373 protein-coding genes, 17 tRNA genes, 3 rRNA genes, 1 other RNA gene, 2 pseudogenes, 4 riboswitches and 3 other annotated features (1 of these 403 only partly in view) are annotated in these 353,202 nt (G+C 39.6%); of the genes and pseudogenes, 303 read left to right on the top strand and 93 right to left on the bottom strand.

What is annotated here, in order from left to right:
- Window positions 1–397: 397 nt before the first annotated feature.
- Together BK583_RS15070 and BK583_RS15065 are read right to left on the bottom strand one after the other, a co-directional pair.
- Complete coding sequence (locus BK583_RS15070) at window positions 398–1,894, bottom strand: glycosyltransferase family 2 protein (protein WP_055735179.1); 1,497 nt, start codon at window positions 1,892–1,894, stop codon at window positions 398–400.
- 317 nt (window positions 1,895–2,211) lie between these two features.
- Window positions 2,212–3,510 (bottom strand): helix-turn-helix domain-containing protein, encoded by a 1,299-nt coding sequence (locus BK583_RS15065; protein WP_055735178.1) that lies wholly within the window; start codon window positions 3,508–3,510, stop codon window positions 2,212–2,214.
- A 154-nt stretch (window positions 3,511–3,664) separates the two neighbouring features.
- Here BK583_RS15065 and BK583_RS15060 point away from each other — a divergent pair, with 154 nt between their 5' ends.
- Window positions 3,665–4,951 (top strand): MFS transporter, encoded by a 1,287-nt coding sequence (locus tag BK583_RS15060; RefSeq protein WP_055735177.1) that lies wholly within the window; start codon window positions 3,665–3,667, stop codon window positions 4,949–4,951.
- 141 nt (window positions 4,952–5,092) lie between these two features.
- Here BK583_RS15060 and BK583_RS15055 read toward each other — a convergent pair whose 3' ends face one another.
- Window positions 5,093–6,274, bottom strand: coding sequence for an MFS transporter (locus BK583_RS15055; RefSeq protein WP_055735176.1), 1,182 nt, complete (start codon window positions 6,272–6,274; stop codon window positions 5,093–5,095).
- A 128-nt stretch (window positions 6,275–6,402) separates the two neighbouring features.
- Here BK583_RS15055 and BK583_RS15050 point away from each other — a divergent pair, with 128 nt between their 5' ends.
- From BK583_RS15050 to BK583_RS15040, 3 genes are all read left to right on the top strand, one after another.
- Window positions 6,403–7,161: a TrmB family transcriptional regulator gene (locus BK583_RS15050; protein ID WP_055735175.1), complete on the top strand. Its 759-nt coding sequence runs from the start codon at window positions 6,403–6,405 to the stop codon at window positions 7,159–7,161.
- A gap of 176 nt (window positions 7,162–7,337) precedes the next feature.
- Window positions 7,338–7,796, top strand: coding sequence for an NUDIX hydrolase (locus BK583_RS15045; protein WP_055735174.1), 459 nt, complete (start codon window positions 7,338–7,340; stop codon window positions 7,794–7,796).
- An 84-nt stretch (window positions 7,797–7,880) separates the two neighbouring features.
- Window positions 7,881–8,282: a hypothetical protein gene (locus BK583_RS15040; protein WP_038478133.1), complete on the top strand. Its 402-nt coding sequence runs from the start codon at window positions 7,881–7,883 to the stop codon at window positions 8,280–8,282.
- Window positions 8,283–8,420: 138 nt separating this feature from the next.
- Here BK583_RS15040 and BK583_RS15035 read toward each other — a convergent pair whose 3' ends face one another.
- On the bottom strand, window positions 8,421–8,606 hold the full coding sequence (locus tag BK583_RS15035; RefSeq protein ID WP_038478136.1) for a hypothetical protein: 186 nt from the start codon (window positions 8,604–8,606) through the stop codon (window positions 8,421–8,423).
- Between the two features lie 122 nt (window positions 8,607–8,728).
- Here BK583_RS15035 and BK583_RS15030 point away from each other — a divergent pair, with 122 nt between their 5' ends.
- Both BK583_RS15030 and BK583_RS15025 read left to right on the top strand, forming a co-directional pair.
- Complete coding sequence (locus tag BK583_RS15030; RefSeq protein ID WP_038478139.1) at window positions 8,729–9,097, top strand: CidA/LrgA family protein; 369 nt, start codon at window positions 8,729–8,731, stop codon at window positions 9,095–9,097.
- Window positions 9,094–9,780 carry an LrgB family protein gene (locus BK583_RS15025; RefSeq protein ID WP_055735173.1) on the top strand — a complete coding sequence of 229 codons (687 nt, stop codon included), beginning with the start codon at window positions 9,094–9,096 and terminating at the stop codon, window positions 9,778–9,780. Before BK583_RS15030 ends, BK583_RS15025 begins: the two co-directional genes overlap by 4 nt.
- A gap of 73 nt (window positions 9,781–9,853) precedes the next feature.
- On the opposite strand, the gene BK583_RS15020 is transcribed toward BK583_RS15025, so the two are convergent.
- On the bottom strand, window positions 9,854–10,087 hold the full coding sequence (locus tag BK583_RS15020; RefSeq protein WP_055735172.1) for a hypothetical protein: 234 nt from the start codon (window positions 10,085–10,087) through the stop codon (window positions 9,854–9,856).
- Between the two features lie 67 nt (window positions 10,088–10,154).
- On the bottom strand, window positions 10,155–10,628 hold the full coding sequence (locus BK583_RS15015; RefSeq protein ID WP_038478147.1) for a GNAT family N-acetyltransferase: 474 nt from the start codon (window positions 10,626–10,628) through the stop codon (window positions 10,155–10,157).
- Window positions 10,629–10,770: 142 nt separating this feature from the next.
- Between BK583_RS15015 and BK583_RS15010 the strand changes: the two genes are divergently transcribed.
- Window positions 10,771–11,754 (top strand): HD domain-containing protein, encoded by a 984-nt coding sequence (locus BK583_RS15010; RefSeq protein ID WP_055735171.1) that lies wholly within the window; start codon window positions 10,771–10,773, stop codon window positions 11,752–11,754.
- Window positions 11,751–13,049, top strand: a complete 1,299-nt coding sequence (gene dsdA, locus BK583_RS15005; protein WP_055735170.1) for a D-serine ammonia-lyase — start codon at window positions 11,751–11,753, stop codon at window positions 13,047–13,049. The genes BK583_RS15010 and dsdA overlap by 4 nt, the downstream gene beginning before the upstream one ends.
- A gap of 46 nt (window positions 13,050–13,095) precedes the next feature.
- On the opposite strand, the gene BK583_RS15000 is transcribed toward dsdA, so the two are convergent.
- On the bottom strand, window positions 13,096–14,016 hold the full coding sequence (locus tag BK583_RS15000) for a patatin-like phospholipase family protein (RefSeq protein ID WP_038478155.1): 921 nt from the start codon (window positions 14,014–14,016) through the stop codon (window positions 13,096–13,098).
- 215 nt (window positions 14,017–14,231) lie between these two features.
- On the opposite strand from BK583_RS15000, the gene BK583_RS14995 reads away from it, so the two are divergent.
- Window positions 14,232–14,741 carry a YhcN/YlaJ family sporulation lipoprotein gene (locus BK583_RS14995; protein WP_055735169.1) on the top strand — a complete coding sequence of 170 codons (510 nt, stop codon included), beginning with the start codon at window positions 14,232–14,234 and terminating at the stop codon, window positions 14,739–14,741.
- A gap of 51 nt (window positions 14,742–14,792) precedes the next feature.
- On the opposite strand, the gene BK583_RS14990 is transcribed toward BK583_RS14995, so the two are convergent.
- The gene (locus BK583_RS14990; protein ID WP_055735168.1) at window positions 14,793–15,644 is read right to left on the bottom strand and encodes a LysR family transcriptional regulator; all 852 of its coding nucleotides are present in this window, start codon (window positions 15,642–15,644) and stop codon (window positions 14,793–14,795) included.
- Window positions 15,645–15,942: 298 nt separating this feature from the next.
- On the opposite strand from BK583_RS14990, the gene serS reads away from it, so the two are divergent.
- Together serS and BK583_RS14980 are read left to right on the top strand one after the other, a co-directional pair.
- Window positions 15,943–17,223: a serine--tRNA ligase gene (gene serS, locus BK583_RS14985; protein WP_055735167.1), complete on the top strand. Its 1,281-nt coding sequence runs from the start codon at window positions 15,943–15,945 to the stop codon at window positions 17,221–17,223.
- A 73-nt stretch (window positions 17,224–17,296) separates the two neighbouring features.
- On the top strand, window positions 17,297–17,833 hold the full coding sequence (locus tag BK583_RS14980) for a GNAT family N-acetyltransferase (protein ID WP_055735166.1): 537 nt from the start codon (window positions 17,297–17,299) through the stop codon (window positions 17,831–17,833).
- A 75-nt stretch (window positions 17,834–17,908) separates the two neighbouring features.
- On the opposite strand, the gene BK583_RS14975 is transcribed toward BK583_RS14980, so the two are convergent.
- The gene (locus tag BK583_RS14975) at window positions 17,909–18,919 is read right to left on the bottom strand and encodes an LLM class flavin-dependent oxidoreductase (protein ID WP_038478166.1); all 1,011 of its coding nucleotides are present in this window, start codon (window positions 18,917–18,919) and stop codon (window positions 17,909–17,911) included.
- A 164-nt stretch (window positions 18,920–19,083) separates the two neighbouring features.
- Between BK583_RS14975 and BK583_RS14970 the strand changes: the two genes are divergently transcribed.
- From BK583_RS14970 to BK583_RS14945, 6 genes are read left to right on the top strand one after another with little or no spacing between them, the layout of a single operon-like run.
- Complete coding sequence (locus tag BK583_RS14970; RefSeq protein ID WP_055735165.1) at window positions 19,084–19,620, top strand: sigma-70 family RNA polymerase sigma factor; 537 nt, start codon at window positions 19,084–19,086, stop codon at window positions 19,618–19,620.
- The gene (locus BK583_RS14965) at window positions 19,601–19,891 is read left to right on the top strand and encodes a YxlC family protein (RefSeq protein ID WP_055735164.1); all 291 of its coding nucleotides are present in this window, start codon (window positions 19,601–19,603) and stop codon (window positions 19,889–19,891) included. The genes BK583_RS14970 and BK583_RS14965 overlap by 20 nt, the downstream gene beginning before the upstream one ends.
- Window positions 19,884–20,123, top strand: coding sequence for a hypothetical protein (locus tag BK583_RS14960; RefSeq protein WP_055735163.1), 240 nt, complete (start codon window positions 19,884–19,886; stop codon window positions 20,121–20,123). Before BK583_RS14965 ends, BK583_RS14960 begins: the two co-directional genes overlap by 8 nt.
- Window positions 20,116–20,322 carry a PLDc N-terminal domain-containing protein gene (locus BK583_RS14955; protein ID WP_236702323.1) on the top strand — a complete coding sequence of 69 codons (207 nt, stop codon included), beginning with the start codon at window positions 20,116–20,118 and terminating at the stop codon, window positions 20,320–20,322. Before BK583_RS14960 ends, BK583_RS14955 begins: the two co-directional genes overlap by 8 nt.
- Window positions 20,312–21,193 carry an ABC transporter ATP-binding protein gene (locus BK583_RS14950; RefSeq protein WP_055735162.1) on the top strand — a complete coding sequence of 294 codons (882 nt, stop codon included), beginning with the start codon at window positions 20,312–20,314 and terminating at the stop codon, window positions 21,191–21,193. Before BK583_RS14955 ends, BK583_RS14950 begins: the two co-directional genes overlap by 11 nt.
- A complete protein-coding gene (locus tag BK583_RS14945) occupies window positions 21,190–21,960 on the top strand; it encodes an ABC transporter permease (RefSeq protein WP_055735161.1) in 771 nt (256 codons plus the stop codon). The genes BK583_RS14950 and BK583_RS14945 overlap by 4 nt, the downstream gene beginning before the upstream one ends.
- 262 nt (window positions 21,961–22,222) lie before the next feature.
- Here BK583_RS14945 and BK583_RS14940 read toward each other — a convergent pair whose 3' ends face one another.
- The gene (locus tag BK583_RS14940; protein ID WP_055735160.1) at window positions 22,223–23,860 is read right to left on the bottom strand and encodes a PAS domain-containing sensor histidine kinase; all 1,638 of its coding nucleotides are present in this window, start codon (window positions 23,858–23,860) and stop codon (window positions 22,223–22,225) included.
- Between the two features lie 138 nt (window positions 23,861–23,998).
- Between BK583_RS14940 and BK583_RS14935 the strand changes: the two genes are divergently transcribed.
- A complete protein-coding gene (locus BK583_RS14935; protein WP_038478184.1) occupies window positions 23,999–24,730 on the top strand; it encodes a class I SAM-dependent methyltransferase in 732 nt (243 codons plus the stop codon).
- A 28-nt stretch (window positions 24,731–24,758) separates the two neighbouring features.
- On the opposite strand, the gene BK583_RS14930 is transcribed toward BK583_RS14935, so the two are convergent.
- The 3 genes from BK583_RS14930 to BK583_RS20820 all read right to left on the bottom strand — a co-directional run bounded on the left by BK583_RS14930 (window position 24,759) and on the right by BK583_RS20820 (window position 27,592).
- On the bottom strand, window positions 24,759–25,982 hold the full coding sequence (locus BK583_RS14930; protein WP_038478187.1) for a YeeE/YedE family protein: 1,224 nt from the start codon (window positions 25,980–25,982) through the stop codon (window positions 24,759–24,761).
- Between the two features lie 406 nt (window positions 25,983–26,388).
- A complete protein-coding gene (locus tag BK583_RS14925) occupies window positions 26,389–27,264 on the bottom strand; it encodes a glycine betaine ABC transporter substrate-binding protein (protein ID WP_038478190.1) in 876 nt (291 codons plus the stop codon).
- 154 nt (window positions 27,265–27,418) lie between these two features.
- On the bottom strand, window positions 27,419–27,592 hold the full coding sequence (locus BK583_RS20820) for a hypothetical protein (RefSeq protein ID WP_158318500.1): 174 nt from the start codon (window positions 27,590–27,592) through the stop codon (window positions 27,419–27,421).
- A gap of 189 nt (window positions 27,593–27,781) precedes the next feature.
- Here BK583_RS20820 and BK583_RS20815 point away from each other — a divergent pair, with 189 nt between their 5' ends.
- Window positions 27,782–27,928, top strand: a complete 147-nt coding sequence (locus tag BK583_RS20815; RefSeq protein WP_158318501.1) for a hypothetical protein — start codon at window positions 27,782–27,784, stop codon at window positions 27,926–27,928.
- 105 nt (window positions 27,929–28,033) lie between these two features.
- Here BK583_RS20815 and BK583_RS14920 read toward each other — a convergent pair whose 3' ends face one another.
- The gene (locus BK583_RS14920; RefSeq protein ID WP_055735159.1) at window positions 28,034–28,924 is read right to left on the bottom strand and encodes a diacylglycerol/lipid kinase family protein; all 891 of its coding nucleotides are present in this window, start codon (window positions 28,922–28,924) and stop codon (window positions 28,034–28,036) included.
- 122 nt (window positions 28,925–29,046) lie between these two features.
- On the opposite strand from BK583_RS14920, the gene BK583_RS14915 reads away from it, so the two are divergent.
- The 8 genes from BK583_RS14915 to BK583_RS14880 all read left to right on the top strand — a co-directional run bounded on the left by BK583_RS14915 (window position 29,047) and on the right by BK583_RS14880 (window position 38,880).
- Window positions 29,047–30,855: a hypothetical protein gene (locus BK583_RS14915; protein ID WP_055735158.1), complete on the top strand. Its 1,809-nt coding sequence runs from the start codon at window positions 29,047–29,049 to the stop codon at window positions 30,853–30,855.
- 299 nt (window positions 30,856–31,154) lie between these two features.
- On the top strand, window positions 31,155–32,144 hold the full coding sequence (locus BK583_RS14910; protein WP_055735157.1) for an ABC transporter ATP-binding protein: 990 nt from the start codon (window positions 31,155–31,157) through the stop codon (window positions 32,142–32,144).
- The gene (locus BK583_RS14905) at window positions 32,134–33,129 is read left to right on the top strand and encodes an ABC transporter ATP-binding protein (protein ID WP_038478201.1); all 996 of its coding nucleotides are present in this window, start codon (window positions 32,134–32,136) and stop codon (window positions 33,127–33,129) included. Before BK583_RS14910 ends, BK583_RS14905 begins: the two co-directional genes overlap by 11 nt.
- The gene (locus BK583_RS14900; protein WP_038478203.1) at window positions 33,129–34,778 is read left to right on the top strand and encodes an ABC transporter substrate-binding protein; all 1,650 of its coding nucleotides are present in this window, start codon (window positions 33,129–33,131) and stop codon (window positions 34,776–34,778) included. Before BK583_RS14905 ends, BK583_RS14900 begins: the two co-directional genes overlap by 1 nt.
- Window positions 34,779–34,854: 76 nt before the next feature.
- On the top strand, window positions 34,855–35,844 hold the full coding sequence (locus BK583_RS14895) for an ABC transporter permease (protein ID WP_206698858.1): 990 nt from the start codon (window positions 34,855–34,857) through the stop codon (window positions 35,842–35,844).
- Window positions 35,845–35,857: 13 nt separating this feature from the next.
- Complete coding sequence (locus tag BK583_RS14890; RefSeq protein ID WP_038478209.1) at window positions 35,858–36,766, top strand: ABC transporter permease; 909 nt, start codon at window positions 35,858–35,860, stop codon at window positions 36,764–36,766.
- A gap of 91 nt (window positions 36,767–36,857) precedes the next feature.
- Window positions 36,858–37,379 (top strand): histidine phosphatase family protein, encoded by a 522-nt coding sequence (locus BK583_RS14885; protein ID WP_038478211.1) that lies wholly within the window; start codon window positions 36,858–36,860, stop codon window positions 37,377–37,379.
- A 163-nt stretch (window positions 37,380–37,542) separates the two neighbouring features.
- Complete coding sequence (locus tag BK583_RS14880; protein WP_038485404.1) at window positions 37,543–38,880, top strand: MATE family efflux transporter; 1,338 nt, start codon at window positions 37,543–37,545, stop codon at window positions 38,878–38,880.
- A gap of 45 nt (window positions 38,881–38,925) precedes the next feature.
- Here BK583_RS14880 and proC read toward each other — a convergent pair whose 3' ends face one another.
- Window positions 38,926–39,726: a pyrroline-5-carboxylate reductase gene (proC, locus tag BK583_RS14875; RefSeq protein ID WP_078440202.1), complete on the bottom strand. Its 801-nt coding sequence runs from the start codon at window positions 39,724–39,726 to the stop codon at window positions 38,926–38,928.
- 209 nt (window positions 39,727–39,935) lie between these two features.
- On the opposite strand from proC, the gene BK583_RS14870 reads away from it, so the two are divergent.
- From BK583_RS14870 to BK583_RS14850, 5 genes are all read left to right on the top strand, one after another.
- Window positions 39,936–41,960, top strand: a complete 2,025-nt coding sequence (locus tag BK583_RS14870; RefSeq protein ID WP_055735156.1) for a HelD family protein — start codon at window positions 39,936–39,938, stop codon at window positions 41,958–41,960.
- 75 nt (window positions 41,961–42,035) lie between these two features.
- Entirely contained in the window at window positions 42,036–42,671 is a 636-nt protein-coding gene (locus BK583_RS14865; RefSeq protein ID WP_055735155.1) for a GDSL-type esterase/lipase family protein, read from the top strand.
- 644 nt (window positions 42,672–43,315) lie between these two features.
- Window positions 43,316–45,034: an ABC transporter ATP-binding protein gene (locus tag BK583_RS14860; RefSeq protein WP_055735154.1), complete on the top strand. Its 1,719-nt coding sequence runs from the start codon at window positions 43,316–43,318 to the stop codon at window positions 45,032–45,034.
- A gap of 1 nt (window position 45,035) precedes the next feature.
- Window positions 45,036–46,916 carry an ABC transporter ATP-binding protein gene (locus tag BK583_RS14855; protein ID WP_078440201.1) on the top strand — a complete coding sequence of 627 codons (1,881 nt, stop codon included), beginning with the start codon at window positions 45,036–45,038 and terminating at the stop codon, window positions 46,914–46,916.
- 68 nt (window positions 46,917–46,984) lie between these two features.
- Entirely contained in the window at window positions 46,985–48,232 is a 1,248-nt protein-coding gene (locus BK583_RS14850; protein WP_055735153.1) for an ATP-binding protein, read from the top strand.
- Between the two features lie 101 nt (window positions 48,233–48,333).
- Here the strand turns inward: BK583_RS14850 and BK583_RS14845 are convergent, their stop codons facing one another.
- A complete protein-coding gene (locus BK583_RS14845) occupies window positions 48,334–49,083 on the bottom strand; it encodes an SDR family NAD(P)-dependent oxidoreductase (RefSeq protein WP_055735152.1) in 750 nt (249 codons plus the stop codon).
- Window positions 49,084–49,214: 131 nt separating this feature from the next.
- On the opposite strand from BK583_RS14845, the gene BK583_RS14840 reads away from it, so the two are divergent.
- From BK583_RS14840 to BK583_RS14830, 3 genes are all read left to right on the top strand, one after another.
- Window positions 49,215–50,876, top strand: a complete 1,662-nt coding sequence (locus BK583_RS14840) for a glycerol-3-phosphate dehydrogenase/oxidase (RefSeq protein ID WP_055735151.1) — start codon at window positions 49,215–49,217, stop codon at window positions 50,874–50,876.
- A 115-nt stretch (window positions 50,877–50,991) separates the two neighbouring features.
- Complete coding sequence (locus BK583_RS14835) at window positions 50,992–52,380, top strand: alanine/glycine:cation symporter family protein (protein ID WP_055735150.1); 1,389 nt, start codon at window positions 50,992–50,994, stop codon at window positions 52,378–52,380.
- Between the two features lie 87 nt (window positions 52,381–52,467).
- Window positions 52,468–53,802, top strand: coding sequence for a polysaccharide biosynthesis protein (locus BK583_RS14830; RefSeq protein ID WP_038478230.1), 1,335 nt, complete (start codon window positions 52,468–52,470; stop codon window positions 53,800–53,802).
- A gap of 76 nt (window positions 53,803–53,878) precedes the next feature.
- Here BK583_RS14830 and BK583_RS14825 read toward each other — a convergent pair whose 3' ends face one another.
- Window positions 53,879–55,489 (bottom strand): gamma-glutamyltransferase family protein, encoded by a 1,611-nt coding sequence (locus BK583_RS14825; protein WP_055735149.1) that lies wholly within the window; start codon window positions 55,487–55,489, stop codon window positions 53,879–53,881.
- A gap of 196 nt (window positions 55,490–55,685) precedes the next feature.
- On the opposite strand from BK583_RS14825, the gene treP reads away from it, so the two are divergent.
- From treP to BK583_RS14765, 12 genes are all read left to right on the top strand, one after another.
- A complete protein-coding gene (treP, locus tag BK583_RS14820) occupies window positions 55,686–57,116 on the top strand; it encodes a PTS system trehalose-specific EIIBC component (protein WP_055735148.1) in 1,431 nt (476 codons plus the stop codon).
- A gap of 141 nt (window positions 57,117–57,257) precedes the next feature.
- Complete coding sequence (treC, locus tag BK583_RS14815; RefSeq protein ID WP_055735147.1) at window positions 57,258–58,928, top strand: alpha,alpha-phosphotrehalase; 1,671 nt, start codon at window positions 57,258–57,260, stop codon at window positions 58,926–58,928.
- Window positions 58,929–58,937: 9 nt separating this feature from the next.
- On the top strand, window positions 58,938–59,654 hold the full coding sequence (gene treR / locus BK583_RS14810) for a trehalose operon repressor (protein ID WP_055735146.1): 717 nt from the start codon (window positions 58,938–58,940) through the stop codon (window positions 59,652–59,654).
- A gap of 70 nt (window positions 59,655–59,724) precedes the next feature.
- The gene (locus BK583_RS14805; protein WP_038478241.1) at window positions 59,725–60,210 is read left to right on the top strand and encodes a glutathione peroxidase; all 486 of its coding nucleotides are present in this window, start codon (window positions 59,725–59,727) and stop codon (window positions 60,208–60,210) included.
- 57 nt (window positions 60,211–60,267) lie between these two features.
- A complete protein-coding gene (locus BK583_RS14800; RefSeq protein WP_055735145.1) occupies window positions 60,268–61,335 on the top strand; it encodes a nitric oxide synthase oxygenase in 1,068 nt (355 codons plus the stop codon).
- Window positions 61,336–61,389: 54 nt separating this feature from the next.
- Window positions 61,390–63,261, top strand: coding sequence for an ABC-F family ATP-binding cassette domain-containing protein (locus BK583_RS14795; RefSeq protein ID WP_055735144.1), 1,872 nt, complete (start codon window positions 61,390–61,392; stop codon window positions 63,259–63,261).
- A 208-nt stretch (window positions 63,262–63,469) separates the two neighbouring features.
- Entirely contained in the window at window positions 63,470–64,234 is a 765-nt protein-coding gene (locus tag BK583_RS14790; protein ID WP_055735143.1) for a DeoR/GlpR family DNA-binding transcription regulator, read from the top strand.
- Complete coding sequence (gene pfkB, locus BK583_RS14785; RefSeq protein ID WP_055735142.1) at window positions 64,231–65,142, top strand: 1-phosphofructokinase; 912 nt, start codon at window positions 64,231–64,233, stop codon at window positions 65,140–65,142. Before BK583_RS14790 ends, pfkB begins: the two co-directional genes overlap by 4 nt.
- A gap of 15 nt (window positions 65,143–65,157) precedes the next feature.
- Window positions 65,158–67,044 carry a PTS fructose transporter subunit IIABC gene (locus BK583_RS14780; RefSeq protein WP_055735141.1) on the top strand — a complete coding sequence of 629 codons (1,887 nt, stop codon included), beginning with the start codon at window positions 65,158–65,160 and terminating at the stop codon, window positions 67,042–67,044.
- A 125-nt stretch (window positions 67,045–67,169) separates the two neighbouring features.
- On the top strand, window positions 67,170–68,468 hold the full coding sequence (locus tag BK583_RS14775; protein ID WP_236702325.1) for an amidohydrolase family protein: 1,299 nt from the start codon (window positions 67,170–67,172) through the stop codon (window positions 68,466–68,468).
- Between the two features lie 14 nt (window positions 68,469–68,482).
- Window positions 68,483–69,184: a hypothetical protein gene (locus BK583_RS14770; protein ID WP_055735139.1), complete on the top strand. Its 702-nt coding sequence runs from the start codon at window positions 68,483–68,485 to the stop codon at window positions 69,182–69,184.
- Between the two features lie 18 nt (window positions 69,185–69,202).
- The gene (locus tag BK583_RS14765; RefSeq protein WP_038478267.1) at window positions 69,203–69,439 is read left to right on the top strand and encodes a protein YuzH; all 237 of its coding nucleotides are present in this window, start codon (window positions 69,203–69,205) and stop codon (window positions 69,437–69,439) included.
- Between the two features lie 132 nt (window positions 69,440–69,571).
- On the opposite strand, the gene mreBH is transcribed toward BK583_RS14765, so the two are convergent.
- The gene (gene mreBH / locus BK583_RS14760) at window positions 69,572–70,579 is read right to left on the bottom strand and encodes a rod-share determining protein MreBH (RefSeq protein WP_055735184.1); all 1,008 of its coding nucleotides are present in this window, start codon (window positions 70,577–70,579) and stop codon (window positions 69,572–69,574) included.
- A gap of 335 nt (window positions 70,580–70,914) precedes the next feature.
- Here mreBH and BK583_RS14755 point away from each other — a divergent pair, with 335 nt between their 5' ends.
- Together BK583_RS14755 and BK583_RS14750 are read left to right on the top strand one after the other, a co-directional pair.
- Window positions 70,915–71,307, top strand: coding sequence for a thiol-disulfide oxidoreductase DCC family protein (locus BK583_RS14755; protein ID WP_201785146.1), 393 nt, complete (start codon window positions 70,915–70,917; stop codon window positions 71,305–71,307).
- 85 nt (window positions 71,308–71,392) lie between these two features.
- Complete coding sequence (locus BK583_RS14750) at window positions 71,393–71,713, top strand: hypothetical protein (RefSeq protein ID WP_038478276.1); 321 nt, start codon at window positions 71,393–71,395, stop codon at window positions 71,711–71,713.
- 181 nt (window positions 71,714–71,894) lie between these two features.
- On the opposite strand, the gene BK583_RS14745 is transcribed toward BK583_RS14750, so the two are convergent.
- Entirely contained in the window at window positions 71,895–72,146 is a 252-nt protein-coding gene (locus BK583_RS14745) for a hypothetical protein (RefSeq protein ID WP_038478279.1), read from the bottom strand.
- Window positions 72,147–72,318: 172 nt separating this feature from the next.
- Here BK583_RS14745 and rnhA point away from each other — a divergent pair, with 172 nt between their 5' ends.
- The 8 genes from rnhA (at window position 72,319) to BK583_RS14705 (ending at window position 84,525) form a co-directional block, all read left to right on the top strand.
- Complete coding sequence (gene rnhA, locus BK583_RS14740) at window positions 72,319–72,951, top strand: ribonuclease H (protein ID WP_038478282.1); 633 nt, start codon at window positions 72,319–72,321, stop codon at window positions 72,949–72,951.
- 33 nt (window positions 72,952–72,984) lie between these two features.
- Entirely contained in the window at window positions 72,985–74,382 is a 1,398-nt protein-coding gene (locus BK583_RS14735; protein WP_236702321.1) for an aldehyde dehydrogenase, read from the top strand.
- Window positions 74,383–74,392: 10 nt separating this feature from the next.
- Window positions 74,393–75,694, top strand: coding sequence for a lysine N(6)-hydroxylase/L-ornithine N(5)-oxygenase family protein (locus tag BK583_RS14730; RefSeq protein ID WP_055735138.1), 1,302 nt, complete (start codon window positions 74,393–74,395; stop codon window positions 75,692–75,694).
- Between the two features lie 120 nt (window positions 75,695–75,814).
- Window positions 75,815–77,272: a catalase gene (locus BK583_RS14725; RefSeq protein WP_038478288.1), complete on the top strand. Its 1,458-nt coding sequence runs from the start codon at window positions 75,815–75,817 to the stop codon at window positions 77,270–77,272.
- A gap of 98 nt (window positions 77,273–77,370) precedes the next feature.
- Complete coding sequence (locus BK583_RS14720; protein WP_055735137.1) at window positions 77,371–80,409, top strand: GNAT family N-acetyltransferase; 3,039 nt, start codon at window positions 77,371–77,373, stop codon at window positions 80,407–80,409.
- Window positions 80,410–80,415: 6 nt separating this feature from the next.
- Window positions 80,416–81,270 (top strand): amidohydrolase family protein, encoded by an 855-nt coding sequence (locus BK583_RS14715; RefSeq protein WP_055735136.1) that lies wholly within the window; start codon window positions 80,416–80,418, stop codon window positions 81,268–81,270.
- Between the two features lie 234 nt (window positions 81,271–81,504).
- Entirely contained in the window at window positions 81,505–83,265 is a 1,761-nt protein-coding gene (locus BK583_RS14710; RefSeq protein WP_038478296.1) for a M3 family oligoendopeptidase, read from the top strand.
- Window positions 83,266–83,625: 360 nt separating this feature from the next.
- The gene (locus BK583_RS14705; RefSeq protein ID WP_055735135.1) at window positions 83,626–84,525 is read left to right on the top strand and encodes a hypothetical protein; all 900 of its coding nucleotides are present in this window, start codon (window positions 83,626–83,628) and stop codon (window positions 84,523–84,525) included.
- Window positions 84,526–84,569: 44 nt separating this feature from the next.
- Here the strand turns inward: BK583_RS14705 and BK583_RS14700 are convergent, their stop codons facing one another.
- The 3 genes from BK583_RS14700 to BK583_RS14690 all read right to left on the bottom strand — a co-directional run bounded on the left by BK583_RS14700 (window position 84,570) and on the right by BK583_RS14690 (window position 87,285).
- Window positions 84,570–85,607 carry a cytochrome d ubiquinol oxidase subunit II gene (locus BK583_RS14700; protein ID WP_055735134.1) on the bottom strand — a complete coding sequence of 346 codons (1,038 nt, stop codon included), beginning with the start codon at window positions 85,605–85,607 and terminating at the stop codon, window positions 84,570–84,572.
- 12 nt (window positions 85,608–85,619) lie between these two features.
- Complete coding sequence (locus tag BK583_RS14695) at window positions 85,620–86,960, bottom strand: cytochrome ubiquinol oxidase subunit I (RefSeq protein ID WP_055735133.1); 1,341 nt, start codon at window positions 86,958–86,960, stop codon at window positions 85,620–85,622.
- Window positions 86,961–87,081: 121 nt separating this feature from the next.
- Entirely contained in the window at window positions 87,082–87,285 is a 204-nt protein-coding gene (locus BK583_RS14690) for an FbpB family small basic protein (RefSeq protein ID WP_038478302.1), read from the bottom strand.
- A 200-nt stretch (window positions 87,286–87,485) separates the two neighbouring features.
- On the opposite strand from BK583_RS14690, the gene BK583_RS20810 reads away from it, so the two are divergent.
- From BK583_RS20810 to BK583_RS14680, 3 genes are all read left to right on the top strand, one after another.
- Window positions 87,486–87,632: a hypothetical protein gene (locus BK583_RS20810; protein ID WP_158318503.1), complete on the top strand. Its 147-nt coding sequence runs from the start codon at window positions 87,486–87,488 to the stop codon at window positions 87,630–87,632.
- 109 nt (window positions 87,633–87,741) lie between these two features.
- The gene (locus BK583_RS14685; RefSeq protein ID WP_055735132.1) at window positions 87,742–88,083 is read left to right on the top strand and encodes a hypothetical protein; all 342 of its coding nucleotides are present in this window, start codon (window positions 87,742–87,744) and stop codon (window positions 88,081–88,083) included.
- Between the two features lie 350 nt (window positions 88,084–88,433).
- Complete coding sequence (locus BK583_RS14680) at window positions 88,434–89,234, top strand: YfkD famly protein (protein ID WP_038478307.1); 801 nt, start codon at window positions 88,434–88,436, stop codon at window positions 89,232–89,234.
- A 42-nt stretch (window positions 89,235–89,276) separates the two neighbouring features.
- On the opposite strand, the gene yfkAB is transcribed toward BK583_RS14680, so the two are convergent.
- On the bottom strand, window positions 89,277–90,392 hold the full coding sequence (gene yfkAB / locus BK583_RS14675) for a radical SAM/CxCxxxxC motif protein YfkAB (protein WP_055735131.1): 1,116 nt from the start codon (window positions 90,390–90,392) through the stop codon (window positions 89,277–89,279).
- A gap of 128 nt (window positions 90,393–90,520) precedes the next feature.
- Here yfkAB and BK583_RS14670 point away from each other — a divergent pair, with 128 nt between their 5' ends.
- Together BK583_RS14670 and BK583_RS14665 are read left to right on the top strand one after the other, a co-directional pair.
- Window positions 90,521–90,712 carry an SE1561 family protein gene (locus BK583_RS14670; protein ID WP_038478313.1) on the top strand — a complete coding sequence of 64 codons (192 nt, stop codon included), beginning with the start codon at window positions 90,521–90,523 and terminating at the stop codon, window positions 90,710–90,712.
- Between the two features lie 16 nt (window positions 90,713–90,728).
- Window positions 90,729–91,376 (top strand): histidine phosphatase family protein, encoded by a 648-nt coding sequence (locus tag BK583_RS14665; RefSeq protein WP_055735130.1) that lies wholly within the window; start codon window positions 90,729–90,731, stop codon window positions 91,374–91,376.
- A gap of 45 nt (window positions 91,377–91,421) precedes the next feature.
- Here the strand turns inward: BK583_RS14665 and BK583_RS14660 are convergent, their stop codons facing one another.
- A complete protein-coding gene (locus BK583_RS14660) occupies window positions 91,422–92,768 on the bottom strand; it encodes a hemolysin family protein (RefSeq protein WP_055735129.1) in 1,347 nt (448 codons plus the stop codon).
- A gap of 385 nt (window positions 92,769–93,153) precedes the next feature.
- Entirely contained in the window at window positions 93,154–93,978 is an 825-nt protein-coding gene (locus BK583_RS14655; RefSeq protein WP_055735128.1) for a DUF368 domain-containing protein, read from the bottom strand.
- A 155-nt stretch (window positions 93,979–94,133) separates the two neighbouring features.
- Here BK583_RS14655 and pdaA point away from each other — a divergent pair, with 155 nt between their 5' ends.
- Window positions 94,134–94,916 (top strand): delta-lactam-biosynthetic de-N-acetylase, encoded by a 783-nt coding sequence (pdaA, locus tag BK583_RS14650; protein ID WP_180316898.1) that lies wholly within the window; start codon window positions 94,134–94,136, stop codon window positions 94,914–94,916.
- A 28-nt stretch (window positions 94,917–94,944) separates the two neighbouring features.
- Here the strand turns inward: pdaA and BK583_RS14645 are convergent, their stop codons facing one another.
- The gene (locus tag BK583_RS14645) at window positions 94,945–95,307 is read right to left on the bottom strand and encodes a hypothetical protein (protein WP_055735180.1); all 363 of its coding nucleotides are present in this window, start codon (window positions 95,305–95,307) and stop codon (window positions 94,945–94,947) included.
- Between the two features lie 158 nt (window positions 95,308–95,465).
- On the opposite strand from BK583_RS14645, the gene rlmD reads away from it, so the two are divergent.
- On the top strand, window positions 95,466–96,848 hold the full coding sequence (gene rlmD / locus BK583_RS14640) for a 23S rRNA (uracil(1939)-C(5))-methyltransferase RlmD (RefSeq protein WP_055735127.1): 1,383 nt from the start codon (window positions 95,466–95,468) through the stop codon (window positions 96,846–96,848).
- A 586-nt stretch (window positions 96,849–97,434) separates the two neighbouring features.
- Here rlmD and BK583_RS14630 read toward each other — a convergent pair.
- On the bottom strand, window positions 97,435–97,620 hold the full coding sequence (locus BK583_RS14630) for a hypothetical protein (protein WP_038478330.1): 186 nt from the start codon (window positions 97,618–97,620) through the stop codon (window positions 97,435–97,437).
- A 423-nt stretch (window positions 97,621–98,043) separates the two neighbouring features.
- On the opposite strand from BK583_RS14630, the gene BK583_RS14625 reads away from it, so the two are divergent.
- The 5 genes from BK583_RS14625 to BK583_RS14610 all read left to right on the top strand — a co-directional run bounded on the left by BK583_RS14625 (window position 98,044) and on the right by BK583_RS14610 (window position 102,518).
- A complete protein-coding gene (locus BK583_RS14625) occupies window positions 98,044–99,333 on the top strand; it encodes a phosphodiester glycosidase family protein (protein ID WP_055735125.1) in 1,290 nt (429 codons plus the stop codon).
- 138 nt (window positions 99,334–99,471) lie between these two features.
- Window positions 99,472–100,242: a DUF4428 domain-containing protein gene (locus BK583_RS14620; protein ID WP_055735124.1), complete on the top strand. Its 771-nt coding sequence runs from the start codon at window positions 99,472–99,474 to the stop codon at window positions 100,240–100,242.
- A 297-nt stretch (window positions 100,243–100,539) separates the two neighbouring features.
- Window positions 100,540–101,640, top strand: a complete 1,101-nt coding sequence (locus BK583_RS14615) for an AimR family lysis-lysogeny pheromone receptor (RefSeq protein ID WP_055735123.1) — start codon at window positions 100,540–100,542, stop codon at window positions 101,638–101,640.
- A gap of 26 nt (window positions 101,641–101,666) precedes the next feature.
- On the top strand, window positions 101,667–101,789 hold the full coding sequence (locus BK583_RS21310) for a hypothetical protein (RefSeq protein WP_269083154.1): 123 nt from the start codon (window positions 101,667–101,669) through the stop codon (window positions 101,787–101,789).
- Between the two features lie 432 nt (window positions 101,790–102,221).
- The gene (locus tag BK583_RS14610; RefSeq protein ID WP_035395575.1) at window positions 102,222–102,518 is read left to right on the top strand and encodes a hypothetical protein; all 297 of its coding nucleotides are present in this window, start codon (window positions 102,222–102,224) and stop codon (window positions 102,516–102,518) included.
- Between the two features lie 45 nt (window positions 102,519–102,563).
- Here the strand turns inward: BK583_RS14610 and BK583_RS14605 are convergent, their stop codons facing one another.
- A complete protein-coding gene (locus tag BK583_RS14605) occupies window positions 102,564–103,466 on the bottom strand; it encodes a TIGR01777 family oxidoreductase (protein ID WP_055735122.1) in 903 nt (300 codons plus the stop codon).
- 96 nt (window positions 103,467–103,562) lie between these two features.
- Here BK583_RS14605 and recX point away from each other — a divergent pair, with 96 nt between their 5' ends.
- A complete protein-coding gene (gene recX, locus BK583_RS14600) occupies window positions 103,563–104,393 on the top strand; it encodes a recombination regulator RecX (RefSeq protein WP_038478344.1) in 831 nt (276 codons plus the stop codon).
- Window positions 104,394–104,711 (top strand): YfhH family protein, encoded by a 318-nt coding sequence (locus tag BK583_RS14595; RefSeq protein ID WP_038478347.1) that lies wholly within the window; start codon window positions 104,394–104,396, stop codon window positions 104,709–104,711.
- A 43-nt stretch (window positions 104,712–104,754) separates the two neighbouring features.
- On the opposite strand, the gene BK583_RS14590 is transcribed toward BK583_RS14595, so the two are convergent.
- From BK583_RS14590 to BK583_RS14580, 3 genes are all read right to left on the bottom strand, one after another.
- On the bottom strand, window positions 104,755–104,916 hold the full coding sequence (locus tag BK583_RS14590; RefSeq protein WP_078440197.1) for a YpzG family protein: 162 nt from the start codon (window positions 104,914–104,916) through the stop codon (window positions 104,755–104,757).
- 18 nt (window positions 104,917–104,934) lie between these two features.
- Complete coding sequence (gene sspK, locus BK583_RS14585; protein WP_038478350.1) at window positions 104,935–105,090, bottom strand: small acid-soluble spore protein K; 156 nt, start codon at window positions 105,088–105,090, stop codon at window positions 104,935–104,937.
- An 82-nt stretch (window positions 105,091–105,172) separates the two neighbouring features.
- A complete protein-coding gene (locus BK583_RS14580; RefSeq protein WP_038478353.1) occupies window positions 105,173–106,153 on the bottom strand; it encodes a metal-dependent hydrolase in 981 nt (326 codons plus the stop codon).
- A gap of 167 nt (window positions 106,154–106,320) precedes the next feature.
- Here BK583_RS14580 and mutY point away from each other — a divergent pair, with 167 nt between their 5' ends.
- Together mutY and BK583_RS14570 are read left to right on the top strand one after the other, a co-directional pair.
- Window positions 106,321–107,394 (top strand): A/G-specific adenine glycosylase, encoded by a 1,074-nt coding sequence (mutY, locus tag BK583_RS14575; RefSeq protein ID WP_055735121.1) that lies wholly within the window; start codon window positions 106,321–106,323, stop codon window positions 107,392–107,394.
- Window positions 107,391–108,134 (top strand): SDR family NAD(P)-dependent oxidoreductase, encoded by a 744-nt coding sequence (locus tag BK583_RS14570; protein WP_055735120.1) that lies wholly within the window; start codon window positions 107,391–107,393, stop codon window positions 108,132–108,134. The genes mutY and BK583_RS14570 overlap by 4 nt, the downstream gene beginning before the upstream one ends.
- A 134-nt stretch (window positions 108,135–108,268) precedes the next feature.
- Here the strand turns inward: BK583_RS14570 and BK583_RS14565 are convergent, their stop codons facing one another.
- Both BK583_RS14565 and yfhS read right to left on the bottom strand, forming a co-directional pair.
- On the bottom strand, window positions 108,269–108,625 hold the full coding sequence (locus BK583_RS14565) for a hypothetical protein (protein WP_038478363.1): 357 nt from the start codon (window positions 108,623–108,625) through the stop codon (window positions 108,269–108,271).
- 11 nt (window positions 108,626–108,636) lie between these two features.
- Window positions 108,637–108,858, bottom strand: coding sequence for a mother cell protein YfhS (gene yfhS / locus BK583_RS14560; RefSeq protein ID WP_055735119.1), 222 nt, complete (start codon window positions 108,856–108,858; stop codon window positions 108,637–108,639).
- A 98-nt stretch (window positions 108,859–108,956) separates the two neighbouring features.
- Here yfhS and fabL point away from each other — a divergent pair, with 98 nt between their 5' ends.
- The 4 genes from fabL to BK583_RS14540 all read left to right on the top strand — a co-directional run bounded on the left by fabL (window position 108,957) and on the right by BK583_RS14540 (window position 112,433).
- Window positions 108,957–109,706, top strand: a complete 750-nt coding sequence (fabL, locus tag BK583_RS14555; protein WP_055735118.1) for an enoyl-[acyl-carrier-protein] reductase FabL — start codon at window positions 108,957–108,959, stop codon at window positions 109,704–109,706.
- Between the two features lie 66 nt (window positions 109,707–109,772).
- Window positions 109,773–109,928, top strand: coding sequence for a gamma-type small acid-soluble spore protein (locus BK583_RS14550; protein ID WP_035395587.1), 156 nt, complete (start codon window positions 109,773–109,775; stop codon window positions 109,926–109,928).
- 182 nt (window positions 109,929–110,110) lie between these two features.
- Window positions 110,111–110,638: a nucleoside tri-diphosphate phosphatase gene (gene ntdP / locus BK583_RS14545; protein WP_038478372.1), complete on the top strand. Its 528-nt coding sequence runs from the start codon at window positions 110,111–110,113 to the stop codon at window positions 110,636–110,638.
- Window positions 110,639–110,690: 52 nt separating this feature from the next.
- Entirely contained in the window at window positions 110,691–112,433 is a 1,743-nt protein-coding gene (locus BK583_RS14540; protein ID WP_038478376.1) for an ABC transporter ATP-binding protein, read from the top strand.
- 26 nt (window positions 112,434–112,459) lie between these two features.
- On the opposite strand, the gene BK583_RS14535 is transcribed toward BK583_RS14540, so the two are convergent.
- Both BK583_RS14535 and BK583_RS14530 read right to left on the bottom strand, forming a co-directional pair.
- Window positions 112,460–113,521 carry an aromatic acid exporter family protein gene (locus BK583_RS14535; protein WP_038478379.1) on the bottom strand — a complete coding sequence of 354 codons (1,062 nt, stop codon included), beginning with the start codon at window positions 113,519–113,521 and terminating at the stop codon, window positions 112,460–112,462.
- A gap of 79 nt (window positions 113,522–113,600) precedes the next feature.
- Entirely contained in the window at window positions 113,601–114,905 is a 1,305-nt protein-coding gene (locus BK583_RS14530) for a glutamate-1-semialdehyde 2,1-aminomutase (protein WP_055735117.1), read from the bottom strand.
- Window positions 114,906–115,058: 153 nt separating this feature from the next.
- On the opposite strand from BK583_RS14530, the gene bcp reads away from it, so the two are divergent.
- From bcp to perR, 4 genes are all read left to right on the top strand, one after another.
- Complete coding sequence (gene bcp / locus BK583_RS14525) at window positions 115,059–115,526, top strand: thioredoxin-dependent thiol peroxidase (protein ID WP_055735116.1); 468 nt, start codon at window positions 115,059–115,061, stop codon at window positions 115,524–115,526.
- Window positions 115,523–116,476, top strand: a complete 954-nt coding sequence (locus tag BK583_RS14520) for a D-2-hydroxyacid dehydrogenase (RefSeq protein WP_038478387.1) — start codon at window positions 115,523–115,525, stop codon at window positions 116,474–116,476. Before bcp ends, BK583_RS14520 begins: the two co-directional genes overlap by 4 nt.
- 14 nt (window positions 116,477–116,490) lie before the next feature.
- On the top strand, window positions 116,491–116,793 hold the full coding sequence (locus BK583_RS14515; protein WP_035395595.1) for a cyclic-di-AMP receptor: 303 nt from the start codon (window positions 116,491–116,493) through the stop codon (window positions 116,791–116,793).
- 127 nt (window positions 116,794–116,920) lie between these two features.
- Window positions 116,921–117,352: a peroxide-responsive transcriptional repressor PerR gene (gene perR, locus BK583_RS14510; RefSeq protein ID WP_038478389.1), complete on the top strand. Its 432-nt coding sequence runs from the start codon at window positions 116,921–116,923 to the stop codon at window positions 117,350–117,352.
- 37 nt (window positions 117,353–117,389) lie between these two features.
- Here perR and BK583_RS14505 read toward each other — a convergent pair whose 3' ends face one another.
- Window positions 117,390–117,755: a YgzB family protein gene (locus tag BK583_RS14505; RefSeq protein ID WP_055735115.1), complete on the bottom strand. Its 366-nt coding sequence runs from the start codon at window positions 117,753–117,755 to the stop codon at window positions 117,390–117,392.
- A 518-nt stretch (window positions 117,756–118,273) separates the two neighbouring features.
- On the opposite strand from BK583_RS14505, the gene BK583_RS14500 reads away from it, so the two are divergent.
- The 20 genes from BK583_RS14500 to BK583_RS14405 all read left to right on the top strand — a co-directional run bounded on the left by BK583_RS14500 (window position 118,274) and on the right by BK583_RS14405 (window position 127,465).
- A 16S ribosomal RNA gene (locus BK583_RS14500) occupies window positions 118,274–119,822 on the top strand.
- A 407-nt stretch (window positions 119,823–120,229) separates the two neighbouring features.
- Window positions 120,230–123,166: ribosomal RNA gene (locus BK583_RS14495) — 23S ribosomal RNA — on the top strand.
- A gap of 156 nt (window positions 123,167–123,322) precedes the next feature.
- A 5S ribosomal RNA gene (gene rrf, locus BK583_RS14490) occupies window positions 123,323–123,438 on the top strand.
- The 16S, 23S and 5S rRNA genes sit together here with 16 tRNA genes alongside, the layout of an rRNA operon.
- A 16-nt stretch (window positions 123,439–123,454) precedes the next feature.
- Window positions 123,455–123,529 (top strand) — tRNA-Asn (locus tag BK583_RS14485).
- 5 nt (window positions 123,530–123,534) lie between these two features.
- Window positions 123,535–123,628 (top strand) — tRNA-Ser (locus BK583_RS14480).
- A 39-nt stretch (window positions 123,629–123,667) separates the two neighbouring features.
- A tRNA-Glu gene (locus BK583_RS14475) sits at window positions 123,668–123,742 on the top strand.
- A 25-nt stretch (window positions 123,743–123,767) separates the two neighbouring features.
- A tRNA-Val gene (locus BK583_RS14470) sits at window positions 123,768–123,843 on the top strand.
- Window positions 123,844–123,888: 45 nt separating this feature from the next.
- Window positions 123,889–123,965: transfer RNA gene (locus BK583_RS14465), tRNA-Met, on the top strand.
- A gap of 7 nt (window positions 123,966–123,972) precedes the next feature.
- A tRNA-Asp gene (locus BK583_RS14460) sits at window positions 123,973–124,049 on the top strand.
- A gap of 7 nt (window positions 124,050–124,056) precedes the next feature.
- Window positions 124,057–124,132: transfer RNA gene (locus BK583_RS14455), tRNA-Phe, on the top strand.
- A 9-nt stretch (window positions 124,133–124,141) separates the two neighbouring features.
- Window positions 124,142–124,217: transfer RNA gene (locus BK583_RS14450), tRNA-Thr, on the top strand.
- Window positions 124,218–124,279: 62 nt separating this feature from the next.
- Window positions 124,280–124,364: transfer RNA gene (locus BK583_RS14445), tRNA-Tyr, on the top strand.
- 4 nt (window positions 124,365–124,368) lie between these two features.
- A tRNA-Trp gene (locus BK583_RS14440) sits at window positions 124,369–124,442 on the top strand.
- Between the two features lie 22 nt (window positions 124,443–124,464).
- A tRNA-His gene (locus BK583_RS14435) sits at window positions 124,465–124,540 on the top strand.
- 4 nt (window positions 124,541–124,544) lie between these two features.
- A tRNA-Gln gene (locus BK583_RS14430) sits at window positions 124,545–124,619 on the top strand.
- Between the two features lie 5 nt (window positions 124,620–124,624).
- Window positions 124,625–124,696: transfer RNA gene (locus tag BK583_RS14425), tRNA-Gly, on the top strand.
- A gap of 15 nt (window positions 124,697–124,711) precedes the next feature.
- Window positions 124,712–124,785: transfer RNA gene (locus tag BK583_RS14420), tRNA-Cys, on the top strand.
- A gap of 36 nt (window positions 124,786–124,821) precedes the next feature.
- Window positions 124,822–124,910, top strand: a tRNA-Leu gene (locus BK583_RS14415).
- A 13-nt stretch (window positions 124,911–124,923) separates the two neighbouring features.
- Window positions 124,924–124,997: transfer RNA gene (locus BK583_RS14410), tRNA-Arg, on the top strand.
- Window positions 124,998–125,107: 110 nt separating this feature from the next.
- Complete coding sequence (locus BK583_RS14405) at window positions 125,108–127,465, top strand: peptidase G2 autoproteolytic cleavage domain-containing protein (RefSeq protein ID WP_055737282.1); 2,358 nt, start codon at window positions 125,108–125,110, stop codon at window positions 127,463–127,465.
- 48 nt (window positions 127,466–127,513) lie between these two features.
- Here the strand turns inward: BK583_RS14405 and BK583_RS14400 are convergent, their stop codons facing one another.
- Entirely contained in the window at window positions 127,514–127,996 is a 483-nt protein-coding gene (locus BK583_RS14400; protein WP_055737283.1) for a hypothetical protein, read from the bottom strand.
- A gap of 177 nt (window positions 127,997–128,173) precedes the next feature.
- Between BK583_RS14400 and BK583_RS14395 the strand changes: the two genes are divergently transcribed.
- From BK583_RS14395 to BK583_RS14325, 16 genes are all read left to right on the top strand, one after another.
- Window positions 128,174–128,254, top strand: a tRNA-Leu gene (locus tag BK583_RS14395).
- 340 nt (window positions 128,255–128,594) lie between these two features.
- Window positions 128,595–129,143 (top strand): DUF6241 domain-containing protein, encoded by a 549-nt coding sequence (locus tag BK583_RS14390; protein ID WP_055737284.1) that lies wholly within the window; start codon window positions 128,595–128,597, stop codon window positions 129,141–129,143.
- Between the two features lie 119 nt (window positions 129,144–129,262).
- Window positions 129,263–129,412 carry a hypothetical protein gene (locus BK583_RS20805; RefSeq protein WP_158318505.1) on the top strand — a complete coding sequence of 50 codons (150 nt, stop codon included), beginning with the start codon at window positions 129,263–129,265 and terminating at the stop codon, window positions 129,410–129,412.
- Between the two features lie 18 nt (window positions 129,413–129,430).
- Window positions 129,431–129,805, top strand: coding sequence for a sigma factor-like helix-turn-helix DNA-binding protein (locus tag BK583_RS14385; protein WP_038478395.1), 375 nt, complete (start codon window positions 129,431–129,433; stop codon window positions 129,803–129,805).
- Between the two features lies 1 nt (window position 129,806).
- Complete coding sequence (locus tag BK583_RS14380) at window positions 129,807–130,196, top strand: hypothetical protein (RefSeq protein ID WP_055737285.1); 390 nt, start codon at window positions 129,807–129,809, stop codon at window positions 130,194–130,196.
- Window positions 130,197–130,305: 109 nt separating this feature from the next.
- Window positions 130,306–130,827 (top strand): phage major tail protein, TP901-1 family, encoded by a 522-nt coding sequence (locus tag BK583_RS14375; protein ID WP_236702461.1) that lies wholly within the window; start codon window positions 130,306–130,308, stop codon window positions 130,825–130,827.
- A gap of 76 nt (window positions 130,828–130,903) precedes the next feature.
- Window positions 130,904–131,269, top strand: a complete 366-nt coding sequence (locus tag BK583_RS14370) for a tail assembly chaperone (protein WP_038478398.1) — start codon at window positions 130,904–130,906, stop codon at window positions 131,267–131,269.
- On the top strand, window positions 131,248–131,616 hold the full coding sequence (locus BK583_RS14365; RefSeq protein WP_078440196.1) for a phage tail assembly chaperone: 369 nt from the start codon (window positions 131,248–131,250) through the stop codon (window positions 131,614–131,616). The genes BK583_RS14370 and BK583_RS14365 overlap by 22 nt, the downstream gene beginning before the upstream one ends.
- Window positions 131,609–134,569 (top strand): phage tail protein, encoded by a 2,961-nt coding sequence (locus BK583_RS14360; RefSeq protein ID WP_055737286.1) that lies wholly within the window; start codon window positions 131,609–131,611, stop codon window positions 134,567–134,569. Before BK583_RS14365 ends, BK583_RS14360 begins: the two co-directional genes overlap by 8 nt.
- A gap of 20 nt (window positions 134,570–134,589) precedes the next feature.
- Window positions 134,590–135,294 (top strand): distal tail protein Dit, encoded by a 705-nt coding sequence (locus BK583_RS14355; protein ID WP_055737287.1) that lies wholly within the window; start codon window positions 134,590–134,592, stop codon window positions 135,292–135,294.
- A 19-nt stretch (window positions 135,295–135,313) separates the two neighbouring features.
- A complete protein-coding gene (locus BK583_RS14350; protein WP_055737288.1) occupies window positions 135,314–141,148 on the top strand; it encodes a phage tail protein in 5,835 nt (1,944 codons plus the stop codon).
- Window positions 141,145–141,591: a hypothetical protein gene (locus BK583_RS14345; protein WP_055737289.1), complete on the top strand. Its 447-nt coding sequence runs from the start codon at window positions 141,145–141,147 to the stop codon at window positions 141,589–141,591. The genes BK583_RS14350 and BK583_RS14345 overlap by 4 nt, the downstream gene beginning before the upstream one ends.
- A complete protein-coding gene (locus BK583_RS14340; protein ID WP_055737290.1) occupies window positions 141,591–141,842 on the top strand; it encodes a hypothetical protein in 252 nt (83 codons plus the stop codon). The genes BK583_RS14345 and BK583_RS14340 overlap by 1 nt, the downstream gene beginning before the upstream one ends.
- A 17-nt stretch (window positions 141,843–141,859) precedes the next feature.
- Window positions 141,860–142,222, top strand: coding sequence for a hypothetical protein (locus BK583_RS14335; protein WP_134259284.1), 363 nt, complete (start codon window positions 141,860–141,862; stop codon window positions 142,220–142,222).
- 101 nt (window positions 142,223–142,323) lie between these two features.
- Window positions 142,324–142,812: an LURP-one-related/scramblase family protein gene (locus BK583_RS14330; RefSeq protein WP_055737292.1), complete on the top strand. Its 489-nt coding sequence runs from the start codon at window positions 142,324–142,326 to the stop codon at window positions 142,810–142,812.
- Between the two features lie 91 nt (window positions 142,813–142,903).
- Window positions 142,904–143,851 (top strand): quinone oxidoreductase family protein, encoded by a 948-nt coding sequence (locus BK583_RS14325; protein WP_055737293.1) that lies wholly within the window; start codon window positions 142,904–142,906, stop codon window positions 143,849–143,851.
- Window positions 143,852–143,885: 34 nt separating this feature from the next.
- Here BK583_RS14325 and BK583_RS14320 read toward each other — a convergent pair whose 3' ends face one another.
- On the bottom strand, window positions 143,886–145,109 hold the full coding sequence (locus BK583_RS14320) for a metal ABC transporter solute-binding protein, Zn/Mn family (RefSeq protein WP_055737294.1): 1,224 nt from the start codon (window positions 145,107–145,109) through the stop codon (window positions 143,886–143,888).
- Between the two features lie 109 nt (window positions 145,110–145,218).
- Here BK583_RS14320 and BK583_RS14315 point away from each other — a divergent pair, with 109 nt between their 5' ends.
- Complete coding sequence (locus BK583_RS14315) at window positions 145,219–145,926, top strand: glycerophosphodiester phosphodiesterase (protein ID WP_055737295.1); 708 nt, start codon at window positions 145,219–145,221, stop codon at window positions 145,924–145,926.
- Between the two features lie 50 nt (window positions 145,927–145,976).
- Window positions 145,977–146,891, top strand: a complete 915-nt coding sequence (locus BK583_RS14310; protein ID WP_307188690.1) for a DUF6612 family protein — start codon at window positions 145,977–145,979, stop codon at window positions 146,889–146,891.
- A 44-nt stretch (window positions 146,892–146,935) separates the two neighbouring features.
- Here BK583_RS14310 and BK583_RS14305 read toward each other — a convergent pair whose 3' ends face one another.
- Both BK583_RS14305 and BK583_RS14300 read right to left on the bottom strand, forming a co-directional pair.
- Complete coding sequence (locus tag BK583_RS14305; protein WP_055737297.1) at window positions 146,936–147,670, bottom strand: DUF6081 family protein; 735 nt, start codon at window positions 147,668–147,670, stop codon at window positions 146,936–146,938.
- Between the two features lie 17 nt (window positions 147,671–147,687).
- A complete protein-coding gene (locus tag BK583_RS14300; RefSeq protein WP_055737298.1) occupies window positions 147,688–148,551 on the bottom strand; it encodes a prenyltransferase in 864 nt (287 codons plus the stop codon).
- 229 nt (window positions 148,552–148,780) lie between these two features.
- On the opposite strand from BK583_RS14300, the gene BK583_RS14295 reads away from it, so the two are divergent.
- From BK583_RS14295 to BK583_RS14285, 3 genes are all read left to right on the top strand, one after another.
- Window positions 148,781–149,092 carry a hypothetical protein gene (locus BK583_RS14295; RefSeq protein ID WP_078440195.1) on the top strand — a complete coding sequence of 104 codons (312 nt, stop codon included), beginning with the start codon at window positions 148,781–148,783 and terminating at the stop codon, window positions 149,090–149,092.
- Window positions 149,093–149,202: 110 nt separating this feature from the next.
- Window positions 149,203–149,305, top strand: a riboswitch (purine riboswitch).
- A gap of 86 nt (window positions 149,306–149,391) precedes the next feature.
- Window positions 149,392–149,988, top strand: coding sequence for a xanthine phosphoribosyltransferase (locus BK583_RS14290; protein ID WP_055737300.1), 597 nt, complete (start codon window positions 149,392–149,394; stop codon window positions 149,986–149,988).
- Between the two features lie 18 nt (window positions 149,989–150,006).
- Window positions 150,007–151,524 (top strand): NCS2 family permease, encoded by a 1,518-nt coding sequence (locus tag BK583_RS14285; RefSeq protein ID WP_236702462.1) that lies wholly within the window; start codon window positions 150,007–150,009, stop codon window positions 151,522–151,524.
- Window positions 151,525–151,549: 25 nt separating this feature from the next.
- Here the strand turns inward: BK583_RS14285 and BK583_RS14280 are convergent, their stop codons facing one another.
- The gene (locus tag BK583_RS14280; RefSeq protein WP_038478447.1) at window positions 151,550–151,978 is read right to left on the bottom strand and encodes a YrvL family regulatory protein; all 429 of its coding nucleotides are present in this window, start codon (window positions 151,976–151,978) and stop codon (window positions 151,550–151,552) included.
- Between the two features lie 18 nt (window positions 151,979–151,996).
- Window positions 151,997–153,013 (bottom strand): SEC-C domain-containing protein, encoded by a 1,017-nt coding sequence (locus BK583_RS14275; RefSeq protein WP_055737302.1) that lies wholly within the window; start codon window positions 153,011–153,013, stop codon window positions 151,997–151,999.
- 234 nt (window positions 153,014–153,247) lie between these two features.
- Window positions 153,248–153,350, top strand: a riboswitch (SAM riboswitch).
- A gap of 54 nt (window positions 153,351–153,404) precedes the next feature.
- A riboswitch (cobalamin riboswitch) is annotated at window positions 153,405–153,534 on the top strand.
- Between the two features lie 143 nt (window positions 153,535–153,677).
- Here BK583_RS14275 and metE point away from each other — a divergent pair.
- A complete protein-coding gene (metE, locus tag BK583_RS14270) occupies window positions 153,678–155,957 on the top strand; it encodes a 5-methyltetrahydropteroyltriglutamate--homocysteine S-methyltransferase (protein ID WP_055737303.1) in 2,280 nt (759 codons plus the stop codon).
- 311 nt (window positions 155,958–156,268) lie between these two features.
- Here metE and BK583_RS14265 read toward each other — a convergent pair whose 3' ends face one another.
- Window positions 156,269–157,894: a carbon starvation CstA family protein gene (locus BK583_RS14265; protein WP_055737304.1), complete on the bottom strand. Its 1,626-nt coding sequence runs from the start codon at window positions 157,892–157,894 to the stop codon at window positions 156,269–156,271.
- Between the two features lie 16 nt (window positions 157,895–157,910).
- A complete protein-coding gene (locus BK583_RS14260; protein WP_055737305.1) occupies window positions 157,911–158,429 on the bottom strand; it encodes a DUF8052 family protein in 519 nt (172 codons plus the stop codon).
- Window positions 158,430–158,588: 159 nt separating this feature from the next.
- Here BK583_RS14260 and BK583_RS14255 point away from each other — a divergent pair, with 159 nt between their 5' ends.
- The 7 genes from BK583_RS14255 to BK583_RS14225 all read left to right on the top strand — a co-directional run bounded on the left by BK583_RS14255 (window position 158,589) and on the right by BK583_RS14225 (window position 164,775).
- Complete coding sequence (locus BK583_RS14255; protein ID WP_055737306.1) at window positions 158,589–159,998, top strand: NAD-dependent succinate-semialdehyde dehydrogenase; 1,410 nt, start codon at window positions 158,589–158,591, stop codon at window positions 159,996–159,998.
- A gap of 111 nt (window positions 159,999–160,109) precedes the next feature.
- Window positions 160,110–161,033, top strand: coding sequence for an ABC transporter ATP-binding protein (locus tag BK583_RS14250; protein WP_055737307.1), 924 nt, complete (start codon window positions 160,110–160,112; stop codon window positions 161,031–161,033).
- A complete protein-coding gene (locus BK583_RS14245; protein WP_055737308.1) occupies window positions 161,033–161,797 on the top strand; it encodes an ABC transporter permease in 765 nt (254 codons plus the stop codon). Before BK583_RS14250 ends, BK583_RS14245 begins: the two co-directional genes overlap by 1 nt.
- Before the next feature lie 59 nt (window positions 161,798–161,856).
- Window positions 161,857–162,222 carry a GntR family transcriptional regulator gene (locus BK583_RS14240; protein ID WP_236702463.1) on the top strand — a complete coding sequence of 122 codons (366 nt, stop codon included), beginning with the start codon at window positions 161,857–161,859 and terminating at the stop codon, window positions 162,220–162,222.
- Window positions 162,223–162,924, top strand: coding sequence for an ATP-binding cassette domain-containing protein (locus BK583_RS14235; protein WP_055737309.1), 702 nt, complete (start codon window positions 162,223–162,225; stop codon window positions 162,922–162,924).
- Window positions 162,921–163,658: a hypothetical protein gene (locus BK583_RS14230; protein ID WP_055737310.1), complete on the top strand. Its 738-nt coding sequence runs from the start codon at window positions 162,921–162,923 to the stop codon at window positions 163,656–163,658. The genes BK583_RS14235 and BK583_RS14230 overlap by 4 nt, the downstream gene beginning before the upstream one ends.
- 70 nt (window positions 163,659–163,728) lie before the next feature.
- A complete protein-coding gene (locus BK583_RS14225; protein ID WP_055737311.1) occupies window positions 163,729–164,775 on the top strand; it encodes a M42 family metallopeptidase in 1,047 nt (348 codons plus the stop codon).
- Window positions 164,776–164,802: 27 nt separating this feature from the next.
- Here BK583_RS14225 and BK583_RS14220 read toward each other — a convergent pair whose 3' ends face one another.
- Together BK583_RS14220 and BK583_RS14215 are read right to left on the bottom strand one after the other, a co-directional pair.
- Entirely contained in the window at window positions 164,803–165,264 is a 462-nt protein-coding gene (locus tag BK583_RS14220) for a Dps family protein (protein WP_038478475.1), read from the bottom strand.
- A gap of 68 nt (window positions 165,265–165,332) precedes the next feature.
- Window positions 165,333–165,839, bottom strand: a complete 507-nt coding sequence (locus tag BK583_RS14215; protein ID WP_055737312.1) for a hypothetical protein — start codon at window positions 165,837–165,839, stop codon at window positions 165,333–165,335.
- 91 nt (window positions 165,840–165,930) lie between these two features.
- Here BK583_RS14215 and queG point away from each other — a divergent pair, with 91 nt between their 5' ends.
- On the top strand, window positions 165,931–167,073 hold the full coding sequence (gene queG, locus BK583_RS14210) for a tRNA epoxyqueuosine(34) reductase QueG (protein WP_055737313.1): 1,143 nt from the start codon (window positions 165,931–165,933) through the stop codon (window positions 167,071–167,073).
- 19 nt (window positions 167,074–167,092) lie between these two features.
- On the top strand, window positions 167,093–167,614 hold the full coding sequence (locus BK583_RS14205; RefSeq protein ID WP_055737314.1) for a methylated-DNA--[protein]-cysteine S-methyltransferase: 522 nt from the start codon (window positions 167,093–167,095) through the stop codon (window positions 167,612–167,614).
- Window positions 167,615–167,628: 14 nt separating this feature from the next.
- On the opposite strand, the gene BK583_RS14200 is transcribed toward BK583_RS14205, so the two are convergent.
- A complete protein-coding gene (locus BK583_RS14200) occupies window positions 167,629–168,093 on the bottom strand; it encodes a GNAT family N-acetyltransferase (RefSeq protein ID WP_055737315.1) in 465 nt (154 codons plus the stop codon).
- Between the two features lie 90 nt (window positions 168,094–168,183).
- Here BK583_RS14200 and BK583_RS14195 point away from each other — a divergent pair, with 90 nt between their 5' ends.
- From BK583_RS14195 to trmL, 3 genes are all read left to right on the top strand, one after another.
- The gene (locus BK583_RS14195) at window positions 168,184–169,074 is read left to right on the top strand and encodes an amidase domain-containing protein (RefSeq protein WP_055737316.1); all 891 of its coding nucleotides are present in this window, start codon (window positions 168,184–168,186) and stop codon (window positions 169,072–169,074) included.
- A gap of 98 nt (window positions 169,075–169,172) precedes the next feature.
- Window positions 169,173–169,328: a hypothetical protein gene (locus BK583_RS20800; RefSeq protein WP_158318508.1), complete on the top strand. Its 156-nt coding sequence runs from the start codon at window positions 169,173–169,175 to the stop codon at window positions 169,326–169,328.
- Between the two features lie 12 nt (window positions 169,329–169,340).
- Complete coding sequence (gene trmL, locus BK583_RS14190; protein WP_038478484.1) at window positions 169,341–169,814, top strand: tRNA (uridine(34)/cytosine(34)/5-carboxymethylaminomethyluridine(34)-2'-O)-methyltransferase TrmL; 474 nt, start codon at window positions 169,341–169,343, stop codon at window positions 169,812–169,814.
- A gap of 9 nt (window positions 169,815–169,823) precedes the next feature.
- Here the strand turns inward: trmL and BK583_RS14185 are convergent, their stop codons facing one another.
- From BK583_RS14185 to BK583_RS14175, 3 genes are all read right to left on the bottom strand, one after another.
- The gene (locus tag BK583_RS14185; protein ID WP_206698963.1) at window positions 169,824–170,378 is read right to left on the bottom strand and encodes a DUF5366 family protein; all 555 of its coding nucleotides are present in this window, start codon (window positions 170,376–170,378) and stop codon (window positions 169,824–169,826) included.
- Window positions 170,379–170,452: 74 nt separating this feature from the next.
- Entirely contained in the window at window positions 170,453–170,770 is a 318-nt protein-coding gene (locus BK583_RS14180; RefSeq protein ID WP_038478490.1) for an antibiotic biosynthesis monooxygenase family protein, read from the bottom strand.
- Between the two features lie 247 nt (window positions 170,771–171,017).
- A complete protein-coding gene (locus tag BK583_RS14175; protein ID WP_055737317.1) occupies window positions 171,018–172,856 on the bottom strand; it encodes a transglycosylase domain-containing protein in 1,839 nt (612 codons plus the stop codon).
- 150 nt (window positions 172,857–173,006) lie between these two features.
- Here BK583_RS14175 and BK583_RS14170 point away from each other — a divergent pair, with 150 nt between their 5' ends.
- From BK583_RS14170 to BK583_RS14150, 5 genes are all read left to right on the top strand, one after another.
- Window positions 173,007–174,902 (top strand): PrkA family serine protein kinase, encoded by a 1,896-nt coding sequence (locus BK583_RS14170; RefSeq protein ID WP_055737318.1) that lies wholly within the window; start codon window positions 173,007–173,009, stop codon window positions 174,900–174,902.
- A 58-nt stretch (window positions 174,903–174,960) separates the two neighbouring features.
- On the top strand, window positions 174,961–175,539 hold the full coding sequence (gene lepB, locus BK583_RS14165) for a signal peptidase I (RefSeq protein ID WP_051667440.1): 579 nt from the start codon (window positions 174,961–174,963) through the stop codon (window positions 175,537–175,539).
- Between the two features lie 230 nt (window positions 175,540–175,769).
- A complete protein-coding gene (gene yhbH, locus BK583_RS14160; RefSeq protein WP_038478499.1) occupies window positions 175,770–176,942 on the top strand; it encodes a sporulation protein YhbH in 1,173 nt (390 codons plus the stop codon).
- Window positions 176,943–177,101: 159 nt separating this feature from the next.
- Window positions 177,102–177,310 (top strand) — a binding site (T-box leader).
- A gap of 43 nt (window positions 177,311–177,353) precedes the next feature.
- Window positions 177,354–178,454, top strand: coding sequence for a glutamate 5-kinase (gene proB / locus BK583_RS14155; protein ID WP_371836661.1), 1,101 nt, complete (start codon window positions 177,354–177,356; stop codon window positions 178,452–178,454).
- 12 nt (window positions 178,455–178,466) lie between these two features.
- Window positions 178,467–179,711 (top strand): glutamate-5-semialdehyde dehydrogenase, encoded by a 1,245-nt coding sequence (locus BK583_RS14150; RefSeq protein WP_055737319.1) that lies wholly within the window; start codon window positions 178,467–178,469, stop codon window positions 179,709–179,711.
- A gap of 154 nt (window positions 179,712–179,865) precedes the next feature.
- Here the strand turns inward: BK583_RS14150 and BK583_RS14145 are convergent, their stop codons facing one another.
- Window positions 179,866–180,756 carry a YitT family protein gene (locus tag BK583_RS14145; RefSeq protein ID WP_236702465.1) on the bottom strand — a complete coding sequence of 297 codons (891 nt, stop codon included), beginning with the start codon at window positions 180,754–180,756 and terminating at the stop codon, window positions 179,866–179,868.
- 52 nt (window positions 180,757–180,808) lie between these two features.
- The gene (locus tag BK583_RS14140) at window positions 180,809–182,587 is read right to left on the bottom strand and encodes a right-handed parallel beta-helix repeat-containing protein (protein WP_055737320.1); all 1,779 of its coding nucleotides are present in this window, start codon (window positions 182,585–182,587) and stop codon (window positions 180,809–180,811) included.
- Window positions 182,588–182,748: 161 nt separating this feature from the next.
- Between BK583_RS14140 and BK583_RS14135 the strand changes: the two genes are divergently transcribed.
- Window positions 182,749–183,618, top strand: coding sequence for an SDR family oxidoreductase (locus BK583_RS14135; RefSeq protein ID WP_038478507.1), 870 nt, complete (start codon window positions 182,749–182,751; stop codon window positions 183,616–183,618).
- Window positions 183,619–183,678: 60 nt separating this feature from the next.
- On the opposite strand, the gene BK583_RS14130 is transcribed toward BK583_RS14135, so the two are convergent.
- Window positions 183,679–184,401, bottom strand: a complete 723-nt coding sequence (locus BK583_RS14130; protein WP_055737321.1) for a GntR family transcriptional regulator — start codon at window positions 184,399–184,401, stop codon at window positions 183,679–183,681.
- Between the two features lie 123 nt (window positions 184,402–184,524).
- Between BK583_RS14130 and nagA the strand changes: the two genes are divergently transcribed.
- Together nagA and nagB are read left to right on the top strand one after the other, a co-directional pair.
- Entirely contained in the window at window positions 184,525–185,688 is a 1,164-nt protein-coding gene (gene nagA / locus BK583_RS14125) for an N-acetylglucosamine-6-phosphate deacetylase (RefSeq protein WP_055737322.1), read from the top strand.
- A gap of 16 nt (window positions 185,689–185,704) precedes the next feature.
- Window positions 185,705–186,445: a glucosamine-6-phosphate deaminase gene (gene nagB, locus BK583_RS14120; RefSeq protein WP_038478513.1), complete on the top strand. Its 741-nt coding sequence runs from the start codon at window positions 185,705–185,707 to the stop codon at window positions 186,443–186,445.
- A gap of 16 nt (window positions 186,446–186,461) precedes the next feature.
- Here the strand turns inward: nagB and BK583_RS14115 are convergent, their stop codons facing one another.
- Window positions 186,462–187,667 (bottom strand): DUF418 domain-containing protein, encoded by a 1,206-nt coding sequence (locus tag BK583_RS14115; RefSeq protein ID WP_055737323.1) that lies wholly within the window; start codon window positions 187,665–187,667, stop codon window positions 186,462–186,464.
- Window positions 187,668–187,821: 154 nt separating this feature from the next.
- Between BK583_RS14115 and nfsA the strand changes: the two genes are divergently transcribed.
- The 10 genes from nfsA to BK583_RS14060 all read left to right on the top strand — a co-directional run bounded on the left by nfsA (window position 187,822) and on the right by BK583_RS14060 (window position 202,255).
- Window positions 187,822–189,204 (top strand): oxygen-insensitive NADPH nitroreductase, encoded by a 1,383-nt coding sequence (gene nfsA, locus BK583_RS21415; protein ID WP_307188689.1) that lies wholly within the window; start codon window positions 187,822–187,824, stop codon window positions 189,202–189,204.
- 58 nt (window positions 189,205–189,262) lie between these two features.
- Window positions 189,263–190,801, top strand: a complete 1,539-nt coding sequence (locus BK583_RS14100; protein WP_038478516.1) for a bifunctional GNAT family N-acetyltransferase/carbon-nitrogen hydrolase family protein — start codon at window positions 189,263–189,265, stop codon at window positions 190,799–190,801.
- A 95-nt stretch (window positions 190,802–190,896) separates the two neighbouring features.
- Window positions 190,897–191,286: a hypothetical protein gene (locus BK583_RS14095; protein WP_055737324.1), complete on the top strand. Its 390-nt coding sequence runs from the start codon at window positions 190,897–190,899 to the stop codon at window positions 191,284–191,286.
- Between the two features lie 25 nt (window positions 191,287–191,311).
- On the top strand, window positions 191,312–192,016 hold the full coding sequence (gene sfsA / locus BK583_RS14090; protein WP_055737325.1) for a DNA/RNA nuclease SfsA: 705 nt from the start codon (window positions 191,312–191,314) through the stop codon (window positions 192,014–192,016).
- 60 nt (window positions 192,017–192,076) lie between these two features.
- A complete protein-coding gene (locus BK583_RS14085) occupies window positions 192,077–193,687 on the top strand; it encodes an FAD-dependent oxidoreductase (RefSeq protein ID WP_055737326.1) in 1,611 nt (536 codons plus the stop codon).
- A 32-nt stretch (window positions 193,688–193,719) separates the two neighbouring features.
- Window positions 193,720–195,459, top strand: a complete 1,740-nt coding sequence (locus tag BK583_RS14080) for a phospho-sugar mutase (protein ID WP_055737327.1) — start codon at window positions 193,720–193,722, stop codon at window positions 195,457–195,459.
- Window positions 195,460–195,561: 102 nt separating this feature from the next.
- Window positions 195,562–196,953: a SpoVR family protein gene (locus BK583_RS14075; RefSeq protein WP_371836662.1), complete on the top strand. Its 1,392-nt coding sequence runs from the start codon at window positions 195,562–195,564 to the stop codon at window positions 196,951–196,953.
- Window positions 196,954–197,304: 351 nt separating this feature from the next.
- Window positions 197,305–199,053, top strand: a complete 1,749-nt coding sequence (locus tag BK583_RS14070) for an ABC transporter ATP-binding protein (protein ID WP_055737328.1) — start codon at window positions 197,305–197,307, stop codon at window positions 199,051–199,053.
- Between the two features lie 11 nt (window positions 199,054–199,064).
- Entirely contained in the window at window positions 199,065–200,882 is a 1,818-nt protein-coding gene (locus BK583_RS14065; protein ID WP_134259302.1) for an ABC transporter ATP-binding protein, read from the top strand.
- Window positions 200,883–201,046: 164 nt separating this feature from the next.
- Window positions 201,047–202,255 carry an aminotransferase-like domain-containing protein gene (locus BK583_RS14060; RefSeq protein ID WP_055737329.1) on the top strand — a complete coding sequence of 403 codons (1,209 nt, stop codon included), beginning with the start codon at window positions 201,047–201,049 and terminating at the stop codon, window positions 202,253–202,255.
- Window positions 202,256–202,270: 15 nt separating this feature from the next.
- Here BK583_RS14060 and htpX read toward each other — a convergent pair whose 3' ends face one another.
- Together htpX and BK583_RS14050 are read right to left on the bottom strand one after the other, a co-directional pair.
- Entirely contained in the window at window positions 202,271–203,146 is an 876-nt protein-coding gene (htpX, locus tag BK583_RS14055) for a zinc metalloprotease HtpX (RefSeq protein WP_055737330.1), read from the bottom strand.
- Window positions 203,147–203,160: 14 nt separating this feature from the next.
- Window positions 203,161–203,712, bottom strand: coding sequence for a LemA family protein (locus tag BK583_RS14050; RefSeq protein WP_055737331.1), 552 nt, complete (start codon window positions 203,710–203,712; stop codon window positions 203,161–203,163).
- A 264-nt stretch (window positions 203,713–203,976) separates the two neighbouring features.
- Here BK583_RS14050 and BK583_RS14045 point away from each other — a divergent pair, with 264 nt between their 5' ends.
- The 6 genes from BK583_RS14045 (at window position 203,977) to BK583_RS14020 (ending at window position 209,415) form a co-directional block, all read left to right on the top strand.
- Window positions 203,977–205,119: an acyl-CoA dehydrogenase family protein gene (locus BK583_RS14045; RefSeq protein ID WP_055737332.1), complete on the top strand. Its 1,143-nt coding sequence runs from the start codon at window positions 203,977–203,979 to the stop codon at window positions 205,117–205,119.
- 17 nt (window positions 205,120–205,136) lie between these two features.
- Window positions 205,137–206,504, top strand: coding sequence for an ATP-binding protein (locus tag BK583_RS14040; protein ID WP_055737333.1), 1,368 nt, complete (start codon window positions 205,137–205,139; stop codon window positions 206,502–206,504).
- Window positions 206,501–206,713 carry an acetyl-CoA carboxylase biotin carboxyl carrier protein subunit gene (locus tag BK583_RS14035; RefSeq protein WP_038478543.1) on the top strand — a complete coding sequence of 71 codons (213 nt, stop codon included), beginning with the start codon at window positions 206,501–206,503 and terminating at the stop codon, window positions 206,711–206,713. Before BK583_RS14040 ends, BK583_RS14035 begins: the two co-directional genes overlap by 4 nt.
- Window positions 206,706–207,485, top strand: a complete 780-nt coding sequence (locus tag BK583_RS14030) for an enoyl-CoA hydratase (protein WP_055737424.1) — start codon at window positions 206,706–206,708, stop codon at window positions 207,483–207,485. The genes BK583_RS14035 and BK583_RS14030 overlap by 8 nt, the downstream gene beginning before the upstream one ends.
- A gap of 11 nt (window positions 207,486–207,496) precedes the next feature.
- Window positions 207,497–209,026: an acyl-CoA carboxylase subunit beta gene (locus BK583_RS14025; protein WP_055737334.1), complete on the top strand. Its 1,530-nt coding sequence runs from the start codon at window positions 207,497–207,499 to the stop codon at window positions 209,024–209,026.
- A gap of 182 nt (window positions 209,027–209,208) precedes the next feature.
- Complete coding sequence (locus BK583_RS14020; protein WP_038478549.1) at window positions 209,209–209,415, top strand: alpha/beta-type small acid-soluble spore protein; 207 nt, start codon at window positions 209,209–209,211, stop codon at window positions 209,413–209,415.
- Window positions 209,416–209,465: 50 nt separating this feature from the next.
- On the opposite strand, the gene BK583_RS14015 is transcribed toward BK583_RS14020, so the two are convergent.
- The 4 genes from BK583_RS14015 to BK583_RS14005 form a co-directional block, all read right to left on the bottom strand.
- Window positions 209,466–210,563, bottom strand: coding sequence for an ABC transporter ATP-binding protein (locus tag BK583_RS14015; RefSeq protein WP_055737335.1), 1,098 nt, complete (start codon window positions 210,561–210,563; stop codon window positions 209,466–209,468).
- 113 nt (window positions 210,564–210,676) lie between these two features.
- Window positions 210,677–211,540 carry a PucR family transcriptional regulator gene (locus tag BK583_RS14010; protein WP_038478555.1) on the bottom strand — a complete coding sequence of 288 codons (864 nt, stop codon included), beginning with the start codon at window positions 211,538–211,540 and terminating at the stop codon, window positions 210,677–210,679.
- Window positions 211,541–211,609: 69 nt separating this feature from the next.
- Window positions 211,610–211,762, bottom strand: coding sequence for a hypothetical protein (locus tag BK583_RS20795; protein WP_166740298.1), 153 nt, complete (start codon window positions 211,760–211,762; stop codon window positions 211,610–211,612).
- Window positions 211,763–211,798: 36 nt separating this feature from the next.
- Entirely contained in the window at window positions 211,799–212,038 is a 240-nt protein-coding gene (locus tag BK583_RS14005) for a YheE family protein (protein WP_038478558.1), read from the bottom strand.
- Window positions 212,039–212,196: 158 nt separating this feature from the next.
- Here BK583_RS14005 and BK583_RS14000 point away from each other — a divergent pair, with 158 nt between their 5' ends.
- From BK583_RS14000 to BK583_RS13990, 3 genes are all read left to right on the top strand, one after another.
- Window positions 212,197–213,336, top strand: coding sequence for a DUF445 domain-containing protein (locus BK583_RS14000; RefSeq protein WP_055737336.1), 1,140 nt, complete (start codon window positions 212,197–212,199; stop codon window positions 213,334–213,336).
- Between the two features lie 66 nt (window positions 213,337–213,402).
- The gene (locus tag BK583_RS13995) at window positions 213,403–213,759 is read left to right on the top strand and encodes a YlbF/YmcA family competence regulator (protein ID WP_038478567.1); all 357 of its coding nucleotides are present in this window, start codon (window positions 213,403–213,405) and stop codon (window positions 213,757–213,759) included.
- Between the two features lie 138 nt (window positions 213,760–213,897).
- Window positions 213,898–214,752 (top strand): HAD-IIB family hydrolase, encoded by an 855-nt coding sequence (locus tag BK583_RS13990; protein ID WP_055737337.1) that lies wholly within the window; start codon window positions 213,898–213,900, stop codon window positions 214,750–214,752.
- A gap of 37 nt (window positions 214,753–214,789) precedes the next feature.
- Here the strand turns inward: BK583_RS13990 and BK583_RS13985 are convergent, their stop codons facing one another.
- Window positions 214,790–214,969 (bottom strand): YhzD family protein, encoded by a 180-nt coding sequence (locus tag BK583_RS13985; protein ID WP_038478572.1) that lies wholly within the window; start codon window positions 214,967–214,969, stop codon window positions 214,790–214,792.
- A 103-nt stretch (window positions 214,970–215,072) separates the two neighbouring features.
- Between BK583_RS13985 and BK583_RS13980 the strand changes: the two genes are divergently transcribed.
- The 6 genes from BK583_RS13980 (at window position 215,073) to BK583_RS13955 (ending at window position 219,865) form a co-directional block, all read left to right on the top strand.
- Window positions 215,073–215,393 (top strand): hypothetical protein, encoded by a 321-nt coding sequence (locus BK583_RS13980; protein WP_038478574.1) that lies wholly within the window; start codon window positions 215,073–215,075, stop codon window positions 215,391–215,393.
- 151 nt (window positions 215,394–215,544) lie between these two features.
- Window positions 215,545–216,225: a response regulator transcription factor gene (locus BK583_RS13975; protein WP_055737338.1), complete on the top strand. Its 681-nt coding sequence runs from the start codon at window positions 215,545–215,547 to the stop codon at window positions 216,223–216,225.
- Window positions 216,222–217,637, top strand: coding sequence for a sensor histidine kinase (locus tag BK583_RS13970; RefSeq protein WP_055737339.1), 1,416 nt, complete (start codon window positions 216,222–216,224; stop codon window positions 217,635–217,637). Before BK583_RS13975 ends, BK583_RS13970 begins: the two co-directional genes overlap by 4 nt.
- Before the next feature lie 132 nt (window positions 217,638–217,769).
- Entirely contained in the window at window positions 217,770–218,729 is a 960-nt protein-coding gene (yhaM, locus tag BK583_RS13965; RefSeq protein ID WP_038478577.1) for a 3'-5' exoribonuclease YhaM, read from the top strand.
- Between the two features lie 80 nt (window positions 218,730–218,809).
- A complete protein-coding gene (locus BK583_RS13960) occupies window positions 218,810–219,088 on the top strand; it encodes a sporulation YhaL family protein (protein ID WP_078440192.1) in 279 nt (92 codons plus the stop codon).
- A 372-nt stretch (window positions 219,089–219,460) separates the two neighbouring features.
- Window positions 219,461–219,865 carry an NUDIX hydrolase gene (locus BK583_RS13955; protein ID WP_055737340.1) on the top strand — a complete coding sequence of 135 codons (405 nt, stop codon included), beginning with the start codon at window positions 219,461–219,463 and terminating at the stop codon, window positions 219,863–219,865.
- A gap of 73 nt (window positions 219,866–219,938) precedes the next feature.
- On the opposite strand, the gene BK583_RS13950 is transcribed toward BK583_RS13955, so the two are convergent.
- Entirely contained in the window at window positions 219,939–220,973 is a 1,035-nt protein-coding gene (locus tag BK583_RS13950) for a peptidylprolyl isomerase (protein ID WP_055737341.1), read from the bottom strand.
- 331 nt (window positions 220,974–221,304) lie between these two features.
- On the opposite strand from BK583_RS13950, the gene BK583_RS13945 reads away from it, so the two are divergent.
- Window positions 221,305–221,400 (top strand): YjcZ family sporulation protein, encoded by a 96-nt coding sequence (locus BK583_RS13945; protein WP_078390824.1) that lies wholly within the window; start codon window positions 221,305–221,307, stop codon window positions 221,398–221,400.
- Between the two features lie 145 nt (window positions 221,401–221,545).
- Window positions 221,546–222,130, top strand: coding sequence for a DUF2140 family protein (locus BK583_RS13940; protein ID WP_055737342.1), 585 nt, complete (start codon window positions 221,546–221,548; stop codon window positions 222,128–222,130).
- Window positions 222,131–222,620: 490 nt separating this feature from the next.
- On the opposite strand, the gene BK583_RS13930 is transcribed toward BK583_RS13940, so the two are convergent.
- From BK583_RS13930 to BK583_RS13920, 3 genes are all read right to left on the bottom strand, one after another.
- Complete coding sequence (locus tag BK583_RS13930) at window positions 222,621–223,154, bottom strand: HTH-type transcriptional regulator Hpr (RefSeq protein WP_055737344.1); 534 nt, start codon at window positions 223,152–223,154, stop codon at window positions 222,621–222,623.
- Window positions 223,155–223,202: 48 nt separating this feature from the next.
- Entirely contained in the window at window positions 223,203–224,279 is a 1,077-nt protein-coding gene (gene serC, locus BK583_RS13925) for a 3-phosphoserine/phosphohydroxythreonine transaminase (protein ID WP_038478597.1), read from the bottom strand.
- Window positions 224,280–224,417: 138 nt separating this feature from the next.
- Complete coding sequence (locus BK583_RS13920; RefSeq protein WP_038478600.1) at window positions 224,418–224,849, bottom strand: HIT family protein; 432 nt, start codon at window positions 224,847–224,849, stop codon at window positions 224,418–224,420.
- A 172-nt stretch (window positions 224,850–225,021) separates the two neighbouring features.
- Between BK583_RS13920 and BK583_RS13915 the strand changes: the two genes are divergently transcribed.
- Genes BK583_RS13915 through BK583_RS13905 form a run of 3 tightly spaced genes read left to right on the top strand, consistent with a single transcriptional unit; the run spans window position 225,022 to window position 227,750 of the window.
- Window positions 225,022–225,765, top strand: coding sequence for an ABC transporter ATP-binding protein (locus BK583_RS13915; RefSeq protein ID WP_055737345.1), 744 nt, complete (start codon window positions 225,022–225,024; stop codon window positions 225,763–225,765).
- Window positions 225,762–226,988, top strand: coding sequence for an ABC transporter permease (locus BK583_RS13910; RefSeq protein WP_055737346.1), 1,227 nt, complete (start codon window positions 225,762–225,764; stop codon window positions 226,986–226,988). The genes BK583_RS13915 and BK583_RS13910 overlap by 4 nt, the downstream gene beginning before the upstream one ends.
- Before the next feature lie 27 nt (window positions 226,989–227,015).
- Window positions 227,016–227,750: an EcsC family protein gene (locus BK583_RS13905; protein ID WP_038478608.1), complete on the top strand. Its 735-nt coding sequence runs from the start codon at window positions 227,016–227,018 to the stop codon at window positions 227,748–227,750.
- Between the two features lie 228 nt (window positions 227,751–227,978).
- Here BK583_RS13905 and BK583_RS13900 read toward each other — a convergent pair whose 3' ends face one another.
- Entirely contained in the window at window positions 227,979–228,695 is a 717-nt protein-coding gene (locus tag BK583_RS13900; RefSeq protein ID WP_038478611.1) for a cytochrome c biogenesis CcdA family protein, read from the bottom strand.
- Between the two features lie 283 nt (window positions 228,696–228,978).
- Between BK583_RS13900 and BK583_RS13895 the strand changes: the two genes are divergently transcribed.
- The 4 genes from BK583_RS13895 (at window position 228,979) to hemG (ending at window position 234,864) form a co-directional block, all read left to right on the top strand.
- Complete coding sequence (locus BK583_RS13895; RefSeq protein WP_245804420.1) at window positions 228,979–231,132, top strand: transglycosylase domain-containing protein; 2,154 nt, start codon at window positions 228,979–228,981, stop codon at window positions 231,130–231,132.
- Between the two features lie 367 nt (window positions 231,133–231,499).
- Window positions 231,500–232,540 carry a uroporphyrinogen decarboxylase gene (gene hemE, locus BK583_RS13890; protein ID WP_371836663.1) on the top strand — a complete coding sequence of 347 codons (1,041 nt, stop codon included), beginning with the start codon at window positions 231,500–231,502 and terminating at the stop codon, window positions 232,538–232,540.
- A gap of 4 nt (window positions 232,541–232,544) precedes the next feature.
- Complete coding sequence (hemH, locus tag BK583_RS13885) at window positions 232,545–233,483, top strand: ferrochelatase (RefSeq protein ID WP_055737348.1); 939 nt, start codon at window positions 232,545–232,547, stop codon at window positions 233,481–233,483.
- Window positions 233,476–234,864 (top strand): protoporphyrinogen oxidase, encoded by a 1,389-nt coding sequence (hemG, locus tag BK583_RS13880; protein ID WP_055737349.1) that lies wholly within the window; start codon window positions 233,476–233,478, stop codon window positions 234,862–234,864. Before hemH ends, hemG begins: the two co-directional genes overlap by 8 nt.
- A gap of 22 nt (window positions 234,865–234,886) precedes the next feature.
- Here the strand turns inward: hemG and BK583_RS13875 are convergent, their stop codons facing one another.
- Window positions 234,887–235,024 (bottom strand): YrzI family small protein, encoded by a 138-nt coding sequence (locus tag BK583_RS13875; protein ID WP_078440191.1) that lies wholly within the window; start codon window positions 235,022–235,024, stop codon window positions 234,887–234,889.
- 1,025 nt (window positions 235,025–236,049) lie between these two features.
- On the opposite strand from BK583_RS13875, the gene obgE reads away from it, so the two are divergent.
- From obgE to pheA, 3 genes are read left to right on the top strand one after another with little or no spacing between them, the layout of a single operon-like run.
- Window positions 236,050–237,336 carry a GTPase ObgE gene (obgE, locus tag BK583_RS13870; protein ID WP_055737350.1) on the top strand — a complete coding sequence of 429 codons (1,287 nt, stop codon included), beginning with the start codon at window positions 236,050–236,052 and terminating at the stop codon, window positions 237,334–237,336.
- 36 nt (window positions 237,337–237,372) lie between these two features.
- A complete protein-coding gene (locus BK583_RS13865) occupies window positions 237,373–237,816 on the top strand; it encodes an ACT domain-containing protein (protein ID WP_038478624.1) in 444 nt (147 codons plus the stop codon).
- 22 nt (window positions 237,817–237,838) lie between these two features.
- Entirely contained in the window at window positions 237,839–238,714 is an 876-nt protein-coding gene (pheA, locus tag BK583_RS13860; RefSeq protein ID WP_038478627.1) for a prephenate dehydratase, read from the top strand.
- An 81-nt stretch (window positions 238,715–238,795) separates the two neighbouring features.
- On the opposite strand, the gene BK583_RS13855 is transcribed toward pheA, so the two are convergent.
- Together BK583_RS13855 and BK583_RS13850 are read right to left on the bottom strand one after the other, a co-directional pair.
- On the bottom strand, window positions 238,796–239,335 hold the full coding sequence (locus BK583_RS13855) for a transcription repressor NadR (RefSeq protein WP_055737351.1): 540 nt from the start codon (window positions 239,333–239,335) through the stop codon (window positions 238,796–238,798).
- A gap of 5 nt (window positions 239,336–239,340) precedes the next feature.
- The gene (locus BK583_RS13850; protein ID WP_055737352.1) at window positions 239,341–240,453 is read right to left on the bottom strand and encodes a cysteine desulfurase family protein; all 1,113 of its coding nucleotides are present in this window, start codon (window positions 240,451–240,453) and stop codon (window positions 239,341–239,343) included.
- A 94-nt stretch (window positions 240,454–240,547) separates the two neighbouring features.
- Here BK583_RS13850 and nadB point away from each other — a divergent pair, with 94 nt between their 5' ends.
- The 5 genes from nadB to BK583_RS13825 all read left to right on the top strand — a co-directional run bounded on the left by nadB (window position 240,548) and on the right by BK583_RS13825 (window position 246,364).
- The gene (gene nadB, locus BK583_RS13845) at window positions 240,548–242,068 is read left to right on the top strand and encodes an L-aspartate oxidase (RefSeq protein ID WP_055737353.1); all 1,521 of its coding nucleotides are present in this window, start codon (window positions 240,548–240,550) and stop codon (window positions 242,066–242,068) included.
- A complete protein-coding gene (gene nadC / locus BK583_RS13840) occupies window positions 242,055–242,894 on the top strand; it encodes a carboxylating nicotinate-nucleotide diphosphorylase (RefSeq protein ID WP_055737354.1) in 840 nt (279 codons plus the stop codon). Before nadB ends, nadC begins: the two co-directional genes overlap by 14 nt.
- Before the next feature lie 51 nt (window positions 242,895–242,945).
- Window positions 242,946–243,998, top strand: coding sequence for a quinolinate synthase NadA (gene nadA / locus BK583_RS13835; RefSeq protein ID WP_055737427.1), 1,053 nt, complete (start codon window positions 242,946–242,948; stop codon window positions 243,996–243,998).
- A gap of 116 nt (window positions 243,999–244,114) precedes the next feature.
- A complete protein-coding gene (locus tag BK583_RS13830) occupies window positions 244,115–245,524 on the top strand; it encodes a LysM peptidoglycan-binding domain-containing protein (protein WP_169836828.1) in 1,410 nt (469 codons plus the stop codon).
- A gap of 72 nt (window positions 245,525–245,596) precedes the next feature.
- On the top strand, window positions 245,597–246,364 hold the full coding sequence (locus BK583_RS13825) for a YhcN/YlaJ family sporulation lipoprotein (RefSeq protein ID WP_055737356.1): 768 nt from the start codon (window positions 245,597–245,599) through the stop codon (window positions 246,362–246,364).
- A gap of 26 nt (window positions 246,365–246,390) precedes the next feature.
- Here the strand turns inward: BK583_RS13825 and BK583_RS13820 are convergent, their stop codons facing one another.
- Entirely contained in the window at window positions 246,391–246,762 is a 372-nt protein-coding gene (locus tag BK583_RS13820) for a cupredoxin domain-containing protein (RefSeq protein ID WP_055737357.1), read from the bottom strand.
- 151 nt (window positions 246,763–246,913) lie between these two features.
- Between BK583_RS13820 and BK583_RS13815 the strand changes: the two genes are divergently transcribed.
- The 7 genes from BK583_RS13815 to yajC all read left to right on the top strand — a co-directional run bounded on the left by BK583_RS13815 (window position 246,914) and on the right by yajC (window position 252,022).
- Window positions 246,914–247,444, top strand: a complete 531-nt coding sequence (locus tag BK583_RS13815; RefSeq protein WP_055737358.1) for a BofC C-terminal domain-containing protein — start codon at window positions 246,914–246,916, stop codon at window positions 247,442–247,444.
- 163 nt (window positions 247,445–247,607) lie between these two features.
- A complete protein-coding gene (gene ruvA, locus BK583_RS13810; RefSeq protein WP_038478657.1) occupies window positions 247,608–248,213 on the top strand; it encodes a Holliday junction branch migration protein RuvA in 606 nt (201 codons plus the stop codon).
- A gap of 16 nt (window positions 248,214–248,229) precedes the next feature.
- Complete coding sequence (ruvB, locus tag BK583_RS13805) at window positions 248,230–249,234, top strand: Holliday junction branch migration DNA helicase RuvB (protein WP_038478660.1); 1,005 nt, start codon at window positions 248,230–248,232, stop codon at window positions 249,232–249,234.
- A complete protein-coding gene (locus tag BK583_RS13800) occupies window positions 249,125–249,430 on the top strand; it encodes a DUF2905 domain-containing protein (RefSeq protein WP_367576386.1) in 306 nt (101 codons plus the stop codon). The genes ruvB and BK583_RS13800 overlap by 110 nt, the downstream gene beginning before the upstream one ends.
- 76 nt (window positions 249,431–249,506) lie before the next feature.
- Window positions 249,507–250,559: a tRNA preQ1(34) S-adenosylmethionine ribosyltransferase-isomerase QueA gene (gene queA / locus BK583_RS13795; RefSeq protein ID WP_055737359.1), complete on the top strand. Its 1,053-nt coding sequence runs from the start codon at window positions 249,507–249,509 to the stop codon at window positions 250,557–250,559.
- Complete coding sequence (gene tgt / locus BK583_RS13790; RefSeq protein ID WP_055737360.1) at window positions 250,556–251,707, top strand: tRNA guanosine(34) transglycosylase Tgt; 1,152 nt, start codon at window positions 250,556–250,558, stop codon at window positions 251,705–251,707. The genes queA and tgt overlap by 4 nt, the downstream gene beginning before the upstream one ends.
- Before the next feature lie 39 nt (window positions 251,708–251,746).
- Complete coding sequence (yajC, locus tag BK583_RS13785; protein WP_035398832.1) at window positions 251,747–252,022, top strand: preprotein translocase subunit YajC; 276 nt, start codon at window positions 251,747–251,749, stop codon at window positions 252,020–252,022.
- Between the two features lie 42 nt (window positions 252,023–252,064).
- Here the strand turns inward: yajC and BK583_RS13780 are convergent, their stop codons facing one another.
- Window positions 252,065–252,442: a TIGR04086 family membrane protein gene (locus BK583_RS13780; protein ID WP_055737361.1), complete on the bottom strand. Its 378-nt coding sequence runs from the start codon at window positions 252,440–252,442 to the stop codon at window positions 252,065–252,067.
- A gap of 126 nt (window positions 252,443–252,568) precedes the next feature.
- Between BK583_RS13780 and BK583_RS13775 the strand changes: the two genes are divergently transcribed.
- Both BK583_RS13775 and BK583_RS13770 read left to right on the top strand, forming a co-directional pair.
- Window positions 252,569–252,931 (top strand): YetF domain-containing protein, encoded by a 363-nt coding sequence (locus BK583_RS13775; protein WP_078440187.1) that lies wholly within the window; start codon window positions 252,569–252,571, stop codon window positions 252,929–252,931.
- A gap of 109 nt (window positions 252,932–253,040) precedes the next feature.
- Window positions 253,041–253,265, top strand: coding sequence for a hypothetical protein (locus BK583_RS13770; protein ID WP_371836664.1), 225 nt, complete (start codon window positions 253,041–253,043; stop codon window positions 253,263–253,265).
- Between the two features lie 61 nt (window positions 253,266–253,326).
- Here the strand turns inward: BK583_RS13770 and spoVB are convergent, their stop codons facing one another.
- Window positions 253,327–254,868 (bottom strand): stage V sporulation protein B, encoded by a 1,542-nt coding sequence (gene spoVB / locus BK583_RS13765; protein ID WP_055737363.1) that lies wholly within the window; start codon window positions 254,866–254,868, stop codon window positions 253,327–253,329.
- 172 nt (window positions 254,869–255,040) lie between these two features.
- Between spoVB and BK583_RS13760 the strand changes: the two genes are divergently transcribed.
- The 15 genes from BK583_RS13760 to BK583_RS13695 all read left to right on the top strand — a co-directional run bounded on the left by BK583_RS13760 (window position 255,041) and on the right by BK583_RS13695 (window position 271,625).
- Complete coding sequence (locus tag BK583_RS13760) at window positions 255,041–255,343, top strand: post-transcriptional regulator (RefSeq protein WP_038478682.1); 303 nt, start codon at window positions 255,041–255,043, stop codon at window positions 255,341–255,343.
- A gap of 17 nt (window positions 255,344–255,360) precedes the next feature.
- A complete protein-coding gene (gene secD / locus BK583_RS21025) occupies window positions 255,361–256,665 on the top strand; it encodes a protein translocase subunit SecD (RefSeq protein ID WP_078440186.1) in 1,305 nt (434 codons plus the stop codon).
- Window positions 256,655–257,596, top strand: a complete 942-nt coding sequence (secF, locus tag BK583_RS21020) for a protein translocase subunit SecF (protein WP_078440185.1) — start codon at window positions 256,655–256,657, stop codon at window positions 257,594–257,596. Before secD ends, secF begins: the two co-directional genes overlap by 11 nt.
- Window positions 257,597–257,617: 21 nt before the next feature.
- Window positions 257,618–257,926 (top strand): LapA family protein, encoded by a 309-nt coding sequence (locus BK583_RS13745; protein ID WP_038478685.1) that lies wholly within the window; start codon window positions 257,618–257,620, stop codon window positions 257,924–257,926.
- 64 nt (window positions 257,927–257,990) lie between these two features.
- A complete protein-coding gene (gene recJ / locus BK583_RS13740) occupies window positions 257,991–260,345 on the top strand; it encodes a single-stranded-DNA-specific exonuclease RecJ (protein ID WP_055737364.1) in 2,355 nt (784 codons plus the stop codon).
- Window positions 260,335–260,850 (top strand): adenine phosphoribosyltransferase, encoded by a 516-nt coding sequence (locus BK583_RS13735; protein ID WP_038478690.1) that lies wholly within the window; start codon window positions 260,335–260,337, stop codon window positions 260,848–260,850. The genes recJ and BK583_RS13735 overlap by 11 nt, the downstream gene beginning before the upstream one ends.
- Before the next feature lie 126 nt (window positions 260,851–260,976).
- Window positions 260,977–263,169 carry a RelA/SpoT family protein gene (locus BK583_RS13730; protein WP_055737365.1) on the top strand — a complete coding sequence of 731 codons (2,193 nt, stop codon included), beginning with the start codon at window positions 260,977–260,979 and terminating at the stop codon, window positions 263,167–263,169.
- Between the two features lie 22 nt (window positions 263,170–263,191).
- Window positions 263,192–263,641 carry a D-aminoacyl-tRNA deacylase gene (dtd, locus tag BK583_RS13725; RefSeq protein WP_038478696.1) on the top strand — a complete coding sequence of 150 codons (450 nt, stop codon included), beginning with the start codon at window positions 263,192–263,194 and terminating at the stop codon, window positions 263,639–263,641.
- A gap of 149 nt (window positions 263,642–263,790) precedes the next feature.
- A complete protein-coding gene (locus tag BK583_RS13720) occupies window positions 263,791–264,804 on the top strand; it encodes a LacI family DNA-binding transcriptional regulator (protein WP_055737366.1) in 1,014 nt (337 codons plus the stop codon).
- Between the two features lie 18 nt (window positions 264,805–264,822).
- Window positions 264,823–265,548 carry a ThuA domain-containing protein gene (locus tag BK583_RS13715; RefSeq protein WP_055737367.1) on the top strand — a complete coding sequence of 242 codons (726 nt, stop codon included), beginning with the start codon at window positions 264,823–264,825 and terminating at the stop codon, window positions 265,546–265,548.
- 4 nt (window positions 265,549–265,552) lie between these two features.
- The gene (locus BK583_RS13710) at window positions 265,553–266,560 is read left to right on the top strand and encodes a Gfo/Idh/MocA family protein (protein WP_038478704.1); all 1,008 of its coding nucleotides are present in this window, start codon (window positions 265,553–265,555) and stop codon (window positions 266,558–266,560) included.
- Between the two features lie 80 nt (window positions 266,561–266,640).
- The gene (locus BK583_RS20785) at window positions 266,641–266,796 is read left to right on the top strand and encodes a hypothetical protein (RefSeq protein ID WP_160319316.1); all 156 of its coding nucleotides are present in this window, start codon (window positions 266,641–266,643) and stop codon (window positions 266,794–266,796) included.
- Between the two features lie 58 nt (window positions 266,797–266,854).
- Window positions 266,855–267,070, top strand: a binding site (T-box leader).
- A 55-nt stretch (window positions 267,071–267,125) separates the two neighbouring features.
- Window positions 267,126–268,412 carry a histidine--tRNA ligase gene (hisS, locus tag BK583_RS13705; RefSeq protein WP_038478708.1) on the top strand — a complete coding sequence of 429 codons (1,287 nt, stop codon included), beginning with the start codon at window positions 267,126–267,128 and terminating at the stop codon, window positions 268,410–268,412.
- Window positions 268,409–270,181 (top strand): aspartate--tRNA ligase, encoded by a 1,773-nt coding sequence (gene aspS / locus BK583_RS13700; protein WP_055737368.1) that lies wholly within the window; start codon window positions 268,409–268,411, stop codon window positions 270,179–270,181. The genes hisS and aspS overlap by 4 nt, the downstream gene beginning before the upstream one ends.
- Window positions 270,182–270,237: 56 nt before the next feature.
- Window positions 270,238–270,343, top strand: a riboswitch (SAM riboswitch).
- A 67-nt stretch (window positions 270,344–270,410) separates the two neighbouring features.
- Complete coding sequence (locus tag BK583_RS13695) at window positions 270,411–271,625, top strand: homoserine dehydrogenase (RefSeq protein WP_055737369.1); 1,215 nt, start codon at window positions 270,411–270,413, stop codon at window positions 271,623–271,625.
- Here BK583_RS13695 and BK583_RS13690 read toward each other — a convergent pair.
- Window positions 271,620–271,928, bottom strand: a complete 309-nt coding sequence (locus BK583_RS13690) for a hypothetical protein (protein ID WP_055737370.1) — start codon at window positions 271,926–271,928, stop codon at window positions 271,620–271,622. The two genes, BK583_RS13695 and BK583_RS13690, sit on opposite strands and share 6 nt — an antisense overlap.
- Window positions 271,929–272,113: 185 nt before the next feature.
- On the opposite strand from BK583_RS13690, the gene ssrS reads away from it, so the two are divergent.
- Together ssrS and BK583_RS13680 are read left to right on the top strand one after the other, a co-directional pair.
- Window positions 272,114–272,292, top strand: a non-coding RNA gene (gene ssrS / locus BK583_RS13685) — 6S RNA.
- A 105-nt stretch (window positions 272,293–272,397) separates the two neighbouring features.
- Entirely contained in the window at window positions 272,398–273,165 is a 768-nt protein-coding gene (locus BK583_RS13680) for a tRNA threonylcarbamoyladenosine dehydratase (protein ID WP_055737371.1), read from the top strand.
- 34 nt (window positions 273,166–273,199) lie between these two features.
- Here the strand turns inward: BK583_RS13680 and BK583_RS13675 are convergent, their stop codons facing one another.
- Window positions 273,200–273,817 (bottom strand): RsfA family transcriptional regulator, encoded by a 618-nt coding sequence (locus tag BK583_RS13675; protein WP_038478720.1) that lies wholly within the window; start codon window positions 273,815–273,817, stop codon window positions 273,200–273,202.
- A gap of 115 nt (window positions 273,818–273,932) precedes the next feature.
- Entirely contained in the window at window positions 273,933–275,195 is a 1,263-nt protein-coding gene (locus BK583_RS13670; RefSeq protein WP_038478723.1) for a replication-associated recombination protein A, read from the bottom strand.
- A gap of 184 nt (window positions 275,196–275,379) precedes the next feature.
- Between BK583_RS13670 and cymR the strand changes: the two genes are divergently transcribed.
- The 20 genes from cymR to BK583_RS13570 all read left to right on the top strand — a co-directional run bounded on the left by cymR (window position 275,380) and on the right by BK583_RS13570 (window position 292,301).
- Window positions 275,380–275,799, top strand: coding sequence for a cysteine metabolism transcriptional regulator CymR (gene cymR / locus BK583_RS13665; RefSeq protein WP_035396059.1), 420 nt, complete (start codon window positions 275,380–275,382; stop codon window positions 275,797–275,799).
- A 12-nt stretch (window positions 275,800–275,811) separates the two neighbouring features.
- On the top strand, window positions 275,812–276,969 hold the full coding sequence (locus BK583_RS13660) for a cysteine desulfurase family protein (RefSeq protein ID WP_055737372.1): 1,158 nt from the start codon (window positions 275,812–275,814) through the stop codon (window positions 276,967–276,969).
- Between the two features lie 23 nt (window positions 276,970–276,992).
- Window positions 276,993–278,084, top strand: a complete 1,092-nt coding sequence (gene mnmA, locus BK583_RS13655) for a tRNA 2-thiouridine(34) synthase MnmA (protein ID WP_055737373.1) — start codon at window positions 276,993–276,995, stop codon at window positions 278,082–278,084.
- 34 nt (window positions 278,085–278,118) lie between these two features.
- Window positions 278,119–278,778 (top strand): tetratricopeptide repeat protein, encoded by a 660-nt coding sequence (locus BK583_RS13650; protein ID WP_055737374.1) that lies wholly within the window; start codon window positions 278,119–278,121, stop codon window positions 278,776–278,778.
- A 10-nt stretch (window positions 278,779–278,788) separates the two neighbouring features.
- On the top strand, window positions 278,789–281,047 hold the full coding sequence (recD2, locus tag BK583_RS13645; RefSeq protein WP_055737375.1) for an SF1B family DNA helicase RecD2: 2,259 nt from the start codon (window positions 278,789–278,791) through the stop codon (window positions 281,045–281,047).
- A gap of 82 nt (window positions 281,048–281,129) precedes the next feature.
- Window positions 281,130–281,594, top strand: a complete 465-nt coding sequence (locus BK583_RS13640) for a PRC-barrel domain-containing protein (protein ID WP_371836665.1) — start codon at window positions 281,130–281,132, stop codon at window positions 281,592–281,594.
- A gap of 14 nt (window positions 281,595–281,608) precedes the next feature.
- A complete protein-coding gene (locus BK583_RS13635) occupies window positions 281,609–281,797 on the top strand; it encodes a YrzR-like zinc ribbon domain (RefSeq protein ID WP_176463610.1) in 189 nt (62 codons plus the stop codon).
- A 20-nt stretch (window positions 281,798–281,817) separates the two neighbouring features.
- The gene (locus tag BK583_RS13630) at window positions 281,818–282,006 is read left to right on the top strand and encodes a DUF3918 family protein (RefSeq protein ID WP_055737377.1); all 189 of its coding nucleotides are present in this window, start codon (window positions 281,818–281,820) and stop codon (window positions 282,004–282,006) included.
- A 96-nt stretch (window positions 282,007–282,102) separates the two neighbouring features.
- The gene (locus BK583_RS13625; protein ID WP_051667455.1) at window positions 282,103–283,179 is read left to right on the top strand and encodes an AI-2E family transporter; all 1,077 of its coding nucleotides are present in this window, start codon (window positions 282,103–282,105) and stop codon (window positions 283,177–283,179) included.
- A gap of 59 nt (window positions 283,180–283,238) precedes the next feature.
- Window positions 283,239–283,446, top strand: a binding site (T-box leader).
- Between the two features lie 53 nt (window positions 283,447–283,499).
- Window positions 283,500–286,142, top strand: coding sequence for an alanine--tRNA ligase (gene alaS, locus BK583_RS13620; RefSeq protein ID WP_055737378.1), 2,643 nt, complete (start codon window positions 283,500–283,502; stop codon window positions 286,140–286,142).
- Window positions 286,143–286,218: 76 nt separating this feature from the next.
- Window positions 286,219–286,491: an IreB family regulatory phosphoprotein gene (locus BK583_RS13615; protein ID WP_055737379.1), complete on the top strand. Its 273-nt coding sequence runs from the start codon at window positions 286,219–286,221 to the stop codon at window positions 286,489–286,491.
- Window positions 286,488–286,913 carry a Holliday junction resolvase RuvX gene (ruvX, locus tag BK583_RS13610; protein ID WP_055737380.1) on the top strand — a complete coding sequence of 142 codons (426 nt, stop codon included), beginning with the start codon at window positions 286,488–286,490 and terminating at the stop codon, window positions 286,911–286,913. The genes BK583_RS13615 and ruvX overlap by 4 nt, the downstream gene beginning before the upstream one ends.
- A 20-nt stretch (window positions 286,914–286,933) precedes the next feature.
- Window positions 286,934–287,224 (top strand): DUF1292 domain-containing protein, encoded by a 291-nt coding sequence (locus BK583_RS13605; RefSeq protein WP_038478752.1) that lies wholly within the window; start codon window positions 286,934–286,936, stop codon window positions 287,222–287,224.
- Window positions 287,225–287,348: 124 nt separating this feature from the next.
- Entirely contained in the window at window positions 287,349–288,494 is a 1,146-nt protein-coding gene (gene mltG / locus BK583_RS13600) for an endolytic transglycosylase MltG (RefSeq protein ID WP_055737381.1), read from the top strand.
- A gap of 60 nt (window positions 288,495–288,554) precedes the next feature.
- Window positions 288,555–289,229: an O-methyltransferase gene (locus BK583_RS13595; RefSeq protein ID WP_055737382.1), complete on the top strand. Its 675-nt coding sequence runs from the start codon at window positions 288,555–288,557 to the stop codon at window positions 289,227–289,229.
- Window positions 289,210–289,860, top strand: coding sequence for a uridine kinase (gene udk, locus BK583_RS13590; RefSeq protein ID WP_055737383.1), 651 nt, complete (start codon window positions 289,210–289,212; stop codon window positions 289,858–289,860). Before BK583_RS13595 ends, udk begins: the two co-directional genes overlap by 20 nt.
- Before the next feature lie 41 nt (window positions 289,861–289,901).
- Window positions 289,902–290,378: a transcription elongation factor GreA gene (gene greA / locus BK583_RS13585; RefSeq protein WP_035396039.1), complete on the top strand. Its 477-nt coding sequence runs from the start codon at window positions 289,902–289,904 to the stop codon at window positions 290,376–290,378.
- Between the two features lie 124 nt (window positions 290,379–290,502).
- On the top strand, window positions 290,503–291,108 hold the full coding sequence (locus BK583_RS13580) for a YrrS family protein (RefSeq protein WP_051667458.1): 606 nt from the start codon (window positions 290,503–290,505) through the stop codon (window positions 291,106–291,108).
- Window positions 291,109–291,291: 183 nt separating this feature from the next.
- A complete protein-coding gene (mtnN, locus tag BK583_RS13575; RefSeq protein WP_055737384.1) occupies window positions 291,292–291,984 on the top strand; it encodes a 5'-methylthioadenosine/S-adenosylhomocysteine nucleosidase in 693 nt (230 codons plus the stop codon).
- Between the two features lie 80 nt (window positions 291,985–292,064).
- Window positions 292,065–292,301, top strand: coding sequence for a YrhC family protein (locus BK583_RS13570; RefSeq protein WP_055737385.1), 237 nt, complete (start codon window positions 292,065–292,067; stop codon window positions 292,299–292,301).
- A 70-nt stretch (window positions 292,302–292,371) separates the two neighbouring features.
- Here the strand turns inward: BK583_RS13570 and BK583_RS13565 are convergent, their stop codons facing one another.
- The 3 genes from BK583_RS13565 to BK583_RS13555 all read right to left on the bottom strand — a co-directional run bounded on the left by BK583_RS13565 (window position 292,372) and on the right by BK583_RS13555 (window position 294,890).
- Entirely contained in the window at window positions 292,372–292,977 is a 606-nt protein-coding gene (locus tag BK583_RS13565; RefSeq protein ID WP_160319317.1) for an NUDIX hydrolase, read from the bottom strand.
- Window positions 292,978–293,152: 175 nt separating this feature from the next.
- The gene (lplA, locus tag BK583_RS13560) at window positions 293,153–294,142 is read right to left on the bottom strand and encodes a lipoate--protein ligase (RefSeq protein ID WP_055737386.1); all 990 of its coding nucleotides are present in this window, start codon (window positions 294,140–294,142) and stop codon (window positions 293,153–293,155) included.
- Window positions 294,143–294,392: 250 nt separating this feature from the next.
- Window positions 294,393–294,890 (bottom strand): kinase, encoded by a 498-nt coding sequence (locus BK583_RS13555; protein ID WP_055737387.1) that lies wholly within the window; start codon window positions 294,888–294,890, stop codon window positions 294,393–294,395.
- A gap of 200 nt (window positions 294,891–295,090) precedes the next feature.
- Here BK583_RS13555 and BK583_RS13550 point away from each other — a divergent pair, with 200 nt between their 5' ends.
- On the top strand, window positions 295,091–295,579 hold the full coding sequence (locus BK583_RS13550; protein ID WP_051667460.1) for a hypothetical protein: 489 nt from the start codon (window positions 295,091–295,093) through the stop codon (window positions 295,577–295,579).
- Window positions 295,580–295,894: 315 nt separating this feature from the next.
- Here BK583_RS13550 and BK583_RS13545 read toward each other — a convergent pair.
- Together BK583_RS13545 and BK583_RS13540 are read right to left on the bottom strand one after the other, a co-directional pair.
- A pseudogene (locus BK583_RS13545) lies at window positions 295,895–296,278 on the bottom strand (sigma-70 family RNA polymerase sigma factor); the annotation flags it as partial.
- A gap of 51 nt (window positions 296,279–296,329) precedes the next feature.
- Window positions 296,330–296,692, bottom strand: coding sequence for a helix-turn-helix domain-containing protein (locus BK583_RS13540; RefSeq protein ID WP_055737388.1), 363 nt, complete (start codon window positions 296,690–296,692; stop codon window positions 296,330–296,332).
- Between the two features lie 158 nt (window positions 296,693–296,850).
- On the opposite strand from BK583_RS13540, the gene BK583_RS13535 reads away from it, so the two are divergent.
- The 5 genes from BK583_RS13535 to BK583_RS13515 all read left to right on the top strand — a co-directional run bounded on the left by BK583_RS13535 (window position 296,851) and on the right by BK583_RS13515 (window position 299,134).
- On the top strand, window positions 296,851–297,105 hold the full coding sequence (locus tag BK583_RS13535) for a hypothetical protein (RefSeq protein ID WP_055737389.1): 255 nt from the start codon (window positions 296,851–296,853) through the stop codon (window positions 297,103–297,105).
- Window positions 297,106–297,240: 135 nt separating this feature from the next.
- Window positions 297,241–297,441 (top strand): hypothetical protein, encoded by a 201-nt coding sequence (locus tag BK583_RS13530; protein ID WP_055737390.1) that lies wholly within the window; start codon window positions 297,241–297,243, stop codon window positions 297,439–297,441.
- Between the two features lie 15 nt (window positions 297,442–297,456).
- Window positions 297,457–298,059, top strand: coding sequence for a Sak single strand annealing protein (locus BK583_RS13525; RefSeq protein ID WP_055737391.1), 603 nt, complete (start codon window positions 297,457–297,459; stop codon window positions 298,057–298,059).
- 81 nt (window positions 298,060–298,140) lie between these two features.
- Entirely contained in the window at window positions 298,141–298,695 is a 555-nt protein-coding gene (locus tag BK583_RS13520; RefSeq protein ID WP_055737392.1) for a host-nuclease inhibitor Gam family protein, read from the top strand.
- Window positions 298,696–298,792: 97 nt separating this feature from the next.
- Window positions 298,793–299,134, top strand: a complete 342-nt coding sequence (locus BK583_RS13515) for a hypothetical protein (RefSeq protein WP_055737393.1) — start codon at window positions 298,793–298,795, stop codon at window positions 299,132–299,134.
- Window positions 299,135–299,910: 776 nt separating this feature from the next.
- On the opposite strand, the gene BK583_RS13510 is transcribed toward BK583_RS13515, so the two are convergent.
- Window positions 299,911–300,219, bottom strand: coding sequence for a hypothetical protein (locus tag BK583_RS13510; RefSeq protein ID WP_055737394.1), 309 nt, complete (start codon window positions 300,217–300,219; stop codon window positions 299,911–299,913).
- Between the two features lie 132 nt (window positions 300,220–300,351).
- Here BK583_RS13510 and BK583_RS13505 point away from each other — a divergent pair, with 132 nt between their 5' ends.
- Window positions 300,352–300,717 (top strand): YopX family protein, encoded by a 366-nt coding sequence (locus tag BK583_RS13505; RefSeq protein WP_055737395.1) that lies wholly within the window; start codon window positions 300,352–300,354, stop codon window positions 300,715–300,717.
- Between the two features lies 1 nt (window position 300,718).
- Here the strand turns inward: BK583_RS13505 and BK583_RS20780 are convergent, their stop codons facing one another.
- On the bottom strand, window positions 300,719–300,889 hold the full coding sequence (locus BK583_RS20780) for a hypothetical protein (protein ID WP_160319318.1): 171 nt from the start codon (window positions 300,887–300,889) through the stop codon (window positions 300,719–300,721).
- An 84-nt stretch (window positions 300,890–300,973) separates the two neighbouring features.
- Here BK583_RS20780 and BK583_RS13500 point away from each other — a divergent pair, with 84 nt between their 5' ends.
- From BK583_RS13500 to BK583_RS13490, 4 genes are read left to right on the top strand one after another with little or no spacing between them, the layout of a single operon-like run.
- On the top strand, window positions 300,974–301,222 hold the full coding sequence (locus BK583_RS13500; protein WP_055737396.1) for a hypothetical protein: 249 nt from the start codon (window positions 300,974–300,976) through the stop codon (window positions 301,220–301,222).
- A 26-nt stretch (window positions 301,223–301,248) separates the two neighbouring features.
- Window positions 301,249–301,395: a hypothetical protein gene (locus BK583_RS20775; RefSeq protein WP_160319319.1), complete on the top strand. Its 147-nt coding sequence runs from the start codon at window positions 301,249–301,251 to the stop codon at window positions 301,393–301,395.
- A gap of 25 nt (window positions 301,396–301,420) precedes the next feature.
- On the top strand, window positions 301,421–301,696 hold the full coding sequence (locus tag BK583_RS13495) for a DUF7352 domain-containing protein (RefSeq protein ID WP_055737397.1): 276 nt from the start codon (window positions 301,421–301,423) through the stop codon (window positions 301,694–301,696).
- Window positions 301,697–301,709: 13 nt separating this feature from the next.
- Complete coding sequence (locus BK583_RS13490) at window positions 301,710–301,940, top strand: hypothetical protein (RefSeq protein WP_201785154.1); 231 nt, start codon at window positions 301,710–301,712, stop codon at window positions 301,938–301,940.
- Between the two features lie 174 nt (window positions 301,941–302,114).
- On the opposite strand, the gene BK583_RS13485 is transcribed toward BK583_RS13490, so the two are convergent.
- From BK583_RS13485 to BK583_RS21410, 3 genes are all read right to left on the bottom strand, one after another.
- Complete coding sequence (locus tag BK583_RS13485) at window positions 302,115–302,306, bottom strand: hypothetical protein (RefSeq protein WP_055737398.1); 192 nt, start codon at window positions 302,304–302,306, stop codon at window positions 302,115–302,117.
- A gap of 165 nt (window positions 302,307–302,471) precedes the next feature.
- Complete coding sequence (locus BK583_RS13480) at window positions 302,472–302,651, bottom strand: hypothetical protein (protein ID WP_055737399.1); 180 nt, start codon at window positions 302,649–302,651, stop codon at window positions 302,472–302,474.
- Between the two features lie 233 nt (window positions 302,652–302,884).
- Window positions 302,885–303,106, bottom strand: coding sequence for a helix-turn-helix domain-containing protein (locus BK583_RS21410; RefSeq protein WP_055737400.1), 222 nt, complete (start codon window positions 303,104–303,106; stop codon window positions 302,885–302,887).
- A gap of 171 nt (window positions 303,107–303,277) precedes the next feature.
- On the opposite strand from BK583_RS21410, the gene BK583_RS21405 reads away from it, so the two are divergent.
- The 47 genes from BK583_RS21405 to BK583_RS13250 all read left to right on the top strand — a co-directional run bounded on the left by BK583_RS21405 (window position 303,278) and on the right by BK583_RS13250 (window position 338,582).
- Window positions 303,278–303,478: a helix-turn-helix domain-containing protein gene (locus tag BK583_RS21405; RefSeq protein WP_055737401.1), complete on the top strand. Its 201-nt coding sequence runs from the start codon at window positions 303,278–303,280 to the stop codon at window positions 303,476–303,478.
- Window positions 303,479–303,682: 204 nt separating this feature from the next.
- Complete coding sequence (locus BK583_RS13465; RefSeq protein ID WP_055737402.1) at window positions 303,683–304,411, top strand: phage antirepressor KilAC domain-containing protein; 729 nt, start codon at window positions 303,683–303,685, stop codon at window positions 304,409–304,411.
- Between the two features lie 117 nt (window positions 304,412–304,528).
- Entirely contained in the window at window positions 304,529–305,299 is a 771-nt protein-coding gene (locus BK583_RS13460; RefSeq protein ID WP_055737403.1) for a hypothetical protein, read from the top strand.
- Window positions 305,232–306,068, top strand: coding sequence for an ATP-binding protein (locus BK583_RS13455; RefSeq protein WP_236702468.1), 837 nt, complete (start codon window positions 305,232–305,234; stop codon window positions 306,066–306,068). Before BK583_RS13460 ends, BK583_RS13455 begins: the two co-directional genes overlap by 68 nt.
- A gap of 3 nt (window positions 306,069–306,071) precedes the next feature.
- Window positions 306,072–306,344: a hypothetical protein gene (locus BK583_RS13450; RefSeq protein ID WP_078440182.1), complete on the top strand. Its 273-nt coding sequence runs from the start codon at window positions 306,072–306,074 to the stop codon at window positions 306,342–306,344.
- Between the two features lie 154 nt (window positions 306,345–306,498).
- Window positions 306,499–306,768 carry a hypothetical protein gene (locus BK583_RS13445; RefSeq protein ID WP_055737404.1) on the top strand — a complete coding sequence of 90 codons (270 nt, stop codon included), beginning with the start codon at window positions 306,499–306,501 and terminating at the stop codon, window positions 306,766–306,768.
- Between the two features lie 372 nt (window positions 306,769–307,140).
- On the top strand, window positions 307,141–307,500 hold the full coding sequence (locus BK583_RS21400) for an HNH endonuclease (protein ID WP_055737405.1): 360 nt from the start codon (window positions 307,141–307,143) through the stop codon (window positions 307,498–307,500).
- Between the two features lie 14 nt (window positions 307,501–307,514).
- Window positions 307,515–308,561 (top strand): hypothetical protein, encoded by a 1,047-nt coding sequence (locus tag BK583_RS13435; protein WP_236702469.1) that lies wholly within the window; start codon window positions 307,515–307,517, stop codon window positions 308,559–308,561.
- Between the two features lie 11 nt (window positions 308,562–308,572).
- Window positions 308,573–308,725: a hypothetical protein gene (locus BK583_RS20770; RefSeq protein WP_160319320.1), complete on the top strand. Its 153-nt coding sequence runs from the start codon at window positions 308,573–308,575 to the stop codon at window positions 308,723–308,725.
- A complete protein-coding gene (locus BK583_RS20765; protein ID WP_160319321.1) occupies window positions 308,718–308,879 on the top strand; it encodes a DUF6011 domain-containing protein in 162 nt (53 codons plus the stop codon). Before BK583_RS20770 ends, BK583_RS20765 begins: the two co-directional genes overlap by 8 nt.
- Entirely contained in the window at window positions 308,876–309,361 is a 486-nt protein-coding gene (locus BK583_RS13430; protein ID WP_055737406.1) for a sigma-70 family RNA polymerase sigma factor, read from the top strand. The genes BK583_RS20765 and BK583_RS13430 overlap by 4 nt, the downstream gene beginning before the upstream one ends.
- Before the next feature lie 201 nt (window positions 309,362–309,562).
- On the top strand, window positions 309,563–309,976 hold the full coding sequence (locus BK583_RS13420; protein ID WP_055737408.1) for a single-stranded DNA-binding protein: 414 nt from the start codon (window positions 309,563–309,565) through the stop codon (window positions 309,974–309,976).
- Between the two features lie 20 nt (window positions 309,977–309,996).
- A complete protein-coding gene (locus tag BK583_RS13415) occupies window positions 309,997–310,248 on the top strand; it encodes a hypothetical protein (protein ID WP_055737409.1) in 252 nt (83 codons plus the stop codon).
- Window positions 310,245–310,814, top strand: a complete 570-nt coding sequence (locus tag BK583_RS13410; RefSeq protein ID WP_055737410.1) for a dUTP diphosphatase — start codon at window positions 310,245–310,247, stop codon at window positions 310,812–310,814. Before BK583_RS13415 ends, BK583_RS13410 begins: the two co-directional genes overlap by 4 nt.
- Window positions 310,815–310,989: 175 nt before the next feature.
- On the top strand, window positions 310,990–311,139 hold the full coding sequence (locus BK583_RS20760) for a hypothetical protein (RefSeq protein ID WP_160319322.1): 150 nt from the start codon (window positions 310,990–310,992) through the stop codon (window positions 311,137–311,139).
- Window positions 311,096–311,530 carry a DUF1064 domain-containing protein gene (locus BK583_RS13405; protein ID WP_055737411.1) on the top strand — a complete coding sequence of 145 codons (435 nt, stop codon included), beginning with the start codon at window positions 311,096–311,098 and terminating at the stop codon, window positions 311,528–311,530. Before BK583_RS20760 ends, BK583_RS13405 begins: the two co-directional genes overlap by 44 nt.
- Window positions 311,527–311,730: a hypothetical protein gene (locus BK583_RS13400; protein ID WP_055737412.1), complete on the top strand. Its 204-nt coding sequence runs from the start codon at window positions 311,527–311,529 to the stop codon at window positions 311,728–311,730. Before BK583_RS13405 ends, BK583_RS13400 begins: the two co-directional genes overlap by 4 nt.
- Complete coding sequence (locus BK583_RS13395; RefSeq protein WP_055737413.1) at window positions 311,723–311,959, top strand: hypothetical protein; 237 nt, start codon at window positions 311,723–311,725, stop codon at window positions 311,957–311,959. The genes BK583_RS13400 and BK583_RS13395 overlap by 8 nt, the downstream gene beginning before the upstream one ends.
- 195 nt (window positions 311,960–312,154) lie before the next feature.
- Entirely contained in the window at window positions 312,155–312,637 is a 483-nt protein-coding gene (locus BK583_RS13390) for a sigma factor-like helix-turn-helix DNA-binding protein (protein ID WP_055737414.1), read from the top strand.
- Between the two features lie 258 nt (window positions 312,638–312,895).
- Entirely contained in the window at window positions 312,896–313,324 is a 429-nt protein-coding gene (yqgA, locus tag BK583_RS13385) for a cell wall-binding protein YqgA (RefSeq protein ID WP_055737415.1), read from the top strand.
- Window positions 313,325–313,397: 73 nt separating this feature from the next.
- A complete protein-coding gene (locus BK583_RS13380; protein WP_055737416.1) occupies window positions 313,398–313,682 on the top strand; it encodes a hypothetical protein in 285 nt (94 codons plus the stop codon).
- Between the two features lie 227 nt (window positions 313,683–313,909).
- Entirely contained in the window at window positions 313,910–314,623 is a 714-nt protein-coding gene (locus BK583_RS13375) for a DUF5677 domain-containing protein (protein WP_078440181.1), read from the top strand.
- A 147-nt stretch (window positions 314,624–314,770) separates the two neighbouring features.
- Complete coding sequence (locus tag BK583_RS13370; RefSeq protein ID WP_055736386.1) at window positions 314,771–315,157, top strand: hypothetical protein; 387 nt, start codon at window positions 314,771–314,773, stop codon at window positions 315,155–315,157.
- Window positions 315,158–315,228: 71 nt separating this feature from the next.
- Window positions 315,229–316,029 (top strand): phage terminase small subunit, encoded by an 801-nt coding sequence (terS, locus tag BK583_RS13365; RefSeq protein WP_055736387.1) that lies wholly within the window; start codon window positions 315,229–315,231, stop codon window positions 316,027–316,029.
- Window positions 316,016–317,293, top strand: coding sequence for a PBSX family phage terminase large subunit (locus BK583_RS13360; RefSeq protein ID WP_055736388.1), 1,278 nt, complete (start codon window positions 316,016–316,018; stop codon window positions 317,291–317,293). Before terS ends, BK583_RS13360 begins: the two co-directional genes overlap by 14 nt.
- Window positions 317,294–317,303: 10 nt before the next feature.
- Window positions 317,304–318,902 carry a hypothetical protein gene (locus tag BK583_RS13355; RefSeq protein WP_055736389.1) on the top strand — a complete coding sequence of 533 codons (1,599 nt, stop codon included), beginning with the start codon at window positions 317,304–317,306 and terminating at the stop codon, window positions 318,900–318,902.
- The gene (locus BK583_RS13350; RefSeq protein WP_055736390.1) at window positions 318,899–319,999 is read left to right on the top strand and encodes a phage minor capsid protein; all 1,101 of its coding nucleotides are present in this window, start codon (window positions 318,899–318,901) and stop codon (window positions 319,997–319,999) included. Before BK583_RS13355 ends, BK583_RS13350 begins: the two co-directional genes overlap by 4 nt.
- A 107-nt stretch (window positions 320,000–320,106) precedes the next feature.
- Window positions 320,107–320,781, top strand: coding sequence for a hypothetical protein (locus BK583_RS13345; RefSeq protein ID WP_055736391.1), 675 nt, complete (start codon window positions 320,107–320,109; stop codon window positions 320,779–320,781).
- A 3-nt stretch (window positions 320,782–320,784) separates the two neighbouring features.
- Window positions 320,785–321,174 carry a hypothetical protein gene (locus BK583_RS13340; protein WP_055736392.1) on the top strand — a complete coding sequence of 130 codons (390 nt, stop codon included), beginning with the start codon at window positions 320,785–320,787 and terminating at the stop codon, window positions 321,172–321,174.
- A 49-nt stretch (window positions 321,175–321,223) separates the two neighbouring features.
- On the top strand, window positions 321,224–322,240 hold the full coding sequence (locus BK583_RS13335) for a major capsid protein (protein ID WP_055736393.1): 1,017 nt from the start codon (window positions 321,224–321,226) through the stop codon (window positions 322,238–322,240).
- An 11-nt stretch (window positions 322,241–322,251) separates the two neighbouring features.
- Window positions 322,252–322,509, top strand: coding sequence for a hypothetical protein (locus BK583_RS13330; RefSeq protein ID WP_055736394.1), 258 nt, complete (start codon window positions 322,252–322,254; stop codon window positions 322,507–322,509).
- 9 nt (window positions 322,510–322,518) lie between these two features.
- Window positions 322,519–322,851, top strand: a complete 333-nt coding sequence (locus tag BK583_RS13325) for a hypothetical protein (RefSeq protein ID WP_055736395.1) — start codon at window positions 322,519–322,521, stop codon at window positions 322,849–322,851.
- 29 nt (window positions 322,852–322,880) lie between these two features.
- The gene (locus BK583_RS13320) at window positions 322,881–323,189 is read left to right on the top strand and encodes a hypothetical protein (RefSeq protein WP_139366192.1); all 309 of its coding nucleotides are present in this window, start codon (window positions 322,881–322,883) and stop codon (window positions 323,187–323,189) included.
- Window positions 323,182–323,661: an FtsB/FtsL family cell division protein gene (locus BK583_RS13315; protein WP_055736397.1), complete on the top strand. Its 480-nt coding sequence runs from the start codon at window positions 323,182–323,184 to the stop codon at window positions 323,659–323,661. Before BK583_RS13320 ends, BK583_RS13315 begins: the two co-directional genes overlap by 8 nt.
- Window positions 323,658–324,080, top strand: a complete 423-nt coding sequence (locus tag BK583_RS13310; protein ID WP_055736398.1) for a hypothetical protein — start codon at window positions 323,658–323,660, stop codon at window positions 324,078–324,080. Before BK583_RS13315 ends, BK583_RS13310 begins: the two co-directional genes overlap by 4 nt.
- Window positions 324,080–324,631, top strand: coding sequence for a hypothetical protein (locus BK583_RS13305; protein ID WP_055736399.1), 552 nt, complete (start codon window positions 324,080–324,082; stop codon window positions 324,629–324,631). Before BK583_RS13310 ends, BK583_RS13305 begins: the two co-directional genes overlap by 1 nt.
- Window positions 324,632–324,740: 109 nt before the next feature.
- Window positions 324,741–325,232 carry a hypothetical protein gene (locus BK583_RS13300; protein WP_055736400.1) on the top strand — a complete coding sequence of 164 codons (492 nt, stop codon included), beginning with the start codon at window positions 324,741–324,743 and terminating at the stop codon, window positions 325,230–325,232.
- Window positions 325,233–325,309: 77 nt separating this feature from the next.
- The gene (locus tag BK583_RS13295; protein ID WP_055736401.1) at window positions 325,310–325,540 is read left to right on the top strand and encodes a hypothetical protein; all 231 of its coding nucleotides are present in this window, start codon (window positions 325,310–325,312) and stop codon (window positions 325,538–325,540) included.
- Window positions 325,541–325,620: 80 nt separating this feature from the next.
- Entirely contained in the window at window positions 325,621–326,238 is a 618-nt protein-coding gene (locus BK583_RS13290) for a hypothetical protein (protein WP_139366191.1), read from the top strand.
- Between the two features lie 61 nt (window positions 326,239–326,299).
- Complete coding sequence (locus tag BK583_RS13285) at window positions 326,300–332,092, top strand: peptidoglycan DD-metalloendopeptidase family protein (RefSeq protein ID WP_055736403.1); 5,793 nt, start codon at window positions 326,300–326,302, stop codon at window positions 332,090–332,092.
- Window positions 332,089–332,910: a phage tail family protein gene (locus BK583_RS13280; RefSeq protein WP_055736404.1), complete on the top strand. Its 822-nt coding sequence runs from the start codon at window positions 332,089–332,091 to the stop codon at window positions 332,908–332,910. The genes BK583_RS13285 and BK583_RS13280 overlap by 4 nt, the downstream gene beginning before the upstream one ends.
- A gap of 10 nt (window positions 332,911–332,920) precedes the next feature.
- The gene (locus BK583_RS13275; protein WP_055736405.1) at window positions 332,921–334,075 is read left to right on the top strand and encodes a glycerophosphodiester phosphodiesterase; all 1,155 of its coding nucleotides are present in this window, start codon (window positions 332,921–332,923) and stop codon (window positions 334,073–334,075) included.
- Window positions 334,068–334,919, top strand: a complete 852-nt coding sequence (locus BK583_RS13270; RefSeq protein ID WP_055736406.1) for a hypothetical protein — start codon at window positions 334,068–334,070, stop codon at window positions 334,917–334,919. Before BK583_RS13275 ends, BK583_RS13270 begins: the two co-directional genes overlap by 8 nt.
- Before the next feature lie 11 nt (window positions 334,920–334,930).
- The gene (locus BK583_RS13265) at window positions 334,931–335,212 is read left to right on the top strand and encodes a hypothetical protein (RefSeq protein WP_055736407.1); all 282 of its coding nucleotides are present in this window, start codon (window positions 334,931–334,933) and stop codon (window positions 335,210–335,212) included.
- Between the two features lie 80 nt (window positions 335,213–335,292).
- Entirely contained in the window at window positions 335,293–336,120 is an 828-nt protein-coding gene (locus tag BK583_RS13260; RefSeq protein WP_055736408.1) for a hypothetical protein, read from the top strand.
- Between the two features lie 87 nt (window positions 336,121–336,207).
- A complete protein-coding gene (locus tag BK583_RS13255; RefSeq protein ID WP_055736409.1) occupies window positions 336,208–337,116 on the top strand; it encodes a hypothetical protein in 909 nt (302 codons plus the stop codon).
- A 65-nt stretch (window positions 337,117–337,181) separates the two neighbouring features.
- On the top strand, window positions 337,182–338,582 hold the full coding sequence (locus BK583_RS13250; protein ID WP_055736410.1) for a phage tail protein: 1,401 nt from the start codon (window positions 337,182–337,184) through the stop codon (window positions 338,580–338,582).
- A gap of 69 nt (window positions 338,583–338,651) precedes the next feature.
- On the opposite strand, the gene BK583_RS13245 is transcribed toward BK583_RS13250, so the two are convergent.
- On the bottom strand, window positions 338,652–339,110 hold the full coding sequence (locus BK583_RS13245) for a hypothetical protein (protein ID WP_055736411.1): 459 nt from the start codon (window positions 339,108–339,110) through the stop codon (window positions 338,652–338,654).
- Window positions 339,111–339,220: 110 nt separating this feature from the next.
- Between BK583_RS13245 and BK583_RS13240 the strand changes: the two genes are divergently transcribed.
- The 4 genes from BK583_RS13240 to BK583_RS13225 are packed head-to-tail and all read left to right on the top strand — an operon-like array spanning window position 339,221 to window position 341,201.
- Window positions 339,221–339,661 carry a hypothetical protein gene (locus BK583_RS13240; RefSeq protein WP_055736412.1) on the top strand — a complete coding sequence of 147 codons (441 nt, stop codon included), beginning with the start codon at window positions 339,221–339,223 and terminating at the stop codon, window positions 339,659–339,661.
- Complete coding sequence (locus BK583_RS13235; protein ID WP_055736413.1) at window positions 339,598–340,005, top strand: hypothetical protein; 408 nt, start codon at window positions 339,598–339,600, stop codon at window positions 340,003–340,005. Before BK583_RS13240 ends, BK583_RS13235 begins: the two co-directional genes overlap by 64 nt.
- 49 nt (window positions 340,006–340,054) lie before the next feature.
- Entirely contained in the window at window positions 340,055–340,297 is a 243-nt protein-coding gene (locus BK583_RS13230) for a phage holin (protein WP_055736414.1), read from the top strand.
- 1 nt (window position 340,298) lies between these two features.
- On the top strand, window positions 340,299–341,201 hold the full coding sequence (locus BK583_RS13225; protein WP_055736415.1) for an N-acetylmuramoyl-L-alanine amidase: 903 nt from the start codon (window positions 340,299–340,301) through the stop codon (window positions 341,199–341,201).
- 269 nt (window positions 341,202–341,470) lie between these two features.
- Here the strand turns inward: BK583_RS13225 and BK583_RS13220 are convergent, their stop codons facing one another.
- On the bottom strand, window positions 341,471–341,785 hold the full coding sequence (locus tag BK583_RS13220; RefSeq protein WP_055736416.1) for a hypothetical protein: 315 nt from the start codon (window positions 341,783–341,785) through the stop codon (window positions 341,471–341,473).
- Complete coding sequence (locus BK583_RS13215) at window positions 341,782–343,668, bottom strand: DEAD/DEAH box helicase (protein WP_245804419.1); 1,887 nt, start codon at window positions 343,666–343,668, stop codon at window positions 341,782–341,784. Before BK583_RS13215 ends, BK583_RS13220 begins: the two co-directional genes overlap by 4 nt.
- Window positions 343,669–344,342: 674 nt before the next feature.
- Here BK583_RS13215 and BK583_RS13210 point away from each other — a divergent pair.
- Window positions 344,343–345,248, top strand: coding sequence for a hypothetical protein (locus BK583_RS13210; RefSeq protein WP_055737755.1), 906 nt, complete (start codon window positions 344,343–344,345; stop codon window positions 345,246–345,248).
- 107 nt (window positions 345,249–345,355) lie between these two features.
- Here BK583_RS13210 and BK583_RS20755 read toward each other — a convergent pair whose 3' ends face one another.
- Window positions 345,356–345,523 (bottom strand): hypothetical protein, encoded by a 168-nt coding sequence (locus BK583_RS20755; RefSeq protein WP_169789542.1) that lies wholly within the window; start codon window positions 345,521–345,523, stop codon window positions 345,356–345,358.
- A gap of 244 nt (window positions 345,524–345,767) precedes the next feature.
- Window positions 345,768–345,911: a hypothetical protein gene (locus BK583_RS20750; RefSeq protein ID WP_169789541.1), complete on the bottom strand. Its 144-nt coding sequence runs from the start codon at window positions 345,909–345,911 to the stop codon at window positions 345,768–345,770.
- Window positions 345,912–346,164: 253 nt separating this feature from the next.
- Here BK583_RS20750 and BK583_RS13200 point away from each other — a divergent pair, with 253 nt between their 5' ends.
- Together BK583_RS13200 and BK583_RS13195 are read left to right on the top strand one after the other, a co-directional pair.
- Window positions 346,165–346,479 carry an ArsR/SmtB family transcription factor gene (locus BK583_RS13200; protein ID WP_055737753.1) on the top strand — a complete coding sequence of 105 codons (315 nt, stop codon included), beginning with the start codon at window positions 346,165–346,167 and terminating at the stop codon, window positions 346,477–346,479.
- 55 nt (window positions 346,480–346,534) lie between these two features.
- On the top strand, window positions 346,535–346,936 hold the full coding sequence (locus tag BK583_RS13195; protein WP_055737752.1) for an ArsI/CadI family heavy metal resistance metalloenzyme: 402 nt from the start codon (window positions 346,535–346,537) through the stop codon (window positions 346,934–346,936).
- 70 nt (window positions 346,937–347,006) lie between these two features.
- On the opposite strand, the gene BK583_RS13190 is transcribed toward BK583_RS13195, so the two are convergent.
- The gene (locus tag BK583_RS13190) at window positions 347,007–347,225 is read right to left on the bottom strand and encodes a hypothetical protein (protein WP_055737751.1); all 219 of its coding nucleotides are present in this window, start codon (window positions 347,223–347,225) and stop codon (window positions 347,007–347,009) included.
- Window positions 347,226–347,409: 184 nt separating this feature from the next.
- On the opposite strand from BK583_RS13190, the pseudogene BK583_RS21215 reads away from it, so the two are divergent.
- The 4 genes and pseudogenes from BK583_RS21215 to BK583_RS13175 all read left to right on the top strand — a co-directional run.
- Window positions 347,410–347,484, top strand: a pseudogene (locus tag BK583_RS21215) (recombinase family protein); the annotation flags it as partial.
- A gap of 164 nt (window positions 347,485–347,648) precedes the next feature.
- Window positions 347,649–347,861 (top strand): helix-turn-helix transcriptional regulator, encoded by a 213-nt coding sequence (locus BK583_RS13185; protein ID WP_055737750.1) that lies wholly within the window; start codon window positions 347,649–347,651, stop codon window positions 347,859–347,861.
- A gap of 1 nt (window position 347,862) precedes the next feature.
- A complete protein-coding gene (locus tag BK583_RS13180; protein WP_055737749.1) occupies window positions 347,863–348,261 on the top strand; it encodes a hypothetical protein in 399 nt (132 codons plus the stop codon).
- Window positions 348,262–348,263: 2 nt separating this feature from the next.
- Window positions 348,264–348,908 carry a stage II sporulation protein M gene (locus BK583_RS13175; RefSeq protein WP_055737748.1) on the top strand — a complete coding sequence of 215 codons (645 nt, stop codon included), beginning with the start codon at window positions 348,264–348,266 and terminating at the stop codon, window positions 348,906–348,908.
- A gap of 377 nt (window positions 348,909–349,285) precedes the next feature.
- Here the strand turns inward: BK583_RS13175 and BK583_RS21305 are convergent, their stop codons facing one another.
- Window positions 349,286–349,417, bottom strand: a complete 132-nt coding sequence (locus tag BK583_RS21305; RefSeq protein ID WP_269083187.1) for a hypothetical protein — start codon at window positions 349,415–349,417, stop codon at window positions 349,286–349,288.
- On the bottom strand, window positions 349,410–349,778 hold the full coding sequence (locus tag BK583_RS13170) for a YhjD family protein (protein ID WP_055737747.1): 369 nt from the start codon (window positions 349,776–349,778) through the stop codon (window positions 349,410–349,412). Before BK583_RS13170 ends, BK583_RS21305 begins: the two co-directional genes overlap by 8 nt.
- 541 nt (window positions 349,779–350,319) lie before the next feature.
- On the opposite strand from BK583_RS13170, the gene BK583_RS13165 reads away from it, so the two are divergent.
- The 3 genes from BK583_RS13165 to BK583_RS13155 all read left to right on the top strand — a co-directional run.
- The gene (locus BK583_RS13165; protein WP_055736065.1) at window positions 350,320–351,267 is read left to right on the top strand and encodes a terpene synthase family protein; all 948 of its coding nucleotides are present in this window, start codon (window positions 350,320–350,322) and stop codon (window positions 351,265–351,267) included.
- A gap of 399 nt (window positions 351,268–351,666) precedes the next feature.
- A complete protein-coding gene (locus BK583_RS13160; protein ID WP_055736064.1) occupies window positions 351,667–351,867 on the top strand; it encodes a hypothetical protein in 201 nt (66 codons plus the stop codon).
- Window positions 351,868–352,011: 144 nt separating this feature from the next.
- Window positions 352,012–353,202: the 5' portion of a recombinase family protein gene (locus BK583_RS13155; RefSeq protein WP_055736063.1), read on the top strand. The gene runs 309 nt beyond the window's last position; the window shows 1,191 of its 1,500 coding nt (coding positions 1–1,191); the start codon lies at window positions 352,012–352,014; the stop codon falls past the right edge of the window.

The raw sequence follows: 353,202 nt of genomic DNA, 5'->3' as shown, positions 1-353,202 counted from the left end.
ATCTTTGGTCTTGATAAATGACCGAGTAACTTTTCCCCATTGATACATCTAAAGCGACTACAAACTCCATCATTGTTCCTCTTTTCATTTAGCATTGAAAGGTCTTCACTTAATCATTCCGATTCTAATTTCCTCTACACGAGCTCAATGGCCCCAACATACTTAAACCTGATTCAGTAATGAAAGTGAAGAAGCTCGGTTTTTAATACGGATTCTAGATCCTTGAGGCTTAGGTCGAGCTTTCTTTCACCTCTCACTATACGCCTAAACGAAAAATAGTGGGTAAGATTCATCCGTCGATGATCTTACCCACTAATCTTAGTATGTTTTTATAAAAAGTTTACTGTTGTAAGGAGGGTACTGTTACTAAATGGTCTATTGTAAGAGTAAAGATCGATTAGGCACGGTTTGATTTTCTTAATGTCCACAGTTGATGAATCATAATAACTGTTACAAGAACCGTAAGGTAGGTTAAAATTTGCCAACCGAGCTCAAGGTAGGGAGTAACGACATCTTGAATTGCTCGGTTTGTAAAAAATGACCGATAATAGATAGAGACGAATATAAGAAGAGCTAGTAAAAGGTTAACGAGGAAAAGACCCTCCACTAATTTACTTTTTGTTTGGCCTTTTTCGGCACTATATTGGTTGTGCCAGCCATCTTTTTTGTTTTTCGAAAGACGATCTTTCCACACCTGAATAAAGGTCATAAGGTTGGCCCAAAGATAGATTTCACTTGAGATAAGCGTTATCGCTAGCAAAACATCAATTGGGCGCCGCATAGGCGTTTTTAATGCTAAAATTAAATTTAATAATGAAGCCACGACAACAGGAATAATCCACAACCAACTCCATTGAAATTGATCCGTCATTAAAGCTAAAGGAATTAAAATGATTAACAGGACTCTGATGAGTAAATCAAGCAATCGACGAAGCTGAGAGCCCCACATCCTGAATATATGAGAGCTTGACACATTTAACTCTCGATTGGTTAATAGCTCAACTGTGCCTGACGACCATTTAATGCGTTGTTGACGGAACGTGTGATAAGACCTCATAGAATCAACAAAACATCGTGCCGACGGGCTTATTAACGTTTTCCACTTTGCTCGCTGAAGTTGCCATGTTAACAACATATCTTCAACGTCACTATCGTCTTGCCACGGCCCATCTAAATTATTGCGATTAACAACGTCTTGCAGGGCTTCGGGTCGGAACAATGTGCCTTGCCCCCCTAATACGTATGTGCTCCCACCTTGATATTGCAAGGAGAGCAACCAGCTTGTCATATCTTGTTTTTGCTGGTGCGTCCACCATCTTGCTATCGGTCCTCCATATAATCCGCTTTCTAACTTTTGCTCATAATAAGGATCATCTAAAGACAAAAGACTTTTTTTTCTAGGCATACGCATTGTGTATTTTGCCATAACGCCGCCAATATTACGGGCACTCATAAGATCGTCCCAAAGTTGCTTTAGTGCTCCTGGAGCAAGACGACTATCGGCATCCATACCTAAAATCGCTTTTATAGATTGATTATATTTTTCTTGATAGCTAGACACATGGTATTCATATAAGCTAAGGGGATCACCATATAAACTTTTCCATGCCGCGTTTAGTGCACCAACTTTCCGCTGACTATTATTCTCGGTCTTTAGAATAATGACAGTTAACTTTAAGTCCTCACCTGCTTGAATCGCTCTCTCGATTGTTTGATCTGTGCAATTATCTGCAATGACAATAATATCAAGCAATACATGTTGAGGCAGTACTTGATCAGCCAATCCTTCTAAGCAATCTCGAATTGATTTTTCTTCATTATGTGCAGGGATGAAAGCAACAATTCTTGGCCTCATAAATGCGCCATTCATTATTGGTACATACTTTTTAACCATAGCGCACCCCGTCTAATATCCTGTTTCAATATCTTAATCAAGATATTAAAAGGTTCTTTGTGCCTAAATTGTAGCTGATTTTGAATGAATTAAGCAATAAAAATTTTTATTTTGTGTATAAATAGGTAAAAAGTATTGTTTTTAATTGGTTAACAAAAAAGGAACTTAATAAAGAACATTATCAGGCTGCTAAGATGAAGCCTTCCGTACGATGTTTCATTTAGTTACTTGAATGCCTTTTTCAACCGAGAGTAGACAATGTAAGAATATCAAGTGTTCCATTGGCAAATAAAAAAAGAAGCTGGAAGACCAACTTCTTACATTCCCTGATAGATATCATCGTACGCTTGCAGTATAAACAATTTATGATAGTTAATTGCATAGTTTTGTTTCAGGATGCTTTCCTTTGCTTTTGTTGCATGAACGCGAGCTTTATCATCCTCGCCTAATTTTGCGTAACATAATGCTTTATAGGCATCTGCTGTTGTGAGCATTGATAAATCCAGTGAATGAATACGGAATGGATAGTCTTCAACAGAGGGTAAATACAAAAGGGACTCTTTATAGCATTCAAGCTCGTAGAGCGCTTGACCACGAATATACTGAAAGAGTGTCATTAAAGGGTTATTAGTTGCTACGTAATGTTCACCTTTATCAATTACTTCTAATGCTTTAATAGGATTGTTTTCAATCCAGATAGCCACTTCTGCTCTATTAATGGCGTGAACACTTTTTAAATAATCATCCTCCAATAACTCTGTTAATAGATGATGCTTATGCAAATAGTAATTGACCTCTTTTTCGTCTTTGGCTAGCATTGCAAAATGGATAGCAAAGCGATAATATTCATCTACCTTGTAAAATTGCCGTTCTTTAATAGCAAACGTGAGTGCTTCCTTTAACCGTTTTCTGCCTAGATCTGTTTTTCCCATGATCATAAGCAACGCTACCTCTTGAAAATTCCACTTTGATAAGGTGAAAGCATCAAAGCCCTTAATTTGATCAGCGTATGCTACTTGCTTCTTAGTAAACAACTCTATTGCTTTTTCATATTCTAATTCAAAAGTAAGGTGTTGAATATAATCAAGTGCCGTATTTGCCGCGTCGTCTAGGAAAGAAAGTTCGTTAAAGCGTTGTTCGGCATTTTCAAAATAAACCCGCCAATTATTTTCATCAACTGTAGAGTTCACCGTTTTCTTTTCTAATAAAAAAAGACCGATATCTGTTTGATGGATAGATTGGCTTGTATAAAAATACGCCTTTCCTAAATCCCTAACGAAATGTGCAGCTTCATACGTATGAGGCAACGTCATTCCTGCAAAAGGGGTAAGGATGGATGAAACTTCATCGTAGCGATGATTGGTTAATAAAGCTTTTAATTGGATAATTAATGATCTTAAATCTGCTTCAGTAATGACATTCACATCTGCTAATAACGATTGAGGATCTGTCTCAAGGGCTTCAGCAATGTGAGTAAGGCTTTCCATAGAAGGTTGGGCCTTATTATTTTCTATTAAACTTAACATGCCTTTTGTTAAACGCCCTTCAGCCACTTCTGCAAGGGTTTTTCCACGTTGCTTGCGTAATTGCCGGATTCGTTCTCCTAATGTACTCATATCGGATCGCCTTTCTTTCCGTGTTTCATATCATTATAAAAGATTGAGAATAAAAATAAAAGTTTAATATTATTAAACTTTTGCGTTGCTCTTTTTCATTTTCTCTGTATATAATAAGTTTAATTAAATTAAACTTATTAGAGGAGTGCTTGGAATGGATGTAAAATTAAAGCGTGCAACGTATCATTTATGGACTTTTGCGTTTAGTAAGTTTATCTCGTCGTTTGGAAATAGTATTTATGTTTTTGCAATGAGTTTATTTATTTTAACAATGACAGGTTCTGCAATGAATTTTGCTATTAATATGATTTGTACAATTTTGCCGAGGACCATTCTTGCACCAATTGCTGGTTATGTAGCGGATCATTTTCCCAAAAAAGTGATCGTTCTTTCCTCTCAAGTGGTTTCGCTTTTAATTGTTTCTGGATTACTCGTTTATATAGTGACGAATGGTTTATCGGTTGTAGCTATTTATGCAACAACGGTTTTGCTGACCATTTCGCAAATGTTTACCGGAGTAGCGTTTACTTCTTCTATTACGAGGCTAATTGATGAGGGGCGAATTCAAAAAGCAACAGCGATTAATCAGATGGTCGTCTCATTTTCAACGATCGGGGGACCGATTATTGGAGGAATGCTTTTTGCCTTTTCGCCTATTCAAGTGTTTTTAGTGATTTTCATTATTGCGTTTTTCCTTGCTGTTTGCGTGGAAGCGACAATGGATTTTACACTTTATGGGTCTGAGCGAACAAAGGAAGAGAAGAAGGAGAACATGTGGCAAGGAATGAAAGCGGGTTTTCTCTTTATTCATCAGCAACCGATTATTCGTTCAATTGTTGGAATCGCGCTTGTTGTTAATTTTTTTACTGGGGCATTATTAATTGGTGTACCATTTATCCTTGTTGAAATTTTGCAAGTAGACGCCCGTCACTTCGGTATCATCGAAGGTATTTTAGCAGGAGGAGCATTACTGGGAGGCGTTTATTTTTCAATAAAAAAAGATGTGGCATTTCCGTTACTGAATGTAAAGCATGGTCTACTTGCTTTTTCGTGTTTAATGACGCTATTCGTATTACCGTTAATAGTCTTAATTCCTTATAATGGGATAGTGATTTTTTATAGTATGGTTATGCTACTTATTGGCTTTTCGATGACATATGTGAATACACCAATCGGTGTTTTACTGCAAAAACGGGTAAGTGACCAGTATAAGGGCAGAGTATTTGGCATTCTAGAAACAGGCGCTACTTCACTCATGCCACTTAGCTTTATACTATATGGATTTATTTATGATCTCTTAGGTCCGATAGGAACTCTTCTTCCTACAGGGATTTTCCTTTTATGTGTAACCCTTTATATGTTGCGAAAAAAAATAATCTTATCGGCTCATCCTGAGTTAAATTCTCCAAAAGCAAAAACGATAGAAAACTCGTATACATAACGATAAGTGCTTTTTTACGTGAAAAGAAACAACGCAACTAGTTATGAAAAAGCTGTCATACGTGGATTTGTCACGGATCAGGTTTGAGAAGAGTGATTCAGTAGAAGTAAAGCGTGATACAGTAAAAAGCCAATTGACTAGTCAATTGGCTTTTTTTAACGATAAGTCCGTTTCTATAGGTTTTGGTTGAAGAGATTTTTTCATAGACAATCCCACTACAATCAAAGCGAGAAAAGCGAAGATACTACCAACAAAAGCATTCATTTCAACGGTGCTCCTCTCAATGACAATTCCGCCACTCATGGAACCAAAAGCAATACCAAAATGAAGCGCAGAGTTATTTAAACTTTGCTGAATATCAGATGTTTGCGGTGCAGAATGGATGAGATAACTCTGCATCGCCGGAGTAATTGCCCAGCTTAATAAACTCCAAACCATCATGACAATAATAAAAAGGGGCATAAATGCTGTAGTAAACGGTATGGAAAAGAGGGATGCCGCGAAAAGAGCGATGATACCAATAATGGTTTTCTGGGGGCCAAATCGATCGGAAAGCAAGCCACCAATACCTCCGCCAATGATAGCGGCAATACCAAACAGAAGATACATAATGCTAATCCAATTTCCATCAATACCAATTGATTGTAAAAAAGGTGTTAAGTAAGCATAAAGTGTTAAGTGACCTGCCAGGAATAAAAAGGACGTTAGTTGAATGAGTATAACTTTCATGTTTTTTAATGATCTTAATTGCTGAATGAGGGGAACACTTGGCTTTGGTTTAATCTTTTCCATAAATAGCGAAACAAATAAAATGGATAAACTTGTTAAAAGAACTATCAGGACAAAAGGCGCTCGCCATCCAAAAGCATTTCCAAGTAGCAAACCAACAGGAACACCTAAGACCAGAGAAGCACTAACGCCCATAAAAACAATTCCTATCGCGCGTGCACGATATGGTTCACTAACAAGGTTAGATGCAATGGTTACGCAAAGTGAAATGAGAAGCGCTGCACTCATTGCGGAAATTAATCGAGCAATGAGTAAAAGCCAATAGCCAGAACTCATTACAGCAAGGACGTTTGCAAATAAAAATACCACTAAGGTAATGAGCGTTAGCTTCTTTCGTTCCACTTTTGCTGTAGCGGATAAAAGAATGGGACCAGAGATCGCAAACACAAATGAAAAAATGGAGATCAGCATACCGACTTGTCCTAATGTAACGTTTAAATCGGATGCAACTAAATGTAGAATGCCGCCTAAAATAAGTTCAACAAGACCAACGACAAAAGAAACGATGGTTAGTAAGTATACACGTTTATTCATAAAACACCTCTTATAATTATGTTACCACCAAAAGAGTAACATATAAGTAAATCTCTCTACAAGTGGAAATGTTTATAGAGTTTGGTCTATCCTAAAGAAAGAGATAACAAGAAGGAAAGGTTGATTAGGTGCTACAACAATTTGGATTCACCCAATATGAAAGTCAAGTGTATACATCATTAATCACAGTCAGCCAGCCTTTAGATGCTACGGCAATTGTGAAGCGCTCAGGTGTACCGCGTTCGAAAGTATATGAGGTTATTACAAAACTGATTGAAAAAGGACTTGTTCTTGAAGCCTTTGTGGAGAAAAAGCGGCAGTACACTGGATTACCAATGGAGGCTTTAATAGAAAAACTAACGACAAATTTTGAAGCCAATATTGAAGAATTAAAGAACATTGAAGTGGAAGAAATGGAAGTTGATGATCGAGTGTGGACATTACGAGAGGATCAATCCATCTTGTCTATAATGAAAGACCTAATGGAAGGTGCCAAACAATCGATTCATTTATCTCTTTGGGCAGACGAAATGAAAGCTCTTCTTCCTTTATTAGAGGAAGTGTACAACAGCGGACGAGAAGTGCACTTACATGCAGTTGGATCAATCCAAACGGTCATTCCCAATACATCTGTCTTAATCCCAACCCAAGGACATGATTCTTTAGAAAGAAGTCGAATCCTCATTGTAGATGAAAAGGAAATGATTTTTGCAGGAATTGAAGAGCATGGGTGGCAGGCAATTCGAACCCAATCAAAACCACTTGTGACATTTTTTACAGAATTCTTTTATCATGATGTAGTGCTTACAAAAATTACGCAACGGTATCATGAGCTCATTATGAAAGATGAAGAAGTAAGGCACATGCTGTTAAAGTTAAAATATTAATGAATTTCACACCCTGTTGTTCAAGCGGTAATGTTTTGTTCAATAAGACATTCAAGAAGATAGTAACGGGATAACAACGAATACAATTGCAGTACGTCATCATTTTCCGGAAAAGCGCAATGACCATAGATGGTTGTCTTTAGCCTTTTGTTTTAACCTAGAAAGGATGGTATCCGATGGATTATATCAAGATGATTCGTAACAAAGTAGGATCAGATCCAATCATTCTTAATTTTGCTGGAATTTGTGTAGTGAACGAGAAAGGACAAATTCTTCTTCAAAAAAGAGGGGATTGCAACCAGTGGGGATTTCCTGGTGGCGCCATGGAAATAGGTGAATCTCTTGCAGAGTGTGCTAAAAGAGAAGTATTAGAAGAGACAGGGCTACATGTTGAAATTGACTACCTTATTGGAGTCTATTCCAATTATTTTACGACCTATTCTAACGGTGATCAGGCTCAGACCGTCTTGCATTTCTTTAAAGGTTACCCCGTTAAAGGGAGCCTAAATGTAGATGGAGTTGAAACAGTTGAACTTGCTTTTGTTGACCCTGAGCATGCGCCGCCTCTTTTTAATCAACAGCATCAGGATTGTTTAGCTGATTATCGAAGCAACGAGAAAGGATGTTTTCGGTAAAAGATTAAATGGACTTCCCAAGCAATATTTTAGAGTGGCGAACATAAGATAATGATACAACACTCTTATTGGGAGGGGTGTGTCATGGCAAAAAATAAGGGGACTGGTAAAAACAATTACACTGATCCCCATGAACAATATTTAGAAAGCTTATTAGAGTTATCTGAAGATATGATTTATCTCGGTACGATATTAAGTACGATTTCTTCTGCGTTAGGGTTTATCGGCGTTACCATTGCACGTGATATTTCAAGACAAAGAGATGCCTCATCAAGCGTTGAACAAGAGGCGGAAGAAGCGGCGACATTCTTTGCAGCTGAGGCAACGCAAACTGGTGGACTTCGGGGGCCTGTTGGTGATCAGCAGGAATATGCCATGTATTTGTATACACAAATGAGGCAAATGCAAGGGGAGTTAAACCGGGTGCATAAAGAGATGAAGAAGATGCAAGAGCAATTTAATCGTTGGCACCGGCCATCAAACTAATGGCATTTATAGATAAGGTGACACAAAAACTTTACATGTATGTTTTGATAACGTTAAAGATCCAATGGTCAGCTATATCAACCAGTAAAAGGTGAGCGAGAGTGTCGTCATTGACATTCTCGCTTTTCATTTCTATTCTTATAAAAGAAATGCGAGTAAAACGACAAATGCTAATGCAATGGGAACAAGTAAAAAATAAAGCCAAGAAAATGTTTTAATACTTCGCTCACTGCTGTAGCTTGTATCTGTCCGGTTCATCGATACGAGGGTAAGCACAAGGCCAGCGATGCAAATACAAGCGGCGATTAGAAAGACAGGTAACATGGTAGAAGAGCCCCTTTTTAGTCGAAAACATGCTATGATGCTAGCAGGTTCTTTTTATCAAAGCTTATCACATTGTCTTACTTAAATGAAGGAGGGAACCTGTTACAATTCAACAGGGAATTATGAAAATTATACAGCTTTTGCTACAGGTTCTATTTTTATATGGACTCTCCGTAATTGGAGATTTCTTATCCCGTTGGTTGAATCTCACTATTCCAGGTTCAATCATTGGGTTTCTTTTATTGCTTTTATTATTAAGTACCAAAATCATTCCAGAAAGCTGGGTGGAAACAGGAGCAACCGCATTATTGTTTGTGCTACCCCTTTTGTTTATCCCGTTTAATTTAGGGGTTATGCAATATCCTGAACTTCTATCAACGACTGGTTTTCTTCTATTCTTATCTGTAATAGTCAGTACGCTTCTTTCCATGATAGGCATTGGGCATTTCTGCCAATGGTATGAACGAAATCGAGGTGAGTGGGACGGATGATGTACCCAATAGTAGCTGTAGCCATTGTTATTGCTACGGTTGTTATTTATTTCTTGTTTCGGAAGCTGTACTTACGCTATCCTTACCCCATTCTGTTGCCTGTCGTCACATCTACTGTGTTCATTTTACTCATCTTGCTATTCTTTAATATATCGTATGAGGACTATTTAATTGGAGGAGAATGGCTAAGTCGGTTAATGGGACCGGCTATTGTGGCACTTGCGTTTCCATTGTATAAGCAACGGATCCTTGTTTTACGTTATAGTGTCATGATCGGTGGGGCAGTACTCATTGGTGTATTCTTAGGTTTCAGTACCGTTTATGGACTGGCGCTCCTATTTCAATTCAATGATATCCTTGTTGCGACAGTGCTTCCAAAATCGATTACAGCTCCTGTAGCAGTGGAAATCTCTGCGGCCTTACACGGATTGCCCCCATTAACGGCAACATTTGTCCTTGTAGCTGGCTTTAGTGGCATTCTCATCGGACCATGGGTCATGCAAAAAGCAGGTATAAGGAGTCTGTATGGTAAAAGCATTGCACTCGGGGGGGCATCTCACGCCATGGGGATTTCTAAAGCAGCAGAGTATGGAAACATTCCTCTGTCAATGAGTTCCATTGCTATGACGTTAAGTGCAATTGTTGCATCGCTTTTCATTCCTATTTTCATTTGGATCTTTTAAAGAGGGTGTGTGAAAACACACTCTTCTTTCAATTAAAAAGTTCCATTAGCTCTAGCCAATGGAACAGAAATTCCTATACTTTTTCTAACACATACGCTTTCTTAGATCGATATTCCTTCTCGCCATTATCTGAAGAATGCTCAAAGAACCCATTAAAGCTTTGAATGACTTTAAATTCCCGTTCGGGATCAGAAAAAAGGTGGTTTTCGTTTGAAGAAAGAAGAACAACATCTTTTTTATTTACAAATTGATCTAGGTCTGTGGCTTTATAATGCACGCCAACGTCTAATGAATGGTATGTTGCCATGTCATCTCCTCCTTAAGCGGTTTTTGTTCCTATATCCAAACGTAGGAGATTATAAACATGACGGATGCTACTGTAGTGCTTTCATGTACCAAGTGTCGCAAGAGAAGTGCTCTGTTTGAAGTAAAGGTTCGTCTAGTTTTTGGAAACCGTGTTTTTGATAAAAACGATTGGCAGCATGCATTGTATGAATAGTTTCAAGATAACATGCTTCGTAATACTGTTTGGCAAAGGCTAAACTTACCTCTAATAATTCCTCTGCAATACCTGTCCCTCTAGCTTCTTGTAATGCGTACATCTTTTGTAGTTCACAAATGTTAGGAAAACCCGGAATATCACCTATTCCTACACCAGCAATGATGCGGCCAGCGTGAACAGCCACCCAGTAGTGTGTTCGATCTTTTTGGTAAAGGTCATAAAAACGGCTTAAATCAGGATCTGACCATGCCGTTCCTGGTTTATTTGCGCCGAATTCAATTAAACAAGTTCGAATTAGCTGTTCTACTTCATGATTGTCTTGTTCTTGAATTTCTCGAATGATCATGGCTTTGCTCCTATCCATACTGATTAAAGCTTCTGAGAAGATTATGACAACTATTGTACAGCTTGAGAACAAAAGAATGCAAGATAGAGGAAGTGAACAAATTTCTACCTGTGTCATAATAGAAAAAGAGGAGGTGTACTTTGTGGTTATTACAGATTCACTTTATGGTACGTTTAAGCTTGAACCAGTTCTAGAAACATTAATAGCTAGTCCTCCTGTTCAACGTTTAAAAAAGATCCATCAGGCAGGTGGTTGTTTTCTTGCAAAGCCGGAATGGAACGTGACTAGATATGAGCACTCCATAGGAGCCATGTTGCTTGTACGCAAATTAGGTGGTGGAATGGAAGAGCAAATCGCCGCTTTATTACATGATCTTTCCCATACAGCTTTTTCCCATGTTATTGATTATGTGTTAAGCAATAAAGATGAAGACTATCATGAGAGCCTTTATGAAAGACTTGTAAAAGAAACGAACATCCCTGAACTAATCGACAAAGCTGGTTATAACGCCAAGTCTATTTTATTCTCTACTAAAGAGTGGTCACTACTAGATAGGGATTTGCCCCATTTATGTGTAGATCGGATTGATTATACGTTGCGTGATCTTTATTCATATGGTTGGCTTTCCTTAGGTCATGCCCATGGTTTTTTAAATCAATTGGTTGTGGTAGATGGGTACCTTGTGTGCGAAGAATTAAGGTGGGCAGAATGGTTTGCATCTATGTATTTTAAAGAAACAATTGAATTTTTCTTACATCCAACAAATGTTTTTGCTAATCAGCAGCTTGCGCATATCTTATCAGTAAGTTTAGAAGCAGGGGTGTTAAGTCTTGATGATTTCGTTAAAACTGATTTCGATGTATTGAAAAAGCTACAGATGAGCCAGAATAAAACCATCCAAACGCTTTTAACAGCGTTTGAAAAGCCGCTTTCACCGTCTGACTTTCAGTTAAGGGAGAAGCAAATCCAATTAAAAATTAGAGTGATTGATCCTGACGTGCGCTTAGGGGCTAGATGTTTACCTGCCTCAACTCAATCTACTGTGATGAAAGAGTTATTTATACAAACAAAAAAAGCAGCGACAACAGGTGCAATTGTTACGATTGCTGAAAGGGGAGTAAAATGACTCAAGAGAGAAAAGAGCAGCTGCTAAAAGCATTCCCTCATTTAACGAAGCTGACAGCGTTAGAAGAATATCTATGGATCAATCCTTTTAAAGGAAAGGAGACAGTAGTGAAAACTGAAACACTGTCCATGGAGGCAATTGTAGAAGCAGAGGCTCGACTTGCTCGATTTGCGCCTTATTTATCTCAGGCGTTTCCAGAAACAAAACCAATGAATGGGCTGGTAGAATCGCCACTGCTGGAAATTGACTCTTTCCGAGTGCAACTTGAAGATTATTATAAGGTGACCATTAACGGTAGGTTGTTTCTGAAAGGTGACCACTTGCTACCGATTTCGGGTTCTATTAAAGCAAGAGGGGGCATTTATGAGGTTTTGACGATTGCAGAAAAGGTACTTATTGAAGAAAGAATGCTCTCAAAAGAAGAGTCTTATGTGAAGTTACTAGAGCCTGTGTATCAGGACGTATTGTCTCGCTATACGATTATCGTAGGTTCGACGGGTAATTTAGGACTTAGTATTGGTGTTATGGGGGCAAAGTTAGGATTTAACGTCATTGTACATATGTCAAGTGATGCTAAAGCATGGAAAAAAGCATTACTTCGGCAAAAAGGAGCGCACGTTGTCGAACATGATCAAGACTATAGTCTGGCGGTAGAGGAAGGGAGAAAACAAGCCGAAGCGAACGTAAACAGCTTCTTTATTGATGACGAGCATTCAACGACACTCTTTATAGGGTATGCTGTTGCAGCGTTACGGTTAAAAAAACAACTGGATGATAAAGGTATGACTATTCATAACGATCGTCCTTTAATTGTTTATTTACCTTGCGGCGTTGGTGGAGGGCCAGGCGGAATCGCATATGGGTTGCACCAAGTATTTGGAGAGAACGTAACATGCTATTTCGCAGAACCAACCCACTCTCCTTGTATGCTTGTCGGGATGATGACCGGATTACATGAGAATATCCACGTGAATGAAATAGGAATTGATAATCAGACTATTGCAGATGGACTTGCGGTAGGACGACCATCAGGCTTTGTTGGGAAGGTGATGGAACCTATTCTTGGAGGTATCTATACGATAAGTGATGAGACAATGTATAAGCTTTTAGCCATGCTCATTGATCGAGAAGAAATGGCTCTGGAACCATCAGCAGTTACAGCTTTATTTGGACCTGTACAGATTGCCAATTCAGCAAAGAATGCTGTACATCTAGCTTGGGGTACAGGTGGTAGTATGGTGCCAGCTAATCAAATGAAGGTTGATTATGAAATAGGCAAAGCGCTATTACTGTAATCCAGTTTTCTTAAAAAGAAGGGATACTTGTCCATAGGACGTATCCCTATTTTTGTGGTTTCTTTTTAGAACGGAGCTGTTTGTGTGCTTCAAAATCCCATGTAGACAAGAAAAGTTCAGCGGCTTGGTATCCTGATTCAAACAAGTAATCGCTTTGCTCATCCGTTAGGAGGAAATCGGTAGCTGTGATGGAATCGGTATAAATTTGGATGGTCCGGTCTCTCGTTTCGTCACTCAGATGTCTCATATCATGTGCTTGCATCATCGTTTTGACAATATTCTGTGCCAAATGTATAGGCGTTGGAATAATCGCATCTCCTTCAATTCGATCTTTTAAAAAGCGAAAGCCGAATGTTGGGTAACGGGGAGTTTCAACATCAAACAGCCAAATTGGAAAATTACTTAGCAAGCCACCATCAACAATATACGATTTACTTTTGTTAGCCAGTTTCCACCTAGCCGGTCGATAGAAGAAAGGAATGGATGTACTCATTCGCACTGCTTGAGCAATCGTCACATCACTTGGTTTCATACCATAACGGTTTAAATCGTCAGGAAAAATAATCATTTGTCCGCTACTAATATCAGAAGCAATAATTTTAAGTTTTTCAGGCGGGAGATCTGCAAAAGTTCGAATGTTTTTCTTTCGTAATCGTTCTTCGAGCCACACATCAATATAATCGTTTTTATACATACCTAAATAAAACACGAGATTAACGAAGTTTCCAACAAAAGGAATATGATTGATCCAATTCTTCCCTCGTAAATCTTTGAAATTTAATTCTTTTAACTGTTCATTAATTTCCTTGCTTGTATATCCTGCTGCAAGAAGAGCGGCAATAATAGCCCCTACAGAAGTTCCGGCTAATTTCTGCCATTGCACTCCATGGGCTTCCATTGATTCAATTGCTCCAGCAAAAGCAATACCACGAATGCCTCCACCTTCAAAAACTGCATCGACTTTCATTAGTATGCCTCCTTTCAGTTCAACAAGTTAACAAAGGAACTTGTCTACTCTATTCTATGAACAACCCTAAAGAAAAGTGTTCAATTTCCATTAAAGAGGAGAACATTCAGCAAAAATCAAAAAAAATTTAGAAAAATCTTCTTGATATACATATTTTTTTAGTAGAAAACCAAACTAAGAGTGAAACAAAATACAAATACTGGAGTTGAATGAAAATGAAGAAATATCTATTGCATTCTCTAGCCCTTACTTTTGTTGCAGCTGCGTTAGTCGCGTGTGGAGGCAACAATAACAATGATATGAATTCACCAGATAATGACACGGAGATGAATGAGCCTGCTGAAGATGGTGTTGAAAACCAAGGCTACGGCATGGATAATCATGACGACCAACATATAACGGTTTCTGGTGAAGTCGCTGATAGCGTTCGTGAATTAGATGGTGTTCACCACGCGGCAGCAATCGTGATGGGAAGCCAAGCTTACATTGCTGTGACAATGGATGATGAATCACACGATGTTTCTGATGAAATGAAGCAAAAAATCGCGGACAAAGCAATGGAAGTTGACCATAATCTTAGCGAAGTCCATGTTTCTTCAAATCCTGATTTCGTAGAACGCATGAAAGGGTATGGTGACAGAATTGAGAATGGCGAACCTGTAAGTGGTTTTGCTGATGAATTTATGGAAATGGTTCACCGTATGTTTCCAACAACAAAACGATAGTAGTGAAGAATAAAACCTACAGGTTTTCAACTGTAGGTTTTTATTCTTCTTTTACCTTTGAAGCGTATGGACTAAACTCTGTTGCAAAGGTTTTAAATACGATTTTTTAGCAGTGAAAAGGTACAAGTCTCTAGTAAACGGACAATTGGAGAGACGTTTGAATAAAAAATGTTGATTCCAAGGTGGTTCAACCATTAATTTTGGAATAATAGCTATCGCGTGATTTTGCTTCAAAGAATGGAATAAGGATCGATGAGGAAGGCTTTGAATATCCTTTCTTCTCCATCCGTTTTTTTCGCGTAATGCTTGCCACATTTGATAAAACCGACTTGTTTTTGGTGGGACTATTTGCGGATATGAAAAACATTGCTCAAGCGAGAGTTCTTTAAAATTAGCAAGTGGATGGTCCTCAGCTAGGGCAACTTGGTATTCATCATGTTTCACAAGTGTTGAGTAAAAGCCATCATGATGAGGATAGTCTTCAAAAATTGCTGCATCAATGTCTCCTTTTTTTAGCATCGGTATAAATTCAAGGCAATTCTCTTGAGTACGGGTGCACATGATATCCATGTTCGAGTCTTCATATGTAAGTGTTTGAGGTAAATATGTGGATGAAATAAAAGGCGCAACACCTAAACGAACGGCTTTTTTGGGTGTAAAGCTGTCTAGCTTACTTTGTAGCTCGTGCCAAGTTGGTTGCATGTCATTATAAAAAAGTTGTCCTGTTTCTGTTAACGTCATCCCCTCGTGGGAACGAATAAATAATGCTGTGTTTAAAGATTTTTCTAATTCCTTTACATGTCGACTAACAGCAGGTTGGGTTAACCCCAGTCGAGTAGAGGCTTTTGAAATACTGCCTTCTTCAGAAATCGTTAAAAACGCTTCTAAATATCGAATGTTCATTTATCTCTCCTTTTTAGTAACAAGTATTATGTTGCTGCCATTCTATTCGTGTTTAAGATATATACAAGACATCACAAAAAAGTTAGCTCATCTATATACCCTTATTTCTGAAATACGAAACCTCTTTTTTCTATAAAAGAGTGAGTTTTTTTATGAATGTACGATAAGAGGCTGATTGTGTAATGGAAAACCATTTTTTTGCGTGTGAAAGCTATAGTGGTGTGCTAAAATGTACATAATGATTACTAGTCGTTTACAATGTATACGAGTGAGAAATTAGAATGAGAGAGGTTTACACATGTTAGATATTCAATTTATAAGGGATCATGCCGACAAGATTAAACAAACGGCAGTTCATAAGAAGTTAAACGTCCCGGTAGATGAACTCATTGAAGTTGACCAAAAGCGACGCGAACTTATTCAAAAGATTGAAGGCTACCGAACAGAGCGTAATCAACAAACGAAAGCGATCGGTGAATTAGCAAGAGAAAAGAAAAAAGAGGAAATGGACGCAAAGAAAGAAGAAGTTCGTCTATTGAATCAATCGATTAAAGAGTTAGAGGCGGAATATCAAGAAGTTGAAGCATCTTACTTACACATAATGAATTTAATTCCAAACGTCGTCTCTGAAGATACACCTGTTGGTGACTCTGACGAAGATAATGTTGAATTAGAAAAAGTTGGCAAGATCCCAGAATTTACATTTACACCTAAAGACCACATGGAGCTAGGACAGGCTCATGAAATGTTTGATGTGGAGCGAGGAGTAAAAATCGCGGGTACACGTAATTATGTGCTAAAGAACCAAGGGCTGTTTTTACATAGAGCGGTTCAGCAGTTGGCTGTCGATTTACTACATGAACGTGGATTCTCCATTATGGACGTACCGTTGATGGCAAATGAAGAAGTATTATACAGTACAGGCTTTTTTCCAGATGGTAAAGAGCAGACTTATCATTTAGAGAAAGACAACAAGTATCTAGTAGGTACGGCGGAAGTGCCTCTTGTTGGCTTTTATGGAAACGAGATAGTCGATGTTGAGGAGCCTATTCGCTTAGGTGCAGTATCCAACTGTTTCCGAAGAGAAGCTGGATCTGCTGGAAGAGATGTGCGGGGGTTATACCGTGTTCACCAGTTTGCGAAAGTAGAACAAGTTATTCTATGTAAGAACGATCCAGAACTAGCCGATCGCCTCTTATCAGAAATTACGGGGATCGCAAAAGAAATTTTAAACTTATTAGAACTTCCATACCGAGTTGTCGCTGTTTGTACAGGCGATATGTCTCAAAAAAACCATAAACAATATGATATTGAAACGTGGATGCCGAGTCGTGAGAGTTATAGTGAAACCCACTCATCTTCTAACGTAACGGACTTTCAGGCGAGACGGTCAAACATTCGTTACCGGGACGAAAATGGGAAACTACAATACTGCTATACATTAAATAATACGGCAGTGGCAACACCAAGAATTTTGATTCCATTATTAGAAAATCATCAACAAGAAAATGGTTCAATTGCAATCCCTAAAGCATTGCAGAAATATATGTATGGGAAAACAACGATTCAGCTTTCCTAGTCTTAACGTACGTCGCCTCTTCATAGGGCGACGTCCTTTTTTATCTTTTTTAGATTAAAGTGAGGGCGATTTTATGCATGTTAAAAACCAAATCATTCGACCATTAAATAAAGAGGATCAAGCCCTTTTGTTAAAGTGGTTGACAACAGAAGAGGTGCTTAAATATTACGAGGGAAGAGATCGTCAATTTACAGCAACCTTGATTGAAGAAAAGTTTTATAATGATGCTGAAAAAGATTGTTGGATTGGCGAAACTGATGGTGTACCAATAGCGTACTTACAATCTTATCAATTAACCGTTGAAGATAAGCGAACATTCGGTTATTCAGCATGTCAGTCGGTATATGGAATGGATTTGTTTATCGGCGAAGTGACATATTGGAACAAAGGCTTTGGCAGTGCCTTCATAACATTACTGATTCAACTCATACAAGAAAAAGATGAGACAGCCATTGTGACGGTTGATCCGCGCGTCGAAAACATTCGTGCTATTGCCTGTTACAAAAAATGTGACTTTTCAATTGTGAAAAAAGTAGAGAAACGTGAATGGCATGAAGGCAGTTATCATGACGTGTATATAATGGCAACGAATAAGCTTATTGATTACTAACTGTCTTGGAGTCTCCAACGTGCTCGTTCTCCTTACGATAGTTTATTTCTTGGGAAATAGAAAACCAGCAGCCAATTAATTGGTTGCTGGTTTATTTAGCAATTCTTTTGCCATTAAACGGTAAACGTTTAGTCGAGATTCAAAAGAGTATTGATTGCTATTAATCATAACTTCATCAAATCCAAATGCCTCTTTTTCCCTCAACAATTGATTACTTACCTGTTTAGGCGTTCCGACAAGATGTAGTGAGCGATTTTTAGCAAGGATGGCTCGATCCATTTCAGTTAAAGGGTAGTTTTGAGCGTCTTCAGGACTAAGGGTTTGTGGTAATCTTCCTCGCATAAGAAATAACCTTGCCAAATCAATTGGTAGAGCAAGAAACTCTGCTTCATCTGTTGTTTCTGCTACCGTTATAGCATACGATACGCTAATGATTGGATGCGGCATGAAATACGATGGCTCGAAATAATGGCGATACGTATCAAAGATCTCTTTAGACATTTCTCCGTTAAAAAACTGTGCAAATGAATAACCAACACCTTGCTTTCCTGCCTGTCGAGCGCTATTTCCGCTAGATCCTAATAACCAAGCTTCAGGTAATGCAACTTCATGTGGAGCGGCGATAACTTGGTTATAAAGAGGGTCATTGGTTTTTTGATCATTGATGAGCTGTAATGTTGTTGCTAATTTATCATACTGGTCATCTGGTTGGTATGCTTTACCTTGAGCGAGGGCATGAATGGAGTGATGGTCACCACCAGGAGCACGACCAACACCAAAATCGATACGGTTTGGAGCTAGAGCACTTAATGTTTTAAAGACTTCTGCCATTTTTAAGGGGGAATAATGCATCATCATCACGCCACCTGTCCCTAGACGAATCTGCTTCGTTTGAGCTGCTAAGTGTGCGATGGTGATTTCTGGGGCAGAGCTCGAAAAAGACGTTCCATTATGATGTTCAGCCATCCAAAGACGATGGTAGCCCAATTCGTCCCCTAAGGTTGCAAGCTTTTTCGTAAACTGTAATGCATCAGTAGAGGTCGAACCTTGAGGTATAGGAGCTTGATCAAGAATGCTTAGTTTCATTTTAACGGTCTTCCTTTCGGGTTTACTGTTAAGCACTATAACATAGAACAAATTAAAACCCTATTTTACTGCTCAAAAAATATAAAACGAAAATGAACGATTTCGGCTTTGAAACGTATAACAGTTGTGCAAATTAGAAAGAGGAAAAGCATAGGGGTGGTGTCATGGAAGAACCGCTTGAAGTGTTGATTCAAAAAGCGCAGAAAGGCGAGGAAGAAGCGCTGGCAGTATTATTAACAGATCACTATGACCGTGTTTACCGTTTTTTATTGAAAATCACTTTTGACCCTGACTATGCTGCAGAATTAACTCAGGAAACGATGACGAAGGCGATTATAGCAATTAAAAGTTACAAAATGAAGAAAGCAGCATTTTCAACGTGGCTATTTCAGATTGCGACTAATGTCTTTATCGATAAAAAACGAAAGAAAAAGCATGAAGATGAGTATGTGCGAATGCAACGATTACAATGGTCAATGAAAGAAGAGCCCCAAACAGAGTGGCTCGATATTCAAGATGTGTTAATGAAGCTAGATCGCAAAAAACGAATCCCACTTTTGTTAAAGCATTATTATGGATACAGTTACGAAGAGGTTGGACGAATCTGTCAAATTCGGATTGGAACAGCAAAGTCAAGAGTTAATAGTGCAGTGGATTTTATTCGAAAGGAGTTAAAACACGATGAGGGAAATCGACGATAAAGTAAAAGATGGGTTATCTCAATTGGACAGGGTTGATGTACAGTCACCAACGAAAGAAGATATAATTGCACTTATTCAGAAAACGAAACGAAAGCAGCGGCGTGAAGCGATTCTTTTCTTTATCGTAACACTTATTCTTGTCAACATCGTTGTTTTTTCGATTGCTCGATTGCCGGCTATATACGTGACAATGAACATAATTCTAATAGGGTTACTTCCTGTTCTTTTGGTTTGGGGATTGGTAAAACGTTGGAGGGATCGTTATGAATAATGATTTACGAACGTTAACCAATATTCCTCTTTGGGCTTGGATAACACTGGGAATTTTGCTCTTATCTCAAAGTGTATATTTGTATTTTAAGAGTCAACAGAATGGACAGATGAAATGGTTTTGGGGAATTTGGGGTGTGACTCACTTTCCAATGCCACTAGTTGTTTATTTTCTTTGGACTTATTTGGTTAAACCAATCGTAAAAGAAAAGGGAGATGGATCAGATGAATGAAGTAATGGACGTCATAAGACTGTTTTTGCCACTGATTGTTGTTCAATTATTATTAATGAGTGTTGCTTTATTTGATTTGTATCGCCGTGTTTCTGTCCGAGGTCAGAAATGGGTATGGGTTATCATCATTATCGTCATTAACTTACTAGGTCCTATTGCATACTTTATCTTCGGAAGAGAGAAAAGTAGTGAATATTAAGGTGATTGAACTTAGTAAAGGATCGCGCATTCATCATGTGAATGCTTACATTGAGACGAATCAGATTACGGCACTAATCGGTGAGAATGGAGCAGGGAAGACAACCTTGTTGCAAGTAATGGCTTCTTTATTAAAACCGACATCTGGCAGAATTGAATTTGAAGGTGCGATGAAAAAGGACATCCGCTCTTATATTGGGTTTTTGCCGCAATTCCCATCTTTTCACGAGTGGATGACTGGGTTAGAGTATCTTACACATGTGGGTCAATTAGTAGGTTTGAAAAAACAAAATGCGGTGCGTAAAGCTACTGATCTTTTAACCCTTGTTCGCTTAGAGGAGAGTAGGGGAAAACGTATAGAATCTTATTCTGGAGGGATGAAGCAACGACTCGGTATTGCTCAGAGCTTAGTGAACAACCCTAAAGTGCTGTTACTAGATGAACCAGTCTCCGCATTAGATCCAAAGGCAAGAACAGAAGTGATGGAGCTTCTACTAACACTAAAGAAAGATCGAACGATTATCTATTCAACTCATGTTCTTCACGATGCAGAGCAGGTAAGTGATGCTTATATGCTTATGCACAAAGGTCAATTAATCGAAACCGGTTCTCTGCATTCAAAAGAAGAAGACTATGTGCTTGAGATTGAGACTGCTGAGTGTGAAAGGCTAGAGGCTGAACTAAAAACCGTTTATCCAAAGTGGTGTATCACTAGAGGGTTAAATCATGTTGAAATAAACATTACACCAACTAAAGTGCGAGAAGATTTAATGCTGTTATCAATTCTTGAAAAAGGTGGTTATTCATTTGATGGAATTAGAAAACGGAAAAAAAACCTTGAGGATATTTTTCAGAAAGCGGTGACAGGATGAATCAGCTTAGTGCGTTCATAAAAAAAGAAGCACTTGAAAGCTGGCGCAACTATAAATGTTTATGGCTACCGGCTTTGTTTGTTGTATTGGGTATCATGCAGCCATTGACGCTTTATTACATGGAAGACATGTTAGCATTTTTGGGGGGGTTGCCAGAAGGGGCGGGTTTTGTGATGCCAACAATGACCGCTGAGGAAGTCGTTGTGCATACGTTAGACCAATTCTCACAAATTGGTATGTTTGCAATCGTTTTGTCTTTTATGTCGACATTCACGAATGAACGAAAAACTGGTGAAGCCATGCTCATACTTGTAAAACCAGTAACACATTGGGCTTATTGGCTTTCAAAATGGTTTGTAGCTCTTGCTTTAGTAATAGGAAGTTTCATTGCGGGTTTAGTAGCATCCCTTTACTATATTTCATTATTATATGACTCTCTATCGCTTTCATCAATTTTGATTACGGGAATTGTCTATGGGGTTTGGTTAACGTTTATCGTGACTGTAACACTTTTCATAGGAACAATCGTAAAAAGTTCAGCAGTAGTAAGCCTTTTTAGTATTCTAACGATTATGCTTGTTCTAATGTTTCCTGTTTTATTTGGAGAGGGTGCCTTATGGACGCCTGCTGGACTTCTTGTAATGATAAAAGCCTTTCTTCTAAATGATCCTATAAGCCTGAAACCTATATGGACCACGTTAAGCCTTATCTTTTTACTGTTGCTAGGAGGGACAAATTACGTAACAAAGAAAGAGTGGAGTATCTAAAGAACAGAGGCTGGGACATAACGAAAAGTAGTAGTTGAAAAGACGAATAGTCTAAACTATGCTGAGTAGCACCGCTATAGGAGAATCCTTCGCTTTCCGGGGACACGGCCTCAGCCTCCTCCGTGGAAAACCACCAATCCAGAGTCTTCAGACACGTGCTGATCCCCCAGGAGACTTCGGATTCTCCTTCCGCTAATGTTCATATAAAACAAACGACGAACGTTCCTATTTTCAGGAATGTTCGTCATTTTGGTCTGTCTATCTACTTTTGTCCCAGTCTCTCTTTTACTAGTGGAAATGTAATATGGACGATTGTTCCTTCTCCTACTGCACTTTCGTAAAGAATGTTTCCTTTATGTTGTTCGACAATTTTGTAACTCACTGTTAGTCCTAAGCCTGTACCTTTATCTTTTTGTGAAAAGAACGGTTCACCTAAACGTGCCATTCGCTCCTCGCTAATACCATGGCCATCATCCTCAACCTTCACCTTAAGCCTTCCATCTTGGGCTAGCGTTGATACAGTAATCGTGCTGGCACTTGCTTCGATCGCATTTTTAATGACGTTAATAAACAATTGTTTAAGCTGGTTTTTATCGCCGTATAGATAAAAGGGGCATGGTTTTTTAAATGATAAGCTAACACCATTTACTTTTGCTTCACCAGTAAGTAGATGGATGACGTCTGATAGCACATTTGTTACATTTGTTTTAGAAAAAAAGATATCATGAGGGCGTGATAGAATGAGTAATTCACTCGCGATCATATTAATGCGTTCTAGCTCCTCTAACATAATGCGATGAATAGGGTTCTCTTCCTTGCTCTCGGCTTGAAATAGTTGAACAAACCCTCTAAGTGATGTGAGGGGGTTTCGAATTTCATGAGCAATTCCAGCAGCTAACTCGCCAACTACGGCTAATTTTTCGGTTGTACGTAGTTTTTCCTCAGCTTCCATCATAGGTGTTATGTTATGTGCATAGCCTGTAATGCCTACAAGTTCGCCATTTATAATAACCGGCAACGACGCACAATTGACGATGACCTTTTTTCCAGTTTGATGTTTCATACGAATTTCGTTACATTGAACCACTTCTCGGCTTGTTATCACTTGATAGAATGTTAGTTTCAAGCGAACATGGTCTCGTTCATCAACAAATGAAATGAAGGGTTCGCCAATACTTGCTACTCTGTCATAGCCGGTGACGTGCATAAAATGTGGATTAAGATCGGTAATATTCCCTCGGAGATCAACCATGTAAACGAGCTCAGGGCTGTGATCAAATAATGCTTTATATCGCAACTCACTCTCTTCTAATCTTTGTTTTGCTTTCATTCGCTCAGTTATATCTCGACCTACAACAATTAAGGCTTTACGTTCACCGCTTTCTGTAAAAAGTGGCGTTTTCGTTGTGTCAAATATTTTCTGTTCACCATTTTCCAGCGTTACAATAGCCTCATGTCTAGTTGTCTTACGAAGTGTCCACGTTTGTTCATCTGTTTCGTTTGCCAGTAAAAAAGTCTTTTTGAAAAAAGGCTTTTCTTCAGCCAGTTGGGAATTTGTTTTTCCTATGTAATCAATGGGATCTATTTGGAACAGCTCTAAAGCAAATGTGTTAGATTGAATCCAGCGACCATCGCCATCTTTGAAGCTGATAAAATCAGGAATGGAATTAATAAGTGTTTCGACCTTTTCTTTTTCTTCTGTCAACGTGTGAATCTTTTCAGATTTAGTTAATAAAACATAAATAAACACGCTGGTGGCGATGATAAAGAAAATCCCTTTAATTTTTTGGTAAAAGGAATATAGTTCAGGCTCCCAACTTAGTAATAAGTAATCGGTTCCTATCACCCAAATAAGACTAACCCCAATAAATAAAGCAATCATTTTTCGTTTTCCGCTCATTTTCACGTCCACCTTTAAGATGCTATCGTCATAAGACTACCTGCTCTATTAGGGAAAAACAACCGAATTAGAATAAGTCTGTCAATTGATGGCTAACTTATGCTAAAAAGTCTTCAGAATATAGAGGAGGAGTTTCTCATGGTGAATCAACTTCCGCCAGATCATCTGCAACAATTTGTAGGTGGAAATTTTGAGCAAGTGGGGAAGGAATTTTTAACGTTGTTCCAACAATTTGGTGGTTTGAAACAAAATGATTCTGTACTAGATGTCGGAAGTGGTGTGGGGCGTATGGCTGTTCCATTAACAACCTTTTTGTCGACGGAAGGGCTATACAGAGGGTTTGATATATCTAAAGAAGGTATTGATTGGTCGATCGCAAATATTAGTTCGGAGTATCCGCATTTTCAATTTGAACACATTAACATTTATAACCACTTGTATAATCCTAATGGCTCGTTGACATCAACAGGCTTTCACTTTCCATATGAAGCGGATACCTTCAATTTTGTGTTTTTAACATCTATTTTTACTCACTTAATGGAAGATGAAATGACCCATTATTTACATGAAATAAATCGGGTTATGAAGAAAGACGGTACTTGTTTATTGACAATGTTTATTGTAAATGATGAAGCCACAGATTTAATAAAAGCAGGAAAAAGCTCACTTCAATTCCCTCATAAAGTAGGGGAAGCCTCAATTGAAAATCTTGCCTTACCTAATGCTGCAGTGGGTTATTCACTAGATACTGTTGAAGCGATGATGAACAAAACAAATTTTGTGCGGTCTGAGTTGAAGTTTGGAAGTTGGTGTGGTCGTACACAGTTTACAACGTATCAAGATTTACTGGTTTTAAAGAAAAAAAGGTAGTAGGGTTCATCCTACTACCTTTTACTTACTAGCAAAAACGATCTTGTGGTTTAGGGACCGACAATCCGAACAACGGCCGTAGTTTAAGAGCTAAAAAGGTTCCACCAATAGCCATTACGCCCCAAATGTACCCATGAGCACTAAAAGATGCAATACCTCCAAAATAAGCACCTACATTACAACCAAATGCGAGGCGTGCGCCATAACCCATTAGTAAACCACCTATAACAGAGGCAGCTGCATTTTTTGCAGTGATAGTTGAAAGAGTAAATAAGCCACCTGCTGCAGAAGCAAGAAAGGCGCCTAATATAACACCGAAGTTTAACACCGTAGTTGTATCAGCAAAGATCGATGCATGTAAGGCTTCTGTGCTTCCTTGCCAGTAGCCCCAGCTTTCAACATTAAATCCCATTGCATCAGCAGCCTTTGAACCCCATAAAGTAAATGCTGATGTTACACCCCATGGTGTACCGCGTGTTAATAGAGTTAAGGCATTTAACACCGCAAGTACAATAGCCGCTGTAAACAAAGGCCATGAACCTCTAAAGATACGTTTCCAACCAACGGCAGAAGGGACGGCTGCCATTTTTGGAGGGTTTTTTTTCTTTTCTATACGAATCGTTATCCATGCAATGGTAGCAAAGATAAGTAAAGATACTAAGAGTGCCCCACCATAGCCTAGTCCAGTTGAGGTTGCTAAAGAAAAGGGTTCGGCTGACGGCATTTCGTCCATCCAAAAGGTAAAGTGGGCTGCTCCAATAGTAGAGCCAATAATAAAGAAAAGAAGCGTGATAAACATAACAGAACGACCGCCACCAACAGCGTATAGGGTACCTGATGCACACCCTCCACCAAGCTGCATGCCAATGCCGAAGATAAAGGCACCGACTAATAAACTCACGCCCACAGGGGAGACGTAGCCATTAGCATCTGTTCCAAAGAACGTAGTACCGATTGCTAAGATTGGTGCAAATAATAAACAGGCAACTGCGAGCATGAGCATATGCGCTCGTAAAGACTGGCCATTCCCTACAGATGCAAGTCTTCGAAAAGCAGACGTAAATCCAAATCGAGCGTGAAATAATGTAAACCCAAGCCCAATACCGATAAGTGCTAATAATGGTTGGACAACATGTTGGGTAAGGGCTAAAAAGACAGTCAATAAAATGGCTACAACTATACCAACTATGACTAAAAGACGTTGTGGTGGGTTTAAAGGTTTTCTTTCTTCTTGTTGCGCTATCGTAGACACGTCATCACCTTATCCTATTAAATTTATCCGAAAAGGATTGTATTATCTTAGTTAAAATTGTGTACGCTGTCAAGGTAAAACCATTTGTGCTTAGTTAGTGTGGTTGTTAAGTGATTTGTACCATAAAAATGAGGCTGTGACAAAAGTAGATAGACAGACCAAAATGACGAACATTCCTGAAAATAGGAACGTTCGTCGTTTGTTTTATATGAAAATGAGCGGAAGGAGAATCAGAAGACTCCTGGGGGATCAGCACGTGTCTGAAGACTCTGAAGTGGCGGTTTTCCACAGAGGAGGCTGAGGCCGTGTCCCCGGAAAGCGAAGGGTTCTCCTGTAGCGGTGCTACTCAGCATAGTTTAGACTATTCGTCTTTTCAAATACTACTTTCCGTTATGTCCCAGCCTCTTTATTTCTCTAACCAACTGTCAACAAGTTCTCGATTTTGTTCAATCCATTGTTTAGCCGCTTCCTCGTCATCATCTAATTCTGCTTGTAACTGAAGAAGCTCACCAAGTGTTTCATCTGTAAATTGTGCATTATTTAGCCATGTAATAACGTCTGAATGGTCTTCTTCTAATCCTTTTCGAGCTAGGTAGTAAATATCGTCTGGTTCACCATAAATACGGTCTGGATCATCAAGAAATTTCAAGTCATACTCACCTAAAGTCCAATGGGGGCTCCATAAAGTAACAACAATAGGATCTTCATTTTGATAAGCATTTTGAAGCTCTGCAACCATTGCTTGTTCAGATGAAGCTGAAAGGGAAAAGTCTTCAAGTCCGTAATGGGGAATGACCTCATCTTCTGTTATACCCATTAAAGCTGAGCCAGGATCAATACCATAAATTGTTCCGTTAAGATCATCATATGCATCTGGTAGATCAGCTATTGACTGAACATCTTCCATATATGTAGGTACGGCAAGCCCTAACGTGGCGCCTTCGTATAGAACACCATCTTCTTGAACATCAATTGTATCACTATTTTCATCAATATATGCACGATCTGTTAATGGTAACCAAGTGTTGAAGCCGATGTCATAATCTCCTTGCTCTACACCTGAAAATAAAAATGCTTTCTCAACAGAAGCCAATTCAACATCATAGCCCTGTTCTTCTAAAAGTTGCTCCCATACGTGAGAAAATGCGATAGCCTCTGCATATAAATTATAGCCTATTTGAATGGTGCCAGTTGAATCCTCTTGGTTGGTGTTATCGCTTCCACATCCGCTTAAAACAGCCGTGGCAGCGAATGCAGTGACAACAAGGTAATGCTTTTTCATAGTGATGTGTAGCCTCCTTATTGAATTCCATAAAGTAAACCTTACCATATTGTGGCGAAACGTACACCTTTTATACATAAGAAGAGAAGGTTTGTCAGGAAAAAGAAAAGGGAACAAAGAAAAAAACACCCCCTCCATAAAAGGGGTGCTCGTATTATGGTCGAAATACTTTATTTACTTTCCAGTGCATTTCAGGGAATGTATTTGAATTTAGTTTTGAAGCTAAATGATCTGCATGTTCATAAGAGGAAAATAATTTATCATATGGTGTAGAGGAGTTTTTTAGCGACTGAGTATAGCCATCGACGATACGGGTTACAGCGTACATGCAACGAACTCCTTCCTACTTGTTCTTATCTGTATTATGGCACACTTATAGAGGAACTTCATTAATAATTTTCTGAAAAAAGAGCAAGGTTTTGTAGGATTTTGTAGAATGCACATTAAATGGATCGAGCTTAATGTAAATGTACGCACTTTTGTCGATTAAGACTACGGTCACAAGGAGAGAACGAAAATGGAAACAATGATTTGGATTATAGTTGCCGTTATTTTATTTGTCATCTTAGCAGGTGTGACGAAAGCCATTTTACGTATCGTTTTTTCAATTGCAGCGATAGCAGCCGTTATTTTTTTAATTACGCAATTAATAAATAGTGTATAAGATTTAGATGGAGAAAAAGGCGTGTTGGCACCAAGTTTCAACGAAGAAAAGTCCACTAACGCGGTAAACGACGCTTTTCAAAAAAGCGCTCGTCGTAGCGCTAACTTATTTAGTTAATGGGATGAGGACATCGATATAGCTAGGGATCAGTTCAATAGTAACAGGTAGTGACATTCCCGACTCTCCATCAACATTCGTCGTTAAGTCATTATTTGTTGATACGCGAACCCGTTTTGCTTTAAAGACATGTACATATTTACTATGCTCTAAATTACCGGCTAGTAAGGAAGTCCCTACAGCAGCTGTGGTGAATAAGTTCGTATCTTTTATAATGAAGCAGTGTAAGTAACCATCGTCAATTTCTGCTGCAGGAGCCAGCTGTTCAAAACCACCTACTGAATTCGTTAAGGCTGCAATAAAGAGTAATGCTCGTCCTTCCCATTTTTGCTCATCGTATTCTACGCTCATTGTGCATGAGGCATCACCAGCGAATGTTTTAATACCTTCTTTTACATAAGCAAAAAAACCTAGTTTTGATTTATCTTCTGATGGAACTTCTGATAACGAAGTAGCTAATTGACCCGCTGCTACAACATTAATAAACAATTGGTCATTGATTTTGCCAATATCAGCTTTGCGTGTAGTGGTGGAACGCAACATGTTAATTGCCTTTTCTGGCTGTAAAGGAATATGAAGTGCTCGTGCAAAGTCATTTACTGTACCGAGTGGAACAACAGCCAGCTTCGGTCGATGTGGCTGGTTCATCATGCCATTTATCGTTTCGTGCAGTGTTCCATCTCCACCAAGTGAAACGACTAAGTCAATTTTCTCTTTGCACGCTTCTGTACTGAAAGCGGTTGCGTCAAACTCTTTTTGCGTCTCTTTTACGGCAACTGTATATCCTGTTTCTTCTAGCAAGCGAGATGTTTGTTTAGCATAAGTGTGCGCTTTCTCTTTACCGGAGCTTGGATTTAAAATAATGAGTGCCTGTTTCATACATTTTCACCTCTAGCAAATTTATCCTAGTTTAGTTTTCTCACATTCTCAGTAAATTTGCACGTAATTGAAACCCAATTGCCTTTCACTCGTAGTATACTGGTGAAGGAAGGGGAGAGTCGATGTTTTTTTGGATTATGATTATGGGGTTAACATGTTTAAATTTAAATCCACGTGAATGGATGCGTGGTTTGAAGAAAATGCCAAAACAATGGTTATTAAGCCAAGTACTACGCTATGGAATTGGCGTAGTGATCAGTTTTGTTCTTATTTATATTCTATTGGTGGATCATTCACTTACAGGATTTGTAAATAGTTTCGGATTTATCGTTGCCATTAATCTGCTCGTTTCAGGTTTTTTTCAAGCAGCCCAAGGGTTATCTACCGCGACTAAAAAGAAAAAAGTACAGAAACTTAAAAAAGGAAATGTTCGCTTAACTCAAGCAGGAATTGGTGCTGTTTTATTTATTGGGTTGCTTGTTATGAACATGGTGTATCCACTAACGATTACACAACAATTAAGTGAACTAGGTGAGATTGAGATTTCAACCGATTCAATTGATTCAGTAACGGAAGAAAGTGTTCGATCTGTTCCACATTCGTATGCTCGATACAAATCGGAAATTGTATTCGGGAATATAGATAATTATTCTTTTTATGAACTAGGCGAGTCGGCCATTCAGCGAATCGACGGCGAGTTGTATTGGGTATCACCAATTGAATACTCTAGTGTTTGGCGCTGGCTGAGAGCCGACAGCGCACCTGGATACGTTATGGTTAGTGCAGAGAATCCAAATGCAGAAGCGGTACTAGTTGATGACTATGAAATGACTTATGTACCAAGCGCTTTTTTAGGAGAAAACTTAGAACGGCATATTCGGAGTCTTTATGGTGATGTAATATTAATTGATTATTCATTCGAGCCCGATGATGATGGGAATCCTTATTACGCGTATTCTTATGCATACTATGACCACTACCGTAGTGCCCCGAAAGCAGACGGCGTTATACTAGTTAACCCGGTTACAGGGGAAGCGGAGAAGTATGCGTTAGGAGAACAGCCTGACTTTATCGATAATGCTATACATTATTCTTTAGCGCTTGATTACGCGTACTGGTTTGGAACGTATAGCAATGGATTAATTAATTCTTTATTTGCAAAAGAAGGGGTACACCAACCAACAAGTGATGAAGAAATGATTGGTGTACTTGGACCAGACGGAAATATGTATTGGATGATTGACCATATGAGACCAAATCAGGAATCCAATGCAATGGTCGGTTTTACAATGGTTAATGCACAAACAGGAGAAGCAACTTATTATGCAGGTACATCCGGTATGACGAATGCTAGAGGTGCACGGGATGCCGTTAATCGGTCATTCCAACGTGAGCAATGGGAAGGCACACAGCCTGTATTATATTCGATCTATGATAACTACACGTGGGTAGTACCAGTTGTGGATCAGAGCGGGTTAATGAGAGAGATTGCTATGGTTCATGCTGATACGTCAAGTGTTGCTACTGGAACATCGCGAGAAGAAGCGTTTCACCATTACCGTCAAATGTTAGCAAACGATTTAGGAACAGACGATTATATTCCGACGAATCTATTAGATGAGTTAGAGGTTGAAGGAACAGTGTATCGAGTGAGTCAAGTGTCTAATTCTCGATTCATTCAAGTGCTCCTAGAGGGAGAGAGTCGTGTGCTAGAATTTGATATGACGGGAAATGCAGCTGCAGTATTTATTCAGCCTGGAGACGAAATTGAAGTCATTGTGAATGATACTGGAGAAAGTGTATTGCCAGTTATTGAATTCATTAACCTTACAACAGATGAAGAATTTGGAGAGATAGAAGACTTTGAATTAGAGGACGAAAATGAACAAGAGGTCAATGAAGAGGAAGAAGCAGACTCTTCGGACGAATAAAAAAACATTTCCGCTGCAAACGATGATTCGGTACAGAATCATTTGTTTGCGGCGTTTTTATATGGATATAATACTTTATTTTTATTCGACAAAAATTGCAAATAATTAAAATGTGTGATAAATTATATGAAATCGTTGAAGAAATAAAGGGAATTGTCGTTAAATAGAGAATATAAAGGAGGAGTCTAGGAAAAATTTTTACTAGATAAAACTATTTAAAAACTTAAAAAACATTGTTCTATGAATCAATCTTATGTATTGTTATACGTATCGTTAGTAATGCCGTAAGGGGGGGTCTAATGGATAACATTGTGCTTCAATTGAAAGATTTACAAACGACTTTTCAATCTGGTAGAAAGTCTGTTCCAGCTGTTGATGGCGTTAGTATTCAACTACATAAAGGTGAAGTTGTCGGAATTGTAGGTGAATCAGGGTGTGGGAAAAGCGTAACGTCTTTATCCATTATGCGGCTTATTCCAAGCCCACCTGGGAAAATTAGTAGAGGTGAAATTCTCTTTAATGGGGAGAACCTCGTTACCGTTTCAAACAAGAGAATGAAGAAAATAAGAGGAAAAGAAATCTCCATGATTTTTCAGGAGCCGATGACTTCCTTAAATCCTTTATTCACCATTGGGAATCAGCTTGTTGAAGCCATTCGCAATCACAACAACCTAACAAAGAAAGAGGCGCTAGAAAAGGCGATCCAATTAGTGGAGATGGTTGGTATTCCTCGTGCAAGAGAAATTGTTGAAAGTTATCCACATCAATTATCTGGTGGAATGCGTCAACGGATTATGATTGCGATGGCAATGTCGTGCGACCCAGAAGTTTTAATTGCAGATGAACCAACAACGGCTCTAGATGTAACCATTCAAGCCCAAATTCTAGATTTGATGAGGGAATTGAATCGAGAAAAAGGAACAGCTATATTATTTATTACACATGATTTAGGCGTAGTAGCTGACATATGTAATCGTGTTGTTGTTATGTATGCAGGACAAGTTGTTGAAGAAGGATCGACCCGGATGATTTTAAAAGATCCAAAGCATCCATATACTCAGGGATTAATTCGATCGTTGCCAAATATGGCTGAAAAGCAACAGACGCTTTATTCGATCCCAGGCACCGTGCCACAGCCAGGGTCAATCGAAAACGGCTGTCGTTTTGCAGATCGTTGCGAATTTGCTTTTGATGCATGTTTCTTCGAAGATCCAGCTTTGCTCAATTTAGAAGAAGGTCGTGCTTGTCGCTGTTTGCTATACAAGGAGGAACAAGAAAGTGTCGGCTAAGCCCTTATTAGAAATTAAAAATTTGAAGACGTACTTTGATATTAAAGGTGGCGCTTTATCTAAGAAAGTAGGAGAAGTGAAAGCAGTTGATGGCGTCTCGTTCTCCGTAGAAGAAGGGGAAATTGTCGGGATCGTTGGAGAATCAGGTTGTGGTAAATCAACGACTGGGAAATCGATCTTGCGGTTAATTGAGCCAACATCGGGAGAAGTCTATTTTAATGGGGAAAATATATTGGCGCTTACTGATGAAAAAGTTAGAAAAGTCAGAAGAGATATGCAAATTATTTTTCAAGATCCATATGCATCATTAAACCCACGTCATAAAGTTGGGAAAATAATTGGTGAGCCAATGCTCATCCATGGAATCGGCGATAAACAAGAACGGAAAAAGCGTGTAGAAGAACTGCTTGAAAAAGTAGGGTTGCGAAAAGAGCATGCGAATCGGTATCCTCATCAATTCAGCGGTGGTCAAAGACAGCGAATCGGTATTGCTCGAGCATTAGCCGTTCACCCGAAGCTGATTATTTGTGATGAGCCAGTTTCTGCATTAGATGTTTCTGTTCAATCGCAAATTCTTAATTTAATGGAATCATTAAAGGATGAATTCAAATTGACTTATGTGTTTATCGCTCATGATCTAAGTGTTGTGAAACATATAAGTGATCGTGTTGGAGTCATGTATTTAGGTAAAATGGTAGAACTAGCTTCAAGTGACGCTCTATATGAAGAACCGAAGCATCCATATACAAAAGCACTCTTGTCTTCAGTCCCAATACCTGATCCTGATTTGAAATCGGAGCGAACGATTTTAAAAGGAGATGTACCGAGTCCTTCAAATCCGCCAACTGGCTGTACGTTCCATACAAGGTGTCCCAATGCAATGGATATTTGTAAAACAACTGTACCAGCCTGGCAGGAAGTAGAACCAAACCATCGCGTTGCGTGCCATTTATTTAATCAAAATGATGAAAAGGGGATTATTTAATGAAAAAAGTAAAAATGAATTTAATTTCAGTATCATGCTTGTCTCTCTTACTATTGGCAGCTTGTGGAGGCGATGAAGATACGGCAAGTGATGGAAACACAGATACAAATGACAATGGAAATGGTACAGAGCAAACGGATGGCGGGGTATTAATCTTCGCTAGAGGAGGAGACTCGCAAGGGTTGGATCCTGGTGCTGTCACAGATGGAGAATCTTCACGTGTAACAAAACAAATCTATGAAACGTTGATTGAGTTCGAACAAGATTCTTTTGAGTTAAAAGAAGGATTGGCTACAAACTGGGAGCCTAGTGAAGATGGATTAAGCTATGTCTTTACGTTAAGAGAGGGTGTAACGTTCCATGATGGTACACCGTTTAATGCAGAGGCTGTTAAGGTCAATTTCGAACGTTGGGCGAATCCGGATCACGAATTTGCATTTCGAGATGAAGGTTATACGTACAGTGTATATGGAACATTATTTGGTGTAGGCGAAGAAGATGTCATTGAAGAGATTAACGTAATCAATGATTACGAAGTTGAATTTATTTTAAATGAGCCGTTAGGGGCGTTTTTACAAAACGTTGCGGCAAGTTACTTCGGTATTATCTCTCCAGCGGCTTTAGAGGAATATGGGACAGATATTGACGAAAACCCAGTTGGGACAGGTCCTTTTAAGTTCGAGAGCTGGCAACGAGATTCAAGCATCGTTTTAAAGAAAAATGAAGATTATTGGGAAGAAGGACTTCCGTACTTAGAGGGTGTAACGTTCTCTGTTATCGGTGACAATTCAGCGCGACTCTCTTCTCTAATGTCAGGTGATATTGACTTAATGGATGGGTTGTCACCAGATGATATTGCGCAAGTTGAAGGTGCAGATGGGTTCGAAATTTTTGAGCGTGTACCAAATAATATCGGTTACCTTGGCTTTAATACAGAAGTAGAACCATTTGATGACCCACTCGTTCGAAAAGCATTTAACCATGCAATTGATAAAGAAGGTGTCATTGCAGCTGTATACGGTGGACAAGCTACACCAGCTAAAAATGCAATCCCAGAAGATTATTTAGGACATAATGACGACATCGAAGATTACGAATATGACCTAGATTTAGCGAAAGAGCTCTTAGCAGAAGCAGGACTTGAAGATGGATTTGAATTTGATCTATGGACAATGCCTGTTGCTCGACCTTACATGCCAAACCCAATGCGCGCTGCTGAATTAATTCAAGCGGAGTTAAGTGAATTGAATATTACCGCTAATATTGTAGAAAAAGAATGGGCTGTTTATTTAGAGGAAATTGAACTGGGCTATCATGATGTGTTTATGCTTGGATGGTCCGGGGTCAATGGTGATGCTGATTATTTCTTAGGAACCATTCTTCACACTGATGGTATTCCAGGAAGTAACCAAACGTTCTATAGCAACGAGGAAGTCGATGCATTATTGGACCAAGCAAAACGAACGGTCGATCCAGACGAGCGAGCGAGCTACTATGAAGAAGCACAAGTGCTCATTCATGAAGATGCGCCTATGGTTCCACTTGTTCACTCGATACCGGTGTTAGCAGGTTCCGATATTATTTCAGGTTATGTTCCTCACCCATCAACGAGTGAAAGCTTGAAGCACGTTTCGCTTACAAATCAATAACATCGATGAAAGGCGGTAGCATGAATGCTGCTGCCTTCTTTATCCAAAGAATAGAGGTGAAACTGTGTTTTCTTATATGTTAAGAAGAATCGCTTTATTAATTCCTGTTTTAATTGGGATGACGGTTGTCACGTTTTCGATTATTTGGCTCATTCCAGGAAACCCAGCCCAAACAATCTTAGGTGAACAAGCTTCTCCTCAAGCAATTGCAGAATTAGAAGAGCAGCTAGGCTTAAACAATCCATTTTGGGTTCAATATGGTAGTTACATAGGAGATTTAATAACAGGCGATCTTGGTGTTTCAATGCGAACAAATAATGAAATTATTACCGAAATTTGGCCGTATTTAGCTGCAACAATGGAGCTAACGTTTTTTGCCATGTTATTTGCCATTATTATTGGTGTAAACGCTGGTATTGTTAGTGCGTGGAAACAAAATTCATTCTTTGATTATGCATGTATGCTTATCGCTCTTGTAGGAGTATCAATGCCAGTTTTCTGGTTAGCATTAATGGAGCAATGGATCTTTGCACAGGAGTTAGGTTGGCTTCCGACCGTTGGAAGAAGCGATCCACGTGCACCAATTGAGCCAATTACTCATTTTTATATTATTGACACGTTATTAAGGGGAAATTTTGATCAAACTATAACGGCTATACGTCATCTTGTTTTACCTGTCATTGCGCTTGGGACGATTCCAATGGCGATTATTGCTAGGATGACACGTTCTAGTATGCTTGAAGTGTTACGATCTGACTATATTCGTACGGTTCAAGCAAAAGGCTCTAGCCAAGGCGTAGTTGTTTATAAACATGCATTAAAAAATGCTTTTATTCCAGTGTTAACGGTTGTAGGCTTACAAGCTGGAGCATTACTCGGTGGAGCAATCCTAACGGAAACGATCTTCAGTTGGCCTGGGGTGGGTCGCTATATTTATGAGGGTATTTCGTATCGAGATTATCCAGTTATCCAGTCTGGTATTTTAATTGTTGCTACTATTTTTGTGTTTATTAATCTCATTGTCGATCTTCTTTATGCATCTATCGACCCGAGAATTAAATATTAAGGGGGATTAAGAGATGGAATCAAGACCACTAGCCACTCAACCTCATCAACGTCCTCCTTCAAAAGAAGAAAAAACAAGGTCGATATGGGGCGATACATTCTACCATTTATTCAAGAATAAATTAGCACTTGTCGGGGCTATTATATTAACGTTTTTCATTTTACTAGCTATTTTCGCCCCGTTATTAACGTCGTACACGATTGATAAAACGAATCCTTCTATTCGTTTAATGCCTCCTTCATCAGAACATTGGATGGGGACAGATGATTTAGGACGAGATGTTTTTACTCGTGTTGCACATGGTGCAAGAATTTCTCTTTTAATCGGCCTCTTTTCAATTAGTGGTGCGCTTGTCATTGGAACCACACTTGGATTAGTAGCAGGGTTCTACGGACGCTGGGTCGATATGCTTATTTCTAGAATTTTTGATATTATGCTTGCATTCCCAAGTATTTTACTAGCCATTGCCATTGTAGCGATTTTAGGGCCATCTCTACAAAATGCAATGCTAGCTATTGCTATTATTAATGTGCCGATATTTGGTCGAATTGTTCGTTCAAAAGTGATCAGCTTACGAGCAGAAGAGTTTGTCTTAGCCGCAAAAGCGCAGGGTATGAAAAATGGGCGAATAATGTTTCACCACATTTTGCCTAATAGTTTAGCACCCATTATCGTACAGGCGACTCTAGGATTTGGTATTGCGATTATTGAAGCAGCTGCACTTGGATTTCTTGGAATGGGAGCAAGCCCTCCTACACCAGAATGGGGTAGAATGTTAGCAGATTCTAGAGGTTACATTCAAAATGCTTACTGGACCGTACTTTTTCCGGGTTTGTCTATTATGCTAGTAGTATTAGGGTTTAATATGTTAGGAGATGGATTAAGGGATGCCCTTGATCCAAAAATGAAAGACCAAGGCTAATAAAGGTATAATGAAAAGCGAGCATGAACCTTTTTCATGTTCGCTTTTTCTTGGTTTGTCTATTTAAACTAAAGGGGGTTGGTTGTTCTATATGAGGAACATTCTTTACTTAGTAAGGCATGCTGAAGCAACGGGGCAAGAACCGTCTGCTCGTTTAACGAGTAAAGGGAAGCAAGATGCGAAAGATTTAGCACTGTTCTTTCAAGAGAAAGGCATTAAAATGATTCTGTCGAGCCCTTACAAAAGGGCGATTTCAACGATTGAGCCGACAGCAGAAGCGCTAGGGTTACCACTTAACCAAGACGAAAGGTTAGTTGAGCGCTGTTTAAGCCCGGTGCCCCTTACGAATTGGCGTATGCATGTACAGAAAAGTTTTGATGATGAATTCTATTCACTCAAAGGCGGTGAATCCTCCCTTGACGCTCAAGCGCGTATTCTGTCTGTCGTAAACAGCTTAACCAAACCTACCATTATTGTAAGTCATGGAAATCTTCTAGCATTACTGATTCGATCTTACCAGCCTACATTTGGCTTCAAAGATTGGGAAGAGATGGGGAATCCAGCTGTTTATGCACTCTCTTTAACAGAAAAGAAGGTTTATTTAGTAAGGTGAGAGCGTAGAATAAATGATCGGCGAGGTATTAGTGCGTACACGATCGAGAAAAGAATGAAGCAAATAGAAAAAGATTGACGTGGCGCTGTGAAAGTTTGCTATAATACATAAGATTTGATTTCGGTTGTGTTAAAAAGAAGGTGGAAATTTGGGAAGAGAAGATATGGCAAATCCGTTAGAAACGGAAAAAATTAGTAAGCTGTTTATGCGGTATTTAATTCCATCATTAGTCGGCATGCTATTAATGGCTATTAATCTAGCGGTAGACGGTATTATGGTTGGAAATCGACTTGGTCCTGTTGCCTTAGCAGGTGTAAATATTGCTGGTCCAGTCTATACCATTTTTGTTGGCTTATCGCTATGGCTAGGGATTGGTGGAGCGACTCTATATTCCCAAGCAATGGGTAGGAAAGAAGAGGGACGTGCGCGAGTGATTTTCACCCATTCCATTTTACTAATTGGATTGGGAACTATTGTTATAGGCGCTCTGGCTTTACTCTTTCACGAGCCACTTGTCTATGCATTAGGTGCAAATGAGGAAACAGCTCCATTTGCTGCTGCGTATATGAACGTTTTCTTAGTATTCGGTTTTATTTTTACCTTGGAAAATGCATCAAGTATTTTTGTACGCAATGATGGCAACCCGACGCTTGCTATGGCAGCGCTGGTCACAACGGCTTTTTCAAATGTTGGTATTAACTATATTATTTTGTATGTACTCGATTTAGGGGTACGTGAGATTGCATTCGGAACGATCATTGCTGCTTTTTTAGGCTTACTTGTTCTATCTTCTCACTTCTTTACGAAAAGAAGTAATTTAAAGTTTGTAAGGGTGAGATTCGATTCATTATTATCAAAGCAAGCTCTACGATTCGGCTTTCCGAGTTTTCTAGCAGAAGTAGGTATATCTGTTTTTACAGTCTCTCATAATATTATGTTTGCACGTCTTGCCGGTACAGTAGGTGTTGCAGCTTTTTCTGTTGTGAATTATGTGCATGCAGTTATGTTGCTCATGTTCTTAGGTATGGGGGCTGCGGTTCAGCCTATTGTTAGTTATTTTCATGGAGCGGCAGAACATGAGAAAAAAAGACAGCTCATGAAACTAGCTATTCGAACAGGTTTTGTTGCCGGATTCATTTGCTTCTTAGTTGGTCAATTCGCGGCTGTTCCAATTGTAAATATCTTTGGTGATTTCCCTCAAGAAGTAAAAGAATTAGCGGTAAGAGGCATTCGCTTATTCTTTATAGCGTATTTGGTTATGGGAGTGAACTTTGTACTAATGACCTATTTCCAATCAATTGGAGAGGTAGCCATAGCGACGTGGATTACTGCTGGGAGACAAATCATTCTAATGTTGCTGTTCTTATTGACTGTACCGTTTCTTTTAGGTGTTCATGCTATATGGTTGGCCATTCCTTTTGCTGAAATAACCGTATTGGTTCTTATCTACGTATACTTGAAAAGAAGTAACATTCACTTTGGTGAGAAACGTGTATTTTAAAGAATAACCAGGCTATAGACATTGTCTATAGCCTGTTCTTATATGCTAGTTGCTTTTTGCTTTGGCATGATCCGTTACTGCTTGAACACCACGAGCAATGGAACCACTAAAATCATCCGCGTGTAACGATTTTAAACCAGCTTCTGTCGCACCACCTGGTGTGGTTACTTGATCACGTAATTCTGTTGGTGTAAAGCCTGCTTTAAGCATATCTGCACTTCCAGCCAGCATCTGAACAACGAGGTTGCGAGCTTGAGATTGATCAATACCAAAAGATTGTGCAATCGATTCGAGCTGAATGACAAATTCATAAACGAAAGCAGGGGCGCTTCCTGTAACAGCAGTTAATTCGTGAATAAGGGATTCACTTAGTTGGGCACCTGTTCCAATAGAAGCTACTAATGATTCTACATAACTTTTTTGTGTATCCGTTACATGTGAACCATATGTATAAAGACTTATTGAAGCTCCTGCTTGCGCTGCTGTATTTGGCATGATCCAAGCAGTTGCTACCCCGGCTGGTAATTGTGCTTCAAGGTCAGAAGGGCCGATACCTGCAGCCACCGTTAACACAAGTTGGTTCGTAACAAGAGGGCTTAACGTTTCCAAGATAGAAGGGTGTGCAGAAGGTGGAGCGGCAATCAGAATAACATCCGCTTCAGTAGCCTTTTCAGACCAATTTGAAATCGCTTCAATGGGATAAACGTCTGTTAGTTTATCTAAATGGGCTTTGTTCGTATGATTACTTACGTAAACGGGTGAGAATGCTGGATTTGGTTTAGCTAGAACGCCTTTAAATACAGCTTCAGCCATTCTTCCAGCACCGATGAATAATAATGATGGCAACGTGACTTCACTCCTTTAATATAGTAAAAGACTTACGCAAAAAAAAAGAAAAAAGCGTAAGTCTTTTATAAAAAAATACCATATATTGGTATAAATATTTTAGGTAATTGAACTATATAAAGCTTACCAAACTGAAAAGAAAAAGTCTATATTTTTTTAAAAAAATTAGGCAAAATAAAAAAAGAGACTTGATGAGAGGGTGAATAACTATGAACCAACAAGATTACGAAGTAGCTGTACTAAAAATGTCATTAGAAAAGATTGATCGAATGTTAGCGTATGTCCAGAATATACCCATTTACCGTGGAGATGACTTTACTCAACAAGTATTAGAAGAAAGACGTGAAGCAATGCGGCAATCTCTACGAATCGCAAAGCAAGAACCCTATTTTGCTCGTTTGGATTTTCTTGAATTCGATAGGGATGAAAAGAAGTCTTTATACATTGGTAAAGTTGGTGTACATGATGACGAAGAGGAGCAACCACTAGTCATTGATTGGAGAGCTCCTGTTGCCTCTTTATTTTATAGTTTTAACGGGAGTGAGGAAGATGTTTATTACGAGTCGCCAGACGGTATCGTTGAAGGGGAAATCCAATTAAAACGAAATGTTGTTATCCGAGCACGTGAATTAAGGCGAGTTGTGGATAGTTACGTTGAAGGTCAAGAAAGCAGCGGTGGAGATGAATTCCTACTATATAAATTAGGTGAACAAAAAGACAACAAATTAAAAGACATTGTATCGACCATTCAAGCAGAACAGAATTCTATTATTCGTTCAGATGTAAGAAAGCCATTACTTATTCAAGGAGCAGCAGGTAGTGGAAAAACAACAGTTGCTCTTCATAGGCTGGCTTTTCTTCTTTACGAGTATAGGGAACGTTTAAAAGCAGAACGAATGATGATCTTTGCTCCAAATGCGATGTTCCTTGATTATATTGCCCAAGTGCTACCAGAATTAGGAGTAGGCCATATTCAACAATCTACTTATGTTGACTGGGTCTTGCAAAAATTAGGTGATGCTTATGAAGTGGAGTCAACTGAAGACAGAATCTTTACTCGTTTTGAGCTACAAGTTGAGCCAAAATATCAAGCTGTTATGAAAGAAAAAGGGTCTCTTACTTTTCGTAATCAATTGAAGAAATACGTTGAGGAAGAATTAGCCAATCGCATGCCGGTTAAAGATTTCATACCTTGGGATCATGGCATTGTAAAGAAAGAAACGATACAGAACTGGTTAACTCAGGATTTCGTTCATTCTCCCCCTTTAAAGCAAAGAGAGCGACTGCAAGCGAGGTTAAAGCGTTGGGTTGAAATAGAAGTGAGAATGTTTGAGGATGAAAAGGAACGCAAAGAATATAAGACTGAAGGATTGAAAGCCGTAAGGAGGTACATGAATAGCTGGAAAAAACCAGATGAATTAAAACTGTATCTTCATTTTTTACAGCAACAAGATTATCCTGTTTCTTCTTTATTGCGCAGTGGGAAACTAATGTTTGAAGATTTGGCTCCAATGGTTTTCATACGCCAACAGTTAATCGGTATAGACAAAGAAGATCGTTTTGATCACTTAGTCATTGACGAGGCGCAAGATTTATCCCCCTTTATCATTTCCTTATTAAATGACTATACGAGAAAAGGTGGCTTAACGATTCTCGGAGATCTCGCTCAAGGCATACATGGTGAAGAAGGTATCGTTGCGTGGGACTCATTTGTTAAGGTTCTTGATAAAAACTGTACTTATGTGCAAATGGAAAAGAGTTATCGCTCAACGATGGAGATTATTGAATATAGTAATGGTATTCTTAAACAAATTGAAAACCATCCGCCATTAGCGAAGCCTGTTTTTCGAAGTGGTGAACCTGTGAAAGTTACCGCCTATTCATTATTATCCATGCTTCAGTGGCTAAAGGATGTAAAAGCGTATGAGACAATTGCTTTTCTAACTCGGACAAAGAAAGAAGCTGAAATGCTAGCTTTGGAATTAAAAGAAGCCAAGGTTTCAGCAACGTTAGTTCGTGCTGGAGATACAACGTATCAAGGGGGTATCTCCATACTACCAATTTATCTGTCAAAAGGATTTGAATTTGACGCTGTTATGTTAACAAATGTATCAAGCCATCATTATCCAAATGATTCTATTCATAAAAAGTTGCTTTATGTAGGGTGTACAAGAGCACTTCATTCTTTATCACTTTCATATGAAGGAACGTTATCTCCAATTATTCCATTATAAATAGGAGAAAGAGGAGCGTATGCCGTTCCTCTTTTTTTGGCAAATGAATAGTGTGGATAGAAGGGAGGGCTAGCTATGGAACATAGAGGAGCGAACTACTTAGCAATTGGCGATTCACTAACTACAGGAGTAGGTGCTTCAAAGCCCGGTGGGTTTGTTTCAATCTATCGTCAGTATGCGAGTGGCGCTTTACAAGCTCCTGTGAGGACACTACTAGTAGCTCGAAGTGGTTTAACAGCGGCACAAATCTATCGTCTCGTCTACCAGCAACCTATAGCATCTATTTCAAAAGCCAATTTCATAACAATTACTGGTGGAGGAAATGATCTCATTCAATCCGTACAATATGGACGACAACCTTACTCTATTGAAAAGTTAGAAGGTGCCATTAAAAACGCCATTTATTGGATGACTCAATTGGTTTTGTATATAACGGAAATAAAACAAAAGGAAGCCATTCCGTACAAAATTATTGTGTTCAATAGCTATAATCCACTAGAGTCTGTTCCGTTTATAGACCAGTATATCAAGTCGTTTAACCGAGGAATACAATCGTTAACACGGTTTCCACATGTACAAGTTGTAGACGTCTATCAGGCTTTTAAAGGACGAAACGACTACGTCCTTTCTCAAGATGCGTTTCATCCAAACAACAAAGGCTATCGCATAATGGCGGATGGGGCAGCAAAAAAAGGCTATCAGCTAAACTAAAAAACAAGGAAATAGGTTAACATTTTCATTGATTCCGTTCTATCTCAATAACCGCTACATTGGGAAACAAAGAGAGATGAACAATATATTGTTTTTACCTTTAGGAGTGGCGGCTAGCTCATAGTTGGTGTGAGTCGCCGTTCTCTCCTACATTTCGATTAACTACAATAGAGAGTGGCTGGTTTTGATTGAAAGCGACTTATTTAAAAAGAAAGGATCCATACAGGGTATATGTAACTAATTTTTGACTTTTTTCTGTATGTTTTACATAGTACAACAGATCAAATCATTGTATACTAAGGGAAGTACTAATGAAGAGGGGGATCGGGACGTGAACGCGCGGTTTGTTAAATTAATCTCTGCTGCTTTTTTTGTATGTATAGCTGGTATACTTGTTTTTGCGATTACTGGATAATGAACGTGCTAATATAGATGAAAACGTTTAATAGTACCGTTAAAGTCAACCTTAGAATTCGTAATAATGTTCGTAACTAGACATGTAAAACGTAGATGTTCGAGAAGCTAATTTGAATACAATAATGATAGTATTACGTTATGAAAAAATTCTAAGTGCATTCTTAGGATTTTTTTTGTTTAGATCGCTTATAATAGTCTGAAAGAGAAAGGTAGAGGGGTAGATAGATTTGAGGACAGTTTTTTCTTATTTGCTGTCGTACAAGTGGGCTGCAATCATTGCGTTTATCTTTATGCTGTTAGAACTGACAGTAGAATTAATCCAGCCTTTATTATTAGCTCGAATTATTGATGATGGCATACTTCAAGAAGATCTAACAATCGTTGTTGTTTGGGGAAGTGTGATGATAGGCTTATCCCTTATTGCCTTTGTAGCAGGTATATTGAACTCATTTTATGCAGGGCATGCGGGACAGAGTACAGGCTTTGATTTGCGAAACGCGATGTTTAAAAATATTCAACGATCTAGTTTAGACAAATTGCAACCATTTGCTACATCTTCATTAATGACAAGGTTAACAAACGATATAACGCAAATTCAAAATACTATTTTTATGGGCTTACGAATTATGGCTCGAGCGCCCTTACTCGTAGTAGGCGGTGCCATTATGGCCTTTTTAATAAATGCTAGACTGGCATTATTTCTCATTCTCACCATTCCAATCCTTGTATTCTTTTTACTGTGGATATTGAAAAAAGGTGTACATATTTTTGGACAAGTTCAAAATCAGGTGGACAAGGTAAACCATGTCGTTCGAGAAAATTTAACAGGAATTCGACTTGTTCGAGTTTTTGTGCGAAGGACTCATGAAGTTCATCGTTTTTTTATAGAAAACGATACGTTAAGAAAGCGCATGGTTCAGGCATTTCGCCTGATGGAACTAACGATGCCAATTCTTTTACTTCTAATGAATAGCTCGATTTTACTTGTGCTTTGGTTTGGTAGCTTTCAGATTGATAATGATACCGCTCAAGTAGGCGACGTTGTAGCCATTGTTAACTATGCAACAAGAATAACATCTGCTTTAGGCGTATTCGCAATGATTATTATGGTATTTTCCAGAGCGAAAGCTTCGGCCTTGCGAATTGAGGAAGTATTGTTAGAGCCTGATGATGAACTAAAAGGTCAAAAAGAGCTTCCGCAACCTCCAACGATTAATGGGGAGGTTCAGTTTCAATCTGTATGGTTTTCTTATGATGGTCAAAAAGAGCCTGTTTTAGAAGATATCTCATTTCATGTTCAGGCAGGGGAAACCGTAGCCGTTTTAGGGGAAACAGGTGCTGGAAAAACGTCTCTGTTTCAACTCATTCCGAAGCTTTATGAAACCGATTCTGGTGATGTTAGGATAGATGGAACGTCTATAAAACAGTGGAATATTCAAGAGCTACGAAAACAACTTGGATACGTACCCCAGTCTATTCGCCTGTTTTCCGGAACAATACGAGAGAATATTGCGTGGGGGGTACCCGATGCTTCACTTGAACAGATTGTGTTAGCAGCTAAGGCAGCGCAAATACATGAGACGATTGAGAAGCTTGAACAAGGTTACGATACAGTGGTCGGACAACAAGGAGTCAATTTGTCAGGAGGGCAAAAGCAACGTATTTCCATTGCGCGTGCACTGCTTCGTGAACCAAAAATTTTACTTTTAGATGATAGTACAAGTGCGCTAGATACGAAAACAGAAGAACAGTTTCTACATGCGCTAGAGTGTTACTCGTGTACCACGCTCATAATTACGCAAAAGCTTTCAACAGCGAGGAAAGCAGATAAAATTTTATTGCTTGAATTCGGTAAAATTGAAGGCTTTGGGAGTCATGAGCAGTTAATGGAACAATCATCGTTTTATCGTAAAATCTATCAGTCACAATACGGAAAGGAGGAGTAGTATGTCGTTTAAAACGATCTTAAAAGAGCCGTTTGAATATAAAAAAATTGATTGGCGCCATTATCGATATAAGCAAAAAGACAATCAGCCTTCAAAGCCAGCTCACCCACACGCGGCTAGAGTAGGTAAAAGCCAAAAAGCCCGTGATTGGAAAGAAGCAACTCGAAGAATTCTTGTCTATTTACGGAAGCGTCAGAGTGCCATCTTTGTTGTAATGGCACTAGTTATTATCAGTTCATTACTGATGTTAGTAGGTCCCTTTCTCATTGGCGTTATTATCGATAATTACATCATTCCGATGACGTTTGATGGATTAGGCACCATCTTGCTTCTTTTATTTGCTTCTTTTGTTGGTTTGTCAATTGCCACGTTTTTTCAAAATTTTATTATGGTTCGTATTGCGCAAGCTACAATTTATGAGATTAGGAGAGATTTGTTTAACCATCTCCAACAACTGCCTATTCGTTTTTTTGATAAACGGCAGCATGGCGATATCATGAGTCGAGTAACAAACGATATTGAAAATATATCGGCAACCTTGAATTCATCCATTGTGCAAATCTTATCGAGTGTCGTTACATTTATCGGTATATTAGCAGTCATGTTATGGCTATCTCCTATCTTAACGATTGTAACAATGACGGTTATTCCTCTTATGTTCTATGGTTTAAAATGGATTACGAAGCGAACACAAGTGTTTTTTAAAGAGCAACAACGTACTTTAGGGATAGTAAATGGCTATTCAGAGGAAACGATTGCTGGTCAGCAAATGGTCAAGACGTTTTCTCGTGAAGACACGGTCATTGATGGGTTTACGCAGCGAAATGAAGCCTTAAAAGTAGCTGGTTTTTGGGCACAAACCTATTCAGGATTTATTCCAAAAGTTATGAACGTCTTAAATAATTTAAGCTTTGCTGTCATTGCCTTTGTTGGTGGAGTAATGGCGGTAAATCAAGTTGCTGGTGTAACGGTTGGGATGATTGTTATCTTTGTGGAATACGCTCGTCAGTTTACAAGGCCACTAAATGATTTAGCAAACCAGTTTAATGCTTTGCTTTCTGCATTGGCAGGGGCTGAACGAGTGTTTGAAATTATGGATCAAAAGCCAGAAGAGGAAACAGAAGAAGGTTCTGTTCAAAGTGATTTACAAGGCCATGTGGCGTTTGAACGGGTAAGCTTTTCCTATGCACAATCTCCAATATTAAAGGATGTCTCATTTAGTGTGGTGCCAGGTGAAACGGTTGCCTTTGTTGGTCCCACTGGAGCTGGAAAAACAACGATTATTAATTTGTTGACAAGGTTTTATGACGTGAATCAAGGTGCTATTACGATTGACGGGGTGGACATTCGAAAGCGCAACCGTGCTGACTTGCGAAGTCAGATGGGGGTTGTACTACAAGACTCTTTTTTATTTCAAGGCACTATTCTTGATAATATCCGCTATGGACGACTTACAGCAACAGACGAAGAGGTTTATGAAGCTGCGAAATTGGCAAATGCCCATAGCTTTATTAAACGATTGCCTAAAGGGTATAAAACGGCTTTAAAGCAAGATGGCGGTGGCATTAGTCAAGGTCAAAGACAATTAGTATCGATAGCCCGTGCGTTATTAGCAGATCCTAAACTGTTAATTCTTGATGAAGCAACTTCTAGTATTGATACGGTAACCGAAATGAAAATTCAAGAAGCATTAAAACGTTTGATGCATGGTCGAACGAGTTTTGTGATCGCGCATCGGTTAAATACCATTGAAGCAGCAGATAAAATTCTCGTTTTACAAGCAGGAGAATTAACGGAAATGGGCTCACATCGGGAGTTAATGGAGAAAAAAGGCTTCTACTATGAGTTGCAACGCACTAAAAATATGGATGCAATTCTGTAAATTAGAAAGGAATGATGAAAACAGTGTCGAAATGATAAGCATAGTGAATAAGGGGGATGCTGGGTGACATGGTTATTGAAAAACTCATGATTAATGTATTCGCCATCTTAATCCCCGTGCTTATCTACGGCCTTCGCGCTGAAGGCAGCTGGAAAATACAACGTTCATTAACGATGTTTTTATTTATGAGCGGAGCGGTATTACTGTGCTTGGTTTTTTCCATTAATATAGGAAGCATTCAATGGGATTTACGCTATATTCCGATACTCCTTGCATTTTTATATGGAGGTAAACGAGCTGGTTGGGGCGTTGCAGCTATTGCGGTAGTGGGTAGAATAGGTCAAGGTGGGGATCTATTTTTACTAGGAGTAGTACTGATCGTGTTAACGGCTCTTTTTTATGCCTTGTGTGTTAACCGCTTTTATATGTTACCACCTAAATGGTCAAGAATTCGCTATGCATCTTTAATCTTACTCTTTCCTTCGGCAATTCAAACCTTTGGAACGTTAATTTTAATAAACAATGGAGGTCAACTATCCCAATCGTGGTTAGCAGGATGGTTCTATATTCTCTTCCTTGTCATGACTGTTTTCCTGGTGACGTATTTATTTGAGACATTATTAGAGAAAGAACGGATTGTGGCTGAACTTGTTGCAACTGAAAAAGATTTTACAAAGGGAGAACTGGCGGCATCCATTGCACATGAAGTACGGAATCCTTTAACAGTGGTAAAAGGATTTGTGCAACTATTATCAGAAGATAAACAACATGCTGAATATCATAAATTAATCTTGAGTGAATTGGATCGAGCAGAATCCATTATTTATGAATTTTTAAATTCAACAAAGCCGCAACCAAATGCCATCTTTCCGTTAAACAAAACGGTTCATGAGGTAGTGACTTTATTAACTCCTTATGCACATGAGCGGTCTATTCAATTGACAATTGGCATATGTGAACAAGCCTTTATAGACGGTAATGAGAACAAAGTAAAGCAAGCGCTAATGAATTTTATGAAGAACGGCATTGAAGCATCTATTGAAGGAGATACTGTAACCATCCAATTAGATCAATTAAAAGATCGAGCACAAATTGAAATTAATGATAACGGTGTAGGGATGAGTAGACAGCAATTAAAGCAGCTAGGTACGGCTTATTTCACAACAAAGGAGTCTGGCAATGGAATTGGAACGATGGTATCCATTCGTATAGTGGAAATGATGAATGGGATGGTAACCTATAAAAGCAAACCTGGAATAGGAACAAAAGTAATTATTTCATTACCAGTAGTAAAGGAAAATGTATCGGAAGGATAAAGAAATCTTTTCCTTATAAAAAGTTGGAAGGTAGCGAATGACTCTTGCTATCTTTTTTGTTTTTATACATTAAAGCATGCTGAAGTATTAGCATGCTTTTGCTAAAGGTTGTCATTAACATGAACGATTTGTCCATTTGGAAATGTAGGATTCTGTAGACAGTGAATAAGCGAACAGGCGACAGTAGTTGCAGGGCGCAGTTTTCCACTTTTGTGAAAATGCTTAAACCGTGCTACAGATGGGAACTGGTCTTCTGTGTAGTGTCGAATGGACTCTTGCATAGTCGTATCCATGATACCAGGGTTAAACCCAGCTACTAAAACAGGTAACGATTCATCCATCTGTTCTTGTGCGATTGATTGTACAAGCATATTTAGTCCTGCTTTTGAGCTAGAGTAACCTGACCAACCACTAATAGGCTTTAACGCTACGCCTGATGTAACAAAGAGCATTCGTTTTGAAAGCGTTAACGGTTGAACGAATTGAATAAACAAATTGCTCAATTCAAGAGGTGCGACTACATTCACTTCAAATAAGTGACTAAACGTTACATTTCCTTTTTCCAGAGTGCCGAGCTTTCCTACAGGATCAATAAGAGCGGCATTATAAATAAAGAGCATTTCTGTGACGATGGAAACAGTAATTGAGGCTAATGCATTTGAAAAAAGAATCTGTCGGTTAGCTACGTGACTAGCGTCGAAAGAAACATGAGTAAAAGAGGGGTGTTTCTGTATCTCTTCTTGTGCTTCTGTTCTTGAGAATCCAATGACTTCGTACTCTTCTTCAAGCAATTTTTTCACAACGGCTGCTCCTAATCCTTTTGAACTGCCGATGACGAATGCAATACGCATCTGACCCTCTCCTTTTGTTAAGTATAACGATTCGCTTTTATCCAGGCAATCCATGTGTTTGAAAGATCGCTTACGTGGAATAATAGATAGGGAAACGTTTGATTGGGCTACTAAGATGGGGGAATGATGAAATGACCTTTTCGTCAAAAACACGAAAACATTCACTAGAAACTATGCAACAAAATGAATTGGATTTATTGATTATTGGTGGAGGTATTACAGGTGTAGGAACAGCACTTGATGCAGCTACAAGAGGACTAAAAGTAGGGCTAGTCGAAATGCAAGACTTTGCAGCAGGAACCTCCAGTCGATCAACTAAATTAATTCACGGTGGTCTTCGTTATTTAAAACAATTTGAAATTAAGCTAGTGGCTGAAGTAGGGAAAGAGCGAGAAATTGTTTATGAAAATGCACCTCATGTAACAACGCCTCTTAGAATGATGCTCCCATTTTATAAAGGTGGAACCTTTAACGCTTTTACAACATCAATCGGTCTTCGTGTGTATGATAAATTGGCAGGCGTCAAAAAATCAGAACGACGGACAATGATGCGAGCAAACAAAGCGTTGAAAAAAGAACCAATATTAGCTCCAGACCAGCTCAAAGGGGCAGGAATGTATGTGGAATATCGGACAGATGATGCTCGGTTAACTATGGAAGTAGCAAAAACAGCTTCAATGTATGGAGCTCACTTAGCGAATTATGTGAAGGTGGAGTCGTTTACGTATGAAGACAATCACGTTAATGGTGTCGTTGCAAGAGACTTACAATCAGGTGATGCGATTGTGATTCATGCAAAGCATGTTGTGAACGCAACAGGCCCTTGGGTTGATACATTACGTGAGCAAGACCGTTCAAAAGAAGGAAAGACCATTCACTTAACGAAGGGCGTTCACCTTGTATTCTCAAAACGAAAGCTACCTTTAAATCAAGCACTTTATTTTGATACGCCGTATGGTGATGGGCGTATGATGTTTGCAATTCCTAGAGATGAAAAAGTGTATGTTGGAACAACCGATACAAACTACAAAGGGTCCATACATGAACCAGGTGTAACAAGAGAAGATGTAGAGTACATTATTGGAGCTGTTATGGCTCGTTTTCCTAATCATCAGGTGTCAAAAGAGGATATTGAATCGAGTTGGTCCGGATTGAGACCACTCATTCATGAGGAAGGAAAAGACCCTTCCGATATTTCTCGTAAAGACGAAATCTTTGTTTCAGACAGTGGATTAATGACGATTGCAGGAGGTAAGTTAACAGGCTACCGAAAAATGGCATCTCACATTATTGATCGCGTATGTAAATCATTAGAGGGAAGTGGAACAGACTCAGACTCCTATCCGCAATCCAAGACAAAGCACCTTGTATTAAGTGGTGGAAAAGTTGGTGGTTCGGATCAGCTTGAGCATTTCAATAATGTCCATATAGAAGCTGGTGTTCAATTAGGGTTGGATAAAGTGGTAGCAAAAAAACTGGTTGAACGATATGGTTCAAATGTGCCTCAAGTATTCGCTTATTTAGATGATTCAAGAGCGGAAATCTATCACGTGCCAAAAGATTTATGGGCTTCTTTACTGTACGCTATTCACTACGAAATGGCTCTAACACCGGTAGACTTTTTCTTGCGAAGAACCTCGGATCTTCTATTTGATATTCAAACTGTATCAACGTATAAGGGGCAAATTGTCCAAGCAATGGCGGATTTATTCAAATGGACACAAGAGGAAAAGAATGAGCACATAAATGAGTTAAATAAGCAGATTCGTCTCCTAACCCTCACGGATATCTAGTCTTAAAGGAGACTTACTGGAAAGGCATTTCTAGTAAGTCTTTTCTTAAATTGCAAAAAAATATGTAGTTTGGTATAATTCAAAGATTGTTTTAGTTGACTATTGGAGGATACAAATGGAAGCATTTCATGATTTTATAAAAAGCATTAATGGTGTTACATCATACATACTTGTTGCTGCTTTAATTAGCGTAGGTCTATATTTTACTTTTCGGTCTAATTTTGTTCAATTTCGCTTATTTTCAGAGATGTTTCGGGCTATTACTGAAAAGAAAACAAAAAAAGGGGAAGTTTCTGCTTTTCAGGCGTTCTGTATTAGTGCCGCGTCACGTGTAGGTGCTGCCAATATTTCTGGTGTGGCCTTAGCTATCGTTATGGGTGGTCCTGGAGCTATTTTTTGGATGTGGGTCATTGCTATTATTGGTATGGCGACGGGTTTTATTGAAAGTATGTTAGGACAAGTGTATAAAGTCCGGGTTGATGATCAATTCAGAGGAGGACCAGCTTATTATATTGAGCGTGCGTTAGGGAAACGTTGGTTAGGTGTCGTTTTCGCAGTTTTGATTGCTGTTACGTTTGGCTTTATATTTAATTCACTTCAGGCAAATACCATCGTTGCTGCGTTTGAAAATGCGTTTCAATTTAACCCACTTGTAGTAGGAATTATTATTTCCCTTGCAGTTGGTGTCATAATCTTTGGCGGCATTCGTTCTATTTCAGTATTTTCAGGCATTGTTGTACCGATAATGGCTGTACTGTATCTTGGGGTCGTTGGATTTGTTGTTGTGACAAATGCAGAAGCGATTCCAGCAGTGTTTTCATTAATAGTAGGAAATGCATTTGGGTTTCAGGAAGCAAGTGTAGGAATCTTTGCTGGGTTACTAGTTGGTGCTCAAAGAGGCTTATTCTCAAACGAGGCTGGAATGGGGAGTGTACCAAACGCCGCTGCAGCAGCAGATGTGTCGCACCCTGTAAAACAAGGACTTGTTCAGTCGTTGGGTGTTTTTTTCGATACGATTATTATTTGTTCGGCAACCGCTTTTGTGATTTTGTTAACGGATGTCTATTCGTTTGCCTCAGAAGGAGTGAACGGTGTGGCGTTAACACAAGAGTCGTTAAGTCTACTAGTCGGTGATTGGGCAGTTCCGTTTATTGCAATTGCAATCTTCTTCTTTTCATTTACTTCTCTCGTAGGAAATTATTACTACGGAGAAACGAATCTTGCATTCATTAAAGAAGGAACTGGTTGGCTTCAAGTCTACCGTTTAGCGGTTATGGGGATGATCATTTTTGGTTCTCTTGCTAGTATTGGACTTGTGTGGGATATGGCAGATGTCTTTATGGCGTTTACAACAGTTGTAAACTTAATTTCCATTGTGCTTATAAGTAAAATTGCGCTTGCTGTTATTAACGATTATGTAGCGCAACGAAAAGCAGGGAAAAACCCTGTATTTAAAAGCAAGAATATACCTGGTTTAAAGAATGCAGATACCTGGGATGATTAAAACAAGCGATTACGCTTGTTTTTTTTTCTGTCTTAAAATATGAACTTGTCTCATACCTTATTAAAGAGAGAAAAGGAGAGATGAGTTTTGGGTACGTTTTTCCGTGGTGTCCTTGTTTTAAGTGGAGCTGCCTTTATAGGAGAGTGTTTGGAGTTTGTTATTAATATGGTATTGGCTAGAGAATTAGGTGATGAAGCCTTTGGACTATACATGGCGATATTGCCCACAATGTTATTTGTTGTTGTGTTAGCAAGTGTAGAGTTACCTGTTGCGATATCAAAGTTAATTGCGGAAAAGGAGCCAAACTATCATTGGGGTATACTGGTACAATCATTGAAACTAGCAACCATTTGTGCGTTAACTGTGATGGTAGCAGCGCTCCTCATTTTACCACAATTAAGTGTGCTACAGCAGTATCATGTCGGTGTACAGTGGATGCTTTTTTTACTTATACCAGTCATTACGTTCTCATCCGTTGCAAAGGGCTATCTAATTGGTGCACACCAAACGTCTAAAATTGCAATCGCAAATATTTTAAAACGAACTGCTCAGCTTAGTGGATTGCTTATTGTGTTTTATATGTTTTCCTTTACGAGCGATCTTGCAATCTTTATGGCACTATTAGCATTGAAACTTAGTGAACTACTTGTTCTATTTTATTTAGTAGTTGTATTTATTCGCAAGATACATCAAACGAAAAAGGGTCACCCACAAAAGAAAGTTAGTCAAAAGGAAGTACAGAAAAAATTATTGGCTGTATCCATTCCGACAACAGGCTTACGCATCTTTCATTCCATTACGTTTGCAGTAAAGCCATTTTTAATTACAACTGCCCTTACGAATGCAGGAGTTCTTGAAAGTGTTGCCCTTGTACAGTATGGAAAACTAGCAGGAATTGCATTTACCATCGGATTCTTTCCTGCGTTTGTCGCGCACTCGCTTCTTGTAGTGCTTATACCAATCGTTGCTGATAGCTATGCAAAACGTCGCTATGATACGCTTCATTATTATCTGAGGCTGTCATTACTTGTTACTTTTGGTTATGGATTACCAGTTGTACTCGTGTTTTATTTTTTTGCTGAACCAATAACAACCCTGTTTTTTGGACCATCTCCAGCAGCAGACTACTTGAAAATTTTAATTCCTTATTTTTTATTTCAGTATTGTGCAACACCCTTACAGGCGTATTTAATTGGAATTGGACTCGTAAAAGATGCGTTTCTTCATTCATTCTATGCAACGGTCGTATCTTTCTGTTTAATGATTTCGTTAGGTTCAATGCCAAGTTTACAGATGAACGGTATTATTATTGGCATGAATATGAGTGCAGTCTTGTTGACCATTTTGCACTATATTACGATTTGCAAAAAGCTCAAGCTAAATATGTTAATGCGACCTGGTGAAAGCAAATTATTTCGATAATGAGGAAGTGCAATAGATATAAAGAAGGATAGATAATAGGTTCCCTCCAATGTCGACATTGGAGGGGTTTTTTATATTAAAGCGAGGAAATGGCACTGTCAGTTCGTGTTTCCATGCCACCGACATAAGAACCCTTTGCTTCATCTTTCCAAATGATTTGACCTCTTCCGAAAGAAATGACATCATTTGCAATGCTGATTTCGTGACCTTTTCGAGCTAAGCCTTCTGCAATATGGCGCGGGAATGTTGGTTCGAGTAACACTTTATTTCCTTCAGTCCACTGCCAGCGAGGGGAGTCTAGAGCAGCTTGAGGGTGTAGAAGAAAGTCAATTGTATTCATGACTACCTGCACATGTCCTTGTGGCTGCATAAACCCTCCCATAACGCCAAATGGCCCAATACCTTTTTCATCTTTAGAAAGGAAGCCAGGGATAATAGTGTGGTACGGACGTTTCTTCGGTGCCAGCGCATTATCGTGGTTAACATCTAAAGAAAAAGCATGCCCGCGATTTTGTAAGGAGATACCGGTGTCAGGTACAACAAGTCCTGAACCGAAGCCCATGTAATTCGATTGAATAAACGAGACCATATTGCCTTCCTCATCAGCTGTACAAAGGTACACGGTTCCACTACCGACTGGTTTACCAACGGTAGGCAATGTAGCCTGATCCTTAATTTCTGCTGCCCGTTTGGCTGCATACGTTTTATTAAGCAGTGACGCCGTAGGTACGCTCATGTGACCTTCATCGGTTATATACGCTTTTCCATCAGCGAAAGCAAGCTTAATCGCTTCAATTTGTTTGTGATACGTTTCTACGCTTTCTTTTTCGCCAATCTCTAATGCTTCGAGAATATTTAACGCAATTAGAGCAATTAAGCCTTGCCCATTAGGAGGTATCTCCCAGACATCATACCCTTTATAATTCGTGCGAATCGGTTGAACCCACTCAGGTTCGTATGCTGCTAAATCTTCTTTACGTAAATAGCCGTTATGTTTTTTAAAGAAGGCATCGATCTGATCAGCTAATTCCCCTTCGTAAAAAGCTCTTCCGTTTGTTTCACCAATTAAACGCAACGTTTTGGCATGATTGGGAGATCGCCATATTTCGCCGGGTTCAGGGGCGCGGTTATGTAACGAAAATGTATCGAACCATGCGGTAAATTCTTCAGCTGTATGTTGCTTCTTAAAGCGATTGTAGCTCATTTTCCATTGTCTTGAAATCGTGGGGGTTACCGCAAACCCTTCTTCTGCTATGTCGATGGCTGGTTGAAGTACATCTAATAATGATAGTTTACCAAATCGTTCGGAAAGACTTGCCCATGAAGCAGGTGCACCAGGAACCGTTACGGGTATGAGTCCGGTTGTCGGCATTGAATCAAACCCTCGCTGTTTCACTTCCTCAATGGTTAATGCCTCAGGTGATGGACCGCTACCGTTTAATCCATAAATAGCACCATCTAGCCAGACTATTGCAAAGGCATCGCCACCGATTCCGTTTGAGCATGGTTCCACAACGGTTAAACAAGCGGCTGTTGCAATGGCAGCATCAACTGCATTTCCCCCTTGCTTTAAAATGTCTCTGCCAACTTGAGCGGCGATTGGTTGTGATGTTGCGACCATACCTTTTTTTGCATAAATCGGCATTGTTGTGGAAGGATATGGATGGGAATGGGGATCGAATTGCATTTTATGAAACCTCCTTTTTTAGTAGTGTAACACGATCAAAAAAGGGGAAGAAGAAATTAAGATTAAAATGGCTATCATTGTTATTGACTAATTTGTATATACAAGGTATGATCAAGGCGAATAATATATTTGTATATACAAATTAGAGAAGAATAAAAGCGACGTTTTTGAAAACGTTAGCAAAGGAGGAAACAAGATGGCTGTTAACTATAAAAAGTCTGCCGAGCAGATTTTAGAGGCCATTGGTGGAGAAGCGAACATTTCTTCTGCCACTCATTGTGTAACAAGATTACGCCTTGTATTGCAAGATGAAAGTCAAGTTGATACAAAGGCGTTAGAAGAGCTTGACGTTGTGAAGGGGACATTCTCAGCAAACGGACAGTTTCAAATTATTTTAGGAAACGGCGTTGTTGATAAAGTGTATAAAGAATTAATGGCGCTTACGGGACGTGAAGAGCAGTCAAAAGACGATGTGAAAGAAGCCGCTGCTAAAAAAGGTAACCCCTTACAAAGAGCCATTAAAGTATTGGCAGATGTCTTTATCCCCATCTTGCCAGCAATTGTAACGGCTGGTTTATTAATGGGGTTAAACAACGTTTTGACTGGAACGGACATCTTTTATGACAATGCATCCATTATTGATGTTCATCCTCAATGGACTGATTTTGCGGATATCATTAACGTAATTGCCAGCACCGCCTTTACGTTCTTACCAGCGCTAATAGGGTGGTCAGCCGTAAAACGATTCGGTGGAAGCCCTTTACTCGGTATTGTGTTAGGGTTAATTCTTGTTAACCCAGCATTATTAAGCGCGTGGGATTACGGAAATGCGCGTGAAGCAGGGGAGATTCCTGTTTGGAACCTGTTTGGATTAGAAATTCAAAAGCTTGGCTACCAAGGACAAGTTTTACCAGTATTTGTCGCATCCATTATTCTTGCAAAGATTGAAGTATTCTTAAGGAAACGTATACCAGATTCATTCCATTTACTAACGGTTGCACCAATTGCTTTACTTGTTACGAGCTTTATCACTTTTATTGCTGTTGGCCCCATTACATTTGCTATTGGAAATGGCATTGCCGACGGATTTATCTGGTTATTCGATACAATCCCTGCTATTGCTGGATTCTTATATGGAATTATTTATGGACCACTCGTTATTACCGGGATGCACCATACCTTCTTAGCTGTAGACTTACAGTTAACGAGTGGAGATGCAGGTGGTACCTTCTTATGGCCAATCTTAGCGCTTTCTAATATTGCCCAAGGATCTGCTGCATTTGCTATGTATTTTGTACTGAGAAATAAGAACCTAAAAGGGTTAGCGAGTACATCCGGCCTATCAGCATGGTTAGGAATTACAGAACCAGCATTATTCGGAGTGAACCTTCGCTTCCGCTTCCCGTTTTTAGCAGCTATTATTAGCTCTGGTTTTGCGGGAATGTTTATTTCCATGCAAAATGTATTAGCCCACACAGTTGGAGTAGGTGGAGTGCCTGGAATTTTCGTTATTCAGCCTGGTAGCTGGGGAGCATTTGCGATTGGTATGGGAATCGTCATCTTATTGCCATTTATTGCAACCCTCTTATACGGGAAAATTCGAAACCCGAAAAGCCTACATGAATAGGAAAGTATTGCAAGAGTTAGAACTATAGGCATTCATAGCGTATTTTAAAAGGAAGACCTGCCTTAAGCAGGTCTTTTTTTACTTGTATATACAAGTGTGGTAAACTAAGTACGTATGATACCAATGAAAGGGTGAACTGTAATGGAATGGTGGAGAAAAAGTACGGTTTATCAAATCTATCCAAAAAGCTTTAATGACACAACAGGTAATGGTGTCGGTGATTTACAAGGGATCATTGAGAAGCTTGATTATATAAAAGAATTAGGAATTGACGTTATTTGGTTAACACCGATTTATACGTCTCCACAACAGGATAACGGCTACGATATCGCGGATTATTACACAATTCATGACGAGTATGGAACTATGGAAGATTTTGATCAGTTGTTAGAAGAAGCCCATTCACGTGGCATTAAGGTCATAATGGACTTAGTTGTAAACCATACTTCTACTGAGCACCAATGGTTTCAATCGGCGATGCAAGGTAAAGATGCAAAGTTTCGCGATTTCTATATATGGAAAGAAGCAATAGAAGGAAAAGAGCCGACAAATTGGCAATCAAAATTTGGAGGCTCTGCGTGGAAATGGAATGAAGCGACCCAAGACTATTATTTGCACTTATTTGATGTAACTCAGGCTGATTTAAATTGGGAGAATGAAACAATGCGTCAGCATGTCTATGATATGATGCACTTCTGGTTTGAAAAAGGAATTGACGGTTTCCGCTTAGATGTTATCAACTTGATTTCAAAAGACCAACGTTTTCCAAATGATGATGGTAGTGTAGCTCCTGGTGATGGACGTAAATTTTACACAGATGGACCACGTGTTCATGAGTTTATCCATGAAATGAATCAACAAGTATTGTCTAAATACGACAGCATGACAGTCGGAGAAATGTCCTCGACAACGATTGAAGACTGTATTAACTATTCAAACCCGGAGCGTCAAGAGTTATCCATGACGTTTAATTTTCACCATCTAAAAGTCGATTATCCAAACGGTGAGAAGTGGACTGTTGCTGAATTTGATTTCGAACAATTAAAATCAATTCTATCTGAATGGCAAGTACGAATGCATGAAGGTGGTGGCTGGAACGCGCTTTTCTGGTGTAATCATGATCAGCCACGGATTGTGAGTCGCTACGGTGATGATAAAAGGTTTCACCAACACTCTGCCAAAATGCTTGCTGCGACGATTCATCTTATGCAAGGTACGCCTTACATCTATCAAGGTGAAGAGTTTGGCATGACCAATCCATATTTCACCTCTATCGATGATTACAGAGACGTAGAGTCGTTGAATATGTATAAAGAATTGCTTCAAGATGGGAAAAATGAGAAGGACGTTCTAGAAATCTTACAACATAAATCCCGTGACAACTCTCGTACGCCTGTCCAGTGGAACGATGACCGTCACGCTGGATTTACGACAGGAACACCTTGGATTCATGTTGCGAACAATTACAAGCATATTAATGCTGAAAAGGCGTTAGCAGATAAAGATTCGATTTTTTATTTCTACAAAAAGCTTATTTCACTCAGGAAAGAGTACGATGTCATTACAGATGGGAATTACACTCACTTAACACGTAATCATCCAACTGTGTTTGCTTATGTAAGGGAAAATGAACAGGAGAAGCTACTCGTTATCTCAAACTTTTATCGTAGTAAATCCGTGTTCACGTGCCCTGCTTCTATGGTATCGTTAGAAGGAGAACAAGTCATACGAAATTATGATGGTGAAAAGAAGCTAACAGCATCATTAGAGTTAGAACCTTACGAAACCATTGCATTTCTGTTAAAAAAGTAGGGCGATACGTTGAAAAGTAAATTTCATTCCATTTACCAACATTTAATACGTGATATTCATGAAGGACGCTATATGCCAGGTGATACATTACCGTCGGAACATGAGCTAACGACTCAATTTGAAGCTTCGCGAGAAACCATTCGTAAAGCATTAAAACAGCTTTCTGAACATGGGTACATTCAGAAGATTCAAGGGAAGGGCTCTGTTGTATTAGATGTACAGCGACTTGATTTTCCTGTTTCAGGCGTAACAAGTTTTCAAGAGTTAAATCAAAAATTAGGTATGAATGCATCAACAGCTGTTGTCGCGTTTAATGAACTAAAAGCAACAGCAGAACAAGCTCACGCATTTCAACTGCCTGAGGAAGAGAACCTTCTAGAAATTGCGAGGGTACGAATGATTGATGGTGAGCGGATCATTCTTGATAAAGATTGGTTCCCAAAAGCACTTGTGCCAGGACTAACAGCAGATATTTGTGCTGGGAGTATTTACGCGTACATTGAGAATACGTTGGAACTGACAATTAGCTTCGCCAAAAAAGAGATTGTCGTCGACGTTGCTACCGAAGAAGATGTTGAACTTCTCGATGTTGAACCAGAAAGTCACATCGTTGTTGTGCACAGTTTAACGTATTTGGAAGATGCCACTTTACTGCAAATAACAGAATCAAGACACCGTCCAGATCGCTTCCGCTTTGTAGAGTTTGCTAGAAGGCATAAGGCGTGAGCAAATTAGTTTTCTTGTGGGTGCAGAACCTTTATACTTGTTGAAAAGAAGCAATGGAGGAGAGGTAAACATGTCTGTATTTGATTACACGGTAAAAACGAGTAATGGTGAAGATTTTCCTTTATCAAATTATGAAGGTGACGTTCTTCTTGTTGTGAATACAGCAACAAAATGCGGGTTTGCATCACAATTTGATGGCTTAGAATCTCTTCACCAAACGTATCAAAATGACGGATTACGTGTATTAGGCTTCCCAAGTAATCAATTTATGAATCAAGAGCCAACATCAGATGATGAAATGGAAAGTGTTTGTAAATTGAACTTCGGTGTGACCTTCCCTCTTTTTGCGAAAACCAATGTAAAAGGGAAAGACGCTAATCCACTTTTTAAGCACTTAAAAAGTGAAAAAAAGGGTACAATAGGCGAAGAGATTAAATGGAACTTTACGAAGTTCTTAGTTGATCGAAATGGTCAAGTTGTGAAGCGTTACGCGCCACAAACGAAGCCAAGTCAAATAGAAAACGATATTAAAGCGGAAATCGATAAAAAGCAATAGCCAAAAAACTGTGTAGCAATCGGCTACACAGTTTTTTTAGGAGGATTATTGACATTTATGGAAATCGAACGGGAGCAACAAGCGATAGCATTTCTGAAGCAATTTTATAAAGAGACGAGCCGAGTGGGAGTATCAGAACGCATTGAAGAGGTCCTTCAAGAGATAAATGTTAAGGGATCATACACGTTAACATTTGATGAGCTTACGTATGGAGCCAAATTGGCGTGGAGAAACAGCAATCGCTGTATTGGAAGACTGTTTTGGGAACGAATGCATGTATTTGATGCGAGGGATGCACGAACGAAAGGTGACGTGATTGAGGCATTAAAGCGACACATTATGTATGCTACAAATGAAGGAAAAATTATTCCTACGATTACTATTTTTCCGGAGGGCGATGTAGTACGCATCTGGAATCATCAGCTTATCCGTTATGCAGGGTATGAAAAGAAAGGGAGCGTTATTGGGGACCCCGCTTCCCTTGAATTTACACGTCTTTGTGAATCGTTGGGCTGGAAGGGGAATGGGACTGATTTTGACGTGCTTCCCCTTGTATTTTCCATTAAAGGGCAGCCACCTGTTTATTATCCAATACCAGAAGAACTTGTGAAGGAAGTGCGTTTGCATCACCCAACTTACAAATCGTTTAACGATTTAGGATTAAAGTGGTATGCGGTGCCAATTATTGCTGATATGAGGTTAGAGATCGGTGGCTTATCCTTCTTTGCTGCGCCTTTTAATGGTTGGTATATGGGGACCGAGATTGGCGCCCGTAACTTAGCTGATGATTTTCGTTACAATCGCTTAGAACAAGTAGCCGATCAATTGAACATAGAGCGAAAAAAAGAATCTTCCCTATGGCGAGATGAGGCTTTAGTTGAGTTAAATCGTGCCGTTTTACATTCGTTTCAACGAGATGGTGTCAGCATTGTTGATCATCATACTGCTGCAAAACAATTTCAACAGTTTATGAAAAACGAAGCAAAGCAGCAACGAGAAGTAACAGGAGACTGGACTTGGTTAATCCCGCCTATGTCACCGGCACAAACATCTATTTTTCATCAGACATTTCATAATGAAATCAAGTCACCGAACTTCTTTTATGAAGACGCGCCTTATCAATAGTACAGTGTGCTATACTGCATAGATAACGAATCATATGGAAAAAGGAAGATGTTCATGAGTTTAATAAGAGTTGAAGGGCTAAGTAAAACGTTCGGGGAAAAAGCGCTTTTTCACTCTATCGATTTTACAATTGAAGCTGGAGATCGAATAGGTCTATTAGGAGTAAATGGGACTGGGAAATCTACACTTCTTAAAGTTTTAGCAGGTGTGGAAGGAAAAGAAGCAGGAACTTTATTCCACGCAAATGACTTTACCATTGAATACCTATCGCAGCAACCGGAACTTCCAGATAACGAGACGGTCCTTCACTACATCTTTAAAAGTGAGTCAGAATTACTGCGAACGGTCGCTCGTTACGAAGAAGGATTAGCAAAGCTTGAACAAGATCCAACGGATGAACGATTGCAATCAAATCTAATTACGTTACAAGCCCATATGGATAAAGTGGATGGATGGGAAGCGAGTACACAGGCAAAAACAATCCTTAGTAAATTGGGTGTTTTTGATCTAACAGCACCCCTTTCTACATTATCTGGAGGACAAAAGAAACGAGTAGCAATTGCCCGCTCACTTATTCAGCCAGTTGATTTACTATTGCTTGATGAACCTACAAACCACCTTGACCATGAAACTGTTGAATGGCTTGAAGGGCACTTACATCAGTATCGAGGTGCCCTAGTTGTTATTACTCATGATCGCTATTTCTTAAATCGAGTGGCTACAATGATCTATGAATTAACAAACGGAAACCTGTATCAATATGAAGGGAACTTTGAGACATATTTAGAAAAGCGCGCCCTCCGGGAAGAACAACTTGAACAAGCAGAAGTCAAAAGACAAAATTTACTCCGACGAGAAATGGCTTGGCTTCAAAGAGGGGCAAAAGCACGAACGACGAAGCAAAAGGCGCGAATCCAGCGAGTGGAAGCCTTAAAAAATCAACAGGGTTTAAAAAGTAAAGAGCAATTAGATGTTGCAATTGGTTCACAACGTTTAGGGAAGCAAGTCATTGAATTGAAAGCAGTTAGCAAAACCCTCAATGGTAAGGCTTTGTTTTCAGACCTATCTTATCTACTTACTAACCAAGAGCGATTAGGCATCATTGGGGCTAACGGGAGTGGGAAGACAACGCTTCTCAATATTATGGCAACTCGTTTGGAACCTGATAGTGGTGCATGTATTGTTGGAGAAACAGTAAAAATTGGCTATTACACTCAGGAAGATGCTGAGCTTGATGGGAATCTGACTGTTATTGACTATATTAAACAAGTAGCTGAAGTGGTATACACCGCCAAGGGGGATCAAATTACGGCTGAGCAAATGCTTGAGCGTTTTTTATTCCCGAGAGCACAACAATGGACCTTTATTCGACGACTTTCAGGTGGTGAAAAGCGCCGTCTTTACTTGCTGCGAATATTAATGGGCGAACCGAATGTACTATTTTTAGATGAGCCAACCAACGATTTAGATGTGGAAACACTGGCGGTCTTAGAGGACTATATTGAAACCTTTCCTGGTACAGTTGTAACCGTTTCTCATGATCGCTATTTTCTTGACCGTGTCGTCGAGCAAATGCTTATTTTTGAAAATGGAACTGTTCAACGTTATCAAGGGGATTATACAGATTATCTTGAAGAGAAACGAACGGAAGTTGTTCCAAAGAAAGAAAAAGAGCCATCCGTTGAGCGGAAAAAAGTTGGTAAGAAGCTTTCCTATAAGGAACAAAGAGAATGGGACGGAATAGATGAAAAGATCGCTTCACTCGAAGAGAAGCAAGCGTCATTAGAGGAAATCATTCAAGAAGCAGGTAGTGACTACGGTAAAATCGCTGATACGATGAAGGAAAAAGAAGTTGTTGATGAGGAACTTGACCAGACACTTGAACGTTGGGCAGAGCTAGCTGAAAAAGTGGAACAGTTAAAGTAGACAACGAAATGAGATTCATATGGAACGCTAGTAACGGACAAGTTAAGGGAGAAGCTAAAAACAGCTACCTCTTTTCTACGATACGATTACTAGCGTTTTTGTGACGTTTAAAGGATAAACTTGTCACATATAAAATGACCGAAAATGATTGATTGTGATTGTTTTTGAATGTATAATGAAAAAGTCTTGTAAGCAAAGAGGTGTATGTATGTTAACTGTAGAGAGACAAGAAATGATTCTTAAGCTTGTTCAAGAACGGGAAGTAGTGAAAATTTATGAGCTTATTGAAGCTACTCGTTCTTCAGAATCAACAATACGAAGAGATTTAACTGAACTTGAACAAGGAAAGAAATTAAAGCGCATACATGGTGGTGCGACGGTACTTCAAACGATGAGAGATGAACCAACGATGGCTCAAAAATCATTCAAAAACAGTCATGAGAAAAAGCAAATTGCTAAACGAGCAGCTGAATGGGTGGAAGATGGCGATTGTATTTTTTTAGATGCTGGCAGTACGACGTATGAAATGATTCCTTATTTAAAAGGAAAGAACATAGAAGTAGTCACAAATGGTGTTATGAATATTCCAGCGTTGCTAGAGGCAGATATTCATACACATGGTCTTGGGGGGCATGTGAAAAAAGGCACGTATGCGTTTGTGGGAAGAGGTGCCATTGAAGCCATTTCAAGTTTTCGATTTAACAAAGCTTTTATTGGAACGAATGGTCTTACACTTAATGATGGATTTACCACACCAGATCCAGAAGAAGCCTATATTAAAGCAAAAGCCATTGCACATGCTCAGCAAGCGTTTGTGCTAGCCGATCACACGAAGTTTGGTGACATTACATTTTCAACATTTGCTTCTATTCAAGACGTACACATTGTAACAAGCTCATACGTTGAAGAAGAACGAAAGAAGCTCTATCAAGAATTACAGAAAAGCACGGCAGTAGAGGTGGTAAAGCTATGATTTATACGGTGACCTTAAACCCCGCAATGGATTATTATGTGTCCCTTCCAACATTACATGTTGGTCATGTGAATCGTTCAACAAACGATCGAAAAGTAGCTGGAGGGAAAGGTATCAATGTATCAAAGGTATTAAAGAGGTACGGGACTCATTCCACAGCACTCGGCTTTATTGGTGGTTTTACAGGTGACTTTATTCATGAAGCCGTTATGCAAGATGGCATCGATTCAAACTTTATCCGTATTAAAGGTGATACACGCATTAATGTAAAGATAAAGGCAGAAGAAGAATCCGAAATAAATGGTTTCTCTCCTGAAATTACGATAAGTGATAAAGCCACTCTAGAAGAGCAGTTTAAACAACTAAATAAAGGCGACATCGTTGTGTTAGCAGGTAGTATCCCCCCATCGCTACAAGCGAATTTATATGCTGAGTGGACAGAACAATTAAATGGACAAGGTGTACATGTTTTTGTTGATACAAGTGGTGAAGCGCTAAAACAGGTTATCAAAGCAAAACCAGCCTTCATTAAACCGAATCAACATGAGTTAGCGGAATTAACACAATCAGTCATTACCACCAAAGAAGATGCGATTCCTCATGCCAAAGCTCTTGTTGAACAAGGTGTTGACTATGTTCTTGTTAGTTTTGCAGGAGATGGGGCGTTACTGGCAACAAGAGATGGTATTTACAGTGCAAATGCACCAAAAGGAGAATTGATAAACTCTGTCGGTGCTGGTGATGCGACAGTTGCTGGATTTATTCATGCTCATCATGAAGGAGCAAGTGTAGAGGATGCCTTTCGATTCGGAATGGCTTCAGGAAGTGCAACCGCATTTTCCCTTGGCTTTGGTGAACTAGCGGAAGTAAAACGTTTAGAAAAAGAAATTGAAGTGAGCACCATATAAGGAGGAAGATACGAGATGAGGATCTCTGACTTACTAAAGAAAGATACCATTATACTTGACTTACAAGCGGTTTCAAAAGCAGATGTCATTGATGAATTAGTGATGAAGCTTGATGAAGCAGGGCGATTGAATAATAAAGAGGATTATAAGAAAGCTATCTTAGCAAGAGAAGATCAAAGTACGACAGGGTTAGGTGAGGGAATTGCCATTCCACATGCAAAAACAGCGGCTGTTCGAACACCTGCCATTGCCTTTGGGCGTTCAATTGCGGGGATTAATTATGATGCACTAGACGGACAACCAAGTCAGCTGTTTTTTATGATTGCTGCTTCCGAAGGTGCAAATAACGAACACTTAGCAACCCTCTCGAAGTTATCGACATTTCTGATGGATACGACTTTTCGTGATCAACTGCTGGACGCTCAATCAATTGATGACGTTATGGCGATTATTGATAGAAAAGAAGCGGAAGAAAGTGACGAGGAAGAAGAGGAAGTTCAGTCTACATCTGCTGATGATACATTTATCATCGGTGTTACTGGATGTCCTACAGGTATCGCCCATACGTATATGGCTGCTGATGCGCTAAAAAAAGAAGCACAAGAACGAGGCTTTTCTATAAAGGTAGAAACAAATGGCTCAGGTGGCGTGAAAAACCGTCTTACAAAAGAAGACATTGACCGAGCTGATGGCATCATTGTGGCGGCAGACACGAAAGTTGAGATGGATCGCTTCGATGGAAAACGCATAGTCATTGCACCAGTAGCAGATGGTGTTCGAAAGCCTGCCCAACTAATTGATCGCTCATTAGCAGGGAAAGAAGCTGTTTACTCTGCTCAAGGTGGTCAGAAAGAAGAGAGTGGAGAAAGTCATTCAAGCGGTGGTTTTGGGAAAAGTGTTTACAAGCATTTAATGAATGGTGTTTCCAATATGCTACCGTTCGTTATCGGTGGTGGAATCCTTCTTGCCATCAGCTTCTTATTTGAAGTGGATGCCCTATTAGGGGAAGATAACGTCGTCACGAATATTCTAGGCTTTATTGGTGGCGATAACGCATTTGCGCTGTTTATTCCAGTCTTAGCAGCCTTTATTGCGATGAGCATTGCAGACCGTCCCGGATTTGCGCCTGGCTTAATCGCAGGATACATGGCGTATAATGGAGACGCTGGTTTTCTAGGAGGCTTATTAGCAGGTTTTCTTGCAGGATATATGGCTTTAGGTGTAAAAAAACTACTTTCCAATATCCCGCAGTCTTTAGACGGGTTAAAAACCATTCTCTTTACGCCAGTCTTAAATATACTCTTTACCGGCTTAATTATGTATGTCCTTATTACCCCACTTGCATCTGTAAATACGGGTTTACAAAACTGGCTTGGTAATTTAGGAACAGGGAATATGGTCATTTTAGGGATTGTTCTTGGCATTATGATGGCCATTGATATGGGGGGACCCATTAATAAAGCCGCTTATACATTCGGTATTGCCATGCTTGATGCAGGGAACCTTGGTCCCCAAGCGGCTGTTATGGCAGCAGGAATGGTGCCACCGCTAGGAATAGCTATTGCGACAACGTTCTGGAAGCATAAATTTACAAAACAGCAACGTGAGTCTGGACGAACCAATTATGTACTTGGTGCATCCTTTATTACAGAAGGTGCCATTCCGTTCGCGGCAGCAGACCCGGTCCGTGTTATTTCAGCAAGTGTTATTGGTGCAGCAATTGCAGGAGGGCTGACAGGGTTGTTCCAAATTACGTTGCCAGCTCCTCACGGTGGCGTGTTCACCATGTTGCTCGTAAATGATTCAACGTTCTCCTATATGGGACTTTATGCACTCGCAATAATTATTGGTGCCATTGTGACAGGCGTTCTATATGGCATTATGAAACGACCAATTGATTAATAGGTAATCGAGCCTGCTCTATAGGAGCGGGCTTTTTTGATTTTGAACCATGTGGGTATAGAAAGAATATGGTAAGCTTTTTACAAATAAAAAATAGCTGTTAAGGTGGTGGCTGTGTGAAGCAAATGGAGACACTTAATGTATTAAACTTGGAAACAGGACAGTTTGAAGGCAAAACCATTACAATTAACGATGGAAAAGTTACAGAAATGATGGAGGCACCAATTTCTCATTTGCGAACGTATGCATTACCTGGACTGGTTGATAATCATTGTCATATACAGCCTGCATATGCACCACTTTTTACAGCTGCTGGTGTTACAAGTGTTCGGAATACAGCAGGAAATTCGCTTCATTTAAAGCCATTAAAGGATCACCAGTACGCCTCCTTTAGCCCAACCGTTTTTACTGCTGATCGAGTAATTGATGGTGTACCCGGCTTATGGGGGAAGACGAGTAGTGGCTCGTTCTCTACGCAGTCTAAACATGACGCTATAGAAGAAGTAAAGCGACAAGTTGACGTAGGCGCATCTTTTATTAAAGTCTATGGTCGATTAAAAAGAGACGTTATGGAGGCAGTGGTAAACGAAGCTGCCAAATGCAAACTTGATGTTAGCGCTGACCTATTAGCCTCTACCGATGTTGACGCACGAACAGCTGCTAAAATGGGTATTCGTTTTTTAGAACATAATTCTGGAATCATTCAGTCTCTTATTCCAAGTTGGCATAGCTTGCTTTCAGAGAAAGAAGATAGAGCGTTACTTGAGAAAGGTTTAGACGAAGATAAGCTTTCTACCTTGTGTGAAGAATTGATAACAGCAGGGGTCGTAATCGTACCAACCTTAAGTTTATTTGCACAAGGAACAAAAGAGTCTCATTGGAGCATTTCAACATCTGTTAAAACGAGCGCGTTGACAAGCTTGGAGGAGCATTGGAACTATGTACGACCATACATTCAGTCAAGTAAACAAACACGACTATTGGAAGCGAGCAAACAAATCACGACCGCCTACCATGAAAAAGGAGGCACGATATTAGCAGGAACGGATTCACCTGCAGGAGTCGATACGTACCCGGGTCAGCTTTTACATCGAGAATTGCAATTACTCGTCCAATGCGGCCTCTCTCCTTTTGAAGCGATCCAATCAGCAACATTGATTCCTAGTAAACTTTTCGGTTTGAACAGTGTCTGTAAAGTAGGGGGACAAGCTGACCTTGTTATCTTGAAAAGCAACCCGTTGAAAGATATTTCAGCAACACGACTGATCGAATGGGTTGTGAAAAACGGTATGTGGCATCGACCAGAGGCGCTTATTGCTAAAGCCGAACAAAACCAACAGAAATACAATCAAGCTTCGTATGATAAGCAAGAACAAGTTTATTATGACTATATGAATAAACAGTATCCTCATTTAATGAAATAAAGAAGGTGTTCTAAATGGAAAAACAATTGTTCTTTTCAATGAATGTGAAAACACCCTTTGAAAATGAAGAACAACTTATGTATGAGCCATTTTGGCAACTAGGCATTTTAAAAAATGAAGAAACACGTATGCAGCGTATTGAAGCGTTATTAGGTGTGAATCAACTTCAAGAGGAAAGAACGAAAGTACGAAAGCAACAGCAGCTGCAACGAGATGCCATTCAAACAGCACTAGAAGTAGGGTTTGTTACCGCATGGATTGGGCCATCTGCTGGAGAAGAGCTTGCATTTATGGAGTTAGCAGAGCGTTTAAATCATTCAGAAAGGTTAACGCTTCGACTAGTTCCTGGACCCTTACACATTCATGAACGCGCCCCAGCGCTTTTTACCGAGTTGGCGCAACAACCTCCACTTACAAAAAAAGAGTGGAGTGTGATGGTCCCATCCTTTTCTAACGTAGAACATAAACAATTAGTTGAACGAATTGATCGGTTTACACACGAAGTACGTAAGGATGGCTACTTCGATCCGGAGATTCTTGAGGCATTAAGGCAGTTTAAGGAGCCTGTCCCAATCGAAAAAGTAGTTGCAACCGTGTACGCACAGCGCCCTGAATATCCAGTAGCGTTTTATTTTCAACGAGTGAGTGAAAACATTCGAAAAGGGTATATCAAAAAAGAGCAGCAGGCCATTTATTTGCATGACGAGTTGATGTGAGGAGGAGGTGTATGGATTGTGGAATTGGTCTCCTATTCATATTGGAAACGAAACCAAATAAAAGCTATCTTTAACCGCTTTCCATCCTCAGTTGTTACCTTTCGTATGGTAAGAAACTATTATTTCGTATATTCGGTTCAGTGGTCTGAGATGGATACAATGGTTATACGAGAAGACTTAAAAGAAATGGAATGGCTTTTGAATGAGGAATTAGGTTTAGTGCATTTTTATGAAAATCGAAAACGTGCATATTGAAGAAATGAGGAGATTAGGCAAAAAAAGAAGCGCATAGCGTACAGCCTTGCACTATCATTACAGAAAAAAAACTGTAAATTTCGCAGAAAGCCGTTATCGCAGCGCTTCTTTCATGTCATATTCTAAACGTGGTTATATAGTAGCTTTTTGAAGTTTGTCGATAAACGATAAGGAACGGCCTGTTCCGATGGCCACTGATCCTAAAGGATTCGGTGCAACATGTACCGGAACAAAGATTTCATCTGAAATCCACTCTTTTAGTCCGTTTAAAAGGGCACCGCCTCCAGTAAGAAGAACTCCTTGATCAACGATATCTCCACTCAATTCAGGAGGACAATCTTCAAGTGTTGCTCGAAGTGCTTCTAATAATTGGTGCAAGAGCTCGCCCATGGCTTCTTGAATTTCGAATGAATGGAGTTCAATCGTTTTTGGTAGCCCATTTACGAGATCCCGTCCACGAATTTCCATTGTCAGCTTCTCGTGCTCAATTGGTGCATAACCGATGTCTATTTTTATTTGTTCTGCTGTTCGCTCACCAATTAAAATATTGTATGTTTTTCGTACGTATTGAATAATGGCTTCGTCAAGTTTATCTCCGCCAACGCGAACGGAATTAGAAGAGACAACCCCACCATAAGAAATAATCGCCACTTCAGTTGTGCCACCACCAATATCGACAACGACATTTGCCGTTGGCTCTTCAACAGGTAAGTCAGCGCCAATAGCGGCTGCAACAGGTTCTTCAATAATATGAACGTTCTTCGCACCACAGCTACGTACAGCATCTAAAATGGCACGTCTTTCAACGGATGTTGATCCGGTTGGTGCGCAAACAACTACATTTGGTTTGCGCATGGCAAGTCCCATATTTTTGCTTGCTTTTTTCATAATTTCTTTTAATAAGCTAGCTGTAACATCGAAATCAGCAATAACACCATCGCGTAATGGACGAACGGCAACGATATGTGAAGGGGTCTTCCCTACCATTTTCTTTGCTTCGATTCCAATCGCTAATACATCTCTTGTATCTATATTAAGTGCTACGACAGATGGTTCGTTTAAAATAATACCTTTTTCTTTACTGTAAACTAAAATGTTTGCTGTTCCTAAATCAATGCCTATTTGTGCAGTTGAAAACATAACCAATCACCACATTTCCTTCTATTTCTTTGACTACATGATAGTGTACCAACTGTGTGGAGAGAGATAAAGTGAAAAAGGATGGAAAAAACGTTTCAATTCGATTTGGAGATATAAGTCGTAATGCCTGCTTTGTTACATAAATGTAAAGAATCACCTAAATATAGGGGCTTCAAAAGGTGGGGGAGGGATTCATGTAATGGAAACAAAATAAGAAAAATGCCCTCACTGAATTGTTTTGTAACCAATGGAAACAGGATGAAGAAAATGATTCGAATACAAGGAAATTTAATGCTTGTTATGATAGGCTAATTATAAAGGAAGGATGTGATCATGTGGGTGGAATTCTATTGTTCGATGGTGTATGCAGTCTGTGTAATCATCTCGTAGACTTCGTCATGAAACGAGACAAAGAAAAATACTATCAATTTGCATCTCTCCAATCTGAAAAAGGCCAATCACTTTTAAAAGAATATCAACTTGAAGTCGATTTAAACACAATGGTGGTAATTGAGAATGATAAAGCCTACGTAAAAAGTGATGCAGTATTAAAGGTAGTACCTAAATTGACTGGGGGTTGGTTTATACTAGGGGCTGGAAAGTGGGTTCCACGTTTAATTCGACATAAGCTTTACGATGTAGTAGCTGCAAATCGTTATCGCTTATTCGGCAAGAAAACCACATGTCGTTTACCAACTGAAGAAGAGAGAAGTCGGTTTTTAACATAATTTTTGATGAAATTCGTGATTTTTCTGTTCTGTACAGATGGAAGAATTGTGCTATAATTACAAAAAGCACGAGGGGGGCATCATAGTGAAACAGACTGAATTGCAACCATATTTGAAAGAGCGATTAGAGAAAGCGAAGCTTCAATTTGAGCGTACAATCGACTGTAAGCATACAGAATTTGACGATCTCTATCCGTATATCTCAGAACAGCCTACGTTTTTTTGGTACAAACGATACGTGGCTTGGCAAGAGCTGTTAACACTTGTTGAGATGGCTTCAGATTTTGAAGTGAACTGGGAAGAGCTTTTTCTTAAAAAGCAAACGATTTATATTAAAAAACGCATTTTAGATGCTAAAGTATTGGATAATTGGTATGAACAATCGACTGCCGATTCTGCACAATAAATAAATAGATTTAAACACTACTCCTGAAATCACGCAACTTGATTTGAGGAGTTTTTTGGATCCATTTGTAGCTCAATTAAAACCTTAAAAGCTCTTTCCTTACTTCTTGGAGAGTCACGGTCAAACAAATGATTTTCTTCTTTGAACGAGTTGCTTTCTGAAAAAAAGAAAAAGTATTCTATTACACAAGTGTGATAGATGCGTAGTTTTGACTATAAATTTCTTTTATTTTCTCCCCTATATCTTCTTCTAACTCTTCACGAGTAGGCATGCTATCGTAATTTTGGATGATATGAAACGTTTGTAACGATAAGAGTAAATAGGGGTATTTGTCCCCTTTATCTAACACAAGAACGAATAGTTTTTCTTTTTCCGTACAGACAAAATTTCCAATTTCCTCCACAGAGCGTTTTCGATCCACATTAATTTCCATGATTCGCCTCCTCTTTCCTTCAGTTTAGACAGAAAATGAACGTTTTAATCAAGGAAGTACAGGCGTAGTGATGAAGATTTATAGTGTGATACACTACATGAGTAGAAGAATAATAGAACTGGTTTAGGAATGTCCTAGTAGACGTAGTTGACCAAAGTGAGGCGAAGAAAAAGTGGCAAAGCAAAAATATTATGTTGTATGGGCAGGCAAAAAGCCCGGTATATATGAAACGTGGTCAGAATGTGAAAGGCAAGTGAAAGGCTTTAAAGGAGCACGATACAAGTCATTTCCAACAAAGAACGAGGCGGAACAAGCTTTTTTAGGGAAACCAGGTCAAGGTGTAAAAAAAACAGCCAAAAAATCGTTGCAGCGAGCTGAGCAAGGTAGTGGGAACGATGTTATTTGGGATAGTATTAGCGTAGACGTTGGAAGCCACGGGAATCCAGGAAGAGTAGAATATAAAGGTGTGGATACAAAAACAGGCGAGGTCTTATTTGAGAAAGAGCCAATTCAGCTTGGAACGAATAATATGGGTGAATTTTTAGCAATTGTACATGGGCTTGCTTATTTAAAACAGAAACAACTGTCAAAACCGATTTATTCTGATTCTAAAACCGCCATTAGTTGGGTGAAGAAGAAAAAAGCAAATTCAACATTACCACGAGATGAAAAAACTGAAGAGATTTGGTCCCTCATTGATCGAGCTGAGAAATGGCTAAAGGAAAATCCAAACCATCATCAAGTATTAAAATGGGATACAGAGCGAAATGGTGAAATTAAAGCTGATTATGGTCGGAAAAGCTAAAAGTAAACGTTTTTCATTTTGGGTAAAGGGAATATGTTAAAAGAACACATAAAAGGGGATGTGACGTTTATGTATGCAACATTAAAAGGTGTTCAGCAAGAATTTGTTTTTTCAGGTGCCATGAAATCTTTTCACGCTAGAAAGCAGCAGCTAGAAAAATTAAAACAAATGCTACATCAACATGAACAAGAATTTCTTAGGGCAGTTAATAAAGATTTAAACAAGCAAGAAGCTGAAGCATTTATGATGGAGCTTGGTACGGTGCACGCTGAAATTACGCATGCGCTGGAATCATTAGAAGAATGGATGGAGCCAGTAAATGTAAAAACACCTGTTACGCATACTGGTTCTAAAAGCTATTTGGTAAATGAACCTTATGGAAGTGTATTAATTATAGCGCCTTGGAATTATCCAATTCAATTAACATTTTCTCCTTTAGTAGGAGCGCTAGCAGCTGGAAACAGTGCAGTTATTAAACCTTCCGAATTGACACCTCATACGTCAAGTGCCATTGCTGCCGCTGTGCGTGCAACTTTCGCACAAGAGATTGTTGCTGTCGTGGAGGGCGATGCGAAGACATCGGAAGCCCTTTTAAAACAGGGATTTGACTATATCTTTTTTACAGGTAGTGTGGCCGTAGGAAAAATTGTTATGAAACATGCTGCCGAACATTTAACACCTCATACCCTTGAATTAGGTGGGAAAAGCCCGGTGATTGTTGCAGAAGATGCGAAGCTTGACTTGGCGGCAAAGCGTATTGCATGGGGAAAATTTACGAATGCAGGACAAACATGTATTGCGCCTGATTATGTAATGGTTCACGAATCAGTCTACGAAGACTTTCTAAAAAAGCTTAAAAAGCATACGTACAATTTGTTTTCTCAACGAACAAAAGAAGGGACGTTCACGCAAATTGTTAATGATAAACATTTTGATCGTTTAGCAGCCTTTTTAAATGATGGGGAAATTGTATTAGGGGGACAGAGTTCAAAGGAAGACCGTTTAATAGCACCAACTCTATTAACAGATGTTGATTGGGACGCCCCTATAATGCAAGATGAGATATTTGGACCCATCTTACCTGTCTTTCCATTTAAATCAGCAACAGAAGTATTGGTAAGAGTGCGATCATTACCAAATCCTCTTGCTCTATATGTGTTTTCGGAAGAGGAGCAAACGCAAAAACTGTACACCGAACAACTCTCGTTTGGGGGCGGCTGTATCAATGATACGATTATGCATGTAGCGAATCCTTACTTACCTTTTGGTGGGAAGGGTCCAAGTGGCATTGGGGCATACCACGGATATGAGAGTTTCCGTACTTTTTCTCACCAAAAGGGCATGCTAAAACAAACAACCGCTTTTGATATGCCGTTACGCTATAAAAGCGGTAAAGTTATGAACAAAATTATTCGAAATGTTTTCAAATAGGAGCGTGTATATGAAAGAGAAAATTGATGTCATTGGAATAGGAATTGGTCCATTTAATTTAGGGCTTGCTGCTTTACTCGAGGAAAAGACAAACGTAAAAAGCGCATTTTTTGATGAAACAAATGTGTTTCAATGGCATCCTGGAATGTTATTAGATGGGACCGATTTACAGGTTCCATTTTTAGCCGATTTAGTTTCATTTGCAAACCCTACAAGTAAGTATACGTTTTTAAATTATGCTCATGTTCATGACCGCTTAATGTCATTTTTCTTTTTTAACCGGTTCGACGTACCAAGAAAAGAATACAATGCTTACTGCCGCTGGGTTTCAGAGCAATTAACGAACTGTCATTTTGGGAAGAAGGTAGTAGATGTTCGCTATGTAAAAGAGGATGAATGCTACGAAGTGACGGTAAAAGCGAATCATCAAACAGAGCACTACTATAGCAAACATCTTGTTGTTGGTACTGGTAGTGAGCCAATGGTGCCAGTAGAATTGGAAGAAGGGTTGAATGATGACCTCATCCATTCTAGTTCTTATGGGTTTCATGAAGAAAAGATAAAACAAGCGAAATCCATTACAGTGATTGGCTCTGGACAAAGTGCGGCTGAAATTTTTTATAAGCTGCTTGATGACCAAATTGATTATGACTATGAATTAACGTGGTTTACTCGCTCACCAGGATTCTTTCAGCTTGAAGACTCAAAAATTGGTCAGGAACTCTTTTCGCCTAGCTATGTGGATTACTTTCATAGCCTATCGTATGATACAAGAAAAAAAGCCCTTCCGATGCTTGGGAACTTGCGAAATGGTGTCCAACAAAAAACCCTTCACAAAATTTATGACAAGTTGTATCACCGTAGTATTGAAACAAATCATGCGCCAGCACTTGTTCAAGCAACAACGGAAGTAAGTCGTGTAGAAAAGAGTGGTACGAAAGGATACACACTTTTTGCTAAACAATGGCAAGAAGATCATTCGTTTAAACATGACACAGAAAAGGTTGTATTCGCCACCGGCTACAAACCTAGACTGCCTCAATGGTTTCAAAAGATGCTGAAAGAGGTGGAAATGGAATCAGAGAAGGAATTTGCTGTGACTCGAAACGCAGCTTTACGGTTTCTTGATGGAAGGAAGAACAACGTCTTCTCGCTAACAAATCTAGAGCATGCGTTAGGGACAAGTGCAACCAATTTAGGGTTATCAGTAGAGAGAAATGTACGAATCGTAAATGAACTGGCTGGCGAAGCCATATATAAAGAAAGTCCAGGGTCCGTGTTTCAACGCTTTTCAAGCGAAGAGAATACGTAATAATGATTATTAAAAAAGAATTCTTTTTGCATCAGGTTTAAATGCTTCTTGGAAGGGGAACAGTTTATCATTGCAACAAGGGAATAGAATGATACCTGTTTTCTGAAGGAGGCACTACATATGACACGTTTAACAGACAATCAAGGTCATCCGATCTACGACAATCAAAATTCAAGAACAGCCGGACAACATGGGCCGACTATGTTAGAAGACTATCATTTAGTAGAAAAGCTAGCTCACTTTGACAGAGAGCGTATACCTGAGCGAGTTGTCCATGCGAGAGGCGTTGGCGCTTACGGCGTTTTTAAGGTGAAGACGAATATGAAACGTTATACAAAAGCCGCTTTCCTTGCAGAGGATGGAAAAGAAACGCCATTGTTTGTACGTTTTTCTACAGTTATTCACGGCGGCACTTCTCCAGAAACATTGCGAGATCCTCGTGGCTTTTCAGTGAAGTTTTATACAGAAGAAGGCAATTATGATTTTGTGGGTAACAATTTACCTGTATTTTTCATTCGAGACGCAATCAAATTTCCAGATGTCATTCATTCATTAAAGCCCGACCCACGTACAAATATTCAAGATCCAGATCGTTACTGGGACTTCATGTCTTTATCACCTGAAACAACAAATATGCTCATGCATTTGTTTACAGATGAAGGCATACCAGCTTCCTACCGAGAAATGCGAGGATCAAGTGTCCATGCGTTTAAGTGGGTGAATGCACATGGGAATATGGTCTATGTAAAGCTGCGTTGGGTTCCGAAAAAAGGTATTCGCAACTTATCAGGAGAAGAAGCAGCTGAAATTCAAGGGAAAGATTTTAACCATGCAACAAGAGATTTGTATGAAGCAATTGAAAAAGGTGATTTTCCAGAGTGGGATCTTTATGTTCAAATTCTTGACCCTGCAGACCTTGATCACTTTGATTTCCATCCACTGGATTCAACGAAAGACTGGTTAGAAGAAGATATTCCTTATCAACACGTTGGTACAATGACATTAAATCGTAATCCGGATAATGTGTTTGCAGAAACGGAACAAGTCGGCTTCAATCCGGGAAACCTTGTACCTGGAATCGAACCTTCAGAAGATAAGATGCTTCAAGGGAGAATCTTTTCTTATTCTGATACACAACGCTACCGTGTAGGTGCAAACTATTTAAATTTACCAGTCAATTGCCCATTTGCTCAAAAAGCAAACTTTCAGCGTGATGGTGCAATGCCAATTGGACAGCAGACAAATCGGATAAATTATGAGCCGAACCGTCACCAAGAAACACCTGCTGAGGCGGAAGGATACGAAGACTATAGAGCACCGATTAGCGGCACAATAGGTAGAATAGCGATTGAGAAGAAAAACCATTTTGGTCAAGCAGGAAAGATCTACCGTAATTACGAAAAGAGTGTTCAAGAAGCCCTCATTAAAAATATTGTTGGGGATCTAGAACAAGTAAAAGAAGAAACAGCTTTACGTGCAGTTTGTAATTTCTATCGAGCGGATGAAACCCTGGGTCAAGCATTGGCAGATCAATTGAATCTTGATATTTCTAGCTATGTGCAACATGCTGATCACTAAAGAAATCTTTAATTCAAAAAAGAACCAGCCATAAATGGCGGTTCTTTTTTGCGTCAAAGGATAATTTATTTTATGATAAACGAAAAAGGGGGAAGGTTATGAAAATTGTAGATTATGAGAAAAAATATGCAAAGGCGACGGCAAAAATGTGGAATGAGAGTCGTGAAAATTTTGGTGGAGACGACAAAGTTGAATCGGCAGAAGATCGTGATAAAGACGAGCGAAACTCAGGGAATTTGTCAACCATGTTAGCCCTTCAAGAAGACAAGGTTGTAGGCTATTGCGGGTTAGCTGAATTTAAAACGGATAAAGATGCACTATACATTCCATTATTAAATGCTCACCCGCAGCATATCGGTAAAGGGATTGGAAAACAGCTTGTGCTTGAGGCAATTAAACGAACGTATAAAGCAGGGTGGCCCCGCCTTGATTTACATACTTGGCCAGGCAACACAAAAGCGGTTCCATTGTACAAACGATGTGGTTTTTTCTGGGAAGAGCGTGAAGAGACAACACATTTAATGAACTTTATACCTCTTGTTTTGCAACATCCATTTATTAAGAGATCGGTTACTGAAACAAACTGGTATCAAGCATTAAAACGGGATTTAATGGTAAAACCGGATGTGGAAAAAGAAAATGAATTTTCCGTTTTTACGTATCGCTTTGAGTTCGAGCATGATGAGGTCTCAGTTGGAATTGAGCATTCAAGTCGAAAGGTCTATAAGATTGAAACCGCAGAGGCAATAGTAGAGTATTTGCTTCCTCATAAACAATTGTTCCCGAATCATCCATATGAAGCCACTCTTAAAATTCATAATAAAAAGAATTGCCCTCTATCTATTCACGTAACTGAAACGGTTGATAACCGTTTACACATGAAGATGGCAGTTGATGATGTACTGGAAAAGAATGAACAGAAAACCTATCGTTTTCCGTTTATTATTTCTGAGGTTAGGAAGGAAGATGAAGCAATTTCAGATGGCGTTACATACCCAATGGCACGTATGCCCCTATTTATGGATGGGATAGCTTGTCCATTAGCGTGTGGATATTCAATAAAAAAACCGTTTGCACTTCAAGCAAAACCACAGTTAGAACAAGGTAAGGTGTTTTTTCAACTAAAGAATCATCTATCGACAAGTCAACAAGTGAATGTGCGTGTGAAGGATCATCCGCTTATTCAATGGAATAATCAAAGGGAAATGAACGTTTCTTTGGCTGCTACTGGTGTAGAATCATTTACACTCACATGTAAGCAAAAACGTGCTGGTGTCGTACCATTGATTATAGAGCTAGCGAGTGAAAGCAAGGACGGACACGGATCTTTACGCTATACTGAGCAGGTTCCTTTTCTTGTAGAATCAGACGATACCATTGGGTTTTTCGAAAAGGAGCGAAGTCTTGTTGTTGTGAATGGAAGACGTCAACTCGTCTTTGATTATGAAACGTACTTTGTCACGATGAAACAGTTCGGTCAGGACGAACCTTGGACTATGCTTTATCCTAGCTTCAATGAACCAGTATCGAATGAACTTGCTCAAACAGGCTGGACTTCACTCAAGCCGGAAGTGACAGATAATGGTGTACTCATAACAATTAACTATCCTATTCATAATGGAGATGCGCAATTAACCATTGTGTACGAGTGGGAGAAAAATGGAATCATTGAAGCAAGCTATGTTCTTAAAAATAAGAGTAGAAACGTGTTAGATTTAAAACAACTGATTATTCCTTTTTACTTTCAACCTGATTCGATCTATTTGCCTATTAAGGGGGAAGTGGTGCATGTGTCCCAAATAAATCAAGTGTGGATTCAAGATCTACCTTTAGACAAGCTTAGTGATCCATGGGTGTTTATGAACTGGGCTAGTAGTTCTCTAGGAGTTGAGGGAAAAGACGGTGCAGAATGCTTAGAGATCGATGACGACTTATGCGTTCGTTGGACATTAGATCCGCTTCAAGTTGGGGAAGAATCCACTTCTAAGAAACTACTTCTCTATTCAAATGTAGATAACAGCATTGATCAATTTATGGCTAGAAAGCATACGAAGCCAGTTGTAAAACCATTAAAACAAGTGGCGTTTGCTGCGCATGGTTTCTACCATCGAGGTGGTGAGGTAAACGTGGCACTTCAAACGAATCCCAATCAACCAGATCATGGGATTATTACAATCGTTGATGACAAATCTGTTACTTATCCGTATGAGCCGATGAAGGGCACAGAAACCATTCAGCATAAGTTAAACCAACCAGACCAACCAGTAACGACACTTGCCGTTACTGTTCAAGGTAAATCCATCCGATCTACTCATTATTTGCAAGCGCTATATGTTGGGGAGAAGACTGTCACGACACAAATAGTGCAGGAGAATGGTGTAGATGTTCATCTTGTTGATAATGGTGTTTTCACATTTAAAGCTGCCAATTCGTTTTATCCGTCGTTGTATTCGATTAAGACGAAAAGAGAGTGGCTTCATCACTCTTTCCCTACAGCAGGTGCAAAAAGTTGGTGGAATCCATGGGGTGGCGGCTTAATGACTATACCTGCTAATCTACAATTGAGAACGGTATATGAACAAAAACGTCAGACAAACTTTGTGACGAGAGTGGATAATTGGAATCAAAAGTGGACGGGGATTAGAATATCAATAACCTTTTCAGATCATCCAATTTGGAAAAATGCCACGATTAGCCAATATTTTCTTACGTTGCCAGGCTGTATGTTGCTGACACATTATACAGAACTGGAAGATAGACAGGATCGAATCGATGAGCAAGAATGGTTAATGGGATGTTTTTTTAATCGTGATCAATTATTCCTTTACCCTACCGACTCGAATCAGCTTTCGTTTCAATTAGGAGAAAGGACACAAACTTTTGCTGGAAATCAATTAGAAAAAGTAGCGCGCCTCTATTGTGAAGAGACGGATGAGACGCTTCTTTTAGCTAGACCGAAGCACCAGCGCAAACCAGAATTTTATGAGAATAAAGATGTATTTTCGTACATGAGTAGAGAAACCATTGACTGGCATGGACCCGCTGTTTCGCAGCCACATAGTTTTGTATGGGCAAAAGGTTTAGCGCGAGCAGAAGGATGGGAATGGTTAAGTTCATTGCAATTTAAGGAGGAATAACGACCGTTGAAAATCATTGATGCACATGTTCATTTTTCAAGAATTCACACCTTCCAACGAACAGCAGTCGATGCAAGCATGCTGGCTTATGACCATAAAGGGATTGAGCGAGAATGTGAAGATGCGAATGTTATTGCAACAGTAGGTATGGGTGTGGAAGAAAGTGTTACAGGTGCTTTCCCCGATCATTCAGCTCCCGATTTAATGGGGTTAAACTTGCCTGATCGACCTAAAACAATGGGCATATGTATCGGGATAAACCCCTTTCGTTTTTCAAAGGAATCAGTTGAAAAGCTAGATGCTCTACTAGAAGAAAGAGAATTTGTTGGGGTGAAAATTTATTTAGGCTATTACCCATATTACGCATTTGATGAGGTGTATCAGCCTGTATATGAACTTGCAAAGAAGCATCGTGTTCCAGTTGTATTTCACACTGGTGATACGTATGCAGAAGGAGCGATATTAAAATATGCACATCCTTTAACGATTGATGAGGTAGCTGTAAAACATCGAGATGTTACATTTGTTATGGCTCATTTAGGAGATCCGTGGTGTTTAACGGCGGCAGAAGTAATGTATAAGAACCGCAATGTGTATGCGGACTTATCTGGTCTAATCGTGGGGACAGCTGATAAAGTAGCGCAGCATATGAGAAAAGATAATTCGTACTTTGATCATTTTAAACATGCGCTTATTTATGGGGATGCTTATGATCGTTACATGTTTGGTACCGATTGGCCGCTTGTCCCCATTAAGCCATACGCAGAATGGTTAGGTGGGATTATTCCAGAAAAGCACCATGAGGCATTCTTTCACGATACTGCGCTTCACGTATTTCCGAAATTACATGCATTGATATAAGCATAAGCCTGCCTCTGCTCTCATACGATTAAGTGAGAACAGAGGGGGCTTTTATTATGTTGAATTGGTGGACAAGGTATTGTAAGCAGGAGAAAGTGTTACTAATCGTAAGTGCTTTAACTGTTTTGTTTATGATTTCAAGTTTGTTCTTTTAACTATAACGTGCAAATCTAAACTATTAATGGTACGATATTACGGAATACGAAATAAAACCGTTTTTTTGAGGAGGATATGATGAAAGAAACTGTTCACTTTCCAATTACGTGGGATCTACATTCAATTTTTGAAGGCGGAAGCGATTCAAATGAATTCACAGAATTCTTCAACGAAACAAACAAGCAATTAGATCAATGGGTAGATCAATCGTCTGTTGAGGTGGAAGCACTAGTCCAAGCTATAGAATCAATTAGCCCAAGACTTTGGCAAACGGCTGCATTTGTTTCATGCTTAGCTGCTCAAGATGTAAATGATAAACAGGCATTGCTTCTAGCAGAAAACGTTCAAGAACAAAAAGTGAAAGCGCAAAAGCTTTATTTATTTTTAGAGGAAGAATTGCGAAGTATGTCAGATGACGCATTCAATCAACTGCTTACAAATGAGCAAGTGAAGCCGTCTGCTTATCTTTTAAAGAAAACACGTTCACACGCTTTAGATAAAATGAATACAGAAAAAGAAGAATTAGCCACAAAACTGGCTAAAGATGGCTACCATGCATGGGGTTCCGTTTACAATGAAGCTGTCGGACGAATGGTTATCCCGTTTGAAGAAGATGGGGAAACAAAGATGTTGTCAGCAGGTCAACTACATAATCGCTTAGGAAGTACAGACCGACAAGTTCGAGAACGAGCATCAGAGGCTGCTTTACATGCTTGGGAAGAGCAGGCACCATTGTTTACGCAGACGTTAAACCGTTTAGCGGGCTTTCGCTTAAAGCTTTATGAAGAGCGTGGGTGGGAAAATGTTTTAAAAGAACCACTAGAGCTTAACGGTATGACGGAAGACACTTTAAATACAATGTGGGCGACCATTACAAAAAATAAACCTGAATTCTATGCGTACATGGATAAAAAAGCAACATTACTCGGTGTGGATCAGTTATCGATTCATGATGTAGGTGCGCCACTTCCACTCGAAGATGCGTCAAAAAATACCATTCCATATGAAGAAGCGTGTCACTTAATTATTAAACATTTCAACCGGTTTAGTCCAAAAATGGCTGAGTTCGCAGAAATGGCACTGCGTGAAGGTTGGGTAGAAGCAGAAAATCGTTCTGGAAAGCGTCCAGGAGGCTTTTGTACGAACTTCCCAATGAATAAAGAAACACGTATTTTCATGACGTATGACGGATCGATGTCGAATGTTGCTACCCTTGCCCATGAATTAGGACATGCTTATCACAGCTGGTGTTTAAAAGACAATGACGTACAATCACAAAAGCAATATCCGATGAGTATTGCCGAGACAGCTTCAACGTTTGCAGAAATGATTGTAGCAGACGCTCTTGTTGACGAAGCCGAGAGCTCAGATGTAAAAAAGATGTTGCTAGAAAATAAACTGTCCCGTTCTCTTGCTTTCTTTATGAATATTCATTCGCGGTTCTTATTTGAGACACGGTTCTATGAAGAGCGTAAAAACGGTATGGTACCAACAGAGCGTTTGAATGAGCTAATGGTAGATGCTCAAAAAGAGGCATATGGTGATAAATTATCTTCTTACGATCCTTATTTTTGGGCATCAAAACTACACTTCCACATTACTGGGCAGCCATTTTATAACTTCCCATATACATTCGGATATTTGTTTAGTATGGGAATCTATGCGCGCGCTTTAAAGTCTGAAACATCCTTTGAAAGTGCGTATATCTCCTTGCTCCAAGATAGCGGCAGTATGAGTGTTGAAGCATTAGCAGAGAAACATTTGAATGTAGACTTAACAAAACCTGACTTCTGGCAAGAGGCTATTGATGTAGTGTTAGAGGATATTCGCAAATTTTAATAATCGCCAACGTACAGCCATGCGAGCTGTACGTTTTTTTTATAGATGATTGAAAAAAGGTAGTATGATGTTTAGCTCTATTCAAATAGGGAAGTTTGACTGTAATGTAGAATTCTCTAAATGATCAACCCGATCGTTATTGATGGGATAGATTTAGTAAAAGAATAAAAAAGTGAAATAACCACTGACAAAGGTAGAGGTTTCAGTGTATCTTAGTTATAAAATAAGGGAAGTGTCTTATTTTCCCTTTGCCGTGCTAATTTGTATGCGCTTAATGAATATCGTATGTGTGATGTATGACCGCATACATTATAAATAATGAGAAGTTCTGTTGTTTTTAGAATGAAAGGGGCAATAAAGGTGAAAAAAGCGTCGTTTTTCCTTTTATGCAGTGCAATGATGCTCACGGCTTGTGCTGAAGATCGAGAACCTACAGAGACAGAGCAGGTTGATGAGGGTGCCAATGAACAAGTAGAGAACGGTCAACATCAAGAGGATCAAGTTGAAACTGAAGTGGGAGAAGAAGAGACCGAAACGGATCATGAGCTTGATGACTCTTCAGATGATGAGAAAGAAAAGGATGAAGAGGACCAGCCTTCGGAGGAAGAGGAAAAAGACGAAGCCATTGATGAAGAAGACGTTTTAAATCCAGTAGACATCATTAATCGAGCGATTGAGGCTGAAACCCAATTTTCATCTTATTCACTTGAGTGGCAGCATCATGATGTAGCAGAGGATGGATCGGTGATGGAAGCGAAGGGGTTTACGCTCATTAAATATATGGAAAACGAAAACGGACCAGACTATTTTTATCGAGAGGATTCCGGTGTAGAATTAGAGGAGAATGACGCATCTACGGTATATGAGGCCCAAACGCCAGAAGCTAGGACTCTCTATATTGAAGGTGAAGATCAAGTGACTTTGCAAACAGCTTCTGATGAATTCGTTCCAACAATCTCCATCCGAGACCTTCATGAATTTACCAATCAAACTGCGCCCTATCAGCTGAGTTACAGAGGGATTTTTGAAACAGAGGGCTATGAGGCGTACCATATCTTTGCTGAAACAGAAAAGGGAGACACAGAAATTAACCTGTGGTTCGATACAGAAACCGGCATTCAAATCCGACAAAATGAATTTTTCGCAGGCTATAATGGAACGGTTTCTCGACTGACCATGTTCGATTCAGATGTAGAACTAACTGAAGCAGATTTTCAAATAAGCTATAGTAGTCAATATCCAGTAATTGATGAACGATAGTATAAAAAGAAGCCTCCTCTAAAGAGTGCTTCTTTTCTTATTGTCTAATAGTCGTGACCATCGCTTTGTAAATACGCCTTATCTTTAAAAAACAAGCGCCAGAACCATATAAAAACAGGTATTAAAATGGCGAGGCCGATAATGAAGCCAATTAATAAATAGTGGAACATGGTTTCGTTCGTGAAAGAATTGTAGATCGTTACGTCTGGATATAACAGATAAGGCAAGTGCGCCATCCCATAAGCTAAACTGGCAAGACCAAACTGAATGACGGTGAACAAAAGTGCCATCCGCGGCTGCCCCAATTCTTTGTTTTTTGATGGCCACCATAAAGCACTATAACCAATGGCGAAAGCAAATAAAGAGGCTGTATACCATCCCCATAGGTCCATAAAATTATCAAACATCCACGGCGCTTCTGGAATAAGCGTGAAAATCGCTGCGATAGCAATAACCAGTGTGAGTGGTCCGAGGATTAAGGCGTTTCTTCGATACGTTTGAGCAGTATCAAAATCCCCTGCCTCTTTAGCGTAATCTGCCATAAAGAGAGAAGAAATAAAAAGCTCAGTCATTAAGCCAAAGCCAATATGGGTATAGAATGCAGGGCTCAGCAGAAGGCCATCTAGTAGAATGTATTGTTGGTCCCCTGCAACTGTTACGAAGCCACCAATCGCGGCTGGTAAAATGCTTATTAAGATAGCGGGAATAATGAGTCCGCAAACGCCGGAAACAAGTGTAAGCACCCTTGAATACTTTTCGGTACTGAAAGCGTAAACCATAAACGCACTTCGAATGGTTAAGAGTAGCAACACTAGACAGAGTGGCACAATCATTAATGTGCCTAGTGTAGGAGCAGCACCAGGAAATAAAGCAACGAAGGCGACAACGAGTAAAACAAGAAACACGTTCGTCACTTTCCACGCTGGTGACAAAAAGTTATTGGCAATACGCGAAGCTTGAACATTATTTTTTCGTTCATAATACATTGCCCAAAAACCGGTTCCAAAATCAATTGAACCTGCCACTGCGTAAATAAATAATAGGATCCAGATTAATAAAATACCAACATATACGGATTCCATTCGCTAACCTCCTTATGATCCAATCGCATTCATGTCTTGTGCAAGCGGATTACGTTTAAAATAGAAATAAAGAACAAGACTTGTGATGACTAAGAGAACCGCGTAGAGTACAGCGAAAAAGAAGAAAATGATTCCTAAGTTTCCTGAAGTGGTAGCGGCTTCAGATGTTCGTTGAATGTTGAAAATGGTCCATGGTTGCCTACCAGTGCAGCTGAAAATCCAGCCAGTCTCAATCCCAATCATTGCAAGTGGTCCAGAGGCTACAAACGCAGCTAAAATCCACTTCGGAAACGCAAAGTTCTCCGTTTTCCGTTTTATAAACCAATACAATAATCCACCAGCCGATATGGCGATTAACCCTCCACCAATAAAGACCATGACATTAAATAAAGTGTGGACGATAAGGGGTGGCCAGTCATCTTGTGGAAAATCATTTAAACCTTGTATGACGCCGTCTGTTGAGTAAGTAGCCAACCAGCTTAATAGTCCTGGTATTTCAATTCCACCGATTACCTCATTTTCCTCAGGACTTGGGACCCCGAATAAGGTTAAGGGAGCATTTGACTGCGTTTCAAATAATCCTTCAGCAGCAGCGAGTTTAATCGGAATTTCCTCATAGAGCATTACTGTAGTGTCATGACCTGTTAAACCAGTCCATAATGACATTCCTAATCCGAAGACGAGCGCTAGAAGCATTCCTTTATGATGGTAGCGACGCTCAGCTTGGGTAATAGAGGGTTTCATTAATTTATAAGCCGCAACAGCGACGAGCACAAATGCACCTGTCATATAAGCGGTGCTAACAACATGTAAAGACGTCGCCCAAAAACTGGTGGATAATGCCGCAGAAAGCGGACTAACATTCGTTATCGCTCCGTCTACGATGTCGAAACCTTCAGGTGTGTTCATCCATGCATGAGCGCTTGTAATAAGAACAGCTGAAGCAACCGCGCCAAAGGCTATAAAAAACGAGCTAACTATGCGCATAGGTGTTGTGAGCCGGTCAGCGGCATAGACATATATCGCTAAAAATAAGGATTCAAGGAAAAACGCAAAAATTTCAATTTGGAATGGTAGTGCAATGACCTGACCAACGATTTCCATAAACCCAGGCCAGAGGAGCGAGAGCATGACCGCAACAATCGTACCTGTTGGGATAGCCACTCCCAGTAAAATCGCTAAGCCTTTTGTCAAGCGTTTTGCTAAAACAGCATAGTCGTTATCTTTACGAATAACCCGCATTAGTTCACCAAAAAAAATCATGAGTGATATACCAACGGTTAGGGTGGCGAAAATGATGTGAAATGCCATTGACGTACCGAATAGCATTCTTGAAAGTAAGACATTATCCATGTGAATCCTCTTTTCACTTTGTTTAAGAGGTAATTTGTGCAGGTGAAAAGAAAATATACAAAAAAAACTCTCTCAAGTTCATTCACTACTAAGAGTGAGTAGAACGAGAAAGAGTTCGTATTTAGTAACGACGTGACTTGTTAGAAGTATTGTCTACTGAAGCTCGATTCTTTTTAAGAGCACGTTCGTATAACTTGTCGTCTATTTTTGAAAGTGCGTCTGCATCTTTCAATAATTCATCCCGATTTCTAGCCATTAAGTCTTCATAACGAACAGAATGTCTTCTGCGCAAATCCATCACCTTTTTCTGAATATTTCCTAACATCAGTATATCACCTCTATTTGTATATGCAAGGGGAATTTGTTACAAATTTTCGATAAAGAAGATTTATGTCGAAAAAAGTCACTAAAAAAAGTTTGTGTATTTTTAAGAGATACACTTTACACGTAGGGTGTACATTTGGTAAACTATTCTGCATATATAAAAGAAAATATGGGTACGTTAAAAAATGGAGGGGAAGCTTAATGACAGAAAAAGATCGTCAACGTATGGAAAGTTTAGAGGCCAAGATACATGCGCTTTCAAAGGAAATGAATGAACTTAAGCAAAAATCCTATCCAAATTTTGAACAATTAGAAACGGATAAATCACTGGTGCAGACATACAATTAACCCTGTCAGCGAAATTTCGCTGACAGTTTTTTCATTCTTCTTTGCAAAAGCGTCGAAAATTGTTTTAAAATGATAGTAGAACAAGTTAGTGCTTAGGAGGATGAAGATAATGGAAAAGCGTAAATGGGGTTTCATTCTTGTAACAGCAGTTGTTGTTGCAGTAGCGTCTAAAAAAGAATGGCGGGAGCGAGTATGCATAGAATCAAAGCTTGCTTGTAAGCAAGCGCAAGAGGCGTATACATTCTTACGTGATAATCGGGAAGAAATGGTTTCTCAAGCAAAAGAGACGATTGAAGGCGTAAATCTTCTTTGGAAAGATGTTGCTAATGATGTTCGAGCAATTACAGAAAAAGCTGTCCATATTAGAGAAACCTCTGAAGAAGCAATTCATGCAGCAAAGGAAGCAGCAGACGAAATTAAAGCATTAAAAAAGCAACGGGAACTTGAATAGAATAAAAACAACGGGTTATTCTATACGTAAGGACGGTAGCTATGCTACAGTTCTTCATTAAAATCAGTTGTGCTAGTTACATGTTGATTGTCACACGTTTTCTATAACTAGAAGAGGTGGTTGCGTTGAGCAATGTAAATGTCTTTTTTATCATGTAAGACCATACATGATGAAGGAAGGTGTTTCCAAAAGACAAAAATCGACTCTACCCTAGAGCAGATGATTTTATTGCAACAACAGCAGCCAAGCGCTGCTGTTGTTTTTTTTGGTAAACATTCTCTTTTTCGATGTGGATAAAACTGTGGTAATTGTTTCACACTAAGCACATCAATAAAAAAGGAGAAAATTTGATGAAAAAGATAATGATCGCATCCTTGCTATTCCTGCTCATTCAATCAAATCTTACTTTTGCTGCAGAAGAGTCACCAAAAGAAGAAAATACGTTCATGATTCCCCAGTCTGTCTTATCGATATCAAAAGAAAATACTTATAAAAATCCGACTCAAGATCTTCCTTATTTACAACCAAGTGAATTGGCTCAGCAACTGTTGGATTCAACAAATGAAGAAATTGAGAACCCAGACCTTATTCGTATAATGAATGAATCATCCATCCAATTTGCCAAATTAGGATTTGCTATGAAAGCATCGATTTATTTAGGTGAATGGCCACTTGCTTATGAATCAAAAGGAACAGAAGTGAATTGGGAATATCAAAAAGTGAATACAAACTATATTGATAATCGAGGCGGGAATGCGCCAAAAACAATGTCGTATTATCAGGAACAACAAAAGAAAATAACCGGTGGTTTAACAGCAAAGATACCGAATTCTGAAGCGGTAGAAAAAATGATGATGATTTCTGCAGCGGAGAAAACAAACCTTCCTTTAGCGTTTGATACAGTTATTGGTCAAAGCACGGTAAAGAATAATCAATATAACGTACCAGCAAACCAAGTAGGGTACTTGTATGGCTATGTACCGGCTGTACATGAAAAAGGAGATGTCACATACGGAGAAGTCTATTTAACCTTACGAGGCGGTAAGCCAAAATTAGATGTGAAAAACGTAACAGAGCAAGGAATTGGTGCGTGGATTCCAGTTCAAGATAATTTATCTTTTACTTTTATGGCATCAACAAAACCTAGATAAAACAAAAAAGAAGTTCACTCAATGTGGACTTCTTTTTTTAAGCTATAGATTTGAGCTTTTTTTTGTAAAGTCAATGTCACTGTAATAAGCGTCACGGACAAGTAAGTTTGGTCCAAGACATTTTACAGCTGGACAATGACAAGATATCCCCTCATTTAACGAAGAGGTCTGCCAAATTCTATAAGCGTCTGGTAATGAGGTATGCTGTATGTTACCCAAATCAGGCGCATCCCCAAAATCAGTAACAATAATATCTCCAGAGAATAAGTTAATATTTAGTCGAGATCGCCCATCAGGGTCATTTCGAACCGTCACGTTCTCTTCTCCATACAATCGTCTTTGTAAATCAAGATCATCTTGGTTATCGGAACAAGGATAAAATGGCAATGTTCCAAACAACATCCATACATTCGGATCTCGATGGTCTAAAAGGCGATGAATGCCTTTGCGAATCTCACTTAGGGAAGCAGTCTCTAATGCAGATGCAAAGTCGCTTGGATACATTGGGTGAACTTCATGGCGCTGACAACCCATTTCAACAATTTGTTTATGAATGGATTCCAAATGAGGCAATGTTCGTTTGTTAATCATTGTTTCTGCTGATACCAATACCCCTCTAGACGTTAATGACTTCGCATTATCAATCATTCGGTTAAACATAGCTTCACGTTGCTTTTTTCCGGGCTTCCGCTCAGCATGAGCAAATCCAATAAGATGAAAGTCATTAACACTCCCATAGTTGTGTGAAATATGTAGAACATCTAAATAAGGGATAATAAGATCATAACGCTCTAATGGCATGGTTAAATTGGAGTTAATTTGCGTTCTTGCTCCACGTTCATGAGCGTATTTTAAAAGCGGAACAACGTATTCTCGAACGGACTTCATAGACATCATCGGTTCGCCACCAGTAATGCTAAAGGCGCGAAGCGTAGGAATTTCGTCGAGTCGTTGGATAATTAATTCTAATGGAAGTGCTTCAGGATCTTTTGGAGATAGTGTATAGCCAACAGCACAATGTTCACATCTCATATTACATAAAGTAGTCGTGGTTATTTCAATATTTGTTAATGAAAGTTGTCCTGTTTCAGCTACATCGATGTACGCTTCCCAAGGGTCATTTTTTGGTGTGATGCTTGTAGAATAGTTTGTAATCATTAAAATCATACTCCTTTACTCCAACGTCTATCTTATCGTATCTTGTCAAGAAACAAAAGACTGTTTGAGAGTATATGCATACTTTGTTAAACTTAAGCCATTGCATGTAAGTAAAAAGGAGAGATAAAATGGGCCGTGCCGTATCAACAAAGAATGAACAACTTGATTATTTACAAAAGCGCTTCGAATTAGTAGCATCTGTTATTGAAGGAATGGATGCTGATTCTGCTAGCGTTGAAGAGCTCGATTCGATTTTGAAAATGATTGACGATATCGAGGTAAAATGTCAACAATTTCGTAGAGACTGGCCAAACGCTTAAGAAGGAGGCGGTAACTATGAAGCTATATTTTATTCGTCATGGAGAGTCTGAAGGAAATAAACAGGGGAAAATTCAAGGAACGATGAATTTTCCATTAAGTAAGCTCGGAGAAAGACAAGCAGAGGCAGTGGCTGAATTCACGCGATCAATACCAGTTGATCAAATTTATACAAGTGATTTGACCCGTGCTCTTCATACTGCACAAGCGATTACGCAAAAGCTTACTCAACCGTTAAAGGAAACGACTCTATTACGAGAAGTACATCTAGGTTCCATACAAGGTAAAACACGAGAAGACATTTATACAGAATATCCTCATTTAAAAGGAAAACCGCTTGTTGGTGCTGATATAGAGGGTGCTGAAACAACAGACGACCTCAGTGAACGCTGTGAACAATTATTTTCTCTACTAAAAGAGAAGCATAAAAACGACGAATCGGTTGTACTCGTTTCTCACGGTGGTTTTATTAGCATGGTACTCACGTATTTAATTGTTGGTAAACAGTGGGGAGGGGCAAATCGCCCATTTGTGATTGGCAATACAAGCGTCAGCCTTGTTGAATGGGATCTTGAATCCAATCGTTTTTATATCGACTACACAAACCGAACGGCTCATTTAGAAGCAGTTAAAGCTGACCATCAAGCACGAAAAGGAATTTTATAAAATAAAAGACGCATACAATAGCGGTATGCGTCTTTCCTTCGTTTCTTAAGAAGTACCATAAGCTTGAAAGTGATCCTCAATGTCTTGTTCATCGGATCGCTTCAATACTTCTACTAATTTAATTTGGTGACCATCAAAGGCTTTTACTGTAAACGCATAGTCGTTAAAGATCATGGTTTCACCGACTTCAATATCGTACTTTTCTGTAAGTACCCAACCACCAATTGTATCGACTTCATCTTCGTTTAGTTCAACATGAAGCAATTTATTAACATCAGAGATTAGTGTCTTACCATCTAAAAGATAATGATCGTCATTAATGGTACGAATAAGAGGGTCTTCTTCCACATCGAATTCGTCTCTAATTTCGCCAACAATTTCTTCAATAATATCTTCAGCCGTTATCAATCCAGCAGTGCCACCGTACTCATCAAAAAGAATCGCCATATGCGTCTGTTTCTTTTGCATTTCTACAAGAAGGTCGTTGACTGGAATCGATTCAATTACGTTAATGACGGGGCGAATATAATTTTCCAATTTTATTTCTTCAGTAATGGCTGGGGAGACAATATCTGTTAGCACTTCACGAACGTTAACAATGCCCAAAATGTTGTCTTTATCACCGTTTACTACTGGATAGCGTGTAAATTTCTCTTCACGCATAATGGCTAAATTGTCGTCTAAACTATCTTCTATTGAGACGGCAGAAATTTCAGTTCGTGGAACCATAATTTCTTTGGCCAACCTGTTATCAAAGTCAAAGATTTTGCTAACATACTTAAACTCAGACTGATTAATTTCCCCACCTTTGTAACTATCAGAAATAATTAGGCGCAGCTCTTCTTCGGAATGGGTTACTTCATGCTCTGACATTGGTTTAAAGCCTAAAAGGCGTATTAAGATCCGAGCAGATCCGTTTAAAACCCAGATAAAAGGATAGAGTAAGCGATAGAACCAGACGAGTGGACGGGCAATTAAAAGAGTGACTTGTTCTGCTCGTTGGATTGCAATCGTCTTAGGTGCAAGTTCACCGATAACAACGTGTAGGAACGTTGCAAAGCTAAATGAAACAACGACAGCAAGTGTTGTTACCATTGCAGGCGGTACGACCCCTTCAAAGAATGGATGGAGCATTTGCTCGAACGTTGGTTCAGCTAAACGTCCAATTCCTAGGGCGGTAATCGTAATCCCGAGTTGGCAAGCGGATAAATATTCATCTAAATGCGTCGTTACCCTTTTGGCGTACTTCGCTGATCTCTTTCCAGCTTCTAAATGCGGTTCAAGCTGCGTACTTCTTATTTTTACGATTGCAAATTCTGATGCCACAAAAAATGCGGTTAATCCAATTAATATCGCCACAGCGATAAGGCTAAGTCCCTGTTGTATGTCCAAATATTCCCCTCGTAAAGAGGGAGTCACCTCCTGTAATGTTCAAAAAATAGGCTTGTTAAGCTTCCTAGTTTGGAACAACAGGCTAACGCATATTCTTTACCAAATGTGTAAACGTAGTGCGTACAATGACAATGTGTTTTATGTGAAGTAGATGGTTTCGCAAGAATAGCGGAAGCCCGACTCGATTGGGAAGCAAACGAGAAGTTCCAAACGATAATTGCACGCATGTATCGTTTTTCTATCTACTTTGTACTCTCCACCATCGAATCACCCCGCTCTCATTATTAAGTACTTATATTTTATGGGAAGTTTAGAAGAACGTCAAACACTTTATTTAAAAAAAATTAACAATTCAAAAAAGTGCTAAACGTTTAGTTGTTTAGCACTAGGAACGTTCAGCTCGTCCGAAAGTCAACGCAGTGACTAATCCGGCTAAGAACGTAAAAAATGTAACAAGGCCATATAAAAAGGTATCCGGTAACGAGGATGGTGCAATAACAAGTATAGATCCTGCTACAAGGCCTAACATAATAGAATAAGTAGCTTGCGTGTACGTTTTTAAGAAATAACGTATAATTCTACTTGTAAATAAAACACCAAATGCGACACCTAAACCAATCGCTGCAATCACAGGGATATGAAACGAATCAAGAGCGGAAATAGCCGTATAATAAGCGCCAAGCACCATTAGTACTAATGCACCACTAATACCAGGAAGAACAAGGGCCATGCTTGCTAGTACACCGGAAAAAAACAAATAAATGTACGTTCCAGCATTAAAGTCAGTAATGACCGTTTCTACAGGTTCACCGATAAGGCTAGTGAGAGCCATTAGCGTGAATGAAACCCCAATTAATACAAAATGATAAGGCTTAAATCGTTTATTCGTTTCCGCATGAGCTGAGCGCCATAAAAAAGGAAGGATACCAACTACAAGACCAACAAATAAGAACATTGTTGGAATAGGATGTTCTGCAAGTAAGTATTTAATAAATTTTGCAGTAATAAGTAAAGCGAAGACCATTCCAATTCCTAAAGGTATTAAAAAGCCTAGCGCTCGCTTTATGTTTCCTTTTGTAATGTCGCTTAATGAGCCAAGTAGTTTTTCATAAATACCCATTAACATTGCGATTGTACTTGCGCTTACGCCAGGAACGGTTTCAGTAACCCCCATTGCAAAGCCGCGAAAGAAATTTGTCCATTTAAACATGCACGTGCCTCCAATATTCATTCATACCAATTCCAATCAAACCATAGCGTATGTGAACATGCAAGTCGAAAAAAAACGAAAGATGTGTAAATCGAATAGTTTTTTCCGGTGAACCTCATACTAACATCAAAGTACAGTTTAACGGGAGGAACGAAATGAAAAGATGGATGGTTTTTATTCTTATATTCTTTGCACTTATCGCAGTAGCAGTAAAGCCAGCTCACGCTTTTGATAATACCAAGTATAACTGGAGCTATAAGCCTGCGCCTACTCATACACCAGCAGACACCGAGGAAACGTATAAAGCATTATTAAAGCAGTCAGACAGTTATTATATTGGAAATACAGAGGAAAAAACACTTTATTTAACGTTTGATAACGGCTATGAGAATGGCTATACAGAAACAGTTTTAGATGTGTTAAAAGAAAAAAAAGTTCCCGGTGCTTTTTTTGTAACAGGGCACTATTTAAAAACAGCGGAACCTTTAGTGAAACGTATGGTGGACGAAGGTCATATTGTTGGAAACCACTCCTTCCACCATCCGAGCTTGCCAACGGTAAACGATAGCAAACTTAAAGATGAGTTGGATGCTGTTAAAGAAATGTTCACAACCATAACTGGAGAAGCGCACATGCAGTATTTGAGAGCGCCTAGAGGGGAGTTTAGTGAACGCACACTCATGTTGTCAAAAGAATTAGGCTATACCAATGTGTTCTGGTCGCTCGCTTATAAGGACTGGGAAGTCGATAAACAAAGAGGCAAAGAGTATGCATTTGAACAAGTGATGAAACGAATTCATCCAGGAGCTGTCATGCTAATTCATTCCGTTTCACCAGATAATGCAGCTGCCTTAGGTGATATTATTGATGCTTGTGAAGAACAAGGTTATACATTTAAAAGCCTAGATGACTTAGCATTAAACCAACCATTACCATAAAAAAAGGAGCCGCAAATGCAGCTCCTTTTTAATTCATTTGACTATCGTAAGCAATGGCGCTTGCGATGGTTTCCAACGTTGACAAATCGGTTACGTCAAATGCAATCGATTCTTTTGTCCGTACAATCATCATACCAATTTCGGTGCTAGCAGCATTCTTTACTGGAAATTTTAATTCACCATTACATTCCCAACGTAAATCATTACTGAAACAAGAAGCGGCCACAAGTGTATGGTTTAAATCGTCATACATATAGATGCCAACCCAGTCAATATAAGGTACTGTCTCAACTAAGCTTTCAACTGTTTTTTCAAATACATAATTTGTGTCTTGTTTTTTGTAAACGTGAGCCATAATTTTTAGAGAAGCTATATCCGTAGGAATAGACAACTTATCACCACCTCCGAACACAATTACTTCTCCATTTTATCAGAAGTTTTCATAAGATGAATTAGAAAGTTTAGGAAGGGTAGAAAAATTTGTTATACTATGTAAAAGAAAAGCGCAATACATTAGGGTTTTAATTAGGAGGAAAAAATTTTATTTTTATGAATGACAAGGTACAAAGCAGTATTCAACTAACAAAAGGTCAACGATTCCCACTGACAATTAAACGTTTAGGTATTAATGGTGAAGGTGTAGGATATTTTAAGAAGAAAGTCGTATTCGTTAAAGGCGCATTACCAGGAGAAGAAGTCGTTGTTGAAGTAACGAAAGCAAGCCAACGGTTTACTGAAGCAAAGGTTCGGAAGTTACGAAAGGTTTCACAAGAACGTCAAGATCCTCCGTGTCCAATTTATAATGAATGCGGTGGATGTCAGCTTCAGCATATGGATTACACCGCAACGTTGCGTGGAAAAAAAGACATTGTGGCACAAGCATTCTATCGCTATACGAAGTTAAGCGAAGAAAAACTCCCGTTAAACGATACGATTGGAATGGACAATCCATGGTTTTACCGTAACAAAAGCCAATTACAAACGAGAAAGACCAATGGAAAAGTTGCGGCAGGTTTGTATAAAGAAGGGACACACGAACTCATTGACTTATCGGAATGTCTTGTTCAGCATAAAGAGCTTAATGCCGTAACACAAGTAGTAAAATCTATTTTACAAGACTTATCAATTCCGATTTATAATGAGAAAAAACATAATGGACAAGTACGAACCATCGTTACGCGAGTTGGATTCGAAACAGGGCAAGTGCAACTAGTACTTGTAACACGAACAAAAGAGCTGTCAAAAAAAGAATTACTCATTGAGCAAGTTCGAATGAAGCTACCTCAAGTCACATCTTTTATGCAGAACATAAATCACGAGCGAACTTCACTTATCTTTGGTGAAGACACTCTTCATTTAGATGGAGAAGAAACGATTAACGAACGATTAGGTGAGTTTGCTTTTGATTTATCTGCACGAGCATTTTTTCAGCTTAATCCTACCCAAACGGTGAAGCTCTATAATGAAGCAAAAAAAGCAGCGAAACTCACAGGAAAAGAAAATCTAATTGATGCATACTGTGGTGTTGGCACCATTGGACAGTGGGTAGGTAAGAATGCAAAAGAGTTACGAGGAATGGACACGACGAAAGAAGCAATTGCTGACGCACGAAAGAATGCTAAGCAACACGGAATCCATGCGACTTATGAAGTAGGAACAGCCGAAAAATGGATGCCACTCTGGCTAAAAGAAGGCTATAAACCCGATGTTGTGATTGTTGATCCCCCTCGAAGCGGATGTGATGGGAAGCTTCTTCAATCCATTGTAAAAGCAAGACCCAAACGAGTGGTTTACGTCTCGTGCAACCCATCCACTCTTGCAAAAGACATTGAACAACTGATGAAAAAAGGCTATAAAATCAAAAACATTCAACCTGTCGACATGTTCCCATGGACCGCACAAGTTGAAAGTGTAACCGAGCTAACCCTGTAAATACAGGGTTTTTTCTCTATTCTAATAACGATTGACCACATTTTAACCACAATGAGTTTTCCCGTGAAGATCTTTATAAGGTAGGATTTTGCTAAACAAGAATTTCTAGTCATTGTCCCCATCTTAGAGCTACTCTTATTTTTTGGTATTGGTTTTACTTCTTGTTTCGCGAAGGCGAGGAAAGACTAATGCCCATGTAAGAAATAGAGAGGTGGCAATTATTAAAGCATTTAGCCATTTAACCTGATCATCGTGAATTATGCTCAATGTTAAGTAAACACTACCGCACACGAGAGCTAATAGAAAAGAGTCAATCCATTTGTTAAATCGATACATGGCGTACCTCCTATGTTTTTCTTTTTTTAAACAGTAAAGGAAAAGCACATAGATCAACGGTTAATCCAGCTGCAATAACTAAATGAATGAACCAGTTCTCTACGATTGAATAGTCACCGAAATGAATGAGAAAGCAGTATGTAGAGGTAAAAGATAACCTCAAATAAATGATTATTCATTCGTACACTTAAGGACGTTAAAATATTAGAATAAGCAGTTAAGGGGAGTAGGTTAAACCCCTCCCTTAACGCTACTCTTTATTAAAAACAGTACGGTTTTTTTCACGTGATGTAACATAACAAATGAAATAAACGACTGTTGAAATGACTATAATTCCGAGGACTGATTGTGTATTAAGTCTTGAGACAATCATTAAAAAAATGGCTACTGCAAAACCTACTGCTAGGGCATTCCTAAAACACTTATTAGCGAACATTTTTAATCCTCCTAAAAATAAGTTATATCCATCCATACCTCGTATAAGGAGTGCTAAAACTAAGAATTTTTTCACACAAGAATTGATGCGGGTTTGAAAGAACGTTAACAACTGCGAGGACGTATAGTTTAAATAGTACTAAAATAACAGTGTGCTAATTGGATTTTGTCCCAACAACAAAAAGAAAGCAGACTTCTTTTTCAAAGGGATTCTCCAATACTAAAGCAATAAAGAGGACTTCCTTTTAGGTGGTTCTCTTTTTATGTATGTAACCTAATTGAACAACTATACAAAATTAGATGGAAGCTACCAAGATAAATAGGTAAAACCTTATAAACTAAGAAAAATGATGAACGACCTTTGATTATTGTTGCTTTATTTCTCTATGTATAGTGAAACAATGTAAAAAGGAGATGGAAACCTATGCAGGATAGTAACAGTAAAAACAAGCTTGAAAATTCAGCTTTTTATAGTGGTGTTACAACTAGAGAAGGAAGAAAGAACGGTACTACTTATTATATAACTACAATCGAAGTTTCAGAAGGGGTCACTCTCAAGCATGGGTTAGCTAATAACGCACAAACAGGTGAAACTGCAAGGTCATTTGCACAACGTAACTCAAATACAGTTACATTAAATGCAGGTATTTTTCACCCTACTCAAATGACTTTATCGGGAGTCAATATTGTTAATCGAAGGATTCTATCCGATAGAAGAACAGATAAAGCTAGATACATCCTTGCGTTTAATGATAACAATCTATTTAAAGTATTTCGACCTCATACTACAGCAACCACAATTTTGAACGAGGGCTATACGAATGCAGTTACTGGGTTTATCCCTTTAATAGAAAATGGTGCTAAACTTCCCCAGACTGTTTATGATGACTATGAGCATAATCAAAATCCTCAGCCCGCACAAATTTTTGGTCAAAAGACTACTGGAGATATTGTCATTTTGACTGTAGATGGTCGTACGAATTTTGATAGGGGCTTCACTTCCCATGAGTCAGCAGAAATTATGTTGCAGGAGAAGGTTGCTTTTGCTTTTACACTGGATGGCGGTGGAAGCGCTCAAACCATAGTGAGAGGTGCCATGGTTAATCGGTCAATCGATAATAATGGCATGACGGAAAGAAAAGTACCTGATTTCTTTTACATTCAAAAACCAATGAACGGTGTTTCGGCTCAAGATCTTCACTCGTTGGGATCTGACGTTGGCAGGATCTCTAAACGCCTTCAAGAAGTAGAGTCTATGGTACAGCGAATTGATGAGTACAACAGGGGCTTCATACAACTTCGAGGAGTGGAGGGTTATAAAACCCAAGGAATTGAAGTGTGGGAGGGGAACAACCGCAAAGTGAAACTGAATTTACGAGAAGAATTTCTGTCTTTGTACGATTATCAAAATGATCGAACAGTTTTTAGAGTCCAACCAGATGGTACGATTTCATCTTTAAAAGGGACACTAGGCACATTCCACAGTCAATCCAAAGCTTTAACAGATGCAAATGCAATAAGCGAGAACGGTCGCTACTGGATCAGACAAACTGGCGCTAAGAATGTTCCTGCCGGACAAACAGCCTGGATGATTGATCACTATCAGTTAAATAATGATGCTTTGCAAATAGCTACACCATTTGTACAATCTTCCATTGGATTAAGAAAACGTAGAAAGACTGGTGGAACATGGACATCTTGGATTAACGCCTAGCATATTGACTCCTTAGTGCACTAAGGAGTCAATATGCTTATTCATTCTTATACTAGATAAATTTACCTATTTCTATTGTATTGTCTAATTCATCTTATATATAATATCAGTGTAGTGTAAACGGAAGGGTGATATGGGATGGGTTTTTTTGATCTAAAAGCAATATGTGCGGTCTGCGATGGTGAAGCAGGGTTACATCGTTATAGAATTGCTAACAAAGAATGGGTTTGTCCTACTTGTTATAAAAAGGCTGGTTCTAGTTTAAAGAAATTTATTGCAAAAGCGACTGCCGATGAAATCAGAGAAGCTATAGCGAAAACTAGCAATAATTCAACAGAACTGGATCATTTTAAGGCGACAAAGAAAATTGGAACACTAGTAGAATTTGATGATCATCAAAAAAAATGGTTGGTATTGTCAGAAATACTTGGAAGAAGAAATCGTTCAATCGTTTATCGATACGAGGACATACTCGACTTTGAATTACTGGATGATGGCGAATCGATTGCAAGCGGTGGCCAAGGGAGAGCACCTATTAATGGAGGGTATTTTAGTCATACCGGAACAATGGCTGGAGGTTTAACTGGCAAGCGTAGAACCCGGGGTGTGTGTAATAGTTTACAAATTAAAGTAACGATGAATGATATAAATGATCCAGTCGTTTACATACATTTTTTGAAAAATGCTAAGTCAAAAAGAGATGAAATGGTGTATAGGTCTTTATTTGAACAAGCTCAAGAATGTGTATCGACGTTTCAGGTTATTTGTGATCGGGAGAATAATCAAAAGCCCCTTACTGAAACAGCTTTTTCAGTAGCAGATGAAATTAAAAAATTTAAAGAATTACTTGACGATGGAATCATTACAGAGGAAGAATTTCATAAAAAGAAACTTGAGCTTTTACGTTAAAAAGAACCCTTATTGGTATTGCCCCTAAAAAGTTAGAGTGCCAAGCTAGCATTTGGGGTGTAGCACCATTAAGGGTTTATTTGTATGACCGTAAGTTAGAGAGGCTTTTATTCATTATCGCTAATTAGAGAAGGATAGGTCATCATAAGGAAACTGGTTCCTTTTAAGAAGAGGCTAGAGAAAAACGCTAAAAAAGTAGAAATTCTTTTATTTTTCGACAGCAATATTTTTATTGTTGCTATATAATAAACATTAATCACATCCTACGTCACCGTAGTGAAGAGAGGGGCGTCTGTCTTGTCTAATTATCTATATCAACTTGTTAGCGATTATCTAAGTATAGAAGGGAATAAGCAAGTAGACATCTCAAAAGCAACAGGAATTTCGAAGCCGCTCATTTCTATGTTTGTGGATAAAAAAGGTCAGAAAGATCTGCAGTTTTCTAATTCCTTTGCTATTATTCGCTATATTGAAGAAGAAGATTACTTAGATGTAATGGATGATTACTGTCGGACGTTAACGAAGCCAATTGGTATTTTAAGTTCCCTCGAATATGCTTCGAATTTTAACAGGAGAGATTTGCTTGATGATTTGTTATCTGTTCATCAAGACCATAAAGGCGAAGTAAAGGAATGGATAGACATATACCGGTTTGAGCGGGATAAAGGTTTACTGACTCCAGAAATGGCATGGGAGAGATGCCGAAGCTTATTTGGAAAAGTGACCATACCAGAAGCGCTGTTAAAGCTGGAGTTAATTGAATCTACTTTAACATTCAAACATAATTTTTACGATATGAACAATTTTCTTGCGAGAACAGATCGAAAAGTACATGTATTGCGAGAAGGGTTTTTAAAAGATTCGTTGTTACTTAAATATGATTTACAACGAGCTTATGATAGTTTATATAACCGCATGGATATTCAAGATGCAATACAAAATGCGAATAAAATTCTTAAGAGCCCGCTAGCCTCGGATTTCATTGTAGCTAGTGCGAATCACTTACTTGGACATGCCTATCAAGGTCATTCTGTTGATTTGGCTATTCGTTATTTGGAGATGGCTCAAGCTTGTTATAAAAAAGCAAATTCAAAGAAACATGAACAGATGGAACAAGATATAGCATTTGTGTTGAGTATTAACAATGTCATTCATGATCGCTGTTTAAGCTGTGGAGATGAAGAAGAAGTTGCTCATCAACATTACGTTCGAGGGGAGGTGAATAAGGCACTACGGTTGCTTAAAAGTCAAAGTCAACTAAGTCCTTTTGGTAAGCTCTATTTAGGTTTATGTACAAAAAATGTACATCATGTGTTTGAAGGTTACGGCGAAATGAAGCAAAGTGGCAATAATTACTTTGCAACGTTCTTCACAACAAAGCTAGATAGTATAATTTAAAGAGGTGTTGGCGTATAAAAAAGGTAATGATAAGTATCATCGTTGTGATGTTATTTTTACTAAGTTCGCCGTTTGCTCAACTGACAACGGGTACTACACCTGATTTAGTTGAAGTAAAAGGCGGACCGACGCAACCCGGCGGAACTTAATAGGACTGTGAAACCATTCTAACTATATAGATAAAGAAACTACATTTCGATATATAATATAAAGACTCCTCAGAGAGTCTTTTTTCGTTTTGCTAGAGTTTTGTGGAGGGACGCTCTTATTTCTCGATAAAAAATGATGGTGTTCATAAACAGAATTCCCCCGATTACTCTGACGGTACGTGCAAGCCACTCTAGCTCAATTGTTACAGAAAGCATAGTGAGGGTTGGTCCAAGTGCAAGCAGTAAAAGCATGATCGTACGTATGACTACAGTGTAGCAAGAAGAATGAAAAGTAGGAATCATTTTAATTGTAAAGGGGTAAAGTGGAGTAGTGCGAGGACAACAATATTTATTTGAACTAGGCATTTGTTTTAACCGTGGTACAATCGTTACATAAGATAAAAGAAAAACGTCCACGGAGTGTGAGGAGTCATGCAGTTATACAAGACACACATTATTCATCCCCATACCCACGTACCTCTTATTGTATATTATAATCAAACAGAGGGATTTGTTAGCTTTGAGCGAGATGAAAAGGTTTTAAAAGCAATTTATAATGTAAAGCGTGACTTGGCATTAAACAAGCAGTTTCAAGAGAGTCTTCGAAGAGCTACACAACTTTGTCAAACTCAATATCCACTTGATACGTTAAGGCAAGCAGAGCAGTTCTTAAAGAAGCTTGGTATTGAGGAACAAAGTATAAAGTTCGAGAAAGTGCTGCTTCATTAAACTAGCGCATGGTGTCAGGATTGACTGAAACCATGCGTTTTGTCATTAGTTTAACAGTTGTTTGAGTGCGACTTCCAGTTCGTTGTACTGAAATGTGAAACCGTGTTGAATGGCTTTACGAGGAAAGATGTAGGCTCCATCAAGGATAAGCGTACTCATTTCGCCAAGAGTGGTCTTTAAAGCAAAAGACGGTGCAGGCAGCCAATGGGGACGATTCATTACTTGAGCAATGGTTCGATTTAGTTGATTCATGCGAACCGGGTGAGGGGCTGTTGCATTTAAAGGACCAGAGATCGCTTCTTTTTCAATAGCAAATAAGAATAAACGAATTAAATCGTTACTATGAATCCAAGACATCCATTGCTTTCCTGATCCTACTTTCCCGCCGACAAAAAGTTTGTAGGGGAGAAGCATTTTCGGAAGTGCGCCTCCTTCTTCATCGAACACAATGCCAATTCGCATATATACTGTTCGAATACCAAATTCTGAGGCTAAGGATGCGGCATTTTCCCACTTTTGGGTTACCTCACCAAGAAAAGGTGTGTTCGCCGGCTCATCCTCTTCTGTAAATTGTTTTGTATCAGAATAGCCATAGTAGCCCATAGCTGAACCATTAACTAAAACAGTGGGCTTTTTCTTCAGTTGTTTCATTATGGAAATGAGTTCGGTGGTTGCTTCTAGTCGGCTTGAGAGGATACGTTCTTTTTTTAATGCTGTCCACCTGCCCATGATTGATTCTCCTGCCAAATTAATAAATGCGTCTGTTCCTTCTAAATGCTCAGCAGGAGTGGCCTCTGGCTGAAGCCATTCTACATAGGAAACGTGTTCTTTGTTTTGCTTATTTGCTGCATTTCGCGTTAAAATAGTGACGGAATGTCCTTGTTCGACTAAATAGTGTGTTAATTTTTGACCAACTAATCCCGTACCTCCAGTAATAGCAATGTTCATGTTTTAAGCTCCTTTATAATTGTTTGTTTTTGTTATACCCTTTACCGTAACGAATAACACGTTAAGGCATGACTAATAAAGAAAGGAGCGAGATTGTTGCCGACTATATCAAAGATTACGGTGCAAAAAAAGGCAAAGCAGCGATACAATATTTATGTACTTGATCGTCAAATAGAGCGTTATTCATTTAGTGTTGATGAAGACATCCTTATTAACTATAACCTGCGCAAAGGGATGGAGCTTGATGAAGCGGCTATGAAAGAAATTGCCGAAGCAGACGAGGCAAAGAAGACGTTTCACTTGGCCGTTCATTATTTATCTTTCCGAATGCGTTCTGAAAAAGAAATGAAAGAGTATTTAGTAAAGAAAGAGCGGGAAGAGAGTCATATCTCGCAAGCCATTCAGCGGTTAAATTCGGAAGGATTGATCGATGATTTGGCGTTTTCACATGCTTTCGTTCGATCAAAAGTAAATCAGGGTTTCATTGGACCGACTAAATTAAAGCAGCAACTTTATGAAAAGGGTGTTGCTGAAAAACATATAGAAAGTGCTTTGAGTGAGTATGATGTTGAATGGGAAATCAATCGTCTTCAACGGTGGAAGGACAAGCAAGATCGAAAATCGGGTATCGTTAAAGATTCAAAACAGCAACAACTAAAAAAATGGCAAACCCAGCTTATGACGAAAGGCTTTAGTTATGAGGCTATAAGCCAACTAATGCGCACATTTACAGATGAAAAGAACAACGAAGAAGAGCGGGAAGCATTAGCGTATCAAGGAGAAAAATTGTTTCGGACTTATAAAAAAAGATATACTGAACCTTTTGAGTTAAAACAGAAAATGATTCAAGCATTATACCGAAAAGGTTTTTCGTTTGACGATTGTAAAGCGTACGTAGATGAACAAATGAGAGGAATGTCTGAGTAAATGGAAAAGCGATTTAGTGACATGGATGAATATGAGCTAAAGCTAGAAATTTCAATGTTAAACGAAAAAGCTAAAAAAGCTGAGCAGTTAGGTAATAGTAATGAATTTGCCGTTTATGAAAGAAGAAAGACGATTGCACAGTCTTATTTAGTAGACCCAGAATCCATTGAACCTGGACAAGCGTATCGAATGACTGATGGGGTTACAATATTCGAAGTATCGTATATGAATGGCCGTTTTGCTTGGGGGTATCGAACAGGTGAAAGGGAGTTGGCAGGAGTTCCGATCTCATTATTAGCTGATAAACTAACGGATTAGTAATAAAAAGAGGCTTTCGTAATGAAAGCCTCTTTTTATAGCGCTAGGTACGTTTTCGCATCTGCGCTTCAAGCACGATATTGTGTTGACTTTGTTGGGTTTCACCATTCACTTGGTGGAAGGCGTGCTTTGAATTGGCACGCGGTGACATGAACGGATCTTGGTACAAACTGCTAAAACGCGATTGACTTTTTTCCTTACCCATGAATCATTCCTCCCAGTATTAAAACGTTTTAAAGTGGTTGGACGAACTCATTCGTTCTTTTGGACGATCATTAATCGATCCATCCGGGCGCTTAGATGCGTTTGCATCAGCGTTATCGGCTTCTTTGCCATCAAACGAAATCGGATTTGGAAAGTTTTTCGCTTTATTTCGCACTCGTGAAACCCCCTCCGCCTTATCGGCTTACCATTAATATGACCGAATGAGCAGCTAATTATTGAAGGGAATTATAACCAGGTCATGTAATAATTTTTAACTTCTTTCTTAACGTTTCTTCACTGTAGACCCACCCTGTATAAGAGGTTATAACGTTTAGCTGTTCATCCATCTTAACGATTGCAACAAATGGATAATATCCGTTGCTGCGATAGCGTAGGTCAACAAAACGCACTTCATAGCCGTTGTCATCTGTTGCCTCCATCTCCCAACGATAGGTTGGTGAAAAAGAGAGGAATGCGGCTAAATTTTTGTCTGAACGTGCTGCTTGCATAACACGATCGTTTGGAATCGGATCAAACGTATAGCTTTCAAAGAAATGAATAACCCGATCTTTTGATTGTGCAACGTACAGCATTTCGGGTGTTCGGATGACTAAATGCCATCTGTGCCAACGAATCGTTGGAGATACAAAAATGTGTGAAGCGTTTGGGTGTATTTGTCGTGCTTGGCGAACAACTTTTTGTTTTTGTTTATAACGCCAAACATAGTAACAAATGAGAAACAAATAAATCCCAATAAATGCTGGGCCTGGTGGTAGACCAATAATCCAAAGCATAATGCCGAAAACATGAGAGCCGAAAATAACAGGGTCAAAAATATTAATAACACCAAGTGCAATCCACCTGTTGCTTATCGGACGCAATGCTTGGGTCCCATATGCGTTGAAAATATCAACAAACACATGTAAGAAAACGGAGATAGCGGCCCATAAAAGCAATGTCGGCCAATGAGCGTCTTGAAAAAAGAGCATCAGACCACCTGAGATAATAAACGGCCAAAGAGACAATGCTGGTAATGAATGGGTAATACCTCGGTGGTGACGAATATAAACGGCATTATTTCGTAATTTAAGAATTGTATCGAAATCGGGAGCATTTGAGGCTACTAAGGTTGTAGCTAAAACGGCTGTCGCCATATAAGGAGATGCTGAGACATTTGGATCTAACGTCGCAAGTCCAGCCAGCCCCACACCCATAACAATATGTGTGGATGTATCCATTCTCTTAAACATCCTCCTTTAATTGTGAAACATTTGAACGTTATTAAGCGCTACAATTGTTACGCATTTTTTTAACTTATGCTATAGTTATACCCGTCGTGAAGTAAACTAAGCATCCTTTCATGATGAATGTATTGATCCGACAAGTCAAGATAGTAGGTGATTGTTTGAAAAACCTTAATCAACATAAAATAGAGTCGTTTCAAACCAATTTAGTTCATTGGTATGAGCAACATAAACGAGATCTCCCTTGGAGAAAAAATCAAGATCCTTACCAAATTTGGGTTTCTGAAGTCATGCTTCAACAAACAAGAGTCGATACTGTTATTCCTTATTATGAACGTTTTATGCGATTGTTTCCAGAAATGGACGATTTGGCCTATGCAGAGGAAGACGCGATTTTAAAAGTGTGGGAAGGTTTAGGCTACTATTCCAGAGTGCGTAATTTGCAAAAAGGTGTTCGTGAAGTGGTAGAGCATTATGGAGGGCAAGTACCAAAAAGTAGAAAAGAGATGGAATCATTAAAAGGTGTAGGTCCATATACAGCAGGGGCTATTTTAAGTATTGCCTATGATTTGCCAGAACCGGCAGTAGACGGGAATGTCATGCGTGTGTTATCACGTGTATTTCATGTAACAGATGATATCGCTAAGCCGAGTACGAGAAAAATTCATGAAGCCATTCTATACGAAGCGATCGATAAAAACAATCCGTCTAGTTTTAATCAAGGGTTAATGGAGCTAGGCGCACTTGTCTGTACACCTACATCACCTGGTTGTTTACTCTGTCCAGTAAGGGAACAATGTGAAGCATTTTCTTTAGGACTGCAAGAAGCGTTGCCGATAAAAAGTAAGAAAAAGAAAGCAAAAACAATTCATTTAGACGCGTTCCTTCTCATTGATCAAGACAAGAAAGTCTATATTGAAAAACGCCCGTCTGAAGGATTATTAGCTGGGTTATGGCAATTGCCAATGCTGCCACAAGCGTCTTCAGACGATGAAAGACAAGAAAGTCTTCAACAGGCGTATGAAATAACAGAAAAAGTTCATAAGCAACCTTTTCATGTAAAACATGTTTTTAGCCATATTATTTGGGAAATTGATCTTTATATAGGTGATGTTTCTTTATTAACAGTTCCAGAGCAATGGAAAGCTGTATCGAAAGAAGAAATAGAAGGATATGCGTTTCCAGTATCCCAACAAAAAGTTTTAAGCTATTGTCTAGAGGAGGGTTTAATTTGAATCTGCAGTTAAAAGGAAAGACTGTATTTGTCACAGGTGGAACGAAAGGGATAGGCAGAGCGATTGCGCTTGCATTTGCTGATGAAGGATGTAAAGTGGCTGTATGTGCAAGAGGAGAAGGGGAAACGTTTCCGACTGACATTCCCGTAATTTTAGGGGACGTGACCAAATTTGAAGAACGAGAGCGGATTTTTCAAGAAGTGACAGCACGAATTGGTCCAATAGATATTTTAATTAATAACGCAGGCGGAAGTAATGGTGCGGAAATTGAGAAGACCACAATGGATGAATTTCAACAAGCGTTTGAATTAAATTATTTTTCTGCGGTCCATTTTTCGAAACTTGTTTTACCAGGAATGAAAGCAAACAAAGAAGGCGCCATTATTCAAGTTAGCTCCATTTTTGGTCGCGAGTCAGGTGGAAAAGCAACGTATAACAATGCAAAAGCAGCGTTAATTAGTTTCACTAAAGCATTAGCTGATGAAGTCATGCATGAAGGCATTCGCGTTAATAGCGTTGCACCAGGAAGCGTTTTACATCCTACTGGTAATTGGCAGAAACGCCTTGATGAAAATCCAGAAAAAATAAACCAGTTTGTACAAACGAACATTCCAGCAGGGCGTTTCGGTAAGCCTGAAGAAATTGCGGATGTCGTCGTATTTTTGGCTTCTTCAAAAGCTAGCTGGGTAACTGGGTCGAGTTTACAAGTTGATGGTGGACAATCAAAAATGAACATGTAGATAGGGATGAAATCGAATGAATGAACGGACAACCACCCTTAGATCGGTGTGGAGGTCAGGTACTCGATAGATAGACAGGGCTAATTCGCTAAAGGTTTACGAATGAACTTAAATGGAAAAGCCCTGTTTGACTATTATAAACCTGGTGTTGTATCGTCTTCGTTTTGCAAATGGATTTCAGAAATTTTCTGTTTGGTTTCTTCTGTTCCTAATGCATAAAGTCGATCGTATATATCATTCATACCAGTTTGATATTCGTCTTTATCAGCATCAGCTGTTACATCATCAAAGTGCTTAAAGCTAAAGAGGTTTCCCAGCTCCACATCGTGCTTATGAACTTCACGAAGGAGCCGTTCAAATTCTTCCTTTTCTGCTTCAGTAGCAGAAATTTCGTATTCAATTAATTGTCCATCATCTACTTTTGTTAAGCTAATCGTGTCCATACTAATTGGATTTAGATTAACGTAGTAAAGTTGTTTGCTATTATCCATCGTTTTGCTCCTTAATCATAATGAACTTCTGTCCCGCTGGTCCATGTAGCTTGTTGATGAAGTCCACCACGCTTTTCGATTTCTTCAATAATGGCTTTATGCTTTGAATTTCCTTGTACGTTTAGATAAGCAGTCATTTGTTGCATTCCGTGGTGAAAGAAGGCTAGTTCTTTATCAGTCCAATCTTCTGGCTTTACCATTTCTAATTCAGATAAATCTCTTCCTACATACATGGCGTATCCCTCCTATTGTTATTAGATTGTCTGTTATAAACGGTGCCTATACGTTATAATGAGTCGAATAGACACAGTAAATAATTGGAGGATTACATATGGAAAGAAAAGTTGCATTAATTACTGGAAGCAGTCGTGGAATTGGTAAAAAGATTGCCATTAAACTTGCTCAACAAGGCTATAATATTGTCATTAATTTCGCGAGAAGCCGTTCTCAAGCAGAAAAAACAGCTGAAGAAATTCGTGCATTAGGTGTAGACGTGTTAACGATAAAAGCGAATGTTGGCAAGCAAGACAAAATTAAAGAGATGTTTACGGAAATTGATGAGCGTTTCGGACGATTGGACGTTTTTGTTAATAATGCAGCTTCTGGCGTTTTGCGTCCTTTAATGGAGCTTGAAGAAAGCCATTGGAACTGGACAATGGACATTAATGCAAAAGCACTTCTTTTTTGCGCTCAAGAAGCAGCAAAACGAATGGAAGTAACAGGCGGAGGGAAGATCGTTAGTTTAAGCTCACTTGGCTCCATTCGTTATTTAGAAAATTATACAACAGTAGGTGTATCAAAAGCCGCTGTTGAATCATTAACACGTTATTTAGCTGTTGAACTCGCTCCTAAAGGCATTGTTGTGAATGCCGTTTCTGGTGGTGCTGTTGATACAGATGCATTAACCCATTTTCCAAATAGAGAGGAATTGCTAAAAGATGCTGCTGAGCGAACACCGGCAGGAAGAATGGTTGAAGCAGATGATTTAGCAAAAGCAGTTATGTTCTTACTATCAGACGATTCCAGTATGATTTGTGGTCAAACGATTATTGTAGATGGTGGCATTTCGCTTCTGGCATAGCTTCAAAAAATGTTTGTATAGAAATCACCTCCTCGGGAAAAGTTAAATAGCGTGGAGGTGATAACCATGAACAACAAAGCATCTAAAACAAACAAAAACCAAGTGAAGAAGCAAAACCAAGCTTCTGAACAAGGGTACAACGCTGAATTCGCAAGTGAAACAGATGTACAAGAAGTGAAAGAGCAAAACGCTCAGTCAGCTTCTAAGAAAAACCAACAGTAATTGTTGGGAAAGAACACCTTTTTCCATTCGGAAGAAAGGTGTTTTTTTCTGTCACATTCCTTCTATATTTGCGTTATAGAGTGTTTACGTTTTAAATAAAGTATGAACATTGTATAATATAAATGTAGAGTAGCGTTGGATAGTAAACAATTTGGTAAAAATAACACCGAAAGGAGAAACGTATGAGCTTTCCTAAGGAAGGCAGCACCATCCAAATACAAAGTTATAAACATAATGGTACGCTTCATCGAATATGGGAAGATACAACGATTTTAAAAGGGTCTTCCAAAGTAGTGATTGCGGGTAATGACCGAATCATTGTACGAGAATCTGATGGTCGGCATTGGCGCACAAGGGAACCAGCGATTTGTTATTTTGATGCGGACCAATGGTTTAATACAATTGGTATGATTCGCGCAGATGGGATTTATTACTACTGCAATATTGGAACACCATTTACATGGGATGAAGAAGCACTTAAATATATTGATTATGACTTGGATATTAAAGTATATCCTGATATGACGATGAAGCTGCTTGATGAAGATGAGTATGAACTGCATAGCAAATTAATGCATTATCCTCCTGAACTTGACGCGATCTTGAGACGGAGTGTAGATGAATTAATTTCTTGGATTCATCAACGTAAGGGTCCATTTGCACCTCAATTTGTTGAAAATTGGTATGAACGGTATTTGCAATATCGGTAAAGGTGAGCTTGTGAAAGCAAGCTTACTTTTTTCCTGAGAAAAGAGGTTTAACTTGAATACGATTAAACGTTATATGTTTTTTGTGAAACCATACAAAAAGCAAATTGGTATTACCATTATCATTGGCATCTTAAAATTTGGGATTCCGCTTTTATTCCCTCTAGCCATGATGTACATCATTGATGATATTTTACTAAACGAGACGATGACAACGGATGATCAGTACAATCAACTATACTGGATACTTGGTGGAATGGCTGTACTTTTCATCGTATTACGTCCACCAATTGAATATTACCGCCAATATTTTGCTCAGTGGATTGGAAACCATATTCTATTTGATATACGCGATCATCTATTCACCCATATACAAAAGCTAAGCTTACGATTTTACTCTAATCGTAAAGTGGGAGAAATTATTTCTCGTGTTATTCACGACGTAGAGCAAACAAAGAATTTTGTTATAACAGGTCTAATGAACGTATGGCTTGATTTAGCAACCATTGTGATTGCCATTATTATTATGTTAAATTTAAATGTTTGGTTAACGCTCGTCGCCATTTCAATGTTCCCGTTTTATGGTTTTTCAATTAAATATTTTTATCAGCATTTGCGAAAATTGACTCGGGTACGATCACAAGCATTAGCTGATGTTCAAGGTCATTTACATGAACGTGTTCAAGGGATGAATGTTATTCGAAGCTTTGCAAATGAGGATTATGAGCAAAACCAATTTTCCCACCGGAACAAAAACTTCTTAACAAAAGCTCTTGACCATACAAAATGGAATGCTAAAACCTTCGCAGTTGTAAACACAGTCACGGATATAGCTCCACTACTCGTGTTATTTGTTTCTTCTCTATTTGTCTTGCAGAATGGTTTAGAAATTGGTGTTATGAGTGCATTCGTGCTTTATATGGAACGGTTATATGGACCATTACGTCGGTTAGTGAATTCGTCCACAACATTAACACAATCCATTGCGTCTATGGATCGAGTGTTTGAATTTATTGATGAGAAATATGATATAACAGACAAGCCAAGTGCAACAGCCCTGACGCATGTTGATGGAAAAATGACGTTTGATCGTGTCTCCTTTTCATATAGCGAGAATGACCACCCCATCCTGAAAGATATTCGATTAGACATTCCAGCAGGACAAACTGTTGCTCTTGTCGGAATGAGTGGTGGCGGAAAAAGCACATTGGTCAGCTTAATTCCACGTTTTTATGATGTGACAGCTGGACGTATACTAATTGATGGTAAAGACATTCGTGATTTAGAAGTACGGACTTTACGTGATCACATTGGTATGGTGTTACAGGACAATATTTTATTTAGTGATAGTGTCAAAATGAATATTAAAATTGGAAAGCCAGATGCAACAGATGAAGAAGTGATAACGGCTGCAAAAGCAGCAAACGCCCATGATTTTATTTTAGGCTTGGAAGATGGTTACGATACAGAAGTAGGGGAAAGAGGCGTTAAGCTCTCTGGCGGGCAAAAGCAACGAATTGCAATTGCACGTGTTTTCTTGAAAAATCCGCCTATTCTTGTATTTGATGAAGCAACGTCTGCTCTGGATCTAGAGAGTGAGCATTTTATACAAGAGGCACTCGAAAAGTTAGCGAAAGACCGGACAACGTTTATAGTGGCTCATCGATTGTCTACTATTACAAATGCAGATCAAATCGTTGTAATTGAAGACGGAACGGTAAAGGAACAAGGTACACACCAAGAATTAATGCAGGCACAAGGTGCTTATTATAAGCTTTACAGTGTACAAGAAGTATAAAACCCAGGAGGGGAACCTCCTGGGTTTTATTGATTTTCATCTTCTGGGGCATGAGTGTGATGATTTTCTACTAATGTATCTAAATGCTCCAGCTCTTGCTGGTATTCAATTAATGCTGAAATGGCAGGTAGAAAGCTGTGCCATTGCGACAAGTCGAATTGTTCTTCTTCATAGAGGGTCACAAAAAGATTGGTCATTGTTGATTGACCTTTTTCAATTTCGTCAACATATTCATCAGTTGCATGGGTATTCACTTTTCCGTTATAACGTAAAATAATCCGTTGATGATAATCAGTTAGTGACAAAATTTGTTCTTCAATACGACTTTGCACATTTTCCGGCAGCTGCAAGTAATCTTCAGATCGCTTTTCAATTGCTTCAAGAGCTTGATACGCTTTCTCAGTTGTTTGGATCATTTGTCTAAAAACCACAACTCTTCTTCGTTGTGAGAACGTTTTGGCGCGAAAGTAATTTCGCTCTTCTCGGTATAAAGAGAAAAGATTATTCGCTTTATCAAGTTCTGTACGTTGATGTTTAATATCTTCTCTAAGTGCGATTGTATCCGCATCATGGCGTGCAAGAAGATTTAACCACTCCTGTATCGCATCGGTTACAGTTGTCACCTTATCAAACACTTTATTTTCATACCTCGGTGGGATAAAGGCTAAATTTACAAGAAAAGCAGCTACAATACCGATTAGTACAAGGATAAAGCGTTCAGAGGCAAACTGGAGAAAATTATCAGATGGGCTTTCCATTATAATAATAATCGTCACGATTGCTGTTGGAATGATGGCCGCTTCAAGTTTTAGCTTAATAAAGATGGCGATAGAGAGGGTAACAACAACCCCAACAACAAATGGTTCGTGCCCAAACGTCATGACAAATAAAACACCAATGGTTGCGCCAATAAGGTTGGCTTGAACTTGATGGCTAAAGGTTCGTAACGTCCTAAATAAAGACGGCTGAATTGCGAAAGCAGCAGCAATGGCTGCAAATGTTGGTGGGCTAATGCCAAGCCATCGTGCTAAATAAAGAGCTAAAACAACTGCTAATCCCGTTTTTAATATCCGTGCTCCAAGTCTCATGTACGGATGTTTCCTTTCTTTTAGTCATCATTGTTTATATCTCTTACTCTTATACAAAATGATAACCTTATACGCACAATTATTGATAAAAATGATTTGCAACGATGTTAAATGCTTTTTCTGCGGCTGTAATCGTTTCTTCAATGTCTTTCTGTGTATGCGCTGTAGTAAGAAACCATGCCTCATATTTGGACGGGGCTAAATGAATGCCTTGATCAAGCATGGCTTTAAAAAATAAGCTAAACTGCTCTCCATTTGTATTAGAGGCGCCGTCGTAATCGGTTATCTGCTCTTCAGTGAAAAACACCGTCAATGCACCTTTCAAGCGATTAATGGTAATCGGAACATTTGTTTTCGCTGCAGCGAGGTAAAGTCCTTCCTCGAGTGTCATGCCGAGTTCATCTAGCTTTTCGTAAGTTCCTTCTTCTTTCAATACATTTAAACAGGCGATACCGGATGTCATTGATGCTGGATTACCTGCCATTGTTCCTGCTTGATAAGCAGGTCCAAGAGGAGCAACTGTCTCCATAATATCTACTCTACCACCGTAAGCGCCAATAGGAAGGCCGCCGCCAATGATTTTGCCTAAGGCAGTCATATCCGGTTTTACTTGAAGAAGATCTTGGGCTCCTCCATACATAAATCGAAATGCTGTAATGACCTCATCGTAAATAACGAGAGCGCCAGCTGCATGGGTCAATTCATTTATTTTTTGAAGAAATCCAGGTTCTGGTTCAACAATGCCAAAATTTCCGACTATCGGTTCTACAAGAACAGCAGCTGTTTCAGAACCCCACTTATCTAATGCTTCTTTAAGAGCATCGCTGTTGTTAAATGGAACTGTAATGACTTCTTTGGCAGTCCCTTCTGTAACCCCAGCTGAATCGGGGGTTCCTAAAGTAGATGGTCCTGATCCTGCAGCTACAAGGACAAGATCAGAATGACCATGGTAGCAGCCAGCAAATTTAATGATTTTTTCTCTTCCAGTATAAGCACGTGCTACGCGAATGGTCGTCATAACAGCTTCTGTGCCTGAATTAACGAAGCGCACTTTTTCTAAAGAAGGAATAGCCTCTTTTAGTATGTGAGCAAACTCATTTTCGAGTCGTGTTGGTGTACCGTACAAAACGCCTTTTGCAGCTTGGTCTTGAATGGCTTGAGTAATGTCTGGATGAGCATGGCCAGTAATAATGGGGCCATACGCAGCTAAATAGTCAATGTATTTGTTTCCATCAACATCATAAAGATGAGCGCCTTCACCTCGTTCCATAAATACAGGTGTTCCGCCACCTACACCTTTGTAAGCTCGGGATGGGCTATTCACGCCACCTACAATTAAGTCTTGTGCCTCTTTATAGTGTTTTTCGGATGTATTGCGATTCATATAACCCTCCAATGTGGTTTGCACATTTTTTGTACCCAACTATGATAGCATATGTTACCGTTTAAGTGAGAATAAAAGTAAACAGGCGTTCTTTATTGAAGAAACATTTAAAATCGGATACGCTAGAATAAAAGTATAGATGGGGGATTATGAATGAACTTAATTGGAAAAGAAGCACCAGACCTAACACTTCCGGCAACAGGGAATAAAGAGATTACCTTATCTGATTATAAAGGCTCGACAATTGTACTTTATTTTTACCCTAAAGACATGACGCCGGGTTGCACGACTCAAGCATGTGATTTTAGAGATCAAACAGCGTTGTTTAAGGAGCAGGGTGCAGTAGTTATAGGAATTAGTCCAGATCCAGTTGACCGCCACGAAAAGTTTATGGAGAAGCATGGGCTGTCTTTCCCGTTGTTAGCGGATGAAGAATTAAAAGCTGCAAATGCATATGATGTATGGCGCTTAAAAAAGAACTTCGGTAAAGAGTACATGGGTATTGTACGTTCTACGTTTGTGATTGATAGGAATTTCACTGTTGTGAAGGAATGGCGTGGTGTTCGAGTAAAAGACCACGTTAATGAAGTTTTAGAATTTGTAAAAGGACTTTCATCATGAGCGAACAGGTGCTATTCGTTGTTAATCAAACAGAGGAACGCCAACGTGAGTTGAAAAAGACTTACGAGCAGGTTCATTTTAAATTCTTTTCATCTATAAAAGAAGTGACCTCTTTTACTGACGCAACTGTACTTGTAACATTTGGTGAAGATGTCACTCCTGAAATACTTAATCAGGCAAAAGAGTTGAAATGGATTCACGTCTTGTCGGCAGGCGTTGAGCATCTTCCATTTGAACAGATTCTTAATCGAAATATTCTTGTTACAAATAGCCGTGGCATCCATGCGACGCCAATGTCAGAACACGCAATGTGGATGATGCTGGATTATGTTAAACGAGCGCGAGACTATCGTCAAGCACAAGCAGAAAAGGCTTGGATTCGAAATCAAAAACCATTAGAACTTACAGACTTAACCGTTGTTTTACTTGGTACAGGGGCGATTGCGAGTAAGATTGCAGAGCGAGCAGCCATTTTCGGTATGAAAACAATCGGAGTTAATACGGACGGAAGAGCCGTACGTCATTTCCATGAAGTAGTCTCTATGCGTGAGTGGGAGACAGCGTTAAAACAAGCTGATTTTCTTATTAATGTGCTCCCTGCTACAGAGAATACGAAAAAGATTTTAAATGAAGATGCATTTAGCCTTGTTAAACAAGGAGCAGTTTTTATAAACTTAGGTAGAGGGAATGCTGTAGTAGAAGCTGATTTAATACGTATGTTGGATAAAAAAATGATTGACCATGCGTATCTTGATGTCTTTAATGAAGAACCGTTATCAGATGAATCCCCACTTTGGGAACATCATTCAGTAACGATCACTCCTCATATTTCTGCATCCACTTCTTTTTATATGGAGAGAGCACTGAAAATTTTTGTTGAAAATCTTTCACTCTTTATAGAAGGAAAAGAGAACTTTGTTAATGAAGTTCATAGTAAGAAAGGATATTAAAAGGAGGGGTACCAATGAAATTGCTCGTGTGTATAATAGAAGACTTTTATGCGGACTATGTAGAAAAAGACCTTAGAGAGAAAGGTTACCGAATGACAGAACTCTCTAGCTCAGGCGGCTTTTTGAAAAAAGGAAGCACGACGTTCCTTTTTGGTGTACATGAAACCGATGTAGACCAACTACAGCAATCATTAAAAAATGCGTGTTTAGAAGTGGAAAAACGAAAGCAGCGTAAAGAGAGCAAAACCCATCGCTATACATCGTTTCTTGTACCAGCGGCTAATGCCACTCCTTTACTATTACAAGATCAAACGTAACGGTTTGGAAGCTACTCTAGAAAAGGGTGGCTTTTTTTTGATTAATCGTTACTTGCTAAATGAGCGTTTACAACTTATAATAAATCTAAAGTAAGAATAGTTTTTATTGAAAGTGAGGGTGCAGACCATGGCCAATCATAGCTTGTTAGAAGCAATTGATGCGCTAAAAAGCACTCGTGTGCGTATGACTCCACAGCGTCATGCAATACTTGAATTCTTATATGAGACGAAAGCACATCCAACCGCAGATGAAATTTATAAAGCTTTAGAAGGTCGCTTTCCTAACATGAGTGTTGCGACTGTTTACAATAATTTACGCGTTTTTAAAGAAGTCGGCATTGTAAAAGAGTTATCCTATGGTGATTCCTCAAGCCGTTTTGATTGCGTCACGACAAATCATTATCATGTGATTTGTAAAAACTGTGGAAAGATCGTTGATTTTCATTATCCGGGTTTGGATGAAGTTGAAACGCTAGCTGAGCATGTAACTGGATTTGAGATTGAGAACCACAGAATGGAGATATACGGCACGTGTGTTACGTGCAAAACGGCACATTAAAAAAGTCACTCTAACGTTAGAGTGACTTTTTTATGCCTTATGGTTGATTGGTAGTTTGTTTTTTTGCATTATAGGTTTCATCAAATTCACGACCTTCTAGAGAACGGTCCATCGTTAATGGTTGATCACAATGCATACAAGCATCGACTCTACCTAATACTTTTGTTGGTTTTTCGCAAGAAGGGCAGATAACAGGAACGGCTCTTGTAGATAACATGCCAATAAAGAAGTAAACAACTGTACTTCCAATCACTGCGAGCAAACCAAGAATCATTGCTATAACCATCACAACAGGATAGTCTCGAAAGAATATACCTATGTACATAATCAAGATGCCAATAAAAACGAGACTTAAAGCGAAGGTGCGAATCTTATTTATTTTGTTTGAATATTTCAGGCCCATAATCTTTTTCCTCCAAATTAGTATAGAAGGTTTATTCTATTCATTGATACAGGTATAGTATAACATAGAACCTTTAAGAATTATGACCGATCTTTCTTTCGTTTCTAACTACGATAGTGGCTAGTTTATAGTTTATGAATTGACTGGCTAACGGTTAAGATAAAATTAGACATGTTCTTAGTAGAGTAAATAAGGTTTTTAAAAAAAGTTTATAAAATGTATTGACGACTTTTTATCACCATGATATATTATTACATGTCGCCAGGGCAACACACTAACGACGACGTAAACAAAAAAGATATTGACCAAATGATTACCGATATGGTAAGATCATGAAGTCGCAAAAACGAGTTCTTTGAAAACTGAACAAAAGCCAAGCGTAAAAAGAGATACAAGGTATCTCGTCAATGAAGTTAGACACAGCTTTAAATTGTGCAATAGCTTAGGATCTTCGACTAAGATCGCAACGTCCATGTTGCAACGTCGAAGTCAACACATCCGTGTGTAAGTCAACACTTTTAACGGAGAGTTTGATCCTGGCTCAGGACGAACGCTGGCGGCGTGCCTAATACATGCAAGTCGAGCGGACAGAAGGGAGCTTGCTCCCGGACGTTAGCGGCGGACGGGTGAGTAACACGTAGGTAACCTGCCCCTTAGACTGGGATAACTCCGGGAAACCGGAGCTAATACGGGATAATAAAGAGAATCACCTGATTTTCTTTTGAAAGACGGCGTCTAGCTGTCACTAAGGGATGGGCCTGCGGCGCATTAGCTAGTTGGTAAGGTAACGGCTTACCAAGGCGACGATGCGTAGCCGACCTGAGAGGGTGATCGGCCACACTGGGACTGAGACACGGCCCAGACTCCTACGGGAGGCAGCAGTAGGGAATCTTCCGCAATGGACGAAAGTCTGACGGAGCAACGCCGCGTGAGTGAGGAAGGCCTTCGGGTCGTAAAGCTCTGTTGTGAGGGAAGAACAAGTACCGGGGTAACTACCGGTACCTTGACGGTACCTCACCAGAAAGCCACGGCTAACTACGTGCCAGCAGCCGCGGTAATACGTAGGTGGCAAGCGTTGTCCGGAATTATTGGGCGTAAAGCGCGCGCAGGCGGCTTCTTAAGTCTGATGTGAAATCTCGGGGCTCAACCCCGAGCGGCCATTGGAAACTGGGAAGCTTGAGTGCAGAAGAGGAGAGTGGAATTCCACGTGTAGCGGTGAAATGCGTAGATATGTGGAGGAACACCAGTGGCGAAGGCGACTCTCTGGTCTGTAACTGACGCTGAGGCGCGAAAGCGTGGGGAGCAAACAGGATTAGATACCCTGGTAGTCCACGCCGTAAACGATGAGTGCTAGGTGTTAGGGGTTTCGATGCCCGTAGTGCCGAAGTAAACACATTAAGCACTCCGCCTGGGGAGTACGGCCGCAAGGCTGAAACTCAAAGGAATTGACGGGGACCCGCACAAGCAGTGGAGCATGTGGTTTAATTCGAAGCAACGCGAAGAACCTTACCAGGTCTTGACATCCTTTGACCACTCTGGAGACAGAGCTTCCCCTTCGGGGGCAAAGTGACAGGTGGTGCATGGTTGTCGTCAGCTCGTGTCGTGAGATGTTGGGTTAAGTCCCGCAACGAGCGCAACCCTTGATCTTAGTTGCCAGCATTTAGTTGGGCACTCTAAGGTGACTGCCGGTGACAAACCGGAGGAAGGTGGGGACGACGTCAAATCATCATGCCCCTTATGACCTGGGCTACACACGTGCTACAATGGATGGTACAAAGGGCAGCGAAACCGCGAGGTGGAGCCAATCCCATAAAGCCATTCTCAGTTCGGATTGTAGGCTGCAACTCGCCTACATGAAGCCGGAATTGCTAGTAATCGCGGATCAGCATGCCGCGGTGAATACGTTCCCGGGTCTTGTACACACCGCCCGTCACACCACGAGAGTTTGTAACACCCGAAGTCGGTGAGGTAACCTTTTGGAGCCAGCCGCCTAAGGTGGGACAAATGATTGGGGTGAAGTCGTAACAAGGTAGCCGTATCGGAAGGTGCGGCTGGATCACCTCCTTTCTATGGAGTATTTACTCTAGTCGATGTATGACCTCGGGTCATATAGCGCTTTGGATCTTTTGTTCAGTTTTGGAAGAATTCCTCTTCCAATTGAAAATGCGAAGGTAATGGATACCACGCTAAGAACGCCACGTCCTGTGGCAACGCCTGGTACCTACATCCTGTAGGCATGGTTCTTTGAAAACTAAATCATAATCAATCAACTCAAATTAGTTTTGTTCATCGGTGTTACAACTGTTTGAACGAGACGTCAAGAATTCATAAACCTTTTAGGTTAACCAATTGACAAAGAGACCCGAGTAGATCAAGGATGGGGAATGCTTGATGGAAGGAGCGTAGTTCGCTACGTAACTGACAGAAAGACAGGAACCAGACGAAGAGATACGATGGGAATCTGACGTCAAAATGGATAAGTTAGAAAGGGCGCACGGTGAATGCCTTGGCACTAGGAGCCGATGAAGGACGCGACGAACAGCGATATGCTTCGGGGAGCTGTAAGTAAGCTTTGATCCGGAGATTTCCGAATGGGGGAACCCACCATCCGTAATGGGATGGTACTCCTGCCTGAACACATAGGGCAGGGTGAGGCAGACCCGGGGAACTGAAACATCTAAGTACCCGGAGGAAGAGAAAGCAAATGCGATTTCCTGAGTAGCGGCGAGCGAAACGGAATCAGCCCAAACCAAGAGGCTTGCCTCTTGGGGTTGTAGGACACTCTATACGGAGTTACAAAGAAACGGAGTAGGTGAATTGTCTGGAAAGACAAGCCGAAGAAGGTAACAGCCCTGTAGCTGAAACTTCGTTTCCTCCAGAGTGGATCCTGAGTACGGCGGGACACGTGAAACCCCGTCGGAATCCGGGAGGACCATCTCCCAAGGCTAAATACTCCCTAGTGACCGATAGTGAACCAGTACCGTGAGGGAAAGGTGAAAAGCACCCCGGAAGGGGAGTGAAAGAGATCCTGAAACCGTGTGCCTACAACTAGTCAGAGCCCGTTAACGGGTGATGGCGTGCCTTTTGTAGAATGAACCGGCGAGTTACGATAACGTGCAAGGTTAAGCTGATGAGGCGGAGCCGTAGCGAAAGCGAGTCTGAATAGGGCGAGTAAGTACGTTGTCGTAGACCCGAAACCGGGTGATCTACCCATGTCCAGGGTGAAGGTCGGGTAACACCGACTGGAGGCCCGAACCCACGCATGTTGAAAAATGCGGGGATGAGGTGTGGGTAGGGGTGAAATGCCAATCGAACTCGGAAATAGCTGGTTCTCCCCGAAATAGCTTTAGGGCTAGCCTCGAGTGATGAGTTTTGGAGGTAGAGCACTGATTGGACGAGGGGTCCCCACAGGATTACCGAATTCAGTCAAACTCCGAATGCCAAAAACTTTAACTCGGGAGTCAGACTGCGAGTGCTAAGATCCGTAGTCAAGAGGGAAACAGCCCAGACCATCAGCTAAGGTCCCCAAGTATACGTTAAGTGGAAAAGGATGTGGAGTTGCTTAGACAACCAGGATGTTGGCTTAGAAGCAGCCATCATTGAAAGAGTGCGTAATAGCTCACTGGTCGAGTGACTCTGCGCCGAAAATGTACCGGGGCTAAACGTATCACCGAAGCTATGGCAATCCCAGTAGGGATTGGGTAGGGGAGCGTTCCAAGGACTGTGAAGCTAGATCGTGAGGACTAGTGGAGTGCTTGGAAGTGAGAATGCCGGTATGAGTAGCGAAAAGAGGGGTGAGAATCCCCTCCGTCGAAAGCCCAAGGTTTCCTGAGGAAGGCTCGTCCGCTCAGGGTTAGTCGGGACCTAAGCCGAGGCCGAAAGGCGTAGGCGATGGACAACAGGTTGATATTCCTGTACCACCTCGTATTTGTTTGAACGATGGGGGGACGCAGAAAGGTAGGGTGAGCGCGCCGCTGGCTGTGCGCGTCGAAGCATGCAAGGCTGGAACATAGGCAAATCCGTGTTCCGTGAAGGCTGAGCTGTGACCGTGAAGGACCCAAGGGTCCGAAATCCCTGATCCTCCGCTGCCGAGAAAAGCCTCTAGTTAGAATACAGGTGCCCGTACCGCAAACCGACACAGGTAGGCGAGAAGAGAATTCTAAGACGCTCGGGAGAACTCTCGTTAAGGAACTCGGCAAAATGACCCCGTAACTTCGGGAGAAGGGGTGCTCTATTAGGGTGTTAAAGCCCGAGAGAGCCGCAGTGAATAGATCCAAGCGACTGTTTAGCAAAAACACAGGTCTCTGCGAAGCCGTAAGGCGAAGTATAGGGGCTGACACCTGCCCGGTGCTGGAAGGTTAAGAGGAGGGGTTATCCCGTAAGGGAGAAGCTCTGAATTGAAGCCCCAGTAAACGGCGGCCGTAACTATAACGGTCCTAAGGTAGCGAAATTCCTTGTCGGGTAAGTTCCGACCCGCACGAATGGTGCAACGACTTGGATACTGTCTCAACGAGAGACCCGGTGAAATTATAGTACCTGTGAAGATGCAGGTTACCCGCGACAGGACGGAAAGACCCCATGGAGCTTTACTGTAGCTTGATAGTGAGTGTTGGTACCATTTGTACAGGATAGGTAGGAGCCTTGGAAGCCGGAGCGCTAGCTTCGGTGGAGGCGTCGGTGGGATACTACCCTGATGGTGCTGACATTCTAACCTCGACCCGTGATCCGGGTCAGGGACATTGTCAGGTGGGCAGTTTGACTGGGGCGGTCGCCTCCTAAACAGTAACGGAGGCGCCCAAAGGTTCCCTCAGAATGGTTGGAAATCATTCGTAGAGTGCAAAGGCATAAGGGAGCTTGACTGCGAGACCTACAAGTCGAGCAGGGACGAAAGTCGGGCTTAGTGATCCGGCGGTGCCGTATGGAAGGGCCGTCGCTCAACGGATAAAAGCTACCCTGGGGATAACAGGCTTATCTCCCCCAAGAGTCCACATCGACGGGGAGGTTTGGCACCTCGATGTCGGCTCGTCGCATCCTGGGGCTGAAGTAGGTCCCAAGGGTTGGGCTGTTCGCCCATTAAAGCGGCACGCGAGCTGGGTTCAGAACGTCGTGAGACAGTTCGGTCCCTATCCGTCGCGGGCGTAGGAAATTTGAGAGGAGCTGTCCTTAGTACGAGAGGACCGGGATGGACATACCGCTGGTGTACCAGTTGTTCCGCCAGGAGCATCGCTGGGTAGCTACGTATGGACGGGATAAGTGCTGAAAGCATCTAAGCATGAAGCCCCCCTCAAGATGAGATTTCCCATGGCGTAAGCCAGTAAGACCCCTTAGAGATGATGAGGTTGATAGGTCAGAAGTGGAAGTGTGGCGACACATGGAGCGGACTGATACTAATCGGTCGAGGGCTTATCCTAAATTTCTTGAGTTTGAGTATGATGATTTGATTTAGTTTTGAAAGAATCACCGATTCTTTTTAACAAGAAGGGGACTATTCCCTTTTAGAATGAGTTTTACAAAGAGAAGCAAGGGACTGACAAAAAAGCCCGACGCTTATCTGAAGTAAACCAAAGTCTGGTGGCAATAGCAAAGAGGTCACACCCGTTCCCATGCCGAACACGGTCGTTAAGCTCTTTTGCGCCGATGGTAGTTGGGGGCTTCCCCCTGTGAGAGTAGGACGTTGCCAGGCTTACATAAATACATTTTCCACAGTAGCTCAGTGGTAGAGCTATCGGCTGTTAACCGATCGGTCGCAGGTTCGAATCCTGCCTGTGGAGCCATAGCTGGAGAGCTGTCCGAGCTGGCCGAAGGAGCACGATTGGAAATCGTGTAGGCGGTGTAAAACCGTCTCGAGGGTTCGAATCCCTCGCTCTCCGCCAGATTATATTCATACATAAAAAATCGTAAATTAGTGTAATGGCCCGTTGGTCAAGCGGTTAAGACACCGCCCTTTCACGGCGGTAACACGGGTTCGAATCCCGTACGGGTCACCATTTTTAAACAGATGCATACTATATTGGAGGATTAGCTCAGCTGGGAGAGCACCTGCCTTACAAGCAGGGGGTCGGCGGTTCGATCCCGTCATCCTCCACCATTTATTTTCATTGCTATATGATGTTGTCAACATTATTTTTAACGACGCGGGGTGGAGCAGTCTGGTAGCTCGTCGGGCTCATAACCCGAAGGTCGGTGGTTCAAATCCGCCCCCCGCAACCAAAAATATGGTCCGGTAGTTCAGTTGGTTAGAATGCCTGCCTGTCACGCAGGAGGTCGCGGGTTCGAGTCCCGTCCGGACCGCCATACATAAGGCTCGGTAGCTCAGTTGGTAGAGCAACGGACTGAAAATCCGTGTGTCGGCGGTTCGATTCCGTCCCGAGCCACCACTTACTTTTGCCGGTCTAGCTCAATTGGTAGAGCAACTGACTTGTAATCAGTAGGTTGGGGGTTCAAGTCCTCTGGCCGGCACCACTGAAAAAAGTTGTTGACAGAACTAGCGGTATTAGGTAAGATAAGTATTGTCTTTTCAAAGTGGAGGGGTAGCGAAGTGGCTAAACGCGGCGGACTGTAAATCCGCTCCCTCCGGGTTCGGCGGTTCGAATCCGTCCCCCTCCACCATCCTAGGGGTATAGTTTAATGGTAAAACGAAGGTCTCCAAAACCTTTGATGTGGGTTCGATTCCTACTACCCCTGCCATTATTTAATTAAATTGATTATGGCGATCGTGGCGAAGTGGTTAACGCACCGGATTGTGGTTCCGGCATTCGTGGGTTCGATTCCCATCGGTCGCCCCATTATTGGGCTATAGCCAAGCGGTAAGGCAACGGATTTTGATTCCGTCATTCCCTGGTTCGATCCCAGGTAGCCCAGCCATTTTTGCGGAAGTAGTTCAGTGGTAGAACACCACCTTGCCAAGGTGGGGGTCGCGAGTTCGAATCTCGTCTTCCGCTCTTTGTTTATCCTAAGGCGGTATAGCCAAGTGGTAAGGCAGGGGTCTGCAAAACCCTTATCATCGGTTCAAATCCGGTTACCGCCTCCAACAACTTAATAACTATGAGATGGTCCTTACATACATGCCGGGGTGGTGGAATTGGCAGACACACAGGACTTAAAATCCTGCGGTTGGTGACAACCGTGCCGGTTCAAGTCCGGCCCTCGGCACCATTTCTCATAGTAAGCGCCCGTAGCTCAATTGGATAGAGCGTCTGACTACGGATCAGAAGGTTAGGGGTTCGACTCCTCTCGGGCGCGCTTTTTTAAAACCAGTTTAATTTAAGCTGGTTTTTTTGTTTTTTTCAATACTGCTTCTCTCTCTATAAGGAGCTACCGTTTAGTAGCTACATAAAAAAGAGGTGAAAGCAATGGAAAAGCAAATGGAGCAATCTTTTGATCAATTAAGCAATACTATCGCGCAAATTGAAGATGCACGGGTCGTTTACATTGATGATTTCATACCAGAGAGTGCAAGTGAGGAAGATCAAACGCCCTATTTTGAAGAGGCGCTAGGGGACGGAAACGTTAAATTGATTCTTGGTCCTAAACGCTATTTTGCAACGGTTCGGCTCCCAAATCGAACCGTTTTAGAAGGACAAGGTATGGAGCTCACCACTATACAGACACCCGATACGGCATCGAACGAAGAATGGACCGTATCCGTAAAAGACAAAGATAATGGTGGAGAGTATATTGTTGTAAAAAATCTGAGCTTAGATGGAAATAGACGAAGAGGTGCAGAACCTGCTGGAGGGAGTCGTTCTAGTTGTTTAACGCTTCACGGAGTCAAATACGCTTGGATTACGAATGTTTTCGCGTATAATAGCACCCTACATGGATTTGATGTTACTTCGACAGGATTAGACTACCATTATGGTGGAGATGGGACGGTTGATAGTGGGCCATCACAATACGTATGGATTGATTCATGCAAAGCGACTGACTGGGTTGATGACGGCTTTACAACACACCATAGTGAATTTATTACTCTATCAAATTGTTATGCGTACGACCCTTCTACAAGAGGAAATCAAAATGGAATAGAGATTGACGATGGGAGCCGCCATATACTGCTGACCAATAATTACACTTCTGGTTGCTATGGTGGAATTGAAATAAAAGCACATGATAATTCTAGCGCTGCTAGCAATGTGCATATCAATGGCCATATTTCAAAAGAAGATGCTCGAAGCTATAATTTTCGACACATTGGTCATCATACGGGTGAAGATCCAGATTCAACGACGGCTTTTCATTTAACGGCTACAAACCTTGTTGCGTTGCATCCTAATAATAAAAAAGGCTTTCAAAACAATATTGACCCTCGTGCACTCGTTATAAGTGCATATACGAACGTAAGCATTACAAATTTTACTGCAATTGGTGATGAATCATATGATTTTCGAAATGGTCCTGTCGTTGCGATTCAGTATAAAGCTAGGAATGTCGCTTTGAATGGTGTAAATATTAGCAGATTTCATCGTGCAAGTGATGGTGTCATTGTTTATGGGGGAAGCAATCGAGGAAACCATATTTCATTAAACAATATCAACCTTTACGACGCTGGTGATAACAATGGGATTTTCGTAGGAAGCGGACATAGTCATGTAACGATTAATGGTGTTAATGCCATCCACTCAAGAAATGGTGGAAAGAATGCTGTTGAATCAACAACAAATTCAATTAATATTAGTCATGTAAATGCAAGCGGGTATGAAACTGCTGTAATCAGCGGTGGCGTTCGTTACACTAATCCAATTACAGTTATTTCAGGTGGCGCTAGGTTGGCATCTAGCACCGGAGAGCCAAGACATGATCAATCGATTATACTTGCAAGTACAGCTTCACCTACAGCCATTCAATCAAAAACGATGGTAGCCGCTTCATCTAATTCACATGCAGAAGGCGAAGGCTCTGTTGTAGTAGGAAGTGCAGGTAATTCTAGAGCACGTGGCCCTAGAAGTAGCATAATAAGTTCGAGTGGGGCGATTGCAGGACAGCCAAATGGAGGATTTGGTTCAATGGTGCTTGCGAGTAACCTAACAAGTAATCCCACTAGTTATTCAGTAGTAGGGGGATATGGTGCTTCAGGGAATTCAAGCAGTTCAAATCGCAAATGGGAGCTTAATAGTAGGAACGGAACGATTAGAGCTTCTGGACAAATTACAGGTTCAAGTACATTCACAGATTTTGCTGAGTACTTTGAAAGTGTAGATGGAGAACCAATTGAAACAGGCATGTTAGTGACATTAAAAGGGGACAAAGTACAACTAGCAAATAAGGATGACATTATTATTGGTGTTATTACGGAAACGGCGGGTGTTGTATTAGGTGAAGCATCATTCCACTGGAAGAACCGTTATTTAACAAACGAATTTGGTGGTTTAATACTTGAACCACAGCGTGTTCGCACATACGATGTAGACGAAGAAGGGAACACATTGCCAAGCTATCGGGAAGAGAGTGTTCTATTACCATTAGAGAACCCTCTGTTTGATTACAATGAACCTTATGTGGACCGCAAAGAACGAGACGAATGGAATATTGTAGGCATGATGGGCCAAGTATATGTACGCGTAAATGAAGATGTACAAATAGGTGATTATTTAATGGCCTTTAATGGAATAGGACAACCTAGTGAAAAAGGGAATGTAAAAGTCATGAAGCTAACAAAGGCTTATAACGCTGACTGTGGTTATGGTATTGCGCTTTGTTTCATAAAATAATGGATGAAGAAAGAAGAAGCTCAATAGTTTCTTCTTTCTTATACTTGATTACTTAACAACGACATCATGTTCTTCCGCTAATAGTGCTAATTCTTCTCTATAATGGTGCATAAGGGAGCTCGCTTCCCTTAACGTGTCATTTGCTATTGTCATAGTAACAGAGCCGAGGCTTTCAATAAACTCTTCTGAAAGATGATAGCCTTCCAATCGAATTGATGCTGCTGCGATATAAAGGTCGTGCAAGTCACTTACTTCAGATGTAGCTGGACGAATCGTTTCTAAATCAGAAACAAATTCACTATACGGATAAATGACATGTTCAGCTAAAAAGTCAGCGGCGTCATCCGGTTCGATTTCACCAATCGTAAGCTTTTCAAATTCAGACATAATTTCTAACTCTTTTTGAGAAAGCTGCTGCAACTCATCAGAATTAACATAAGAGTCCAGATCATCTTGAACATTATTACTGCAAGCTGCTAAACATATAAAAGGTAGTAAAATAAAAAATGACATAGTGAATTTATTTATCATCTTATCCTCCTATGTGAAATGTTGAATGAATTGGTATTTATTAGTACCCTTGTGAAGTGTACTTAAACATTTACATCTTTTTAGGGAATTGAATGCAATATCACTATTAAAAATAGAAAAAAACGTTGACGAATCATTTTGACGATGGTATATTATTACTTGTCGATAAGTTGTTATGCCGGTGTGGCGGAATTGGCAGACGCGCACGACTCAAAATCGTGTTCCTTTGGAGTGTCGGTTCGACCCCGACCACCGGTATCGTGAAACGTAGGTTGAAACACCTGTAAATCAGCATTTCTAGCATAGTCTAGGTGCTGATTTTTTTGTGTCATACACACGACTACCCTTGAAAAATCGTACGCGACGAATCGTGCGTTTAGAAAAATACATCCGAACGAATGTCACTTTTATGACGTGCTTTTCAAGAGATAGAGTATACCTAATTTACGTTCTTCCTATGACAAGCAGCATAAATTTTAAGATTACAAAAAATTATTAACAATCTGCTTACAATGAGACAAAACTATGATAGACTGCATGTGATAGGGATAATTACGTAGTCAGAAAGAATGGTGACTTGTTTAAGGGGTTGTTTTGGGTGAAGAAATTTATCATTTTCCTTTCTATAGTAGGTGTAATAGGACTTATTGGTTTTGGAGGATTTTATTTTGGTCAAAATGCTCTTGAGCGTATGGCCTCATCAGAGGAGCAACAGGGCAGCGATACTGGGAACGACTTGAATAACCATTCAGGTGAAAGTGGCGTTCAAACAGAAGAACTCGTGCTTACTGCTTCTATTGATGAAGATTTACATGATTTATTTCCTAAAGATTTATCAGAGCGAGCGATGCAAGAGGCGATTCATTACATGTCCCACGGACTTGTAGAAGCAGAGCAAAAGTGGGGAAAAATCCAGCTGACAGAAGAGCGAATTGAATGGTTGCTTGACATTGCTACTGTAAGAGCAGATGAGTTTACCCATGGTAGCCGCTATGAGCAAATTTTATTAAGGTGGCACGAAGGGGATTTTAGTCAAGCTGTTGAAGACCATAATTTTGTCTGGGAACTATGGGGAGGAACGATTGGAAAAGCAACACGTTTGCTTACGCCAGCAGAGGTAGACACATATAATGATAAACATTTCTAATTTAATGAGCCACTGCACATACAAATGTGCGGTGGTTTTTGATTTTTTTTAATTGGCTTCTCTTTATAGTGTTGTTCAAAGGTTTTTTGTAAGAACAATGATGTAATGGAGGGATCAATATGTTTTTTTTACTCGCTTTAATTTGTCAAATTACGTTATTCTTTTTTATCACATTAGGTGCATTGGTAAATAAAATTGAAAACAAAATAGCATTCTATATTTTATGGATCGTTACAGCTATACCGACATTTTATCTAGTTTTTCAATAGGTAAAGGGAGAGACAAACATGAAAAAGATAAGTCGAGAAGCGGTTACGATTCGATTAGAAGAACAATATGGAATGCTGTCATCTGCAAAACAAGTACAACATTTATTAAGAGATATCCATTCTCTTCAATCAAGGGTACTACACGATGATTTTGCAGCTTGTGACATCTTTATTGATCTACAAGATGCTATAGAACAAGCCGATTTAACAAAGCGTCAGCGTGACGCGCTATACTATGTTTATATGTGTGATTACACCCAAGTCGAGACGGCAGAGAAAATGGGGATCGCTCAACAAAACGTCAGAGAGTTACTAAAACGTTCAACAGAAAGAATTGCAGATATTTTTTACTACTGGACTCATCATGATTTAGGGTATAGAGGAGGCATTTAAAATGACAGAACAACACCTTCTAGATCGTATGAAAGATTTAAAGATCCACGCAAAGACAGGGGTGATGTCTAGACCGGGACGGTTTAAAGAGATTGAGAAGTTGATTGAAGCTTATTACGTCCAACATGAGAAAGTGCCTCCTAGTTATATGCTAGAGAAACTGGCTTCTCTTTGTTTACATGAAGAGCTGAGTAATCGTAATAGTCATAAAATGGCTCAAGAGTGTTTTCCGATCTTAACGGATCATCAACACGCCCGTAGAAATAAGCGGGAGAAAGTATATCATCAGATTGAATTTAGGCGTTCGCCTATTACAGGCAGCCGATCGGTCTCCTATGTATGTGAAGACAATAGCCATACAAAAGGAAAACAAGTGTTTTATGTAAGCTAAAAATTTTTTCGTTAAAATAAGAACGTATGATCGTGTTTTTTACTTAGGTTCATGCCTTATAAGTGAGGAAGAGGAAAATTCCTTAAAGAATAAGAGAGGAGGCATACAAGTGAATCGAAATAACGTACAAACACAAACATTACAAAAAGGGGAGATAACAATGACAGAACAACGTTTACCATTTAACTTACAATTTTTCGCGAAGGAATACAAAGGGGAAGAATTTATTTTTGCAGTGAAGGATAGTCAAGGATTATTACGTCCTTTTAACCAAACAGGCGGCTCTTTTAATCGTTCGTTTGATGAAATTGAACTAGATACAAAAGATAAAACAGGCAGTGATTATGGGAAAGAATCAGTAGAAGTGTCGCTTGAAGGTGTTGTAACAGAAGGCGACCCGTTTATTGACTATATGGACGAAAAGCTTGATAACAAGGAATTTATCGAAATTTATCGTGTGAATAGCCGAAAGAAAACAGCAAAATCGGGTCTATATATGATTACATCTTGGGAGCAAAGTTACAGCAATGGAGAGCACGCAACATATACATTAAGCGCTAAGCTGAACGGGAAGTTAAAAAACGAAGATATGGTGGAAACAGAAGCACCAGCTGAAGAAGATCAAGAATAGTATTTAGGTACTAACGAGCGGCTGAAGGTATCTTTTATAGATACCTTCATTAATTCAAAAAAGGGGCGATGGCATCATGTCAACAATTGTACTTCAAGGAAAAGAATATGAATTAAAGTTAACGATGGAAAGTGTGAAATATTTAAACCGTGTGATTCAGGGCGGACCAATGGGAATCATTGGAAAAGCGATGATGGGTGATTTAGAGGCATTTCCACAAATTGTACACGCTGGCTTATTTCATCATGGCAAGGATTTCTCATTAAAAGATATTGAAGCTGAAATTGAACAAGCGATGATGAATGAGCAGCTTGATTCTGATGACATTTATAAAATTAGTAATAAGGTTGTGACGGAAAGTTTTTTCTTTCGCAATCAAGCGAAGAAACTAGTAGCGGACAATCCGGAAGCGGCGAAAGCATTGGAGATGTTAAGAGCTTAACACAATTAAATGGACTGACTTATGTAGAACGCCAACTCGTTACTTGTTGGCGTTATTTACGGTTAGAGCCCTCTATCTTTTACGCTTTGACTCCGAGAGAGTTCGTCTTGTTAATGGATGCTGAATTAGAATCGATACATGATGCAATGGAGCGAGAAGCACAAATTGCGTTAATGCATGAACAAGCTAGTCGTAGCAAGCGTCCTAAAGTAGCTGATTTATATAAACGCCCAAGTTCAGCTAAGAAAGAGGAGCATTCTATTCAGGAATCAGTCAAAAAAGCAGAGAAAGCTAAACATTGGCTACAACAATTTACATTTAGAGAAAGGAGGGAAAGAGTTGAATGAGTTAAATAAAGTGATACAGTCTATGAATTCGGAAATTGTTGATTTTACTAATAAGATTACATCCATTGATGGGTCCATTACGTCTTTTACTGAATCCATTTCAGACATTGGAAAAGGATTCCAGCAAACGTCTGCAACGCTCCAAAAGAGTGGTGGAGAAGTGACAAGTAGTGTAGGAGAACTTTTTACAGCTGCTAATCAATTAGGTGGTGGCATCTGGGGTGATTCAAGTCCACTTGATGATATTGAACAGAAGGTATCAAGCGTTGCGTACGCCCTAGACCAGGCTAGCAAGTTATCCATTCCATTTTCGGACAAACTATCTGCTTCTTTTTCAGAAGTGACGGCAGAAGCTTCTCGAATGGTGACAAGTGTACTGCAGTCGACTACAACAACAATTACTTTAATCAATCAATTGGTTGTCAGTTTCACTGCACTAAAAGCAGCAGCAATAAATGTAACAGCCACTCTAATGAAAATAAAACCATTAGCTGCAGTATTTGGGTTCCTTATATCACCAATCGGTATTGTTGTTGGGTTAATAGCAGCATTAGCAGTTGGTTTTTTGTATTTACAAAATGCAAATGGGTCATTAGGTTCAAGTTTACAAGCAGTATGGGAAAAAATTTCGTCCATCGGAAGCGAGGTTTTTTCAGTAGCCTCATCTATTTTTGATGGATTTATGACTGGAATCGTTGCAAGGTTGCCAGAACTAGTGCAGTCTGGAGCAGCGCTTTTGCAAAGACTCGTTGAAGGTTTAACAACGATGTTGCCTGCTTTGGCCGAAACAGCTATACAGGTAGTTAGCAATATCGTTGAAGGCATTACATCCGCCTTACCAATGTTGATGGAGGCAGGCGTACAAATCATTTCATTATTGATTAGTAATGCTTCAAGGAATCTACCACTTATGTTGGAATTAGGAATTGGAATCTTAACAAGTTTACTAGACGGAATGGTTTCAATGATTGGTACACTAGTTGAAGTGGTGATACAAGTTGTAACTCAATTAGTAGAAGCCATTACAACACAACTGCCATTATTAATTGAATTAGGTATACAGGTATTGATGAAATTAATTGAAGGAATTGTTTCTTTTGTTCCCGCTTTATTAGAAACGGCAGTCAATCTCATTACTATGCTAGTTTCAACTCTAATGGAACAGCTCCCGATTCTTTTAGGTATGGGAATGCAGCTGTTGAGTACGTTAGTTGAAGGGATTATGCTACTTTTGCCAATGATTGCGAACACAGTGATTGAGATTGTTACTTCATTTGTAAGTCTTCTTGTTGAACAACTTCCTTTACTATTGCAAGCGGGAATTGAAATTTTAACAAGCTTAATAACAGGAATTATTACCGTCGTTCCTATGTTAATAGAAACAGTTCTGCTTTTGGTGCAAACACTTATTACGGTTATCGTTGAACAGTTACCAATGATTATTGAACTGGGCATTCAATTATTAATGAGTTTAATTGAGGGTATTATGAGCTTTTTACCAATGCTTCTTGAAACAGTCATTGGAATTGTGACGCTGTTTGTCACAACAATCGTTGAACAGCTTCCTCTTATATTGGAATTAGGTATTCAATTACTAACCAACTTAATAGACGGTATTGTATCTTTGTTACCAATGATCATAGAAGTAGCTTTAGGCGTGATCGCTCTTCTTATAGAGACAATTACACAGCAACTTCCACTGCTGATTGAAATGGGCATAAACCTATTGATGAGTTTAGTGGATGGTATTATGACAATGATTCCAACGATCATTGATACCGCCTTGAATCTTGTTCAGACTCTTATTACAACATTAGCTGAACAACTCCCATTACTTTTAACGATGGGGATTGAGATGTTAATGAGTCTCATTGATGGCGTGATCTCCATTTTGCCAATGCTAGTAGCAACTGCTGTAGAAATCATTACAATGGTTTTGACAACTCTTACCCAGCAGCTACCTCTTATTATTCAGATGGGTATTCAGTTACTTGAGAGCTTAATCAAAGGGATTGTCACTATTTTGCCAATGATCATTGAAACGGCATTAGATGTTATTGCTTTAATTATTGAGAGCTTAACTCACCAGCTTCCACTGATAATTAATGCTGGAATCACGTTACTGGAAAGTCTTATCAAAGGGATTATGGATCATGTACCGGCTCTCTTACAATCTGTCGTTCAAATTATTACATCTATTATTAGTACACTCGCATCGAACTTCCCTTTAATTTTACAAAGCGGAATTTCTCTTATCGGATCTTTAATTGGCGGATTAACAACAGCCATGCCGATGGTTCTTAGTGCAATTGGAACCATTCTTTCAAGTGTGTTTCAAGCAATCGTAAATGGGTTCCCTCGTATTATGCAGCTTGGAACTCAACTCGTATCGCGACTTGCTGGTAGTATTTCAACAGCAGTTAGACGTGTTGTAACGGTGGGATCTGATTTAATTCGTGGACTTTGGAGAGGGATGAATAACGTAAAAGATTGGATTATTGGAAAGATTAGTGGGTTTATGGACAGTGTGGTTGGAAGTTTAAAATCATTTTTTGGAATTAATTCTCCATCAAAATTGTTCAGAGACGAGATTGGTCGTTTTCTTCCCCAAGGTTTGGCGGTTGGAATTGAAGGTGATCTAGGGTCAGTGAATCGTGCGATGAATGCAATGACGTCTCTTGTACCTTCTGAAATTGATCCTCCACACATGGCACCGCTAGAACCCGTTCATCCAAACATGAGTCATTCTTATTCAAATCAGGTGCGTTTCTTTGAGAAAAAGAACAACGGTCGTTCGGTCGAGAACTTGTTAACAGAAGTAGTTGATACGTTACGAGAACAGAAGCAGCTGACGGTTCAAATGGATTCTACTGTTGTTGGTTCCCTCGTTGAACCACATATTACAAATGCTCAAGAGAGAAAATCAATGCGGAAAAATAGGTTTTACACATAAGATGGAGGTGAATCGTTACTATGCAATTTACGTTTAATGGGATCAGAAAAAAGTATATTACGGTATTAAGTCATCTGCAGCGACCTGTTCTACCGTCTATTTCTTATACAACGACAGAGCGAGTAGAAGCAGGTGAGCGGGTAACTGGTATGAAAATGGACTCCATTATTCTAGACGTGCCTGTTGTCATCTATCATCGTGATAAAACCATGCAAGAGCTAAAGCTTGAATTGTCTTCATGGTTATATAGTGAGGATGAACAAAAACTCGTGTTCTCCGATACACCTAGCCAATTTTATTTGGCTAGGTTTTTATCTGTAGAGCTTGAAGAGTATGAGCACTTCTCGAAAGGAATCATCCAATTTTTATGTCCAACGCCATACCAATATGCAGGAGAGATTGTTGTTCCAATAACGGAAGAGCAAAGAGATATTCAAGTTGTAGGGCAAGTACCGGTGTTTTGGACATTACATGCTCGTATTGAAACAAGAACATCTCAGTTTGAAATTCGTAACCAACATGGTGAAAAATTAATTTTACAGCATCAATTTTTAGAAAATGATGTCATTGAAATTGATGCAGGTAAACGTGCCATTTATTTAAATCGTGACGCACGTATGTCGTTACTTTCATTTGAAAGTAGATGGTTTCCGTTAAGGCCAGGTGTAAATATCCTTTCTGTTTCGGCCCCGTCTACCATTAGGTATCAAAATATCTATTTTTAATAAAAAGGAGGTGTGAAACATGAAGGAAATGTATGTATTAGACCAAAACGATTCTTTGCTTACTACCATTGGCGAGGATAATGGCTTAATTTCCGCTCTTTTTCGAGAGGAATTAAATCAACTGCCTGATCAGCCATTACGTTTAACTGTGGATTCGGCGAGCAGTTCGGCACAGTTTGTTAAGGAAGAAAACCAAGTGGTTTTTCGAGATAAAGAGGGAGAACTTAGGCTATATGTGATTAAAGAAGTAGATGATCATTTTAGTGGGACTGAGCGCCAAACCTATGCCTTATGTGAACCTGCATTTATGGAGTTAAAGGAGCACTTAGTGAAAGAGCGCTCTTTTAAAAATGCTAATGCGTCAGTTGTGCTTGATTACGTGCTGAGTGGTACACGGTGGAGAGGTCAAGTCGACATTGATTTAGGGGTTCAATCTATCCCACTTTCTTTTGAGTCATCGGTTGATGCCATCTGGTCTATTTTAAGGTTGTGGGGTGGAGAGTTTAAAGATACGATCACTTTTTCTGGTAATCAAATTACATCGAGAACAATCAAAATCCTTTCTCGTCGTGGGCAGTATATAGGAAAGCGTTTTGAAGTTGACCACGATATTCAAGAAATTCAGCGAACGGTTCTTTCTTATCCTGTAACGGCTCTTTATGGACAGGGTGCATCATCAGATGATCAGACAACTGACTTTTCCGAAGTAACATGGCAAATAAAAGATGGAGATCCGGCAAATAAGCCAAAAGGACAAGAGTGGATTGGTGATGAACACGCCTTAACTAGATACGGTCGTCCTTACGATGGAAAGCTGTTACATCGTGAAGGTGTTTATACAAATAGCGATATTGAAGATCCTGAAACACTTTTGCATGCGACATGGGAACATTTACAACGTGTAAAGCAGCCGGAAGTTCATTATCAGCTCACCGTTCAATTACTTGAACAACTGAGTGGCTATGAACATGAAAAAGTAAGTCTTGGCGACACGGCGCTAGCTTTTGATCGGATGTTTACTCGACCAATTGAAATTCAGGCACGTGTGATTGCAATTGAGTATGATTTAATGGATGTTAATCGATCTGCAACAGTTGAAATGGGTCAATTTTTGTCTGCTCATAGCTATGACGATCGGTTAGACCAAGTCATTCGCGAGATTAATGATAACCGAGGAAAGTGGAATCAAGGAAACAAACCGATCTCACCCGATCGTTTTCCCGATATACTACCAGATGTCCCTGCAAACGTAGAGGCAACAGGTGGATTTCAGACAGTGCAGATATTCTGGGCTTTTAACATCGAGGCTTTTTATGTGCAAGCCTATGAATTATTTGCTAGTGAAGTAAAAGGTTTTCTTCCTTCGCCAGAGACGCTTGTTTATCGAGGTTCGTTAAATGGGTTTAATTTTATCGGAGAAACAAATAAAACGTATTACTTTCGAGTCCGTGCAGTCAATTACCATGGGCGCGCTTCAAATTATTCAGCAGAAGTAGAAGCTTCAACGGCTCGAGTTGTAACGGATGATATTCTTTTTGGTCCTGAATTGGCTATGAAATTACGGGAGTTAAATAAAGAAGCTGACATCATTGGAACGGATGGAATACAGTTTGAGCAGATTGCGAATGATGCATTAGAACTTATTCAGCAAAGGGCAAAGGACTACAGCGATCAGGAAATTGCAGACGTTTATTCCATTCTTACTGAAGAGCTTGAGAAACGAATGGACCGTGCTCAATTTGATCAAGAAGTTCGTCGCATTCATCAAGCGATTAAAGATGGTGAAGATGCCCTAGAGGAAAAGGAAACGCAGCTGAAAGAAGAAATCGGTCAATTGGGTGAAGAACTAACCTCAATTGAGAAGCATGTTACAACGGAGTTTGAGAAAGTGGATGGACGCCTATCTGCCACTCTGTCAAAAGGTGAGGTCGACGAATTACTGACAGATAAAGTTGACTACACAACGTACAATCAAAAAATGACAACGATAAATGCGTCTCTTGAGGGAATCGATTTCCTTGTAGGTGAAACGAGCGGACAAGTGGACCAATTGACTGGTGAAGTAACAGATTTACGAGATATTAGCTCAGAGTTAAGCTTAAATGCTGAAGGGTTCACTACATCGATTCGCCAGTTGCAAAGTGAAAAACGTCCCACCACAAACCTTGCTATTGGCACATATAAGCCGTTCGTACAATCTAATTGGACAAATGTCAACAACCAAATTGTAAGAGTTTATAATGTATCCGATCGTGTTCTCAGAAAAGAAGTGACGATCTCTTGCAAAATAAAACTTAAAGATATAAAGAGCAGTAGTGAGGGTTCGTCAAGGCTCACATTACAGTGGTTTGAAAACAATCCAAACGCTTGGCATACAATCCAGTCTATTACAAACTTAAATGAAAATAGAGAGATTGAGGTTACTCAGACAAGACAAGTAAACCCGAATACAACAACGATACGCCTTCAACTAAGAGCAGATTTTATTGCATCAGGTACTGTTGAAATAACAGAATTGATGGTAACAGAAGGCAAGCGAACAGCTGCGTGGTCACCAGCTTTTGAAGATCTAATTGATGCGGAATCATACGCTGAGAGACAAACCTCCCTTGACTCTACACTAGAAGGAATCACAGGAAAAGTAGAAGAAACAACAAATGATCTAGGAACACTCACACATACAGTGGGACAGTTCAAACAAGACTTAGAAGGATTTTCTACATCTATCGGGCAAGTTAGCAAAGGTTTAGATAGTAAAGTAGACACATCTATCTACGACCAACGCCAAACATCCCTTAATGTTAAGCTGGACGAAATTACCGGAAAAGTGGAATCAACGAGTAATGGTCTTGGAACATTGACAAATACAGTGAGTGAATTTAGACAGGATTTAAACGGGTTTTCGACGTCTGTAGAAGAAATTAGAAAAGACCTAGATAATAAAGTAGACACTTCTACTTATAATCAACGTCAAACCTCCTTAGATGCAACATTAAAGGGCATCACTGGTCGAGTTACATCAACTGAAAGTGGCTTAGGTTCCGTTACTTCCAGAGTGGGTGCGTTAGAAATAACAGATGGTCAATTCGCAACACAGATCACCGAAATAACGAACAATTTAACAGGTAAAGTGGGTCAGGAAGGTGTACCCACCACAAATAGTTCCGACTCGTATTCAGGGAGTTGGACTAGAATTGCTAGACTTTCTATCAACTCTCGCTATCACCAGACATATGGCATTGTCACATTTACTGGGGGTAACCATGGGGGGCAGACTGGTGATCACGCAAGAATCTATTTGCGCTTAAAGCAACAAAACGCAATGGGTGATAAACCATTCTTTGACATATCTATACTCGATTTAAAAGGGGCAAGGTTGAGAGAAGACGACTTTAGAGGTGTATTAGTAACAAATGCCTCTAATTTAACTGTGGTAGATGTCTATTTAAGAATTCGACAAACACACAATCAATACTCTATGACAGCAACTGATATTTTCAAGCAGAATAGATCGAATGAGTTTAGTCTTCTTAGCCGTGAGGGTTGGGTAAGCGCACCACCGACAGGTCTGGAGCAATATATAGGGTCTTCCGGTGATACTTCACTAGGGAGAATATCTAAAGCTGAAACGGCGATAGAACAAACATCACGGGCTATTGCTCTATTGGCAAAGCAAGAAGAAGTTGATAGTCTAACTGGTCGCATGTCCACATCAGAGGGTCGTATAACTGTAATGTCTGATCAAATTGATCTACGGGTTAAAAGAGACGGCATCATTTCCGCCATTAATTTATCACCTGAGAGGGTTAAGATTGACACACGTTTGCTACAAGTTGGTGATTTTACTAACTTAGTAGATAATGGTGACTTTGAAGATGATGTCATTGGTTCAACACCAGCAGGTTGGATCGGCGGTGGTGCAACAGTCTATGACATGAGAAGTTGGAGTATTGATAATGGCTCAACGCAAACGATGGGCGCTAGGACTGGCAGCACTGGAAACATTGATATCCAACAAGAGCGCCTTATCAAAGTGGTGGCAGGAGATAGTCTTTACGTTGAGTTCGAATCACGCTTTCACAGTAGTTCAGCTGGAAGAAGACATGCTGGAATTGGGTTTCGCAGGTATGATGCAGGAAAAAATCATTTAGGCTGGACTCAAGTCGCTCAGGCTACTGGCGGTACAACACAATGGAGAAAACTTTCAGGAACATACACGGTTCCAGCAGGAACTGCTTATATACGAATTTGGGTCACAAATAACCGAAATGAATCAACCGATAATATTATGTATGCTGACAACATTGTTGTCCGAAGAATGACCAATACTCAGTTACTTGTAAATGGTTCTATTACTGCCAACCATATGTCAGCAAATAGTATTACTGCCGCTAATGGTGCACTTGCTAATGCGTCTATTACAAGGGCGAATTTGCAAAATGCAATTATCCAAAACGCACACATTCAAGATGGAACAATTACTAGTGCTAAGATCGCTAGTTTGTCAGCGGATAAGATTAGCGCAGGTACGGTTACTTCAATAAGTATTCGTAGTGCCAATATTCAAGGAAGCACTATTATTTCTGATCAAGGAAACAGAAGAACTTCTATAGAAGGTGGAGAACTTCAGGCCCGTGGTCGTTACACGAGAACATGGTTTGGAAATACAAATTCATCTTGGGTAAACCTTCAATTAAAAGATGGTTATTTTATGGCTCATAATGAAACTAGGCAGAGGAGATTGTATTATTCCGATTTTGGCATCTCAACTTATCTTGAAGGGTTTAACGATGAAGATTCGAATACGGAATACCATGGATCTGGTGTAATAGAATTCTTTTCTCATATGTATAACGGAGGAGAGTGGGGAGCTGATAATGTCCGCGGTCTTACCGCATTTAGTAATCGAGGAAATATTGCATTAAAAACGAATACAAGAGATGTCATACTTGACGCAGATCGTGATGTGAAAGTTATAGCAAATCGAGGTACGATTGTTCTGCGACCGAGAGATGGCAACCGTTCAGGAAATAATCATTTTGTTTTTAATGTGAAAAATAACTCTAGCGCTAGCGATACAGATGGTTGGATTGCATATGGCTCCCCACAGACGAATACGCCATATGCATCCGGACTACGCTTTAAGAAAACTCAATCAGGTAGACCGACAATATGGGCAACGAATGGTAACGGTGATTATAATTCAGGCGTCTTTGAAGCGGATTCTTTTATTGGTGATTTTGAAGCAAGGGAGTCCAGCTCTAATGCCTATATGAAAGTTGATGGCTCTCTTCGAGTAACTGATCGAAGAGGTTATAACGGCGGAAATGTAAATTATCGCCCCATTCAAGTACAAGATGTAATTGCCAACTCTATTCGTGTGAATTTAGGTACAGGTGGGAATCGTGACCTGTATTTGGGTTGTTCAACAAATGAAGTTCGTGTTACAAATAATTCAATGTACAACAATAACAATATCGGGTATCGCCCAATTCGTGCCTCTAACTTTCACCAAGGTTCTTCTAGAACGTATAAAGATGATATTCAGAAGTTCAATGAAAGTGGACTTGATCATGTTAAACAACTAGATATAATGACCTTCTTGTTAAAGTCAGATCTAGAAGCAGAGGCTTTTCCTAAAAGAAGAGTTGGTATTATTGCGGAAGACAGTCCTAATGTTGTCACTAAGGATGGCATGGGTGTTGAGAATGATCGGATTGTTTACTACTCAGTACATGCCATCCAAGAACTCGATAAAAAAGTAGAAGACACCGTAGATCGAGTGTCTTTTTTAGAGATTGAAAATCAATTGTTAAAACGAGAATTACATGAATTAAAGGAGCGGTTGCTGTGATTAAGTTTATGAAGAAAGAATTGGATAAAGTAGCGAAGTTTCTACTAGATATAGAGCTTACGGGTGTTGAGAATATCCATAGGATGCGTGTTGTGAATCAGTTTAAAAAACAACATGAAGAAATGGTGTCTGAAGAAATTGAGTTGTTAAAAGCACATGCAGAAGTAGATACAAATGGGGAGTTAGTTCGAACGGAAGCTGGTGGTTTTCAATTAAAAGACCAGAACGCGGCAATTGAATTTCGAACGCAGCAAGAAAAGCTTTTAAATGAACAGTTTGTTATGGCTGATTCCAATTTGAACCAAGCATTGGAAACGTTGGAACATGTTGTTATGAATCTTGATAAAAAGCTATCTAATGAAGAGGCGGAAACACACTTTATGATTGCTGAGGCTTTTGAGGAAGCAAAACTGAACCAAAACAAACAAGGAGATGATGAATAATGGGACAGGTAGAAAAATTAGATGTGCGTGTATCAGGTGTTGATTTCACCTATAACTTTGAGGAAGAGGTTGACGAAGTACGTCTTCGCTTTAATGTAACAGATCCTACAGGGGATATTAACGCAAATGGCCGGGTAGTCGTCACAATGGATGAATATGTTCAAGACCCCCGTTTGCTTGCTTTAGCTGATTTGGCACGAGAGAAACTGATTAAGCGTTTAGAACCGAAAGAAGAGTCACAGACAGATTAAGTCAGGGGCTTTTTATTTTGCCAAAAAAGGAGGGATTGGCGAAGGTGACTGAGCCATCTGCATATGATCTCCTCCGTAAATTAACCGAAGTTGAGATAGCACTTGCAAAAGTAACGCAACAGTTGGAAAGTCAAACAAGTGTGTTAGAAGAAGTGCGTAAGGAACTTTCAATGACGAGAGAAAAAGCTGATGCTGCTGAAGAAAAAGCAGAAATTGCATACAGAAAAGCGAAGCAGGCACTAGGGGAGATCAAACAGACTCGAGAAGAGACCTTACGAACGCAAAACGAACGTAAAGTAGATAGACGTTGGTTTATAGGAACGGTGTTGACGGTAGTAAGCTTAATTATGCCAATGATCATCACGTTCTATTTTCAATAAAAAAGCAATTTTAGGCAGACAGGGCTTAGAGCCTTGTCTGTTTCTTTTTTTTGAATCTTTTTTTGCCTAATCCCGTATATAAAGTGAGTGGAGGCGATTCGATGGATTTTTTCATTAAACAGCGGGTTTTTTCATTCCGGGATCAGTTTACAGTGTTCGATAGGGAAAAAAAGCCCGTTTATAAAGTAGATGGTAAGTTTTTCTCTATTGGGGATCAGCTGGCGATTACGACTAGTGAAGGTGTGCCGGTACTTCAAATTAAGCAGCATGTTTTTTCGCTTATGCCGCGTTATTCGATTGCGAATGATGAAAAAGAATTATGTGTTGTCTCTAAAAAGATGAGTTTCTTTCGTGCGCGCTATGAAATTGAACCGCTTGGATGGACGATCGAGGGAAGTCTATTTGATCATCATTATGCGGTTAAAGATGGGACTACAACCATCATGACGGTTGAGAAAGAGTGGTTAAGCTGGGGTGATACGTATCATTTGCATGTGGGTGATCCAAGGCATGAAACGATAAGTGTTGCGTTGATGATTGTGCTAGACATGGTTCATCATCAAAAAAGTAAAAACCATTCTGCCCCTTAACTGATAAAAAAACTGGATTACTAACGATTTGAATTATGAATGACCTCTAGCCGCGTTCTTCTTCTATAATAAAGAGGAAGGAGTGAGGAGCATGCTTACTGTAAGGATGAATGAGCAGGGTATAGTCGTGGAAGAAATTAATAAACCAGAACCTAAAGGCTTTGAGGTGAGCATCAATGTAGTCATGTCGAGTTTGAATTTTGCTGATCTAAAAGTCGTGTCTTCAGGTAAGCCAGGTCAATTGGGTATTGATCTTGTTGGAGTTGTTGATCAAGTTGGGGAACGTGTAACGAAGGTACGTGTCGGGGATCGCGTTCTAGCGTTTCCAAAAACGAGCGGTCATGCGGAGTATGCCATTGCCAATGAAAATTTGGTCTACCACATTCCAGCTACACTATCGTGGGAGCAAGCTGCGGCATCACCGATTGTTATGTTTTTAAGCTACTTTCTAACCCAGAAGATTGCACCACTATCGACTGATGATTCCATTATTGTGCATGCGGCATCTGGAGGTGTGGGTACAACGCTTATTCAACTAGCAAAGCGTGCAGGAGTTAAGACGATTATTGGTACGGTTGGGTCTTTAGCTAAAGCAGAAGTGGCTTATCGTGCAGGGGCCAATCATGTGTGTACCTATCAATCATTTAAGGATGAAACACGGGCCATCACAGAAGGTAAGGGTGTATCGGTTATCTTTGATAGTATTGCAGGGGCTGTAACAGAGGATAGTTTACAGGTGCTCGCTCAATTTGGGACGTTACTTCAGTTTGGAAATGCAAGCGGCAAGAAAAGTTATGTGTCAAACGAAGATTTACATAAAAGCTGTCGTTCAATAAAAGGTTTTAGTTTTGGAACCATGAGAGCGTTTAAACCTGATATAGTAGAGAAAGCTGCGAGTAACGTAGTAGATCTTCTTGCAGATGGCACAGTAAAAATAGAGATCGATCAAGTGTTTCCTCTTACTGAAGCGAAGAAGGCATATCTTCATTTTCAAATGCGAAAACATCAAGGGAAAATCCTTCTTAACATGAACCAATAAAAAGAAGGCACCAAAGAATGATGCCTTCCTCTCCCTAGTTGAGCGCTTTTTCTAGCGCGTTAACATTTTGGTACATTAAAGAAAAATAGTCTTCATTATTCTCTTTGTCCTCTTCTGTTAATGCTTCTAAGGGATGAATAAGTAGAGCTTCTGCTTCTAAATGATCTTGAACGATCTCTGCGACTCGTGGTGTAATGTTCGGTTCAAAGAAAACGTAACGGAGCCCAAGTTCTTGAGCGGTTTCAACGGTTTGGATTAATTCTGTTTGTGATGGTTCACTTGTTGGTGAAATACCGGCAATGCCAATTTGTTTCAAACCATAGCGTTGCTGCCAATATCCATAACCAGCGTGGGATACAATAAAACGATCTCCTTGTGAAGTCTCTACTAAATCTACAAATGCTTCATCCAGTTCGTGAAACTGAGCTTCTAGCGTTTGAAAATTTTCATTAAAATAGTCTTCTTGCTCTGGTAAAAGCTCAGTTAACGTATCGCGAATGCTTTGAGCAATTTCAATGGATCGAATAGGGTCTAGCCATACGTGAGGGTCCTGATCGCCATGATGATGGTCATCATGATCATCAATTAGAATGAGAACGGTGTCGCTTGTTGAAATAACCGTATCTTCTTCATCATATTGGATCGCTTTTACTTGCAAATTGTCTTGATCTGCTGGTAGGGTGAACGAAGTGGAAGGCTCTTCTGATGCTTGTTCCCAGCCTTCGTTATCTGTACGGGTGTACCAAACCCATTCGCTGTCGTCTTCCACTGATAAAGTGACTGAATCACCGCTGTGATAATGATCTTGAAGGCCCTTTATTTCTGTGTCTCCTTCTTCAACAATAGGAGATACGTGTGTATGCTCATCGTGGTCATGTTCATGGTCATGATCGCTTTCAATTAAGTGGGTTTGGGCGCTTCCTTCTAAAACGTGTACAGATTGATTTTCAATCGCAGATAAGATGCTATCTGCAAAAGGTTCCAACTCTGCGCCATTGTAAATAAAGAGGTCTGCTTCTGCTACTTCAATCATTTCTTGTGGCGTTGGTTCATAGGTGTGTGCATCCGCTCCAGTCGGAACGATGTTTTCCACGTTTACAAAATCGCCGCCAATGGCTTTTGTCCAATCTTCATAGGGGAAAATCGAAGTCTTTATGAGCAATAGCTCGTTATCTTCATCCGCTCCTTGATTATTACCACAAGCCGTTACCATTACTAGTGCTACTAATCCAAGAGAGCGTAAACATGTTTTTTTCATTATGAGCTCCTAACCGTAATTATTACGTTTTGTGTAACTTTAAGAATTATATCGCAATCATAATTATTTGTGAAGAGATAAGGCTATATTCTGCTAGGGAGGACAGTAAATGAATCGAATTATTGCCCACCGAGGGTTTTCTAGTCATTATCCTGAAAACACGATGCTCGCGTTTCAAGAGGCCTTTAAACGTGGTTGTCGGATGATTGAATTGGATGTCCAATTAAGTTTGGACAATGTTCCAGTTGTTATACATGATGAGAAAGTAAACCGAGTTACAAACGGCAACGGTTTTGTACATACATTTACGCTTGCGGAATTACGAGAATTGAAAGTGATGGGGACAGAAACCATACCAACCCTAAAAGAAGTGCTCAACCATTTTAAAGGGAAAGCTCAATTAATCATTGAACTGAAAAAAACAAAGCAGATGGAAAAGAAGATTGAAGAAAGCGTATTAGCAGATCTTGTGGAAGTTGGAAGTTTAACAGATGTACAGGTGATTTCATTTGATCACGATTGTATTGACCGACTGAAAAAAATAGCGCCATCTATGCTAGCGGTTGGCTACATCCAGCGCAAGCCTACGAAAAGACTATTTAGAAGAATGGAAGATCAACGTATTTCATCTGTAACGATGAACTATCTCTTTTTCTCAAAGCGAGTGGTGAGAAAATGTAAGAGGAACGGCTATCGACTTGTTTTCTACAATGTAACAAACGTAAAACAGATTCAAAGATGTTTGCGTTATCCTCACGTTTATGTAACTGTGAAGGAACTTAACAATTTGCCTTATTCGTTTAACATAACGGATTAAAGGGTAACTAGACAAAGATTATTATTGTGGAGGGTATTAACTTGAAAAAAATGACATGGTTGATCGTTGCACCTGCTAGTACACTGATGCTTGTAGCTTGCGGTAGTGACGAAACAGGTGGAGAAGAAAACAGTTCAACAGGAACAAATTCAAATGAAGCGGTTCAGCAAGGGGAATCCTTATCCGTTGAAGAGGTGTTAACAAATACCGAAGAAGCGATGAACAACGTAGATAGTTTTAGAACGGAAATGAGTATGACATACGATATTCGTATGTCAGCGGAAGAAGCAGATGAAACGATGGAATTTGCTGTTGATTCAATAATGGACGCTATTTCTGAACCACTAAGTTTTAAAATGAACACTATGATGACTGCTTCAGAGCTTGGGATGGATGTTAGCACGGATCAATACTTTGAAGACGGCATCTTTTATATGCAAAACCCATTAGGTGAAGGCTGGTTAATGATGGATATTAGTGATGAGATGGAGTTAGAAGATGAGCTTCAAGTCGATTCACAAGAGCAAATTAACATGTTGAAAGACATGATGACGCATATTGAGATGTCAGAGGAAGAGGACTCTTATGTTATTTCTATGGAAGGAGATAATGAAGACTTCCAACAGTTTATCCATTGGTTTATGGAAATGGGTGGTCAAAATGAAGCGGCTATCCCTCAAGAAGAGTTAGACACGATGTTCGAAAATATGGAAGTTGAGAATATGACTTATAGCCTTGTTGTAGACAAAGATACATTCTATCAACAGTCAGTTGCTATGAGTGTTGATATGTTAATGGAGGAAGAAGGGGAAACGGCTAATTTTACGATGGACGTTGCCGGAACCTATTCCATGTACAATGAAATTGAGTCAATTGATATACCGGATGAAGTCATTGAAAACAGTGTCGATATTGAAGAAATGTTCGGTGGGTTAGAGTTTGATGAAACAGAGGACGATATGTAAGGTCGTTATGAGAGTCTAGCGAGCTAAAGCTCACTAGACTTTTTTTATTCTGCATCAGTCGAGCACGTGATAGTGACCGGAGAATACTCACCAATGACCGTTTGCCCATGAACAGATACGCTACCTTCGTTCGTAAGATCTTTTTCTGTCATAATACCGAGTGCGATAGTGAATTGGTTTAATTTTACTGGAATAGTGGTCTCCCGTCTCACTTCCTGCCCATTTACGTAAAAGAGAGCTTCGTCTTTTTTTCGATCGTATCGAATTCTAAATGTATTAAACTCATGTGGTTTAAAATGATCAGTTGCTTCCTTAAACAAGCAGAAGTATTTAGTTTTTCCTGTGTCAGGCACCGTCACACCAGGAAATGGTAAAACACCATAAACGGATGCGTATTGATCGTCCGTTGCAAAGAAATCGAGAGCAGCGCCTGTAGTGAAATCAAGCAAATTAAATGAAACGTAGCCATCATATAGATCTCCAGGCTTTGTATCTTTCGTCCGCGCTTTAATCTCTACTTCAATGTCGATATAGCCATTTTCAGGAATTTCAACAGGTTCAGCTGAATAATACATATGCTTCGCGTTATCTAAAATCTGAATAGAGTCATGATGGTTGGATAGAGGCGCACGTACATAAAGTGTCCCGTTACGAACAATGACCACAGCTTCAGGTTCTTGATATTTCCAGAAAGAACCATCAGGTAGTGGAAACCCACCTATTTTCCACATGTCTTCACTAGATAAAATCGAATCAAAATTGCCTAAAACCTTTTTCATAAGTTATCACTCCTTCTTTAAATAATCCCGTAAATCAATAGAGATACTACGATAACGATACCGGTTCGAGTAGTTGCTTTTAAGGACGCACCCATTAATTGCCCATAAACCGGGCTTTTGTTGGTTGGTCCGAGTTTCCTATATGCACTAGCAAGCGGAATGGCAGCAACTAAAGCAACAATAGCGTACCAAGGTAAAACATGAATAACGCTTAAACATAAAATGGAGAGAAAGGCAAGTGCAGCCAAACTTTTTGAGAAAATCAGACCACCTTTTTCCCCCCATAAAACAACCAATGTTTTCTTGCCAGCCTCTTGATCAGCACGCCAATGAAGAAAATGATGGTTAAACAAAATAAGTGTTGTGAAAAGCCCTATTGGTATGGAAAGCAGGAAAGCTTCCATAGGCAATGACCGGGTCATCACAAAATAACTACCAGTTATCGGCAACACACCAAAAGCAAGAAAGATGGCAATCTCACTATAGCCTTTCCCTCTATAACCAAACTTTAAAGGCGGTGCTACATAGAAGTAAGCGATGAGTCCACCAGCAATGGCAAACAGCAGTAATTCCCAACCGCGTAAAATGGCTAAAAGTAGTCCTGACACAAATGCAATTACGAACAAAGCCCAAGTGACAAATGCAAATGGACCTTCGCCCACTTTTCCATTCGCTAATAATCGTGAATTAGTCGAAATGGATTCTTCAGATTTTTCTGCTTGCGTATCAACACCATTGCGGAAGTCCCATAAATCATTAATCATATTTGAAAACAAATGAGCTGCTAAAGCTCCAATTAAAGTTAGGAGAAAAAAGAACAGGTGAAAGGTTCCGTCCCATGCATAAGCAGCAACAGATCCCATTGTAATTGGTAAGATCATAACAGGAAGTACTTGAGCTCGAGCGGCTTTAAGCCAAAATGTAAGTGTTTGTATGTTGATTCACCTCCTGAAATCCACGGACAACTTAGCTGTCCAATGATGACTATACACGTTGCTATTTAAATGCACAATAAAAGAAGCTTACAGATTGATGTTTGGAAAAACTTACTGATGTGCTATGCTAGTAAGAGAAGAAATCGCTTTAATTTCTTTGAAAGAAGGGAACGACTTGGAACATACTGATCTTGTTATTGAACGAAAAAAACTACCAATCTTGTTACGTTTAGGAAAAGTGTTAATGGCGTTAATTGGTTTAACAGGTGTTGTAGCAGGAATTATGATGGCTGCAACACAAGAGGGAAGCATGATACAAGCTTTTTTAATTTTAATGGTATCCATTCTTAGCCTGGGTATTTCATTACTTCGTATTCAAACGGTAACATGTCCTCATTGTCAAGCAACGTCAACGATTCATACGTTAACGGTCGATTTTGAATGTCGTCGCTGTTTAAAGCCGACTGCTATTAAATGGAAGAAGTAACGAAACCGGTGTTTGTAACCGGTTTTTCTTTTTTTAGCAACATTTTCTGCGAAAAAACCCTTTCTATTTATGCGTTTCTTCTTTATAATGTATCCATTAGCAACTTGTAAATACGAATATTATAGCTTACTCGTATAATAGCGGTAATAAGGTCCGCGAGTCTCTACCAGACTGCCATTTAACGGTCTGACTACGAGTGATCCATTTTTGCGCGCTTTTTACATCATGTAGAAGCCGAAAGATCACTCGGAGAAGTCCGTTTATCTTTCGGCTTTTTTCTATTTTTAGGAGGATGAAAAATGAAACAATTAAAGGAAGCAATTTTGGAAAGAGGAACGGTTTTATCGACTGGTGTTTTAAAGGTGGATCAATTTCTTAATCATCAAGTTGATACTACATTAATGTCAGAAATTGGAGTGGAATTTGCACGATTATTTGAGAATGATCAGGTAACAAAAGTGATTACAATTGAATCATCAGGTATTGCACCAAGTTTTATGTGTGCGCATCAGTTACAGGTACCACTCATTTTTGCTCGTAAGAAAAAATCGTTAACGATGAATCAAGCAAATGTTTACTCTAGCCGTGTTTATTCCTTTACCAAGCAAGAATATTCCGAAGTGACGGTTTCAAAAGAGTTGATTGAAAAAGGAGACCGAGTCCTGTTGATTGATGATTTCTTAGCGAATGGGGAAGCGGCATCTGGTTTAGTGAGTATCGTTGAACAAGCCGGTGCAACTGTTGCAGGCGTAGGGATTGTTATTGAGAAATCATTTCAAGATGGTCGTAAAAAGCTTGAAGAAAGAGGTTTGCGAATTGAATCACTTGCAAGAATTGCTTCTCTAGTTGGTTCAACAGTAACATTCATTGATGAAACTGCTTTAGTAAACAACTAACGAAAGATGGGATGTTTTGTGAACCAGGTACATTACCCGTTATTTAAGAGGCAAGATGTAGATGCGTTTTTTGCACTCTTTCAAAATAATTTAGCTAATTTTGTTGTGATCACTGTCTCTTTACTAGCAATGGGCTTTTCAACGGACCTTGTGTTTGGAAGGATTATTCCAGGTGTAGCGGTTGCTGTTATTGTTGGTAATCTATATTATGCGCATATGGCAAAGCGTTTAGCAGAAAAAGAGAATCGGAGTGACGTTACAGCTCTCTCATACGGTGTATCCACGCCAGTGATGTTTGTCTTTTTATTTGGGGTAACGGCACCGGCACTCGCGTTAACGAATGATCACGAACTGGCTTGGAAAATTGCAGTTGCCGCTGCTTTCTTATCAGGACTTGTAGAAGCACTTGTTGCGTTCTTTGGGAACTGGGTACGTAAGCATACCCCCCGACCAGCGCTTTTAGGCGCTTTGGCCGGGGTAGCGTTTACGTTTGTTGCCGGTGAGATGTTGTTCTCTGTTTTTGAGATTCCAATTATTGGACTTGTTGCCATGGCAGTGATTCTAGTTGGTTTTGTTGCAAAAGTAGGTCTTCCATTTAATATTCCTGCTTCTTTATTAGCAATCATTGTTGGGGTTGTACTCGCTTTTGTACTTGGTTATCAAACGAGTAGTGACTTAACTACAGCGTTAAGCAATGTTGGTTTTTATCCTTTTTTACCTACACTTGCGGCTTTTGAAGGGATGACCTATCTATTTGGTGCACTTATCGGTCTTCTAGGAATTTTAATTCCTATTACGATTTATAATGCAATCGAAACAATGAATAACGTGGACGCCATGTCAGCTGCTGGAGATTCTTATGATGTGAGAGAATGCCAAGCAGTAGATGGCATTGGTGCGATGTTAGGTGCTTGTTTTGGTGGGATGTTCCCAACTACCGTTTATATTGCAACAGTTGGAGCGAAACAGCTTGGAGCTGGACGTGGTTATAGCATTCTAAATGCAAGTATCTTTGCCTTAGCCTCAATTACAGGGTTAATTGGCGCGTTTTCCGCACTAATTCCAATGGCAGCTGTTGCCCCAATTCTCGTATTTGTTGGTATGTCGATGATTGGGAGTACATTTGCTAATAACGCTCGTCGCTACTATCCTGCGATTGCATTAGCGATGCTTCCATATATCGCTAATTATATGATGACACGCTTTAATAACGGTGCACCAGAGGTTGTGGCTGGTATATCAGAAGGAATTGTCCCTCTCGGACAAGGAGCGATGTTTACGGCCATTATTCTTGGAGCCATCACGGTCTTTTTGATTGATAAAGATTTTTATAAGGCAAGTATATTCTCTCTTATTGGAGGACTACTCTCATTCTTTGGCTTTATGCACGCCCCTTCTCTCGCGCTAAACGCGGCATTTGACTATACGGTAGGGTATGTGATCATCGCATTATTCTTTCTGTACACAGGTTATCGTGAAGCAAAGAATACGGCTGTTTCTCACGAAAGTGAAAAAGTAGAAAAAGTAGCTTCATAAACAAAAAACAAACCCGCTGACAACGTCAACTGGGTTTGTTTTTTTTAGTAAAATCTTTATTAGTAAGTAATGTTTCGATGGTAACGATGAGAAAAGCTAATGCAGCTTGAGTGATAATAGGAATGGTAATGGTTGTGAAATTTTTTTCTAAAACATGTATGAGCGGGAACACGAAAAGAAATTGTATCGTAATTTCTGCTGTTTTCTGAAGTGGGTAGCCGTTTATTTTAGGAACAATCGTGTTGATCATTCCTTTTGTTATCATCTCAATAATAAAGCTACCAATAACAAAAAAGAGTACAAACCAAGCTAAAGCCCAAAGTGAATCATATTCTATTCCAAGTAAGTAAAACAGGCTGATTATGCCAAAGTAGTAAACGGCAAAGAAAAACCCAAAAACAAGGGATAAAAGTAAGCTAATACCTATAATGATGCTAAGGGACGGTTTTCGCATGGTTTAAACCTTCTTCATTTACACAGATTCAGTTGCCCGTAATTCGTTCGTAATTTCAATGGAACGGGTAGAAATAGTTGATGCACTAACATTGTATTTCTCTGCCAGAGCCTTCTGCGTTACCGAAAGTGGAGCGAATTCTTGTAGTGCGTATTCCATTGCAGCTGCGAAAGCTTCTGGCTTACGAATGGTCACTTTTTTCGCTGTTGTAAAAGCATACCATTTCTCTAATGCCAACTGCTCAATTTCTGGAGAGTGTTGGTCTTTTTTTAATCCTTCTAATAAAATTGTAGCCGTTTCTTTGACTTGTTCAGAAGACCATTGAAAGTCATCTGCACTTTTCACAACTGCTTCATTCTCTGCTAATAGAGAAGAAAGTAGCTGCGGCCATTTCGCTGTAAACGGATCGTCACTTCCATTGGATTGGAAAGCGTCAATTTTTTGCTTAATCTCGGCTGTTTTCACTGGACGATTGCTTATAACTGGACCGATGAACGTCATACTGATTTCACCTTTAGCAGGGAATCCAATAATGGTGGAGCCTGGTTCTACTGTTTCATTATGCTCAGAAGGGATGAGGTGTGTTACAGTCTCACCAGTAAATAAGTTGCGGCTTTCGCATTCTGTTTCATTGGTTAACGCTAAAACTTCAAGTACAGCTGGTTTCGTTTCTTTCCACGTCTCAATAATGTTTGCCGTTTGTGGGCGCTTGATTTTTCTAATTTTCGTTTCCAGAAAAGTATCATAAATGGTCTGCCCGTTCTCTTGTATCGGTCTATGGAATATGAGCCAAACGAGTAACATACTAGATAACGTTTCCGTTACGTTCTCTTCTACGTCTGGGTACACATGGTGGTAGCTTTGCACCCAATTTGTCAGCTCTTTTTGATATCTTGTAAAAGCTGTATAAAGCATTTCTGTTTCTAATTGATGAAGCTCTTGTGTGACGATTGCTTTCGATTCATTTTTTTGCATACAACATTTTTTATATTTCTTGCCACTGCCACATAGACAAGGATCGTTTCTTTTTAACATACATGTTCCTCCTTACGTCAACTTAACTAGTTTAACAGATTTTATTGATAAAAACAGGGGTTTACCACTGACATTTTTTGATTGCTCACCTTGATAATGGATAAGAAGCTATTTCGTCAAGGGAGTGAAAGGACACAGTTGATCGTACTAAACGGACAAGGTCTGAAAAATTACCTTTTGACAGATTTGCTTTTGTGTGCTAAATTAATTGAATACTCATACATAAGAAAACACTCTTTATATTGAGAAGTGGAGGGACTGGCCCGACGAAGCTTCAGCAACCTTTCTTTTAGGAAAAGGTGCTAATTCCAGCAAAGGAAACTTTGGAAGATAAGGGGGATGCGGTGATGTCGCATAAACCCTTTTCATTCGAAAAGGGTTTTTTTCAATTTCATAATCAAAACGAATCGGTGTAGCGTTTCGCTGCTTAAAAGGGGAACTTGGTGTAAATCCAAGACGGTCCCGCCACTGTGACGTACATTGTACGAAGTCAGATTGCCTGCCGAATCGTTCTGCTTAGCTCTACGCGGATCTAGAGAGGAGTGGAAATGTTGCCTTTAAAACTAGCTGTCTTGTCACTAGTGACTTTTTGGTAGATTTCCTATCCCTTTCTCTTGAAAGGGATTTTTTTATGATGAGTACAACTTTTTGAGGAGGCAAAAGAATGAGTAGTGTGAGAAGTTCAAGTTTGGGTTTTCCAAGAATTGGGGAACAACGTGAGTGGAAAAAAAATCTTGAAGCTTATTGGAACCAAAAAATATCAAAAGAGGATTATATAACGAAGCAAAAAGCGTTGCGCCTTGAAAATTTACAAAAGCAAAAAGATGCTGGACTTGATTTGATTCCTGTTGGCGATTTTACTCACTACGATCATGTGTTAGATACAGCGGTAGCGTTTGGATTAGTACCTGATCGTTTTTCATACGATGGTGGAGAAGTTGATTTAGATACGTATTTTGCGATTGCGCGAGGAAATGATAACGCCGTTGCTGCTGAAATGACAAAATGGTTTGATACAAATTATCATTATATTGTTCCAGAGCTAAATGGTAGTGAACCAGAATTAGTTCATAATCGTTGGTTAACGCTCATTGAGGAAGCAAAGAAAGAGCTTCATATTGTTGGAAAGCCTGTTATTTTAGGCCCTGTTACGTTTGTGAAACTGTCAAAACAGTATGGCAATCGTTCGTTTGTTGATCATGTCAGAAGTCTATTGCCACTTTATACTACAGTATTAAACGAACTTGCTAACGCGGGTGTTGAATGGATTCAAGTAGATGAGCCGATTTTAGTTGGCGATGTATCAGACGAGGAATGGTCCATTATTGAAGAAGCTTATGATTGGTTCGCAAAGTCTGCTCCCGATGCAAAGATACTACTCCAAACTTATTTTGAAGGAATTGGTGCGTTAGATCGTGCTACAAAGCTAGCTGTTGCTGGTCTCGGATTAGATTTCGTTTACAGTAATAGTTTGGAGCAATTAAAAGGAACTGACTTTCCGAAAGACAAGACATTAGCTGCAGGTTTAATTGATGGCCGAAACATTTGGCGTACCGATCTAACAGAGACTCATTCTATTGTGAAAGAAATTTTAACAGTGGTTTCTGAGGAACAATTAATTATTCAGCCATCATGTAGTCTTTTACATGTGCCAGTTACGTTAAAGCATGAACAAAAGCTTGAGAGTGATTTAAAAGCAGCACTTTCTTTTGCAGAAGAGAAATTAACAGAATTAGATCAAGTGAAAAGCGTCGTAAATAAGGAAAATGAACCTGAACGTTTACAAGCTGGTAAAGAGGCAATTGAAGCGTTAAATCAATCGGCAAGTCGTACAAATAAAGAAGTTCGCGAAGCGTTAGAACGAAGTAAGAAAGAAGATTCAAAGCGCGAGGTTCCGGCAAATAAACGGATGGAGCTTCAGCAAGAAGTGTTCCAATTTCCTAACTTGCCAACAACGACAATTGGTAGCTTTCCTCAATCCCCTGAAGTGCGTAAAACAAGACTACAATGGAGAAGAGGAGAGATTTCAAACGAAGCATATGAAGCGTTTATTAACGCAGAAATTAAGCGGTGGATTGACATTCAAGAGGATATTGATTTAGACGTACTCGTTCATGGAGAATTTGAACGAACTGATATGGTTGAGTTTTTCGGTGAAAAGCTTGGTGGATTTGAATTTACATCAAACGGATGGGTGCAGTCATACGGTTCACGTTGTGTGAAACCACCGATCATTTACGGAGATGTCTACTTCCAAGAGGAGATGACAGTAAAAGAAACCCTTTACGCTCAATCCTTGACAGAGAAACCGGTAAAAGGGATGCTAACGGGTCCTGTAACGATTTACAATTGGTCATTCCCACGTACGGACTTACAACCAGGCGATGTGGTGAACCAAATAGCATTGGCACTTGAAAAAGAAGTGCTTGCCTTAGAAAGTGCTGGCATTACAGTGATTCAAGTAGATGAACCAGCATTAAGAGAGGGATTGCCATTAAAAAGAAGCAAGTGGACAGATTACTTAAACCAATCAGTAGTGGCGTTTCAGCTATCTGTAAAGTCTGTTCAACCTGAGACACAAATTCATACCCATATGTGTTATTCGGATTTCCAAGATATTATTCAAGCGATTGATGGATTAGATGCAGATGTCATCTCTATTGAAATGTCTCGAAGTCACGGAGAATTAATTACTGCGTTTGAAGATTACACGTATAGCAAAGGCATTGGTTTAGGCGTATACGATATCCATAGTCCAAGAGTTCCGACAGAGGAGGAAATGGAAACAAGTATTAACCGAGCCCTTCAAGTGCTGGATCAGCGAATCTTTTGGGTGAATCCAGACTGTGGTTTGAAAACGAGAAAAGAACCAGAAACGGTAGAGGCGCTTAAAGCGATGGTAAAAGCAGCGAAGAACAAACGTAAGGAGCTTCTCGTTAAATAATAGCCTATTGAAAGAGGCTGGGACAAAAGTAGATAGACAGACCAAAATGACGAACATTCCTGAAAATAGGAACGTTCGTCGTTTGTTTTATATGGAAATTAACGGAAGGAGAATCCGAAGACTCCTGGGGGATCAACACGTGTCTGAAGACTCTGGAGTGGCGGTTTTCCACGGAGGAGGCTGAGGCCGTGTCCCCGGAAAGCGAAGGATTCTCCTGTAGCGGTGCTACTCAGCATATTTTAGACTATTCGTCTTTTCAAATCCTACTTTTCGTTATGTCCCAGCCTCTTTAGTTAGAACCCTGCACGGATCTACGCATTTAAATTAGTTGAATCAGTTGGTTTATCTCTATTGCTAGCGCTTCTCGCTCCTTCAATTCCAAGGAAGACACACATGACGAAAAGGATAAAGCAAATGACCGATAGCAAGTAGTTTTGCGCCATAAAGTTCGAGTAAAGCATGACAAGAAGAGCACTTGTTGTAACAATAAACATGAATACCATTGGAATGATCACGAACAATGCTTTTGATTTTGTTTTGACCAGCCACATCGTGACTGCTAAGAGTGCTAACGCACCAAGCATTTGATTGGCTGCTCCGAATAATGGCCAAACGGTTTGCCATGTTCCTGTTAAAGCGAGGGCCGTTGCACCAGTTAGACCAGCCACCGTAGCAAAATGTTTGTTCGACAACAGTTTCACATTGATGCTCTCACCAAGCTCCGATACAGTGTACCTCATTAAGCGTGTGGCTGAGTCAAGAGTGGTCATAAGAAAAGCAGAGGCAGCTAATGCTGTAAACGTTATACCTGCTTGAACAGGCAGTCCCCACGTATTCATGAACTCACCAATTCCTAATGAAAAAACGCTAATTGGATCGTTATACTGCGCCATTAGTGCTGAGAATTCGCCCATCGTTAAGTAAGCTACAGAACCGATTGCAATAATGGCAACGAATGCTTCAAGTAGCATCGACCCGTATGTGATAAAGCGTCCATTTTTTTCGTTATCCAATTGCTTAGAAGTCGTTCCAGATGATACTAATGAATGAAATCCAGAAATCGCACCACAAGCTATGGTAATAAATAAAATAGGAAAAAGAAAGCCTAGTTCACTATTGTAAAAACCAGTGAAGGCTGGCATTTGGATAGTCGGTCTCGCAATCAAAAGTCCTAAAAATGCCCCACCAATTAAGAAATACAACATAAATGAGTTCAAGTAATCTCTTGGTTGAAGCAACAACCATACAGGTAATACCGATGCTAGATACGCATAAATAATTAAAATAAATGACCAAGCCGTCGCGCTTAGCTCAAGCGGGAAATTCAATCCAAACCAAATGGAACCGATCATCGCGATGGACCCTAGGATAGTGGCGAGTACAAGATTCATTCGTACCTGGTTAACTAGTACACCAAACACCATCGCGACTGCAATAAATGAAAGGGATGCTGTTGCTGCACCTGGAAAGGATACAAAGGTATTGGCAACTAATATAACAAATACGCCTACAATTAAAATTAACGTAGCAATCGCAAAGGATAGGAACATTAGCTGTCCTCGTCGACCCATATACTCCTTAATGACTTCACCAATTGATTTCGCTTTGTGACGAACAGACGCTTGTAATGATGCATAATCATGAGTACCACCAACAAAAATGCTTCCAATGATGATCCAAATAACGGCAGGTAACCAGCCAAATACAATCGCTGCTATTGGACCAGTAATAGGACCGCCACCAGCAATAGTTGTGAAGTGATGACCAATAAGTACTGGTGTCTTCGTTGGAATGTATTCCTTCCCATCATAAAGTGTATGTGCAGGCGTTTGCCTACTACTATCTATTTTGAGTCGCCTCTCTAAGTATTTCCCGTATGTGAAGTAGGCAACAATTAGCACACCACCACAAAGTAGCATCAATGTAACAAAATTCATTCTAAAACCCCACCTTCTAATTCTCCGTTATTGACTCAATAAATGATTTAATAAACGGGTAGCCTTTCTTATTCATCGTGACTCTCTGATCAGGGAGGGAAAGAACCGCTAGATAGCGTTCGTACCAACCTGATTTTCCCCATTGAATAAATGAAACTTTTCTAGTCTTTTTCGCTTTTCTCTCTACTATAGGATCAGGTGAGTTGACCGTTAAGAATAGGCCAATATAAATGGATGACATATGGCTTGTGCGCTTGCTTTTATGTTGACGAATATACTGATCTAACTCTTGTTTGAATTGTTCGAATTCTTCAATCGTGGATGTTTTTGCCTCATATAAGAAGATGTGCTGATTATTTTCAACACTCCAGACGGTTACATTTTTTGTGAACATATACCGGTCATCACGACGGTAATAATGTGCACTGAACCGAAGTGGAAGGCTTTCCAGCTTGTCATTTCCGTATACGTCAAATTGATGCTTAAGCGCGTTCTCTAGTTGATTGATAAACCGTTCTGCCTTCGTAATTGACACCTCCTCTTAAAACTTGATTATAAGTGAATGCTTCTAATTATAAGGACGTTCACTTAAAAGTTCAATACTTTCTGTTAATTTAATTTCCTCATACGAAACGTTTTAAAAAACGATAGGAGGGAACAAACACCAAAAAGAGTGTTAGAAGGGAGTTAAAGAATGAAGCTGTATGTGAACGGTAACTGGATCGGGGAAGAATTGAAGCAGCTTGACATTACAAACCCAGCGAACGGTGATGTGGTGGATCAGGTACCAAAAGGAGGAGAAAAAGAAGCTGCACTTGCTGTAGATGCCGCTGCATATGCGTTTAAATCATGGTCAACACTGTCAACGTACGAGCGTTGTGAGAAATTGGAGTTATGGCACGATCATATTCATGAACAAACAGAAGAACTGGCAAAGTTGATGACACTAGAACAAGGAAAAGCCATTAAAGAAGCGCGCGGTGAAATTGGCTACGCAAATTCGTTCATTAAATGGTATGCAGAAGAAGGAAAAAGAAATTACGGCGAGACCATTCCTGCAACAACAAGTGATAAACGACTATTTGTAATTAAACAACCAGTTGGCGTTGTTGCAGCAATTACACCGTGGAATTTTCCAGCGGCGATGATTACACGAAAAATTGCTCCGGCATTAGCAGTAGGCTGTACAGCCGTTATTAAGCCAGCATCACAGACTCCGTTAACTGCTTTGAAACTAGCAGAACTAGCAGAAAAAGCTGGCATCCCAGCCGGTGTTATCAATGTCGTTGTAGGTTCTTCTAGTGACATCTCTAAGGTGTGGCAGGAAGATAAACGTGTCCGTAAATTAACGTTTACTGGTTCAACAGAAGTGGGTAAAAAGCTAATGAAAGACGCAGCAGAGACGATGAAAAAAGTGTCATTAGAATTAGGTGGTCATGCACCTGTTATCGTCTTCAAAGATGCAGACTTAGATCGTGCTGTTGAAGATACAGTCGCATCTAAATTTAGAAATGGTGGACAGACGTGCGTCTGTGCGAATCGAATATATGTAGAAGAGTCTATTGCAGAGACATTTACAGCTAAAATAAAAGATGCAGTTCAGAAGCTAACAGTAGGCGATGGATTAAATGAAGAAACAGATATAGGTCCGTTAATTGATCAAGATGCGGTTGATAAAGTATTGTCTCATATTGCAGATGCGGAAGAAAAAGGAGCAACGGTCGTTACAGGTGGTAAGAACACGGAGGGTCTTTTCATGGAACCAACTGTACTAACGAATGTAACGGACGATATGGCCTGTATGGTAGAAGAGACATTTGGACCAGTAGCACCAATCGCTACTTTTAAAGAAGAAGAGGAAGTAATTGAGCGAGCAAATGAGTCTATTTATGGCTTAGCTGCCTATGTGTTTACAAAAGATATTAATCAAGCCTTTCGTGTCTCAGAAGCATTGGAATATGGCATTGTTGGATTAAACGATGGTGGTCCTTCCGCTGCTCAAGCGCCCTTTGGCGGATTTAAACAGAGTGGTATCGGTCGCGAAGGTGGGAAGCAAGGAATGGAAGAGTATCTTGAAACGAAGTATGTGTCATTCAAGTTGTAAGAGAGATAGCCTTGGTTATAACCAAGGTTTTTTTCATTTTCTATTGAATTATAATTTATCTTAGTGTACTATTTAAGTAGAACACCGATACAGAGAGTGGAGGGGACAAATATGGCTGACTATCCTTTGCAAGTAAAAGGATTAAACAAATCATTTGGGAAAGCTCATATCATTAAAGACATGAGCTTTCAGTTACAGCGGGGACAAATCTATGGTTTCTTAGGACCTAATGGATCTGGTAAGACAACAACGATTCGAATGATCGTATCGTTAATTAAGCCGAATTCAGGAGATGTTCTCATTGAAGGGAAAAGTATTCAAACGGATCGAAAAGCGGCTTTAGCAAAAATTGGCGCGATTGTAGAAGATCCAGATCTATATGGTTACTTAACAGGGCAACAAAATCTTGAGCATTTTGCTAGGTTAAGCAATGAAACCATCTCTAAAGAGCGTATTCAAGAAGTGGTTGCTCTTGTTGAACTACAAGATGCCATGAAGAAAAAAGTGAAAAATTATTCTCTTGGTATGAAACAGCGATTAGGAATTGCGGTGTCTCTTTTACATAAGCCATCGGTTCTTATTTTAGATGAACCAACAAATGGTTTAGATCCTAAAGGCATACGTGATTTGCGCTTCTATCTACAAAGGTTAGCAAAGGAAGATGGTGTAACTTTACTCGTATCAAGCCATCAGCTGAATGAAATTGAAATGTTATGTGATCGAGCCATTGTCATTAAAAAAGGCGAAGTCGTTGATGAAATTTCTATGAACGAGAGTCAAACAATAGAAAAAACATTAACCGTGAAAATAGAAGCGAAGCCTGTACAAAGAGCTCTTGACCAATTAGCACCATTTGGGGCTGTTAAACAGAACGGAGATACACTGGAGCTTGAGAAACAATCCTATGAGGATATCCCAACAATCATTAACGCATTAGTAAAAGAAAACATTAAAGTGTTTGGTGTGACCTATCAAAATCGTCTAGAGGATGCATACTTTACGCTAACAGAAGAACAGGAAGAAGGTGTATCTTAATGGGCATTATCTATAATGAATGGTTAAAGTCTTGGTATGGTCGCAAAGTATGGTTATTTGCTCTTATTATGCTTCTGTTTATTGGTGGTGCCGTTGCACTCTTTCTATTTACTCAATCGAATTTAGGAAGCCCAATGGTAGCAGACGATTTTGCTGAAGTGAGTGTGTCTGTCTTTCCAACTTTCGTGATGTTATTTGGTGTAGTGCTGATTGCTGGAGCGATTGCAGGTGAATTTTCAAGTGGAACGGTTAAGCAATTACTTATTCGGCCAACATCTCGCCATGCGATTTTGTTTGGTAAATGGTTTGGGAATCTTCTACTCGCAATATTCATGTTAGTTGCTATTGTGCTATTGTCTACTGTCATTGGATTGATCGTGTTTAGCACAGAGGGCATGTCAACAGGTGAAACATTTAAAACGATTTTCGAGATGGCTATCTATCAGCTTCCGACACTTGTCTTCTACATGGCTCTAGCTACATTAATTGCCGTCTTAACAAAAAGTACAGCGTTAACGATTATTATTACGTTTGCACCGTTGTTCTTTAGCGGTATTTTGCAACTGTTTATTAGCCAGTATGAGTGGTCAAAATGGCTTATTGTCTCCCATATTGAATTTTTTAGTAACTATTATGATAGTGAAATAATGTTTGTAGAGCCACCATTTGAAAGTATGTGGGGTTCGTTAGCGTTTTTAGGCGCTCATATTGTTGTAATTCTTATTGCGGCTCATCTTGTATTTAAAAAAAGAGATGTGCTTTAATAAAAGAGTCAGGCGATTACTCCGCCTGGCTTATTGCTTTAGAAAGGGGGCTGTGGCATTTGTCTATTCAATTTGATCCGAACAAAGCCATTTACGCCCAAATTGTGGATTCCTTTTATCAACAAATTTGTAGCTCAGAGTTAATGCCTGGAGAAAAATTACCTTCTGTTCGTGAGACTGCACAAACGTTAAAAGTGAACCCGAATACAGTATCACGAGCGTATCAAGAAATGGATCGAGATAAAGTGACTTTTTCAAAGCGAGGGCAGGGAACGTTTGTAACCGAAGATCATACGATTATCCGAGCGTTAAAAGAAGCGTTAGCGAAAAAACAATTAACAGAACTAGTCCACTATATGAGGAAATTAGGTTATACCGATGAAACAATGATTGAGGCACTTACGAAAACAATAAGGGAGGTGTAAATGATGTATTCGTTTGAAGTAAAAGGTGTACACAAAAACTATGGGCGTAAACAAGTATTTACAGATATATCCTTCCGGTTTGATCAAAATCGTTTTATTGTGTTGCTAGGATCGAATGGATCGGGTAAATCCACCATGCTGAAACTTTGTGCTGGTTTAGCGCCATTTTCTAAAGGAGAAATTCGTCTTGGAGACGCGAGTAGTCGCATCGAACGTGCGCAGAATGCAAGCTATGTAGCAGAAGGAGTTGGTTATCCAGCTTATCAAACTGCAGCAACGATCCTTACTCAACAAAAAAAATTGTATCCTGAATTCAATCAAGAGCAAGCGCTACATTATTGTCATGAAGTGAGCGTGCCGACACAAGTAAAGTGGGGTTCATTATCCACAGGTCAACGCCACTTACTCGCACTTATTGTGGCAATCTCTACACAAAAACCATTTTTATTTATCGATGAATTGTTAGCGAATCTGGATACAACAAAAAAAGAGGCCATGCAGGGGATTTTAACTGATTTTCTTTTGGACGGTAATCGAACGATTGTAATGGCTACTCATGCGTATGAGGATGTTGAAATGCTTGCCGACGGTGCAATGTTTATTAAGGATGATGACGTGACAACAATAACCGATTTAGAAGGTTGGCGACAAGAACATGGCGCCTCGCTCCGTGATTTATTCGCAAGGGTGGGAAGAGCATGAAGGAATTTGTTTTTTTTCTAAAGAGAGATGCGCGCTTGTTAGTACCTATTAATGTCATTATTGCGATACTATTTACCATTATGCTCGTCGTTGCGAGTATTATTCGTATGCGTGTCGCTGAACCGTTTGAAGTAACGGGCATAACGGCAGTAACCGTATTGTTATTTCTTTACCTTGTATTTGCGACATTTTTCATTATTATTGAATCAGTTTGGCGAGAGTGGCGCTTAGGTATCCAACATCACTGGTATCTTGCTCCAGGGTCAATGTTACTAAAGCTGCTTGCTAAAATAACGGCAAACCTCATATGGTTATTTATGCAAAGTATTTTTGTAACGCTTTTTATGCTGTTGTTTATCTATTTCGCTGCAGAAAGTCACATTTTACAAACCGTTTTTGAGGAAAGTCGTCTTTTACTAAATTACCCACTCCAATTAGTTTGGATCACTCTTATCGCACCAGTATTGGGCATTCTTATGATTCTTTTACCTGTTTATCTATTTTTAGGAATAAAAACGTGGATGAAGTATGTTCTATTATTGGTTTATGGAATTTTATTTGTCGTTGTCTATCCGTATATAATGTTTAAAATCGAAAGCCATACTGAACCAGAGAGTGGAATTTTCTTTTTTGTAGAGCTAACGAGTAATGAACAGATGCTAATGGACGCTGGGTTGCTTTTTGTTCTTCTTTTTATCACGACTTATTTTCTAAAGAAGAAAATTGAGCTTTGAGCATTTGAATGTTTAGGCTCATACCGGTAGAATAGAAAGATCTGATAGAGAAAGTGAAGTGTAGCAAGAAATGAAGTTTAAAAAGGAAAAAGCGATTGAATTGCTTGAACAGCTTGTGCATATTCCAAGCCCTTCTGGTTATACGGAGCAAGCAATGGCGTTTGTACAACAGTTTTTGGAGATGAACAAGATTACTTATACGAAGCTACGTAAAGGCGCCATTGTCGCAACGATAGCAGGAGAAAACGATCAAAAGCAACGGATGCTAACCGCACATTTAGATACATTAGGAGCAATCGTAAAAGAATTAAAATCCAATGGTCGCTTAAAAATCGATTTGATTGGTGGATTTGCTTATCAATCCATTGAAGGAGAGTACGTCACCATTCATAAAAGCGATGGGGAGACTGTGACAGGTACGGTCGTCGTGCATCAGTCGTCTGTCCATGTCTATAAAGAAGCCCGAACAATAGAACGAAATCAGCAAACAATGGAAGTTCGATTGGATGAACAGGTACATACAGCGGACGACCTTCGTCAACTTGGATTGGATGTTGGTGATATGATTAGCTTTTCGCCACGATTTGAAAGGACGTCTGCTGGGTTTATTAAGTCAAGACACTTAGACGACAAAGCAAGTGTAAGTTTATTATTAACGCTACTAAAAGAAGTGAAAGAGGGGCAGGTAACACTTCCTTATACTACTCATTTTCTCTTTTCAAATAATGAAGAAATTGGATATGGTGGAAATGCAGGCATTCCTGATAATGTTGTCGAATATGTGGCTGTTGACATGGGGGCAATTGGAGACGGTCAGCAGTCAGACGAATATACAGCATCCATTTGCGTAAAGGATTCTAGTGGTCCCTATCATTACGGACTGCGTAATCACTTTGTTCAGTTATGTCAACTCAACCAGATTCCATATAAGCTAGACATCTACCCTTACTATGGATCTGATGCATCTGCAGCAATACGCTCAGGGCATGATATTGTTCATGGACTCATTGGACCAGGGATCGAAGGTTCACATTCAATGGAGCGTACTCATGAACGCTCTCTCGAAGCGACGTATCATTTGTTGCATGCATACGTTACATCAGATATGCATAAGTAAAAAGCTGCCTTCTACAGGCAGCTTTTTTTATGAACGTACATCTGACGTTTGTTTTGTATAGGCACGTAGCATCCATGCGTGCTTCTCAATGGATTCCTTTAACCCAATTAGCATATCTTCCGTTGCATCGTCTTCAAGTGAGCCACATACGTCGATACCCGCTTTTAGTTCGTCCGCAATTTTCTCATAATCCCTTACTAGGTCAGCAACCATTTCGTCTGCGCTGATTTGCTTTGATGCCTCGTCAATAGACGTTAGTTTTAAATATTCTTCCATTGTTGCAACAGGTTGTCCTTTTATCGCTAATAAACGCTCAGCTAGTTCGTCAACGGTTTCACCTGCTTCATTATAAAGCTCTTCGAATTTCTCATGTAGGGTGAAAAAGTGAGGTCCTTTTACGTACCAATGATAATTGTGGAGTTTTACATAAAGAACACTCCAGTTCGCTACTTGCTTATTTAAGACTGCTTGAATTTTTTCATGTGCCATGATTTCTTCCTCCTTGCAAACGTTGTGTACAAATACTATACCCGTTCACCCCATTTTTAAACAGAGATCTACAGTAACTCAATCTTAAACGTTCCGCCATGTACATGTGTAAACATTGTACCTGCTGCTTCTAACAACTCGCTGTAGGTATGAGTAGTTGACGCATGAGAAAAGAAGAAGCACTGAATAGCATGAACTGTCGCTTCGCTTGTACTTGTCGTTTGATCCATACAGAAGGGTGAAGCAATTTCTTTTGTTTGATCATAGAGAGCGTTCCCTTTTTTTTGAAGAGGTAGGTAAAGAGAGCCTGTATCATGTAACGTAATGGGCAATTGATATTCCAGCATGAAAAAATGCGTTAAATCAATTCCCGAATGAATTGGTAGCAAATAGTCTTCTTTTTGGATGGATTGTAAAATCCGACCGTGATGCGTCCTTATTTCATCTTCCGTTAAGGTATCACTGTCAAGTAAGTCGAAATGCAATAGCTCTTGATGAAACTGTAGTCTTCCCTTTAACATAGTGGATGAATCACTAATATGAATATTAGTGTAGTGAATAACTCCTATTTGCATAATTGTTCCTCCGCCTTAAGCATTTTACATTCTTATTATGTTTCTGTATGCTAGAAGAAATCAACTGTTTCGTTTAAAAAGGAAGAGTACAATGGATTATGAACGACTAAAGCAAAAATTAGTAATGTACAGTCAATCAATAGGTGTAGATAAGCTAAGGATCACAACCGCCGATCCTTTTTTGTCTTTAAAAGACCGATTAATACAACAGCAAGAACAAGGCTATGCGTCAGGATTTGAACACCCAAATATTGACGAAAGGGTCGACCCATCTTTAACTTTAAAAGAAGTTCGCACCATTATATCCATTGCGGTTGCCTATCCGTCAAAACTCCCTAATGCCCCTAAAAGTGAGAAAGGGAGCAGACGAGGCTTTTTTTCGCGTTCATCTTGGGGAATTGATTACCACGATGTGTTAAATGATCGATTGAAAAAGATTGAAGAATTTCTTTTTGAGGAATGTGGCACTGTGGAAACTGTTCGAATGGTTGACACGGGTGCACTATCAGACCGAGCAGTAGCAGAACGAGCGGGTATTGGCTGGAGTGCAAAAAATACGTTTATTATTACCCCTGAGCTTGGTAGCTACGTGTATTTAGGAAATATTTTAACGACACTTCCGTTTCCTCCTGATGAGCCAATTGAAGATTTATGTGGGTCTTGTCAAAAATGCATTGATGCATGTCCAACGGGTGCGCTTGTTGAGCCTGGCGTGTTAAACGCACAAGCCTGTCTTTCTTATCAAACCCAAACAAAAGGATTTATGCCGGAGGAGTACCGATCGAAAATTGGAAATCATTTATATGGATGGGACACCTGTCAGCTTGTTTGCCCATATAATAAACATAAGGATCATCATCAGCATGAAGAGATGAAACCAGACCCAGAGAAAGTAAAGCCGTTACTTTTACCGTTGTTAACAATGAGCAACAAGACATTTAAAGCAGAATTCGGCCATATGGCGGGCTCCTGGCGTGGAAAAAAACCGATTCAGCGGAATGCCATTATTGCCCTTGCGCATTATAAGGAAGAATCGGCTCTTCCTACATTGTGTGAGTTGTTGCGAAACGATCCAAGGCCAGTGATTCGTGGCACATCTGCGTGGGCAATCGGAAAAATTAGCAACAGTGAAAAAGAGGAAAAAGCATTGGAAGATGCGAAAAAGAATGAGCAAGATGAGAACGTGCTAAGTGAAATTGAAAAAGGTCTCTCATTTATAAGAGAAAAGAAATAACTAGAAAGGCAGGAGTGACATGCGCGTTTTAACAAAATTTTATGTGAAAGAGTTAACTACACCTATCGGGCTAATGACTGTTGTCATGAGTGAAAAAGGGTTAGCCCATGTAGCATTCGGAGCAATGAATAAAGTCAATTTAACAGCTCGGTTGACGAGATTTGGGATAAAGCCGGAGTGGTATGAGTTGGAAGAGGATGAATCACTCGTTTGTGAGCAGTTAACGGAGTATTTAAATGGTGAGCGTCATGATTTTCATGTGCCAATTGATTTAATAGGGACACCTTTTCAAAAAAAAGTGTGGTCGGCTTTGCGCACAATTAGATATGGTGAAACAAAAAGTTATAAAGAAATTGCGGAGATGATTGGAGCACCAAAAGCTGTACGCGCTGTCGGTGGGGCGAATAATAAAAACCCTCTTCCTATTGTTATTCCTTGTCATCGTGTTATCGGCTCTAATGGGGCAATGGTAGGATACGGCGGAGGATTGCCGACGAAAGAACGTTTACTTGCACTAGAAACAAATATGAAGATCTCATAGAAAAAACATGGCAGTTATGCACACTGCCATGTTTTTTTTGACATGTTCAATGCTTTTTTAAATACATATAAGGAAGAGTGGTTGTTAAAGGATACTTCTTCATAGCCTTGTTTACAGTAAAAAGGAATATTCACTTCTCTCGTTTCACACGTCACTTCAAGACATTGGCGATGCAATGCTTCTTTCTCTACGCATTGAAGTAAAAGCTTACTAATGCCTTGCCCTTGATAGGAAGGATCAACGCTCAATCGAAAAAAGGAGCACGTTTTTTCGTTGTGTCGAAAAAAAACACAGCCGACGATGCGATTCTCTTTCATGCAAACGAACGCTTCTTCTTCTTGTGATAGCCGTAAAGCAATGGAAAGTCTTGTTTCATGAAGGGCAGATGCGGTGACCGGATCATGCTTATATATTTGAAAAGACGATCGAATTAATTGGTGAATGGCTTGGCAGTCAGTCATTACAGCTTTGCGTATCAATGTCGCTCGCTCCGTTTCACTCTAAGATAATCATAATTATACATTCTTATAAATTTTTATTCAATCACTTTTTGAAAGGAATTAACTGTTATGAAAAAAAAATTAGTGAAGATCTTGCACGACAATGTCAAACAATTAAACGAGGCCTTTTTAAATGGGCATCGTGCGGTTTGTTTAGATGAAAAAGAAAAAGCTGCATTTGAAAAAGATGCGCTGGAAATGATTGAACGAGGTGCAGAAGTCGTGAGCGCCAAAATAAGTGGAGATATACTGAATGTAATGGCATATGAACAGCAAACGCAGGTTGACTATATTGCGGTTATAGATCGGCTCTTGAAACAAGGAAACAGTCTGTTTATGGAAGAGCGAACGATGCGAAGACGGGCACAATTTGAAGGGTCGAAGCTAGTTGCAGATGAAATGGTAACGATGCATCCTTTGTCACTACAGGAGCGTGGAGAGAAGTGTATGGGCCACATTTATCGTGAAGATAGTGCAACGTATAATCGGCGAAACGTTGTCCGTTATGCAGAGCAATGGTGGAATGATTATAATCCGGCTTTTGTTCGATTTGAAGATAATTGTACAAATTTTGTGTCTCAATGTCTTTATGCTGGTGGTGCCCAAATGACGAGTAAAGCAAATAAACAAAGAGGCTGGTGGTATGAGAATGAGCATAAGATGAGTCTAAGCTGGTCGGTTGCCCATTCATTTAGATGGTATTTAAGTGGAGCAACGAGTCATTTACGAGGGGAGGAAAAGAAGTCGGCACGTGAACTGATACCAGGTGATGTGATTTGCTATGATTTTAACGGAAATGGAACTTGGAATCATTGTGCAATTGTTGTTGCAAAAGACATGAATAATGAACCTTTAGTCAATGCACAAACAGTTAATAGTCGTTATCGGTATTGGACATATCAAAATTCTCCAGCCTACACAGATCGAATCCAATATAAATTTTTTCATATCTCCATTTAAGCAGAAATCATTTTTTCTGCTTTTTTCTAAGTTTGTCATAGTAGGAATTCATGTGTAATATAGAAGGGACGCAGATATTCATGTAAGGGTGAGAACGAATGAATGACAAAAAGTATGCACAAGCTTTGTGGGGCGTCGCCTTAGTTCTGGCATTTGCAGCAGTCTTCGTTAACGAAAATGGCGTATTATTGCTAGGGATTGTGGTATGTGTCGTCTGTTCTACATTTTTTTATGTGAAAAGCAAAAATAAATAGAGGTGCACGAAAATGGGATTGCATATCGTACTATATCAACCAGAAATACCAGCCAATACAGGGAATATTGCTCGCACATGTGCAGGCACAAACACGACGTTACATTTAATTCGTCCTCTTGGATTCTCAACAGACGATAAGATGTTGAAGCGGGCAGGTTGCGACTACTGGCCGAACGTAACGATTTACTATTATGACTCAATTGATGAATTGTTTCAAAAGTACGACCAAGGAGAGTTTTTCTTTATTGAAACAATAGGAACACGAAATTATAGTGATTTTGATTATAGGAATAAAGAAGAAGAGTATTTTTTTGTATTCGGTAAAGAAACAACAGGGTTGCCACAAGAGCTTGTGGAGAAGCGACAAGAACGATGCTTTCGCATTCCACAAACCGATGTGATCCGGTCTCTTAATTTGTCTAATACAGCAGCCATTGTTATTTATGAAGCACTTAGGCAGCAAGGGTTTCCAGCATTAAAATAGATGTGTCTATTAAAGCGGTAAGCTAGCAATAAACGTATTGTATAAACGCAATAGAACAAAAATAATGGTAAATAAAAAGGTTGACCAAAAGAATAGCTGGAAAAAAATAAAGCCGATTAGCCCTGGGATGGTTAAAGATTCTGCGATACGGTAGACAATGAATAAGATATAAGCGAAAGATGACGCGACAAAAAGCAGTAGTAAAACGATCACAAAGGGATTTAGGACAAGTGCAGCGATACTTCCTGCAAAGTAGATCCATTGACCACCTTGCGTCTTTTTCCAAAGGTCGTCGTCTTCCTGTTTTGAAAAAAAGAGTAGTGCAAGAGATGTAACCGTATCGGCTATTAACTTTAAAGCAGCAAAAATCATGAAAAACACTAGTAATAAAACGATTATAAGTCCAATACGAACTTCATTAATGGAAAGAATGTCTGCCATTCCAGTTAGAATGCCATTTCGTTCTAACCAACTTAATGCAAAGCGTTGACCATAGAGTGCAAACGACAAGCTAAAGAAAAAGATACTAATTAATGGTAAATGTCCGGTTAAATATCGATTCATGATAATCTCCTATAGTTGGAAGTCATAGCTAATAGAAGCGCTTGTCTCATGAACGTAAAGACAAGCGCTTTGTCTTATTCACCTTGGAAATGGTGAATAAGTTCATACGTATGAAGTTCATTGGCATTGGCAGTCGGCTTTTGCTCTTCTGATGAAGCACTATTTCTATGAGCCTTTGCAAACGATTCACTTGAAAGCCAGTTTTGATAGTCTTCTTTTGAAGCCCACTTCGTAAAGACAATTTCTTTCTTGTCATCTTGTTCGTTTGATAAGAACATAAATTCTAAACAACCTTTTACGTTAGCCATGTTCGTAGAAGCTTTACCAAATCGTTGGTGAAGCATTTTCTTTTTTTCTGGACTTACGTGTAGTTCGTTCATGACGATATACATAATTGTTCGACTCCTTTTTTAGCATGATTTCGTGTTTTTTGTAAGAGAATGGCTTTTCATTCTGAATGAACTTGGCTATAATAAAAGAGAGCGTTTACGCCCCTTGCAAGGAGGATCATTTTATGAGAACGTTTTTAATGATGAGCGTCTGCGTCGTTTTTCTAATCGCCATTTTTTCTGGAGGTTATGAGGAAAACCCTCATAAACGATAAGACGAAGGAAACCGGGTAACCGGTTTTTTTTTGTTTTACCGGACAGCCGCTTCCCATATATTCATTGCTGGTCGTTTCGGTGATAAGTCCTCAACGTATCCAGTGTCTCTCCCTACCCAAACGGTTGCTGTATAGTCATCCGTCATACCTGAAAACGTGAGGTCCCGATAGTCATTCGTTGTTCCAGTTTTTCCTCCAATATAACCGTTTGTAGAAAGACGAATATCTCGTCCTGTACCTGATTGAACAACTTCGCTCATCAATGTACGGATTTTATCATTTGTTTCTTTACTCCATACTTGCTTTTCTTCTTGATCCGGCCATTGATACAAAGGGTCTAAGTGTTCATCATACACTCCTGTAATAGCTCTTGCTGGAGTAAAAAAACCATCGTGAGCAAAGGTCTGATAAGCTTGTACCATTTCATAAACAGACACATCAAGAGTACCTAAAGCTAAAGAAATGTCTCGTTGCTCATCATGCATTTTCTTGAATTGAAATGGTTCTAGATACGCAATGGCTTCTTCAATGCCAACCGTATTAAGAAGTTGTTGAGCAGGTATGTTATAAGAGTGCTTAAATGCTTCTCGCAGTGTGACGCTACCTGGAAGGACATCATTATAATTGGCGACACAACCAAGTATGCGTTTATCTCGTTCTTGTTGCGTGCAACTGTCGCTAGGATTAGCGTTGACGACTTGATCAATCGATGTGCCTGTTTTTTCAAAGTAAGGAGCAAAATCAATCAGCGGCTTAAAAGCAGACCCATGAGGTCGATACGAATCAACTGCGAGCATAAAATGACCACTTTCAAATTCCCGTCCATGACTAATCGCTACAATTCTCCGATCGTCGTTTCGAACAACAATACTAGCGCCTTCTACATCAGCAGGTAGTTCCTGATAGAAGCTTTCTTTGAGTGCGTGTTGTCGATTTGGCTCTAATGCCGTTTCGATTCGAATGCCTTTTTTAAAAAGTTCATTTAATCGTTCCTGAGCGGCTTCTTCATCATAGCCCTCTGTAGCCTGTATTAATTCTAAAAATTCCTTTTTAACGAAATCAGTATAATCTGGATATAAGTTTCGTAAAGACGAACGATGAAGTTCAATGGTTTCAGAGATGGCATCATCAAACTCAGCTTCGTTAATGTAGCCCTCTTCTTTCATCTTCAGTAATACCCATTCTTTTCGCTTATTCGTATTCTCCATTGAAGTAAAAGGATTGTATACTGTCGGATTGTTAGGAATGCTTGTTAGAAAAGCGACTTGCGCTAACGAAAGTTGATCACTATGTTCACTGAAATAAAGCTGACTTGCCGCTTCTATTCCGTATGCGTGGTTACCGAAGTAAATTGAGTTTAAATACAATTCTAATATTTCTTCTTTAGAGAAACGCTGCTCGAGTTCATGTGCGTACAATAATTCACTCATTTTGCGTTGATAGGTTTGAGAGTGATCGAGAAAGATGTTTCTTACCATTTGTTGCGTAATCGTACTAGCGCCTTGATCAATCTCACCACTGCTTACATTTGTAATAAGGGCACGTGCCATTCCAGACGCATCAAAGCCAAGATGTTGAAAAAAACGGCGATCTTCCGTAGCAACGAATGCGTGAACGACTGTTTCAGGTAGCTGCTCAAACGGTAAATAACTTCGATTAATACCACCTTCAGAGGGAATTTCTGCAACAATCTGTCCATTGTCAGCATAAATCGTACTGTTTGAAGATAAGTATAGAATTTCCTCATCAATATGAGAACCGACAACTTGACCAATCGTTTGAACTGCGCTTACTTCTGAAGAAGCAGATCGAAATAAGAATGCACTGCCAATTGCAAAAAAACTAATAAAAAACCAGCCAAAAAAAGTTTTCATTGCCATACTCACTTTCTATCTAGCGTATACGTTAGTATACCATTCTTTTTCTGGTGCGGACAGTCTACCTTGCAAGAAAAGAAGCATGTTCATGTGCGGTAACGCATATGGTTAATTAATCTCGCTTACACGAGAATGGAGGTATACGACTTGAATATTTTAAACAAAATTGAACAGTATCGTGATCATGAAGAACGTTTACGCTGGGAAGGCACTTTTGCTGAATATTTGGATCTAATCAAAGAAAAACCATGGGTTGCACAGACTGCTCACTCTCGTGTGTACAATATGATAAAAGACGCTGGTGTGGAAGAGAAAGATGGAAAAAAGGAATACTCCTTTTTTAAAGATTCTATTTATGGATTAGAAGACTCGTTGGAGAAGTTAGTAGAAGAGTACTTTCATTCGGCGGCTAAACGTTTAGACGTTCGCAAACGTATTCTACTATTAATGGGACCAGTAAGTGGCGGAAAATCAACACTGGTCACAATGTTAAAAAGAGGCCTAGAAGATTATTCTCGGACAGAAAACGGGGCAGTTTATGCTATTAAGGGCTGCCCAATGAATGAAGACCCTCTTCATTTAATCCCGCTCCATTTGCGGGAAGAATTCCAAGATGAATTTGGCATTAAGGTAGAAGGAAATTTGTCACCATTAAATATGATGCGCTTAGAGCAAGAGTATAGTGGACGAATTGAAGATGTTATCGTAGAACGAATATTCTTTTCAGAGGATAAGCGAACAGGCATTGGAACCTTTTCACCGTCTGATCCAAAATCACAAGACATTGCTGATTTAACAGGGAGTATTGATTTTTCAACAATTGCTGAATACGGTTCGGAATCAGATCCTCGCGCATATCGCTTTGATGGTGAACTTAATAAAGCCAATCGCGGTATGATGGAATTCCAAGAGATGTTGAAGTGTGATGAAAAATTTCTTTGGCATCTATTGTCGTTAACACAAGAAGGTAATTTTAAAGCAGGGAGATTTGCGTTAATATCTGCTGACGAACTGATACTGGCTCATACGAATGAGTCAGAATACAAGTCTTTCATATCGAATAAAAAGAATGAAGCTTTGCATTCTCGTATTATTGTGATGAAAATTCCGTACAATTTAAAAGTCTCAGAAGAAGAACGGATCTATAAGAAAATGATTGCAGATAGTGATCTTTCTCATGTTCATATTGCGCCACATGCTTTAAAAGTGGCATCGATTTTTACGATCTTAACACGCTTAAAAACAACTCATAAAGCAGGCGTTGATTTAGTTAAAAAGATGAAGCTTTATGATGGGGAAGCGGTTGAAGGGTTTAATCAACAAGACGTCAAAGAGCTACAGTCTGAATTTAATGATGAGGGCATGAGCGGTATTGATCCAAGGTATGTCATTAATCGTATCTCGTCAGCTATTATTCGTAAGCAGCTAACCTCCATTTCAGCTTTGGATGTATTACGCTCGATTAAAGAAGGTTTGGATCAGCACGCTTCAATCTCAAAAGAAGATAAAGAGCGCTATACAGACTATATTACAATTGCTCGAAAAGAATATGATTTAATTGCAAAGGAAGAAGTGCAAAAAGCATTTGTTTATTCGTATGAAGAATCAGCGAAAACATTGATGGACAATTACTTAGATAATGTAGAGGCATTTTGTAACAAGAATAAGCTTAGAGATCCTCTTACAGGCGATGAAATGTCACCTGACGAAAAGCTTATGCGTTCCATCGAGGAGCAAATTGGCATCTCAGAAAATGCAAAAAAAGCATTCCGAGAAGAAATATTAATCCGTATTTCGGCATATGCAAGAAAAGGGAAACGATTTGAATACAATTCCCACGAACGTCTGCGTGAAGCCATTCAAAAGAAGCTATTCGCAGATTTGAAAGATATTGTAAAAATAACAACTTCCGTCAAAACCCCAGATGAGTCTCAGTTGAAAAAGATGAACGATGTTATTGCTCGTTTAATTGATGAACATGGCTACAACTCAGTATCAGCAAACGAATTATTAAGGTATGTTGGGTCTCTTTTAAACCGATAATGAAGCAAGAGGGTCTTAAGTGGGCCTTCTTGTTCTTTTTTTCATTTAGTGGTAATTTATGAATAGATGTTGTGAATGTAGAAAGCGGGGAACATCATTGGCTGAGAATAAAGTGAAATCAGAGGCTTGGGGTTGGATCAAAGCGATTGTCATTGCGCTTCTTATCGCATTTGTTGTGCGAACGTTTATTGTCACAAGCTTTGAAGTTCGAGGGGAATCAATGGTACCTACCGCCCACGATGGAGAACGGTTTATCGTTAACCGTCTTGCTTATCAGTTTAGTGAACCAGATCGTTTCGATTTAATCGTCTTTCATGCAACTGAGCAGGATAGCTATATCAAACGAGTGGTTGGCTTGCCGGGAGATACGATTCGTTTTGAAAACGACCAATTGTTCATTAACGATGAACCAATTGATGAGCCATTCTTAGATGAAGTACAGGGATCGTTTGCAAATCAATATACAAACGATTACGAGTATGAAGACGTTATACCAGACAATCATGTTTTTGTTGTAGGGGATAATCGACCAAACAGCTCTGACAGTCGTTCGTTTGGACCTGTACATGAAGATGAGATTATTGGCAAGGTTGGCTTACGATTCTGGCCTCTATCTGAATTTGGGTTTATGGAATAATGACTTGAGAAAAAAGTACTCTAAGTAGAGTGCTTTTTTTATTAAAATAAACCAGATATTCGCCCTAGAATAAATAAAAATAAGCGCAGCTTTAGCTTGTCCTCTCACAATTTATTAGCAACTCTTGTGCAAGTGAAACATAGGATAAGTTAAGGCACGTTATCAACCCAATCTATGATATGTAAGTAGAGGTTCTTTTGTGCAAAAAAGTGAATGGCAGGAGGGCAAGAATGGAAAACAACAACAAGCACCAGTACATTGTCTCTGAGGAAAACTGGTCCCTCCATCGTAAAGGATATCAGGACCAACGTCGTCACCAAGAGAAGGTTCAGGACGCGATCAAAAAGAATTTGCCTGATTTAGTCAGCGAGGAGAATATTGTTTTATCTAATGGAAAAGATGTCATTCGAATTCCAATACGTTCCCTTGATGAATATAAAATTCGTTACAATTACGATAAGAATAAACATGTCGGGCAAGGAAAAGGTGACAGTAAGGTAGGTGATGTCGTTGCCCGTGATCCAAACGGTGACAAACAAGCGGGAGCAGGGAAAGGGCAAGGTGCAGGCGATCAAGCTGGTGAAGATTACAATGAAGCAGAAGTATCGATTGCAGAATTAGAAGAAATGATGTTCGCTGAGATGGAATTGCCTCATTTGAAAAAGAAAGAAGAGCAAGAAATTGTCATAGAGAATATTGAGTTTAATGATATTCGCAAAAAAGGACTAATGGGAAACGTAGATAAGCGGCGTACCATACTTGCCGCAATTAAGCGAAATGCCCTAACAGGTAAAGCAGGCATTATGCCAATTTACAATGAAGATTTACGGTTTAAAACGTGGAATGAGACAATTCGACCGGAATCCAAAGCAGTAGTGATTGCGATGATGGATACTAGTGGATCAATGGGACGATTTGAGAAATACGTTGCCAGAAGTTTCTTTTTTTGGATGACTCGCTTTTTACGGACTAAATATGAGAAAGTTGAAATTGAATTTATCGCCCATCATACAGAAGCAAAAGTTGTAAATGAAGAAGATTTTTTCTCTAAAGGTGAAAGTGGAGGAACCATCTGCTCGTCAGCCTATCGAAAAGCACTTGAGCTAATTGATGAAAAATACAATCCATCTGCATACAATATTTATCCGTTTCATTTTTCAGATGGAGATAATTTAACTTCAGATAACGCTCGCTGCCTTAAACTGGTAAAGCAATTAATGGATCGTTCGAATTTGTTTGGATATGGTGAAATCAATCAATATTCCCGTAATTCCACTTTGATGGGTGCCTACAAAAATGTGGATGACCCACGTTTTATGCACTATATATTAAAAGAAAAAGGCGATGTTTACCACGCTTTAAAGCATTTCTTTCAGAAAGAAGAGGAAGGTATTCAAGCATAGTAACTAGCTTTTAGTCAGAATACATTGACAAGTGGACATGAAGATGACTACAAAGAAGAAAGAAGCGTTTTATTTGTTCTTCTTCGAACCATCTTGTCTAAAAAAACAATTGACTTCTGTAAACGGACTCCTGTATAATCACCTCTAACTTCATTTGTTCGTAATGCGTAGATTGGAACAAGTAAACAAAAGAACATGTTCAGAGAGTTGGTTTCAGCGGCTGAAAGAACCGACCATCCCTACTTTTGTTGAACCCTATTCCAGGAGCAGTTGGCAAAACCAATCGTCTCATTGACGTTATCAATGTAAAGTGGGCATGCTAGTGTATGCTAACTAAGGTGGTACCGCGGAGCTCGTCCGTCCTTATTTCTAAGGATGGATGGGCTCTTTTTTTTGGAGGAGGAGAGAGGTATGCAAGGAACCATTGTTATTAAAATTGGAAGCAGTAGTCTAACTGCTGAAAACGGTAGACTAGACGCTATTCAATTAGAAAATCATGTGGAAGCCATGGTGTATTTGTTAAAGCAGGATTACCGTATTGTCCTCGTTACATCGGGAGCTGTAGCTGCTGGCTTTTCAAGTTTAGGTTTTAAGCGAAAGCCTAAAGGGATTGCACAGAAACAAGCAGCAGCTTCAGTAGGTCAAAGTTTACTTATGCAGGCGTATATGGATGCGTTTAAACAGCACGATTACATTGCGGCACAGTTGTTACTTACACGGGCAGACTTTGCTGATCAGCACCGCTTTTCTAATATCTCACAGACCCTCGGCGAATTAATGAAACGCGGAGCAATTCCAATCATTAATGAGAACGATTCAACCTCGGTTGAAGAGTTGACTTTTGGGGATAATGACCGCTTATCAGCCCTTGTTAGCGGAATCATTCACGCTGATATGCTGTGTTTGTTTACCGATGTGAATGGCGTGTATGATGAAAATCCTTTTTCGAATCGTAATGCTAAAAAGTATTCTTTTCTATCTGAAGTACCAGATGCGTTATTAAAGACGATGGATCAAACGACTTCGGATGTAGGTACTGGGGGAATGTATTCAAAACTTGCAGCAGCAAAGACAGCAATTGAGTTAGGCACGAATGTTTTTATAGGAACTGGTACAGGGCAGGAAAAGTTTGCTGATGTTTTAGTAGGCAAAGGAGATGGAACGTATATTGGTTCTTTTGCGAAAACGTCTATGTCAATGACGAAGCAATACATTTTGTACCACAGTAAGCCAAGAGGAAGCATATACGTTGATAACGGGGCAGCCGAGGCTCTGTTGAAACAGCATAAAAGCCTACTATCTGCTGGCGTTGTTAAAGTGATCGGTTCGTTTACGGTAGGTGAGGTTGTAGACGTGAGAAGGGAAAACAATGAAATCATTGGAAAAGGTAAAGTGAACTTTACTTGCGAAGAACTTACCCTATTAAAAGGAAAAAATAGCGCAGAAATTGCTAGAGTAACAACGCGATCAAAAAAAACAGTCATTCATCGAAATTTTTGGGTGGCTATGTAAAGGGGAATGAAGATGGAAAATGTAGAATCGATTGCTAAAAAGGCAAAAAAAGCGGCACCAACCATTGCTCGAACTACTTTAGAGAAGCGAAACGATGCATTGCTTTTATTGGCGGAAGCGCTACAAGCAAAGAAAGAATATTTGTTAGACGAAAATCTTCAGGATGTTACAGCTGCGAAACGCAAAGGAACAGCTCAACCTCTCATCGATCGTCTATTATTAACGGAGGAACGAATTGACGATATGGCAGAGGGAATGCGACAACTTGTTGCGTTAGCAGACCCAATTAACCAAGTACTAGAAACGATAGAGCGTCCTAACGGATTGCTTATTGAAAAACGAGCTGTACCGTTCGGTGTATTCGGAATGATTTACGAAGCTCGACCTAATGTCACTGTTGATGCGTGTGCACTTGCCATTAAAACAGGGAACGGGGTCGTGTTGCGTGGAAGTGGAAGTGCCATGCATTCAAATAAAGCCATTGTCTCGGTTTTAAAAGAGGCATTGAGTCAAACGTCTATTCATACGGATATCATTCAACTGATCGAAAATCCTTCTCGGGAGGAAGCGAATCGATTGATGAAATTAAAAGGAGACATTGATGTATTAATTCCTCGTGGTGGCGCCTCCCTGATACAAACAGTCGTCAATGAAGCAACGATTCCAGTAATTGAGACAGGAGTTGGAAACTGCCATGTTTATTTGTCTAATGCAGCTAATGTTGATTTAGCAACAGCTATTCTTGTAAATGCCAAAACCCAGCGCCCTTCTGTTTGCAATGCTTGCGAAACATTAATTGTTGAAAGATCTTTTGCAGAACAACACTTGCACACATTAGTAGAAACGTTAAGGCAAAAAGGAGTTCAACTTGTGGGAGACGAAACCGCACAAGCACTTCATACTCAAATTGGTGTAGCGACAGAAGAAGACTGGCAGAAAGAGTATCTTGATTTATTCCTTGCTGTTCGATGTGTAGATGGCATAGAAGAAGCGGTAGCTCATATTGAAAAATACGGCACCAATCATTCAGAAGCAATTGTGACGGAGGATGAGAAAGAGAGAGATTTCTTTTTCCAAGCCGTAGATGCTGCTGTACTTTACCATAATGCTTCGACTCGTTTCACAGACGGCTTCGAATTTGGCTTTGGAGCCGAGATAGGTATTAGCACTCAGAAATTACATGCCAGAGGACCAATGGGACTACACGCTCTGACAACTTACAAATACACTGTTAAAGGCACGGGACAGATCAAATAAACAATGATAACGATTAAAGGCAGGCAATTAAAATTAAGCCTGCTTTTTTGTGTCAGTAGCGGCGGCAAGTGTAAAGGCTCTGACAACTATAGGGAAATCATTTAGGCTGTTCCGTATAGTTGTCAGAGGTACTCTCATTCCTTTAACTACCTTTCTATTTACCAAACTCAGGACGCTCCTCTTTGAAATCTGGCATCGTCGTGGAATCAAGAGGGTGGTCATGCTGTGTAGCAAAAAACGTCCCGCCTGATACATCTTTTACATTATGAACAACAATAAAAGCGTTTGGATCAATCTCATGAACAAGCTTCTTTAAATAGAACAAGCGATAAGAGCGAACGACAATGTAAATGACTTCACGTTCCTTTTTCGAATACCCGCCATAACCATTAAAAATCGTGGCACTCGATGACATTTGTTTCGTCACTTTTTCAGAAATCAGTTGTGCTTCAGGTGAAATGATGTTAACTGCTTTTTTTGCGTCAAAGCCTTCAAGAACATAATCGGTGACTTTCTTACCAACATAAAGAGCGACAATCGTATACATCGTATAAATGGGTCCAATAACGAATACACCACAAACAACAATAACAGCATCAAGAACGAAGTTAGTCCCTGTTAATTCCCACCCAAAACGGTGATTTAACATTCGGGCAATAATGGAGGTCCCGCCTGTTGAAGAGCCAGCTCGAAAAATAAAGCCAAAACCGATACCCGTAATAACCCCAGCAAAAATTGCCGCAAGCAATGGGTCCTCAATTGGTTGGCCAAGTCGTTCTGTTAAAAAAATGAAAAAGGATAATAGCGGTACATTAATAATAGACTTATACACCATGTGTCGTGGTAATAATTTAAACCCTATGAGTAAAAGAACCGCGTTCAAAATAAACGTGACAAGTGCAGGGGAAAGATTATAAGCAAAATATAAAAGCAAAGATAAACCGACAATGCCGCCTTCAGCAAGGTTATTGGGCATTGCATATAATGTTATAGATATGCTGAAAAGAAATGTGCCGATAATAATGTATACATAATCTTTAACCAACGTAACAGTCTCCTTTCTACAAATGAAAAGAAGCAGTGCAAGCGAATGCCAACTACTTCTTTCCAAGTCTTTCTTCTAATTGTTCTACTAAACCTACAATTTCTGCTGTTCTTGCATCTCTGTCCGCTGTTTCCTGTGCTTTCTTTAGCGCGTTATGGAGTTCTTCTCCCTTTAAACCTGCATCCATATCAATGGTCTGACTTAACGCTTCTTCGTATTGGCGCAATGCATCTGCTTCCTGTCCGATAATGTCAGTCTCACAGCTACCACCGATGGCAATATTGTGCTCATGCCCAGTAAAGAAACAGTTTTCTATGAAACCACCTGCATGAAGGAGGCGAATGGCACATGTTCCACCATCTTGAATAAACGTTTCTCGTATAGTTGGGGAACTATTTCGTATATCAATCTGAGCTTCGTAATGCCCGTTAATTTGACAATGTTCAATAAGGCCATAAGATTGCTTTTCAAACCGAATGCCGCTTTCATAACTGTCAATTACTTTCGATTCATTCATGTTTAACTGTGAGCCATTAGACACAAAAAGTTGTGGATAGGCATCGTGATGATGATAGAAGCTACTATTTGTTAAGTGAACGAGGCTACCATCAATAATGTAAAGACCGCTTTGTCGCCCGTTAAATACATCCACATCATCAAGCGTCGCTTCACTAAAATCTGCTACAACGAGCTGGTTCAACTCGTTATCAAAGAAACGACAGTGAGCAATTGTCGCACTAGATCGTTCTGTTAACCATAACCCATAGTGAGCACCTTCAAATACAGAGCTATGCTTCATGCTTAAGCGAGCTTTTTCGCTAAGAGCAAGTTGCGGCATGGCATGGTTAAATAGATCTGTTGCTTCTATATATACATAACTATTTGCCGTTTGGCTAATAGCCGAGCGCTCACCATTATGCACTTTACAATGAAAGAGATAGGCAGATGCATCTTGAACCATAAGCTGATCATGCGTGTGGTCTTTTATCGTACATTGTTCGATTTCGCCCTTACTACCGTTCTCAAGCTTTATCCCAATTTGTCCATTTTCAATAGTTGAATTCTTTAAAAACAATTCCCCGCCATGTGCTTCAATTTGTACAGGGACATTGTCACTGAATCTTGATGAACGAAACGTTAGTTTGGCGTGATCTTGCAAATACACTGCTCCAGACTGACTTTCGTATATTTGACAGCTTTCTAGCACAGCCTCACTGTTTCCTTGAGCTTTAATTTGTCGTTGGGAAGAGTGATGCCCGTATAGTTGGCAATGCTCCACATAAGAACGGCTTTCCTGATCAAAGTAAAACGCTGTTGTTTCGCCGTTATATAGGTGAGAATGCTTCATAATAAGACGGCCATTTGATCCAGTGTACACCTGACTTCCGTGTTGTTCGTAAAGTGCACAATATTCAATTCGTGCGCGTCCTCTATTGTGTATTCCAATACCGTTATGACGAATCGTAGCATCTGTTAATGATAAGTGACCTTGCTCTTTTATTTGAATGGCATATTTCTTAAGTTCATGAAACTGACAATGAATAACATAAGCGTGACCTTGTTCAATTAACAATCCTTTATCAGATTGAGAGAATGAAAGGTTTTTAATGTGAACAGAAGCATTTTTGGTTACTTTAAACCTACCTGCAATACGAACGTCTTCAGGTTGATTAGAGAGTCCAATAATGGTCACTGATTTAGATAATTGTAGAGACTCGTTATAAAGACCAGGTTCAATCTCAATCGTGTCTCCATCATTTGCATCTAGAAGAGCCTGTCTAATTGTTTTGTATTTCGACAGCAATTTGCGTGAAACTTGAATTTTCTTCACTACTATTGTCACCTCGAATCTGCCTTTTAGTATACCTGCTTTTCCAAATACTGTCCAAGAGCTTTTCGTTGTAACGAGAAAAAACTTCGGTTTCTTAAATCTATGTTTATCAATTACGGATTAAGGAAAAAAAGATAGAAAGAACACAAGGAGGGTACTACATGAATCATTACGACGATCTTTCAAACGGTATACCGAAGCAAAAACAAAACAAGCAACCTGGTATCGAATCAGAAATGAATCCTTTACCTATTTATGAAAGTGAGAATTATAAAGGAACAGGTAAATTGAAGGGCAAAGTCGCGCTTATTACTGGAGGAGATTCTGGTATTGGTAGAGCTGTAGCGATAGGTTATGCGAAAGAAGGGGCACACGTTGCCATTGTTTACTTAGACGAACATGAAGATGCTGAATTTACAAAAGAAAAAGTGGAAAGCCATGGTGTTAGCTGTATTACCATTTCGGGTGACATTACCGATGAAGCTTTTTGTGTTTCCTCTGTTGAACGCTGTGTAGCGGAGTTGGGAGGGCTTGATATTTTGGTAAACAATGCTGCTGAGCAACACCCTGTTAACGATTTACGTGAATTAAGTGATGAGCAACTGAAGCGTACCTTTGCGACGAATTTTTATTCCTATGTTTATTTTACAAAAGCGGCATTAGACTATTTACAAGAAGGGAGCGCAATCATTAATACATCGTCAATAAACGCTTATCGAGGGAATATCTCCCTTATTGATTATACGAGCACAAAAGGAGCAATTACAGCATTTACACGTTCGATGGCGCAATCACTAGCAAGTAAAAACATCCGTGTGAATAGCATAGCGCCTGGACCAATTTGGACACCCCTTATTCCAGCATCATTTGATGAAGAAAAAGTAGCTGAATTTGGTCAAAACACATTAATGGGAAGGCCTGGTCAACCAAGTGAATTAGTTGGAGCTTATGTGCTTCTTGCCTCAGAAGATTCGTCCTATATGACTGGACAAGCAATCCACATTAATGGAGGAGACTATATCAGCTCTTAATTGAATCGATTAAGGATCTACCGTCGTGTATGTGTTATACGCAACGGTAGATCTTGTTATTTAACGGGACATACGGGTAACAAAGTAATAACGGTCACCTCGATAACGTGTATACACCAATTCTAATACACGATTTGACGAGGTAACAGCTTGTCTGCGAATAGCAAGCAGAGGATCTCCTTCAGCGATTTCAAGGAGATGAGCATCTTCTTTATTTGCTAATACCGAACGGATCGTTTGTTCAGAGTGATCAATCTCATAGCCAAGTTTATGCTCGAAGTAAGCATAAAGAGACGAATGTAGAATGGTTTCGCTTAAATGAGGGGCGATATCAATGGGAATAAAGGCTTGTTCTGTTGCTATCGGAATTTGGTTCGCCAATCGAACGCGAAACACTGAATAAACCTCAGTCCCACTAGCAATTTGCAAAAGAGTAGCTACGTCTGAATCTGCTTTTATTCGAGTAAAGGATAGAAGCTTTGATTCAGGAACCATATTTCGGTTAACCATGTCTTCACTAAAGCTCGTTGTTTTCGTTAATGGTTGTTCAATGTTTTGATGGGCAACGAATGTTCCTCGGCCTTTTTCTCGCACAAGTTGTTTTTTTTGAACGAGATTATTAATTCCTTGACGAACGGTCATCCGGCTGATTTGATAACGATCAGCAAATTCACGCTCAGAAGGTAGGACATCACCTGGATTTAATTGGCCATTTTCAATTTGTTTGTGTATAAGTTCTTCTATTTGGTAATAAATCGGAATAGGAGATTGTTTATCAATCATTGTCGGTCCTCCGCAAAAGCATAATTTTCATAATGAAAGTATAGCATAAATTGACTAAAGATAATTGGTATAGACAACTAATTATCTAGATAATATAATGAAGGTATAAAGGATGTGAAAAAAGTGGCTGAACTACTTATCAAAGGCAAGCAAATGGTGTCTGGTATTCCAAATGAGACTAATTGTGAAGGGTTTTTCGTGGCAATTGAAGCTGGAAAAATTATCGATGTTGGAATAGGTGATGCTTCACACCTTACAAAGACAAATACGACGGTGGTATCGTTGTCGGATAATCAATGGCTTGTGCCTGGCTTCGTTGATTTGCATATTCACGGCGGTTATGGTGTTGATGTTATGGATCATTCAGATGAAGGGTTACAACATTTAAAACAATCTTTAACGAGGGAAGGAACAACGTCGTTTTTAGCAACAACCATCACCCAATCGATTTCTTCTATTGAAGAGGTCATTCACCAAGTGACCGTTCATCCAAACCAAGGTGGAGCGGAGATTGTAGGGTTGCATATAGAGGGACCTTTTATAAACGAAGTAAGAAAAGGAGCTCAGCCAGCCCAATATATTGTCGATCCAGCAGTGGAATTAATGAAGAAATGGACGGATCTTGCACCAGGGAAAATCAAACAAGTTACGTATGCTCCGGAAAAACCTGATGGCTTAGAATTAACAACGTACCTTCGTAAGCAAGCTATTAATCCTTCTATCGGACATTCAGATGCACACTATGACGAGATTGCACTAGCAATTGACAATGGTTTAAATCAAGCAACACATTTATTTAACGGGATGCGTCCATTGCACCACCGAGAACCAGGGGTAGTCGGCACAGCGTTGCTCCGAGATGAACTTGATGTAGAACTGATCGCTGACGGCATCCATATTCATCCACATATGATTCAATTAGCTTGGAAAGTGAAGGGTACAAATCGTTGTCTTCTTATTACGGATTCGATGCGGGCAAAGGGGCTATCTGATGGAATGTATGAACTAGGAGGCCAAGACGTCCAAGTAAAAGATGGGCAAGCTACCTTGGAAGATGGGAGTTTAGCTGGCTCAATTTTATCGATGAATGAAGCAATAACGAATATGATAAATTTCTCAGGGTGTACGTTTGAAGAAGCCATCCAAATGGCAACCTATAACCCAGCGAGGAAAATTAATGTGTTAGATCGAAAAGGCACGATTGAAGTTGGGAAAGATGCTGATCTCGTTATTTGGGAAGACGGCAAGGTTGTCTCTACATTTTGCAAAGGCAGTCACTATTCATAAGAAAGGAAGGTACGTTATGAAGATTGTGTACGTGAAAGATTATGATGCGCTAAGTGAGGCGGGGGCTTCATTTTTACTAGAACAAATAAAAAAGAAGCCATCCTTAACGATGGGTCTAGCAACAGGTGGAACGCCAAAGGGGACTTATGAAAAACTCATTAACAAGTCGAAGAAGGAAAAAGTTTCATTTGAACAAGTTCGAACGTTTAATTTAGATGAATATGTTGGACTTTCAAAAGAAGATCCGAATAGCTATCATCAGTATATGAATGACATGCTGTTTAATCATATTGACATTAAATCAACACACACCTTTATTCCAAATGGAGAAGCTTCATCAATAGAGGCAGAGTGTCAAGATTATGAACAACGTATAAAAGCAGCAGGAGGGATTGATATTCAACTGCTCGGTATTGGAAATAACGGTCATATTGGCTTCAATGAGCCAGGGACAAATTTCTCAGAAACGACTCATATGATCGAGTTAGCTGATGCAACAAGAGAAGCAAATGCGCGTTATTTCAATACTAAAGAGGATGTACCTAAGCAAGCCATTACAATGGGAATTGCAAGCATTATGGCAGCAAAAGAAATACTATTATTAATTTCAGGAAAAGACAAGCAACATGCTTTTTCTATGCTATTAGAAGATGGGATAGACGAAGCGTTTCCTGCTTCAATTCTTAAAGAGCATCCACATGTGACTGTTATTGTCGATCAAGAGGCGGCTGGTCAGTATTTTAACGAATCAGCATAAAAAAGATACGGGCGAATTACTTCTTCGCTGCCGTATCTTTTTTTGTGATTGACTGCCATTTCATATAAGTTCCACTTCGCCACACCCACTCTAAAGGGCCAATTCGGAAAAAACGTAGCCAGATTGAACTTAATAATACCTGTAGGGCATAAACCCCAATAGAAAGTAGTACACCATAAAAAACGCCTAGTTGACCATGAAGTCCGAGTCCATATCCATAGAATATCAATGTAAAAAGAATAGACTGCAGAATATAATTTGAAAAGGCCATTCTGCCAACGTTAGCAAAAGGTAAAAACCATTTTGAACCATACGATACAAGAATCGCTATACACGTTCCATAAAATAAAGCAAGAAAAGGTGCACCAATGTAAATCGATAAGGTTTGATACTGGGTATTCAATCCTTCCGCAAATGCGTTTGGAAGCTTTGCCCCTATCCCTATTAACCCTATTACAGGTAATAGGAACAATGCTTTTTTTCGGTATAAGTGAAAGGCTTCAAGCCATTTACTTCGAGCCACAAATGCACCGAATAAAAACATTGGCATAACGGTTAATACAGCAGAAAGTTGATAAAACAATTCCCCAAAGACGAAAACCACCGTGCTATCTCCTGTGCTAATGCCTATAAGATCGTGGGTTGCCCGAAATTGGATATGATCACGATACGAACCATCTGAAAGAACAGCCTGTTCAGCAGAGTAAAAATAAGGAGCAGGTGTTTCACCTACATCAGGAATAAGAGCCGTGAGTCCCAAAACTCCAAACCAAATAAGAGCACTAATGAGTAATCCGCGTTTTTTTAACGGCATAAATGCGAATAGAAGCATGGCCGTAAGCGAATAAGTAAGAAGGATATCTCCCCGCCATATAAAAAGAATATGTAATAAGCCAAATAGTAACAGTAGTACGGTTCGACGCCAAAAAACAGGGCTATAGGACTGTTGTTTTTCTTTAAAGCGGTCACGCTGCAACGTCATTCCATAACCAAATAGAAATGAGAACAGGGTAATAAAACTTCCATCAACGAATAAGCGAATAAAAAAATGAGTGCCTTCGTCTAATTCACCATTAGCGTACATTCCACTAACGGGAGTCATACTACCTAGCATACCAAATTGAAACACAATGCTATTAGCGATTAAAATGCCCAGTAATGCAATTCCTCGAATGACATCAAGAGACATAATTCGGTCCTGTTGCTGTAAAGGTGTACGCATGCTAAACGATCAATCCTCCAATATAAATAAATGACATAACCCATTAATTATCCCACGTTCTCAAAAGATTGAAAAGTGAATTCATTCTATTTGTATTTTTACTAATTTAAAGTAGACTAAAAGAGAGACTAAAGAAAAAAAGGAGTGGACAGGTATGAATGAAATAATAAAAGGAATGAGTGCACATCGTTCAATTCGTGCTTATCAATCGGAAAACGTTACGAAAGAACAAATACAAATGATTACAAATGCAGCTCGATGGGCATCTACGTCAAATCATGTGCAAGCCTATTCCATTCTTTCTATACAATCAAAGCAAACAAAACAAACCTTGGCTGAGCTAACTGGTGGTCAAAAATGGGTGGAAGAATGCCCTGTTTTCTTTGTTCTTTGTGCAGATTACACTAGACAGCGATATGCCAGTGAAAAGCACGGAGTTTCGTTTGATGTTGGTGGCGCTGAACAATTACTTGTTGCTGCTGTAGATGTTGCCCTTGTGGCGCAAAACATGTTATTAGCGGCAGAGTCCATCAATTTAGGCGGGGTTATGATTGGTGGAATTCGTAACCAACCAAAGGAAGTCAGTGAGCTGCTTGGCTTACCAGACTACGTTTTTCCAGTCATGGGGCTTGCAATAGGTGCACCTGGTCAAGACATACCACAGAAGCCTCGTTTACCAGAACAAGCGGTTGTACACGAAGAAGTGTATAACACGAGTCAACAGGAACTCATTGATACATATGATGCGGAAATCGAAGGCTATTACCTTGAGCGTACAAATGGAAACCGATCGAGCACGTGGACTGAACTTATGGCTCAATACACAAGTGTTCGAAAACGTGCACATATGGATCATTATCTTAAAGAAAAAGGTTTTTTACAAAGTGAAAAAGGGGAGAATGAAATGAATCGCTTTACAGGTATTGGGGACATTTATTGTGTAGGTCGTAATTACGCAGAGCATGCAAAAGAATTAGGCAACGATGTTCCAAAGCAACCCCTTTTATTTACAAAACCTAGAAGCTCGTTAGCTCTAGCAGACGGTCAACAACTAGCATTTCCTCATAATAAAGGAAGCATCCATTACGAAATTGAGCTCGTATTAAAAATTGACCGAGATGTTAACCAAGAAGATAAATTAGTTGATGTGGTCAGTGAAGTTGCGTTAGGATTGGATTTAACATTGCGTGAGGTACAAGATACGTTAAAGAAAAAAGGGCACCCATGGTTACGCGCAAAAGGATTTCCAAATGCAGCTGTGTTAACTCCGTTTTTTGCTTTTACAGGTGAAGAAGCTTGCCAAACGATTCCTTTTCAACTCGAGAAGAACGGAGAGTTGGTGCAAGAGGGCTATACAAGTCAGATGATTTTTAGTTTAAGTGCTCTTTTTGAAGAAGTGAAAAGAGAATTTGGACTAAGAAAAGGCGATTTACTCTTTACAGGTACACCAAAAGGGGTTGGAGAATTGAAGCAAGGAGATCACTTTTCCTTGTATTTCAACCATGAGGAAAAAGGTTCTTTCACAGTAAGTGAGTAAATGTGTGGAAGAGAAGTGGTACGAATGGAAGTGAAGAGCGTGAAGGGACGAAGACAACATGAAAGAAATTGATGTGTCAAAGTTTGAAAAAAAGATGATCATTCGCAATATAGAAGAAAAAGATTTTGATGCGATTATTAAGCTGTCAAAACAATGTTTTCAGAATATGGAGCCGTGGCGATACGACGAATTAAAAAGTCATATTTCTGTATTCCCTGAAGGTCAATTCTGTGTTGAGTATGATGGAGAAATTATTGGCTCGTGCTCTAGCTTAATTATTAATTTTGATGAGTACGATGATCAGCATACTTGGGACGAAATTACCGATGAAGGCTATATTACAAACCATGATTCTGATGGATTTAATTTGTATGGAATAGAGGTAATGGTTCATCCTGATTTCCGGCGGATGAAAATTGGGAGACGGTTGTACGAAGCGAGAAAAGAATTATGCCGTGAATTGAATCTTAAGAGTATTATTATTGGTGGCCGAATTCCGAATTACTACAAGTATGCAGACCGTTTTACGCCAAGGCAATATGTGGATGAAGTAATGATGCATAATATCTATGATCCTGTGTTAACCTTTCAGGTCATAAATGGGTTCTCATTGAAGCGAGTGAATGCCAATTATTTAGACGACGACCGGGCGAGTATGCGCTATGCAACGCTTATGGAATGGAATAACATTGACTATCAGCCGTCCACACCTAAAAGAAGATTCAAAACATCGTTTCCTGTTCGTATTACAACCATTCAATATGAAATGAAGAAAATTTCTTCATTTGAAGAGTTTGCTGTTCAATGTGAGTATTACACAGACGTAGCAGCAAGCTACAAGTCAGATTTCGCTGTATTCCCGGAAATTTTCACATTGCAATTGCTGTCATTCTTGCCGGAGAAAAGTCCAAGTCGAGCAATTAGGCGCTTAACGGAATTTACAGAAGACTATATTGAGCTATTTACAAATCTGGCAGTTAAATACAATGTGAACATTATTGGTGGTTCACATTATGTGGAAGAAGAAGGCAAGATCTTTAATATTAGCTATCTTTTCCGCCGTGATGGAACAATTGAAAAACAATATAAACTTCATGTAACACCGAACGAACGGTTATTCTGGGGGATTTCTGGTGGAGATGAAGTGAAAGTATTCGATACAGATTGTGGGAAAATTGCAATACAGATTTGTTATGACGTTGAATTTCCTGAACTTGGGAGAATTGCAACTGATAAAGGAGCCAATATTATTTTCTCTCCTTTTTGTACAGATGACCGCCAAGGATATTTGCGCGTTCGATACTGCTCTCAAGCTAGAGCGATAGAAAACCAAGTCTATACGGTCATCTCTGGTACAGTTGGAAACCTTTCTGATGTGGCAAACATGGATATCCAATATGCACAGTCTGGAATTTTCACTCCTTCTGATTTTGAATTTCCACGTGATGGAATCGTTGGGGAGTGTAGCCCGAACGTAGAAACCGTCGTTGTGGGAGATGTCGATCTAGAGATTCTCAGACGAAACCGTCGATCTGGAAGTGTTAATCAACTGCGTGATCGTCGAGATGATATTTATCACGTCGTATACAAACAATAAATAAAATGCGAGAAGACGCCCAAAAAAGATATGGGCGTCTTCGTTTATGTTTTTGTGCAGTGGCAAGACTAGGTGTTAAAAAGGAGTTGAGATTCGTGAATTCACCTTTTACACCTGTGATTCTGAAACAAATTAGTTTACTAATTTTAATTGCCGCCGCAGTATTCTTCATTTATTCAATTCGGTCGTATGATGGTGTTCAGACGTTAGTTATTAAAGATGTTCCACAAGCTGTTCAAAAGAATGAAACGGCTGATCTTCAAGTTTTTGTAGAAGATCATTTTGGCGAACCTATTACAACAGCGAATGTTGTAGGGCATTATGTGTTAAATGAGCATGAAGTGGACGTACAGTTCCATCATAAAGAAAACGGCTTATATGAAGGAGAAATCTTCTTGTTTGTTTCTGGTCAATGGAGAGGAGAAGTAAGAGCAAATACGTTCTCATCTGAAGAAAAACTTGCTATGATAGTAGATGTAAACTAATTGTAAGGAAAAAGGAGAGAGTACGTTGGTTGTTTTTCCAACACTAGTAAAAACGACATTTATCAAACGACCAAATCGTTTTATTCTACATGTAAAAAGAGAAGACACAGGCGAACAGATTGAGGCCCACCTTCCAGACCCAGGGAGATTAAAAGAACTACTTATTGAACAGGCAACGATTTGGGTAGAGTACGTAGATAAAAGCAGCCGTAAAACAAGCTGGACTGCCGTCTTATGCGAAACAGAAGAAGGCCATTTCGTATCTTTGCAGACAACGATCGCGAATAAGCTAGCAGAAGCGGCAATAAAAAAGAAACGCATTCCTTCTTTACGTGAATGGTCAATAAAAAAAAGAGAATGCAAGGTTGGTTCTTCTCGTTTTGATTTTCTTTTACAAAACGATCAAGATGAAGAACTGTTGCTAGAGGTGAAAAGTGTTACGCTAGCAAGGACAGGAGAAGGTTTTTTTCCTGATGCACCAACAGCAAGAGGTGCTCGTCATGTACAAGAGTTAACAAAGCTTACAGAGCAAGGACGTTATCAAACAGCTATTTTATTTGTTGCACAAAGAAGTGATATTCGGTCTGTGGCTGTTGAGACAATCATTGATCCTGCGTTCGCCCAATCGATTAATGAAGCGAATCAAGCAAACGTTCAAATTGTAGCGGTAAGCACGACCCTGTCTAAAGAAAAGATGGATATACGACAGGAAATTCCTTTTATAATCTGATTAAATGGTAAATGAATGGTATAGTGTTAAAGAGGAATAGGCTATGAATGGGGAGAGCAAATGATTCGTACTTTTTCTAACGAAGATAGAGATGAAACCATTGATAAAATGGAAGAAGCAACGTATGATTTACTTGTTATTGGTGGCGGCGTTACAGGAGCGGGAATAGCATTAGACGCCTGCATACGTGGCTTAAAGACGCTTTTAGTTGATCAGCAAGATTTTGCTTCAGGTGCTTCAAAAAATTGGTCTAATCTATTTCATTCTGAAATCCAGCATATGAACCATTTAGAAATGAAAATGTATAATGATTTATTTAAACAGCGGCTTATTTTAAAAGAGAACGCTCCACATCTTATTAAACAAACAGAGTTAATTTTACCAACATATAAAACAGGCCTTTTCACAAAATCATTTCGCTCAAAGCTACTCGATCGGCTAACTGAAATGGCATTTAAAGAAAAGCGTAAGCACATCACGAAGAAAGAACTAGCAAAGCTGGAACCTGCATTATTACTAAAGCATGCAAAACACGCTTCTTTGTACAAAGAGTTTCTTATAGATGAGTCAAGATTAGCGATTGATTTGTTAAAAGAATCAGTAAAAAGAGGTTTAATAGCGCTGAATTATATGAAGGTAGAGAGTTTTCTCTATGAAGATGATAAAATAAGTGGTGCCCTTGTTGTCGATCAGAACAAAAATGAAGTACATAAAGTAGCTGCAAAACACGTTGTTAACGCAAGTGGTACCTTGATCGATTCCCTTCGCGTTCAAGATCGTTCTCTCTCAAACATTGTCATCGATTCTGTTGAGGATTATTTTTTTACGGTGCCGAGAAGCCGTCTGCCAGTTCATCATGCAATGTACATAGAAACAGAGCAGCATCAGCTTGTTAGTTTGGTGCCTTACCGTCAGTCTATTATTGTCGGACATTCTGTTAAAAAACAGAGTGAGCGGACAAGTAATCAAGAGCTGCTTGATTTGTTAAACCGAACCTTTTGTGAGCATCCTTTAGGAGAGGATGATATTGAAGCGAGCTGGATTGTAAAGCGTCCATATCCAATTGACAAGAAAAAAAAGCATCACGAGTATAAGAGACAGGAGTGGATTGAATCGCCTTCAGGTCTTTTATCTGTTGTTTGTGGTCAGCATACGTATTACCGCTCTGTTGCAGAACAAGTAGTCGATCAGATTTGCAAACAACTACATCAAAAAAGAAACTGTCAAACTGATACGGTAACCATTTCAGGTGGATATGTAGGTGGCTTGGATGACTTTCTTTTCTATAAAAAGAAACGAACAGAAGAGGGTTTACAATATGGCTTAACAGAGTACGAAGCCAACCAGCTTATTGACCGATATGGTTCTAATATAGGACAACTTTACGTAAGACTTCGGACATTTGGGAAGCAAGCTAAAATGTTCGGTTTGAGTCCGGCAATTTTTGCTGAGCTACTGTATTGTATTGAAGAAGAATCCATTCTTAGTCCTGTTGATTTCCTTTTACAACGCACAGGTTATTTGTATATGGATAAGGCGTTAACATTGGCAGTCAAGGAACCGATTTTTCGTTATATGCGCGATCGTTTAAATTGGACAGAGGAGCAAGAGATAAGATTTAGAGAGAAGCTAGAGAGTGAAATCACACAAGCCTATGGTAATGTTATGTAGTGTGAAAGGATGCATTTTTTTGGAGGAATACAATGAATTATAAAGAATTAGCTAAGAAGTGGAACGACCATTCAGCGTTAGAACCAGATGTACGAGAGGAATTAACGGAATTAGTACAAGATGAAAAGGCGTTAGAAGACGCTTTTTATACAACACTTGCATTTGGCACAGGTGGAATGAGAGGGATTATTGGACCAGGTCCAAATCGAATGAATACGTATACGGTAAGAAAAGCGGCAAGAGGCTTAGCATCGTTTATTGCCAAACGTGGAGAGGGTGCTAAAGCGAGAGGGGTCGTTATTGCATTTGATTCCCGCCATAAATCTGCTAAATTTGCTCACGAAGCCGCATTAACATTGGGAGCTCAAGGAATTAAAGCTTACGTCTTTCATGACTTACGACCAACACCTGAATTATCCTTTGCAGTTCGTCACTTACAAGCTGAAGCAGGTATTGTCATCACGGCGTCACATAACCCGCCTGAGTACAATGGTTTTAAAGTGTATGGCTCAGATGGTGGGCAATTCCCTCCAGCTTTAGCAGATGAGCTCGTGGATTGCGTAAATGAAATAGAAGATGAACTAGGTATTGCAGTAGGCGATGAAAATCAATTAAAGGCTACTCAACTATATGAAATCATCTCTGCAGACGTTGATGATGCTTATAACGAGGAATTAAAAAGCATCTTGCTTCAAAAAGAGTTAATTAAAGAAGCAGGAGATCAACTGAAATTGGTTTTTACACCATTACACGGTACAGCAAATATTCCTGTTAGACGAGTTTTAGAAGATGTTGGCTTTAGCCAAGTTACTGTTGTAAAGGAACAAGAGCTACCAGATCCTAACTTTTCAACCGTTTCGTCTCCTAATCCAGAAGAACATGCGGCGTTCAAAGAAGCGATTCGTTATGGCGAAGCAGAAGGTGCTGATATATTGCTTGCTACAGACCCTGATGCCGATCGAGTCGGACTTGCTGTGAAAAATGATACAGGCGATTATATTGTGCTTACCGGTAACCAAACTGGCGCATTGATGCTTGATTACCTACTTTCTATAAAAGAAGCAGAAGGAACGCTTCCGAATAATGGGATTGTTTTAAAGACGATTGTAACATCTGAAATTGGACGGGCGATTGCTGAGCGCTATCAACTAACGTCTTTAGATACATTAACAGGTTTTAAATTTATTGGCGAAAAAATCGGAGAATATGAACGGACAGGTGACTACCAGTTTCTCTTTGGATATGAAGAAAGCTATGGCTATTTAATCGGGGATTTTGTACGTGATAAAGATGCTGTCCAGGCGTGTCTTTTTGCTGCAGAGCTAGCGCTTCATTACAAACAAAAAGGTTTAACTGTATATGAAGCACTTCAACAAGTGTTTGAGAAGTACGGTTTCTATAAAGAAGGACTTGAATCGTTAACGCTAAAAGGCAAAGAAGGTGTCGAAAAAATTGCAGGCATTATGACAAGCTTGCGTGAGAATCCTCCTGAAAGTATGGCAGGCTTGTCTATTAACAAGATAGAAGATTACGAGACGGGACTCAGTCTTTCTCCTGAAAATCAAAAAACAACACCCATTGATCTTCCGTCGTCAAATGTCTTGAAATACTTCCTTGAGCAAGATGCTTGGTTCTGCGTACGACCTTCAGGTACTGAGCCAAAAGTCAAATTTTATTTTGGCGTAAAAGGTGAGTCATTAGAGGAGAGCGAGCAAAAACTCCAACAGCTAAAAGATGCTGTTATGGCTTATATCCACCAATATACCGCTTAAAGGACAGAAAGCGTATCAAGCACTTTGCAACTGCAAAGTGCTTTTTTGTTTCATTTTCTAAGTTCGTACCTCATAGAATGATTGGAAAGAGGGGGGACGATTGTGTCAACTAATTGGAGTGATTTAGAGCGATCAATTGCTGAAATAACGGAAATTGCCACGGGTTTTGGGTTAGATTTTTATGAAATGAGATATGAAATCTGTCCAGCAGATATTATTTATACATTCGGTGCTTATGGAATGCCAACTCGCTATAGTCACTGGTCCTATGGCAAACAGTATCACCGAATGAAGTTACAATACGATCTTGGCTTGAGCAAGATTTATGAACTCGTAATTAATTCGGACCCTTGTTATGCTTTCTTACTCGATAGCAACACATTAATTCAAAACAAGTTGATTGTCGCCCATGTACTGGCACACTGCGATTTTTTTAAAAACAATATCCGTTTTTCTAACACTAGAAAAGATATGGTTGAAAGTATGAGTGCGACAGCCGAACGAATTGCGAAATATGAGCACGAGCATGGAAAAGGAGCTGTGGAAGATTTTCTTGATGCAGTACTTGCGATTCAAGAACATGTGGACCCAACACTTGTAAAGCCACAGAAGAAAGAGAGCGAACTAGCTAACTCAAAAAAAGCCACTGATTATGATGATTTGTGGGCGTTAGATGAAAAAGAAGAAAAGCAAATAAAACCGCTTAAAAAAACATTTCCACAGCATCCAGAAAAAGATATCCTGCTATTTATTGAAGAAAATAGTCGCCATTTAGAGTCGTGGCAGCGAGATATTTTAACGATGATGAGGGAGGAAATGCTTTATTTTTGGCCACAGCTTGAAACGAAGATTATGAACGAAGGCTGGGCTTCTTATTGGCACGCAAAAATATTAAGAGAAATGGATCTGACAAGTGATGAAGTTATTGAGTTTGCTAAGTTAAATGCAGGTGTCGTACAGCCATCACAAACATCGATTAATCCATACTATCTAGGCATTAAACTTTTTGAAGATATTGAGCGTCGCTACGACCATCCAAGCGAAGAAATGGTTCGACTACAAGGTATTAAAAAAGGTAGTGGCAGAGAGAAGATTTTTGAAGTAAGAGAAATTGAATCAGACACGTCTTTCTTAAGAAACTATTTGACAAAGGAATTTGTTGAGGAAGAAGATTTATACTTATTTCAAAAGCAAGGTAGCGATTATAAAATTACTGAAAAAGCATGGGAGGGTGTTCGTGATCAGTTAACACAGTCAAGGGTGAACGGTGGCTTCCCTTACCTTGTAGTCACCGATGGGGATTATTTAAAAAACGGTGAGCTTTACATTAAGCATGCTTTTGAAGATACTGAATTAGATGTTAGCTATTTAGAGAAAGTGGTTCCTTATCTTTATCAATTATGGGGAAGAACAGTTCATTTAGAAACGAATGTAAATGGGAAGTTGGTTACCTTTATTTATGATGGAAACAAAATCCATCGAAAATATATGTAGTGAATGTGTAAAAGCGTATTCGACGACGATTCAATAATGAATACGTCTGTCAAAAGCGCTTTTTTCTTTTCTATTCTCTTTTTTTAAAAACCTATTGTAGTAAAAAATGCCACCCTACTAGTAGCGTTTCAACGTGTAAATGACCTCTTCATTAAGAGAACGATAAGTGTGATATTTTTCCATATATGGTTAAAAAGAAAGCGTAATAGATAAGCCTGAATACTGGTAAAAAATTTTCAAAAAAAAGTGTTAAATTGATTGACGCCTTAATGTTTTCAGAGTAAGATAAATTTTGTGACTAAAAATGTATTTCGTTAGTCTAAGGATTAAGGTGTAAAGAGGTGATTTGTTATGGAAACGTTTAGACGTTTAGCGAAGTATTATTTACCTGATAAGCGGTATTTTATTTGGTCCTTAATTGCATTGGTATTTGTTACGGCCATTACCGTTATTTATCCAGTATTTTTACAAATTGCCATTGATGTAGGGATTACAGGTGGAGAGTATGGAATCATTCCTTACCTGGCCATTGGCTTAATAGGAATTATGGCTATTAAAGGTGTAGCGACATATGTCAATCAGTATTTTGGCGATCTTTTCGGCGTTCGATCAGTTTATAGACTACGAAAAGATTTATACAAAAAATTGCAATATCTTCCTTTTCGCTACTATGATAATGCTAAAACAGGTGACTTAATGTCACGGCTAACAGCAGATGTAGAAGCATTCCGCTTTTTCCTTTCATTTGGTTTTGCCCAATTAGTTAACTTCGTCTTACTTGTTGGATTTGCTATGGTTGTTATGTTTTACTATTCCGTTCCCCTTACCTTAGTAACAATGGTTACACTTCCATTTTTAGCAGTTGCTGTTTACAAATTTGATCAACGAGTTCACCCGGGCTTTCGTAAAGTCCGCCGTTCCCTTGCACGGTTAAACACAAAAGTACAAGAGAATGTTAGCGGCATGCATACTGTTAAAGCGCTATCACAAGAGACGTCAGAAAAAGACCGGTTTAGTGATACAAATGAAGATTATCGAACGAAAAACATTGCCATTTCAAATGTGTGGAGTACATATTTTCCGCTTATGGAGTTTATCGGCAACGTCTCTGCTGTTCTCCTTTTAGGTTTTGGAGGGTATTTAGCAGTTCAACAACAGCTGACAGCAGGTGAGTTAACGGCATTTTTTAGTCTCGTCTGGTTTATTATTGGACCAATTATGAACCTAGGATTTGTTATTAACCAATTTTCTCAGTCAAAAGCTTCTGGAGAGCGATTGCTAGAAATTTTAGATGAAAAAGAGCGTTTCAACGGACCAGAAAAAACAAAGCCTTATGCGAAATTAAAAGGAGAAGTTCGCTTTGAAAAGGTTAGTCTGCGCTATCATAATAAAGCAAAAAATGCCCTTACGGATTTAACGTTTAATGTGCCCCAAGGTTCAACCATTGGTTTGGTTGGTTCAACCGGTTCAGGAAAATCGAGTATTATTCAACTACTAATGCGGTTTTATGAAAAAACGTCTGGAGAGTTACTTATTGACGGAAAGCCCATTGAAGAATATGACGTGAAGGAATTACGTCAAAACGTAGGAATTGTCTTGCAACAAACTTTTCTTTTCTCTTCTTCCATTCGGGATAATCTCGCTTACGGAAATCCTGATGCTTCAATGGAAGACATTATCACGGCTGCAAAACGAGCTGATGCCCATGAATTTATTGAACAACTACCTGAAGGGTATGATACTGTCTTAGGAGAAAGAGGTCTAGGGTTATCAGGCGGTCAAAAGCAACGAATTGCCATTGCCCGAGCAATGATTATGAATCCAAGTATTTTAATTTTAGATGATTCTACAAGTGCAGTAGATATGCAGACTGAAGGAAAGATTCAAAAAGCAATGAGAGAGATTATGACTGGACGAACAACGTTCATCATTGCGCATCGAATCTCTTCCGTGAAACATTGTGATCAGATTTTTGTGCTTGATGAAGGAGAAATTACGGAACGCGGTACACATGAGGAGCTACTTCAAGAACACGGAATTTACCGTAGAATTTACGATATTCAAAACCAAGATCAACATTATGTACTTCAACAGGCTTAAGGAAGTGATGAATGATGGAAGAAGTGAGGAAAAAAACGCGTTTTCATTATCCTGTTGAACAAATTATTGAAAAACCGTTTAACTGGAAACAAATGGTGCGGTTGTTTAATTTCTTAAAGCCGTATGCGAAAACGCTGTTACCGAAAACGATACTAATGATGCTGTTTGCTACTGCTGTTCGCTTAGCAATACCTATTTTCATTGGGGTCTTTGCAGTAGGACAGCTAGAGCAAGGTGTAGCGACAACACAGGATATGCTCGTATACGCAGCGATTGTGCTTGGTCTTTATGCTGTTTCATATGTTGCCAATTACTTTAGGATACGTTGGATGAACCAGCTAGGGCAATTTGTCATCTTTGATATTCGAAAAAAACTGTTTGATCATATTCAGCATTTATCCCATCGCTTTTTTGATAAGCGATCAGCTGGATCCATTCTCGTTCGAGTCATTAATGATGTCAACTCGCTGCAAGATTTATTTACAAACGGTGTCATTAACTTGTTAATGGACATCGTTATGCTCCTTGGAATTGTAGCAATTTTGTTTTACTTGAGTCCAGAACTTGCTGTTGTAATTTTAATTATCTTGCCGATTATGTTCTTTATCTCAACAAAGTTAAGAAGAAAAATTCGTCGGGCTTGGCAAACGGTTCGTTTACGCCAGTCCCGATTAAATTCTCACTTGAATGAAAGCATTCAAGGGATTCGGGTTACGCAAGCCTATGCCCAAGAACATGAGAACATGGACTTCTTTGATGATGTAAACACTCAGAATTATGAAAGCTGGCGTGAGGCAACGAAGCAAAATGCGATGTTTCGCCCATTTGTAGAGATGGCTAGTGCCATCGGTGGCGCCATTCTTATATGGTACGGAGCGTTTCTTATTCAAAGTGACGGTAGCGGATTGACGTTAGGCGTTTTTGTATCTTTTGCTTTTTATATTGGCATGTTTTGGGAACCAATCTCAAGACTCGGTCAAGTGTATAATCAGCTACTTGTTGGAATGGCTTCAAGTGAAAGAATCTTTGAGTTTTTAGATGAAGAACCAAATGTTAAAAGCAAGAAAGACGCAAAACCGTTAACCGATGTAAAAGGAAAAATGGTCTTCAAAGACGTTGAGTTTTCATATGATGACAAGCGAATGGCGTTAAAAGGAATCAATTTAACCTTTGAAGCCGGGACAACTGTAGCGTTAGTAGGTCACACAGGCTCAGGTAAATCAACGATAGTTAACTTAATGAGCCGTTTTTATGACCCGTCCAAAGGTGAAGTGCTGTTAGATGATGTGAACCTTAAAGATATTAAAGTAGGTGATCTTCGTAGCCATGTTAGCTATGTGTTACAAGATACGTTTATTTTTGCAGGCACAATTATGGAAAATATTCGCTTTGGTAATCCTCATGCAAGTGATGATGAGGTCATGCATGCAGCTAAAGCAATCGGTGCAGATACGTTTATTAGTAAATTAGAAAATGGCTATGCTACAGAAGTAGAAGAGCAAGGAAGCGTCCTGTCAGTAGGTGAGAGGCAGTTACTTTCTTTTGCTCGGGCACTGCTTGCAGATCCTAAAATCCTCATTCTTGACGAGGCAACTGCTAGTATTGATACAGAAACGGAATTGAAAATTCAAGATGGGTTAAAGACGCTTCTTGCTGGGCGAACCGCCATAATGATTGCCCACCGTTTATCGACGATACGGGATTCTGATAATATTATTGTGCTTGAGCAAGGTCATGTGATGGAACAGGGCACACATAGCAAATTAATGACAGAAAAAGGCCTTTACTATCAATTAGTGAAATCACAGTACACCGCTATTAAAGAGTAAATAGGAGGGTCCTAGGAATGCTAAAAGTTGTTCCTATGACCTTTTTTTATGTAAACTACATTGAAGAAAGGTTTTTCCGTTTAAATTAATTGACTTTTTAGTTAAATGAGGTAGAATAAAAGCACTCTTTTATATAAAAAAAGAATGGAATTGAGGGAGTAGAGATGAAATACGCATTCGCAAAACGAGTTCGACATTTGCAATCGTCAGTAGTAAGGGATATTTTGAAAATTGTTAATCAAGGAGATGTCATTTCATTTGCTGGAGGACTTCCAGACGATGGTCTGTTTCCCACACAAGCTATAAAGGACGCATTTTCCAGTGCTTTTGAAAAAGGGAATAAAGCGTTTCAATATGGAGAGACAGAAGGCTATCGCCCATTGCGGGAAGTGATCTTACAACGAATGGCTGTTAAAGGGATAAAAGGCTATTCAGCAGATGATGTACTCGTTACAACGGGTTCACAACAAGCTATCGACTTGCTCGCACGGGTTATGATCAGTCCAGGAGACGTTATTTTAACAGAAGAGCCTACTTATCTAGCTGCCCTTCAAGTGTTCCAATCGTATGAAGCACAAATTGTGTCAGTCCAGTGTGATGAAGATGGTATGGTCATGAGCGACTTGAAAGAGAAAATAAAACAATATAATCCGAAGATGGTTTATGTTGTCCCGACTTTTTCCAATCCATCAGGTCGTGTTTGGACATTAGCAAGAAGGAAAGAGTTAGTTCGCCTTATAAAAAAGCAACATGTACTTGTTTTTGAAGACGATCCATACGGTGATATTCAGTTTACAAATGATTCATATACGCCTATCGCTGCTCTTGATAATGGCTCTCACGTTCTTTATACTAGTACCTTCTCCAAGACGGCGGTTCCTGCTTTACGTACTGGGTGGATTGTGGGACCTTATCAAATTATTCGAATGATGGCACAAGCTAAGCAAGCTAATGACCTACACTCAAATTCCTTAGCACACCAAGCTCTTTATGAATTGTGCCAAAATTTCGATCTTGATGGTCACATTCAGAAGATAAGCGAAGTGTACCGTACTCGTAAAGATGCGATGGTCTACCATTTGCAGCAAGCAAGGAGTGACGGATTACTACATTTTGTTGAGCCTAAAGGTGGAATGTTTTTATGGCTTGAACTTCAAGAACAAGTGAATGCAGAAGCGCTTCTTCCAAGAGCTGTTGAAAGAGGAATGGCTTATGTTCCAGGAGCACCCTTCTATGCAGAGAATCCAAAAGCGAACACGTTAAGACTTAATTTCACCCACGCCACAGAAGATCAAATTGAAACGGGTATGAAGATTTTAGTTGAAATGCTTCAACAAGTAGATATGGAACGAGCCCAATTAAAAAGTCGCTAATTTAGCGACTTTTTTTTACATTTGTCTAAGTCTACGTACGCGTTCGTCAGCTGGTGGGTGTGTAGAAAATAAGGAAGCTGCTTTTTTCTTTAGTGGATCTGCAAAGTAAAGTGAAGCTGTTGAACTTGATGCTTCTTCAACGGGTGTGTGTGTATCGGTAATTCGTTCTAATGCTGTGGCAAGTGCTTCTGGATTTCTCGTTAGTTCCACTGCACTAGCATCTGCTAAATATTCTCTGTTCCGTGAAATCGCGAGCTGCATAACAACTGCTATGATAGGTGCTAGTAAAACGAGAAGGAGAGCAATAATCATAATGAGCGGATGTTTATTGTTATTGTTTCGACCACCAGAAAAAATAAAGAACCGCATACCAATATCGCTAAGAATAGCTATAGCAGAAACAAGGGCGACGGCTATAGTAGAAAGACGAATGTCATAATTTCGTATATGTGCGACTTCGTGAGCTAGAACACCTTCAATTTCTTCTCGATTTAAACGGTTCATCAAACCTGTTGTTACTGCTACAGCACCTGATTTAGGCGATATTCCTGTTGCAAATGCATTAGGACTTGGATCGTCGATGATATAAATACGAGGCATAGGGATTCTTGCTGCAATGGATAGGCCTTCTACAGTGTGCCATAAAAAAGCTTGGTCTGTTGATGAAGTGATTTCTCTAGCATGGTTCATGCGCATCACCACATTTGTACTTGTTGTAATCATGAAGATCGTATAAACGGTAGCAATTACACCAGCAAAAATGGCCCCACTAATATAATCACCGGCTCTCACATACGTGACAGCTGACCCAATCCCAAGAACAATGATGATGAACAAACAAACAAGAAAGACGGTATTTCGTTTATTACGAGCAATTTGCGTATAGAACAAGCGCCTAAACCTCCTTAAAACGTAATTCGAACAGGTTCTTTCTCTTCGTCAGGGATGTCAAGCATATCATTCCTCGTAAAGGAATGAGCAGAAGCAATGATGTTTTGTGGAAATGATTCAATCTTTGTATTGTAGCGCATCACCATTGAGTTATAAGCTTGTCTTGCATAAGCAATTTTATTTTCTGTTCCACTTAACTCTTCTTGTAGATGTAAAAATTGTTGATTTGCTTTTAGATCAGGATAGGATTCACTTAAGGCAAATAACTGACGCAAAAGACCGTTTAGTTGTGCATCTTCTTTCACTCGCTCATTCCGACTTGCATTTGGTTCGGCAATGGTATTACGTTTTTCTATGACTAAAGCTAATGTTTCTTTTTCATGTTTAGCGTAGCCTTTTACGGTTTCAACTAAATTTGGAATTAAATCATAGCGTCGTTTTAGCTGTACATCAATTTGAGCCCAAGATTCCTCCACCCAGTTTCGATGTTTAACGAGGGAATTATAACTTCCAGCCCACAAAAGTCCAATGATAACAACTATACCAATAAGAATAATTAAGATCATACTGTTCCTCCTTCTTCCTTCTTCTTCATATTTACGGTTGTGTATACATATAGGTTTCGATTTTTATTAAAACATACGACCACAAAATAATGGAAATTTAAAAAGGTGGCATGAATAGACTGAATAGCCATAAAGTAGAGAGAAATGATTTGACTTCCATATAAGAGTACGTTACGATTTTGATAGCGCTTACATTTTGAAGTTATCTTTTTTGGTCTGATTCTGAACGACCGCTCATATTAAGGGAAAAGAGGAGAACACATAATGACTTTGACAAAAGATCAACTTATGATTCGGGATATGGTACGCCAGTTTGCACGAAAGGAAATTGCTCCATTAGCTGTTCAGCTTGATCAAGAGTCAAGATTTGCACAGGACATCTTTAAAAAATTAGGAGAATTAGGTGTTTTAGGTATTCCATTTCCTGAAGAATATGGTGGCTCTGGAGGCGACACGGTCTCTTATGCATTAGCCGTTGAAGAAATTGGCTACGCGTGTGGTGGAACAGGGTTAAGTTATGCAGCGGCAGTGTCACTTGGTGCAAGTCCAATCTACTATTACGGCACGGAAGAACAAAAACGCGAGCACCTTACACCTCTTGCAAAAGGACAATCGCTTGGTGCTTTTGGGCTAACTGAGCCAAATGCAGGATCCGATGCAGGTGGAACACAAACAAAAGCCCGTTTAGAAGGAAATGAATACGTTATTAATGGTGAAAAGTGTTGGATTACCAATGCTGAATATGCTCGAACCGTCATTGTTACGGCTGTTGTTGGTCAAAAAGAAAACGGCAAAAAGATCATTTCAGCATTTATAGTTCCTACGGATACACCAGGCTTTAAAATTTCATCTAACTACGACAAGATGGGTGTTCGGGCTTCGAATACGTGTGAACTTGTTTTAGAAGATGTTCGTGTACCAAAAGAAAATTTATTAGGTGATCCAGACAAAGGATTTAGTCAATTTTTATATACGTTGGATGGAGGACGAATTTCCATAGCGGCTCTTGCAGTAGGTATTGCACAAGCAGCTTTTGATCGTGCATTAGCGTACTCAAAAGAAAGAAAGCAGTTTGGTAAAGCAATTAGCTCCTTTCAAGCAATTCAGTTTAAACTTGCGGATATGGCAATGGAAATTGAACTGGCAAGAAACATGGTGCATAAAGCTGCACAGTTAAAAGATAGCGGGAAAGCATTTGGAAAAGAAGCCGCATATGCGAAGCTATTTGCTTCTGAAATGGCTACCCGTACATGTAATCAAGCACTGCAAATTCATGGTGGCTACGGCTATATGCGTGAATATGAGGTAGAGCGAATGCTAAGAGACGCGAAGTTACTAGAAATTGGTGAAGGGACATCAGAAATTCAGCGGCTTGTTATTGCTAGACATCTAGGTTTAGGAAGATAAGGAAAGGGGTCGATTTTATGATTCAGTCCATTCTCATTGCAAATCGTGGTGAAATTGCTTCTCGTATCATTCGGACATGTAAAAAAATGAAGATTCGCACCGTAGCCATTTATTCGGAAGCAGATCGAGATGCTGAGCATACGGTATTAGCTGATGAAGCGTACATGGTTGGAGAATCCAACGTGAAAGAAAGTTATTTAAATCAAGATCGTATCTTACTTATTGCGAAAGAAGCAAATGTAGACGCTATCCATCCTGGCTATGGACTTTTATCAGAACAAGCCGCTTTCGCTGAGAAATGCCAATTACACGGGTTTCGTTTCATTGGACCGGATGCATCGATCATTTCCCTCATGGGGGATAAGCTTCAAGCTCGAAAAACGATGATGGAAGCAGGGGTGCCCGTTATCCCTGGAACAGATGCAGTGGAGACAATTGAAGATACATTGTTTGAAGCAAATAACATTGGTTATCCGGTTATGTTAAAGGCAGCATCAGGTGGAGGCGGAATTGGAATTACAATTTGCCGTAGTGACGATGATTGCCAAAAAGCGTTTGAAAAAAATAAGAAACAAGCTGCACTATTTTTTGGAGATGGAGCCCTCTATATCGAAAAGTATATAGAAAACCCAAGACATATCGAGTTACAAGTATTAGCAGATGGAAAAGGGCGTACACTTGTTTTTGGTGAGCGAGAATGTTCTGTTCAAAGAAGACATCAGAAGATAATTGAGGAAGCACCGTCGCCTTTTTTAAAAGATGTAGGTCGACAAGAAATGATTAATATGGCATTAAAAGCAGCACAAGCCATTCACTATCAAAATGCAGGGACCATAGAGTGTTTAGTAGATGAAGACGGAATGTTCTATTTTTTAGAAATGAACACGAGACTTCAAGTAGAGCACCCAGTAACAGAAGAGATTTATAAGCTTGATTTAGTAGAATGGCAAATTCGAATTGCATCTGGTGATACGTTGCCGTGGAAGCAAGAAGAATTAACGCCAACAGGTCATGCCATTGAAGCTAGAATTTATGCAGAAGACCCGATTCGCTTTTTTCCGTCGCCTGGTACTGTGGAAAAAATTGAATTGCCCGAAGCGCCGCACATTCGTCACGAGTGTCCAATAAAAGCAGGGAGCGTCATTAGTCATTTTTATGATCCGATGATTGCAAAGCTTATTGTTCATGGAACGAATCGTGATGATGCGATAGCAAAGCTTGAAAACGCACTAAATCATTACACAGTGACTGGTATTAAAACAAATATTCCGGCATTAAAGGCTATTGTCCATCACCCTGTTTTCCAACAAGGGGGAGCAACAACTGCTTTTATGGATACGTATAGAGACGAACTAATAAAACGAATTCAGGAGGTTAACCAATGAGTTATATACAAGCATCTATGGCTGGTAATGTGTGGAAAGTAGTTGTGTCAGTTGGTGATCAAGTCGAACAAGGACAAGAAGTAGCGATTCTAGAATCAATGAAAATGGAGATTCCCATTGAATCAGAGGTGGCAGGGACGGTAAAAGCTATTCTTAAACCAGAAGGAGAGTTTGTTAACGAAGGAGATCATTTAATTGAACTTGACTAACCAATTTTTGAAAAAAGAAGGAAAAGAGGTTGTTACGTTAACTCTCGATCGACCAAACGCTGCAAATGCCTTATCAACGCAGCTGTTAAAAGAGCTACATGTTCACGTAGAGGCATTACGAGAAGATTCTCAAGCAAGGGTCATCATTATTCGTTCGGCTGGAGAAAAAGCGTTTTGCGCCGGAGCAGATTTAAAAGAACGTATGGCTATGACGGAAGAAGATGTTCGTGAAGCCGTTAAGTTAATTGGGAACACCATTCAAGGAATATCCACACTTCCTCAGCCCGTTATTGTTGCCGCAAATGGTCTAGCTTTAGGAGGTGGCTTGGAATTGGCTCTTGCGGCAGATTTGAGAGTATTTTCAGAGAAAGCGCAGTACGGTTTAACGGAAACCTCACTAGCGATCATTCCAGGTGCAGGAGGAACACAGCGTTTACCACGTATTGTTGGTGTCGGTAAAGCAAAAGAGTTAATTTATACAGCTAAACGTATCAGTGGTAAAGAGGCTGAATATATCGGGCTATGTGAATATGCTGTTCCTTCTTCTCAAGTGTATGAAAAAGCAGTCGAACTGGCGACCGTTATCGCACAAAATGGACCTGTTGCGATTCGCGCTGCAAAACAAGCGATAGACAGAGGTCTAGACTGCGCAATGGAGGATGGATTAAAGGTCGAAAACAATGCGTATCAGCAAACGATTAATACAGAAGATCGAATGGAAGGATTAAATGCGTTTAAAGAAAAAAGAAAACCCCGCTATCAAGGGTGTTAGAGGTGAGAGCGATGAGTATTGAAGAGCGATACAAGGAAAAAGTAGAGACGATTCACCAAGGCGGACAAGAAAAATACCATCAGCAAAATGAAGCGAAAGGAAAGCGTTTTGTTCGACAGCGACTAGCGCTTTTATTGGATGATGGCCTAGAAACCGAAGACGGTATGTTTGCGAATTCAGAAGCAGAAGGATTACCTGCTGATGGAGTTGTTTGCGGAACCGGTAAAATTAACGGTAAAACCGTTTGTGTTATGGCAAATGACTCGACGGTAAAAGCAGGCTCATGGGGTGCACGAACAGTTGAAAAAATTATCCGCATTCAAGAGATGGCTGAGAAATTAGCAGTACCAATGCTTTATTTAGTTGATTCAGCTGGAGCGCGTATTACCGATCAAGTTGACATGTTTCCAGGTCGAAGAGGAGCAGGCAGAATCTTTCATAATCAGGTAAAACTATCTGGGAAAATTCCACAAGTGTGTATTCTTTTTGGACCATCTGCCGCTGGTGGCGCCTATATTCCAGCCTTTTGTGATGTTGTCATTATGGTTGATGGGAATGCTTCCATGTATCTTGGCTCGCCTCGAATGGCTCAGATGGTTATTGGTGAAGATGTTTCTCTTGAGGAAATGGGTGGTGCGTCTATGCATTGCCGTGTGTCTGGCTGTGGCGATATGCTTGCAAAAGATGAGTTAGAAGCGATCGATTTAGCAAGAGAATACATTGGTTATGTCCCGCAAAGTTATAAAGATCGAGTAGCTGTATCAGAAGCCATTCCGCCTAAAGATTTACCTAAGTCAATTGAAGAAATCATTCCAGAAAATCAAAATGCGCCTTTTAATATGTACGATCTATTAGATCGGCTAGTAGACGATAACAGTTTCTTTGAAATTAAAAAGCTATTTGCACCTGAACTAATTACGGGATTTGCTCGTTTAAACGGGAGAACAATTGGCATTATAGCGAATCAGCCTAAAGCAAAAGGTGGCGTATTATTTCACGATTCTGCAGATAAGGCAGCAAGATTTATTACTTTATGCGATGCGTACCATATCCCATTGCTGTTTCTAGCTGATATTCCTGGTTTTATGATTGGGACAAAAGTAGAACGTGCAGGTATTATTCGTCACGGTGCAAAAATGATTTCAGCAATGGCCGAGGCAACCGTTCCGAAGATCTCTGTAGTTGTTCGTAAAGCTTATGGTGCTGGTCTTTATGCGATGGCAGGACCTGCATTTGATCCAGACTGTTGTTTAGCTCTACCGCAAGCACAAATTGCTGTTATGGGACCAGAAGCAGCAGTAAATGCAGTATATGCAAATAAAATTGCGGCATTAGCTCCGGAAGATAGAGCCGCATTTATTGCAGAAAAAAGAGAAGAATACAAAGAAAATATTGATGTGTATCGACTTGCTTCAGAATTAGTCATTGATGGAGTCGTTAATGGAAACGATTTGCGAGAAGAGTTAACACGAAGGTTCGCTTTATATGAAACCAAAGAAGTAGTTTTTACAGACCGCAAACACCCTGTTTACCCTGTATAGAGCACGAACGAATAAAAAGACTTAAGAAATTAAGTCTTTTTATTTGTCATTATGACCCTGTGTAACTGTCTTTTTTAATCAAAATTTATTTCCTTTTATTTCCTTAAAAAATTTTTTAACTAAGCATACATAGAAAACGAGACACCGTGACATTCTATAGTTACACAGGGAGGTGAAACATAATGGCAGATAACAGAAGTTCAAACAACCTAGTTGTACCTGGTGTACAACAAGCAATTGACCAAATGAAGTACGAAATCGCTTCAGAATTTGGTGTTAACCTTGGTCCTGATACAACTGCACGTGCTAACGGTTCAGTTGGTGGGGAAATCACTAAACGTTTAGTTAAAATGGCTGAACAACAAATGAGTGGCGGTTACCAAAAATAATTAAATACAATGGAACAAGAAAAGAGACGATTACCTCGTCTCTTTTTTTATTAGCGAATACGTTGTTCGTTATCTGGATTAAAGAAATGGGCTTTATTCATGTTTAATGCAAGTTCAATTGTATCTCCACTTTGTGCAGTCGTTCTAGAATCAACACGTGCTACAAATTCCTGGCCTTCAATTGAAGAATAAAGGACGGTTTCAGCACCAGTTAATTCAGCCACATCAATTAACGCATCAATTTTAGTTCCTTCTGATGAAGAGATGAAAATAGGTTCATCGTGAATATCTTCAGGGCGAATACCAAGAATAAGTTCTTTATCTGTAAACCCTTGTTCACGTAAAACAGAAAGTTTTCCTTCGGGAACTTCAATACGCTGGTTATTAATCACAAAATCTTTTCCATCTAATTTTCCGCTTAAGAAGTTCATAGAAGGGGACCCAATAAAGCCACCAACAAATACGTTCTCTGGATTATCATACACATCTTTAGGTGTTCCAATTTGTTGAATAAGACCGTCTTTCATAATAACGATCCGAGTCGCCATTGTCATCGCTTCTGTTTGGTCGTGAGTTACATAAATCGTTGTTGTCTGTAAACGTTTATGAAGTTTTGTAATTTCTGCACGCATTTGTACACGGAGTTTTGCATCTAAGTTTGAAAGTGGTTCATCCATCAAGAATACTTGTGGGTCACGTACAATGGCACGACCTAGTGCAACACGTTGACGCTGACCACCTGACATTGCTTTTGGCTTACGATCTAGCATTTCTTCTAATCCTAAAATTTTTGCTGCGTTATCTACCCGTTTTTTGATTTCTTCTTTTTTAAACTTTCTTAATTTCAAACCGAATGCCATGTTGTCGTAAACATTCATGTGTGGATACAATGCATAGTTTTGGAATACCATGGCAATATCGCGATCTTTTGGCGCTACGTCATTCATGCGCTTATCACCAATAATCAAATCGCCTTTTGATATTTCTTCAAGTCCAGCGATCATTCGAAGTGTAGTTGATTTACCACAACCTGATGGACCGACGAATACGATAAACTCTTTGTCTTCGATGTCAAGATTAAAATCAGAAACAGCCGTTACATCACCATCGTATACTTTGTAGACGTTATTTAATTGAATTGAAGCCATTTTTCTTCCCCCTCGTTTTTAACTATCTTTATTGTAAACCCTTTCATAAGATGAAAGCTATGTACAGCTTGCACAAAGAATGACAATATGACTTTGTGCAAACTGTACATGGACTAAATTGGCTGGTGCATAAACAAATACGTTAGCGCTGCATGAGAAAATACCCGCAAATCAAGGCCCGTTTGAGCATTGAATTTATCAAGACGGTATTGAAGACTATTTCGATGTAAATGAAGTGCTTTAGCTGTTTGTGATGTATTTAAATTATTTTGGAAGAAGACATGTATTGTATGTAACAGTTCTTCATCACGAAGTAGCTCATCTGAAAGGAAGTGACTTCGCAATTGTTTAAATTCGTCGTTATGTAATTGTTGCTTCAATTCAGCTAAACTGGATTCAGCGGCACTGAAAATATGAGTTGAACGTTTCGTATCCATTTGTTTTAAAAACAGCTTTTTCTCAAATAACAGCCTTGATTTAGATGGGGTCAATTGAATAGGAGTGCCTAAAAACGTATAAAGTACTGTATAGAAATCGGATTCAATTAATTCCGTTAAAGCATCTAAATCATATTCACGATAATTGGCTGGAAATAAGAGCAAGCCGTTTGTATGGCTTTCCCAAATCATGAGTGTAGAAATTGGAAAAAATGATAAAAGCGCTTCTCGAAACGAGTCAGGATCATCGATAGGTCGTTCAATAAAAAAGTGTAAAGCGATGAACGTTTCAGCATGTTGTGGTTCTTTACCAACAGCGTATAAATAATTTGACCATTCTTGTTCCTCCATTGTAGCTGGACGCGGTGTGTCATCTAATTCCGTTAGTAGTAAGGATAAGAGCGTTCGTTCACGTTCTGTAATCTTTAACCGGTGAAAATAAAAAACATGTTGTTTATTTTGAAAAGCAATACGGTCTATTACGTGATCAGTAGGCTGCCAAAATGCATGTGAAAATGTTTGGTTTATAATGTCATTCATTCGAGTACATACCTTTCTGTTGGTCGCTTGTGTGTAGTATAACAAAAAAAAAGCTCAAGATTGAGCTTTTTAATCCTGTTTTTCCTTTGTAATCGGCATGTCTTCTTCAATCTTTCCGCCAGAATGTGGATCAACACGCCCGCCATGTAAACCTTCGTTAACGTAGCGGTCAATATCTAGTTCGTACTCTTTACGACTATCCAAATCTTTTCGTTCCTTCATTTGACCATCCCTCCTCTTAATAGAATGGCAAATGGATTAAATTTTATGCTTCGGTTGATGTTCTTCTTCATAGACGTGATAAAGCATTAAATCATGGACAGCTTGTTTTAATTGCTCGTTCCTTACTTGCTCGTCAACTTGCGAATCCGTCCATGTAATGGAGCCGTCAAAATGATAAGTACCAGACACGAACTGCCCTTTAAAGTAAAAAGAAAAAGCCCAACTTTGCTTTTGAGCGCGTTGATATAAAGGTTTAAATTGAAAATGAACAAGCATGAAAATCCCTCCTTTATCAAGTTGTAAAGGGTTACATTTTTAGTCTATCATAGTGTTCGTTTTCTGTGGGAACAAAAATAAGCTATACTAAGAACAACGTATTTAAATTCTTTTTCTGAAGGAGGCAGTTTGCTGCTAAAAAGCAGTAAGCGTTTAATGTGCAATGGATTTTGTTAGTTTTTCTTCTCGCTGTAGTAGGTGCAATTGTCGGTGCTGCGACGAACGCACTAGCGATTAGAATGTTGTTTCGACCACATCGAGCGTACTATATAGGGAAGTGGCAACTGCCGTTAACACCGGGACTATTACCGAGAAGACAGCGAGAGCTTGCAACGCAGATGGGAAATTTAGTAGCTAATCATTTGTTAACAGCCGAAGGGTTAAGCAAGAAGTTATCGAGTGAGTTATTTTCAAAAGAACTTACGGATTGGGTAAGTGGACGAGTCAAACAGTGGTTAACAAGTGACAATACAATTGAGTCAATGCTTAAACCGATTCTATCTATTGACAATGGTAAAGAGCAGCTTGTTATTAAATCACAAACATGGTTAAAAGAACGGCTGATGCGATATGTGCACGAGAACAAAGGTACAGCTGCTAAACAATTGGTTCCACAGGAAATTCAGGCTTCCATCGTTAGCTATTTGCCAGGTCTTTCAGAAACGATGGTGTCAAAAGCGAGAGCATACGTAGAGAGTGCAGAAGGGCAAGAGAAAATGGCTGCTATGGCAGCTAACTTTTTGTCTTCTAAAGGCAAGTTTGGTGGAATGGTTTCTATGTTTCTTTCCAGTGAAAAAGTTGTGGAGATGGTCTATCCCGAAATTGTTAAATTTTTAGATGATGAAAAAACAACAGAAATGCTTCACGGTTTACTTGCTCGTGAATGGGAGCAATTACTTGATAAACCAGTATCCTCTTTTGAAGCAGAGAAGTACATTGACATTGTCATTGATAAAGCAACGGTCGGCTTAGAAAAGACTATCCCGCTATTAAATTGGTACGATGCACCGCTTCAAACATGGACAACCCCCTATATTGATCATATTGTCGATAAATGGGCTCCGCAACTTGTCCGTGTAACAACAGGCTATATTGAGGTGCATTTAACATCTATTATGAAGAGCCTGCGCTTAAATGAAGTGATCGAACAGCAAGTAGCATCGTTTTCTATGGCGAATTTAGAAGAGCTTATTATGAAGATTACAAAAAAGGAACTGCGGCTCATTACCCTATTAGGAGGCGTAATTGGAGGTACCGTTGGTCTTATTCAAGCTTTAATTGTTCATTTTTTTTATTAGGAATGGTCGTATGACGTGAATTCTGTCGACTGACGTGTTATAGTCGGTGGGTAGGGAGTGATAAACATGAGTATGACATATGATAAGGCACATGAATTAAAAGACGCACTTGAACAAAGTGAGGAGTTTAAGGCGCTTCATGAGCTACATGCACAAATCGAAGCAGATGAAATTGCAAAAAAAATGCTGGAAAACTTTCGTAAGCTTCAGTTAGACCTTCAACAAAAGCAAATGCAAGGGATCCAAATTTCTGAAGAAGAAGCGCAACAAGCGCAGCAGCAATTTGAACTTGTTCAGCAGCATGAGTTGATTTCAAAGCTAATGGAAGCAGAACAACAACTTAGTGTGATTATTACAGAATTAAACAAGATCATTACTGAGCCATTGGAGAAGATCTACGGCGATCCTTCTCAAGAACAGTAATAAACAAAAGCTTGCCACTTGTTAAAAGTGGCAAGCTTTTTTTAATGGATCCTTGTTCTACTTCATCTAAAAATGCATAAAACTTAAACAAGGATAGGTCCAGCTTTACAACATGAACTTCATGAAGGAGGAACACGTTTGAAAACCTATAATTTGTTAGTCATGAACATTGATAAACTGTTTTTAGAAGGGGATGCGAAGGCAACGAAAAAGACAAAAATGGCGATGGCATACTTAGAAAAAAAGCAGGTTTCCGTTGTCCTGGTAACGAATCACTCCTTTTCGTATGCAAAAAAAATTGCCCGAAATTTAAAATGCGACGCAACCATTATTGCTCACGGAGGGTCCTTTATATCTGATACAGATCAAAATGAATGGTATAATCGACCGTTGAGTCTTGAAACGACACTAGACTTATGTCACGTGATGGAACGATTTGATTGTGAGGTAAAGCTCCAATATGGAGATTATTGCGCGTCTATTCGTCCACAACATAAACAAACGCTTTTAGCAAGAATGTCATTCAATGCTCCTGGCGAGCAAATTTTATACCCGTTAACCTATGTGGACTCCTTGTATGAACATGTTTTGAAAGAAGGAAAAGGACCGTTAAACGTGAGCTTAAAATGTGATGAACAAAAAGACTTAGACTATATTTGTGAGATTGTTAAACAAGAGATTCCTGAATTAAACCTTGTGAAAACGAATAGAGGCGAATGCTTTTTGGTTGGAGCTGGTGCTGAAAAGGAGCGAGCGCTACAATGGCTTGTGAAGCGAAATCAGCTCTCTTTAGATCAGGTTATTGTTGTAGGAGTTGGTGAGGAAGACATAGAGATGATTTCAATGGCAGGTCTAGGTGTAGCGATGGGCGACGCAACAGACTCGGTAAAAGAAAAAGCGAATTGGGTGACACGCACGATGAATCAAGGTGGGCTAGCATACATGGTACATGAAGTGTTCCGTAAGCAGTTAAATATGCAATTAAAAGAGTAAACCTAAAGCCCTAGCGTCTCATTCGCTAGGGCTTCTATTAACGTGAAAACAAGATCATCTTGCCGTTGTGAGTCAAACGATGGGTTAAGGTTTGTGCGTTTGCTTCTTGTAGCTTTGCTTTTGCTTCTTGAATTGCGGATTCTTCAGATTCTGCTTCAATACGCTCATTTAAAACTACAGTACTGTCTTTGTTGTAGGCCGTTAAAAAATACGTCATAGCAACCTCCTGATAGCGTTTTCATTAAGTGTATCATGAATAAAGTGTGTATTCACCTATTTTCAGCTTAATGAATAGAGTAAAGAAAAAGGGGGAATACAACATGAGGAACGAAGAAATGATGTCGCTATGTCAACGCTATACAAACTACCCTGTTAAAGTTTCTTTAGCGAATGGTGAGGAGTTCGAATCGGTTATCGAATATGTGGATCAAGAAAATGTCTATGTACTTTATCCAGTTGATCAGAATGAATATCCAATGCAAATCACTCAACTTGAAGGCTTTCATTCTGCCAACGAGCCTCATCGCTATGGGTACGGCTATGGCTATCCACCTCCGTATGCCTATGGAGGATTTCGTCCATACGGGTGGAGAAGATGGGTACTGCCTTTAACAGCGCTAGCAGCGATTTCTTTACTATAGGGCAACTCACACGAGTTGTCCTTTTATTACATAATCGCGGAGTAATAGTCAAATAAATACGTGAGATTACGTAATTTACATACTTAAATGGCGTTTACCGTTAAAATTATGTAAAATGAATTACAAGTGAAACATAGAGAGGATGCTGAAAATGGAGAAGTATGATATTTACTTAGTTGAAGATGAAGAGAACTTATCAGAAGTTTTAAAAGCATATATGCAAAAAGAAGGTTGGAACGTTACGGTTTTTGATAATGGCGATGCTGCAGTTGATGCAGTGTCGAACAAGCCTCACTTGTGGGTGTTAGATATTATGCTTCCTGGCACAGATGGGTATCAAGTGTTAAAAGCAATAAAAAATGAAGAAGATACGCCAGTTATCTTTATTTCTGCAAGAGATCAAGACTTAGATCGTGTGTTAGGTCTTGAGATGGGGAGTGATGATTATTTGTCAAAACCATTCTTGCCACAAGAGCTCATTATTCGTGTAAAGAAAATTTTAAATCGGGTCTATGGGTCAAGTACATCAGATGTACAAAAAGTCGAACTAAACGCATATACCATTGATCCTATAGGACGTACGATCATTGACACCGAAGAGAATAACGAAGCGGTTGATTTAACAACAAAAGAAATGGATCTAATGTTATTGTTATCAGCTGAAATTGGTAAAGCCTTCTCAAGAGAAAAAATTATCGAGCATGTTTGGGGCGATAATTACTTTGGATCAGAGAGAGCTGTTGACGATGTTGTCCGTCGAGTTCGTAAGAAAATGCCGCGTATTCATTTAGAAACGCTTTATGGATACGGATACCGGATCTTATCCTCATGATAAAAATTAACTTAACGAGACGAATATGGCTTGCATTCGTTTCGTTAATTGTGCTTGTTGCACTCTCCATCATTATTGTTTACCCCATTTCAATCCGTGGGGCGCTGACAGAAGAAACCTACCAAATTATTGATAATAGTGTAAGGGACCAATTAATGCAGGAAGATGCAAACTGGGAGACGTTCCTGAGCCAGCAGCCAGGGTTTTACCAATCTAGGCAGGAGCAACGAGCGACGGTTTCGTTTTTAATTGAAATTACCGGATCGACGTATGCCATCTATAATACACCAATTGATGTTGTGCCTGACCCACCGGTTCATGAAGAGATGCGCCAAAATGCAGTTGAGCAAAATACCCAAACAGGTCGATATGAAACGACGTTTGGTGGACAAACTCTTTTCTATACGGTGAACGATTTAGTTAGTCCAATTGAAGGGTCTGATTTATATCTTATCACCTATATGTGGGACACATATCGTGATGAAATGGTTCAGAACCTTTGGGAGCGACTGCTTTATTTATTATTGCTCACAAGTGCACTAAGCTTACTTCCTGCTATTTGGTTAAAGCATTATTTGCGACAACCGTTAGCCATTTTAGAAAATCATCTTGAACAAATTGCCAATCGAAACTGGCAAGAGCCGTTAAAGTGGCAAGGGGACGAAGATTTTGAGCGTCTTTCGTATCAATTTGAACGAATGCGGCAAAATTTAAATAGCTATGATCGTGCGCAAAAAACGTTTATTCAGCATGCTTCACATGAATTGAAAACACCGATTATGGTCATTAAAAGCTATGCCCAATCAGTAAAAGATGGCATTCTACCAAAGGAAGATCTTGGAAAGACAATGGATGTCATTACAGAAGAAGCGAACCGGATGGAGCGTCGTGTCATTGACATGCTTTATTATACAAAGCTTGACCAAATGCAAAAAGATCAACTTAAAGTAGAAGAATTTCCGTTTGGAAAACTGGCGTATCAGATTGAAGAGCGATTCCGTTATCAAAGAGATGATGTAACCATTGATGTACAAGGTGCAGATAAAATACTAAAGGCGGATATTGAACAATGTGAAGTGCTCCTAGAAAATCTAGTCGAGAATGGATTGCGCTATGCTAAACGTCAATTAACGATTCGTGCGGAAGAAGATGAGCGCTATTCTTACGTAATTGTTGAAAATGAGGGAGACCCTATTGATGCAGATCTAAGCAAATTGTTTAGTCCTTTTTACAAAGGAAATAAAGGGAAATTCGGTTTGGGTTTAGCTATTGTTAAACAAATTGCCGAATTGCATCACGGATTTGCGAAGGTAGACAATATGGAGGAAGGCGTTCGATTTACGATTGGATTGCCAAAACCTTATCAAGCACAAGATGTGAAACAGAAGAAAAAAGAAAAGAAACGTTCGTAAAGGGTTGATCTTGTCATCGTCACTGTGTGGCAGGATCAAGCTTTTTTTTATTCTTTAAGTAGAAGCGTTCCTACGAAGAGAGTGGTGTATGCTATACTAATGGAAGATTATAATGTAAAAGAGGTGACCGTTATGGAAAAAGGAATAAAACACCATCAAGTAGGGGAAGCGGTTAATCGGTACTTGTTAATAAAAACGGCAACGAAACAAATAGCGAGTAATTCTAAGCCGTTCTTAACCTTAATTTTAGGGGATCATACAGGTGAAATTGAAGCGAAATTATGGGGTGTCTCGCCAGAAGATGAAGGCACATTTGTAAATAGAACAATTGTACATATACAAGGAGATGTCATTGATTATAGAGGACGGACTCAATTGAAAATTGCTAGCATTCGTCCTACTAGTCCAATGGACGGTGTTGAGATTAACGATTTTGTGCGATCAGCTCCATTGTCAGCTGAAGACATGCTTGATGAAGTTAACCAATTTATTTTTGATATCCAAAACCCAAATATCCAGCGTATAACTCGTTATATTGTGAAGAAGCATCAAACCGCGTTTGTAGAATCCCCAGCAGCGACAAAAAATCATCATGAATTTATGGGTGGTTTAGCTTTTCACGTTGTTTCTATGCTCCGTCTTGCCAAAAATATCGCCGCACAGTATGAAAATTTAGATACAGATCTACTTTATGCAGGCGTCATTCTCCATGATATTGGTAAAGTGAAAGAACTCTCTGGTGCCATTGATACAACCTACACCCTTGAAGGAAAGCTGCTTGGACATATTTCCATTGGTGCAATGGAAATTCACGAAGCGGCACAAGAATTGAAAATTGAGGGTGAAGAGCTATTGATACTTCAGCATCTTATGCTCAGTCATCATGGAAAAGGGGAATGGGGAAGCCCTAAACCACCATATATTCGTGAGGCAGAGGTGTTACATATGATTGATAACGTTGATGCAAAAATTAATATGATGGATCGTGCGCTAGAGCGAGTAGAACCAGGAGAATTTTCTGAACGAATTATGGCATTAGAAAATCGAAGCTTTTATAAACCGAGCTTTCATAAAAAACCACTCGATTTATAAAAGAAGTTCTACTTAGGCTTGTTCAACCATATCATTAGATAGGAACGCTTACTAGAAAGTAGAAAGGGTGAATAATTCTAATGAAATCAAAAGAGACAAGCCAATTTCTTGCACTTGGAGCTGTAGTGGTATTAGTTGTAGCCTTTCTGTTAACACAAACATCTGTTGGTCAATTCGTTCTTGCCAGTCCTTGGTGGACGTATTTACTAATCCTCGGTATTCTCTTTAGTGGCTATCAGTGGATTCGAGCACTGAAAGAAGAAAAAGAAATCGATGAGGATTTTATTGAGCAAGAAGGAAATGTCTATATGGAACGTATTCAAGAAGCGAAGAAATTAAAAGAACAGCAAGAGCTTTAACTCTTATATTTTGATTATAAAAGAATGGCCTTCAGGATAGAACGATCTCATCCTGAAGGCATTTTGTTTGTACTGAAAACGTAAGAAAGAAGAGAGCAACCACTGCTTTAACGATCAGCCATCGTTTAAAGGAAAAAAGGAAGGGGATACTGTACCTCGATTACCGTTTGCGTAATGGTTTGCCAGATTGATGTTGAATGCCAAGCCAAAAACAAAGGGACAACTGGCAGTTATTGTAGCGCAATAATCTATTCATGAAGGGTAGGTAAAGGGGCTAGCCAAAGGGAGATGATATCACGGATCCAATAAAGCGTTTCAGAAGGATAGGACTTACTATACTGTTTTTTGCAACCATTTTTAAAGGAGTGTTGTATGAGAAGTAGAGGGTCGGCTGTACTTATTAAAAATCAAAGTGTCGCGTTAGTTAAAAGAGTTTATAGCAACCATACCTACTATGTCTTTCCTGGTGGAGGAGTAGAAAAGGGTGAAACGTTAGAGGAAGCAACCATTCGAGAAGCACTAGAGGAACTCAATGTCGACATTCGTATAGAACGATTGCTCATAACTATTTTTTATCATGGTACACAGTATTTTTTTCTTGCTTCTATTCTCGAAGGTGATATTGCTATAGGGAAGGGGAACGAGTATAGAGGTAAAGAGAGAAAACGAGGCACGTACGAACCAATGTGGATACCTTTAAATCAATTACCCTCGATAGATGTAAGACCTAAAGAGGTAGGGCATTATATTAAACAAATCTGGAGGTCTTTTATTTAGTTATGCGTTACACTAAAAAAGTCTGCTAATCGTATCCGACTGGGATACGTTCAACAGACTCCACTTGTTTTATTTATTCGTTCTCTTCATCAGTTGTGTCTTCATCGGTTGTGTCTTCATCAGTTGTATCTTCATCAGAATCTGTTGCATCATCTTCAGCTGGCTGTTCTTCCTCTGTCTCAGGTTGGTTTGTGCTCGCTTGGACTTGATCAATAACACCTTGGAAGAACTCGTCTTCTACAGTTACGTCATATTGCTCAAGCAAGTCCACAACTACCGCAAAGAAGTCACGGCCGTTTTCTTCAATATAAGCGCGTTTAACAGCCATTTGAGCTGAGTCAGGCATTGTGTCATATTCGAGTGCCTCGTCTGTCTTTTCAATTACATGGAATCCGAATGCAGATTCAACAGGTTCACTCGTTACCTCTCCAACTTCTAAATCAAAGGCAGCTTCTGCAAACGCTTCGTCCATCTCAGCGCGTGTAAAGAATCCGAGATCGCCGCCGTTAGTTGCTGTGCCATCTGTGCCGTATTCTTCAGCAAGATCAGCGAAATCACTGCCATCATTTAATTGTTCGATAATGTCATTGGCAACGTCTTCTTCCTCAACGAGAATATGACGAGCTTCCACTTGCTCATATTGCTCACGATTGTCTTCAAAATAAGCAGCAATGTCTTCATCCGTGTAGTCTAAGTCTTGGGCTTGAAGTTCAATTAAAGTTAGTTCTGGAATGATTAAATTATCAATCATATCGTCACGGTCTTCTAATCCAAGTCTTTCAACTACGATGTCAACGAGCTCTTCTTCTGAGTTAACACCAAATTCATCTTGAAGTGTTGCAACCATTGCGTTAATTTGCTCTTCAGAAAAATCCATATCTTCACCAGCAAGCGCCAATAGCTGTTCAGTTAAGTCTGTAAAAAAGGCGTTTTGCAAAGCGCCTGCTGCTTGTTGATTGTTTTTTAAATCTTCAAATAGCGCTTCTTGTGTAATGGTTTCTCCACCCTCGATTGTAGCAATGGTAGATCCGTTTCCTTCATCATTATTACATGCTGCTAAAGTTGTAAGCGCAACAGCACCGAACCCAGCGAGTAAGTACTTTTTCATTTGTAACACTCCTTGAAGAGATCTATTATCATCAGCATAACTCGTACACAAGGTCAACCAGATAAATTACCCAGTTTTTTCTTGCACAAAACCTACTATATCATAAATAAAAACCTACAACAATTGCTGTATTATTGGGAAATTAGGTCATTCGCCTAGTACCCATATTTACTTTTTGCATAGGATAAGGTAACAAAGCACAAAGAAAGCTCTAAAACCTTCGGGTGGCAAGGGTTAAGCGTGTTTTGAAGCGCTTTTCATGCTTCACATCAACATGCTTAATGTGCTTTCTATCAAAAAAAATGTGAAATTTTCAAAGGAGGAAATGTACATGAGTTACGCAGGCGGAGGATACAACAGTGGGTTTGCATTAATCGTAGTTTTATTCATTTTATTAGTGATTATCGGGGCTTCTTGGATTTGCTAGTAACGTCTAGCGCTCATGGATAGATTCATGAGCGCTTTCTCTAGTTAGAACAAAAATTATCAAAAAATAGGTGGAACTATTGTTGAAAGAGTGTAGAAAAGGGTATAAAGGCAGTAGAAAACATTTATACATAGGAGTGGCGAGAATGAATAGGAGACAACAAACCAACCGTTTTTATAAAACAGGCTTTTTTATTGTTCTTACAATTTTAATGATCATTCTTTCTATATTGCTAATTGCAGCAATACGGCTCTTCGGGAACGTTGATTCTGATCCAAGGGAGCGTCCAACTACAAATAGTGAGAACGAAGAATTATTGAGCTTTCAAATGACGCTAGATCAGTCAAATCTTTTATTGGACAATTTATTAGAAGAAGATATACCATTCTACTTCTACTTGGCTGAGGATGGTGTTTATTTAGAAGGTGAAGTAGATGCTGTTCTGTCTTCAATTGATGTAGCCATGCGTTTCGAGCCGACCGTACAAGAAGATGGCAGCTTATTACTAGAAGCAGACAATCTGTCAGCAGGATTTTTATCGATCTCACCAGAAACAGCGCTTCGCATGTTTAATCAAATAGCTGAATTGCCAGAATGGATTTATCTCTATCCAAGTGAAGAACATGTAGTAATTGATTTACGAATGATTGAAGAGTTAGAGCCTTTTGGCTTACGCTTTAATGACGTCAATTTAAGTGAAGATGTCTTAGACATATCTCTTATACAATAATGTTTTTAAAGAGGCTGGGACAAAAGTAGATAGACAGACCAAAATGACGAACATTCCTGAAAATAGGAACGTTCGTCGTTTGTTTTATATGAAAATGAGCGGAAGGGGAATCCGAAGACTCCTGGGGGTTCAGCACGTGTCTGAAGACTCTGGAGTGGCGGTTTTCCACGGAGGAGGCTGAGGCCGTGTCCTCGGAAAGCGAAGGATTCTCCTGTAGCGGTGCTACTCAGCATAGTTTAAACTATTCGTCTTTTCAAATACTATTTTTAGTTATGTCCCAGCCTCTTTCGTTTGTTTATAACAGAACTTATTTTCCAAATTGGCGTGTAAATGTTGTCAAACATCCTATTTTTGAAACACCACTCATTACCACCATGAAAAAGGCGAGTGATTATGTGAACGGAATAGGTGGATAGAACGGTAAAATAAAAAAAGGCACAAACGAATGTGCGCCCTTTTTACATGCCCTTACCTTTAGTAAGTAACGATATTATAAATAACTTCTTTGCTTTGATGATGGCTTAGAAGAGATAAAGGAATCATCATGAAACTGTCGAATAAAATCATCATCATATAAGTGGCGTACAATCGACACTAATTCTGAGAATTCCGGGAACCTTCCGTAAATCTCTTTAATTGGCAAAGAGCCTTGGTAGACATTGAAGGTTTGTTCGTTAAAGACACGTAACGTCTCGTGTAACAGGATCTTTCCTTCTTCTGTTAGGCAAACGTACGTATTTCTCTTATCTTCTTGTTTTTTCGAGAATGTTAATAACCCTCGCTTTTCTAGCTTTTTGGAAAAGTTAAAGGCAGTTGACACATGCATGGCACCGTATGAGGCAATGTCAGAAATGGAAGCGCCATTGAACTGATCAGCAATCCACAAAATATGATGCTCATTCAAGTTTAAGTTAAACGGCTTAATCCAGTTTTGCCAATCTTTCTCGACGGATTTCCACATCGCTTTACTTAATACAGCTAGCTTGTAACTATATAACATTGAGTGCTTTGCCATTGGCTCCATAACCATTCCTCCATCTATATTCTATTTGTATAGGATGACTTTTGTATGTTACGTATGTTTTCTTTTAAAGGAATCCATGAAAGCAGCAAGTACTTCGCAAGATTCTAGTGGAACTGCGTTGTAAATACTTGCCCGGATACCACCAACTAAACGATGTCCAGGTAATCCGATAAGTCCAGCTTCTTCAGCTTCTTGTAAAAACAGTTTCTCCAAATCGTCATGTTGTAAATTAAAGGTCACGTTCATTGTAGAGCGAGCTTCTTTTTCGGCGTGACCTCGATAAAAGCCTTCACTGCGATCAATGGCATCGTAGAGTAGAGAAGCTTTCTTTTCATTTCGAGCTTCAATTGATGAAACACCACCTTCGCTTTCAATCCATTCTAATACTAAGTTCAACATGTAGATCGAAAAGACAGGTGGTGTGTTATACATGGACTGACTTTTAGAAAAGGTTTGATAGGAAAGCATTGGTGCTACGTCGGAATGAGCGTTTTTAAGAAATGAATCTTTAACTGCAACGATGGTCACACCAGCAGGACCAAGATTCTTTTGAGCACCTGCGTAAATAAGATCAAATGCATTATAATCAATGTCTCTTGATAAAATATCACTGGACATGTCACAAACTAACGGTAGTTTTGAATAAGGGAATTTTTTCCATTGAGTTCCATAAATTGTGTTGTTTGATGTTATATGTAAATAGGAATTTCGGTCATCATAAGAAAGGTCATCCGGCGATGGGATGGTTGAATACCCATTTTCTTTCGCATGTGTTTGTACGTCAATAGTCCCAAATCGTTTCGCTTCATTGGCAGCTTTTTCTGACCAAACACCTGTCAACACATAACTGGATTGATTATTTAGAAAATTCATTGGAACCATCGAAAATTGAAGATTTGCTCCACCTTGAAAAAAAAGAATATGAGTATCTTCATCTAATTTCATTAACGATTTTAGTCGAGAAATTGCTTGAAAGTGAACGTTTTCATAGGTTTTAGATCGGTGACTCATCTCCATGATAGAGACTTGCGATTCTTCATAATTAAGTAAACTTGATTGTGCTTTTTCGAGTGCTTGGCGAGGTAAAGCAGCAGGACCAGCGCTAAAGTTATGAACATTTTTCATTTTTTTGACTCCCTTTATCCCTTTAACGTGTGTTTTTAGAAATGATATCATAATTTTGACTTTTTGGGCGATAAAATCGCAAATTATTTTTATTTGAGAATAATAATGCAAAAAAAGTCACTGCAAAGTGACTTTTTCTTAAATAGAACTGTTTAGTGTGGCTTTGAAACGTTCTGTATAAGGTTCTAACCCGTTTAAATGATCGGGGCTAGCTTCTTTATTCCAAATATTGCTGTAAATCCCTTCTTCTCCATATCGAGGCACAAGGTGAAGGTGGTAGTGAAACACAGTTTGACCTGCAATTCGTCCGTTATTATTAACGATATTCAACCCTTTACACGAATAACTCTCTTTTAAAGCTGTAGCGAGTTTCGGAACAACTGAAAATAGGTGTGAAGCTGTTTCCGGGGGAAGGTCGAAAATTGCTTCATGATGCTGTTTCGGAATGACCAGTGTGTGCCCTTTTGTTATTTGTTGGATGTTATAAAATGCTAAAACATGCTCATCCTCGTACAATTTTGTGGCTGGTAGCTGTCCATCTCTTATAGCACAGAAAATGCAGTCTGACATAGAGAATCCTCCTTTGAATCAATCTTAGCTAAAATTGTACGCATATTTATGAAAAGAAGCAATCAAGATGGTGAAAGGATTTTAAAAGCATGATGGTGAATAGAGTGAAAGAGTTCTGAAAGTGCTTTTCTACTTTTTTTTTGCTAAACTACAAGGGGGAGTGATGACATAAATGGCTAATATGTTAGAGATTAATGAATTATCAGGTGGATATACACCAAAAAAGCCTGTTTTACATAACGTTTCATTTGGTGTTCAGAAGCAAGAAATCGTCGGTTTAATTGGGTTAAATGGTGCTGGGAAGAGTACTACCATTAAGCATGTATTAGGGTTAATGGACCCACAATCTGGTGAAGTGAAAATTAACGGATTGCGTTTTGCTGATAATGCAGATCAGTATCGAAGATCATTCGCCTATATTCCAGAAACACCACTTTTGTATGATGAATTGACATTATGGGAGCATTTAGAGTTAACAAGTGTTGCCTATGGAATTGATAAATCAGACTTTGAACAGCGTGCAGAAACACTCTTAAAAGAATTTAATATGACAAAGATGAAAAAGTGGTACCCTAATCATTTTTCAAAAGGAATGCGTCAAAAAGTAATGATTATGAGTGCTTTTCTGGCGGAACCAGAGCTATACGTAGTAGACGAACCCATTGTTGGACTAGACCCAGTAGGAATACAGTCTTTTTTAAACTGGATTTCGGAAATGAAGAAAAAAGGTGCAGGCATATTAATGTCCACCCATATTTTGGCAACGGCTGAGCGTTACTGTGATCGCTTTGTTATTTTACATCAGGGAAAAGTGGTGCTAACAGGGACCCTTGATGAGATGAGGCTAGCCATCGGGAAAAGCGATGCGACTCTAGACGATATTTATATAGAAATGACGAAGGACGTTCAGGAATGAGACAGGCACAAGAGCTTTGGGAATCTAGACGTCATCAATACTGGTCTGAGGCGAGAGGATATCTGAAATTAATCTTAAACAGTGGTTTTGTTATTTCGGTTTATTTCTTGTTTATCTTTCTTACCGTATATTATCAGCAATTCGTAGAGCAAATGCCTGTGGACTTCCCGCTAGTACCGTTATTAACTGTTCTGTTTACGTGGCGCTTAACTGCGGGTTCTATTCGGACTTTTGTTAAACCAGCCGATGTTGTTTTCTTATTACCTTACGAAACAAAAATGTCGGTTTATTTCAATCAAGCATTAAGATACTCAAGTATGTGGCAAGCCAGCTACATCGTCTTATTATTTATGGCGGTTGGTCCAATGTTCACAGAGCGTATTGGTACGGGGGCTACGTTTTGGCTAGCGCTACTGTTTCTTTTGTTAATAAAAATATGGAATCTCTTATGTGTTTGGCAGGAGCAACGTCTCGTGGCAAAAGGAGAGCGATATTCAAATATGGCTCTTCGCATGCTGATTAATGCTGTGGCTGCCTATTTACTATTTGCACAAGCACCTGTGTGGTTAATCGTAGCAATTGTTGTGCTTATGGCGATCCTGTACAAAGGGTATTGGCAACCGCTTGAAAAAAAGCATAGCTTAAAATGGGAACGATTAATTGAAGTGGAAAATCAGATGGTTATGTTCTTTTACCGAATTGCAAATGCTTTTACGGATGTACCACAGCTACGTAATAAAGTGCGTGAGCGTACTTACTTACAATGGGCTGTTCAATTGTTAGGTGGAAAAAAAGATGCGGTGTACCACTACTTATATGCGCGGACTTTTGTTCGAGCGAATGACTATCTAGGTACGTATCTTCGACTAACTATTGTGGGGGGACTCTTCATTTATGTGCTTCCATTAGGCTGGATGAAATTAGCAATGGCATTGTTGTTTACTCATATTACAATGATGCAGTTATCAACTCTCTCATTCCACCACTCTGCTAGTATTTGGATTGACCTATATCCAATAAAGCCTGAAGAAAAGAAGCAAGCATTAACGTATATAACTGCCCGGTTGCTCTTCTTGCTTGCCATTGTATACGGAGTCGTTGCAGTAGTGACGAGTGATCTTTTATATGGCGTGCTTGTTTTAGTTGCCAGTGCGTTACTCGGTTTATATGGAAGTCAAACACTCGTTCATCGAAAAAAAGGAAAGTATCGCAGAGTCCGCTAATAAGATGTAGCGAAGGGGGCTCTCGTAATGAATGTGAAGGGTATAGAGGAAGAGCTTGCAATTTGGAAACGGCAGCAACAACGACCAGAGTCACATTTGAAGAAAAAGGTTGGATATTTGCAAGAAACGATTCAAGATAAGATGCCTAAACTCTATCATACTGTTGCTACACAATGTGTGAAGAGAACAGCGGAAACAATTATGTACGGCATTGACAAGTCTAATCAATTGATTGTGAAAGAAATACGTTCTTTTTCCCTTGAAGAAGCTGATCAAAAAGCGGTGGATCTGTTTCGACGGTATCGTCGTATGGCGTTAGCGGAAGGGATTGGAACGGGAGCAGGGGGATTTGTTGCAGGAGCAATGGATTTCCCTCTTTTTTTATCCCTAAAGTTAAAGGCTTTGTTTGAGGTTGCTCATCTTTATGGGTTTTCAACCGAAACACTGCAAGATCGTTTTTTTATTTTGCTATTGTTTCAGTTTAGCTATGGGAATCGAACACATCGATTAGATGTATTAAAAGAGGTTGAGGCCTATATTGAGCATGGGACAATTAATGAAACAAATTGGGAACAATTGCAACTTCAATATCGAGATACTATTGATATTCCGAAGACCTTGCAACTCCTTCCAGTTGTGGGCGCGGTATTTGGAGGAACAGCAAACTACTATTTATTCACAAAACTTGAAGAGAACACCATTCAGCTCTGTCGAATGCGTTGGCTTGCAGAATTTAAACGGGTAACGCTGGAAAATGAGTAGAAGAATGAGTGCAAAGGGTCGTTCCGCAGATGGTTACGATCCTTTTTTCGTTTAAATAACCTGTTTGAATTCCGGTCGTAATAGTCTGTTTAGAGAGGATGAAGTTGTTTAATGGTCAATGAGATCCAGATTAGATGTAAAAAGTAGTTGCTTAGTGAATACGGTTACGTAACGCCAAAAGGAGCAGCACAGCGAAGCCGCGCTACTCATACTGAAAGGGGAACCTGGTTATTTCATCCAGCTAGGCGTATATTGGGCCATCATTGCCGCAAGTGTTGAAAAATAGCCAGTGAATAGAAGAACGCCTAATATAATCATCATAACGCCACTTATTTTTTGAATGATTGGCAAGTAACGATTTAAACGTCTCATTTTGTGCAATGAACGCGCCCAGAGCATGGCAATAAGTAAAAACGGAATACCGAGTCCAACAGAATAAATAAAGAGTAAAAAAACTCCGTTCCATATAGTAGTAGATGTACTTGCTAAAGTGAGAATACTTGCTAATACAAGCCCAATACAAGGAGTCCAACCTGCTGCAAATAGAAAGCCGAACAATAGCGATTTTGAAAAACTTGCCGCAGTATTAGAGGACGGCTCTAATCTCTTGTCTGAAAACAGAGCACGAATAGAAATCAGTCCAGTCATTTGTAGACCGAATAAAATAATAACAATTCCGCCAAGACGCTCTAGTAATGCTTGATTGCTAACAAAAAGCTGCCCAAGCATCGTGCTAGCTAAACCGAACAGCATAAAGACAAGTGTGAAACCAGCGATAAAACCAAAACTTCTGGACAAGATTATTCTTCTAGGTGCAGCAATCGCTCCATTTGTGACAGTAGTGCCTGTTAGTTGAGATAAATAAGCAGGCATTAAAGGAAAGATGCACGGTGAAAAGAAAGAAACTAAGCCTGCGAAAAACGCAATGCTAAAGGTTACTTCCATTTAGCTCAGCCCCTTAAAACAAAAAATAGTTCATGTTGTACTAGTCTATGACCTTTCCAAGTGTAACATGTTTAAACAAATGAAAGCGAATACGTTTCGTGTGCAATTTTGAACATTACGTGATAAATGTCAAAGAACCCCTAAATACCTTGTAAATTAAGCGAAAATCCCACCGAATCCTGTCTTTTTTTTATATGATAAGTACGATAGACTGGATGGTAGTTTGTTTTCAATGTGTTATAAGACCTATAGGGGGGTCATTGATCTGCTAAAAAAATGGAGTTTGGTTGCGAGTGCGGTCGTTGGTATGATAGCACTGTCTTTCATTATATTCGTAATCTTCATGTTAGCTGGTTCATATCAGCTAGATGAAGAGAAATTAATGATGAATCGATCCAGCGTGCTCGTTGATACAGAAGGCAATGTAATTACGAATTTATATATGGAAAATCGAGAGTTTGTTAGCATTATAGAAATCCCTGAGTACGTACAACAGGGATTTGTTGCAATGGAAGATTCACGCTTTTATGAGCACCAAGGCATCGATTTTAGAGCGATTGGTCGGGCGCTTTATCGAGATATTTTAGCAGGAGCAAAAGTTGAAGGGGGTAGTACGATTACTCAGCAACTTGCAAAAAACTTGTTTTTATCCAATGAAAAAGCATGGCTCCGTAAGACGAATGAAGTACTAATAGCAATGAATTTGGAGAGACGGTACAGTAAAGAAGAAATTTTAGAGATGTACTTAAATCAAATCTATTTTGGTCACGGTGCTTACGGGATCGAAGCGGCCTCCCAATTATACTTTAATAAACCTGCAAAAGAGTTAACCGTTTATGAAGGTGCTTCCTTAGTGGCTGTAGTTAATGCGCCTAGTACGTTCTCGCCATTAAATGAAGCTGATCGAAATAAAGAACGCCGTGACCTAGTGCTAACAGTTATGGCGCAACAGGGGTACTTATCAAACGAAGAAGCTTCCTCTTATCAGGATGCCCCGGTAGAAACGGATCATCAAGAATATGTGTTAGATGAAGCTTTGTTTACGTACATTGATATGGTGATGGATGAAGCTAGCGAACGCTACAACATGAGTAATAATGAATTACTTACAGGTGGGTATCGAATTGTCAGTCCAATTAATTTGGCATTTCAGCATGAAACATATCAAGCATTACATGATGAACGTTTTTACCCTGAAGGAAGTAAAGATGCTCAAGGAACCATGATGTTCATGGATGTGAACACCGGCGGAGTGCTAGCGGCACAAGGTGGAAAAGATTATGTTCGAAGAGGGTTAAATCGACTGAATGTTAACCGATCCCCGGCATCAACATTTAAACCCCTTGCTGTATACGCACCGGCTTTAGAAAGCGGCATGTATCACCCTTATTCAACGTTAAAGGATGAATTGCTCCTTTATGAGGATGAAACAGAAGATGGTTATACGCCTCGAAATGCCTCAGGAGTATATAGTGGGGAAATGACTTTATATGATTCTCTCGTTCAATCGGCTAACGCACCAGCCGTTTGGTTATTAAACGAGATGGGACTCAGTGATTCGGTTCGCCAATTAAAGAAATTTGGTTTACAAGTGCCAGATCGACAATTATCACTGGCGTTAGGTGGTCTGTATGAAGGCGTAACTCCATACGAAATGACCAAATCTTATCGCTCTTTTGCTCATGAAGGTCAGTTGATTGAACCTCACTTTATAAAAGATATTTATGATTCTAACGGCAAGCGAGTAGGAGGAGCTAATTTAGTTGAAACAGAGGTTATGTCTGAGCAAACGGCCTGGTCGATGACGCGAATGCTGGAACAAGTAATGAAAGAAGGTACTGGCGCCACTGGTGTGCAAACAACGTCGCCTATCGCTGGAAAAACCGGAACTCAGGGCTATCCTAATGTAGCTGGAGCTGTTCGAGATGCTTGGTTCGTCGGTTACACGCCTGAAGTCGTTGGAAGTGTGTGGATGGGATATGATACAACAACCGATGAACAATATTTTACAGGTGGGAGTCAACACCCGACACGTTTATTCCAAGCGATGGTTAATAAACTGCCTGCATCAAATCAAGGGACAGCGTTTGTAAAGCCAGAAGGAGTAAAAGATCTAGAGCCACCTATTGCGATGGAAGAGATAACCAATTTTGAAGCGAGTTATTCTCTTGGAGGAAATGGCTTTCTAAGTGTCCAATTAGAGTGGGAGGCATTTGAAGATGATCGAATGGAATTTAATGTTTATGAAGTTCACGACGATGAACGAAAAAGAGTAGCTACGAACTTAACAGAACCTCGTTACTCAGAAGGACGTTACAATCCATTTTCTATTCCAAGTTATCAAATCGTTGCGTATGATCCTGTAACAGAAGTGGAAGGTTCTGAGAGTGAGATTGTAAAACCGAGTTTTGAGTTTTCCTTTTCTCTTAATCCTTAATTGTTTTGAAACGTAGTGCGTTGACGCTACGTTTTTTTAGGTTCTTTTTTTAAAATAGAGACGTAAAAGTGGATAAAATAGAGGTATCGCGTAGGTTCAAAAGAAGGAAAATCACTTTTGAATATTTCTTAACTTGGAGATACTAAGACGTGTGGTTAAACTAGAACGCGCTTACATCAAAATTTTTGACAAAATCCATCAAAATCATGACAATTTATCATAGTGTGTGTACAACGGTTCAGTAGGTTATTATAGTTAAAGAGATAAAAAGAACGATAAATAAGCAGAAACGTCGATTTTCTGTTTTGTTTGAAGTAAGATAGACTTTGTGAGATTTGTTCGTTTGGAGAGGTGGATAATAGTGAGTATGGCGTTTAACGACACATTTTTGAAAGCATGTAGGGGAGAGGCTCATGACCATGTACCTGTGTGGTACATGAGACAAGCAGGACGTTCTCAACCTGAATATCGTAAAATTAAGGAAACACGTAGCTTGTTTGACATTACACACGATCCTGAACTTTGTGCATATGTAACGAAGCTACCGGTTGATCAATATAACAATGACGCTGCTATTTTATATAAAGATATAATGACACCGCTCCCTTTTATTGGTGTTGATGTAGAAATTAAGTCAGGAATTGGTCCGGTCATTTATAACCCTATTACGTCAGAAAAAGATGTTGAGCAATTAGGCGAGCTGGAACCTGAAAAAGATGTTGCTCATGTATTGGAAACGATTAAGATTCTACGTGGTCAGCTCCATGTACCACTCATTAGTTTTGCTGGAGCTCCATTCACATTGGCGAGTTACATGATTGAAGGCGGTCCGTCAAAAAATTATCATAAAACAAAAGCGTTCATGCACTCTAACTCTAAAGCATGGCACATGTTAATGGATAAGCTTGGGACGATGACGATTGCGTATGTTCGTGCACAAGTCACGGCTGGCTCCCAAGCTATACAGTTGTTTGATTCGTGGGTCGGAGCTTTGAGTGTGAGTGATTATAAACGGTTTATTCAACCAGTAATGGATCGAATCTTGACAGAAGTTCGTTCGGAAGGGATTCCACTTATTTTACATGGAGTGGGCACGCCTCATTTAATGAAGACGTGGAAAGATATGCCGGCTGATGTTATTGGGCTTGACTGGAGAACAACAGTTGATGAAGCGAGGGCGATAGGAATTCAAAAAACGGTTCAAGGGAATTTAGATCCGTCCATTTTACTTGCACCGTGGGATGTTATTGAGCAAGAGACAAAGGCCATTTTAGACCAGGGACTAAAGAGTAATCACTTTATTTTTAACTTGGGCCAAGGGGTTTTCCCAGAAGTATCACCAGATACATTAAGACGGTTAACGACCTTTATTCATGAATACTCAGCTGAAGTGAAGCGAAAGGGGTAAGGAAATGAAGAAAAAAATTGGGTTACTTGTGATGGCGTATGGTACCCCTCGAAAAAAAGAAGAGATTGAACCCTACTACACGCATATTCGATATGGACGCCCGCCTTCCCAAGAAGCGTTACAAGACTTAACAGATCGGTATGAGGCAATTGGTGGAATTAGTCCGTTAGCTCGTATTACCGAACAACAAGCAGATGGACTTGCCGAAGTGCTTAATAAACGGTTTGAGCAATATGAATTTATTCCCTATCTAGGGTTAAAGCATATCTCACCATTTATAGAAGATGCGGTTCAGCAAATGCATGAAGATGGCTTGGATGAGGCTGTATCCATTGTACTTGCACCACATTTTTCCACGTTTAGCGTAAAGTCGTATAATGGACGTGCAAAAACAGAAGCCGATCGATTAGGCGGGCTTACGATTAAATCAGTAGAAAGCTGGTACACTGAGCCAAAATTTTTAGCCTATTGGTCGGAAATGATTCAAAATGAAATGAAGAAGGTTTCGTCAAAAGACGATCTTTGCGTAATTTTTTCTGCACACAGCTTACCTGAGAAGATTATTGCGGCAGGTGATCCGTATCCAGCGCAATTAAAAGAGACGGCACAGTTGCTAGCTGAGAAGGCTGATGTCATGCATTATGAAATCGGTTGGCAGAGCGAAGGGAATACACCTGATCCTTGGCTTGGTCCTGATGTGCAAGATTTGACAAGAGCATTATACGCTGACAAAGGCTATAAAGCTTTTATGTATTGTCCAGTTGGTTTTGTAGCAGAACACCTAGAAGTTTTATATGACAATGATTACGAATGTAAAGTTGTAACCGATGAAATTGGTGCTACCTATTTAAGACCACCAATGCCAAATGATCATCCGCTATTTTTAGAAGCGATGGCAGATGCCATTGAAAAGCAGTTCGCTGCTGTAGATACGTATGAGTGATAACCAAGTAGCAATAATCGGTGCAGGAGCTACTGGATTAGCTGCTGCACTATGGTTAGAAGATCATACATCCTTAGAGTACCATGTGTTTGAGCAACAAGATCGTGCTGGTGGTAAGGTTGTAACAATGATGGATGACGGGTTTATCATTGAAGGTGGTGCAGATTCTTATTTAGAGCGTAAAGTAGCCATGACTGACTTAATTAAGAGAGTGGGTTTGTATGATGAGCTGGTTCGTAACGAAGTAGGACAAGCATACATTTTAAAAGATGGTGTGCTATATCCGAATCCAAAGCGAACGGTTTTAGGTATTCCTACTGATTTAGATGAATTCATGAAAACGGATTTACTTTCTACTGACGGCAAGAAAGAACTTTTAAAGGAATATGATAAGCCAATGGCTCCTAGAGTGAATGGGGATATCTCGTTAGGCGATTTCTTTGAACATCGATTAGGAAAAGAAATGGTTTCTTCATTAATTGAACCTTTGTTAGGTGGAATTTATGGTGGAAATATTTACGAGTTAAGTATGAAAGCGACTTTCCCTCATTTCTTAAAGATGGAGGAAGAAGGTAGTCTGCTCAAAGCACTTGAAAAAAAGCAACAGCCTGAAGAAAACGTAAAAAAACAAGGTATGTTTTTAACCGTTAAAACGGGTCTACAGTCGGTCTTTGAGGCAGTTGTTAAAAACCTTAAAGAAGATCGTGTTTTCTTCAACACACAAGTGGAAGAAATTGTGAAGGAAGGCGACAATCGTTATTTAGTCTGTTTAACAAACGGTGAGCGAAAAGGACCATATCACTCTGTACTCATCACGACGCCACCACAAAAAGCGAGTCAATTAATACCAGATAAAAAGATCGAACAACAATTGCAAGCTCTGACAGCTACAAGTTGTGCGACCGTTGCTTTAACCTTTCCAGACTATGCCATTCATAATCCTTATGAAGGAACCGGTTTTGTGGTTGCTCGAGACGGGGATGAGACAATAACAGCTTGCACGTGGACAGATGTAAAATGGCCACATACAGGAAAGCCAGGTAAAACGCTAATGCGTGCCTATGTAGGGAAACCTAATCAGCCTGAGATTGTTTATGAAAATGACGAATCGATAACAAATGCTGTTTTAGCAGATTTAAAAGGTATTATGAATTGTGAAGCTGACCCTGAGCACGTACAAATCACAAGGTGGTATGAAGCGATGCCACAATATAAGGTTGGTCATGTTGAACGGGTACAACGACTTGTACATGATTTAACTGCAACACATTCTGGCTTACATGTTGCCGGTGCTGCATTTGAAGGTGTAGGGGTTCCTGACTGTGTGAAACAAGGAAATGAAATAGCGAAAAAAATAGCTGATACAGTAAAAGTGACGTGATGGCAATATCACGTCACTTTTTTTAATGCATGTAATACGTTGTGCGTATTTCATCTAATCGTTCCATTGCTTTATTATTATAGACAATGGTCTCTAGCTCTTTTTTTGAATACGTTCGTTTTTTAATATGAATAGAAAAGAACAAAATTGAAAAAGTCATTGTGTTACTGACCTCCTTTCGTAGGAGGTGCTACTTTAGGTAAAGCCTGGCACCTCATCGATCATCATTAATAAATGTGCTTGCAGTTGGCATTGCATAATTGTCATCATAGACACTCCTTTTCTAAAATTTTCCAGTAAATAGGCATAAAAAATACAGGTTCTCTTAAAAGGCAATAAAAGCCCTTCGTTTACCTGTTCACTGTATGCTAAGCCATATTTAAAAGAATGTGCATTAACGAATGGTGTGTGAACAAAACGAAACATATGAAATTGAATGTATTTTTTTCATTGTCATTAACATTTTGCTCATCTCCTTTTCATTAACTATTGTAAATCATAACGGATGTTCACAAATTTGTAAATATTTTTTTGGGAAAAAAGTGAATTTTTTTTTGGTGACGTGTGTAGATTTCATCCCTGTTTGTCTGAATTTGTTTGTGCTATAATAGGAAAGATGTGCTGGATTTCCTTATTAAAAGGAGTGTTGACGACGAAAGACACAGTAAAGAGATAATCAAGTTTTTGCTTTAATCTGTAACGATTGGGTGAACGTGATGCAGCGGATTTAGGGAAATCGTGCATTGAGGAACCTCGAACAGGTTAGAACGATTATCAATCATACGGTCTGTCAAACTGCAAGTGACGGTTGAGTAGCTTGGACTTACCACAAGCCTTTATAACCATTTAAATGCAAAAGTAATATACGAATCCCTTACGAACGCTGAAAGAAATGGAAAACCATTCTGTTTAGCAAACGGAACAAGCATTTGATTTGTTCGCTAAGGCATTCTTTTTAGCTTATGTCACGATCATAGAAAATGATACGAGGCAATTGCATATTTTCTTCACTTTTTTAATTCTTCTAGTTTGATTAATCAGTTTTGATCAAATGTTATAGGGAGACAATGGATAATAGCCCAGTATCATTAGATGAGATACAGTAATTAAGGAACAAACGAACGCAATTACAACGCTACGAGTAGCTTATGAAAGCACCGTGGGTTATATAGAGGTGGAATCTAAATGTTTATAGATAAAGTTAAGGTATATGCAAAAGGTGGCGACGGAGGAAACGGTATGGTTGCTTATCGTCGTGAAAAATATGTCCCTGATGGTGGTCCAGCTGGTGGAGATGGTGGCCGTGGCGCCAATGTCGTGTTACAAGTAGATGAGGGATTGCGTACCTTGATGGATTTTCGTTACAACCGTCATTTTAAAGCAAAACGTGGAGAACATGGGATGTCAAAAAACATGCATGGGAAAAACGCCAAAGATTTAGTGGTTTCAGTCCCACCTGGAACCACAGTAACCGATGAAACGACCGGAGCACTTATTGCTGATTTAACAGAACATGGCCAATCAGCTATTGTGGCAAAGGGTGGTCGAGGTGGACGTGGAAACGTTCGATTTGCTACACCAGCAAACCCAGCCCCAGACCATGCTGAAAATGGGGAGCCAGGAATTGAACGAAATTTAGTTCTTGAACTTAAAGTATTAGCTGATGTTGGACTAGTTGGTTTTCCATCTGTTGGGAAGTCAACGTTGCTTTCAATTGTCTCAGCAGCAAAGCCGAAAATTGCTGATTACCATTTTACAACGATTACACCGAATTTAGGTGTTGTTGACACACAGGATAATCGTAGTTTTGTTATGGCTGATTTACCTGGATTAATTGAAGGCGCCCATGAGGGGGTAGGTCTTGGACACCAATTCTTGCGTCATATTGAACGTACACGTGTTATCGTTCACTTAATTGATATGTCGGCGATGGAAGGACGCGATCCCGTTGACGACTATAAAAAGATTACAGCAGAACTTGAACAGTATAATTATCGTTTAACAGAGCGGCCGCAAATCATTGTAGCCAACAAAATGGACATGCCAGATGCAGCTGAGAATCTAGAGAGATTTAAACAAGAAATGGATGAAGATGTTCATATTCATCCGATGTCTGCGATTACGCGAGAGGGTGTAAGAGAGCTTCTTTTGGCGATAGCGGATGAATTAGAGCATGCGCCAGAGTTTCCGTTACATGATAAAGAGACAGATGAAGAAGCACGAGTAGTATATCGTCATGAAACACCGGTTGATCCATTCATCATTACACGTGCAGATGACGGTGTCTATGAAGTGAGTGGTGCTGAGCTTGAGCGTGTATTTAAGATGACGGATTTCGCAAGGGACGAATCAGTCCGACGATTTGCTCGAAAGCTAAGACGAATGGGTGTTGATGCGGCTTTACGTGAAAAAGGCGCTAAAGACGGTGACATGGTTCGAATTATGAAATTTGAATTTGAGTTTATTGAATAGGCTAGACGAATGAATACGATTGGGGGGATACGAAGGGTGAGTGAAAATCAGTTTTTTCTAGTAAGAGAAGATATGTTAACCGATGCAATGCAACGAACATTAGAAGCAAAGGCATTACTTGCAACTGGAAAAGCAGCGAAAATTAATGAAGCCGTTCAGCTTGTGGGCATCAGTCGAAGTGCATTCTATAAATATAAGGATGGTATCTTCCCTTTTCATTCTGTGAATAAAGAACGTATTATTACGTTAATGATTAATTTAGAAGATCGATCCGGGACGTTATCAGAATTACTTCAAATTGTTGCCAGTACCGGAGCGAATATATTAACAATCAATCAAACGATTCCACTTCAAGGTCGAGCGAGCATTACCTTATCCGTGGATACCGCCCCAATTCAAATTGGGCTCCATGATTTATTTGCAAAAATGAAATCACTTGAAGCAGTCGAGCGAGTAGAAATGGTTGGCTCTGGCTCATAGATAAAGAGGGAGTGGAGAGTAAATGAAGAAAATCGGCTTTCTTGGACCAAGAGGAACATTTACAGAAATGGCAGCGAAGTTTCTTTTTCCTCAAGATGAAAGAATCCCGTTGAAAACCATACCGAGAACAATTGATTTAGCTTTTAATAAGGGAACAGATTACGCAGTTGTACCAATTGAAAACGCGATCGAGGGCACGGTTAACGTCACTCTTGATTACTTAATTCATCAAAAACCAATGCCTATTGTTGGGGCGGTTTCAATTGGTATTGCACATCACTTATTATCTGCATCTAGAAAAGAGTTCGCCTCTGTTGCTCCAAAAAAAATTATTTCTCACCCGCAAGCATTGGCTCAATGTCATCGTTTTATACAGGAGCACTTTCCGGATGTCAAAGTGGAGCATGCTGATTCTACAGCACAGGCAGCCGCTTGGCTTGCGAAGCACCAGGACGATGACGTCTGTGTGATAGCAAACCGTGAAGCAGCTAACTTATATGGTCTTTCTATTGTTGCAGAAGACATTCATGATTACCGTGAAAATCAAACGCGATTTTTAGTTGTATCATCTGGTCATCAACAGGAACAATTCGTAACGAAAGAACCCCATGTAGGTGAAGTAACGACACTAATGATCACACTTCCATCTGATTTCACAGGAGCGCTTCATCAAGTGTTATCTGCTTTTGCGTGGCGGAAACTTAATTTATCTAAAATTGAATCCCGTCCAACGAAAACAGGATTAGGTAATTATTTCTTTATTATTGATGTTCAACAGTTAATGGACGATGTGCTATTACCTGGAGCAATTGCTGAATTAAACGCATTAGGCTGTAAAGTTGATGTACTTGGGAGTTATTACACGTATAGTGATCAACTCACTAGGGTAGAAAAATAAAAAACGCTGAACCTCGATTAGATGAGAAGAAATCTGATCGAGGATCAGCGTTTTTTTGTCCAGTGAAGTTAGCCTAACGTCTTATTCCTCTACTAAATAGCCTTTCTCCCTAAGATGTTGAAGTGCTCGCTCGATTTGTTGCTCAGTATCTGCTTCAACAGAATGCAGGTGAATGCCGTTCGTTAGTTGAGATAATAAATAAGCACCTTCTTGCTGCAAACGATCGCAGAAGGCATTCACATCTTGACGATTGGATAAGCGTAATGTTCCTGTAATTTCACCATAAATAGGATGTTCAATGATAACGTCTATTACGGTTAAACCACTATCGACAAATGTATACAGCTCGTCCATTGTGTCTTCTGGAGGGTGTTGAACAGCGATAAGGCGCTGAATTCGCTGTTCTTTTTGCTGTTGTAAATACAAATAGCCTTGAGCTGTAGAGAAAATGGGCTCACCTTTTGCTTTTAACAGCGACATGTCTTGGACAATAACTTGACGACTAACGCCTGAACGTCTAGCTAAATCACTTCCTGTTATCGGCTGTCCTTCTTCAAGCAACCACTGAAGAATGGCAGAACGTCTTTCTGAGGATACTAATTTTTTTGGTTGGTTTTTCATTGTAATCACCTTGTTAATATTGTCTTAAACGTCTGAATTAAGAAAGAGATATCTTCTGATGTTGTTGGCTCTCCGAACGTAACACGAATGTATTGTTGAACATACTCAGCTGTGTATCCAAGAGCGAGTAAAGCTTTAGAGGGCTTGGTTTGTCCAACTTGACAAGCTGAACCAATTCCAATACATAATCCAGCACGACTACATTCAAGCATAAATTGTTGGCCGCTCCATCCGTGTACCATCAATCCTAGATGAAAAGGTAAACGCTTAGGAACCGTAGTGCCAACAATTGAAACGTCTTGAGCTAGTTGTGAAAGAATGAAACGCTGCCAACGAATGTGCCGATCTGAGAGTGTCTTCCTAATAGAAAATGCGTGTTCAAGTTCAACTGTAAAAGCAGCAATAGCCGGCAAATCCACAGTACCTGGTCTCATTCCATACTCATGAGTAACAGCATGTAGAAAAGGTTTGAAATAATGCTCAGGTGCTAAATAAATGATACCTAAACCTTTTGGAGCGTACAACTTATGAGCAGAAAAACTGGCTGCATCGACTAATGAAAGGTCGATGTCGATCTTTCCTAAACCTTGAACACAATCACTATGAAATAGTATATCATGACTTCGTAAAATCTCACTAAGGATGTGTACATTCTGTATGGTGCCTATTTCACTTGCGGCAATTGCAACTGAACAAAACACAGTGTCTTCGCGAATAGTTGCTAGTAAGGATGGGATTGACACCTCACCAGTCGGCAGAACGTCCACATAATCAACGTCATATCCTTGTGTTTGTAAGTACAAAAAAGTCGATAATATGGATGGATGCTCTGTCTTTGTTGTAAGTATGTGCTTTCCTTTATGACCCAATGAACGAACTAATGAAACAATGGCTAAAAAATTCGCTTCAGACCCAGATCCTGTAAAGTAAATGGCATTGTGCTCCACGTTTAATTGCTTTGCAATTCGTTCTCGATAATGAAGCAAATGCCATTCAGCGTGAACGCCAAGTGTATGAGGGCTCATAGGGTTAGCAAACTGCTTTATTGCACATTCTTGGTAAGCTTTAAGCGCCCTTTCCGACATTGGTGTTGTAGAACTATAGTCAAAATAATGCATAATCGCTCCTTAAAAATTGTAGTTGTGTTTTCTTTTATTCTATGTAAATATAGGTGACAAGACAAGTGTATATTTACACAGACAGGAGGTTCATTTGAAAACAGTTATTATTATAGGATCTGGAATCGCTAGTTTGGTTGCAGCTCATAAGCTTGCTGACCAATTGAATGTGATTATTTTCACAAAGTCTGCTTATATAGAAAGCAACTCAGCCTCTGCCCAAGGAGGTATAGCAGCAGCCCTAGATAAGGAGGACCATCCCATTTATCATTTTCAAGACACGTTACATGCCGGGAAAGGAGTAAACGACGAATGGCTAGTCAAATCGATTACGGAAAAGGCAAGTTACCTCATTCATGAGCTTGAAGAGATGGGTGTTTCGTTTGATAAGCAGGATGGCTATTATGCCCTTGGACGTGAGGGAGCACATCAAAAAAGTCGAATCGTTCATGTGAAAGATCAAACAGGTAAGACCATTGTAGAAACGTTATGGGAACGTGTCGCTCCTCGCGTAACGGTATATGAACATGCAGAGGTAACGGGATTAATTAAAAAAGGGAGTGTCGTTACGGGAATCTGCACGTTAGAAGGAGAGTGGCAAGCTGATTTTGTTGTAATGGCGACAGGCGGAGTTGGCCAACTGTTCGAAGTAAATTCAAATTCACCAACGGCTACAGGAGAAGGAATGTTTCTCGCTTATCAAGCAGGTGCAGTATTAAAAGATTTAGAGTACATACAATTTCATCCAACGATATTAAAGGGGAAACATTCAATCTTAATGAGTGAAGCTGTTCGCGGCGAAGGAGGCTATTTAGTAAATGGTAAACAAGAGCGTCTGTTAGGTCGATACCCACAAGGCGATTTAGAAGGAAGAGATCTTGTTTCAGCTGTGCTGCATGAAGCAATGTTGCAAGGTGAAGCCATTTATTTAGATGTGAGGCATCTCGATTATTTTTCAACTCGGTTCCCATTTCTTTATCAAGCATGTATACGAGAGGGAATCGATCCGGCAATGAAACCAATTCCTGTTGCACCAGGAGCCCATTTTATTTGTGGAGGAGTGGAAGTCGATCAAGTCGGAAGGACGGCAGTTGAACAATTATATGCGATTGGGGAAGTTGCTTGTTCTGGTGCTCATGGTGCAAACCGACTTGCAAGCAATTCTTTACTGGAAGCCATTTATTTTGCAACAGCATGTGCAGATCATCTAGTATCGGAATCTAAAAAAGCACCTATCGTTCAATTAGATGATACCTCTTCCTTAGTGCGTATAGACCCTCAAGAACATTTATTACCTAAGCGGGAGGAACTACAACAGCGGATGATGCATCAAGTAGGAATAAAGCGCTCTCAACAAGAATTGCACGAGATGCTAGAGTGGTTTGATGTCTATCGAAGGCAGCCTGCATCCTGTAAGCAGTCTACTGAAGATAAGGGTATGTTTGAAGTAGCGACCTTCATTACCCGGGCGGCGCTAACGAGGGAAGAAACAAGAGGAACTCACCAACGAAGTGACTTTTTCGCTACATCCTCTTTTTGGAAAGAGCGAACCATTCGTTTTTGCAGTGGGAAAATGTCAGTAGTAAACCAAGGAGGTTTCTGTGAACACCATTAAAGTAAGAGAAGCGCTAAAGCAGTTCATTTTAGAAGATATTGGCGATAGGGACGAAACATCTGAAAGTATTTTTTCTAAATCCGCGGGGAGCGTAACTGCTGAAATAGTGGCTAAAGATGCAGGTGTATTTTCAGGAGAACAAGTGCTGCATACGTATTTTACGCTTTTTGATCATGAGATTAATATCACTAGTTCTAAAACAGAAGGACAGTTTATTGAAAAAGGGGATGTTCTTGCAACGTTAGAAGGAAATGTGTATACACTCCTTCAAGGGGAGCGTGTTTTATTAAATGTATTGCAACGTATGTGTGGCATTGCTTCAACGGTTCATTTAGCAAAAGAGCGTTTAAATGACCCTTCAATCCGCTTGTGTGATACAAGAAAAACGGCACCAGGTCTTAGAATGTTTGATAAAGCAGCCTGTCGCGCTGGTGGTGGTTACAATCACCGTAATGGCTTACATGATGCTGTTATGTTAAAGGAAAATCATATTGCAGCATGTGGTTCCATTTCAAAGGCTGTTCGTCGTGTAAAAGCGATAGCGGGACCGATGATGAAAATTGAAGTAGAAACAACAAATGCCGAGGAAGTAAAAGAGGCTGTGGCGGCGGCTGCAGATGTCATTATGTTTGATAATGCTTCACCGGACGAGATACGCACGTACCAAAAACTTGTGCCACCTTCCATCCGAACTGAAGCTTCTGGAGGGATTGATCTGTCTACGATACACCTTTATGCAGGCACAGGAGTAGACTTTCTATCTTTAGGGTTTATTACCCATTCAGTTAAAGCACTTGATTTAAGCATGTTACTTAAGAGAGGATGACGGAAAGTGGAACTAGTAAAACCAACGATTCTTCCAGAGCATTACCGTACGATGTCAACAGAAGAGAAAGTAAGCCGGATCCATCAAGCTAAAGCCTTTTTTGGTAACGAATTACTCATACCGGGGCATCACTATCAACGAGAAGACGTGATTCAGTTTGCTGATGTGACAGGTGATTCCTTACAGCTTGCTCAATTATGTGCAAAAAGTGATGCTGCCTTTATTGTGTTCTGTGGTGTTCATTTCATGGCGGAAACCGCAGACATGTTAACGAGTCCAAGTCAAACTGTTCTTTTACCTGACCTTGCAGCTGGCTGTTCTATGGCAGATATGGCAACGCATGCACAAACGAAAAGAGCTTGGAAAAGCTTAACAGAGATGTACGGAAATACCCTTGTTCCCCTAACCTATGTCAATTCAACTGCGGCTATCAAGGCTTTTTGTGGCGAACATGGTGGAGCATGCTTGACTTCGTCTAATGCGAAAGAAATGGTTAGCTGGGCGTTGCATCAAAAAGAACGACTCTTGTTTTTGCCCGATCAACATCTTGGTCGGAATACAGCTGCTGAACTTGGGATTCCACTTGAACAAATGGCTGTTTGGTGTCCGCATAAAAATGAGTTAGAACGAGCGGATGGTATCAACTTAGACGAAATTAGAATCATTTTATGGAAAGGTCATTGCTCGGTTCATGAAAAATTTACTGTTTCCCAAATAAATGAAAAACGAGCGCAATTTCCTGATATGAACATTATTGTGCATCCAGAATGTAGCTATGAAGTTGTTCAAGCCGCTGATGATGCAGGTAGTACCAGTCACATTATTCAGGTGATCCAAGAAGCTGAATCAGGAACAAAATGGGCAGTTGGTACAGAAATGAATTTGGTTAATCGGTTAGCGAGACAACATCCTGACAAACAGATTGAGTCTTTGAACCCTTATATGTGCCCTTGCTTAACTATGAATCGAATTGACCCTGAGCATTTGTGTTGGACGCTTGATTTACTACGTGAGGGTGTTTATCAATTTGAAATTAACGTACCAAAAACCATTACCGATTATGCCAAAATGGCTTTAGATCGCATGCTTTTATCAGTAAAATAAATTAAGTTGTCCTCGTCATATGCTTGAAACTATTCTCATAATCATTTTTAAAGAGGAACATTATGGAATCAGTGCGCATAGTGTGTACGAATGCCTATAACAGGGGGGACGACCCAATGAGAATTCATATTGTACAAAAAGGGGACACTGTAGGAAAACTGGCGGATAAGTATGATTTATCATTAAATCAAATTAAACAAGCAAATTCGACGATAACGAATCCAGATGTATTAATGCCAGGAATGAAGGTGAAAATCCCTTCTCCAACAGTTGCTGTTCGAAAAGAAACATCTGTTAAAGAACCAAATAAAGAACCAAAAAAACCGTTATTAAATAAAAAAGAAAAACTTGAACCATTAAAAAAACCAGCTACAAACACGACCGAATTAGATTCTATAAGTGCTTTGAAAACATTGGCGCAGCCACCAAAGAGTGCATCATATAGCTCTGAACCGAAGCCTTTGCCACCAAAGCAAGCTTGTTCGTCATGTGGAACATACCCTAAGACACCTCCACATGTCCCAAATCAGCAAGTCAGTGCAACAAATCAGTCAATCAGTCCGCAATCGATGAATGAAACTCATTACATGCAAGAAATGACTGGAAATTCTCCGTCTTTAATGAATCAGTGGTCTACAACAAATGAATCTTCACCTGTTGAATCAATGATGAATTCGACCAATGGAAACCACCATGCCCCAATGCAACAAGGGATGGGAGGAAACCACCACGCGCCCATGCAACAAGGGATGGGAGGAAACCACCACGCCCCAATGCAACAAGGGATGGGAGGAAACCACCACGCCCCAATGCAACAAGGGATGGGAGGAAACCACCACGCCCCAATGCAACAAGGGATGGGAGGAAACCACCATGCGCCCATGCAACAAGGAATGGGAGGAAACCACCACGCCTCAATGCAACAAGGAATGGGAGGAAACCACCATGCGCCAATGCAACAAGGGATGGGAGGAAACCACCACGCCTCAATGCAACAAGGGATGGGAGGAAACCACCATGCCCCAATGCAACAAGGAATGGGAGGAAACCATCAAGCCCCAATGCAACAAGGGATGGGAGGAAACCACCATGCCCCAATGCAACAAGGAATGGGAGGAAACCATCAAGCCCCAATGCAACAAGGGATGGGAGGAAACCACCACGCCTCAATGCAACAAGGGATGGGAGGAAACCACCACGCCCCAATGCAACAAGGGATGGGAGGAAACCACCACGCCCCAATGCAACAAGGGATGGGAAATCAACAACCATCTCCTACGTTTGTAAAAAAAGATGGTCAGTGGAACAGTGCAAATCAAAGTTGGTTCTATCCACAAATGGACTCATATGCTCCTCAAATAGAGCAATACGGGCACACACAAAATGAGTATGGATATCGAGAAGCGTCTGCACATAATCAGGCGCCCCAATGGGAGACAATGCATGGAATGCAAGCATCGTACGCTCCTTATGGACCGAAAGAACAAGTGAATAATTATGATGAAAAAGACACGCATGAAGATTAATTAAAACCCAACAACTAACAGATTAAAATCCCTCTTTTGGTGGACAATATCACTGAAAGGGGGATTTCAAATATGAAAAAAACAGTAGCTTCTTTCTTATGTGCAGCAGTTATTACGACTGGTCTTACAGCTTGTAACGGTGGAAATCAAACACAAGGGAATATGTATCGTGGTAGTGAAGCACAAATGGGGTATGATTACGGTGGAAATGACTATAATGCGAATTACCCGTATTATGGAAATGGTGTTGGTGGGAAAGAGTATTATCAAAACAATCGTTTCTCACAAAAGAATGACCGTTTAAATAATCCGAAAGCCTACTACAACCAAAATCGCAAAATGGCTCATGGACGCGGAATAACTGGAAATGATCGACCTGGTATGGTTGACGAAAATGGGGTTCTTAATCGCAAACATGACACAATAAGCGGTAGAGGTATGCAGTTCAAACGTTCTTCCATGCACAAAAAAACAACGGAAGCACACTATCATAAAGAGTATGATGGAAAGCATATCAGCAGCTTAACAAGTGAACTGAAAAAAATGGATGGCGTTCAAGATCCACGTGTAATGGTTCATGACAATGATGTTGTCATTGGTTATAAAAGTAAAGGCAACCAGCATCATGTAGATCGTGATATGCATAAACACGTTCAACGTATTATGGGAGAAGGCAAGCATGTCACCGTCACTACTGATAGGGATGCTTACTCTTCGATGAGTAAAATGGATGACCGTTTACGGACAGGCGCTGCTTTTAAAGAAGTAGAAAATACGTTCCAAGACATGATGAAAGACTTAGGTCGTGCAGCAAAACGTCCATTTGAAAAAAGTCGTTAAAAAAAGAAGGCAGCTGCCTTCTTTTTTTATGTAACCACTAAGGTTGCCGTCATATCTGTATGACCGCTCCCACAAGGAATTGAACAAATGATCTCATATTCTCCAGGTGCTAAAGTAGCGACTGTAGAGCCTTGCTTGTTAAGAACGACATCTTCGCCGCTGTTAACTTCACGAATAATAATTCCATGGTTACCACTTTCGTTAATCAGTTCAATTGTGGTTTCACCAGATGGAACAATATACTCTTCCTCATCAAAATGCCAGTTAAGCGCTTTAATGGTTACGGTTTCATCCGTTTCCACTTGTTCACTCTGCGCATCATCTGACTCATTACCGCCACATGCTGCTAGCGCCACAACAAAAAATAAACCCAGTATTTGTAAAACAATTCTTTTCATGCGATCACTCCTTTTTCTACACTCTATTATGGCATGGTTTTCTTTTTACTAAAGGTGGAGATATGAAAATCCTGTGTCTTTTTAAAGAATAGAAGAAAGTGAACATGGAAAGAATGGGTAGCATCTGCACATAGAAGGAGCGCGTATACGTATGTACAAAAAAATCATTCATAAGCATTGGCTACCCTTCGTACTTGGGGCGTTTTCTGTTATTCTTTTTTATAGTACATTTATTATTTGGAATGAGGGTGAACCAACGGAAATAAGTCGTCCTGAGGCAGTGAAAGAACAGGCTGACAATGAAGTAGAGCTCTTGTTTGAAACCGTTTTTGCCGATGGTATAAGTCAAGAAGAAACGAGAAAAGAAGCGATTAATTCATTACAGGATTTTTGGTATGAGTATAGTAATTGGCAAGTGGTGGATCAAAAAAAAGGGTTTGTTCATTTTAGGCAAGAACTCCTTGACCTATCACCTGAGGTTAAGCAAGAGGGCTATTTGGGTTTGTCTGATGATCAACATTTAATTTTATATACGGGTCAACCTGAAGCGAAGCACATTATTCAAACCTATGACCATTTGAGCGAGTATTCATTGGCTTCCTCCGTAAAGCTCGCGCTTACAAAAGGAATGAAAGTATCTTCTGTTGATGAATTAAATGCGATTGTTGACAAGAAGGGGTAGTAAATAGAACTAAGATACAACCATTTTTATAAAGAGCTTGTCGAAAACCGATAAGCTTTTTTGAGCTGTGGGCACTTTCGTCTTGACCCACTATTATGGCTTAAAAAGAAACGAAGAGTGTGCTACTATAGAAATAAATGTTCGGTTTTTTGGAGGAGAAAAGATGATTGACTATATAAAAGGTGTGTTAGTAGAAGTTGAACCTTCTCATCTTGTCATTGAAACAACAAATGGTATCGGCTATCAAATTATATGTGCGAATCCGTACAGGTTTACCGGGCAAAAAAATAAGGCTTTAACGGTCGTGACTTATCACTATGTGCGTGAAGATTTTCAGCGTTTATATGGGTTTAAACATAAACAAGAACGTAGCTTATTTGAAAAATTATTAAGTGTATCAGGTATTGGACCAAAAGGAGCTTTGGCGGTTTTAGCAGCTGGTCAAACAGATCAAATCGTGGAAGCGATTGAGCGAGAGGATGAAGCGTTGCTCACGAGATTCCCGGGAATTGGAAAGAAAACAGCAAGGCAAATCATTTTAGATTTAAAGGGGAAGCTAGAGGATTTTACAACCGCATCATTGTTACAAGAGACACCTTTAGCGACTTCTAAACAAGAGAATGACCAGCTAGCTGACGCTCTTGAAGCGTTAAAAGCACTGGGATATGTTGATAAAGAACTTAATAGAGTGAAGAAAAAGCTACTTGGGGAAGATCTTGAAACCGATGAGTACATTAAGCGTGCACTTGCGCTTATGCTTCGTACATAGAAGGGGGTAAACAGGCATGGATGAGCGAGTCGTTTCGGCTGAATCAACGGAAACGGAAGAAATTACGGAACAACAGCTTCGCCCGGCTTTACTAAAGGAGTACATCGGTCAAGACGAAGTAAAAGACAATTTATCTATTTTTATGAAGGCTGCGAAGCTAAGACAAGAAGCGTTGGACCATGTACTCCTATATGGACCCCCAGGTCTTGGTAAAACGACTCTTGCTGCCATTATTGCTCAAGAAATGGGCGGTCAAATAAAAACAACTGCAGGTCCTGCTATTGAGCGTGCAGGTGATTTAGCCGCTATCCTCACATCCCTTGAGCCTGGCGACGTCTTATTTATTGATGAAATCCATCGTTTGAACCGTGTAATAGAAGAAATACTTTATCCAGCAATGGAAGACTTTTGTATTGATATTGTCATTGGCAAAGGTCCAACAGCTAGGTCTGTCCGTCTTGACTTACCGCCGTTTACTTTAGTAGGTGCGACAACAAAGGCGGGAATGATCTCAGCACCGTTGCGAGATCGTTTTGGGGTATTGTCGAGACTTGATTATTACAAACCGGATGATTTAGCGAAAATTATTCATCGCTCTGCTCAAGTGTTTGACGTGGAGTTAACAAAGGATGCAGAGGTGGAGATTGCAAGAAGGTCAAGAGGAACACCGCGAATTGCAAATCGATTATTAAAGCGTGTCAGAGATTTTGCACAAGTCGATGGGCACGATTCGATTTCTTTAGATTTGGCAAAACACGCCCTTGAGCGACTTCAAGTTGATCCTCTAGGACTTGATCATATTGATGAGAAGCTAATCAAAGGCATTATCCATCGTTTTAATGGAGGGCCAGTTGGAATTGAAACGATTGCAGCTTCCATTGGCGAGGAGTCCGATACGATTGAAGAAGTTTATGAACCATATCTTCTTCAAATTGGGTTTATCCAACGTACCCCTCGTGGTCGAGTGGCGACCCAAAGTAGCTATACTCATTTTGGATTGGAGTACCGTAAAGATGGGTAGAACTCTTATGATAGTTGGTGCCATTATACTGGCAATAGGACTCATTTGGGAATTGGCAGGTCGATTTATCCCCCTAGGTAAATTACCAGGAGACTTCCTTTTTAAAAGCGGAAACACAACCATTTACTTCCCAATTGTTACGTGTATCATTATTAGCATAGTCCTCTCGCTTATACTATCTTTTATCAGGAGATGACAGGCTTGCGGTTTTGCGCATTCAACGGTATGCTAGTAGAAGTTTTGACTAGAGAATAAGTAAAAAGGTGATTGGCTTGAATGTAAACGATTTTGATTTTTATTTACCTGAAGAACTCATTGCACAAACGCCTCTTGAAGCGAGAAGTCAATCAAGGCTTCTTGTACTTGATCGGGATCGCTCACAACTGTATGATTCTTCGTTTACTCAGCTTGTAAACGAAGTTTCTACTGGTGATTGTTTAGTATTAAATGATACAAAAGTATTGCCTGCTCGGTTAATTGGTGAAAAAAAAGAGACAGGCGCAGTAATTGAATTTTTACTATTAAAACAGACGACGGGTGATTGTTGGGAGACATTGGTGAAGCCAGCTAAACGTGTTAAAGTAGGTACCGTTATTACGTTTGGTGATGGCAAGCTCATAGCAACTTGTGTAGAAGAAAAAGAAGATGGGGGAAGAATAGTCGAGTTTTCTTATGATGGACTGTTCTATGAATTACTTGACGAGCTTGGAACAATGCCTCTTCCACCTTATATTAAAGAACGTTTAGATGATCAGGACCGTTATCAAACCGTTTATGCGAAGCAGTTAGGTTCTGCTGCGGCACCAACGGCAGGCCTTCATTTTACAACGGATCTACTCCATGCACTTAAACAAAAAGGTGTTTCAATCGTTTATTTAACGCTACATGTAGGGTTAGGAACCTTTCGTCCAGTAAGTGCGGATGATGTGCTTGATCACAAGATGCATGAAGAATATTATGAGCTAACAGAAGAGGCAGCGAAGACATTGCAAGAGACAAAAGAAAGAGGGAATCATATTATCGCAGTAGGCACCACTTCTGCAAGAACCCTCGAAACCATTGCCGGTAAGCATGGAAAATTTGTAGCTGAAACTGGTTGGACGTCTATTTTTATTTATCCTGGCTACACGTTTAAAGGAATAGATGGTCTAGTAACAAACTTTCATCTCCCAAAATCTACTTTGGTGATGCTAGTAAGCGCGATGGCAGGAAAAGACTTTTTATTAGGTGCGTATGCTCACGCTGTGAAAAATAACTATCGGTTTTTTAGTTTTGGGGATGCAATGTTTATTCGTCCTCATGTTAAAGGAGAAATTAGAAATTGACTGTACCAATTACGTACGAACATATAAAAACATGTAAACAAACAGGGGCTAGACTAGGAAGAGTGCACACACCGCATGGTACATTTGAAACACCGATGTTCATGCCAGTTGGAACAATGGCAACGGTAAAAACGATGAGCCCAGAAGACTTAAAGGCGATGGATGCACAAATTATTTTAAGCAATACGTATCATCTTTGGCTACGACCAGGACAAGATATTATTGAAGAAGCAGGCGGCCTGCATACATTTATGAACTGGGATAAGCCGATCTTAACAGATTCTGGTGGTTTTCAAGTATTTAGTTTAAGTGATTTGCGTAAAATTGAAGAAGAAGGCGTTCATTTCCGCAACCATTTAAGTGGTGAAAAGCTCTTCTTATCTCCAGAAAAAGCAATGCAAATTCAGCATTCTCTGGGTTCGGATATTATGATGGCGTTTGATGAATGCCCACCCTATCCTGCCGACTATAGCTATATGCGACAATCAGTCGAGCGTACGAGTAGATGGGCAGAACGATGCTTAACAGAGCACCATCAGTCCGGTAAATCATCCATTCAAGGGTTATTCGGAATTATTCAAGGCGGCGAATATGAAGAACTTCGTAAACAGAGCGCGAAAGATTTGACATCACTTGATTTTCCCGGTTATGCTGTAGGTGGACTGTCTGTGGGAGAACCAAAAGACGTCATGAATCGTGTGCTTGAATTTACAACGCCTTTAATGCCAGCGGATAAACCGCGTTATTTAATGGGTGTTGGTTCGCCTGATTCACTTATTGACGGGGTGATAAGAGGAATTGACATGTTTGATTGTGTCTTACCTACCCGCATTGCACGAAATGGTACTTGCATGACAAGTGAAGGAAGATTAGTTGTCCGTAATGCGAAGTTTGCCCGAGATTTTCGTCCGCTTGATGAGAATTGTGATTGCCACGTTTGCCGTACTTATAGTCGCGCTTACATTAGGCACTTAATTAAGTGCGAGGAAACATTCGGTTTCCGTTTAACAACGTATCACAATTTGTACTTCTTATTGCAGCTGATGAAAAAAGTCAGACAAGCCATTATGGAAGATCGACTTCAAGATTTTCGTGACGAATTTTTTGAGAGCTATGGATTTAATAAAGAGAATGCCAAAAACTTTTAAACGGTATCACTCTTTAGTCAAGGAAGGAGGAGTTTTTCAATGAATGAGGGCGCTAGTTTATTACTAACGATGCTACCGTTTATCGGAATTATCGTTTTGTTTTACTTCTTGTTAATTCGTCCACAGCAAAAGCAGCAAAAGAAAGTTCGTGAAATGCATGCAGCTTTACAGCGTGGAGATAAAATCATCACAATTGGTGGTTTACATGGGGTAATTGACTCAATTGACGAAACGGTTGTTGTTCTTTTAGTCAATGACAATCGTAAGTTAACGTATGATCGTTCAGCGATCCGTGAAGTCGTTCAATCCGACTAATAACAAAAAGCAAGGTGTAGCGTATCCGCTCACCTTGCTTTTTTACGATTCGTCAGGGGATAGATTAACGCCAATAACGCCTCCTAATGCAGCAACCCCGCAATATGCAGCAAATAAAATCATTTGCTTGGCTGTTAGCGCCTCATTGTATCCTAAGTAACTAATAGCAGTAGCCAGTAAGCAAAAGAATACAGCGCATAAACAGCCAGCGAGCCATCCCTTTGTTCTCGCTTTCCCGCCTGCAATAAAACCTCCGACAAATAGAGCGAGAAAGGCAATTGCAATCATAAGCCAACCAATTGATTGTTCAGTTAATGATGTGAGTGATAACAATGTTGCAATAATCGCTGCCGAAACGATGGCAATGCCAAGGGCAAAGCTTAGTCCGATGAAGATAGCCGGAAAAAACCGATGAACCACACTATCACCTGCTTTCTTATTTTCTTCTCTTCTCTATACATACATATGTGTGGACAACAAGAACATGCTGTCTAGCATAAAACTTTCTTTAGAGGGCATAGTAGCATCAAGATAGGGGGGATAGGAATGGTAAGTCGTTTATTAAGTTTGAGTGTGCAAGCTTCGCAAATCGTGTTTGTGATCATAAAAGTGATAAAGGGTTCTCTCCTGTACGGAACGCTCTTAGTGATGAGAAAGATACGAAAGATAGGCAATAGGCCAAACTATCCGGTGCGTAGACCAGAACTGCTGACAGATAATAAGGGAAAGAGCCAACGCGCCATTCCGGTAATAGTGGATGGGAAAGTGTATCGAAACGGATTAGCAGAGTTGGAACGCACTGAATTGTGGCTCCGGCAACATATAAAGGCATTTGGGTTCAATGACATTAAACAAATTTCGTACTGCTCCATTCGAGCAAAAGACCGCTTTTTTATTGATCCTTATTAAAGATTGGGTGTAAAACGGTGGTTAAGTGACGATACAATCGCTTCTTTCCTTACATAGTATAGGTTGTATAACTATGGGAGGAGGGTTACTGTTGAGCGATAACTTTAAAATGTGTCAAGATCATATGGGTAAATGCGTGTATATTACGGAGCGTTGTGGGAAGCGACATTATGGTCGTATTACAAAAGTCGATCGTAATAACGTCTATATACAGCCTCTAGGAAACCGAGGGTTTGGTTACGGGTATGGCTATGGATGGGGATATGGTATCGGGTATCCAATTGCCTTAGGTGCCATTGCTGGAATTGCATTAGCTGGATTGTTTTTCTGGTAGGATAAAAAGTACTAAGAGGAGCCTGAAAGGAAGGCTCCTCTTAGTACTTTTTTACTGTGGACTATCTTTTACGTGTGAATAGTTGAAGTTCTGCTTTTGTAATGAGCTGCAAACTAAACATACCTAGAAGATAAAAGGTTGTTGTTAGGCCAATGTTGAGAATCGCTCGTACAGTGTAAGAGAAGGTTAGAAAAAGTGTGTCGTTTAGTAAGTTAGCTAAAAGACCGGTTGCAACAATGAGTAACGTCAATTTTATAATAGGGATAATATGGAAGAAAAAACCCGTTGTTTTGGCAATTGAAGCAAAGTGTAACAATGTCACGAGAACAAAGCCAACAACAATGGCTAATGCGGCACCCATGATCCCAAAACTCGGGTTAGAGGCGAGTGCAAAAATGGCACTTGTTTTAATAATGGCACCGATTAAACTGTTCATCATAGAAACTTTCGCATAGTTTAATGCTTGAAGGGCTGCTTGCAAAGGTCCTTGCAAATATAAAAATAGCGCAAAAGGAGCCATAATTTTTAGTAGGCTAGCAGCTTCAGGAGCATGATACATAATCGTCATTAGTTCACTAGCAAACACATATAAAATAACAACACAAATGCCACCTGACAGCAGGCTAATCCTTATAGCTTGCTCAAGCCGATGATGAACAAGCATATGCTTTTGCTGAGCTACGGCTTCACTTAAGTTCGGGAGTAAAGACACAGACAGTGAGTACGTAATAAACGTTGGCAAAGTAAGTAAAGGGACTACATAACCAACTAGTAAACCGTATTGCTGGGTCGCGATAATTGTAGCCGTTCCTGCCAGCGCTAAACTTTGGGCAACAACAATTGGTTCAAAAAATAAAGCGGTTGTACCAATTAAACGACTACCAGTTGTTGGTAGTGCGATTGTGAGTAAATCAGAGAATGTTTTCTTTTCCCCTTTCATGCTCGAAAAGAACTGTTTACGAAACCGAAAGGGCTTTTTAGCTTTAAATAAATAAACCATATAGAGTAGAGAGGCTAGTTCACCACATATGGCTGAAAGCATTGCTCCGGCGGCTGCGTATTCAATACCTAGAGGTAAGAAAGCAAGGCTTAATACAGCAACTAATGTAATTCGAACAATTTGTTCAATGACTTGCCCGTATGCAGTTGGCTTCATATTCTGTAAGCCTTGAAAGTATCCTCTTAGAACAGAGGAGAGGGCGATAATAGGAACAATTGGTATAATCGCATATAGTGGATAAATGGCTCGAGTATCCGTTAGCAAGGTTGTGGCGATAATAGGAGCGAGTAACAAAAGTGAAACCGTAAAGACAATTGAGAGCACGCCTGTTATCCCAAGAGATACAACGAGTATTTTTTTGATTCTGAACGATTCATTTCGTGCTTCAGCCTCTGCAACAAGTTTAGCAATTGCGACAGGCAGTCCCATTTGTGTTAACGTTAAAAGAAGTAACATCGTCGGAATGGCCATCATATAGAGCCCAACACCTTCAGGACCGAGAATACGCGCCATGACCATACGATTAATGAATCCAAGTAGTTTGGTAAAAAAGCCAGCAATTATTAAGATTAATGTACCTTTAAGGAATGATTGTTTACTCATTGGAATCCTGCCTTTTCTATACGTCTCCTATTACTATGCTTATGCGGTTAGGGACAGGACATGACAAGCTTATAAAACAGATTCTTATATCGTTTAAAGTGATAGCAGGATTTGAGTAATTTTGTTAGTATATGTATGATGACAGTTTTTTTTCAGGAGATGAGGGTGAAGCATGGGTGAAAAGCAGCAGTTTGAAGTATGGCAGGAAGACGTTGCGCCTATCCTGTCAATTAAGAAAGACGAATTCCACGAGCTAGGCTATGATCGTGTATCAACAGCTGATCTATGGTTGTATATCGTTGATAAGCAGAAAAAGCGAAAAACATTTATGCCTTTCTATGCGTTTGTCGATGAATTGTTGTCTATTAAACCCCAAGATTATATGACTTGGCTTACTGTAAATACATATAAAGAACCGATTGATTGGTTTAAAGAGTTTGAAGCAGCGACTGAAACAAAAGGGATAGACAGCTAGAATGGAGGATTCATTGAATGAAAATTAAAAAAGGCCAAATTGCGCTCTTTTTTGTCATTGTGGCGATACTGGCCGCAGGTGTCAGCTATTTGGCGCGACCTGTTCTTCAAGATGTGAATTTAGGTCTTGATTTACAAGGTGGGTTTGAAGTTCTCTATGAAGTAGAGGCAATGCATGAAGGAGATGTCATTGACGAGCAGGCTTTATTGGCGACTACAACGGCCTTAAATGAGCGCGTTAATACCATTGGTGTGTCAGAACCAACGATTCAAATTGAAGGAGATAATCGTATACGGGTTCAGCTAGCAGGGGTAGAGGATCAAGAGTCTGCTCGTGACATTCTATCAACTGGTGGCGAGTTAACCATTCGTGATGTGGACGATAACATTCTTTTAGACGGTAGTGATTTAACGCAAAATGGTGCGAATGCTACTCTTAATGGGGATACAAATCAACCAATTGTAACACTTACGTTGGAAGATGCCGACAAATTTGGAGCCATTACAAGAGAACTGTCTCAACAACCACAGGGTGAGAACCTACTCGTTATGTGGCTTGACTTTGAAGAAGGTGATAGTTACGAGGAAGAAGCGATGAAGGCAGATCCGAAATTCCTTTCTGCAGCTTCTGTTAGACAAACGCTCCAAACTCGTAACGTACAGATAGAAGGTCAATTCACAACAGAAGAGACGCGTTTTTTAGCTGAAATATTGAATGCAGGAGCGCTTCCTGTTGAATTGAATGAAATTTATTCAACGTCTGTTGGTGCATCTCTTGGTGAACAGGCAATGAAACAAACCATTAATGCAGGCTTAATTGGTGTAGCGCTTATTTTTATTTATATGGCATTGTATTATCGCTTTCCAGGTATTATTGCGATTATTACATTAAGTGTCTATACATTCCTCGTATTAGTTGTGTTTAATGCGCTAAATGCAGTGTTAACCTTACCTGGTATTGCAGCTTTAATCTTAGGGATTGGGATGGCTGTTGATGCAAATATTATTACGTATGAACGGGTTCGAGAAGAAATTAAGACAGGAAAATCGATTATGTCTGCCTTTAGGGTTGGTGGAAGGCGTTCATTTGCAACAATTTTTGATGCGAATATTACAACCCTCATTGCTGCAGGCGTTATGTTCTATTTTGGTACAAGTTCGGTTCAAGGTTTTGCCGTTATGCTTATAATTAGCATCCTCGTTAGTTTCTTGACTGCCGTATGGGGCTCTCGTTTATTGCTAGGTTTGTGGGTCAATAGTAAATTTTTAAACAAACGCCCAGGTTGGTTTGGAGTTAAGCGAGGTGAGATTGATGAGGTTTAGTCCGGAAAACTGGAACGTTGATTTAACAAGACATCGAAATAAATTTTTTATTGGTTCAGGATTGACCATTGTCATAGGTATTATTCTTTTACTCACAATGGGCCTTAATTTAGGTGTTGATTTTGAAAGTGGTTCAAATGTTGAGATTCAGACAAATGAAACACTGACCGAAGAACAAATTTTGGCTGATTTCGAAGCCATTGAAATTGATAATTCATATGTGCCGAACATCACTCTTGGTGGAGACCAAAGCCAAAATGCAACGGCACGGTTCGTTGATGAATTTTCACAACAGGAGATTGCTGTTATTCAGTCTTATTTCAATGAGACATATGGTAGTTCGCCTAATATAAGCACCGTCTCACCACTAGTTGGAGAAGAGTTAGCGCGCAATGCCATTATTTCTGTTCTCATCGCTTCAGTCGGTATTGTTCTTTATATAGCAGTTCGATTTCAATTCCTTTATGGTGTTTCTGCTATTATCGGGCTTTTACATGATGCGTTTATCGTTATTGCGTTGTTCAGCTTGTTACAAGTGGAAATTAATGTACCCTTTATTGCTGCCATTTTAACGGTTGTCGGGTATTCCATAAATGACACTATTGTAACATTTGATCGAATGAGGGAAAATGTGAAGAAAGAAAAAGACATTGAGAGTTTTCAACAGCTAGCGCAAATCGTGAACAAGAGTTTGCTGCAGGTTGTGACACGCTCTATTAACACGGTACTTACTGTTATGTTTGCAGCGGTTGCACTTTTTCTTTTTGGTGGAGAAGCCATTCGTTCATTCGCGTTAGCCCTTGTGGTTGGACTAGCAGCAGGTACGTACTCTTCCATGTTCCTATGTGCACAAATGTGGCTTGTATGGGAATGGAAGCGATTGGTCAAACTAAAAAACAAACCAAAAAAAGTAGAAGAAGATTATGTATAAAAGAATAGGTCGGTGAACGGAATGAAAGGGCAAACGTATTTTATCATTGGCGTCATTGCAGCCATCTTAATTGCCGTCTTTTCGGTATTAAATGTGGAAAGTGTACCGGTTAATTTGCTTTTTGTGCAAACAGATTGGCCGCTCATTCTTATTATTCTTTTTTCCGTTTTACTCGGTGCTATTGTTGCCTTTGCCCTTTCCGGTCTTAAGCTACATCAGCAGAAATTAGAGATTAAACGATTAAAAGAACAGACGACAGCACCTTTAGAGAATGAATCTACTGAGACAAAAAGTCGTTTGCGTAAGGAAAAAGATCATACAAAAGACTAATTTTCGATCATTGATACCCCTCGTTAACTCCTGTATAATAGGAGGGTCGAGGGGTGTTTTACGTATGTTGCAACCAAACGCAAGGTGGCGCATTTTAGAGCAAGAAACAACGAAAGTAACGAACTTAGTAAATGAATTAAATCTCTCCCAAGTCGCCGCGAGGCTATTGGTTAATAGAGGCTTTACTGATCCTGAAACGGCAAGTGAATTTCTAATGAAAGATGAACCAGCGTTTCTTGATCCATTTCTATTAAAGGGAATGGCGGAAGCTGTTGATCGAATCCAATCTGCCGTTGAGAAAAATGAACAAATTCTAGTATTCGGAGATTATGATGCGGATGGTGTAAGTTCAACTGCTGTTCTCGTTACCGCTCTAAAGATGATTGGAGCGGATTGTGACTATTATATTCCAAACCGCTTTACTGAAGGATACGGACCGAATAATCCAGCCCTTCAGTGGGCAAAAGATGAAGGCTACTCTCTTGTCATTACAGTGGATACAGGAATTTCTGCTGTAACACAAGCCGATTATGCCAAAGAAATTGGATTAGATTTTATTGTTACTGATCATCACGAGCCACCGCCAACACTTCCAAATAGTTATACAACGATTAATCCGAAACAACCTGGCTGCTCGTATCCTTTTAAGGAATTAGCAGGTGTGGGTGTCGCATTTAAAGTGGCGCATGGACTATTAGGGCGTGTTCCAAACGAGTTGCTTGACTATGCCGTTATTGGAACGATTGCCGACCTTGTACCTTTGGTCGGAGAAAATCGTTTGCTTGCGAAAAAGGGCCTTCGTGCATTTCAAACTTCAGATAAAATAGGCATTCAAGCGTTAAAAGATGCATGTGGAATGACTGCTGGAGAAGTGGAAGCCGATCATATTGGCTTTGCGATTGGACCAAGGTTAAATGCCGCTGGTCGATTGGATTCAGCCATTCCAGCAGTTGAACTGCTACTTGCTGAAAATCGAGAAGAAGCGAATGAGTTAGCCTCGGAAATTGATCGTTTAAATAAAGAACGCCAAAAAGTTGTTAACGATATATCGAAAGATGCAATAGCTGTTGTTCAGGAAATGGACGGAATTCCAGAAGCACTTGTTGTGGCAAAAGAAGGTTGGAATGCAGGTGTTATCGGAATTGTGGCATCTCGATTAGTGGAGAAATTTTATCGCCCAACCATTGTACTAACGATTGACCCAGAAACAGGTTTAGCTAAAGGATCTGCTCGAAGCATTGAAGGGTTTGATATGTTTGCAGAACTATCGAAAAGTCGAGACATTCTTCCTCACTTTGGTGGGCATCCAATGGCGGCAGGCATGACGTTACAAAGCGAACACGTTGGTATGTTGCGTGAACGACTGATTGAGCAAGCGAAGAACGGCCTTGCGCCAGAAGCGTTTACGCCAATAACGACAATTGATTTAACGGTAGCAGTTGATGATGTCACCATTGAGGTGTTAAAAGAAATAGAAGAGTTATCTCCGTTCGGTGTAGAGAATGCAAAGCCAAGAGTATTAATTGATGATGTAAAGCTTGCTGATATAAAACGAATTGGCAGTGATTCAAGTCATTTGAAATTTCAGTTTGCTGGTGAAGCGAAGACGCTGGATGGGATCGCGTTTCGTAAAGGTGATTTATTTGAACATATTACGCCGCAAGCAAGCGTGTCTGCAGTTGGGACGCTCTCCATTAATGAGTGGAACGGTCGGATCAAGCCGCAGTTAATAGTAGATGATCTTGCTGTAAAGCAATGGCAGCTATTTGATTGGCGGAGTTTACAATTGAATCGAGTAGGCACACGTTTAGTAGATCTACCTTCTGAGAAGTCCATTGTCATTGCTTTTCAGGAAAAAACCTTTGAAGCATGTCAAGAACGTGGCATTGTCGTCTATCGCTCAAGTGATCCACTGCCGTCTTTTGCGAATAACTATATTATCCTACTAGATGTTCCATCACATCGGGAAGAACTTTATCGTTTATTTGAAGAGGGGAGTCCACCTAGTCGAATCTATGTTGTTTTTTCCGAAGAAGAAGAATCGTTTTTTAAAACGAATCCAAATCGGGACCAGTTTAAATGGTATTACGCATTTTTAAAGAAACGACAGTCATTTAAGGTAGCTGACCTTAAAAAGCTGGAAGTATATAAAGGATGGTCCTCTGAAACCACTTCATTTATGAACGAAGTATTTAATGATTTAGGTTTTATTCAAATGGATGATCAGTATTTGACTATCGTCGAGGCACCAGCCAAAAAAGACTTAAGTGATTCAAAAACGTATCAAGCGAAACAAGAACAAACATGGCTTGAAAATGAACTCGTTTATGCTTCTTATGGGCAACTTAGAGAGTTATTTTCAGAACGAATTGGAAGCAAGGATTCACAGAAGAAGGAGACGATCACACATGGATTATAAAAAACATATTACAATTGTAGAGGATTGGCCACAAGAGGGCATTCGATTTAAGGATATCACAACGTTAATGCAAAACGGACCAGCTTATAAGAAGGCAATAATGGAGCTTACTGCGTATGCAAAAAAACAACAAGCTGACGTTATTGTTGGACCAGAAGCAAGAGGATTCGTTGTTGGTTGTCCCATTGCAACAGAGCTAGAGCTTGGTTTTGTTCCAGTAAGGAAAAAAGGAAAACTACCAAGAGAGGTTATTGAGTGCGATTATGGTCTTGAATACGGAAAAGATTGCTTAACCATTCATAAGGATAGCATTCAACCAGGGCAGCGTGTGGTCATTACCGATGATCTTCTTGCAACAGGTGGTACGATTGAAGCAACGACTAAACTTGTTGAGCAGCTCGGTGGAGAAGTGGTCGGCCTGGCATTCCTTATTGAACTAGCTTATATTGACGGGCGTAAGAAGCTTGAGCAATATGATATCTTCTCACTTACAACGTACGAATAAAAAAAGAGGAAAAACGACTGTTCTCGAAACAGTCGTTTTTTTAAACGAAAAAGCGTACCCTCTTTACAAGAATGAACGAGTAAAGGATAATAGAAAGAAAACTTGTCGAATGAGTAAGGTGATTCCATGACGATTGATCAGGTGCTCGAAAAAGCAAGCGCCTATTTGCAGCCAGATGATATTGAATTCTTAACAAAAGCTTATACGTTTGCTGAAGAAGCTCATAGCGGACAGTATCGCAAGTCTGGTGAGCCCTATATCCTCCATCCTGTGCAAGTAGCAGGTATTATTGTAGGTCTAGAGCTTGATCCGAATACGATTGCAGCGGCGTTTTTACATGACGTTGTTGAAGATACAGATGCAACAGTGGAAGATTTGCAACAACATTTTAATAAAGAAGTAGCTATGCTTGTTGATGGCGTGACGAAGCTAAAGAAGTTTAAGTACAAATCGAAAGAAGAGCAGCAAGCTGAGAATCACCGAAAAATGCTAATGGCTATGGCAAAAGATATTCGTGTGTTGCTTATTAAGCTTGCCGATCGTTTACACAATATGCGTACACTTAAATTTATGCCGCCACATAAACAACGAGTTACGTCTAACGAGACATTGGAAATTTTTGCTCCATTAGCGCATCGCCTAGGGATTTCTACTATTAAGTGGGAGCTAGAAGATACGGCTTTGCGTTATTTAGATCCGCAGCAATATTATCGAATTGTAAATCTGATGAAGCGTAAGCGTGCAGAGCGAGAGGATTACCTTTCTGACGTAATTGATACAATTAATGAACAGCTAGAAGATGTGCATGTTACAGCAGAACTCTCTGGGCGACCAAAGCATATTTACAGTATTTATCGGAAAATGGTCATACAGAAGAAACAATTTAACGAAATATACGATTTGTTGGCAGTTCGAATTATTGTTAAAAATATAAAAGACTGTTACGCAGTATTAGGGGTTATTCATACGTGCTGGCGTCCAATGCCAGGTCGGTTTAAAGATTATATTGCGATGCCGAAAGCGAATATGTATCAATCGCTCCATACAACTGTTGTAGGACCGAACGGTGATCCTCTTGAAGTCCAAATTCGGACAGAAGATATGCATCGTGTTGCAGAATATGGTGTTGCCGCGCATTGGGCTTATAAGGAAGGAAAAACATTATCAAGCAAGCGCTATTCGTTCGAAGACAAGCTTAGCTGGCTGAGAGATGTCATTGAATCACAAACGGATACAAACGATGCACAGGAATTCATGGAATCCATGAAAATGGACCTTTTTTCAGACATGGTGTTTGTCTTTACACCAAAAGGGGATGTTATTGAGCTTCCAAGAGGTTCAGTGCCACTTGATTTTGCGTACCGCATTCATAGTGAAATCGGCAACCGTTGTATTGGGGCAAAAGTAAATAGCAAAATGGTACCCCTTGATCATGAGTTAAAAACAGGCGATATCGTTGAAGTGATGACGTCTAAACACTCATATGGACCTAGTCAAGATTGGTTAAAGCTCACAAAATCGTCTCATGCGAAAAATAAAATTAAGCAGTGGTTTAAGAAAGAAAAACGAGAAGAAAATGTGGCAAAAGGAAAAGAATTAATCGAGAAAGAAATTAAGGCTCTTGATTTTGATCCGAAAGAAATTCTTACTCAAGAAAATTTACTTGAAGCCACGACAAAATTCAGTTTTGCAGGCGATGAAGATATGTATGCAGCAATTGGCTATGGGGGCATTAGTCCAAAGCAAATTGTGAACCGGATGACGGAAAAGCAGCGTAAAGCAAAAGAACAAGAACAAGATAACCAATCATTAGATGAAGCTTTAAATGATATTCAATCATTTACGACTAAGAAAAAATCAAATTCAATTGGCGTTTATGTAAAAGGTGTCGATAATTTGCTGATTCGCCTTGCTAGATGCTGTACGCCTGTACCTGGTGATGATATAGTCGGCTATATTACAAAAGGTCGTGGTGTGTCCATTCATCGAACAGATTGTCCAAACGTAGTGAGTGAAGAACAATCAAGTTCGCGATTACTAGATGTTGAATGGGAAGGGAATCGTCATTCTTCTAAATCGTACAATGTTGATATTGAGATCACGGCTTTTGACCGAAATGGTTTCTTAAATGAAGTTTTACACACGATGACAGAAACGCGTACACAAATTAATTCAGTTTCTGGAAGGTCTGATCACAAGCATAAGATTGCCACAGTTGAAATGAGTATTTCTATTACAGATAAGCAACATTTACAGAAAATTGTTGATCGAATAAAACAATTAAAGGATATTTATTCGGTACGAAGAGTAACACATTAATAAAATCAGAGGTGGATGAGACATGCGAATTGTTTTACAGCGCGTCAAACATGCCTCCGTAAAGGTAGAAGAAGACGTGGTGGGCTCCATTGACCATGGTCTTCTTTTGCTTGTAGGTGTGACTCATGAAGATGAACAAAAGGATAGTCGTTATCTTGTTGATAAAATCGCTAATTTAAGGATTTTTAGTGATAGCGAAGGGAAAATGAATTTGTCTGTTCGTGATATAGAGGGTTCAATTTTGTCAATATCCCAATTTACCTTATACGGGGAAACAAAAAAAGGCCGGCGCCCTAATTTTATGGCAGCTGCAAAGCCGGAGCATGCTCTAGCGATGTATGAGGCATTTAATGATCAATTACGTGATATAGGATTACGAGTAGAAACAGGCCGTTTTGGTGAGCACATGGACGTTAGCTTACTCAATGATGGACCGGTAACGATTATTTTGGACAGCAAAGAGACGTCATAAGTGTACAAAACCTCATTCTAGGGATGAGGTTTTTACTTGTGTATTCCCTTAAATGAAACCGGTTTATTTTTTGGTTGACTTTCAAGTGATTTTCGGTAAAATGAAAGTGTACAATATGAAATCGATTTCATAAAAAGGGCGTTTTTATTATGTCAACTATTAAAGACGTGGCGACAAAAGCAGGTGTATCCAGGTCAACCGTATCAAGAGTATTGAATCATCACCCTTACGTTGACGAAAAAAAACGTAAAGCAGTTCAAGAAGCGATTAAAGAATTAGGTTATACACCTAACTCTTCTGCTCAACGATTAAGAGGTACGGAGACCAAAACAATTGCCGTTCTTGTTTCCCGAATTGTCAACCCGTTTTTTAGTGCAGTAGTAGATGCGATGGGTGAAGTAGCCACCATGCACTCGTATCGGATGATTCTTTGTAACACGCGAGGAAGAGCAGACCAAGAGCTTCATTTCCTTGAGCTCCTTCGGACAAAGCAAGTGGACGGTGTTATTTTAGCTTCGATTGTAAATGATTGGGAGACGATTTATCCGTATTTACAATATGGTCCCATTGTTTTGTGTAATGAATACCCAAGAGATTTACATGGGGCGCCGGTTATAACCATTGATCAGAAAAAGGCGATGACCACTATTACGAAACATTTGCTACACAAAGGCTACGATTCAATTGCATACTGCAATGTCTATGACGTGAATCACTTACCAGAAGGAGTGCGCTCTCCACTAGCAGAGGATCGGTATGAGGGATTTGTTCAAACAATGAAGAGCGAAGGAAAAGTCATTCAATCGAGCTGGCGTTTTTCCGGTCACTCTGTTGATGACGGTCGAGACATTCTTCGCACAATATTGGGTTTATCGAATCGACCAAATGCCATTATTACCGGCAGTGATGAAATTGCAGCTGGCATTATTGCGGAAGCTAAAGTTAAAAAGGTGCGTATTCCAGAAGATTTAGCGGTTGTAGGCTTTGATAACCAGCCCACTGCGACACTGTTAGAACCGCAACTCACAACCATTCATCAGCCTACTTTTGAGATGGGCAAGCAAGCAATGGAGATGCTGTTAACCTTACTAGCAAACCAAAATGAACAATACGAGTCTGTGACTTTTTTAGAAGCACCAATACAAATTCGACATTCAACATAACGAAAAGGGGTTAAATCGATGACAAACGTCACAATTTGGAATGAATATCGTCATGAACAACGAAGCGAGAAGGTAGCAAGCGTATATCCTGAAGGCATCCATGGAGCGATTGCATCGTTTTTAAATGAAGAACATACTGTTAAGACAGCTACCTTAGATGAAGAAGAGCATGGACTAACAGAAGCGGTTCTGAATAAGACAGATGTCTTAATTTGGTGGGGACATATTGCGCACCATGAAGTAAAAGATGAGATTGTGGCCCGGGTTCAAAAACGAGTTTTAGAAGGTATGGGGTTAATTATTCTCCATTCTGGTCACTTTTCAAAGATTTTTAAAACATTAATGGGAACGAGCTGCGATCTAAAATGGCGTGAAGCAGATGAGAAAGAGCGGCTGTGGGTTGTGAGCCCAAGCCACCCGATTGCTGATGGCATTGATGAGTACTTTGAATTGGAAAAAGAAGAAATGTACGGCGAACACTTTGATATTCCTAATCCTGATGAAATTGTCTTTATGAGCTGGTTTCAAGGAGGAGAAGTTTTTAGAAGTGGATGCACATTCCATCGGGGTAATGGGAAAATTTTCTATTTCCGACCGGGACACGAAACGTTTCCAACTTACAAAGATCAAAACGTGCAAACAGTGATTAAAAACGCAGTTAAATGGGCGACACCAACAAAAAGAGCCTATCCTACTTATGGAAATGCCCAGCCATTAGAACCTGTACCAGGGCAGTCGGAGTGATCAGATGAAAGTTGGTATTATAGGTGTAGGTGGGATTGCGACAAATCGTCACATTCCAGCTTTACAGACAATAGAAGACGTTGAAGTATATGGTGTTTATGATGTTAATCAAGTGAGAGCAACAGAAGTAGCTGCATCATTTGCTATTCCATTCATTGCTAATTCTGAAAGCGAGCTTTTTGCCCAAGTCGATGCGGTAGTCATTTGTACACCAAATAAATTTCATCATCAATCTGTTCTTCAAGCGCTTCAAGCCGGTAAGCACGTATTTTGTGAGAAACCAATGGCTATTACAAATGCCGAAGCCGTTGAAATGGAGAAAGCGGCAAGTGAAGGTAAGAACGTTTTACAAATTGGGTACCACTATCGTTTTAAAAAAGAAGCACTTGCTGCAAAGAAACTCATTCAAACCGGAGAAATCGGTGATCCACTTGTTATTCGAGTAGAAGGGATGAGGCGTAGAAAAGTACCTGGCTGGGGTGTGTTTATTAATAAAGACCTTCAAGGCGGCGGTTGTTTAATGGACTATGGTTGTCACCTTTTAGACTTGGCGCTATGGCTCGTAGACTACCCGGAAATTGAAAGTGTACACGGGCAAACGTATGAACTTGTTAGCCGTCATGAAGATCAGGTAAATGAGTGGGGCGCTTATGATGCAACAAAAATTGATGTAGAAGATCATGCTACAGCATACATTACATTTAAAAATGGTGCTACCATGCTTTTCGAAACCTCCTGGGCAGCCAATGTTCCTAGTGATAAGGAAACCATCAGTATTTCTGGCACTACAGGCGGTTTGAATGTGTTTCCGTTAGCAATGAATAAAGCGTCTTCAGGCATGATGTCGACGATGAACGCTGACTGGATTGCTGGAGAGAGCAATGAGGGAATCGCTCAAGCTCGTAACTTTGTCAATGCTTGTCTTGGTCGTGAAGAGTCACTTGTTAAGCCGAACGAGGCACAGCAAGTAACATCAATTATTGAACAAATTTATGAGGCGAGTAAAAAATAGTTCTTTTTTTCGAATTAGGGGTTTTAAAACGTCAGGCAATGGCTATCCTATAGAGAAGTCATGATTAGGAGCGGTTGTCAATGCGTGTCCATGGAAAGCAAGAAGTGCGAAAAGCCATTCAGGACTCAATGGATCAAATCCAACAGCATGAAGCCAATACTGCTTATGCTAGGTTAGAATGTGGCGTAACCCCAAATGAAATTATTTTTATGAAGAAAGCTCTGATGAGAAATTAGCTATTGACGAGCGTGCTTTCATTTCGTATAGTTATAAGCAACTAATTAAAAACGGCAAAATGAACCATTGACGAGGAATAGTAATAGCGGATTCTAGATGCTTAGAGAGAGTTGCCATAGGCTGGAAGTAGCTCCATCTACCGATATGAATGAACACCTTTGAGGATTTTTTCCTGAAACACTAGTAGGGAAAAACGTAGCTGGCGTTAACAGATTAAGAGGAGACGCAGTCTCAAATTTGGGTGGCACCACGGGTTCAACTCTCGTCCCAGATGAGTAATCATCTGGGATGAGAGTTTTTTTTGTTTTTTAAAAAGGAGAGAAAGTATATGTCTATTCGTTTGCCAAGAGGAACGCAAGATATTTTGCCTGAAGATGCTGTCGTTTGGCAACATATTGAAAAAATAGCTAGAGAAGTGTGTCAAGGGTATCATTTTGAGGAAATTCGTACACCAATATTCGAGCACACAGAAGTATTTACCCGTGGAGTAGGAGATACAACGGATATTGTGCAGAAAGAAATGTACACGTTTAAGGATCGCGGCGATCGAAGCTTAACGCTTCGCCCAGAAGGTACAGCATCTGTTGTACGATCCTATGTAGAGAACAAGTTATATGGAGAAGCGAATGCTTTAACAAAGCTGTTCTATACAGGGCCGATGTTTCGTTACGAGCGGCCGCAAGCTGGGAGAATGCGTCAATTTGTGCAGTTTGGGGTCGAAGCATTAGGTAGTGCAAACCCACACTTGGATGCGGAAGTATTAGCTTTACTAATTGAAATTTGCAATCGACTTGGGTTAGTCAATTTAAAGCTTGTGATTAATTCATTAGGCGATAAAGACAGTCGTGACTCTCACCGTCAAGCACTTATTCATCATTTTGAACCCTCAATTGAAGAATTTTGTTCAGACTGTCAATCGCGTCTAACGAAAAACCCATTACGTATTCTCGATTGTAAGAAAGACAGAGATCATCCGTTAATGAAAACAGCACCAGCGATCTTAGATTTTCTAAATGATGAATCACGTCATTATTTCGAACAGGTAAAACAAACGCTTGATCAGCTAGATATAGCCTATGAAGTAGATGCTACTCTGGTTAGAGGTTTAGATTATTACAATCATACCGCGTTTGAATTAATGAGCACAGCACCTGGATTTGGTGCTATTACAACCTTGTGTGGAGGCGGTCGTTACAATGGTCTTGTACAAGAATTCGGCGGACCAGAAACACCTGGAATTGGGTTCGCATTCAGCATTGAACGGTTTATTCTTGCAATGAAAGCAGAAGGTGTTACGTTACCTGAACGCCCTAAGTTAGATGCATATATTGTGGCTTTAGGCGATGAAGCAAATCAGCGAGGGGCAGTCTTGCTAAATGAATTAAGAAAACAAGGCTTTCGTGTAGATAAAGACTATATGGACAAAAAAATGAAAGCACAGTTTAAAGCCGCAGATCGAAACGGGGCAACGTGCACAATTATTATTGGTGAAGATGAGCTAGCAAACGAACAAGCCGTTATTCGCCATATGGGTTCTGGCGAACAAAAAACCGTTGCTTACGAAGCAATTGTAACGGAACTTGGGGAAAGCATTAAAGGAGGATTAGAAGCGTGAGTAAACGAACACATCATTGTGGAGAAATTACTAAGCAGCAGGCTGGTGAAGAAGTAAAGCTTGTAGGTTGGGTACAGCGTAGAAGAGATTTAGGACAGGTTATTTTCTTAGATATACGAGATCGCTCCGGTCTTGTGCAAGTAGTTTGTAGCCCTGACATAAATGAGCAAGCCTTACATCAGGCTGATCGAGTTCGAAATGAATACATGATTTCTATCAAAGGTATCGTTGTTGAACGTGATGAAAAAGCTGTGAATGCAAAAATTGCAACTGGAGAAATTGAAATTCATGTTCATGAGTGTGAATTATTAAACGCTTCAAAGCCACTTCCGTTTCAAATTGAAGCAAATACAGATGCTTCTGAAGATGTGCGTTTGAAATACCGTTATTTAGATTTACGTCGTCCAGATATGCAGGAGGCGTTTAAACTTAGACATCGAATTACAAAAACAGTACGTGACTTTTTAGATGGTGATGGCTTTTTAGAAATTGAAACGCCAATGTTAACGAAAAGTACACCAGAAGGTGCCAGAGACTATTTAGTTCCGAGTCGTGTTCATCACGGTGAATTTTATGCTTTACCACAATCACCACAGATTTTTAAGCAACTATTAATGGTGTCTGGTTTTGAAAAATACTTTCAAATTGTTCGTTGTTTTAGAGATGAAGATTTACGTGCTGATCGTCAACCTGAATTCACCCAAATCGACATTGAAGCAAGCTTCCTAGAAACAGAGGATGTTCTGGCTATGACAGAGAAGCTTATGAAGAAGTTAATGCTTGATACCCATGGGTTAGAATTAGAAGGTTCTTTTGAACGAATGACATATGAAGATGCCATGAATCGCTACGGGTCGGATAAACCAGATACTCGCTTTGGTATGGAGCTTGTGGATCTTACAACGGTCCTTCAAGATACTGAGTTTAAAGTGTTCAAACAGGCAATAGAATCAAAAGGCATTATCAAAGGATTGAATCTTGTTGGCGGGGCAAGCAAGCTTTCTCGTAAAGAGATTGATGCTTTAACAGACTTCGTCAAGCCTTTTGGAGCAAAAGGACTGGCATGGCTAAAGGTAGAAGAAGATGGCCTTAAAGGACCAATTGCCAAGTTTTTTAACAGTGAGCAGTCTGAAACATTACTTGAGCATATGCACGCCACTCCAGGAGACTTGTTGTTCTTTGGTGCAGATAAAAAGCAAGTTGTATTCGATTCTCTCGGAGCTCTTCGGTTGAAATTTGGAAAAGAATTTGATCTTATCGACTCATCTAAATTTAATTTTCTTTGGGTTGTTGATTTTCCACTCGTAGAATACGATGAGCAAGCAAGACGATACGTCGCTTTACACCATCCTTTCACTAGACCAAAAAAAGAAGATTTACATTTACTTCAATCAAATCCAGATGATGTACGAGCAGAAGCATACGATCTCGTATTAAATGGATATGAACTAGGTGGAGGTTCACAGCGGATATATGAGCGTGAACTTCAAGAAAAGATGTTTGAAACCCTTGGCTTTACAAAAGAACAAGCTTATGAAGAATTCGGCTTTTTACTTGAAGCTTTTGAATACGGTACGCCTCCTCACGGTGGTATTGCATTAGGCTTAGACCGCATCGTCATGTTACTAGCTCAAAAGACGAACTTAAGAGAGGTTATTGCATTTCCAAAAACAGCGAGTGCAAGTGATCTAATGACAAGTGCGCCAGGGGCTGTTAGTTTAGAGCAATTAATTGATTTAAATTTATCTGTTCTAGGGAAGCGCGGTTGACAGACGCAACCCTTCCATCTATAATGACGGATAATATCATATAGAATTCTTGTTATATCTTATCGAGAGTGGTGGAGGGAACTGACCCGACGAAGCCCGGCAACCAACCTTGTGTGAGGTTAAGGTGCTACATTCAGCAGACTTAGTTCTGAGAGATAAGTGGAGACGAAAAGCTCCTTTTCTTATCTAAGAAAAGGAGCTTTTGTATTAGAGAGAAAGGGTGTTGGAGATGAAGATAGGCTTAATAGGGTATGGAACAGTTGGAAGTGGTGTATATGAAAGGTTAATTGGCTCAAGAGAGCAAATAGAATCCATTATCGGAGAAAAATTCGAAATCGTTCGCATTCTAGTTAAAAATGTAGAGAAGTATAAGGATGTTAACTCATCATTATTTACTTCATCATGGGATGCATTTTATAATGCAGATAAATACGACATTGTGTTTGAAGCAATTAATGGAACAGAACTGACAAGAACATATACAAAGGCACTTCTCAAACAAGGCACATCTGTTATATCTGCAAATAAAAAACTAGTCGCATTACACGGTGAAGAATTAGAACAACTGGCTTTTGAAAATCAAGCTTATTATGGATGGGATGCGGCTGTATGTGGGGCCATACCTATTGTGAATGTTTTCAAAAGTGTGTTATTAACAACGAATGTACAATCAATTGCCGGAATTCTGAACGGGACAAGTAACTATATCTTAACGAAAATGAGCGAGGGTAGCACATATGAAGCTGCACTTGAAGAGGCGCAAAAACTAGGGTATGCAGAAGAAGATCCAACATCTGATGTTGAGGGCTGGGATGCTGTATATAAGCTTTGTTTGTTAGCTCGACAATGCTATGATCAGTGGGTTTGTCCAGATGATATTGACCGAGTTGGGATAAGTCATATTGATCAATGGCATATTCAAGCGGCTAAAGAATTGAATTTATCGTTTAAATTGATTGCTAAATTAGAATCAGATGCCACGTCTTTAAAAGGGTTTGTTAAACCGGCTTTAATCGATCAAGAACATTCGTTAGCGCCCATTCGTGGTGTGTTAAATGCAGTAACACTTGAAGGTAAGGATATGGAGCGTCTTATCTTTGCGGGACCAGGAGCAGGAAAGGAAACAACAGCAAATAGTGTAGTTGAAGATTTTGTTTTCCACGAACAGCAGAAACATGTCATACCTAGATTTACAAATCGCTTAACGAAGCTTGAAGAGGGAATTGCTGACAATGTAACGACACAGGAAGTGTGGTTTTGTAAGGAAAATCATGAAAGTAAAATCCAACCGTATTTAGACAAAACGACGGTCTGGAGAGAGCATGAAGTAAAAGGAGGGAAAGTCTTTGTCGTGACCCCGCTCCCTTTTGCTACGCCATTTCATACATTTCCGCTCTTAACAGAAATGGAACAGTTAAAAGAAACTGTTCAAAATGAATCATAATCGATATTTCGTTTCTGGGACTAGTTTTTTAAATTCTTGAATGAGTTGCTCTGGTGACGTTTTAATTTTATATGTTGAAACACCTCGACTTGTATGTAAATACAAAAAGCCAAGCGAATCAGGTGAATCACTAGGGAAGCGATATGAGATATCAAATACGCTGTCAAGTGGAAACCGGTCGGACTCTGTTTCAATACGATCACTGAACAAGGATAGCTCAAAAGAACTTTCGACAATTCTTTTTTCAAGCAGTCCGATTTCTTGTGTGACTTCAATACAACGTTGCTTTACAATTGCGGTCATAGTGATGCCCCCTTTAAAGAAGAATGTACCATATTTTTTGTGAAAACTCACTTAATATGCGGTGGTTTCATCCTTTTGGAAACGGGGTACATATCTATAACAGTCTACCGTATATGTCTTTAGTCACAATTTTTTGAAAAAGGTTGCGTAAAGTCATTTAAATTGTTATGATAACGTTAATTAAATGATTCCTGAAATGTTCGTACGGGTTTTATTCTTTGAGCCAACACCTTAAAAAAGGGAGCTCGTCGTTACAGTTTTGCTTACATGCCTCGGAAGCTGAGGACGTAAAAGAAACGGTACAGAGCACCCACCTGCCTGGCAGGTTCAAAGCATTAACTACCTACGGCATGATCGGGATCACGAAAAAAGCATTTCCATTTTGGGAATGCTTTTTTGTATGTGCTTTTCTTTTAGAATATGATAAAATCACAACAGCATAAGGGAATCATAAAGGAGTTTGATGAACGTGTTACACCAGTTTTCAAGAAATGAACTGGCCATTGGCCACGATGGGTTAGATCGATTGAAAGGTAGTACAGTAGCAGTACTTGGAGTAGGTGGGGTAGGTTCGTTTTCCGCTGAAGCTCTTGCGCGTTCAGGCGTTGGTAAAATTGTACTTGTTGATAAAGATGATGTTGATATTACGAACGTTAATCGACAAATTCATGCATTATTATCAACGGTTGGTCAGCCAAAGGTTGATTTAATGGCTAAACGAATTCAAGATATTAATCCAGGTTGTGACGTAGTTGCATTAAAAATGTTCTACACAGAAGAAACATATGAGGATTTCTTTTCTCACGAATTAGACTATGTTATTGATGCAAGTGATACCATTTCCTATAAGATCCATTTAATAAAAGAATGTCGGAAGCGTAAAATCCCGTTCATTTCAAGTATGGGTGTTGCCAACAAACTTGATCCAACTCGACTACGTATTGAAGACATTTCAAAAACAAGTTATGATCCTATCGCTAAAGTCATTCGCACACGTTTACGAAAAGAAGGGATTAAAAAAGGAGTAGAAGTCGTTTTCTCAGATGAAAAGCCTATTCAGATTCGTGAAGATATTCGTCAAGAGATTGTGCCAGAAAGTGCTGAGCAAGGTACTATTCGTAAAGCGAAGCTTCCTCCATCATCAAATGCTTTCGTCCCATCTGTGTCAGGATTAATTATGGCTGGACATGTTATTACAAATTTGTTAGAGGGAATAACGATTAACCGACAAAACTAACAAACAAAAAAAGCCCTGCTAAGGCTTTTTTTGTTTAATCGATTTTTTCTAGATTTCCGTTTGTTTCCATTCGAAATGCAACTTGATCATCTAAGTCTTCCTCTAAAATAGCCATTCTTCTTGCACGGTTCATAATGGAAATAAGTGATTGATAATCTTCTTCAATCATACTATGCTCTTGCTTATTTCTTGATAGTTGCTTTTCTAATTCTCCAATATGTGCTTGTGCGGCTTGTAGTTTCTGTCGTAACGTTTGGTTCTCTTCTTTTAATGAAGTAGATGCCCCTAGGTCGACTTTCTTTAGTTGAGCAATGATGGATTCCATTGATGGTTCAGGCTCATGAAATGGCGTAGTTGGTTGCATCGTTTCAAACGGTCTCGCGTCATGTTTTTGATAGTTTGTTGAAAAAGGTGAAGCGATCATACGCTTTCGCATCTTTCTTTCTCGTTTTGCTTCTTCGATGGTACGTAAGTGCTTTTGTCGTATAACCGCATTCCATCGGAACCCGCAAGCAGCAGATGTTCGATTTAGCGCATCACCTACTTCATCAAAAGCTTTTAATTGAGTGCTACCATCTTTTATATGGGAGAGTACTGTATCCGCTAATAATACGTCATCCTCGTGTGACCACGCATCTTGTCTTATTTTCATTATCTCAACTCCTAAGCAATTATGTCTTGCTATTACTTTAACCAGAGTTTTCTTTTTTTATACTAGGCTAGTAATAAAGGAGAGAGAAAAGAATTCTAGCAGATTCAGAAGTTGTTTATTGCCGTTTTTCATAAAGTGCGGCAAGCGCATGTTCAAATTTATTGTCGTGATTTGGCTCGTAATAGCGGTGTTTTTTAAAAGCATCAGGTAAATATTGTTGCTTTACCCAGCTCCCTTCAAAATCATGCGGGTACTTGTACTCGACCCCTCTACCTAGATTTTTAGCGCCTTGATAATGCGTATCTTTTAAATGCAGTGGAATTGTTGCGTTTCCCCCTTCACGAAGCGCTGCAATAGCTGCATCAATCCCTTTATAGGCACGATTACTTTTAGGTGATAGAGCTAGTTCAATCACAGCATTCGCCAGCGGAATACGTGCTTCTGGTAGCCCCACACGTTCTGCTGCTTCAATTGCCGTTAAGGTGCGTGAACCAGCTTGAGGGTTTGCCAGTCCGATATCTTCATATGCAATGACAAGAAGTCGGCGATGAATGCTAACTAAATCTCCTGCTTCCAATAATCGAGCAAGATAATGTAAACTTGCATCAACATCGCTCCCACGAATGGATTTTTGAAAAGCAGACAAAACATCATAGTGCCCATCACCGTCTTTGTCGTGCTGAATGCTTTTCTTTTGAATGCTTTGTTCTGCCGTTTCGAGCTGAATAGATCGAATACCATTTTCATCTTTTGGAGTCGAAAGTACCGCCAGTTCAAGGGCATTTAAGCCGGCTCGTACATCACCACCGCAAGCAAGAGCTAAATGAGTAATGGCCTTAGCGTCAATGTCGATTTTCTCCTGACCAAGGCCGTGTTCTTTATCGTTTAAAGCTCGGTGAAGAGCTTGTTCAATTTCTGGTGGATCTAATTGCTCAAGTTCAAATATATGACATCGGCTTCGAATGGCAGGATTAATAGAATGATAAGGGTTAGCTGTTGTCGCTCCAATTAGCAGTATTAAGCCACTTTCTAAATGCGGCAATAAAAAATCTTGTTTTGCTTTATCAAGTCGATGAACCTCGTCTAATATAAGAATGATGGACCCGTACATTTTTGCCTCAGCAACAACGGTCTCCATATCTTTTTTGTTGTGTACAGTTGCATTTAAAAGGCGGTAATGATGACCGCTTGTACCGGCAATGGCACTTGCTATAGATGTTTTGCCAGTGCCGGGAGGACCATATAAGACCATAGATGAAAGTTGATCTGCCTCTACCATTCGTCGTAATAATTTTCCTTCACCTAACAAGCGTTCTTGCCCGATAACATCATCAATCGAAGTTGGCCTCATGCGAAATGCAAGTGGTTTTTGTTTCATACGTATCCCCCTGACTCACTGATTCATGTATACAGTGTAGCTTATCTTTATTTTCAAGGGCAAATCGAAAAGCGCTCAACCTATTAATCAGATAAGAAATCATGCTATAATGTTTTATGGAGAAATATTGTGGGCGAATACGTAAATGAATTGAATAGGAAACGATTTAAAGGAGCTACTCATTATGAAAATATCGACAAAAGGTCGTTACGGGTTGACCATTATGATGGCACTGGCAAAAAAAGAAGGGGAAGGTCCCATCTCATTAAAGTCCATTGCGCAGGAGTACAATCTATCTGAACATTATTTAGAGCAACTAATTGCCCCGCTTCGAAACGCGACGCTTGTAAAAAGTGTGCGTGGTGCTTATGGTGGCTATAAGTTGGCAAAGCAGCCAGAAGAGATTACAGCTGGTGACATTATCCGTGTATTGGAAGGGCCGATTAGCCCTGTTGAAGTGTTAGATGATGAAGAGCCGGCTAAACGTGATCTTTGGATTAAAATAAGAGATGCTGTTAAAGATGTGCTTGATACAACGACGCTTTCAGATTTAGCGAACTTCAAAGAAGATGGCGAGCAAGATTACTACATGTTTTATATTTAAAAAGGTGATGGAATGAACGAATATTATTTTGATCATGCTGCTACCTCCTCGGTTCACCCAGAAGTGGTTGAGGCGATGATTCCTTATTATACAGATGTGTTCGGTAACCCATCCAGTAGTCATCGTTTTGGGCGCCGTGCAAAACAAGCTGTAATGGATGCTCGTCATCGTATAGCCTCGCATATTTCTGCTAGTGCAGATGAAATCATTTTTACAAGTGGTGGTACAGAGGCGAACAACCTTGCATTACTTGGTTATGCAAGGGCGAATCGTACGAAGGGGACGCATTTGATTACGTCTAAAATCGAACATCATGCAGTATTACACACGATGAAGCAACTTGAAAGAGAAGGATTTACGATTACCTATGTTGACGTGGATACAACGGGGCAAGTATCAGCTAACGATATAAAAGCGGCATTAACAGAAGATACGATTTTAGTATCAGTTATGTACGGTAATAATGAGGTCGGAACAGTGCAGCCAATAGAAGAAATTGGAGCCATTCTTCACTCTCACCAAGCTGTTTTTCATACAGATGCGGTTCAGGCTGCAGGATTAAGAACGCTTGATCATAAGTTGTTAGGTGTTGATATGCTCTCCCTTGCAAGTCATAAGGTGAACGGTCCAAAAGGTGTAGGTTGTTTATATGTATCAAAAGCAGTGACGCTTGATGCAACGACCTATGGTGGTGAACAAGAGCGGAAACGTCGTGCTGGTACAGAAAATGTACCGGGCATTGTTGGCTTTGCGAAAGCGATTGAGCTCGCAAAAGAGCAACAAGCTGTTAATCAGCAGAAGTACAATTATTTCCAAGCCGCATTTATAGAAATAATGGACGCTCATGGTGTAGAGTATGTACTGAACGGATCAAAAAATCGTTTAGCCCATATTCTTAATATAAGTTTTCGTAACGTTAAAACTGAAACATTATTAATGAAACTTGACATAGCAGGTATTGTTGCGTCTGGAGGTTCTGCTTGCACGGCTGGTACACTCGTTCCATCCCATGTGATAGAAGCCATGTACGGACATGATAATCATAAAGTAATGGAAGCAATTCGGTTTAGCTTTGGACTAACAAATGAAGAGAGCGAAACGATAGAAGCATTTAATAAAATAGCGACAATTGTCAAGGCAGAGCAAAGTCGAGATAATTTTATCGAATAGATTAAATAAGCGAGGGAAATTGTATGAAAAAACCAGAAGAGACTCGGGTTGTCGTCGGTATGTCTGGTGGCGTCGATTCTTCTGTTACAGCACTTGTATTAAAAGAGCAAGGGTATGACGTCATTGGGATCTTCATGAAAAACTGGGATGATACAAATGATTCGGGCTTTTGCTCAGCAACAGAAGATTATGAGGATGTGGAGCGTGTTGCTCAACAGCTTGATATTCCTTATTACGCGGTTAATTTTGAAAAAGAGTATTGGGACAAAGTGTTTACGTACTTTTTAGATGAATACAAATCTGGGCGTACACCAAATCCAGACGTTATGTGTAATAAAGAAATTAAATTTAAAGCATTTTTGAATCACGCCATTGCTCTTGGAGCCGACTATGTAGCAACCGGACACTATGCACAAATTAATTATAAAGATGGAGAGTATCAGTTAGTAAAAGGTGCTGATGCGAATAAAGATCAGACCTATTTTTTGAATGCGCTAAGTCAGAAGCAATTATCTAAAGTGATGTTCCCGCTTGGGCATATGGTGAAAGCCGATGTGCGAAAGAAAGCAGAAGAAGCAGACTTAGCAACAGCGAAAAAGAAAGATAGTACAGGTATTTGTTTTATTGGCGAGCGAGACTTTAAAGAATTTTTACAAACATTTATTCCTGCTCAACCTGGTGAGATGCAAACTGTTGATGGTGAAGTAAAAGGCGAGCATGATGGATTGATGTATTATACTTTAGGGCAAAGACAAGGTTTAGGAATTGGTGGCGCTGGTGAACCTTGGTTTGTCATTGATAAAGATCTAGAACGAAATGTGTTAATTGTTGGACAAGGCTTCCATCATCAAGGATTGTATTCCTCTGGATTAAAAGCAGAAGGAATGAACTGGATTATGAGTGAGCCAAACGGTGAATTTACATGTAAAGCGAAGTTTCGCTATCGTCAAGAGGATCAATGGGTCACGGTTATTCCACGAGAAAACGGTCAGGCTGATATTCAGTTTCATGAGAAACAACGAGCAATTACACCAGGACAGGCAGTCGTGCTATATGATCAAGAACGTTGCCTTGGTGGAGGAACAATTGATGAGGTTATACGGGAAAACGTCTAATGGCGTTTTCCTTTTTTCAAGGGGGTACGTATAAATGGATTTATCAACAGGTATTGCATATATGAAGGAAGCTAATTATGAAGAGGCAGCAAAAGTGTTTACTGACTATATTGAAGAACACCCAAAAGAGCCAGAAGGCTATATAAATATGGCTAACCTCTTACGGGTGCTTGGGGACCGTGAACGGGCAGTTGTCTTTAATGAGCGTGCGATTGAACTAGATAAGGATGCGACCACTGCTTATTATAGCCTTGGTGTGCTTGCGTATGAAGACGAACATTTCCAAGAAGCGATCAAGCGTTTTCTTATAGCTCAACAAAAAGGGTTAGCTGATGCTGACTTATTTTATATGCTTGGCATGTCCCATTATCAGCTAGGTTCCCTTGCTCATGCACAGGCTAATTTAAGCCGTGCCCATGAATTACAAGCAGATGATCCGGAAATTGCCTTTCAATATGGTCTTTGTCTTGCACAACAAGATCAACTAGGGGAAGCAGAAGCGCTGTTTATTGAGGTATTAAAACAAGACTCAACTCATGCGGATGCGTATTATAACCTTGGTGTCATTCATTTATCTTCAGAAAGGGTAGAGGAAGCACTGAAATGTTTTGACTTAGCTTTAACGAATCAAGAGGACCATTTACTTGCTGGAAATGCGAAACGTGTTGTAGAAGATGCATTGAACAAAGGGTGAGTGTATACTTATGGATGTGGAAGAAACAGGAAGATACATTAAAGGAAAAGTGACACACGTGCTATTCCGTAATGCTGAAAATGATTATACGGTTGCTACTGTTAAAATTGATAAAACGAATGAACAAATTGAAGCGAAGAAAACAACAATAGTCGGTCACCTCCCAGAGCTTGAGATGGACGAAACGTATTCGTTTTTTGGACAAGTTACCGAACACCCAAAGTTTGGTACACAATATAAAGTTGAGACATTTAAAAGGGAAATGCCTAAAACGAAAAATGGTATTATTAAATTTCTTTCAAGTGATCGTTTTCCTGGTATTGGAACGAAAACAGCCGAAACGATTGTCAATGAACTAGGTGAACGCGCAATTTCGCTTATTATTGAAGATCAGAATGTTCTTGATCGAGTGCCAAAGTTGAAAAAAGAGAATGCTATGATGCTTCATCAACGTTTATTAGAACATCAAGGAGCCGAACAAGTTATTATTCAGTTATCTCAATATGGCTTTGGGACAGAGCTATCAATGAATGTGTATCGCGCGTATAAACTTCAAGCACTTGATATTATTCGTACGAATCCATATTTATTAATAAAAGACGTAGAAGGAGTTGGTTTTCGCCGCGCCGATCAGCTTGGGGCAGCCATTGGCTTAACTGGGGATCATCCGGAACGAGTGCGTGCGGGTATCTTATACTTAATTAATGAATTAAGTATCCAAGATGGGCATCTTTTTCTTAATACGGAGTCGTTTATTCAAGAGGTTGTGCTATTGCTACATACACCAAATAAGCCTGTAAGTAATGAAAATGTTCAACAAATCATTAAAGAAATGAATGAAGAAGGTCTGGTTGTAACAGAGCATGACCGTATTTACATGAAATCTCTTTTTTATGCGGAGCGAGGAATCGCTCAAAACATTATGCGTATAAAGTCTTATGAGCTTCAATCTGAATTTACGCAAGCAGATATGGAAAAAACCCTCGGTGAGTTAGAAGAGAATCACAATGTAACGTATTCGCATTTACAAAAAGAAGCAATAGAAACAGCGCTTCATTCGCCTATTATGCTTTTGACTGGAGGTCCGGGTACAGGCAAAACAACCGTTATAAAAGGAATTGTAGAATCTTATGCACGTTTACAAGGCATCAATCTTGATGGTCGAGGAACGAGCGAAAAAGAAAACCGGTCTTTGCCAATTAAGCTTGCTGCGCCTACAGGACGTGCAGCGAAACGAATGGCTGAAGCCACCGAACTGTCTGCTGGTACAATTCATAGCTTGCTTGGCTGGAAAGGCAGCGCCACAGGTTTTGATAAAGGAGATCATGATCAGCTCGAAGGAGAACTGTTAATTGTAGATGAAATGTCGATGGTGGATGCTTGGGTCGCTAACCAGTTGTTCAAAGCGATTCCGAAAGGAATGCAAGTCGTTCTTGTTGGTGATGAAAATCAATTGCCATCGGTTGGACCCGGGCAGGTGCTTAAAGATTTGCTCGACTCGGAAGTGATACCTACCGTTCAATTAAATGAAATTTATCGACAGGCAGAAGGTTCATCCATTATTGAGTTAGCTCATTCCATGAAAGATGGTTATTTGCCAACAGATATAACGGCAAAAAAACCTGATTTACGCTTTTTCTCTTGTCAAACCAATCAAGTGAAGCAAGCGGTCTGGCAAATATGTGAAAATGCACGTACAAAAGGCTATAGTCCGAGGGAAATTCAAGTATTAGCTCCGATTTATCGTGGTGGAGCAGGCATTATTGAATTAAATACTATGTTGCAAACACTCTTCAATCCGGCTAAAGAAGGGCGGCGTGAAATTCCTTTCGGTGATGTCATTTTTCGTAAAGGTGACATGGTACTTCAACTTGTGAACAATGCAGAAGAAAATGTCTTTAATGGAGATAGAGGAGAAATTGTAGCTATCCTTTATGCCAAAGAAACAACGGAGAAAAAAGATCAACTCGTTGTGTCGTTTGATGGCTTAGAAGTAACGTACGACAAAAAAGATTTTACTCAACTAACTCATGCCTACTGTTCCTCTATTCATAAAGCCCAAGGTAGTGAATTTCCTATTGTAGTCATGCCAGTTGTTGGAAATTATCAACGCATGCTACGACGGAATTTATTATATACAGGCATAACAAGGGCAAAGCAATTTTTACTTTTATGCGGAGACATAAAAACATTTGAACAAGCGATTCAAAAAAAGAATGACGGCAGACAATCATTATTAAAAGACCGACTTCAAGAGCGAATGATGTAGCTGGTAACCATCTCCGGGGATAAGGAGGGAGAAGGTACATACATTATAACTGTTCGGAGAGGTGGTGCAGCTTTTGCGAACGATGCAGAGAATGATTGGTTTACCAATTGTTTCAATGGCAACTGGCAAAGAAATTGGACAAATTTGTGACGGCTGTATGTGTGATGGTCGAATAGCAGGGTTCATAATTAAGCGAAACCACGCTTTGCTCCATCACCATGGTTTTCTTCCTTTTGAAGCGATTCAACATCTCGGAGAACAAGCCGTTATGATTGATGAAGACACAAAAGTGGAAAATGTTGCTGATACGCATAAGCAGTATGATCCTATTTGTACAAGCCGCAAAAAGTTTAAGGGGAAGCCTGTCTTATCCTCAGAAGGCGATATGCTTGGTTTAGCAGAAGATGTATATTTTTCAATGGAAGTGGGCACCATCATAGGGTATGAAGTGACAGATGGCTGGTTGTCGGATATTAAAGAAGGTCGAAAAGTTGTGAAAGGTCATGACTTACTTCTTTGTAAGGAACGAGCGATCTTGTCTCTGTAGAGGAGGCACCTATAATGCGATGTCCGAATTGCCATTTAAAAGATATTGGTAAAATTGGCACAAATCAATATTACTGTTGGCACTGTTTCATTGAAATGAGCCTGGTTAAAGGAACATTAATGCTCCATCAAGTAGAGGAAGATGGGTCTTTGAGTTCCCTCGATGATTTATTTGCAGAAGAGGAAAGACAAATAGATTTATAAAGAATCGAGGTGAATCGATCTTGCGTAAATCCATTGCGCCATTAATGGTGATTGGTCTTGGAGCTGCTTGGTATTCAATGAACGATAAGAAGGCAAAAAAGAAAGTATACAATTTCTTTGAACCGATCATGGAAGCGGATAAGAAATTAATGAACGGAAAAACGTGGAAGAAAACAAAGAAGAAAGTGAAAAAAATGTTTCACGCATAACAGTGCTTATTAAGAACATGGATCGAATGCCATGTTCTTTTTTTGTTAATTTACTTTAAAGTTGCGCATTCTAAGTGGAAGAGAGGAGTGAACCAATTGAAGCGAGACTTACTAGTTGCTGACGTATTAAAGTGGTCAAAATGGCTTATTATGTTCGTGTTTTTTTTACTTGTTCTCTACGTGCTTACATATATTAAGCCACTTTTCACCATTGTTCAGCCACTAATTTGGCCGATTCTTGTATCTATATTAATTGCTTATTTACTGCATCCATTAATTGAGAAAGCAGTCCATTTTGGCATGAATCGGAGTGTGGCAACGGCTTTGCTATTCCTTTTATTTATCCTAGTCATAGTGGCTCTTCTATTTTTAGGAATACCAATCGTTGTAAGACAAGTACAAGAGGCGATGGAGGTAGTGCCGCATCATATTGGTTCTCTAAAAGCAATGCTTCTTACTTATCAAGAAAAAACGGAGGGTTTACCAGATCCCTTAAGAGAGCATGTAGGAGACTGGTCCGGGAAAATAGAACAATTTACAGAAAAAGGTTTAGATCAGGTAGAATCCTTTATTTTAACAATAATACAATCGAGCGTATTATGGATTGTTGTTCCTTTTCTTGTCTTTTATTTATTAAAAGATTTTACTCTATTACAGCGAGTCGGTTTTTATGTAACACCTAGAAAATGGCGAACCATGACACGTCTTTATTTAAAAGACGTGGACAAAACGTTTGGATCGTATTTGCGTGGACAATTACTCGTTGCCCTTTGTGTTGGCGGGTTATCAACGATTGCCCTTCTTGTTTTAGGGGTGCCCTATGCGTTTTTACTTGGTATTTTTATTGGAGCAACAAACTTCATTCCTTATTTCGGTGCTTTTATTGGAGCAATACCAGCCGTTGGCTCCGCATTACTTGTGTCTCCATCATTAGCGCTCTTCACGGCTATAAGTATCTTTGTCACTCAGCAAATAGAAGGAAACGTGTTATCCCCCTTAATTGTAGGGAAAACCGTTCACCTTCATCCAATTTTAATCATTTTAGCATTACTAATCGGAGTAGAAGTCGGAGGGATTGTCGGATTACTTGTTGCTGTCCCTGTAACAGCTATCGCAAAAGTCACATTACTTCATATTCGGACGTATATGAAAGGCGAAGTGGAGTTTAATTGACTTTTGAAGTCTTGCGCGCTATAATCTTCGTGAATCAAGTTACGTACATGCATAGTGGAATAATTACAGTGAAAGAACGAGTACGCATTAGCCCGTTTAAAGAGAGATGCTTTCTTGGCTGAAAAAAGCATTAACGAAGAAATGCGGAATGCTATTCTGGAGTAGCGAGTATATCGCCGTCACCTGCGTTAAAGGGCTTAAGTGATAATAAGAGAATTCTTGTTATAATTAAGGGTGGTACCGCGTGAAAACAATCTCGTCCCTTTATAGGGAAGGGGTTTTTTTATTTGTTTTTATACATAAAGGAGATGAGTCCAAAAATGAAGAAATTAACTTCAGCACAAGTCCGACAAATGTTTATTGATTTCTTTAAAGAAAAAGGTCACTCTGTAGAGCCGAGTGCATCGTTAGTCCCGTTTGAAGATCCTAGTTTATTGTGGATTAACAGTGGGGTAGCTACATTGAAAAAATATTTTGATGGTCGTATAATTCCTGAAAACCCACGTATCGTAAACGCTCAAAAATCGATTCGAACGAATGATATTGAAATTGTTGGAAAAACGGCTCGTCACCACACCTTCTTTGAAATGCTTGGAAATTTTTCGATTGGTGATTATTTTAAAGAAGAAGCCATCATTTGGAGTTGGGAATTCCTTACAAGTGAGAAGTGGATTGGCTTTGATAAAGAAAAACTATCGGTTACGGTTCATCCTGAAGATCATGAAGCGTATAAATTATGGATGGACAAAGTGGGTGTACCTGAAGAGCGAATCATTCGTTTGGAAGGGAATTTTTGGGATATTGGTGAGGGGCCAAGTGGACCAAACTCGGAAATATTTTATGATCGTGGACCAAGCTATGGCAATGATCCGAAAGATCCAGAGTTGTACCCAGGAGGAGAAAATGAGCGCTATTTAGAAATTTGGAATTTGGTTTTCTCACAATTTAATCACAATGCAGATGGCACCTATACACCTTTACCGAAGAAAAACATTGATACCGGCATGGGACTTGAGCGAATGGTATCTGTTATTCAAGATGCACGAACAAATTTTGATACAGATTTATTTTTGCCCATTATTAAAGAGACCGAGAAATTAGCAAACGCATCATATAATAGTGGTAATGAAACCGTAGACACAGCTTATAAAGTGGTTGTGGATCATATTCGAACAGTTGCTTTTGCGATTGGGGATGGCGCATTGCCTTCAAATGAAGGAAGAGGCTATGTATTAAGACGTTTACTTAGACGTGCAGTACGCTTTGCTAAAGCAATTGGGATTGAAAAACCCTTTATGTATACACTCGTACCAGTAGTTGGCACGATTATGGAAGATTTTTATCCCGAAGTAAATGAAAAGAAAGCGTTTATTCAACGTGTGATTCGCACAGAAGAAGAACGTTTTCACGAAACACTTCATGAGGGACTAGCAATTTTAAGTGAGATCATGAAAAAGGCTAAAGAAAATAATGAACAGATGATCAACGGTAAAGACGTGTTCCGCTTGTACGACACCTACGGATTTCCAGTTGATTTAACCGAAGAATATGTGGAAGAAGAGGGGCTTCGCATTCACCGAGAAGAATTTGAGCAGGAGATGGAAGCTCAGCGTAACCGTGCACGTGCCGCTAGACAGGAAACCGCATCAATGGGTGTTCAGGAAGATGTATTTGGTGACTTGAAAACACCAAGTGTATTTGTAGGCTACGAACATACGGAAACGACCTCTACAATTAACGTCATCATCAAAGACAAAGAAACCATCGATATGGCTCAATCAGGGGATACGATTTCAATTATTTTAGACGAAACTCCTTTTTACGCTGAAAGCGGTGGTCAAGTAGCGGACCAAGGTGTTCTCTATACAGATAAAGGACAAGGTCGCGTACTAGACGTTAAAAAAGCACCAAATGGCCAGCATTTGCATACAGTTGAAATGGAATCAGGCACTCTTCAACAAGGTGATAAAGTGCAAGCACGTATTGAAGTTAGAGAACGCTTAGACATTGTGAAAAATCATACGGCCACTCATTTGCTTCACCAAGCTTTAAAAGATGTTCTTGGAGAGCACGTTAATCAAGCAGGATCTCTTGTAAACGGAGAACGACTACGATTTGATTTTTCTCATTTCGGTCAAGTGACGCCAAATGAGCTTGCGCAAATTGAACAGCTTGTAAACGAAAAAGTATGGCAGGCGTTGCCTGTCACGATCACGACTGAGTCTCTTGCAACCGCGAAAGAAAAAGGTGCAATGGCGCTTTTCGGTGAAAAATATGGTGATGAAGTACGACTTGTTCAAATTGGTGATTATAGCTTAGAGCTATGCGGAGGTTGCCACGTTCGCAATTCTGCTGAAATTGGTTTGTTTAAGCTCGTCAGTGAATCTGGAATTGGCGCAGGCGTTCGACGGATTGAAGCTGTAACATCAAAAGGAGCTTATGATTTTGTTAACGACCAATTATCACTGTTAACAGACGCGCAAGAGCGTTTGAAAGTGAAGCAACTAAGAGATGTTCCTGCAAGAATTGAAGCATTACAACAAGATTTACGTGAATTAAATCGTGAAAATGACTCGTTAACTGCTCGACTTGCTCAAAAAGAAGCAGGGCAATTACTTGATAAAGCAGAAGAGATTAATGGTATCTCAGTATTGGCAGAAGTCGTACAAGCAAAGGATATGGATTCTTTACGTGCAATGGTCGATTCTTTAAAACAAGAAGATCGTAAAGCTGTTATTGTATTAGGAGCAAAAACAGGGGATAAAGTATCACTTGTTGCAGGTGTTACGAAGGCAGCAATTAGCGAAGGGCTTCACGCTGGGAAATTAATTAAAGAAGTAGCAAGCCGCACTGGCGGCGGTGGTGGTGGCCGTCCTGATATGGCTCAAGCGGGTGGTAAGGATCCATCGAAACTTCAAGATGCGTTAAACTATGTAAAGGAACATGTCAATTTAATTTCCTAATTGAACCAATCTGTTGTACAATGAAGACGATACTTTGAGCAAACCTTCTATTACTAAATAAAAGAGGTGAGAGCAATTGAGTTCAATGGATAATACGATGCAGTTTAACTTTAATGATGATTCCTTTGATAAAGATGTTCGTGAAGTGCTCTTATCTGTTTATGATGCACTTGAGGAAAAAGGGTATAATCCGATTAATCAAATTGTAGGCTACCTCTTGTCTGGCGATCCGGCCTATATACCAAGACATAAAGATGCACGTACACTCATTCGCAAACTTGAACGAGATGAACTAATTGAAACATTGGTTAAATCGTATTTAAAGGAGCAGGGAAAAACGATTAAATGAAGATACTCGGACTAGATGTAGGGACGAAAACAATTGGCATTGCCATAAGTGACGCGTTTGGATGGACTGCTCAAGGTTTGAAAACGATTAGAAGAAATGAATCGAATGAAGCAGAGGATTTTAAACAAATTGTTTCTTTAATAGAAGAACATGCTGTTCAAACGGTTGTTGTTGGATATCCTAAAAATATGGATGGAACTATTGGAGCAAGTGGGCAGAGAAGTGAACAGTTCGTCGCACAGTTATCTGAATATGTATCCATTCATACCGAACTTTGGGACGAGCGTTTAACAACGATGGCTGCTGAACGTGTGTTGGTTGATGCAGATGTTAGTCGAAAGAAACGAAAAAAAGTGATTGACCAAATGGCGGCCCGCTTGATTTTGCAAGGTTATCTTGATCGACGTTCATACACTAAATAGAAAAAAGGTAGGTTTTTTACATGGCACAAGAAGAAAAAGAACGTTTTGTTATTCCAGATGAAGAAGGTACGGAGCATTTATTTGATGAATTATTCCGCTTTACAGTTGATGAAACAAACAAATCGTATATGGTTCTAGTTCCAGTTGGTGAAGAAGAGGATGACGATGAGGAAGTAGAAGTATTTGCTTTTCGTTACGAAGATCGTGAAGATGAAGATAATGATATTGCCTTCTTCCCAGTTGAAACAGATGAAGAGTGGGAAATGATTGAAGAAATGTTGAATACTTTTTCTGAGGAAGAAGACGAGTAAATAGCACATAACCCGTGCAGGCGTTGCACGGGTTCATCCGTATGTGTATGCTGCACATCGTCCAATTCCCCTATACAAGAAAGCAGAAAACTATTGTATAATTGGACGAGTGAGGAGGCAATTAATGTCAAAAGAAAAGAAATATAAAGCTAATGATGTTTATCAAGAGCGTGCATCTCAGGCAAAGACAGTTCGAAAGATTGTCTTCATCAGTCTGTCGGCTTTTTTTGTCGTTGTACTTGCTGTTATCATTGGCGGTTATACGTACTTTGTTAATGCATTAAAGCCTGTCGATGCAAGTGATGATGGACAGGACGTTGAAGTTCACATTCCTGTAAACACCTCTACTTCACAAATTGCTCAAATCTTAGAAGATGAAGGTGTTATTAGAAATGCAACGTTCTTTCGCTATTACACAAGGTATAAAAACGAATCGGGTTTCCAAGCAGGAACCTATTCACTCAATACATCAATGGATACTGATGAAATTATTGAAGAATTAAAAGATGGTCTTGTTATGGCAGAAGCGGCGACGACGATTGTCATTCCAGAAGGATTAACGCTAAACACCATTACAGAGCGTTTAAGTGAATTTACAGGAGACAGTCAAGACGATATCTTTTCGTTTATTGATGATGAAGAATTTGTTCAAACACTTATTGAAGAATACGATATGCTAACGGAAGAAATTTTAGATGAAGACATTCATCACCCGCTTGAGGGCTATCTCTTTCCTGCTAGCTATCAGTTTGATGAGGAACAGCCTGATATTGAAGCGGTTGTACGTTCAATGCTTGATCAGATGCAACTTGTTTATAATGAAAGACAAGGAATTATTAATGCCAGTGACTATACCTTTCATGAACTTTTGACCATTGGTTCCATTGTAGAACGTGAAGCGAGAGAAAGAGAAGATCGTTTTACGATTGCTGGAGTCTTGCATAATCGTTTAAATGAAGGTATGATGCTACAAGTAGATCCTACGGTTGCCTATGCGCAAGGGGAACATATTTATATGACCACTTATGATGATTTAGAGGTAGATTCACCTTATAATACGTATCAGCATACAGGTTTACCGCCAGGTCCAATTTCTACTGTACGAGAGGAAGCGCTCGTTGCAGCAGCTGATCCAAATGAAACAAATTATCTTTACTTTTATGCCCGTTATAATGGCGAGATTATTTATAATGAAGAGTATGATGCTCATTTAGAGGCAAGAGATGCGTATCGTCATGAATGGCAAGAGGCAGCAGAGGATACTGAATAAAGTAAGCATAGGGAGCAACGTGCTCCCATGCTTTTTTCGTAAAAGGATGTTCGAACGTACATGATAAATGAAGAAATGATCTCATATATTGCATCTTTAAACCGTGCAAAAAGCAAACTGGTTCTTGAAATGGAAGCATTGGCCCGCAAAGAAAACGTGCCGATTATGGATGAACTGTCATTAAACGCAATGGTTTCTATTTTGCAAGCACAGCAACCAAAGCGAATTTTAGAAGTAGGGACAGCGATTGGTTATTCTGCTATACGATTAGCGGAAGCGCTTCCTTCAACAACCATTATTACCATTGAGCGGGATGAGCACCGCTACGAACAAGCTGTAGCTCATATTGAACAGGCGGGACTATCGGACCGAATTATTCCTTATCTGGCTGATGCAGAAGATGCCGTTCATTTGCTTACACCCTATCTTCCTTTTGACAGTATTTTTATTGATGCCGCTAAAGGAAAATATCAAGCATTCTTTGAACAGTTTGAACCGCTTTTATCAGATAATGGTGTTATCTTAAGTGATAATATTTTATTTAGAGGGCTTGTAGCTAAACAAGATTTATCTATGGAGCCTAAGCGAATTCAAAAGCTGGTTGCAAAAATAAAGCACTATAATGAATGGCTTAGTCAACACACAGAGTTTTACACATCCATTATTCCAATCGGAGACGGTATAGCTTGTAGTACGAGAATAAAGAGGGAAGATTATGACAATAAATCAAAATAGACCTGTTATTATAGGGGTAGCTGGTGGCACTGGTTCTGGCAAAACAACCGTTGCAAAAGAAATTTTTAATCAATTTAACCAATCTTCTATTGTTTTGATTGAACAAGATGCTTACTATAAGAATCAAGATCATCTTGCGTTTGAAGACCGATTAAAAACAAATTACGATCATCCGCTTGCATTTGACAATGAGTTGCTTTATGCTCACCTGAGACAGCTTGTTGATCGCACGCCTATTTACAAACCTGCGTATGACTATGCGCAGCATACACGTGCAAAGGAAGTACTGGAAATCAAACCGAAAGACGTCATTATTTTAGAAGGTATTTTAATTCTAGAAGATGAGCGCTTACGCAGTATGATGGACATTAAAGTATTTGTTGACACGGATGCTGACATTCGTATTATGAGGCGACTTTTAAGGGATACAAAAGAAAGAGGGCGTACGATTGAATCTGTTATCGAGCAATATACCAATGTGGTTCGTCCGATGCATTTACAATTTATCGAACCAACGAAGCGTTATGCTGACGTAATTATTCCTGAAGGTGGAGAAAATAAAGTTGCGATTGATTTAATGGCAACAAAGATCAGAACGGTTATCCAACAAAAGCAGGATTCAAACATCTAATGATATAGATTCTTTACTAACATTGAGGAGTGAATGAAAGAATGGCTGAAGAGAAAAAACATTATATGACAGAAGAAGGAAAAAAGAAATTAGAAGATGAATTGCAACATTTAATTACGACTCGACGTAAAGAAGTAGTCGAGCGTATCAAAATAGCTAGAAGTTTTGGCGATTTATCAGAGAACTCCGAGTACGACTCTGCAAAGGAAGACCAGGCGTTTGTAGAAGGTCGAATTGCACAACTTGAAAAAATGATTCGTAATGCTGTCATGATTGAAAAAGAAAAAACAGCAAGTAATGTCGTATCACTTGGTAAAACAGTACGTCTAATTGAATTACCTGATGGGGATGAAGAAGAGTACACCATTGTTGGTTCAGCTGAATCAGACCCACTTGATGGGAAGATTTCAAATGACTCCCCAATGGCACAAAGCTTATTAGGGAAAACGGTTAAAGATAAAGTAACTGTCAATACGCCAGCTGGTGAAATGGAAGTAGAAATTTTAGAGATTCGCTAATAGTAAAAAAGTCTCCTTTTTCTGTTTAACTGAAGGAGACTTTTTTCGCTTGCTAAGTGATACCTGTTGCGGTTTAATTAGAACGAGCTATAATGGAGTAGAGAGATAGGAGGGAATTTACACTATGGGCCAACGTTATGAAAGCCGTAAAGATAAACGAAAAAACCAAATCCTTAACATCGCGATTACCATTGTTGTCATTCTAATTCTCTTTTTTGGAGGTACATTAGTCGTAAATATGGTGAATCAAGACCAAACTGCTACAGAAGAGAGCAGACAAATTATAGACCCTGATTCAGATGAATCGGATGAGTCTAGTGATAATGAGGAAACAGAAGACGAGGCAAATGAAGAAGATGCTTCAAATGAAGAAGACGGTATAGATGAGGAAGAAGCGACTGAAGAGGACGATGCCAACGAAGAAGAAGATGGCGGACAAGCTGAAGTAGGGGATGTGTTACCAACAGAGCAAACGAACCCTGCTCCAAATAACTTCGGTGGTCAAAATTGGAATGAGATGGAACAAGCAGCATATAATGCAACTGGTCTATCGAGTAGTACGAGTGATACCATTTGGATTGGAAACGGTGGATCGACTACGAGTGCCATTGTGACGCTATTAGATAAAGGCACGGGGCTGTATTATCAAGTTCGTTTACAGTGGGTAGAATCCCCAGAACTTGGCTGGCAAATTGAATCAGTGAATCAATCGGAAACAAATCCGAATTAAAGAACCAAAGCCTTTCCATTCACACTGTATGGAGAGGCTTTTCTTTGCTCGAAAGGAAAAATCGTATTGAAGTAAAGAAAACGGACTATCCAATGCTTAAAGAATAGACTTTTTTAGTGAAACAAGTGAAAGCAATGTGTATACTAGTTGAGGAAGCATTTTGCTAGGGAAAGGATGAATTAAATGAAAATAGGCATCATCGGCGCAATGGAAGAAGAGGTTAATTATTTAAGAAAGCAAATGACGGATGTAACGGTAACAGTTATTGCAAATTGTGAGTTTACAGACGGTATTTTAAACGGTACAAATGTTATTTTAACAAAATGCGGAATTGGTAAAGTAAACGCGGCTTTAGCAACGTCTATTTTAAACGATCGCTATCAACCAACATATGTTATTAATACAGGTGTAGCAGGCGGTTTAAACCAAACGATGGCTGTAGGGGATTTGGTTATCTCAACAGAAGTGCGTCATCACGATGTAGACGCAACTGTATTTGGATATGAGTATGGTCAAGTACCAGGTATGGTTTCAGCATATTTACCTGAACCAACTCTAATTGAAGCAGCAAAGGACGCTGCAACCAAGGTTGGCTTTCACGTTGAGGAAGGTTTAGTTGTAACAGGAGATTCGTTTATGGACGATGAAGAGCGAGTGAACGCTGTCAAAGTGCGTTTTCCAACTGCATTTTGTGCAGAAATGGAAGCTGCTGCGATTGCACAAGTCTGTCATCAATACGGAACACCTTTTGTCATTATACGTGCATTATCTGACGTTGCTGGGCAAGATGCGAAAATGTCTTATGACACCTTTTTAGAAAAATCAGCTGTCAATTCAGCGAAACAAGTCATGCTAATGATTGAGTCATTGGCGTAACGTTTTTTTCCAGTTGAGGAAAGAGTCTTCGCTTCTTTTAAGCACGTCATCTGTTATGATGAGGGAAAGGGGGAAGCGGAGTGGATCAAAGAGATAAACTAGTATATGCAAAAAAAGACTATCATGCTTTTTGTCTTGTGTTTTTAGGTATTGGTTTCTTTTTAACTGTGGGTTTATGGCTTCCAGAACCCTATCGAATTGAAACAACGTTGGCATTAGCTGTTATTGTAGGCGCCTGTCTTGTTTTTTCCAGTGGCTGTTTTGTATTCTCTTGGCTAGCAAATATGCGTTTACAACGATTAAATAATAAAGAATAAAAAAAGCTGTCCCAAAAGTCCTGTAGCAGACTTGACGGACAGCTTTTTTATAAAGGCGGAAGCCCTTGTTTTATGATTTTATATGCTCTAGAAATTCTTGTAAGATACGAGCAGTTAACCCCCATATAATATGCTCTTTATACACATAAAAAGATTCTGGTGTACTATAGCGCTTGTCTTGATAAGCGACGGCATTGGCAATACGATCGATAGGAAAATCTTTTCCAGGCTTAATGATAACATCTACATAGCCAATTTCAGGCGGTGTAGAGAGTAGTACGGCTACTGGAACGGTAAACCAATCTTCTACTTCAGCTGTGTTCGGTTTAATCTCATCTAGTGAATCAATATGCGCAACGAAAGGATGAATGAGGCCACGCCGAGGAGATTCGATTTTATTTAGAGAAGAAAGAATCGTTACTTTCTCTTGTTTTATACCAAACTCTTCATGGAATTCTCTTAAAGCAGCGGCTTGCGCATCTTGATCATCTCGATCAATTCGACCTCCAGGAAAACAAGTCTCACCAGGTTGAGCATGTAACGTTAATGCTCGTACTTGGAATAAAATATGAAGTTCATCTTTTATGGAAACAAGGGGCAAAAGTACGGCAGCATCACGCACATGGTTTTTCTTTTGAGGTGTTGAAAGCTTCTGTTTAATTTCTTCTAAATTCACAATACCCTCCAACTGAAAAATACTGTTAGATCTTGTTACAATCTCAATGAAATCGTTTGGATCATCCATTATAGTAATACATAAGGAAAGGATATAACCCTTGCTTTCTAATTGTTCTTTCTTGTCTCTCTCCCCAATTGGGCGACCCTATTATGTGGTCGCCACTTTTTTTTGCTTAATAAATAAGAGAAAGAAACTCTTCTTTACTAATAGATCCAAAATATGCTTTTAAATCCGTCGAATCAAGTACCTGAGCTAGCTCATTAGCATCGTAGCGCTTGCCAACGAGTTGTTCCTCAAGCCCACTCACATCAGCTACCCCAAAAAAATCACCAAAAATCTTACAGTCACTTATAACGCCTTTTTTAACATTTAAGCGTAAGTCAATGGTTCCAATTGGAAATCGTTTTGACCGCTGAATATCAAAGGCTGGAGATTTCCCATAATTCCAATCCCAACTTTGATAACGCTCAGAAGATAATGCGTTAATTTCTTTCCATTCCTCTTCAGTTATCACATGCTCTGGAATGTCTTCCTGCCCATTGAAAATGTATTGTAAAAGCATAGACTTAAACTCTTCCATCGTCATCGGCTGTTTAAGAAACTCAGAAATATTTGCCACTCGACTTCGGATAGATTTAATTCCTTTTGATTTTATCTTATCATCCTTCACACGAAGCGCAGAAACGACGTTTTCAATTTCAGATTGCAACATTAATGTACCGTGAGAAAACATTCTTCCTTTTGTTGTAAACTGGGCATTACCAGAGATCTTTCTTTCTCCAACTTGAATGTCATTTCTACCACTTAATTCAGCCTGGACGCCAAGCTGTTTTAATGCTTGTACAACGGGCTCCGTAAATTTTTTGAAATTATGAAAAGAATCTCCGTCATCCTTTGTAATGAAGCTAAAATTTAAATTTCCTAAATCGTGATAAACCGCGCCACCTCCTGAAAGGCGACGGACCACATGAAGGTTGTTGTCTTTCACATAATCGAGGTTAATTTCTTCAAATGTATTTTGATTTTTACCAATAATAATGGACGGTTCGTTAATATAAAATAAGAGGTAAGATTCATTAGGGTCAAGGTTTTTTAATGCCCATTCTTCAATTGCTAAATTGATCCGAGGATCTGTAAGATTGTTGTTATTAATAAACTTCATAGTAGAACTCCCTTCCGTACTCGTACACTTACTAGTATACTCATTTTACTCCGGTAAATCGAGGGATTCGTTTCCTTCTAAATATGTATCGTAGTGAAAGTTTCTTTGCAAGCAGAACAAATAGAAAATTAACAACTCTGTTAATATTCCTGCTTACTTTGTGACATTAAAATGGAAAAATCCCGCAACGTTATTAGCCAGTTTCGTATTCTTTAAAGCTTCACGACCAAATCTTATGTCTCATGTATAATCACTTTTGAATTTGATTCAAAATCTGCTCTAGTACTTCTTTTTGCGACATGTCGTTAGTAAATAGCATTTCTCCCTGCACTTCAAGGTAGTCCTTGGCAGTCCACCAGGCACGTAAAGATTCTTCGCCAAATTCCGCCTTTTTAGTACGAGTGTTGTGACGTTCGACTGTTTCTTCAAAAGATAAATCGAAATAATATATATATGCCTCTTGATTATAGTATTGGATTAAGTTTTTAAGCATCTCACCATATCGAATTTTATTAAAAATTCCTTCTACAATTACAAATTCACACTTACCTTTTCCGTATTCTGCAATCCTGTATATTAAATCAATTGATGGATTTCCGTCTCTATCGTGAACCTTTAACATATCACGACGAACAACATCTTGAGAAACCAAAAGAGTTCCTTGCCCTAAATGATTCTGAAGGCATTTTGCAGTTGTAGTTTTTCCACTCCCTGAATTGCCCCTTAAGATAATTAACTTGGTTTTCATAAACTACCCTCTCCATTATGTGTTTTTGTAACAACATATTAACACTTTAAACTAAGTCTATTTCTTAACAACTCTTATACTCTACTATGACATAGCAACGTTTAGATGCAACTTAAAAAAGTTGGATAAAAAAGTTCATAGGCAACGTACCTGACAAGGTCTAGGTGAATACACTAGTTCTAGAAAAAGGAGTGAAAGAAATGAATACTTTTTACAATGGGTATTTCCAGTATCCATATCAAACAAACACGACGCAATATGATACCGATCAATTGAATAGAAATTCATACGAAGTTTCCAATGGATTTGTACCTCATCAAACAAATGAGTATCAGCAGATGCATCACGTACAACAAACGAACAATGGACACTCTCATATGCATTCGAATCAACAGTCATATGCTCAAGCAAATACTCAGCATTTTCAAGGAGCATTAAAAGATCAATGCCAACAAATGAAAGATCACCATGTCGAATTAAAGATGTCTGATGGTCAATCCGTAGACGGAATTTTAACAGAAATTCGCGAGGATGGCGTTATGCTGTTAGTGGGCGAAGACACCCATCATGAAGAAGGTCGTCAATATGGCGGTTGGAGATTTCGTCGGTATCGCCCACGGTTTTTCCCCTTTGGTAGATTTGGCGGTATAGGATTTTTTCCGTACTTCTATCCCCTTTACTTTTTCTAACTAAAAGTGTATTGGGCTAAAACCTGATACACTTTTTTATAAATCAGTGAGATATTAAAAAAGAGGTTTCAGGAACAATGTTAGGGGGCTTGCGAATGGGTCCCCTTACGATCTATCAACACCGAGCACAATTTTTTTACAATAATGATGAACTGTACGCTCATTCTTTAATCAGGGCTATTTTTACTGGGGAGCATTTGCTTCCACTCTAAAGAGACAAACCCCCTTGAGAAACAGGCTGTGCTTATACATATATGTAAAGAGTACTGTAGCGTTTTGTCTCGAGTTTTATCAAAAAATAAAAAAGCAAGGAGGTTAATTCCCCTTGCCACGGCTGTGCTTATAAAATTCATGAAATAACTTCATTAGTGCTCGTTTCTCAATCCGGGAAACATAGCTTCTAGAGATTTTTAATTCTTTCGCAATTTCTCTTTGGGTACGCTCCTCCTCCATATTTAAACCAAAGCGACCAATGACCACCTCTTTTTCTCGCTCATCTAACACATGAATGTATTCATAAATTTGCTTTTTTTCCATTTCCGCTTGCAAAATGTCAACGATATCGTCTGCATCCTCTTGTAAAATATCGATAAGAGAAATTTCATTGCCTTCTTTGTCCGTTCCAATGGGATCATGAAGAGATACGTCTTTCTTTACTTTTTTTAATGCTCGCAAATGCATGAGAATCTCCGTTTTGATGTCACAAAGTAAACGGAAATATTTAACATGAGACTACCTATAAGGTGGTCTTTAATTTTTATTTTGTTCTGCTTGCCATCTTAAATATTTAAGGTGCTTAGCAAGTTCCTGTCTTTCCTCTTCGGTAATTTCTCCGTATTCATCATCAAAGTAAACTTTCTTCTTGTCGCTATTATCTCGCAGATCGTTAGCTTCGAGTAAATAACCTGCATTTGTATATAAATCAATTAATTCCACTTTTAAATGCTTAGACAAAGTAGACAAAGTTTCCATAGATGGTTTTTGTGTTCCGTTTTCAATACGCGCAATGGTTCCATTAGATAAACCACTTGCTTCTGCTAATTGACGTTGGCTTTTAAATCCACTTTCTTTTCGGAGCTTGGCAATGTATGTACCGAGTTTTTTAGCTTCCATAATAAACACCTCTATCAATGTTATAAGCTTATTTTAGCAGTATTGTGTCGTACTTTAAACAAAAACATAGAGAAATCGAAAATTAACTGTTGCGTACAGTACACGTGTGTAGTAGACTAAACGTGTAGAGACGAAACGTAAGGAGAGGAGGTTTGAATTTGAAGATTGTTCTAGATATTGAAGCTTTCGAAAGAGCTCAAAAAGAAATGGGTCTCAATAATAGTGAGCTAGCAAGAAAGATGAAGATTTCTCGAAGTAGATTGTGGAGAGCTAAGCTACCTGTAACGCATTCAAATTTTTGTTACCCCGGTGAGGATTTTATAACTGGATCGTTATCAGTGTTCAAAGATAAAAAATTCGATGATTTATTTTTTTTATCGAATGTGTGTATTGGGTACACGGAAGTAATATAAGGGAGGGGCATAATTATGAAGGTCACTGTGTTGTATGGTCCACATTTTAAAGCGAATGTAAATCGTTGTTACGACTATTTAGTTAAAAGATACCAAGAAGAATTAAACAAACCAAACAAAAAGGAGGCTTAACTAATGGAAACTACATCAGAAATCAAACGCCGTTGCATAGCACTTGTTCAAGATGATTACTTAGATGGCTCGCCGCACACGCTCATTGATCGCTCATTTTTTAGAGACTTTGACCGTCTGAAAGGCGTTATCGCATTAGAGCTACACAAGCATGGATTTCGCACATTAAGCATTCAAGGAGATTTGTTAGTAACTAAATTTTAAAGAGGAGGTTGTAACATGGACAATCATTTTCAAAAGTTAGCAGAAATTGATGTATCAAAGCATGTTGAGAAGAAAGGGAAGTTCAGCTATCTATCATGGGCATGGGCAGTGGATCAACTCAGACGACATGATCCTAATGCAAAGTGGGAAGTTAAACGTTTCGATGATAAGCCTTTTATGAAGACAGAGCTAGGATATTTTGTAGAGGTAGAAGTCACAAGTAATGGCATTCCGATGTCTCAGATACACCCAGTATTAAACAACTTCAACAAGCCGATAGAGAAGCCTACTGCTTTCGATATCAATACGAGCATTCAACGTTGTTTAGTTAAAGCAATAGCGTTACATGGCTTAGGGTTATACATCTATGCAGGAGAAGATTTACCGATGGTGGATGAAGAAAAGCCAGGTGAACAGTTAATCGAGAATATCAAAAGCACAGCAATGGAATTGGCGGAATTACGCGGTACTGATTTAGCTACGGTCTTTGGAAAAATGAACATAACTGATTTAAGCCAATTGACTAAGGGGCAAGCAGAACAAGTTATAAAACAATTAGAGAATTGGTATACGCAAGCACAGAAAAAAGCGGTAGAAACCAATGAGGAACAAAAATAGGACGCTCCCACTACAAAGCGTCCTACTCAAAAACTGTTACGCCGATTATAACACAAATTAGAGCCAATGGAGGAACTAAATATGACTGAATTACAGAAGCAGGTTGAAGCAATTGTAAACGATGGTGAGCAGGCTGAGGACTTTACCGTATCAAATATGGAGGATGCATTGGTAGCTGACTCTCGCATCATGTACCACAAAGGTAAGCAACAAGATATTCAAGATATGATCGACAGTCAATTGGAAGCTCTCAAAAACAAGGAGAATCGCTTGAAAGAGTGGGCAGAAGAGGCTAAAAGACCTTATCCGGAATCCGAGCAATTTTACACGCATCGATTAGAGTTTTTCCTTCGAGAGCAATTGGAAGGTGGGCTGAAAAAGAAATCCATCGAACTACCAAACGTGAAGCTGAAAATGGTTAAACAACAGCCTGAATTTACGAAAGATGAGGACATGCTCTTTAAATATGCCAAGGCGAATGAAATGGTCAAGGTGAAGGAATCAACTGACTGGACTGCTGTTAAAAAGGCAGGGAAGGTTGTAGGAAACGTACTGATCGACGAGAACGGTGAACAGATACCGGGTGTAGAGGTAACGCCACGCCCTGACAAGTTTAGTCTTGAGGTGATCAAATGAGCGATAAGTCGAAGCAAATCACAAACGCTCAGTTGTTGGTAGATAGGATCATTTGCATAGGGCTAGGAGCGATTTTAGCTATTGGGTGGTTAAGCATATGAACGAAAATGACAAGTTCATCCGAAAAACTATAAGCAACTTTGGAATGGTACAGCAACAACAGTATGAAAAGGGGATCAAGAAGTACGGTGCTCCCTTTAACCCTGACCACTTTAACCAGCGTGAAGTATCAGCTCACGCATTCGAAGAGCTAGCCGATCTCCTTGTCTATGTCTATGGCATGTCCGAGAAACTTAGCAAGCAGGAACAGAAAATCAACAAGCTGCAGACATCTTTAAAGCTTGTCAGAAACGAAGCATTAAGGGAGTCGCCCGATCGTGATCGCATTAACCAATTGTATCGAGCCGCCCTCTCTCTAACGGATGTACACATGTTCTAACGCGGGTTTTATCGAGTCAGAATCATTTGTCTATTATATACAGCGGTTAGGGTACTAGCCGCTTAGTATGACCACACAATGCAGATCCTGCCACCAAACAAAAAAAGCGATCGCAATAGCGCCGCTGAATATTAATTAGTGTTTTTTGTTTTCTTAGGATCAAGCAGTCCTGAAATTAAGAAGCAAACTGCTAATCCAAAAGAAGGGATATAAAAAAGCGGGTTTGGTTCTAAGAGTAGCTTGATAATTCCAAGCATAAAAAAACTTGCAGAAGATAAGTAGTAGAACTTTTTCATAATATTCACCTCGGTATAAGTTACGAGAAGTACGGATTTTGGTTTCATTTAAATTTTGAGCTTAGTATCCATAAACTGTGGGGTAAATAAAAAAGCGTATGCCTAAGCACAGCTTTATTAATTAAATCTCTTTTTAATTTTTACTATTAAATAGTAAATAAGATTAGAAGTAATTAACAATAGCAAGACACCTAAAAAATTTATGGTAAAACTTCCACTATTGAAAGAAAAAGCTACTAAATGGTCGGTGTTAAATACCGTGCCTAGAAAAAGTAAGAGGAAATAAGATACAAAAAGAATTATAACTTGTAACAAGAGTCTCGTATTTTTTAATGTCATACAAACACAACCTTGCAGAGTAATTTCTATTAATCATAACATAAATTCTGTAGCGCACAGTATGACCAAACGAAGTCCATAAACTGAGAGGTTATCATTAGCACGTTTTCAAAAAAATAAGGCTTTAAAAACAGCCTTGAATCACGGTGCAAAATCGATTGTCCCAGTAAAAAGTAAGATTAACCAAAGTACGAACATTATAGGGAAAGATAAGGACAAAATTAAAGACAAAATCGGTATCAGTTTCTTTTCTGAAATTCTTATTGAGTAAATTGAGAGTAGCACACCAATTGCTGTAAGTGCAAAGACAATGTAATCACCGTAAATGGAACCAATCATTACTACCCTTGTAGGAGTGATGAAAGTTAATAACAAACATGCGATGCCAATAATTAACGCTATGTATTTTATGATAGTTCCTTTCTTTGTTAAAGCATTTGTGTTTTCCAATTGATGATCTCCTTTCAAGGAATCATTAAATATATTCTATTCCAAATCTTATGTCTAATATAACACAAATTTGATTTGGGAGTAATTAATTAATCAGACAGTATGACCAAACAGTGATAAGGAGGATTTACTATGCGAGAGATAAAGTTTCGCGGTTGGTACGAAAGCGAGAAATTAAAAACTATGGTGCAAGAGAGGGTAACAGGCGATTGCTTTCGATGGCTTAATGAAGGTCAGCCAATAACAATCATGCAATACACCGGACTCAAAGACAAGAACGGTACGGAGATCTATGAGGGGGATGTTTTACAGCCGTCTAATCGCGAGAAAAAGTACTACCGAGTTGTATTTGAAAACGGCTGTTTCGAACGAGAATACAAGTTTATTCAAAAGTACGAAGGTGAGGAGTGGTTGGAGACAAGGCTGTTTCCGATACATGCAAGGGGTCATATAGTTGCAGGAAACATCCACCAACACCCGGAGTTACTAAACAATTAGGCTACCTTCTTCCTTTTCCTTCTTTCTTTTGCCGTGTCATTGCAGTAGCCATGAAGCAAATCCCAGCAATGAGATAGATGAATTGTAGAAATGATGTGGAGCTGGATAAAAACATAATTCCACCAAGTAACAAAAACAATGTGCCTGCCAGATAGTATAAGTTTGTTCTCATTTTAATCACCTCACTAATTTATACGCTGGTGAAGAGAAGAAGTTTCATAAAAATTGGCTACTGCCACTAGGAGGATAAGAAATCATGTCATACGCAAAATTTAACCGTAATCCAGATTCATTTATTGATGAAGAAGCGTGGTTTGAAATTAGAGAAATTAGAAAAGAATCTAATGGTTCGGCAGAGTTATTATTAGAAGATTATGATCCGTTTGGTCGGGATTTTTGGATTCGTGCAGAAGACGCTCTAGAAATTCGCCAAAATTACGAAGAGCCAATAAAACCAAAGTCTGATGGTCAAATAACGAAATATCTTGGTAACGACCCAAATTGATACTGCCTATATAGGAGGGCTTAGAAATGATAGTCAAAGAGTTAATTGAAAAATTGTTAGATATGCCACAGGACAAGAGTATAAAGGTCTTTGACAAAGCGAACGATTGCGAGATACACATTGTTGATGTTGTAGAAGAAGGCGGAAGCGCTTGGATCGATATTAATGAATAGGGTGCCTATATAGGAGGGGAAACGCTTGAAATCAATATTTAAATACAACTTGAAATTGGTTCTTACACAAAATTTGGAATTGCCAGAAGGGGCAAAAGTTTTATCAGTTGCCAATCAGAAAGATCAATTAGTTTTATGGGCTATAGTCGATCCAAAAGTAAAGGAAATGGATGACTATACAGTCGTAATCGGTACGACAGGGGATCCATTACTTGATACAGCAAGTTATATGGATTTTATAGGAACTGTAATGTTTGATAATGACACGTTCGTGGCTCATGTATTTTGCGAGAAGCTATAGGAGGGGAAACGGAATGGCTGCTATAAGTCTAAAAAACGTTAAAGAGAAGCGATTTATGCCTTTCTTGAAACGTGGTATGAGAGTTGAAGTTGATGGAAAGATGGGCGTTGTTACAGCTGGTAATCGAAGTTTAAACATAAACGTCCGATTCGATGGCGAAAAGTATTCTGGCAACTGTCATCCGAAGTGGCGCACTAGATACTTTGATAAGAACGGTAATGTGATAGCTGATTATTGGGATTAAGGCTACTACTGTATAGGAGGAAGAGGGATGCGTAAATGTAAGAAATGCAAAGGAAGAGGATTTGTCCTAGCGCTTGTCTATAAGGGGATGTATAAAGGATCAGTTAACTCACCTGAATTTTGTAAGAATTGTTATGGAAAAGGTTTTATTTAACGCTCCCCTCTGTGGGGAGTATCACCTTTTATCCTCAACATTTTTAAAGAATCTAGGGAAAAGAAATACCCATGTTACGAATAGTCCGGAGGATAGGATAAGCGTATTTAACCATTTTGCTTCATCGTTAACAAAATAACCCATTGCAAAGTAAACGCCGCCACATAAGAGAGCCATTGTAAGTGCATAAGTCCATTTGTTAAAACGATCCATCGAATTCCTCCTGAATTTGGTTAACTAGAGTATCAAAATATTAATATAGCTATGAGAGTGCCTAAAAATCCTCCAAGTATCCAAAGGAATATATCCTTCTTGTTACGGGACGGTTTCTTATCATTATTGCTATTCATAAGTAGACCTCCAATAAGTTTAATCAGTCTAAGTTGAACGGCTCCTAAAGATTGTAATAGCAAAGTTCATCAGGACGACAAACGCTAGAGCTGACATTAATACAGGGTTATTAAATACAGATGTCCCATTAAAGGTGAGCAATATAATTAAAATACCTGCAACTGTGATAAAAGTAGTGACTGAGGTTTTTATTAATGCATCTTTCATTTTAATTACCCCCATTTCTATAGCTACATCTAGAAGTTAAGGTCTAATGAATGCTTCTAATTCATTACCCTTGGAGAGCGTACCAAAACATGGATTTTTGTTGATCTAAAATCGAACATACGTACTAAACTCATCACGAACATACATAAGATCAAAATAAAAAGGAGCTGATCACATTACCGTGCGCGCCCCTCCCTTCCAGTTAGATTAATTTCGCAACTGGACCTAAACATTTAATTTTCCGTATCTCCTTCCATGCTCATAAGGTCGGAGAGCTTGCAGTCAAAAAAGTCACATAAGGTTTGTATTGTTTCAAAATCTACTCTTGTTGTGTTGTTGTCGTAGATCTTCGTAAGAGTAGGACGACTAATGCCAGTCTTCTTTGCAAGATCGTTTATGCTTTTGATTCTGTTCTTGCCCATAAGAACGTGAAGATGGAATTGCACTTTTCGCATTGTAATCCTCCCTTCCAAATATGTTATCTAGATTTACAAATATGTTAAACCAAAAGAGCTTTTTATGCAAGTGATTTACCTAAAATGATAGTCTTATTTTACTATATTGTAATTGAAGATTTACAATAATGGTAAAGTGAAATATAATTATCTACAACAGGAGGTGAAAGAATGGCTCGTTTCAACTTGGAAGAAATGATGTCCAAAGCAGAAATCAAGTCCATTAGTGAACTAAGTTCAATATCGGGAGTTAGTAGACCAACACTACACAGTTGGAAGTTGAATCAGGTATCGAGAATTAACATACCTGTCGCGGAGAAAGTTTGCGAAGCTCTTAATTGTGAAATGGCTGAGCTCATTTCCCTAGATTGATTATAAGATCACTTCCGAGGAGGTGGTTAAGTGGACAAGTTGTAGCGATGAAGCTGTTCTCAATGGGATTGCAGCTTCGGAGCTAATACGAAACGAGCAAATGTGGCAGGTAATTCTCACTCGCCAATTTTGGAGAGCCAACCTATACCGACGAGAGTGTTATTGCTTGCAATCAATTATTAATTTACAAAAAGGAGTGATTTTGTGCAGGAGTTACTGATAAACACTACTCATGATGAAGAGTCTGGAGATTTATTTGTATCAGGAAGAGAATTGCACGAATTTCTGCAAGTGAAGACAAAATATCTTGATTGGTTTACAAGAATGGCAGATTACGGGTTTGTTAAAAATGTGGATTATTTTGATGTTACTCAAAAAAAAGTAACATCGCACGGACGAGAACATACAGTTTCTGATCATAAGGTACGTATAGATATGGCAAAAGAGATTTTAATGTTGCAAAGGACTGACATAGGCAAGAAAGCCCGTAAGTATTTCTTGCAATTAGAGAAAGCGTGGAATAGCCCTGAACAAGTGATGGCTAGAGCGTTGCAAATCGCAGATAAGCGAGTAAATAACTTGCAGTTGCAAATTGAAATGGACAAGCCATATACGACTTTTGGAAAGGCTGTCTCTACTAGTGATGCCCACTTGAATGTCGGAGCTTTTTGCAAGATGGTGTTTGAAGAAAAAGGTATCAGTTTTGGACGTAATAAGATGTTTAAGTGGTTAAGGGATAATGGATATTTGATTAAGACAGGAAGAGAAAAGAATAATCCTAAGCAACAATACGTTGATAGTGGGTGGTTCGTATCAGTTCCTACGCTAGTACAACGAACAGAAGGTGATGTTCAATCACTAACTACGATGGTGACTGGAAAAGGTCAAATTAAGCTTTTAGAAGTTTTGGACAAACAAAAAAGCCACTGCTGAGAACAGTGACTTAGAAATAACACGAACAAATATTAGGTACTAACAGTATACCATAAAAGGCTTGCTGTTAGTACAACTTTTTAGCAAATAGCAACTATTTTTTAAGGGGAGTTACAAATGGCTAAATTCAGAAAGGTACAAACGAAATTTTGGGATGATCCTAAAGTGACTGAGGAACTTACACCAGAGGACAAGCTGTTCTTCCTATATCTGCTTACAAACAAACATACAACTCAAACAGGCATCTATGAGCTTATGAAAAAGGTTGCGGCTTTCGAGATTGGTTATTCACCAGAGAGTATCAAGTCTCTATTTGATCGCTTTATCAACCATCACAAGTTAATTAAATACAACGATCTAACGAAAGAGATCGCTATAAAAAACTGGGGGAAATATAACCTTAATCGTGGAGGGAAGCCAGTTGAGGATTGCGTCAAAAAAGAGCTTTCTCAGGTCAAAGATAAAACGTTAATCGAGTATGTGAGTGATTCAATTGAAAATCAGAAGCTAAAAACCATCTACGATACGTATAGTAAGGCTTTCCACGATACGTACCACGATACGTCGGAAAAAATTCAACAAGAAGAAGAAAAAGAAGAAGAAGAAAAAGAAGAACAAAAAGAAGAAGAAAAGAAAAATCTCTATTTTGACTTCGTCAAACTTACGGAATCCGAACTTAACAAACTCGTTGATGACCTTGGAAAAGATATAACAAGAGAACTAATGATTAGGCTTAACGACTATATAGGCAGTACAGGAAGAAGATACAAAAGCCACTACTTCACAATAAAGTCTTGGTCTAGAAAAGGAGGCGTTAAGGTTGATTCAGGCAACAGCAAGGGCAATAAGCCAAGTGATGGAGCAGAATACGACGAACTTTCCCTCTAAAGACGGCGGGGCTGAATGTCCCCATTGCGGGGAGTTTATCCGCCAGATTGAAATAGAGATCATGAACAGAAAAAAGATTGTCCAACCGGTTTGCGAATGTGTGACTCGAAAAATGAAAGAAGAAGAGATTAAGAGAGAGCGATTTGTACAGGATAAAACAACTAAGCGTTTGTTTAATATCTCGACGATGGGTGAGAAATTCGCCAACTCAACGTTTGAAAGCTTCATTCATCGATCAGGAACGGAAAAGCCATTTAAAGCGGCGCGGAAATACGTGAATGAGTTTGAAGAGTTCGGCGGTACATCTTTAGGAATCTGGGGTAGCTACGGCAACGGTAAAAGTCATATAGCTGCAGCAGTGGCAAATGAATTAAACAGTAAAGGGCATACGGTTGTTTTCCAAACGACAAAAGATATGTTGGACAAGCTCAAGAGCACGTTTGGCGATAAGAGCAACTTTAAATACGACGAAGTGATAAGGGCATTGGTAACATGCGACTTGCTAGTTTTGGACGATATAGGGGCTGAAAAGGTGACTGAGTGGGTAGAAGAAACGTTCTTTGGCATCATAGACCACCGTTATCGAAAAAAGCGCCCAATCTTCTACACAAGCAACCTCAAGCCATCTGAACTGCATGAGAAGATCGGTGGACGTTCAGTGGATCGGCTAAGTGAAATGTGTATCACGATTGAAAATAAAGCAACGAGCTATCGAAAAGAGCTTGCGAAAGAGCGTTTAATAAACTTTGCGAAAGACTTGGAGGCATAAACCATGAAAGTACAAATTGAAGGAAACCTTTACCTAGAAAGTGACGAAACGCAATATTATCTCAAAGAATACTCAGGCAAGTTCGACAAGAAATCAGGAGCGCCGCTATATAAAATACTTGGCTATTACAGTAAGCCAGAGCAAGCCTTCCAAAAGATATTAAACATCTTGATTGCTAGTTCTGATGCCGAAACGTTAGAGCAATTAGTAAAAGATATCAAGCAAACAAGAGAGTATATAAAAACAACCTTATCAGTCAAAGCAGAGGGGGCATAAACCATGTGTAAATGTACAGTAGGTAAAAACATACCAGGGGGATGGTTAATAACCCCCTGCACCTGTAGCGAGTCAGATTACAAATATCAGCATTATCAAAATGTGACACGACCTAAACGAATGCGGCAAATAGCTGAATTGGAGGCGAGGTTACGTGAAGAAGAACGAGCAGCACTTGCCTAATAGAACGTGGGCAGAGCAAAAGATTAGCTTAAAAGAGGGCGCTTATGTGGCAGGTATCCAGTTCAACTATCTATGGTCCAGTTGGGAGAAAGCAGAATTTAAACGTCTCTGGAAAGAGAACAGGGGGCTTATGTTCATCGCTAAACGCTTCAATCGACGTTGGGAAGAGGTACTGGTGTTAGCGGCTGACTTAGTTGATCGAGGCGAGTTAAAAGCGAGAGAGCGAGCGTTTTTCCAGTGAAGAAAAGAATAGACCTGTTGCGAGAACAAACGGAAATCACATTTAACCACTGCAACAGTTGTCCATATAACAATTTGGAGAGTCATTCCAATTGTGAGGGCTGTGAGTACTTCAACAGACTTCGGAATATTGGGAATGATCTGTTATCAATAACGGCAAACAAACGAATCGATGAAGGAATCTCTTCATTGGAAATACAACGAGGTAGACTTCCTAAAGTCGTTTGTACTCTAAAAGTGGACGAATACCAGTTGCTTAAACGAAAGGGTTTAACGGATCCTGCGGTAGCAAAACACAACGGTTGTTCATTGCGTCAGTTGCAGAACTGGAAGCGCGAAAACAGATTGATTAATCAATAGTGGAGGTGTAACGATGCAAGACCTATCGCAACAACCAGTGAGGGCAGTCGCTAAACCAAAGCATAAGAGGCGGACAAGGCAGAGGGTGAACAGAGGGAAGTTCTCAGAGACTATACGGCAGCAGATTAAAGAGCATTTCCAAAACACTTGCCAAGAGTGCGGGAGATTAGGAGAGCACATCCATCACGTTAAGCCAAAAGGCAGCGGAATTGGCCGAGGAGTATTTACAAATGGTCTGTTGCTCTGTAATACCTGTCACATGCAAATACACGCTGAGCTGAGTCAAGAGAGGCTAAAGCATTGGCAAAGCGAGTTTGAATTTATGTACGGACCGTATTACTACATGGATGATGAGGACCTAAAGGCTCTGTGAGAGAGGAGATCCCGATGGATCAACTTAAACTATTTGAACAGCCGAACGACTACACGCAGCACAAAAAGTATATCAACGGCGTCTTTAAATCAAAAGACGATCTTATAAATGATTTGCGTAATAACGGTAAACAAAACATCTACAGAGTCTTGTCATTTGGTGGAGGTACCCAATCTGCTCACCTACTAGAAGATCACCTGCAAGGTAAGATCCATTACGACTTTATCGTTTTTGCGGATACGGGAGCGGAACCGCAATTTATACATGAGCAAGTTGCATGGTGGCAGGATCGTCAAAAGCAATTTAACAATCGTACACCGTTTATTATCGCCACTCACAACAGCATGGAGGGCGGTCTAGAAGAAATGCTGCACCGTTATATCCTAACGGACTATCAGCGCTTTCAGATGCCGGTTTATTGCAACACGATTAATGAGGATGGTCAAGAAGTAAAGGCAGGGATTATGCCGAGGCAATGCACTGTGGACTTTAAGATCGTCCCAGTAAAGCAAGCTGTACGCAGAGCGGTGTTAGGGCGGTTAAATCGCACAACAAAACAAAAAATGCCAGACAACATTGCATTTGTAATCGACATTGGTTTTTCATACGACGAGATTAATCGCATTAGCTTACAACAGTCACCGCAATTTAAATATATCTACCTAGCTTATCCTCTTGTAGAACAGGGGTTAACAACACAGGATAGCATTAAGTTCCTGCAAGACAACCAGTTACCAGAGAAGCGATCACGTTGTTACTTTTGCCCCTTTAACTGCGATAAACCTGAGATTGGCATGGATTGGGCAGAGATCATACATGAGGAGCCGTTATCGTTTTTAAAAGCCTGTTACTTTGACACGATGCTTCGCAACGTCGTTTTAAATGGGGGCAAGCGAATCAAGTCGATACCTTATTTTCACTACTCAAGACGTCCGCTCGCAGAGGTTTATGCAGCCGAATACAGCTATTACTTTAGACAATACGAAAGCGAGCTATCCAAATGGATTGGTGAGTGGTTGGACAAAATCGAACAGAAATACGGTCAATTAATTCCTGTATAGAGGAGGCACTTATGAGGTGGGTGGCTTATCACCGTGAAGGCGAGGAAAAGTTGTTAGTCATCCAAGTGTATGCAGAAGGCGAGACGGAACGGAATGTAGCGAAAGACAAAATACCGGGCAGGGTGAGAAAGCCTCTGTCCGATTGGGAGGGTATCAATGACTGATCAATATATTGAGTGCAGACGTTGTGGCAGAGAATTAAAGGATAAGCGAAGTAGAGAAATGGGTTATGGTCCATCTTGCATTAAGAAAGTTGGATCAGAACGAGAAGGAGAGCTAGAAACAGTTGACCTTTTGGAAAAGGAAATGAAAAAGTGACGAATGCTCTGATTAAGAGTTTCTTGGAAAAGAAAAGCGCAAGACGGTTGTATGAGGTTGCTGAAAAGAATCCAACACCAGAGAATATCCGAGCGCTTGAAGAAGCATTCAAGCAATATGCGCTAAGAGTGAAGCAGATAAGTTACATCAAGCGTCTAATAAAAGGCTACTCCATTGATTTCGATAAGCGAATAAGATCGAAAGTCGTTAGGCAGTCAATAGATGATGAAGAGGTCAACTATCATAACTTATTACCGAGTAGGGTTGAAGTCGAAACAGAGGTTGAACCAAACGAATTGTTTACGGATGAAAGAATTCACAGGACCTTTCAATCGTTAAAAGACATTCAGAAACAGCTATTGATTTATAAGTTCGTTAAAAACTTAAAAAACAAAGAAATTGCCCGTTTGTTGGGATATTCGGAGCAAAGAGTCTCTTATAACATTAAGAGCGCAATAGAGAAGTTGAAAAAGGGAGCGTAGGTACATATGGAGCTTGAGTATGAGGAGATTTTAAGGGAGTTCAGACCGCTAATTATAAATAGTCTCTGCAATACAGCTCCATGCTATCGCGAAGACCTTGAACAAGAAATAAAAATTAAGATATACGAAAAATTGCACGTAATAAACAACCTAAAAGCACCGGGCTTTTATGAGTTGCTAAATCAAGAGGAGCGAGTATAGATGATTAATTCGGTAGCACTTACAGGGAGATTAACTAAAGATGTGGACTTGAGGTACTCACCACAAGGGGTTGCAGTTGGTCGATTCACACTAGCAGTTACCCGATCTTACGACAGAGAGAAAAGTGATTTTATACAGATAATTTGTTTTAAGAAGACAGCAGAATCAGTTGCGAATCACATGAGAAAAGGGTCTTTGGTTGGCGTGAGCGGTAGGGTTCAAACATCCAGTTGGGAGAAAGACGGGCAAAGGCACTTTAAAACAGAGGTAGCGGCAGAACAAATCACATTCTTGGAGTCGCGCAATAGCCAAGGTGGAGGCAATAACACGAATAACAATAGCGGTAACTACAACAACGATCCGTTTGCGAATGACGGTTCGCTTGATATCTCTGATGATGATTTACCATTTTAAGGAAAATAGAGGTGTGTTGAATGAGTAAAGAATACGAGGTAATTGAATCTTTGAAAAAGCAGGTAACAGAATTAGGCGCTGGCGAGGCACATATGGAGGTTCATGGTGTTGGTAATATTCCTGAACATACCGCAGTCATTTCTTTCTATGATGGTCAAGCGCCTTCTCATAAAGTACTAGATAAGTTGTACGAATGGGCGGAAACCTACGGTAAAAACGAAGTCATAGAAATGATTCAATTCTTATCTGAATTTGAGGAGGAAGACGAATGAACCTACAGCGGCTATTCAAGATCCAAGCAGAGTTAGACCAAGCAATCATCGAAAAGAAAGGCTTACACGGTCAAGATTTGCTGGCTGATCGCATCCTAGCGTTACTCGTAGAGCTAGGAGAGTGCGCCAACGAGTGGAGAGGGTTTAAGTTCTGGAGCGAGGATCAGGAACCAAGAACGTACAAATTTGAAGACTTATACGAAATGCCTGTGCGTGAATGGAATCCACTTCTTGAAGAATACGTAGACTGTCTGCACTTTTTGTTAAGTATCGGTAATTCATTAATGGAAAAGTATAAGTTCCAGATAGAGTATGAAATGCCTTTCAAAGTGTTGCACTCAATACCTAGACAACAGTTTTTAACCGTATTTGCAAGAGTTAACGACATAGATGCTATGGATTTTGCGGGCGGGTATGAAAGTCAAAAATACAGAAATGCTTATGAAGCATTGTTGAAAGATTTCTTTGGGCTAGGTACAACACTTCGCTTTTCGTGGGAAGAAGTAGAAGCAGCTTATCTACAAAAGAACAAAATCAACCATGAACGGCAAGCAAACGGCTATTAATGCCGAAACCACGTTGGTCTGATGCGGTAAGGGAGCAGAGAGAAGGTCCTGCTCCTGAGCCGGAGGTCAGAATGAGGCATGGGCGATGCAAATGCGGCGCAGGTAAATACAAGCTAAAGGTTTATAAAGGCAAATGGACACAGACGTGTAAAGAGTGCGGAGAGGAGCGAGCAAGGTGATCTATATACCAAAGATACTTATTAGTTTATTTATATTGCTAGCAGCAGTGATTGTATCTTGTTCCATTGCTCTTGCTCTAATGGGGAGAGAGGAGCGGAGCAATGGCAAAGATCAAAAGCAAAAAGACAAGCTATTACGGAAATGATTTTGATAGTAAGGCAGAGGGTGAGTTTTATCTCTTGCTAAGGTCGGATAAGAACGTTAAAGCGATAGAATTACAACCGCAATACACACTCCTGAGCGCCTTCTCAGTGCCTTGTTATAGATGCGAGGGTAATGGCAGGGTAGAGAACAAAAAAACGCTCAGATTGAACAAATGTACGTTGTGTAGCGGTACAGGTAAGAGGATGCGCCAACCATGGAAGTATACAGCAGACTTTAAAGTGACTTATAAAGATGGGAAAGAGGAAGTAATTGACGTAAAAGGATACGCAAATGAACGCTTTCCACTCGTTAAGAAGATGTTTGAGAGTGTGATGGGTAGAGAGCTGGTTGTTTGGCAAAAGAACAATAAAAAGGGGTGGGTGAGGAAATGAATAGTTTTGAGTATGATCTTTCGATAAGAAAAATAGACAACCGCTATATTAAACAGTTAAGGCTTCTTGCTGAAGGGTATGCATCAACTAATCCAATTTCATTACCGGAATCATACCGAATTTTATTAGAGGCTTGGGATGTTCTTTGGTGGATGGAGCAGGATGATCGGTATAAAACCTTAGCAGCTTTATATGAGTGATTTACAAAGCGTCATCCATTCAATGCGAGAGGTGCAGCAAAGGCTAGATAACTCGAGCAAAACGATATTCGCACTAGCTAAAGGGAACGAGAAAATAGCTAGCTTGAGATTAGAGCGTGACATTGCAAAAGAGACGTATAAGGCTGGTCTTGATGCCATGAATAACCTACGGACAGAGGCGAGCCTGTTACAAAGCATATTGAGGTGGCAGAACGATATGGGGAGCTGATCCATTGCAGGTACTAATGTTTTGCGAGAAGTGTGGACGACCAAAAAGACTAAGTGAATACGTCTTAAGCCAGTACATTACAAGAGCACCGCAGATCTATTGTGACGATTGCCACCACAGCAACACCGTTACAACGAAATTAAGACGTTTTGCGTTTCAGATAAAGAATAAACAAGGGAATTAGGGAGGGTAATTATGACCGATACATGGGTAAGCAACATTGTTAACGACTGTACAGTGACGAAAAAAGAGCTAGAGGTATATAGACAAGCCTTAGATAAAGGAGATACAGAAGAAAAGAACGAGTTTGATGTTGTCGGAGGGATGATATCGGACTTGAATTACTCTGTTGAATGGCTAAAGAGAGGAAGAAGACCGGGGAACCGCAGAGGGGTAGAAAGACAATCTGTATATCAGAGAACAGCGTTGCTTGACATGAACCTATTCCCGTCAATGGATTTAGATAATGGCCGTGAAAGACCGATAGATGACAAGGACAAACGAGCAATGGTAGATATCCTGTGGTTGCTGAGTAATCGCGAAAGACAATGTTATGTGCTCCATATGAGCTATGGAATGACTTATGCAGAGATAGCAAAGGAAATCGGAGTGACAAGAGCGAGTGTACAAAAGTTCGTTGAGCGTGCCAAGAAAAAAATATTTGAAAAAGTTTCGTAGTTTGTCATGCAAGTGTCATACATGCGCCAACTATAGTTGAGAGGACTTACCTCGATGCGTTAAAAGCGCTCTTCGATAAGGGGAGCACTCTATAATATCACGTACCGTATGGCGGACAAACAACCTCCTCGACCGATTGTTCTACGTAAAAAAATGTATAAGACCAACCTCCACATTTAAAATAATAAAATATGGTTTTTTATGGATAATTATGTTATTATTGATCTTGTGTTTCATAATTATTAGGAGGTTAAGAAAATGAAGAAAAAAGTATTATTTCTGTCCTTATTGTTATTTTTATCTTTGGGTTTCGCTAAAAGTGATATTGCTGAAGCCGCAATGCATCCGTGGAAAAAGCTCCCTCAGGCAGGTAGTACATGTGAAGTAAGAGCATGGACTGACTATCTAAGTTATTCAACAAGAGCTACTTCGGTTGACTTCTATCTTGAATCTAGAGGGAACTGTGGCACTCTAAGCTATATAGCTAATGCAAATATACGGTACAATGGTTTAAACGCGGTTAGTTCGACCGAAACTGGATCATTCTCTTTCCGCACACCTATAAAAAAAGCGAGGTTACACACGATTGATGTCCGCCCAACAGCTGGTCCGTTGTGGGTCGAATTCAGAAAAAATGGTAGACATGTAGGTCAATACACATCAAATCACCTTTCTTACCCTAGATAAGTTAAATTAGAAAAAGCGTGTACGAGCTTAATAGCCGTATGCGCTTTTTATATTATGAATGGAGCTGATAGGCATGGCTGAAATAAGCGAAGTCACGATCAAAGTAAACTTAGATACAAGCGAAGTGTTAAAGAACATCAAGTCCATTGAACGCAGGGTAAGAGAAGCGAAAAAGGCGGTAGGTGAATTGGGTAATGCGAATGGAGAATCGATCCATTTGGATATTGAAAAAGTGATCAAGATGTTAGATGAAGTAGCCGAGGAAGATATCTCATTAACTTATAAACTTTATCCCATCAAAAACGAATTAATTCACATGGCTAAAGCGAGCAAAGAACGATTCAAATTTGAGCTATGAGGCGTCCTAATGGACGTCTTTTTATATTCGCTCTTAAGGAGAATAAACATGAAGAAGATTGATCCCAATAAAGATTGCGTAAAATGCGTATTTGCCCAGAAGATATACAAGACAGAGGAGAAGACGAGAATGTTTTGTACATATGGGGCAGGGTGTATAAAGAAATAGATAGAAAGATGCAGGTATCTTCCTTCTTTTGTCGAATCTTGTGGCAGGGAGGGTTAATATTGGAAAGAACAATTAGAAAAATGATAAGTTTTATAGAAGAATCTGATGCGTATAATGATTTTGATCCAATTGCGTCGAAATATCTTTATACTCTATTTGCTAGGTGCAAGAAGACATATTATGCAATATGTTTAATAAGAAATAATCAAAGTAATGACGTTAACTATGTAGAAGCTTTGCCGCTTTTTCGGAATCTCATAGAATCTTATTTTCATTTATGTTATGTATTGCAAGAAGAGGATAAAGAAAAGGTAAAAGAAGGTTATGAACAGATAGCTGAGTTGGCTAGATTCCTCTTAGCAAAAAAGCTAAAAAAAGCGAGTGTAATAGGAGATGAAGGCAAAGAATTTTTAAGTAATACAAATTTCAATTTTAGATTAGCAAATAAATACAAATTCTTGAACAACGTTGAGGATTTATCGAAAAAGGTGAAAAGAGAGGATTTATATTATAAAAATTACACCGTATTAAATTCATTCTTACATTACAATCCAGCAACTTTTATAAATTACGGCGAGTTTGAACATGGAAAGTTTATTTTCAATTTAAAAGGTGATTTAGAACAAAGTGAAATAGTTTTTAAAAGAATCGATTTATTAGCGATGCTTTTTGTTGGGGAAGTTGCTGCAAATCTTAACGATGATGAATTAGAAAGTAAAGTAAATGGTGTTTTTAATGAATTTAAAGAATCGAGTGCATTTAATAATATGTAGACGAACTCATAAAAAGAAGACTACCTTACGAGGCAGTTCTCTTTTTGTTTGTTAAAAAAACGGCAAAAATTTTGAAATTAATTTAAAAAAGCTTTGAGTCACTCCTCTTTTTTTGAGTTATTATGGAAAAAGAAGGGAGGTGATAGCATGACTGAAGAAGAAAGAAGAGATTGGTTGCAACAAGTTTTTAAATTAGAAGAACTAACGTACATGCTATATTCACATTCGAGTGATGCCATGAAGTCATTGGAAAATTACGAAGGTGACAACAGGTATGTTATATCGTTAGGGTTTTATCAGATGGCGCATCAAACATTTTTAGCTATATTTGAATTATATAGAAATAATGATGTTCTGGAGCGTGGTGAATACGATCAGCTAATTGAGGCTTACCAATCTTTTGAAAGAAACCTAACCGAATTGATTAGAGAGAAAGATACGAACTCATCGTGGTTGCAAACCCAATATGAATCATATAAAGATGCTCATGGTGTATACGTTAAAATGGTCCAAGATCTAAGAATTAACAGATAGTAAAAACTGGACATGCTGCCATCTAGGCAGCTTTTTTATTATTAAATATAAGGGGGCAGGGGTGTATGTAGATGAACTGGGAAGAGATAAGAGAAGAATACGAGACAACCACCATCACCTTAAAAGCATTAGCTGAAAAGCATGGAGCGAAGCTAGGGACGCTCAAGAGTAGGAAGAGTCGTGAGGGTTGGGAAAGGGATGCAACCAAGGGGGAGGATGCAACTAAGGTTGCAACCAATCGAATTAGGGATGCAACCCCTAAGGAATCTAAGCAGTCCAAGAAAAAGAGGAGTGGCAACCCTAACCCACAAAATCAATTTACCGAACGGAACAGCGCCGCGCTAAAGCACGGGCTTTTTTCTCGTTATATGCCAAAAGAAACATTGGAGATCATCGGCATGCTTGAAGATGCAAACCCTGTTGATCTCTTATGGGATCAGATACAAATACAATACGCTGCAATTTTGCGTTCTCAAAAGATTATGTGGGTGAATGATGCTAATGATTCTACAAAAGCGCTCACGAAAGTAAAGGGTGGCTTGAAAGTTGATTCAGAAGGTAACTTGGTAAAGGTTGCTTTTGCAGAAGAACTTCAATACGACAATCAATATGCGTGGGATAAGCAAGCGAACTTTTTGAGCGCGCAATCAAGGGCGATAGCAGAATTGCGCTCATCCATTAAACAGTTTAACGACATGGCGCACGAAGATGATACTCGCAGACTCAAGTTAGAACAGTTGCAGCTTAACGTTAACAAAACAAAAGCGGAAGTCAGTCTCCTCTCTAATGATGAAGAAGAGTACGAAGATGACGGCTTTATGGATGCGATAAAGGGCGCTAGTGAGCAGGTGTGGAACGATGAAGAAGCTTAAACCTGCGCTGTTTAAATTTAAGCCGTTCAGCACGAAGCAATTCAAGGTATTAACCTGGTGGCATGAAGCATCGCCTTTTAAAGATAACGATGGCATCATATGTGATGGTTCAGTCCGAGCGGGTAAGACGGTTGTGATGTCTCTCTCCTACATTATGTGGGCAATGGAGACATTCAATGAGGAAAACTTAGGTATGTCCGGTAAGACGATAGGAGCGCTTAGACGGAACGTTATCACGCCGTTAAAGCGAATGCTCAAGTCAAGGGGCTATCGCGTTAAGGATCACCGCGCAGACAACTATTTGTCCATTTCATTCAGAGGCAAGACGAATTACTTCTATATCTTTGGTGGTAAGGACGAAAGTAGTCAGGACTTAATCCAAGGTATTACCCTTGCGGGTATGTTCTTTGATGAGGTCGCGCTTATGCCTGAATCATTTGTTAACCAAGCAACCGCGCGTTGTTCGGTGGATGGGTCGAAGATGTGGTATAACTGCAACCCTGCTGGACCGCATCACTGGTTCAAAACGAAGTTTCTTGATCTTAAGCACGAAAAAAGACTGCTACATTTACACTTTACGATGGATGATAACCTTTCGCTCTCAAAAGCGATTAAAGAGCGATACAAGCGGATGTACACGGGCATATTCTATAAGCGCTATATCTTAGGTCTATGGGTACTCGCTGAGGGCGTTATCTATGACATGTTTAATAAAGATGATCACGTCGTACCTACAGAGGAACGGCGCTATTCGCAGTTTTATGTATCGATTGACTACGGAACGCAGAACCCTACGACATTTGGATTGTGGGGCAAGGAAAAGAACACGTGGTATAAGGTGAAAGAATATCACTACGATGGTCGCGAGAAAGGCAAACAGAAGACAGACGTTGAGTATAGCCGTGATCTAAAAGAGTTTACAAGCGGTTATCGCATATCCTCTGTGATTGTCGATCCATCTGCTGCTAGCTTTAAGGCTCAGCTTAAAAGAGATAGCTTTAGGGTGCAAGATGCAAAGAACGATGTAGCAAACGGGATTCAGAACGTAGCAAGCGCGCTGAATCGTATGCTCATTCTCTACAACGATTGTTGCATTGAAACATTTAAGGAGTTCAGCTCCTATACGTGGGATCAGAAAGCGGCTAAACGTGGCGAAGATAAACCAATCAAACAAAACGATCATCACATGGACGGTGATCGTTATTTTGTGAACACCATTATATTTGCAAAGAAAGCAGGGTTAAGTTCAACAAACCCTTGGTAGGAGGTGACACATGGCATTACGAACGTGGGACAAGTTTGACAAGAGCATCATAGAAGAGACGCATGGCAGTATTGAGCGGTATCGGGACCTTTACGAAGGGAATCATATTGAACTGTTCCCTCGCGCTAAACGACTGGTGCAACAAGGCGAGATCACAGACGCAATAGCAGAGGGGAATCATGTAGCACAACAAATACAGACGCCTTATATCATAGCGAATGTGAGTAAGTTGATACCGGAGATACCTGCGGTACTCGTTGCTCGCTCGATTGGTTCTGTTACATCCTCGCTTCTAAGACGACAAGAACAGATCGAAGAGCTGGACGACGAAACGGACAGCATGATAGAGGGACCAGATGACAACTCGTTAAACGCTGAAATACTGGACGCGCAACAAGAGATCATTGAACAGATTGAAAAGAACAGCAAGCTGCGCACCGAGCACTGGACGAACATTGTGCAGCATCAGGTAGATGGTGGCTTAGTTGGTTGTGTATGGATCGATGAACTGGGCCCGCGTATGGAAATGAAACAGCGTGACGTTTATTTCCCGCACGATGACGATTTAGGCGTTGATCTCGTTTATGACCGCAAGATCGATGACGACCGCTTTTTACACGTTTACCGTGAACGAGTGGAGAAAGACGGACTACACACCGAACATCTACTCTTTATGGGTGAGGACAACAGCACTGAGTTTATCCCGGTCGATGAAGAGGAATCGAAACAGCTACTTGGTATGAAGGATCTCAAGAAGGTATATAAAGGGCGTAACCGTCCATTTGTTGTGTATTGGGCAAACGAAAAGACATTCCGTAACCCGCTAGGTCGTAGTTGTCTTAAAGGCATAGAGGGGAAGCAGGATGAGATCAACTGGACATTGACGCGCTCGGCCATAACCTTTGAGCGTAATGGTAAACCTCGTATTGCAGTGAGCGAAGAGGTATTCAGCAGATTGGAAGAGTTAGCGGCTCAACGCTATGGAGAGGATAACCCGGAGAAGAAGATTGATCATCGCGATTTAGAGATAACAACGTTTGATGATAACGGAAAAGCGCTTGAGATCATTCAAATTGATACGAGTAAGATCGGTGACATTGAGACTGTGCGCAACCTTATGCAGATGGTTCTGTCAGAAACGCGTACAAGCTCGAAGGCAATTGATTACTACTTAGGTGAGTCAACTGGTACCGCATCCGCTCAAAGTGGTGTAGCGAAATTCTACGATCTTTTAACATCTATTCTAAAAGCGGAGCAGATTCAAAGCGAGTACATCTACTTCCTTCAACAGCTCTATGAAAACATCTTGTGGCTCATGGCGGAAGAGGACAGCGCAGTTATGATTGAGGAACCGGACATTGCAATTCGCTCTATGATCCCAATTAGCCGCAAGGAATTACTAGAAGAGAACGCGATGGCTTACGAGAAAGGCACACAAAGCCTTGAAACGACCGTAAGGAACTGTAACCCTCTGGCATCAGAAGAATGGATACAGCAAGAGCTAGAGCGCCTAGAAATGGCATCTGAAACGCCTAATACATTCGGTGGTGGCACCTTAGCGAGTTACCTTGATAACCGCGACCAGCCGTTGACGAGCGATGAAGAATGAACATTGACCAACTCCTACGCTACTTCTCAGAAGCATTAGAGGACATCTATCGTAACGTCGGTAGTGTAGAAGGTTTATCGACCGACAGAGGCGCGCAGGAGCTTATACGTTCGATCTCTGACACACTCGATAGTTTAGGTATCGCCATTGAAGAAGTCTTGCCTAACGAAATCTTAGAAGCGTACACGTCTGGTTTGATTACAGGTAATGCGTTGCTACGAGAAGAGGGGTTGGCGGTCGCTGTCATTGCGAAGAGTGACCAAGCGGTTATTCGTCCCATTCTACAGCGCAAGTTACACCGAGAGGCGTTATTTGAGATCACAAACAGTGGATTGGAAGACATACGAGCTTCGCTCGAAGTCGCAAAGAGTTACGTGACCGCAGATATTAATCAGGTCAGACAGACGTTTAAAGATGATATGGCGCGAGGTTCCATTCAAGGTGATCATAACCGTGTGATATCCGCTCGTATCAGTCAGAGGCTTAAAGAACATGGCATTGTCGGACACCGCACCATTGATGGAAAATTGTTACCAATCGACTTCTACGCTAGTACAGTGGTTCGAACGAAACTAAGGGATGCTAACACGAAAGGAGCTGTCAATCGCTACACTGAAAACGGAGTGACAACCGTCAAGATAAGCGGTCAGGGGCAAACGTGTCAGGTATGCGCTCGGTATCAAAACTTAGTCGTGAGCTTAACAGGTGAGCATGAAGGGTTTGCGTCAATCAATGACAACAATATCAAGCTACCGCCGTTTCATCCGAACTGCCGTTGTACTTGCAGGCCTTACGTGATGGAATACAAGACACCTCAAGAAATACGAGAAGAACAAGAGCGGTGGAAGGCGTTTGATCCTGTAAAGGATGTTCGCTCTCCTGCTCAAAAGAGAGCGTATGAGCGAGAACAGAAACAACGCGTACAGCGCAATGCAGAAAAAAAACAATACGCTGAAATGGTCATGTTGCTAGGTGATGATGCCCCTAAGACATTAGGCGCCTTTAGACGTATGAAGAAAGTCAACTCGCTTAATTTTCGAGATAAGAAAGCAGAAATGCGAGCAATCAAACGAAACGCAAAAGCCTCTAGTGGATAGTGGCTTATTTGTCGTGTCAAACCGTGCTGCGACACAACGCAACATTAACCATGTACGAGTAAATAATGGGATCGCGCACCAGAAGCGCAGATGAAAGGAGAACGATTATGTTTGCTAAACCATTGTTTGAGAAAAAAGCGCCACGTTTAGATATGAACCTTCAAATGTTTGCTGAGGATAATAACGATGATGATTCAGACGACGATCAAGGAGACGATACTCCTGACCTCGTTGAATTACTGAAGAATCCAGAGTTTAAAAAACAATACGAGGCAGATATGAAGGGGAAACTCGGGAAGCGTTTGAAAAAATACAAGGACGTTGACCTTGAAGAATATGAGCGCCTTAAACAAGAAGCTGCAGGCAAGAAAAGTACGGACGACGAAGAAGATGATAATAAATCAGATTCCAAGTTGGACGAGTACGGAAAGCGTCTCGCCCGCGCTGAGCGTAAAGAGAAGAGGGCAGCGGTCAAAGAATACGCTATGGAAAATAAGTTCAACGCTAAACTCGCAGCTAAGCTTATCAGTATTGATGAGATCGAATTAGATGATGATGGCGAACCAACGAACTTAGAGGAGCTATTCGAAGACCTAGCAGAAGAGTTTCCAGAGTACTTCACTGAAAAAGAGGAGGAAGAGGAATCTTCTAAATCTGGTTATGGACCAGGAGTGAAACAAAAGAATAATAGTAGAACGAAAAAGCCAGATGGTTACGAGGTTGGTAAAAGTTCTTACGCTCGTATCCAAGCAAGACGAAACAAAAATCGGAAAGGGGAATAACACATGTCTTATACGTTAAAACACGGCCGTACTGAATTTAAAGGCGGTATCAATATCCTCGCTTCGCGAGATTTGCAGTGGACTGAACACGGTATTACGCTCGATGCAGAGCATACAGGAGCGAAATACTTACCTGTTGGCACGCCAGTTTGTCGGAACCTTGATACTGGTAAATATGAGGTTTATGCAGATGGTGAAGGCGGAGAGGCGCCAGAGGGTTATGATGATTTTGCGTTATTAAATGTTGATGTAAACGTTGATGGTAAACATGACGTCATCATTGGTGAGGTACTTATCAAAGCATCAGTTTATGAAGCAAAGCTTCCTGATACGGTAACAGAGAAATTCAAAGAACTTACAAGACCGCTTATTCGCTATATAAATCACATCTAAACGCCAAACAAGGCGTATTTTTTATGTTTAAAAACGAGGAGGAAACAAAATGCCAGGTATTACACACTTAGAAGAATTCCAACAGCCAGCGCTTCGTGCGTTGGTCGATGAGTCGGAGCAAGATGCTCCTATTTCATTTGCTGATCGCTTTTTGCCAACAGAGAACGTGTTCTCGCGTAACTTTGCTGGTGACATCATCAAGACAAATAATTTCCTAGCCGGTTACATCGGGAAAGGTTCAGAACCACCGACCGTTGATCGTAATGAAATTGCTTCTTACATGGGTGAGATTGCCCAGTTTGGTCTACAAGACATCGTAACGTATAGCGAGATCGAGGCGCTTCATGAGGCGCAAAATAATGCTCGCTATCAAGATGCAATTGACCGCATTACGGTTCGTGCTGTAGATATTGTTGATGCAACGCGCCGCCTTATCCAATTGGCGAAAGCTGAGGCGCTTTGTAAAGGGGAGCTATCCACTAACCGTAACAAGATCAAATTTGACTTTGACTTTGGTATTCCTGCTGAAAACAAAGTAGCTCTTACAGGTGGGAATGACTTTAGTTCACCTGACTTTGATATCTTAGGCTTCTTAGAAGAGCAAGTTCAAGCATATTCCGATTTGAATCGTCGTCTTCCTGAAACCATGTTGATGTCGCGTCAGGTTCTGCAAATGATGCTAAAGAACGAGCAAATTATTGCAGAGGCTGGTCGATCAGAGGGTTCTAATCGTGCGTCTCAAGCAAATTTAAATAACGTGCTACAGGAATTTGGTTTGCCTTCAATCGAGGTAGTGCTAGACCGCGCTATAACGTATAAGGATAACGAAACTTCGGACACTCTTTCGAATGAATTCCTACCGGTTAACCGGATTGTTATGGCATCAAGCGGAGCAGGTAAATACCTTCTTGGCCCGACACTAGAGAACAACTTTCAACCGGGTATTTTGCTAACAGCAGAAGATAAGAAAAAACCTGTAATGTCTGTAGTTGAAACAGTTGGTGCCGGGTTCCCTGTACTCGAAAACCCATTCTTAGTTAAACACTTGGATGTATTTACACCATAAGGAGGTAACACATGTCTAAACATACAGTTGAAGTATTAGATGCCATTGTTGATGGAAAAAAGAAAGGCGAAAAGCTGGATATTGATACAAAGTCAGCGAAGTACCTTGAATCAATCCATTATGTTAAAATCATCGGACCTGTGAAAGAAGAGATTAAGCAGAAGGATGATGAAAAGAAGGAGGATTCTGATGCCGAAGCCGAGCAAGGGGACTCCGAAGGACATGAGGCTCAAGAGAAACAAAAGGAAAAAGGGCAGAAAAAGAAGTAGGTGATTGGAATGGATTATGAGGCTATAAACGCTTATCTCGCTCAAATGCCCTTTACAGCCTTATATGATGAGTTATCCTCTGATGACAAGGTAAAGCATGTGTTCAATGCGCAGGAGGTACTTAAAGCGCACTACCGTGCTTCACTTCTGTCTGAACGCGCTGTAGCCTTACAACTCTTGTACATGCTTGAAGGGGAAGAAGAGGAATACGCTAAGTTGCGAAGACAAGGGGTATCCTCTTTTTCTACTAATCGCGTTACAGCTTCAATAGGTGGTAGCGAGATTGCTCCTGAAGTAAGATCATTGCTTAAGTCTAAAGGTAGAGTGGGGCGGCTACAATGAAACCTCCTATGAGAGACGATGTAGTCGTCATGACAACGCAGTTAGACGAAAATGGCAATCCTATCACGGACAATCGCGGTCGCCCTATAGCACCTAAAGAAACGCCGGCAAAAGCGCGTGTCACAAACAAAGTTAGGGTCGTGCGTAACCGTCAGGGTGTGGAAGAGAAAACGAGTATTGAATTTGACTTACCGCCTGATGTTGAATTCGGTTTCGACTCAACCATTTCGTATACAGACACATTCGGCCAGGAGCGCAAGGCTCAGGTTGTTAACTGGGAAGAGTCAACGAACCTTAGCGGATCGAAGGTCTATTTCAGGACGGTGTACGGTGGCTAGGCGCGATTTTATGAACGTTCAATGGCGAGGGTTGAAAGAGCTTGAAAAAGAGTTTAAGGCAATGCCTAAGAGGTTTGAGCGCGCAGCCATTCAAGAGCTAGGCAAGTACAGTTCGTTGCTGGAAGAGGGAACTAAAGCACTTGTACATCATGATGAAGGGGATTTAGAGGACTCTATCTCTTTTGATCCACCGAAGAAAAAGGGACAAGGGTTTGAATTTGAAGGTGGTTCTTCTTCGAAGTACGCTTTAAGAAGACATTATGAACCTCCTAGAATGGGTGTACACGACAAGTTGCCGGGCGATAAATATTATGTGAGCGGTAAGGGTAGACGAACACATAATAAGCCTGCTTTTCGTGGAGAACGACCGGGTAGGCTATATATGGAGCGAGCTGTTAGAGTGACAGAAAGGGACTTTCAACAGACAGGTGATCGAATTTTAAGACGGACGATCGATAGGGGGCGCAAATGATTCAGCTATGGATGATGGATGAACTAAAACGTGAATTGAGTCACCTAAAATGGACGATCGGGCAATATACTGCTTCTGATCATACGGGGACGGTTTACTATGAAGGCGGTCGTTCTCCTGCAAAGACTGAAACGCGTATGCGCCTCCCTAACTTCATGGTATGGATTCGTTCATCTGATTGGGAGTATGCGGAATATGCAGCGCAAAAGACCTTTGACCTTTTCCATATGCGAGGGCAAGATGGTCGTTTTGAAATACAAATTGAACAAGAGGTGAAAGACGAGGTGTGGCGCGAACGCTACCTCGTTTTTTTGATGTCCGCTATCCAAGATCCCATTGACATGGGTGTGGTGGATAACATAAATACGTGGTCAATTAATTTTGACGTAGAGCTAATTAAACTAGAGGAGGCAATATAATGGATCCGAGTAAAGCGGTATTTGGTATGGCTGACATTACAGTTGGTGAAGGTTCAGACGCTTTAAATTTTGATGGTAAAACACTTATCCAAGCAGAGGGTGGGGAGTTAACGCTTACGCCTGAATTAGAGGATATTGTGGCTGCGGATTTCGGTAATACACCCGTCGATCAACGAATTGTTGGTTATACAGGTGAATTAACGATTGTAGCGTTTGAAGAGAGCTTGAAGATTCTAGAAGCGGCTATGAGTTACACAGATTCGGTAGAAAATGAATCAGGTGAAAAGGTGGGTATCACTGATGCAAAGATCGGTTCATCTATGCGAGAAAAAGCGAAGCCGATTCGTATACACCCACGCGGTCGTGAAGATGAAGAAGTTGATATCACCATTTACAAGATGGCATCAACGGGTGATTGGAGTCGGGCGTTTGGTAATGAGCAAGGGAATATCACATTGACATTCTCGATGTACCCGCGCGATGGAATGGATGCAAACAAGAAAGGGAATTTCTTTTACGTTGGTCCAGTTGATCCAAACGCTACTCCCTAATGTCCCCCAGCCGGAACCGGATGAGCCGGACGGGGACTTAGACGAGCCAATTGAAGAAGAGGAATAATAAAATAGGGGCTTCTGCCCCTCAACTATTAGGAGGCATATAATGGCGACAAAAGTTACAGTAATATACAAAGATGACAATGGTGTAGTACAAAAAGAACAACATTCAGTAGAGGATTTAAACTTGTTTCAGTTTCAAGAATTAATGAAAGTGGTTAAGGATATCTTCACTAAAGTAGAACAAGACAGTCAATTAAAAGAGTTATTCGGGGAACTGTTTAACGCTGAGGAAGAGGGCGAAGAAGCAGATATGGCTTTCATTGCGAAGTTAACAGGTTCATTTGATACGTTGGCCGTTTATCTACCTGAACAAGCATTTAAACTATTATCCATCCTATCAGGCGTGGAATATAAAATCTTAGTACAACAAAAAGCAATTGATGCATTGGATATTTACGATGCCGTTATAGAAGAAAATGATATCGAGAAGCTGTGGAAGCGCGCAAAAAAGTCTTTAGCTGGAACCAAGGCCAAACTTACGTTTATCCAGTTGGGCAAGAAGGTAGCGGGAGAGAAGTCGAAGGCGCCAGCATAAGCGAAGCCTTCATCATCAAACTTGCGCATAAGCTTGGTGGTCGATCTGAAATTGTTAACGGCAAGGCTGTTGAGTTATTGAAGTTTATGGACATGGCGCTCGAAGAGGACGAGGCAAAGGTGGAAGAGAAGAAGTTGGCTCTATACATGGACCATGTGTCTCGAATTAACGCTAGACAACCGCAGGATCGCAAAGAAGCGAATGCGCAACGCGACTTTGTGAAAAGCCTTGAGCCAAAGAAAAAGCAAGATACTGCGAAGGTTTACGAGTGGGACGAGGAGCGCTTGAAACGAATGGCTCTAGATTAAGGGTGTCTTATTTTGTCGAATGAATCCTTTTATATAATGAATCACGTATACTACTACTAATAGACTAGGTAGAGGTGATCGTGATGTTTAAGAAAAGCGAAGAAAAGATTGCGAAAAAAGAAGCTACTAGGATAGCAAAGGAAGAGAAAAAAGCAGAAAAGAAGCTTTTAAAGCAGCAAAAGGACGAAGAGAAAACAAGGAAGATTGAAGAAAAAATCAAGAAAATTGATGAGAAGCTAATGGAAAAAGGCGGTTACACAAAAGAAGCTATCGAAGATATGTGGACGCCCGATCCTGGTAAAAGCATTCGGGAACAGTTAAAAGACCAGTCCGAATACGAAGAGAAAAAAGTTAAGTTAGATTATCTTGGCGGGCACCCTGAAATACCACCAGGGAAAATTACTTTGTCACCTAGTAAAAAAGAAAATAATATAGTATTTGGAAATACCAGAGTTGAAATAACCTCTCTTAGTTGGGATGAGAAGGGGAAGCGTTCAGCGGGAAAGGCAGCAGCCGGCGCAATCGTTGGTGGTGTTTTAACAGCTGGTGCAGGAGCAATTGTCGGTGCGGCAATAGGTGGAAGGAAAAAAGATGACTCTTTAGCTGTAATGACTGTAAAAGATGGTGTCGTTGAATACACTTTGTATTTCAGATGTGACAAAAAAGAGTACCCTAAAGTTGTTGCGTTAGTTAAATAGAGAAGCTTCCCAATTGGGAGGCTTTTTATTATGCCTTCTTCAAGGAGAAAGGGGGAAGTTGATGGCTACAACAGTAAGAGAAATGCGTATGATGTTTACCGCTCAAGCTAAAGGGATTAGAGCGGCTATGAAAAAGGTTGACTCAGACATAAAAGCATTTGCAAAAAGTACCGTCGGTGCAGATAAATCGATGGCAGGAACAAATAAGTCCATTAGGACATTTGAAAGACAGATAAAACGCGCAGATGGTACAACAGTTAAAATGACTGGTCGTATAAACCGTCTAGCAAGAGGGATGAAAAATGCCGAAGGGCAGACTCTTAAATTAGGGAATCGGATGACAGACGTCTCTGATTCTACTGGAAGAGTAGCGAGTGGAGTTAGTAACTTAACTCGAATCACATCGAGAAATATTCCTAGAGTAGTGCGGGCAACGGACACTCTCAAGAAATCCATTGACGGTACCGCAAAATCAATACCGGCTGTTAAAAAGGGTTTAGATGAAACAACAAGAACATCAGGTGTTGCATCACGGGAATTTCAGCGCTTTTCCACTAATACAACCAGAGGTATTCAAAGTATAAGCGGAGCCGCTCTATCACTTAATAACCGTTTAGCGGATGTAGGTGTAGGCACAGGCGAGATGTCAAGGCAATTCGGAAACGCTCAAAGGCGAATGACGCAAAGTATGCAAAGCTTTTCTTCTAATGCACAGTCAGGCTTACGATCAGTCAGTGGTGCGTCTCTTGCTTTAGAAAACCGATTAACCAATGTAGGTATCGGAACAGGATTACTTTCAAGACAGTTTAGCGGGATGCAACAGCAAGTTACGCAAGGGATGGGACAAGCTGTTAAGAGTACGGATCAGGCTACAAGTGCAGTCGGTAGGTTTAGGAGAGGGCTATCTAATGTATTGGGTGGCGCAAGAAAACAACTTACTGACTTTAACAATGGATTGGTTAGTGTTTCAACTAATGCAGCTAGAACAGGTTCTACAGTCGCAAACGTTGTTCGAAATTCTATAATAACCCCTTTTAGAGAAGCTACTAACGTTGTAAAGGGATATGCAGCGGTATTAGGATTGTTAAGTGCTGGCTCTATGGCTGGAACTGGAATGAAACGTCTTTCAGCAATTGAGAATGCAAACGTATCTTTAGAAGTAATGATGGGCAACGCAGAGGATGCAAGTGCATTTTTAGATGATGTACTAGATTTCGCTAGAACCACACCTTTTGCATTTCCTGATTTAGCAGAAACGGCTAGAAACTTAGTTGCTTTTGGTATGGACGAGAATAAAGTTATCCCTACAATGCAAGCAATCGGTGATGCGGCTGCAGGTTCAGGTAAAGGAGCAGAAGGTCTTAATCAGATTGCAAGCGCATTTGGTGATATGCAAGTTTCCGGTACGCTCAGTATGGATCAAATAAACAGGTTAGCGTCTGCTGGGGTTCCTGCTCTTAAGATATTGGCAAATCAAACGAATAAAAGCGTAGATGAAATGAAAAAAGAAATTTCATCTGGCTCCATGTCTTCAGTAGAAGCGATAGATGATCTAGTTGAGGGCATGCAGAATGGTACCGATGGCGTTGCTGGAGCTACCGCAAGCATGGGTGGCTTAATGGAACGAATGAAAGACACATGGGTTGGTTCTGTTGATTCAATGAAATCGTCCATATCTTCCAATATGGCAAATTTAATGGAACCGATTAAACCGGGTTTGCAATCATTTATGAGTTGGTTTGGAAATTCATTTGGTAATATGACTAATTTAATTATGGATTCATTTCGCATGATGAAACCCGCAGCAAAACCACTCAACGACACTTTTCAAGACATAGGTACATTTTTGTCTGGTGATTTTTTGAAGGTGTTAAAAGATGTTGGACAGGCTTTAAAACCAATAGCTAGCATAGTCGGCATGACATTAGTGGCGGCTTTTTCGGCTTTGGCAATTGCGCTGAAAGAAGTTATAGGACCGTTAACTAGTGCCATGGCAGATACGAAATTATTTGCACCACTACTAGCTGGTTTAATAACATATTTAGTCGCAAGTAGAGTGGCTTTCGTAGCTCTAACTGTTGCAAAAAAAGCCAATAGTGCCGCAATCGCCATTAATACAGCGCTTCTAAAAGCGAATCGCGCTTATTGGTTAGCATTTTCTAAAAGTGGAAAAGGAGTTCGTGGTGTTTTAGTTGGGATGACAGCCGGAATGCGAGCGCTGAACTTAACAATGCTTAAAAACCCATATGTGATTATTGCTGTTTTATTGGCATCTTTAGCAGCTATTTTCTATACTGCATACCAACGTTCTGAAACATTCCGAGCTGCAGTTGATCGCGTTTTTGAAAGTATTAAGGTCGCGGCGTCTGCCGTTGGAGATTGGCTCGGGACAGCAGGCACAGCAATACTTACGTTCTTTTCAGATTTTGGTAAAGCCTCGGCTGAATGGTTTAAAGACAGCTTCCTTGTAGGGTTGAGTAACGGTTTTGAGAGCGTTAAAGGGTTTTTCAGAGGCGTAGGTCAAGGATTTGCGAATGTTTTCGGTGAAGGCATGAGAGACCGTGTTTCATCGATATTTAGTGGATTCACAGATTCATTAAAAGCGGGTTTTAGTAGCGTGGGTGGAGCACTATCAATGGTCGCTCCAGCTATTGCGGGATTTGGAACAAGGCTGTTAGGTCTGACTGGACCTGTTGGAATCATAATTGGGATTATTGTTAGTTTAATCTCTACTTTCTATCGTTTGTATCAAACGAATGAGGGTTTCAGAGAGGGCATACAGTCAGCTTGGAACGGAATAAGAGACACAATTTCATCGGTTATGACAGCATTGAAGCCGATTTTCGATGCTTTTAGAAATGCTTTCAATGATGTTTTATCTGAGTTAATGCCTGAGTTGAATAAAACAAAAGATACGATCCAAGACAGTTTCGGATCATTAAAACCAGTTTTTGAGGAGTTAGGAAACTCATTCAAAAGTATAGGCGATGTCTTTAGCGAAGTAGTTGAGATTGTTTCTACGACAGTAAGTACCTTAATTCCATTAGTCATTCCAATTATAAAACAACTCTTCTCTACATGGTTAGAGATCCAACAGACTGTTATCAAAGCAATCATGACAATTGTATCGCTTGTATTGCCGTTGTTTCTTGATGCCGTAAAAAAGATTTTTACACAGATCTTTAGTTTTGTTCTAAAAGTTATTCCGATTATCTCTAGTATTATTGAGACAGTCGGACAAGTGATAAAGATAATCGCGACAATTATAATTCCGACTTTACTAAGCGTAGTTCAGAAGCTTTTCCCTGTGATATTAGCAGTTGTTGAGAAAGTAATTACAACAGTAGTAACTGTTTTGACAGTGTTAATTAAAGTGGTTCTCTCAATCATTCAATCTGTTTTACCTGCACTCTTATCAATAGTACAGAAGGTATTTCCAATTATAAGAGTCGCTATTTTGGTTGCAGCAAAGATGATTGAAAAAGCCTTAAATGTAGTTGTATGGGTCATTAATAAAGTGTTGGTACCGGCAATCGAATACATCCTTAAGGTTGTTCAAATTATTTTTCCTATTATCGTTGGTGTGATCGAAGGTGCTCTTAAAATAATCATTGGTATCATTGATTTCTTTGTTGCTCTTTTTACAGGTAATTGGAAAGGGCTATGGGATTCAATCAAGACTATATTGAGTGGCGCGTGGACAATAATTAGATCCATTCTTAAAGGTGCTCTCGATATGGTGTTATTGAACGTGAAAACGTCGTTCAATGCCATAAAAGCCATAACATCTACTGTTTTTAATGCGGTATGGCGTTTTATTAAAGCGGTGTGGAATACAATTGCTTCGTTTGTTGTTAATACCGTTAAATCGGTTTTTAACACTTTTAAACAAGGCTGGACGAACATTTTCAACACCACAAAGTCAATTTTTAACGCAGTTCGAAACTTTATTACGTCATTGTTTAATAACGTCTTTAACTTTTTAAGAGGTTTAGTATTGAAGATTTTCAATACAGTCAAACAAGGTTGGATCAATATATTCAATAACACTAAATCCATCTTCAATTCCGTATTTGCGTTTCTTAAAAACATATGGCAACTGGTCTTTAATACGATTAGAAATGCTGTTATTAACATATACAACCGTATTAGAACGACATTTAATAACGCGAAAAATATCATATCTTCAATATTCAATACCGTATTTTCATTCATTAAAGGCATCTGGAAGCGGATTTACGACGGTATTAGTAGTCGTGTCACAGACATACGGAATGGGATTCGCGATGGTTTTAATACTGCGAAAGATCGAGTGTCAGGTATTTTGAATGACATGTGGACGAACATCAAGAATAAGTTCACTGATATGGTCAATTTAGCAAAAGGGCTTCCTAAGCGAATTGGTGACGGTATAGGATCGATGGCCAGCAAAGTTATGGATGGTATAAAGAAAGTTAGTAACAACATGTTGGATGGTTTATCAATAGGTGTTAACGGCGTTATTCGTGGCGTGAACTGGGTGCTTGATAAGATCGGAGTAAGCACTAGATTGCCAGAATGGAAGCCGAACTATGCGAGTGCGTCAGGTGGAGGCAATAGAGGACGTCAGCTAAACAACAGCGAAATTCCGCAATATGCTAAAGGTACAGGTGGGCACCCTGGCGGTCTTGCGATGGTCGGTGATGGCGGTATGGAGGAATTGATTCAGTTTCCAAATGGACGGCTGGCGATGTCTCCTGACTCAGATACCTTAGTCAACATGCCAAGAGGTACCGCTGTCATGAGTGGTCCCGATACGAAAAGCTTCTTAGGTTCCCTGCCTCATTACAACAATGGCGTTGGTAAATTTGTATCCGGTGCGATTGATTGGACAAAGGACATGGGTGGACGTGCTGTAGGCGCTGTGAAAAACGGTGTTGGTGCCCTAAAAGACAAAGCAATGGACGTATGGGACTGGATGGCAGGAGGTGCTAAGAACCTCATGAATAAAGTATTAGATACTATGGGCGTTGTCGCTCCTAGCTTCCCTGGTGGCATGGGTGAGATGTCAAAAGGGGCTTTTGGTTATGCCAAGAATAAGGTCATTGATTATGTGAAAGGCTTACTGCCTGACTTTAGCGCAGGTGGCGGAGGCAATGGTCCGGGTTGGCCGTCTCCATTTAGAAAGTCATCTTCCTTTAACCCGGCTAGGCGTCATCCTATCACGGGTAGAATACAACCGCACAATGGTGATGACTGGGCGGCGCCAAGTGGTACGCCAATGCCTTCACAATCCGCTGGTCGAGTCACAAAAAGCGGATGGGGTACAGGATACGGAAACGTCATCTATGTACAGTCAGGTGGCGGCTTAGAATATCGATATGCCCACAACAGCCGTAACCTCGTATCTGTTGGTGATATCGTCAGACCGGGGCAAACGATTGGTCTTGTAGGTTCAACTGGTGACAGCACAGGGCCACACGTACACTACGAAGTGCGACGAAATGGCAGACCGCTCAACCCTTCTGGCTTTGCGGATGGCGGTATTGTAGACATGGCTCAGTTAGCTTGGATTGCAGAAGGTGGATGGGCAGAGTCGGTTATCTCTCACGATCCAGCGAAACGCGTAAGACAAAAAGCAATCTGGAAAGAGACGGGTGATAACCTTGGCTTCACAGACAATGACAGCAAAGTGGTTAGCTTGCTGCAACAGCTTAATCAGTTAGTTGGACAAGGCTTTGAAGGGATGCCTGATGAGCTTGTCTTAAACGTGGATAGCAGATCATTAGCGAGGTCTATCGTTAAGCCAATCAACCAACTGCAAGCAGATATGGCTATGAATAAAAGCATTATGAAGGGAGGGGGAAGGCGATGATTGTTACAGTAGAAAGGCTAGATGGCACAAAATATGTGCTGGATGAGGAACTAGGGTTGATATGCTCTGATTTCATCATAGACTCTCCCTCCCCGGTAACAGAAACCTCTACAAGACCGGGTGTAGATGGTTATGCCGATCTAGGCACAACATACGAAGGGCGTACGCTGTACGCTCGCTTTTACTTAACCGGCGTTAATAACTATCATTATGCAATGCTACGCTCGCAGGTGTTTCGAATTTTCGATAGCCGAGAGGAATTTATTGTTTATACAAGCGAAGAATCACGAAAGAGGTGGCGTGTGAAATGCGCTGCTTCTTTTTCTGTTAATCGGATTGCGGGACCTGTTGGGGAATTTGAGGTACCGTTCATATCGAAAAGCCCCTATGCTGAGTCTCTAGGTACGCTTAGAAACGACTTTACCTTTCGTGAGGATGTATGGGCATTCGGGCAGAATATACCGCTTGGTGTGCCTCTCTCGTACGAATTTACGCAACGACGATTTAGCGTATGGAACCTGGGTGACACAGATGTGGATGGACGTCATGATTACCTACGCATTTATTACAAAGGCGCAAGCAACAACCTCACGATTACGAATCGGACAACTGGCGAAGTATGGCGGTACAACGGAACAAGCAATAAAAATGACACCATTGTCTTAGATGGTGTTTTTTCGCGTAAAAACGGATCTTCGATTTTTGGACAAACAAACCGTAATGTCATGACGTTAGCGGTAGGAGAAAACATATTTGAAATAACGGGAACAAGCGGAGCTTTTACGATTGAATTCGACCTCCGCTTTTTGTATTTCTAGGAGGGATTACATGTCAGGTATTAACGATCAGGTAGGCCCACGGCTTTATCAAACACTTGAAGATATAACAGGATTGCATAAGGAGTCAAAAGAAGCGCGTGAGCGATCACAAAAGGCGGTAAACACCGCCAATGATTCCAAGTGGCAATCTGAAATGACGAAAGAACAGCTAAAAAAAGCAACTGAAACTGGAACGCCGATTGAAGAGGTCGGAGCAGCTAAAGTAAATACCGTTACCGGTGAAACGTATGATTGGTATCCTGATCGATTAGATGGTGACTATAGAGCAGTTACCGGACAGTTGGCACAAGCAGGTGAGGAAATTAATAGGGCTAAGACGGATAGAAGAGGTGCAAATTATAGCACTCTTGGGGAAAGGTTAAACGATCAACAGACAGTTTTACCTCTTCATGGTCGTGGCATGTTCCATTTAATCGCACATAGAGGGTGCACCATTGGAACACCTGAGAACACTATCTTCTCGCTTAGTAGGTTGCGGAATTTCGTTAAAGGTGTAGAGATTGATGTTCAATTAACTTCTGACGGGGTGCCAGTGTTGATGCACGATTTTTCTGTTAACCGAACCACAACTGGTAGTGGAATGGTTGCTGATATGACTTATAACCAAATTAAGTTATTAGATGCAGGCATTAAGACGAATCCTAATGCAGCTAAAGTTCATGTTCCTAGTCTAGAAGCATATTTAAAAGCCTGCCGAACCTTCAACATTCGTATGGTCTTAATAGATCCAAAAGGTACAATGAACGAACGATACAACAAAGCCGTTCAACAAGCTATTTTTAAAGCGAACATGCAAGATCGTGTCGTTGTTCTATGCAGGTCAATATCCGATATGGATCAATTTAGACAGGTTGAAAAACAAATGAATGTAGGTTTTCTTGGAACAGATTCAACGAATATTGAAGAAAGACTTAATTGTTTAAAAAGGAATAAAGGCGTGTTGTCTTTTATTTCTCCGGGACAATTAAATAATAATATTGAAACGGTGAAGATCTTACAAGCAAATGATATCTTGGCTGGTGGTTCAATCGAAAACGCACCTCAAACGGTTGAGAATCATATCATTTCGAACGGACTAAGCATGGTTCTATCTGATGCTGTGAATTCTTTGTCCCATTTAGTGGAGGTGCGTTCTTATGGGTAATTTGATTAAAAGCGGATCTTTTGATTCGATGCGATCGGATGGCGCTCAAATCGGTTCTTTAGTCTATCTAGACGCTGATAAAACGAAAATCAGAATTTCAAAAGGTCAAGTAGTTGGACAAAAATGTATGACGTATTACTTCCCTTCCATCACCCATGGCTCAGTTTACCGAGTACATGTACTCGCAAGAAAATACAGCGGTGCACCGAGAGTATGGTTCGAATTCTTTGATATTAACACTAACCGAATATTAAATACGAATCCAAACTGGGATTATGTAGAGATAGACGATAGTGAAGATCTACGTTTATATACATTAAGGGTCACGCCTGACCATCCAGCGATTAAAGTGTTGGCACTTAAATTTGGATTCTTTAATAGTCCTACATTAGGTGGCGAAGCAGAGTTTCACGAACCTTTTGTTACTGTTGAATCGTCTAATTATGACGGAAAGATGCTTGAATCCCAAGTTATCGCAATGGGTATCGTTGGTTATGACGCAGGGAGAGATGAGTGGGGCGCAGTCAGACTAAGTGCGAATAGTTATAGGAGTGTCACACATGGCATTGAGAGTATGTCATGGGACAAGGAGACAAAGCTATTCACAATAAGGTATAAACATGCCAATGTGTTTAGGGACGAAGACAGCCCTACGCCAATTGGTACTGCTTATACAAGAGGAAAAATTTATTACGGATCTGTTCCAAGTCGTTTACTAATTCCTATTTTGCACTCCACAGGGACGCATGAGTGTGTTTATTGGTTTGCAGATAAGGACGGTATAGCAGCAGATCCACAAGAATTAGGAGAAAATGCGTTTATTTCATTAGAAGTCAAACAATAGGAGGAGCTATCATGCCATTTTTAATGGATGTAACAATTACAGAGTTTGGTAAAGAACTTGAGTTTAGCAATGCGTTTCATGAGGTTTCCCGGATAACCGCAACCCATTCTTCAACCAATTGCACGCTAGAAATATACGAGGATTCGTCAAAACGGAATTTCTTAGGGAATCGCTTTTTTACGTTCCCGACTGACATGCGTTTTAATGCGCCACAATCGTTTCAACAGTCTTATAATTACATTTTGGGATTAGATGAATTTGCTGAAGCTATATTGGTTTCAGAAATTATATAGCGATATTGAGTATTTAGACCTACGACATGTATTTTTATTAGAAGTCGCTTTCTGATATCTTTAAAAAAGGAGGCGAAAACATGGACAAATTATCAATTTTAGACAATGCGACAGATTCATTTCAACATGGTATACATCATTTATATGAGTATGTTAATAGTGGTAATGAGATTACAGACATTAAACAAGCAATAGTAAATCTTATTAACAGCATAGACTTATTCGTTTTAGAACGACTTAGAATGAAAGACGAAGATGCTATTTATGCTAAGCAAAAAAATAAAAGCAATGATTCAAGTTACCGAGCAACAATTCACGTTGGAACTGCATTTAAAATGTTAGAAGAAGATTTGAGTTCTAAATTGACTGAAGAAGAAGAATCCGCATATAAAATTTTGAAAATCTTGAGGGATTCAGCAATACACACAGAGTTTGCCTATGGTGAAGATAGTGACGAGAATGTGATTTTCTTATTGCATTTTATAGCTAGGTTTATTGATGAAGAGTTGGATATTACAATAGAGGATCTACTAATCTCTGCAGATTATGAATTTTACTTAGAGCTTATCGAAGGTCACAATTATCATGATGTGGTTACAAATAGAATTGAACAAGCTAGAAAGCAAGATATTTTGAGAGAGATTTACTCTATGGAATATGAAAGAATAAAAGATGGAGGTCCGGACGCGGTTTTAGAATTCCCTTGTGATGATTGTGGAGAATTTACGGTGGCGGCCAACGAACTCTTAGGTGGTGAGCAAGGTGAATGTCTATTATGTCATTACAATCATTCTGTAGCTAAATGTGATAAATGCGAGTACATTATGAATTTTGACAACGAAGGACGAGAAATGTTTGAAGATGTGTACTTTTGCGATTCTTGTTTTGATCATTTTAATAGACAATAGGACGCTACTGTCTGGTAGATGTCGTTTTATATTGTTGAAGGATTCCCCCTTCTTTTGTCGTATAATGGAAGATGAAAGAGGGGGATAATGTTGGCAAATGACGTTTTATTTGAACTAGAGAAAATTTCTTTTTTTCAAGAAATAAAGAAAAAAGCAAAAGAGCGAAACTTTATTGTCGAAGTGTCAGATTGTAGTCATAAAATTGATATTGCACTGGCTTCTCACTATGTTGATTACGCGCAAAAAATTATATCTATTGAAGTCCCTTTTAACAATGTTGAATTAAATGCTTTATTTGTTCACGAACTTATACATGCAGAACTTTTTTTAAAAGGATTTCCGCGCATTCTTAGATATCCAGATATAGAGATTCCGGAAAGTCTAGACTACTGCGCTACGATGATTGAGAATATGGCTCATCACTATTATCTTTACCCAAGATTACAAGAGTTAGGTTTTAGACATTCTTACGCAAACGAATCATGGATTACAGATAAGGTTTTCGGTTCTCAAGGCGAATATATAATTGATCGTGCGCTCAATATATTAGAGTGCGACTACAGAGAGCTAGGACTCCCTCCAGATGTAGAAAAATTCTTAAAGAACAGAGCAGATTATTCACTTTATAGAAGGTTTAAGAGGTTATACAAAGGCTCAGATACACCAAGGTTGATGAGGACAAACATATTATCAATTATCAGGGAAATTAGTAATTTTAATAAAAGGGACAACAGGAATAATGAAATTAATAACAAATCTTTCAGAGATACGTTTGATAATTATTTCTATATACCTGTTAAACTGAATGATCAAGAAAAGAAATTACAAGCAAATAAATTGTTTAAGATCACACGTGAAGTTGATCAAAAACATCATAGATTAAGACTTCTGACAAACAACGAAGTAGTAAAATTATTAAATGGGGATATCTATTCTAAAGATCAAGCTCGAAACTTTCTAGACAACAGCTCCGCTGGTGAAATATATAGTGTATGATTTAAAGATTTTTCTAAACTTTAGCATTCCTATTAAGGAATGCTCTATCTTTGAAAGGAGGTCCCATGAAAAAAACTGATCCAATTATTATCCAAACTATGTCCGGTGTGTTTGAACCACTCACAGGCACCTTTGCAGAGGTAGCAAGAGAGACCGACGATGGCGAGAAATTTTTCTCATTCAGCATCCAAAAGGACGAGAGAAACGCTCACCTGTTTGATCTCCTCTTACCAAAAGAAGCAATCATATTCGAGAACGAGCGCTATGTCATTGATCCCTATGATCATGATCCGCTTGGAACCACCGTTGTAAAGTCCATAGAGGCGCGTCATGAGATATTTGATATCTTAAAGGCTGAGTATCAAACAACCGAAACAACCGGTGCCTTACGCATCAGGAGTGCGCTTGATCTTGCTTTAGCAAACACAGGTGTCGCATATACCTTTGTTGGTGCAGATCTGCCTAGTGAAGACTTTGAAAACTTCGGCCGTGCTTCGGCGCTAGAAATGATGCAACAGATTATGGATCGTTTCGGTGTGCATTACCGTATAAACGGTAGACATCTAACCATAGCTGTTGAAATTGCGCGCTATACCGATGGTCAATTCCGCCATGGTCACAACCTTAAATCGATTCGTGAGCATCAAGACGGATCTGACATCATTACTTACATCGAGGGTTGGGGGCGGATGAACGAGGAGACTGACCAACCGATCGTTAAGACGATATACGAGTCTGAACACAGTGGGCGCTATACCGATCATGAAACTGGGAAGAAACGCTTGTATAAAGCATTCTTTCAGGATGACCGCTTTACCACTCAAGCTGGTATCGATGCAGAGGCGGCACGTAAAGCAAGTGGACTGCCGCACTATCACTTAGAAGTGGAATACGAGGAGTTAGTGGAGAATGGTCTTAAGCTACATGACTTTCAATTAGGGGACTATATTTGGGCCATACATGAAAAGATGCAGCTCGATATTCAAGCGAAGATCATTTCCGTCGAGCGTTACCCATATGAAAACAGAAGTCCCGTTGTCGAACTGGGCTCTTTTCGTCGTGACATCACAGACAAAATCAATGGTCTTGAACAGAATAACAAACGCATCGATGTGTTGAATGCATCTGTTGCGGTCGCTAGACAAGAGTCAATCAACGCTAATGAAGTAGCAAAGGCTGCTCAACAAGCAGTTAGCGGAAACAGTCAAAGCTTAACCACTCATATGAATGATAACTTTAGGCATTTTTCAGAAGCAGACAGACAGAAATTAGAGTTTGGAAGCGAAGAGAGTGCTGCATGGGCATTGAATCAAGCTAGGGATTATACAGATGCTGAAATTTTAAGGCAAAAAGGCTTTACTGATGATCAAATCGAGGAAGTGTACAACATTATCAACCCTTTGCTTGAAAGAGTTCAGAGCATAGAGGAGCGGTTAGATAAATTAGAAGTACCGCCAGAAGATTAATAGGGACCGCGCACACGGTCCCCGACCACCTACCGAGGTATAGGTGGTGAATAAACGAAGAGCTTAATCTTATGCACGAAATGACTCTAGCATACTTAATATATAATTTAATTTTTTCCTAATTAAAGTTTTAACAAAATCATAAATGATAATGAGTAAATACAATATTGAGATTGAGATTGCGGAATTTATTAAACCATTAAATACATTATTAACGCCTTCTTCCGTTAAATTTGAGATATCAATAAACCCAAACGCTATGGCAAATAGACCAATGAATATAGCTATAAAAGGAAAAATTGCCGGTGAGGAAGGTGAGTAATCCTCTAGTTTTGCTTTAATGTGAGCAATACATGCTTCAAGTGATACTTGATCCTTAATGAAAAAATTTTTAACTTCATTTTGGTCTGATATTAAGTCCCGATGTAATTTCGTAAGTGATTTTAGAGTATAATCACTAATTGATAAAATGGGTTTTTGATCTTCCATTTTTAATTCTATCTTAAATTCTGTAATATTAAAATTCACTTCAAACCACCCCCTTATCTTATATCGGGTAATTGTCGAGTGTCATCAATAAAAGATTTTGGTTATGCCAAAATAAACTAATCTATTGTTATTAACTAAGGAGGTGAGTCATGAGGAATGACTTGAAAAACCTAGACGCTTTAATTTTGTACTTCGCGCTAACTTTAACAGCTAGGGGCATCTGGTTAGTAATCGTATCAAATGAACGCTTTCTCGCATCAGAAACATATCGGTTAATGAATGGTCTAATCCCTCAGTGGGGTTGGGCTATTTTAAGTTTAGCAGGAGCCTTACTTTTGTTTCTGGCTATGACGATTAAATGGCACCGCTATATTTGGCTAGTAGTTGGTGGATTGTTAGCAGCATTTATCTATTTGCTACTGGCCTTAGCCACGTGGGATGCGTCTAGCGTATCAATACTGACGTTTATACATGTTATAAGCGCGATTTTTTGTTTATCTATTGCATGGATGGGAGGAGACGACTGGTGGAAAATGAGAAAATCAGCGCGGAGATTAGAGAATTTGTCCGAAAAGAGGATTCAAAAATAAACAAACGCCTTGATGATTTCAACACCATGTTTATCCGGCAATCCCATGAGAACCAAATAGCAATGCTTGAGGTATCAAATGCTCTAGGGGGGCTTACAAAAGCCATTGACGGTATGGTGGAACAGACAGGCAAGAGAGAGAAATATGTGGATGGAAAGCTAGAAGAGCAGGATATCGCTTTGAAGGAGCACGAAAAAGCAGTTGCCGACCTACAGGACACTCGCAAAGATCGGCATGAACGTAATCGAAACATGTATAAATTAATATTGTCGTTGCTTGGAAACACAGCCTTTATAGGCTTTTTATTTTGGCTTTTAAGCAAAGGTAGCTGGTCACCGTTTTAACCCTCGTTGTGAGACTCAACGGGGGATTTTTAATGAGGAGATGATTTGAATGGATAAAGGAACAAAGGTACGGACAACTGTCTTGTTTTTAGCGTTAATCAATCAGTTTTTGGTATCAGCAGGCTTAAACCCTGTACCCGGTAGTGAGGAGCTATGGGGTGAAATGATTGCATGGGGTATTACTGCAGCTGTTGCTGTGTGGACATGGTTTAGAAACAACTATGTGACATGGAGAGGCAAAAGACAAAAGCAAGAGTTAGTTAAAGCCGGACTAGCGAAGGGAGATAAATAAGATGACAAAAATTGATGATATCCGTAGTCAAACTCAAAGAACAAATGGAACAAGAAAACTATCGGCTGTAACCCATATCGTAAGACACCACTCAGGAACCACAACAGGGAATATCTTGACGTTCTGGCGTTATTGGAACGGTACGCGAGGATGGGGAACGGGTGGTTATCATGAAATTATTCTCCGTGATGGCACTGTCCAGCTTTGTTATGATCCAAACGAGATTACAAACGGTGTAGGTGGAGCAAATAACTATTGCTACCATATTTGTGTAGTAGGTAATGGATCGTTTACAGAGGCGCAAGAAAAAGCATGGGACGAGCGTGTGGCTTACAATATGGATCGTCTTAACATCAGTGTCGATAATGTGAAAGGTCATAGAGAAATGCCAAATGCTTCTACGACTTGCCCGGGAATTAGCATGGATGCTGTTCGTAATCGGATTAAAGGAGCGGTTGAGAAACCTGCAAGTAAACCTTCTAAGCCGTCGATTGGCAAAAAGTCCATATCCCAAATGGCGGACGAAGTAATCGCTCAAAAGCATGGTAACGGGCACGATAACCGTCGTAAATCATTAGGTATCAGTGCAGCCGAGTATGAGAAGGTTCGCGCGGAAGTTAACCGGAAATCAGGTCTAGGATCATCAAAGCCAGCACCGGCCAAGCCTAAAAAGAGCATTGCTCAAATGGCTACGGAAGTCATCAACAATCAACATGGCAATGGTCATGATAACCGTAGACGTTCGCTAGGTATTTCACAGGCTGAATATGAAAAAGTGCGCGCTGAGGTTAACCGTCGTGCAGGTGGCGGAACAAAGAGTCCTGCTAAATCCATTGACCAGATGGCTAGAGAGGTGATAGCAGGTAAGCATGGAAATGGTCTGAGGCGCGTAGGAAGTCATTAGGCATCTCACAGGCGCAGTATAATCAGGTGAGAGCGAGAGTTAACCAGTTAGCGTAATTATGATATACTCACCTAATAACATGTAGGGTGTGCGTTCGCGTGCGACGCGCATGCAATCCTGTTAAAGGTGAGGCATGTGCAAAAAGACCTTTACTCTTTGGAGTAAGGGTTTAATTTATTTTAGGGGTATCGCAATCGCAGATGAGGGAGAGTAAGTTGGCATAAACAAAAAAGCCCCGACTCGGGGCTTATCTAAATTAAAGAGGCTAATTATGAGCTAACTTTACACTCATTAATTTTCCTCAAGACATGTTTTATTTGTTGTTGCCTATCGAAAATTACAGTTATTTCTCCAAATTCATCCATTTGAATAAGTTGAACCTTCTCATCTTCATCAAAAGTATAATAAGTTGTCACAAAATCATCGTCGTCGTAAAAATTAACAACAATTTCAAAACCACGCATTGTTGTTTTTTTTAGAACATCAAGATAACCCTCATCATTCTTAAGCGAGAATAACTCGTTAGGTGTAACAGGATTCAGGTAAGTTGTTTCCCACAAAATTTTACGCAAAGTTTCAATCATTTATATTCCTCCTTAAGATTTTCTATCAAAAATTTCAAGTGCTTAACTATTCTTCCAAGTTCTTCTTGGGCGTGCATATAATCAGATAGCTTCCATTGGCCTCTTGAACCAAATTTGGCATACAAAACATCATTTAAATAAACTGATATAATGCCTGCGTTGTCAAGTTTCGGTTTATTGATAGTTGCTTTAAAACGCTTATTAACTTTGAGGTCTTTTAAGCAATTATCCTCTTTATTTAGTTGAAATTCAACCAATAGTTCTGCTGGTATATTAAATTGAACATCATCAGAAAATTGTTTTCTTAATGTCTCTCTATATTTTTTCGGATTTTTCAATAGTGGATTAAAAGCAACAGGACTATATTCTTGCTCTGCCATCTCTTTTAAGGAAGCGTCAGATTTATGAGGGAAAATCGCCTTGAGCTGTTCAGCCTTAATCCTTATATCTTCAAGGTAATTTTCATAATCTTTGGCTGCAAGGGTCTGTTCATAAAATTCTTCATCCGTCAATAAAGTTCCTTCTGTTAAAACTTCACCAATTTGATTATCTTTAGGTTGTGTCTTGATTTTTCTAAGTAATCTCTCTTCTTCTCGATCGTTTTCTTTTACTTTATCAATTATAGAAGAGTACTCATGCTCTTTTTGGTATTCACTCCAAAGACTATCAAGACCAAGATCTCTATGAGCGACAACAGATCCAATGTCATCAATAGGTCTAACAGGGTTTTCAACTTTACGAAGTATTCTACCGATAAATTGAGAGTAGGGAGCAAGACTTTTGTATGGTCTAAAAATAGCGGCTACTGAAAGAAAAGGATGATCGTAGCCCTCGCCAAGCATGGCTACATGTATGACTACATCAGCTTGATGAGATTCAACTTTTCTTAACGCTTCTTGTTTGTCCTTTTTGGAGAGTTTACTATGAATTACTACTGTTCGCATACCTGCATCATTATAAAGTTGTTCAACCTTTCCAGAGTGAAAAATACTGCAACAAACAGCTATAATTTTGTGAGGAATCTCACTGTTAAACGTTCGCTTCTTTAATTCTGAAATGCTTGAGTCAACTATTTGTTTATTGCAACCATTAGATAAAGCTACACTTCTTCTAATAAAGTCCTCATCCTTAATTCCTTCCTCTCTTAGTTCTTTAATGGTGTATGTTTTTGATTCGTCACCATCAATTGTAAGATAAACTGTTTCTGGTTTAAGAACAAAATTTTTTAATGTTTTAACAATACCTTCTCTCATAGCGTAACCCAGACGTACATTTACAACCATTTTTCCTTCTATTTCTTTTCTGTCAGATCGGAAAGGAGTTCCAGTGACTTTGAGTACTTTAGCATCGGAAAAGTAGTTTAAAGCATCGGTCCAACTTTTTGCTGGGGAATGATGAGCTTCATCAATAATAATCATATCGAAGAAATCACTATCGACTTTGTTAATTAATGAGTTTTTTCCTTGACTTACTTTGTGTATGTTTAATATAACAATGTTGCTGTTTATTAATTCTTCTTCGTTGGTTTCTTTATCGTATTCGGTAACTACAGGGAGGGACCTCGCATCATTGAAAACTCCTCTCTTTAACCAGAAATTATCTGGTGATGAAGGGTCTAATGATTCTAACACATGATCTTTTATTACCAATTGAGGAGTAATTATCAAAACCCTTCCTTTCGATACACCAAAAGGAGCAATTGCCATTAAACCTGTCTTACCTGATCCAGTTGGAAGAACTGCAACGGCGTGTTCTTTTGACTGGTTAATTAGAAAATGTTCGCATAAGTCAGTATATGCTTTTAGTTGAATACTTCTTAGCTGTTCCTCATTGTCCAAAATATTAGCGTTACTAGTGATAAAGTAATTGTTTGTATCCATCATTGTTACCCCCATAAAATTTTCATCAAAACAATTGTATAAGACATATGCCAATAGTTGTATTAATTCGACAAAAACAGACAATAACTTTTTTCTCTTAATAAATTGAATGGGTAATTAGGGCAAATCAAAAACCCCGCTTCTCAGCGAGGTCTCAAAGGGGCTTTACTTACGATAAAGTCATAGGGTTAATTACATGAACCTGCTTGGGGCGGCAGGGAAACTCATATGTAATTAGGGGAATTATATTTAATTGAGCAAGTACATAAACAATTAAACTTAACTTGAAAGATTTATTTTATAAAGAAAAAGAGCCTATCAAGTAGGCCCTTAAATCTTAGAAAAAATAAATATAGTTTTGTGTCAACTTAATCACATAATTTTAGAATAAATTATAATTTATTCCAAAAAAGTAGTTTAATAGATTATGTGAAGGGTAGCTAGGGACTATATAGTTTTTTATTTTTTCTTATTTTCTTGTTTTTCATTTACATATTCGTTGATTTTATCACTAAGATTTGAGGCATCAATTCCTCTTTGCACTGCTTTTTCAATGACTATATAAAGTAAAAGCAAGAAAACTAACGTTGAAATAATGAAAACTATAATGTTAATTTTAAGCACCTCCAAAGGTCTGATTAACAAATTATAATAAAAAACTGGGAGGAATTACAATTATGAAGAAACTTTTTTCTGTAACACCATTAATAGCTGTGTCGTTTTTACTTTACAGTGGTACTGTTCAAGCTTCTGAGTTTGAAAATAACGAAGGTGTTTTAATATCTGAAGAAGAGTTTAATAATTTGAAAGAGATAGGATTTTCTGAGTTACAAATACAAAATATGTCTCAAGAGTTATTTGATGATAACAAGGATAAAGAATTGGTCTCTGAAACCTCTTCTACAAAGTATATTGAGATGACATATGACACAGTAGGTGACAACCTTGCAACAAGACAAGACTTTCATAATTCACCATCCCAAAAAGAATTAACAGCCGATGAGTATTACGAGCGATTAAATGCCCCTGAATCGTTTAATACCGACACCACATCTACAGCTTATAGAACTCTTACTACAAGCATTCAGACATTCACAGATGATACTCGTTTGAGGAGTGAATTTGAGTGGGATCAAATGCCAGTCACTAGAAGTATGGATGTTCTCTCAACTAGTATTGACAGTACATTCTCACCAGTAAGCGGTTCAGGTTATGGTCAACAATTGTATACAGGTTATAACAACAACACGGGCGAGTTACTTACACAAAACCAAGAATATAATTCAAGCAGCTCTAATTGGATTCACCAATCTCAAGGTTATGCATTAAAAATGAATTTATTTAACGATCCGGGTGGTGCTAATGCATTAGAGGTTTCAGGTTATCAATATTACGAAATAACAACTAATTCAGACGTCACTCCAACCTTAGTTAATGCCTATGGAAATTATGCTCATGCTGATGTTGAAGTAAACCTTAATTATTCTGTAGATCTATCTTTTGGCGGTCCAGGGCTCAGTTTTTCTTTAGAAGAAAGTAGCAATTTTAGTGAGATGACTACTCATGCACAAATGGACTACTAAGCTGTCTATAAGAGTTAGTTGGAAGCACAATTTAGTTGAATTATGTTTATGTCTAAGAGCCTATTTAAATAGGCTCTTAGTAAATTTATACATCTAATCCCTTCGATTCACAATTCTTTTTTGCGGTCATTGAGCAGGTTTTGTAGTTCGACTATATCTTCCTCAGTCGCTTGTTTCTTTACAAAGTTGCGAGCAGTGGAGCGGTTCCGCAAGTAACGGGCGCGCTCTCGATTCTGCTCTTGCCATTTCTTATTAGCCTCTGTCTGTTTACTCATCTCGATCCCTCCTTGGATACTTAAAGAATAAAATCATCCTAACAATGTGTATTACAACAATTATTGCAAAGAAGACCATTATCGCAATATCGTAAGCGTCAGGATTATCAAAATTAACCCACGGGTAAATCAAAAAACCGAGCAGTATTAGCATGAAGATATTAAAGTAACCGAGTCTTTTCAGCATAGAAATTAGTGGATGTGATATACTTTGATAGTAGAGGGGCACTAACCCCTCTGGTTATCACTGGCGACGTTTCTTCTTTGCGGGAGTGCGTCGCTTTTTCTTATCCTTCTTGATCTCGTCTAGGTCTTTCAATCCGCTTGTTACAGCTTTGAAAGCCGTTGCGACAACTCCGAGAAGAATAATGACCTTTTCTACATCCACTACCTCACCTCCTTACTTATATTATACTATCGATAGTATAATGAGTCAAGACTTTTCAGACATTAAAAATGTTTTTCTGTGATTTTTTTGAATTAATTTTTATCATATAAACATCCTAATACAAAGGATGTGCGTGGATGATTTATCCAAAGATCACAAGAAAAATTAATTAATCAAAAATAATTGATTTAACTGTTTAAGTGTGTTATCTTTTTATTAATCAATAAAAGTTGATTTAAGGAAGGTGACTTTTATGAATGCAATCACAAGTAGGTTAACGCCAGATCAACTAACGACATACGAAAAACAATTCAAAGCTTTAGCTGATACGAAAAGGTTACATTTATTAAATTTATTAAGTGTTCAAGGAGAGATGTGCGTTTGTGATTTAACAGAGGAATTAAGCATGCCTCAATCTAAACTATCGTACCACTTAAAAATAATGACCGACGCAAAAATTTTACTGAAAGAAACAAGAGGCACATGGAGCTATTACCGCATTAATAGTGAACATGTGGATTCTATCCTCTCAGAGCAACTATGTTGTATTTTAAAACCGTCTAAGTAGCGGTTTTAATTTATATATAATTAATCAAAAAAAGTTGATGAAAGAGAGCGTGAAGATGATGAATGTACACATTGGTTTAAATGTAAAAAACTTAGAAGAAAGCAAGGAGTTTTATCGAAGGTTTCTCAGTATCACCCCTGCTAAAGAAAAAGATGGTTACGTGAAGTTTTTGACCACGGAACCTAATCTTAACCTGACGTTAACGCAAGTAGATGAAGTACAAGGCAATATTATTAATCATTTAGGTGTTCAAGTTAATTCAAAAGAGGAAGTGTTAATGCATAAGGAACGATTAGAAAAAGAAGGTTTTTTCGCAAGAGAAGAAATGAATACAAATTGTTGTTATGCCATTCAAGACAAGTTTTGGGTAACTGATCCTGATGGGAATGAATGGGAGTACTTCTATACAAAACAAGATCTAAACACAGAGGACAGTACAGTTTGCTGTGTAAGCTAATGTAACTTAAATAAACATACTGCTAATTAGAGACTACCGTTAAGGGTAGTCTCTTTTCTTATCAATCATTTTAATGAGAGGTCTTTAATAAGAGTTTCTTTATTAGATTAAAAACTAAGTAAAACACTACTGATGAAACAAGTGACAGCAAAACAAATTCCACGATTACAAAGCCCCATCTATCACCCGCATTTACAATAGAAGCCCCTAAACCCATTCGTATTCCAGTGGTAAGTGCACCTAAAAACAAAGCAAAAGAAAAAGTACTCATGATTTTTATGACTGTCACTTTAGACACTCCTTATGAATAACCATATTTAATTAGCCATTTAATACCCCTTAGATTGATTCACCAAACTCTTTAAAGATAAAGCCACCAATTAGGCGGCTTTTATTTTTGTTCATTTAGTTGTTGTCTTCGCTCATCAAGTAGCTTTCCTAATTCCATTCCTCGTTTGTATTCGTTTTATTAGATCCGTGTGCGGCAGCGTGAAGGGATTGAGTTGGCTAAGAAAGAAGGGAAATTTAAAGATCGGTTAAAGAAGTTTTTATAGAGGCTAACTTTTTAGTTCACTAATAGGATGGATTATTTCGAGCTAGTAAAACAATTATCGAAATTTAAATAGTTTAAAATGTAATGTTGACATTACATTTAGAAAATCATATCATTAGTATGTAATGTATACGTTACATTTTAGAAAGGATGTAATTCATGAAGCATGGGGTACGAAATTCAGTTAAAGAATTTAGGAAAGAAAAGGGCTTAACACAGGACCAATTAGCTGAAAGTATCTCTGTTACAAGACAAACGATTATAGCGATTGAAAAACAGCGTTACGAACCATCTATTGGTACTGCTATTAAATTAGCAACTGTTTTAGAATGTCAGCTTGAAAAATTATTTTGGATTGAAGGAGAAGAATAAAATGAATGTATCGTATCGAACAAATTTTATTTTGCGTATGTGTATTCCACTGTTTTTGTTTATTAGTTATTTCTTCATTTCGTATTCTAAATTAACATTAATCATTGCTATTTTAGCAACAATTCAATTGATAATATTTGGTCTAGATATTAATAGAAAAGGTAATTGGACTAAGGTGAATCTTCAGCATGACCAACGTACACGGGGTAATGCCTTATTTGCAGGAAATCTTACTTTTTGGTTTACCATTCTCGTTTTACTTATTGGCACGTTGCTAATTCAAAACTCTATAATTTCAATCGCATATCCGAAGTTTATTGGTTTCTTGATCTTAATTAGCTTGATTTTAAGATGGATAATTCGAGACTATTTAAATAATCAGGAAGAAACCGAGGATTAAAAATGAAAAAAGTCTATTTGAGAGAGTTTGAGAGTTACAAAGAAGATTACCAAAAAAGTTTCCTATGGACATTTGTACTTTCAATTATTATTACTATCGTTTGTTTCTTATTGTCTTTTTCTATGGCCGATTTTTTCATAAAACAAACAGAAGTGATTGCTGAAAGTATAGCTAACAATATGGCTGAAATGTCTGGCAAAGAAATAAGTGAACTATCAAATATACAAACCGTTCTTCTCATTTTTTGGAACAATCTTAAAGTAGGTACAATTACAATATTATTAGGACTAATACCTTTTTATCGATTATCCTCCTTTTTTACATTTTTACAATTTAGTGTTATTGGTGTGGTGTTTGGCGGACTATCTGCAATGGGACAAAATGTGATAAACGCATTTATTTATAGTTTTTTACCCCATGCCATCTTTGAGCTTACAGCACTTGTTTATTGTGTAGTAATAGGAAACTTTATAAATAAAAATATATTGACGAAAGTATTTTTTCGTAAAAGGAAAGATTCTGAACCAATATGGAAATTATTAAAGCAATCTTTAAGAAGTTACATATTCGCTGTAATTCCATTATTGTTCATGGCAGCTTTTATAGAAGGGTTTATTACTTCTCGATTATCGGAAATCTTTTTATAATAAATCGTCAAAAATATTTCATAACATAATGGAAAGTCCAAATTCTCTATTTTAATTTGCAGAGAATATGGGCTTTTTAATAATGGAAATTCCTTAGCGTTGTCAATCCGCATTTTCCTAACGGTACCCCAGAGGGGAGAATGATCATTTAGGAGGTTATCTATGAGAAGAGAATTTGAAGCATTTGCTTATCTATGGTCCATTCACGATGCCATTATTGATCGGTATCCTAACGCCAGTAGTCACTATGGTAACTACAATCAAGTTGTTAATTACGCACTCTACAACTATGGTTTTGCCTTCACTAAGCAACAAAAAAGAGACCTACAACACTCGGTCTCCATACGCAACGACATTTGTCATTTCCGTCACATAAGCTACAACGACTTAGTAACACTCAAGCGCTTATCCTCATCGCTTATACCCGCTAAAATTTCTTCCCACAGTCGATCCTCATCTAGATCCTCTAAACGCTGCTCCAATGCTTCTTCAAAAGGACATTTACTCACCTAGTTTGCCCATGTAAAATAACAAATTTCTTTTTATGTCTTTTTTTAGCGTTGATCTCGTTCCACCTACCATGCCTGTGCGTCCTTTACACCAGTACTGCCAATTTAAATACAGATTATCTACTTGGCTTGGTTGATCTTCGACTTTTATGTTTTCTTGTTTAAAGTAGTGCCGCTTAGCAAATTGGTCATCTGCAATTAGTTTAAGTATCTGCTGGTGTAAATCAGGTGAGCGGTCATATATGTTGTGTAGGTACTCTCTCGTTAGTCGATTAATAATGTATGATCGAATACTTACCTCTGGCCGTTCATCGACTGTAAGTGAATCCCAACCGTCAAAAGAAGTTTCTGGTAGTTCCATTTCAATCATCCTTTCTTAGTTGCTTTATTATATGCGAATGAACGTTCGTGTACAACAAGAAAAAAGAACCAATTAAGGTTCTAAGTTAGATTTAATCGAGAAACTTGATCATCATTATAGTCGTTATGTCTTATTAAAATAATTACTATTAGGATTCACCGATTAAAGATATAGGTTATAAGTAGGAGATTAAATTAATATAAAAAGTTGGGGTTCAACTAGTCAATGTGTCTCAAAAACGCTTATTAAAGGATTTCATGGAATCAAGGTATTTTAACTTTGTTTTTTTTATAATCATTTTTATATAAGATTAATGAATTTCCTACTTGGGAAATAGGTTTAAAATCAGGGAAAATAGATTACTTGTTAACTAAAAGAAGTATTGATGTATCAACATACTGTTAAAAAACTAGAGTTGATGCAAGTTTTCTTTCCCAACCTAGCATGTATATCAATTAAAAATCGCTTATGATACGCTTTTAATAGATATAAAAAAACTATTAATTTAGTTTATAAACTATATTTTATAGGAGATGGTTGAATGAAGCGCGCTGTAGTAATACCAGAAATTAAGTATCCCTTTCCAGGTGCAATTAGCAAACATGCAAAAGAGGCAAATTTAATTACATATAACTGGTCAGTTAGCCAAAAAATTTTAGATCCTCTTAGATTAAAGAATTATGATAAGCAAAAAGTGGGTTATTTAGCAGCACGAGTACATCCAACTGGTGATTTAGAAGATATTGTATTGACTTCTGATTTTAGTTTATTATTCAGTATGCTAGATGATTATAGCGACAAAGTGAAAAACGAGATGGAGTTTAAACTTTACATTGAAGAGCTTCTATCAATCTTTCAAAGGGGGTATACTAACAGTAATGATACCTTACTAAGCGCATGGTCAGATTGGTGGAGAAGGTTAAAAAAAGTAACTATTGCTACTTGGAGAGAAAGATTTATCTTTGATGCGACTAAGTGCTTTTATACAATGATTTGGGAAGTTGGCTACCGTGAGAACAATTCTTCTCCTTCATTACAAGAATATAGAATTGAGCGTCAATTCACTGTGAATAATTTGATGTTTGATTTGGCAGAAAAATCAAATCAAAACTATGTACCTAACAAAATTAGAGACGAAAAATTCTATAATACAGTTGAATCCGCTAATAAAATTGTAAACTGGGCAAATGACCTTGTTTCTCTAAATAAAGAACTGGAAGATGGAGATGCTCATAATCTAGTATTAAGAATACAAGTGGAAAATAATTTGACATTAAATCAGGCAATCGATAAAGTGTATCAGATGCATAATGAAGAAATTGTTAACTATACACGATTCGAGCAAGAATTATTGGATACTAACAACGAGTTCCAACATGAACTAAAACATTTTACTTTCGGACTAAGAAATTGTATAACAGGATTTTTAGGTTGGAGTGAAGAATCTTCGAGATATAAAACTTCAAATGTAAAAGAAAAGATAAATTGAAGTAGATTGTATTATCTAAAAATTCAATTCATTAGTGACTTTCCAGACAACAAGCGCCATATAAAAAGAGTCGCCAGTGTACTTACCATATCCCATTGCCCTTATGATGCTTATAGGTGGCGCATTGGCATAAAAAAGAAGCGTCCACATTCGGCGCTTTTTTTTAAAGAGAAGAAACTAGCATTCTTAAGATATTCTACTTTAAATTCAATTTTTTGAAAGCGAGTTTAGCACTATTAAGAACATATGTTCCGTGTTAATATAATTATTAAAGGGATGTCTACCCATTAAAATGCCTTTAAAAGAGGAGATATCGCCCTACAGACATATAGATGGGAAAGTGAGTTTCTTCCTATATAAATGTATGTTTGCTTTATCATTGTTTAAAGGGGTGTCAGCATGAAGTTTGAGGTGATTGCATTTTGGTCGGATAAAGATAAAGAAGGTATGGTTTGCGTGAAGAAAAACGGCTCTATTATTGATTCGGAATTAACCCCAAAAATGAACGAGTCGGAATTTTTGGTGTGGAGAAAGGTGAAATCGCTAGCTTTTCTACATAAATACAATTTAATGGGAGTAAATCCCGTATTAGTTAAATAAGTAATTCGGACAATCGTAACTGTCATACGCTCAAATGAGGAGTGATGACAGTGCGAGTCAAGGTAGTTACTGGTAAGTATACGGACAAGAACATACATCTTTGCTATGATTACCTTATAAAGCGATATAAGGAGGAACTAGAGCGTGATAGCGATATACGTGAGGGTATCGACGGAAGAGCAAGGGAAGAAAGGGTACAGTGTCCGCAATCAGATACAGATGTGCAAGGACAAAGCAGGAACGAATGATGTAATTCAATACGTTGATGAGGGATTTTCCGGTGAATTTTTGGAAAGACCAGATTTAGAAAGACTAAGAAAAGATGTTAGGGAAGGTCTCATAACGAAAGTCGTTTGTTATGACCCTGATCGACTCTCTAGGAAATTAATGAATGCTTTAATTATAGATGATGAGTTTCGAAAAAAAGATGTAGAAATGATATATGTAAATGGTGAATTTGCCTCCACTCCAGAAGGGCAACTTTTTTATAGCTTAAGGGGGGCGATTTCAGAGTTTGAGAAAGCTAAAATAAATGAACGTATGACGAGTGGTCGAAAGCGTAAGGCCATTGAAGGAAAAGTGATAAAGAATAGTCATGCTTATGGATACGATTATGATAAAGAGAACGGCATGTATGTCGTAAATGAAAAAGAGGCAAATATCATAAGGTTTATCTTTGACATGTTTACAAAACCAACTAAAGATATCCAAGGGATGAATGGAATAGCAAAATTCCTCACGGCCAAAGAAATACCTACAAAAAAAGGTGTAGGTGTTTGGCATAGACAAGTGGTAAGGCAGATACTATTAAATGAAATGTACACTGGCACGTACTATCAAAATAAGTTTAATACTGAAGGTATGCTTGCCAATAAATATAAAGCCGATAACAAAATAAGAATGACCATTAGAGATCAGTCCGAATGGATCGAAACAGCAATACCTCAAATAATCGATCAAGAACAATTTGATTATGCTCAAGAACTGCTTAAACAAGCCCGTAGGCGGTGGTCAAAGAGCACTAGTGCAAGGACGTATCTCCTAAGTGGGATTGTAAGGTGTGCCGATTGTGGGAATACAATGACAGGCATATACAGAAACAATTGGGGTACGAAACTCAGGTATTATACAGATGTAAAAAATAGCTCAGGAGCAAAAAATGAAGGTTGTAAGCATCACGTAAGGGCAGATAAGTTAGAAACAACCATATGGGATAAGATAGAAGAACTCTTAAATAATCCTGAGAGGTTGGAAGATTACAAACCAGAAAGTGGTGACACGTTCTCTAAATTTGAAATTGACCAAATTGATGATTTAAAAGAGCAAATCGATAAA

Source organism: Shouchella oshimensis, assembly GCF_002019765.1.
In the GTDB taxonomy this organism is placed as follows: domain Bacteria; phylum Bacillota; class Bacilli; order Bacillales; family Bacillaceae_D; genus Shouchella; species Shouchella oshimensis.
Note: the sequence above shows the minus strand (reverse complement) of the source record. Positions and strands in the feature narration are given on the sequence as shown.

Coding starts and splice junctions, on each gene's coding strand:
- BK583_RS15070 (WP_055735179.1), bottom strand. CDS start 1,894: ATGGTTAAAAAGTATGTACCAATAATGAATGGCGCATTTATGAGGCCA.
- BK583_RS15065 (WP_055735178.1), bottom strand. CDS start 3,510: ATGAGTACATTAGGAGAACGAATCCGGCAATTACGCAAGCAACGTGGA.
- BK583_RS15060 (WP_055735177.1), top strand. CDS start 3,665: ATGGATGTAAAATTAAAGCGTGCAACGTATCATTTATGGACTTTTGCG.
- BK583_RS15055 (WP_055735176.1), bottom strand. CDS start 6,274: ATGAATAAACGTGTATACTTACTAACCATCGTTTCTTTTGTCGTTGGT.
- BK583_RS15045 (WP_055735174.1), top strand. CDS start 7,338: ATGGATTATATCAAGATGATTCGTAACAAAGTAGGATCAGATCCAATC.
- BK583_RS15040 (WP_038478133.1), top strand. CDS start 7,881: ATGGCAAAAAATAAGGGGACTGGTAAAAACAATTACACTGATCCCCAT.
- BK583_RS15035 (WP_038478136.1), bottom strand. CDS start 8,606: ATGTTACCTGTCTTTCTAATCGCCGCTTGTATTTGCATCGCTGGCCTT.
- BK583_RS15030 (WP_038478139.1), top strand. CDS start 8,729: ATGAAAATTATACAGCTTTTGCTACAGGTTCTATTTTTATATGGACTC.
- BK583_RS15025 (WP_055735173.1), top strand. CDS start 9,094: ATGATGTACCCAATAGTAGCTGTAGCCATTGTTATTGCTACGGTTGTT.
- BK583_RS15020 (WP_055735172.1), bottom strand. CDS start 10,087: ATGGCAACATACCATTCATTAGACGTTGGCGTGCATTATAAAGCCACA.
- BK583_RS15015 (WP_038478147.1), bottom strand. CDS start 10,628: ATGATCATTCGAGAAATTCAAGAACAAGACAATCATGAAGTAGAACAG.
- dsdA (WP_055735170.1), top strand. CDS start 11,751: ATGACTCAAGAGAGAAAAGAGCAGCTGCTAAAAGCATTCCCTCATTTA.
- BK583_RS15000 (WP_038478155.1), bottom strand. CDS start 14,016: ATGAAAGTCGATGCAGTTTTTGAAGGTGGAGGCATTCGTGGTATTGCT.
- BK583_RS14995 (WP_055735169.1), top strand. CDS start 14,232: ATGAAGAAATATCTATTGCATTCTCTAGCCCTTACTTTTGTTGCAGCT.
- BK583_RS14990 (WP_055735168.1), bottom strand. CDS start 15,644: ATGAACATTCGATATTTAGAAGCGTTTTTAACGATTTCTGAAGAAGGC.
- serS (WP_055735167.1), top strand. CDS start 15,943: ATGTTAGATATTCAATTTATAAGGGATCATGCCGACAAGATTAAACAA.
- BK583_RS14980 (WP_055735166.1), top strand. CDS start 17,297: ATGCATGTTAAAAACCAAATCATTCGACCATTAAATAAAGAGGATCAA.
- BK583_RS14975 (WP_038478166.1), bottom strand. CDS start 18,919: ATGAAACTAAGCATTCTTGATCAAGCTCCTATACCTCAAGGTTCGACC.
- BK583_RS14970 (WP_055735165.1), top strand. CDS start 19,084: ATGGAAGAACCGCTTGAAGTGTTGATTCAAAAAGCGCAGAAAGGCGAG.
- BK583_RS14965 (WP_055735164.1), top strand. CDS start 19,601: ATGAGGGAAATCGACGATAAAGTAAAAGATGGGTTATCTCAATTGGAC.
- BK583_RS14960 (WP_055735163.1), top strand. CDS start 19,884: ATGAATAATGATTTACGAACGTTAACCAATATTCCTCTTTGGGCTTGG.
- BK583_RS14955 (WP_236702323.1), top strand. CDS start 20,116: ATGAATGAAGTAATGGACGTCATAAGACTGTTTTTGCCACTGATTGTT.
- BK583_RS14945 (WP_055735161.1), top strand. CDS start 21,190: ATGAATCAGCTTAGTGCGTTCATAAAAAAAGAAGCACTTGAAAGCTGG.
- BK583_RS14940 (WP_055735160.1), bottom strand. CDS start 23,860: ATGAGCGGAAAACGAAAAATGATTGCTTTATTTATTGGGGTTAGTCTT.
- BK583_RS14935 (WP_038478184.1), top strand. CDS start 23,999: ATGGTGAATCAACTTCCGCCAGATCATCTGCAACAATTTGTAGGTGGA.
- BK583_RS14925 (WP_038478190.1), bottom strand. CDS start 27,264: ATGAAAAAGCATTACCTTGTTGTCACTGCATTCGCTGCCACGGCTGTT.
- BK583_RS20820 (WP_158318500.1), bottom strand. CDS start 27,592: ATGTACGCTGTAACCCGTATCGTCGATGGCTATACTCAGTCGCTAAAA.
- BK583_RS20815 (WP_158318501.1), top strand. CDS start 27,782: ATGGAAACAATGATTTGGATTATAGTTGCCGTTATTTTATTTGTCATC.
- BK583_RS14920 (WP_055735159.1), bottom strand. CDS start 28,924: ATGAAACAGGCACTCATTATTTTAAATCCAAGCTCCGGTAAAGAGAAA.
- BK583_RS14915 (WP_055735158.1), top strand. CDS start 29,047: ATGTTTTTTTGGATTATGATTATGGGGTTAACATGTTTAAATTTAAAT.
- BK583_RS14910 (WP_055735157.1), top strand. CDS start 31,155: ATGGATAACATTGTGCTTCAATTGAAAGATTTACAAACGACTTTTCAA.
- BK583_RS14900 (WP_038478203.1), top strand. CDS start 33,129: ATGAAAAAAGTAAAAATGAATTTAATTTCAGTATCATGCTTGTCTCTC.
- BK583_RS14895 (WP_206698858.1), top strand. CDS start 34,855: ATGTTAAGAAGAATCGCTTTATTAATTCCTGTTTTAATTGGGATGACG.
- BK583_RS14890 (WP_038478209.1), top strand. CDS start 35,858: ATGGAATCAAGACCACTAGCCACTCAACCTCATCAACGTCCTCCTTCA.
- BK583_RS14885 (WP_038478211.1), top strand. CDS start 36,858: ATGAGGAACATTCTTTACTTAGTAAGGCATGCTGAAGCAACGGGGCAA.
- BK583_RS14880 (WP_038485404.1), top strand. CDS start 37,543: ATGGCAAATCCGTTAGAAACGGAAAAAATTAGTAAGCTGTTTATGCGG.
- BK583_RS14870 (WP_055735156.1), top strand. CDS start 39,936: ATGAACCAACAAGATTACGAAGTAGCTGTACTAAAAATGTCATTAGAA.
- BK583_RS14865 (WP_055735155.1), top strand. CDS start 42,036: ATGGAACATAGAGGAGCGAACTACTTAGCAATTGGCGATTCACTAACT.
- BK583_RS14855 (WP_078440201.1), top strand. CDS start 45,036: ATGTCGTTTAAAACGATCTTAAAAGAGCCGTTTGAATATAAAAAAATT.
- BK583_RS14850 (WP_055735153.1), top strand. CDS start 46,985: ATGGTTATTGAAAAACTCATGATTAATGTATTCGCCATCTTAATCCCC.
- BK583_RS14845 (WP_055735152.1), bottom strand. CDS start 49,083: ATGCGTATTGCATTCGTCATCGGCAGTTCAAAAGGATTAGGAGCAGCC.
- BK583_RS14840 (WP_055735151.1), top strand. CDS start 49,215: ATGACCTTTTCGTCAAAAACACGAAAACATTCACTAGAAACTATGCAA.
- BK583_RS14835 (WP_055735150.1), top strand. CDS start 50,992: ATGGAAGCATTTCATGATTTTATAAAAAGCATTAATGGTGTTACATCA.
- BK583_RS14825 (WP_055735149.1), bottom strand. CDS start 55,489: ATGCAATTCGATCCCCATTCCCATCCATATCCTTCCACAACAATGCCG.
- treP (WP_055735148.1), top strand. CDS start 55,686: ATGGCTGTTAACTATAAAAAGTCTGCCGAGCAGATTTTAGAGGCCATT.
- treC (WP_055735147.1), top strand. CDS start 57,258: ATGGAATGGTGGAGAAAAAGTACGGTTTATCAAATCTATCCAAAAAGC.
- BK583_RS14805 (WP_038478241.1), top strand. CDS start 59,725: ATGTCTGTATTTGATTACACGGTAAAAACGAGTAATGGTGAAGATTTT.
- BK583_RS14800 (WP_055735145.1), top strand. CDS start 60,268: ATGGAAATCGAACGGGAGCAACAAGCGATAGCATTTCTGAAGCAATTT.
- BK583_RS14795 (WP_055735144.1), top strand. CDS start 61,390: ATGAGTTTAATAAGAGTTGAAGGGCTAAGTAAAACGTTCGGGGAAAAA.
- BK583_RS14790 (WP_055735143.1), top strand. CDS start 63,470: ATGTTAACTGTAGAGAGACAAGAAATGATTCTTAAGCTTGTTCAAGAA.
- pfkB (WP_055735142.1), top strand. CDS start 64,231: ATGATTTATACGGTGACCTTAAACCCCGCAATGGATTATTATGTGTCC.
- BK583_RS14780 (WP_055735141.1), top strand. CDS start 65,158: ATGAGGATCTCTGACTTACTAAAGAAAGATACCATTATACTTGACTTA.
- BK583_RS14775 (WP_236702325.1), top strand. CDS start 67,170: ATGGAGACACTTAATGTATTAAACTTGGAAACAGGACAGTTTGAAGGC.
- BK583_RS14770 (WP_055735139.1), top strand. CDS start 68,483: ATGGAAAAACAATTGTTCTTTTCAATGAATGTGAAAACACCCTTTGAA.
- mreBH (WP_055735184.1), bottom strand. CDS start 70,579: ATGTTTTCAACTGCACAAATAGGCATTGATTTAGGAACAGCAAACATT.
- BK583_RS14745 (WP_038478279.1), bottom strand. CDS start 72,146: ATGGAAATTAATGTGGATCGAAAACGCTCTGTGGAGGAAATTGGAAAT.
- BK583_RS14735 (WP_236702321.1), top strand. CDS start 72,985: ATGTTAAAAGAACACATAAAAGGGGATGTGACGTTTATGTATGCAACA.
- BK583_RS14730 (WP_055735138.1), top strand. CDS start 74,393: ATGAAAGAGAAAATTGATGTCATTGGAATAGGAATTGGTCCATTTAAT.
- BK583_RS14725 (WP_038478288.1), top strand. CDS start 75,815: ATGACACGTTTAACAGACAATCAAGGTCATCCGATCTACGACAATCAA.
- BK583_RS14720 (WP_055735137.1), top strand. CDS start 77,371: ATGAAAATTGTAGATTATGAGAAAAAATATGCAAAGGCGACGGCAAAA.
- BK583_RS14710 (WP_038478296.1), top strand. CDS start 81,505: ATGAAAGAAACTGTTCACTTTCCAATTACGTGGGATCTACATTCAATT.
- BK583_RS14700 (WP_055735134.1), bottom strand. CDS start 85,607: ATGGAATCCGTATATGTTGGTATTTTATTAATCTGGATCCTATTATTT.
- BK583_RS14695 (WP_055735133.1), bottom strand. CDS start 86,960: ATGGATAATGTCTTACTTTCAAGAATGCTATTCGGTACGTCAATGGCA.
- BK583_RS14690 (WP_038478302.1), bottom strand. CDS start 87,285: ATGTTAGGAAATATTCAGAAAAAGGTGATGGATTTGCGCAGAAGACAT.
- BK583_RS20810 (WP_158318503.1), top strand. CDS start 87,486: ATGACAGAAAAAGATCGTCAACGTATGGAAAGTTTAGAGGCCAAGATA.
- BK583_RS14685 (WP_055735132.1), top strand. CDS start 87,742: ATGGAAAAGCGTAAATGGGGTTTCATTCTTGTAACAGCAGTTGTTGTT.
- BK583_RS14680 (WP_038478307.1), top strand. CDS start 88,434: ATGAAAAAGATAATGATCGCATCCTTGCTATTCCTGCTCATTCAATCA.
- yfkAB (WP_055735131.1), bottom strand. CDS start 90,392: ATGATTACAAACTATTCTACAAGCATCACACCAAAAAATGACCCTTGG.
- BK583_RS14670 (WP_038478313.1), top strand. CDS start 90,521: ATGGGCCGTGCCGTATCAACAAAGAATGAACAACTTGATTATTTACAA.
- BK583_RS14665 (WP_055735130.1), top strand. CDS start 90,729: ATGAAGCTATATTTTATTCGTCATGGAGAGTCTGAAGGAAATAAACAG.
- BK583_RS14655 (WP_055735128.1), bottom strand. CDS start 93,978: ATGTTTAAATGGACAAATTTCTTTCGCGGCTTTGCAATGGGGGTTACT.
- pdaA (WP_180316898.1), top strand. CDS start 94,134: ATGAAAAGATGGATGGTTTTTATTCTTATATTCTTTGCACTTATCGCA.
- rlmD (WP_055735127.1), top strand. CDS start 95,466: ATGAATGACAAGGTACAAAGCAGTATTCAACTAACAAAAGGTCAACGA.
- BK583_RS14630 (WP_038478330.1), bottom strand. CDS start 97,620: ATGTTCGCTAATAAGTGTTTTAGGAATGCCCTAGCAGTAGGTTTTGCA.
- BK583_RS14625 (WP_055735125.1), top strand. CDS start 98,044: ATGCAGGATAGTAACAGTAAAAACAAGCTTGAAAATTCAGCTTTTTAT.
- BK583_RS14620 (WP_055735124.1), top strand. CDS start 99,472: ATGGGTTTTTTTGATCTAAAAGCAATATGTGCGGTCTGCGATGGTGAA.
- BK583_RS21310 (WP_269083154.1), top strand. CDS start 101,667: ATGATAAGTATCATCGTTGTGATGTTATTTTTACTAAGTTCGCCGTTT.
- BK583_RS14610 (WP_035395575.1), top strand. CDS start 102,222: ATGCAGTTATACAAGACACACATTATTCATCCCCATACCCACGTACCT.
- BK583_RS14605 (WP_055735122.1), bottom strand. CDS start 103,466: ATGAACATTGCTATTACTGGAGGTACGGGATTAGTTGGTCAAAAATTA.
- BK583_RS14595 (WP_038478347.1), top strand. CDS start 104,394: ATGGAAAAGCGATTTAGTGACATGGATGAATATGAGCTAAAGCTAGAA.
- BK583_RS14590 (WP_078440197.1), bottom strand. CDS start 104,916: ATGGGTAAGGAAAAAAGTCAATCGCGTTTTAGCAGTTTGTACCAAGAT.
- BK583_RS14580 (WP_038478353.1), bottom strand. CDS start 106,153: ATGGATACATCCACACATATTGTTATGGGTGTGGGGCTGGCTGGACTT.
- BK583_RS14565 (WP_038478363.1), bottom strand. CDS start 108,625: ATGGATAATAGCAAACAACTTTACTACGTTAATCTAAATCCAATTAGT.
- yfhS (WP_055735119.1), bottom strand. CDS start 108,858: ATGTATGTAGGAAGAGATTTATCTGAATTAGAAATGGTAAAGCCAGAA.
- fabL (WP_055735118.1), top strand. CDS start 108,957: ATGGAAAGAAAAGTTGCATTAATTACTGGAAGCAGTCGTGGAATTGGT.
- BK583_RS14550 (WP_035395587.1), top strand. CDS start 109,773: ATGAACAACAAAGCATCTAAAACAAACAAAAACCAAGTGAAGAAGCAA.
- ntdP (WP_038478372.1), top strand. CDS start 110,111: ATGAGCTTTCCTAAGGAAGGCAGCACCATCCAAATACAAAGTTATAAA.
- BK583_RS14535 (WP_038478379.1), bottom strand. CDS start 113,521: ATGAGACTTGGAGCACGGATATTAAAAACGGGATTAGCAGTTGTTTTA.
- BK583_RS14530 (WP_055735117.1), bottom strand. CDS start 114,905: ATGAATCGCAATACATCCGAAAAACACTATAAAGAGGCACAAGACTTA.
- bcp (WP_055735116.1), top strand. CDS start 115,059: ATGAACTTAATTGGAAAAGAAGCACCAGACCTAACACTTCCGGCAACA.
- BK583_RS14520 (WP_038478387.1), top strand. CDS start 115,523: ATGAGCGAACAGGTGCTATTCGTTGTTAATCAAACAGAGGAACGCCAA.
- BK583_RS14515 (WP_035395595.1), top strand. CDS start 116,491: ATGAAATTGCTCGTGTGTATAATAGAAGACTTTTATGCGGACTATGTA.
- perR (WP_038478389.1), top strand. CDS start 116,921: ATGGCCAATCATAGCTTGTTAGAAGCAATTGATGCGCTAAAAAGCACT.
- BK583_RS14505 (WP_055735115.1), bottom strand. CDS start 117,755: ATGGGCCTGAAATATTCAAACAAAATAAATAAGATTCGCACCTTCGCT.
- BK583_RS14405 (WP_055737282.1), top strand. CDS start 125,108: ATGGAAAAGCAAATGGAGCAATCTTTTGATCAATTAAGCAATACTATC.
- BK583_RS14400 (WP_055737283.1), bottom strand. CDS start 127,996: ATGATAAATAAATTCACTATGTCATTTTTTATTTTACTACCTTTTATA.
- BK583_RS20805 (WP_158318505.1), top strand. CDS start 129,263: ATGTTTTTTTTACTCGCTTTAATTTGTCAAATTACGTTATTCTTTTTT.
- BK583_RS14385 (WP_038478395.1), top strand. CDS start 129,431: ATGAAAAAGATAAGTCGAGAAGCGGTTACGATTCGATTAGAAGAACAA.
- BK583_RS14380 (WP_055737285.1), top strand. CDS start 129,807: ATGACAGAACAACACCTTCTAGATCGTATGAAAGATTTAAAGATCCAC.
- BK583_RS14370 (WP_038478398.1), top strand. CDS start 130,904: ATGTCAACAATTGTACTTCAAGGAAAAGAATATGAATTAAAGTTAACG.
- BK583_RS14355 (WP_055737287.1), top strand. CDS start 134,590: ATGCAATTTACGTTTAATGGGATCAGAAAAAAGTATATTACGGTATTA.
- BK583_RS14350 (WP_055737288.1), top strand. CDS start 135,314: ATGAAGGAAATGTATGTATTAGACCAAAACGATTCTTTGCTTACTACC.
- BK583_RS14340 (WP_055737290.1), top strand. CDS start 141,591: ATGGGACAGGTAGAAAAATTAGATGTGCGTGTATCAGGTGTTGATTTC.
- BK583_RS14330 (WP_055737292.1), top strand. CDS start 142,324: ATGGATTTTTTCATTAAACAGCGGGTTTTTTCATTCCGGGATCAGTTT.
- BK583_RS14325 (WP_055737293.1), top strand. CDS start 142,904: ATGCTTACTGTAAGGATGAATGAGCAGGGTATAGTCGTGGAAGAAATT.
- BK583_RS14320 (WP_055737294.1), bottom strand. CDS start 145,109: ATGAAAAAAACATGTTTACGCTCTCTTGGATTAGTAGCACTAGTAATG.
- BK583_RS14315 (WP_055737295.1), top strand. CDS start 145,219: ATGAATCGAATTATTGCCCACCGAGGGTTTTCTAGTCATTATCCTGAA.
- BK583_RS14310 (WP_307188690.1), top strand. CDS start 145,977: ATGACATGGTTGATCGTTGCACCTGCTAGTACACTGATGCTTGTAGCT.
- BK583_RS14305 (WP_055737297.1), bottom strand. CDS start 147,670: ATGAAAAAGGTTTTAGGCAATTTTGATTCGATTTTATCTAGTGAAGAC.
- BK583_RS14300 (WP_055737298.1), bottom strand. CDS start 148,551: ATGATCTTACCAATTACAATGGGATCTGTTGCTGCTTATGCATGGGAC.
- BK583_RS14290 (WP_055737300.1), top strand. CDS start 149,392: ATGAAACAATTAAAGGAAGCAATTTTGGAAAGAGGAACGGTTTTATCG.
- BK583_RS14280 (WP_038478447.1), bottom strand. CDS start 151,978: ATGCGAAAACCGTCCCTTAGCATCATTATAGGTATTAGCTTACTTTTA.
- BK583_RS14275 (WP_055737302.1), bottom strand. CDS start 153,013: ATGTTAAAAAGAAACGATCCTTGTCTATGTGGCAGTGGCAAGAAATAT.
- metE (WP_055737303.1), top strand. CDS start 153,678: ATGAGTAGTGTGAGAAGTTCAAGTTTGGGTTTTCCAAGAATTGGGGAA.
- BK583_RS14265 (WP_055737304.1), bottom strand. CDS start 157,894: ATGAATTTTGTTACATTGATGCTACTTTGTGGTGGTGTGCTAATTGTT.
- BK583_RS14255 (WP_055737306.1), top strand. CDS start 158,589: ATGAAGCTGTATGTGAACGGTAACTGGATCGGGGAAGAATTGAAGCAG.
- BK583_RS14250 (WP_055737307.1), top strand. CDS start 160,110: ATGGCTGACTATCCTTTGCAAGTAAAAGGATTAAACAAATCATTTGGG.
- BK583_RS14245 (WP_055737308.1), top strand. CDS start 161,033: ATGGGCATTATCTATAATGAATGGTTAAAGTCTTGGTATGGTCGCAAA.
- BK583_RS14235 (WP_055737309.1), top strand. CDS start 162,223: ATGATGTATTCGTTTGAAGTAAAAGGTGTACACAAAAACTATGGGCGT.
- BK583_RS14230 (WP_055737310.1), top strand. CDS start 162,921: ATGAAGGAATTTGTTTTTTTTCTAAAGAGAGATGCGCGCTTGTTAGTA.
- BK583_RS14225 (WP_055737311.1), top strand. CDS start 163,729: ATGAAGTTTAAAAAGGAAAAAGCGATTGAATTGCTTGAACAGCTTGTG.
- BK583_RS14220 (WP_038478475.1), bottom strand. CDS start 165,264: ATGGCACATGAAAAAATTCAAGCAGTCTTAAATAAGCAAGTAGCGAAC.
- BK583_RS14215 (WP_055737312.1), bottom strand. CDS start 165,839: ATGCAAATAGGAGTTATTCACTACACTAATATTCATATTAGTGATTCA.
- queG (WP_055737313.1), top strand. CDS start 165,931: ATGGATTATGAACGACTAAAGCAAAAATTAGTAATGTACAGTCAATCA.
- BK583_RS14205 (WP_055737314.1), top strand. CDS start 167,093: ATGCGCGTTTTAACAAAATTTTATGTGAAAGAGTTAACTACACCTATC.
- BK583_RS14195 (WP_055737316.1), top strand. CDS start 168,184: ATGAAAAAAAAATTAGTGAAGATCTTGCACGACAATGTCAAACAATTA.
- BK583_RS20800 (WP_158318508.1), top strand. CDS start 169,173: ATGAATGACAAAAAGTATGCACAAGCTTTGTGGGGCGTCGCCTTAGTT.
- trmL (WP_038478484.1), top strand. CDS start 169,341: ATGGGATTGCATATCGTACTATATCAACCAGAAATACCAGCCAATACA.
- BK583_RS14185 (WP_206698963.1), bottom strand. CDS start 170,378: ATGAATCGATATTTAACCGGACATTTACCATTAATTAGTATCTTTTTC.
- BK583_RS14180 (WP_038478490.1), bottom strand. CDS start 170,770: ATGTATATCGTCATGAACGAACTACACGTAAGTCCAGAAAAAAAGAAA.
- BK583_RS14175 (WP_055737317.1), bottom strand. CDS start 172,856: ATGAAAACTTTTTTTGGCTGGTTTTTTATTAGTTTTTTTGCAATTGGC.
- lepB (WP_051667440.1), top strand. CDS start 174,961: ATGAATAGATGTTGTGAATGTAGAAAGCGGGGAACATCATTGGCTGAG.
- yhbH (WP_038478499.1), top strand. CDS start 175,770: ATGGAAAACAACAACAAGCACCAGTACATTGTCTCTGAGGAAAACTGG.
- proB (WP_371836661.1), top strand. CDS start 177,354: ATGCAAGGAACCATTGTTATTAAAATTGGAAGCAGTAGTCTAACTGCT.
- BK583_RS14150 (WP_055737319.1), top strand. CDS start 178,467: ATGGAAAATGTAGAATCGATTGCTAAAAAGGCAAAAAAAGCGGCACCA.
- BK583_RS14135 (WP_038478507.1), top strand. CDS start 182,749: ATGAATCATTACGACGATCTTTCAAACGGTATACCGAAGCAAAAACAA.
- BK583_RS14130 (WP_055737321.1), bottom strand. CDS start 184,401: ATGATTGATAAACAATCTCCTATTCCGATTTATTACCAAATAGAAGAA.
- nagB (WP_038478513.1), top strand. CDS start 185,705: ATGAAGATTGTGTACGTGAAAGATTATGATGCGCTAAGTGAGGCGGGG.
- BK583_RS14115 (WP_055737323.1), bottom strand. CDS start 187,667: ATGCGTACACCTTTACAGCAACAGGACCGAATTATGTCTCTTGATGTC.
- nfsA (WP_307188689.1), top strand. CDS start 187,822: ATGAATGAAATAATAAAAGGAATGAGTGCACATCGTTCAATTCGTGCT.
- BK583_RS14100 (WP_038478516.1), top strand. CDS start 189,263: ATGAAAGAAATTGATGTGTCAAAGTTTGAAAAAAAGATGATCATTCGC.
- BK583_RS14085 (WP_055737326.1), top strand. CDS start 192,077: ATGATTCGTACTTTTTCTAACGAAGATAGAGATGAAACCATTGATAAA.
- BK583_RS14080 (WP_055737327.1), top strand. CDS start 193,720: ATGAATTATAAAGAATTAGCTAAGAAGTGGAACGACCATTCAGCGTTA.
- BK583_RS14070 (WP_055737328.1), top strand. CDS start 197,305: ATGGAAACGTTTAGACGTTTAGCGAAGTATTATTTACCTGATAAGCGG.
- BK583_RS14065 (WP_134259302.1), top strand. CDS start 199,065: ATGATGGAAGAAGTGAGGAAAAAAACGCGTTTTCATTATCCTGTTGAA.
- BK583_RS14060 (WP_055737329.1), top strand. CDS start 201,047: ATGAAATACGCATTCGCAAAACGAGTTCGACATTTGCAATCGTCAGTA.
- BK583_RS14050 (WP_055737331.1), bottom strand. CDS start 203,712: ATGATCTTAATTATTCTTATTGGTATAGTTGTTATCATTGGACTTTTG.
- BK583_RS14045 (WP_055737332.1), top strand. CDS start 203,977: ATGACTTTGACAAAAGATCAACTTATGATTCGGGATATGGTACGCCAG.
- BK583_RS14040 (WP_055737333.1), top strand. CDS start 205,137: ATGATTCAGTCCATTCTCATTGCAAATCGTGGTGAAATTGCTTCTCGT.
- BK583_RS14035 (WP_038478543.1), top strand. CDS start 206,501: ATGAGTTATATACAAGCATCTATGGCTGGTAATGTGTGGAAAGTAGTT.
- BK583_RS14025 (WP_055737334.1), top strand. CDS start 207,497: ATGAGTATTGAAGAGCGATACAAGGAAAAAGTAGAGACGATTCACCAA.
- BK583_RS14020 (WP_038478549.1), top strand. CDS start 209,209: ATGGCAGATAACAGAAGTTCAAACAACCTAGTTGTACCTGGTGTACAA.
- BK583_RS14015 (WP_055737335.1), bottom strand. CDS start 210,563: ATGGCTTCAATTCAATTAAATAACGTCTACAAAGTATACGATGGTGAT.
- BK583_RS14010 (WP_038478555.1), bottom strand. CDS start 211,540: ATGAATGACATTATAAACCAAACATTTTCACATGCATTTTGGCAGCCT.
- BK583_RS20795 (WP_166740298.1), bottom strand. CDS start 211,762: ATGAAGGAACGAAAAGATTTGGATAGTCGTAAAGAGTACGAACTAGAT.
- BK583_RS14005 (WP_038478558.1), bottom strand. CDS start 212,038: ATGCTTGTTCATTTTCAATTTAAACCTTTATATCAACGCGCTCAAAAG.
- BK583_RS13995 (WP_038478567.1), top strand. CDS start 213,403: ATGAGTATGACATATGATAAGGCACATGAATTAAAAGACGCACTTGAA.
- BK583_RS13985 (WP_038478572.1), bottom strand. CDS start 214,969: ATGACGTATTTTTTAACGGCCTACAACAAAGACAGTACTGTAGTTTTA.
- BK583_RS13980 (WP_038478574.1), top strand. CDS start 215,073: ATGAGGAACGAAGAAATGATGTCGCTATGTCAACGCTATACAAACTAC.
- BK583_RS13975 (WP_055737338.1), top strand. CDS start 215,545: ATGGAGAAGTATGATATTTACTTAGTTGAAGATGAAGAGAACTTATCA.
- BK583_RS13970 (WP_055737339.1), top strand. CDS start 216,222: ATGATAAAAATTAACTTAACGAGACGAATATGGCTTGCATTCGTTTCG.
- yhaM (WP_038478577.1), top strand. CDS start 217,770: ATGGAAAAAGGAATAAAACACCATCAAGTAGGGGAAGCGGTTAATCGG.
- BK583_RS13960 (WP_078440192.1), top strand. CDS start 218,810: ATGAAATCAAAAGAGACAAGCCAATTTCTTGCACTTGGAGCTGTAGTG.
- BK583_RS13955 (WP_055737340.1), top strand. CDS start 219,461: ATGAGAAGTAGAGGGTCGGCTGTACTTATTAAAAATCAAAGTGTCGCG.
- BK583_RS13950 (WP_055737341.1), bottom strand. CDS start 220,973: ATGAAAAAGTACTTACTCGCTGGGTTCGGTGCTGTTGCGCTTACAACT.
- BK583_RS13945 (WP_078390824.1), top strand. CDS start 221,305: ATGAGTTACGCAGGCGGAGGATACAACAGTGGGTTTGCATTAATCGTA.
- BK583_RS13940 (WP_055737342.1), top strand. CDS start 221,546: ATGAATAGGAGACAACAAACCAACCGTTTTTATAAAACAGGCTTTTTT.
- BK583_RS13930 (WP_055737344.1), bottom strand. CDS start 223,154: ATGGAGCCAATGGCAAAGCACTCAATGTTATATAGTTACAAGCTAGCT.
- serC (WP_038478597.1), bottom strand. CDS start 224,279: ATGAAAAATGTTCATAACTTTAGCGCTGGTCCTGCTGCTTTACCTCGC.
- BK583_RS13920 (WP_038478600.1), bottom strand. CDS start 224,849: ATGTCAGACTGCATTTTCTGTGCTATAAGAGATGGACAGCTACCAGCC.
- BK583_RS13915 (WP_055737345.1), top strand. CDS start 225,022: ATGGCTAATATGTTAGAGATTAATGAATTATCAGGTGGATATACACCA.
- BK583_RS13910 (WP_055737346.1), top strand. CDS start 225,762: ATGAGACAGGCACAAGAGCTTTGGGAATCTAGACGTCATCAATACTGG.
- BK583_RS13905 (WP_038478608.1), top strand. CDS start 227,016: ATGAATGTGAAGGGTATAGAGGAAGAGCTTGCAATTTGGAAACGGCAG.
- BK583_RS13900 (WP_038478611.1), bottom strand. CDS start 228,695: ATGGAAGTAACCTTTAGCATTGCGTTTTTCGCAGGCTTAGTTTCTTTC.
- hemE (WP_371836663.1), top strand. CDS start 231,500: ATGGCGTTTAACGACACATTTTTGAAAGCATGTAGGGGAGAGGCTCAT.
- hemH (WP_055737348.1), top strand. CDS start 232,545: ATGAAGAAAAAAATTGGGTTACTTGTGATGGCGTATGGTACCCCTCGA.
- hemG (WP_055737349.1), top strand. CDS start 233,476: ATGAGTGATAACCAAGTAGCAATAATCGGTGCAGGAGCTACTGGATTA.
- BK583_RS13875 (WP_078440191.1), bottom strand. CDS start 235,024: ATGACTTTTTCAATTTTGTTCTTTTCTATTCATATTAAAAAACGAACG.
- obgE (WP_055737350.1), top strand. CDS start 236,050: ATGTTTATAGATAAAGTTAAGGTATATGCAAAAGGTGGCGACGGAGGA.
- pheA (WP_038478627.1), top strand. CDS start 237,839: ATGAAGAAAATCGGCTTTCTTGGACCAAGAGGAACATTTACAGAAATG.
- BK583_RS13855 (WP_055737351.1), bottom strand. CDS start 239,335: ATGAAAAACCAACCAAAAAAATTAGTATCCTCAGAAAGACGTTCTGCC.
- BK583_RS13850 (WP_055737352.1), bottom strand. CDS start 240,453: ATGCATTATTTTGACTATAGTTCTACAACACCAATGTCGGAAAGGGCG.
- nadA (WP_055737427.1), top strand. CDS start 242,946: ATGTCAACAGAAGAGAAAGTAAGCCGGATCCATCAAGCTAAAGCCTTT.
- BK583_RS13830 (WP_169836828.1), top strand. CDS start 244,115: ATGAGAATTCATATTGTACAAAAAGGGGACACTGTAGGAAAACTGGCG.
- BK583_RS13825 (WP_055737356.1), top strand. CDS start 245,597: ATGAAAAAAACAGTAGCTTCTTTCTTATGTGCAGCAGTTATTACGACT.
- BK583_RS13820 (WP_055737357.1), bottom strand. CDS start 246,762: ATGAAAAGAATTGTTTTACAAATACTGGGTTTATTTTTTGTTGTGGCG.
- BK583_RS13815 (WP_055737358.1), top strand. CDS start 246,914: ATGTACAAAAAAATCATTCATAAGCATTGGCTACCCTTCGTACTTGGG.
- ruvA (WP_038478657.1), top strand. CDS start 247,608: ATGATTGACTATATAAAAGGTGTGTTAGTAGAAGTTGAACCTTCTCAT.
- ruvB (WP_038478660.1), top strand. CDS start 248,230: ATGGATGAGCGAGTCGTTTCGGCTGAATCAACGGAAACGGAAGAAATT.
- BK583_RS13800 (WP_367576386.1), top strand. CDS start 249,125: ATGAACCATATCTTCTTCAAATTGGGTTTATCCAACGTACCCCTCGTG.
- yajC (WP_035398832.1), top strand. CDS start 251,747: ATGAATGAGGGCGCTAGTTTATTACTAACGATGCTACCGTTTATCGGA.
- BK583_RS13775 (WP_078440187.1), top strand. CDS start 252,569: ATGGTAAGTCGTTTATTAAGTTTGAGTGTGCAAGCTTCGCAAATCGTG.
- BK583_RS13770 (WP_371836664.1), top strand. CDS start 253,041: ATGTGTCAAGATCATATGGGTAAATGCGTGTATATTACGGAGCGTTGT.
- spoVB (WP_055737363.1), bottom strand. CDS start 254,868: ATGAGTAAACAATCATTCCTTAAAGGTACATTAATCTTAATAATTGCT.
- BK583_RS13760 (WP_038478682.1), top strand. CDS start 255,041: ATGGGTGAAAAGCAGCAGTTTGAAGTATGGCAGGAAGACGTTGCGCCT.
- secD (WP_078440186.1), top strand. CDS start 255,361: ATGAAAATTAAAAAAGGCCAAATTGCGCTCTTTTTTGTCATTGTGGCG.
- secF (WP_078440185.1), top strand. CDS start 256,655: ATGAGGTTTAGTCCGGAAAACTGGAACGTTGATTTAACAAGACATCGA.
- BK583_RS13745 (WP_038478685.1), top strand. CDS start 257,618: ATGAAAGGGCAAACGTATTTTATCATTGGCGTCATTGCAGCCATCTTA.
- recJ (WP_055737364.1), top strand. CDS start 257,991: ATGTTGCAACCAAACGCAAGGTGGCGCATTTTAGAGCAAGAAACAACG.
- BK583_RS13735 (WP_038478690.1), top strand. CDS start 260,335: ATGGATTATAAAAAACATATTACAATTGTAGAGGATTGGCCACAAGAG.
- BK583_RS13730 (WP_055737365.1), top strand. CDS start 260,977: ATGACGATTGATCAGGTGCTCGAAAAAGCAAGCGCCTATTTGCAGCCA.
- dtd (WP_038478696.1), top strand. CDS start 263,192: ATGCGAATTGTTTTACAGCGCGTCAAACATGCCTCCGTAAAGGTAGAA.
- BK583_RS13720 (WP_055737366.1), top strand. CDS start 263,791: ATGTCAACTATTAAAGACGTGGCGACAAAAGCAGGTGTATCCAGGTCA.
- BK583_RS13715 (WP_055737367.1), top strand. CDS start 264,823: ATGACAAACGTCACAATTTGGAATGAATATCGTCATGAACAACGAAGC.
- BK583_RS13710 (WP_038478704.1), top strand. CDS start 265,553: ATGAAAGTTGGTATTATAGGTGTAGGTGGGATTGCGACAAATCGTCAC.
- BK583_RS20785 (WP_160319316.1), top strand. CDS start 266,641: ATGCGTGTCCATGGAAAGCAAGAAGTGCGAAAAGCCATTCAGGACTCA.
- hisS (WP_038478708.1), top strand. CDS start 267,126: ATGTCTATTCGTTTGCCAAGAGGAACGCAAGATATTTTGCCTGAAGAT.
- BK583_RS13695 (WP_055737369.1), top strand. CDS start 270,411: ATGAAGATAGGCTTAATAGGGTATGGAACAGTTGGAAGTGGTGTATAT.
- BK583_RS13690 (WP_055737370.1), bottom strand. CDS start 271,928: ATGACCGCAATTGTAAAGCAACGTTGTATTGAAGTCACACAAGAAATC.
- BK583_RS13675 (WP_038478720.1), bottom strand. CDS start 273,817: ATGAAAATAAGACAAGATGCGTGGTCACACGAGGATGACGTATTATTA.
- BK583_RS13670 (WP_038478723.1), bottom strand. CDS start 275,195: ATGAAACAAAAACCACTTGCATTTCGCATGAGGCCAACTTCGATTGAT.
- cymR (WP_035396059.1), top strand. CDS start 275,380: ATGAAAATATCGACAAAAGGTCGTTACGGGTTGACCATTATGATGGCA.
- BK583_RS13660 (WP_055737372.1), top strand. CDS start 275,812: ATGAACGAATATTATTTTGATCATGCTGCTACCTCCTCGGTTCACCCA.
- mnmA (WP_055737373.1), top strand. CDS start 276,993: ATGAAAAAACCAGAAGAGACTCGGGTTGTCGTCGGTATGTCTGGTGGC.
- BK583_RS13650 (WP_055737374.1), top strand. CDS start 278,119: ATGGATTTATCAACAGGTATTGCATATATGAAGGAAGCTAATTATGAA.
- recD2 (WP_055737375.1), top strand. CDS start 278,789: ATGGATGTGGAAGAAACAGGAAGATACATTAAAGGAAAAGTGACACAC.
- BK583_RS13640 (WP_371836665.1), top strand. CDS start 281,130: ATGCAGAGAATGATTGGTTTACCAATTGTTTCAATGGCAACTGGCAAA.
- BK583_RS13635 (WP_176463610.1), top strand. CDS start 281,609: ATGCGATGTCCGAATTGCCATTTAAAAGATATTGGTAAAATTGGCACA.
- alaS (WP_055737378.1), top strand. CDS start 283,500: ATGAAGAAATTAACTTCAGCACAAGTCCGACAAATGTTTATTGATTTC.
- ruvX (WP_055737380.1), top strand. CDS start 286,488: ATGAAGATACTCGGACTAGATGTAGGGACGAAAACAATTGGCATTGCC.
- BK583_RS13605 (WP_038478752.1), top strand. CDS start 286,934: ATGGCACAAGAAGAAAAAGAACGTTTTGTTATTCCAGATGAAGAAGGT.
- mltG (WP_055737381.1), top strand. CDS start 287,349: ATGTCAAAAGAAAAGAAATATAAAGCTAATGATGTTTATCAAGAGCGT.
- BK583_RS13595 (WP_055737382.1), top strand. CDS start 288,555: ATGATAAATGAAGAAATGATCTCATATATTGCATCTTTAAACCGTGCA.
- udk (WP_055737383.1), top strand. CDS start 289,210: ATGACAATAAATCAAAATAGACCTGTTATTATAGGGGTAGCTGGTGGC.
- greA (WP_035396039.1), top strand. CDS start 289,902: ATGGCTGAAGAGAAAAAACATTATATGACAGAAGAAGGAAAAAAGAAA.
- BK583_RS13580 (WP_051667458.1), top strand. CDS start 290,503: ATGGGCCAACGTTATGAAAGCCGTAAAGATAAACGAAAAAACCAAATC.
- mtnN (WP_055737384.1), top strand. CDS start 291,292: ATGAAAATAGGCATCATCGGCGCAATGGAAGAAGAGGTTAATTATTTA.
- lplA (WP_055737386.1), bottom strand. CDS start 294,142: ATGAAGTTTATTAATAACAACAATCTTACAGATCCTCGGATCAATTTA.
- BK583_RS13555 (WP_055737387.1), bottom strand. CDS start 294,890: ATGAAAACCAAGTTAATTATCTTAAGGGGCAATTCAGGGAGTGGAAAA.
- BK583_RS13550 (WP_051667460.1), top strand. CDS start 295,091: ATGAATACTTTTTACAATGGGTATTTCCAGTATCCATATCAAACAAAC.
- BK583_RS13540 (WP_055737388.1), bottom strand. CDS start 296,692: ATGGAAGCTAAAAAACTCGGTACATACATTGCCAAGCTCCGAAAAGAA.
- BK583_RS13530 (WP_055737390.1), top strand. CDS start 297,241: ATGGAAACTACATCAGAAATCAAACGCCGTTGCATAGCACTTGTTCAA.
- BK583_RS13525 (WP_055737391.1), top strand. CDS start 297,457: ATGGACAATCATTTTCAAAAGTTAGCAGAAATTGATGTATCAAAGCAT.
- BK583_RS13520 (WP_055737392.1), top strand. CDS start 298,141: ATGACTGAATTACAGAAGCAGGTTGAAGCAATTGTAAACGATGGTGAG.
- BK583_RS13515 (WP_055737393.1), top strand. CDS start 298,793: ATGAACGAAAATGACAAGTTCATCCGAAAAACTATAAGCAACTTTGGA.
- BK583_RS13505 (WP_055737395.1), top strand. CDS start 300,352: ATGCGAGAGATAAAGTTTCGCGGTTGGTACGAAAGCGAGAAATTAAAA.
- BK583_RS20780 (WP_160319318.1), bottom strand. CDS start 300,889: ATGAGAACAAACTTATACTATCTGGCAGGCACATTGTTTTTGTTACTT.
- BK583_RS13500 (WP_055737396.1), top strand. CDS start 300,974: ATGTCATACGCAAAATTTAACCGTAATCCAGATTCATTTATTGATGAA.
- BK583_RS20775 (WP_160319319.1), top strand. CDS start 301,249: ATGATAGTCAAAGAGTTAATTGAAAAATTGTTAGATATGCCACAGGAC.
- BK583_RS13490 (WP_201785154.1), top strand. CDS start 301,710: ATGGCTGCTATAAGTCTAAAAAACGTTAAAGAGAAGCGATTTATGCCT.
- BK583_RS13485 (WP_055737398.1), bottom strand. CDS start 302,306: ATGGATCGTTTTAACAAATGGACTTATGCACTTACAATGGCTCTCTTA.
- BK583_RS13480 (WP_055737399.1), bottom strand. CDS start 302,651: ATGAAAGATGCATTAATAAAAACCTCAGTCACTACTTTTATCACAGTT.
- BK583_RS21410 (WP_055737400.1), bottom strand. CDS start 303,106: ATGCGAAAAGTGCAATTCCATCTTCACGTTCTTATGGGCAAGAACAGA.
- BK583_RS21405 (WP_055737401.1), top strand. CDS start 303,278: ATGGCTCGTTTCAACTTGGAAGAAATGATGTCCAAAGCAGAAATCAAG.
- BK583_RS13460 (WP_055737403.1), top strand. CDS start 304,529: ATGGCTAAATTCAGAAAGGTACAAACGAAATTTTGGGATGATCCTAAA.
- BK583_RS13450 (WP_078440182.1), top strand. CDS start 306,072: ATGAAAGTACAAATTGAAGGAAACCTTTACCTAGAAAGTGACGAAACG.
- BK583_RS21400 (WP_055737405.1), top strand. CDS start 307,141: ATGCAAGACCTATCGCAACAACCAGTGAGGGCAGTCGCTAAACCAAAG.
- BK583_RS13435 (WP_236702469.1), top strand. CDS start 307,515: ATGGATCAACTTAAACTATTTGAACAGCCGAACGACTACACGCAGCAC.
- BK583_RS20770 (WP_160319320.1), top strand. CDS start 308,573: ATGAGGTGGGTGGCTTATCACCGTGAAGGCGAGGAAAAGTTGTTAGTC.
- BK583_RS20765 (WP_160319321.1), top strand. CDS start 308,718: ATGACTGATCAATATATTGAGTGCAGACGTTGTGGCAGAGAATTAAAG.
- BK583_RS13420 (WP_055737408.1), top strand. CDS start 309,563: ATGATTAATTCGGTAGCACTTACAGGGAGATTAACTAAAGATGTGGAC.
- BK583_RS13415 (WP_055737409.1), top strand. CDS start 309,997: ATGAGTAAAGAATACGAGGTAATTGAATCTTTGAAAAAGCAGGTAACA.
- BK583_RS13410 (WP_055737410.1), top strand. CDS start 310,245: ATGAACCTACAGCGGCTATTCAAGATCCAAGCAGAGTTAGACCAAGCA.
- BK583_RS13405 (WP_055737411.1), top strand. CDS start 311,096: ATGGCAAAGATCAAAAGCAAAAAGACAAGCTATTACGGAAATGATTTT.
- BK583_RS13400 (WP_055737412.1), top strand. CDS start 311,527: ATGAATAGTTTTGAGTATGATCTTTCGATAAGAAAAATAGACAACCGC.
- BK583_RS13395 (WP_055737413.1), top strand. CDS start 311,723: ATGAGTGATTTACAAAGCGTCATCCATTCAATGCGAGAGGTGCAGCAA.
- BK583_RS13390 (WP_055737414.1), top strand. CDS start 312,155: ATGACCGATACATGGGTAAGCAACATTGTTAACGACTGTACAGTGACG.
- yqgA (WP_055737415.1), top strand. CDS start 312,896: ATGAAGAAAAAAGTATTATTTCTGTCCTTATTGTTATTTTTATCTTTG.
- BK583_RS13380 (WP_055737416.1), top strand. CDS start 313,398: ATGGCTGAAATAAGCGAAGTCACGATCAAAGTAAACTTAGATACAAGC.
- BK583_RS13370 (WP_055736386.1), top strand. CDS start 314,771: ATGACTGAAGAAGAAAGAAGAGATTGGTTGCAACAAGTTTTTAAATTA.
- terS (WP_055736387.1), top strand. CDS start 315,229: ATGAACTGGGAAGAGATAAGAGAAGAATACGAGACAACCACCATCACC.
- BK583_RS13360 (WP_055736388.1), top strand. CDS start 316,016: ATGAAGAAGCTTAAACCTGCGCTGTTTAAATTTAAGCCGTTCAGCACG.
- BK583_RS13355 (WP_055736389.1), top strand. CDS start 317,304: ATGGCATTACGAACGTGGGACAAGTTTGACAAGAGCATCATAGAAGAG.
- BK583_RS13350 (WP_055736390.1), top strand. CDS start 318,899: ATGAACATTGACCAACTCCTACGCTACTTCTCAGAAGCATTAGAGGAC.
- BK583_RS13345 (WP_055736391.1), top strand. CDS start 320,107: ATGTTTGCTAAACCATTGTTTGAGAAAAAAGCGCCACGTTTAGATATG.
- BK583_RS13340 (WP_055736392.1), top strand. CDS start 320,785: ATGTCTTATACGTTAAAACACGGCCGTACTGAATTTAAAGGCGGTATC.
- BK583_RS13335 (WP_055736393.1), top strand. CDS start 321,224: ATGCCAGGTATTACACACTTAGAAGAATTCCAACAGCCAGCGCTTCGT.
- BK583_RS13330 (WP_055736394.1), top strand. CDS start 322,252: ATGTCTAAACATACAGTTGAAGTATTAGATGCCATTGTTGATGGAAAA.
- BK583_RS13325 (WP_055736395.1), top strand. CDS start 322,519: ATGGATTATGAGGCTATAAACGCTTATCTCGCTCAAATGCCCTTTACA.
- BK583_RS13320 (WP_139366192.1), top strand. CDS start 322,881: ATGACAACGCAGTTAGACGAAAATGGCAATCCTATCACGGACAATCGC.
- BK583_RS13310 (WP_055736398.1), top strand. CDS start 323,658: ATGATTCAGCTATGGATGATGGATGAACTAAAACGTGAATTGAGTCAC.
- BK583_RS13305 (WP_055736399.1), top strand. CDS start 324,080: ATGGATCCGAGTAAAGCGGTATTTGGTATGGCTGACATTACAGTTGGT.
- BK583_RS13300 (WP_055736400.1), top strand. CDS start 324,741: ATGGCGACAAAAGTTACAGTAATATACAAAGATGACAATGGTGTAGTA.
- BK583_RS13285 (WP_055736403.1), top strand. CDS start 326,300: ATGGCTACAACAGTAAGAGAAATGCGTATGATGTTTACCGCTCAAGCT.
- BK583_RS13280 (WP_055736404.1), top strand. CDS start 332,089: ATGATTGTTACAGTAGAAAGGCTAGATGGCACAAAATATGTGCTGGAT.
- BK583_RS13275 (WP_055736405.1), top strand. CDS start 332,921: ATGTCAGGTATTAACGATCAGGTAGGCCCACGGCTTTATCAAACACTT.
- BK583_RS13270 (WP_055736406.1), top strand. CDS start 334,068: ATGGGTAATTTGATTAAAAGCGGATCTTTTGATTCGATGCGATCGGAT.
- BK583_RS13265 (WP_055736407.1), top strand. CDS start 334,931: ATGCCATTTTTAATGGATGTAACAATTACAGAGTTTGGTAAAGAACTT.
- BK583_RS13260 (WP_055736408.1), top strand. CDS start 335,293: ATGGACAAATTATCAATTTTAGACAATGCGACAGATTCATTTCAACAT.
- BK583_RS13255 (WP_055736409.1), top strand. CDS start 336,208: ATGTTGGCAAATGACGTTTTATTTGAACTAGAGAAAATTTCTTTTTTT.
- BK583_RS13250 (WP_055736410.1), top strand. CDS start 337,182: ATGAAAAAAACTGATCCAATTATTATCCAAACTATGTCCGGTGTGTTT.
- BK583_RS13240 (WP_055736412.1), top strand. CDS start 339,221: ATGAGGAATGACTTGAAAAACCTAGACGCTTTAATTTTGTACTTCGCG.
- BK583_RS13230 (WP_055736414.1), top strand. CDS start 340,055: ATGGATAAAGGAACAAAGGTACGGACAACTGTCTTGTTTTTAGCGTTA.
- BK583_RS13225 (WP_055736415.1), top strand. CDS start 340,299: ATGACAAAAATTGATGATATCCGTAGTCAAACTCAAAGAACAAATGGA.
- BK583_RS13220 (WP_055736416.1), bottom strand. CDS start 341,785: ATGATTGAAACTTTGCGTAAAATTTTGTGGGAAACAACTTACCTGAAT.
- BK583_RS13215 (WP_245804419.1), bottom strand. CDS start 343,668: ATGATGGATACAAACAATTACTTTATCACTAGTAACGCTAATATTTTG.
- BK583_RS13210 (WP_055737755.1), top strand. CDS start 344,343: ATGAAGAAACTTTTTTCTGTAACACCATTAATAGCTGTGTCGTTTTTA.
- BK583_RS20755 (WP_169789542.1), bottom strand. CDS start 345,523: ATGAGTAAACAGACAGAGGCTAATAAGAAATGGCAAGAGCAGAATCGA.
- BK583_RS13200 (WP_055737753.1), top strand. CDS start 346,165: ATGAATGCAATCACAAGTAGGTTAACGCCAGATCAACTAACGACATAC.
- BK583_RS13195 (WP_055737752.1), top strand. CDS start 346,535: ATGATGAATGTACACATTGGTTTAAATGTAAAAAACTTAGAAGAAAGC.
- BK583_RS13185 (WP_055737750.1), top strand. CDS start 347,649: ATGAAGCATGGGGTACGAAATTCAGTTAAAGAATTTAGGAAAGAAAAG.
- BK583_RS13180 (WP_055737749.1), top strand. CDS start 347,863: ATGAATGTATCGTATCGAACAAATTTTATTTTGCGTATGTGTATTCCA.
- BK583_RS13175 (WP_055737748.1), top strand. CDS start 348,264: ATGAAAAAAGTCTATTTGAGAGAGTTTGAGAGTTACAAAGAAGATTAC.
- BK583_RS13170 (WP_055737747.1), bottom strand. CDS start 349,778: ATGGAACTACCAGAAACTTCTTTTGACGGTTGGGATTCACTTACAGTC.
- BK583_RS13165 (WP_055736065.1), top strand. CDS start 350,320: ATGAAGCGCGCTGTAGTAATACCAGAAATTAAGTATCCCTTTCCAGGT.
- BK583_RS13160 (WP_055736064.1), top strand. CDS start 351,667: ATGAAGTTTGAGGTGATTGCATTTTGGTCGGATAAAGATAAAGAAGGT.